We start from the raw sequence: 460327 nt of genomic DNA, 5'->3' as shown, positions 1-460327 counted from the left end.
AACCTGGAACTGATCCGGATCGCCGCCAACCAGCTGGACGAGTTGCCGCCATGGCTGCTGACCCTGCCGAGCCTGGCCTGGATCGCCTATGCCGGCAATCCGCGCCTCGACCACACCGGCGAGGTACTGGCCGGTGATACCACGCCGAATATCGACTGGGCGCAACTGCAGCTCGAACAGCGGCTGGGCGAAGGCGCCTCGGGGGTGATCAGCCAGGCCCTGTGGAACCGTCCTTCGGCTGCGGCCAAGGCGGTGGCGGTCAAGCTGTACAAGGGCAGCATGACCAGCGACGGCTCGCCCCTGAATGAAATGAACGCCTGTATCGCCGCCGGCCTGCACCCCAACCTGATCCGGGTCGAAGGCCGCATCAGCGGTCATCCCGATGAGCAGGCCGGGCTGGTGATGGAACTGATCGATCCACGGTTCGCCAACCTCGCCGCCCTGCCCAGCCTCGACTCATGCAGCCGCGACGTGTATCGCGACGACACCCGCTTCAGTCCCGCGCAGGCGCTGCGCATGGCGCGCGGCATCGCCTCGGTGGGTGCACACCTGCATCGCCTGGGGCTCTGCCATGGCGACCTGTATGGACACAACATCCTCTACAACAGCGACGGCGATTGCCTGCTGGGGGATTTTGGCGCAGCGTCGTTCCATTCGCCGACCGATAGCCTGGAAAGCTGTGCGTTGCAGCGGATCGAGGTGCGGGCGTTCGGGATTCTGCTGGGGGAATTGCTGGAACGGGTCGACGGGGATTTCGAATCTGGAGTGTTGGAATCACTGCAGGGTCTGCAAGAGCGTTGCATTCAGCCGGATGTCTTGGCGCGGCCGGGTTTCGAAGATATTTGCGCGCAGCTCTAAGTAGTGCGGGCCCCTGTCGCGGATAAATCCTGCTCCCACAAGCTTTGCGGCGTCCACAAGATTTGTGGTCACCGCGATACAGGGTGGGAGCAGGATTTATCCGCGAACGGGCCGCAACAGGAATCAGCCCGCCAGGCCGACGAACATGTCCTGCACGTCGTCATGGTTGTCCAGGCCTTCGAGGAAGGCTTCGACTTCAGCCATCTGCTCGTCGCTCAGGCCGCTGACCGGGTTCTTCGGCTGGTAGCCCAGCTTCGCCGACAGCACGGTGAAACCCTGCTCCGGCAAGGCCTTCTGCACCGCGTCGAGGTCGGTGGTCTCGGTGATGAACAGGGTCGCGCCGTCTTCACCCGGCTCGAAATCCTGGGCGCCGGCTTCGATGGCCGCCACTTCCGGATCGGCGTCCGGGCTGTCCGGCGAAGCCTCGATCAGGCCGACGTGGTTGAAATCCCAGGACACCGAACCGGAAGCACCCAGTTGGCCCTTGCGGAACGCCACGCGGATTTCCGCCACGGTGCGGTTGACGTTGTCGGTGACGCACTCGACGATCAGCGGCACCTGGTGCGGAGCAAACCCTTCATAGGTCACACGGTGGTACTGCACGGTTTCGCCCAGTTGGCCGGAACCTTTCTTGATGGCGCGCTCCAGGGTGTCGCGAGGCATCGAGGCCTTCTTCGCCTGCTCGACCACCAGGCGCAGGTGCGCGTTGGTGGCAACGTCCGCACCATTGCGCGCAGCGATGGTGATTTCCTTGACCAGCTTGCCGAACAGCTTGCCCTTGGCGTTGGCTGCCGCCTCTTTGTGTTTAACCTTCCACTGTGCGCCCATTACTCACTCTCTCGATCAGTGGCGTCGTGACATTTATTGGCCGACGCTTTGCGCGCAGTTTATACGGCAAAAAGTCACGGATCGACCAAAACCTGACAATCGCTACGACTCTGCGCAGATGATCGTAGGCAATTTCCCAAAAGCTGTTTTGCTGGGTCCCGATATCTCCGTCATTTCGTACCCTCTGCCACAACGTCCCCGACAAAAAGAGATGAAATGGCTCAGGACAAGGCACGACAGATCTCACTGGCAATCGCTTCCCTTCCCGCCCCCTGCAGGTGATTCGCTTCAGTGGGCACGAAGCCCTGAACCAGCCCTATCGCTTCGACATCGAGCTGCTGGGCGATGACCCCGAGCGGGACCTGCAGACCTTGCTGCATCAACCGGCGTTCCTCGGTTTCGGCCAGCCAGGGGCAGGTATCCATGGGCTGATCCATGAAATCGGCAGTTGCTACCTCGGCGCCAGCCGCTGCCACTACCAGGTGGTGCTGGGGCCACGCCTGGCGTTGCTCGAAAACAGCGCCAGGCGTCGGGTGTTCCATGACCTGAGTGTCCCCGAGATCCTCGCGCGACTGCTCGACAGCCATGGCCTGAAACCCGTCGACTATCGCCTCGAACTCGGCCAGGGGACCTACCCGCCCCGCCCGTACTGCCAGCAGCATGAGCAGGACGACCTGCAGTGGCTGAACCGGCTCTGCGAGGAAGAAGGTATCCACTATCACTTCGAGCACAGCCCCCGGCAGCATGTCGTGGTCTTCGCCGAGGATCCCCAGGCCTTCCCCGAACGGCCGGGCCTGCTGCGCTACAGCGAAACGCCGTTCAATGGCCAGCCGGCGGTCCACCGGTTGCATGAGCGGCATGCGATGCCTCGTCCGCTCGACAGCCGGCGATCGCCCGGGAGCGGCTGCTCGCCCTGGCCGTCCCCGGTCTGCCACGGGCCATCGGACCCTCATGGCGCAGCCAACCAGGCCGGGCCCTACGGCCTGCACTCGACGCCCGGCGATCCACGGCAGCGCCACGAACGGCAATGCAGCCGTCGCGCCCTGGAACGCCTGCGCTGTGACAGCCGACTGATCCAGGGCAGCAGCGACCTGGGCGAACTGCACAGCGCCGATGTGCGCCATCTGGGCAACCATCCCCGCCAGGCATTCAACGACCAGTGGCTGATCACCGAAGTCCGGCACTGGGGTGAACAACACGTCGACGGCGAGCTGCCCCAGCCCCTCCCACACGACGCAGGCCTCGGCCCCCCTGGCTATCGCAACCACTTTCGGGCGATCCCCTGGGCCACCCCCTTCCGCCCGCCTCTGCGCCAGCCCCGCCTGCAACCACGGGGCTACCAGTTGGGAACCGTCCTCGGCCCCGCGGGACAGTCGGCCCGGCCCGATGCCCAGGGACGGCTGCATGTGCAGTTGCAGGATGCCCTGCACGCGCCGGACGCCGCTCCCGGCTGCTGGATTCCTCTCGGGGTCGCCGAAGGCAGGGCCCCGATGGTAGGCAGCCAGGTGCTGATCGGGTGTGTCGACCACGACCCCGAACAGTTGGTGATCTGCGGTTTCCTGAGCGATCGGCAGCCGAAACTCCAGGCGCCGCCCGAACCGCGGAGCGAGGACGAAATGCCCGGGGAAATCTACCTCTACGAACAGCCACGGCAGCCCGGCACCTGCCTGGGCAACAGCGTCTGGTACATCGTGCGCATGCCGCGGCCCGGGCTCGGGGAACTGGCACGCCTGAACCGCGAAGACATCCTGCTCGAAGGCAGCAGCGATGCCCGCGGCATGGCCATGCTGAGCCCTTGCCAGCGACATCGGCTGGCACTGGAACTGGCCGACACGCCGGAACAGCTCTGGCTGCTCTACCCCGGCCAGTGCCTGGCCGTGCACGAATACCTGCGCCAGCACTGGAGCCCCGCGCAGCGCCGGGCGTTTCTCCAGGCAAGCCTGAACAGCCTCTCCGGCAGTTGTGGGGCAGAACTGAACAGCGTCTACGAATGGCTGATCAGGCCCTCGGCACCGGACTGAAGAGTCGAACCGGGGATCACGCCAGCAGCCCGAGAAACGCCTGGATCAGGCGCAACCCGGTACGCCGCTCCAGGCAACCGACCATGTGCCGGTTGCGCAGGCCGTCGCCGATCAGCGGCACGGCCCTGACCCTCGGGTCGTGGCTGACCTCCAGCGAGGAAACGATCCCCAGCCCCAGGTCGGCGACCACCGCTTCGGTCACCGCTTCACGACTGTCCAGCTCCAGCAGCACCCGCGGATGCACCCCGGCCAGGCCACACGCCTGGTCGAAGGTCCGCCGGGTGATCGACGAAGGTTCGCGCAGCACCATGATCATCTGGTCCAGGCGTTGCAGCGCGATACCCTCGGGTTCGTCCTGCCAGGGATGACCGGCCGGCACCAGCACACAGATCCGCGATTCGTTCAAGGCCTGCAGATGCAGGCCCTTGCGCGGCTCGACTTCGGTCAGCACCGCGACATCGGCATGTTCGGCGAGCAACGCCGCCAGGGTTTCCTGGGCATTGCCCAGCCGCAGGTTGACGGTGACCCCCGGATAACGCTCGCGCAGCCGGGCGAGCATCGGCATCACCAGGTGCGGCCCATCCGCCGCGACCTCCAGGCGCCCGGTCAGCAACTGGCGGTTGGCTTCGAGCATGACCCGCGCCTCTTCGGCCAGGCCGAACATTGCCCGGGTGATCGCCGCCAGCCGGGTGCCCTGCTCCGTCAACTCCACCCGCCGTGCCGTCCGGCGCAGCAACGTGACCTGGTAATGCTCCTCCAGAGCCTTGATATGCCCGGTGACCGCCGGCTGGCTGATGAACAGCCGGGCGGCGGCACGGGTAAAACTGCCCTCGCGGGCCACGGCATCGAATGCACGGAGTTGGAACAGGTTCATTGTCATCGGCCTCACTGATAGCTCGCATAACAACAAACAATTTGATTGATGACAAGGCAAACCGCAACGTATGCCGTGTATCCCGTCAATGATCAGCGCTGCAAGGAAATCCCCATGAGTACCGCCCCCCTCCTGCTGACTCCCGGCCCGCTCACCACCTCGGCCCGTACCCGCCAGGCGCTGTTGCTGGACTGGGGCTCGTGGGACGAGCGCTTCAACCGGCTGACCGCCAGCGTCTGCGAACGCCTGCTGGCCATTGTCAACGCTGCCGACAGCCATCACTGCGTGCCGTTGCAGGGCAGCGGGACCTTTGCCGTGGAGGCCGCCATCGGTACCCTGGTGCCCCGCGACGGCAAAGTGCTGGTGCTGGTCAATGGCGCCTACGGCAAGCGCCTGGCGAGCATCTGCTCGGTGCTGGGCCGGGCCTTCTGCACCCTCGAAAGCGCCGAGGACCAGCCGAGCGACGCGGCCGAGGTCGAACAGCGACTGCTCGCCGACCCGGCGATCACCCATGTCGCGCTGATCCACTGCGAAACCGGCACCGGCATCCTCAACCCGCTGGAGCCGATCGCCGAGGTCGTCGCCCGCCATGCCAAACGCCTGATCATCGACGCCATGAGTTCCTTCGGCGCCTTGCCCATCGACGCCCGGCTGGTGCCGTTCGATGCCCTGATCGCCGCCTCCGGCAAATGCCTGGAAGGCGTGCCGGGCATGGGCTTCGTATTGGCCCACAAGGCCAGCCTGGCCGAGGCCGGAGGCAACTCGCATTCGCTGGCGCTGGATCTGCATGACCAGCAGACCTACCTGGCACGCACCGGCCAGTGGCGCTTCACGCCGCCGACCCATGTGGTCGCCGCCCTGCATGAGGCCTTGCAGCAATATGCCGAGCAGGGCGGCCAGCCGGCGCGTCTGCGACGCTATGCCGACAACTGCCAGGTGCTGCTCGAGGAACTCGGCAAGCTCGGCCTGCGCAGTTTCCTGCCGGAGGCGATCCAGGCGCCGATCATCGTCACCGTGCATGCACCACAGGACCCGCACTATGAGTTCAAGGCGCTTTATGAGCGGGTCAAGGCCAAGGGCTTCATCCTTTATCCGGGCAAGCTGACCGAGGTCGATACCTTCCGCGTCGGCTGCATTGGCGACATCACCCGCCACCACCTGCAGGCCGCGGTCCAGGCCATCGGCGAGGCCCTGCGCGAGATGGGCGTGGCGACCTTGCGCGTGCCGGGCGTTGCCACGCCCACCCTGAACAGCCACTTCCGTGCTTGAGGCAACCACCATGAACTACACCCGACCAACCCGGCTGCAAGCGGCCATCCTCGACTGGGCCGGCACCGTCGTCGACTTCGGCTCGTTCGCCCCCACCCAGATCTTCGTCGAAGCCTTCGCCGAGTTCGACGTGCAGGTCTCCATCGACGAGGCGCGCGGACCGATGGGCATGGGCAAGTGGGATCACATCCGCACCCTGTGCAACCAGCCACAGATCGCCGAGCGCTACCGCAAGGTGTTCGGCCGTACGCCCAGGGATGTGGATGTGACGCAGATCTACCAGCGCTTCATGCCCTTGCAGATCGAAAAGATCGCCGAGCATTCGGCGCTGATTCCCGGCGCACTCGAGACCATCGCCGAACTGCGCCGACAGGGGCTGAGGATCGGTTCGTGTTCCGGCTACCCGGCCCAGGTGATGGCCAAGGTGGTCGAGCTGGCGGCCAGCAAGGGCTATGTGGCCGACCATGTGGTGGCCACCGATGAAGTGCCCAACGGCCGCCCCTGGCCGGCCCAGGCATTGGCGAACGTGATTGCCCTGGGCATCGATGACGTCGCCGCTTGCGTGAAGGTGGACGATACGGTTCCGGGCATTCTCGAAGGCCGCCGCGCGGGCATGTGGACGGTGGCCCTGGTCTGCTCCGGCAACGCCCTGGGGCTGGACTACGAGGCCTACCAGGCACTGGACAGCGCCAGCCTGGCGGCCGAGCGCCAGCGCATCCATGGCTTGTTCGAAGGCTCCCGCCCCCACTACCTGATCGACACCATCAACGAGTTGCCGCAGGTGATTGCGCAGATCAACCAGCGGTTGGCGAACGGGGAGATGCCACAGGCCTGCTGATTTCCAGTAACGGCCTGAATCGCTAAACGCTTCGCGGATGAACCGGACCGCCGACACCCAGAGGGTTACACCCGTGTGGTAGGAGCGGCCGGCCGACGCTCGGTTGCCCGCGAAGCTTCTGGCGCATTCAAGACCGCCTTCGCTGGCCCCATCGGGACTTGTGGCGTTCACCCGGCTTGCGCTCCCCCCAATACCCCGCGGGAGCCGGCGATCCGGCGCTCCGATTTATCCGCGAAAGGGCCCTGGAGCCATCAGGCCTTCTGGTGCTGCTCCACCCACTGCCCATAGGCATTGATGAAGCCCTGCAGGAACGGCCTGCTCTGCTCCGACAACTTGCCCGTCTCATCGAACGCACTGCCCGCCCCGCCGAAATAGGCCTCCGGCTGCTGCATGCAAGGCACGTTGAGAAACACCAGCGACTGGCGCAAATGGTGGTTGGCGCCGAAGCCGCCAATCGCCCCCGGCGATACGCTGATCACCGCCCCCGGCTTGCCGCTCCAGGCGCTTTTGCCGTAAGGCCGCGAACCGACGTCGATGGCATTCTTCAGCGGGGCGGGCACCGAACGGTTGTACTCCGGGGTCACGAACAACACCGCATCGGCCGCGGCAACCTGCTCGCGGAAAGTGGTGTAGGCCGCCGGCGGCGTGCCATCGATATCCTCGTTATACAGCGGAAGGTCGCCGATCTCTACAATCCTCAGCTTCAGATTGGCCGGTGCCAACTCGGCCAGGGCCAGGGCCACCTTGCGGTTGATCGACTCTTTTCTCAGGCTGCCAACCAGCACAGCGACGGTATGGACATTACTCATGGGCACTCCTGAAACGTGGGACAAGGGAGCTTTAGGTATAGATGATCAGCCGCAACCAATGTCAGATTTTTTCCCAGCACAACGCAGGATATGGCCCCTTGCCAACGCTGTAACCGGCAGGATCGGCCGACTATTTTTTTCCCGGGACAAAACTTCCCGGAGCCGGGCAAGGTCTACAGAACCGCAAATCGGCAGTTAATTTCCAGAGGTTCAATACAGATGGCTGCAGTACTCGTCGGACAATTTCATGCACGGGACGCGGAAGGACGCGTGTACTCCGTGCATGAGTTCCAGGAATCCATGCCTTCGGAGGGAGGCCTGGCCGGCACGGAGCCCGTCACCACCTACAAACTGGCCATTGGCGATCGGGTCAATAAACTCGACGACAACGAGTTCCTGCTGGTCCAGTCGGGCATCACCCTGATTCGCGAGCCCGATACACTTCCCACCCCTTGATGGCGCATGGCTGAACGCACGGTGACCTGCAGTCTTGCAGGCCAACTTGGGGTAGGATCAGTCCACTGACCTCCTCCGTGCGGGACATGGACTTCAAGCATGCGTCTACGCCATATCGAAGCAATCCAGGCCATCCTGCAGACCGGCAACCTCGGCCCCGCCGCCGAGTTGCTGCAACTGCCGGCGTCCACGCTCAGTGCCACCCTGCAGGAGGCCGAGCAGCAACTGGGCTTCCTGTTGTTCGCCACGGTGCGCGGGCGTATGCAGGCGACGCGTGAAACCCGCGAGCTGCAACCGCAGATCAGCCACCTGTACCGGGAACTGGAACCGTTGCGGCGCCTGGCCGCGGAGTTGCGCCAGCATCAGGCGCCGCCCCTGCGGGTGACCTGCACCCCGACGCTCGCCCAGCATCTGCTGCCGCAAGGCATCGCCGCCCTGCGCCGACGCTTTCACGACACCCCTTGCACCCTGGCCAGCCAGCACACCCGCGACATCGTCCGCAGCCTGCTGTTACGCGAGATCGAACTGGGCCTGAGCCTGCACGATCCCGAACATCCGCAGATCCGCTGCGAGGCGCTGGCCCAGGGCAAGCTGCAACTGCTCGCCCCCCACGGCTGGTTGCAACCCAGGCAGAAGTACATCTCCCTGCAGGATCTGGCGGGTCAATCGATGATCGGCCTGGAACAGCAGGACACCCTCAGCCTGCTGCTCGACAGCAAGCTGCAGGGCCTGCGCCCGCCCCCCCAGGTGCAGACGCGGGTACAGACCTACCAGATGATGCGCAGCATGGTCGAGGCCGGCGAAGGCCTGGCGATCGTCGACCCGTTCACGGCGGTGGGGGCCAGGGATGGCGGGCTGGATGTCTGCCCGCTATCGCCGGCCATCCCCATCACCCTGTATGCCCTGACCCTCGAGGAGCGCGAGCCATCACCCGCGCAGAAGGCCCTGCTGGAAATCATCGGCGAAAAGGCCGCGGCCATGCTGGCGCCGACCTGACCGTCAGATCTGCGGCGCGAACAGCAGGTACCAGAACAGCGCCACTTCGCGGGTCTGGGCGTCGATCCCGCGGTAACGCAGGTGGTCCATCCCACCCAGCACGTAGCCGCAACGCTCGTACAGGCGACAGGCGCCCAGGTTGTTGTTCTGGGTTTCCAGCATCACCCCCGACAGGTTCTTCCTCCGGCTCCAGAAGCGCACCTCGTCGAGCAGGGCCCTGGCCACGCCGTGACGCCGCGCACGGGCATCCACCGCCAGTTCGTCGACATGGGCAAAGCCGTTCCAGTTGGTGCTGACCACCACATGTCCGGCAGGCCGGCCATCGAGGTAGGCCATGAAGATCGCACTGTCCGCCTTGCCGCGGTAGCTGGCGAATTCCTCGGGATCGATGCCATAGCACTTGCGGTAGGGAGCCACGGTGCTCAGGGGCCACTGCTCGACCTTGCGGCCCATCTCGGCGCGGCCATAGGCCCTGACCTCGAAGCTGAAATCGCTGCCCCAGATGTACTCGGAGAAGCCCTCGTCGGCCACCCGGACCGAGACTTCAGGGTCTTTCGGGTTCATGACTAAATGCATAGGGCGAACTGTCCTGTCCTCATTCCTTGATGCAATCGACGGTATAGCAGCGGCCATCACCGTTGTCTTCATGTTGCAGGCCGTGCACATCCGCGACGAAACCGGGGAAACCACTGTCGAACGCCCGGGCAAAGGCCAGGTAGTCGATGATCGAACGGGTCGCCTCGGTAAAACGTTCGCCCGGCATGATCAGCGGAATACCCGGCGGATAGGGTACCAGCATGACCGCCGCGACCCGCCCCTGCAACGCATCGATCGACACCGCCTCGACCTCGCCACGGACCAGCCGATCATAGGCATCGGCGGGTTTCATGGCGACCTCGGGCAGTACCGTGTACATGCGCTTGAGATGCCTGGCCGTGGCATTGCTGCGATAACAGCCATGCAGTTGGTCGCACAGCTCGCGCAGGCCCATGCCCTGGTAACGTTGCGGCCCCTGCCGGGCCACCGAGGGCAGGCAACTGGCCAGGCCGACATTGGCGTCGTAGTTGCGCTTGAACTCCAGCAACTCCGTAAGCAGCGTGCTCCATTTGCCCTTGGTGATCCCCATCGAGAACAGCACCAGGAACGAATAGAGACCGGTCTTCTCCACCACCAGCCCGCGCTCCCAGAGAAACTTGCTGACCACCGCCGCCGGAATGCCATGCTCGCCCAGGGCACCGCCGGCGGTGAGCCCCGGCATCACCAGGGTGACCTTGATCGGATCGAGCAACACATAGTCCTCGGCAACGTCACCGAAACCATGCCAGTCGGCCTGCGGTTCGAGCAGCCAGTCGGCGGTCTCGACCCTGTCGATGCCTTCCACCCGCGGCGCCTGCCAGATGCTGAACCACCAGTCATCGGCGGCAATGTGCTGGCGCAGATTGGCCAGGGCGCGGCGAAAACTCAGCGCTTCATCGAACATTTCCTGGAGCAGCGAGCGTCCCGCCGGCCCTTCCATCATGGCCGAGGCCACGTCCAGGGAAGCGATGATGCTGTATTGCGGCGAAGTGGAGATGTGCATCATGAACGCTTCGTTGAAACGGTCGCGGTCCAGCTGTCGCGCCCCGCCATCCTGGACATGGATCATCGAGGCCTGGCTGAAGGCCGCGAGCAGCTTGTGGGTCGAGTGGGTGGTGAACACCAGCGGGCTGTCCGCAGTGCGCGTGGTGCCCATGCCATAGCGCCCGGCAAAGAATTCATGGAAAGCCGCATAGGCGTACCAGGCTTCGTCGAAATGCAGGACCTCGACGCTGCTGCCCAGGCTCTGCTTGATCAGTTCGGCGTTGTAGCAGAGGCCGTCGTAGGTCGAGTTGGTCACCACCGCCAGCTTCACCCGGGGTAGGCGCCCACGGGTGAGCGGGCTGGCGTCGATCTTTGCCTGGATCGACTCGTGGCTGAATTCGCTCAGGGGAATCGGGCCGATGATCCCCAGCTCATTGCGCTCCGGACACAGGTACAGCGGAATCGCGCCGGTCATGATGATCGAATGCAGCACCGACTTGTGGCAGTTGCGGTCCACCAGCACCAGGTCATCCCGGCCGACCATCGAATGCCAGACGATCTTGTTCGCGGTGGAGGTGCCATTGATCACGAAGAACGTGTGGTCGGCACCGAAGTTGCGTGCGGCACGGGCTTCGGCCTCGGCCAGCGGGCCGGTATGGTCCAGCAGCGAACCCAGCTCCGGCACGGAGACCGACAGGTCGGAACGCAGGGTGTTCTCTCCGAAGAACTGGTGAAACGCCTGCCCCACCGGACTCTTGCGGTAGGCCACACCCCCGCCGTGGCCGGGCGTGTGCCAGGAATAGTTGGAATCGGCGGTGTGCTGCACCAGCGCCCGGAAAAACGGTGGCAGCAGGCCATCCAGGTAGTTGCGCGCCGCCCGGGCGACTTGCCGGGACAGGAACGGTACGGTGTCTTCGAACAGGTAGAGAATGCCGCGCAGCTGGTTGAGCTCGCTCATGGCATCGGCCGGTGCATTTTCAAGGGTGACCTGCTCGCCCAGGGCGAAGATCGGCAGGTCGGGAGCGCGGACCCGCGCCAGGCGGATCAACTCGACCATGTTCTGCAGCAGGTGGGTGTTTTCCCCGGCGCCCTCGGCGGCGATCAGCAGGCAGGCCAGGCCATGATGGGTTGAGGCGACCAGGCGGCCCTCGGCGTAATCGACAGCGCAGAAAACGCTGAAACCGTCCTGTTCGAGCTCTTTGGCGATTCCCCGTACCCGATCCCCGGCGACCGTGTCCGCCTTGATGTCGCGGTGCACGATCAGGATCGGAAACTTCAAATCCTTGTACATGGGTTTTTCAATCCTGAAGCGACGGGACACCGCCCGTCTGTTCCTTCAGGGTAGAAGCTGTTTGTCCTACATGTGAAGTTGAAACAAGAGAAAGGAGATCTCTTGTAACAAACCACCCCTACTGCGCTGCAGCTTCCGCCAGTTGTGTCCAGAGCGCCGGTGCGCCGGCGGACTTGGCAATGATCTCCAGGCGCGCCTGGTGCTCGGCCAGTTCGCTCTCGCTGGCACGGATGATCCGGCCCGGCTTGCGCTCGGCCGACAGCCGGCGGATTTCACTGGCCTGGTCAGCTCCACCGTCGGCACCGTCGCCGCTGTTGCCGGCCAGGGACAGGCTGGTCTGGCCACCGGTCATGGTCAGGTAGACGTCGGCGAGAATCTCCGAGTCGAGCAAGGCGCCGTGCAGTTCACGGCCGGAGTTGTCGACGCCGTAGCGCTTGCACAAGGCATCGAGGCTGTTGCGCTGTCCCGGATGGCGCTCCCGGGCCATCAGCAGGGTGTCGAGAATGCTGCAATGCTGGCTGATATCGGCGCGGTCGTGCTGCCCCAGCAGGGCGAACTCGTTGTTGATGAAGCCAACGTCGAACGCCGCGTTGTGGATGATCAGTTGCGAGCCCTTGATGAACTCGAAGAACTCGTCGGCCACCTCGGCAAAGCGCGGCTTGCCGATCAGGAACTGGTCGGTGATACCGTGGACGCCGATCGCCCCCTCGTCGCTTTCGCGGTCCGGTTGCAGATAGACGTGGAAATGCCGCCCGGTCAGGCGGCGGCCGATGATCTCGACGCAACCGATCTCGATGATCCGGTGGCCGTCGGTCACCGGCATACCGGTGGTTTCGGTATCGAGTACCACACTACGCATGCTTGACTCCTCGCACTTCATCCACACCGCGGTTGGCCAGTTGGTCGGCGCGTTCGTTGCCCGGGTGGCCGACGTGCCCGCGTACCCATTTCCATTTCACGTTGTGGCGGTTGACCTGCTCGTCGAGCTGCTGCCACAGGTCGGCATTTTTCACCGGCTCCTTGGCCGCGGTTTTCCAGCCGCGCTTCTTCCAGTTGGTCATCCACTCGGTGATGCCTTTCATCACGTACTGGGAGTCGGTCACCAACAGCACTTCACACGGCCGCTTGAGCTCTTCCAGCCCACGAATCGCGCCCAGCAGTTCCATGCGGTTGTTGGTGGTATTGGCCTCGCCGCCCCAGAGTTCTTTCTCTACCCCCTTGAAGACCAGCAGTGCGCCCCAGCCGCCCGGGCCGGGGTTGCCCTTGCAGGCGCCATCGGTGAAGAGTTCAACGGTATCGCTCATACAACCTTTCCATCGAAAAATGCCCTGTGGGCCATCGGCGACTGGCCGATGGCGCCCGGACCGGCAAGGCCGGCCCGCGAAAGAAAACTGCCCGGGTTGCAGGTGAAGGCCCGCGGTATCAGGGCTCGCTGGGCCGCCGGTTGACCTTGGCCAGCGGCAGCGGCACCAGTTTGCCGACCGGTTCGCGTCGCACCTGCTGGACCGGCCGCAGGCCGATCATGATCTTGCGGGCGACCAATAGATAGAAGCCGCCACCGGCCAGTTGCCAGCGACCGGCGACACGTTCCCAGCCCGCCAGCCGCGCCTGCCAGGCAGGTGAAGCCAGCGGCGGACGATAGCACCCGAAGCGACGTTTCTCCAGCGCGAAGCCCAGCAGGTTGAGCCAGTCGGCGACCCGCGAGGGCGAAATGCAGCGGGCCTGTCGCAGGGCATCGTGGGCGAACACGTGCCGCAACCCCCAGGCACTCCAGGGGTTGATCCCGACGATCAGCAGGTGCCCGCCGGGCCGCACGCTGGCCGCCGCTTCGCGCAGCAGGCCATGGGGCGACAGGCAGAAATCCAGGCCATGCTGCAGCACCACGACATCCGCCGCGTGCTCGCTCAGCGGCCACGCCCGTTCGTCGCAAACGATCTCCACACCCGGCAACGGCGCCCCCAGGCGCACGTTGCGGCGCACCTGCTGCGCTTGCGGCGGGTTCTCGGCCGATGGCCCGTAATGGACCAGGTAACCGCCGAAGTAACGCCCGAGTTCCTCGTCGAGCATGCGCCGCTCTTCATCGAGCAGCAGTTGCCCCAGCGGCCCGGACAACCAGTCACGGGCCGCGCTGACCAGTGCCAGCCAGTCAGGATCGGCCTGAGCGAACGCTTTATCGGTCATTGTCTGCTCCAACTCGCCATGAGCCATACCAGCCTCTAAGATGCGCCAATGTTTTCCGCTTGGCGACCTCCAACATGATACAGATCGATGCACTGCCCGCCTTCACCGACAACTATATCTGGCTGCTGCGCGACGATGCGCAACGGCGCTGCTCGGTGGTCGACCCGGGTGACGCGGCACCGGTGCTGGCCTGGCTGGAAGCGCATCCGGGCTGGCGACTGGACGACATCCTGATCACTCACCACCACCATGACCATGTCGGCGGTATCGAACGCCTGAAGCAGGCCACCGGTGCCCGCGTGCTCGGCCCGGCCCACGAGAACATCCCGGGCCGGGACGTGGCGCTGCAGGACAACGACCGGATCAGCGTACTCGATCGGCCATTCCAGGTGCTGGCCGTGCCCGGCCACACCCTGGGGCATATCGCCTTCTATCAGGCGAATGAGGAAACGCCACTGCTGTTCTGCGGCGACACGCTGTTCGCCGCCGGCTGTGGACGCCTGTTCGAGGGCACGGCCGAGCAGATGCACGCGTCCCTGAGCCGGCTGGCGGCCCTGCCGGCCAACACCGCGGTGCACTGTACCCATGAATATACCCTGGGCAACCTGCGCTTCGCCCAGGCCGTCGAGCCGCAAAATCCGGATATCGCCGCGCGACTGGAACAGGTCGGCCAGTGGCGTGCCGAAGGGCGGATCAGCCTGCCGTCGAACCTGGCCCTGGAACTGCGCACCAACCCATTCCTGCGGGTCGGCGAAACATCTGTTAAAGAAAAAGCGGACGAACGGAACGGCCGCGACAACCGGTCGCCGAGTGAGGTTTTTGCTGCCCTGCGGGCCTGGAAAGACCAGTTCTGAGGCACGGCGGTGGGCGGTTCGGGCAGGCTCGATAGTTGACCGGACCCTGAGCGCTTTCTAGAATCGCCCGACATTTTTGCCCGGAACTACCTTCCAGCCAATGTCGTCACCTAACCGCAAACCCATCAATTCAGGCACATTGACGCGATTGGCTCAGGCGGTCGCCGTGGCTGTGTCCGCCACTTTGGCGGGTTGCCAGGGCTTTCATCATCCCTCGGACAACGGCAACGAACCGACGCCGAATCTCAACGTCCGGCTCAAGCAGAAACCGATATGGGCCGGCGAGAAAGCCAACCCGACGCCGCCACAGGATGTCTGGGAACGCATGCGCCAGGGCTTCAAGCTGCAGGACGGCCTGGGCGTGAACCCACGCATCGAGCAGCAGCGGCTGTGGTTCGCCAGCAACCCGTCGTTCCTGGAAAACGCCAGCGAACGCGGCACACTCTATATCCATTACATCGTCGAACGTCTCGAAGAACGCAACATGCCGCTGGAGCTGGCGCTGCTGCCGGTCATCGAGAGTGCCTACAACCCGATGGCCTATTCCCGAGCCGATGCGGTCGGCCTCTGGCAGTTCATTCCCTCCACCGGGCGCAACTTCAACCTGCGCCAGGACCGTTTCTATGATGGGCGCCGCGATATCACCGCCTCGACCATCGCGGCGCTGAACTACCTGACCCGCCTGCACGACATGTTCAACGGTGACTGGCTGCTGGCCATGGCCGCCTACAATGCCGGCGAAGGCACGGTCAGCCGGGCCATCGAGCGTAACGAAAAGCTCGGCCTGCCCACCGACTACTGGAACCTGCCGCTGCCCCAGGAAACCCGTGACTACGTGCCCAAGCTGCTGGCCCTGTCCCAGGTGGTGATGTCGCCGGAAGCCTATGGCGTGAACCTCAACCCGATCGCCAACGAACCCTACTTCGCCAGCGTCGAGGTCAACCAGCCGCTGGACCTTTCCCGGGTCGCGGCACTGGCCGAGATCGACGAGGACGAAATGATCCAGCTGAACCCGGCCTACAAGCAGAAGGCGACCCTCGACGGGCCGCAGCACCTGCTGGTGCCAAGTTCCAAGGCGCAGTTGCTGACCGCCAGCCTGTCGAACCTCAAGCCCGAGGAACTGGTGAGCATGCGGCCGAAGAAGCCGGTTTTCGAGAACGTCGCCAGCAATGGCCCGGCTCGCCTGAACCGTCGCTACAAGGTCAGGAACGGCGACAGCCTGTCGTCGATCGCCAAGGCCAACAAGGTCGATGTCAAGGAACTGCAGCGCTGGAACAAGCTGTCCGGGCACAAGCTGAAGGTCGGCCAGACCCTGGTGATGGAGGACAACGTCCGCGCCTCGGTCAGCAGGAAGCCAGCGACCCCCACGACCTACAAGGTGCAGAAAGGCGACTCCCTTTATATTGTCGCCAAGCGTTTCAACGTTGAAATGCAGCACCTCAAGCGCCTCAACCCGCGTACCGGCCAGGCCCTCAAGCCGGGGCAGATCCTCACGGTTTCCCAGCCGCGCTGATCACCCATCACCAAGACACCTGTGTATGAGTGAACTGTAGGCTGGGGGAGCCGGATTCATCCGCGAAGCTTCTAGGCTATGTACGAAATCGCTTGAAACTTGGTTATGCGGCGTTAAAAACCGGCTCGGAATGCTCATTTACTCCAGTAAACTCCGCTTCCTCGCCGGTTTTTGCCTTGCCTAACCTGCGTTTCAAACAATTTCGTACACAGCCTAGGGGCCTCAAGGGCCATTCGCAAATAAACCGGGGCGCCGGACCGCCGGCTCCCACAGGGGTTTGTGAAGAGTCAACCATGGCGGATAGCCAGCAAGTCCGTTCCGACAAAAGTAGCGGCCTTTTTCCTGCCGATACAAGCTGTTAAGGTAAGATCCATAGAGCCCAAGCAGTCTGGACCGGATCCCTGAGCTGATGCGCCCCCTCCTCCCGTTCTTCATCAGCCTGGCCTTGAGCTTCCCCGCAAGCGCGACAATCAGCGAAAGCCACGGTTATGCGCAGTTCGGTACGCTCAAGTACCCCGCCAGGTTCACCCACTTCGACTGGGTCAACGCCGATGCGCCCAAGGGTGGCACCTTGCGGGTCATGGCCTTCGGTACCTTCGACACGCTCAACCCCTACACCTTCAAGGGCACCAGCCCGGTGTCAACGCCGAACTTCCTGCAGTATGGCGTCAACGAACTGAACGAAACCCTGATGGTCGGCACCGGCCAGTATGCGCCGTCCGGCGACGAGCCGACGTCCAGCTACGGGCTGATCGCGCAAACGGTGGAGTACAGCGAGGATCGCAGTTGGGTGGTGTTCAACCTGCGCCCCGAGGCGCGTTTTCACGACGGAACGCCGATCACCGCCTATGACGTGGCGTTTTCCTATCGACTCCTGCTCAAGGAGGGGCACCCGCAATACCGCACCAGCCTGCAGGAAGTGTCGCGGGTCGATGTGCTCGGGCCGCAGCGGATCCGCTTCGTCTTCAAGCGTTCAGGCAACCCGCTGCTGATCCTGCGCCTGGGTGAGCTGCCGGTGCTGCCGCAACACTACTGGCAAGGCCGCGACTTCAAGGCCACCACCTTCGAGCCGCCACTGGGCAGCGGCCCCTATCGCATCACCCGGGTCCAGCCGGGCCGGCAACTGGTATTCGAACGGGTGAAAAACTGGTGGGGCGAGAACCTGCCGGTCAATCGCGGCAAGTACAACTTCGACCGGGTCGAGGTCGAGTTCTACCGGGACAGCGATGTCGCCTTCGAGGCCTTCAAGGCCGGTGAATTCGATATCTACATCGAGCATCAGGCCAAGAACTGGGCCAGTGGCTACAGCTTTCCCGCCGTGCTGCGCGGCGACGTGATCAAGGCACAGATCGCCCACCAGATCCCGACGCAGACCCAGGGCCTGTTCATGAACAGCCGCCGCAGTGCCTTCGCCGAGGACAAGGTGCGCGAGGCCATCGGCCTGATGTTCGATTTCGAGTGGACCAACCGCACGCTGTTCAACAATGCCTATCAGCGGGCCATGAGCTACTACCCCAACAGCGAGTTTTCCGCCAGCGGGCTGCCGGTCGGGAAGGAGTGGCTGCTGCTCTCGCCCTATCGCGAGCAGTTGCCCGCCGCCCTGTTCACCCAACCCTTCAGCCTGCCGCGCACCGATGGCCGCGGCATTCCCCGCGAAACCATGCGCCGCGCCCTGGGGCTGCTCGCGCAGGCCGGCTGGAAGCTGGACGGTCAACGCCTGGTGAACGGTGCCGGGCAGCCGCTGCACTTCGAAATCCTGCTGGTCAACCCGAACCTCGAGCGGATTCTCCAGCCTTATGTCGAAAACCTTGCCAGTATTGGCGTGGACGCCCACCTGAGAACCGTGGATCGTGCCCAGTACAAACAGCGCCTGGATCAGTTCGATTTCGACATGATCCTGATGACCCTCGACCAGACGCTCAGCCCCGGCCTGGAACAATGGCAGTACTTCCACTCCAGCCAGGCAACTGTCAAGGGCAGCAAGAACTACGCCGGCGTCGCCAACCCGGTGGTCGACCGCCTGCTCGAAGCCCTGCTGGCCGCACAGTCACGGGACGAGCAACTGGCCGCCGGCCGCGCCCTGGACCGGGTGCTGCTGTGGCAGCACTACATGATTCCCAACTGGTACCTCAACTATCACCGCCTGGCCTACCGCAACCGGTTCGCCTTCGTCACCACGCCGCCATACACCCTGGGCCTGAGCGCCTGGTGGATGAAAGCTTCGGAGAAAGCCCAATGATGCCCTTGCGCGCCCTACTGCTCTGTGCCGGTGGCCTGCTGTCGATCGGTATGACCGGTTTCGCCGGCGCCGCACCACAACATGCCCTGACCCTTTACGACGAACCGCCGAAATACCCCGCCGACTTCAAGCACGTCGACTTCGTCAACCCCGATGCGCCCAAGGGCGGTACCTTCCGCGAGTCGGCCTCCGGCAGCTTCGACAGCCTCAACCCGTTCATCAACAAGGGCGTGCCGGCCGACGGCATCGGCATGATCTACGACACCCTGGCCCGCCAGGGCCTGGACGAACCCTTTACCGAGTACGGACTGGTCGCCGGCAAGATCGAGAAAGCCCCCGACAATAGCTGGGTACGCTTCTACCTGCGGCCCGAGGCGCGTTTCCACGATGGCCACCCGATGCGCGCCGAGGACGTGGTGTTCAGCTTCGAAACCCTGATCAAGGAAGGCGCCCCGCTCTACCGAGCCTACTATGCCGATGTCGCCGAGGTGGTCGCCGAGGACCCGCTGCGGGTGCTGTTCAAGTTCAAGCACACCAACAACCGCGAGCTGCCACTGATTCTCGGCCAGTTGCCGGTATTGCCCAAGCACTGGTGGGCCACCCGCGACTTCAACAAGGGCAACCTGGAATTCCCCCTCGGCAGCGGGCCGTACAAGCTCGCCGAGGTCAAGGCCGGACGCTCGGTACGCTACGAGCGGGTCAAGGACTACTGGGCCAAGGACCTGCCGATCAACCGCGGGTTCTACAACTTCGATGTGATGACCACCGACTACTACCGCGACAGCAGCGTCGCCCTCGAAGCTCTCAAGGCCGGGCAGTTCGACTACTGGCTGGAAATGAGCGCGAAGAACTGGGCCAATGCCTACAACACCCCGGCCGTGGCCCAGGGACGGCTGATCAAGGAACAGATTCCCAACGGCAACCCGACCGGCATGCAGGGTTTCGTCTACAACCTGCGCAAACCGATGTTCCAGGACGTGCGCGTGCGCGAGGCGTTGAGCCTGCTGTTCGACTTCGAGTGGAGCAACAAGCAGTTGTTCAACGGTGCCTATACCCGCACCCGCAGCTATTTCGAGAACTCGGAGATGGCCGCCACCGGCCTGCCGGACAAGGCGCAACTGGCAATCCTCGAACCGCTGCGCGGCAGGATTCCCGACCAGGTATTCAACCAGGCCTACCAGCCGCCGGTGTGCGACGGCAGCGGGATGATCCGCGACCAGCAACGCCGCGCCTACCAACTGCTGCTCGACGCCGGCTGGCATATCGTCGACGATCGGATGGTCGATACCGAGGGCAAGCCGGTGCGCATCGAGTTCCTGCTGGCCCAGACCGATTTCGAACGGGTGCTGCTGCCGTTCAAGCGCAACCTCGGCGACCTGGGGATCGACCTGGTGATTCGCCGGGTCGATGTCTCCCAGTACATCAACCGCCTGCGCTCGCGGGACTTCGACATGGTCGTCGGCAGCTTCCCGCAGTCGAGCTCGCCCGGTAACGAACAGCGCGAATTCTGGATGTCAGCCAGTGCCGACAAGCCCGGCAGCCGCAACTTCATGGGGCTCAAGGACCCGGCCGTGGACATCCTGGTGGAACAGTTGATCAATGCCGACTCAAGGCAGAGCCTGGTCGACCACGCCCGGGCGCTGGACCGGGTGCTGCAGTGGGGCTTCTACGTGATCCCGAACTGGCACATCAAGACCTGGCGTATTGCCTACTGGGATCATGTCGCCCATCCGAGAGTCTCGCCGACCTACGATGTCGGCACCTCCACCTGGTGGATCAAGCCGGACGCAAAACCGGTGGCTTCGCCGGAAAACACCAACGGCACCGGCGCGGGGCAACCATAAGATGCTGGCTTACATTCTACGGCGACTGCTGCTGATCATCCCGACCCTGTTCGGCATCCTCCTGATCAACTTCGTGATCATCCAGGCCGCCCCGGGTGGCCCGGTAGAGCAGATGATCGCCAAGCTCGAAGGTTTCGACGGTGCCACCAGCCGGATCGCCGGCGGCGGCTCGGAGGTCTCGGTGGCCGGTTCCAGCTATCGCGGGGCGCAGGGCCTGGACCCGGCACTGATCAAGGAAATCGAGCACATGTACGGCTTCGACAAGTCGGCGCCGGAACGCTTGTGGATCATGATCAGGAACTACGCGACCCTGGATTTCGGCGACAGCTTCTTTCGCGACGCCAAGGTCATCGACCTGATCAAGGAGAAAATGCCGGTATCGATCTCCCTTGGCCTGTGGAGCACGCTGATCATGTACCTGGTGTCGATTCCCCTGGGCATCGCCAAGGCGACCCGGCATGGCAGCCACTTCGACGTCTGGACCAGTTCGGCGATCATCGTCGGTTACGCGATCCCGGCGTTCCTGTTCGCCATCCTGCTGATCGTGGTGTTTGCCGGCGGCAGCTACCTGAACTGGTTCCCCCTGCGCGGGCTGACCTCGGGCAACTTCGACCAGTTGAGCCTGTTCGGCAAGGTCTGCGACTACTTCTGGCACCTGGCCCTGCCCGTCACCGCCCTGGTGATCGGCAACTTCGCGACCATGACGCTATTGACCAAGAACAGCTTCCTCGACGAGATCAACAAGCAGTACGTGATCACCGCCAGGGCCAAGGGCCTGACGCAACGTCGCATGCTCTACGGCCACGTGTTCCGCAACGCCATGCTGCTGGTGATCGCCGGCTTTCCCGCGGCCTTCATCGGCATCTTCTTCACCGGCTCGCTGCTGGTGGAAGTGATCTTCTCCCTCGACGGCCTGGGCCTGATGAGCTTCGAGGCGGCGATCAACCGCGACTACCCGGTGGTCTTCGGAACGCTGTTCATCTTCACCCTGCTGGGCCTGGTGATGAAACTGATCGGCGACCTGACCTATACCCTGGTCGACCCACGTATCGACTTCGAACATCGGGAGCATTGAGATGCAGCTTTCCCCCCTCAATCGCCGACGCTTCGAGCGTTTCAAGGCCAACAAGCGCGGCTGGTGGTCCCTGTGGCTGTTCTTCGGGCTGTTCGTCATCAGCCTCGGCGCCGAGCTGATCGCCAACGACAAGCCGCTGGTGGTGCACTATGACGGCGGCTGGTATTTCCCCGCCCTCAAGCGCTACCCGGAAACCACCTTCGGCGGCGAGTTCCCGCTGGAGGCCAACTACAAGAGCCCGTACATCCGCGAACTGCTCAAGGCCAAGGACGCCTGGGTGCTGTGGGCGCCGATCCCCTTCAGCTACCAGAGCATCAACTACGACCTCAGGGTGCCGGCCCCCGCCCCGCCCTCGGCCGACAACCTGCTGGGCACCGATGACCAGGGCCGCGACGTGCTGGCGCGGGTGATCTACGGCTTCCGCATCTCGGTGCTGTTCGCCCTGACCCTGACGGTCCTCAGTTCGATCATCGGCGTGGTCGCCGGCGCCCTGCAGGGCTTCTACGGCGGCTGGGTCGACCTGGCCGGCCAGCGCTTCCTGGAAATCTGGTCCGGCCTGCCGGTGCTCTACCTGCTGATCATCCTCGCCAGTTTCGTCCAGCCCAACTTCTGGTGGCTGCTGGGGATCATGCTGCTGTTTTCCTGGATGAGCCTGGTGGATGTGGTCCGCGCCGAGTTCCTCCGTGGCCGCAACCTCGAGTACGTAAGGGCGGCCCGGGCGCTGGGCATGCAGAACGGCGCGATCATGTTCCGCCATATCCTGCCCAATGCCATGGTCTCGACCATGACCTTCATGCCGTTCATTCTCACCGGCGCCATCGGTACCCTGACCGCCCTGGACTTCCTCGGCTTCGGCCTGCCACCGGGGGCGCCATCGCTCGGCGAGCTGGTGGCCCAGGGCAAATCCAACCTGCAGGCGCCCTGGCTGGGTATCAGTGCGTTCGCCGTGCTGGCGATCATGCTCAGCCTGCTGGTGTTCATCGGCGAGTCCGCCCGCGATGCCTTCGATCCGAGGAAATGAGATGAATCAGGACAATCTGATCGAAATACGCGACCTCGCCGTGGAGTTCGTCGTTGGCGAACAGCGCCAACGGGTGGTCGAAAACGTCAGCTTCGATATCCGTCGCGGCGAGACCCTGGCCCTGGTCGGCGAGAGCGGCTCCGGCAAGTCGGTGACCGCACACTCGATCCTGCGCCTGCTGCCCTACCCGCTCGCGCACCACCCCAGCGGCAGCATCCAGTACGCCGGCCAGGACATGCTGACACTCAAGGAAAAGACCCTGCGGCACATTCGCGGCAACCGTATCGCGATGATCTTCCAAGAGCCGATGACCTCGCTGAACCCGCTGCACTCGATCGAGAAGCAGATCAACGAAGTCCTCGCCATCCACAAGGGCCTGACCGGCAAGGTCGCCACCCAACGCACCCTGGAGCTGCTGGAACTGGTCGGCATACCCGAACCGCACAAACGCCTCAAGGCGCTGCCACACGAGCTCTCCGGCGGCCAGCGGCAGCGGGTGATGATCGCCATGGCCCTGGCCAACGAGCCGGAGCTGCTGATTGCCGATGAGCCGACCACGGCGCTGGACGTCACCGTGCAACTGAAGATCCTCGACCTGCTCAAGGAACTGCAGGCGCGCCTGGGCATGGCCCTGCTGCTGATCAGCCATGACCTCAACCTGGTGCGGCGGATCGCCCACCGGGTGTGCGTGATGCAGCAGGGGCGCATCGTCGAGCAGGCCGACTGCGAAGCGTTGTTCAGCCAACCGCAGCATCCGTATACCTGCGAACTGCTCAGCGCCGAACCGAGCGGCGCACCCGCGGCCAATCCGGTGGGTGCACCGCTGCTGGAAATCGAGGACCTGAAGGTCTGGTTCCCCATCCGCAAGGGTCTGCTGCGGCGTACCGTCGATCACGTCAAGGCGGTGGACGGCATCAACTTCAGCCTGCCCCAGGGCCAGACCCTGGGGATCGTCGGCGAGAGCGGTTCGGGCAAGTCGACTCTGGGCCTGGCCATCCTGCGGCTGATCGGCAGCCAGGGCGCCATCCGCTTCGAGGGCCAGGCGCTGGACAGCCTGTCCCAGCAACAGGTACGGCCGTTGCGGCGGGAGATGCAGGTGGTGTTCCAGGACCCGTTCGGCAGCCTCAGCCCGCGCATGTGCGTCAGCGAGATCGTCGGTGAGGGCCTGCGCATCCACAAGATCGGCACCCCGGCCGAACAGGAACAGGCGATCATCGCCGCCCTGAAGGAAGTCGGCCTCGACCCGCAGACCCGCCACCGCTATCCCCACGAGTTCTCCGGAGGCCAGCGGCAGCGGATCGCCATCGCCCGGGCCCTGGTGCTCAAGCCGGCGCTGATCCTGCTCGACGAGCCAACCTCGGCCCTGGATCGCACCGTACAGCGCCAGGTGGTCGAGCTGCTGCGTTCGCTGCAGGTCAAGTACAACCTGACCTACCTGTTCATCAGCCATGACCTGGCGGTGGTCAAGGCACTGAGCCACCAGTTGATGGTGGTCAAGCACGGACAGGTGGTGGAGCAAGGGGATGCACGGGAGATCTTCGAGGCGCCGCAACACCCCTATACCCGGCAATTGCTGAAGGCTGCGTTTCTTACACCCGAGAAGGCCTCGTAGGCCTGCCCGCGAAGAGGCCGGACACCGCGCCACAGCATCTGGATTGACAGAAACAGGAAGGCCGCTCGATTGAGCGGCCTTCCTGTTTACGGCAGAACGGTATCAGCGACTTCAGAAGCGCTTGATTTCCGCTTCGCTTTCCAACTGCTTGCGATACGCGGCGAAGTCCTGCTGGCCGATACGCGAAGCGAGGAAGCGACGGTAGGATGCCTTCTCCTGATCGGTCGGCGCAGCACCTTCGTTGACGCCGCTCAGGCGCACGATGACCAGGTTGCCATCAGCGAGGGTCACGGTGTCGAAGGTCGGCTTGTCCTTGGCCGCAGGCTTTGGCATGCGGAACAGGGCCTGCAGCACCGCAGGATCGACACCTTCCTGGCCACGGGTGACGGCTTCCTGGACCTTCCAGGACTGACCGGCCGGCAGCGCCTTGCCTTCACGCAGGCTGGCGATCAGTTCGTCGGCCTTGACCTTCGCCGCCGCGGTGGCGTGCTCCTTGGTCAGTTGCTTGCGAATGCTCGCATCGACACTTTCCAGCGGCAGTTGCTCCGGCTTGCGGTGCTCCTTGGCGCGCAGGACGATGACCGTGTCCGGGTCCAGGTCGATGGCGCTGCTGTTGGCACCCTCATCCAGAACTTCCGGGCTGAACGCGGCGGTCACCACGGCACGATTGGCCGCAATGCCTTCGCCGCCTTCACGACCGAACGGCGCGGTGGTCTGTACCTTCAGGTTCAGGTCCTGGGCTGGCTGGGCCAGGTCGGAAGCCTCGAACGACGAGTCCTCGAGCTGCTTGGTCGCCTCGACGAAACGCTGCTCGACCTGCTGGGCCTTCAGCTCGCGGGTCAGCTTGTCCTTGAGACTGGCGAAGGTCGGCACCTCAGGTGCCTCGACGCCCAGCAGCTTGATCAGGTGGTAGCCGAACTCGCTGCGTACCGGGCCCGATACCTGCCCCTTGTTCAAGGCATACAGCGCCTTTTCGAAAGCCGGATCGTAGACGTCAGGGCCGGCGAAACCGAGGTCACCGCCATTGTTGGCCGAACCCGGGTCCTGGGAGAACTGCTTGGCCAGGGCCGCGAAGTCTTCACCCTTGGCCAGGCGCTGCTGGATCTCCTCGATCTTCGCCTTGGCCTGGGCATCGGTGACCTTGTCGTTCACTTCGATCAGGATGTGCGCCGCACGACGCTGTTCGGCCAGGTTCGAGGTTTCCTTCTTGTACAGGGCCTGCAGGTCCTCGTCCTTGACGCTGACCTGGTCGAAGAAGGAAGACTTCTTCAGCTCCAGATAGTCCACGACCACCTGGTCCGGCGTCATGAACTCCTTGGCGTGCTTGCCGTAGTAGGCCTTGACTTCGTCATCGGTCAGCTTGACTGCAGCCGGGTCGCTCTTGACGGTCAGGGAGGAGAAATCACGGGTCTGCTTTTCCAGGCGGGCGAACGCCAGCACCTGGTTGTCAGTCACGAAACCGCTGCCCGCCAGACCGGCGCGTACCTGGCCAATGAGCATTTCCTGAGCCAGCATCTGGCGGAACTGCATCCGGCTGTAGCCCAGTTGGCGAATCACCTGGTCGAAACGATCGGAATTGAATTTGCCATCCACCTGGAATTCAGGCGTCAGCAGGATGACCTGGTCCAGCGCCGCTTCGGAGAAGGCGAATTTCGATTTCTCGGCGCCTTGCAACAGCAGCTTGCGATCGATCAGCCCCTTGAGAGCCGATTCGCGGAGCATTTTTTCATCCAGCAGCGATGGGTCGAAATCCTTGCCCAGTTGCTGCATCAGCTGGCGACGTTGCATGTCGACGGCCTGGCTCAGCTCGTTCTGGGTGATTTCCTCACCATTGACCTTGGCCGCATCCTGACTGGTGGAGGTGGCCCGGAAAATGGCATCGAAACCGGTCAGTGCCATCAACAGAACGATGACCCCGATAATGGTCTTGGCAATCCAGCCTTGTGAATTGTCCCTGATATTTTGCAGCATGCGTCCCCCAGAAACGGTTGAACCTCAAGAATGGACAACCGTGGAGCGTGGGTAGAGTCCGGATAGAAGAAAGGCGCATCCGAGGATGCGCCTTCTCGTAACTGGCGGAGCGGACGAGGATCGAACCCCGGTGTGACGGGTCAGCAGCCCTGGTGGGCCTGGCCAACCGCTTTACCGCTCCGCTGCCAGGTCGGGAGCGAGCCCGACCTGGTACAGGCAAAGGCGTTGAAGAAACTCAGTTGACCGCTTCTTTCAGTGCTTTACCAGCCTTGAAACCTGGCTTCTTGGCAGCCGGGATTTCCAGCGTCTTACCGGTCTGTGGGTTACGACCAGTGCGAGCAGGGCGATCGGTAACGGAGAAAGTACCGAAGCCAACCAGTACAACGGAGTCGCCGGCCTTCAGAGCGCCAGTGACGGATTCGATTACTGCGTCCAGCGCACGGCTAGCAGCGGCTTTCGGGAGATCAGCAGATGCGGCGATAGCATCAATCAGTTCCGACTTGTTCACTCTAAGTCCCCTTATATCTATTGAGTATGTTTCTAAGTTTTTGGTGAAAGCTAAAACAGGTGCTGAATGGCCTACAGCCACTTATAAGAGCCGCTTTATAACAAGGGCTCTAAAAAGCTGTCAAGGAAGCCCCCCAGGCAAGATCTCTACTAATGGGTACTGATTCTTTCCTTGGAATCCGAATCGCGTTTCTCATCCTTCGCGACGATCTCCGGAACCACATCTGGCAAGGGCTCCGGGGCGTATTGCAGCGCAATTTGCAGGACTTCGTCAATCCATTTAACCGGTTTAATCTGAAGATCCTGCTTAATATTGTCAGGAATTTCCTTCAGATCGCGCACGTTCTCTTCCGGAATGATCACGATCTTGATCCCGCCACGGTGAGCGGCCAACAATTTCTCCTTCAGCCCACCGATCGCCAGCACCTGGCCACGCAGGGTGATCTCGCCGGTCATGGCGACATCCGCACGCACGGGAATACCGGTCAGAGCCGACACCAATGCGGTACACATTCCTACACCGGCGCTCGGACCATCCTTAGGCGTGGCCCCTTCCGGCATGTGGATGTGGGTGTCGCGCTTCTCGTGGAAGTCCAGCGGAATACCCAGGCTCTTGGCCCGGCTGCGCACCACGGTCTGGGCGGCGGTGATCGACTCGACCATTACATCGCCCAGGGAACCGGTCTTGATCAGTTGCCCCTTGCCCGGTACCACTGCCGCCTCGATGGTCAGCAGCTCGCCACCGACCTGGGTCCAGGCCAGACCGGTCACCTGCCCCACCTGGTCCTGCTGCTCGGCCAGGCCATAGCGGAACTTGCGCACGCCCAGGAAGTGCTCCAGCAGGTCGGAAGTGACCTTCACCGAGAAGCGTTTTTCCACGGCATGCTCTTTCACCGCCTTGCGGCAGACCTTGGCGATCTGCCGCTCCAGGCCACGCACACCGGCTTCGCGGGTGTAATAGCGGATGATGTCGCGGATCGCGTCCTCTTCGAACTCCAGCTCGCCCTTCTTCAGGCCGTTGGCCTGGATCTGCTTGGGCGACAGGTACTTGGTCGCGATGTTGATCTTCTCGTCCTCGGTGTAACCCGGCAGGCGGATCACTTCCATCCGGTCCAGCAGCGCCGGCGGGATATTCATCGAGTTGGAGGTGCATAGGAACATCACATCGGACAGGTCGTAGTCGACTTCCAGGTAATGGTCGTTGAAATTGTGGTTCTGCTCGGGGTCCAGGACCTCCAGCAGTGCCGAGGCCGGGTCGCCACGCATGTCGCTGCCCATCTTGTCGATTTCATCGAGCAGGAACAGCGGGTTGCGTACCCCCACCTTGGTCATTTTTTGTATCAATCTTCCCGGCATCGAACCGATGTAGGTCCGACGGTGACCACGGATTTCCGCTTCGTCGCGCACGCCACCGAGGGCCATGCGGACGAACTTGCGGTTGGTCGCGTTGGCGATCGACTCCGCCAGGGAAGTCTTGCCGACCCCCGGAGGACCGACCAGGCACAGCACCGGCCCGCGAATCTTCTTCACGCGCTTCTGCACGGCGAGGTACTCGAGGATCCGCTCCTTGACCTCTTCCAGGCCGTAGTGATCGGCATCGAGGATGTCCTCGGCCCGCTTGAGGTCCAGGCGCACCTTGCTCTGGGCCTTCCACGGTACCTGTACCAGCCAGTCGAGGTAGGAACGCACCACGGTGGCCTCGGCGGACATCGGCGACATCTGCTTGAGCTTGTTCAGCTCGGCCTGGGCCTTGGCCAGGGCGTCCTTGGGCAGGCCGGCGTCATCGATGCGCTTCTTCAGCTCCTCGATTTCGTTGTGGCCCTCGTCGCCATCGCCCAGTTCCTTCTGAATGGCCTTCATCTGCTCATTCAGGTAGTACTCGCGCTGGCTGCGCTCCATTTGTTTCTTGACGCGACCACGGATGCGTTTTTCGACCTGCAGCAGGTCGATTTCCGCGTCCAGCAGCGCCAGCACGTGCTCGACACGGGCCGGTAGCTCGATGATCTCGAGGATTTCCTGCTTCTGCTCGATCTTCAGTGCCATGTGCGCGGCCATGGTATCGACCAGGCGGCTGGGCTCATCGATGCTGTTGAGCGAGGACAGGACTTCGGCCGGAACCTTCTTGCCCAGTTGCACATACTGCTCGAACTGCGAGAGAAGGCTGCGCACGAACACTTCGGATTCACGATCCGGTGCCTCGGTTTCCTCGATCAGCGCCACCTGTGCACGGCAATGGCCGTCGATTTCGCTGAAATGCTCGACAGTACCGCGCTGCTCGCCCTCGACCAGCACCTTGACGGTGCCATCAGGCAGCTTGAGCAGTTGCAGCACGGTCGCCACGGTGCCGACCCGATACAGCGCGTCTTCGCCCGGGTCATCATCGGCAGGATTACGTTGGGCCAGCAGCAGGATCTGCTTGTCGCCCGTCATCGCGGCCTCGAGGGCTTCGATAGACTTCTCGCGCCCCACGAACAGCGGGATAACCATGTGCGGATACACCACGACATCACGCAATGGCAGGAGAGGCAATTCGATGGTCGTCTTCATGATTTCGCCTCTACGGCGGCCCTGAGGCCGGAAACAGGTGGAAAGAAAGCTTGGGACCAAGATGGGGGCTACCCGGAAAAAAAACAAGCGCCCCTCTTCGCAAAAGCCCGCGCAAAAGCAAAAGGGGCCCTGAGGCCCCCTTTTTCGGGTCACGCACTTCAGCACTCAGGCGTCAGGTGCGGCCTTGGCGGTCGGCTCGCTGTTTTCATAGATGTACAGCGGCTGGGACTTGCCTTCTATGACGCTTTCGTCGATCACCACTTTACTCACGTCGGACTGCGACGGGATCTCGTACATGGTGTCGAGCAGGATGCCTTCGAGGATGGAACGCAGGCCACGGGCACCGGTCTTGCGCTCCAGGGCACGTCGGGCCACGGATTTCAGCGCATCGGCACGGAACTCGAGGTCGACGCCTTCCATTTCGAACAGCTTGGCATACTGCTTGGTCAGGGCGTTCTTCGGTTCGGTGAGGATCTGCATCAGCGCGGCCTCATCCAGCTCGTCCAGGGTCGCCAGCACCGGCAGACGGCCAACGAACTCGGGGATCAGACCGAACTTGACCAGATCGTCAGGCTCGACTTCACGCAGGGACTCGCCGACCTTCTTGCCCTCTTCCTTGCTGCGGACTTCGGCGCTGAAACCGATGCCGCCCTTGGTCGAACGGTTCTGGATGACCTTTTCCAGGCCTGAGAACGCACCACCGCAGATGAACAGGATGTTACGGGTGTCGACCTGCAGGAATTCCTGCTGCGGGTGCTTGCGACCGCCCTGCGGCGGCACGGAAGCCACGGTACCTTCGATCAGCTTCAGCAGGGCCTGCTGCACCCCTTCGCCGGAAACGTCGCGGGTAATCGACGGGTTGTCGGACTTGCGGGAAATCTTGTCGATTTCGTCGATGTAGACAATGCCCATCTGGGCCTTTTCCACGTCGTAATCACACTTCTGCAGCAGCTTCTGAATGATGTTTTCCACGTCCTCGCCCACATAACCCGCCTCGGTGAGGGTGGTTGCGTCAGCGATGGTGAACGGCACATTCAGCAGGCGTGCCAGGGTTTCGGCCAGCAGGGTCTTGCCCGAGCCGGTCGGGCCGATCAGCAGGATGTTGCTCTTGCCGAGTTCGACGTCGTCACTCTTCTTGTCGCGCTGGTTCAGGCGCTTGTAGTGGTTGTATACCGCTACGGCCAGAACCTTCTTGGCACGCTCCTGACCAATGACGTACTGATCAAGGATGCCGCTGATTTCTTTAGGCGAAGGCAATTTATGCGCGCTGCTCTCGGCCTGTGCCTCCTGCACCTCCTCACGGATGATGTCATTGCACAGGTCGACGCACTCGTCGCAGATAAAGACCGAGGGGCCGGCAATCAATTTGCGCACTTCATGCTGGCTTTTGCCACAGAAGGAGCAATAAAGCAGCTTGCCGTTGTCCTCGCCGTTGCGGGTGTCAGTCATTCGTTCGATCCAAATCCGATAGGCTTGCAACACAAGATGAAGGCTATTGCGGGCTTTTTCAAGCCCGCAGGTGATCGGACCGGCCGACCACCCCTGTTTTGTGCCGCTTATTTCACGCGGGACGCTTTTCGATCACTTCGTCGATCAGGCCGTATTCACGTGCGGCGGTGGCGCTCATGAAGTTGTCGCGGTTGGTGTCGCGCTCGATTTCTTCGAGCGTACGCCCGCTGTGCTTGGCCATCAGCGTGTTGAGGCGTTCGCGGATGAACAGGATTTCCTTGGCATGGATTTCGATGTCCGATGCCTGGCCCTGGAAACCGCCCAGTGGCTGGTGAATCATCACACGCGAGTTCGGCAGGCAGAAACGCTTGCCCTCGGCACCCGCGGTCAGCAGGAACGCACCCATGCTGCAGGCCTGGCCGATGCAGGTGGTCGATACGTTCGGCTTGATGAACTGCATGGTGTCGTAGATCGACATGCCCGCAGTCACCGAACCGCCTGGGGAGTTGATGTACAGATGGATGTCCTTGTCCGGGTTTTCCGCTTCAAGGAACAGCAGTTGCGCACAGATCAGGTTGGCCATGTAGTCTTCCACAGGACCCACCAGGAAAATCACTCGCTCCTTGAGCAGACGCGAGTAGATGTCATAGGCGCGCTCGCCACGAGCAGACTGCTCGACAACCATCGGGACCAGGCCGCCGGCGGCCTGGATATCAGAGTTCTGCTGAATATAAGAATTACGGAACATGCTCTGCACCCAAATAGTCATGTCTTGAATACGCATAAGCCAGCACGAGGCTGGCTTATGGTGTGTATTTTCCAACGAGTCAGAAAATCAGTCGGCTTTTGGAGCTTCCGCCGGCTTGACTGCTTCTTCGTAGGAGACCGATTTATCGGTCACTTTCGCCTTCTGCAGAACAGTATCCACAACTTGTTCTTCCAGCACAACCGAACGAACTTCGTTCAGCTGCTGCTCGTTCTTGTAGTACCAGGACACAACTTGCTCGGGTTCCTGATAGGCCGAAGCCATTTCCTGGATCAGTTCGCGAACGCGCTCTTCGTCAGGCTTGAGGTCGAATTGCTTGACCACTTCAGCCACGATCAGGCCCAGAACCACACGGCGCTTGGCCTGCTCTTCGAACAGTTCGGCCGGCAGTTGGTCAGGCTTGATGTTGCCACCGAACTGCTGAACAGCCTGCACGCGCAGACGGTTGACTTCGTTGACCAGCAGAGCCTTTGGCACTTCGATCGGGTTGGCAGCCAGCAGGCCGTCCATTACCTGGTTCTTGACCTTGGACTTGATCGCCTGACGCAGTTCGCGCTCCATGTTCTTGCGAACTTCGGTGCGGAAGCCGTCCAGGCCGCTTTCCTTGATACCGAACTGGGCGAAGAAGGCTTCGTTCAGCTCAGGCAGGGTTGGCGCGGAAACAGTGTTCACGGTGACGGTGAACTCGGCGGCCTTGCCAGCCAGGTCCAGGTTCTGGTAGTCCTCGGGGAAGGTCAGGTTCAGAACGCGCTCTTCACCGGCCTTGGCACCGACCAGGCCGTCTTCGAAGCCCGGGATCATGCGGTTGGAACCCAGAACCAGCTGGGTGCCCTTGGCGGAACCGCCAGCGAAGGCCTCGCCGTCGACCTTGCCGACGAAATCGATGTTCAGTTGGTCTTCGTTCTGGGCAGCGCGCTCGGCTACTTCGAAACGGGTGTTCTGCTTGCGCAGGATTTCCAGCATGTTGTCCAGGTCGGCATCAGCCACTTCGGCGCTCAGGCGCTCGACGGCGATGGAGTCGAAACCGGCAACGGTGAACTCCGGGAACACTTCGAAGGTAGCGACGTATTCCAGATCCTTGCCTTTTTCCAGCACCTTCGGCTCGACCGAAGGCTGGCCAGCAGGGTTCAGCTTCTGCTCGACCACGGCTTCATAGAAGGAAGCCTGGATCACGTCACCTACCGCTTCCTGACGGGCATCAGCTTCGAAACGCTGACGGATCACGCTCATTGGCACCTTGCCAGGGCGGAAGCCTGCAATCTTGGCCTTTTGGGCAGTCTGCTGCAGACGCTTGTTGACCTGGGTCTCGATGCGCTCAGCTGGCACGGTGATGCTCATGCGGCGCTCAAGAGCCGATGTATTTTCAACAGAAACTTGCATGGATATTCCTCGTTGCACAGACGTTAGCCGGCCGTTTCCGACCTCAGAAGCAAGGGCATGCATTCTAGTGGGTCATACTCAAGAAGTCACCCCGCTGAAAACGAGCAGGAAACAGCCGGTAATTATTCGTCGGAACAGGCTGTTGGCATCCTTTTCCGACAACACGCAATCACTCGTGCCAGAGCCGTCGCCGCCCTTCTCCCCGATGGAAGAAGCAACCGGCCGACACCCGGGCCGGCAGCCTTGCGGACCTGCCGAGCGCTGAAACAAAAACGGCGCAGCCCTTGTTCAGGTGCTGCGCCGTCTTTTGTATTTGAAGCCAATCTGGTGCGGACGAAGAGACTCGAACTCTTACGCCTCGCGGCGCTGGAACCTAAATCCAGTGTGTCTACCAATTCCACCACGTCCGCGGATCAAACCGTTAAAGCAAAGACGCCAGATGATTAATCTGGCGTCTTTATTCGAATATGGGGTGGACGATGGGGATCGAACCCACGACAACAGGAGTCACAATCCTGTGCTCTACCAACTGAGCTACGCCCACCATATTGCGTTACTTGTGCCAAAGCTGCCTGAATGGCGCACCCGGCAGGACTCGAACCTGCGACCATCCGCTTAGAAGGCGGATGCTCTATCCAGCTGAGCTACGGGCGCCTTATTAATTTGTACTCTACAATGACTACAAACTAAGAGCTTTCAATCTTGCTGAGCCAGACTGTAACATCCGCCTATTCAGCTCGACCTTCTCAACCAGTGCTAGGCTGTGCCCGACAAGTGCGACGAATGTTATAGACGAGTCGGAAGGTCGTCAACTCTTTTTTGAAAAAAATTTAGAAATATAAAGGAGTTAGGGGAATATCCAGACCAAGCGCCTTTGCCCTCGCGCCCTGGCGTGCGAGAATGTGCACTCTTTTTCCACCCCTTTCGATGGTTAATCACGCGTCATGACTGCACAACTAATCGACGGCAAGGCGATCGCCGCTCGTCTGCGCCAGCAGATCGCTCAACGTGTCGCCGAGCGTCGCCAGCAGGGTCTGCGTACGCCAGGCCTCGCAGTGATTCTGGTCGGCAGCGATCCTGCCTCCCAGGTATATGTCTCGCACAAGCGCAAGGATTGCGAAGAAGTCGGCTTCATTTCACAAGCCTATGACCTGCCTAGCGAAACCACGCAACAGGCACTGACCGAGTTGATCGACCGCCTGAATGACGATCCTGGCATCGACGGCATCCTGCTTCAGTTGCCGCTGCCCGAGCACCTGGATGCATCCAGACTGCTGGAACGCATTCGCCCGGACAAGGATGTGGACGGTTTCCATCCTTATAACGTCGGCCGCCTGGCCCAGCGTATCCCGCTGCTGCGCCCCTGCACCCCGAAAGGCATCATGACCCTGCTGGAAAGCACCGGTGCCGACCTGTACGGAATGAATGCGGTAATCGTTGGCGCTTCCAACATCGTCGGCCGCCCGATGGCCATGGAACTGCTGCTGGCCGGCTGCACCGTGACCGTGACCCACCGCTTCACCAAGGATCTGGCCGGCCACGTCGGCCGCGCCGACCTGCTGGTGGTGGCCGCCGGCAAGCCGGGCCTGGTCAAGGGGGAGTGGGTCAAGGAAGGCGCCATCGTCATCGACGTCGGCATCAACCGCCAGGAAGACGGCAAGCTGGTGGGCGACGTGGTCTACGAGACCGCCCTGCCCCGCGCCGGCTGGATCACTCCGGTTCCGGGCGGCGTTGGCCCGATGACCCGCGCCTGCCTGCTGGAAAATACCTTGTATGCGGCCGAATCGCTGCATGCCTGACAGGTGATAGCAGTCAAGACAGGGCACCTTCGGGTGCCCTTGTTGTTTGTGGCGGCCCTGTTCGCGGATGAACGCGACGCACAAAGGGCTTGTGTTCAGTGGGAGCAGGATTCATCCGAGAACAGGGCCCTACCAGACACCCCAAAACACAAAAACCCGCACAAGGCGGGTTTCTGTTCACTCAGCGCAAGGCTCAGTCAGCCAACCGCCAGGTCGTACCGCCCTTGCCGTCTTCCAGCACCACCCCCATGGCGGTGATCTGGTCGCGGATACGGTCGGACTCGGCCCAGTCCTTGTTGGCCCGCGCAGCCAGGCGCGCCTGGATCAGTGCCTCGACCTGTGCCGCATCGACACGACCTTCGGCACCGGCCTGCAGGAACTCGTCCGCCTCCAGCTGCAACACGCCCAGCACGTCGGCCAGTTGCTTGAGACGCGCCGCCAGCCCCGCCGCCGCGTCGACATCGATCTCGCGCAAGCGGTTGATCTCGCGCACCATCTCGAACAGCACCGCACAGGCCTCGGGGGTACCGAAGTCGTCGTTCATTGCCTGGGTGAAACGCTCGACGAACGCCTCGCCACCGGCAGCCGGCACGTTCGGCAGGCCCTTCAATGCATGGTAGAAACGCTCCAGGGCGCCCTTGGCGTCCTTGAGGTTGTCTTCCGAATAGTTGATGGCACTGCGATAGTGGCTCGCCACCAGCAGGTAACGCACGACTTCCGGATGGTACTTGTCCAGCACGTCGCGAATGGTGAAGAAGTTGTTCAGGGACTTGGACATCTTCTCGCCATTGATGCGGATCATGCCGCAATGCATCCAGGCATTGGCGTAGGTCTTGCCGGTGGCCGCCTCGCTCTGGGCGATCTCGTTCTCGTGGTGCGGGAACTCCAGGTCGCTGCCGCCACCATGAATGTCGAAGGTCTCGCCCAGGCAGCAGGTCGACATCACCGAGCATTCGATGTGCCAGCCCGGACGCCCGGCGCCCCAGGGCGATTCCCAACTCGGCTCACCCGGCTTGGCCGCTTTCCACAGGACGAAGTCCAGCGGGTCCTGCTTGGACTCGCCAACCTCGATCCGCGCACCGATGCGCAGGTCTTCGATCTTCTTGCGCGACAGCTTGCCGTAGCCCATGAACTTGCCGACACGGTAGTACACGTCGCCGTTGCCCGGGGCGTAGGCATAGCCCTTGTCGATCAGGGTCTGGATCATCGCGTGCATGCCGGCGATATGGTCGGTGGCCCGCGGCTCCATGTCCGGCTTCCTGATATTCAGGCGCGCCTCATCCTCGTGCATTGCCGCGATCATGCGCTCGGTCAGCGCTTCGAACGACTCGCCGTTCTCGTTGGCCCGGTTGATGATCTTGTCGTCGATGTCGGTGATGTTGCGCACATAGGTCAGGTCATAACCGCTGAAGCGCAGCCAGCGGGTCACCAGGTCGAAGGCGACCATGCTGCGGCCGTGGCCCAGGTGGCAGAAGTCGTACACGGTCATCCCGCAGACGTACATGCGCACCTTGTTGCCGTCCAGCGGCTTGAAGACTTCTTTGCTCTTGGTGAGCGTGTTGTAGATCGTAAGCACGTTAATTCCTTGACTGAATCACTGACCCCAGGAGTCGCGCAGGGTCACGGTACGGTTGAATACCGGGGCACCTGGTTTCGAGTCCTTGATATCCGCGCAGAAGTAGCCTTCGCGCTCGAACTGGAAACGGTCTTCCGGCTGTGCGTTGCCCAACGAGGGTTCGGCACGACAACCGGTGAGGACCTGCAGGGAATCAGGGTTGATGTTGTCCAGGAAACTTGCGCCGTCTTCGGCCTTCTCCGGGTTCGGCGAGCGGAACAGACGATCGTACAGGCGCACCTCGCACTCGACGCTGGCAGCCGCCGGCACCCAGTGGATCACGCCCTTGACCTTGCGACCCTCGGGGTTCTTGCCCAGGGTGTCCGGGTCATAGGAGCAGCGCAGTTCGACGATGTTGCCATCAGCATCCTTGATCGCCTCGTCGGCACGGATCACGTAGCTGCCGCGCAGGCGCACCTCACCCGCCGGTTCCAGTCGCTTGTAACCCTTGGGCGGCTCTTCCATGAAATCGTCGCGATCGATGTAGATCTCACGGGCGAACGGCAACTGGCGCACCCCCATGTCTTCCTTCGGATGGCAGGGCAGTTCGAGGTTCTCGACCTGGCCTTGCGGGTAGTTGGTGATCACCACCTTCAGCGGACGCAGCACGCACATGGCGCGTGGCGCGCTCTGGTCGAGGTCGTCACGGATGCTGAATTCCAGCATGCCGAAGTCCACCACACCGTCGGAACGGTTGGTGCCCACCATCTCGCAGAAGTTGCGGATGGATTTGGGCGTGTAGCCGCGACGACGGAAGCCTGACAGGGTCGACATGCGCGGGTCGTCCCAACCATTGACGTGCTTCTCGTCCACCAGTTGCTTGAGCTTGCGCTTGCTGGTGATGGTGTAGTTCAGGTTCAGCCGCGAGAACTCGTACTGGCGCGGCTTGCACGGCACCGACAGGTTGTCCAGGAACCATTCGTACAGCGGACGATGGCCTTCGAATTCCAGGGTGCAGATCGAATGGGTGATGCCCTCGATGGCATCCGACTGACCGTGAGTGAAGTCATAGTTCGGGTAGATGCACCACTTGTCACCGGTCTGGTGGTGATGGGCATGGCGGATACGATAGAGGATCGGATCACGCAGGTTCATGTTCGGCGAAGCCATGTCGATCTTGGCCCGCAATACACGCTCGCCGTCCTTGAACTCACCAGCCTTCATGCGCGCGAACAAGTCGAGGTTCTCCTCGACGGAACGCTCGCGGAACGGGCTGTTCTTGCCCGGTTCGGTCAGGCTGCCGCGGTATTCCTTGGCCTGCTCTGGAGTCAGGTCGTCGACATAGGCCTTGCCGGCCTTGATCAGTTCGACCGCCCAGTCGTGCAGTTGATCGAAATACTGCGAGGCGTAGCGCACTTCGCCGGCCCACTCGAAACCCAGCCACTTGACGTCACGCTCGATGGCGTCGATGTACTCCTGATCTTCCTTGGCCGGGTTGGTGTCATCGAAACGCAGGTGCGTGACGCCACCGAACTCCTGGGCCAAACCGAAGTTCACGCAGATCGACTTGGCGTGACCGATGTGCAGGTAGCCGTTGGGCTCAGGCGGAAAACGCGTGACGATCTGGGTGTGCTTGCCCGAATCCAGGTCGGCCTGAATGATCGGGCGCAGGAAGTTGACCGGGACAGCCGGGCCGGTCTTGGCGTTCGAAGTAGGGTCGACAGTGGGCTTGCTCATAAGATCCTTGGACGTAACAAGTGCGTGGCCCGGATAGGCCGGGTCAATCAAAACTCCTATCATAGCCGAACCTGTCAAGCCCCTGACAGGGCCAGCCGGAAAACCGCTGCTTTTAATACCGGCGGTATAAAAACCCTCGAAATGCCCGGCAAGCACGTTAAACTCCCCGCCCAGGTTGTGGCGCAGCCCCTTGAAGGGGCCGGCCACGTCCCACGAATTTCCTGAACAGAGCGATAGCTACCATGACTCAAGTCAAACTGACCACCAACCACGGCGAGATCGTTCTCGAGCTGAACGCCGAAAAAGCCCCGCTGACCGTTGCCAACTTCGTTGAATACGTCAAGGCCGGCCATTACAGCAACACCGTGTTCCACCGCGTCATCGGCAACTTCATGATCCAGGGCGGCGGTTTCGAGCCAGGCATGAAGGAAAAGAAAGACAAGCGCCCAAGCATCCAGAACGAAGCGGACAACGGCCTGTCGAACGACAAGTACACCATCGCCATGGCCCGTACCATGGAGCCGCATTCGGCTTCCGCGCAGTTCTTCATCAACGTCACCGACAACGGTTTCCTCAACCACAGCGCCAAGACCGTTCAGGGCTGGGGCTACGCGGTATTCGGCAAGGTGATCGCCGGTACTGAAGTGGTCGACAGCATCAAGGGCGTTGCCACCACCATGAAGGCAGGCCACCAGGACGTACCGGCAGAAGACGTGATCATCGAGAAAGCCGAGATCGTTGAGTGATACTGCTGATTTCAGACTTGCATCTGGAAGAGGAGCGCCCGGACATCACCCGGGCGTTTCTGGGTTTCCTCGCCGGACGCGCCCGTTCGGCACAAGCGTTGTATATCCTTGGCGACTTCTTCGAAGCCTGGATCGGCGACGATGCCATGACCCCTTTCCAACGCTCGATCTGCGCGGCACTGCGCGAGGTCAGCGAGGGCGGCACCCCGATTTTCCTGATGCACGGCAACCGCGATTTCCTGCTCGGTAAGGCCTTCTGCAAGGCAGCCGGAGCCACGCTGCTCAAGGACCCGAGCGTGGTGCAGATCAATGGCGAGCCGGTGCTGTTGATGCACGGCGACAGCCTGTGCACCCGCGACGAGGCCTACATGCGCCTGCGTCGCTACCTGCGCAACCCCATCAGCCTGTTCATCCTGCGGCACCTGCCGTTGCGTACCCGGCACAAGCTGGCGCGCAAGCTGCGCAGCGAAAGCCGGGCGCAAACCCGGATGAAAGCCAACGACATCGTTGATGTGACCCCGGAGGAGATCCCGCGGATCATGCAGCAGTATGGCGTGCACACCCTGGTCCACGGCCACACCCACAGGCCGGCGATTCACAAGCTGCAGCTCGGCAGCCAGGCGGCGAAGCGAATCGTGCTGGGTGACTGGGATCGCCAGGGCTGGGCATTGCAGGTGGACGAGCAGGGATTCCACCTGGGCGAGTTCGAGTTTCCGCCACCGCCGGCGTTGCCCCTGCTCCAGTAAAAAGCTTCGCGGGCAAGCCCGGCTCCTACAGATTCACGTCTTACATTAATGCATCAAACGACGTTGAACTGTAGGAGCCGGGCTTGCCCGCGAATGGGCCTGACTCGGATTAATGCCCGGCCGACGCTGGCCCGGCCTTCGCCGCGAACGGCGGCTTGGCCAGCCAGACCAGCAGCATCAAGCCCATGAAGCCCCACCCGAGCAGCGTAAAGTAGTCCACGGTCGACAGCATGTAGGCCTGGCTGTTGAGAATCTGATCCAGCTGGCTGTAGGCCTGGCTCCCCGCGCCACCGAGATTGTTCAGCGCCTCGCGCGTCGCCGGGTCGAACGGCGTGATGCTTTCGCTCAGGTAGGCATGATGCTGGTCCGCCCGGCGAATCCAGATCCAGGTGGTCAGGGATGCGGCAAAACTGCCGCCGAGCGTACGCAGGAAGGTCGCCAGGCCGGCACCGTCGGCGATCTGCTGCGGCGGCAGGTCCGACATCAGGATGCTCAAGGTCGGCATGAAGAACAGCGCCACGCCGATCCCCATGAACAGTTGCACCAGCGCCACGTGCTCGAAGTCCACCTCGTTGGTGAAGCCGGCACGCATGAAGCAACTCAGGCCGATGGCCAGGAAGGCGATCCCGGCCAGCAGGCGCAGGTCGACCCGGTTGGCGTACTTGCCGACGAAGGGCGACATCAGCACCGGCAGGATGCCGATCGGCGCCACCGCCAGCCCCGCCCAGGTCGCGGTATAGCCCATCTGGGTCTGCAACCACTGCGGCAGAATCAGATTGATGCCGAAGAACCCGGCGTAACCGAGGATCAGCACGATGGTGCCGATGCGGAAGTTGCGGTAGGCGAACAGCCGCAGGTTGACCACCGGATGCGCATCGGTCATTTCCCAGATGACGAACACCGCCAGGGCGATCGCCGAAATCACCGCGCCGATGACGATGAAATTCGATTCGAACCAGTCCAGGTCGTTACCCTTGTCTAGGATCACCTGCAGCGCGCCGACACCGATGATCAGGGTCAGCAGGCCGACATAATCCATCGGCTGCCGACTGATCACCACCGGCCGCGCCTTGAGCTGCTGACGCACCACGGCGGCGGCAAAAATTCCGATCGGCACGTTGATGAAGAAAATCCACGGCCAGCTGTAGCTGTCGGTGATCCAGCCACCGAGGATCGGCCCGGCAATCGGCGCGACCACCGTGACCATCGCCAGCAACGCCAGGGCCATGCCTCGCCTCGCCGGCGGATAGACGGCGATCAGCAGCGTCTGGGTCATCGGATACAGCGGGCCGGCCACCAGCCCTGGAGCACCCGGAAGCCCACCAGTTCGGGCATCGAGGTGGAAATACCGCAGAGAAACGAGGCCAGCACGAACAGCAACGTGGCCCAGATGAACAGCTTCACCTCACCGAAGCGCCGGCTCAACCAGCCGGTCAACGGCAGGGCGATGGCGTTGCTGACGGCAAAGGAAGTGATGACCCAGGTGCCCTGCTCCGAACTCACCCCCAGGTTGCCGGAAATGGTCGGCAGCGCCACGTTGGCGATGGTGGTGTCGAGCACCTGCATGAAGGTCGCCAGCGACAGGCCGATGGTGCTGAGCAACAGGCTCGGCGGGGAAAATGATGCGTTCGAACTCATCGCGAATCCTTTGGAACGGGGCAGGCGCTGCGACCGCGAGGGCCGCAGCGGGGGACTGGCGACTCAGCGCTGCGCGGTCTTGGCCGCCGTTGCGCTGTTCTCATGGATCAGGCGGTTGATCACCGCATCGGCGTCAGCCAACTGCTGCTGATAGACGTTGGTGCTGAACGAAGCCTTCTGGGGCGGCTGCTGTGCCAGCACCGGACCACTCTGGTCGTGCAGGTCGACCTCGACCTGGGTCGACAAGCCGATCCGCAGCGGATGCTTGACCAGATCCTCGGCGTTGATGTGCACACGCACCGGCACCCGCTGGACGATCTTGATCCAGTTACCGGTGGCGTTCTGCGCCGGCAACAGGGCGAAGGCGCTGCCGGTACCGGCGCCGAGGCTGTCGATGGTACCGCTGTATTTCACGTCGCTGCCGTACAGATCGGCCTCGATGTCCACCGCTTGGCCGATCCGCATCTGGCGCAGCTGGGTTTCCTTGAAGTTGGCATCGATCCACAACTGGTCCAGCGGAATCACCGCCATCAATGCGGCCCCCGGCTGTACACGCTGACCGAGCTGCACGGTGCGCTTGGCGACATAACCGGTCACCGGCGCGACCAGCGTGCTCCGGGCATGAGCCAGGTACGCCTGGCGCAACTGAGCAGCGGCCGCCTTCACATCGGGATGGTTGGACACCACCGTGTCGTCGACCAGTGCATTGCTGCTGTTGAGTTGCTGCTCGGCGTTGCTCAAGGCGCTCTGGGCCGAGGTCAGGTCGTCACGGGCGTGGGACAGTTCCTCCTGGGAGATCGCACCGCTGGCGGCGAGATTCCTGCGGCGGGTGTAGTTTTCCTGGGCCTTCTGCACGGCCGCCTTCTGCGCCACCACCTGGGCCTTCATGCCGTCGACGTTGCTGTACAGGCCGCGCACCTGGCGCACGGTCTTGGCCAGATTGGCCTCGGCGCTCTGCAGGCCGACTTCGGCATCGCTCGGGTCGAAGTTCACCAGCACCTGCCCCTCATGGACCAGGTCACCGTCATCGGCACCGATGCTGACCACCGTACCGGTGATCTGCGGCGTGATCTCCACCACGTTGCCATTGACATAGGCGTCGTCGGTACCTTCGCTCCAGCGGCCATAGAGTTCGTGCCAGCCCCAGACCGCCGCGCCGCCGACGGCGACCACCAGGGCGAGGGCCAGGAGCATGATCTTGCGTTTGCCGGAGTTGGCGGCACCGGGGTTGTTTTCAACGGAGTTGTTTTGGGCAGGGTTAGCCATGACAAGTACCTTGAATTAGTGGGTCCGTGCAGCCGGGCTCGAATCGCCCAGGGCGATGTTCTCGGCGTGGAATCCGCCGCCCAGGGCCTGCATCAGTTGAATGGAAAGGTCGATCTGCTGGGCATTCAGTTCCGCCAGCTGGCGCTGGGCCTGCAACAGGGTCTGCTCGATGGTCAGCACGTCCAGGTAGTTGCCGATGCCGGCGCCATAACGCTGGACCACGGTGTCATAGGACTGCTGGGCGATATCCGCCGCATGCTGCTGGACAGCGATCTGCCGGGCGATCTCGCGCAACTGCTGGATCGTGTCGCTGACATCTCCCAGCGCCTTGACCAGGCTCTTGTTGTACTGCGCCACCGCCAGGTCGTAGTCGGCATCCTTCGCATCGAGCCCGGCACGCAGGCGGCCGCCGTCGAAGATCGGCAGCGAAACGGTCGGCGCGATGCTGAAGAAACGGCTGGCCGAACCGAACAGGGCGTCGCCCAGCAAGGCCTCGGTGCCGGCCGCGGCACTCAGGTTGAGATTGGGGTAGAAACGCGTCTTGCCGGCGGCGATATCCTTGCTCGCGGCCTCGACCCGCCAACGCGCGGCCACCAGGTCCGGACGCCGGCCCAGCAGCTCTGCCGGCAGGCTCGAAGGCAGGGCGACCACCGCGGGCTGGAGGATTTTCGGCCGGGCCAGCTCGTTGCCGCGGTCCGGCCCCTTGCCCAGCAAGACGGCCAGGGCGACCTTGGCGCTCTGCAGTTTCTTGCGTGCATCGATCACCTGCTCCTCGGAGCTGGCGGCTAGGCTTTCGGTCTGCTGATACTGGTAGTGGCTGTCGATTCCGGCACTCAGGCGGCGCTGGCCCAGTTCGAGCATCTGCCGGGTGCGCTTGAGATCATCGTTGGCCAGGTCATAGACGATATGCGCCTCGCCCAGGTTGCTGTAGGCCCGCGCCACATCGCCGGCCAGGGTCAGGCGTGCCGCCTGCTGGTCGACCTCGGCAGCCCGCGCCTGACCGAGCGCGGCCTCCCAGGCGTCACGCTGGCCGCCCCAGAGGTCGAAGGTGTAGTTGAAGTCCAGGCCCAGCTTGCGCACGGTGTCGTAGTTGCCACCCTGCCCGCTCGGGTCCTGGTCACGAGGCAGGCGGGAACGGGTCACCCCGGCGCTGGCATCGAGGGTCGGCAGGCGGGCGGCATCGGCGGCATAGGCCGCGGCGCTGGCCTGGTGGGTCCGCGCACTGGCGACCTGCATGTCCGGGCTGTCGCGCAGCGCTTCCTGGATCAGCCCGTCGAGCTGCGGGTCGCCCAGGCTTTTCCACCAGTCATTCGACGGCCAGGCCGCCGGCGACAGCCGGATACCCTTGAGCGACTGTTCAGCCTTGAGATCCTTCGCCTCCAGGCTCACTCCAGACGTCGTCAGCCCCTGGTAGCTGGCACAGCCCGCCAGGGCCATCGCCAGGAACATCAGACTGAAACCGCTGCGCAAGGTTTTACCGTTCATTTTTTTCACCCAGCCGCAACTGGGTGATCGAGTCCCCGGCTGCCAGCAAAATCTTCTTGAGAATGTCTTCCAGGGTCTGCAGCTCGTCCCGGGTGATCGCACCCGCCAATTCGTTCATGGCGTCGGCACCGATTTCCGGCAGGCGGTCCGCCAGGGCCTGGCCCTGTTCGGTCAGTACCAGACGGACCTGACGCCGATCACCCTCCGAACGCTGGCGCACCAGCAGTTCCTTCTGCTCCAGGCGATCGAGCATCCGCGTCATCGAGCCGCTGTCGATGGACAGGTGGCGGCACAGCTCGGCCGGCGAATCGACGCCGAACTGGGCCATGATGATCAGCACCTTGAACTGCGCCGCGGTAATGCCGTACGGCACCATGTGGGTATCGATGATCCGGTCCTTGAGCAACGCCGCGCGCCCCAGGAGCAGGCCGAGATGGCAGTTGTGAAAGTCTTCCGGAAGGAAATGCTTCATAGAGTCACCAGAAAGCTGCCTAGGCAGAGAGTTGCTCAGATATTACTGCCTAGGCAGTTAATGTCAAAGAAATTGTTAGCAAGCTTTTCAAACAACCGATGGAAGGCACCGGCTGATAGCCGGCGGAAATAGGCAGCCTCCGGCTTGGACGAAAGCGCACTGAACACCGGCCCTGCCACCTCGCCTCACCTGCCGGGAGACGAGTGGCGCCGACTTTCGAGAAATAACTCTGGGAACACCTTCGAAATCGCTGTCTGATGGAAGGACAGTCAGGCTTTCCTGAACCAGGTGGTCAGGGCTTCAAGGGTTGAAAAACAAGGAAACGGGCGGGCCTGCCATGAACCGGCTCACCCAGGAGGACATCATGCAATATCCCATTGCCATTGAATGGGGTGATGAACACACCGCCACCGGCGTACAGATCCCGGACATTCCAGGCGCCGTGACCGCCGGCGACAGCTTCGAGGAAGCCTATGACGCCGCCATCGAAATCGCCCACATCCGCCTGGAGGAAATCGCCTCGAGCGGCGAGCGGGTACCGATGCCGTCGCCATTGCTGGCCCACCGGCAAAACCCCGACTTTGCCGAAATGGGTTGGGGCCTGCTGGAAATCGATATTTCGCCCTACCTGGGCAAGACCGAGAAGGTCAACGTGACCCTTCCCGGCTTCGTGATCCAGCGCATCGACCGCTACGTGCGCGACCACCGGATCAAGAGCCGCTCGTCGTTCCTGGCCGAGGCGGCACTGGAAAAGCTGGTTCGCGCCTAGTGGCCTGTACGGTTAATTCGAATACTCAAATTCGGGTCCAGGGGTTTGCCAGGCAAGGCGCCATGACGAGTCGTAGCCGAGCTACGGCGAGGAATGGCAACGCAGTCTGGCGAAGCCCTGGACCCGGCGTTGAGTGCGCGAATTAGCCACACAGGCCACTAGACAGCCGGGACACCGCTGTGGAAGCGAAACTCGACGTCCGGCGACTCGATCAGCTCCTGCTCCACCAGCCGGACCTTGTCGATCACCCGGGCGATATCCGCAGCGTCGCCATACTGGTAGGCCAGCTTCAGATAACCCTGGAAATGCCGGGCCTCGCTCTTGAGCAGGCCGAAATAGAACTTGCCCAACTCTTCATCCAGGTGCGGCACCAGGGCCTCGAAACGCTCACAACTGCGGGCCTCGATAAAGGCCCCGACCACCAGCGTGTCCACCAGTTTCACCGGCTCGTGGTTGCGCACCACCTTGCGCAGGCCCGAGGCGTAGCGGCCGGCGGAAAGCTGGCGCAAGTCGATCCGACGACGCTTCATCAGGCGCATCACCTGCTCGTGGTGCACCAGTTCCTCCCGCGCCAGCCGCGACATCATGTTGATCAGGTCGACATGCGAATGGTACTTGGCGATCAGGCTCAGGGCCGTGCTCGCCGCCTTGAACTCGCAGTTCTTGTGGTCGATCAGCAGGGTTTCCTGATCGGCCAGCGCCGCCTGCACCCAGGCGTCCGGCGTGCGACAGCCGAGAAACTCATGAATTTCCGGCAGGTTCACAGGAAGGCTCCCGGCAGTGCGCAGCGAAGGGGGTCGAACAACGAAAGAATCGGCAACATGGGGCTCACAAGGGGTCAGGCAACTCAAGGCCGCCGATTATACGGGTCCCGGGGCGGACCACCAGCCATCGTCCTTGATATGCATCAAGTTCGGGGCGAACGCAGGGCAACTATAGTTAGGTCATGCCGCCTTCGAACCTCTGGGAGCACGCTGACCATGCAAGCCATTCGCAGCATTCTGGTGATACTCGACCCCGATCACGCCCACAGCCTGGCGCTCAACCGCGCCAAACTGATCGCCAAGGTCACGGATGCCCACCTGCATCTGCTGATGTGCGACCCGCGGCACGACCATAGCGCCCTGCTCTCGCTGCTCAAGAGCCAGTTGCATGACGACGGCTACAGCGCCACGGCGGAACAGTCCTGGGACAAGACCCTGCACGACACCATCATCGGCGTGCAACAGGCCGAAGGCTGCGGCCTGGTGATCAAGCAGCACCGCCCCGACAGCCCGCTGAAAAGGGCCCTGCTGACCCCTTCGGACTGGAAACTGCTGCGTTTCTGCCCCTGCGCGGTGCTGATGGTCAAGACCGAGACGCCCTGGGCCGGCGGGGTGATTCTCGCCGCGGTGGATGTCGGCAACGCCGACGAGGGCCATCGACACCTGCATGCGAACATCATCGATCATGGCTATGACATAGCCAGCCTGGCCAAGGGCCACCTTCACGTGATCAGCGCCCATCCCTCGCCGATGCTCTCGGCCGCCGATCCGGTGTACCAGTTGCGGGAAACCATCGAGGCGCGCTATCGCGAGCAATGCCGGGCCTTCCAGGCGGAATTCGACGTCGATGACGAACACCTGCACATTGCCGAGGGGCCGGCGGACGTCTTGATTCCGCACACGGCCCACAAGCTGGGCGCAGTGGTCACGGTGATCGGCACGGTGGCGCGGACCGGGATTTCCGGGGCACTGATCGGCAATACCGCGGAAGTGGTGCTGGACTCACTGGAAAGTGATGTGCTGGTGCTCAAGACCCAGGAGATCACCGACCACCTGGAGGAACTGGCCAGGGGCTGAGGCCTGCCGGCGTCCGGTTCAGGGGCCCAGCGCCTCCTTGAGAAACCCCGGCGCGATATAGCGCTCGTAGTGCGCCTCGGACAGCAGGAAGAACTCGCGATCGATGGCATCGCGCAACTCCGGCAGCCCCCAGTCACGAAACTCCGGCAGCAGCACCATGCCATAGGCCTCCAGCTGGTTGATCACCCGCGCTCCTCGCGCAATCAGCTGATAGGCCCAGCAATACTCCGACTGATGGGGCACGAAGCGGATCTTGCGCGCCTCCAGTTGCTGGCGCAGCCTGAGCGGGTCGAACACCTCCAGCTTGGCCACCATCACCTGCACCAGCAACTGTTCCAGACGCAGCCACACCGCACGCTTCTGCTCCTCGCTGTAGCCATTCCAGTGGATCACTTCATGGTGGAAGCGTTTGCAGCCGCGACACACCAGGTCACCGTAAACCGTGGAGCAGAGGCCGACGCAGGGGGTCTTGATAGTCTGATTGGGCATGGGCAGGACAAACGCGCGGAAGCAAAACAGGCCCGCATGTTAGCCCTTTGTCTAACAAGGGTCACCCCCGAACCTGTAGGGCTTACCTTACCTTTCTTTGGAATATGCCGTAGAATCGTTCTGCCTTTTTAGGCGCCAATGTCCGTTGGAAGCTGTTTTCAAAGCGTCACGAGCACAGTTTAGGGTGGAGCCGTCCCAGGGCGCTTCATCCGCCGGGTGTCAGTCACCCTCATCCTGAAGAACGACGTTGGCTCGGGAATTTCCGCCCGGAAGTTCCCGCGCCGACCCTCATCTGCTCCGTTCCGAAGGCGTAAAACTTTGAAAACAGCTTCTGTTGGAAATCGCGGAAACTCTGGCCAAGCGGCCCAAAAAGCCCCTACAGCGCATGAGTGCCGTGCATTTCTGGATGAGCGTCCCGGACACCCATTTGGGACCACTGATGAGGGTAATAACTGTGCTTGAAGCCTACCGCAAACATATCGAAGAGCGCGCAGCCCTGGGTATCGTGCCCCAGCCGCTTAACGCCGAACAAACCGCAGGCCTGGTCGAGCTGCTGAAGAATCCCCCGGCTGGCGAAGAAGCTTTCCTCGTAGACTTGATCACCAACCGCGTTCCGCCTGGAGTGGACGAAGCCGCCTACGTCAAGGCCGGCTTCCTTTCCGCCCTGGCCAAGGGCGAAGCCAAGTCCCCGCTGCTGGACAAGAAGCGCGCGGTTGAACTGCTCGGCACCATGCAGGGCGGCTACAACATCGAGACCCTGGTTGCCCTGCTGGACGACGCCGAGCTGGCGCCGGTTGCCGCCGAGCAACTCAAGTACACCCTGCTGATGTTCGACGCTTTCCACGACGTGGCTGAAAAAGCCAAGGCTGGCAACGCCCACGCCAAGGCCGTCCTGGAATCCTGGGCCGCCGGTGAATGGTTCACCGCCCGTCCGGCCATCGCCGAGAAATACACCCTGACCGTGTTCAAGGTGCCTGGCGAAACCAACACCGACGACCTGTCCCCTGCCCCGGACGCCTGGTCGCGCCCCGACATTCCGCTGCACGCCCTGGCCATGCTGAAAATGGCCCGCGACGGCATCGAGCCTTCCCAGCCAGGTTCGGTCGGCCCACTGGCACAGATCGAAGCGGTCAAGGCCAAGGGCTTCCCGGTTGCCTACGTCGGTGACGTGGTCGGTACCGGTTCCTCGCGCAAATCCGCCACCAACTCGGTGCTGTGGTTCTTCGGCGACGACATTCCGTACGTACCGAACAAGCGCGCCGGTGGCTTCTGCTTCGGCACCAAGATCGCCCCGATCTTCTACAACACCATGGAAGACGCCGGCGCCCTGCCGATCGAATTCGACTGCACCAACCTGGCTATGGGCGACGTCATCGACGTCTATCCGTTCAAGGGCGAAGTGCGCCGCCACGGCAGCGACGAGCTGGTCACCAGCTTCGAACTGAAAACCGAAGTACTGCTGGACGAAGTCCGCGCCGGCGGCCGTATTCCGCTGATCGTCGGTCGCGGCCTGACCGGCAAGGCTCGCGCCGAGCTGGGCCTGCCACCATCGGACCTGTTCAAGGCACCTGAAGCACCGGCGGCCAGCACCAAGGGCTTCACCCTGGCGCAGAAGATGGTCGGCAAGGCTTGCGGCGTCGAGGGCATCCGCCCGGGCACCTACTGCGAACCGAAGATGACCACCGTCGGCTCCCAGGACACCACCGGTCCAATGACCCGTGACGAACTGAAGGACCTGGCCTGCCTGGGCTTCTCCGCCGACCTGGTGATGCAGTCCTTCTGCCACACCGCGGCGTATCCGAAGCCGATCGACGTCAAGACCCACCACACCCTGCCCGACTTCATCATGACTCGTGGCGGCGTGTCCCTGCGTCCAGGCGACGGCATCATCCACAGCTGGCTGAACCGCATGCTGCTGCCTGACACCGTCGGCACCGGTGGCGACTCCCACACCCGCTTCCCGATCGGTATCTCCTTCCCGGCCGGTTCCGGCCTGGTGGCCTTCGCGGCCGCCACCGGCGTCATGCCGCTGGACATGCCCGAGTCGGTACTGGTTCGCTTCAAGGGCAAGCTGCAGCCTGGCATCACCCTGCGCGACCTGGTTCACGCCATCCCTTACTACGCGATCCAGCAGGGCCTGCTGACCGTAGAGAAGAAAGGCAAGAAGAACATCTTCTCCGGCCGCATCCTGGAGATCGAAGGCCTGAACGACCTGACCGTCGAACAAGCCTTCGAACTGTCCGACGCCTCGGCCGAGCGTTCCGCTGCCGGCTGCACCATCAAGCTGCCGGAAGAGGCGATCGCCGAATACCTGAAGTCGAACATCACCCTGCTGCGCTGGATGATCGGCGAAGGCTACGGCGATGCCCGCACCATGGAGCGTCGCGCCCAGGCGATGGAAGCCTGGCTGGCCAAGCCCGAACTGCTGGAAGCCGACAAGGACGCCGAGTACGCCGCGGTCATCGAGATCGACCTGGCCGACGTCAAGGAGCCTGTGCTCTGCGCGCCGAACGACCCGGACGACGCCCGTCTGCTGTCCACCGTTGCCGGTGACAAGATCGACGAAGTGTTCATCGGTTCGTGCATGACCAACATCGGTCACTTCCGCGCTGCCGGCAAGCTGCTGGACAAGGTCAAGGGCGGCATCCCGACCCGTCTGTGGCTGGCTCCGCCGACCAAGATGGACGCTCACCAGCTGACCGAGGAAGGCTACTACGGCATCTACGGCAAGGCCGGTGCGCGCATGGAAATGCCGGGCTGCTCGCTGTGCATGGGTAACCAGGCACGTGTGCAGACCGGTTCGACCGTGGTCTCCACCTCGACCCGTAACTTCCCGAACCGCCTGGGTGACTCCACCAACGTCTACCTGGCTTCGGCCGAGCTGGCGGCGGTCTCTTCGATTCTCGGCAAGCTGCCGACCGTCGAGGAGTACATGGAGTACGCGAAGAACATCGACAGCATGGCTGCCGACATCTATCGCTACCTGAGCTTCGACCAGATCGCCGAGTTCCGCGAAGCCGCGGCCAACGCGAAGATCCCGGTCGTTCAGGCCTAAGCGACAGCGCAATGGAAAAAGCCCCGACTCGTCGGGGCTTTTTCATGCCTGCTCACTTGGCCTGACCCGCTGCGCAGAAGCCGTCAGCTCTGAGGGGAACCGCCTCCCACAGGGGCGTACCAGATGGGTTACTGGCGTACCAGCCGCCGGTTCTGGAACGCCACCACCTCGGTACTGCGGTACGGGTTGATATCCAGCCCGCCCCGGCGCACATAGCGCGCATACACCGTCAGTTTTTCCGGCTTGAGCAACCGCTGCAGGTCGAGGAAGATCCGCTCCACGCACTGCTCGTGGAAGTCCGAGTGCTGACGGAAACTCACCAGGTACGCCAGCAGGCTGGCATGGTCCAGCGCGGCCCCACGATATTCCACCACCACGCTGCCCCAGTCCGGCTGGCTGGTCACCGGGCAGTTGGACTTGAGCAGATGGCTGTGCACGCTTTCCTCGACCACGCGCGACGGATCGCAACGCAGCAGCTCAGGACGCGGATGGGCGTAGTCACTGACACTGATATCCAGGTCATCGATACAGGTGCCCGGCAAGGCCACCACACCTTCTGCCTGTACGTCGCCCAGCCGACGAATACGCACCCCCACCGGCTTGCCCGCCGCCGCCGACAGATCGGCGCGCAGCACCGCCTCCAGGCTCGGGATATCGGCAAACGGCGTCTGGTTCAGGGAGTTGAGATACAGCTTGAACGACTTGGACTCGATGATGTTCGGCGAGTCGGCCGGAATGCTGAACTCGCCGATGGCCACCACCGGCTTGCCGGACGGCAGCAGCCAGGACAGCTCGAAGCAGTTCCAGAAGTCCACGCCGTGATAGGGCAAGGTCTCGGCACTCAACCCCAGCTCGGCCCATTTCGCGGCGCGCGGAATCGGGAACAGCAAGGATGGCGTATAAGTGGCGATGTATTCACTGGACTTGCCCAGCGGCGAATGTTCGGCTGCGGGATGCATAACGAAAACCTGAAAGAATGAACCCGACAAGTCTATCGGGTTTACGCCCGGCTTTCAGCGTGCAAAGGCAGACGACCTGCCTCAGCGGTCAATTTTCAGCCGGCCAACCATGCCCGCCTGGTAGTGACCGGGGATATTGCAGGCGAACTCCAGGCTGCCGGCCTTGCTGAAGGTCCAGGTCAGTTCGGCGGTCTTGCCTGGCTCGACCAGCACGCTGTTGGGGTCGTCATGCTTCATCATGCCGTGATCCATGGCACCGCCCGCCATGCTGGAATGATCCATCGCCGGCATCTTCATGCCGGTCGGCGTCAACATGCCGCTCTGCTGCATCTTGAGCATTTCCTGCTGGTGCGCGGCATGCATCGCCGCCTCGCCCAGGTTGAACTCATGCAGCAATTGACCCTTGTTGACCAGCACGAAACGCACGGTCTCGCCGGCCTTGACCTCCAGCTCCTTGGCATCGAAAGCGATATCGGTCATGGTCACTTCGATGGTACGGGTCGCCTTCGAGGCCGGTGCCGGCTGACCGAAGTCATAATGCCCGGCGGGCGAGGCCAGGGCCGCGGAACTCAGCAGCAGGCCGGCAAACACGAGACTGTTGCGCACAAACATGGTCACACTCCAATGGAATAGGTTTCACTCTGTGCAAGACTGTAGAACCAGAGCGCTGCCACCAGCCTGACCGGCAGATTACAACTTTGTCAGCTTGGGCCCGAAGCGCCGGACGACCTGTATAACGTTACCGTTCCATTTGCCACGAGTCATCCATGAAACTGCTGATCGTCGAAGACCAAGCGAAAACCGGCCAATACCTGCGCCAGGGCCTCAACGAGGCCGGCTTCAACTGCGAGCTGGTGGCGGATGGCACCAGCGGCCAGCACCTGGCGCTGACCGGCGACTACGACCTGCTGATCCTCGACGTCATGCTGCCCGGCCGCGACGGCTGGCAGATCCTCCAGACGGTGCGCGCCGCCGGCCTGGAAATCCCGGTGCTGTTCCTCACTGCCCGCGACGCGGTAGAAGACCGGGTCCACGGCCTGGAACTGGGTGCCGACGACTACCTGGTCAAGCCCTTCGCCTTTTCCGAACTGCTGGCCCGGGTCCGCAGCCTGCTGCGCCGTGGTGGCGGCAATACCCAGGACACCAGCCTGCAGGTTGCCGACCTGCGCCTGGACCTGATCCGCCGCCGGGTCGAACGGGCCGGCCAGCGCGTCGACCTGACCGCCAAGGAATTCGCCCTGCTGGAAATGCTCCTGCGCCGCCAGGGCGAAGTGCTGCCCAAATCGCTGATCGCTTCCCAGGTCTGGGACATGAATTTCGACAGCGACACCAATGTCATCGAGGTCGCCATCCGCCGCCTGCGCCTGAAAATCGATGATGCCCACTCCAACAAGCTGATCCATACCGTGCGCGGCATGGGCTACGTACTCGAAGAACGGGCCCTGTGATGCGGCGTCTGTCTCTCGCCGGGCGCCTGGCGCTGCTGTTCGCCGCCTGTACCGCAACGGTGTCGCTGGTGGCCGGCGTGCTGTTCAGCCGGGCCAGCGAGTCGCACTTCGTCGAACTCGACCAGCAGTTGCTGGATGGGCGCCTGGCCGAACTGCGCAGCCTGCTGGGCCAGGTGGCCGACCTCGGCGACTTCCAGCCGCTGCACGAGCGCCTGCAAGGCGAAATCAACCTGCGCCCCGACCTGGCCCTGAGAATCCACGGCGCCGACGGCCAGCTCTGGTTCGACAGCGCCCGCGCCCTGCCCGAGAAACTGCCCGCCCAAGCCGGACTGAACAGCCTGCTGAGCGGCACCAGCGCCTACCGGATCTTCAATGTACCGCTGACGCCGGGCCGGGCGGACTCCGCCCAACTGACGCTGATCCTCGACATCACCCATCACCAGCATTTCCTGCAGCGCATGCAGCAGTTGATCTGGCTGACGGTCGGCCTTTCGGCCCTGGCCACCGCCCTGCTCGGCGCCTGGGCCGCCCGCAGCGGCCTGCGCCCCCTGCGACGCATGAGCGAAGTGGCGGGCGGCATCTGCGCCCACTCGCTGACCCAACGCCTAGGCATCGGGCAGATGCCGGCGGAGCTGGCCGAGCTGGGGCAGGCCTTCAACGCCATGCTCGGGCGCCTGGAGGACTCGTTCCAGCGACTCTCGGCGTTCTCCGCCGATATCGCCCACGAACTGCGCACGCCGCTGTCGAACCTGCTCACCCACACCCAGGTCACCCTGACCCGACCACGCCCACTCGAGGACTATCGCGAGGCGCTGCACAGCAACCTCGAGGAACTGCAATGGATGGCGCAACTGGTCAACGACATGCTGTACCTGGCCAAGGCCGACCATGGCCTGCTGAACCCGAGGTTCGAGCAGCTGGAACTGGCCGACGAGGCCGATGTGCTGCTGGAGTTCTTCGCACCACTGGCCGAAGACAACCAGGTCCGCGTGAGCCGCAGCGGCACGGCGAAACTGCTGGGCGATCGCAGCATGTTGCGCCGGGCGCTGTCCAATCTGCTGGACAACGCGCTGCGCTTCACGCCGATGGGTGGTGAAATCCGGATCAATCTGGAGACGACGGCAGCAGGCCTGCGTGTCAGTGTGCAGAACAGCGGTGAAGGGATCGCGGCGCAAGCGCTGCCGCGGCTGTTCGACCGGTTCTATAGGGCGGATCCGGCCCGCCATGAAGGGAGCAACGAGCATGCCGGCCTGGGACTGGCGATTACCCAGTCGATCGTGCGGGCCCATGGTGGGCGGATTCATTGTGAATCGGAGGGAGGCTGGACACGGTTCATCATCGAATTGCCGTGCCAGGCTTGAGGGCCTCTTCGCGGGCAAGCCCGGCTCCTACAGTCCGGCGTCGTTCACCCATGATGCATACGACACCGATCTGTAGGAGCCGGGCTTGCCCGCGAAAACGGTATCCCGGCTTACGAGTAGCGCAACGCCTGCGCCGGCTCGGTCTTCGCCGCGCGATACGCCGGATAGAGCGTCGCGAGAAAGCTCATGATGAACCCGGCCGAACAGATCAACACCACATCTCCCCCCTGCAACTGCGACGGCAGGTTGCTGACGAAGTACACGTCGGAACTGAAGATGTGCTGCCCGCTGATCCGCTCGATCCAGCCCACCAGCTCACTGACGTTCAACGCCGCGATCACGCCGAGCACACCGCCGATCAGGGTGCCGACGATACCGATCACCGTGCCCTGGACCATGAAGATCGCCATGATCTGCCGCGGCGTGGCGCCGATGGTACGCAGGATGGCGATGTCCGCGCCCTTGTCGTTCACCACCATGATCAGCGTCGCGATGATGTTGAACGCCGCCACCGCGACGATCATCAGCAGCAACAGGCCGATCATGGTCTTTTCCATCTTCATCGCGCTGAACAGGCTCCCCTGGGTGTGAGTCCAGTCATCGGCCTTGTAGCCGGCGCCCAGGTCGCCGGCGATGGCGGTGGAGACCTGCGGCGCGGCATACAGGTCCTTGACCGCCAGGCGCACGCTCTGCACCTGGTTCGGCTGCCAGTGCTGGATCTGCGCCGCGTCGGCCATGTGGATCAACGCCATGGAACCATCCAGTTCGGCACCGACCTTGAACACGCCCACCACGTTCAGGCGCTGCATGCGTGGGGTGATGCCACCCGGATCGGGGCTCACTTCCGGGACGATCAGGGTCAGCTTGTCGCCGACATTGAGGCGGAAACGCCGGGCGGTGATCTCACCGATCACCACGCCGAACTCGCCCGGCTTCAGGTCTTCCAGCCTGCCCTGGACGATATGCTGGGCAACGATCGAGACCTTGCCTTCCTGGGCCGGGTCGACCCCGCTGATCTGGATCGGCTGCATCGCCCCCTTGTACGACAGCATGCCGTCCATCTCGGTGAACGGCACCGCCGCGGTGACCTGGGGATTGCGCATCGCCGCGGCAGCCACCGGCTGCCAGTCGTCGATGGGCTTGACCCCGACGATGGTCGCGTGGGGCACCATGCCGAGAATCCGCGACTGCATTTCCTTCTGGAAGCCGTTCATCACCGACAGCACCACGATCATCGCCAGCACGCCCAGGGCGAGGCCAATCATCGAGGTCATCGAGATGAACGAGACAAAACGGTTGCGGCGTTTGGCACGGGTGTAGCGCGTGCCGATGAAAATCGATAACGGTCTGAACATTCGCAGGCCACCGTAGAAAATAATCGAGCCGGCCACCGAGGACACCCACGGGGCCGGCCAGGGCGAATCAGATTGCGACCAGCTTGCCGTCGGTCAGGTGCAGCACACGGTCCATCTGGCGCGCCAGGTTCATGTCATGGGTCACCACCAGGAACGCGGTCTGCATCGAAGTGCTGAGCTCCAGCATCAGGTCCTGGATACCCTGGGCGGTATGGTGGTCGAGGTTGCCGGTCGGCTCGTCGAGCATCACCAGGCCGGGCTTGTTCACCAGTGCCCGGGCGATCGCCACGCGCTGGCGCTCACCGCCGGACAACTCGGCCGGCTTGTGCTCCAGGCGATGCCCCAGCCCTACCCGCTCCAGCAACGCCGTGGCGCGCTGACGCGCCTCGGGGATCGCCGTACGGCCGATCAGCAGCGGCATGCAGACGTTCTCCAGGGCGGTGAATTCCGGCAGCAGGTGGTGGAACTGGTAGACGAAGCCCAGCGCACGGTTGCGCAGCAATCCACGGGCCTTTTCGCCCAGCGCCGACAACTCCTCGCCGGCCAGCCAGACACTCCCCTTGGACGGCGTATCCAGCCCGCCCAGCAGGTTGAGCAAGGTACTCTTGCCCGAACCGGAACTGCCGACGATCGCCACCCGCTCGCCCGCGTACAGCTCAAGCTGCAGACCGGACAGCACCACCACCGACTCCGGGCCCTCCTCGTAGGATTTGCCCAGGTTGCGGCAACTCAGCACTGCTTTATCACTCATGCCCAACTCACTCATAACGTAGCGCCTCCGCAGGCTGGGTGCGCGCCGCACGCCAGGCTGGATACAGGGTGGCGAGGAAACTCAGGACCAATGCCGCGCCACAGACCATCAACACGTCCTCGGCCATCAGTTGGGACGGCAGGTAGTCGATGAAATACACGTCGGCATTGAGGAACTTGTGGCCGATCAGGCCTTCGAGGGCGCAGATCGCGGCACTGACATTCAGCGCGGCGAAGATCCCCACCGCCGCACCAATGAGTGTGCCGACCACGCCGATCACACTGCCCTGGACCATGAAGATCGCCATGATCTGCCCGGGCGTGGCGCCCAGGGTGCGCAGGATCGCGATATCGCCCTTCTTGTCGTTCACCACCATCACCAGCGTCGAAATGATGTTGAATGCGGCAACCGCGACGATCAGCAGCAATAGCAGGCCGATCATGGCCTTTTCCATCTTGATCGCCTGGTACAGGTTGCCGTGGGTACGGGTCCAGTCACGGGCGTAGTAATGGTTTTCGCCCAACTGCTGGGCGATCTCCCAGGCCGTGCGCGGCGCCTGGAACAGGTCGTCGAACTTCAGCCGCAGCCCCTGGACCTGGTCCGGCTTCCAGCGGTGCAGGCGCGCCAGGTCGTCGAGGTTGGTCAGGCCCAGGTAGCCATCCAGCTCGCCGGCACCGACATGAAAGATCCCGACCACGGTGAAGCGCTTCATCCGCGGGAACATGCCCGCCGGCGTCACCGAAACCTCCGGGGCGACGAAGGTCAGCTTGTCGCCAAGGCCGACGCCAAGCTTGGTCGCGGCCTTGTCACCGATGACGATGCCGAAGCTGCCCGGCGCCAGGGCATCGAGCTGGCCCTGCTGCATGAAGCGGTCGATGATCGACACCTTGCGCTCCTGCGCCGGGTCGATGGCGTTGAGCAGCACCTTCTGCACCTGGCCGTTGTTGGTCAGCAGCCCCTGCATCTGGGTGAAGGGTGCCACGGCGGCCACCTGCGGGTTCTGCCGGACCTTGTCCGCCAGGCTCTGCCAGTCGCTGATCGGCTCGCCCGATTCGATGGTGGCGTGGGGCACCATGCCCAGCACGCGATCGCGCATTTCCCGGTCGAAGCCGTTCATCACCGACAGCACCACGATCATCACCACCACGCCCAGGGCGAGGCCGATGATCGAAGTCAGGGAGATGAAGGAGACAAAATGGTTGCGACGCTTTGCACGGGTATAACGCGTACCGATAAATACGAAGAGTGGTCTGAACATGTCGGGGGCTGGTTCGAAGGAAAAGAAGACGTCCATGTGGCGAGGGCGGGTCAGCAGCTTTACACTCAGACCATTGCCTCTGCCTTGGGTTCGCCATGTCGACATTAGATGAAGAAGATCGCCGCGAATACTACCGTATCGAGGACACGATCGCACTGGAAATCCGCCCCCTGTCCGCCGCCGACGCAGCGGGCAAGGATGTGTTGCAGGATGCGTCGCCGCTCTTCAACCTGTTGAGCGAACTGCACCTGAGCGAGTTCGAGTCGCAGCACCTGCTGCGCCAGGTCACCGAGCGCGACCGCGCCCTCTCAGCCTACCTGAAATCCCAGAACAAGCGCATCGATCTGCTGAGCCAGGTGATGGCCATGACCATCCTCGGCGAAATCGGCGAGCCGCAGTCGGTGGTCCTCTCCGAAGGCGGTATCGAGTTCGGCCATGACGTGGCCTACCCGGCCGGCACCCGACTGGCGATCAAGCTGGTGCTGATGCCGCAGGCACTGGGCCTGTTGCTGCGGGCCAAGGTCACCCATTGCGAACCGCAGAGCCTGGGCTCGTTCGAAATCGGCACCGAGTTCGAATCATTGACCGATGCCCAGCGCCAGTTGCTGGCCCGCTATATCTTGCAGAAACAGGCGCAGCAACGGCGCCTGGCCCGCGAGCAGAACGACCCCGAGGCCCATTGAGCCTCGGGTTCATCGTGCGCCCCCGATTACTTGCCGAATCATTTTTCCCTTGTAAGGAGCAGTCGTGACTCTGATTTATGGCCATCGTGGCGCCAAAGGCGAAGCGCCGGAAAACACCCTGACCAGTTTCCAGGAATGCCTCAAACACGGCGTCCGCCGCTGCGAGTTGGACTTGCACCTGTCCATGGATGGCGAACTGATGGTCATCCATGACCCGACCCTCAAACGCACCACCGACCGGCGTGGCAAGGTGGTCGAGCACACCGCCGCCGAGCTGGTGACCTACGATGCGCGCAAGGGTGGCCCCGGCTGGCTCACCGCCTGCCCGATCCCGCGCCTGGAGGAACTGTTCGAGCAGTGCGATTTCGAGCACTGGCAACTGGAGGTCAAGAGCGCCTCGCGCACCCGCGCGGCGACCACGGTACTGGCGATTCGAGAACTGGCACAGCGCTTCGGCCTGCTGGACAAGGTCACCATCACCTCCAGCTCCCGCGAAGTGCTCAAGGCCGCCCTGGAGCTGACCCCGGACCTGTCACGCGGCCTGGTGGCCGAATATGCCTGGCTCGACCCACTGAAGGTCGCCCAGAGCTATGGCTGCGAGTTCCTGGCACTGAACTGGACACTCTGCACCCCGGAACGCCTGCTCAAGGCCCAGCGTCAGGGTCTGCACGTGTCGGTGTGGACAGTCAACGAGCCGGCGCTGATGCGCAGGCTCGCCGACTTCGGCGTCGATAGCCTGATTACAGACTTTCCCGGTTTGGCCACGGCCACACTTGGGAAAGGCTGAAATCGGTCTCCCCGGCCGGCTCAGGCCACCGGCCGGAGCCGCTCAAAAAAGCCGGTTCAGGCCATCGTAGGCAGCTACCCGATAGGCTTCGGCCATGGTCGGGTAGTTGAAGGTGGTGTTGACGAAGTACTTCAGGGTGTTGTTCTCACCCGGCTGGTTCATGATCGCCTGGCCGATGTGGACGATCTCCGAAGCCTGGTAGCCGAAGCAGTGCACACCGAGCACTTCCAGGGTCTCGCGGTGGAACAGGATCTTCAGCATGCCTTGCGGCTCGCCGGCGATCTGGGCGCGGGCCATGCTCTTGAAGAATGCCTTGCCCACTTCGTACGGCACCTTGGCCTTGGTCAGCTCATGCTCGTTCTTGCCGATCGAACTGATCTCCGGAATGGTGTAGATACCGGTTGGCACATCGTTGACATACCGCCAGCTGCCGTTGTCGACGATGCTGCCCGCGGCCGAGCGGCCCTGGTCGTGGGCGGCACTGGCCAGACTCGGCCAGCCGATCACGTCGCCGGCACCGTAGATGTTCGGCTGGCAGGTACGGTAGTTCTCGTCCACCTCGATCTGGCCACGGCCGTTGACCTTGACGCCGATGTTCTCCATGCCCAGCTTGTCGGTGTTGCCGGTACGGCCGTTACACCAGAGCAAGGCGTCGGCCTTGATCTTCTTGCCCGACTTCAGGTGCAGGATCACCCCGTTGTCCAGGCCCTCGACCCGGTCGTACTCCTCGTTGTGGCGCACGGTGATGTTGTTGTTGCTGAAGTGATAGCTCAACGCCTGGGAGATTTCCGAATCGAGGAAGCTCAGCAACTGGTCACGGTTGTCCACCAGCTCGACCAGTACCCCCAGGCCACTGAAGATCGACGCGTATTCGCAACCGATCACCCCGGCACCATAGATGATCAGCTTGCGCGGAGTGTGGCCCAGGCTGAGGATGGTGTCGCTATCGTAGATACGCGGGTGGTTGAAATCGATGTCGGCCGGGCGATAGGGACGCGAGCCAGTGGCGATGATGATGTGCTTGGCCACCAGTTTTTCGACCACGCCGTTGGGGCAGACCACTTCGACGGTCTGTTCGTCGGCGAAGCTGCCGGTACCGAAGAACAGGTCGACCCGGTTGCGGGCGTAGTAGCCGGTGCGCGAGGCGACCTGCTTGGCGATCACCTTCTCGGCGCTCTTGAGCACGTCCGGGAAGGAGAACCAGCGCGGCTCGCCGATGGCCCGGAACATCGGGTTGGTGTTGAACTGCATGATCTGCCGCACGGAGTGACGCAAGGCCTTGGACGGGATGGTCCCCAGGTGGGTGCAGTTGCCACCGACCTGACGGCGGCTGTCGACCATCGCGACCTTGCGCCCTGCCTTGGCGGCGTTCATTGCCGCACCCTCTCCAGCGGGGCCGGAACCCAGTACCACTACGTCGTAGTTGTAGACAGCCATGCGTACTCCTCAGAACAGGCCGAGGCACCCCTCTGGCACCTGCGGCTAAATCACGTCGCGGCAGCGACATGAAGGATCAAATCTCGGTGTGCAGTCTATAGATGCGTGAACGCCGCGCACATTAACCCTTGGTCGCGTCGTAAGCCAGCTTTGCCTGCACTACATGTTAATGCGCAGCAGCCTTCGGCAATCTGTCAAACGCCGAATTCGTTCGTGTGACGAAAGCTTTATCGGCACGGATCACAAAAAAAGCAGCGATATCGTGTTTTTCCGCATAGTCCCAACCCCGCTCCGGGCCGAGGATCAGCAACAGCGTCGACAAGCCATCGGCCATCAGCGTCGAGGGATGAATCACCGTGACCGCCGCCAGGTCATGGGTGACCGGCGCGCCGGTCAACGCATCGAAGGTATGGGAATAGCGCTTGCCATCCTGCTCGAAATAATTGCGATAGTCACCTGAAGTGGACACCCCATAACCGTCGATGTCGACGATCCGTTGCGCGACCTGCCGATCGTCCCGCGGCGCCTCCAGGGCAACCCGCCAGGAACCGCCATCGGGCTTGCGCCCCACGGCCTTGAGCTCGCCGGTGACCTCGACGAGAAAACTGTCGATCCCCATCTGCGCCAGCCGCGTGGCAATCCGATCCACAGTGTAGCCTGCGGCAATGCTGTCGAAATCGACCTCCACCGCGGCGTCCTTGCACAAGCGTTCGCCATCGACATGCAGATGGGCATGGCCGACCCGCTGGCGGGCCGCCGCCAGTTGCGCGGCATCCGGGACCTTTTCCACACGCCCCTGCGGGCCGAAGCCCCAGAGATTCATCAGCGGTTCGACCGTCAGGTCGTAGGCACCGTCACTCGCAACGGACAGCGCCTCCCCCGTGCGCACCAGTTCGAGAATCGACGCCGGCATGACCTGGCAACGGTTGGCCGGCAGAGCATTGAAGCGGACGATGTCCGAGTCGCCGCGATAGGTCGACATCTGCCGGTCGACCTGGGCCAGGATCGCCTCGACCTCGTCCTTGACCCTGGCAGGCGCTGGCCCGCCAGCACGGCGCACATACTGGAGCGAGTAGCTGCTGCCCATGGTCGGGCCGCCAAAACGCTCCAGCGCGCCCTGCCCGTCGCAACCGCTTGATAGCGCCAGGACCGCACCCGCCAGCCATGGGCCGGGTGATCGCAGAACCATCCTGAAGAACTGAAGAGAGGGCATAGGCTCGCAGTCGGCACAATTCAGAGCTACGCATTATGCGCCAAATTAAAGCAGGCCCAGTATTCATCAGGGCAATGCATGCTTCCCACTCCCCTAAGATCCACGGCGAACGCTCTACCCCGTGGCTTATGCCATTTAGCCAGCAAGCTCGTTTTTTTGTTGCCCGACAACCTTAATACACATATCGTTACAAAACTGTTCTGCCAGCGTGTGCATGCTTGAAAGAGTCAGTAAGGACGAGCAAAACGAAGGATTGCTTATAAGACAGCCAAAGTGAGTGAATAAAAATGGCCTCGAATACGGGCAAGGGCAAGGCGATCTTTCGCGTTGTCAGCGGCAACTTCCTTGAGATGTTCGACTTCATGGTCTATGGCTTCTACGCCACGGCCATCGCTAAAACCTTCTTCCCCTCCGACAGCGCCTTCGCTTCCCTGATGCTCTCGCTGGCCACCTTTGGCGCCGGCTTCCTGATGCGTCCATTGGGGGCGATTTTCCTCGGTGCCTACATCGACCGCCACGGTCGCCGCCAGGGCCTGATCATCACCCTGGCCCTGATGGCCGCCGGTACGGTGCTGATCGCCTGCGTACCGGGCTACTCGACCCTCGGCGTCGCCGCTCCCCTGCTGGTGCTGCTGGGCCGCCTGCTGCAAGGCTTTTCCGCGGGCGTTGAACTAGGCGGCGTCTCGGTCTACCTGGCCGAGATCTCGACACCGGGCCGCAAGGGCTTCTTCGTCAGTTGGCAGTCCGCCAGCCAACAGGCCGCGGTGGTCTTCGCCGGCCTGCTGGGCGTGGGCCTGAACCACTGGCTGAGCCCCGAGCAGATGGGGGAATGGGGCTGGCGCGTACCGTTTCTGGTCGGCTGCCTGATCGTTCCGGCGATCTTCATCATCCGTCGCTCGCTGGAGGAAACGCCCGAATTCCAGGCACGCAAGCATCGCCCAACCCTGTCGGAAGTGATGCGCTCGATCGGCCAGAACTTCGGCCTGGTCCTGGCAGGCATGGCCATGGTAGTGATGACCACGGTGTCCTTCTACCTGATCACCGCCTACACCCCGACCTTCGGCAAGGCCGAACTGCACCTGTCGGATTTCGATGCTCTGCTGGTGACCGTGTGCATCGGCCTGTCGAACTTCTTCTGGTTGCCGGTGATGGGCAGCGTTTCCGACAAGATCGGCCGCAAGCCACTGCTGCTGGCGGCGACCATCCTGGCCATCCTCACCGCCTACCCGGTGCTGTCCTGGCTGGTGGCCGACCCGAGCTTCAGCCGACTGCTGATCGCCGAACTGTGGCTGTCGTTCCTCTACGGTTCGTATAACGGTGCGATGGTGGTGGCCCTGACCGAAATCATGCCGACCGAAGTGCGTACCACCGGCTTCTCCCTGGCCTACAGCCTGGCGACCGCGACCTTCGGCGGTTTCACGCCGGCGGCCTGCACCTACCTGATCCATGTACTGGACAACAAGGCGGCACCGGGCATCTGGCTCAGCGGCGCAGCGGTGCTGGGGCTGATCGCGACGCTGGTACTGTTCCGTGGCAACAAGCATGCGCTGCGCACCGCGCAGACCGCGGCGTAAGATAAGAGAAGCTTCGCGGGCAAGCCCTGCGCCTACAGGTTTGGGTCGTACATTGGATTCAGGTACGACTTCGGACTGTAGGAGCAGGGCTTGCCCGCGAAAGATGTCCTGCAAACCATCCTTGAATACGCCTCAAAAAAAACGCCCCGACAAGTCGGGGCGTTTTCATTTGCAGTCGCTTAGCGTGGGAACGCTGGCGGGTTGACCCCGGCCATGTCTTCCATCACGCGGACCACCTGGCAGCTGTAACCGAATTCGTTGTCGTACCAGACGTACAGAACAACACGATTGTCGTTGCAGATGGTCGCTTCGGCGTCGACCACACCGGCGTGGCGCGAACCGACGAAGTCGGTGGAAACCACTTCCTGCGAGTTCACGAAGTCGATCTGCTTGTGCAGGTCCGAGTGCAGCGCCATGTAGCGCAGGTACTCGTTGATCTCTTCGCGAGTGGTGGCGGTGCCCAGGTTCAGGTTCAGGATCGCCATCGACACGTTCGGCGTCGGAACGCGGATCGCGTTACCGGTCAGCTTGCCGGCCAGCTCAGGCAGGGCCTTGGCGGCAGCGGTGGCAGCGCCGGTTTCGGTGATGACCATGTTCAGCGCGGCGCTGCGGCCACGGCGATCGCCCTTGTGGAAGTTGTCGATCAGGTTCTGGTCGTTGGTGTACGAGTGAACGGTTTCAACGTGACCGTTGACGATACCGAACTTGTCGTTGACCGCCTTCAGTACCGGAACGATGGCGTTGGTGGTGCAGGACGCCGCCGAAACGATCTTGTCCTCGGCCGTGATCTCGGCATGGTTGATACCGTGCACGATGTTCTTCAGCTTGCCCTTGCCCGGCGCGGTCAGGACCACGCGGTCGATACCCGGGCAGGCCAGGTGCTGGCCCAGGCCGTCGGCGTCACGCCATACACCGGTGTTGTCCACCAGCAGGGCGTCCTTGATGCCGTACTGGGTGTAGTCCACCTCGGTCGGGTTCTTCGCGTAGATAACCTGGATCAGGTTGCCGTTGGCGGTGATGGTGTTGTTTTCCTCGTCGATGACGATGGTACCGTTGAACGAACCATGTACCGAGTCACGACGCAGCAGGCTGGCGCGCTTGGTCAGGTCGTTGTTGGCACCCTTGCGTACGACGATGGCACGCAGGCGCAGGCCGTCGCCGCCACCGGTCTTCTCGATCAGGATGCGGGCCAGCAGGCGACCGATACGACCGAAGCCGTAGAGCACCACGTCGGTACCCTTGCGGGCGGCCGCGTTCTGCTGGCCAACCACGTCGGCCAGTTCTTCACGGACGAACTGCTCGGCGCTACGGCCGTTGCCTTGTTCCTTGAATTTCACCGCCAGCTTGCCCAGGTCCACCGAAGCGGCGCCCAGCTTGAGCTCGCTCATGGCCTTGAGCAGCGGGAAAGTCTCGTGGACGGACAGTTCGGCATCGTCGCTCTGACGATGACGAGCAAAGCGGTGAGCCTTGAGAATCGCGATGACAGACTGGTTGATCAGGCTGCGGCCATAGATCGAGCTCACCACATTGTTGTTGCGGTAGAGCTGACCGATCAGCGGAATCATCGCTTCTGCAAGTGCTTCACGATCAATCCACTCACCAAGACACTGGTCGGGCTTCTGAGTCACGGGAACCTTCCACATGTAGGGGCTTAAAAAAGGGGCTACATTATGCCGCCGAGTCGCTCTGCGAGCAATGCGCGACTGTCGCCCTTCGTCACACAAAATTCCCTCGAAAAAATCACGACTCTCACGCAGGCCAGTAAACACGCGGCTTTCAGAGCGCCCTATTTTGGGGCAAAGGACATGACTTGTCTGTAACCCTCCGAAACACAGCTGCAATACCGCACTACATATTCAGGAAAAAACCACCTTTTTTTGTCATAGCCACTACATTTTCCTCGCCACGCAATAGACACAGTCTGCGACTGACAGGCGGCACCCGGGCCGTTACAATTGATGAATTTGCCGCAACGCTTGGAGCTCAACCTTCCGTGCCCGTTCTGCGTCTACCGCTACTGCCTGCCGCGACAGGCAAACAACACTGGGGCAACCTCCCCGGTGCCGCCCTGAGCCTGGCCATTGCCGAGGCTGCCAGCGCCGCCGGGCGCTTCACCCTGCTCCTGACCGCCGACAGCCAGAGCGCCGAACGGCTGGAGCAGGAGCTGAGTTTCTTCGCCCCCGATCTGCCGGTGCTGCATTTCCCGGACTGGGAAACCCTGCCCTACGACCTGTTCTCGCCGCACCAGGACATCATCTCCCAGCGTATCGCCAGCCTCTACCGGCTGCCGGAACTGGAGCATGGCGTGCTGGTGGTGCCGATCACCACCGCCCTGCACCGCCTGGCGCCGACCAAATTCCTGCTCGGCAGCAGCCTGGTGCTGGATGTCGGCCAGAAGCTGGACGTGGAGCAGATGCGCACCCGCCTGGAGGCGGCCGGCTACCGCTGCGTCGACACCGTCTACGAACACGGCGAATTCGCCGTGCGCGGCGCCCTGGTCGACCTGTTCCCGATGGGCAGCAAACTGCCCTATCGCATCGACCTGTTCGATGACGAGATCGAGACGCTGCGCACCTTCGACCCGGAAAACCAGCGCTCCATCGACAAGGTCGATTCGGTACGCCTGCTGCCGGCCAAGGAATTCCCGCTGCAGAAGGAAGCACTGATCCGCTTCAAGGCGCGCTTTCGCGAACGCTTCGACGTCGACTTCCGCCGCTGCTCGATCTTCCAGGACCTCAACAGCGGGATCACCCCCGCCGGCATCGAGTACTACCTGCCGCTGTTCTTCGAGGAAACCTCGACGCTGTTCGACTATCTGCCCCAGGACACCCAGGTATTCTCCCTGCCGGGCATCGAGCAGGCCGCGGAGAACTTCTGGAACGACGTGCGCAACCGCTACGAGGAACGCCGTATCGACCCGACCCGGCCACTGCTGCCGCCGGCCGAACTGTTCCTGCCGGTGGAAGACTGCTTCGCCCGCCTGAAGAGCTGGCCACGGGTCGTCGCCAGCCAGCAGGACGTGGAAACCGGTGTCGGCCGCGAGCGCTTCGCCGCCCGCGAGCTGCCGAACCTGGCGATCGAAGCCAAGGCCAACCAGCCGCTGGCGGCGCTCTCCGGCTTCCTCGAGCAGTTCCCCGGCCGCGTGTTGTTCACCGCCGAATCCGCCGGTCGCCGGGAAGTCCTGCTGGAACTGCTCGAACGCCTCAAGCTGCGGCCGAAAACCGTCGACAGCTGGCCGGAATTCGCCGCCGGCAAGGAACGCCTGGCGATCACCATCGCCCCGCTGGACGAGGGCCTGGTCCTCGACGACCCGGCCCTGGCCCTGATCGCCGAAAGCCCGCTGTTCGGCCAGCGCGTGATGCAGCGCCGCCGCCGGGAAAAACGCGCCGACGCCAACAACGACGCGGTGATCAAGAACCTCACCGAACTGCGCGAAGGCGCACCGGTGGTGCACATCGACCATGGCGTCGGCCGCTATCTGGGGCTGGCGACCCTGGAAATCGAAAACCAGGCCGCCGAATTCCTCACCCTGGAGTACGCGGAGGGCGCCAAACTCTACGTGCCGGTGGCCAACCTGCACCTGATCGCCCGCTATACCGGCAGCGACGATGCCCTCGCCCCGCTGCACCGCCTGGGCTCGGAAACCTGGCAGAAAGCCAAGCGCAAGGCCGCCGAACAGGTTCGCGACGTGGCGGCCGAACTGCTCGACATCTATGCCCGCCGTGCCGCCCGCGAAGGCTATGCGTTCAACGATCCGAAGGCCGACTATGCGACCTTCAGCGCCGGTTTCCCGTTCGAAGAGACGCCGGACCAGCAGAGCGCCATCGAGGCGGTACGCGCCGACATGCTGGCGGCCAAGCCGATGGATCGCCTGGTCTGCGGCGACGTCGGCTTCGGCAAGACCGAAGTGGCCATGCGCGCGGCGTTCATCGCCGTGCACGGCGGCAAGCAGGTGGCTATCCTGGTGCCGACCACCCTGCTCGCCCAGCAGCATTACAACAGCTTCCGCGACCGCTTCGCCGACTGGCCGGTGACCGTCGAGGTGATGAGCCGCTTCAAGTCCGCCAAGGAAGTCAGCGCTGCCGTCGCCGACCTCGCCGAAGGCAAGATCGACATCGTCATCGGCACCCACAAGCTGTTGCAGGACGACGTGAAGATCAAGAACCTCGGCCTGGTGATCATCGACGAGGAGCACCGTTTCGGCGTACGCCAGAAGGAACAGCTCAAGGCCCTGCGCAGCGAGGTCGACATCCTCACCCTGACCGCCACGCCGATTCCGCGCACGCTGAACATGGCCGTGTCGGGCATGCGCGACCTGTCGATCATCGCCACGCCGCCGGCGCGCCGGCTGTCGGTGCGCACCTTCGTCATGGAGCAGAACAAGAGCACGGTCAAGGAAGCGCTGCTGCGCGAGCTGCTGCGCGGCGGCCAGGTCTACTACCTGCACAACGACGTGAAGACCATCGAGAAGTGCGCCGCCGACCTCGCCGAGCTGGTGCCGGAAGCGCGCATCGGCATCGGCCACGGGCAGATGCGCGAGCGCGAACTCGAACAGGTGATGAGCGACTTCTACCACAAGCGCTTCAACGTGCTGATCGCCTCGACCATCATCGAGACCGGTATCGACGTGCCGAGCGCCAACACCATCATCATCGAGCGGGCCGACAAGTTCGGCCTGGCCCAGTTGCACCAGTTGCGCGGCCGGGTCGGACGCAGCCACCACCAGGCCTATGCCTACCTGCTGACGCCGGGTCGCCAGCAGATCACCGCCGACGCGGAGAAGCGCCTGGAGGCGATCGCCAACACCCAGGACCTGGGGGCCGGCTTCGTCCTCGCCACCAACGACCTGGAAATCCGCGGCGCCGGCGAACTGCTGGGCGACGGCCAGAGCGGGCAGATCCAGGCGGTGGGTTTCACGCTATACATGGAAATGCTCGAGCGCGCGGTGAAGGCCATCCGCAAGGGCGAACAGCCGAACCTCGACCAGCCGCTCGGTGGCGGCCCGGAGATCAACCTGCGCCTGCCGGCGCTGATCCCCGAGGACTACCTGCCGGATGTGCACGCGCGCCTGATCCTCTACAAGCGCATCGCCTCGGCGACCGACGAGGAGGGCCTCAAGGACCTGCAGGTGGAGATGATCGACCGCTTCGGCCTGTTGCCCGAGCCCACCAAGAACCTGGTGCGCCTGACCCTGCTCAAGCTGCAAGCCGAGCAACTGGGGATCAGGAAGATCGATGGCGGCCCGCAAGGCGGACGCATCGAGTTCACCGCGGACACACCGGTCGATCCGCTGGCACTGATCAAGCTGATCCAGGGGCAACCCAACCGTTACAAATTCGAAGGCGCCACGATCTTCAGGTTCATGGTGCCGATGGAGCGTGCGGAAGACCGCTTTAATACACTGGAGGCGCTGTTCGAGCGCCTCACCCCGAAATCTGCCTGATAAGGACGCCGTATGCGCCTGATCCCATCGCTGGCCGTGTTGTTGGCCCTGCTCACCCCGGCCGCCTTCGCCGACGAGCCGTACCAGGTCGAAATGATCCTGGTACGGCAGAACCTCGAACAACCCTTCCAGAGCCAGCCGGCACCGGAAGACTGGGCGCGGGGGCGAAAGCCATCACCGCCAGTGACGAGCGCACCCCCAGCCTGAACGACATGGCGGCCAAGCTCAGCGCCAGCGGCAACTACGAGGTGCTGCTGCACAAGGCCTGGCAACAGAACCTCGGCGACCAGCCGAGCGTCGTGTCGATCACCGCAGGCCAGGAGCAGTTCGGCCAGTTCCCGGTGGAAGGCACCCTGAGCCTGACCCTCAAGCGCTTCACCGAGGTGCAGGCGCAGTTCTGGGTCAACGGCTTCGACAGCAACGGCGTGGTCAATGCCAGCGAACGCCTGAACCAGACCAGCCAGACCAAGAACGGCCAGCTCAATTTCCTCGACGCCGGCCACCTCGGCCTGCTGCTCAAGGTGACCTCGCTGAACGCCTCACGCCGCGAAGCGCCGTCCCAGAACCTCGACCAGTGACCGTCCGATGCCGTCGCCCGTGACGCCTGCCATGACCAAGCCGCTCGCCCCTTCATGGGCCAGCCGCTTCAAGGAACAGAGTCTGGAGCGCGGTCGCCGCTACGCGATCGAAAACCGGGTGAGGATCGTCGAGGCGGCCGACAGCACCATCACCGCCAGTTGCGAAGGCTCTGGCGGCAACATCTACCGGCAGACCATCCATCTTCGCGAGTCGGCCAAGGGCACCCTGCTGATCGTCGACGCGACCTGCACCTGCCCGGTGCGCAGCAACTGCAAGCATACGGCGGCTGTCCTGCTGAAGGTGCAGCAGACCCTGGCCTATCCGGCCGCGGAGAAAGACGCCGAACTGCTGGAAAAGCTCCAGGCGGTGCTCGACTCGCGCCCGCCACCCCCGCCCCAGGAGCTGCTCGAGGACGTGCAGCCGGTACCACGGCTATGGCTGGCCAGTGTCGAATTCAGCGCCTTCGAGCCACGCAATGGACGCATGCAGCGCTACATCCAGCACCGCGCGGCGCTGTCCTTCAACTACCTGGGCGAGTACGCCAGCGGCCAGAAGAACGCCGACATCCTCCTGCGCCAGGAACATCGGAACCTGCGCATCCGACGCCAGCCCGAGGCGGAAAAAGCCTTTCGCGAACAGCTGCGCCTGCTCGGCTTCAAGGTCGCCACCCGGCAAAGCAAGGCCCTGCCGGAAAGCGCCGGCGAGCTGTACGAGATGGTCAACGACAGCGCCTGGCTGACCTTTACCCTCAATGAACTGCCAAACCTGCGCGAACAGGGCTGGGAATTGCAGATCGACGAAGACTTCGGCTTCGACCTCAGCCCCGTCGACGACTGGTACGCCACCGTCGACGAAGCCCCGGAACGCGACTGGTTCGACCTCGAACTGGGGATCATCGTCAATGGCGAGCGCCTGAGCCTGCTGCCGATCCTGCTCAACCTGATGCGTTCGCACACCGAACTGCTCAACCCCGAGCGACTGGCCCGACGCCGGGACGACGAACTGATCCTGGTGAACATTCCCGCCTCGCCCAGCGGCAGCCATGGCCCGCTGCAGGTGGCCCTGCCCTACGGGCGCCTCAAGCCGGTACTGAACACCCTCGGCGAGTTCTACCTGGAAGAACCCGGCACCACCACACTGCGCCTGAGCAACGCCGATGCCACCCGGCTCAACCCGCTCGACGGCCTGCCGCTGTTGTGGGAGGGCGGTGCCCAGATCCGCAGCCTGGCCGAACGACTGCGTGATATCCGCGAATACAGCGCGAGCATTCCCGAAGGCCTCAACGCCACCCTGCGCCCGTACCAGCACGAGGGCCTGAGCTGGATGCAGTCGCTGCGGCAACTGGAGGTCGGTGGAATCCTTGCCGACGACATGGGCCTGGGCAAGACCCTGCAGACCCTGGCCCACATCCTCAGCGAAAAGAACGCCGGTCGCCTCGACCGTCCGTGCATGGTGGTGATGCCCACCAGCCTGATCCCCAACTGGCTCGACGAGGCCGCGCATTTCACGCCGCAGCTCAAGGTCCTGGCGCTCTATGGTGCAGCGCGCAAGAAGCATTTCGAACGGCTGGGTGAGTACGACCTGATTCTCACCACCTACGCCCTGCTGCCCAAGGACATCGACACGCTCAAGGCCCAGCCACTGCACGTGCTGGTGCTCGATGAAGCGCAATACATCAAGAACCCCGGGAGCAAGGCCGCCCAGGCGACCCGCGAACTCGAGGCGCGGCAACGCCTGTGCCTGAGCGGCACGCCGCTGGAGAACCACCTGGGCGAACTCTGGTCACTGTTCCACTTCCTGCTGCCGGGCTGGCTGGGCGATGCCAAAAGCTTCAATCGCGACTACCGCGTGCCCATCGAGAAACATGCCAGCGAAGTTCGCCTGCAACACCTGAACGGACGGATCAAACCGTTCCTGCTGCGCCGCACCAAGGAACAGGTGGCCACCGAACTGCCGCCCAAGACCGAGATCATCCACTGGGTCGAACTCAACGAGGCGCAACGCGACGTCTACGAGACCATGCGCCTGGCCATGGACAAGAAGGTCCGCGACGAAATCACCCGCAAGGGTGTGGCGCGCAGCCAGATCATCATCCTCGAGGCGCTGCTCAAGCTGCGCCAGGTCTGCTGCGACCTGCGCCTGGTCAGCGACGCCACGCCACCGACCCGCGGCAGCGCCTCCGGCAAGCTCGACAGCCTGATGGAAATGCTCGAGGAACTGTTCGCCGAGGGCCGACGGATCCTGCTGTTCTCGCAGTTCACCTCGATGCTGTCACTGATCGAGGCCGAGCTGAAGAAACGCCATATCGCCTACGGCCTGCTGACCGGCCAGACGCGGGACCGACGCGCGCCGGTGAAGGACTTCCAGAGCGGCAAGCTGCAGATCTTTCTCATCAGCCTCAAGGCCGGTGGCGTCGGCCTGAACCTGACCGAAGCCGACACCGTGATCCACTACGACCCGTGGTGGAATCCGGCGGCGGAAAACCAGGCGACCGATCGGGCGTACCGGATCGGCCAGGAAAAGCCGGTTTTCGTCTACAAGATGATTGCCCGGGGTACGGTCGAGGAAAAGATCCAGCACCTGCAACAGGAAAAATCCGACCTGGCCGCCGGCGTGCTCGACGGGCGCCAGGCCGGCGACTGGCAGTTGCAGAACGAGGATATCGAGGCGCTGTTCGCGCCGTTGCCGGACAAGAAAGCCGGGCGTTGACGTCCTTTAAAAGCTTCGCGGGCAAGCCCGGCTCCTACAGATTCGTGCCCTACACCTATCCGATGTACGACACATACCCTGTAGGAGCCGGGCTTGCCCGCGAATGGCCCCTCGACTATGACGCCACTCAATCGATGAGCTGAGCCTCGCGCAGCGCCCCAAGCGCCTCCAGCCACCGCGGTTCCTGGCGATAATCGGTCCGCGCAAACCCCTGTCCACGCATCCGCGCAATCCGCGACGATGGCGTCACCTTAAGACGCTGCGCCGCGCTCAGGGCCAGCTCCGCCGCCGCCCGGTCATTGCACACCAGCCCCATGTCGCAGCCGGCCGACAAGGCCGCCTCGATACGGCTCGCCGCATCCCCCACCACATGGGCACCGGCCATGGACAGGTCGTCACTGAAGATCACCCCGTCGAACTTCAGCTCACCGCGCAGAATCTCCTGCAACCAGCGCCGCGAGAAACAGGCGGGTTGCGCATCGACCTGTGGATAGATCACATGGGCCGGCATCACCGCGGCCAGTTGCTGGCCCAGGCGGGCGAAAGGCACCAGGTCACGGGCGCGAATGGTCTCCAGGCTGCGCTCGTCGACCGGAATCGCCACATGGGAATCCGCCTCGGCCCAACCGTGCCCGGGGAAATGCTTGCCGGTCGCCGCCATGCCGGCTGCCTTCATCCCGCGAATGAACGCCCCGGCGAGTTGGGCCGCACGCTCGGGATCGCCCTCGAAGGAACGGCTGCCGACCACCGCACTGCGCTGATGATCCAGGTCGAGCACCGGGGCAAAACTCAGATCGAGCCCAACCGCCAGCACCTCCGTCGCCATCAGCCAGCCACAGTGCTCGGCCAGGCGCTCGGCATTCGGGTTATCGGCAATCGCCCGCATCGCCGGCAGGCGCACGAAGCCCTGGCGCAAACGCTGCACCCGCCCACCCTCCTGGTCGACGGCGAGCAGCAGGTCCGGGCGAATCGCGCGGATCGCCGTGCTCAGCTCACGAACCTGGCGCGGGCTCTCGATGTTGCGCGCGAAAATGATCAGCCCGCCCACTTGCGGCTGGCGCAACAACTGGCGATCTTCGGCCGTCAGCCAGGTGCCGGCGATATCGACCATCAGGGAGCCTTGCAGGGCAGTACTCATAGGAAATCCTTGTGAAGAAAAGCCAGGCGCGTAAACGCCCTGCCGCGGAGGGCATCCGGCAGATGAACGGGAAAAAGGAAAAGAGGGGGAGGAAAGGAATCGCGCATGGGCGGCAAGCTTAGCCGATCAAGGCCAGCGCGCCCACCCGAATGCGTCAGGCCTTGACGACAGGTGCCGCCGACTTGCTGCGTGGACGCAATTGTGCCGCAGCCATGGCCTCGTCGGTCACGCCGCTGTCGGCACGCATGCCGGCCGCCAGAAAGGGCACCATCAGGCGCATCACCGTCTCGATCGAGGTGTTGACGCCGAAGTCGGTCTCGGCGATCGCCCGCAACGCCTTGATCCCGGACATGCTGAAGGCGGCCGCACCGAGCATGAAGTGCACGCGCCAGAACAGCTCGATCGGTGGAATACGAGGGGCCGCTTCATTGACCAGCAGCATGTAGCGGCGAAACACCTTGCCGTACATGTCTTCCAGGTAACGTCGCAGGTGCCCCTGGCTCTGGCTGAAGGCCAGGCCCAGCAGGCGCATGAAGATCGACAGGTCGTTACCGCTGCGCGGCTGAACCACCAGGGCCTGTTCAACGAGGATTTCCAGCAGTTCTTCCAGGGTCGGCTTGACCTCCGGCTTGGCCTGGCGGCGCTCCAGCTCGCGATCGAGGCTGACACAGAACGGCCCGAGGAAACGCGAGAAGACCGCCTGGATCAGGGCCTTTTTCGAGCCGAAATGGTAGTTCACCGCCGCCAGGTTGACCCCTGCCTTGCTGGTGATCAATCGCAACGAGGTCTCGGCGAAACCTTTTTCCGCGAACAATTGCTCGGCAGCATCGAGAATGCGTTCAACGGTTTCCGACTGGGCCATGGCTACTCCGCCTGACAAACACTTGTTTGAAACATACGTTTCAGCCCACGGAATGTCAAGTCTGCCGGTCCATTTCCGGCCAGTCAGTCAGGTATTAAATCATAGAACCGGCCACCTGTAGCAGCACGCTCACGATGGCGGCCGACACCCTCCCCGACAACCGTCCGGCGGCCACCGTGAAAAGGAGGATTGCCAAGCGCCTCCCACTGTATATAATTCCAGTCACTGTATAAAAAGACAGAGCCATCAAAATGCTAAAACTGACGCCCCGCCAAGCTGAGATTCTGGCTTTTATCAAACGCTGCCTGGATGACAACGGCTATCCGCCCACCCGTGCGGAAATCGCCCAGGAACTGGGCTTCAAGTCGCCGAACGCGGCCGAGGAGCACCTCAAGGCCCTGGCCCGCAAGGGCGCGATCGAAATGACGCCGGGCGCCTCACGGGGCATTCGCATTCCCGGCTTCGAAGCCAAGGTCGACGAATCCACCCTGCCGATCATCGGTCGCGTCGCCGCCGGTGCGCCCATCCTCGCCGAGCAGCATGTCGAGGAATCCTGCAACATCAACCCGACCTTCTTCCACCCCCGGGCCGACTACCTGCTGCGCGTTCACGGCATGAGCATGAAGGACGTCGGCATCTTCGACGGCGATCTGCTGGCCGTACACACCTGCCGCGAGGCCCGCAACGGCCAGATCGTGGTGGCGCGCATCGGCGAGGAAGTCACCGTCAAACGCTTCAAGCGCGAAGGCAGCAAGGTCTGGCTGCTGGCGGAAAACCCCGAATTCGCCCCTATCGAAGTCAACCTGAAAGAGCAGGACTTCGTCATCGAAGGTTTGAGCGTCGGCGTCATTCGCCGCTGAAGGAGGCGTCATGCAATTCCAGACTCCACAACACGCCCAGTTGCCCCTGTTCGAAGCGTTCATGATGCAGCCGCTGGCCCCCGTCCTGAAGGACGTGGTCGAAACACCCTGGAGCACCGAGCCCGAGGCCTTCAGCGAATTATCGCTGCGCGGTGGGAATTGCCTGAGCCTGCTGGCTCCTATCCTGCGCGAACTGAGCCAGGACCAGGATGCCCGCTGGCTCACCCTGATCGCCCCGCCCGCCAGTGTCACCCAGGCCTGGCTGCGGGAAGCCGGGCTGAACCGCGAGCGGATTCTGCTGCTGCAGCCCGGCAGCGCACAGAACGCCCAGCAACTGGCTTGCGAAGCCTTGCGCCTGGGGCGCAGCCACACCGTGGTGAGTTGGTTGAACCCGCTGAACAGCAGCGCTCGTCAGCAACTGATCAACGCCGCGCGCAAGGGCGACGCACAGAGCCTGAATATTCGCCTGGGTTGAAGTGGACTTGAAGCGGGGCCAGGGACAGCCAGGAAAGCCAGGCAGGCTCTTTGTACCTACCCACAAGGCTTCTCCAGGGCAGAGAAGCCGATCAGGACCAACGACTCGTTACCGATAGGTGCCCGAGCCAGGCATGAGCGCTACTCAGTGAAGAACCCGCGGGCCGTCGTCTTCTTTCTCGAGTTCGCCTTCCACCAGACGCCCCGCCATCTGCACGCCAACACTCAGCATGGCCTTGGCCACTTCGACATGCTGGCCCTGCAGGAAAGCCTTGGCATCTTCGGAGAAGTTCAGGGTGACCAGAGAACCTTCGTCCTCGGCGCGGCGCAGCTCGATACGGCCGTCCGGCAGCTCGACAATTTCTAGAAAGGACGTAGGCATAAAAGTCTGTTCTCCACGAAAGGCTGGTGGCCTGTAGGGTCAATTCGGATGGATGCACGCGAATTCAGCCAATAGGCCACTAATATCATACCAGTCATTCATGGCAACTCGCTCAAGATCTCAACAGCTTTCGTTACCGCCTGATGAACAACTGACAGACGGAACCTACATCCTGAGCGTGCGAATCAGCACTCGCTCAGCCCGTCACGGAAGCGAATCGCCAGGGCCTTGAGGTTCTGCCGCCAGCTTTCCAGCTCCTCGCGTCCCAACTCCGGCGCGGCCTCCTCGTCCAGACTGACCGCCTCGATCAACGGCTGCAACACGTCACCCTTGGGCTTTCTTGGCGCCTGGGGCGGCAGGTAGAGCGCAGAGTGGGCAGCGATCAGTCGTGCCAGCCAGCTTTGCGGGCTGTGGGCCAGCTCCACCAGCTCGGCCATTTCCGGAATGGCGATGGATTCCAGCACCTCCCGGGTCAGCAACAGCTCGGCGCGCGGGGCACTGGCCTGGGGCAGGCGGTAGAAGCCGGCGATCTCATGGCACAGCCCGAGCAAGGCGCCGTAGAGATGGAATACCGCGGCTTCGCGCTCGGCCTGGGTCAGCGCCAGCGCGTTCATCGCCCGGCTCTCCTCGGCCTTGCCCAGGGCTTCCAGAGCGAGGCCGGCGTAGAAGATCTTCTGGTTGGTACGGGTATAGAGTTCGTTGGCCATGATGGCGCACTCCCAAAAAGAGATCACACAGGCCCTTCCGGCAGGAGCCGGGCTTGCCCGCGAATGCGCCTTCAAGGACGCCAGAAGCTTCGCGGGCAAGCCCGGCTCCTACAGGGAGGGAGCACCGGGTTTTGCATCAGGCCCGGCCCTGCGCGGGCCAGGGCCTCAACCGACAACCGGGTCAGGCGCCCTGACGCTTGTCTTCCACCTTCCACTTGCCACTGTCGTAGAACGCCTTCCAGCCGGTCGGCTTGCCGTCGACCTCGCTCTGCACGTACTGCTCCTTGGTCTTGCGGCTGTAGCGGATGACCGCCGGACGACCGTCCGGGTCCTTCTGCGGCGCTTCGCAGAGGAAGTGGTACTTCGGATCGATCTCAGCCTTGTGCGGGACGATCTCGAGCACCAGCGGCGCACGGGTCTCGCGGTTTTTCGGGAACTGGCTCGCCGCCAGGAACAGGCCCGAAGCACCATCACGCAGGATATAGGTGTCGTCGACCTTCTCGCACTTGAGCTCCGGCATCTTCACCGGGTCCATCTTCGGCGGCGCCGCATCGCCGCTCCTGAGCAACTTGCGGGTGTTCTTGCAGGTCGGGTTGGTGCAACCGAAGAACTTGCCGAAACGGCCGGTCTTGAGCTGCATCTCGCTGCCGCACTTGTCGCACTCCAGGCTCGGCCCTTCGTAGCCCTTGATCCGGTAGTTGCCCTCCTCGATCTCGTAGCCGGCGCAATCCGGGTTGTTGCCACAAATGTGCAGCTTGCGCTTCTCGTCCAGCAGGTAGGCATCCATCGCCGTGCTGCAGATCGGGCAACGATGCTTGCCGCGCAGCACCAGGGACTCCGACTCGCCCTCGTCGTCCGCGGCGATCTCGTCACCCGGGACCAGGTTCACGGTGGCCTTGCAACGCTCTTTCGGCGGCAGACTGTAGCCCGAGCAACCGAGGAACACGCCGGTCGAGGCGGTACGGATCTGCATTGGCCGACCGCAGGTCTGGCATGGGATATCGGTCATCACCGGCTGGTTGGCGCGCATGCCGTTTTCCGCGCCCTCGGCCACTTCGAGCTTCTTCTTGAAGTCGCCGTAGAACTCGTCGAGCACGTTCTTCCAGTCGCGCTCGCCCTGGGCCACGTCATCGAGGTTCTCCTCCATGTCCGCGGTGAAACCGTAGTCCATCAGGTTCGCAAAGCTTTCGGCCAGGCGCTCGGTGACGATGTCGCCCATCTTCTCGGAATAGAAGCGACGGTTGTGCAGCGCCACGTAGCCGCGGTCCTGGATGGTGGAAATGATCGCCGCATAGGTCGAAGGACGACCGATGCCGCGCTTTTCCATTTCCTTGACCAGGCTGGCCTCGGAATAACGCGCCGGCGGCTTGGTGAAGTGCTGGCTCGGATCGAGCTGGATCAGCTTCAGCACCTCGCCCTGGGCCATGTCCGGCAGGACGTCGTCGTCGCCCGGCTTGCTCAATTGTGGCAGGACCCGGGTGTAGCCGTCGAACTTGAGGATACGGCCCTTGGCACGCAGCTCGAAGTCGCCGGCGGCGACGCTGACGGTGGTCGACAGGTACTGCGCCGGCAGCATCTGACAGGCCACGAACTGGCGCCAGATCAGCTCGTACAGGCGCTCGGCGTCACGCTCCATGCCCGACAGCTTGCTTGGATCGGTATTGACGTCGGAAGGCCGGATCGCCTCGTGCGCCTCCTGGGCGCCTTCCTTGCTGCTGTAGACGTTGGGGGCGGACGGCAGGTATTTCGCGCCGAATTCGCTCTCGATATAGGTCCGCGCCATCGCCACGGCGTCGGCCGAGAGATTGGTCGAGTCGGTACGCATATAGGTGATGTAGCCGGCTTCGTAGAGACGCTGGGCCATCATCATGGTCTTCTTCACCCCGAAGCCCAGGCGGTTGCTCGCCGCCTGCTGCAGGGTGGACGTAATGAACGGTGCCGACGGCTTGCTGCTGGTCGGCTTGTCCTCGCGCTTGGCGATTGTGTAGGCAGACGCCTTGAGCTTCTCCAACGCGGCCATGGCCTGGGCTTCGTTCAGCGGCTTGAAGGCCTCGCCGTTCTCGCGAGCCACTTCGAAGCGCACCTTGGCACCCTTGCCCGTGCCGAGGTCGGCATGCACTTCCCAGTACTCTTCGGGGATGAACGCACGGATCTCGCGCTCGCGCTCGACCACCAGCTTCACCGCCACCGATTGCACACGGCCGGCGGACAGGCCACGGGCGATCTTCGCCCACAGCAGCGGCGAGACCATGTAGCCGACCACGCGGTCGAGGAAGCGTCGCGCCTGCTGGGCGTTGACGCGGTCGATATCCAGCTCGCCCGGCGCCGAGAAGGCCTCCTGGATCGCCTTCTTGGTGATTTCGTTGAACACCACGCGCTTGTAGCGGCTGTCATCACCACCGATGGCTTCGCGCAGGTGCCAGGCAATGGCTTCCCCCTCGCGGTCCAAGTCGGTTGCGAGATAGATGGTGTCGGCATCCTTGGCGAGGCGGCGCAGTTCCTCGATCACCTTCTCCTTGCCGGGAAGGATCTCGTAGCGGGCCTTCCAGCCGTGGTCCGGGTCGACGCCCATGCGCGCCACCAGTTGCTTGCGCGCCTTCTCTTTCGCCGAGAGCGCAGGCGCCTCGCCGGCAGCGGCCTTGCCGCGCTTGGCGGCAGGCTCCTTGACGGCACTGGCCGAACCGCTGGTGGGCAGGTCTCGGATATGGCCGATACTCGACTTCACCACGTACTGGGTTCCCAGATACTTGTTGATGGTCTTGGCCTTAGCCGGGGATTCCACAATGACCAGCGATTTGCCCATGGATCGGAAAATTCCTGAATGCTAGAAGTGAGAGCGCAGCCCGCGCCTGGCGCGGCACCGCTATATATAGTGGCAACAAGGTGAGGTCAAGCACAGGGTGCTGCGCGACCAGCCCTCAAGCCCTGGAAAAAATACTCGGCTCGGCCTGCACCAAAGCAAAGCGTGGTACCCGTTCGCCGTCAACCTCGACCGACTCCAGGAACATGCTCAAGGGGCGTACCCAGAAACCGTATTCGCCATACAGCGCCTGGTAGAACACCACTTCCTCCTCGGTCTCGGAATGCCGTGCCACACTGAAAACGCGGTACTGCGGTCCCTTGTAGTGCTGATAGAGCCCGGGTTGCAAAGTCATGTATCGGCCCTCTTACAAAATAAAATAAAAAAAATCGGAAAAACAAAAACCGGGGCACCAGGCCCCGGTTTCCGTCATCGAAACGCTTAGACGCGTTCGAAGACGGTGGCAATGCCCTGGCCGAGGCCGATGCACATGGTGGACACCCCGAAAGTCCCGCCGTTCTGTTTCATCACGTTCAGCAGGGTGCCGGAAATCCGTGCACCGGAGCAACCGAACGGGTGACCCAGGGCGATGGCACCGCCGTGCAGGTTAACCTTCTCGTCCATCTTGTCGAGCACTTTCAGGTCCTTCAGCACTGGCAGGGCCTGTGCGGCGAAGGCTTCGTTGAGCTCGATGAAGTCGATGTCGGTGATCGACAGACCGGCACGCTTGAGCGCCTTCTGGGTCGCCGGCACCGGACCATAACCCATGATCGCCGGATCGACACCGGCCACCGCCATCGAACGGATCACCGCCAGTGGCTGGATACCGAGGTCCTGGGCGCGCTGCGCCGACATCACGATCATGCACGAGGCACCATCGGTGATCTGCGACGACGTACCCGCAGTCACGGTACCGCCCTTGGGGTTGAACGCCGGCTTCAACGCCGCCAGGCTTTCCAGGTTGGTTTCCGGGCGAATGGTCTCGTCGTAGTCGAAGACCTTCAGGAAGCCGGCCTCGTCATAACCCTGCATCGGGATGATCTCGTCCTTGAACTTGCCTTCCACGGTCGCCTTGTGGGCGAGCTGGTGGGAGCGCACGCCAAAGGCGTCCTGTGCTTCACGGGTGATGCCGTGCATCTTGCCGAGCATCTCGGCGGTCAGGCCCATCATGCCCGAGGCTTTCGCCGCGTACAGCGACAGGTGCGGGTTCGGGTCGACACCGTGCATCATGCCGACATGGCCCATATGCTCGACGCCGCCAACGACGAAAACGTCACCATTGCCGGTCATGATCGCCTGGGCGGCGGTGTGCAGCGCGCTCATCGACGAACCACACAGGCGGCTGACGGTCTGGCCGGCCGCGGTGTGCGGGATCTGGGTCATCAGCGAGGCCATGCGCGCGATGTTCCAGCCCTGCTCCAGGGTCTGGTTGACGCAGCCCCAGATCACATCCTCGACCTCGTTCGGGTCGACCTTGGTGTTGCGCTCCAGCAGCTTGCTGATCAGGTGCGCGGACATGTCCTCGGCACGGGTGTTGCGGTGCATGCCGCCCTTGGAGCGGCCCATCGGAGTACGACCGAAGTCGACAATCACGACGTCTCTAGGATTCAAGCTCATATAGTTCACTCTCGCTCTAGTGTGGGCGCTTAACCGAAGAACCGCTGGCCGTTCCTGGCCATTTCACGCAGCTTCGCGGTCGGGTGGTACAGCGCGCCCAGATCGGCGTACTGGTCAGCCAGGGCAACGAACTCGGCCACACCGATCGAGTCGATGTAGCGCAGCGCACCGCCACGGAAGGGAGGGAAACCGATGCCGTAGACCAGGCCCATGTCAGCCTCGGCGGCGGTGGCGACGATACCGTCCTCCAGGCAGCGCACGGTTTCCAGGCACAGCGGGATCATCATCCAGTTGATGATGTCCTCGTCGGTCACTTCACGCTGCTCGTAAACGATCGGCTTGAGCACTTCCAGCACCGACGGGTCGGCGACCTTCTTCTGCTTGCCGCGCTTGTCGGTCTCGTAGGCGTAGAAGCCCTTGCCGTTCTTCTGGCCCAGGCGCTTGGCGTCGTACAGTGCGTCGACAGCCGAACGACGATCGTCCTTCATGCGATCCGGGAAGCCCTCGGCCATGACGTCGCGACCGTGGTGACCGGTATCGATACCGACCACGTCCATCAGGTACGCCGGGCCCATCGGCCAGCCGAACTTCTCCATGATCTTGTCGATACGGACGAAGTCCACGCCGGCGCTGACCAGCTTGGCGAAACCGCCGAAGTACGGGAACAGGATACGGTTGACCAGAAAGCCCGGGCAGTCGTTGACCACGATCGGGTTTTTGCCCATCTTCTTGGCATAGGCCACGGTGGTGGCGATCGCCTGTTCGCTGGACTTCTCGCCACGGATCACTTCCACCAGCGGCATCATGTGCACCGGGTTGAAGAAGTGCATGCCGACGAAGTTTTCCGGACGCTTGAGGGCCTTGGCCAGCAGGCTGATGGAGATGGTCGAGGTGTTGGACGCCAGTACGGCATCTTCCTTGACCTGGGCTTCCACTTCAGCCAGCACCGCCTGCTTGACCTTCGGGTTCTCGACGACCGCTTCGACCACCAGGTCGACGTGGCCGAAGTCACCGTAGGACAGGGTCGGACGGATGCCATTGAGCACCTCGGCCATCTTCGCCGCGGTCATGCGGCCTTTCTCGACACGGCTGACCAGCAGCTTGGCGGCTTCGGCCAGGCCCTGCTCGATACCGTGCTCGTTGATGTCCTTCATCAGGATCGGCGTGCCCTTGGACGCCGACTGGTAGGCGATACCGCCCCCCATGATGCCGGCGCCGAGTACGGCGGCCTGCTTCACGTCCTGGGCGATTTCGTCGTAGGCCTTGGCCTTCTTCTTCAGTTCCTGGTCGTTGAGGAACAGGCCGATCAGGCTCTCGGCCGCCGAGGTCTTGGCCAGTTTCACGAAGCCCGCGGCTTCGATTTCCAGAGCCTTGTCGCGACCGAAGTTGGCGGCCTTCTGGATGGTCTTGATCGCCTCGACCGGTGCCGGGTAGTTCGGGCCAGCCTGGCCAGCGACAAAGCCCTTGGCGGTTTCGAAGGCCATCATCTGCTCGATGGCGTTGAGCTTGAGCTTGTCCAGCTTCGGCTGGCGCTTGGCCTTGTAGTCGATCTCGCCGGAAATGGCGCGCTTGACCAGGTCCAGGGCGGCCTGCTGCAGTTGCTCAGGCGCCACCACGGCATCGACGGCGCCGACTTTCAGGGCGTCTTCGGCACGGTTTTCCTTGCCGGCGGCGATCCACTCGATGGCATTGTCCACACCGATCAGGCGTGGCAGGCGCACGGTACCGCCAAAGCCCGGGTAGATGCCCAGCTTGACTTCCGGCAGACCGATCTTGGCGCTGCCGGACATGACCCGCAGGTCCGCGGCCAGGCACATTTCCAGACCGCCGCCCAGGGCGATGCCGTTGATCGCGGCCACGGTCGGAACGGCCAGGTCTTCGAAATCGCTGAAGATCCTGTTGGCTTCGAGGTTACCGGCCACGAGCTCGGCATCGGGCAACTTGAAGTTGTCGACGAATTCGGTGATGTCGGCGCCGACGATGAACACGTCCTTGCCGCTGCTGACGATCACACCCTTGACCGAGGCATCGGCCTTGATGGTGTCCACCGCCTGACGCAGTTCGTTCAGGGTGAGACGGTTGAACTTGTTGACGGACTCACCCTTGAGATCGAACTTGAGTTCGACGATGCCACTTTCAAGAGCCTTAACCGTGATGGCTTTACCTTCGTAAATCATCAACTGATCTCCACGATATGGAAGCTGAACAGTACACGTCGGTCGCTAACTTCCGGCCCGCATTGACGTCACCGTCACTGCCACGCCCAGCCGCCAGGCACACCCGCCGACGCGATAGTCGGGATTCTGTAAGAGCCGTCTGTCAGACAAACGCTCAATTCATACGCCCGTTTGATTTGGGTGTGGACACCTTCACGGAATTCGCGGCAATTGTCAATTGCCGAAAACACCCCGAAAAATACGACTTTCCGGTCACTTTCCAGGCGCGCAGGTGCCGCCGCAGCCGGCCTGATGAAGCTTCATTCATGAAATCAATAACAGGCGAAGCGACCAGATCAGGCATAAAACCAGGAACGGGCCTACCAGACTCCAAGAAAGAGCCTAGTGGAAAATATGGACACTTTTTATGAAGGGAAGGTGCCAGAGCGGTTGGGCCGATGAACTGCCCCTGTCGGTCAGGCCAGCGCCTTGAGCACGGCGGCGATGTCCTGGAGCACCTGCGCGTCACCACGCTCGCCCCAGCAGAGCGCGATCATCTGTGCATCCGCCTCGACCTTGTAGACATTGGCCGGCAACGTCCGCAAATGCGCCAGCAGCGCCTCGTCCGTGAGCACTTCCCGCCACCGGTTGAGCCAGACACCCGGCTCGCCCTGCCAGTAACACCAGCATTGCGGCGCCTTGCCGCGTCGCGGCCGATGGTATTGCGCACACGGGCTAGGCGGCTGCGGGGACAGCCAGTGCGGCCACTCCTGAGGCGCCAGCTGCATGCCCAGGCCGATACGGCGCGCTTCCATGCGCAGGGCCATCCGATCGCTCTGGCGGCGCGACGGACGCAACCATGCCAGAGGACTGAGAACCACCGCCAGGATTGACACCACTATCCAGACCGTCATATCTCTACTCCCCGAAGATTATTCATGAGCGATTGATTCAGGGCAGAACCAATCAGCTTGAAACGAGCCATAATCAATACAATTGCGATCCTCAGGAGGTGCCTGCAATGCCCTACAACCACATTCTGGTTGCCGTCGACCTGACGGAAGAGTGCGACCCGGTCATTCATCGCGCACGTGAACTGTCGGTCAGCAACAACGCCAAGCTCTCGCTGGTCCATATCGTCGAGCCCATGGCCATGGCCTTTGGCGGCGACGTCCCGATGGACCTGTCTCAATTGCAGCAACAGCAGTTCGACCAGGCCAAGGAGCGCCTGGAGCGGCTGATCAACAAGTACCCCGAGATCTCGAAAGACACCTGCCACCTGACCTACGGCCAACCGCGCCAGGAAATCCATCACCTGGCCAAGGAGCAGCACTGCGACCTGGTGGTGGTCGGCAGCCACGGCCGCCACGGCCTGGCCCTGCTGCTCGGCTCCACAGCCAACGACGTGCTCCACGGCGCCCCCTGTGACGTCCTCGCCGTGCGCCTGCAGAACAAGGGCTGAACCCCGACACCCTTTGACAGGCACCCAAACCCCGTGGGAGCGGACTTGCCCGCGAAGCAGGCAACACAGTGCAACTGATTCCCCGCGAAAGGCCATTCGCGGGGAATCAGCCCCACAAGGGCGACGCCCGGCAAGCCACGGGGCAGAAACGGCTCCTGCAAAAAGCCCGGCCTCACCTGATGAAGCCGGGCTTTTTTATCCCCTCACGATCAATCAGGCATCCAGCTCGGCCCAGCGCTCGACCATCGCATCCAGTTCGGTCTGCAGCGTTTCCAGCCTGGCCAGCACGGCGGTCGTTTCGGCAACCGGGCGCTGATAGAACCCCGCCTCGGCCATCTCGGCCTGCACGGCGGCGATTTCCTGCTCCTTGGCATCGATCTCGCCCGGCAGAGCTTCCAGCTCGCGCTGCAGCTTGTAGCTGAGCTTCTTCTTCGCCGCTGGCGCTTCGACCACCGGCGCCACCTGCGCAGGGGGCGCCGTGACGATCGCCGACTCAAGCTCGGCCTTGCCGGACTTGCTCTCGGTCACGCCCAGCAAACGTGGCGAACCGCCCTGGCGCAGCCAGTCCTGATAGCCGCCGACGTACTCGCGAACCTTACCCTCGCCTTCGAACACCAGGGTGCTGGTCACCACGTTGTCGAGGAAGGCCCGGTCGTGGCTGACCATCAGCACGGTGCCCTGGAAGGTCAACAGCACTTCTTCCAGCAGCTCGAGGGTTTCCACATCGAGGTCGTTGGTCGGCTCGTCGAGCACCAGCAGGTTGGCCGGCTTGCTGAACAGCTTGGCCAGCAGCAACCGCGCCCGCTCGCCACCGGACAGCGCCTTGACCGGCGTGCGCGCCCGCTGCGGGCTGAACAGGAAATCGCCGAGGTAACTGAGCACATGGCGGCTCTGGCCATCGATCTCGATGAAGTCACGACCTTCGGCGACGTTGTCGACCACGGTCTTTTCCAGGTCCAGCTGATGGCGCAACTGGTCGAAATAGGCCACCTCGATGCGGGTGCCCTCCTCGACCTTGCCGCTGGTCGGTACCAGACCGCCGAGCATCAGCTTCAGCAGCGTGGTCTTGCCGGTGCCGTTGGCCCCGAGCAGGCCGATACGGTCGCCACGCTGCAGGACCATGGAGAAATCCTTGACCAGGAACGGGCCGTCCGGATGGGCGAAGCTGATGTTGTCGAGCACCATCACCTGCTTGCCGGACTTCTCCGCGGCTTCCAGCTGGATGTTCGCCTTGCCGGTGCGCTCGCGCCGTTCGCTGCGCTCGACGCGCAGTGCCTTCAACGCACGGACGCGGCCTTCGTTACGGGTACGCCGGGCCTTGATGCCCTGGCGGATCCACACCTCTTCCTGGGCCAGGCGCTTGTCGAACAGCGCGTTGGCAGTCTCCTCGGCCGCCAGCATGGCTTCCTTGTGCACCAGGAAGCTGGCGTAGTCGCCGTTCCAGTCGATCAACCCGCCGCGGTCCAGTTCGAGAATACGGGTGGCCAGGCTCTGCAGGAAGGAACGGTCGTGGGTGATGAAGAGCACCGCGCCCTGGAATTCCTTGAGGGCATCTTCCAGCCAGGCAATCGCGCCGATATCCAGGTGGTTGGTCGGCTCGTCGAGCAGCAGCAGGTCCGGCTCGGCCACCAGCGCCTGGGCCAGCAGCACGCGACGACGCCAGCCACCGGACAGCTCGGCCAGGGTCTTGTCGGCCGGCAACTGCAGACGGCTCAGGGTGCTTTCGACCAGGGTCTGCAGGCGCCAGCCATCGCGGGCCTCGAGGTCATGCTGGACACGCATCAGCTTGTCCAGGTCGGCATCGGTGACGATGTTCTGGCTCAGGTGATGATACTGCGCCAGCAACTCCCCTACGCCGTCCAGCCCCTGGGCGACGACGTCGAACACGGTACGCTCGTCGGCCACCGGCAGTTCCTGCGGCAGTTCGCCGATCTTGAGCGCAGGCGCGCGCCAGACGGAGCCGTCGTCGGGCTTCTGGTCGCCCTTGACCAGCTTCAACATGCTGGACTTGCCTGTGCCGTTGCGGCCGATGATGCACACCCGCTCACCACGGGCGATCTGCCAGGACACCTTGTCCAACAACGGCATGGCGCCGAAAGCAAGGGACACATCGCTGAATTTGAGCAGGGTCATGAGCTTCTCCAAAAACCGGGCGCGCATTCTACCCGATGTTGAGCGGCGAGGCGGCCGCGATTTTCGCCAGCGGTCGAAGCCCGCGTCGCCTGCCACATGACATTTGGTATCAAGTTGCGTACACGAGGCCGGCAAAACTTTCGCCCCCGCCGGCAAAAGGCTAAGCTACCCGACAATCAGTACCGGCCTTGCGGCCTGTGCTTGTCCGTTTTTTTGCCCGGAAGTCTCATGCGCAGCCGTCTTTTCAACTTCTTATCGTGTCTGCTTCTTTCCACCTGCGCCGTCCAAGCTGCACAGGCCGTCGACCTCGCCCAGCAACGTCAACTCTACGATGACGCCAAGCGCGCCCTGGCCAAGGGCGATTCAGGCCCGTATTTCCAATACCGCAGCGCCCTGCAGAGCTACCCGCTGGAGCCCTACCTGGCCTACGACGAACTGACCGCGCGACTGAAGACCGCCAGCAACGCCGAGATCGAGCAGTTCCTCGCCGAGCACGGCGACCTGCCCCAGGCCAACTGGATGAAGCTGCGCTGGTTGCGCTGGCTGGCCGAACGTGGCGACTGGGCCCCCTTCGTCAAGTACTACGACCCCAAGCTGAACTTCACCGAGCTGGACTGCCTCAACGGCCAGTACCAGCTCAGCCACAACCTGCGCGCCGAAGGCTTCGCCACTGCGGAAAAGCTCTGGCTGACCGGCAAGACCCAGCCCAGCGCCTGTGATGCCCTCTTCGACAGTTGGGCCGCGCAGGGCCAACTGACCGAACAGAAGCGCTGGCAACGCGTCAAGCTGGCCGCCGAGGCCCGCAACTACGGTCTGGCCACGGCCCTGGTGAAAGGCCTGAACACCCTCGGCCCACAGGGCCGGCTGATGATCGAGGTGGCGCAGAAACCCGATCTGCTGAGCCAGCCGGCGCGTTTCGTACCCGCGGACGAGGCGATGTCCGACGTGGTCGGTCTGGGTCTGCGCCGACTGGCACGCCAGGACCCGGACAAGGCCATGGCGCTGCTCGACGGTTATGCCACGAGCATGCACTTCTCCCGTGACGAGAAAGTGTCCATCGCCCGCGAGATCGGCCTGACCCTGGCCCGCCGCTATGACGGCCGCGCCCTGGAAATCATGACCCAGTACGACCCGGAATTGCGCGACAACACCGTCACCGAATGGCGCCTGCGCCTGCTGCTGCGCCTGGGCCGCTGGGAAGAGGCCTACCAGTTGACCCGCCGCCTGCCGCAGGACCTGGCCAGCACCAACCGCTGGCGCTACTGGCAGGCCCGCAGCCTGGAACTGGCCCAGCCGCAGAACCCGCAGGCGCAGGTACTGCTCAAGAACGTCGCCCGCGAGCGTGACTTCTATGGCTTCCTCGCCGCCGATCGCTCGCAGACCCCTTACCAGTTGACCAACCGGCCACTGGTCCTCAGCCAGCAGTTGATCAACAAGGTCCGCAACACCCCGGGCGTGCGCCGTGCCCTGGAATTGCACGACCGCGGGCAGATCGTCGATGGCCGCCGCGAGTGGTACCACGCCAGCCGCCACCTCAGCCGCGACGAAATGGTCGCCCAGGCCAAGCTGGCCTACGACCTGAAGTGGTATTTCCCGGCGATCCGCACCATCAGCCAGGCGCAGTACTGGGATGACCTGGATATCCGTTTCCCCATGGCCCACCGCGACACCCTGGTCCGCGAGGCCAAGCTGCGCGGCCTGCATTCGAGCTGGGTGTTCGCGATCACCCGCCAGGAAAGCGCCTTCATGGATGATGCGCGCTCCAACGCCGGGCTACCGGCCTGATGCAACTGATGCCCGGCACCGCCAAGGAAACCGCGCGCAAGTTCAGCATCCCGCTGGCTTCGCCGCAGCAGGTGCTGGATCCGGACAAGAACGTTCAATTGGGCGCGGCCTACCTGAGCCAGGTGCACGGCCAGTTCAACGGCAACCGCGTACTGGCCACCGCCGCCTACAACGCGGGCCCGGGGCGGGTAAGGCAGTGGCTCAAGGGGGCGAACCACCTGAGCTTCGATGTCTGGGTGGAGAGCATTCCGTTCGACGAGACCCGCCAGTACGTGCAGAACGTGCTGTCCTACGCGGTGATCTACGGTCAGAAACTCAATGCGCCGCAGCCGCTGGTGGATTGGCACGAGCGGTTCTTCGACGATCAGTGATCCGTGGAACTTGAGCAGGGCTTGCCCACGAATGAGCCGGTAAGCCCGACACGAAACCCGGGCTCCACCGAGACTCGGTGGCTCACTCGAGAATCGTCACCGGCATTCCCACTTCCAGCCGCCCCACCCCGTCATTGACCAGGTTCTGCCCGAAAAACACATTCCCGTCCTTCTCCCGGTAGGTCTTGAGGGTAGTCAATGGCTCGCGGTCGGCGCTGCGCTCACCGGACTGCGGATCGATGGTGGTGAGGATGCAGCGCGAACACGGCTTGACCAGCCGAAACTCGATCTCGCCAATCCGGATCCGCTTCCACTGGTCCTCGGCAAACGCCTCGCTGCCCTCGATGACCAGATTCGGCCGAAACCGCAGCATCTCCAACGGGCGCCCGACCCGCCGGGACAGGTCCTCCAGCGACGCCTGTCCGATCAACAGCAAAGGAAAGCCATCGGCAAACGCCACACGGTCATCATCGCGACCATAACCGGCCTCGGTGCTGCGCGCCCGCTCCTGTGGCACATGGACCAGCCTTACCGGCTTGCCGATGAAGCCGCTCAACCAGGCCGCGGCTTCATCGCCGGCATCGGGCACCCGCAGGGTATCGTTCCAGATGGTCACGCCACGCAATTGCTCATCGGCGGCCGGCAACGCCACCTCCAGCGGCGCATGCCCCGGCGCGCTCAAGGTCAGCCCGCCCGCGGCACTCCACAGCGCCGACAACTGGCTCATGCCGGACACGGCACGCTGGGTCAGGAAGCGTCCGCTGGCCTCGTCCACGAGCATCCAGCGTCGATCCCCCGCCAGCCCCAACTCATCGAGCGAGGCATGAGACAAGTGTTCGCCCTTGGCAGACTTGAGTGGATAACGATACAGCGCGCTCAGACGCAACATGAGAACCGGCTCCGGGATAAAAGACCACGATATACGAGCCGTTCGCCCAATCAAAGGCAACGCAACGATAACAACGACCAGGGGCAGGCCTTGCACCTGCCCCCAGGTGCGGTCAGGCGCCGGGATGATCCAGCAGCAGGCGCTGGCGAACCACATCCACCAGCTTGTCCGGCTGGAACTTGGAGAGGAAGTTGTCGCACCCGACCTTCTTCACCATCGCTTCGTTGAAGCTGCCGGACAGCGAGGTGTGCAGCACCACATACAGGCCACGCAGGCGCGGGTCGTTGCGGATCTCGGTGGTGAGGCGGTAGCCGTCCATTTCCGGCATTTCCGCATCGGTGAACACCATCAGCAGTTTCTCGGTCATCACCGCACCGGAATCGGCCCAGGTCTTGAGCATGTTCAGGGCCCTGAGGCCGTCACTGGCGATATGCAGCTTCACCCCCAACTGGCCCAGGGTGTCGCGCAACTGCGACAGGGCCACCTTGGAGTCGTCGACCAGCAGCACCTCGCGCCCACGGGCGTGCTCCATGATCGGATCATCGAGTTTTTCCCGGGAAACCTTGGCGTTGTACGGCACGATTTCGGCAAGGACTTTTTCCACGTCGATGATTTCCACCAACTGGTCGTCGACCTTGCTGATGGCGGTCAGGTAATGCTGGCGCCCGGCGCTGCCCGGCGGCGGCATGATCGCCTCCCAGTTCATGTTGACGATGCGGTCCACGCCACCGACCAGGAACGCCTGCACCGAACGGTTGTACTCGGTCACGATAATGGTACTGTCGGGCCCGGCACCAGCGGACGCATGCCGATCGCCTGGGACAGGTCGATCACCGGCAGGGTCTGTCCACGCAGGTTGACCACCCCGCAGACAAAGGGATGGCGCTGGGGCATCAGGGTCAGTTTGGGCAGTTGCAGGACTTCCTGCACCTTGAACACGTTGATCGCGAACAACTGGCGACCGGCCAGGCGGAACATGAGAATCTCCAGACGATTCTCTCCCACCAGTTGCGTACGTTGGTCTACCGTGTCGAGAATGCCGGCCATCAATCACTCCTGGGGCGCTGATACAAAGAACTTCATTATGAGAGTTATCGGCCGCTTTCGCCGGACCTTGACCCCCATGCAAAATGTCACGCAAAACGTTTGATGTCACATTAACATCATGCTTTACTGAGTGCACTGTCCGGACTCGACACATCTCGCGCGAGGCGACCACCGGATCGGCTTTTTGTTCCCCTGCCTAGGGGAATCCCCTAGCAACAATCAGGTGCAACCTGATATTCGCAATATCCAATAGCCATTAATGTGACGCCATTCTCATTACATGAATGGAGTCAGGCTTTTGCTTTCAATCGCGGGACGGTGGCCGGAAAACCAGGCAAAACGCCTCACAGCTCTGGTTAAGACGCTCTGGATCGGTCCTCTTGGGCGATCTTTGCACTCGCCGCGAGTGGGCCTGTCGAACATCGACCGCACCTGCCTGAGAATTCTTCGCAATCACTCTGCACCGAAACAATCGGCAGCAGACTGCCGCTCCGCCCTGTTGACTGACATCAACTTAATGCCGTTCGCCAAGCGCGACCTTCTATCGCCTGCCGATGTTTCATGGAGATAAAGCATGCTGAACGGTAAAGAATGGCAGGCCAAACTGCCGGAATTTCTGGTGGAAGCAGAGCAACTGCAAACAAAGATGCAGGAGTGCTGCCAGCATCTGGCGCTGATCCGCAACGACAGGGATGCCATCGACTGCCTGCTGGCCGCCCTGCACAAGCTGAGCGGCCGGGCCGACGTACTCGGCGTGCACTGCATGGCGAACTTTTCCCGGCATGTGCACGACGTGCTGAACCACGCGCCCGAACGGCTCAACCTGCACGACGACGCCTTGCAGGCCCTGCAGGGCTGCCTGACCCTGCTGGCGTGGCAACTGGAACTGATCGACCCACATACCGGCCAGTTAGGCCTGGACGACAGCGAACAGGCCGAACTGATTGCCGACCTGGCGGCACAGATCGAAGTCTCGACAACCCTGCTTGCCGAGGCGAAAGACTTCACGCTGATCACCTTTCCCGGGCCTTCCGCCTGAACCGCAGAGCCCTGGTCAAGCCTCTCGCCAGGCCCGGGCACTCCCCTCAAACAAAGCCAAGACCAACTAACGACCAACTTTCGGTGTTTTGAGCCGGGCGTTCTTATGCGCGCAAATAACAGCGCGATAAACTGCAGTGATTTCAAACATAAACCGATAGCCAAAGCGGCTGGCGAGTCATCTGGAACCGGCGTGCAGAAAGTTGACCGAGCGGACATATATCAATAGGGACGACCAACCTTAAACGAAGTGCTACTATGCTGCCCGCTTGCTTATGTACTTGATGGCAAAATGAATTCCGGGACAACGGCATAGGATCCAAAAGGTAATAGCACTTAGCCACAATCCCTATATCAAGTTGTACATTAATATTGAACCGTAACGTTTTTCAAACGGAGTCCTGCCAGTGGTTACGGCCGGACTCTTCGCCCCGGACACTTATTTGGCTCCACATGCTATGTACGCCAGACTCCAGTCACTAAAGCCTTGGCTCCCTCACGCAAGAATGCCCGCCGGCTGACCGTCGTGCTGTGCGTCGCCTCGGCCATCGCCAGCCTGGCGCTTTACCTCAATGGCTCGCCGCTGTCCCTGGGGTTGCTGCTGTTGAACCTCGCCATGCTGGCCAGTCTCTGGCTGCAGTATCGCGATTCGCGCACCTCGATCAATTTCCAACCCCAGGAGCTGGCCGACCGCCTGCTGCAGGTGCAGGAGAACGAACGCCATCGCCTGAGCCGCGAGCTGCACGATGACATCGGCCAACTGCTGACCGCCGCCAGGCTGCAGACCCAGTGGCTGCAAGGACGACTGCCGGAGCAATTGCGCAGCCACTGCGCGGATCTGAACAACACCTGGACGAAACCCTGGCCAAGGTGCGGGATGTCTCGGCCATTCTCAACCCACGCCAGTTGACCAGCCTCGGACTGGAGGCCAGCCTGCGCGCGCACCTGCTCAAGACCCTGGGCAACACCAGCCTGCACTGGAGCCTGGAATGTCATCAGCAGTTGACCGGGCTGCCCGAGGAGATGGCCGTGACCGCCTTTCGCGTGACCCAGGAGGCTGTCACCAATGTGCTGCGCCACGCCAGGGCCGACAACCTGCTGGTACGCCTCAAACGTCTTCCCGAAGGCCTGTCGCTGTACATCGCCGATGACGGACAGGGTTTTTCCCCGGCCGCCAACCCCGCCGAACAGGGGCAACGTGGCATGGCCGGCATGCTCGAGCGTGCCGAACAACTGGGCGGCCGATTGACAGTCACCAGCGGACCCGGCAAAGGTACGCAAATCGAAGCCCTTCTTCCCTGGGCCCCCCGCGCCCTCGAACGAGCCAGTACGAATAAGGTTCTATGACCTGCAACTTACTTCTTGTGGATGACCACTCACTGATCAGGGCCGGGGTCCGCGCCCTGGTGCTGGAGATTCCCGGCTACGCCGTGATCGGCGAAGCCAGCGATGGCGCGCAGTTGCTCGAAGCCGTCGAACGCCTGAATCCGGATATCATCCTGCTCGACCTGTCGATGCGCGACACCGGCGGGCTCGATGCCCTGCGCCAATTGCAGGCGGTACGTCCGCAGAGCAAGGTGCTGATCCTGTCGATGCACACCGACCCACAACTGATCATGCAGGCCCTGGAAATCGGGGCCCACGGCTACCTGCTCAAGGACACCACCGCGACCGAACTGGCCCAGGCCCTGGAGGCCCTGCGCAACAACGAGCGCTACCTCAGCCCGGCGATCGCCCATACGGTGATCAACCAGGCCCTGACCCAGGCCCAGCGTCATTCACCGGTACCGGCCCAGAGCCACAACCTGACCGGGCGCCAGCTGGAAATCCTCAGGTTGATCGTACGCGGCAAGTCCACCCGGGAAATCGCCCAGGGCCTGGGCCTGAGCATCAAGACCGTGGAGACCCACCGCGCACAGATCATGAAGCGCCTGCAGATTTTCGACGTCGCCGGCCTGGTGCTGTTCGCGGTCCGCGAGCGGATCATCAGTCTCGACGACTGAGCAGCGGCGAATCCACCGGCAGGTGCACCCGCAGTGCACCGGGACGGGCCTCGAAACGCAGGCTGTCGCTCTCCAGGGGCTCACCGTCGAGGTTCAGGTACAGGCCCTCGGCGACCTTGATCTCGACCCAGGGCAGGCGTGCCCGGACGAACATGTTGTCCAGGCCCCAACCGTCGCTCATCAGCCGTCGCAAGGTACCGACCACCTCCTGGGGAGCCGGCAGGATGCTGATGTCGAGCAGGCCGTCATCGACCAGCGCCCGCGGACACAACACATGCCCGCCACCGGCCTGGCGGCCATTGCCGATACCCAGCGCCAACAGCTCGCCACGCCAGTGGAAATCCGGCCCCTGCAGTTCGCCATAGGCGGCATGCAGCTCACCGAAACGCGACAGCCCGGTGAACAGATAGGCCGCGCCGCCCAGCACCTTCTTCAGGTCCTCGGAGGTATTGGCCGTCACTTGGCTGCCGAACCCACCGGTGGCCATATTCAGAAACAACTGTTCACCTACCGCGCCGAGATCGATCGGCCGCGCCGGTACATCCAGCAACTGCAAGGCCGCGGCCGGCTCCAGCGGCACGCCGGCAGCACGGGCGAAATCGTTGGCGGTGCCCAGCGGCATCAACACCAGGCTGGCCTCGCTCCCGGCCAGCGCCTCGGCGATATCGCGCAAGGTGCCATCACCGCCACCGGCAATCAGCTGCCGGTAGCCCATGTGCAGTGCCTCATGGACCAGGCGTTGGGCATCGCCCGCTTCCCAGGTCAACCGAACGGCCAGCTCCCAGCCTTCACGGCGCCGGGCCTCGACCGCTGCCCTGACTTCCTCGTTGAGAGCCTGCTTGCCGTGCAGAATCAGCAATGCCTTGCGCTCGCTCATCGGCGTTTTCTCCTGTGTCGATGGCCTTGAGAAATGTGGACCGCAGACGGATGAAAACGACTTGCCGTGACGGGGATTTATTTCATCGCCGGCCCCCGCGTCGGCTCTAGACCGGCCTCGACCGTCAATACAGCGACGTCGGAAATTTTTCAGTGACAGGGTGTCATTCAATTAGCGACCGACTGTTTCATGAGCTTTACTCAAGCCTGTGCCCTGTACACAGGAGGAAAAAATGTACACATGTGTCGGTGAATACAACTAGAGCAGTCAGACTTGTCCTTGACTGAATGACAGCCAGGACCGGTTGCATCTGACAGAGGAACCGGCAACCAGGGATGGGGCAGCGCAATAAACCTGGAGCGTTGCTATAGGAATTACCTACCGAAGTGCTTCGTAGCTGCCATTTCGAGAGGGTAGAAAAGGAAGGGGGTCTCAATGCGCTTGCAACCAGTCGACAGTCTGTTCCTTACCCGGCCCAGCATGGTCGAGTACTTTCTGTTCGGCATTCGCCTGGTCCATGGGCTCACCGCCATCCTGCCCGGCCTGCTGCTCCTGGTTTACCTGCGCAAGCAAACCCCCGACATCACCGAGAGCTACCTGGCCATCCTGCTGTTCTTCGGTGTCATCAGCGTACTGATCTTCCAGGCGCTGGGCGTCTACGCCGAAGCGATCTTCAGCAACATGCTGCGCTTCCAGATCACCCTGTTCGCCTGGTCCTCGGCGTTCTGCCTGCTGCTGTTCATGCACCATGGGCTGCAACTGTTCAACTACCTGGACAACACGCAACTGCTGGTCTGGTTCATCGCCAGCCTGACATTGTTCGGCATCGAGCGGCTGATCCTGCTGGCGCTGTTCCAGCAACTGATGCAACGCGGCATTTTCCTGCAGAACGCGGTGATTCTCGGCGCCACCGAGAACGGCCAGCGCCTGGCCGAATACCTGTCCCAGCACCAGGACATCCGCTCCGGGGTGATCGGTTTCATCGACGACCGTATCGGCCGGCTGCCCAAGACCATGGTCAACCTGCCGCTGCTGGGCAACTCCAGCGACCTGGAACAACTGATCCGGGAGGAGAAGGTCACCCAGGTGCTGGTCGCCCTGCCCTGGTCGGCGGAAAACCGCATGGACTACATCATTCGCGAACTGCGCCGGTTGCCGGTCAACGTCTTGCTGGTGCCGGACATGGTCGCCTTCCGCCATGCCCACAACCGCATCACCGAAGTCGCCAACCTGCCGATGTTCAATGCCTCCGAAGTCCCCCTGCGCGGCTGGTCGCCGATGTTCAAGCGCCTGGAGGACATGGTGCTGTCGAGCCTGGCGCTGATCCTGCTGTCACCGATCATGCTGCTGGTGGCGATAGCGATCAAGATCGACTCGCCGGGGCCGGTGCTGTTTCGCCAGAAGCGCTACGGCTACAACAACCGGCTGATCGAGGTGTTCAAGTTCCGCTCGATGCACCAGCACCAGGCCGACGCCAACGCCGAAAAACAGACCACCCGTGGCGACCCGCGAATCACCCGGGTCGGACGCTTCATCCGCAGGACCAGCCTCGACGAACTGCCGCAACTGTTCAACGTGTTCGTCGGCAGCATGTCCATGGTCGGCCCGCGCCCCCATGCGACGGCGACCAAGGCCGCCGGCATCCTGTTCGAGGAAGCGGTGAAGGAATACACCTCGCGCCATCGGGTCAAGCCGGGTATCACCGGGCTTGCGCAGATCAACGGCTACCGTGGTGAAACCGATACCCTGGAGAAGATCGAGAAACGGGTGGAGTTCGATCTGGAGTACATCGAAAACTGGTCGATCTGGTTCGATCTCTACATTCTGTTCCGCACTGTCCCGGCAGTGCTCCTGACACGCGAGGCCTTCTGAAATGAGCCTGCTCATTCCCTGCATCATCGCCGGCGGTGCCGGTACCCGACTCTGGCCGGTTTCCCGCGAAGCGATGCCCAAGCCCTTCATGCGCCTGCCGGATGGCGAGAGCCTGCTGCAGAAGACCTTCCGCCGCGCCACCGGCCTGGCCGACGTGCAGCGCCTGCTGACCGTGACCAATCGCGAGGTGTTCTTCCGCACCCTGGATGACTACCGTCTGCTGAACAAGGGCGGCACGGCCCTGGATTTCATCCTCGAGCCCTTCGGCCGCAATACCGCACCGGCCATCGCCGCCGCCGCCCTGCATGTCAGCCGGTTGTACGGCGAGGATGCGCAATTGCTGGTACTGCCGGCGGATCACCTGATCAAGGACCTGGAGGCCTTCGCCAAGGCCGTGCAGAGCGCGCGCAAACTGGCGGACCAGGGCTGGCTGGTGACCTTCGGCCTGGTGCCGACCAAGGCGGAAACCGGCTTTGGCTATATCGAGAAGGGCCAGGCCCTGGACGACGGCAGCTTCCAGGTCGCGCGCTTCGTCGAGAAGCCCGATGCGGCCACGGCCCAACGCTACGTCGACGGCGGCCTGCACCTGTGGAACGCCGGCATGTTCTGCATGCGCGCCGACGCGGTACTGCGCGAACTGCAGGAGCATGCCCCGGATGTGCTGGCGGCCATGAACGAATGCCTGGCCCACAGCCACAGTCGCGAAGGCAGCCAGGAATTGCAACTGGAACTGGACAGCAAGACCCTGGTGCTCGCCCCGGATATCTCCATCGACTATGCGCTGATGGAACGCTCGCGCAAGGTCGCGGTGGTGCCCTGCCAGCTCGGCTGGAGCGACATCGGTTCCTGGCAGGCGGTACGCGAGTTGACCCCGGCCGATGCCAACGGCAACCAGTGCAACGGCGAAACCGTGCTGTACGACGTGAACAACTGCTACATCGACTCGCCCAAGCGCCTGGTCGGCGGGGTCGGTCTCAAGGACCTGATCATCATCGACACCCCTGACGCCCTGCTGGTCGCCGACGGCAAGCGCAGCCAGGACGTGAGACTCATCGCCCAGGAGCTCAAGCGCCAGGGCCACGAAGCCTACCGCCTGCACCGGACGGTGACCCGGCCATGGGGGACCTATACCGTGCTCGAGGAGGGCAAACGCTTCAAGATCAAGCGCATCATGGTCAAGCCCAACGCCTCGCTATCGCTGCAGATGCACCACCACCGCAGCGAACACTGGATCGTCGTCAGCGGCATGGCGCGGGTCACCAACGGCGACAACGAATTTCTGCTCGACACCAATGAATCGACCTTCATCAAGCCGGGCAAGACCCATCGCCTGGTCAACCCCGGGGTGATCGACCTGGTGATGATCGAGGTACAGAGCGGCGAATACCTGGGCGAGGACGATATCGTGCGCTTCACCGATATCTACGGGCGGGCTCCCGTCGAACCCGGCAAATCCTGAAGCGCGGCAAGCGCACCAACACCAAGCCCGTCAGGGAGCTGTAAACATGCACGACAGGACGACCGACCAATGAAAACCCCTTGCTGATCTTCAGTGTTCTATTACTCAGCGCTTGCAGCATCCCGGCCAAGGTGGTGCTGCCGCAGAAAAACGTGCTCGAGGAAGGTCACAGGGCTGGCGAGGCGCTGGCCGGCAAGCCCCTGCCGGCACAGCGGATCCGTGCCGGCGATACCTTGCGCATCGTACGCAACACCGGCGAGGCACCCTCGATCTCCGCCTTCACCGCCAACTCCATCTATGAGTTGACGCTGTTCACCGTGATGAACGACGGCAGCTTCGCCTACCCCTACATCGGCAACGTCAAGGCCGCGGGCCTGACTCCACAGGAGCTGACCCTGTTCCTGCAAGACAAGCTCAAGAACATCTACCAGGACTCGGCGCTGACCGTGAACATTTCCACTTCACCGGGCAACACCGTGTTCGTCGGGGGGTCGGTGCGCAACCCGAACAACCTCTCGGTGACCACCGCCACCACCCTGGAACAGGCGCTGATCGGTGCCGGCGGCCTGCTGCCGGTGGGTGACAGCCGCAACGTCGCGCTGCTGCGCCAGGAAGACAACGGCCGCTACAAGACCTATTTCTTCGACTACCGCGACACCATGCTCGCCGGCGTCAGCAACCGCCCGCCGGTACTGCTGCAACGCGGCGACGTGATCTTCGTGCCCAAGTCCCACGTGGGCAACGGCATCGAGTGGGTCGACCTGTACCTGAACCAGCTGATTCCGTTCCAGAAATCGATTGGTATCGGGGTGAACTACAACCTGCGTGAAAACAGCAACTGATCGTTAAGGACAACAGACATGATCAATATCCGCTCCTTCCGCGATTTGTTGCGCCTGTTCTTCATCTTCAAGCACGAAGTGAAAATCACCGTGCTGGTGACGCTCATCATCATCCTGCTGGGCGCCTTCCTGCTGCCCAACCGCTACGAGTCCACCGCATTGCTGCTGGTCAAGCCGGGACGCGACACCAGCACCCTGCCGATCGAGATCTCCGATCGCCAGGCGACCATCATTCCCAGTGCCCAGCGCGATCCGATTCTCGACGAGGAGCGCATGCTCACCGGGCGCCCGATCGCCCGCCTGGTGGCCGAGCAGTACCTCAACGAGCTGTCCAGGATGCCGCCACAGGAAGGCTTCCTGGCGACGGTCAAGACCCTGGTCAAGAGCACCGTGCAAGCGCTGGCCGATGCCGGTCGCGGGCTCCTGCAACTGCTCGGGGTGGTGGAGAAGCAGACCCCGGTCGAACGCCTGGCCGACCAGTTGCTGAAGAACTTCAGCGTGACCCACGCCCCCGGCTCTTCGGTCATGGAAATCAGCTTCACCTGGAACAACCCGGCGGTGGCACAGACCATCGTCCAGAGCTGGATCGAGCAGTACGAGCAGGAACGTACCCGCAGCCTCGGACGCAAGAGCCTCTATACCTTCTATGAAAGTGAAAGCAAGGCGACCCAGGCGCGGATTCTCGACTACAAGAAAAAGATCGAGGCCCACCTCAACGAACTGGGGGCGGTGAGCATCTCCGAGCGCCTGAACGATATCTCACGCAATCTCAACAACCTGCGCGGCGAACACCTGAACACCACCCGTGCCGTGGCCTCGACCCGCAGCGGCCTGGAGCGGATCCAGGCGCAGCTCAACAGCATGAAGAAAGAAATCAGCATCGGTCGGCAGATGAGTATCAACCCCGACCGCCAGGACCTGCAGCAACGGATCAACTCCAAGCAGATCGAACGTCAGGAAATGCTGCGCACCTTCAAGGAAGGCGCGCCACCGGTGAAGGCCATGGACACCGCCATCGCCAACCTGGAGAAGCTGCTCAAGGCGCAGAATGCGGTGGTCCAGCGCTCCGACAACCTGGCCCCGAACCCGGTCTACACCCGCCTGCAGAACAGTTTCGCCGACCAGCAGGCCAGCCTCAGCCGCCTGCAGACCCAGGCCGCGCAGCAGAAGACCCAGCTTGAACAACTGGAACAGGACCGCCGCCAGGCCCTGGCGCTCGAACCGGAGATGTCGCGCCTGCAACGCGAACTCGATGCCGCCGAGAAGAGCTTCGCGCTGTACAGCGAGAGCACCGAGAAAGCCCGCATCGACCGCGAACTGGACAAGAGCCGGATCAGCAACATCGCGGTGATCGAACAGGCCACCCTCAACGAAGCCCGGGTTTTCCCCAAGAGCCTGAGCATGATCCTGCTGGCAATTCCCCTGAGCCTGGCCGTCGGCCTGCTGGCGCTGTATTTCTTCTACCTGCTGGACCAGCGTATCCACGACGGCGACAAGATCGAGTCGCGCTTCGGGGTCAAGGTCTGGACCAGCCTGCAGGACATCAGCGACGACAATCCGCAGCGGCGTACCGCCTTCACCGCGAGCATGTACCGGCTCTACGGCGTGCTGCCGCTGGAACGGGTCGCCGAGCACGGCCTGAGCATCGGCCTGACCTCGGCCCGCCACGGCGAAGGGGTCACCTTCGTCATCGAACACCTTGGCGAACTGCTGCGCCAGCGCGGCCACAACGTACGGGTCGAAGGAGATGGCCCGGCGCAACCGGGGGAGATCCTGCTGCTCAATGCCGGCGCGTTCTTCTCCAACCAGGAAGCCTTCGTGATCCTGCGCCAGGCCGACCTGATCACCCTGATCATCGAAGCGGAAACCACCACCGTGCCGATTCTGGAAAATGCCCTGACGACCCTCAACACTGCCTTCAAGCGGGTCGACGGCATCATCCTCAACCGGCGCCGCTTCGAGATTCCGGAGCGGGTCCTCAATACCTTGGCACGGTTGCGGAGTCACGCCTGATGCATATCGCTCTGCTCGCGCCCCTGCCGCCGGAACAGAACGGCATCGCCGACTATGCCGGCCACCTGAAGACGGCCCTGGAGAGCCAGGGCGTGCGCGTCAGCACACCGCTGGCCGGGCTGGGCAACGACCCGCAGCGGGCGGTCCGGGCGGTGGCCGACCACGACTGGCAGGGCATCGACCTGGTGCACGCGGAAATCGGTGGCGGCCGGCTCGCCGAGTTCAATGCCCTGAAGGCCTTGCGTGCACGCTTTGCGCGGTTGCCACTGACGGCCACCATCCACGACCCGGAACGCCTGGTCTGGCGGCGCGAACGCCTGCCCTGGCCGCTGTCACTGGCCAGCCGCCTGCCCTCGCCCCTGCCGCAGGTGGCCACGGTGCTGGCCGACCCGCTGTGCCTGCGCGAGGAACGGCAACTGGCCCGCAGCCTGACCCGGCTGATCACCCTGACCCGATCGGGCAGCCAATGCCTGCGCCAGCGCATGGGCCTGCGCGGCGAACAGATGGCGGTGATCCCCCACGGCAACCTGGCCATCGAACCCGCGCCGCTGCCACCGCTGGAGCCGCTGAAATTGCTGTATTTCGGCTTCATCTACCGCGGCAAGGGCATCGAGGACCTGCTCGACGCCCTGGCGATCACCCTCACCCAGCAACCCGAACTGCGCAGCAGGCTGCGCCTGACCCTGGCCGGCGGCAGCGAACCGGAAATGGCCTTCGGCCCGTCCGGCAGCTACCTCGATCAACTGCGCCAGCACATCCGGCGCCTCGGCCTGCAGGACAGCATCGACTGGCAGCTCGACCTGCCGGCCGCGGACATCCCCCAGGTGATCCAGGCCCACCACGTGATGGTGCTGCCCTATCGCGAGTCGAGCAAGCTCAAGCTGCTCGGCCAACTGCGTGGCACCAGCGGCGCCTTGTCCTGGGCCGCCGCCTGCGGGCGCGGCGCGATCACCTCCGACGCCCGCTCGTTCGCCGAGGAAGTCGCCCAGGGCAACGGCGTGATCTTTCCCCAGGGCAACGTCACCGCCCTGGCGGCCGAGATCAGTCACCTGTGCGCCAGCCCGGAACTGGCGATCCGCTGGGCCGAACACGCCAGCATGATCGGCAACCAGCGGGTCTGGAGCCAGACCGCCAACCGTTTCCTGCAGGTGTTCGAGCAGGCCTGTCGAGGGCATGAAAATGTGGCGTAAACCGATTCTCTGGGTGCCGTTGCTGGTCGCTCTGGCCGGCGTCCTCAGCAGCCTGCAGTGGCGCGACACCGATGCCCAGTCCTCCTCCCAGGTGCTGCTCAAGGCGCCGCGGGCAATCGAGTGGAAGGACTTCCTCGGGGTCAATGTGCAGTTCCAGTATTTCGAGCCGGATATCTACCAGAAGCAGATGAGCCGGCTCGACGAGCTGGGCCTGAACTGGGTGCGCCTGACCATCCACTGGCCGATGATCGAGCCGCAGCAAGGGGTCTATGACATCGCCGCCCTCGATGCGGCGATGAAGCAGATGCAGGCGCACAACTACAATATCCTCGCCTACCTGGTGGGCTCGCCGGCCTTTGCCAGCAGCGCACCGGCCGGCGCCAGCAACACCGACCAGTACCCGCCCAGGGACTTCAACCTGTTCGCCGATCGCATGGCGACCCTGGCCGAACGCTATCCCCAGGTGAACACCTGGCAGGTGTGGAACGAGCCGAACATCGTCTGGCTACCCAAGGAAGATCCCACCGCCTACTACCAACTGCTGACCACCACCGCCAGGGCGATCCGCGCGAAGGTCCCGGGCAAGCCGGTGGCCACCGCCGGCCTGGCCTACTACAGCCAGATGCACAGCACCCCGGGGCTGATGCTCGACAACCTGGTCAGCCAGGGGCTGGCCAGCCAGAACCTCATCGCCGCCTACCACCCCTATTCCGAGCTGCCCGAGGGCGACAGCGCCACGGCCAGGGACTTCCTGACCAAGGGCAACAGCCTCAACAAGTCGCTGCACGGCGCCGGGGTATCGCAGGTATGGGCCACCGAATGGGGCTGGTCGAGCTATGCCGGGCCCAGGGAAATGCAGGCGCTGATCGGCATCTCCGGCCAGCAGGACTACACCCTGCGTCGCCTGGCCCTGATGAGCGCGATGGACTACCAGCGGATCTTCCTGTTCAACCTCAGCGACCTCGACGCCCGGGCCACCCCGCGGGATCAGTTCTACGGCCTGGTAGACCTCGACGGCGAACCCAAGCCGGTCTATACCGCGCTGAAGAACTTCCTCGAAGTGACCGGCCCGAAACTGCAACCGGCCGACACGCCCAACCTGCGCAATGCCCCGACGACCTGTTCAGCGTCACCTGGACCCGCAACGACGGAGCGCGCGTGTGGATGTTCTGGAGCGCCAGCGGCAGCAGCCTGCAGTTGCCCGGGGTCACCCAGGCAGCCCTGTACGATCCACTGGCCGGCAGCCGTACCGACCTGAGCGACGGCCAGGCCGTCACCGTACCGCTGAAAACCAGCCTGCAACTGTTGGTGTGGTCGCCATGAAGATACTCTGGACTCTGCCCTACCTGCCCTGGCCCACCACCAGCGGCGGCAAGACCCGACAATTCCACCTGCTGCGCAGCCTGGCCGCCCGTGGGCACCGGATCACCCTGCTGGTGCAGTCCAAGAGCGCGCTCGACGAGGCCACCCGCCAAACCCTGCTGCCGCATCTGGAACGACTGATCGTGGTGCCGCGGCGGCCGCTGCGCAGCCTGCGCACACTGCTCACCGCGCTGCTCGCGCCCTACCCGATGCTGGCCGCCGTCAACGGCTCGGCGCCGCAGTTGCAGCAGCAGTTCCGCCAGTTGCTGGAGGAACACTGGGACGTGATCCAGATCGAGCACAGCTACAGTTTCCAGCCGTTCGAGCAACCACTGATCGACAGCGGGCGCGACTTCATCCTCACCGAGCACAATGTCGAGTCGGCCCTCGGTGCGGCCAGCTACGACCGGCTGCCCGGCTGGCTGAAACCCTTCACCCTGTACGACCAGTGGCGCTACCGGCGCTGGGAGGCCCGGGTGTTCGGCCAGGCCACCGAGCTGGTCGCGGTGACCCACGCCGATGCCGATGTTCTGCACGGACAGACCGGCAAGCCGGTGGCCGTGGTGGTCAACGGCGTCGACACCGGCCATTACGCCGGCGTGACCCCTGACCTTGCGGCCCAGCGCCTGCTGTTCATCGGCAACTACGAATACAGCCCGAACCTGGATGCGGTGGAGTGGGCCCTGGAGGAAATCCTCCCGGCACTCTGGAAGCTCAATCCGCAGGTGCGCTTCGCCATTGCCGGCTACGGCCTGCCGGACGCCTGGCGCCAGCGCTGGAGCGACCCACGCATCGAGTGGCAGGGCTTCGTGCCCGACCTGCGCACCCTGCAAAGCCGCGCCTCGGTGTTCTTCGCCCCGTTGCGCCAGGGTGGCGGCTCCAAGCTCAAGGTGCTGGAAGCCATGGCCGCCGGCCTGCCGGTGGTCACCACCGACCAGGGCAGCTCGGGCCTGAAGGTCGAGAACGGCCGCCACTACCTGGGCAGCGAGGACCCGCAAGTGCTGGCCCGGATACTCGCCGACGCCCTGGCCGACCCGGCGCGCCTGCAACAGATCGCCGACGCCGGCCGGGCCTACGTCAGGGCCGAACACGACTGGGCCGTGGCTGCCGCACAGCTCGAAGCGGTCTACACCCGACTCCCACAGCTCAAGAAAGAAGAAGTGTCCGTATGCGCATAGGCCTGGATTACCGCCCGACGGCGGGCTACACCCAAACCGGCATCGGCCGTCAGAACCTGGCACTGGAAGAGGCCCTGCGGGCCAACCCCGCGGTGCAACTGCAACTGTTCGGTGTGGCGCCCTATGATCATCCGTTGCGCCGCCGCGTTCATTGCCCACGCTGGGAGGCGCCGCTGCAAGGCATTCACCGGCTGCCCCTGCGCCTGAAGTTCGAAGCCGGCTTCCTCCCCGGTGCCCTGCGCGAGGCCGGGGTGGAAGTCTATATCTGCAACTTCAACATGGGCCTGCCCCTGGGCCGCAAGCCGGCCGGCATGCGCTATGTGCTGCAACTGCACGACCTGTTCCAGCTGACGCTGCAGAACAGCCACGGCTCGCAGATCAAGAGACGGATCTATCGCGCCACCGACCGGCTGTCGATCGGTCACTCGGTGAAGGTCGCCGACCGGATCTGGACACCCTCGCAGTACACCGCCGACGAACTGGTCAAACTGTTCCCGCAGGCCCGCGACAAGGTCCGGGTCCTGCCCAACCTGGTCGATGGTTTCAGCGGCGAGCCGGCCGACATCACCGACCTGCAGTTGCCGGAGCGCTACTGGCTGGCAGTCGGGACCCGCGAGCCGCGCAAGAATATCCCCTGGTTCGTCAGTGCCTGGCAGACCGCCCGCCAGCAATCGGACCAGGTCCCGGAACTGGTGCTGATCGGCGACCCCGAGCACCTGCCCTCGCCGCTGCGGCACCTGCCGGGGCTGCACTACCTCAGCGGTATCAGCGATGCCCAGTTGCACGCGGTGTACCGCCAGGCCCAGCGGTTGTGGCAACCCTCCTACGCCGAAGGGTTCGGCCTGCCGGTGGTCGAGGCGCTGAGCGTCGGCACGCCGGTCGCGGTCGCCAGCGGTTCGTCGCTGGATGAAATCACCCCGCCGCACAGCCCGCGCTTCTCGCCCACCGACAGTCCGGCACTGACCGCCCTGATGCTGAGCCTGGCCGAGGCCCCGGCCGAAGATTCCGGCGCCTTGCGCGAGTGGGCCGCCCGTTACGCCACGGCCGCCTACCGGGAACGCTTCAACCAATTGCTCGGGGAGCTGCAATAATGCCGATCGCGATGCCCATAGCACTGCTGTTCAGCCTGGTCTTCGGTGTGCTGGTCTGGCTGCTGCCGGCCTTCAAGGTGCTGATAGTGCTGGTCGGTATCGCCGGGATCGTGACGATCATCCGCCACCCGCTGTGGGGCCTGTTGCTGTTCAGCGTACTCGCCACCTTCCTGCCCTACTCGACGGTGCAGATCGGCATCCGCACCACGGTGTCCGAGGCGCTGATCCTGCTGGTCTGGGGCAGTGTGCTGGTGCAGGCCATGTTCAACAACCTGCCGGACAAGCCGCCGTTGCTGCGTACCGAGCGTCTGCTGGTGGCGTTGATGCTGTTCAGCGCCTTTCCCTTCGTCGTCGGCCAACTGACGGTGAACGCCGAGGGCAACGGCCCGGTGAACTGGATCCGCTGGTTGCTCAACCTCTCGGTGCTGTTCCTGGTGCCACGCCTGCTGAATACGCCGAAGGCCCGCGAACAGGTGGTGACCGGCCTGCTGCTGGGCACCCTGATGATGCTCTTGCTGTCGATCCCGGTGTTCCTCAAGAACGGTACCGCCACCAGCATGACGCCGATCCTGGAAAGGCTCGGTTATGGCGGTATCGCGGTGCTGGGCGACAGCCTCAGCGCGATGTCCAATCGCATGGGCTCGCCATGGATGCATCCCAACGTCACGGGCGGCGCCATGGCCCTGCTGCTGCCACTGGCCTTCTGCTTCGGCCTGACCCGGCAGGGCTGGCCACGGGCGCTGGGCTTCGCCGTCGCCGGCCTGGGCGCGGTCGCCCTGCTGCTGAGCGGCTCGCGCGGCGCGCTGCTGAGCCTGATCGTGGTGCTGATCTGGCTGGCGCGCAAGCGCGTGCCCTACACCGGTCGCCTGCTGATGGGCGGCGTGGCCTTCGGCGCCCTCCTGCTGATGTTCTATCCGCCGCTGCAGGATCGCCTGCTGACCCTCTTCTCCACCAACGATGCCAGTACCAGCGTGCGCTTCGACGAGTACGCGCACTTCCCGCAGGCCATGGCGATGTTCCCCTTCGGTATCGGCTTCAAGACCGAGCCCCCAGTGCCCGGTACCGGCCTCTGGGGGATATCCAACCTGTGGCTGAACTTCATCTACAAGCTCGGCATTCCCGGCATGCTGCTGTTCGTCACGGTCATCTGGAGCTGGTGGCGGGAAACCCGCCCCCACCAGGAGACCATCCGCCTGACCGCGGACAATGCCCTCTGGCTCGGTAGCACCGCCGGCCTGGTGGCCGCCCTGCTCAGTGGTATCTTCGACCACTATTTCAGCTTCACCCAGGTACTGATCGCCCTGTTCTGGCTGCTGCTGGGCCTGAACCTGCACGAAGCCCGACGCCTCAAGCCCAAGGCCTCGAGCCTTTCTGGAGCCCACCCATGAAACACCGTATGTTGCACTCGCAGAACCTGCGAGAGGCCCTGCCCGAATACGCAGAGAAGATGGCCGTCAGCCTGGAGGAACTGCAAGCCGCCTATGACTGGATGCTGGAAAACGATGTCTGCTTCGAACAACCGCTCAAGGGCAACGTGCTGTGCTTCATCAGCTACCTGAACATCGAACCACGTATCGAAAACCCGCTGGCCCGGCGTTTCTATGCCCTGCTCGGGCGCGAAATCAAGGGCGCGCTGATCCCGCTCTACGGCATCAACTGGCCGACCCTGCGCGACCGCATGCTGCGCTGGTGGGAACTGGCCTACAACATCCTCATCTGCAAGATCCCCAGTCACACCCTGCGCCTGCTCTGGCTGCGTCTGGGCGGGGCGAAAATCGGCAAGGGCTCGACGGTCTGGCGCAACACCGAGGTGCTGGGTGTCGACAGCCTGCGCATCGGCAACGACAGCACGGTCGGCTGGCACTGCCAGCTGGATGCCCGCGGCGGACTGATCATCGGCGACCACGTGACCATTGCTTCCCACGTACTGATCATCGCTGGCGGGCATGATGTCCACGCGCCGGAATTCTGGGCGGTCGGTGGGCCGGTGTATATCCGCGACTACGCCTGGATCGCCAGCCGTGCGCTGCTGTCCTTCGGTGCCGACATCGGCGAGGGCGCGGTGGTCGGTGGCCAGTGCGTGGTGTCCAAGCCGATTCCGGCCTACGCCATCGTCGGCGGCCCGGATGCGGCGATCAAGGGCGAACGTTGCCGTGGCCTCAACTACAAGGTGGGCGGCAAAGGCCTGTTCACTTTGTTCCACTGAGCCACGCCGATGTTCGGATCGACCCTCTGGCTGACCCTGGCGACCCTCACCGGCCTGGCCGCCGGTTTCGCCCGCGAGTGGCTGCTGGTGGCGGCCTGGGGCGCCGGTGGGCGCAGCGACAGTTTCCTCGTCGCGCTGTTTCTGCCGGAAGCCCTGCGCATGGCGCTGGCCGCCGGCCTGCTCAGCGCGGCGGCACTGCCGCTGTACCAGCAACGCTCGGTTGGCGACCAGGCCAACTGGCTCGGGGCGCTGGCGCCACGCCTGCTGCTGGGCGGCGTGCTGGTGGGCGGCGTACTCAGCATCGGCGCACCGCTGTGGGTCCGACTGATCGGCCCCGGCCTCGACAGCCAGGGCTATCAACTGGCCAGCGGCAGCCTGCACTGGCTGGCCTGGTGCGCGCCGGGCTTCATCCTCCATGGGCTGTTCTGCGTGCCCTTGCAGGCGCGTTCGCGCTTCGTCCTGGCCGGGCTCGGCTCGCTGCTGTTCAACCTGCCGCCGGTGCTGTACCTGGCCATTCTGCGCCATGCGGCGACGCCGACCGGCCTGGCCGGCGCCTGCGTGCTGGGCAGCCTGCTGATGCCGACGGTGCTGCTGCCGTCGTTGTTGCGCAGCGGCTGGAAACCCTGGCAGGCGGCACACGCCCCCGGTGCCGGCCGCGAGTTGCTCAAGCAGATCGGCCCGCTGCTGAGCAGCAACCTGGCGAGCCAGGGCCTGGCCCTGCTGGAACGGATGGTCGCCTCGCTGCTGGGTGAAGGCGCGGTCACCTGGATCAATCTGGCGCGCAAGCTGATCAACCTGCCGCTGATCGCCCTGATGAGCCTGAACCAGGTACTGCTCGGACTGATGAGCGGCAGCGCCGGCAGCGAGCGTCTGTCGTTGCTGCGCAAGGGCCTGGCCAGTGCCACCCTGCTGACCCTGCCGGCCGTGGCCGGGTTGATCGGCGCCGCCGCCGCGCTGGTCAGCCTGCTGCTGCCCAACCAGGCCGCCGACAGCCCGCTGCCGGAACTGCTGGCGTGGTTCGCCGTACCGCTGATGTTCGGCGCCTGGAACGCCCTGCTCGCCCGCTACGCCTACGCCGCCGGCGATACGCGCATGCCGCTCAACTGCGAACTGGCCGGCAGCCTGCTCAACGCCCTGCTGCTGGCAGTGCTGCCGTATGTCTTCGGTCTGGTCGGAATCGCCCTGGCGGCCGTCTGCGGCGTGATCCTCACCGGCCTGCTGCTGATGCGCCGCCAGCAACTGCTGGCCGAAGTGCCCTGGCGCAGCCACTGGCTGCTGGGGCTCGGCGTGATGATCAGCGCCGCCCTGGTGCTGCACCCGCTCTCGGGGACCTGGCTGCAACTGGGCCTGAGCACCCTCTACAGCCTGGCGCTGCTGATCGCCCTGGCCTGCTGGTTGCGTCCCTGGCGGCCGGCGGCAATTCCTGGAGGCTGAACCATGTCGACTCTCAAAGTGGCCTGTGTGATCCCGACCTATAACGGCCGTCGGGACCTGGAACGCCTGCTCGACTCCCTCGACCGCCAGACGGCGGTGTTCGATACCCTGATCGTGGACTCCAGCTCCAGCGACGGCACCTTCGAGCTGGCCGAGTCCCGCTGCCCCAATGTCCTGCGCATCGACAGCAGGGACTTCAACCACGGCGGCACCCGGCAGATGATGGTCGAGCGCCACCCGGAGTACGACGTCTACGTGTTCATGACCCAGGATGCCTACCTGGAAGATCCCGAGGCACTGGCCAACATCGCCTGGCCGTTCACCGACGAACGCATCGGTGCGGTCTGCGGCCGGCAACTGGCACACCTGGACGCCAGCCCGCTGGCCGAGCACGCGCGGCTGTTCAACTACCCGCCCACCTCCCAGGTCAAGAGCCTGGAGGACGCGCCACGCCTGGGCATCAAGACCGCGTTCGCTTCCAACTCCTTCTGTGCCTACCGGCGCCAGGCACTGGTGCAGGTCGGCGGTTTCCCACAGCACGTGATTCTGTCCGAAGACATGTACGTAGCCGCGAAGATGCTGCTGGCCGGCTGGAAAGTCGCCTACGAGGGCAGCGCCTGCTGCCGGCATTCGCACAACTACACCCTCTGGGAAGAGTTTCGCCGCTACTTCGATATCGGCGTGTTCCATGCCCGCGAACCGTGGATTCGCCAGGCATTCGGCGGCGCGGGCGGCGAAGGCTTGCGCTATGTGCTGTCCGAGCTGAAATTCCTCGGCCCCAGGCGCCTGGCGGCCTGGCCTGGCTCGCTGCTGCGCAATGCGGTGAAGCTGTTCGCCTACAAACTCAGCCAGCAGGAGCGCTACCTGCCCAAGGGCCTGAAGAAAAGCCTGGGCATGTACAAGCGCTACTGGGACGGCCCCTATGCCTGACCGGACAAGCACTGCCGCCCTGGCGACTTTTCCGATAGATATCAGGGAATCGCCTCAATTGACCCGCCAGCCAAATAGAGCGAGTTTTTGAAGTGTCTTTTATCCGGGCGATGGCGCCCGGAGCCTGGACCTTCGAGGACAAAAAATCACATGGAAGTCGAGCTCAAGCGCTATGTCACACCGCACCTGCAACCTGCCTACCGGTGGCCGGACAACCACGATCCCGTGCAGCCATCCGCCGGTCCCGACAGCCTGGCCAAGCAGAACGCCGCCTCTGGAGGCAGCACCATGGAACCGCGCATCACCGAACTGGAAACCCGCTTCGAATACATCCACCGTGACCTTGGCGAAGTGCGCAGCGATGTAAAATCCATCCGTGCCCGTCTGGCCTACATGGCTGGCGGTGCGACCCTCCTGGGCACGCTGGTGGCTTGGGTGGCCAACACCCGCCTGGACCAGATCATGCTGTTGCTGACGTCCTGAAGCCGACAGCAACACCAGGCGTGTCGCCCCTCATCGGGATGGCCGCTGCCCTTACAAGGTGATCGGTTTACGACCGGCGAACGAATGTGCCAGGGTGCCGCCGTCCACCAACTCCAGCTCGCCGCCCAGCGGCACGCCATGGGCGATACGCGAGGTGACCAGCCCCTTGTTGGTCAGCAATTGGGCAATGTAGTGCGCCGTAGCCTCGCCCTCGACCGTCGGGTTGGTGGCGAGGATGACCTCGGTGAAACTGCCCTGCTCTTCGATCCGCGCCAGCAGTTGCGGAATACCGATAGCCTCCGGGCCGAGGCCGTCGAGCGGCGACAGGTGGCCCTTGAGCACGAAGTAGCGACCGCGATAGCCGGTCTGCTCCACCGCATAGACATCCATCGGCCCTTCGACCACACACAGCAGGCTGTCGTCACGCCGAGGGTCGGCGCACTGCGGGCACAGGTCGTCCTCGGTCAGGGTGCGGCACTGACGGCAGTGCCCGACCCCGTCCATGGCCTGGGCCAACGCCTGGGCCAGGCGCGCACCGCCGCTGCGATCACGCTCGAGCAGTTGCAGGGCCATGCGCTGGGCGGTTTTCTGGCCGACACCGGGCAGAACCCGGAAAGCGTCGATCAGTTGGCGAATCAGGGGGCTGAAGCTCATGGGCGATAGGTCCGACAAAACTGCGAGAGGCGGTTTATACCCGCGGCTCCGGCCAGCGTCAAATACGCCGGCCGCGAGCCCCGGAAACGACGATGCCAGGCGTCAAGCCTGGCATCGTTCAACAGCAAGCGGCCTTAGAATGGCAGCTTGAAGCCCGGTGGCAGTTGCATGCCAGCGGTCATGCCGGACATCTTGTCGGCGCTGTTGGCTTCGATCTTGCGCACGGCATCGTTGACCGCGGCGGCAAACAGATCCTCCAGTACTTCACGGTCGTCATCGCTGACGCCTTCGAGCAGGCTCGGGTCGATGCTCACGCGCTTGACGTCATGACGGCCGGTCATGACCACGCTGACCATGTCGCCGCCGGCCTTGCCGGTGACTTCGGCGTTGGCCAGCTCTTCCTGCATCTTGGCCATTTTTTCCTGCATCTGCTGCGCCTGCTTCATCAGGCCGGCCATGCCACCCTTCATCATGGGAATCACCTCAAAGTTGCTTGGACAAGCGGTACGAGGCGGTTGCCTCGCACCTTTCAGTTATTAGCCCTGGGTCACCAGGGCATCGACAGGTTCAATAGTATCGTCACGGACCACCGCGCCGAACTGTTGCATCATTTGCTGGATGAACGGATCGGCATGAATCGAGGCGATGGCCTCGTTCTGTCGCTCGTGCCGACGACGCGCGGCCGCCTGGGCCGGGGTTTCCTGCTCGGGCTTGATCAGCTCGATGCTCAGTTTCAGCGTGCGCCCGTGATACTGGTTCAGCGCTTCATTGAGGCGCCGTTGCTGCGTCGGGTTGAACAGGGCGCTGTGGGCCGGGTCCAGGTGCAACAGCCAGTCGTCACCGTCGACCGCGATCAGCGTGCAGTTGGCGGCGATGCTGCCGGTCATGCCGGAAATCGGCAGTTTCGGGAACAGCTGCAGCCACTCCAGGGCCAGGCCGGTTGCCGGTTGCGCCGCGGGCAGCGGTTCGGGCTCGGGCTGCGGCTCCAGCTCGGCGGCGTGTTCGGTCGCCAACTCATCCAGGTAGCTGTAGGCCGAATCCATGTCCGGCTCGATGTAGTCTTCGTCCAGCGGCGGCTCATCGTCGCGATCGGGGCCCGCCGCGCTGCTGCTCATCGGCGCTGGAATCGACTCGGGGATCGGCGCGGCCGCCCATTCCGGAGCCGTTGACTGCGCATGCGGCGCTTCCGGTTGTTCGGCAACGACCTCCGGCACCGGCTCTTCGACCGGCTCGGGCTCGGGTGCCTGCGGCTGTGGCGCAGCCTGGGCAGGCTCATTCCACGGCAGGTCGATTTCCTCGACGGCCGCAGCAACGGGCTCGGGCTCCGGCTCGCAGGCAACCGGCTCGGGCTCGGGCTCGGGCTCGGGCTCGGGCTCGGGCTCGGGTACAGCCTCGACCACCGCAGCCGGGGCCGGTGATGGCGGAGCCGAGGGGGCAACTGGCGCGGCAGGCGCCTCGACCACGGGAGCAACGGCCGCCGGCGCGGCAGTGGCCGGCCCAGCCACCTTGCTCGCGGAATCAACTGTGGCCTGGCTGATCCCCACTGGCTTTAGTGGCTGCCTGGGCGCCGCGGCGCTGTCGGCCGGGCGGAAGGCGAGCATCCGCAGCAGGACCATCTCGAAGCCACCACGCGGATCCGGTGCCAGCGGCAGGTCGCGCCGACCGATCAGGCCCATCTGGTAGTAGAACTGTACGTCCTCGGCCGGCAGCGCCTGGGCCAGGGCCAGCACCCGGTCGCGGTCGCCATGGCCGTTGTCGACCCCCTCGGGCAGCGCCTGGGCAATCGCCACCCGGTGCAGCACGTTGAGGATTTCCGAAAGCACGCCGTTCCAGTCCGGCCCCTGCTCGGCCAGGTGGCGCACGGCTTCGAGCAGCGCCTTGGCATCGCCGTCGATCAGCGCATGCAGCACATCGTAGACCTGGCCATGGTCCAGCGTGCCGAGCATCGCCCGCACATCACTGGCCAGGACCTTGCCTTCACCGAAGGCAATGGCCTGGTCGGTCAGGCTCATCGCGTCGCGCATCGAACCGTCGGCCGCGCGCCCGAGCAGCCACAGGGCATCGTCTTCGAACGGCACGTTCTCGACCCCGAGTACATGGGTCAAATGCTCGACCACCCGCTCCGGGGTCATGTTCTTCAGGGAGAACTGCAGGCAACGCGACAAAATCGTTGCAGGGAGTTTCTGCGGGTCGGTGGTTGCCAGGATGAACTTGACGTAGGGAGGCGGCTCTTCCAGGGTTTTCAGCAAGGCGTTGAACGAGTGGCTGGAGAGCATGTGCACTTCGTCGATCAGGTAGACCTTGAAGCGCCCGCGGCTCGGTGCGTACTGCACGTTATCCAGCAGCTCGCGGGTATCCTCGACCTTGGTCCGACTCGCGGCGTCGATCTCGATCAGGTCGACGAAGCGCCCTTCATCGATCTCGCGGCATACCGAACAGGTCCCGCAGGGCGAGGAAGTGATGCCGGTCTCGCAGTTCAGGCACTTGGCGATGATCCGTGCGATGGTGGTCTTGCCCACCCCGCGGGTGCCGGTGAACAGATAGGCATGGTGCAGCCGCTGGCTGTCCAGAGCATTGATCAGCGCCTTGAGCACATGGGTCTGGCCGACCATTTCGCGGAACGAGCGCGGACGCCATTTACGTGCAAGAACCTGATAACTCATCGATAACCGTCGCATCTGGAAAGCGGAAGACCGCTAATGCTAGCGGAGCAGGGGGGAAATTGCATCCAGCGCGGTTCTCTAATCTGTCCTGGCTGCCCGACCCGCAAAGCGACTATATATGAGGCGTGCCGCTGCTGATGCCTGCTGGCGATCCGCCGCAGGCGGCCAGCCAGTCAATTGCGTGGCCGTTATCGCCAGCAAGCCAACGCCTACACGATGTCGGGCGCTGTACGCCACAGTGGCGAGGGAACGAACCCGGCGACCCAACCCGGCACCGCCTGCGCCGCCATCGGTCGGGCAATGAATCCACCCTGCGCCACGTCGCACCCCAGGCTGATCAGCAGTTGCCCCTGCTCGGCCGTTTCCAGCCCCTCGGCAATCACCTCGCGGCCAAACGCCCGGGCCAGGCCGATGATCGCCGTGGTCAGGGCCAGGTCATCCTGGTCGTGGAGAATATCGCGAACGAAGGAACGATCGATCTTGATGGTCTGGGTCGGCAGGCGCTTGAGGTGGCTCAGCGACGAATAGCCGGTGCCGAAATCATCCAGGGAAAAGCGCACCCCCAGCGCCTGGCACGCCAGCAGGCACTGGCTCACCCGCTGGATGTTCTCGATGGCCACCGATTCGACGATCTCCAGGTCCAGCATCTGCGCCGGCACCTCGGCATAACGGGCCAGCAATGCCTGCAGCCGCGCCACGAAATCCGCGCGCTGGAAGTGCCGCGCCGCGATGTTCAGGCTGACCGGCCAGTGGTAGCCCACCCGCCGCCAGGCCTGTATCTGCGCCAGGACACCATCGATGACCCATTCGCCGATCTCGCCGATCACATCCGTCTGCGCCACCAGCGGCAGGAACTCGTGGGCTTCGAGCAGGCCGCGTTGCGGATTCTGCCAGCACACCAGCGCCTCGAAACCGAGCACCTGGCCGGTACGCAGGTTGACCTTGGGTTGATAGACCAGCCGCAGTTCATCGGCGGCCAGGGCCTGGCGTATCAGTTCAACGGTCTGGTAGGTGGCCCTGATCTCCTGGTCCAGCGACACATCGAACAGGTGGAAGCGGTTGCGCCCGCCCTGCTTGGCCATGTACATGGCCTGGTCGGCGTGACGCAGCAGGGTGTCGGCATCCTCATCATCTTCCGGGAACAGGGTCACGCCGATGCTGGCATAGACGTGGAGTTCCTGCCCGCGAATCGAGTACGGCGCCGAGATCGCCCACAGCACCCGCTGCAAGGCGGCGCGCAACGCCTGGCTATCGTGCACGTAGCGCAGGATCAGCACGAACTCATCGCCCGCCAGGCGCGCCACCACATCCTCGCCGCGCATGATCCCGCGCAACCGCGCGGCGACTTCCACCAGCAACGCATCGCCGCAGGCATGCCCGTAGCTGTCGTTGACCGCCTTGAAGCCATCGAGATCGAGCATGCACACCGCCAGGGGAATCCGCTCGCGCCGGGCGAAGTCCAGGGCCTGGTTCAGCAGTTCGGAGAGAAAGGCCCGGTTGGGCAGGCCGGTCAGCACGTCATGGCCTACGCGCCACTGCAAGGTCTGCAGCAAACGCTGCTTTTCACTGACATCGAAGCGGATCGACATGTACTTGCGCACCTGCCCCGTCACATCATCCAGCAGCGGCACCATGGTGCTGTCTAGCCAGAACAGCGAGCCGTCCTTGGCGCGGTTGCACACTTCGCCCTTCCATACCTGCCCACGGGTCAGGGTGCGCCACATGTCGTCAAAGAATTCGGTCGGGTGAAAGCCGGAATTGAGCATCCGGTGGTTCTGCCCCAGCAGCTCCTCGCGGCTGTAGCCGGAAATGGCACAGAACGGCTCGTTGACGTAGGTGATCCGGCCGTTCAGGTCCGTCTCGGAGAAAATCGCTGCTGCATCCACCACCTTGCGGTACGTCTCGTCCATGAGTCAGTTCACTTGGGCAATTCGGTTGAACCGCTCGACCGGGCATCCGCCCCCGCAGAGACCAGCACCCGTTCGCCACCACAGCCGAGCCCGCCCCCACAAGGGAGCAATGCACGCTGTTCGGCAGAACTTCGACGAAGATCAACTAGAGTTAAACCGAGGTTGTCAGCAGATCGAAGCATGGACCGCTGAAACCCGCAAAATAGACACCCGAAGGCTCGGTTTGGCGCGCCTGGCATGCCGCCCGGGGAAATACAAGGATTTCCCGGCTTGCAAAACGGCCGCTTCAAACCCGATCACCAAAAATCTGTCCGATCCGCCGATTCTACGAATTACATCACATTATGCAATAGAAGGTGATGAATCATGGTGTTGCCTAATGCAAAGATTTATCGTTAAGTTCTTGATTCTAAATGGGAATTGAGCGATGGAAATTTCAAGTTTGGGTATGGCCATTAGACGCTATCGCAAGGTAGCGGGGCTGACTCAGGCTGAACTTGGCGAGAGAACCGGTTTTGACCCCAAAACCATCAGCCGCTTCGAAACCGGCAGCTACACCCCAAGCGTGGACGCGCTGTTTCTGTTCGCCGATGTGCTGGGGGTAAAACTGAAAGTGTTTTTCGCGGATATGGGCGACGAGGACGAGCAGCGTGCCTACCTGTTCGGCGTCATTCACAAAGCCCCCTCAAAGGACCTGGGAAAACTGATCGCCGCGGTCGATCTCGCCTTGTCCAAGCCCTGAATCACCTCACTTCAGGTCCGCCCCACGGGGCCGGACCTGGGGCACAAGCTCCTCCGACGCCATCCCACGGGCACCCTCGCCCCTGTGGGGACTGGCTTGCCGTGGCACCGAACCGCCGCGAATCGTGTCCCCCTTGCGCCCTTCCAACTGCAACGCCAGCACGCTCCCCAGCACGATCGCCCCACCCAGCAGCACCATCGGCGACACGCCAACCCCCAACACCAGCGCCGCCATCACGATCGCCACCGGTGGAATCAGGTACAACGCAACCGCTGAACGGCTGACCGCCGAATGCGTCAGCACATAGGCCCAGGCCAGGTAGGCCAGGGCGCTGGGAAAGATCCCCAGCACCAGCACCGCGACATTCACCCGCAGCGACGCCTGGGTCACCGCCTGCCCCAGCCCCGGCAGATAGACGCACAGCAGCAGCGTGCCGGCCCAGACCATGTAGCACACCGTGGTCAGCCCGCTGTAGTGATGGGCGTAGTGTTTCTGCAAGGCGAAATAGATGCTCCAGGACAGCGCCGCCAGCACGATCAGGAACCCCTGGGGATTGAACGTGCCAATCCCGCGATCCCCCCAGATCACCACCAATACCCCGACGAACCCGGCAAGCACGCCCAGCCAGCGCCAGCCGCTCACCGACTCCCTGAGCCAGAAATACGCGATCAGCGTACTGAACAACGGCGTCGACTGGGCCAGCACACTGCCCGCTCCCGGCGTGACCCATTGCTGGCCATAATTGATGCTGACGTGATGGAGGAAAATCGCGAAAAAACCCAGCACGAACAGCCACGGCAGATCGCGCAGGCGGGGCAAGGCGATGCCCTTTGCCAGCGCCACGCCGGCCATGAACAGCGAGGCGATCAGAAACCGCAGCAGGGCCAGGTGCCCCGGGCTGTAGTTTTCCAGGCCGATGTGGATACCGGTCGGCGAATAGGCCCAGCAGAGAATGACCGAGGCGGTGGCAAGGGAAACTTTTATCGAAGACAGGGCTTTCACGGCAGGACGACATCCAAGATGATCTAGGGAATGCCTCCAGTCTCGAGCGACCTGGCGATCAGCACAATTGACGAATATTGAGACGAGAATTCACCGGGAGTGAATCATGGAACTGGCGCAAATGCGCATGGTTAAAGCCGTTGCCGAAACCGGCAGCATCGCCCTCGCCGCGCAACGGCTGCATTGCGTGCCGTCCAACATCACCACGCGCATCAAGCAACTGGAAGCCGAACTGGGCACCGAACTGTTCGTGCGCGCCGGGCGCGGCCTGAGCATCAGCCCGGCCGGACAGATTTTCCTGGAGTACTGCGCGAAGATCCTCAACCTGGTGGACGAAGCCAAGCGTGCCGTCGACGCCAACACCCGCCCTTGCGGGACCTTGCGCATTGGCGCCATCGAGTCCTGCGCGACCGTGCACCTGCCGGCGCTGCTCGCCGAGTACCACCAGGCCTACCCCGAGGTCAGCCTGGAGCTGATCACCGGCACCTGGACGCAGTTGATGGAGGACGTCCGCCAGCGCCGCCTCGACGGCGCCCTGGTGGCCGTCGACATCCATCACCCGAAAATCGCCAGCGCTGCGCTCTACCGCGAGAACCTGGTGCTGATCAGCGCCGCCGGCAGCCCAGCGATCCACAGTGCCCATGACCTGCTGGGCCGCACCCTGATCATGTGGCCCAGCGGCTGCCCCTATCGCGCTGCGCTGAAGAACTGGGTACAGGAACACGATCGCAACCCGCCGATCGCCAGCTATGGCAGTTGGGGCACCATCATTGGCTGCGTGAACGCCGGGGCCGGCGTATCGCTGGTGCCGGAAGGCATCCTGCGCCGCTTCGAGCAATCGACGGGGCTGGCGACCTATCGTTTCGACGAACTGACACCGGTGCAGAACAGCTTCATCTGGCACAAGGAAACCACCCGCCACCCAGCCCGAGAGGCCTTCGCCCGGCTGTTGCAGGAGCGCCTGGAGACCACGCCGCAGTAGGCTGTGGACACGACAATCTGGCGATTGACCAGTCCTTTCGGTTATCCTGCCCGACCAAATTAATTCAAAATGTAAGGGACTACGATGAAACACCTGCGCCAGTTGTTGGTGGCAGTGTTGCTCAGCGCGACCACTTTGCCCGCCATTGCCGCCAACACCCCGCGCCTGCGCCAACCGCCAGCGAGCAGCCGCACCAGACCGCCGAACAATGGCTGGCCACCCTCAAGCAACAGCACGGCAACATCACCCTGCCCAGCGGCATCGCCACCCTGCAGCTCAACAACGAGTTCTACTACCTGTCGCCGGACGACACCGAGCGGCTGCTGACCGAAGCCTGGGGCAACCCGCCAGGCCACAAGACCCTCGGCATGATCATCCCGACCGCCGTCAGCCCGCTGGCCGACAATGGCTGGGGCGTGATCATCAGCTACAAGAACGACGGCCACATTTCCGACGATGACGCGGCCAAGATCGACTACGCCGACCTGCTCAAGCAGATGCAGGCCGATGACGAGGAAGACAACAAGGAGCGGCGCAAGCAGGGCTACGCCGGCCTGACACTGCTGGGCTGGGCCGAGCCCCCGAGCTACGACCAGGGCACCCACAAGATGTACTGGGCCCGCGAGCTGAAGGCCGACGACGCCGACCAGACCACCCTGAACTACAGCATCCGCGTGCTGGGTCGCGAGGGCGTGCTGGAACTCAATGCCGTGGCGGCGATGGCCGACCTGCAGACCATCAAGCAGGAAACGCCGAAGATCCTCGCCTTCACCAACTTTACCGACGGCAATCGCTACGCCGACTACGACGCCAAGACCGACAAGCTGGCGCCGTACGGCCTGGCCGCCCTGGTCGCCGGCGGCATCGCCGCCAAGGCCGGCCTGTTCGCCAAGATCGGCGTAGCCCTGCTGGCCTTCAAGAAGTTCATCATCCTGGGCCTGGTGGCCATCGCCGGCTTCCTCGGCAAGCTGTTCAAACGCAAATGATCCTTCCGGCAGCCCGCCTCCCGCTGTGGGAGCGGGCTTGCCCGCAGAAGCCCTCACCCTGACACTACCCGAGCGTTTCGGCACAACACCCGAGCGCCGCGGCACAACACCGGCTTGCGCCACCCCATAGACTCGCCTTTCCACCCAAAGACGAGACGCCCATGAAAATCCCCTTCCTCCTCGCCGCCCTCACCATGAGCGTTGCCGCCCAGGCCGCCGACTTCACCGTCAGCAGCCACGACATCAGCGACGGCAAGCCACTGACCAGCCGCGAAGTCTTCCAGGGCTTTGGTTGCAGCGGCGGCAACACCTCGCCGCAACTGTCCTGGCAGAATGCCCCGGCGGGCACCCAAAGCTTCGCCATCACCGCCTACGACCCGGACGCCCCGACCGGCAGCGGCTGGTGGCACTGGACCGTGGTCAACCTCCCCGCCACCACCCATGAACTGCCTTCCGGCGCCGGCAGCAAGGGCGGCCAGTTGCCCGCAGGCTCCGTGCAGGGGCGCACCGACTACGGCCAACCCGGCTTCGGCGGCGCCTGCCCACCGCCAGGCGATAAACCGCACCGTTACCAGTTCACCGTGTGGGCCTTGAAGACGGATAGACTGCCGGTCGACGAACAGTCCAGCGGCGCCCTGGTAGGCTACATGCTCAACGCCAACGCCCTGGGCAAGGCCACCCTCACCGCCACCTACGGACGCCCGTAACCATGCACGCACCTGCCGGCCCCAGCATCGCGAAAGCCGCCTCGGCACCAGCGTGATCCAGGCCCGCCAGCCCCATGCGCTGCAGCGGGTGCCGATCTTCATCACCACCCTGTGCCGGATTCGCCAGGGGGAAAAGCTGATGAGCTGGGACGACCGGCAGATGCGCGTAGGCTCCAGGCACCTGATCCTGCTGCCGGCGGGGCGTGAACTGGCGATCAACAACTTTCCCGGTGCGCAGGGTTACTACATCGCCGATACGGTGAGTTTCCCCACGGAGCTGCTACGCGCCTTCAGCGCTCGTCACGGCCAGCAGATCAACGTCCTGCCCGCCCAGGTCGGCCAGCAGGAACTCTGCGTACCACTGGACCGGCACATCACCGGTGCCTGGGAAAGCCTGCTGGAAGCCATCAACACCGACGCGCCGGAGGCCTTGCGCATTCATTACGCCGAAGCGGTGCTGCTGGCGCTGACCCTGGGCGGCTGGGCCGGGCCGGTACTGCTGGACCGCCGCGACCCGCTGTGCGAACGCGTGCAGCAGATCGTCATGAGCGCTCCGGCACGGGACTGGACGGTGGCCGATGTCGCCGAACGCCTGCATCTGGGGGCCTCGACCTTGCGGCGCCAACTGGCGAACGAGGACGACAGTTTCAGCAATATCCTGGAAAACGTCCGGCTGGGCATGGCGCTGCACTGGCTGCAGACCACGCCAAGGCCGATTGGCGAGATTGCCGCGGCGAGCGGGTATGCCTCGGCGTCACGCTTTGCGGTGCGGTTTCGCAAGCATTACGGGTTGTCGCCGAGGGAGTTGCGGGCGGCAATCTAGGCTATGTACGAAATCGCTTGAAACTTGGTTATGCAGCGTTAAAAACCGGCTCGGAATGCTCATTTACTCCAGTAAACTCCGCTTCCTCGCCGGTTTTTGCCTTGCCTAACCTGCGTTTCAAACAATTTCGTACACAGCCTAGACCGCCCTGGCCTCCGGCGCCCACTGTTCGGGAAAGCTGCTGGAACGGATCGCCGGCTCGCAGCAGCGAATGTCGAAAGTCACCAGTTGGTAAACAACGAACGGATCCTCGGCCAGCATCCGCTCGATATCGGAAACACCCTCTCCCTGCGCGAGGATGAACCCGCCGCCCTGCTGTTGCAGTGGCCCGGCCACCAGGATGCGGCCGGCCTTGATGAACTGCACCAGCCAGTCCTTGTGAGCATCCAGATGAGCCTTGACCTGCTCGATCGGACGAGTGTAGCTCAGCGTAATGGCAAATAGCATGGGTCTATCCTCATCAAGGTGTGGAGTCAGGCGGAAACCGGCAAACCGCTCAGTACATCGGCAATGGCCAACCTGGCCCGTGTGATCCCCTGCTGTCGTACCTGGTCGCCTTTCGACGCCCCTTCGGCACGAACAAACTGCACATCGCCAATCCCCAGGAAACCGAAGAACGCCTTGAGATAGTTCTCCTGGAAGTCCATGTGGGCGAAAGGGCCTTGCGCATAGAAACCGCCGCGCGCCGAAACCACGATCACCCGCCTGCCGGCCGACAGGCCAACCGGACCGTTTTCCGTGTACTTGAACGTGCGCCCTACCTGGGCAATGCGGTCCAGCCAGGCCTTCAACTGGCTCGATAGCGAAAAGTTGTACATGGGCGCGCCGATCACCAGCAGGTCGCTGTGCAGAAACTCGGTCACCAGCGTTTCGGAAACCTGGTGCTCGCGCACCGTGGCCTCATCCCACTCGCCGCCCCCGGCTGCCGGAACCCGGCGGCGATGGCACCGTTCAGGTGACGGACTTCGTGCTCGGCCAGGTCGCGGTACGTGACCCTGGCAGTGGGATGGCGGGCACGCAGTTGCGCCACAAGCTCGGCAGACAGCTCGCGCGTCACGGAGCCCTCGCCCAGGATGCTGGAGTCGATATGCAGAATGTTCATTCACACCTCACGTTCATCGGTTGGGTTATCCCGTTCTCCAGGTTTCCCTGAAACGGCTCACTGGCCGGCTTCCCTTGCCGCTCGATCGATCAAACCGGCCACCGCATCGGGGTGGGAAAGCAACGACAGGTGGCTGGAATCGACTGAAGTGATCCTGGCGCCCATTCGCTGGGCGAGGGCTTGTTGCACATCCGGGCGCAGGGCCTGGTCACTTGTCGTCTTCAGGTACCAGCTCGGCTTGTCGTGCCACGCCGCATGCCGGACCTTGCCAGCAAAGCTGGCGACGGCGATCGGTTGCTGGGTCGCGGCCAGCACCCGCACCTTATTCAGCGGCAGGTCAGCGGCCATCACTTGCTGGAACACCTGCGGATCCTCCAGCCAGATCAGCCCCTCGCTGTCCGGCGTCAGGCCATCCATCGGCGCCTTGAATTTTTCCAGCAGGTCCGCCACCGATTCGCCGCTGTCGGGTGCCAGGGCGGAGAGATAGACCAGGCCTTTGACATTGCTGGCATTACCCGCCTGGCTGATCACCGCGCCGGCCCAGGAATGCCCCACCAGCAGCACGTCGCCCTGTTGCCGCCGCAGGACGCGCACGGTGGCGCCGACATCGTCGGCCAATGAAGTCAGGGGGTTCTGCACCGCCGTAACGTGGTAGCCCTTGGCTTGCAGCCGGGAGATAACCTGCGACCAACTGGAGCCATCGGCAAAGGCACCGTGCACCAGCACGATATTGCGCACACGCCCCGCAGCGGGTGCGGCGCCGACCGGCGCGCCGCTGAAGAGCACCGTCAGCCCGACCGCGGCCGCCAGGCGCCCCAGCCATTTGAAAGAGTGAGGCCCATTGCCAACCTGAAGCCTGGTGGAACGATGTGAACACATGAACCCATTCATGACGCAGTGCCTTGATCCGTTGATGGGAGCCAGTCTATCGAGGTACTTGCAACGACAGCAGATGGCAAACAAGCCATGTTTCATGCAAAACTCGCCAAACCTGTCACCTCACCGAGCCACCTTTCCCATGCGCATTGCGATTGTCGCGGTAGAAGGCAGTTTGCTGTCTGCGATCACCGGCCTGGCCGATCTGTTCTGGATCACCAACCAGGCCCTGCGCTCACCGCCGGAGGGAACGGTGGCAAGCCTGCCGGATCCAGGCCGGGTGGAATTCCAGACCACCATCGTCAGCGCGGATGGCCAGGCGCTGCGTGATCCCAGGGTCGCCTGATTCCGGTGGACGGTTCATTCAATGACTTGGCCCGGTGCGATGTCGCCCTGGTCACCGGCATGGCGCTGGGTGCCGACAAGTTGCCGCCGCTCTCGGACTCGATTCGCCAGGCGGCGGGCTGGCTCAAGGAACGGCATGAAAATGGTGGGCTGGTGGGCGCAGCCTGTGCCGGCACCTTCGTGCTGGGCGAAGCCGGACTGCTTGATGGCCGACGCTGCACCACCACCTGGTGGCTGCACCATGCCTTCAAGCAGCGTTTCCCCAAGGCCCGGACCGTGTGGGGCACGGCGGTCGAAGAACAGGATGGCATCATCACCACCGGCGGCCCGTTGTCCTGGGTCGACCTGGCGCTGCATGTCATCCGTCGCCAGGCCGGCCCGGCGGTGGCCAAGTTGGCGGCCGATGTTTCGGTGGCCGACAGCCTGCCGCTGCCCCAGGCCATCTATGCGCCGCGAGGTTTTATCAACGCGGCCGATCCCCTGCTGCTGCAGGCCGAACAGATCGTCCGCCATGCCCATCCGGGGATAACTGCCGAAGGCTTGGCCAATGCCCTGAACCTGAGCGAAAGAACCCTGCACCGGCGCCTCAGGGAACTGAGCAACGAGTCGCCCAAGACCTTTATCACCCGCGTGCGCATCGAAACGGCCTGCGTGCTGCTGGAAACGCCGGGGGCCAGCGTCAAGCAGGTGGCGCTCAAGTGTGGGTACAGTGAGGAAACCTCGTTCCGCCGAGCTTTTATTCAACTGACAGGGATGACGCCAGCGGATTACAAGCGCTGGGCGAGTGGGCGTTGATCCGTACCGCTCTTGTACTTTGCAGTGCGGTTTCGCAAGCATTATGAGTTGTCACCGAGGGAGTTGTGGGCGGCGATTTGCGGTCCCTCAAGAGGTAAGAGAATACAGGCGGACCAAAATAAAAAGGGCCCATCCTGGATGGGCCCCTTCGTCAAACGGTCATTACAATAATCAGAGCAGTGCGCAGGAGCCCGACATTGGGATTTTTGCCACGTCCCCCTTACCAACACAGATCAGGGTTACCTTGACGCCCTTCTTGAGCGATGCAAGCGAGTTGGCATCGGACTTGTCGAACGAGAACTGTGGCTCCATGAACTGATTCACACCACCACGCAGCGTCAGATAAGGATTGCCCATGAAATCGGTATTGATATCAGATACCGTACCCGAGACCTTGAACTTCTTGCCTTTGAACTTCTGATCGGCAGCAACGGTGTTCTCATTGTAGGCAACGGCAATATCGCCTGCCGACACTGCGGGGAGAGCCGCCAGCTCCTGTTTAGCCTTCTCCAGTTCCACCTGCGCCCTGTCCTTGCTGGCCTGAGCCAGAGCAGCCGCCTCAGCCTGCTTCTGTTCAGGCGATTTCATTGCATTGCTGATGAAACCGATGACAAACAGGATACCAATAACGATCCCTACCCACTTGAACAGCTTTTTCACACCCTTCTCCTTCTACCGTAAAAACGTCCATGCTGTACAGACCCCGTCACCCCTAGGGCCGCACAGACAGCGCGGATTCTCTAGGATACTTACAATCAAGGCAAGGCCATATGCCACCATCGAAACATTGATAAAGATGCCAGTGGATCAAGACGGCAAGACGGCGACAGATTTATTTTCACGACTTGACGCGCTGAAAAATGAATCTCGCTCATTTGCACCCGACGTCGTCACTCTACACCGTAATTTTCGCCAGCCATTTGGGAAAGTTCAGGCGGCATTGCAGGACGATACTGAATCCTGAACGAGGCGGTATCAAGGCAACTTCGAAGAATCGAGCACTTGTGACGTGAGGCCATAAATGCGAATCGACAGGGCATACAGGATCGTTGCTCATCGGAGGGTGCTTCGACATCAGCGAATTCACCGTCAGGGAGGACAACCGTTATCAGCTCAACACGCTCCACTTTGCAGCCGTAAGACAGCACAACTATCAGATTGTCGAAAAAGTGAAAGAGCTGTACGACCGCATGCAGGCCAAGCACCTTCCTTGTGTCATGTCAGTCGCCATTTCAAAACCGTTGAATCGAGACCAGGGCGATGCGCTGAACGATCAGCGCTGGGTAGTTACCAGCGTGATTTCCGGAATAATCAGCTTCGCAGTTGGAAGAATGAAACACCCATTGGTAGCTCTACCAGCACATGCAGGAGCTTCGGCTTTCGTTTCCAGCCGCCTCCGGCGCTGTCACGCAGGTGATGTGCTAATAGCCCTGGACGCCAAGGTCCAAGGGGGTATCGGACCACAGCACTCGTCCATCGTCTTGATCATCAAAAGCTGAGGTCCACCATGCTCATCCCCCCAGAGCAGCTCGCGTTGATGTTCGTGGTAGCGTACGTGGTTGACCGGTGGATAAAACCACATCGATGGCGCAAGTGGCTTGGCATCCTATTGGCGCTGGCAGGATTGCTGAGCATTCTGTTTCCAACGGCCTGGCTGCCTCATAGCGATGTGCTGATCATGTGGAAGACTTTCGTCATGGTCACGGGGCCTTGCTTTTTTCTCGTCGTAACCTTCATGTCGAGCAGCCATAGAGGCTACGACATGGGCCTGCCCGCGCCCTGGGATAAGTGATCGAGAAATAGATTAGTCGCGTTTTCGCGCATTTCGCGTTCAGACTCAACGTTAGCCAAGAACCACGATGCCCCTCCTCTTTCGCCCGCAGGGCGCCTTCGGTTGCTTCAGTTAAACCACTTCCTGGGACACGATCCAGATGACAGACAACGAGAAGGTTATCGCTTCATACTTCCCCACGAAGATCCGGGGCTTTTGGTAAAAGCACGCTGGAATGATATCCAGCAAACTCTTTGGGAGATTCATCCGGTATTCAGGGATTTCTTGATCGTTGAGCAGCACGAACAGAAAGCACGTTTTGGGCTAGCCACCAAGCATCGTTCCAAAGGCCGTAGATAAAGAAATTAAGCGCGTCTTCTCTGGAGGGCGCGCTTTTATGAAACGCCTGTAGTCCGGCCCACGGATCAGCGCCTCCCGCTTGCAACGAATTTGCAGGGAACGACGAATCTCCTTTGGGAGAACACTGGGCGAATGACATCCGGCACCACGATTCGGAAGTAATAGACCGAGTGGCGGGATAACAAGAGGTAAGACGGGATGGTCGACACGGATGTATCACTCATTCTACCACCGCGTGGTAAAGGGTGAAAAACCGTTAAGAATCAGCCAGTTAGGTAACTGGAGGCAACCCCACCAGCCACACCCCGGCACACAATGTTCCCGCTGTGGCTGCTCCCTTCCGGGCCTGACCAGGTTGACGGGTAATCGTTGCGGGGGGACCGATGGGGTCACCATGACAACACTCGCCTGGCAGCGAGCCGCGCCATTGTACCTGGATAACGGGAAGTTACAACCGCCAGGTGCTGTAAAAATTCGATGGGGGTCAAGCACTTGTCTGTTTGGAGGCAGGCCGGAAGAGCATCGGCACCCGGACAGGCGGCAGAGATGTGGGAGGCTCCAGGGTCGTCAGCGGTACTTGAGGACCTATTCGCGGGCAAGTCGGGTCGCCGCACCGCCGGCTCCTACAGAAGTGTGGCGTGCCGCCGTATGTGCACGACGCGGCCCTGTAGGAGCGCGGCTTGCCCGCGAATGGGCCGGCAAGCTGCTCCACGTCTGGAACCTGGCACCGAGATCAGGTGGCTATCTGTTTTGCATCCAGAAGCTCGTCGACGCGGACCTGGGCCAGGTCGACCAGGTGCACGACGGCCAGGGCCAGTTTGCGGGTGGTGCCTTGCAGGTGATCCGCGCATTCGTAGGCGGTCGCGGAGGCGGATTGGAGGATTTCGTGGATTTGGGCCAGGGTGTCTTCGGCCGCCAGCGGTTCGCGTCGTGAGCGTCGCCTGGTCAGGGAGGAAAGTTCGTAGTGGGCGAAGGCTCGGTCGACGGCGCGTTGGCCGGCGGGGGATGACAGGTCTTCGGCTGGGGGGTTGGGGGTGATCTTGAACATGGTGATGCTCCTTAATGCCAAATGGAGCCGCCACCGTTCGCTTGCACACGAAAGAAGGTGGCAGCTATACGCAGGTGTGCAAGACCGGTGGCAAAGGAGCATTCCCGGCAGATCCCGAAGATCTCCCACGTACAGCCGCCATAACACAAGACCCAGACACCGAGATGCCTGAAAACCCTGGATATGTGCTGCGCTCCACCAAACCGGACTTGCACGTCCGTATCACCGATTTTGCGGTGACAAGACGCAGACTAGAGCCCAGCCGGAACAGGCGCAACGGGTTGGGATTTTCTAGGAAACTTCACGCAAGTTAAAGAGATCTTTCGACAATTAGCACCTGGAAGAAGGCTCTGCGGCGCCCTTCTCTGCATTGGCGTGAATGGGTAGGAAAATCCGCTGCACTTGAGGATTTTTCTGACTGACAGGCAGTGAAAAATCAGCCAGGCAGAGTGCTGGTAACAGGGAGCCAGGCAGTGTTTGTGAAGGCATATTCGCGGATGAATCCCACCAGTGCTCGCGCCGCGCATGAATCCGGCGAACGACGCTGGCACTGTGCCGATCATTCCCACGCTCCGCGTGGGAATGATCAATCGACAGGGCACTGCGGGCCTTCAGGGAGCCCGCGTGACCGTTCTTCGCGGGCAAGCCCGGCTCCTACAGGTGAATGCAAGCCACGGTACAGGCCGGTGCAGTGCCCAGGCGGGAGCAAGCCTGGCGCGACCTCAGGCTTCGATGCCGTGGGTTTTCAGGAGGGCGACGAACGCCTCTTCATCCAGCACTTTGAGGCCCAGTTCGTTGGCCTTGGTCAGCTTTGAGCCGGCGCCTGGGCCTGCGACCACGCAATGGGTCTTGGCCGAGACGGAACCGGCGACCTTGGCCCCCAGGCTTTCCAGCTTGTCCTTGGCCACGTCGCGGCTCATCAGTTCCAGCGAGCCGGTCAGCACCCAGGTCTGGCCGGTCAGCGGCAGGCCTTCGACGGTCTTTTTCTCACTCTGCCAGTGCATGCCGAAATCACGCAGTTGCGCCTCGATCGCCAGCGCCCGTTCGGCATTGCCCGGTACGTCGAAGAACTCCCGTACGGCCTTCGCCGGCTTTTCATTCAGGGCCTGGCGCAGGTCCAGCCAGTCGGCCTTGATGATGCCTTCGACCGAGCCGAACTTCGCCGCCAGTTTTTCCGCCGCAGTCGGTCCTACCGAGCTGATGTCGAGCTTGGCGATGAGCCCACCGAGGGTGGTGCTGGCGGCGAACTCGGCGCCCAGCTCGCCCTGGTCCTGCAGCACCAGGCCGCGTTCGAGCAATTGGCCGATCACCGTGCGGTTGTGTTCGTCCTCGAAAAAGCTGTGGATCTCGTGGGCCACTTCCAGGCCGATGTCCGGCAGGTAGGTCAGCACCGATGGCAGCGCTTGCATGACCCGCTCCAGCGTACCCAGGGAGCGTGCCAGGACCTTGGCGGTCTCCTCGCCAACGTCCGGGATGCCCAGGGCGTAGATGAAGCGCGCCAGGCTCGGTTGCTTGCTGTCGGCGATGGCTTGCAGCAGGTTGCTGGTCGACAGTTCGGCGAAGCCTTCGAGGTCGACGATGTCTTCGCGCTTGAGGGTATAGAGGTCGGCCGGCGAGGCGATCAGGTTTTCGTCCACCAGTTGTTCGATGGTCTTGTCGCCCAGGCCTTCGATGTCCATCGCGCGGCGGGAGACGAAGTGGATGATCGCCTGCTTGAGTTGCGCGCCGCAGGCCAGGCGACCGACGCAGCGGTACACCGCGCCTTCGCTGATGGTTTCGCGGCCCTTGCTGCGCTTGATCAGTTGGGTGCGTTCGACGTGGGAACCGCACACCGGGCAGCTCTCGGGAATCTGCACGGCGCGGGCGTTTTCCGGGCGGCGCTCGGTGACCACCTGGACCACCTGCGGGATGACGTCGCCGGCGCGGCGGATGATCACGGTGTCGCCGATCATCAGGCCCAGGCGCGCCACTTCGTCCATGTTGTGCAGGGTAGCGTTGGAGACGGTCACACCGGCGACCTTGACCGGTTTCAGCCGGGCCACCGGGGTGACCGCTCCGGTGCGGCCGACCTGGAATTCGACGTCGAGCAGTTCGGTGAGTTCTTCCATCGCCGGGAATTTGTGGGCGATCGCCCAGCGGGGTTCGCGGGCACGGAAGCCCAGCTCGCGCTGGGAGGCCAGGCTGTTGACCTTGAACACCACGCCGTCGATTTCATAGGGCAACGCATTGCGCCGCTCGCCGATGGCGCGGTAGTAGTCCAGGCATTCGTCGATGCCCTTGGCCAGTTTCAGCTCGTGACTGATGGGCATGCCCCAGGCCTTGAGCTGTTGCAGGTTGCCGATGTGGCTGTCGGCGATGTCGTGCGACACCTGGCCCAGGCCATAGCAGCAGAACTCCAGCGGGCGGCTGGCGGTGATCTTCGAGTCGAGCTGGCGCAGGCTGCCCGCCGCGGCGTTGCGCGGGTTGGCGAAGGTCTTGCCGCCCGCCTCCGCCTGCGCGGCGTTGAGGCGTTCGAAGCCGGCCTTGGACATGAAGACTTCGCCGCGCACTTCGAGGGTCGCCGGCCAGCCAGTGCCCTGCAGTTTGAGGGGAATGTTGCGCACGGTGCGCACGTTGACGCTGATGTCTTCGCCGGTGGTGCCGTCGCCCCGGGTGGCGCCGCGCACCAGCAGGCCGTCCTGGTACAGCAGGCTGACTGCCAGGCCATCGAGTTTCGGTTCGCAGCTGTATTCGACGGCACCGCCGCCACCGAACAGGTCGCCGGCCGGCAGGTCGAGGCCTTCGCTGACCCGCCGATCGAATTCGCGCATGTCGACTTCTTCGAAGGCGTTGCCCAGGCTCAGCATCGGGACTTCATGGCGGACCTGGGTGAACGCCGTCAGCGCGGCACTGCCGACGCGCTGGGTCGGCGAGTCGGCGGTGACCAGTTCCGGGTGTTCGGCTTCCAGGGCCTTGAGCTCGTGGTACAAGCGATCGTATTCGGCGTCCGGGATGCTCGGTTCGTCGAGCACGTGGTAGCGGTAGTTGTGCTGATCCAGTTCAGCACGCAGCTCTAGAATACGGGTCTGGGCGGAGGTCATGGAGGTCTCTCGGAAAGCAAAAGAGCAGCCGGGGCTGCTCAATATGTTAGTGCGGTTTCGGCGGTGAGCTGGAGGGCCTATTCGCGGGCAAGCCCGGCTCCTACAGAATCTGGGCTTGCCCGCGAAAGGGCCGGCAAGCCTGTCCAACCAATCAGCGCTTCTGGGTCAGCGCGCGGCGTTCGAACTCGACGATGCGCTGGCGGTAGTGCTCGATGGTCTGGGCGGTCAGCACGCTGCGCTGGTCGTCCTTCAGCTCGCCATTGAGTTCCTGGGACAGCTTGCGCGCCGCAGCCACCATCACGTCGAACGCCTGCTTCGGATAACGCGGGCCAGGCAGGCCGAGGAAGAAGCTCACCGCCGGGTGGTGAAGTGGTCGATGTCGTCGAGGTCGAACACGCCAGGCTTCACCGCGTTGGCCATGGAGAACAGTACTTCGCCGTTGCCGGCCATGCTTTCGTGGCGGTGGAAGATGTCCATCTCGCCGAAACGCAGGCCGCTTTCCAGGATGTTCTGCAGCAGGGCCGGCCCCTTGAAGCCGTTCGGGTCGCGGCTGATCACGCTGATCACCAGCACTTCCTCGGCCGCCGGCTGCTCCTTGTCGTGACGCTCCTTGTCCTGGCGCGCGGCCGGCTTGTGGTCGTCGACGAAGTCGTCATCACGGCTGCTGAAGCTCGGGCCCTGTTCTTCGAGGTCGAGATTCAGGTTCAGGTCGCCCTGGGTCGGCTCGCTGGCACGCTTGCCGCGCTTGGACGGTTTTTCCCGTGGCTCGCGCGCCGGCATGCTCACCGACGGCAGGTCATGCTCGTCCAGCTCGGGTTCCTTGTGGGTTTCCAGCACGCGGGCCGGGCCCAGCAGTTCGGGATTGGAGTCGTCGTCCGGCAGGTTCGAGAAACTGCGGTCCAGACGAAACTTGAGCTTGCCCTTGCCACCGCGCATCCGGCGCCAGCCATCAAAAAGAATACCGGCGATGACAATGATGCCGATGACGATCAGCCACTCGCGCAGACCGATTTCCATGTATCCCGTGCCTCTAAAATAATGGTTCTATGAAGAAAGGGCGGAAAACCCTTTAAAGCGTGGTGCCAACTCTATGTTCTGACAGGCATTTTTTCCCACGCACAAGAAAATTGGACATTAAATTAACACGACCAAAGGCAACTTTACACCGTCTGTCGTACAGGGTATGCATTAATAAGTCCCCAATGATCGGTGCTAGTTCCCGCAAGGCATGAGGAAAGCACCTTGCGCCTTGAATCCGTTGCCCTCGCCGGCCGCCTCAGGCGTCGACCATTGCCATGGCCTCCTCGACATCCACCGCCACCAGCCGCGAACAGCCGGGCTCGTGCATCGTGACCCCCATCAGTTGATCGGCCATTTCCATGGCGATCTTGTTGTGGGTGATATAGATGAATTGCACCGACTCGGACATTTCCTTGACCAACCGGGCATAACGTCCAACGTTAGCGTCATCCAGCGGTGCGTCAACTTCGTCGAGCATACAGAACGGTGCCGGGTTCAACTTGAAGATGGAGAACACCAGGGCCAGGGCGGTCAGGGCCTTCTCGCCACCGGACAACAGGTGAATGGTGCTGTTCTTTTTCCCCGGCGGCCGCGCCATGATGGTCACGCCGGTATCGAGCAGATCGTCGCCGGTCAGGTCCAGATAGGCGCTGCCACCGCCGAACACTTTTGGAAACAAAGCTTGCAGACCACCGTTGATCTGGTCGAAGGTGTCCTTGAAGCGATTGCGGGTTTCCCTGTCGATCTTGCGGATGACGTTTTCCAGAGTCTCCAGGGCTTCGACCAGGTCGGCGTCCTGCGCATCCAGGTAACGTTTACGCTCGGATTGTTGCCGATATTCATCGATGGCCGCGAGGTTGATCGCCCCCAGGCGCTGGATACGCCCGGCAATGCGTTCGAGCTCTTCCTCGGCGTCCTTCTCGCTGGCCCCGGCGACCAGGGTGGCGAGTACCCCATGCAGGTCGTAGCCATCTTCCAGCAACTGGTCCTGCAGGGCCTTGCGGCGTACCGTGAGGGCCTGCCACTCCATCCGTTGCTGTTCGAGCTGGCCGCGAATCAGCTGGGCCTGCTGCTCGGCCTGGCTGCGGCGCTTCTCGGCGTCGCGCAGTTCGCGGTCGGCATCTTCCAGGGCGAGTTGCGCGGTCTTGAGTTCGACATCGACGCTCATGCGCCGGTCGAGCAGCTCCTCGAGCTTGAGGCGCAGTTCCTCGAGCGGGGCCTCACCCTCCTCCAGGTTCAGGCTCAACTGCTCGCGTTTTTCCATCAGGCGTTCGGATTGCAACTCCAGGCGTTCGAGGGCCTGGCGGGTGGAGTCGTGCTGGGCCTTCAGCGACCCCAGGCGTACCGCCAACTGGTGCGCGTGATCCTTGTGCTGGCGGGCTTCCTGGCGCACCCGGTCGAGGCGTTCGCGCAGGCTGTCACGCTCGGCCAGCAGCAGCTCACGCTGCTCGGCATCCACCGCCATCGCATCGAGGGCTTCCTGCAACTGCAGGCGGGCCTCGCCGGTTTCTTCGTGTTCCTGGGCGCGCTGCGCGGCCAGCTCTTCCACTTCCTCATCGAGCCGGGTACGGCGCAGTTGCAACTGCTCGACCTTGGCCCTGGCGGCGGACAGTTTGGCTTTCAGTTCGCCCTGCTGGCGGGCTTCGTCCTGCAGCAGCCGGCGCAGGTGCTCGCGACCGGTTTCCTGCTGACGCTGGGTGGCGCGCAGGGTTTGCAGCCGGGTTTCGAGGGTCGCCAGGGTTTCCTCCAGGGCTTCGCGATCGAGCTGCAATTGCTCGATTTCCTGCCCTCGGGCGAGCACGCCGCTTTCCGCTTCGCTGGCGCGGCGCACCCGCAGGAAATGCCGGCCAACCCAGTAACCGTCGCGGCTGATCAGGCTCTCGCCGACCGCCAGTTGCCCACGCAAGGCCAGGGCCTGTTCCAGGCTGTCGACCGGCTTGACCTGGCCCAGCCAGGGTGACAGGTCGATATCGGCCTCGACCTTTTCCAGCAGGCTGCCGGCAATGCGGATCCCGTCCGCCGCCGGGCTGAGCAGGCGCAGGTCGCCCTGCTGGAAACCGCCGAGGTCGAGCCCGGCGAAGTTGTCCACCAGCACCGCCTGCAGGTCGGCACCGAGCACGGTTTCCACCGCCAGCTCCCAACCCGGCTGCACCTTCAGCCCCTGCGCCAGGCGCGGGCGCTCGGCCAGATGCTGTTCACGCAGCCATTCGGCGGTGCCGGTACCGGGATCGAGTGCCGCCTGCTGCAAGGCCTCCAGGGACGCAAGACGGCCAACCAGCCGTTGCAGGTCGCCCTGGGCCTGTTGCTGTTCCTGGGTGGCGTTGTGCAGGTCCTGGCGCAGTTGCTCCAGGCGCTCGACCTGGCCCTCCTCGCTGGCCTGCAGGTCTTCCAGGGTCTGTTCGCTCTCGGCCAACTGCTCGGTGAGTTCGAGGATCGCCTCGTCTTCCGGGTCTGCCGCGAGCAACGCGCGTTCCTCGACCAGACGTCGCTGTCGCTCGCCCAGGCGCTCCATGCTCGCTTCCAGTTGCTGGATGCGCGACTGCTGGACTTCCGCCTGGCGCCGCGGCTCGGCCGAACGCAGGTTGAAACCGTCCCACTGTTCCTGCCAGGCGTGCATGGTGGTCTCGGACTCTTCCAGCGCGGCGGCGGCCTCTTCGGCGGCGGCGCTGGTCAGTTCCTGCTCGGGTTCGAGCATCGCCAGCTCTTCGCCGAGGGTCGCCAGCAGGGTGCGGTCATGCCCCAGGTGCGACTCGGTTTCCAGCCGCGAACGCTCGGCCTCGCGCAGGTCGTCCTGCAACTGGCGCAAGCGCTGCTGGCCGTGCTGGATGCTCTGCTCGACCCGGGCGATATCGCCACCGACCGAATAGAAGCGTCCCTGCACCTGGTTGAAGCGTTCCGACAGTTCATGGTGGCCGTCACGCAGGCGCTCGATGCTGGCATCGGCGTTGCGCTGTTCGGCCACCAGGGCTTCGAAGCTGATTTCCTGGTTGCCGATGATCGACTCACGCTGGCCGACCTGGTCGTTCAACGCCTGCCAGCGCAAGGCCGACAGTTGTGCCTTGAGCTGGCGCTCCTCGGCCTTGTATTCCTGGTACTTTTCGGCGGCCTGGGCCTGGCGGTGCAGACGTTCGAGCTGGCGCTCGAGTTCTTCCCGCAGGTCGGTCAGGCGCGCCAGGTTTTCGTGGGTGCGGCGGATACGGTTTTCCGTTTCGCGCCGACGCTCCTTGTACTTGGAGATGCCCGCGGCTTCCTCGATGAAGTTGCGCAGGTCTTCCGGCTTGGCCTCGATCAGCTTGGAGATCATCCCCTGCTCGATGATCGAGTAGCTGCGCGGCCCGAGGCCGGTGCCGAGGAAGATGTCGGTGATGTCCTTGCGCCGACACTTGGTGCCGTTGAGGAAATAGCTGTTCTGGCTGTCGCGGGTGACCTTGCGGCGGATGGAGATTTCCGCGTAGGCCGCGTACTCGCCGACCAGCGTGCCGTCGGAGTTGTCGAACACCAGCTCGATACTCGCCTGGCTCACCGGCTTGCGGCTGGTGGAGCCGTTGAAGATGACGTCGGTCATCGACTCGCCGCGCAGGTTCTTCGCCGAGCTCTCGCCCATCACCCAGCGGACGGCGTCGATGATGTTCGACTTGCCGCAGCCGTTGGGGCCGACCACTGCCGCCATGTTACTGGGGAAAGTCACCGTGGTCGGGTCGACGAAGGATTTGAACCCCGCCAACTTGATGCACTTGAGCCGCACGTTTAGTCGACCGCCAGGGCAGACAGCACGATGTCACAGCTGCGCTGGGCGTAGCTGGCCAGCACCGAGCGGATCAGCGGCAGGTCGCGCGCCAGCACCGCCGCCAGCAGCCGGGCGAACAGTTCCAGGTACTCGCTCATCTCCGCCTTGCGCCGCTCCAGCGCCAGGTAATAGGCGCGGCTCATGGCCGGCTGCAGGTTCTCGACGGTTTCCTGCAGGTACGGGTTGTCGGCGAACGGGTACGCGGCGCGCATCACGTTGAAGCTGTCTTCGACGAAGGTGCGGATGTCCTGGCGCTCGTAGCTGTCGGTCAGGCGCTGCTGCAACTGCAGGAATGGCGCGAGGTCGGCCTGCTCCTGCCAACGCTGGGCCACGGCATTGCCGAGCAGGATGTACAGTTCGCTCATCAGGGTGCACAGGCTCTGCACCTTGTGGGCGGTCAGCTCGGTCACGTGCGCACCCCGTCGCGGCAGGATCGCGATCAGGTGGCGGCGCTCGAGAATCAGCAGCGCTTCGCGCACGGAGCCGCGGCTGACATTGAGGGCCAGCGTGACCTTCTGTTCCTGGATGCGCTCTCCGGGTTTGAGTTCGCCGCGAATGATGCGCTCGGCGAGGTGTTGAGCAATCTGCTCGGCGAGGCTGTCCGGCGCCTTGAACGTCATGGTTTTCCTTCAAAAATCTTTGGTCAGTGCAAGCGGCGCAGTGTAGCGCAATTGCCACATGATGGCGCAGAGCCAAATGGTCGGATTTGGCGGTTTGCCGGAGAACGGCACACCGTCATTGACAGCTGCATTTTCCGGGTGCTATGAAACACTTCTCCATACACCGCCGCGCGGTGTCGATTGGCAAGGTGGTCGATCGAACGTTGCGCCGAGAGGATGCCCGCAAGCTTCTCAGGTAGAGTCTGGTGCTGGAGGGTCCTGCATCCGCCGTTCGATGAGCGATCCGTCTCCCGCCCTGTGGACCACCGTCCGGTCCGTCGCAGTCGTCAAGCCCTTCGTCCCTCAGTGCCCGTTGGAAAGTCCGTTATCGGCTTTTGCAAGGGAGGCACCGGCCCATGCCAGGGGTCAAGCAAGCACCGCCCCGGGGCTACCTGGAGCAGCAATGGGGCGACGGTACGGCACCGCCGCTTTACTGCCCTGCCCGCCAGCGCGACGACGAAGTGCTGGCCGGCGCGCTCGACCAGCGCCTGGTTGCCTGGTTGCAGCAGGCCGGTTTCGCCGATAGCACCGTGACCGCCGTGCGCCGGATGAGCCTCGGACGCTTCGTCGCTTCCAGTTACGCCAGTGGCGACGACCTCGACCGCCTGCTGTTGTGCGCCCAGTTGAACGCCGCCTGGTGGATGGCCGATGACTACTATACCGACGACAGCAGCCTGGGCGCACAGCCCGAACACCTGTCCGAACGCCTGTCACGGGCGATGGCAGCCATGAGCCCGCTGGCCCCAGTGGCGGACTACACGCGCCAACTCGAAGCGCAATGGACGAGTGACCCCGTGCTCATGGCCCTCAGGTCGGCCACCGACCACCTGCGCCAACGGGCCTCGCCCACCCAGGTGGGACGGGTCTGCCACACCGCGTTCGGCATGTTCATGAGCTGGACGGTCTATGGCGAATGGAAGCGCCGGGGCGTGCGTCCATCGACCCGGGAATACCTGGCCACCCGGCAGTTCGACAGTTTCTACACATCGCTGATCCTCATCGATATCGCCGGTGGCTATGAGCTGCCGCCGAATGTCTTCTACGACCCGCGAGTCCGCCAGGCCCTGTTTCAGGCCGGCCTGGCGGCGGTGATCGTCAACGACCTGTATTCGGCCCGCAAGGAAGCCGCGGATGGCGTCCCCATGGGTAACCTGGTGCTGGTGATGGCCGCCGAGCACCGCTGTTCACCCAGCGAGGCCGTCGCCATGGCGGTGGCCTTGCACAATAATCTCACCCGCGATTTCGAGGTCGCCTGCCGGGGGCTCGCAAACGAGCCGTCGGTAGAGCTGCAACGTTATCTGCAGGAAGTCCGAGCGTGGATGGGAGGTTCACTCGCGTGGCACGACTGGTGCCCGCGTTATCACCAACCGTGAAACCGCAAGGAATAGACAGATGACCAGAGACCGAGCCATCAAGACGCCCTACCAGCAGTCGATCGCCGACTACTGGAACCGGGAACAGAGCCCCGTCAACCTCCTGTTGGGCGACATCGACGGGCTCTACCATCACCACTACGGGATCGGCGACGTCGACACGACGGCCATCGGTGCCGATACCGCCGAGGACTATCCACAACGCGTCATCGCCGAACTGCACCGACTGGAGACCGCGCAAGCCGATTTGCTCCTCGACCACCTGGGTGACATCCAGCCCGGGGACCACCTGCTCGACTCGGGCTCGGGCCGGGGCGGTACCAGCCTGATGGCCCACCAGCGCTTCGGTTGCCGGGTCGATGGCATCTCCATTTCGCAGAAGCAGGTGGATTTCGCCAACCGCTGCGCCACCGATCGTGGCGTGGCGGACCGGGTACAGTTCCACCTGCGCAACATGCTCGACACCGGCTTCGGGACGGCCCGCTTCCGAGCGGTCTGGAACAACGAGTCGACCATGTATGTCGAGTTGGCGCCCCTGTTCACGGAGTACCGGCGCATCCTCCGCCCGGGTGGGCGCTACGTGACGATCACCGGCGCCTGGAACGACCGCTTCGGCATGCCGCCGGCGGCGGTGAGCCTGATCAATGCGCGTTATGGCTGCAACGTGCACTCCCGGGACGAATACCTGCACGAATTGAAGGCGTATGGCTTGCAGGTGATCGAGATGACTGACCTGACGACACGCACCCTGCCCTACTGGAAACTGCGCCGGGCCTCCGCGCTGGCCACCGGCGTGGAGGACGCCTTCATCGAAGCCTATGAAGAAGGCAGCTTCCATTACCTGTTGATCGCAGCCGACCGGTTGGCATGAAGGCCGACCTGGCACGCAATACGCATCTAGACTTCCCCGTAGGAATCGGCGCAGCAGCGTCCCGACCGGTCGGAACGCTGCTGCGCCGTGAACGGGCTCTCAAGCCCGGCCCATAACCGCCGAACCACCCACAACCCGGAAACCCATTCGAATCGAACGTTTCATATCTGCCGCACAAAATCCTGACCTTTAGGTCAGAAATTTATTGACCGAAAAGTCAGATATCACTAGATTCTGCTCATCGGTCAATAACAATAACGAGTCTGCGAGGCCATCCGTGATCCAGTTTCTACTCAACCAGGAGCTCCGCCGCGAGCAGAGCCTGGACCCGAATCTGACGGTACTCAACTACCTGCGTGAACATCTGGGCCGCCCCGGCACCAAGGAAGGTTGCGCCAGTGGCGACTGCGGTGCCTGCACCGTGGTGGTCGGCGAGCTGCACACCGACGAGACAGGCACCGAACGCATCCGTTATCGCAGCCTCAACTCGTGCCTGACCTTCGTCGCCGCGCTGCACGGCAAGCAACTGATCAGTGTCGAGGACCTCAAGCACCAGGGCCAATTGCACAGCGTGCAACAGGCCATGGTCGACTGCCACGGCTCGCAGTGCGGCTTCTGCACGCCGGGCTTCGTCATGTCGCTGTTCGCCCTGCAGAAGAACAGCGAAGCACCGGACACCCACAAGACCCATGAGGCCCTGGCCGGCAACCTCTGCCGCTGCACCGGCTACCGGCCGATCCTCGCCGCCGCCGAACAGGCCTGTTGCAACAAGCCGGTGGACCAGTTCGATGCCCGGGAGGCACAGACCATCGCCCGACTGAAGGCCATCGCCCCCCACGACACCGGCGAGCTGAACAGCGGCGACAAGCGCTGCCTGGTGCCCCTGACGGTCGCCGACCTGGCCGAGCTGTATGAATCCTATCCACAGGCCCGGCTGCTGGCCGGTGGCACCGACCTGGCCCTGGAGGTCACCCAGCTCCATCGGCCGCTGCCGGTGATGATCCACGTCAGCCAGGTCGCCGAACTCAAGCGTATCGATCGTTTCGACGACCGCCTGGAAATCGGCGCGGCTGTCCCGCTGTCCGATTGCTACGCCACGCTCAAGGCCGAGTACCCGGATTTCGGCGAACTGCTGCAACGCTTCGCCTCACTGCAGATCCGCAACCAGGGCACCCTCGGCGGCAACATCGGCAACGCCTCGCCGATCGGCGACTCCCCGCCCCTGCTGATCGCCCTGAACGCGCAACTGGTGCTGCGCAAGGGCAACACCCGCCGCAGCCTGGCGCTGGAGGACTACTTTATCGACTACCGGGTGACCGCCCGCCAGGACAGCGAATTCATCGAGCAGATCGTCGTGCCAAGGGCCACCGCCGCCTGGCAGTTGCGCGCCTACAAGGTGTCCAAGCGGCTCGACGACGATATTTCCGCGGTGTGCGCCGCGTTCAACCTGCGCCTCGACAACGGTGTGGTCGCCGAGGCGCGGATCGCCTTCGGCGGCATGGCGGCGATCCCGAAACGGGCTCGGGCCTGCGAAGCCGCACTGGTCGGTAAACCCTGGAACCAGGCCAGCGTCGAACGCGCCTGCACGGCACTGGCCGAGGACTTCACGCCGCTGTCGGACTTCCGCGCCAGCAAGGAATACCGCCTGCTCAGTGCGCAGAACCTGCTGCGCAAGTACTTCATCGAACTGCAAACGCCGCATATCGAGACCCGGGTGACCGCTTATGTCTAACCATCCTGTCGCGGAAAAAACCCAGGCCGAACTCGCCGAACTGTTCGCCCGGGACCTGAACAGCGGCGTCGGCCGCAGCGTCAAGCACGAGAGCGCCGCCAAGCATGTGACCGGCGAGGCGGTGTATATCGACGACCGCCTGGAATTCCCCAACCAGTTGCATGTGTATGCGCGGCTCTCCGACCGTGCCCACGCGCGCATCCTGCGGGTCGACACCACGCCCTGCTACGCCTTCGACGGCGTACGCATCGCCATCACCCATGAGGACATCCCCGGCCTCAAGGACATCGGCCCGCTGCTGCCCGGCGACCCGCTGCTGGCGATCGACAAGGTCGAGTTCGTCGGCCAGCCGGTGCTCGCCGTCGCCGCGCGGGACATGGAAACCGCGCGCCAGGCGGCCATGGCCGCCATCGTCGAGTACGAGGACCTGGAGCCGGTGCTGGACGTGGTCGAGGCCCTGCGCAAGCGCCATTTCGTCCTTGAAAGCCACACCCACAAGCGCGGTGACTCGGCCAGCGCCCTGGCCAGCGCCGAACACCGGATCCAGGGCAGCCTGCATATCGGCGGACAGGAACACTTCTACCTGGAAACCCAGATTTCCTCGGTGATGCCCACCGAGGACGGCGGGATGATCGTCTACTGCTCGACGCAGAACCCCACCGAAGTGCAGAAGCTGGTGGCCGAAGTGCTCGACGTACCGATGAACAGGGTGATGGTCGACATGCGCCGCATGGGCGGCGGCTTCGGCGGCAAGGAGACCCAGGCGGCCAGCCCGGCGTGCCTGTGCGCGGTGGTCGCGCACCTGACCGGGCAACCGACCAAGATGCGCCTGCCGCGGGTCGAGGACATGCTGATGACCGGCAAGCGCCACCCCTTCTACATCGAGTACGACGTCGGCTTCGACAGCCGCGGCCGGCTGCACGGAATCAATCTCGAACTGGCCGGCAACTGCGGCTGTTCGCCGGACCTCTCGGCGTCGATCGTCGACCGCGCCATGTTCCACGCCGACAATGCCTACTACCTCGGCGATGCGACCGTCAACGGCCACCGCTGCAAGACCCACACCGCCTCGAACACCGCCTACCGCGGCTTTGGCGGCCCGCAGGGGATGGTCGCCATCGAGGAGGTGATGGACAACATCGCCCGCCACCTCGGCCTCGACCCGCTGGCGGTGCGCAAGGTCAATTACTACGGCAAGACCGAACGCAACGTCACCCACTACTACCAGACCGTCGAGCACAATATGCTCGAGGAAATGACCGCCGAGCTGGAAGCCAGCAGCCAGTACGCCGAGCGCCGGGAAACCATCCGCCGCTACAACGCCCACAGCCCGATCCTGAAAAAGGGCCTGGCGCTGACCCCGGTGAAGTTCGGCATCTCCTTCACCGCCAGCTTCCTCAACCAGGCCGGCGCGCTGGTGCACGTCTATACCGACGGCAGCATCCACCTGAACCACGGTGGCACCGAGATGGGCCAGGGTCTGAACACCAAGGTCGCCCAGGTGGTGGCCGAGGTGTTCCAGGTGGAAATCGACCGGGTGCAGATCACCGCCACCAACACCGACAAGGTGCCGAACACCTCGCCCACCGCGGCCTCCAGCGGTGCCGACCTGAACGGCAAGGCAGCGCAGAATGCCGCCGAGACCATCAAGCAGCGGCTGGTGGAATTTGCCGCGCGGCAGTACAGGGTCAGCGAGGAGGATGTCGAATTCCGCAACGGCCACGTGCGGGTTCGCGACCGGATCCTCACCTTTGAAGCGCTGATCCAGCAGGCCTATTTCGCCCAGGTGTCGCTGTCCAGCACCGGTTTCTACAAGACGCCGAAGATCTACTACGACCGCAGCCAGGCCCGTGGCCGACCGTTCTACTACTACGCCTACGGCGCGGCCTGCGCCGAGGTGATCGTCGACACCCTGACCGGCGAGTACAAGATGCTGCGCACCGACATCCTGCATGACGTCGGCGCTTCGCTGAACCCGGCCATCGACATCGGCCAGGTCGAGGGCGGCTTCGTCCAGGGCATGGGCTGGCTGACCATGGAGGAACTGGTATGGAACGCCAAGGGCAAGCTGATGACCAACGGCCCGGCCAGCTACAAGATCCCGGCGGTGGCCGACATGCCAGACGATCTGCGGGTGAAGCTGGTGGAGAACCGCAAGAACCCGGAAGACACGGTGTTCCACTCCAAGGCCGTCGGCGAGCCGCCGTTCATGCTCGGGATTGCCGTATGGTGCGCACTCAAGGACGCGGTGGCGAGCATCGCCGACTACCGGCTGCAGCCGAAGATCGACGCGCCGGCGACACCCGAGCGGGTGCTGTGGGGCTGCGAACAGATGCGCCAGGCCAGGACGGAGAAACCGGCCACCGAAGTGGAATTGATTTCTCCATGAAAAACTTCGCGGGCAAGCCTGCGCCTACAGGCAGCGTGCTCGCGGGTGGGAGCGGGCCTGCCCGCGAAAGCGGCCGAACAGACAACCCGGAGGTGTCTCCATGAACGATTGGCTCAGTGCCCTCGCCGACCTGCAGAACCAGGGCCACCCCTGCGTGCTGGTGACCATCATCGAAGAACAGGGCTCGACCCCGCGCAACGCCGGTTCGAAGATGGTCGTCAGCGCCACCGGCACCTTCGACACCATCGGCGGCGGGCACCTGGAATACAAGGCCACGCAGATCGCCCGCGACCTGCTCGCCAGCGGCCAGCAGAGCACCCGCCTGGAGCGCTTCAGCCTGGGCGCCAGCCTCGGCCAGTGCTGCGGCGGCGCCACCGTGCTGCTGTTCGAACCGCTGGGCCAGGTCCAGGCACAAATCGCCGTGTTCGGCGCAGGCCATGTCGGCCGTGCCCTGGTACCCTTGCTCGCCAGCCTGCCCTGCCGGGTGCGCTGGATCGACTCGCGCGAGCAGGAATTCCCCGCGCTGATTCCCCAGGGTGTGCGCAAGATCGTCAGCGACGAGCCGCTGGAGGAGATCGACCATCTGCCCGCCGGCTGCTACTGCGTGATCATGACCCACAACCACCCGCTCGACCTCGAACTCAGCGCCGCCCTGCTCAAGCGCAACGACTTCGCCTACTTCGGCCTGATCGGTTCGAAGACCAAGCGGGTGAAGTTCGAACACCGCCTGCGTGAACGCGGCTTCGACACCACGGCGCTGCAACGCATGCGTTGCCCGATGGGGCTGGCCGAGGTCAAGGGCAAGCTGCCGGTGGAAATCGCCATCTCCATCGCCGGCGAGATCATCGCCACCTACAACGCGAATTTCGGCCTGCACACCGCGAGCGCCGGCCCCATCGCCAAATTGCTGCCGGCCTCGCGCCGCAGCCAAGCCACGAATTGAGAAAGCCCATGCCTGCAAACCGCAAAGCCTATCGCGCCGCCCTTCTGCACAGCCTCGCTGACCCGGCCGAGGCCGGTATCGAGGCCTCCTACGAGTATTTCGAGGATGGCCTGCTGGTGGTCGAAGACGGCAGGATCAGCGCCATCGGCCACGCCAGCGAGTTGCTGCCGAGCCTGGCGGCCGATGTCGAGGTCAGCCACTACCGCGATGCGCTGATCACTCCCGGCTTCATCGACACCCACATCCACCTGCCCCAGACCGGCATGGTCGGTGCCTATGGCGAGCAACTGCTCGATTGGCTGAACACCTACACTTTCCCCTGCGAAAGCCAGTTCGCCGACCCGGCCCATGCCGCCGAGGTGGCGGATATCTTCATCAAGGAACTGCTGCGCAACGGCACCACCACCGCACTGGTGTTCGCCAGCGTGCATCCGCAATCGGTCGAGGCCTTCTTCGAGGCCGCGCAAAAGCTCGACCTGCGGATGATCGCCGGCAAGGTGATGATGGACCGCAATGCGCCGGACTACCTGACCGACAGCGCCGAATCGAGCTACACGCAAAGCAGGGCGCTGATCGAGCGCTGGCACGGCAAGGGCCGCCTGCACTACGCGGTGACCCCGCGCTTCGCACCGACCTCGACGCCGGAACAACTGACCCTCGCCGGCCAGTTGCTCGGCGAGTACCCGGACCTGTACATGCAGACCCACATCAGCGAGAACCTGCAGGAGATCGAGTGGGTCAGGGAACTGTTCCCGGAGCGCAAGGGCTACCTGGACGTGTATGACCATTACCGACTGCTGGGCGAGCGCTCAGTGTTCGCCCACGGCGTGCACCTGTGCGACGACGAGTGCGCGCGGCTGGCCGAGACCGGCTCGGCAGTGGCGTTCTGCCCGACGTCGAACTTCTTCCTCGGCAGCGGCCTGTTCAACCTGCCGATGGCCGAGAAGCACAGGCTCAACGTCGGGATCGGTACCGATGTCGGCGCCGGTACCAGCTTCTCGATCCTGCACACGCTGAACGAGGCCTACAAGGTGATGCAGTTGCAGGGCGCGCGGTTGAGTCCGTTCAAGTCGCTGTACCTGGCGACCCTCGGCGGTGCGCGGGCACTGCGCCTGGAAGAACGGATCGGCGACCTGCGGCCGGGCAGCGATGCCGACTTCCTGGTGCTCGACTACCACGCCACGCCGCTGCTGAGCTATCGCCTGCAGCAGGCCCGCGACATTGCCGAGAAGCTGTTCGTGCTGATGACGCTGGGGGATGACCGCACGGTGCTGCAGACCTATGCGGCGGGGAGGCTGGTGCACCAGCGCTGATATCACGCCCGGCCCTGTGGGCCACACCATGCTGTGGGAGATCCGGCTCCCACAGGTTGCTCCGGTACACGCAGAATATGTGCCTGCCCCTTGTACAGGAACCCCAGTTAAGACCTAGGCTATGTACGAAATCGCTTGAAACTTGGTTATGCGGCGTTAAAAACCGGCTCGGAATGCTCATTGACAACCAGTCAACTGCGCTTCCTCGCCGGTTTTTGCCTTGCCTAACCTGCGTTTCAAACAATTTCGTACACAGCCTAGGGCCTTGCCGACGGCCGCTTGGTCTGCAGCAGGTGCGAAAACACCGCATGCAGATCATCCGATGCACTGTCGTCGTCGAGATTGAGCTTGCTGTCGATATGGTCCATGTGGTGCATCATCAGCTCCACCGCCTGCGCCGCATCCCGCGCCTCGATGGCATCGATCAGTTGGCTGTGCTCGTCATAGGAACAGTGCGAGCGATTGCCGCTTTCGTATTGGGCAATGATCAGCGAAGTCTGCGACACCAGGCTGCGCTGGAAGCTGATCAGCGGGGCATTCATCGCCGCTTCCGCCAGCTTCAGGTGGAACTCGCCGGACAAGCGGATCCCCGCCCCGCGATCCCCCGGGAAAAGCTCTCGCGCTCGTCGCGGACCATCTGCCGCAGCTCGGCCAACTGCTCGGCCGTCGCATGCTGCACCGCCAGTTCGGTGATCGCCTTTTCCACCATGCGCCGGGCGAAGAACACCTGGCGGGCTTCCTCGACGCTCGGGCTGGCCACCACCGCGCCGCGGTTGGGCCGCAGCAGCACCACCCCTTCATGGGCCAGGCGCGAGAGGGCGCGACGAATGATGGTCCGACTGACCCCGAAAATCTCCCCCAGCGCCTCTTCGCTCAGTTTGGTGCCGGGCGCCAGGCGCTGTTCGAGGATCGCCTCGAAGATATGCGCGTAGACGATATCGTCCTGGGTCACGCTGCGGCCGGCCTTGCCTGCTCGCGGTTGTTTCTTGAGGGGCTGCAACTGTTCGTTCATGGGTGCTCGAGTCGAAAACGGGGCAATGGACTGTCATTAGCCACAATGGATCGCTGACAAGTATCGCGTAAAATCATGGCATATTGTACACAACCTGGAGCACCAACACGACTGTACGGCTGTTTGCGGTCACGGCTGTACTGCAATAAACAGTTACCTTTGCGTTTAGGCTGCAAGTGCCATCAACGCCCCGTTTTATCCGTACAAGGAAAGCCCCCATGACCGACCTCACTCACGCGCGATTGCGCCCGCTGGCCGACACTTCGCCTTCCGCGGTGGTCGCCGGCTTCATCGCGATGATGACCGGCTACACCAGCTCGCTGGTGCTGATGTTCCAGGCCGGCCAGGCCGCCGGGCTGAGTGCCGGGCAGATCTCCTCGTGGATCTGGGCCCTGTCGATCGGCATGGCACTCTGCAGCATCGGCTTGTCCCTGCGCTACCGCACGCCGGTCACCGTTGCCTGGTCGACGCCCGGGCGGCCCTGCTGATCACCAGCCTGTCCGGCGTCACCTACGGCGAAGCGATCGGCGCCTATATCACCTGCGCCGTGCTGGTCACTATCTGCGGCCTCACCGGCAGCTTCGAGCGCCTGGTCAGGCGCCTGCCCGCCTCGCTGGCTGCGGCGCTGCTGGCCGGCATCCTGTTCAAGATCGGCAGCGAGATCTTCGTCGCCGCCCAGCACCGCACCGGTCTGGTGCTGGGCATGTTCTTCACCTATCTGCTGGCCAAGCGCCTGTCGCCGCGCTACGCGGTGCTCGCCGCCCTGCTGGTCGGCACCGCCCTGTCCGGGCTGCTGGGCCTGCTGGACTTCAGCGGCTTCCAGCTGGAGGTGGCCACGCCGGTCTGGACCACGCCGTCGTTCTCCCTGGCGGCGACCATCAGCATCGGCATCCCGCTGTTCGTGGTGGCCATGACTTCGCAGAACATGCCCGGCATCGCCGTGCTGCGGGCCGACGGCTACAACGTCCCGGCCTCGCCGCTGATCAGCGTGACCGGCATCGCCTCGCTGCTGCTGGCGCCGTTCGGCTCCCACGGCATCAACCTGGCGGCCATCAGTGCGGCAATCTGCACCGGCCCGCACGCCCATGAGGACAAGAGCAAGCGCTACACCGCGGCCGTCTGGTGCGGGATCTTCTACGGCATCGCCGGCATCTTCGGCGCCACGCTGGCGGCGCTGTTCGCCGCGCTGCCCAAGGAACTGGTACTGTCGATCGCCGCCCTGGCGCTGTTCGGCTCGATCATCAACGGCCTGAGCATCGCCATGAACGAGCCCAAGGAGCGTGAAGCCGCACTGATCACCTTCATGGTCACCGCCTCGGGTTTCACCCTGTTCTCGGTGGGCTCGGCGTTCTGGGGTATCGTCGCCGGCGTGCTGACGCTGCTGATCCTCAACTGGCGCAAGGCCTGACAGCAAGGGCACGCCGGTCCGCCTTCGACACCGCACCTGTAGGAGCAGGGCTTGCCCGCGAAAGGGTCCTTGAGGCCGCTAAAAGCTTCGCGGGCAAGCCCCGCTCCTACAAAAATTGCAGACAAGTCCTACTAAGTGCGGAAGTGCCCGACCATCCCCTTCAGTTCCATCCCCAACTGCGCCAGCTCGATGCTGGACGCCGCATTGCCCTGCATCGCCACCGCCGACTGATCGGCACTGGCGCGAATGCTGGTCACGCTGCGGTTGATCTCTTCGGCCACCGAACTCTGCTGTTCGGCCGCCGCGGCGATCTGCTGGTTCATCTGCTGGATCAACGACACCGCCGAGGCGATGCTGCCCAGCGCGCTCTCGGTCTGCAAGGCATCGCTGACCGCCAGCTTCACCAGGTCGCCACTGCTGCGGATCTGCTCCACCGAGGACTGCGCGGCCGCCCGCAAGGCGCTGACCAGCCGCTCGATTTCCTCGGTGGATTGCTGGGTACGCCGCGCCAGGGCCCGCACCTCATCCGCCACCACGGCAAACCCGCGGCCCTGCTCACCGGCACGGGCCGCTTCGATGGCGGCATTGAGCGCCAGCAGGTTGGTCTGCTCGGCGACGCTCTTGATCACAGCGAGCACGGTGCCAATGTTCTGGATTTCCGCACTGAGGCTTTCGATGCTTGCGCTGGTCGAGTTGGCCGAGTCCGCCAACTGCTCGATGCGCTGCATGCTCTGGCGCACCACCTGCTGGCCACTGTCGACCTTGTCGTCGGCGGTCTGCGCGGCATGTGCCGCCTCTTCGGCATTGCGCGCGACATCGTGGACGGTGGCGGTCATCTGGTTCATCGCCGTCGCCACCTGTTCGGTTTCTTCCTTCTGGGTACTGACTTCCAGGTTGGTCTGCTCGGTGACTGCCGACAGGGAATGGGCCGAGTTCGCCAACTGTTCGATCCCGGCCTGCAGGCCACTGACGATGCTGCTCAGTCCGGCAGCCATCTGTTGCATCGCCTGCATCAACTGACCGATCTCGTCACGGCGCCGCACCTCGATCGTCGCGCTCAGATCACCGGCGGCGATCTGCTGCGCCACACGGATCACACTGCGCAACGGCGCGACGATCAGGCGGGTGATCACCAGCGCCGCCACCAGACCGACCAGCAGCGCCAGCGCCGAGGAAGCGATGATCAACAGCGAGTTCTTCTTCAGCTCGGCCTGCATCGACTGGTCTTCGGCGGCATAGGCCTGGTTGACCCGCTCGACCACCTGGGCCGCGCGCTCATGCAGTTGCCGGTAGACCTTCTTTTCCTGCGCCAGCAGGTCGGTGTATTCGGTGAGCTTGTCATTGAAGCTGGCGATATGCCCCCCGACCTCGTTGAGCACCGTCTGGTAGCCGGCGTCCTTGACCGTGCCCTTGAGTTGCTCGACGCCAGCCAGTGCCTGCTCGGCCTGCTCGATCCTGCCCTGGTTCTGGTTGTCCTCATCGCCCTTGCGGCTCTGGTCGAGGCGCACCCGCGCCTCGTTCATCGCCTGCAGCATCAGTTGCGAGACGTGACTGACCTGCGCGGCCTGCTCGAGGAATTCATTGCCGTCCTGGCCCTGGGACTGCTTGAGGGTGTAACTGCCGTCATCGGCCAAGCCGGCCTGCAGCACATCCAGGTTGTTGGCCACGCTGGACACCGACCAACTGGCCATTTCCAGCGCCAGGTCCTTGGCCTGGGTCAGCCCGACGAACTCGTCGAAGGCCTTGCGATAGGCCGCCAGGGCCTGCTCGACATCATTCATCACCGCGACGTTGGCCGGCGACTGCGCCTTGAGCGCCTGTGCCTGGGTGGCCAGCGCATCGACGCCCTCATGCAGGGCATCCACCGTCTTGGGGTTGGAGTGCAGGGCATAATCCTGTTCGAGCAGACGCACCCTGAGCAGGCTGCTGTTGAGCGCCGACATCTGCTTGAGCCCGTCGAAGCGCAGGCTGACGGCCTGCAAGGACCAGACGCCGATTGCCGCCACCACCCCGGTCAGCAGCAACACGAGGGTAAAACCGATACCCATCTTCTTCGCCATACCGAGGTTGGCGAAATGTCCTTGCACGGCAGAAATCATGGGGCGTAATCTCCGGTCGAATGCTGAAGGCGCAAGCCATTCAAGATTCGTGCAGATTCGCAACCACGGCCAGTGAAACACAAGCCTTTGGCGCCGGAATAATGGCCAAAAGCTACATCTGCGTCGTTTTCAGAATCGTCGAGGTCGATCCGGTATCACCCAGCAACCGGAAGAATTTCCGCGCCCGGCAATCCATCGCATACGCCACGTTGATCCGCAACCAGCCGGCAGAAGTCGCCCGCGGTGTGAAGGCCGAGTCCTGGGCGAGCAACACCCCGAGCTGGCGGGCACCGGCCTGGACCTGCGCCGGGTTGTAGCGTCGGCTGCGGGCCCAGACGAACATGCCGGCGGAGGGTTCGCTGAACACTTCCCAGCCGCTTTCCTCGAGCACGTCCAGGGTCGCGGCCATTTCCGTGCCCAGGCGCTGGCGCAGACGCTGGACCAGTTTGCGATAGGCGCCATTGGCCAGCAACGTGGCTACGACGCACTCGGTGAACCGCGAAGCGCCCAGGCTGGTGATCATCTTCACTTCGGCCAGGCGCTGGATGAGCCCGGAATGGGCGCGGATGAAGCCGACCTTCAACGAACTGCTCAGGGTCTTGGAGAAACCACCGAGGTAGATCACCCGCTGTTCGCCATCCAGCGCCGCCAGTTGCACCCCCGGCCCACCCTGCAGGTCGCTGCAGACGCCATCCTCGACGATCAGGAAGTCCTCCTCCTGGGCCAGTTGCAACAGTTGCGTGGCGACCGGCAGGGTCAGGCTGCTGCCCGTGGGGTTGTGGCAAAGGCTGTTGATGAACAGGCACTTGGGCCGGTGCGTGCGCAGCAATGCCCGCAACACGTCGATATCGGGCCCCGAACGGGTGCGTGGCACTTCCAGCAGTTCGATGCCCTGCAGCGTCAGTAGTCGGTAGAGATTGCCATAGCCCGGCGTTTCCACCATGACGCAGTCACCCGGTTTGAGCAGTGTGCGCACCAGCAGGTCGAGGCCCTGGGTGACCCCAGGGTAGTCAGTACCTCGCCGTCCACCGAATGGATGCCCTTCTGGGTCAGCCGCTTGTGCAGTTGCTGGCGCAAGGCCGGCAGCCCCAGCGGCGTGCTGTAGTGGAACAGGCCCTGCATCTGCGTACGACTGACCTCGCGCACGGCATAGCCGATGTCGTCGCTCTCGCGCCAGCCCTGGGGGATCCAGCCACAGCCAAGTTTCAACTCGCCCAGAGGATGCTCGTTGAAGGTCCCCCACTTGGCCTCCAGCCCCTCGTACCACTCCGGCTCGCTGGAAGCCCGGGACGCGCCAGGCATTTCCGCGACGATGAACACCGAGCCGTTGCGTGACGCCAGTACTCCCTGGGTCACCAGGCGTTCGTAGGCCTCGCTGACATTGGCCTGGCTGAGGGAGTTTTCCTTGGCCAACTGTCGCACCGATGGCAGGCGGGTGCCCGGACAGGCCCTGCTCCGGCGGATCCATTCGACGATGGCGTTGACGATTTGCTGCACGACAGGCACCAGGGCCTGCCGATCGATTTCCAGATCCATTGTATGTGACGCTCCAACGCACGGTTATTTCCCGTTAAACAGTTAACCATACAAAGCCACCACCGCCGCTTGCACAAAAAGCCTTTCCAGGCCTCGCTGCAAGTCACGCCAATCGTGGCCTGCAGCATCCTCCCTGCATGAATGAGCGAATGCTCCGACGGCACGCGCAACATCGACGGACATAAAAAAACCCGCATGTGCGGGTTATTTTTACTCTGGAACTACAGCCATCGACGAACGATGCAACCGGTCAAATGGCCGTGGCGCCGCCGTCCACCGCCAGGGAGTGACCGGTGGTGAATGCCGCACCGTCACTGCACAGATAAAGCACCGCGCTGGCGATCTCCTCGACCTTGCCGATCCGCCCCACCGGATGCATGGCCGCAGCGAACTCGGCTTTCTTCGGGTCGGCCTCGTAGGCCCGGCGGAACATGTCGGTGTCGATCACCGCCGGGCACACGGCGTTCACCCGGATGCCCCGTTTGGCATATTCGATCGCCGCCGACTTGGTCAGGCCGATCACCGCATGCTTGGACGCGGCATAGATGCTCATCTTCGGTGCGGCCCCCAGGCCGGCCACCGACGCCGTGTTGACGATGGCGCCACCGCCCTGGGCCTGCATCAGCGGCAACTGGTACTTCATGCACAGCCAGACGCCCTTGACGTTGACGCCCATGATCGCGTCGAACTCGTCCAAGGTGCCATCGGCCAGCTTGCCCTTCTCGATCTCGATCCCGGCATTGTTGAAGGCGTAGTCGACCCGGCCGTAGGCGGCGACCGCCTGCTCCATCAGCTTCTGCACCTCGGTTTCCCGGGTGACGTCACAACGTACGAAAACCGCCTCGCCACCCGCGGCCCGAATCGACTCGACGGTGCCTTCGCCACCCGCCACGTCGAGGTCGGACACCACTACCTTCAACCCTTCGGCTGCGAAAGCCTGGGCGGTCGCCCGGCCGATTCCGGCGGCCGCGCCGGTCACCAGGGCCACCTGGCCGGAAAACGTCATGCTCATGGTTCTTGTCCTCGCAGAGTGCGTGAGAGATCGTTCGGGCTGAGTCTAGCCAGAGGCCGGCATCACCGGGCAGCACTATCAGGAGGCCGGTTAGCGCTTCATGCACCGGAGTGATAAGTTGTGGTGATAAACGCCCGCGTATCACTATCAACGCAGTGGATCGCCCCCTATTCGCCCGACCGGCAAAACTTGCCCTGGCGGCGCTCAGGGTCTATCTACAAGGCTTCATTGACCTCATCGAGTACCTGCCATGACCACCCAGAACAATCGCCAATTCCTGCTGGCCAAACGTCCGGTCGGGGCCGCGACCCGCGAGACCTTTACCTACCAGGAAGTCCCCGTGGGTGAGCCGGGCGCCAACCAGATCCTGGTCAGGAACGAATACCTTTCCCTCGACCCGGCGATGCGCGGCTGGATGAACGAAGGCAAGTCCTACATCCCGCCGGTGGGCCTGGGCGAAGTGATGCGGGCACTGGGCGTCGGCCAGGTGATCGCCTCGAATCATCCGGGCTTCGCGGTCGGCGACTACGTCAACGGTGCCCTGGGGGTGCAGGACTACTTCCTTGGCGAGCCACGCGGTTTCTACAAGGTCGATCCGAAACTGGCACCGCTGCCGCGCTACCTGTCGGCACTGGGCATGACCGGGATGACCGCCTACTTCGCGCTGCTGGATGTCGGTGCGCCGAAAGCCGGTGAAACCGTGGTGATCTCCGGTGCCGCCGGGGCGGTGGGCAGCATTGCCGGGCAGATCGCCAAGCTCAAGGGCTGCCGGGTGGTCGGGATTGCCGGAGGAGCCGAGAAGTGCCGCTTCCTGGTCGACGAACTGGGCTTCGACGGCACCATCGACTACAAGAGCGAGGATGTCGGCGCCGGGCTGAAACGCGAATGCCCCAAGGGCGTCGACGTGTATTTCGACAACGTCGGCGGCGACATCCTCGATGCCGTGCTGACCCGTCTGAACCTCAAGGCGCGCGTGGTGATCTGCGGTGCGATCAGCCAGTACAACAACAAGGAAGCGGTGAAGGGCCCGGCCAACTACCTGGCGCTGCTGGTCAATCGCGCGCGTATGGAGGGGTTCGTGGTGATGGACTACGCCGCGCAGTTCGCCGCCGCCGGGCAGGAGATGGCCGGCTGGATGGCCAAGGGGCAGCTCAAGAGCAAGGAAGATATCGTCGAGGGGCTGGAAACCTTCCCCGAGACGCTGGCGAAGCTGTTCAGCGGGGAGAACTTCGGCAAGCTGGTGCTGAAGGTGTCCTGAGCCTGCCCGACAAGGTGCAGAGCACCTTGCCTGTAGAAGCCGGCGATGCGCCGGCTTCTACAGAAACGCGGGGGCTGTGCTGATCAGGCCAGCTCGGCGACCACCGCGGCCAGCGCCTGCGCAGGATCGGCTGCCTTGCTGATCGGCCGGCCGATCACCAGGTAGTCGGAACCGGCCTCCAGTGCCTCACGCGGCGTCAGGATGCGACGCTGGTCGTCCAGCGCACTGCCAGCCGGACGAATCCCCGGCGTCACCAGTTGCAGGCCGGGATGCGCGCTCTTCAGCGCGCTGGCTTCCAGCGCCGAGCACACCAGGCCATCCAGCCCGGCCTTCTCGGCCAGGGCTGCCAGGCGCAATACCTGCACCTGTGGCTCGACGTCCAGGCCGATACCGGCCAGGTCTTCACGCTCCATGCTGGTCAGCACGGTCACGCCGATCAGCAGTGGCTTGGGCCCGCTGCGCTGCTCCAGTACCTCACGGCAAGCCGCCATCATGCGCAGGCCGCCGGAGCAGTGCACGTTGACCATCCACACGCCCATCTCCGCCGCAGCCTTGACCGCCATGGCGGTGGTGTTGGGAATATCGTGGAACTTGAGGTCCAGGAACACCTCGAAACCCTTGTCGCGCAGGGTGCCAACAATCTCCGAGGCGCAACTGGTGAACAGTTCCTTGCCGACCTTGACCCGGCACAGTTTCGGGTCCAGCTGATCGGCCAGTTTCAGGGCGGCGTCACGGGTGGGGTAATCCAGGGCGACGATGATGGGAGTCTGGCAGGCGGACATGGAGGGCTCTCAGGCAAGTCGAAATCGGCGCGCATTGTAGCGGAACGCGGGGACGATCGGGACCCGGTGATCGGCAAATGTGCCGAACACGCGCCATAAACGCCCGCACTTGCACCAATTAAAGTCGAAATCCGGGGCAACCTCGGCGAAATATCCTCGATACGACAGCCTTTCCGGCTTTGCGACACACCTTGCGTCACTGGCACGCCCGCTGCAAACGCCTGATCCGAGCAGTATCCAAACGGTTCAGGGAGAAACACATGAACACTCGACTCAAACCCACGCTGGGCACGTTGCATCTATGGGGCATCGCGGTAGGCCTGGTGATTTCCGGCGAATATTTCGGCTGGAGCTATGGCTGGGGCGTGGCCGGCACGCTCGGCTTCCTGGTGACCTCGCTGATGGTCGCGGCGATGTACACCTGCTTCATTTTCAGCTTCACCGAGCTGACCACCGCCATTCCCCATGCCGGCGGGCCATTTGCCTACAGCCGACGGGCGTTCGGCGAGAAAGGCGGGCTGATCGCCGGCCTCGCGACCCTGATCGAGTTCGTCTTCGCGCCACCGGCCATCGCCCTGGCCATCGGTGCCTACCTGAACGTGCAGTTCCCGGCGCTCGATCCCCGGCATGCCGCCGTCGGCGCCTATATCGTGTTCATGGGCCTGAACATTCTCGGCGTCCAGCTGGCCGCCACCTTCGAGCTGGTGGTGTGCATCCTCGCGGTGGCTGAACTGCTGGTGTTCATGGGAGTGGTCGCCCCGGCTTTCAGCTTCAGCCATTTCGTCCTCAACGGCTGGGCCGGTGCGGACAGCTTCGGTGCCCCGGCGATTGCCGGGATCTTCGCCGCCATCCCCTTCGCCATCTGGTTCTTCCTGGCGATCGAGGGCGCGGCCATGGCCGCCGAGGAAGCCAAGGATCCGAAACGGACCATTCCCAAGGCCTACATCAGCGGCATCCTGACCCTGGTATTGCTGGCCATGGGCGTGATGTTCTTCGCCGGCGGCGTCGGCGACTGGCGCACCCTGTCGAACATCAACGACCCGTTGCCCCAGGCAATGAAAGCCGTGGTCGGCGACAGCTCGGGCTGGCTGCACATGCTGGTCTGGATCGGCCTGTTCGGCCTGGTGGCGAGCTTCCACGGAATCATTCTCGGCTACTCGCGGCAGTTCTTCGCCCTGGCCCGCGCCGGCTACCTGCCGGCGTCGCTGGCGAAACTGTCGCGCTTCCAGACCCCGCACCGTGCCATTATCGCCGGCGGCCTGGTCGGCATCGCCGCCATCTACAGCGACGGCCTGATCAACCTGGGCGGCCTGACCCTGACCGCGGCGATGATCACCATGGCGGTGTTCGGCGCCATCGTCATGTACATCATGAGCATGCTCAGCCTGTTCCGCCTGCGTCGGACCGAACCGGCACTGGAACGCACCTTCCGCGCGCCGGGCTATCCGTTCGTGCCCGCGATCGCGCTGGTCCTGGCGGTGATCTGCCTGATTGCCATGGCCTGGTTCAATGCCCTGATCGGCCTGATCTTCGTCGCTTTCATGGCCGCCGGTTTCCTCTACTTCCTGCTCACCGGCCAACTGCGCGCCGCTGCCCCGGCAGATGCGATGCTGACCGGACTGTGAGCATCATCGGGGCCTGACGGGTTTACAATTGAACCACTGAGAAAGCGCTTCACTCAAAGTGGCAAGGGCCGCCATCGCGCACGAACCGTTCGTGCCGCAGCGGCCCATCGAGGAGAACCCTATGCCCTGGTATGCCTGGTTGATCATCGTGGTGGCGGTCGGCTCCATCGTTGGCGGCCTGATGATGCTGCGTGACACCGCCAACAAGGTGGAACTGACGGACGAACAGCGCCGACGCGTCCAGCAACGCAACGCCGAGGCGGATGCCAAGGACGCGCAGAACCGCTGACAGCCGCTGCTTGAACAATATTGAACACTTCAACAAAAAAGTATGGCAATTCACCTCCAAGTCGCAGTTATCATTGACTGCAGATTTGGAGGCTCCGCCATGCGCTATTCGCAAGACCATAAAGCCCAGACCCACGAGCGCATCATCAAGGAAGCGGCGGCCCGTTTTCGCCGCGACGGCATCGGTGCCACCGGCCTGCAGCCGCTGATGAAAGCCTTGGGGCTGACCCATGGCGGTTTCTACGCGCACTTCAAGTCCAAGGATGAACTGGTCGAAAAGGCCTTGCAGGAAGCGGCGGCGGAACTGGACGTACATTGCGACATGCTGTTCAGCCAGGACAAGCCCCTGCAGTCGTTCATCGACAGCTACCTCTCCGAGTGGCACCTGACCACCCCCGAACACGGCTGCCCGATTCCGACCATGTGCTCGGAGCTGGGCCAGCGTGGCGAACCCAGCCCAACCACCGATACGGTGATCGAATCGCGCCTCAAGCAGGTGGAAACCGCACTGGGCTCGGGGCCGGATGCCGAAGAGCAAAGTATCGTCATGCTGGCGACCCTGGTGGGCGCACTGGTGATGTCGCGCAGTGCCGAAGATCCGGAGCTGGCGAAGAAGATCCTGGAAGTGACCAAGGCGCACCTGAAGGATCAGGTCGAATAGGGCTGCAAGCTCCCCATCGCTACAGGAGACCGGTCTTTCGACCAGCCTCCAGCCTCAGTCAAACAACGTCAATTGATATCCAGCTGGTCGCGATTCCTGTCGAGAATCGCCTTGCCGATGCCTTTCACCTCAAGCAATTCATCCACCGAAGAGAAAGGTCCGTTCGCCTCCCGATGGGCAACGATGGCCTGGGCCTTGGCTTCGCCGATACCGGACAGCTCGCGCTGGATGGTTTCGGCATCGGCGGTGTTGAGATTGACCTTGCCGACCTTGGCCGCAGGCGCGGCCTGGCTGGGCACCGGGGTTTGATGCTGAGCCGCCGGTGCGGCATTGACGGCACCGTTGGCGCCGAGCAGAAGGGTTAACAGCAGGGAAGGAAGAACGCCTGTACGCATAAATGTCACTCCATGGCATCGTAGGGGAAAAGCAGCTTTTCCGAAGCTGCCTTTCAAACCTAGGTGATGCCCGGAGCCTGTCAAAAGCCAGGCCGTTACCGGGTGTGTAGCTCAGGGCTCCATGCGGCGCTGCTGGTAGATCCAGTCGACGATCTCGCCATCCGGCGCATAACCACTGACCGTTTCCCGCAGCAATTGCCGGACCCGTGCGTAATCATCGTTTTCCACGGCCGCGAGCAGTTCGGCCAGGCGCAACTTGAGCACATCCCAGGGCAGCATGTCTTCATGGGCGGTCATGATCATCGGATGGGGGGTCGCCGCCACGTTGTCGCCAATCAGCAACTCTTCGTAAAGCTTTTCTCCCGGACGAAGACCGGAGAACTCGATGGCGATATCGCCATGGGGGTTCTTGTCGGAGCGGATGCTCAAGCCGGAAAGATGAATCATCTTCTCGGCCAACTCGACGATCCGGACCGGCTCACCCATGTCGAGGACGAAGACGTCGCCGCCCTGCCCCATGGAGCCGGCCTGGATCACCAGTTGCGCGGCCTCGGGGATGGTCATGAAGTAGCGGGTGATCTTCGGATGCGTCACCGTCAGCGGGCCACCCGCCTTGATCTGCTTGTGGAACAGCGGGATCACCGAGCCCGACGACCCTAGCACGTTGCCGAAGCGGACCATGGTGAAACGGGTCTTGTTGACCCGCGATACGTTGCCCGAGTCACCGAAGAGCACTGGCGCCTGTTCGCGACTGAGAGCCTGCAAGGTCAGCTCGGCCAGTCGCTTGGTGCTGCCCATGACGTTGGTCGGGCGCACCGCCTTGTCGGTGGAAATCAGCACGAAGTTGGCCACCCCCGCCTGCAATGCCGCCTGGGCGGTGTTGAGCGTGCCGATCACGTTGTTCAGTACGCCTTCGGCGATGTTGTGCTCGACCATTGGCACATGCTTGTAGGCCGCGGCGTGATAGACCGTTTCGACATGCCAGGTCTTCATCACCGACAGCAGCTTGTCCTGGTTGCGCACCGAACCGAGGATCGGCAGCAGGCGCACGGACAGCGACTCACGATCCACCCGGCGCTCGAGCTCGGACAGAATGCTGTAGAGATTGAACTCGCTGTGCTCGAACAGCAGCAGCGTCGTCGGGCGCAGGGCCAGGATCTGCCGGCAGAGTTCCGAGCCGATGGAACCGCCAGCCCCTGTCACCAGAACCGAACGCCCCTTGATGCAATGTTCGAGCAGCTCGGCCTGGGCAGGCACGGCATCACGCCCGAGCAGGTCGGCGATGTCGACTTCCTGGATGTCATCGACCTTGACGCGCCCGCTGGCCAGGTCCATGAAGCCGGGCACGCTGCGCACGTGCAACGGAAAGCCCTCGAGAAGAGCGAGAATCTCCCGACGCCTGGCACGCGAAGAAGAAGGAATCGCCAGGAGGATTTCCTGAGCCCCGGTGGCGTCGATCATCTGCTGGATATGCTTGGGCTTGTAGACCTTCAAACCCGAGATACTGCGGTCGGCAATACTGTTGTCATCATCGATGAAAGCGACAGGCTGCATGGCCCGCCCCATCCGCAAGGCCGCAACCAGCTGGTTGCCGGCGGCTCCGGCGCCGTACACCGCCACCTTCGTCAAACCGTTGTCACGGTTGGCAAACGGCATGTGCTGGGTGGTACCGAACCAGTCGCCAAGGAAATACTGGCGCATGGCCAAACGCAGGCCACCGATCATGATCAGGCTCAGCCACCAGTAGTTGAACATGATGGAACGGGGAACCAGCGTCTGGTGATTGCTGTAGAGGTAGACCACAACCCCGAGGATCAACGCGGACAGGCTCACGGCCTTGACGATGGCGATCAGCGCATCATTGCCGAAATAGCGCATCACGGCACGATACAGGCCGAACTTTATGAACAATGGAATGGACACAACGGGAGCGGAGAGAAACAACCAGCGGTGTTGAGCGAGCGGGTTGATCACATCGTCCAGCCCCAGCCTGACGACGAACGACATCCACAGGGCCAGCCAGACCAGGAAGATGTCGGCAATCACTTGAAGAATGCGCTTTTGCCGACGCGGGAGACCCAGCAAAAAGGCTCGAATCTTATCCATAATCCCTCTAAAGCCTATATCCGAAAAAGCAGCACATACCGCCATCAATACATTGAGCCACAACCTGGGAAAACCTTGGCTCAGCCCGCTTTCTCCAGCTCACCGGCATGAAACCTGAACGCCAGAAAGACCAGAGGCACGTAGGCGATCAGCAACCCGGTGATACCATCGAGTATCGACAGCCCGACGCACAAGGCGATCGGCAGCAACCAGCAAACGTTGATGGCTGCCACTGCCAGTGTCACCGGCAAATGGCTGCCCAACTGCCGTGACGCGTACTGATAGGCATGGCTGCGATGAGCCTGGTAGACCTTGTCCCCACGCAAGAGGCGTCGCACCAGGGTGAACGTGGCATCGACCACGAAGACCCCTAACAGAATCAGCCAGACCCAGAGCAGTTGGGGTTTGACCCAGGCGGCATGAAGGGAAAGCCCTCCAAGCACCAGCCCCAGAAAACCACTGCCAGCATCACCCATGAATATACGGGCAGGTGGAAAGTTCCAGTATAGAAAACCACACACAGCCAGGGCCAACAGCAATGACGGCCAGACCAGGGCTGTCTCGCCCCCGAGCATATGGACAAGACAGGCTCCCAGACAGGCTGTCACCGCCTCGACGCTGGCAATCCCGTCGATGCCATCCATGAAGTTGTAGAGATTGAGCATCCAGACCAGATAGAACGCCGCCAGAATCGAGCCTGCCACTCCCAGGCTGACCTGGACGCCAAAAATCTCCAGCGGTGGCAGGCCACCCAACCAGAAAAGCAGCCATGCCGCACTGGAAAAGTGCGCCAGCAATCGCCAACGCGCAGCGATATGCCCATGATCGTCGAGAAAACCGACTACAGCGACGGCGCCGCCGCCCCCAGAAATCCCAGACCGTCGGCCAGGGCAGAATACCCATCAGCGCCAGAATCGGCAAAACCGCCAGGAAGCTGATGACAATCGCCACGCCACCACCGCGGGGAGTCGCAACGGAATGGGAACTGCGCTCGTTGGGAACATCCATCAGGCTGCGTGCCAATGCATAACGGCGAAGCGCTCCTGTCAAAAACAGCGACACCGTCAAAACGATCAGACAGCACAAGAAAATCATCATCAGACTCAAGATCCCGGACACACTCAAAATAAGATATTCAGGAAAGCTCGCCGCCCACTCGACCCGACAAGTTCCAAACAAACGCAGGAAACATGAAATTACGCCCAGAAGGCGATCTGCCCTGACGCAAAGTCAATGGCATCGAGGTAACCGAGTGCAGCTCACCCGGCAGAGAAGCTTGCTTCATCAGCCAATCGCAGCCTCAGAAGCGGTGCATGCAAGGCCTGAACTCGGAGCAAGGGCGCATTCTACGCAACAACTCGATGCTTGCCATCACGAACAGGAAAAGCGGAAGACAAAAAGACAGGGACGAAACGCGAGGGGTATGGGCATTCCGGCCCGTCGCACTCCCCAAAACAGGATGCCAACCAGCCCAGGAAAAACAGCCCGTTCAGTATCGGGAGGAAAAACCAGCAATATACAACTCAATGGAGCAAGTCAGTATGGCGAAACTTCCTACCTCTATCAGAGCGCTAGCTCAGAGAGGCCTGAGTTCCAATTCTGATCGGAGAATATTGCCAACTACACCTTCAGGCGATCCAGAAACACACCGCTACCAAGCAGTCGTAGTACATACCGCCACAATCAACAGGCCATTGAACCTGGCAAGCTGATCAGTGATCGCTCTCCTCTTCTTCGTTCACCCGATCACGCAACTCCTTGCCCGGCTTGAAATGCGGCACGAACTTGCCGTCCAGGCTGACCGATTGACCGGTCTTCGGGTTACGCCCTACCCTTGGTGCGCGATAATGCAGGGAAAAGCTACCGAACCCACGAATTTCGATCCGATCTCCGGTCGCCAGGCACTGGGACATCTGCTCAAGCATGGTCTTGATGGCCAGCTCGACATCCTTGGACGAGAGCAGGCCCTGATGGGTGACAATTCGTTCGATCAACTCCGACTTCGTCATATTTTTCCCTTCTTTTTCAAGCAGCTAGGAAAAGCATTTCGAAGGTTGTAGCACGGCTGGATGGTTTTGAACAGCCCACCCATTGACTTATCTGCATACAAGATGCGTCGAGGTCCGAGAGGGCCCGTAGCGGTTAATTACAGATGACCAGCATGGTGCGGGTGACGGAGCCCGCGGGGTTCCAGCCGAACAGATAGTCGCCCTCCTCATCCTTTGCATCACTGGATTTGGTCACGACCTTGTAGCCCTGAGCCTTGCACTCGCGAGCAGCGCGCTTGTAGCACTTGTCCCAGCCGGAGCCGAGCCCCGAGCAATCGATCTCGATACCACTCACCCCATGCCTGACGTGAGTCTTGGTATTGGTGGTGCACCCGGCGAGCAACGCCAGGGCGATTACCGCTATGAGCTTGCTCATTTACATCCTTATCCAGGCAACGCCCTGAGAAAAGCCACTGACAACGAAACAACGACTGCCTCAGACACCAACATCTTTACACTTATAAATATGACAGTCGCAAGACCGATTTTGTTTCGCGCCGGATACAGGCAAATCCCAGGCACAAAAAAGGGCGACCGAAGTCGCCCTTTTTTCAACAGTCAGACAGAACTCAGTTCTGTTTGGCCATTGCCTGACGCAGCAGAGCAGCCATGGTGGTGTCAGCTGCTTCACCTTCCGGAGCGGCTTTCAGGCTCTGGATGGCTTCTTTCTCGTCTTCAACGTCTTTCGACTTGATCGAGAGCTGGATTACGCGGCTCTTACGATCAACGCTGATGATCTTGGCTTCTACTTCTTCGCCTTCTTTCAGGACGTTGCGCGCGTCTTCAACGCGGTCACGGCTGATTTCGGAGGCTTTCAGAGTTGCTTCGATATCGTCGGCCAGAACGATGATGGCGCCTTTGGCGTCAACTTCTTTCACGGTGCCCTTGACAACAGCGCCCTTGTCGTTGACCGAGACGTACTCGGAGAACGGATCGCTTTCCAGCTGCTTGATGCCCAGGGAGATGCGCTCACGCTCTGGGTCAACCGACAGGATGACGGTGTCCAGCTCGTCGCCCTTCTTGAAGCGACGTACGGCTTCTTCGCCGACTTCGTTCCAGGAGATGTCCGACAGGTGAACCAGACCGTCGATACCGCCGTCCAGACCGATGAAGATACCGAAATCGGTGATCGACTTGATGGTACCGGAGATCTTGTCGCCCTTGTTGAACTGGCCAGAGAAGTCTTCCCATGGGTTCGACTTGCACTGCTTGATGCCCAGGGAGATACGACGACGCTCTTCGTCGATGTCCAGAACCATGACTTCCACTTCGTCGCCGACTTGTACGACTTTCGAAGGATGGATGTTCTTGTTGGTCCAGTCCATTTCCGAAACGTGCACCAGACCTTCAACGCCTTCTTCCAGCTCAGCGAAGCAGCCGTAGTCGGTCAGGTTGGTGACACGCGCGGTCACGCGGGTGCTTTCTGGGTAACGAGCCTTGATGGCAACCCATGGGTCTTCGCCCAGTTGCTTCAGGCCCAGGGAAACACGATTGCGCTCGCGATCGTACTTCAGAACCTTGACATCGATCTCGTCGCCAACGTTGACGATTTCCGATGGATGCTTGATGCGCTTCCAGGCCATGTCGGTGATGTGCAGCAGGCCATCGACGCCGCCCAGATCAACGAATGCACCGTAGTCGGTGAGGTTCTTGACGATACCCTTGACCTGCTGGCCTTCCTGCAGGGATTCCAGCAGAGCTTCACGCTCGGCGGAGTTCTCGGCTTCCAGGACGCTGCGGCGGGAAACGACAACGTTGTTGCGTTTCTGGTCGAGCTTGATGACCTTGAACTCGAGCTCTTTGCCTTCCAGGTGCGTGGTGTCGCGCACTGGACGGACGTCAACCAGGGAACCTGGCAGGAACGCACGGATGCCGTTAACGTCGACAGTGAAGCCGCCCTTAACCTTACCGTTGATAACGCCCTTGACCACTTCCTCGGCTGCGAAGGCTGCTTCCAGAACGATCCAGCATTCAGCGCGCTTGGCTTTTTCACGGGACAGCTTGGTTTCACCAAAGCCATCTTCAACCGAATCCAGCGCCACGTGAACTTCGTCACCGACGTTGATGTTCAGTTCGCCAGCATCGGTGTAGAACTGTTCCAGCGGGATCAGAGCTTCAGACTTCAGACCAGCGTGGACAGTTACCCAACGAGCTTGGTAATCGATATCAACGATAACACCGGTGATGATCGAACCAGCCTGAAGATTCAGGGTCTTCAAGCTCTCTTCAAAGAGTTCCGCAAAGCTTTCGCTCATTTTAATTCCTGTTGATGAGGGCGAAGAATACGCCCATCTGCCACACCCCAGACGATGTGGGTTACGTTCATATGAAAGAGGCCATGCAGGACTATGACTGGTCCCCTGCACCCCTCTTGGTCACCCGGCGATATCGCGAATGGCGATCTCGCTCATGATGCGTTCCAGCACCTGCTCGATGGACAACTCCGTGGAGTCCAGCTGTATCGCGTCGGCCGCCGGCTTGAGCGGGGCCACCGCGCGCTGGGTGTCACGCTCATCACGCGCACGTATCTCATCCAGCAGACTCGACAGACTAACATCATCGCCCTTGGCCTTCAACTGCAAGTAACGGCGACGGGCACGTTCCTCGGAGCTGGCGGTCAGGAAGATCTTCAATGGCGCATCGGGAAACACCACGGTGCCCATGTCGCGGCCGTCGGCCACCAGGCCGGGCGCCTCGCGAAATGCCCGCTGGCGTTGCAGCAGCGCATCGCGTACCGCCGGCAGGGAAGCGACCTGGGAAGCACCGGCACCGATCGACTCGTTGCGGATGTCCTGGGTGACGTCATCCCCTTCCAGGATGATGCGCTCCGGCTGACCGTCGGTCGCACCGATGAACTGCACATCGAGATGCGCGGCCAGCAACTTGAGGGATTCCTCGTTGGTCAGGTCGACGCCATGATTACGCGCCGCGAAGGCCAGCAACCGGTAGAGCGCGCCGGAGTCCAGCAGACACCAGCCCAGACGCTTGGCCAGCAAACCGGCGATGGTGCCCTTGCCCGAGCCGCTAGGTCCGTCGATGGCGATGACTGGAGCTTGAATATTCACGACTGAGCCTCTTTCTGATCATCGTTGACGTTCATTGTGTCCTTGCGGGCCCGTCGGGCCAAGATCCTGCCGAAATGTTCGCGCGCCGCCCGGGCCCGCTTGAACACATCCAGCAGTTGATGCCCGTCACCTGCATCGACGGCATCGCGCAGGACGTCCAGGTCGCCGCGGAAGGTATCCAGTGCACGCAGAACCGCATCGCGGTTGGCCAGGAAGATGTCGTGCCACATGACCGGGTCGCTGCCGGCGATCCGCGTGAAGTCACGGAAGCCGCCTGCGGCGTAACGGAAGATCTCCAGGTTCTCGTTGCGCTTGGCCAGGGAGTCGACCAGACCGAAGGCCAGCAGGTGCGGCAGATGACTGGTCGCCGCCAGCACTTCATCGTGCCGCTGGACATCCATGTGCTCCACATCCGCCCCCAGCGCACGCCACAGCGCATCGACCGTGGCCAGCGCCTGCGCGTCGGTCTCGGCCAGCGGCGTCAGGATCACCTTGTGCCGCCGGAACAGCCTGGCATTGGAGGCCTCGACCCCGCTCTGCTCGGAGCCGGCAATCGGGTGACCGGGCACGAACCGCGTCGGCATGGCGCCAAACGCCTCGCCAGCGGCACGCACCACGTTACCCTTGGCACTGCCCACATCGGTAAGAATAGCCTGACCCAGGTCCATGCCCGCCAACAGGCCGAGCATCTTCTCCATGGCCAGGATCGGCACCGCCAGCTGGATCACATCGGCACCGCGGCAAGCGGCCGCCAGGTCTTCCTCGCAGCGATCGACCACCCCCAGCTCCACCGCCAGGCGGCGCGACTGCGGATTCAGATCGACCCCCACCACTTCCCGGCACAGGCCGCTTTCACGCAGGCCCTTGGCAAAGGAACCACCAATCAGCCCGAGACCGACCACCACCAGGCGGCCGATCATAGGCGTCACAGATTGCATCGGCATGACATCAACCACGGGCCAGAACCTTGCCCAGAGCCTCGAGCAAACGGCTGTTTTCACTGGCCAGGCCAATACTGACGCGCAGATGCCGCGGCAACCCGTAACCCCCGATCGGGCGCACGATCACGCCTTCGCGCAACAGGTCCTGGTAGACCGGCCCGGCATCGCGACCGACATCGACCGCGATGAAGTTGGCCCGCGAAGGAATCCACTCCAGGCCCAACTCACGGAAACCGGCTTCCAGCTGCCGCATGCCCGCCTCGTTCAACTCGCGACTGCGAGCGACGTACTGGACATCGTCCAGGGCCGCACGCGCGGCAACCAGGGCCAGGCTGTTGACGTTGAATGGCTGGCGCACGCGATTGAGAATATCCGCCACCGCCGGCGACGACAGCCCGTAGCCGACCCGCAGCGCCGCCAGGCCATAGGCCTTGGAGAAGGTACGGGACACCAGCAGGTTCGGATAACGCGCCAGGTAGTTCAGGCCATTGGGCAGATCATCACCCGCGGCGTACTCGATATAGGCCTCGTCCAGCACCACCAGCACACGCTCGGGAACCGCGGCCAGGAAAGCTTCCAGCGCCTGCGGCCCGAACCAGGTCCCGGTCGGGTTGTTCGGGTTGGCGATGAACACCACCCGGGTGTTCTCATCGATCGCCGCCAGCATCGCCGGCAGGTCGTGGCCGAAATCCCTGGCCGGCGCCACACGGGCATCGGCAGACACAGCCTGGGTCACGATCGGGTAGATCGCAAAGGCATGCTCACTGAACACCGCGTTCAACCCCGGGGCCAGGTAGGCCCGGGCGACCAGTTCGAGAATATCGCTGGAACCGTTGCCCAGGGTCACCTGACTGGCCTGCACACCGCACAGCTCGGACAGGCGCTGCTTCAACTCGAAGCCATTGCCATCCGGGTAGCGGGTCAGTTCGGCCAACACGTCGGCAATCGCCGCCAGCGCCTTGGGACTGGCGCCCAGCGGGTTTTCGTTACTGGCCAGCTTGATGATCTTCGCCGGATCGATATCCAGCTCGCGCGCCAATTCATCCACGGGCTTGCCCGGAACGTAAGGCGAAAGTTTTTGCACGCCCGGCTGCGCCAGGGCGAGGAAGTCGCCACTCATGTTCAACGTCCTTACAGAACCGCTTTCGGGTAGGAGCCCAGCACCTTCAGCGCCACCGCTTCCTGACTGATCTTCTCCAGCACACCCTTGACCAGCGGGTCGCGGTGATGGCCGACGAAGTCGATGAAGAAGACATAGGTCCACTTGCCGCTGCGCGAAGGGCGGGTTTCGATTCGCGTCAGGTCGATGCCATTGTCGTGGAACGGCACCAGCAGCTCGTGCAGCGCACCCGGCTTGTTGCTCATGGAAACGATGATCGAGGTCTTGTCGTCGCCGGTCGGCGGCACTTCCTGGTTGCCGATCATCAGGAACCGCGTGGAGTTGTCCGGACGGTCCTCGATCTTCTCGGCCAGGCGGGTCAGACCATACAGGCCAGCCGCCATGTCCCCGGCGATCGCCGCCGAGTTCCACTCGCCCTTGACCCGCTTGGCCGCCTCGGCGTTGCTCGACACCGCCACGCGCTCGACATTCGGGTAATGGGCGTCCAGCCACTTGCGGCACTGGGCCAGGGACTGGGCGTGGGAGTAGATGCGACTGATACTGTCGGTCTTGGTGTTCTCACCCACCAGCAGGTGATGGTGAATGCGCAGCTCGACTTCGCCGCAGATCACCATGTCGTGCTCGAGGAAGCTGTCGAGGGTGTGGTTGACCGCGCCCTCGGTGGAGTTCTCCACCGGCACTACGCCGAAATTCACCGCACCGGCGGCAACCTCGCGGAACACCTCGTCGATCGCCGCCATCGGCTTGCTGATCACCGCATGGCCGAAGTGCTTCATCGCCGCCGCCTGGGTGAAGGTTCCCTCGGGGCCCAGATAGGCCACTTTCAGCGGCTGCTCCAGGGCCAGGCAGGAGGACATGATTTCGCGGAACAACCGCGCCATTTCCTCGTTGCCCAGCGGCCCCTGGTTGCGCTCCATGACGCGCTTGAGCACCTGGGCCTCACGCTCGGGACGATAGAAAACCGGCACTTCGCCCTCGGCCAGCGAGCCCATCTTCACTCGTGCGACTTCCTGGGCGCAGCGGGCACGCTCGCTGATCAGTTCGAGAATTTTCTCATCGAGACTGTCGATACGCAGGCGCAGCGCCTTGAGTTCCTGTTCAGCCATCAGCCGTGTTCCTTCTCGAACTCTGCCATGTACGCCACCAGCGCGTTGACCGCATCGATGCCCACGGCGTTATAGATGGAGGCACGCATGCCGCCCACGGAACGGTGCCCCTTGAGGTTCAGCAGGCCGCGAGCGTCGGCACCGGCCAGGAACGGCTTGTCCAGGCGATCGTCGGCCAGACGGAACGGCACGTTCATCCACGAGCGGTTGCTCTTGTTGACCGGGTTGCTGTACAGGCCGCTGGCGTCGATGAAGTCATACAGCGTGCGCTGCTTCAGATCGTTGAGCCTGCCGATGGCCTCGACACCGCCCTGCTCCTTGAGCCACTGGAACACCAGGCCCGAGAGGTACCAGGCCAGGGTCGGCGGGGTGTTGTACATCGAGCCGTTGTCGGCCGCGACCTTGTAGTCGAGCATGGTCGGGCAGATCGAACGGGCACGACCCAGCAGGTCTTCACGCACGATATTGACGACGATACCGCTCGGGCCGATGTTCTTCTGCGCACCGGCGTAGATCATGCCGAAACGGGAAACGTCCACCGCACGCGAGAGAATGTTCGAAGACATGTCGGTGACCAGCGGCACGTCGCCGGTTTCCGGAATCCAGTCGAACTCCAGGCCGCCGATGGTCTCGTTCGAGACGTAGTGAACATAGGCAGCGTCTTTCGACAGCTTCCACTCGTTCTGGCCAGGAATGGCGAAGTAATCGTAGGACTTGGCGCTGGCGGCGACATTGACGTTACCGAAACGCGAAGCCTCCTCGATGGCCTTCTTCGACCAGATACCGGTCTCGATGTAGTCGGCCTTGCCGGTTTCCGGCAGCAGGTTCAACGCAACCTGGGCAAACTGCTGGCTGGCGCCGCCCTGCAGGAACAGCACCTTGTAGTTCGAGGGGATATCCAGCAGATCGCGCAGATCCTGCTCGGCCCGCTCGGCGATGGAGACGAACTCATCGCTGCGATGGCTCATTTCCATGACCGACAGCCCCTTGCCTTGCCAGTCCAGCAACTCCGACTGGGCACGCAACAGGACAGCTTCAGGCAGCGCAGCAGGACCTGCGCAGAAGTTATAGGCTCGTTTGCTCACATCCACTCTCGCTATGCTTGAAGATATACATGCCGCCAGGCCTGCCCGGCACCCTGCAGGAACGACTCGCCGGCTTCAGCGAATCTCGATACTCCTGACACGACAAAGCGGTCCGACAACGACCGCTCCGCGTTCGATCACGACCCACCATCCAACGATGGGTTGCCCTACAGTAGCTACAACGTCAGGCGCAGGCGTTTAATTAATCCTGCCGTTCAACTTCATCGGCCGCCTCGTCCGAAGACGAATCGCCGACCACGCCGTCGATTGGCATTTCGCCATCAACCTCGACGTCCGCCGCAACCTCCAGCTCCTCGCCCTCGACTTCCGACGGCTCCTGGACCCGTTCCAGGCCGACCAGCGTTTCGTCATTGGCCAGCTTGATCAGGGTCACGCCCTGGGTGTTACGACCCAGGCTGGAAACTTCGTCGACACGGGTACGAACCAGGGTGCCCTGGTCGGAAATCAGCATGATCTCCTCGCCTTCCTGCACCTGGATCGCACCGATCAACTGGCCATTGCGGTCCTTGGTGACCATGGCGATCACGCCCTGGCCGCCACGACCACGACGCGGGAACTTGCTCAGCGGCGTACGCTTGCCGAAACCACGCTCGGAAGCGGTCAGGATCTGCGCACCCGACTCCGGAATCAGCATGGAGATCAGCTTCTGCCCCTTGCCGATCCGCATGCCACGGATACCACGAGCACCACGCCCCATCTCGCGGACGCCGCTTTCGGCGAAGCGAATCACCTTGCCAGCATCAGAGAACAGCATGACTTCCTTGGCACCGTCGGTGATCGCGGCGGCGATCAGGGTATCGCCCTCCTTCAGCTTCAGGGCGATCAGGCCGCTGGTACGCGGACGGCTGAACTGGGCCAGCGGGGTTTTCTTGACCGTACCGAACGCGGTGGCCATGAAGATGTAGGCACCGGTCGGCTCGGCCACCAGCTCGGCGGTATCACCGTCGACTTCTTCGGCGGCATCGGCAACGTCATCGGCCTCGATCACTTCGCCCTCGATCACCGAATCATCGGCATCGTCCAGTTCGTCATCGGCACCGGCGCTTTGCTGCAGAGCCTCCAGGTCGATCTGCAGCATGGTGGTGATGTACTCACCCTCGTCCAGCGGCAACAGGTTGACCAGCGGGCGACCGCGGGCGGCGCGGGACGCCTCGGGAATCTCGTAGGTCTTGAGCCAGTAGACCTTGCCCTTGCTGGAGAACAGCAGGAGCGTGGCATGGCTGTTGGCAACCAGCAGGTGGGAGATGTAGTCCTCATCCTTGACGCCGGTCGCCGACTTGCCCTTGCCGCCACGACGCTGGGCCTGATAGGCCGACAGCGGCTGGGTCTTGGCGTAGCCGCTGTGGGAGATGGTCACCACGCGCTCTTCTTCAGGGATCATGTCGCCCAGGGTCAGGTCGAGGCGGGCATCGAGAATCTCGGTGCGACGCGCGTCGCCGTACTCGGCACGGATCACCTCCAGCTCTTCGCGGATCACTTCCATCAGGCGTACGGCGCTGTTGAGGATGCGGATCAGCTCGCCGATCTGGTTGAGGATCTCCTGGTACTCGGCCAGCAGCTTCTCGTGCTCCAGGCCGGTCAGGCGGTGCAGGCGCAGCTCCAGGATGGCCTGGGCCTGCTCCGGCGACAGGTAGTACTTGCCGTCACGCAGGCCGTATTGCGGATCGAGGTTCTCCGGACGGCAGGAATCGGCGCCAGCGCGCTCGACCATGGTCATCACCGCGCTGGACTCCCAGGGCGTGCTGACCAGCGCTTCCTTGGCTTCCGACGGCGTCGGCGAAGCCTTGATCAGGGCGATCACCGGGTCGATGTTCGACAGCGCCACGGCCTGACCTTCGAGGATATGGCCACGCTCGCGCGCCTTGCGCAGTTCGAACACGGTACGCCGGGTCACCACTTCGCGACGATGGCGAACGAAGGCTTCCAGCAAGTCCTTGAGGTTGAGGATCCGCGGACGGCCGTCGACCAGCGCCACGATGTTGATACCGAACACGCTCTGCAACTGGGTCTGGGCGTAGAGGTTGTTGAGCACCACCTCCGGCACTTCGCCCCGGCGCAGCTCGATCACCACGCGCATGCCTTCCTTGTCGGATTCGTCGCGCAGCTCGGTGATGCCTTCGAGTTTCTTTTCCTTGACCAGCTCGGCGATCTTCTCGATCAGGCGGGCCTTGTTCAACTGGTAAGGCAGCTCGGTGATGACGATCTGCTGGCGACCGCCGACCTTGTCGATATCCTCGACGGTCGAGCGGGCACGCATGTAGATGCGCCCGCGACCGGTGCGATAGGCCTCGATGATGCCGGCACGGCCGTTGATGATGCCCGCGGTCGGGAAGTCCGGACCGGGGATGTACTGCATCAGTTCGTCGACGGTGACATCGGGGTTGTCGATCAGCGCCAGACAACCGTCGATCACTTCGCCGAGGTTGTGCGGCGGGATGTTGGTCGCCATGCCCACGGCGATACCGCTGGAACCGTTGACCAGCAGGTTGGGGATACGGGTCGGCATGACCGCCGGGATCTGCTCGGTGCCGTCATAGTTGGGCACCCAGTCCACGGTTTCCTTGTGCAGGTCGGCCAGCAGCTCGTGCGCCAGCTTGGTCATGCGCACTTCGGTGTATCGCATGGCCGCGGCGTTGTCGCCGTCGACGGAACCGAAGTTGCCCTGGCCGTCGACCAGCAGGTAGCGCAGGGAGAATGGCTGCGCCATCCGAACGATGGTGTCGTATACAGCGGTATCACCGTGCGGGTGATACTTACCGATCACGTCACCGACCACACGGGCAGATTTCTTGTACGGCTTGTTCCAGTCGTTACCCAGCTCGCTCATCGCGAACAGCACACGCCGGTGCACGGGCTTCAAGCCATCACGCGCATCGGGCAGTGCCCGTCCGACGATCACGCTCATCGCGTAGTCGAGGTAGGACTGTTTCAGCTCGTCTTCGATATTGACCGGGAGGATTTCTTTGGCCAGTTCGCCCATGAGAAGCCTGATTCCTTTTTCTGGTGAAACTTCGTCACATCCATATGGGACGAACGAAGCTTGTCGCTGCCGACCTGATGCCTGGCAGCGACTTACGACAAATCAACGAGTTATGCCATGGATCTGCGCAGTAAGGGCAGCCGGTTCGGGCAACCCTGGAAACCGCCGGATGTTATCACAATCGCCGCCACGCACCTATCCCCGGATACACAAGGAACCCGACAGGCGACCAACGAAACCCTCCGAGAGCGCATCCGGAGGGGCTTAGAAGCAAAATGCGGGCATTTATCGCCGGGAAAAGCCAGTTGGCCGGAAAAAATCGGATCAGTGCAGACGCTTGCGGCACATCAGTTGAGCGATCTTGGCGGTGTCCGGCCGCTCGACGATGCCCTTCTCGGTCACAATGACATCGATCAGATCCGCCGGGGTCACGTCGAAGACCGGACTGAAGGTCTCCATGGAGACATCGAGGCGCTTCCCGTCCGCCCCCAGCAATTCATCGCCGCCCTGCTCCTGCGGGGCGATTTCCTCGCCGCTGGCCAACGCCAGGTCGATGGTCGAACTCGCGGCCACCACCATGAAGCGCACGCCGTGATGCATGGCGCAGACGGCCAATTGGTAAGTACCGATCCTGCTTGCCACATCACCATTGGCGGCAATGCGGTCGGCACTGATGACGACCCAGGTCACGCCCCTGGTTTTCATGACCTGGGCGGCGGCGGCATCGGCGCTCACGGTCACCGGGATGCCTTCGCTGGCCAGCGCCCAGGCGGTCAGGCGCGAACCCTGCTGCCAGGGCCGGGTTTCATCGACATAGACCCGCTCGACCATGCCCTCGACGAAGGCGCCGCGAATCACCCCCAGCGCCGTGCCGAAACCACCGGTGGCCAGGGCCCCGGTATTGCAATGGGTAAGAATCGCCTGGGCATTGCCCTGATGCTTGCGAATCAGCTCGACGCCCAACTGCGCCATGGTCAGGTTGGCTTCGCGATCGCTGTCGTGGATGGCGACCGCCTCGGCCTCCAGCGCCGCCAGCGGATCGGCGCCCTCGCGAAGCCGGCCCAGCCGCTCGCGCATGCGCCCCAGCGCCCAGGACAAACTGTCCGCAGCCGGACGTGAAGCGGCCAGCACGGCGAAATCCTCCTCCAGCGCCGCAGTCCAGTCGCCCCCTTCGGCAAGCCGTGCCCGCGCCGCCAGCACCACGCCATAGGCCGCACAGATGCCGATGGCCGGGGCGCCGCGCACGGCCATCAGCCGAATCGCCTCGGCGACCGCCACGGCGCTGCCGCAATCCAGCCAGTTCTGCTCGAACGGCAGAATGCGCTGGTCGAGCAGGCGCAAGGTCCCCTGGCACCAATCGATGGCCTTGACCTTTTCCGCTGCCAACAACCGATCGCGCATGACTCACTCCGCAGTGATGAAACAAAAGCCGTCGATTATAGCGATCACCCCGCCTGGACGCTCGGGTATACTTCGCTGTCTCAATATATGCATGAAGCCTGGAAGCCGCCCCCGATGCCAAACATCGCCGCCCCGCTCGACCTGCTGTTGTTGCCCACCTGGCTGGTACCTGTCGAACCGGCTGGCGTGGTCCTCAAGGAGCACGGCCTGGGCATCCGTGACGGGCGTATCGCGTTTATCGGCCCGCGGGCCGAGGCCTTGAAGCTGGCGACCGAAGAGGTCCGCGAACTGCCGGGGACACTGCTCGCTCCGGGCCTGGTCAATGCCCACGGGCATGCCGCCATGACCCTGTTCCGCGGCCTCGCCGATGACCTGCCGCTGATGACCTGGCTGGAGCAGCATATCTGGCCGGCCGAAGGCAAATGGGTCAGCGAGGACTTCGTCCGCGACGGCACCGACCTGGCTATCGCCGAACAGATCAAGGGCGGGATCAGCTGTTTTTCGGATATGTACTTCTACCCGAAAGTTGCCAGCGAGTGCGTGCATGACAGCGGCATCCGTGCACAGATCGCCATGCCGATCCTCGATTTCCCGATCCCCGGGGCCGCCAGCACCGACGAAGCCCTGCGCCAGGCCATCGAACTGTTCGGCGACCTCAAGCACCACCCCCGAATCAAGATAGCCTTCGGCCCACATGCACCTTATACCGTGGGTGACGAAAACCTGGAAAAAATCCGCGTGATCGCCGAAGAACTCGACGCGGCAATCCACATGCACGTGCATGAAACCGCCTTTGAAGTCCAGCAGGCGCTCGAGCAGCACGGCGAGCGCCCCCTCGCCCGGCTGGCCCGGCTCGGCCTGCTGGGACCGCGCCTGCAAGCCGTGCACATGACCCAAATCAGCGATGAAGACCTGGCTTTGCTGGTAGAAAGCAACACCAGCGTGATCCACTGTCCGGAGTCGAACCTGAAACTGGCCAGCGGCTTCTGCCCGGTCGAACGCCTGTGGCAGGCCGGTGTCAACGTGGCCATAGGCACCGATGGCGCGGCGAGCAACAATGATCTCGACCTGCTCGGGGAAACCCGCACCGCCGCCCTGCTGGCCAAGGCCGTCGCCGGTTCGGCCAGCGCCCTGGATGCCCATCGCGCCTTGCGCATGGCCACCCTCAACGGCGCACGGGCCCTGGGCCTGGACAACGAAATCGGCAGCCTGGAGGTCGGCAAGGCCGCGGACCTCGTCGCCTTCGACCTCGGCGGACTGGCCCAGCAACCGATTTACGAGCCGGTGTCCACGCTGATCTACGCCGGCGGACGCGACTGCGTGCAACACCTGTGGGTCGGCGGCAGGCAACTGCTCGACGACCGGCGCCTGACCCGCCTGGATGAACAGCGACTGATCGCCGCGGCCCGGGACTGGGGCCAGCGCATCGGCGGACACGCCTGCTGAATTATCGTCCCGGGCGCCAACAGCCCGGGATCACCCTGATTTTCAAGCTTTGGAGAATAGCCCCATGAGCAACGTCGACCACGCCGAAATCGCCAAGTTCGAAGCCCTGGCCCACCGCTGGTGGGACCGCGAGAGCGAGTTCAAGCCGCTGCACGACATCAACCCGCTGCGGGTCAACTGGATCGACGAGCGGGTCAGGCTGGCCGGCAAGAAGGTCCTCGACGTCGGCTGCGGCGGCGGTATCCTCAGCGAAGCCATGGCCCAGCGCGGTGCCACCGTCATGGGCATCGACATGGGCGAAGCGCCACTGGCCGTGGCCCAGTTGCACCAGCTGGAATCGGGCGTCGATGTCGAATACCGGCAGATCACCGCCGAAGCCCTGGCCGAGGAAATGCCCGAGCAGTTCGACGTGGTCACCTGCCTGGAGATGCTCGAGCACGTGCCCGACCCGTCGTCGGTGATCCGCGCCTGCTTCCGCATGGTCAAACCCGGCGGCCAGGTGTTCTTCTCCACCATCAACCGCAACCCCAAGGCCTACCTGTTCGCCATCGTCGGTGCGGAATACATCATGGGCCTGCTGCCGCGCGGCACCCACGACTTCAAGAAGTTCATCCGCCCATCCGAGCTAGGGGCCTGGAGCCGCCAGGCGGGCCTGGCGGTCAAGGACATCATCGGCCTGACCTACAACCCACTGACCAAGCACTACAAGCTGGCCGCGGACGTGGGCGTGAACTACATGATCCAGACCCTGCGCGAGGAGTGACCGATGCGCTTGAGAGCGGTTCTCTTCGACATGGATGGCACCCTGCTCGATACCGCGCCGGACTTCATCGCCATCTGCCAGGCCATGCTGGCTGATCGCGGGCTGCCGCCGATTGCCGACAAGCTGATCCGCGACGAGATCTCCGGCGGCGCCCGGGCGATGGTGGCGGTGACCTTCATGATGGACCCCGAGTCACCGGGCTTCGAGGAACTGCGCCAGGAATTCCTCGAGCGCTACCTCAAGGCCTGCGCGGTGCACAGCAGGTTGTTCGACGGCATGGGCGAACTGCTGGAGGATATCGAGAAGGCCAGGCTGGTCTGGGGTGTGGTCACCAACAAGCCGGTGCGCTTCGCCGAGCCGATCATGCAGCAGCTCGGCCTGGCCGAGCGCTCGGCGCTGCTGATCTGCCCGGATCACGTCACCCGGAGCAAGCCGGACCCCGAGCCGCTGATCCTCGCCTGCAAGATGCTCGACCTCGACCCGGCCAGCGTCCTGTTCGTCGGCGACGACCTGCGCGATATCGAATCGGGTCGGGATGCCGGGACCCGCACCGCCGCGGTGCGCTACGGTTACATCCATCCGGACGACAACCCCGATCACTGGGGCGCCGATGTGGTCGTCGACCATCCGCTGGAACTGCGCCGCGTGCTGGACAACGCCCTGTGCAGTTGCTGACCCCGCAGGAGCCGGCTTGCTGACGATCCAGACGCCGCGGCCGAACAGCCACACCGCGTCAAGCGATCGCCAGCAAGCCGGCGCCTACCGGTAGCGCCCCTCCCCAATTTGTTGAGGTTTAGCCATGTTTGATTATTCCGCCCGCCCCGAACTACTCAAGGACCGGGTGATCCTGGTCACCGGCGCCGGTCGCGGCATCGGTGCGGCCGCTGCCAAGAGCTACGCCGCCCACGGCGCCACGGTACTGCTGCTGGGCAAGACCGAAGCCAACCTGACTCAGGTCTACGACGAAATCGAGGCCGCCGGCCACCCGCAACCGGTGGTGATTCCCTTCAACCTGGAAACCGCCCTGCCGCACCAGTACGACGAACTGGCGGCGATGATCGAGAACGAGTTCGGCCATCTCGACGGCCTGCTGCACAACGCTTCGATCATCGGCCCGCGCACCCCGCTGGAACAGCTCTCGGGCGACAACTTCATGCGCGTCATGCAGGTCAACGTCAATGCGATGTTCATGCTCACCAGCACCCTGCTGCCACTGCTCAAGCTGTCCCGGGATGCCTCAGTGATCTTCACGTCCAGCAGTGTCGGTCGCAAGGGCCGCGCCTACTGGGGCGCCTATGGCGTCTCCAAGTTCGCCACCGAGGGCCTGATGCAGACCCTCGCCGACGAGCTGGACAACGTCGCGCCAGTGCGCGCCAACAGCATCAACCCGGGCGCCACCCGTACCAGCATGCGCGCCCAGGCCTACCCCGGCGAAAACCCGCTGAACAATCCGACCCCGGAAGAGATCATGCCGGTCTATCTCTACCTGATGGGCCCGGACAGTACCGGCATCAACGGCCAGGCCTTCAACGCCCAGTAGGCTCCCGCCCTGCGCACCGTGCCGGAATACCGGCACGGCACGCAATAAATCTCAAAAAGCCACTACGGCAAGTCAAGGAATTGCCGCCCCGCCTTGTCTTATTCCGCCTCAAAAAAACAAGTCACTGAATTTAAACGACTTATATTCAAGTGAACGGATTGGCACGACTTTCGCTCTAACTTCCTTCAGACACGCCAGGTGAACGCCATGGGCATTCCATCGGCCAGGCCCGCAAAGCCCGGCCCGAGCGACTAGACTGATGCCAAAGGTCCTACGGGACTGATGGACCAGTACGCTGCGCAGCCCCAAACCGCATTCGCCAGCCTGTAAGACTGCATGCTGAGCCCAGGGGGCCCGCTACCATGAAGACACCGATCCAGACCAACGCCATTGATTTCGATAGCGCCAAGCTGCAGCGCCTGGGTTTCGGCCAAGCCCCCTCCCTGTTCCACCGCCCGACCACACTGACGCAATTGCGCCAGCAACTGATGCTGCAATTGCAGACCAGCCTGGAGCCGGAGCGCATCCTCGGCCTGTTTTTCCGCGAGATCCAGCGCCTGGTGCCGCTGCAGTCGCTGGTCTACACGCACCAGCCGAGCGATTTGCGCCTGGAGTTCGGCCAGCGCGGCCACCACTCGGTGAGCTACAGCCTCAGCCATGAAGGCGAACACATGGGCGAACTGCTGTTTCGGCGCAGCCAGCGCTTCACCGAACAGGAGCTGGGCAACCTCGAATCGCTGCTGTCCTGCCTGCTCTACCCGATGCGCAACGCCCTGCTCTATCGCGCCGCGACCCAGAGCGCCCTGCGCGACCCGCTGACCGAAACCGGCAACCGCATCGCCATGGACCAGACCCTGCAGCGGGAAATCGACCTGGCGCGCCGCCATAGCCAGCCGCTGTCGCTGCTGATGCTGGATATAGATCACTTCAAGCGCATCAACGACAGCCACGGTCACGCGGCCGGCGACCAGGTACTCAAGGCCGTCGCCACCTCGATCAAGGAGCAATTGCGCAACATCGACATGATCTTCCGCTACGGTGGAGAAGAATTTCTCGTCGTCCTCTCCAACACCGGCCGGGAGGCAGCGGCGCTGGTGGGCGAGCGCCTGCGCCAGACCGCACAGTCCCGGGATTACGCCGCCAACGAGCAGACCATCGCACTGACGGTGAGCCTGGGTTGTGCCACCCTGCTGCCCGGGGAGTCGCTGCAGAGCCTGCTGCGCCGCGCCGACAGCGCCCTGTATGTCGCCAAGCGCGAAGGTCGCAACCGACTGGCAATGGCGGGCTAGCCCTCTGGCGTCGCTTGCGGGGCCAGCCCGCGGAACGGCCCGCCGTCCTTCATCGACTCAACTGCCGACGAGTTCTGCCACGCGCTCACGGGCGACCGGAGTCTTTTCCAGCTGCATGCAGCGCTCCAGGAACAGGTACATGTAGTCGTAGCTCTTGCAGATGGCCTGACGCAGCTCGGTCTGCAACGCCTGGCTCGGATGGGTCCCCGCCAGGGTGCAGACGATCTCCAGCGCTTCCCAGGGGTGGGCATCGTCATACTGGGCGTGCATCTTCAACCACTTCATCGCGCGCTTGCGCTCTTCCTCGGGGAACGCCGCCGCATAGACGCCGGTCGAGCAGACCAGCGCCGACCACTCGCCGGTGGCCCCCTCGATGGCATAGTTGGTGGCGGCAATGGCCACCACCAGCGAATCCGCCGAACTGGTATGCCAGCACCAGTGGCTCAGAGCATGCAGCTCCGGGGCACCTGCTGCGCCTGCAGGTCTTCCAGCGTCACGCCATGGGCCCGGCTCCAGTGCACCCAGTAGTCGGCGTGGTTCAGCTCCACGCGGATGTTACGCATCAACCAGCGGCGCGCCATGTCTTCGCCAGGATGACGGGCAAAGCGGGTCTTGGTGAGGTTCTGGGCCATGTACAACGCAAACTGCTCGACCACCGGCCAGCCACCGATCAGGTACTGGCGCATGGTTTTCGCGCTCAGCTTGTTGTCGCGCATCCGCTGGTAAAGTTCGTGTTCGACAACACGGCGCTTGCTCTCGCTACAGTCCCGAATGAGCTGTTGTGCCCAGGCCGGATAGCTGGTGGCTTCCATAAGCGGGCCGGTTCTGCTGAATGCGTCGATCACTGTTGAGCTCCTTTCCTTTTGAGTGGTGATTAGGCCGATCTGGAAGGGTTTCAGCGGAAAGTGCCGGGCGCCTTGAACAACAGCGGACGAGTCCGGGCAGGGCGACGCAACAGACTGTCGCAGGTGAACAACTGCGGGCGTTCGATCACGTAGCCCTGGGCATAATCGACGCCGATCTCCAGCAAGGCCTGCTCGATCTGCGGCGTTTCGACAAACTCTGCAATCGTTCGCTTACCCATCACATGCCCGATGTGGTTGATCACCTCGACCATGGCCCGGTTAATCGGGTCGTCCAGCATATCCTTTACAAAACTTCCATCGATCTTCAGGAAGTCTACAGGCAAATGTTTGAGATAGGCGAACGAAGACATACCGGCGCAGAAGTCATCCAGCGAGAAGTGACAACCCAAGCCCTTGAGCTCATTGATAAAACGAATCGCACTGCCGAGGTTGGAGATGGCGCTGGTCTCGGTGATCTCGAAACAAATCATCTGTGGCGAAATACCATGCAACGCAAATTGTTCGTGGAGGAACTCCAGGAACCCCTCGTCGCCGATGGTCGTGCCTGACAGATTGATCGCACACATGGCCATCGGCTCCGCACGCCCCTGGGCGCTGCACTCGGCAACCACCTTGAACACGTTCTGCACGACCCAGCGATCCAACTGGCTCATCAGGCCGTAACGTTCAGCGGCCGGAACAAAACTGTCGGGCAGGATCATGCGCCCGGCTTCATCGTGCAGGCGTAGCAGGATCTCTACATGACCACCTGCGGGATCGGTCTGACCCAGCGGGGAAATTTCCTGCGAATACAGACAAAAACGGTTCTCCTCAAGCGCCATGTGCAGGCGCTGGACCCAGGCCATTTCCCCGAATCGCAGGGACAGCTCGGAATCGTCGGCGTGATACACCTGAATCCGGTTACGACCTTTTTCCTTGGCCATGTAGCAGGCCATGTCCGCCGCCCGCAGCGAGGCTTCGAGGGTGGCGGGCATCTGGTGCAGGTGCACCAGGCCAATACTGACGGTGGTCACGAAAGGTCGGCCCTTCCAGACGAAGTGCAGGTTCTGTACGGTCTGACGCAGGTTTTCCGCAATTTTTTCAGCCGCGTCTGGCGGACAATTCTCAAGCAAGATTCCGAATTCATCCCCACCCAGTCGCGCCAGGGTATCGCCCTCGCGCAGGCCGGACTGCAGCAGCGCGCAGATATGCCGCAACAGCTCGTCGCCGGCCGCATGCCCGCAGGTGTCGTTGACCAGCTTGAACTGGTCCAGGTCGAGGAACATCAGCACATGCCGGGCCGGCTGGCGCGTCAGGTTGTGCAGGGCCTGCTCCAGCCGGTATTCGAACTCGCGACGGTTGGCCAGGCCGGTCAAGGCGTCATGGGTGGCCTGCCAGGACAGGTTGGCGATGTACTGCCGCTCCTGGGTCATGTCATGCAGCACCAGCACCGCGCCACTGACCTTGCCGGCATTGCGGATCGGCGCCCCGACCAGGGTCACCGACACCGTGCTGCCATCGAGGCGCTGGATCAGCTTGGAATGCTCGCTGCCACCGCCCAGCCGCCCGCCGAGAATATGCTCGATCAGCATGAAGCCTTCGTCCTGGGCATTCTCGTCGAGCAGGTTGAACAGCGCTCCCAGCGGCAAGCCATAGGCCTGCCCGGCCTTCCAGTGGGTCAGTTGCTCCGCAGCCGGGTTCATGTAGACGATGGCCCCCTCCACATCGGTGGTGATGACGCCGTCACCGATCGATTCCAGGGTGATCTGCGCCCGCTCCTTTTCCACCTGCAGTGCATCGGCAAAGGCATGGCGCTGAGCCAGCAGTTTGTGGGTACGCAGCAAGGCCAGGATGATCAGTACCAGGGCCGTCGTGACGTTGGTGACCAGCAGCAGGCGCAGAATCACCCGCGAGCCCTCACCCAGGGCATCGCTGAACGCCTTCGCCGCCGGGGTCACGCCGTCGTTGATGGCGAAGATATGGTTTTTCCAGCGCTTGATGTCGGCCGTCGTGGCCCTGTTGGCGGAAATGGCCTGATGCATCTGCCGGGCGACTTCATCCAGTTGCACCAGGTAGCTGTCGCCCACCGTCCACTTCTCGATCGCCCGCTCGAGGTAGCTGAAGTGGCGAAAATTCAGATACAGCCAGATGATACTGGAGACATCATCGGGGTGGTTGCCGCCCTGCAGGATGCCCCGGCGTGCCGCCTCCAGGTCCGGGATCGGCGCATCCAGGGCGATACGCAACTCATGCCCGCCCTGGGGGACGGCAATAGCCTGCTGGTACTTGAGGAAAATCGCCTCGTCGCGGCTGTCGGCATACAAATTGAGGTAGTAGATGGCGTCCTTCTGGCCCTTGGACCAGAGACTCTCGCCCGCCACATAGCCACGCACCGCCGAAAGCACATAAAGACTGAGGCAGCCCAGCAGTGCCTGCAACAGGACGACGGCGATAAAAGGCCAGACGATGCCCAACAGCCGGGGCGTTCCGAGAGTCTGCTTGCGCTTCATGGGTACCCTTGCACCAGTGCCGCCGGATGAACAGCCGAGAGTTTTCGCCCCTGAAAGCACAGCCTAGGCTAATTTCGACAACCTCGGATGGATTGTTGATCAGCTGGCTACCCGTGCTTTTGGCCGGTTGCGCGACCCTACCGGGAAAACTCGTTTATTGTCATTAATTCAACCACCGGGCATGGAAAATCGAGTCAAACCCGAGGGCGTCAAATTTTCTGCAGGTGCCCGTAGAGCTTGGCGTACAGGCCCCCGTCGGCAATCAGTTGCTGGTGGTCGCCATCTTCGGCGATTCGCCCGCCATCGAAGACCAGCACCCGGTCCGCCTGTTTCACCGCCGACAACCGATGCGCAATGATGAGCGTGGTACGGCCGTTGAGAAAGCGGCCCAGGGCCTGGTGCAGGTTGTATTCGGTCGCGGCGTCCAGAGCCGAGGTGGCCTCGTCGAGAATCACCACCTTGGGCTCGGCCAGGACCATCCGCGCGATAGCCAGGCGCTGGCGCTGGCCGCCGGACAGACGCACGCCGGAACGCCCGACGATGCTGTCCAGGCCCTGTGGCAGGCCGCGAATGGTGCTCTCCAGCTGGGCGATCTCCAGCGCCTGCCAGCAGGCTTCGTCACTGCGCTCGCGGCCCATGGTCAGGTTGGCACGCACCGTGTCATTGAACAGGGCCGGATGCTGCAGCACCACGGCGACATGCTCGCGCACGGTTTCCAGGCCGATCTCGGCCTGGGTCGAACCACCGAAGCGGATGGTTCCGGACTGCGGCACGTAGAGCCCGAGAAGCAGTTGCACCAGGGTGCTCTTGCCGCCACCGCTGGCACCGACGATCGCCACCTTCTCGCCGGGCGCGATGGACAGGTCGAGCTGGTCGAGAACCGGCTCCTCGGTGTAGGCGAAGCTCAGTCCACGCACCTCGATGCCCACCGTTTCGCGCCCGACGAAGGGATCGACACCCCCGGGTACGCCGGCTCGTCGGCCCGTGCCAGCAACTCGTTGATCCGCGTCAGCGCGCCGCCGGCGGCGTAGTAGGCGTACTGCAGGTTCAGCAACTGCTCCACCGGACCGATCATGAACCACAGGTAGCTGAAGACCGCGAGCATCTGGCCGATCGACAGGTCCGAGAACAGCACGGTCAGCATGGCCGCGGCACGGAAGATGTCGATGCCGAACTGGAACAGCAGGCCACTGGCCCGCCCCGAGGCATCGCTTTTCCACTGCGAGGCCCCGGCATAATCGCGCACCTCACGAGCCCGCTGCCCGAGACGGCCGAGGAAAAATCCCTGGCGATTGCCGGCGCGGACTTCCTGGATGGCCTCGAGGGTTTCCGTCAGCGCCTGGGTGAAGCGCGAGGTGCTGTCGTTCTCCAGTTTCTTCAGGTGTTTGACCCGCTTGCCCAACTGCACCGTGAAATAGATCACCAGCGGGTTGAACAGCAGGATCAGCAAGGCCAGCTTCCAGTGCATCCACACCAGGATGGCGGAGGTGCCGAGCAGCGTCAGCATCGCCACCAGGAAACGGCTGAGGGTTTCCCCGACGAACTTGTCCAGGGTGTCCAGGTCGGTGACCAGGTGAGTGGTCACCGTGCCGCTGCCGAGGCTTTCATACTCGCCGAGGGAGATCCGCTTCAGGCGCTCGATCAGGCGGATACGGATGCGATAGACGATGTCCTTGGCCAGGCCGGCGAACAACCGCGCCTGCAGGACGTTGAACAGCAGCGCGGCACAACGCAGGCACAGGGTCGCCAGCAACATCAGGCCGATGTAGCCGACGGCGGTCTGCCAGGGGCCGGGCAGCAGGTGATTCATCACCTGCAGTGCCGCGTCGCCGTGCTTGAGCAGTACCTCGTCCACCAGCAGTGGCAACAGCAACGGGATGGGCACGCTGCACAAGGTCGCCAACACGGCGACCGAGTTGGCGATCCACAGGGCCTTGCGGTGTTGCAGTGCCAGACGGCGAATCTCCGCCCAGCTCAGGCGGTCCTGCGCCGATGCCGCGTCAGGCACAGGCCGCGCGCTCCAGCCAACGGCCGAGCAGCGGCGACAACTCGGAAAGCGGCTGGTAGCCATTGGTCAGCAGGGCCAGTTGGCCATTGCGTTCGGCCAGCATCGTCGGGAAACCGGCGATACCCAGGTCCTGGACCCAGGTGAAATCGGCGGCGGTGGCTGCATGCTGCTCGGCGGTATCGAAAGCGCCGGCGAACTCGATGCGCGGCAGTCCGGCCTTTTCCGCCAGTTCCACCAGTACCGAGGCCTGCGTGACGTCACGCCCCTCGACATAGAAGGCTCGCTGGATCAGCCCCACCAGCGCCCACGCGCAGTCCGGCGCCAGGCTGCGGGCGGTGATCACTGCCCGGCAGGCCGGCTCGGTGTCGTAGACGAAACCGTCCGGCAGGGCCCCGTCGAGCGTGAACGGCTGGCCGGTGGTCTCGGTGACCGCCTGCCAGTGCTCGAGAATGTAGCGCCGGGTATTGGGCTCCAGCGCGGCACCGCTGCCGGTGCGCAGGCCGCCCATCACCAGGTGCAGTTCTACCCCGGCTTCCTGCGCCTGCCTGACCAGCGCCTCGGCCACCGGGGCGAAACCCCAGCACCAGGAGCACATCGGATCCATCACATAGAGCAGGCGCGCGGACATGGTTCAGGCCTCGGAAGCTTGACGATAGTTATAGCCGATCGGGTGCGGTTGGTTGCGCGCCTTGGCCAGTTCGATCTGCTTCTGCCGGTCGATGGCACTGCGACGGGTCTTCTCGCTCAAGGTGTTCCAGCAATGCGGGCAACTGATGCCGGGCACATAGTGCTCCGAGGCGCGATCCTCGACGCTGACCGGGGTACGGCAGGCGTGGCACTGGTCGTAGTCGCCCTCACTCAGGTCGTGCCGCACGGTCACGCGGTTATCGAAGACGAAACAGTCACCGCGCCACTGGCTTTGTTCCTGAGGCACCTCTTCGAGGTACTTGAGGATGCCACCCTTGAGGTGGTACACCTCCTCGAAACCCTCGCCGAGCATGTAGCTCGAGGCCTTTTCACAACGAATGCCGCCGGTGCAGAACATCGCGACCTTCTTGTGCCTGGCCGGATCGAAGTTGGCCTTGATGTAGTCGGGGAACTCGCGGAAGCTGGTGGTCTTGGGATCGATGGCGCCTTCGAAGGTGCCGATCGACACCTCGTAGTCGTTGCGGGTATCGATCAGCAGCACTTCCGGATCGGCGATCAGGGCGTTCCAGTCCTGTGGCTCGACATAGGTACCGACCCTTTTGTTCGGGTCCACGCCTTCGACGCCGAGGGTGACGATTTCCTTCTTCAGCTTGACCTTGGTCCGATAGAACGGCTGCTCGTCGCAGTAGGACTCCTTGTGATCCAGGTCCACCATGCGCGGGTCGTTCTTCAACCAGGCCAGCAGGCCGTCGATGCCTTCGCGGCTGCCGGAAACGGTGCCGTTGATGCCTTCTTCGGCGATCAGCAGCGTGCCCTTGATACCGTTGGCGAGCATCGCCTGCAGCAGCGGTTCGCGCAAGGCGACGTAATCTTCGAGGGTGACGAACTTGTACAGTGCCGCCACGACGACAGGTTGAGTCATGGGTATTTCTCTCCAGGTGGCTGCCCTCGCAAAGGGCGAACCGGATGCAAAAAAAACGCGCCGACGAAGCGGCGCGTTGCGGATTCTAACAAAAGGCGAGCCTAGTGTCCTCCGCCGGCGCAGGTCGGCGACGCCGGTGCCACGCCGATTTTTGCCCACTCCTCGGGGGTGTAGGTATGCAGGGCCAACGCATGGAACTGCCCCATCAGGTCACCCAGGGTGGCGTAGACCTTCTGGTGGCGCTTGACGCTGTTCAACCCGGCGAACTGCTCGCTGACCAGCACCGCCTTGAAGTGGGTCTCGGTCCCGCGACTGTGCATGTGGCTTTCATCCAGCACCTGCAGGTGCTCGGGGTGCAACGCGCCCAGGGCGGTCTCGATACGTTGTTGCATGCTCATCCCGGGCCCCGCTTACTTCTTCTTGGCCGGTGCGGCAGGCTTGGCCGGCGCCAGCTCGTTGGTCATGTCTTCCAGCAGCTTGTTGACCACCGGTACCGCGCTCTCCAGCTTGGCCTGGGTCATCTGGGCCGATTGCTGGGTCAGTTGCGGCATTTTCTCCAGGACTTTCTTGCCCAGCGGCGACTGGTAGAAGGCCACCAGGTCCTTGAGCTCCGACTCACTGAAGTTGCTGGTGTACAGCTTGACCATGTCGGGCTTGAGCTTGTCCCAGCCGATCGCCTGGTCCAGGGCGGCGTTGGCCTTGGCCTGGTAGGTGTCGAGCAGCGGCTTTTTCGAGTCCGGCGCCTGGGTCTGGGCAAAGCGCTGGGCGAACATCTGCTGCACTTGTGCGTAGACCGGGGTTCCGAGCTTGTCGGCGTGGGCCAGCGTCAGGAAAGCTTCGGCACTGGCGTTGTGGCTGGCGGTATCGGCGAAAACCTGGCCGCTGGCACATACCAGAGCAACCGCGGTACAGATGGCACGAAGACGGGTCATCGAGTTTCCTTTCTAGCAGGCGAGGTAAAACCCCAAGAACGCCCATTCTGCGCCTAACAAAGTGTGTCACTCAACCCCGACACCGATTGTGACAGGTTCCAGCGTCCCTGCTCCGGTAAAACCTGTATGGGGAACCTGGCCGGCAGATCACGGCCTAAACTTCACCAATCAGTCATTTAAGGAAGAGCGTGTCCGATGAGCCGTATCGAAACCGACAGTCTTGGCCAGGTGAATGTCCCGGAAGAAGCCTACTGGGGGGCACAGACCCAGCGCTCGCTGATCAACTTCGCCATTGGCAGCGAAAAGATGCCGCTGGCGGTGATGCACGCCCTGGCCCTGATCAAGAAGGCCGCGGCGCGGGTCAACGACCGTAACGGCGACCTGCCCGCCGACATCGCCCGACTGATCGAACAGGCGGCCGACGAAGTGCTCGCCGGCGAGCACGACAACCAGTTCCCGCTGGCGGTCTGGCAGACCGGCAGCGGCACCCAGAGCAACATGAACGCCAACGAGGTCATCGCCGGACGCGCCAACGAACTGGCCGGCAAGGGCCGTGGCGGCAAGTCGCCAGTGCACCCGAACGACCACGTCAACCGCTCGCAAAGCTCCAACGACTGCTTCCCCACCGCCATGCACATTGCCGCCGTCCAGGCGGTGCACCGGCAGTTGCTGCCGGCGATCGCCGAACTGTCCGGCGGCCTGGCCGAACTGGCGGCGCGGCACATGAAGCTGGTCAAGACCGGGCGCACCCACATGATGGACGCGACGCCGATCACCTTCGGCCAGGAGGTTTCCGCCTACATCGCCCAGCTCGACTACGCCGAACGGGCGATTCGCGCGGCCTTGCCGGCCGTCTGCGAACTGGCCCAGGGCGGCACGGCGGTGGGCACCGGGCTCAACGCGCCCCATGGTTTCTCCGAAGCGATCGCCGCGGAAATCGCCGCCCTCGCCGGCCTGCCCTTCGTCAGCGCGCCGAACAAGTTCGCCGCGCTGGCCGGCCATGAACCGCTGACCAGCCTGTCCGGGGCACTGAAGACCCTGGCCGTGGCCCTGATGAAAATCGCCAACGACCTGCGCCTGCTCGGCTCCGGGCCCCGCGCCGGGTTCGCCGAGGTCAAGTTGCCGGCCAATGAACCGGGCAGTTCGATCATGCCCGGCAAGGTCAACCCGACCCAGTGCGAAGCGCTGTCGATGCTCGCCTGCCAGGTCCTGGGCAATGACGTGACCATCGGTTTCGCCGCCAGCCAGGGCCACCTGCAGTTGAACGTGTACAAGCCGGTGATCATTCATAACCTGCTGCAGTCGATTCAGTTGCTGGCGGACGGCTGCAGCAACTTCCAGGCCCACTGCATCGCCGGGCTGGAACCCGACCCGCAACAGATGGCTGCGCACCTGGAGCGTGGGCTGATGCTGGTCACCGCGCTGAACCCGCATATCGGCTACGACAAGGCGGCGGAAATCGCCAAGAAGGCCTATGCCGAGAACCTCACCCTGCGCGAGTCGGCGCTGGAGCTGGGCTACCTCACCGACGAAGAGTTCGACGCCTGGGTCCGCCCCGAAAACATGCTGGAGGCAGGCAAGAACGGCTGACCCGGCTCTGCCGCCGACAAGCCCGGCGCACAACCTGTAGGTGCCGGCTTGCTGGCGACCGGCCAACGGCGGCCATCCAGCACTTCCTGTGCTGTCGGACAAGGCCGCCATCGCCAGCAGGCCGATTCCCTGGGCCTGCGTGGATCACCGGCTACGAGGTGGACAACCCTCTGGCCCGTCGCGCCTTGAGCCCGGCAATCAGCGATGGCCCCAGGGCCACCAGCGCCGAACCGAGCACCACCAGCAATGCCCCGCCGTAACCCAGGCCATTGATGTCCTCGGCGTGCACGTAGTCCGGCCAGATCCAGGCGGCCAGGGCCACCGAGCCGAACGTGATCAGCGGCGTGATCGCCAGCGTCGCGCTGACCCGTGAAGCCTCCCAGTGCGCCAGCGCCTCGGCAAAGGCCCCATAGGCCACCAGCGTATTCAGGCAGCAGCCCAACAGCAGCCAGCCCTGCAACGGGCTCAGTTGCAGGATTTGCGCCGGATGCGCCCAGGGTGTCAGCAACAAGGCACAGCACAGGTAGATCACCATCATCACCTGCAAGGAGTTCCACGCCGTCAGCAGTTGCTTCTGGCTCAGGGCATAGAAGGTCCAGACCGTGGACGCCAGCAACACCAGCAGCACCCCGGCGGTGTAATTGCCCAGGGACGTCAACAACTCCTCCAGGCGCTGGTTGAAGAACAGCCCAAAGCCGATCAGCAGCACCGCCAGACCGATCCCCTGCCCCAGGCTGAAACGCTCCTTGAACACGAACAGGCTGGCGACCAGCAGGAAGATCGGCCCCATCTGCACCACCAGTTGCGCGGTGCCGGGGCTCAACAGACTGAGCCCCATCAGGTACAGGACATAGTTGCCCACCAGCCCGAACACCGCCAGCAGCACCAGCCAGCCGCCCCGTGGCCCCAGGGCGCGCCAGTTCGGCAGCCGTTTGCTGGCCGCCAGGTAGAAGAACAGAAAACCGCCGGAAACCATCAGCCGGCACCAGGTCACGCTGACCGGGTCCATCACCTGCAACACCTGCTTGAGCTTGATCGGCAGGATGCCCCAGAGCACAGCGGTGAGCAGGGCAAGAAACAATCCGTAGCCCCAACGGCCGGATGAAATGTGCATGGACAGTCCCGTGGAGCGATGGATTCGTGTCGCCATTCTAAGCGGCTCAGGCGCATTCCCACAGCCATCCGCGCCGATTGAAAACGACATCGAGCAACGTCAGAACGGCGCCAACCACTTGACTTCTGCCGTTGATCGTTCGATCAAGCATCCTATCTGCAGAAGATTTATGCTGATTATCTGACACCATCCCTAGCGGAGTTTTTCTCCATGTTCGGCAAACGCGCCCAGGACAGCACCGAGGCCGTGCACTTTCGCAGCGACCGCGTCAGTACGATCAATGGCCTGTACTTTTTCAGCACCCGGGAGAACACCCTGGAAGGGCCGTTTTTCAGCCGGACCGACGCAGAGCGCGGCAGCCAGCTCTACATCAAGCGCATGCAACTGGCGCAGGATATCCAGGACTTCCTCTGAGCTCGCGGATCCTGTGGGAGGTTCCAGGGCCGGGAGGGCAAGCCTTGCTCCCACCCCGGAATTTCCCGCAGAACCGTCAGCGTACAGCCTCGAACAGCCCCGTGGCGCCCATCCCGCCGCCCACGCACATGGTCACGATGCCGTAGCGCAGGTTACGCCGCTGCAGCTCGCGCACCAGGTGCCCGACCTGGCGTGAACCGGTCATGCCGAACGGGTGGCCGATGGAAATCGAACCGCCATTGACGTTGTACTTCGCATTGTCGATCTCCAGCCGGTCGCGGCTGTACAGGCACTGCGAGGCAAAGGCTTCGTTGAGTTCCCACAGGTCGATATCCGCCACGGTCAGCCCCATGGCCTTGAGTAACCTGGGGACCGAGAACACCGGGCCGATGCCCATTTCGTCCGGCTCGCAGCCGGCCACGGTGAAGCCGCGGAAGAACGCCTTGGGCTTGAGCCCCAGGGCCAGGGCCCGCTCCAGGCTCATGACCAGGGTCATCGAGGCGCCATCGGACAGTTGCGACGAGTTGCCCGCGGTCACCGAACCGTCCTCGGCGAACACCGGCTTCAGGCCGGCCAGGCTCTCCAGGGTGGTGTCCGGCCGGTTGCAGTCGTCCCGGTCGACCACGCCCTGTACCTGCTGGATCTGCCCGCTGGCCTTGTCCTCGACGGCATAGGTCACCGCCATCGGCACGATCTCGTCGACGAACAGCCCGGCGGCCTGGGCCGCTGCGGTGCGCTGCTGGCTCTGCAGGGCATAGAGGTCCTGCTGCTCGCGGCTGACCTGATAGCGCCGGGCGACGATTTCCGCGGTCTGTCCCATCGGGAAGTAGAGGCCCGGCACCTGCTCCTTGAGCAACGGGTTGATCAGGTTGTCGGTATTGACGCTCTTGAGGGTCAGGCTGATGGACTCGACGCCCCCGGCGACGATGATGTCGCTGCAGCCGGAAGCGATCTGGTTGGCGGCAATGGCGATCGACTGCAGGCCCGAGGAACAGAAACGGTTGAGGGTCATGCCCGCCGTACCGGTCCCCAGTTGCGACAACACCGCCACGTTGCGGCCGATGTTGTAGCCCTGGGCACCTTCGTTGGAGCCGGCGCCGACGATGCAGTCCTCGACACTCGCCGGGTCGATGCCGTTGCGCGCCAGCAGCGCATTGACGCAATGGGCGGCCATGGCGTCGGGCCGGGTCTGGTTGAACTTGCCGCGAAACGACTTGGCCAGGCCGGTACGCACGCTATCGACGATCACCACTTCACGCATGGGACACCTCATTGTCATTGTCGGTCCAGGAAAGCCTGAGCATAGGCTCGACTGATCCGGGACCGCGACAATCATTCATTCGGCGTATGCGCCACCATCGTCCTACTTCGCCTTGCGGTCCTTCTTGCCCTTCTTGTCATGCTTGTCGCGCTGGGCGAAGGCGTCCTCGATCGCCTGGTTGATCGTACGCAGCACCTTGACCCGTGCCCAACGCTTGTCGTTGGCCTCCACCAGGGTCCAGGGCGAAATCTCGGTACTGGTGCGATCGACCATGTCGCCCACCGCAGTGCGGTAGAGGTCCCACTTGTCGCGGTTGCGCCAGTCGTCCTCGGTGATCTTGAAACGCTTGAAGGGAATATCCTCGCGCTGCTGGAAACGCTCCAGCTGGGTCTGCTTGTCGATCGCCAGCCAGAACTTGACCACGATGATCCCGGCATCGCTCAACTGTTCCTCGAAATCGTTGATCTCGCCATAGGCGCGCATCCAGTCGTCGGTACTGCAAAAGCCCTCGACCCGCTCCACCAGCACCCGGCCGTACCAGGAACGGTCGAACACGGTGAACTTGCCGCGCGCCGGGATCTGCCGCCAGAAGCGCCACAGGTACGGCTGGGCACGCTCGTCCTCGCTGGGCGCGGCAATCGGCACGATGCTGTACTGACGCGGGTCGAGCGCCGCGGCCAGACGACGGATCGCCCCGCCCTTGCCTGCCGCGTCGTTGCCTTCGAACACCGCGACCAGGGCATGCCGGCGCATGCGCTTGTCACGCATCAGGCCCGACAGCCGCGCCTGTTCGGTGATCAGTTGTTCCTCGTAGTCGGCCTTGTCCAGTGCCAGGCTCATGTCCAGGCTGTCGAGCAGGCTCATCTGGTCGACGCCCGACGGCAGCGGCGCGGTATTCGGCACGGACGGGGTCCGGGCTCTCTTCAGCGCCGCCTGCAGGCCTTCGAGCAGGATCTTGCCCACGGTCAGGCTGCGGTAATGCGGGTCGGCGCCCTCGATCACATGCCAGGGCGCGTAGTCGCGGCTGGTGCGGCGCAACACCCGCTCGCCGAAATGCACGAAGGTGTCGTAGGTCTCCGATTGCTGCCAGTCCAGCGGGCTGATCCGCCAGCTGTGCAGCGGGTCGTCCTTGAGGGCCTTGAGCCGGGCCTTCATCTGCTTCTTGGACAGGTGGAACCAGAACTTGAAGATCAGCGCCCCTTCATCGCAGAGCATCTTCTCCAGGCGCTCGGCCCCGGCGATCGCCTGGTCGAGCACCGCGTCCTTGAACAGGCCATGCACCCGGCCCTGCAGCATCTGGCTGTACCAGTTGCCGAAGAACACCCCCATCCGCCCCTTGGCCGGCAGCATGCGCCAGTAGCGCCAGGCCGGTGGGTGGGCCAGTTCCTCGTCGCTCTGCTGGTCGAAGGTGCGCACCTCGATCAGGCGCGGGTCCATCCATTCGTTGAGCAGCTTGACCGTCTCGCCCTTGCCGGCGCCCTCGATGCCGTTGATCAGCACGATCACCGGGAAACGCTTCTGCTGCTGCAATTCGAACTGGGCTTCGAGCAGGGCTTCGCGCAGGGCGGGCACCTCGGCTTCGAAGGTTTCCTTATCAATGGCGTGACCGATTTCAGCGGATTCGAACATGGGTGGCTCCTTCCAGAATTGCCCAAGATTAACGGATCGGACCGCACGGTGGGCGGCGAAATCCCCGACATTTGTCGTGGATCAATCCGACCCGGACCAATCGGCTAGAATGGCCGACTGTTTGCCGATGAGTTGCTCCATGAACCGCGTACCGCCACACGCCCAGCTCGACTGGGACGACCAGGGACGACCCCGCTCCCGGGTGTTCGATGATGTGTACTTTTCCGACGACTCGGGCCTGGAAGAGACCCGTTATGTCTTCATCGAGCAGAACCGCCTGCAGGAGCGCTTCCAGGCCCTGCCGCCGGCTGGCCGGCTGGTGATCGGCGAGACCGGTTTCGGCACCGGGTTGAATTTTCTCTGCGCCTGGCAGTTGTTCGAGCAATGCGCACCGCAGGATGCACGGTTGCATTTCGTCAGCGTGGAAAAATATCCCCTGAGCCACGCCGACCTGCAACGCGCCCTGGCGCTGTGGCCGGAACTGGCGAGCTTCGCCACCGCCCTGCTTGAACAATACGTGGCGATCCACCCGGGTTTCCAGCGCCTGCTGCTGGACAACGGCCGGGTCAGCCTGACCCTGCTGATCGGTGATGCGCTGGAACAGTTGCCGCAACTGGACGCCCGGGTCGACGCCTGGTTCCTCGACGGTTTCGCGCCGTCGAAGAACCCCGAAATGTGGAGCCCCGAGCTGTTCGCCGAACTGGCGCGACTGGCCGCCCCAGGCTCGACCATCAGCACCTTCACCAGCACCGGCTGGGTCCGCCGCTCGCTGAACGCGGCCGGCTTCAGGATGAAACGCACGCCGGGCATCGGCCACAAGTGGGAAATCCTGCGCGGCGAGTTCCTCGGCTGGCCGGAGGACGCGGCCAGGCCGGCGCCGGTGCGGCCCTGGTTCGCCTACCCCGAGCAGTGGGTCAAGGAGCGCCGGGCCCTGGTGATCGGCGGCGGCCTGGCCGGTTGCGCCAGCGCCGCCAGCCTGGCCGCCCGCGGCTGGCAGGTGACCCTGCTGGAGCGTCGCGAAGCCCTCGCCCGGGAGGCCTCGGGCAACCCGCAAGGCGTGCTTTACCTCAAGCTGTCGGCCCACGGCACCGCCCTGTCGCAACTGATCCTCAGCGGCTTCGGGCATACCCGGCGCCTGCTCGAACGACTGCACAAGGGCCTCGACTGGGACGGTTGCGGCGTTCTGCAACTGGCCTTCGACGAGAAGGAAGCCGGCCGCCAGGCGCAACTGGCCGCGGCGTTCAGCCCCGACCTGCTGCACGTGCTGGACCGTCCGGCCGCCGAGGCGCAAGCCGGTATCGCCCTGGAGCACGGCGGGCTGTTCTTCCCCGAGGGCGGCTGGGTGCATCCGCCGGCCCTGTGCGGCTGGCAAGCCAGCCACCCGAACATAGAGGTACGCCCCCACAGCGACGCCGTCGAACTGCGCCGGGTCGACGGTCAGTGGCAGGCATGGAACGCCGACACCCTGCTGGGCAGTGCGCCGGTGGTCATCCTCGCCGCCGCCGCCGACATCAAGCGCTTCGCGGCGACGGCGCCACTGCCGCTCAAACGCATTCGCGGGCAGATCACCCGCCTGGCCCAGACCACCGGCAGCAGCACCCTGCGCACCGTGGTCTGTGCCGAAGGTTATGTCGCCCCGGCACGCCTGGGCGAACATACCCTGGGGGCCAGCTTCGCGTTCAACAGCGAGGACCTGATCCCGACCACGGCGGAACACCTCGGCAACCTGGAGCTGTTGCGGGAGATTTCCCCCGATCTGGCCGAACGCCTGCAGGTGGCCGCGCAAGACCCCGAGCAGTTGCAAGGCCGCGCGGCCTATCGCTGCACCAGCCCGGACTACCTGCCGATCATCGGCCCGCTGGCCGACGCCGGGCGATTCGCCGAAACCTATGCGGTGCTGGCCAAGGATGCCCGCCAGATACCGCCGCAGGCCTGCCCCTGGCTGGAGGGCCTGTACGTCAACAGCGGTCACGGCTCACGCGGCCTGATCACCGCGCCGCTGTCGGGCGAACTGCTCGCCGCCTGGCTGGAAAACGAGCCGCTGCCACTGCCCCGCGCCGTCGCCGAAGCCTGCCACCCGAACCGCTTCGCCTGGCGCGAGCTGACCCGCGGCAAGGCGCGGACCGGCCACTGAATCAACTGCCCGGTGCAGGCGCGGGATGCTCGTACATTTCCTGGCGGGTCAGGCTGATGAGAAACATCTGCTCCTCGGCCCTGTGGCTGTCCATCAAGGCCTCCAGGTGCCGGAAGTAACGCTCGCTGTGCATGGTGGGAGACTCCCTGAGCAGTTGTTCCTCCTGATCGTGGAAGGGCTGGTTGAACCGGGAAAAATCCCGCGGGTATTTCTTTTTCAGATAATCGATCCAGAAATCGCGCCCGGCGATGAAGGTCGTCAGGCTCGGCGTCTGCTCGGCCTGCAGGATACGTGCATGCGCTGCCTGGATCTGCTCCTCGGTGACATGGGCGATGGACCTGAACAGCATTTCCCTCGGCTGCCCGGGCACGTGCATCAGGCGCGCCAGGCCAATCCGGTAGGCCAGGTTCACTTCGATTTCATCGACCGCGCTCGACGACGGCACCTCCGGGTTTTCCGCCAGTGCCCGGACATGACTCCGCGCGATGGCATCGATCTGCTCCAGCCGGAACAGGCCCCGTGCCAACTTCAGCAACTGCACCGGTTCATCGCCCTCTATCGCCAGTGCCCGTGCCTTGGCCAGCAATACGCGAACCTCCAGATGGCTGAAACTCTGCGCCGCACTGTCGACGCAGGTCAGCGGATTGGCCGCCAGGTCGAACAATTCCCGACGCAGCCCACCGTCCTCACCCGCCGCCTCCAATACCTCCCAGACCCGTCGTGTCAGGTCGCTACGGGTCTTCAGGTAGTCCGCGCTGCCGCCCAGGCGCCCCAGCAGATCGAACAGTTCCTGGCTGCCCGGTTCATGCCACAGGCCCTGCCAGAGTGATTGCAGCTGGGCACGCCGCTCCCCCTCGACATCCGCCAGCCAACGCAGGCGCGAACTGTATTCGTCGAGCGCCAGTTCCGACTCCGGTATGCCAAAGGTGATGCCGGTGCGCAAACGATAGGCGGCCAGCGGACTCTGGTTGGCGGGCCCCAGCGGATTATGACGCAGGATGATGCGCCGAGTGATCGGCGACGGCGCATCGTAGAGTTCGGCGGGCAATTGCTGAATCAGGTTGCCACGCAAGTCCGCCGCGGACAGACTGGTACGGGTCAACAGCCCTTCCGGCAGGTGGTCGATACCGGTACCGCGCAGAAACAGCCGGCGCAGGTGCGGCATTCGCACGACATCCAGGCGGCCGACATCGGAGTTGCCGTTCAGGTTGAGCACTTCCAATTGCTGCAGGGTGGAAAGCTGGGCCGCCGCCTCGCGGGTGAGCACGATCCGGTTTTCCTGCAGATGCAGTTCGCGAAGTTCGTCCATATGCGCAATGGCTGGCGGCAGCGTACGCAACCGGTTGTTGCCCAGGTCCAACTTGCGCAGTTGGGGAAACCGCCTCAGGAAGCTGCTCGGGATGGTGGTCAGGTCCATGCTCTTGAGGGACAGTTCGGTGACATGCTCGAAACTGATCGACTCGGGCAGTTCCGGCAGGCTGACCACCCGCAACCCCTCCAGGCTCAGGCCATAGCCGATCGCCGCACCGCTGTCGTCATAGGTTCTGGGGTTTGCCGGCGCCAGCAACGCTCGAGAATCTGCGAGGCCTGCATGCGGCCTTCCTGCATGCCTCCGAGCCAGATGGACTGCCCCCGTTGCTCGAAAGACCGGCCATACCAACTGTTCAATAACGAGCGCAACAGTTCCAACTCCAGTTCCAGCGAGCGAATCCGGTTGCGCACCAGTGCCGAATCGTCACCCAACTGCAACATGAAGGCGCGGACCTCCGCCTCGCATAAATCGGGATACAGACGGGTCACCCGCCGCAACCCGCGACGAGTCGTCTCGATCCCGCCACGCCGGGTGCGTGAACAACCGGAGCGGTCCATCCGGCGCCAGGGGGCCGGCTCATGGTCAGCTTTTCGCGCTGCCAGGCCCAGCGTCGCCTCCAGTTCCTGACGAGGCCGCGTCATGGCCGTGCTGAGCAACAGCTTATGCAGTTGGGCCTCCTCCTCCAGCCTCATGCCCATTGCCATGCGTTCACTGACGCTCAACGAGCCCAGCAGGGCTGCGCTCAGGGCGTCGTTGCCGGTCGCCCGTTGCCCGAGCGCACTGCCGCTCGCGTCGAAGGCCTGGTAGCCCTCTTCGGTCCTGACGAAAATCCGCCGCCTGGGCAGACCGACGTTGCCCAACTCGGCCAGCAGCGGGCCGCTGACGGCATCCTGGCGTAATTCGATCCGCAGATCGAGCGGCCATCCCAGCAACTTCTCGAGCACGGGCAACTGCAACCTGGCGGTATCGGGATTCACGGTCGACTGCAGGAAGCCGCCCTCCAGGGCCCGATCGACCCGAACCTCGCGGGCGGCGTCGGTGAGGTCCTCGACCAGTTGCAGGGGCAGGCGCGAATCGACCAGCAGGCGATCCTTCACACTGACACTGGATTGCTCGGCCACCTCGCGCAGTACGCCACTCGGCAACTCGGGGAAACGTTGGCGCACACTCTCCGGCAACCCATCGGCCAACAGCCAGCGCAGCCGGTAGACCCGCTCGAACAAGGCATGACGATGCGTACGCACATGCTGCTGCAACGCACGTTCGAGCCCAGGCAGCTCCTCGCCAGGTTTCACCGGCTCGCCGAGCAGGGCCTGCCTGTGCGCAGGATCAAGCACGTCGATCAGGGCCTGCAGGCCGCTCGACTCCAGATCCCTGGCCGCCACCTTGAGTGGCCTTGGCTGCGAGGTCAGGTCGACGCCGTACTCATACAGCGGCTTGTCCGCGGCATCCAGCAGCAGGATCGTGCGCCCCCGGGGCCAGCCCGGCAGGTCCGGCAGGATCTGCAGCTTCAGGTCCAGCAGGCGTCGCGCCGGCGGGGCATCGGCAGCATCGGCCAGCCAGCCGAGTTCGCGGTCCAGGCGAAAACGCCGGATCGAGTCGAGCACCGTCGCCGGGATTTGCGCCCTGTTCATGTGCAGGCGATGCAACAGCGGCGCATCAAGACGGTGGATCGACAGAATCCGCTCGATGTCCACATCGTCCAGCCAGGCGGCCTCGGGCCCCAGGCGACGCAACAGGTAGGCCGGATCCTCCCAGCCCGGAGGCCATTCATGGGCCAGGCGCCAGCCGCCCGCACCATTGTGTTCCAGCAGCGGTTCGTAGGCCGTGGGGCGGCTGCGATGACGCAGGCGCCAGGCATCGGCAGCCTCGTCCCGATAGGCCCGATAAGGGCGACCGGCGATATCCAGGTAACGATGCCCGTCATCGCTGACCTCCGGGTAGAAGCCCTGCGTGTCCGGGTCCTGCCGGGCGAGCAAGGGCTCGTCATGGGCATAGGGTTCCAGGCTGGGCTGCCAGAGCCGGTAGCGCCCATCGTCCGAGCGCACCGGCACCAGCTCATCGAAGAACGCCGACTCCTGGCGAAACAGGCCCTTGACCAGCTTGCCACCCACCTGCAGGGCCGTGCCCAGGGCAATCATCGTCGCGAGGTCCTCGGCCACCGCCATCATATGGGTGATAGCCTTGTCATGATCACCACGCTGCCAGTCCTGGTAGCCCTCGTAGACTTCCGCCAGCATTTCCCCGACCGCCACCCCCATCATCAGCAGCCCCAGCCAGGGGTTGGCGAAGGAGGCCAGGTTCAGCAGGGTCATGCCCAGCCCCAGGCGGGCCTGGTAACGGGCGTTGCGGGCGTCCTGGTCGACATCCTCGGTCGGCACGGCAACCGCCCGGGCATCGTCCTGCAAGCGCTGCAGTTGCTGTCGATGGAGCAGGGAAAACAGCTCGTCGTTCGATGGCAGCAAGCGCAACTTCAGGTCGGCCTGCCGATTGAGCAAGGCCTTGGCGCTCAGGGTTTCCCGGCTCAGGCTGCGACGCAACGCGGCAAGAAACGCCGGCAGATCGCGCTGCTCGACCAGACGACTGAAGAATGCCTCGTAGGACGGCTGCCACAGGCGCTCGCATAACTCGGCGCGAAAATCTTCGAGCGAGGGGTAGAACCTGAATCGGCTGAGCGGATCGTTGGGGATGTGAACCAGCAACCCGCGATCCCCATCCGACGGCCCCGTGTGCAGGGTGAACAGACGTACGCGCGACAGCGTCACGCCCAGCATCTGCAATTCGTTGACCTGTATCCGCGCCCCATCGGCGGCAACGCTGACGTTCGATTCGATCAACCGGCAAAGCTGCGTATGGGCACTCTCGTCCAGTTCCTTTTTCATCAAGGCGATGGTGGCATCCACCAGCATGTCCGCCTTGGCCTGCTGCTGCATGGCGAACTCGATCCTGGCACCTTCAGCGTCCAGTTCCTGCCCGGCTTCGAGTGGCAGATGCAAGACCCTGCACAAGTGCTGCTGATAACGTCCACCGAGGTCCAGTTCGCGTACCAGATCGATGAAGGCCTGTGGCGTGAACTCCGGCCTGGCGCTGCCGGAGAAGCGCAGGTACGTTTGCGGTGGAAACTGCTCATCCGCGGCGAAATTCTGCAGCGCGGCATCCAGCAGGCCGTGCTGGGTGAATGTCATCGGAAAGACAACGGGGGCACCAAGCGGAGACGGAAATTCGGGCCAGCGATCGGCGATGACCAGCATGTCCGTGTGCAGGTCCAGCCCCGCTCCGAATCGCTCCTGCAGCCTCTGTGCGAGCAACGGCTCACAGAACGCCCGGACCGGCTTCAGCTCCCTGAGCCAGGCCGACACATCATCCTTGAACAATTGGCTGCGGCTCATGTACTCGCGCAGCTGTACGATCCTTTCCGGGCGGGCCAGCAACAACCAGTCGGGAGCATTGGCCCGGATCACCTCCTCGTTTTCACTGAACTCGTCCAGCCCGGGTGGCACCGGCAGTTTAACGGCTGACATTTCAAAACTCCTTCTATCCATGAGTCTTGAAGGTATCAATCACGGCGTCCTGGAAAATCTCAAAAACCTGTTGCATATCAGCCTGTTGCATCAGGAATTCAGGGCTTTCGCATAACCCGCTGGCACCCTTGTGCGCGAGTGCCCATGGCCACGCCCCCCCGCTCGGCCTGCTGTTCGGCGGATCGTTTATAACGGATTGATATAAAACTCCCCCGTCCTCAGCGAGTCAGTTCCAGAGTGACCCTCCCCAACGGATAACCGGTAAGGACTTATGTGCGCAATTGCTGGAGAACTACGTTTCGATCGACACCCCGCGGACCTGGCCGCCCTTGAGCGGATCACCCACCACATGGCCCCACGCGGCCCCGATGCCTGGGGCTTCCATAGCCAGGGGCCGATTGCCCTGGGCCACCGTCGACTGAAAATCATGGACCTGTCGGATGCCTCGGCGCAGCCGATGATCGACCCCGACCTGGGCCTGTCCCTGACCTTCAACGGGGCCATCTACAACTTCCCCGAACTGCGTCGGGAACTGGAGCAGTTGGGCTACGCCTTCTACTCCGGTGGCGACACCGAAGTGCTGCTCAAGGGCTACCACGCCTGGCGCGAAGCCCTGCTGCCCAAGCTCAACGGCATGTTCGCCCTGGCGATCTGGGAGCGCGATGCGCAACGCCTGTTCATCGCCCGCGACCGTCTCGGGGTCAAGCCGCTGTACCTCTCCCACAACGCCCAGCGCCTGCGCTTCGCCTCAAGCCTGCCGGCGCTGCTGCAAGGTGGCGACATCAACCCGCTGCTCGACCCGGTCGCCCTCAACCACTACCTGAACTTCCATGCCGTGGTACCGGCGCCGCGCACCCTGCTGGCGGGCATCGAGAAACTGCCACCGGCGACCTGGCTGCGCATCGACGCCAACGGCCAGCGCGAACAGCACACCTGGTGGTCGCTGAACTATGGTCCGGCGCCTGATGAACTCGACCTGGGCCTGGAAGACTGGCGCGACCGGGTGCTCGCCAGCACCCGCGAAGCGGTAGCGATCCGCCAGCGGGCGGCGGTGGATGTCGGCGTGCTGCTGTCCGGCGGCGTCGACTCGAGCCTGCTGGTCGGGCTGCTGCGTGAAGCCGGGGTGGAACAGTTGTCGACCTTCTCCATCGGCTTCCAGGATGCCGGTGGCGAGCGCGGCGACGAATTCCAGTACTCGGACCTGATCGCCCGCCATTACGACACACGGCATCACCAGTTGCGCATCGACGAACGGGAAATCATCGAGCAGTTGCCGGCGGCGTTCCGCGCCATGAGCGAGCCGATGGTCAGCCACGACTGCATTGCCTTCTACCTGCTGTCGCGGGAAGTGGCCCGGCATTGCAAGGTGGTGCAGAGCGGCCAGGGTGCCGACGAACTGTTCGCCGGCTACCACTGGTATCCGCAGGTGGACGGTGCGGCCGACCCATGGACGGCCTACCGCGAAGCCTTCTTCGACCGCAGCTACGACGACTATGCCGCGACCGTGCAGCCAGCCTGGTTGCTCGGCGAGGACGCGGCGGGCGATTTCGTTCGCGAGCACTTCGCCCTGCCCGGGGCCAATGCCGCCGTGGACAAGGCGTTGCGCCTGGACAGCACGGTGATGCTGGTGGACGACCCGGTCAAGCGCGTCGACAACATGACCATGGCCTGGGGCCTGGAAGCCCGCACGCCGTTCCTCGACTACCGGCTGGTGGAACTGTCGGCACGCATCCCGGCCCGCTTCAAGCTGCCGGACGGCGGCAAGCAGGTGCTCAAGGAAGCCGCCCGCCTGGTCATTCCCAGCGAGGTCATCGACCGCAAGAAGGGCTACTTCCCGGTGCCCGGCCTCAAGCACCTGCAGGGTGAGACGCTGGCCTGGGTCCGCGAGCTGCTGCTCGACCCGAGCCAGGACCGCGGCCTGTTCAACCCGGCGATGCTCGACCGCCTGCTGACCGACCCACAGGGTCAGCTCACTCCGCTGCGCGGCTCCAAGCTGTGGCAGTTGGCGGCCCTCAACCTGTGGCTCAGCGAACAAGGGATCTGATCGGATGAAAGCTCACGCCACGACCTACAGCCAACGCCTGCTGCGCGGCCAGCCGCCTTCCTACGAACGCCTGCAGGCGCGCCTGGCCGAGGACGGCAACGAGCCGGCCCCGGAACCGGTGGCCGTACACTGCGGCTGGGGCCGGCTGCTGGTCGGTCACACCTTCGCCGACCCGGCCGCGCTGGCCGAGGAACTGCTCAACGAGCAGTCCGGCGAACGCGATATCGCCCTGTATGTCGCCGCACCGCAGCAAGTGCTGGCCCAGGCGCCTCAGCAACTGTTCCTCGACCCGTCGGATACCCTGCGCCTGTGGTTCAGCGACTACCGCCCGGCCACCCGGGTGTTTCGCGGTTTCCGCATTCGCCGGGCACAGAGCCCCGAGGACTGGCAGGCGATCAACCAGTTGTACCTGGCCCGCGGCATGCTGCCGATCGACCCGGAACTGCTGACCCCGCGCCACGAGGGCGGGCCGGTGTACTGGCTGGCGGAGGACGAGGACAGCGGTGCGCTGATCGGCAGTGTCATGGGCCTCAACCATCGCAAGGCCTTCCACGACCCGGAGCACGGTTGCAGCCTCTGGTGCCTGGCGGTCGACCCGCACTGCAGTCGCCCGGGCGTCGGCGAGGTGCTGGTGCGGCACTTGGTCGAGCACTTCATGAGCCGTGGCCTGGACCACCTCGACCTGTCGGTGCTGCATGACAATCGCCAGGCCAAGAGCCTCTACGCCAAGCTCGGCTTCCGCACCCTCAGCACCTTTGCCATCAAGCGCAAGAACGGTATCAACCAGCCGCTGTTCCTCGGTCCGGGGCCGGAAGCCGGGTTCAATCCCTATGCCCGGATCCTGGTGGAAGAAGCCCACCGGCGCGGCATCGACGTGCAGGTCGACGATGCCGCCGCCGGCCTGTTCACCCTCAGCCACGGCGGGCGCCGGGTACGCTGCCGGGAATCGCTGACCGACCTGACCAGCGCCATCAGCATGAGCCTGTGCCAGGACAAGAGCCTGACCCACCGGGTGCTCAGCGAGGCCGGCCTGAACGTACCACAGCAACAGCGTGCGGCGAGCGCCGAGGACAACCTGGCATTTCTGCGCGCCCACGGGCGCATCGTCGTCAAACCCCTGGACGGCGAGCAGGGCCAGGGGGTGGCGGTGGACCTGCGCAGTGCCGAGGAAGTCGAACAGGCGATCAAGGCCGCCCGCGCCTTCGACAGCCGAGTGCTGCTGGAGAGCTTTCATGAAGGTCTGGACCTGCGCATCGTGGTGATCGGCTTCAAGGTGGTGGCCGCCGCGCTGCGCCACCCGGCACAGGTGGTCGGCGATGGCCAACACAGCATCGGCGCCCTGATCGAGGCCCAGAGCCGCCGACGCCAGGCCGCCACCGGCGGCGAGAGCCGGATCCCCCTCGATGCGGAAACCCAGCGCACCCTGCATGCCGCCGGCTACGACTACAACACCGTGTTGCCCAGGGGCGAACAACTGGCGGTGCGCCGCACGGCCAACCTGCACACCGGCGGCAGCCTGGAAGACGTCACCGCGATCCTGCACCCGACGCTGGCCGAAGCCGCCGTGCAGGCCGCGCGGGCCCTGGACATCCCGGTGGTCGGCCTGGACCTGATGGTGCCGGCGGCGGACCAGCCGGAGTACGTGTTCATCGAGGCCAACGAACGCTGCGGGCTGGCCAACCACGAACCCCAGCCGACCGCGGAGCGGTTCATCGACCTGCTGTTTCCCCATAGCCGGCCCACGCAGTAGACAACCCCGGCCACTGTCCCATCGTGGAAGACGCCCGGCTCTTGGCCAAGGTCGACAGACGTCTTCGCGGACAAACCCGGCTCCTACGGGTTACGGGTGCTCATCCGGCTTGATGCACCGCATTGCACTGTAGGAGCCGGACTTGCCCGCGAAAGCGCCCTCCAGCCTGGACCAGGATCCCGGCCCACCACGTCCCCTGATACAAAGGAGTCGCCATGACCCATCCACTCCCCCATCCCGACCTCGACTACCTGCAACGGGTGCTGCTGGAAATGCTCGCCATCCCCAGCCCGACCGGCTTCACCGACACCATCGTGCGGTATGTCGCCGAACGCCTCGAAGAACTCGGCATTCCCTTCGAACTGACCCGCCGCGGCACTATCCGCGCCACCCTCAAGGGTCGCCAGAGCAGCCCGGACCGCGCCGTGTCGGCCCACCTGGACACCATCGGCGCCGCCGTGCGGGCGATCAAGGACAATGGCCGGCTGAGCCTGGCGCCGGTCGGCTGCTGGTCCAGCCGTTTCGCCGAGGGCAGCCGGGTCAGCCTGTTCACCGATACCGGAGTGATCCGCGGCAGCGTGTTGCCGCTGATGGCCTCCGGGCACGCCTTCAACACCGCCGTGGATGAACTGCCGGTCAGTTGGGATCACGTCGAACTGCGCCTGGATGCCTATTGCGCGACCCGCGCCGATTGCGACGCGCTGGGCATCGGCATCGGTGATTTCGTCGCCTTCGACCCCTTGCCGGAGTTCACCGAGAGCGGCCACATCAGCGCCCGGCACCTGGACGACAAGGCCGGCGTCGCGGCCCTGCTCACCGCGCTCAAGGCGATCGTCGAAAGCGGCGTGCAACCGCTGATCGACTGCCACCCGCTGTTCACCATCACCGAGGAGATCGGCAGCGGTGCGGCGGCGGCCCTGCCCTGGGATGTCAGCGAGTTCGTCGGCATCGATATCGCCCCGGTCGCGCCCGGCCAGCACTCGAACGAACACGCGGTGAGCGTGGCGATGCAGGACTCCGGCGGTCCCTACGACTACCACTTGTCACGCCACCTGCTGAACCTGGCGGCAGCCAGTGAACTGCCGGTGCGCCGCGACCTGTTCCGCTACTACTTCAGCGATGCCCATTCGGCGGCGACCGCCGGGCACGACAGTCGCATGGCGCTGCTGGCCTTCGGTTGCGATGCCACCCACGGTTATGAACGCACCCATATCGACAGCCTGGCGGCCTTGAGCCGCCTGCTCGGCGCCTACCTGCTCAGCCCGCCGGTGTTCGCCAGCGATGCGCAGCCGGCCAGTGGCTCCCTCGACCGTTTCAGCCGGCAACTGGAACACGAGACCCAGATGGAAAGCGACACCCGGGTGCCGACGGTGGACAGCCTGATCGGCCAGCGCAACCCGCTCGACTGAGGGCAAACGCGGCTGCCGGCCGATTACCGGTAGCCGTGCCCGGCCAGTCGCAGTAGGATCACGGCGATTCCCGAAGAGAGCCTTTCATGCTGATTCCCCACGACCAACTCGAACCCGATACCCTGACCCGGCTGATCGAGGATTTCGTCAGCCGCGACGGCACCGACAACGGCGACGATACGCCCCAGGAAACCCGTGTGCTGCGGGTCCGGCAGGCCTTGAGCAAGGGCCAGGCAGTGATCTTCTTCGACCTGGAAAGCCAGCAGTGCCAGTTGCTGCCCAAGCACGCGGTGCCCAAGGAGTTCTTCGACTGAAGCGGCGCCCCTAGCGCTGCGCCACCGGATCACGGACGGAGTCGACCTTCGTCAGGATCCGGCGGTAGATCTCGGCACGATGGACATTGACGTTCTTCGGCGCTTCCACGCCAAAACGCACGTGGTTGCCATTGACCGCGAGAATCCGCACGGTGATGTTGTCGCCGATGGAAATCTTCTCGCCCACGACACGGCTCAATACAAGCATGGCACTTATCCTCAAGGGTTTATGAGTGCCCAAGACTGCCCGGCCGGTTCAGCGCCTTCAATGCAACAGCGGCAAATCAGCCCGCCCTTACCGACACGGCCGATTCGCCCTACAGAATCAGATTTCATACTGCGCCCCATCAGACTTTTCGCCACAGCGATATCCGAGCGGAGCGCCCTGCCCGCCTACTGGCTGGACTGCCTGGCCTTGGCCCGCATCTTGTTGGCCATCACGGTCATCTCGTCATAGAGCAACTGCGGGTTCTTCTGCTTCAGGGCCCAGGCCATGCGGCCCTGCTCATGGGGCAGGATCAGGAACTCACCCTCGGCGACACGCTGGTAGATGTAGTCGGCGATGTCGCTGGCGGTGATCGGCGAACTCTCCAGCAGCTTGCCGACCTGGGCTTTCATGGCGGGCGTCGGGCCACGGAAGGAGTCCAGCAGGTTGGTCTGGAAAAACGACGGGCAGACCACGTGAACGCCGATTTCCTCCTGCGCCAGTTCCACCAGCAGGCTCTCGGACAAGGCCACCACGCCAGCCTTGGCGACGTTGTAGTTGCTCATCGCCGGGCCCTGCATCAGGGCGGCCATGGACGCGATATTGATGATCCGGCCCTTGCTCTGCTCCAGCAGCGGCAGGAACGCCTTGCAGCCCTTGACCACCCCATCAGGTTGATCGCGATCTGCCACTCCCAGTCTTCCAGGGACAGTTCGCTGAAGAAGCCCCCGGAAGCCACGCCGGCATTGTTGACGATCACATCGATGCCGCCGAACTTGTCCTCACAGGCCTGGGCCAGGGCCGTCAATTGGCTGTAGTCACGCACATCGCAACGCTGGGTGAAGCCGTCGCCGCCCGCCTCGCGCACCCGCGCGAGGGTTTCCAGCAACCCGGCTTCGCTGACATCGGACAAGGCCAACCGCCAGCCTTCACGCGCCCAACGCAGGGCGATTTCGCGACCCAGGCCGGAGCCTGCGCCAGTGATCATGATGCGATTTTGCATAGGAGGATGCCTTGTGCGTTCGGAAGAAGTGAGCCGCAGTGTAGCGAAGGAATATCACCCACCCATGCACCATCAGATTGCTGAATACTGGAGGCAAAGTCGCGCCCGAGGACAACTTCCGGGGGTGCCGCAAGCGTCACGGGTGAACCGCCGAAAGTGCATCGACACATGGAGCGAAGGCAATCGATGGCGGAAAAATACCTGAATAAAAAACTGAATTTTCCCTGCGGCGTGCCAGTCGGAAATTTAAACCGGTTCGTTATTTGAATGATGAATCGAATCGTGTACTGACGGGACAACCAACAAGGAAAACACCATGGGTACTATTCTGATTGTCATCCTGATTCTATTGCTGATCGGCGGTCTGCCGGTGTTCCCGCACTCCAGGAACTGGGGCTACGGCCCATCGGGCGTCATCGGTACCGTGCTGGTGATTCTGCTGATTCTGGTTCTGCTCGGGAGGATATGACGCCAGCACCCGGCAATGAAAAACGCCCCGAAGTCTCGGGGCGTTTTTCATGTTGCAGGAATAACCGGCCAGGTGTTACTTGGTCGGTGCCACACCCGCGGTGTTATCCAGCAGGCTCTTGGTCGCGGTCTGGATGAAGGAACCGAGTTTCTGCTTCAGCTCGGCTTCGTCCGGCGAGTTCGGCAGCAATTCGCCACCTGGGGTGGCGCCCAGGTGGTAGCTCCACAGACGCGCCGGCACATCCTTGGGCTGCACCAGCACACGGTCGCCGGTGACCAGCGCCACGGTCGGCTCGCTGCCCGACGGCTTGATCATGCCGATACCGTGGTCGCCTTCCGGCAGGTTGAGCAGGTCACGCCCCCAGCACTGCTGGCGGAACTCGCCGCCCAGGCGGCCCATGATGGTCGGGACGATATCGATCTGGGTACCGACGGTGTCGCGGCGCGCGCCGAATTTCTCCTGGATGCCCGGGCCGATCAGCAGCAGCGGCACGTTGAAGCGTCCCAGGTCCATTTCGGTGATCTGCTCCTCGTTGCCGAAACCATGGTCACCGACCACCACGAACAGGGTGTCCTTGAAGTAGGGCTCCTTGCGGGCCTTCTCGAAGAACTGGCCCAGGGCCCAGTCGGAGTAGCGCATGGCCGTCAGGTGCTCGTTGAGCGTGCCACGATCGGTGACGCGCTCGACCGGCAGGGGCGTCGGCAGTGCGTACGGGGTATGGTTGGACAGGGTCTGCAGCAAGGCATAGAACGGCTTGCCGCTCGCCTCCCGGGCCTTCAACTCTTCCAGGCTGCGGTTGAACATGTCCTGGTCGGACACGCCCCAGGTCGGGTCGGAGAATACCGGATTGACGAAGTCGTTGCGGCCGATGAAGGTGGTCATGCCCTGGCTGCCGAAGAAGCCCGACTGGTTGTCCCAGGCGAAATCGCCGTTGTAGACGTACACGTCGTCATATTTGCGGGCGCTGAGCAGTTGCGGCAGGCCGGACAGCTTGTGGCTGCCTTCCGGCGTCTGCATCAGGTACTCGAAACCGGGCAGGTTCGGGAAGCACGCCATGGTGGCGAACATGCCCTGGTGGGTGTGGGTACCGTTGGAGAAGAACCGCTCGAACAGCAGGCCCTCCTTGGACAGCTTGTCGAAATAAGGGGTGATGTTGCCGGGACGGCCGAGGGCGCCTACCGAGTGACCGGCGAAGCTTTCCATCAGGATCACCACGACGTTTTTGATCGGCAGAGTGTTCTGCGCCGGTGGCAGGGTGTCGCGGCGGATCGCGGCGATATCGCTGTCGACCAGCTTGTCATTGGCGGTCAGCAGCATGTCGCGCACGGTCTGCTGGGCCAGCGGCTGTTGCAGGGTGGCTTTCCAGATATTGTCGCGATCATCGGACAGGCGACTCTGGGCCGCCGAGATCAGCGTCAGCGTCCCATTGAGGCCCAGCTGGTTGGCGAAGTTCGATTCGGTGGTGTAGGCATCGCCCCAGCGCAGTGGCGGGCCCTGGCGCAGGGTGCCACGGGCGGCGACGACGCAGACCAGCAGCAGCACCACGAACAGCACGGTGCGCGCATACCAGGGCGCGACGGCACGGCTGCCGGTGCTCGCCGCGAAACCGCCACGGGGACGGGTGATCCGGTCGGCGCCGCGGAACAGCAGGCTCAGCACCACGGTACCCACGGCCCAGGCCAGCAGGTAGCGGACCACCGGGAAACCGTACCAGAGCATGCTCATCACGGTTTTCGGGTCTTCCTTCACGTACTGGAACACCAGGCCGTTGAGACGCTGGTGGAACTCGCGGTAGAAGTCCATTTCCATCAGGCCGAAGAACAGCGCCAGGCTCGAGGTCACCGTCAGCCAGAAGCGGAACAGGCCGCGTGCAGCCATGGCCCGGGCGCTGAGGAACGCCAGCGTCAACGGGATGCAGAGGTAGACCACGATACGGATATCGAAACGCAGGCCGTTACCGAACGCCTCGAGGAAGGTCGAGGCCGGGGTGTCGAGGATCATCTCGCGGTTGTAGACCAGCAATGCCACCCGCAGCAGGGTGAACATCACCATCATGATCAATGCACACAACAGCGTGTAAGCCAGGTGAGACTTGACTGACGGTTGCGGCAGGCGCGTTGAGGAGCGCTGCGTGCTCAGGGCGTCCGGGTTTGCCATGTCGATTGGAGACTCGTTGGATTCAGGTTGAGAAGTCGGGTTCTGCGGCGCCCTGCCCTCCCTGTGACGCGAGAGGGGCGCGAAGCCGGCAAATGTTGCACGATCATCGGTGGTTTACCACCCATGTATCGTCATTAACCGTTGAAATTCTCTCTCACCAAAGGAAAAACCTTTTCAGAACAACGGATTGCAGTATGAGAGAGCGCTAAATCAAGCGAAGGAATTGTCGTAGACGGAATGTGAAAATTTCGTTGGACGCATGTTTTGACACACAAAAAGGAACGGCCTGCCGAAGCGCGCCGCGCCACTCCGGCAGGAAACGCCCGACCGCCACCCAGGCCGCTAGATCCGTACGTTGCCCCGTGGCCCCGCAATCGCCCAGATGATCAGCCCCAGTACCGGCAGCAGGGCGATCAGCAGTACCCAGAGGATTTTCATCCCGGTTTCGGCACCGCTTTTCAGGACGTTGAGAATGGCCCAGATATCCAGGGCCAGGATGATCAGGCCAACGAGGCCATTGAAGGTCGAACCCATGGTGCTGCTCCCGAATGATGAGGACTGGCACTAGTAGGATAGCCGGCCACGACCAGGGTTCCGTCCAATTCCCGCCTCAGACGTGCAGCGCGATCCGCAGGGCTTCCAGGGACGGTGCGGCGGCGATGCCGACCTGCTCGCACAACTCCAGCACCCGTGGCAGGTCATTACCGTAGACCAGCACCGCCTGCAGTTCATCATCCAGCAGTTGGCTGAAGTTCAGCAGCACATAGCCACCCATTTCCGGGTTCATGCTCGAAAGCTGGATCTGGATGCGGTTCAGTGCCGTCAGCGCCTCGACCTTGGCCAATTGCTTGGGCTTGATGTTGAACGGCACGTCCTTGCCGAAGGACGCGACGATCTGGGCAAACAGGTCCATGTAGGTGTCCGCCTGGAACAGCACGGTCTCCGGCAGGCTGCCGACCACGACCCACTCACCCAGGGGGATCGGGAAGCTGTCGTCGTAGTTGATATCCGGATTGGCCGCCAGGAAACCGGCCTCGTCCGCATAGGCCTGGGCGGCCTCGTCGGCGATCTGCAGGATCTCGGCTTCGCCCATGCAGCCGGAGCTGATTTTGGTGATGAGTTCGATAAGGGCGGTTTTCATGGAGACACTGCGACCTGGGGCTGTTCGGGGGCGCGAAGGATAGCGCAAATAACGGCGCCGCGCAGGTACAGGACCGGCACGACGCCGGCAAGCTCAGGCCTCCAGTTGCTGCAACTGCGCGGCCGTGTCCGTCGCGCCCATGGTCCGGGCCGCCGCCAGCGCCGTGACACCATTGGCATCCGTGGCCCGGGGGTCGGCTCCCTGGCTGAGCAGGTACTCGACGATCGCGGTGCGGTTGAACATCGCCGCCATCATCAAGGCCGTACGACCGTCCGCCGATGCGCCCTCGACCTGCGCCCCGCCTTCGATCAGCAGCCTGACCATCGGCAGGTCGCCCTTGAAGGCGGCTCCGGCAATCGGGCTCTGGCCGTTGGCATTGCGGATTTCCGGATCGGCCTTGTGTTCGAGCAGCACCCGCACCGCATCGACATGGCCATGGTAGCTGGCGAGCATCAGCAGGGTGTCACCCTTGTGGTTGCGCAGGTTGACCGGCAGGCCGCTGCTCAGCAGCGCGGCCAGCATGGCGGCATCGCCCTTGCGCGCCACGTCGAACACCTGTTCGGCAAATTCGGCGGCTTCTTCTTCGGTCATTTGTCGGGCTTGATCGGACATCTCGGAACTCCCTGTGGCTGAACGGGAAACGGCTCATCTATGGAGCCAGTTTCCCGACCTTGAGTTTCCCTGTCATGCCTTATTTTTCAAGCCCTTCCATAGCCAGAATCAATAACGGAACTTGCCGGCATGAATCTCTTCGTGAATCCGCCCGGTCACCTGCACATAGGTGTCGGAGCCCGGCAGCCAGGCGTAGATCGGATCGTCGCCGACCTTGCCGGGGTCGAAGGCCTCGTCCCGCAGCCGACCCTTCTGGTATTTGAAGGTGCCGGTGGTTTCCATCTTCAGCTTCACCCGCAGGAACAGCGGGATCGCATAGCTCGGCATCTGCTGGCGGGCGAAACTCAGCAACTCGGCGAAATCCAGGGTGGCCAGCGACTCGGCAGGCGTGATCGCGGCCATTCCCGCCCGGCCGTTGGTGTTGCTGATTTCCACCCCGTAGGCCACCACTTCGGCGATATGCGGGTGTTGCAGCAGGATATTCTCCACTTCGGTGGTGGACACGTTCTCGCCCTTCCAGCGGTAGGAGTCACCCAGGCGGTCGACGAACTGGGCATGCCCGAAACCGATGTCGCGCAGCAGGTCGCCGGTATTGAAATAGCGGTCGCCCTTTTCGAACACGTCGCACAGCACGACCTTCTGGGTCTTGGCCGATTCGGTGTAGCCGTCCAGCGGCGCCTTGTCGTCGATCCGCGCCAGCAGCAGGCCCTGGCCACCCTTGGGCACCTTGCGCATGAAACCGTCGGCGTCGCGCAGCGGTGTTCCGCAATCCGGGGCATATTCCACCAGGGCCCAGGACATCAGGGAAAAGCCGATGGTGTTGTTGAAGTTGAGCGCGTTGGTGAAACCGATGTTGCCATCGCTGGCGGCATAGAATTCGCTGATGTGGTCGATGTCGAAACGCTGCTTGAACTCCCGCCAGACGCTCGGGCGCAGACCGTTGCCGATCATCTTCACCACCTTGTTGTGCTTGTCCGCGGCGCTGGGCGGCTGGTCCAGCAGATAGCGGCACAACTCGCCCACGTAACCCAGGGTGGTGGCGTTGAAACGCCGTGCCTCGTCCCAGAACTGGCTGGCGCTGAACTTGCGCCGGAAGGCGAACCCCGAAGCCCCGGCAATCGCCGAGCCCCAGCACACGCACAGGCCCGTGGCGTGATACAGCGGCAGGGTGCAATAGAGGACATCCTGCGGCCCCATGTCGAGGGCGATCAGGCCGAAGCTGGCGTAGGTCTTCATCCAGCGACCATGACGGAAGATCCCGGCCTTGGGCAGACCAGTGGTGCCGGAGGTATAGATATAGAAACAGGGGTCATCACAGAAGATCTGCTGGCTGCTGGCCGGGTTCGCCTGGTCCTGGCCGAGGCTGGCGCTCATCAGGTTGATCCAGCCCGCGGGCGCTTCACCCGGATCCGCATCGGTGTCCTGATCCGCCACGAAGTAGTGCCGGGCCGGGTCGATCGCCACCTGCTCGCGCACGGCCGAATAGGCCCCGAGCAGTTCCGCCCCGACGACCATCGCCACCGGCGACACCAGCGTGATGCTGTGGGCCAGCGCCCCCTGGGTCTGGGAGGTGTTGAGCATCGCGCAGACCCCGCCCACCTTGGCCACCGCCAGGATCGTCACCAGCAACTCGATGCGGTTCTCGATCAGCACGCCAATCACATCGCCCTTGCCGATGCCCTGAGCGATCAGGTAATGGGCTATGCGGTTGGCCCACTGGTTGGTCTGCTGATAAGTCAGGGAACGGTTGCCATAGAGCAGCGCCGCTCCCGAAGGATTGCGAGCCACCGCCTGTTCGAAACTCCAGGCGAGCCCGCAGGGCTGGTCGGGGGCTTTCACCTTGGACAGCTTGAGCCCGCGGATGACACGCGGCAGCGCCTTGGCAACGGTGGGAAGCTTGCGGAGCATCATGCCCCAGGTGATCACGTCATCGGTTTGAACGTTCATGGGTCACATCCTGTCTTTTATTATTATCGAGCGAACGTCGTCCGGGCCGACAACCTCGCCCACCGTCCTTGTTGCAGCCCCGGGATTCGCAGCCTCGCCGGGGGCCCGCCTCGAATCGAAAATACGGCAACCCTGGCGAAGCTGTACACGAAGGTTTTGCAAAGTTTTGTATCCTCGCGCCCGTCAGGGCGGCATCGGCCGGCGCTGGGCAAAATGCAGGATGCACGACGGCCGATCTTGCATTTTGCACGAAACAACAAAACCAATAAAACCATAACCTATTGATTTTAAAGGGATTTATAAAAAAGGAATACTGGCACAATCACTGCACCTCTCACTCCATCCCTAGTCATTCACTAGCTGACGGAGTCGATCGACATGGACCTGATCCAGGAAAAATTCTCTTCTGTATTCTCCAACTACGAAGTCACCACCCAGCCACGCCCTGACGGTGGCGTGCTGCTCACGCTGCGTGACCGCGACGGCAAGCAGATGAAACGCTCAATCTCCTACGCCCAGCTGCACACCGCGGAACAGCTGACCTGGGTGATCAGCGCGATTCGCCGCGACCTCGCCGGCCAGCCCAGCGAACTGCCGGCCATTTCCCTGCTGCAAAGCCAGAACCGTTTTGCCCTGCCCTCCTATCATTGAGCCCGCGCGGCAGGTGAGCTAGACGAGGCCGCGATGGACGGCCTCGCCAACGGCGTGGGCACGGTTGCTCACCCCCAGCTTGTGATAGATGTTGCGTAGATGAAACTTCACCGTGGCTTCGGACACGTTGCGGATCACGCTGATTTCCCACACCGTCTTGCCCGCCTTGGCCCACTTGAGCACTTCCAGTTCCTTCTCGCTCAGGGTCGGGGCCTTGGCGAGGCGATTGCGGCGATTTTTCTTCAGAGCCGGCAATAGCACCACCTGAACAACATCCTGTTTAAGCGGGTCCCTCGACTCCTTGATATCGGCCGGTCGAGGCCGGGCCATCTGCGCGACGCCCGCCGCCGATAGAGTGGGAATGCTCATGTCTGTTCCTCCCTGTGACTTTCAACAGTTCGCACAGTGGTTGCCCGAACAACCGCCGAAAACAGAGAGTTACACAGAAGTGGGAATTAACAACCGACCACAAACATAAACAGGGATGGCCGACATTTCATTAGGCAGCATCCTACAAATTGAAACATTCACTTCCGACTCAAGTTTTAATCACTCAAGCCGTGTGGCGACTGTTTAATGTCGGCGCTCCAGACCTTCAGTCGTCCAGGCGGGGAAAACGCCCGGCGATATCGTCCTCGACCGGGCTGGCAACCCGCCCCTCGGTCTTGTCGAACAGCCGGACCGCCACGCAACGCGGCTCCTCGCCCAGGTCGAACCAGTACGACGTACCGGCCGCAATGGTGATCAGATCGTTCCTTTCGCACAGCACCGCATAAACATAATCACCAATATGCAGGCTGAGCAGCCCGCGCCCGCCAAGGAACCACCGCACCTCATTGGCCTGCTGGCGCTGCTCACGCAACAGCTGCGCACAGCGCTCGAGCTTCTGCGGGTGACTGTTGTCGAGGCTGATGACCTCGACCGCGACACTGCCGTGCTCGCTCATCAGGGGATCGAGCTGGGCCCGACAGGCTTCGAGCACGTCTTCCTCAGGGGTGCCGGGGCGAATCGGCGTGGCGACGGACAAACGCTCGAAGCGAACGCCCTGCTCCGCCAGGGTCGCAGTGATATCGTCGACGTGGGTCAGGACCTTGTTCGCAAGTTCCGGGCTGCTGACGGGGTAAACGGACAGAATGCTCATGGCTTCTATTTCCTCGGGAAAGGCTCAGGGCCGATCCTCTTGCATGCGGGTGGCAATGATAATCGCGGCGGCCAGGACCGCCAGGCTGGCGATACTGAAAGTCAGGGTCGGCCCCAGGGCATTCCAGCTGTAGCCGGCATACAACGCGCCCAGTGCCCCGCCGGTGCCGGACAGTGCGGCGTAGAGCGCCTGGCCCTGCCCCTGCTGGCGCGAGCCGAAACTGCGCTGGACAAAATGAATGGCCGAGGCGTGGAAGCTGCCGAACGTGGCCGCGTGCAACAACTGGGCGAACAGCAGCACCCCCAGGTGTTCGGCGAAGGAGCCCAGCAGCAGCCAGCGCAAGGCCGCCAGGAGAAAGCTCGCCAGCAGCACCCGGCGCACGGAAAACCGCGCGAGAATCCGGCTCATGCCGAGGAACATCAGCACTTCGGCCACCACCCCCAGGGCCCAGAGCATGCCGATCAGCCCGCGGCTGTAGCCGAGGTTTTCCAGGTGCAGGGTCAGGAAGGTGTAGTAGGGACCGTGGCTCAGTTGCATCAACGCGACGCATAGGTAGAAGGCCAGCACGCCCGGGCTGCGCAACTGGCCGAGAAAGCCCTCGCCCGCGGGCCGGCTTTCATGGCCGGCCGGTTGCGCATTGGGCACCCAGGCGGTGCTCAGGGTGATGCCGGCCATGATCGCCACGATCGTCAGCGGATAGATATCCAGGCTCAACCATTCGAACAGGCGCCCGATCAGCACCACGGCCAGGATGAAACCGATCGAGCCCCACAGGCGGATCTGGCTGTAGCGCCCGGGCTGGCCCTGCAGGTGCGCCAGGGTGATGACCTCGAACTGCGGCAGCACGGCGTGCCAGAAGAACGCGTGCAAGGCCATCACCAGCGCCAGCCAGGCGTAGCTCTTGTCGAGGAAGATCAGCGAGAACGCCAGCAGCGTACAGGCCGCGCCGCAGCGCACGATCAGCAGGCGCCGGCCGGTGTAGTCGCCCAGCCAGCCCCAGATGTTCGGCGCCACGCAGCGCATCAGCATCGGAATGGCCACCAGCTCGCCAATCCGCGCCGGGGCGAACCCCAGATGATGGAAATACAGCGCCAGGTACGGCGCCGTGGCGCCGAGCAGGGCGAAGTAGAACAGGTAGAAACCGGACAGCCGCCAGTAAGGGAGCGGCGCTCCCGACATTACAGCTGGCCCAGCACCGGGGTGCTGACACGCACATCCGCATTCTGCGCGCGATGACGCAGCAGGTGATCCATCAGCACGATCGCCATCATCGCTTCGGCGATCGGCGTGGCACGGATACCGACGCACGGGTCGTGACGGCCCTTGGTGATCACGTCCACCGGGTTGCCGTGAATGTCGATGGAACGACCCGGCGTGGTGATGCTGGACGTCGGCTTGAGCGCCAGGTGCGCCACGATCGGCTGGCCGGAGGAAATGCCGCCGAGAATGCCGCCGGCGTTGTTGCTGAGGAAACCTTCGGGGGTCAGTTCGTCGCGGTGTTCGGTCCCACGCTGGGCGACGCTGGCGAAACCGGCGCCGATTTCCACGCCCTTGACCGCGTTGATGCTCATCAGCGCATGGGCCAGTTCGGCATCCAGGCGGTCGAAGATCGGCTCGCCGAGGCCGGGCATCACCCCTTCGGCCACCACGGTGATCTTCGCGCCGACCGAGTCCTGGTCGCGGCGCAACTGGTCCATATAGGCCTCCAGCTCCGGCACCTTGTCCGGATCGGGGCTGAAGAAGGCATTCTGCTCGACCGAGTCCCAGGTCTTGAACGGAATCTCGATCGGGCCCAGTTGGCTCATGTAGCCACGGACGACGATGCCCCGGCTGGCCAGGAACTTCTTGGCGATGGCACCGGCAGCCACGCGCATGGCGGTTTCCCGGGCGGAACTGCGGCCGCCGCCGCGGTAGTCGCGTTCACCGTACTTGTGGTGGTAGGTGTAGTCGGCGTGGGCCGGGCGGAACAGGTCCTTGATCGCCGAGTAGTCCTTGGACTTCTGATCGGTGTTGCGGATCAGCAGGCCGATGGCGCAGCCGGTGGTCCGTCCTTCGAAGACCCCGGAAAGGATCTCCACCTCGTCGGGCTCCTGGCGCTGGGTGGTGTGCCGGCTGGTGCCGGGCTTGCGCCGATCGAGGTCGCGCTGCAGGTCTTCCAGCGACAGCTCCAGGCCGGGCGGGCAGCCATCGACAATGGCGACCAACGCCGGACCATGGCTTTCGCCAGCGGTGGTGACAGTGAACAGCTTGCCGTAGGTATTGCCGGACATGCAGGGCGCTCCGCGAATCAGATCTAGATAACCGAGCGGCCCAGTATACGCAGGCTGACCGACGAGTTCATCCTCGAACCTTATCGACGGTTGCGAGTCCAACCGGCACCTTGTCCATGATGGCCCGATGATGCTGCGTATTCTGCTCCTGACCTTGACCCTCTTCAGCGGCCTTGCCCAGGCCGGTGTCGTCCTGCAACGGCCGATCGAACTCGATACCGGCACCGGTGAACTGTTCGGCTCGCTGCTGCTGCCCAAGTCCGACCGGCCGGTACCGGTGGTGTTGATCGTCGCCGGCTCCGGGCCCACCGACCGTGATGGCAACAATCCCGATGGTGGACGCAACGACAGCCTCAAGCGCCTGGCCTGGATGCTGGCCCGCCACGGTATCGCCAGCGTGCGCTACGACAAGCGTGGCGTCGCGGCCAGCCTGGCGGCCACGCCCAATGAGCGCAACCTGAGCGTGCAGGCCTATGTCGCCGACACCGTGGCCTGGGGCGAGAAGCTCAAGGCCGATCCACGCCTGGGGCAGTTGATCCTGCTCGGCCACAGCGAGGGCGCGCTGATCGCCACGCTCGCCGCGCCGAAGCTGGCGGCCGCCGGGGTCATTTCCGTGTCGGGCAGCGGTCGCCCGGTCGACCAGGTACTGCGCCAGCAACTGGCCAGGCGCCTGCCACCGGCGCTGATGCTGCGCAGCAACGAACTGCTCGACAGCCTCAAGGCCGGACACCCGGACGCCAATATCCCGCAGCCGCTGGAGCCGATCTTTCGCCCCAGCGTCCAGCCCTACCTGATCAGCCTGTTCCGCCAGGACCCGGCGGCGGCATTCAGCCACCTGACGATGCCGGCCCTGATCGTCCAGGGGCGCAACGACATCCAGGTCAGCGTCGATGACGCCAAGGCGCTGCAGGCGGCCAAGCCGGATGCGCAACTGGCGATCATCGACGGCATGAACCACATCCTGCGCATCGTGCCCGACGATATCCGGCAGCAGTTGGCCTCCTACAATAACCCGCAGTTGCCGCTGGCCGCCGGCCTGGAAAAGCCGATTACCGGCTTTATCGACGGACTTGCTCGCCATTGAGATGATTTTTGCCCTCCAGTCCTGGCAGAAGCGGCCGATAAGGCCATTGCCGGTATCGATATTGTGACTGGCAAGCTGGACACGGACAGGATCTCGCCGAATGACAGAAACTCAAGCGTCACCCGAAAGCAACGCCGAAGCCGTCGAACCCGCGCCGGTGGAACTGCCGTGGGCCGATGTGCAACCCGAGCACTTCAAGATGCTGCGCCTGGCCCCCTGGCCACCGACCGCAACACCGGCGGACGGCCGCTGCGCTTTGTCCAGTTCGGCTACGCCGAGCGCAACGGCAAGGAACGCAGCCTGTTGCGCATGAGCATCCAGTTGCCGGCGCAAAAGGTGCGCAAGGAACAGAACCAGCTCGACATGTGGGTCGACCACACCACCAAACGCGTGCACTTCGGGCCCGAGGGCGGCCTGCAGGTGGAACCGTGGAACCGTGGAATCGGACGCTTCCTGGTGGCCCAGGCGGCGATCTGGGCGCAGAAGAAATGGTCGCACTACCGCATCGACGGCGCCCCCCTGCAGAACAAGGACGCGCTGAACGAAGACACCCGCCTGCGCCGCGACCACTTCCTGCGGGTCCAGGGTTTCGACGTGGTCTACGCCGACCCGCAGCACCTCAAGGGCAGCTACAAGGACATGCAGGTTGGCGAACTGCTGGCCCAGTGGAACACCGAGAAAGTGCAGTTCGTGGAGATTCTCGAAGCCTCGCAGATGCTCCAGCAGGCCGAGCAGAATCTGCAGGAGCAGGAAGTGAAACTGCGCCAGCAGGAAGAACGGGTCAGCAAGCTCAAGCGTGAAGACAGCGGGCTGCGCTTCACCATCACCTGCCTGGTGGCCTTCGCGGTGTTCCAGGCCGGGCTGCTGATCTGGATCGCCACCCACCGCTAGCCAGGTGGATATCCCCCAGCCAGTTGGCTCCCACAAGTGCCCGCGCCGCGCATGAATCCTGCGAACAACGCTGACACTGAGGGAGCAGGGTTCATCCGCGAACGGGCAACCTAGATCTTCGAGGCGAACAGCGCCTGGTGCTCGCGGCACTGCTGCGCCGTCAGCATGAACACCCCGTGCCCGCCACGCTCGAAGTCCAGCCAGGCAAAGTCCACCTGCGGATACAAGGCCTCGACATGCACCTGGCTGTTGCCCACCTCGACGATCAGCAGCCCCTTCTCGGTCAGATGGTCCGCCGCTTCGGCGAGCATCCGCCGCACCAGGTTCAAGCCGTCGTCACCACAGGCCAGGCCCAGTTCCGGCTCATGGTGGTACTCCGCCGGCATGTCGGCGAAATCCTCGGCATCGACATACGGCGGGTTCGAGACGATCAGGTCGAAACGCTGGCCCGGCAAGCCGTCGAAACCATCGCCCTGAACCGTGAACACCCGCTCGTCGACGCCATGGCGCTCGATGTTGCGGTTGGCCACTTCCAGCGCGTCGAAGGACAGGTCCGCCAGCACCACTTCGGCCTGCTCGAACTCATAGGCACAGGCAATCCCGATGCAACCCGAGCCGGTGCACAGGTCGAGGATGCGGGCCGGCTCCGTACCCAGCCAGGGGGCGAAGCGGTTCTCGATCAGTTCGCCGATCGGCGAGCGCGGGATCAGCACCCGCTCGTCAACGATGAACGGCAGGCCGCAGAACCAGGCTTCGCCCAGCAGATAGGCGGTCGGCACGCGATCCTCGATCCGACGCTTGAGCAGGTGCTGCAGATGTGTCAGTTCCTCGTCCTCCAGGCGGCAGTCGAGGTAGCTGTCGGCGATTTCCCAGGGCAGGTGCAAGGCGCCCAGCACCAGTTGCCGAGCCTCATCCCAGGCATTGTCGGTACCATGACCGAAAAACAGCTCCGCACCGTGAAAACGGCTAACAGCCCAACGGATATGGTCGCGCAGGGTGCGCAGGCGGGAAGTGATCACGGGTAGACTCCTGAAAAAACGACTGGCAATTCTAACAGCCAAACGGACGCCGGGTGGAAACCCGGCAAAAAGACCTCGGCGCGGACCTTTCCGACCGTCGGCGCCCACCTCTTGACATGGCTGCAGGCCAGTAACCACGGCGCTTGCGTCGGTAGCGATTCACATAAACGCTCAGCCGGAGGACAATGGGTAAAAGCCCCACGCACAGGAGCCCCTCGAATGTCCGTTCCAAAGACGATGTTTCAACTCAGTGGCCGAGGTTATGCGGCAGCCAACCTGAGCCACGCCACCCTGTTGATCATCGACGCCCAGAAAGAATATCTGAGCGGTCCGCTCGCGTTGTCCGGCATGGCGCAAGCCGTCGACAACATCAAGCAACTGGTCGCTGCGGCCCGCGCGGCCGGCCGGCCGATCGTGCACATCCGCCACCTGGGTACCGTCGGCGGCCTGTTCGATCCACAGGGCGAACGCGGCGAGTTCATTCCCGGCCTGGAACCCCAGGGCGACGAAACGCTGATCGGCAAGCTGCTGCCCAGCGCCTTTCATGGCACCGGCCTGGAAAAGCACCTGCAGGACCTCGGCTCGCTGGACCTGATCGTCTGCGGCTTCATGAGCCACTCCAGCGTCAGCACCACCGTGCGCGCCGCCAAGAACCTGGGCTTTCGCTGCACCCTGGTGGAAGACGCCTGCGCCACCCGCGACCTGCCCCACAAGGGCGAGATCATCAGCGCGGCCCAGGTCCAGCGCACCGAAATGGCAATCATGGCCGACAATTTCGCCACCCTGGCACTGACCAGAGACCTCATCTGAGCCCGTCGGGATGGGCGCTCCAGGCGATCGCCCATCCCTTGGCGCCGCACTCATTTTCCGATTTCCCCTTCACGTCCGGAACAAGCCGACCATCTCCCGGTCGAACGGCCGATAATCAAAGAGGAAATCGGAATGAAGATATCCGATGATGGATTCGACGCCCGCCGGCTGCGCCCCAAGGGCGAAAGCAACTGGCGTTCGCGTCTGTGCGCCGGTTTCGCGGCGCTGTTGGCGACTTTCGGCGTATTGCTGGCCATGGCCGGCACCGCCAGCCTGCTGGGGCACGCCCCGGCCATGGGCGAGCTGAACACCAACCCCGGCGCCTCGGCGGCGATCCTGGTGGCGGGCCTGCTGGTGCTGTACGTCGGCGTCTGGCTGTGGCGGCGCTGCCGTCGGCGCAGACGCCGTGGCCAGGCGCTGAACATGGCCCCGCACCTGATGAAAAGGCACGACTGATCCCGACCTTCGAGGAATCGCCTGTGACGTGAAGCCCGGCACTTGGGTAAACTGGCGGTTCCTGCGGAGACTGACATGCAAGACGACGATTTTTCCCTGTTTCAAAGCGAGATCCGCGGCGTAAAGCCGATCAAGCACGATCGTGCCGATACCGGCAAACCCAGGTCCGACCGCGCCCAACTGGCCAAGCTGCGCCAGGCGGCAACCGTGCGCAGCGAAGTCGCCACGGTGGACGGCCTGTCCGACCAGTTCGTGATCGACGTCGGCCCCGAAGACGAGCTGTACTGGTCCCGCGACGGCGTGCAGGAAAGCCAGATGCGCAAGCTCAAGGCCGGGCAGATCCCCTTCGAAGGCAGCCTCGACCTGCATGGCATGACCGTGGAAAAGGCCCGGGAAACCCTCTGGGCGTTCCTCGCCGAAGCGACCAGATTCGAGATCCGCTGCGTGCGCGTCACCCACGGCAAGGCCGTGCGCCTGGACGGCAAGCGCCCGATGATCAAGAGCCACGTCAACACCTGGCTGCGCCAGCACGCCCAGGTGCTCGGTTTCACCTCCTGCCAGGCCCGGCACGGCGGGGCCGGAGCGGTGTATGTGATGCTCAAGCGGACGATGATGGAAGGCCGCGACGAGTAACCGGACTGTCATCGAATTTGCAGGCGGCTGCCAGCCGCCGTATCCTTGGCCTTTGCGTAAACTCCCACAGGTAGATTCATGTCCCTGGAACAGAATTACACGGCGATCCTCGGTCAACTCGGCGAGGACGTCTCCCGCGAGGGTTTGCTCGACACGCCCAAGCGTGCCGCCAAAGCCATGCAGTACCTTTGCCGCGGTTATCAACAGACCCTGGAAGAAGTCACCAACGGTGCCTTGTTCAGCTCCGATAACAGCGAAATGGTGCTGGTCAAGGACATCGAGCTCTACTCGCTGTGCGAACACCACCTGCTGCCCTTCATCGGCAAGGCCCACGTGGCCTACATCCCGAGCGGCAAGGTGCTGGGCCTGTCGAAGGTTGCGCGTATCGTCGACATGTACGCCCGCCGCCTGCAGATCCAGGAGAACCTCAGCCGCCAGATCGCCGATGCGGTCCAGCAGGTCACCGGCGCCCTGGGCGTTGCCGTGGTGATCGAGGCCAAGCACATGTGCATGATGATGCGCGGTGTCGAGAAGCAGAACTCGTCGATGATCACCTCGGTGATGCTCGGCGAATTCCGCGAGAATGCAGCGACCCGCAGCGAATTCCTCGCCCTGATCAAGTAACACCGGGCGACCTGAAGAAACCGGCGTTCATCGCCGGTTTTTTTCGCCTGGGGAAAATCAGGTAAGCTGCCTGCCTCCTCCACCGCCCACGAGGCTATCGCGTGTTAGTCAAAGCCCTTCGAGTCGGCCTGGGCCAACTCATCATCCTCATCGACTTCCTCACCCGCCCGCGCAAGCAGCAACGCAGCGCCGAGAACCAGGCCAAGGTCGACGCCGCCGCCAAAGGCCTGACCCTGTATCAATTCCATGCCTGCCCGTTCTGCGTGAAGACCCGCCGTACCCTGCACCGCCTGAACGTGCCGGTGGCCCTGCGCGATGCGAAGAACAACGAACAGGACCGCCAGACCCTGCTCGAACAGGGTGGCAGGATCAAGGTGCCGTGCCTGCGTATCGAGGAAAACGGCCAGACCACCTGGATGTACGAATCCAAGGTGATCATCGACTACCTGGACAAGCGTTTCGCCGCGGCCTGAAAAGGCCGCGTCAGAACTTCGGCACCTGCAGGAACCTGTTCGCGGCGGTCACACCCTTTTCAGTTGGGGCACTGATCGTATTCGCCGCGGCACTCGGTATAGGCCTTCAACTGCGCGGCACGCTGGCGGGTCAGCTCGGTTCGGCACTGCAGGTCGCGCATCGGCCACATCGAGCCGCCCTCCTCCGGCTTGCCGACCCGATACCGGCAGTCGGCATCGCGCAAGGCCAGCCACTTGCGCTGGGCATCCCTGAGCGCCTCCTTGCCGGCCGGGCCTTTCAGATAGTCCATCTGCGCCTTGTAGTACCGGTTCAGGTCGTCGTCGGCCCGCTTGAATGCCTGGGCCGCGCAGGTATTCATCGACGCCTGGCTGGCATCACAACCGTCAGCCGCCTGGGCGACAGCGGCCAGGCCCGACAGGGCGAACGTCAGGAAGGCTGCAAGCGGATATTTCATGGATGTCCCCATGTCGGTGGATAGGCCCTCGAGTTTGCGCCAGGCCCTCGCCGCCGGCAAAAGAAAACCGGCCCCGGGGCCGGTTCAAGTGTTTGCAGACTTTTCGCTCAATCCAGCATACCGACATGCCGGGGATGGCTCGCCACCCGCTGCAGCCAGGCCTGGATCGCCGGGTAGATGCTCAGGTCGAAGCCGCCCTGGTGCGCGACGTGGGTGTAGGCGTACAGCGCGATATCGGCGATCGAGTAGTGCTCGCCGACCAGGTACGGGGTCTGCTGCAACTGCTTCTCCATGACCTTCAGGGCCTTGTGCCCGCGCTTCTGCAACTTGAGGTACTCCTCGCGCCGCTCTTCGGGCAAGCCCAGGTAGAACTCGATGAAACGCGCCACCGCGATGTAGGGCTCATGGCTGTACTGCTCGAAAAACTGCCATTGCAGCACCTGGGTACGCAGGCGCGGCTCGCTCGGCAGGAACTCGCTGCCGTCGGCCAGGAAGTTGAGGATGGCATTGGATTCCCACAGGCAGGTGCCGTCCTCCAACTCCAGCACCGGCACCTTGCCATTGGGGTTCTTCGCCAGGAATTCCGCCGTCTCGGTGTCGCCCTTGAGAATATCCACCGGGTGCCAACGGTACTCCTGACCCAGCAGATGCAGCATCAACTTGATCTTGTAGCAGTTGCCCGACTGGTAATCCCCGTAAACCTTGTACATGGCCCTCCCCTTAAGCCGCTCTTGCGGCCTGTGCGTGACGTACGACAGCAGCCAGTCGGCCCAGACCTTCGTCCAGGCGCTCCGGCGCGATATGGCTGAAATTCAGACGCAGATTACCCGGATTACGCTCCGGTTCGGCAAAAAAAGGCTCGCCAGGCATGAACGCGACATCCCGGGCCAGGGCGGCATCGAGCAGGGTCCGGGTGTCCAGCGGCTGCTTGAGGGTCAACCAGAAGAACAGCCCGCCCTGGGGCACCTGCCAGTCGGCCAGGTCGGCGAAATGCCGCTGCAGGGCCTCGGCGAACGCATCCCGGCGGGTCCGGTAGAAACTGCGCAACGCCTGCAGGTGCTGGCGATATTTTTCCGTGCCGATCCACTGCAGCGCCTGCCACTGCCCGACGCGGTTGGTATGCAGGTCCGCCGACTGCTTGAGCTTGAGCAGGTGCGGGAACAGGTCGGGACTGGCGATCAGGTAGCCAACCCGCAGGCCGGGGGCCAGGGTCTTGGAGACCGTGCCGGTGTAGATCCAGCTGGCCTTCTTCAGACGGGCGACGATCGGCACGGCATCGACCCCGTCGTAGCTGAGTTCACGATAGGGTTCGTCCTCGATCAGGGTCACGCCGAACTCGTCCAGCAACGCCGCAACACCGGCGCGCTTGGCCTCGCTGTAGCAGACGCCGGACGGATTCTGGAAGGTCGGGATCAGGTAGACGAACGCCGGCCGGTGTCGCTCCAGGCGGGCGCGCAACTGCTGCAGGTCGGGTCCGTCCGATTCCTGGGGAATGCTCAGGCAGTCGGCCCCGAACAACTGGAAGATCTGCAGGGCCGCCAGGTAGGTCGGCCCTTCCAGCAGGATCTCGGTGCCCTTGTCGATGTGCAGCTTGGCGGCCAGGTCGAGGGCCTGCTGGGAACCGCCGAGCACCAGCACCTGGCTGGCCTGGCAGTCGACACCCAGGGCCCGCGCCTGGGCCGCCAGCACTTCACGCAGGGCCGGCTCGCCCTCGCTCATGCCGTACTGGCCCATGGCCCGCGGCATGCCCTCCCACTCCAGCGTCGGCAGCATCGCCTCGGCCGGCAGCCCACCGGCAAACGACATCACCTCGGGACGCTGGGCGGCAGCGAGGATTTCACGAATCAGCGAGCTTTTAAGACGCGTAACACGTTCGGAGAAGGCCATGACAGGTCACCGGTAGCGGAGTGAAAGGAAAATACGTCAAACTGCTTGACCGAAATTACGACACCACGGACCAATACGTCAATATGCTTGACCTTAAAAATTCCAACACCCAACAGGACGCCATGGAGGCGTTTTTCTTCGGCTACCAGGCATTCACCGCCAAGGCCGACGAAATGCTCGAACGGCGTGGCCTGAGCCGGGTGCATCAGCGGATCGTGTTTTTCATCGGACGTTATCCGGACCTCAGCGTCAAGGAACTGCTCGATCGCCTGGGCGTCAGCAAGCAGGCGCTGAACATGCCGTTGCGCCAGTTGACCGAGATGGGACTGGTGCAAGGCGTCGCCTCACCGACGGACAAGCGCAAACGCCTGCTCTGCCTGACACCCGACGGGACCAGCCTGGAAGAGTCGTTGCGCCGCGAGCAGGTCAAGCTGTTGCAGAAGGCCTTCGCCCAGGCGGGCGAGGCGGCGGTGGATGGCTGGATGGCGGTCAATCGGGCGTTGGGTGACAGCCGCCAGGCCTGACCACGCCGAGCGCTTCGCGGCAAGCCCGCTCCCACAGCCTTTGTAGCGGCTGTGTGGGCTTGCCCGCGAAGCCATCAGCCCTCTCAAGACCCATCTGCCCCTGCCGACCAGCAGCCCATATAGCCCGCCCCGCCGAAATATCGCACACACCGTCAAAAACATTATTTGCTTTCTTTGTATACAAAAGCATAATCCGCTTCGTGTAAGTTCCTGACCTTTCGGTCAACAAAATCCGCGCTCCCTCAAGGAGCCGCTGCCCACCATGACGTGTCCGGCCCTGGAAATAACAATAAAACCCTGAGGAGTAATCGCTGTGGAAAGCCGCAAATCCGAAGCACCCACGCTGGATCTCTCGCCGCCTTCGAGCACCGGCCTGCTGGAGCGCCTGTTCAGGCTCAGGCTGCATGGCACCACGGTCAGGACCGAACTGATTGCCGGGGTGACCACCTTCATCACCATGGCCTACATCATCTTCGTCAACCCCAACCTCATGGCCGATGCCGGCATCGACCATGGCGCCGCCTTCGTCGCCACCTGCATCGCCGCCGCCCTCGGCTGCCTGCTGATGGGGCTCTACGCCAACTGGCCGGTGGGCCTGGCGCCCGGCATGGGGCTCAACGCCTTCTTCACCTACACCGTGGTCGGCACCATGGGCTATCACTGGGAGACCGCCCTCGGCGCGGTGTTCATTTCCGGCGTGCTGTTCATGGCCCTGACCCTGTCCCGGGTCCGCGAATGGCTGCTCAACAGCATCCCGGTCAGCCTGCGCCACGCCATGGGCGCCGGGGTCGGGCTGTTCCTCGGGCTCATCGGCCTGAAGACCGCCGGGATCGTCGTCGCGAGCCCTGCCACCCTGGTCCGGCTCGGCGCCCTGCATGAGCCCGGCCCGCTGCTGGCCGCCGTGTGTTTCCTGATGATCGCGATCCTCAGCTACCACCGGGTGTTCGGCGCCATCCTGATCAGCATCATCAGTGTCACCCTGATCGGCTGGGGCCTGGGCCTGGTCGAGTACCACGGGGTGTTCTCCACCCCGCCCAGCCTGGCGCCGACCTGGATGGCAATGGACCTGGCGGGCGTCTTCAACGTCAGCATGATCAGCGTGGTCCTGGCCTTTCTCTTCGTGCACATGTTCGACACCGCCGGAACCCTGATGGGCGTCGCCCAGCGCGCCAACCTGGTCAACGCCGACGGCCGCATCGAGAACCTGTCGCGGGCGATGAAGGCCGACAGCGTATCCAGCGTATTCGGTGCGGTGGTCGGCGTGCCACCGGTCACCAGCTACGTGGAAAGTGCTGCCGGCGTTGCAACGGGTGGTCGGACTGGTCTGACCGCTGTTACTGTAGGCATACTGTTCGTGGCCGCGATGTTCTTCGCGCCGCTGGCTGGCATGATCCCTGCCTACGCGACCGCAGGTGCACTGATTTACGTGGCGATGCTGATGATGGGCAGCCTGGCGCATATCGCCTGGGAAGAAGCGACGGAGAGCATTCCGGCGATCGTCACCGCGATCATGATGCCGCTGACCTTCTCGGTCGCCGACGGGATCGCCCTGGGCTTCATCACCTACGTGGCGTTGAAGGCGGGAACCGGCAAGTTCAGGGACATTTCCGTCAGTCTGTGGGTCCTGTGCGTCATTTTCATCGCCAAGTTCATCTTCCTGTAGGAGAAGACTGGCGTAGCCGGCAACCAAACAACCGGCCCCATTGCGATGGGGCCCTTGCATGAGGAAGAAACCTGATGAGCCTGGAAACCTGGTTGTTGTTCAGCGGAGCCGCCCTGGTGGTGATCCTCATTCCCGGGCCGCTGTCGCTGCTGATGATCAGCAACAGCCTGAACTATGGATTGCGCCGTTCGTACCCGGCCTTCCTGGGTGGCGTCAGCGCCTCGATCTGCCTGCTCAGCGCCTCGGCCCTGGGCCTGGGGGCCCTGTTGCTGGCCTCGGAGCAACTGTTCAGCACACTGAAGGTCGTCGGCGCACTGTACCTGTTCTACCTCGCCTGGCAGAGCTGGCAGCAGTCGCGCCAGCCGGCACGGGCGGCGAACGTGCCCGAAGCTGCACCTGTGCCGCGCTTTCGTGCCCTGTTTGGGCGCGCTTTCGTGCTGGGGGCGAGCAACCCCAAGGACATCCTGTTCTTCGCCGCCTTCCTGCCGCAATTCCTCAAGGCCGACCAGCCGTTCCTCGGCCAGTTGCTGGTGATGATCGCCACCTGGACCGTGCTCGACCTGCTGTGCAAGCTGACCTACGGCCTGGGCGCCCACGGCGCGGCGAAATACCTGCGTAGTGGCAAGGGGCAGAGCTGGTTCAATCGGGTCAGTGCCGGGTTGTTCAGTGGGGCGGGGGCGGCTTCGCTGTTGAGCCGGTAGAGCGCATGACGCGAAAGGGCCCGAAAATCCCACACAACAACCGGGCAAAAAAAGCCCGCAGTGTGGGCGGGCAAGAGGAACCGAAGAAGTGGTTGCGCAGTTCTTGAGGGGATCTAACTTCCTCTATAGGTCGAATAGCTGTAGGGCGAGATCAGCAAGGGAACGTGGTAGTGCTCCTGCTCGGCACTGATGCCGAAACGCAGCACCACCACATCGAGAAAGGCCGGCTCCGGCAGCGTCACGCCGCGGGCCCGATAGTAGTCACCGGCATGAAATTGCAACTGATAGACCCCGGAACGGTAGTCATCGCCCTGCAGCAGCGGTGTATCGTAGCGGCCGTCGCCGTTGGTCACGGCCCTGGCGACCAGCTCCAGCACGGTGCCTTCGACCCGATACAGCTCGACCTGGATCGAGCTGCCGGGGCAGCCATGCGCGGCATCCAAAACATGCGTAGTCAAACGTCCCATTGCTTCTGCGTACCCGCCCGCCTGCGGCAGACCGGGTCTCGCGCCTCCCGGAGTCAGTGGATGAAGGAGATGCCGGACCGGCGGGGAAAGCCCCGGAGATACGGCAATGAAATGATTAAGACACTTTTACGAAAAATTGTACACAATAAATTTCACGCTTTTCCGGGTTTCCATCCGTCGGCATGAATCTTGACAGAAGCCCAGTGAGTAGCCGACCTTGAATCCATTAGCTGACCGATCAGACAGGTTTTCAGTGACGAACGGAACAGGTAGGATCAGCAGCATCTGGAAAAAAACGGGCTTACAAACCGGCGATAAAGTTGTATACAATCAATTCATCGCCGTGACGCCACCCGACCAGAACGGGACGCCACGCAACCGTCACCACGAACAAGAAGGAAGACTGCAGTGAGCGCTGACTACCCACGCGACCTGATCGGTTACGGCAGTAACCCTCCTCACCCCCGCTGGCCGGGCAATGCCCGTATCGCCTTGTCCTTCGTGCTCAACTACGAGGAAGGCGGCGAGCGCAACATCCTGCACGGCGACAAGGAGTCCGAGGCGTTCCTGTCGGAGATGGTCGCGGCGCAACCCCTGCAGGGCCAGCGCAACATGAGCATGGAATCGCTCTACGAGTATGGCAGTCGCGCCGGGGTCTGGCGGATTCTCAAGCTGTTCAGGCAACTCGACATCCCGCTGACCATCTTCGCCGTGGCCATGGCCGCCCAGCGCCACCCGGATGTCATCCGCGCCATGGTCGAGGCCGGTCACGAGATCTGCAGCCACGGCTACCGCTGGATCGACTACCAGTACATGGACGAGGCGCAGGAGCGCGAGCACCTGCACGAAGCCATCCGCATCCTCACCGAAATCACCGGCGAACGCCCGCTGGGCTGGTACACCGGCCGCACCGGCCCCAACACCCGTCGCCTGGTGATGGAGGAAGGCGGCTTCCTCTACGACTCGGACACCTACGACGACGACCTGCCCTACTGGGAACCGAACAACCCGACCGGCAAGCCGCACCTGGTGATTCCCTACACCCTCGACACCAACGACATGCGCTTCACCCAGGTGCAGGGCTTCAACCAGGGCGACGACTTCTACCAGTACCTCAAGGACGCCTTCGACGTGCTCTACGCCGAGGGTGCCGAGGCGCCGAAGATGCTCTCCATCGGCCTGCACTGCCGGCTGATCGGGCGCCCGGCGCGCCTGGCCGCACTGCAGCGTTTCCTCGACTACGTGAAGGGCTTCGACCAGGTCTGGTTCGCCCGTCGGGTGGACATCGCCCGCCACTGGCACGCTAACCACCCCTACCAGCCCGCCTATCAGGAGCCGGCGCAATGAGCGCGTTCCAGACCCTCAAGCCGTCGACCCTGGACCGCGCGGCCTTCGTCGCGGCCTTCGCCGACATCTACGAACACTCGCCATGGGTGGCCGAAAGGGCCTTCGACCTGGGCCAGGACGCGACGCTCGACCAGATCGAGACCCTGCACCAGCGCATGAGCGACATCCTGTTGAGCGCCGATCATGCCAGCCAGCTGGCCCTGATCAACGCCCACCCGGACCTGGCCGGCAAGGCCGCGATCCAGGGCCAACTGACCGCCGCCAGCACTCACGAACAGGCCGGCGCCGGTATTCACCAATGCACGGCTGAAGAGTTCCAGCGCTTCACCGAGCTGAACGAGGCCTACAAGGCCAAGTTCAGGTTTCCCTTCATCATGGCGGTAAAAGGCAGCAACCGGCATCAGATCCTTGCCGCGTTCGAAACGCGCATCCACAACCCGGTGGACACCGAGTTCCAGTGCGCGCTGGCCGAGATCAACAAGATCGCCCTGTTCCGATTACTGACCCTATAGCGCGCCACGCCCCGGCGCCGAAGAGGCCCGGGGTCCGGCGAACATCCCCAGCCACTTGTTCAAAGGCAGACAAGAAAAATGAAAGCTTACGCCGCACCTTTCGAAAAATTCGTCAACCTGGCCGACGCCCGCCTGGGCACCCGGATCATTTCCGTCACCGACGACTGGTTCGCCGATGCCAACCGCCTGTTCCAGCCAACGCCGGCGGTATGGAAGGAAGGCGTGTTCGATGACAACGGCAAGTGGATGGATGGCTGGGAATCGCGCCGCAAGCGCTTCGAAGGCTACGACAGCGCCGTGATCCGCCTGGGCGTACCCGGCTCGATCAAGGGCGTGGACATCGACACCTCGTTCTTCACCGGCAACTACCCGCCCTCGGCGTCGCTGGAGGCCTGCTTCCTGAGCGAAGGCGAGCCGGACGAAAACACCCGGTGGGTCGAAGTACTGCCGGCCGTCGAGCTGCAGGGCAACAGCCACCACTACCATGAAATCCACAACGAGCAGCACTTCAGCCACCTGCGCTTCAACATCTACCCGGACGGTGGCGTGGCCCGCCTGCGGGTGCATGGCATTCCATACCGCGACTGGTCGGCCGTGGGCGACAACGAACAGGTCGACCTCGCCGCCGCACTCAACGGCGGCCGCGCCCTGGCCTGCTCCGACGAACACTTCGGCCGCATGAGCAACATCCTCAACCCGGGCCGCGGCGTCAACATGGGCGACGGCTGGGAAACCGCCCGCCGTCGCACGCCGGGCAATGACTGGGTGATCGTCGCCCTGGGGCATCCGGGCGAGATCGAGAAGATCATCGTCGATACCCTGCACTTCAAGGGCAACTACCCGGACAGCTGCTCGATCCAGGGCGCCTACGTCAAGGGCGGTACCGACAGCCAGATCGAGACCCAAAGCCTGTTCTGGCGCGAACTGCTGCCGAGCCAGAAGCTGGAAATGCACGCCGAGCACACCTTCGCCGAGCAGATCAAGGCGCTGGGCCCGATCACCCACGTCCGCCTGAACGTGTTCCCCGATGGTGGTGTGAGCCGCCTGCGCCTGCTGGGCAAGGTCGCCAGACAAGGCTGAGGCAAACCCTGCAGGAGCCTGGCTTGTCGGAGCGCCGAACCGCCGCGAATGGGCCCGCAAGGCCGCTGAAAAGCTTCGCGGGCCAGTCGGATCACCGCATCGCCGGCTCCTGCGGGACCGTGCGGTAACGAACCAACGAATTAGAGAACAGAAGAACAGCATGCGCACACTGACGATTGAACCGCTGACCAAAGAAGCCTTCGCCCCTTTCGGTGACGTGATCGAAACCGACGGCAGCGACCACTTCATGATCAACAACGGTTCGACCCAGCGCTTTCATCGCCTGGCCACGGTGGAAACCGCGACGCCCGACGACAAGGCGATCATCAGCATCTTCCGCGCCGATGCGCTGGACATGCCGCTGACCGTGCGCATGCTCGAACGCCATCCGCTGGGCAGCCAGGCTTTCATTCCGCTGCTCGGCAACCCCTTTCTGATCGTGGTCGCGCCACTTGGCGATGCACCTGTATCAGGTCTGGTCCGCGCCTTCATCACCAATGGCAGGCAGGGCATAAATTACCATCGCGGCGTCTGGCACCATCCGGTCCTGACGATCGAAAAGCGGGATGACTTCCTGGTGGTTGATCGCAGTGGCAGCGGTAACAACTGCGACGAGCATTTTTTCACAGAGGATGAGCAGTTGATCCTCGCCCCCCACCAGCGGACGGAGTGAAAACCCTGTGCCAGGCAAGGCTGCGCTGAACACCGCCCCGGCTTGCCATCGCTCGCTGCGTTTTCACACCGTCTTCAATAAGAAAAGGCCCGATCGCTCTGCAAAAAGTGCGACGGGAGAGAGGTAAAGACTGTGGAAGCACATCTGTTGGAATGGCTGAACCTGAGCGTACGCTGGGTTCACATGATCACCGGCGTCGCCTGGATCGGCGCTTCGTTCTACTTCGTCTGGCTGGAAAACAACCTCAACCGGGTCAACCCCAGGACCGGCCTGGCCGGCGACCTGTGGGCCATCCACGGCGGCGGCATCTACCACCTGGAGAAGTACAAGCTGGCCCCGCCGAGCATGCCGGAGAACCTGCACTGGTTCAAATGGGAAGCCTACTTCACCTGGATGTCGGGCATCGCGCTGCTGTGCGTGGTGTTCTACTCCAATCCCCTGCTCTACCTGGTCGCCCCCGGCAGCGGCCTGAGTGGCGCGCAAGGCATTGCCATCGGCGTCGGCGCACTGGTCGCCGGCTGGTTCGTCTATGACTTTCTCTGCGACTCGCCGCTGGGCAAGCGGCCGGCCCTGCTCGGCCTGATCCTGTTCATCCTGCTGATCGCCGCGGCCTACGGCCTGAGCAAGGTGTTCAGCGGACGCGGAGCCTACCTGCACGTCGGGGCGATCATCGGCACCATCATGGTCGGCAACGTGTTCCGCATCATCATGCCGGCCCAGCGCGCGCTGGTGGCGGCCATCGCCGAGAACCGCACGCCGGACCCGGCCCTGCCGGCCAAGGGCCTGCTGCGCTCGCGCCACAACAACTACTTCACCCTGCCAGTGCTGTTCATCATGATCAGCAACCACTTCCCGAGCACCTACGGCAGCCCTTACAACTGGCTGATCCTGGCCGGGATCGCGGTGCTGGCGGTACTGGTGCGGCACTACTTCAACACCCGGCACAACAGCCAGAAGTTCGCCTGGACCCTGCCGGTCGCGGCGCTGGGCATGATCTGCCTGGCCTACGTCACCGGCCCGGCATCGAACCCGAGCGTCCCCGAAGTCGCCAGGACGCCGGCGAAGATCGAGTACCAGCCCTTGCCGGAAACCGCCCTCGGCGGTGGCCTCAAGCCGGCCCCGGCAGTGGAACCGAGCCCTCCCGCACCGGCGGCGACACCAGCCGCTGATGCCGTCGCCTTCGACAAGGTGCACAGCGTGATTCAGGAGCGTTGTGCGGTCTGTCATTCGGCCAAGCCCACCAGCCCGCTGTTCAGCAGCGCGCCGGCCGGGATCATGTTCGACACCCCGCAACAGATCCAGCAACTGGCCCCGCGTATCCAGGCCCAGGCCGTCGCGACCCAGATCATGCCCCTGGGCAACATCACCCAGATGACCCAGCAGGAACGTGACCTGATTGGCGCCTGGATCAACCAGGGGGCACACACACCCTGAGGAGCACCAGGCCCCTGCAGGAGCAGGCGATGCGGCGATCCGACTTGCCCGCGAAAGGCCCCTCAAGGGCGCCAGGGACTTCGCGAGCAAGCTCGCTCCCACAGGTCAGCGGGCGACCTCGAGATCAGCGACCCGCCGTGAAACGCCTGCCTTACCGACAACAGCAAGCGCTGTCGGCAACCACACAGAGCCAGAACCACAAGAATAAAAACATCCGAGGTGTTGCATGTCCGAGCTATCCGAACCGCGCATACCCGAAGCACCTGCCCTTGCCCGCCTGCCCCTGTTGCAGTTGCTGCTGGTGGGCCTGCAACACGTCCTGCTGATGTATGGCGGGGCCGTCGCCGTACCGCTGATCATCGGACAGGCCGCCGGCCTGAGTCGTGAGGAAATCGCCTTTCTGATCAATGCCGACCTGCTCGTGGCCGGCATCGCCACCCTGGTGCAATCCTTCGGCATCGGTCCGCTGGGCATTCGCATGCCGGTGATGATGGGCGCCAGCTTCGCCGCCGTCGGCAGCATGGTGGCCATGGCCGGCATGCCCGGCATCGGCATGACCGGGATCTTCGGCGCCACCATCGCCGCGGGCTTCTTCGGCATGCTGATCGCACCGTTCATGTCCAGGGTGGTGCGCTTCTTCCCGCCACTGGTCACCGGCACGGTGATCACCGCCATCGGCCTCTCGCTGTTTCCCGTGGCGGTCAACTGGGCTGGTGGCGGCAGCGCCGTGGCGCAGTTCGGCTCGCCGATCTACCTGACGGTCGCCGGCCTGGTGCTGGCGACCATCCTGCTGATCAACCGCTTCATGCGCGGTTTCTGGGTGAACATCTCGGTGCTGATCGGCATGGTTCTGGGCTACGTGCTGTCCGGCCTGATCGGCATGGTCGACCTCAGTGGCCTGGCCCAGGCACCGTGGCTCAAGGTGGTCACGCCGCTGCATTTCGGCCTGCCGCAATTCCACCTCGCGCCGATCCTCTCCATGTGCCTGGTGGTGGTGATCATCTTCGTCGAGTCCACCGGCATGTTCCTCGCCCTGGGCAAGATCACCGGCCAGGAAGTCACCCCACGGATGCTCCGCCGCGGCCTGCTGTGCGATGCCGGCGCCTCGTTCTTCGCCGGTTTCTTCAACACCTTCACCCATTCCTCGTTCGCCCAGAACATCGGCCTGGTGCAGATGACCGGCGTGCGCTGCCGTTCGGTGACCATGGTCGCCGGCGGCTTGCTGATCGTCCTCAGCCTGCTGCCCAAGGCGGCCTTCCTGGTGGCCTCGATTCCACCGGCAGTCCTCGGCGGCGCAGCCATCGCCATGTTCGGCATGGTCGCCGCCACCGGGATCAAGATTCTCCAGGAGGCCGACATCTCCGACCGCCGCAACCAGTTGCTGGTGGCCGTGAGCATCGGCATGGGCCTGATCCCCGTGGTCCGTCCGGAGTTCTTCGCGCACCTGCCGCAGTGGATGGGGCCGATCACCCACAGCGGGATCGCCATGGCGACCCTCAGCGCCGTCACCCTGAACCTGCTGTTCAACGTCCTCGGCGGCGCCGAACGGGCCGCCCTCAGTGGGCACGTGCACCCGCACTGAGTGACCGGGGCGGCACGCGACAGGCTGCCCCGGTGCCAGCCTGAAACCTGTCGCCCGGCCCGGCGACGCTCTGTCGCGCGGGCTTGAGAGCACCGGCGTGCCTCTGTATCCTGCGCGCCCTCTCGTTTACAGCCGAAAAAAGGCGCCACACCAGAGCGCCGGACGACTTCGACGTCGAACTTCTTAACTTTGGGAGCAACCTGATGAAACGTACTTGCACGAGCCTGATGCTCGCGGGGACCCTGCTGTCGACCGGTACCGCCGTGGCCGACGACCTGCTGCAGTGGCAGAACAACAGCCTGACCTACCTGTGGGGCAAGAATTTTGCGGTCAACCCGCAGATCCAGCAGACCGTCACCTTCGAGCACGCCGACGCCTGGAAATATGGCGACAACTTCTTCTTCCTCGATCGGATCTTCTACAACGGCAAGGCCGACGGCAACGTCGGCCCCAACACCTACTACGGCGAGTTCAGCCCACGCCTGTCGTTCGGCAAGATGCTCGACCAGAAACTGGAATTCGGCCCGATCAAGGACGTGCTGCTGGCACTGACCTACGAGTTCGGCGAAGGCGACAGCGAATCCTACCTGTTCGGCCCGGGCTTTGACCTGGCGATCCCCGGTTTCGACTACTTCCAGTTGAACTTCTATCAGCGCCAGACCGAAGGCAAGCGCCCTGGCGACAACGTCTGGCAGATCACGCCGGTCTGGTCCTACACCATCCCGGTGGGTGACTCCAATGTGCTGATCGACGGTTTCATGGACTGGGTGGTCGACAACGACCAGACCTCACGCGGCACCTACCACGCCAACCTGCACTTCAACCCGCAGATCAAGTACGACCTGGGCAAGGCTCTGCACTGGAGCGCCAAGCAGTTGTACGTGGGTATCGAGTACGACTACTGGAAGAACAAGTACGGCATCGAGGATTCCGGTGCGTTCAAGACCAACCAGGACACCGCGAGCCTGCTGGTCAAGTACCACTTCTGAGGCAGAACGGGAGCCCGCCGGGCTCCCCGTTTGCGGCGTCGCCCCGCACGCCATCGCATCACCGCAAAAAATACCTCCCCCTCTCCCGTCGGGCCCGACAGCTCCAACTCAAGCCTCCAAGCCAGGTTGCCCGCACTTCCTTGTGGCTTCCCCCTGTTTCCCGGCCTGCCTGCACGTTGACAAGGCGTTTTTCAGCTGTTGATAATCCGCTCAATGTTGTACGACGACGTATAACACCAATAACAATAAAAACCGCAGGAGCTTCACCCTCATGATGATCCGCCCCTCCCGATCGCTGTTGCTGTCCGGCACTGCAAGCCTCGCCCTGACCCTCCCCTCCCTGGCCTGTGCCGAGGGTTTCGTCGACGATGCCAGCGCCAACCTGAATCTGCGCAACGCCTACTTCAACCGCAACTTCACCAACCCGGCCTACCCCCAGGACAAGGCCGAGGAATGGACGCAGAACTTCATCCTCGACGCCCGCTCCGGCTTCACCCAGGGCACCGTCGGTTTCGGCGTCGACGTGCTCGGCACCTTTTCCCAGAAGCTCGACGGCGGCAAAGGCACCGGCGGCACGCAACTGCTGCCGCTGGACCGTGACGGGCGCCCGGCGGACAACTTCGGCCGCCTGGACGTGGCGTTCAAGGCACGGATTTCCAAAACCGAGCTGAAGGTCGGCGAATGGATGCCGGTGCTGCCGATCCTCCGCTCCGACGACGGCCGCTCGCTGCCGCAGACCTTCCGCGGCGGCCAGGTCACCTCGAAGGAGATCGACGGCCTGACGCTGTACGGCGGCCAGTTCCAGAAGAACAGCCCGCGCAACGATTCGAGCATGACCGACATGTACATGCAGGGCAAAGCCGCCTTCACCTCCGACCGCTTCAACTTCGCCGGCGGCGAATACACCTTCAACGACAAGCGCACCCTGATCGGCCTCTGGAATGCCCAACTGAAGGACATCTACCGCCAGCAGTACGTCAATCTGGTCCACAGCCAGCCACTGGGCGACTGGACCCTGGGCGCCAACCTCGGTTTCTTCTACGGCAAGGAAGACGGCAGCGCGCTGGCCGGCGACCTGGAGAACAGAACCTGGTCGGGGTTGTTCTCGGCCAAGTACGGCGGCAACACCTTCTACGTCGGCCTGCAGAAGCTCACCGGCGACAGCGCCTGGATGCGGGTCAACGGCACCAGCGGCGGCACCCTGGCCAACGACAGCTACAACAGCAGCTATGACAATGCGCAGGAAAAGTCCTGGCAGTTGCGCCATGACTACAACTTCGCCGCGCTGGGAATTCCGGGGCTGACCCTGATGAACCGCTACATCCGCGGTGACAACGTGCATGTCGGCGCGGTCACCGACGGCAAGGAATGGGGGCGTGAGTCGGAACTGGGCTACACCGTCCAGAGCGGCACCTTGCGCAACCTGAACATCCGCTGGCGCAACTCGAGCATCCGCAGGGACTACAGCACCAACGAGTTCGACGAGAACCGCCTGTTCATCAGTTATCCGATTTCGCTGCTGTAGCAGCGGTAGTCATTGTGAATGCATGACCTGTGGGAGCGCCGCCCGGCCGTCTCCCACAAGGGTCATGAATGAAAACCCAGACATGGGGAAACCTCGCCCCCTGAACTCGAAACATCTTGCAAAATCTACGACCGGCAATCACGACGAATCACTCACCCCATTACATTGACAAAGCCGTTTCGCGCTGACGATAATCCAGAAAAATGTCGTACGACAACGGACGACAACACAACAATAAACCTCCGACCAGGGCCTCGCCATGACCCCAGCGACACCGACCCCGCCGCCCTTCAACCGTCTTCTGCTCACCGGCGCGGCCGGTGGCCTGGGCAAGGTACTGCGCGAGAGCCTGCGCCCCTACGCCCGTATCCTGCGCCTTTCCGATATCGCCGAAATGGCTCCGGCCATCGACGACCGCGAGGAAGTCCATCCCTGCGATCTCTCCGACAAGCAGGCGGTACATCATCTGGTCGAAGGCGTGGACGCGATCCTGCACTTCGGCGGCGTCTCGGTGGAGCGCTCCTTCGAGGAGATCCTCGGCGCCAACATCTGCGGCGTCTTCCACATCTACGAAGCCGCCCGCCGCCACGGCGTCAAGCGCGTGATCTTCGCCAGTTCCAACCATGTGATCGGCTTCTACAAGCAGAGCGAGACCCTCGACGCCCGCGCCCCGCATCGCCCGGACAGCTACTACGGGCTGTCCAAGTCCTACGGCGAGGACATGGCCAGCTTCTATTTCGATCGCTACGGCATCGAGACCGTCAGCATCCGCATCGGCTCGTCGTTCGCCCAGCCGCAGAACCGCCGCATGCTCAGCAGTTGGCTGAGCTTCGACGACCTGACCCAACTGCTCGAACGCGCCCTGTATACCCCGAACGTCGGCCACACCGTGGTCTACGGTGTCTCCGCCAACCGCTCCATCTGGTGGGACAACCACCTGGCCGCCCACCTCGGCTACCAGCCCAGGGACAGCTCCGAGCCGTTCCGCGCCGAGATCGAGGCCCAGCCGGCACCGCCGGCGGACGACCCGACGCTGATCTACCAGGGCGGCGCCTTCGTCGCAGCCGGTCCCTTCGGCGACTGAGCAAGCCCCCATCTTCCGGCAAGGGAACCGCCATGGACGCTGAACTGATTCTCGACGCCCGCAACGCCACCGGGGAAAGCCCGGTGTGGAGCGTGCACGAACAGGCCCTCTACTGGGTCGACATCCCCGCCCGCCGCCTGCACCGCTGGAGCGCCGACAGTCGGCAGACCCGCAGCTGGCAAGCGCCGGAAATGCTCGCCTGCATCGCCCGCAGCCGCGACGGCAGCTGGATCGCCGGCCTGGAAAGCGGCCTGTTCCGCCTGCAGGCGGGCACCGAAGAACGCCTGCACAGCCAGCGGCTCACGGCAGTTCCCCATGCCCTTCCCAACATGCGCTTCAACGATGGCCGCTGCGACCGCCAGGGCCGCTTCTGGGCCGGCACCATGCTGATGGACATGGGCCTTGGCCGCCCGGTCGGTGCGTTGTATCGCTACGAGGCCGGGCAGACAGCACCGCTGGTGGCACAACTGGACGGGCTGATCGTGCCCAATGGCCTGGCGTTCAGCCCGGAGGGCAGGACGATGTACCTGTCCGACTCACACCCCGGCGTGCAATCGATCTGGGCCTTCGACTACGACCCGGACAGCGGCACGCCCTACAACCGCCGGCTGTTCGTCGACATGCGGCAACATCCGGGACGCCCCGACGGCGCCGCCATGGATGTCGACGGTTGCTACTGGATCTGCGGCAACGACGACGGCCTGATCCATCGCTTCACGCCCGAAGGTCGCCTCGACCGCTCCCTCGCGGTGCCCGTGAAAAAGCCGGCCATGTGCGCCTTCGGCGGCCGCGACCTGGGCACCTTATTCGTCACCTCGATCCGCCCCGGCGGCGATCTGCACGACCAGCCACTGGCCGGCGGCGTGTTCGCCCTGCGGCCCGGCGTCCAAGGCCTGGAGGAACCTTTTTTCAACGCCTGATTCCCGGCGCCCAGCGGCGCCTGCAGCGAGTTTTGAACGAAGCAGCCAGACAATAACAACAAGACGGAGAATTGCCCCATGGACTTCAGACGCAAGCTTCTTGTCGCCGCACTCCCCCTCGCCCTTGGTTTCAGCCACCTGGCCCAGGCCCTGGAAATCAAGTTCGCCGACGTGCACCCCGCCGGCTACCCCACCGTGGTCGCCGAGGAAAACATGGGCAAGGCCCTGACCCGGCAGAGCAACGGCCAACTGACCTTCAAGATGTTCTCCGGCGGCGTGCTCGGCTCGGAAAAGGAAGTGGTCGAGCAGACCCAGATCGGCGCGATCCAGATGGCCCGGGTCAGCCTCGGCATCGTCGGCCCGGTGGTGCCGGACGTGAACGTGTTCAACATGCCCTTCGTGTTCCGTGACCAGGCGCACATGCGCAAGATCATCGACGGCGAGATCGGCCAGGAGATCCTCGACAAGATCACCCAGTCCGAATTCAACCTGGTGGCCCTGGCCTGGATGGATGGCGGCACCCGCAACCTCTACACCAAGAAACCGGTACGCAGCCTGGCCGACCTCAAGGGCATGAAGATTCGCGTACAGGGCAACCCGCTGTTCATCGAAACCATCAACGCCATGGGCGGCAACGGCATCGCCATGGACACCGGCGAAATCTTCAGCGCCCTGCAGACCGGGGTCATCGATGGCGCGGAAAACAACCCGCCGACCCTGCTCGAACACAACCACTACCAGAACGCCAAATACTACGCCCTGACCGGTCACCTGATCCTCCCGGAACCGCTGGTGATCTCCAAAAGCACTTGGGAGAAGCTCACCCCCGAACAGCAGACCCTGGTCCGCCAGGCCGCCCGCCAGGCGCAGCTGGAACAGCGTGACCTGTGGGATGCCAAGTCCGCCAGCAGCGAAGAGAAGCTCAAGGCCGCCGGCGTCGAGTTCGTCGAAGTCGACAGGAAACCCTTCTACGAGGCCACCGCCCCGATCCGCCAGAAATACGGCGCCCCCTACGCCGAGCTGATGAGCCGCATCGAAGCGGTCGAGTAACGCCCCCACCCACATGGAAGGCCCGCCGCCATGCGCGTCCAGCGCGGACCGGCGGGTAACGGTGAAATCCGATGAAGAATCTCGTGCTGCTGATCAACGATCGGCTCTACATGGCCTGTGTCTGGGTCGCGGGCCTGGCGATCCTCGCCATCAGCCTGATCATCCCCTGGGGCATCTTCGCCCGCTACGTCCTCGGCACCGGCTCCAGTTGGCCGGAGCCCACCGCGATCCTGCTGATGATGGTGTTCACCTTCATCGGCGCAGCCTCCAGCTACCGCGCCGGCGCGCACATGGCCGTGGCCATGCTGACCGACCGCCTGAACCCTGCCCTGCGCTCGGCTGCCGCGCTGGTCGCGCAGGTGCTGATGGCGACCATCTGCCTGTTCATGACCGTCTGGGGCGCCAAGCTCTGCGCCTCGACCTGGAACCAGTTCATGAGCGCGCTGCCGACCTTGCGGGTCGGCATCAGCTACATGCCGATCCCCGTGGGCGGTTGCCTGACCCTGGTGTTCGTCCTGGAAAAACTCCTGCTGGGCGACCAGAGCCAGCGCCGCGTGGTGCGTTTCGACCTGGTCGAAGAAAACGAAGGAGCCGTGTGAATGGACGCCGTGATCCTGTTGGGCAGTTTTATCCTGCTGATCCTCATCGGCATGCCGGTGGCCTACGCCCTCGGGCTCTCGGCGCTGATCGGCGCCTGGTGGATCGACATCCCGTTCCAGGCCCTGATGATCCAGGTCGCCGGCGGCGTGAACAAGTTCTCGCTGATGGCGATTCCGTTCTTCGTCCTCGCCGGCGCGATCATGGCCGAGGGCGGCATGTCGCGGCGGCTGGTGGCGTTCGCCGGGGTGCTGGTGGGTTTCGTCCGCGGCGGCCTGTCCCTGGTGAACATCATGGCCTCGACCTTCTTCGGGGCGATTTCCGGTTCGTCGGTGGCCGACACCGCCTCGGTCGGCTCGGTGCTGATTCCGGAGATGGAGCGCCGCGGCTACCCGCGCGACTTCTCCACCGCGGTCACGGTCAGCGGCTCGGTCCAGGCCCTGCTGACCCCACCCAGCCACAACTCGGTGCTCTACTCGCTGGCGGCCGGCGGCACGGTGTCCATCGCCTCGCTGTTCATGGCCGGGGTGGTGCCGGGACTGCTGATGAGCGCCTGCCTGATGGTGCTGTGCCTGATCTTCGCGAAAAAGCGCGACTACCCCAAGGGCGAGGTCATTCCCCTGCGCCAGGCCCTGAAGATCTGCGCCGATGCGCTATGGGGCCTGATGGCCATGGTGATCATTCTCGGCGGGATTCTCTCGGGGGTGTTCACCGCGACCGAGTCGGCGGCGATTGCGGTGCTCTGGTCATTCTTCGTAACCATGTTCATCTACCGCGACTACCAGTGGCGCGAGCTGCCCAAGCTGATGCATCGCACCGTGCGAACCATCTCCATCGTGATGATCCTGATCGGCTTCGCCGCCAGCTTCGGCTACATCATGACCCTGATGCAGATCCCGGCGAAGATCACCACGCTGTTCCTGACCCTGTCGGACAACCGCTACGTGATCCTGATGTGCATCAACGCCATGCTGCTTTTGCTCGGCACGGTGATGGACATGGCGCCGCTGATCCTGATCCTCACGCCGATCCTGATGCCGGTGATTCTCGGCATCGGCGTCGACCCGGTGCACTTCGGCATGATCATGCTGGTGAACCTGGGGATCGGCCTGATCACCCCGCCGGTGGGCGCGGTGCTGTTCGTCGGCTCGGCGGTGGGCAAGGTCAGCATCGAGAAGACCGTGACCGCACTGCTGCCGTTCTACGGCGTGCTGTTCCTGGTGCTGATGGCCGTGACCTATATCCCGGCGCTGTCGCTCTGGCTGCCGCGCCTGGTGCTGTAGACTCGCCATTGCCGAGAACCGCCGAAACAGGCGCCCGGGTGAAGAAAAACCGCCTGCCATGCCCGCCTCGCCTGCCTTGCCGGGTCTGCGGGCAGGCAATCTTGGCCTGCCGCAGACCCGGTGCTACCATGCCCAACCGCCCGGACAGGCAAGGAATCAGCTGGTTTATGAGCACCATCCGCGAACGCAACAAAGAACTGATCCTGCGCGCAGCCAGTGAAGAGTTCGCCGACAAGGGGTTCGCTGCCACCAAGACCAGCGACATCGCCGCCCGGGCCGGGCTGCCCAAACCCAACGTCTATTACTACTTCAAGTCCAAGGACAACCTCTACCGCGAGGTCCTGGAAAGCATCATCGAACCGATCCTGCAGGCCTCGACGCCGTTCAATCCCGACGGCGTGCCCGGCGAGGTGCTGGCCGGCTACATCCGTTCGAAGATCCGCATCTCCCGCGATCTGCCGGCGGCGTCCAAGGTGTTCGCCAGCGAGATCATGCACGGCGCTCCGCACCTGAGCCCCGACCTGGTCGAACAGCTCAACGCCCAGGCCCGGCACAACATCGAGTGTATCCAGAGCTGGATCGACCGCGGCCAGATCGCCCCGGTCGATCCCAACCACCTGATGTTCACCATCTGGGCCGCGACCCAGACCTATGCCGACTTCGACTGGCAGATCTCGGCGATCACCGGCAAGGCCAAGCTCGATGACGCCGACTATGAAGCGGCGACGCAGACCATCGTGCGGCTGGTGCTCAAGGGATGCGAGCCCGACCAGTAAAACGAGGCGCCCCTTTCGCGGGCAAGCCACGCGCCTACAGTACCGGGCGAACACCAGATTTGTGTGCACACGTTTCCTGTAGGAGCAGGGCTTGCCCGCGAAAAGGCGCTCACCTGGATCAGGCTGATACCCCCGCATCCGCCGTCAACCCCAATGCCTCGATCGCACTGATCGCGCACTGCTCGTCGATATCCGACGTATCGCCACTGATGCCGATCGCCCCCACCACCTGGCCGGCCTGATCGCGGATCAGCACTCCACCCGGCGCCGGGACCACACTGCCCTGCCCCAACCCGTTCAAGGCGGCGATGAACGCCGGCCGCTGCTGCGCATCCAGCGCCAGCAGACGCGAGCCCTTGCCCAGGGCGATCGCGCCCCAGGCCTTGCCGATGGCGATCTGCGGCCGCAACAGACTGGCTCCGTCCTCCCGCTGCAAAGTCACCAGATGCCCGCCACCATCGAGTACCGCAATGGTCAGCGGCGCCGCGCACATCATCCGGCCCGCAGCGATCGCCTGACCGGCCAGGCTGACTGCGACTTTCAGGGTTAAAGCGCTCATGGGTGCCGTCCTCATTGTTTTGGAAAGTCTTTGGCGCTCCGCGCGGGAGCAATTCCGCATCACAAATAGAACACAATAAAATATATTTTTGTATACAAAAAATTCAAATCACTGACAAAATGTCGCAAGCTCCGCGGTTTTTTGTGATCCGGACGAATGCCACGCCGATTCAAGAAAATGAATTGACCTGCGCCATTGGCCGTGAATACACTCGATGAGAAGCCACTTGTATACAATTACAAAACCTAAGAGGCACAAAACAATGAGCAAAATGAGAGCAATCGAAGCTGCCGTGTGGGTGATGCGCCGCGAAGGGGTCGACACCGCCTTCGGCATTCCCGGCGCCGCCATCAACCCGCTGTACTCGGCACTACAGAAAGTCGGCGGCATCGATCACGTCCTCGCGCGCCACGTTGAAGGTGCCTCGCACATGGCCGAGGGCTATACCCGCACCAAGGCCGGCAACATCGGCGTGTGCATCGGCACCTCGGGCCCAGCCGGCACCGACATGGTCACCGGCCTGTACAGCGCCAGCGCCGACTCGATCCCGATCCTCTGCATTACCGGCCAGGCGCCCCGTGCCCGCCTGCACAAGGAAGACTTCCAGGCCGTGGACATCACCAGCATCGTCAAGCCGGTGACCAAGTGGGCGACCACCGTGCTGGAGCCGGGCCAGGTGCCCTATGCCTTCCAGAAAGCCTTTTACGAAATGCGTTCGGGCCGCCCCGGCCCGGTGCTGATCGACCTGCCCTTCGACGTGCAGATGGCCGAAATCGAATTCGACATCGACGCCTACCAGCCGCTGCCGCTGGTCAAGCCCGGCGCCACGCGGATCCAGGCCGAGAAGGCCCTGGCCCTGCTCGACCAGGCCGAACGGCCACTGCTGGTGGCCGGCGGGGGGATCATCAACGCCGACGCCAGCGAACTGCTGGTGGAGTTCGCCGAGCTGACCGGCATCCCGGTGATCCCGACCCTGATGGGCTGGGGCAGCCTGCCCGACGATCACCCGCTGATGGTCGGCATGGTCGGCCTGCAGACCTCGCACCGCTACGGCAACGCCACCCTGCTCAAGTCCGACCTGGTGCTGGGCATCGGCAACCGCTGGGCCAACCGCCACACCGGCTCGGTGGAGGTCTACACCGAAGGCCGCAAGTTCATCCATGTCGATATCGAGCCGACCCAGATCGGCCGGGTATTCACCCCCGACCTGGGCATCGTCTCCGACGCGGCCTCGGCCCTGACCGTTTTCATCGACGTGGCCCGCGAATGGCAGGCCGCCGGCAAGCTGAGGAACCGCAGCGCGTGGCTCCAGGATTGCCAGCAGCGCAAGGCCACCCTGCAGCGCAAGACCCACTTCGACAACGTGCCGGTCAAGCCGCAACGTGTCTACGAGGAGATGAACCTGGCGTTCGACAAGGACACCTGCTACGTCAGCACCATCGGCCTGTCGCAGATCGCCGGTGCGCAGTTCCTCCACGTCTACAAGCCGCGCCACTGGATCAACTGCGGCCAGGCCGGCCCACTGGGCTGGACCATTCCGGCCGCGCTCGGGGTGGTCAAGGCCGATCCGCAGCGCAAGGTGGTGGCGCTGTCGGGCGACTACGACTTCCAGTTCATGATCGAAGAGCTGGCGGTGGGTGCACAGTTCAAGCTGCCGTACATCCACGTGGTGGTGAACAACTCCTACCTGGGGCTGATCCGCCAGGCCCAGCGCGGCTTCGACATGGACTACTGCGTGCAGTTGTCCTTCGACAACCTGAACGCGCCACAACTGAACGGTTATGGCGTCGACCACGTGGCCGTGGCCGAGGGCCTGGGCTGCAAGGCGCTGCGCGTGTTCGAGCCGGACCAGATCCAGCCGGCACTGCGCCAGGCCCGGGAACTGATCGAGGAGTTCAGGGTACCGGTGGTGGTCGAAATCATCCTCGAGCGCGTCACCAACATTTCCATGGGCACCGAGATCAACGCCATCAACGAGTTCGAGGACCTGGCCCTGGTCGGCAACGATGCGCCGACCGCTATCGCGCTGCTCGACTGACCCCTCGGCGAATGTGGGAGCGGCCGGCCGACGCTCGGTTGCCCGCGAAGCGCCTGAAGGCCCGCGGCCTTCTTCGCGGGCAAGCCCGCTCCTACACCGCCTGAGTAGCCAGCAACCCGCCGTATCAACACCGGAGACCGCCATGCCACGTTTTGCCGCCAACCTGTCCATGCTGTTCACCGAACAGGATTTCCTCGCCCGCTTCAAGGCCGCCGCCGATGCCGGCTTCAGCGGCGTGGAATACCTGTTCCCCTACGATTTCAGTTCCGCCGAGATCAAGGCGCAACTCGACGCCCACGGCCTGACCCAGGTGCTGTTCAACCTGCCCGCCGGCGATTGGACCAAGGGTGAGCGCGGCATCGCCTGCCACCCGGATCGCGTCGAGGAGTTCCGCGGCGGTGTCGACCTGGCCATCGCCTACGCCCAGGTGCTCGGCAACAGCCAGATCAACTGCCTGGCCGGGATTCGCCCACAGGGTTTCGACGAAGCCTTCCTGGAGAAGACCCTGGTCGAGAACCTCAGGTACGCCGCGGACAAGCTCCAGGCCGCCGGCATCCGGCTGGTGATGGAAGCGATCAACACCCGCGACATTCCCGGTTTCTACCTCAACACCACGGCCCAGGCCCTGTCGATTCGCGAACAGGTCGGCAGCGCCAACCTGTTCCTGCAATACGACATCTACCACATGCAGGTCATGGAAGGAGACCTGGCCCGGACCCTGAGCAATCACCTGGGCGAAATCAATCACGTCCAGCTCGCCGACAACCCGGGCCGCAACGAGCCCGGCACCGGCGAGATCAATTACCGCTTCCTGTTCGAACACCTGGACCGCATCGGCTACCAGGGCTGGGTCGGCTGCGAATACAAGCCGCTGACCACCACCGAGGCGGGCCTCGGCTGGCTGAAGAGCCACAACGCGATCTGAACCCATCCCCCCGATACCTGCGACAAGAGGATTTTCCCATGGCTAAAATCGGTTTCATCGGCACCGGCATCATGGGCCACCCCATGGCTTCGAACCTGCAGAAGGCAGGCCACAGCCTGTTCCTTTCCCAGCACCACGCCAGCGCTCCGGCCGACCTGGTCGCCGCCGGTGCGGTGGCCCTGGCCAACCCCCGGGAAGTGGCCCAGGAGGCCGAGTTCATCATCGTCATGGTGCCCGACACCCCGCAGGTGGAAGACGTGCTGTTTCGTGCCGACGGGATTGCCGCCGGCGCCGGCCCGGGCAAGATCGTCATCGACATGAGCTCGATCTCGCCCAGCGCCACCAAGGCCTTCGCCGCGAAGATCAACGAAAAAGGCGCGCAGTACCTCGACGCACCGGTGTCCGGCGGTGAGGTCGGGGCCAAGGCCGCGACCCTGAGCATCATGGTCGGCGGCGACAGCCAGGCCTTTGCCCGCGCCTTGCCGCTGTTCCAGAACATGGGCAGGAACATCACCCTGGTCGGGGCCAACGGCGACGGCCAGACCGCCAAGGTGGCGAACCAGATCATCGTCGCCCTGAACATCCAGGCAGTCGCCGAGGCGTTGCTGTTCGCGGCGAAGAACGGTGCCGACCCGGCCAAGGTCCGCGAGGCGCTGATGGGCGGCTTCGCCTCGTCGAGAATCCTTGAGGTCCACGGCGAGCGCATGATCAAGGGCACCTTCGACCCGGGCTTTCGCATCAACCTGCACCAGAAGGATCTCAACCTGGCCCTGGCCGGTGCCCGCGAGCTGGGCATCAACCTGCCCAACACCGCCAATGCCCAACAGGTGTTCAGCACCTGCGCGGCCATCGGCGGCAGCGAATGGGACCACTCGGCGCTGATCAAGGGGCTGGAGCATATGGCCAACTTCTCGATCCGCGACCAGTAACTCCCGTTTCCCGCTCGGAACCTGCACCTGTGAAACGCCTGCTTCTGTGGGAGCAGGATTTATCCGCGAACAAGCGCCGCCCGCTTGGCGGATGAGTCCGGCCCCCACAGGGGTGAGCCTCGACAGCATTCGGTCCCTGCAAGAATTTTGCCCGCCATGACATAACAATAAATCCGGGAGCCCGCCATGTCGGTCGATCCGCAAGAATTCCTGCGTCAGTTGTTTGTCACGGCCTTCGCCGCGCTGGACGTGCTGGTCGTCACCGTGCCGACCCGAACCAACGTCAACGACCTGCGCGCCATCCTGATTTTCGACAGCGCGAGCCAGGGGCGCACTGCACATGACGCCTGACAAGAAAGTCAAAATCCTCGCCACCCCCGGCCCGGCCACCTGCGACTGCCCCGACTGGGCCACCGCCCTGTTCAACGGTTTCAGTCAGATCGTCCTCCAGCGCCATCCGCTCTGCGGCCTGTTCTGCCTGCTGGCAATCCTCTGCGGCGCCCCGGGCCTGCTCGGCGGCGCCCTGCTCGGTGGTCTCGCCGGCCTGATCACGGCCCAGCGCCGTGGCTATCCCAAGGCCGAACGCCAGGCCGGCCTGTACAGCTACAACGGCGTCCTGCTGGGCCTGCTGATCGGCCTGCATCTCCCCTGGTCACCGCTGTTGCCGCTGCTGATCATCGCCGCCGGCGGCCTGAGCGCGATACTCGTGCGCCACTGGCCGAGGAGCCTGCCGACCTATACCGCGCCCTTTGTCCTGCTCGGCTGGACACTGCTGGCGTTCAGCACGCACCTTGCGCCAGAGGCAGCCCCGGCCGAAGCGGATCTGCCCAGGCTGCTGCAAGCGATCTCCAAGGGTTTCGGGCAGATCATGTTCCTCGACGAGCCACTGGCAGGCGGCCTGATACTGACCGGCGTGCTGCTGGCCAACCGGCGGGCGGCGCTGTGGGCTGTGCTCGGCAGTGGCATGGGACTGGTGTTCGGCCTTTGCAGCGAAGCCAGCCCGGCCCTGGCGGGACTGAACGGCTACAACGCCGCCCTCGCCGGACTGGCCCTGAGCCCATTGCAGCGCCGCCCCTGGCTGGCACTGGGCGGCATGCTCCTGGCGATCCTGCTGACACCGGCCCTCGCCAGCCTGGGCCTGTCGCCACTGACCGCACCGTTCATCCTCGCCTGCTGGCTGAGCCGGGCCGTGGCGCGGATGCGGCGTCCGCCCCTGTGAAAACGGCGACAGCCGGGACGGCACGCAAGGCCTGGGGCCACCGTAGTGCGCGGTAACGCACCCACGCCGGTCCCGGCTTGCGGATTGCCCGCCCTTGCCCCACCCTTGCGGCATCGACCACTTGGGCAACACCTCATGAACAGCAACAACGACTGGCGCCAACGGCTCTACGTCATGATTTTTCAAACCGATACCGTCGCTGGCAGGCGCTTCGACAAGATCCTTCTGCTGATCATCCTCGCCAGCCTGGTGACGGTGGTCCTGGACAGCATCGAGAACATCCACCAGAACTACGCCAGCCTCCTCGCCGGGATCGAATGGGGCTTCACGCTAATTTTCGCCGCCGAGTACCTGGTGCGCCTCTACTGCTCGCCACGGCCGCTGCGCTATGCCTTCAGCTTCTATGGGCTGGTCGACCTGCTGGCGATCGTGCCGGGGATCCTCGCGCTGTACTACAGCGATGCCCAGTACCTGCTGATCATCCGCATCATCCGCATGCTGCGGATCTTCCGCGTGCTCAAGCTCGCACCCTATCTCCGGCAGGCCCACTACCTGCTCGACGCGCTGCGCGGCAGCAAGCAGAAGATCCTGGTGTTCCTGTTCGGCGTGTGCACCCTGGTGACCGTGTTCGGTACCCTGATGTATGTGATCGAAGGCCCCGAGCACGGCTTCACCAGCATCCCCAAGGGCATCTACTGGGCGATCGTCACCCTGACCACGGTCGGCTATGGCGATATCGTGCCAAGGACCGTGCTGGGGCAGATCATTTCGTCGCTAGTGATGATCACCGGTTACTCGATCATCGCCGTGCCCACCGGGATCTTCACCGCCGAACTGGCCACGGCCCTGCGCGGCGAACAGCTCAAGCATGCGTGCCCGGTGTGTCGCAAGGACAGCCATGAACCCGCGGCGGCCTTCTGCTCCCGTTGCGGCAATGCGTTGTTCAAGAAGCTGGAATAAGCAAAGTACTTTTTAATCTTTTAGCGACTATGCGCTCGCCGTTATAGTTGCTGGCAAATTGCCCTCTCTCTGACCCGAACAAGGAATGCGCAGTGAAAAAACTCTTTGGCGCCTCGCTCCTGGCCGCTGGCCTGGCCTTCGGTGGCATCGCCCAGGCCGCCCCGACCCTGCTGAACGTGTCCTACGATGTGATGCGGGACTTCTACAAGGACTATAACAGCGCCTTCCAGAAGCACTGGCAGGCCGAGCACAACGAAAACGTCACCGTGCAGATGTCCTTCGGCGGCTCCAGCAAACAGGCGCGTGCCGTGATCGACGGCCTGCCGGCGGATGTGATCACCATGAACATGGCGACCGACATCAACGCCCTGGCGGACAACGGCAAGCTGGTACCGGAGAACTGGGTCACCCGTCTGCCGAACAACAGTGCGCCGTTCACCTCGGCCACCGTGTTCATTGTGCGCAAGGGCAATCCGAAGGCATTGAAGGACTGGCCGGACCTGCTCAAGGAAGGCGTGCAGGTAGTCGTGCCGAACCCCAAGACCTCGGGTAACGGCCGCTACACTTACCTGTCGGCGTGGGGCTATGTGCTGAAGAACGGCGGCGACGAGAACAAGGCCAGGGACTTCGTCGGCAAGCTGTTCAAGCAGGTGCCGGTGCTGGATACCGGTGGCCGTGCCGCCACCACCACCTTCATGACCAACCAGATCGGCGACGTGCTGGTGACCTTCGAGAACGAAGCGGAAATGATTGCCCGCGAGTTCGGTCGCGACCAGTTCGAAGTCATCTACCCGAGCGTTTCCGCCGAGGCCGAGCCGCCGGTGAGCGTGGTCGACAAGGTGGTGGACAAGAAAGGCAGCCGTGCGGCGGCCGAGGAATACCTGAAGTACCTGTGGTCACCGGAAGGCCAGGAAATCGCCGCGGCGAACTACCTGCGTCCGCGTGATCCGAAGGTACTGGCGAAGTTCACCGACCGCTTCCCGAAAGTCGACTTCCTCTCGGTGGAGAAGACCTTCGGCGACTGGCGCACGGTGCAGAAGACCCACTTCAATGACGGTGGCGTGTTCGACCAGATCTACGGCAAGTAAGTAATACCCCGCCCCGATCATTCCCACGCTCCGCGTGGGAATGCCTCTCTGGACCTCTTGTGACGCAGAACGTGTACGCCTTGCAGGGGCCGGGCGCCTACCGGCTATTGCGCGAACTGCTTGCCCAACCCCGGCGGCACGCCGTGGATGTCGGTTTCTTCCCAGGGCCCGTTGGGGCTGATCGAACGGCTCCAGCCGTTGTCCCAGCGATAGTAGGTGCGCTGGCGATAGAAGGTGTTGGGCTGGTTGTCGAGCACGTACACGCCCATCTGCCCGTCCCAGTGGCTGCGACCGCCAGGCGGTGGGGCAAAGGTCGCCGAAGTGCTCGGACGCGGCTTGGTCGCCGGAATCGGCTTGCCCGGTGTTGCCGGGGATAGGGCTTGGTCGTCGGAACGGACGGCGGGATCGTCGGGCCCGTCGGTGCCGACGGGCGCTGGACCGTACAGGCGCTCAACCCCAGGACCAGCGTTAACAGGGTGAGGCGAGCGATGGCGGTCATGGCGGGTTCTCTATTTGTCCGGGCTGTCGATGGTCAGGTTCTGTTGCGCGGCGGTACTGCTGGCCAGGGGCTGGCTACGTCCGATCCACTCGCCGGCCGTCGGCTGGCCGGCGCGGGAGATCCGTGCAACCAGTTGGACTTCAGGAAAGTTCGACAGTTTCAATTGCGGCATCATTGCGTCGGCATCGCCCAGCTCCACCGTGGCCGGCAGGTCGGCCACCGTCAGGCGCTTGGCCGCCAGCGGTGCCGGCGGCCCCTGGGTGGCACGGGCGAAAACGAACACGCTGTCGCCCGGCTGGACCTTGGCCTTGAGCTGCGCCGCCAGGTCGACACGCACCTTGAGCAGCGCGCCCTTTCCGACCGCGGCGGCAGGCGCCGCGGCAACCTTGCCGCCACTGGCGAGCAGCTTCTCGGTCGCCCGGTCGATCCCGCCCTGCAAGGCGGCGCGGGACGGATCCTGCGCCGGCAATTGCACCAGCAGGCGCTTCCAGTGGTCGATCGCCTCCTGGTAACGCTCGCCCTCGAAGGCGGCGATCCCCAGCAGGCCGAGGCTGGTGACTTCGTTGGGATCGGCCTTCAGCGCCTCGTCGGTCAACGCCTGGAGCTGCGGCGACCAGCGCTTGCCATCGGCGAAGTAGCGCGCCTGCGCCCACTGCCCGAGCAACTCGGGCTGGCGCCCGGCGAGCTTGACGGTACGTTCGAAGAGGTTCGCCGCGTCCGCCGGCCGGTCCTGGGCCATGTACGCCCGCCCCAGGAAGTACAGACCTTCGGCCGAGTCCGGCTGGGCAGCGACCGCACGCTCCAGGCGGCGGGTCATGTCTTCTATCGATTGCGGAGCCTGGGCGAATTCGCGGGTCAGTTCGACCTTGTCGCTGGCACCGAAGTGCAGGTACAGCACCAGCCCGAGCACCGGCACCAATAGCGCCGCCAGCAGCGGCAGCGGCCTGCCCAGCCGCGAAACCGGCGCCGGGGCCACGCCATCGGTATCGGCCAGCAGCTCGCGGGCCGCCTCGGCACGGGCACTGTCCATCTGTTCGAGCGTCAGTACGCCGTCGTCGCGCTGCGCCTGCAGCTCAGCCACACGCTCCTGGTACAACGCCACGTTCAGCGCGGTGCGATCCTCTTCCTGGCGGACGCGGCGATCGCGCAGGATCGGGATCAGCAGGAAACTCAGGGCAATCAGTAACAACAGACCGGTAGCAAGCCAGAAATCAATCATTCGCGGTTCTTATCCAGCAGGTGGTCGAGGCGCTCGCGCTCCTCGGCGGAAAGCACGTCCGGGGTTTCGCTGCGCTGGGCGCGGCGCCGGCGGACGATCACGGCGATCACGACCAGGCCGCCCAGCAGCAGCCCGGCCGGGCCGAACCAGAGCAGCGCGGTCTTGCCGGTCAGGGCCGGTTTGTAGCGGACGAAGTCGCCATACCGATCGACCATGAAGTCGATGATCTGCTGATTGTCCTTGCCCTCGCCGAGCATGCGGAAAATCTCCCGGCGCAGGTCGGCGGCAATCGGCGCATTGGAGTCGGCGATGTCCTGGTTCTGGCACTTGGGGCAGCGCAGTTCCTTGGTCAGGTCGCGGAAACGCTCGCGCTCGGCCTCGTTGGCGAACTCGTAGGTGTCGATGGCGGCGTGGGCCACGCCGGTCAGGGTCAGGCCCAGGGCCACGGCGGCCAGCCAGCGCTTCATGGTCGCGCCTCGTCCACCAGTGCCTGGTACACCGGCGCCAGTTGCTCGCGCCAGACCACTTCGTCGATCACCCCGACATACTTGTGGCGGATCACACCCTTGGCATCGATGAAGAAGGTCTCCGGTGCGCCGTACACGCCCAGGTCCAGGCCCAGGCTGCCCTGCTCGTCACGGATATCCAGCTGGTACGGATTGTGGAAGTCCTTCAGCCACTTCAGCGCCTCGGCGTTGTCGTCCTTGTAGTTCACCCCGTAGATCCGCACGCCCTGCTGCGCCAGCTTGTTCAGCACCGGGTGCTCGACCCGACAGGAGATACACCAGGTGCCCCAGACGTTGACCAGCGCCGGCTGGCCATGCAGGTCGAGCTGGGTCAGGGTCTTCCCGCCCTGCACATCGGGCAGGGAGAACGCCGGGAACGGCTTGCCGATCATCGCCGATGGCAACTCGGCCGGGTCCAGGTACAACCCGCGATACAGGAACACCGCCACCACCAGGAACACGGCCAGTGGCACTACCATTATCCAACGCTTCATGCAGTCGCTCCGCTCATGCCCAATGCTTCCCTGACCCGGCTCTTGACCTTGAGCCGGTAACGCCGGTCCAGCGCCGCCAGCGCACCACCGAGGGCGGTCAGCAGGCCACCGAACCAGATCCAGCGCACGAACGGCTTGACGTGCACCCGCACCGCCCAGGCACCATCGCCCAGCGGCTCGCCGAGGGCGACGTAGAGGTCACGGGTGAAACCGGCATCGATGCCGGCTTCGGTCATCATCGATTGCTGCACGGTGTAGAGACGTTTCTCGGGGTGCAGCACGGCCACCTCCCGGCCCTTGTCGAGCACCCGGATGGTGCCCTTGTCCGAGGTGAAGTTCGGCCCCTCGAAGTGCCTGGCGCCTTCGAAGACGAACTGATAACCGGCCAGCTCCATGGCTTCCCCCGGCGCCAGGCGCAGGTCGCGCTCGGCGCTCTCCTGGCTCGACAGCACCACGCCGAGGGCGCAGACGGCGATGCCCAGGTGCGCCAGGTGCATGCCCCAGTAGCTGCGGGTCAGGCTCGACAGGCCCTTGAACAGGCCCTTGTGACGGGTCTTGTCGAGAATGTCGCGCACCCCCGCCAGCACCACCCAGGCCGCCAGCAGGAAGGTCGCCAGCACCGCCCAGTTGAAATCGCCGTAGACCAGGCCGGCCACCGCCGCCAGCGCCACGCTGCCGAGCAGGACCGGGGTCAGCATGCCCACCAGCCATTTCACCGGGGTGTCTTTCCAGCGCACCAGCACACCCACCGCCAGCACCGCCATCAGCACCGCCATCAGCGGGATGAACAGCGCATTGAAGTATGGCGGCCCCACCGACAGCTTGGCCCCGCTCAAGGCATCGAGCACCAGCGGATACAGGGTCCCCAGCAGGATCATCGAGGCAGCCACCACCAGCACCAGGTTGTTGGCCAGCAGCAGCGTTTCGCGGGACCACAGGCCGAAGCCGACATGACTCTTCACCACCGGCGCACGCAGGGCGAACAGCGTCAGCGAACCGCCGACCACGAACAGCAGGAAGATCAGGATGAACACCCCACGGGCCGGGTCGGAAGCGAACGCGTGCACCGAGGTCAGCACACCCGAGCGGACCAGGAAGGTCCCCAGCAGGCTGAGGGAGAATGCGGCAATGGCCAGCAGCACCGTCCAGCTCTTGAACACGCCGCGCTTTTCCGTGACCGCCAGCGAGTGGATCAGCGCCGTGCCGACCAGCCAGGGCATGAACGAGGCGTTTTCCACCGGGTCCCAGAACCACCACCCACCCCAGCCAAGCTCGTAGTAGGCCCACCAGGAGCCCAGGGTGATGCCGAGGCCGAGGAAGGCCCAGGCGACAATGGTCCACGGCCGCGACCAGCGCGCCCAGGCCGCGTCGAGGCGGCCGCCGAGCAACGCGGCGATGGCGAAGGCGAAGGCCACGGAGAACCCGACATAGCCCATGTACAGCATCGGCGGATGGACGATCAGGCCGATGTCCTGCAACAGCGGGTTGAGGTCGCGACCGTCCGCCGGAATCTGCGGCAGGATGCGCGAGAACGGGTTGGAGGTGAGGATCAGGAACAGCAGGAAGCCGGAACTGATCATGCCCATCACCGCCAGCACCCGCGCCAGCATCGCCTGCGGCAGTTGCCGCGAGAGCACCGACACGGCGAAGGTCCAGCCACCGAGGATCAGCGCCCAGAGCAGCAGCGACCCTTCGTGGGCGCCCCACACGGCACTGAACTTGTAGTACCAGGGCAAGGCGCTGTTGGAGTTGTTGGCCACATAGCCGACGGAGAAGTCGTCGGTCATGAACGCGTAGGTCAGCACGCCGAAGGCGAAGGCGAGAAAGGCGAACTGCCCCCAGGCCGCCGGCTGCGCCAGGCTCATCCACAGGCGGTCGCCACGCCAGGCGCCGAGCAGCGGGACGCTGGCCTGCACGAGGGCAAAGCACAGCGCCAGGATCATGGCCAGGTGGCCAAGCTCGGGAATCATGATCAACCCTCCTTCGCAGGCGTCGGGGCGGCCTGGCCGCTGTCCTTGAGTGCCTTGGTCACTTCCGGCGGCATGTATTTCTCATCGTGCTTGGCCAGCACCTCGTCGGCCACCACCACGCCCTGGGCGTTCAGCTTGCCGAGGGCGACGATACCCTGCCCTTCGCGGAACAGGTCGGGGAGAATGCCGCGGTAGCTGATGGTCACCGACTTGTTGAAATCGGTGACGACGAATTTCACGTCCAGCGAGTCGCTGGAACGCACCAGCGAACCTTTCTCCACCATGCCGCCGGCGCGGATGCGGGTATCCAGCGGTGCTTCGCCATTGGCGATCTGGGTCGGGGTGTAGAACAGGTTGATGTTTTCCTGCAGCGCACTCAGGGCCAGGCCGACGGCGGCACCGACCCCGACCAGGATCGCCAGGATGATGATCAGACGTTTCTTGCGCAGCGGGTTCACTGACTATTCTCCCGGCGCAGACGACGCGCCTCCTGTTGCAGGTAACGCCGACGGGCGAGCAGCGGCGAGGCGACGTTGATGAGCAGGACCGCCAGGCAGATGCCATAGGCCGACCAGACGTACAGGCCGTGATGGCCCATGGCGAGAAAATCGCCGAATGAAGCAAAAATCATCGGGCCGCCTCCAGTTCGTTCAGGACCTCGGCCTTGACCCAACTGGCCCGGGCCTCGCGCTTGAGCACTTCAAGGCGCATGCGCAGCAGCACCACGGCACCGAAAAAGCAGTAGAAACCGAGCACGGTCAGCAGCAGCGGCAGCCACATTTCCACCGGCATCGCCGGCTTCTCGGTCAGGGTGAAGGTCGCGCCCTGGTGCAGGGTGTTCCACCACTCCACCGAGTACTTGATGATCGGGATGTTGATCACGCCGACGATCGCCAGCACCGCACAGGCCTTGGCCGCGCTGTCACGGTTGGTGATGGCGTTGCCCAGGGCGATCAGGCCGAAATAGAGGAACAGCAGGATCAGCATCGAGGTCAGGCGCGCGTCCCACACCCACCAGGCGCCCCAGGTCGGCTTGCCCCAGATGGCGCCGGTGACCAGCGCCACGGCGGTCATCCAGGCACCGATGGGTGCCGCACACTGCAGGGCGACATCGGCCAGTTTCATCTTCCACACCAGCCCCACCACCCCGCAGACCGCCAGCATCACATAGCAGGACTGGGCAAGCATGGCCGTCGGCACATGGATGTAGATGATGCGAAAGCTGTTGCCCTGCTGATAGTCCGGCGGCGCGAAGGCCAGCCCCCAGACCACGCCGCTGCCGATCAGCAGTACGGCGGCGATGCTCAGCCAGGGCAGCAGGCGCCCGCTGATGCCATAAAACCATTTGGGCGAGCCCAGCTTATGAAACCAAGTCCAGTTCATCACGGTACATCCAGGGTCTTTGCTGGCCGGAAACCGGCCAGACCTCATTATTCGCCGACGCTGATCTTCAGGCCAGCCGCTATTGCAAAAGGTGCCAGGGTCACCGCCAGGGCGGCCAGGCTGCCGAGCCAGAGCAGATAACCCGTTGCCGGCATGCCCTGCAACGCGGCCTGCAGGGCCCCGCTGCCGAGAATCAGTACCGGGATATACAGCGGCAGGATCAGCAGCGCCAGCAGCAGGCCGCCGCGCTTGAGTCCCACCGTCAGCGCCGCGCCCACCGCACCGAGCAGGCTCAGCACCGGCGTGCCCAGCAGCAGCGATGACAGCAGCACCGGCAGGCAGGCCGTCGGCAAGCCGAGCATCAGCGCCAGCAAGGGTGACAGCAGCACCAGCGCCAGCCCGGAAAACACCCAGTGTGCCAGCACCTTGGCCAGCACCAGAAGGGCCAGGGGGTGCGACGAAAGGACCCACTGTTCCAGGGAACCATCCTCGAAATCACCGCGGAAAAGCCCGTCCAGCGAGAGCAGGACGGACAAAAGCGCCGCGACCCAGACCAGCCCCGGAGACAAGGTTTGCAACATATTCGTCTCGGGACCGACCGCCAGCGGAAACAGCGCGATCACGATGGCGAAGAACACCAGCGGGTTGGCCAGCTCGGCCGGACGGCGGAACAACAGCCGCGCCTCGCGGGCAAACAATAGACCGAAAACGCTCATACCGCCCACCGCCCGAGATCGAGGTCGCGGTAACCGGCCGGCACCCGCGTCAGGCTGTGGTGGGTGGTCAGCACGATCATGCCGCCCCGCTCGCAATGACCGGCCAGGTGCTCTTCCAGTTGCGCCACGCCCTGCTTGTCGAGGGCGGTGAAGGGTTCGTCGAGAATCCACAGCGGCGGGCTGTCCAGGTACAGCCGGGCCAGGGCCACGCGGCGCTGCTGGCCGGCGGACAGGGTATGACAGGGCACATCCTCGAAACCGCGCAGGCCGACAGCGGCCAGGGCCTGCCAGATCGCCTCGCGCTCGGCCGGCCGGTGCAGTGCACAGAGCCAGCGCAGGTTCTCCTCGGCACTCAGCAAGTCCTTGATCCCGGCGGCATGGCCGATCCACAGGAGCGTGCGCGCCAGTTCGCTGCGCTGGCTGTTCAGCGGCTGGCCATTGAGGCGGATCTCGCCGCTGGTGGGCTGCATCAGGCCGGCCAGCAGGCGTAGCAGGCTGGTCTTGCCGCTGCCGTTGGGGCCGCTGATCTGCAACATGTCGCCGGGACTCAGGCGCAGTTCGAGGTTCTCGAACAGCATCCGCCAATCACGCTCACAGGCAAGCGCTACGGCTTCTAGAAGAGGGCTGGTCAAATGATCGAAGCCTTTTGCGGTTCTCAAGTCGGCCATGACGCGGCCGTTAACGTAAGGCAGCATAAATGCTTTTGCAGCCCGTTCCAGAGAGCTGGGTCAATTTATGCGATAGTTTGAACATTGTTTCGGGAGACGGCGCGGCATTATACATGCATTGCCCTACTCCCAAGAGGGCTATCTCGACAGGTTGCGACCCGATGACAGGCGAATTCAATATCCCTGGGCTGGCCCAGTTGATTCCGGCCGGCAGCCGCCCGGCAGTGCTCGCCGGCGAATTGCTGAAGCTGACACTGCCACAGGAAGGACTGATCGCCCCGGGCAAAGCGCCAGGGCCGATGTGCTGTCGCTCAAACAGACCGACCAGACCTTCCAGCTGCTGCTCAAGCTGACCACCGACAACGGCCGCCAGACCACCGTGCAGGCCAGCAGCAACCAGCCTCTGCCCCAGGGCGCCCAGTTGACCGTGACCCAGCCCTCGGCCGGCAACCTGGCGATCACCGTGCAACAGGCGCTCAGTGCCAGCGTCGCCGCCCTGACCCGCCTCGACACCACGCAACTGCCGGTCGGCACGCTGTTGCAGGGCAAGGTCCTGACCAGCCAGGCATTGCCGCAGGTACCGGGCCAGCCGCAGGTCTATCGTTCGCTGGTGGGCCTGCTCAACACCGCCCTCAGCGGCACCACGCTGACCCTCGACAGCCCGCAACCGCTGCGCATCGGCAGCCTGCTCAGCGCCCTGGTCGAAGGCTCGCAGAGCCTGACCTTCGTACCGCAGGGCGCACGCCTGGACCAATTGGCGGTGACCCAACAGTTGCTCGCCCAACAAGGCCGCCAAGGCTCGCTGGAAGGCCTGCTCAACAGCCTGCAGAACCTGCCGGATAGCGCCGGGCTGCCGGCCGAACTGCGCAGCGCCATCGCCACCCTGCTCGGCGACCTGCCGGACATCAGCCAACTGAGCAATCCCAAGACCCTGGCCCAGCTCCTGCAGAACAGCGGGCTGTTCCTCGAAGCCAGGCTGCTGGCGGGCCAGAACCCGGCCATGGTGCCCGACCTCAAGGGCAACCTGCTGCGCCTGATCGCGCAGATCATGCCGCAGTTGCCGGACGGTGCCGCGAGCAACCCGGGCGCCAGCGCCGCGGTGCTCGCCCAGGCCCTGCCGGGCTTTGTCCGCAGCGCTCTGGGTGCGCTCGGCCAGGTCGGCGGCAAGCCACAGCCGATCAGCTTTCCGCTGCCCTCGCGGCTGCTGCAGAACCTGGCCGGCGAAGGCGACCTGGAGAACCTGTTGCGCCTCGCCGCGGCAGCCGTCTCACGCCTGCAGAGCCACCAGCTGTCGAGCCTGGAACAGACCGGCCGCACCCCTGATGGCAACCTGCAGACCACCTGGCAACTGGAAATTCCCATGCGCAACCTGCAGGACATCGTGCCCCTGCAGGTCAGGATCCAGCGCGAGGAACGGGAAGAACGGCCATCGTCCGAGAAGGCCGAGCCACGCGAACAGAAAGCCCAGTTGTGGCGCGTGGAGCTGGCCTTCGACCTCGACCCGCTGGGCCCGCTGCACGTCCAGGCGCAACTGCTGAGCGGCAGCCTGTCCGGCCATCTCTGGGCCGAACGCGAGCAAACCGCAAGCCTGATCGAAAGCCAGCTGGACGCCCTGCGCGAGCGCCTGCTCGCCTCCGGGCTCAACGTCGGCGAACTCGACTGCCACCGGGGCACGCCGCCGCAGGGCAATCAAACCCGACTGGAACAACGCTGGGTCGACGAAACCGCATGAGAAACCCCAACCCCCCACGCCAGGCCATCGCCCTCAAGTACGACGGCCAGCAGGCCCCGACCCTGACCGCCAAGGGCGACGAGGCACTGGCCGAAGCCATCCTCAAGCTGGCCCGCGACTACGAAGTGCCGATCTACGAGAACGCCGAGCTGGTGAAACTGCTGGCACGCCTGGAACTGGGCGACAGCATTCCCGAGGAGCTGTACCGAACCATCGCGGTGATCATCGCTTTCGCCTGGAATCTGAAGGGCAAGGTACCCCAGGGTTTCGAGCCGCTGCCGCAGCCGTTGGAAAAGGACGTGACCGAGCGGGGCGACGATTACTGAATGTGAAGGCAGGCCGGGAGGCCTGCCTGAACCCTGCCCTATCCGCCAGCCGACCACGGACGGAGCTGCGTCCGGCTCAACTGCGATGCAGCTTGCTCATCAGCTCGGCTTCGGCCTGGGTCAGCCCACAGGCCTGGGTCAGTTCATCGACGCTGGCCCCCATGCCGACCAGCCGGGCGGCCTGGGCGAAGGACAGGGTCGAGGGATCGCGCTGTTCCAGTTGGGCCAGCTTGTCCGGCAGGGGCGCGACCACCGCACGCAACTCGTGCAGATCCTCGCCCATGCGCACCGTGCCGTTCTGAAAGTTGTCGACCCGACGGGCCAGTTCCTTGATGCGCTGGTCTCGCAACGCATCACCCTCGGCCTGCTGTGCGGCAATCTTCTGCTGATTGCGCACGTGGATCAGGAACATCACCACTGTCCCGATCCACAACAGGACCAGGAGGATGACTACGACCTCAAGAATCAATCAGATGCTCTCCAGCTCGGACCATTCTTCTTCAGTCATCATCTTGTCCAGCTCGACCAGGATCAGCAGTTCGCCGTTCTTGTTGCAGACGCCCTGGATGAACTTGGCCGACTCTTCGTTGCCGACGTTCGGTGCGGTCTCGACTTCCGACTGACGCAGGTAGACCACTTCCGCCACGCTGTCGACCATGATCCCGACCACCTGCTTGTCAGCCTCGATGATGACGATACGGGTGTTGTCGTTGACCTCGGTCGGCATCAGGCCGAAACGCTGGCGGGTGTCGATCACGGTGACGACGTTGCCGCGCAGGTTGATGATCCCCAGCACGTAGCTTGGCGCACCCGGTACCGGGGCGATTTCGGTATAGCGCAGGACTTCCTGGACCCGCATCACGTTGATGCCGTAGGACTCATTGTCCAGCTTGAACGTCACCCACTGCAGGATTGGATCATCGGAACCCTGTGAAGACGCTGACTTATTCATACCCCTGCCCCTCGATTACCGTTGATACGGTGTGTGTGCTGTCTGACGCCCTGGCGCACTGGTCGCCCTGGGCTGTTGTTTATGTCGGCTTGTTCAACTGCATTTGCTTGACGGCACCGCTGGCGATCAACTCGGCCAGCTCGGAGACGTCGAGCAACGCACACATGTGTTCGATGACCGTGCCAGCCAGCCACGGCCGCTGCCCACGCTGGGTGCGCCATTTGATCTCGTTGGGGTCCAGGCGCAGCGAACGGCTGACCTGATGCACCGCCAGCCCCCACTCATAGCCCTGAACCGAAATAACGTATTGCAGCCCCTGGCGGAAGTCGTCGCGATAGCGATCGGGCATCACCCAGCGGGCGGTATCCAGCACCTTCAGGTTACCGGCCTGGCTCGGCAGTATGCCGAGGAACCATTCCGGTTGCCCGAACAGTGGCGTCAGCTCCTGGCCGGCCAGGGAATAGATCGACCCGAGGCAGACCAGCGGCACCGCCAGGGTCAGCCCGGCGACGTCGAACAACAGGCATTCGAACGGCTCCGCCGCCCAATACGGACGCGAATCGCCCGCCACCGGCGGCGGTGGCGTGTGCTCGGCGGGAGGCAGATGCACCTCGACCACCGGCTCCACCAGCACCGGCGCGACCGGCTCGACCACCGGCACCTCGGCCCGGGCCACTGGCACGTCGACCTTGGCCAGCGGCGCCGACGCCACCGCCAGCGCCTGGGCGGCCAGGGCATCGCGGGCCTGTTCCTCCAGCACCGCGGCCTGGAATTCATCCAGCTCGCTGACCGGCTCGGGTTCGACCGGCAGCGGGATCTCGACTGCCGGCTCGACCGCCAGCTCCACCGGCAGTTCTTCGGTCGCCTCCTGGAGCAAGGCGTCCAGATAGGACTGCAGCGCCAGTTGCGGACGGGTAGTGATATCGACGGGACGGATCATCTGAATGCCCATGGAAATGTCCCGCTACAGTGTCCTGTAGGAGTTATCGGCTGAAACGGCAGGTGACTTGAGTGCAACACGTCAGGCCACCTGCGGTACGAGCTGCTGGGCCAGCAGATGCTTGAGCAAGGCACGGTAGGCCAGCACGCCCCGGCTCTTGCCGTCGAACTGCGAGGGCGTGACCCCTGCCCGGCTGGCATCGCGCAGGCGTGTGTCGACCGGTATGTAGCCTTGCCAGATCGCCTCGGGAAACTTGTCGCGCAGTACCCGCAAGGTGCCCATGGAGGCCTGGGTACGCCGGTCGAACAGGGTCGGCACGATGGTGAACGGCAAGGCCTGGCGGCGCGATCGGTTGATCATCGCCAGGGTGTTGACCATGCGCTCCAGGCCTTTCACCGCCAGGTGTTCGGTCTGGACCGGCACCACCAGCTGCTGGCTGGCCGCCAATGCATTGACCATCAGCACGCCCAGCAGCGGCGGGCTGTCGATCACCGCGTAGTCGAAGTCCTGCCACAGTTGCGCCAGACTCTTGGCGATCACCAGGCCAAGGCCGCTCTGGCCCGGCGACAGGCGCTCGAGGGTCGCCAGCGCGGTGCTGGACGGCAGCAGGGAAATCCGTTCGTCACTGGTGGACAGCAGCAACTGGCCCGGCAGGCCCTCGGGCACCTGGCCCTTGTGCTGGAACAGGTCGAAGTTGCTGTGCTCCAGAGTGTCCGGATCGTAGCCGAAGTAGCTGGTCATCGACCCGTGCGGGTCGAGGTCGACGACGACCACACGCTTGCCCGCCTCGGCCAGCAGCCCGGCCAGAGCGATGGAGGAAGTGGTCTTACCGACGCCACCTTTTTGATTGGCTACTGCCCAGACTCTCATTCAGTGTGTTCCTCCCGGCCAAACCCCAGGCCCGCCGAGAAATAGCGCCAAGTTATAGAGCAGGTGCCGGAGAATTGACGGAGCTCTCGCGTACCGCTTGCTTTACCGCTGGCGGTGCAGTTTGTGTGCCAGCCCGCTTCAATGCCGCATCGGGTGTTGCATTGGCGGTGCCGGTACCGGTCAGGCTGCGTCGCACGTCGAGGTTGCGCGACACCACCAGTACCACCCGGCGATTGCGCGCGCGCCCTTCGGCCGTGGCGTTGTTGGCCACCGGCTGGAACTCGCCATAACCCACCGACGCCATGCGCTGCGGGTTGACCCCCTCCATCGCCATCATCCGCACGATGCTCGACGAACGCGCCGAGGACAGTTCCCAGTTGGTCGGATACTGCGCCGTGCGGATCGGCTGATCATCGGTGAAGCCCTCGACATGGATCGGGTTGTCGAACGGCTTCAGGATTTTCGCCACCTTGGCGATGATGTCGAACGCCTTGTCGCTGGGCAAGGCATCGCCGCTGCCGAACAACAGGCCGGAATTGAGCTCGATCTCCACCCACAGTTCGTTGCCGCGCACAGTCATCTGGTTGGAGCTGATCAGGTCGCCGAACGCCGCGCTGATATCGTCGGCGATGCTCTTGAGCGGGTCCGCCGCGCCCTGCCCCAGGGCCGCGTCGGTCTGCTCGGCATCCTTGATCAGCGGATCGGCCGGCTTGACGGTGACCGGGCGCTCGTTGCCGATGGGGATCGGCTTGATGCTGCGGTCGGCATCGGTGAACACGCCGACCAGCGCCTGGGAAATGATCTTGTACTTGCCTTCGTTGATCGACGAGATCGAATACATGACCACGAAGAACGCGAACAGCAGGGTGATGAAGTCGGCATAGGAGACCAGCCAACGCTCGTGGTTCACATGCTCTTCGTGGTGGCGACGCCTGGCCATGACTACTCCATCAATCCATGAAGCCCTGGAGCTTCAATTCGATGGAGCGCGGGTTCTCGCCTTCGGCAATCGACAGGATGCCTTCGAGCAGCATCTCGCGATAGCGCGACTGGCGTACCGCGATCGACTTCAGCTTGCTGGCGATCGGCAGCAGCACCAGGTTGGCACTGGCCACGCCGTAGATGGTGGCGACGAAGGCCACGGCGATGCCGTTGCCCAACTGCGACGGATCGCTGAGGTTGCCCATGACGTGGATCAGGCCCATCACCGCACCGATGATGCCGATGGTCGGGGCGTAGCCGCCCATGCTTTCGAAGACCTTGGCGGCTTCGATGTCACGGCTTTCCTGGGTGAAAAAATCCACCTCGAGAATGCTGCGGATGGCTTCCGGCTCGGCGCCGTCGACCAGCAGTTGCAGGCCCTTGCGCGAGTAGCTGTCGGGTTCGGTATCGGCCACGCCTTCCAGGCCCAGCAGGCCTTCCTTGCGCGCGGTGAGGCTCCAGTTGACCACCCGGTCGATACCGCCGGCCAGGTCGACCCGGGGCGGGAAAAAGATCCAGCCGAGAATCTGGATGGCACGCTTGAAGGCGCTCATCGGCGACTGCAGCAACGCCGCGCCGATGGTCCCGCCGAGCACGATCAGCGCCGCCGGGCCGTTGGCCAGGGCGCCGATATGACCGCCTTCGAGGAAGTTGCCGCCGATAATGGCGACAAAGGCCATGATGATACCGATGAGGCTCAACACATCCATCAGAGACAGGCCTCGACCAGGTGCTTGCCGATATCGTCCAGGCTGTAGACGGCGTCGGCCAGGTCGGCCTTGACGATCGCCATTGGCATGCCATAGATCACGCAGCTCGCTTCATCCTGGGCCCAGACCGCACTGCCGCCCTGCTTGAGCAGGCGCGCGCCTTCACGACCGTCGGCACCCATGCCGGTCAGCACCACCGCCAGAACCTTGTCGCCATAGGACTTGGCCGCGGAACCGAAGGTGATGTCCACGCAAGGCTTGTAGTTGAGACGCTCGTCGCCCGGCAGGATTTTCACCGCGCCGCGGGCGTCGACCATCATCTGCTTGCCACCTGGCGCCAGCAGGGCCAGGCCCGGACGCAGGATGTCACCATCCTCGGCTTCCTTGACGCTGATCCGGCAGAGCTTGTCCAGGCGCTCGGCAAAGGCCTTGGTGAAGGCGGCCGGCATATGCTGGATCAGCACGATCGGCGCCGGGAAGTTCGCCGGCAATTGCGTCAGCACGCGCTGCAGGGCCACCGGCCCACCCGTCGAGGTACCGATCGCCACCAGCTTGTAGGCCTTGCGCTTGGGCGTGCCGGAAGTGCTGGCGGTGGCGGCCGGTGGCGCGCTGCGGCTGGGCGGCGGCGCATTGCGTACCGGCGCGGGAGCCGGGGCATGGCTGCTGGAGAAACTGCTGGTGGCGGACGGTGCCGGAGCGGCAGCGGGCTGCGGCGCCGGGGCACTGTAGCTGCTGAAACGACGGTTGCTGCGCGAGATGCTGTGAACCTTCTCGCACAGCAGTTGCTTGACCTTCTCGGGGTTGCGCGAGATGTCTTCGAAGTTCTTCGGCAGGAAGTCCACGGCACCGGCATCCAGCGCGTCGAGCGTGACGCGGGCGCCTTCGTGGGTCAGGGAGGAAAACATCAACACCGGAGTCGGGCAGCGCTGCATGATGTGCCGCACTGCCGTGATGCCATCCATCATCGGCATCTCATAGTCCATGGTGATCACATCCGGCTTGAGCGCCAGCGCCTGATCAATCGCTTCTTTACCGTTGGTCGCCGTACCGACGACCTGGATGCTCGTATCCGCCGAAAGGATTTCCGAGACGCGGCGGCGGAAAAAACCCGAGTCATCCACCACCAGGACCTTGACTACCATAAACACTCCGTTAGACACGGCGCAGGACTCATGTCCTGTCGCCGTACCAGAATCAAATACGCCGCGCGGCGTAACGCTTGAGCATGCTCGGCACATCGAGAATCAGCGCGATGCGACCGTCACCGGTGATGGTGGCGCCCGACATGCCCGGGGTTCCCTGCAGCATTTTGCCCAGAGGCTTGATTACCACTTCCTCCTGGCCAACCAATTGATCGACGACAAAGCCGATGCGTTGGGTGCCGACGGAAAGGATCACCACATGGCCCTCGCGCTGCTCTTCATGAACAGCGGAACTGACCAGCCAGCGCTTGAGATAGAACAGCGGCAAGGCCTTGTCGCGCACGATCACCACTTCCTGGCCGTCGACCACGTTGGTGCGCGACAGGTCGAGGTGGAAGATCTCGTTGACGTTGACCAGCGGGAACGCGAAGGCCTGGTTGCCGAGCATGACCATCAGGGTCGGCATGATCGCCAGGGTCAGCGGCACCTTGATGACGATCTTCGAGCCCTTGCCCTTGGTCGAGTAGATATTGATGGTGCCGTTGAGCTGGGCGATCTTGGTCTTCACCACGTCCATGCCGACGCCGCGGCCGGACACGTCGGAGATCTCGGTCTTGGTCGAGAAACCCGGGGCGAAGATCAGGTTGAAGCAGTCGGTCTCGCTCAGGCGATCCGCCGCATCCTTGTCCATCAGGCCCTTCTTCACGGCGATGCTGCGCAGCACGTCGGCATCCATGCCCTTGCCGTCATCGGAGATCGACAGCAGGATGTGGTCGCCTTCCTGTTCGGCCGAAAGCACCACCCGGCCACTGCGCGGCTTGCCCATCGCTTCGCGGTCGGCCGGCTCTTCGATACCGTGGTCGACCGAGTTGCGCACCAGGTGGACCAGCGGGTCGGCCAGTGCCTCGACGAGGTTCTTGTCGAGGTCGGTTTCCTCACCCACCAGTTCCAGGTTGATCTCTTTCTTCAACTGCCGGGCCAGGTCACGGACCAGGCGCGGGAAGCGGCCGAAGACTTTCTTGATCGGCTGCATGCGGGTCTTCATCACCGCGGTCTGCAGGTCGGCGGTCACCACATCGAGGTTGGACACCGCCTTGGACATGGCCTCGTCGCCGCTGTTGAGCCCCAGGCGCACCAGGCGGTTACGCACCAGCACCAGCTCGCCGACCATGTTCATGATCTCGTCCAGGCGCGCGGTGTCGACCCGCACCGTGGTTTCCGCTTCACTGGCAGCCGGCTTGTCGCCTGCGCCCGCGGCGGCTGGTGCCGGGGCACGGGCCGGAGCCGGGGCCGCTGCGGCGGCAGCCGGTGCGGGGGCCGCTTTCGCCGCTGGCGCCGGTGAGGCCGCAGCCGCTGCCGCCGGAGCCTTGGCGGCCGGGGCGGAAGTGGCCGAGGCAGCGGCCGGTGCAGAGACGGCGGCCGGCTTGGCGACGGCCGGCGCGGCGGCACTGGCCGCCACATCGGTGAACTTGCCCTTGCCGTGCAGTTCGTCGAGCAGGGACTCGAACTCCTGATCGGTGATCAGGTCGCTGCCGGAGGCACCGGTCACTTCCGCGGCCTGGGCCGCCGCCGCAGCGGTGTCGATCCCCTCGACCTTGAACGTGCCCTTGCCATGCAACTGATCGAGCAGGGCTTCGAATTCGTCGTCGGTAATGTCGCCGCTGTCAGGCTGCTCACCGGCCGCCTCGGCGGTCGGTGCCTGGGCCGAAGCCGCCACAGCGTCGGGCGCGAACTGGCCCTTGCCATGCAACTGGTCGAGCAGGGACTCGAACTCGGCATCGGTGATTTCATCGCTCTCGGCCTCGCCTTCGCTGGCGGCTTGTGGCGCATCGGCCTTGCCACCGTCGAGGGAGTCGAGCAACTGTTCGAATTCATTGTCGGTGATGTCACCGGACGGGCTTTCGGCGACCGCTTCGGCCACCGGTTCCGGCTCGGCTGCCGCGACCTCGGCCACGGGCTCCGGCGCCGGTTCGGCACCGGCGGGTTCCGCCAGGCGCGACAGGGCCGCCAGCAGCTCCGGGGTCGCTGGAGTGATCGGGCTGCGCTCGCGCACCTGGCCGAACATGCCGTTGACCGCATCGAGCGCTTCCAGGACCACGTCCATCAGCTCGGCGTCGACGCGACGCTCACCCTTGCGCAGGATGTCGAACACGTTCTCGGCGATGTGACAGCACTCCACCAGCTCGTTGAGCTGAAGGAAGCCGGCGCCCCCTTTTACAGTGTGAAAACCGCGAAAGATGGCATTGAGCAGGTCCGCATCGTCCGGCCGGCTTTCCAGCTCGACCAGTTGTTCGGACAGTTGCTCAAGAATCTCGCCGGCCTCAACCAGGAAATCCTGAAGGATCTCTTCATCGGCGCCGAAGCTCATGTGTATGGGTGCTCCTAGAATCCAAGGCTGGAAAGCAAATCGTCGACATCGTCCTGGCCGGACACAACGTCTTCACGTTTATCGGCATGAATCTGCGGACCTTCACCCTTTGCCATTTGTTTTTGTGGATCTTTTTGCGCAAGGATCGCTTCACGGTCATGTTCGATGCCGGCAAAGCGATCCACATGGCTGGCCATCAGCACCAGCTTGAGCAGGTTGCTCTCGACCTCGGTGACCATCTGCGTGACGCGCTTGATCACCTGGCCGGTCAGATCCTGATAATCCTGGGCCAGCAGGATGTCGTTGAGCTCGCTCGAAACCGCCTGGGTTTCCTGCTCGCTGCGCGTCAGAAAACTGTCGACCCGGCGGGCCAACGCACGGAATTCCTCGGCACCGACCTCGCGCCGCATGAACCGCCCCCAGTCGGCGCTCAGCGCCTTGGCCTCGTCATTCAGGCCATTGATCCGCGGGGTCGCGCTCTCCACCAGATCCATGGTGCGGTTGGCCGCAGCCTCGGTCAGCCTGACCACATAGGACAGGCGCTCGGTGGCATCGGTGATCTGCGAGACTTCCTCGGCTTGCGGCATGGTGGGATCGATCTGGAAATTGACGATCGCACTGTGCAGCTCGCGGGTCAGCTTGCCGACTTCCAGATACAAGCCGCGGTCACGGGCCTGGTTCAGCTCATGGATCATTTGCACGGCGTCGCCGAAGCGGCCTTTTTCAAGGCTTTCGACCAGCTCACGAGCATGTTTTTTCAGGGTCGATTCAAAATCGCCCAGAGAGGATTCGTAGTGCTCCATAGCGCCCCCGTGGCGGACTTCATCAACCGATGCGTTCGAAGATCTTCTCGATCTTCTCTTTCAACGCCTGGGCAGTGAATGGTTTGACCACATAGCCGTTCACACCGGCCTGTGCGGCCTCGATGATCTGCTCGCGCTTGGCCTCGGCCGTTACCATCAGGACCGGCAGGTGCTTGAGCTTCTCGTCGGCACGCACGTGGCGCAGCAGATCGATGCCGGTCATGCCGGGCATGTTCCAGTCGGTGACCAGAAAGTCGATGCTGCCACTGTTCAGCACCGGAATGGCGGTAGTACCGTCATCGGCCTCGACAGTGTTGGTGAACCCGAGATCACGCAACAGGTTCTTGATGATCCGCCGCATCGTTGAAAAGTCATCAACAATGAGGATTTTCATGTTCTTGTTCAATTCGACCTCCAAGCAGTCTTAAACGCGTTTCAGCACCTGGACGCGCTGTTAAATCAATTCGGCACAACACTCGACAAGGCTCTGTACCCTACTGCATGGAAACCACAACCGGCCGAGCCGCCGATACACCGTCACACGCTGCATCGGTCTCGTTCGCAGTGTCCCCACACACTGCCCCGTCAACGCGCTCGCCACTCTCCCAAACGCCCCCGCAAACGGGCTGCGCACTGGCTATGCAACTGGCTGACCCGTGATTCGCTGACCCCCAGGACCTCACCGATTTCCTTGAGGTTCAGCTCCTCGTCGTAGTACAGCGACAACACCAGCCGCTCACGCTCCGGCAAATTGGCGATCGCGTCCGCCAGTGCGGCCTGGAAGCGTTCATCCTCCAGATCGCGCGACGGTTCGAGATGAGCACTCGCGCCATCCTCATGCAACCCTTCATGTTCGCCGTCCTGCAACAGGTCGTCGAAACTGAACAGGCGGCTGCCCAAGGTATCATTCAAAATCCCGTAATAATCATCGAGACTCAACTGGAGTTCGGCTGCAACTTCATGATCTTTAGCGTCGCGACCGGTTTTCGCTTCAATTGCGCGGATTGCGTCACTGACCATGCGGGTGTTGCGGTGTACCGAACGGGGTGCCCAGTCGCCCTTGCGCACCTCGTCGAGCATCGCGCCACGAATGCGGATACCGGCATAGGTCTCGAAACTCGCGCCCTTGCCCGAGTCGTACTTGGTCGAAACCTCGAGCAGGCCGATCATCCCGGCCTGGATCAGGTCCTCGACCTGAACACTGGCCGGCAGCCGTGCCAGCAGGTGATAGGCGATGCGCTTGACCAGCGGCGCGTATCGCTCGATCAATTCATACTGGCTGTCACGCGAAGACTTGGAATACATGCGATAGCCACTTGCAGTCATAGCACCGGTCCCGCACTCGTTTGAAGTACCAGACGTTCGACGAAGAACTCCAGGTGCCCCCGCGGGTTGGCGGGCAACGGCCAGGTGTCGACCTTCTGCGCGATGGCCTTGAACGCCAGGGCACATTTCGAACGTGGGAAGGCTTCGTAGACCGCACGCTGCTTCTGCACGGCCTTGCGAACGCATTCGTCGTAGGGAACGGCGCCGACGTATTGTAGGGCCACGTCAAGGAAGCGGTCCGTGACCTTGGTCAACTTGGCGAACAGGTTGCGCCCTTCCTGCGGGCTCTGGGCCATGTTGGCCAGCACCCGGAAACGATTCATGCCGTAGTCGCGGTTGAGCAGCTTGATCAGCGCGTAGGCGTCGGTGATCGAGGTCGGCTCGTCGCAGACCACCAGGAGCACTTCCTGGGCCGCGCGGACAAAACTGACCACCGAGTCACCAATACCCGCAGCGGTGTCGATCACCAGCACGTCGAGATTGTCGCCGATATCGCTGAACGCCTGGATCAGGCCGGCATGCTGGGCCGGATTGAGATTGACCATGCTCTGGGTGCCTGAGGCCGCCGGCACGATACGGATCCCGCCAGGCCCCTGCAGCAGCACATCGCGCAACTCGCAGCGGCCCTCGATCACATCGGCCAGGGTCCGTTTCGGGGTCAGCCCCAGCAGAACGTCGACATTCGCCAGGCCCAGGTCGGCATCCAGCAGCATGACACGCCGGCCAAGCTCAGCCAGCGCCAGGGACAAGTTCACTGACACGTTAGTCTTCCCGACGCCACCCTTGCCGCCGGTCACCGCAATCACCTGTACGGGATGCATGCTACCCATGTTCTCTTCTTACCTTGTCTTGCGTAGACGGAAGGCCACATAACTGGCTGCGCGCTCCCGAGGGAGACTAATGCCTGGCAGACCATCGATGTAGATGCGTTGCAACGTCTTCATGGTTACCTCACCCCACTCGTTTGGAGGGGCTGTGGTAGATGTCAGCGAACATATCGGCCATGGCCTCTTCGCTGGGTTCTTCCTGCATCTGCACACTCACCGCCCGGCTCACCAGCTGGTGACGGCGTGGCAGATGCAGATCGTCCGGGATCCGCGGGCCATCGGTCAGATAGGCCACCGGCAGTTCATGGCTGATGGCCAGGCTCAGCACTTCGCCGAGGCTTGCCGTCTCGTCCAGTTTGGTCAGGATGCAACCGGCCAGGCCACAGCGCTTGTAGCTATGGTAGGCGGCGGTGAGCACCTGCTTCTGGCTGGTGGTGGCCAGGACCAGATAGTTCTTCGCCTTGATCCCGCGACCGGCCAGGCTTTCCAGCTGCATGCGCAAGGCCGGGTCGCTGGCCTGCAGGCCGGCGGTGTCGATCAGCACCACGCGCTTGCGCAGCAGCGGATCGAGGGCCTGTGCCAGGGACTGGCCGGGGTCGACATGGGTCACGGAGACATTGAGAATCCGCCCCAGCGTCTTGAGCTGCTCCTGGGCGCCAATGCGGAAGCTGTCCATGCTTACCAGCGCGATATTCTGTGCGCCGTACTTGAGTACGTAGCGTGCGGCCAGCTTGGCCAGGGTCGTGGTCTTGCCCATGCCGGCCGGGCCGACCATGGCGATCACCCCGCCCTCTTCCAGCGGTTCGATCTCGGGCGTGACGATCATGCGTGCCAGGTGCGCCAGCAGCATGCGCCAGGCCTGGCGTGGGTCCTGGATGTCGGTGATCAGTGCCAGCAGGTCGCGCGACAGCGGCCCGGACAGGCCGATGCGCTGCAGGCGTCGCCACAGGTTGGCCTGCTCCGGCTGGCGCCCCTGCAACTGGTTCCAGGCCAGCGAGCCGAGCTGGACTTCCAGCAGTTCACGCAGGCCGTTGAGCTCCGAGCGCATCGACTCGAAAACCCGCTGGTCCACCGCCGGGGCCGCTGCAGCCGGGGCCGGAGCCGGACGGCGTGGCTCGTCGAAGGTCGGTTCGATCAGCGGCTCCGCCGCGGTCAGCGGCAGGCCGGCGAACAGTTGGCGGTTGGTGCCTGCATCGCTTTCACCTTCGCTGCGCAGGCTCAGTTCGGCCTGGGCGGTGACGATCCGCGACTGGGTCTTGCGCAACTCGTCCTCGAGCTCCATGTTCGGAACCCGTGGGGCCAGGGCCGAGAGCTTGTAGTCGAGCGCAGCCGTCAGCTCGACACCGCCGGCGATCCGGCGGTTGCCGATGATGGCCGCGTCCGAGCCCAATTCGTCACGAACCAGCTTCATGGCCTGACGCATATCGGCGGCGAAAAAACGCTTAACTTGCATAACCCACTACCTCAGCCGTTGGGCCCTACTGTCGCAACGATGGTGACTTGCTTGTTGTCCGGAATTTCCTGGTAAGCCAGCACATGCAGGCTGGGTACCGCCAGGCGTCCGAACCGCGAAAGCATCGCGCGAACCGGACCGGCTACCAGCAGGATCACCGGCTGCCCCTGCATCTCTTGACGCTGGGCGGCCTCAATCAGTGAACGCTGAAGCTTTTCAGCCATGCTCGGTTCGAGCAGAACGCCCTCTTCCGAGCCTTGTCCGGCCTTCTGCAGACTATTGAGCAATATTTGTTCCAACCTGGGTTCCAAGGTGATCACAGGCAGCTCGGAGTCAAGCCCTACAATGCTTTGGACGATTGCGCGGGATAAACCGACACGCACGGCGGCAACCAAAGCGGCAGTATCTTGACTCTTGGAGGCATTGTTGGCGATCGCTTCGGCAATGGTGCGGATATCGCGCACCGGCACGTGTTCGGCGAGCAACGCCTGCAGCACCTTGAGCAGGTGCGACAGGGAAATGATCCCCGGCACCAGTTCCTCGGCCAGTTTCGGCGAGTTCTTGGCCAGCAGTTGCATGAGCTGCTGGACTTCCTCGTGACCGATCAGCTCGCTGGAGTGCTTGTACAGAATCTGGTTGAGGTGGGTCGCGACCACGGTACTGGCATCGACCACGGTGTAGCCCAGCGACTGCGCCTGGGCGCGCTGGCTGATCTCGATCCAGACCGCATCCAGCCCGAAGGCCGGGTCCTTGGCGGTAATCCCGTTGAGCGTGCCATAGACCTGCCCCGGGTTGATCGCCAGTTCGCGCTCGGGATAGATCTCGGCCTCGGCCAGAATCACCCCCATCAGGGTCAGGCGGTAGGCGCTGGGCGCCAGGTCGAGGTTGTCACGAATATGCACGGTGGGCATCAGAAAGCCCAGGTCCTGGGACAGCTTCTTGCGCACGCCCTTGATCCGCGCCAGCAACTGCCCGCCCTGGTTGCGATCCACCAGCGGAATCAGGCGGTAGCCCACTTCCAGGCCGATCATGTCGATCGGGGTCACGTCGTCCCAGCCCAGTTCCTTGGTTTCCATGGCGCGGGCCGGCGACGGCAGCAGTTCCTGCTGGCGCTGGACTTCGGCCAGGGCCTGGGCCTTGGCAACATTCTGTTTTTTCCAGACCAGGTACGCCGCACCACCGGCCAGCAGCGCCAGACTGAGGAAGGAGATGTGCGGCATGCCCGGCACCAGCCCCATGACCGCCATCAGGCCGGCCGCCACGGCCAGGGCCTTGGGCGAAGCGAACATCTGCCGGTTGATCTGCTTGCCCATGTCTTCCGAGCCGGAGGCACGGGTCACCATGATGGCCGCGGCTGTGGATAACAACAGTGATGGCAATTGCGCCACTAAACCGTCACCGATGGTCAGCAGGGCGTAGACCTTGCCGGCGTCGGCGAATGTCATGTTGTGCTGGAAGATGCCGACCGCCATGCCGCCGATCAGGTTGATGAACAGGATCAGCAGGCCGGCGATGGCGTCACCGCGGACGAATTTGCTGGCACCGTCCATCGAACCGTAGAACTCGGCCTCCTGGGCCACTTCCGCACGGCGCGCCTTGGCCTGGGCCTGGTCGATCAGGCCGGCGTTGAGGTCGGCATCGATCGCCATCTGCTTACCGGGCATCGCATCGAGGGTGAAACGCGCGCTCACCTCGGAAATCCGCCCGGCACCCTTGGTGACCACGACGAAGTTGATGATCATCAGGATCGCGAAGACCACGATACCGACCACGTAGTTACCGCCGATCACCACCTCACCGAAAGCCTGGATCACCTTGCCCGCGGCGGCATGGCCTTCCTGGCCATGGAGCATGACCACCCGGGTCGATGCCACGTTCAGCGCCAGGCGCAACAGCGTGGCGACCAGCAGGATGGTCGGGAACACCGCGAAATCCAGCGGCCGCAGCGCATACACGCAGACCAGCAGGACGACGATCGACAGGGCGATGTTGAAGGTGAAGAACACGTCCAGCAGGAAGGCCGGCACCGGCAACATCATCATCGCCAGCATGACCAACAGCAGCAGCGGCACACCCAGGTTGCCCCGACCGAGGCCGGCCAGGTTGCTGCGTGCAGTGTTGATGAGTTGAGTGCGATCCACCGGTATTCCTCGTCACCTTGAAGCAAACTTTTGACGCCTGCGGGCGTCGTGGAGCTGCTTCTGCAAGAAGCTCTCCAACTATGACGAAGACGTTGAAAATGCGGGGGAAAGCAAGACTTGCGGGCCCATCAGGAATCGCGGCGCAACTCCGGCGGAATCGGCAGGTCGTCCTTGAGCGGGTCCGGCCGGCGGCCCTTGCCCGCGCGGAACTGGCGGATCTGGTAGACGTACGCCAGCACCTGCGCCACCGCCAGATACAGCCCCGCCGGAATCTCCTGCTCCAGCTCGGTGGAGTAGTAGATCGAACGGGCCAGGGCCGGTGATTCGAGCAGCATGATGTCGTGTTCGACAGCGATCTCGCGGATCTTCAGGGCAATGAAGTCGTTACCCTTGGCCAACAGGATCGGCGCCCCGCCCTTTTCCGAATCGTACTTGAGCGCGACCGCGTAGTGGGTCGGGTTGGTGATGACCACGTCGGCCTCGGGAATCGCCGCCATCATCCGACGCTGGGACATCTCCCGCTGCAACTGGCGAATCCGCTGCTTGACCTCGGGACGCCCTTCCTGATCCTTGTATTCGTCGCGCACTTCCTGCTTGGTCATCAGCAGCTTCTTGTGGCTTTCCCACAACTGCACCGGCACATCCACCGCAGCGATCAGCAGCAGGCCGAGGGACATCCACAAGGCACTCCAGCCGACCAGTTGCAGGCTGTGGATAATCGCCATTTCCAGCGGCTCATGGGCTATCCGCACCAGATCGTCGATATCCGACGACAGCACCGCCAGCGCCACCAGCAGGACGATGAAGAATTTCGCCAGGGCCTTGAGCAGTTCCACCAGGGCCTTGGTCGAGAACATCCGCTTGAGACCGGCCAGCGGATTCATCCGGCTGAACTTGGGTGCCATGCTGCCGGCGGCGAACAACCAGCCACCCAGGGAAATCGGCCCGACGAAGGCGGCGATCAGCAGAGTCAGCAGCAGCGGCTGCACCGCCAGGATCGCCAGCTTGCCCGACTGCATGAGGAAGATCGCCATGTAGCGCTGGTCGAGCACCACCTCGCGCGACAGGGTGAAGTTCAAGCGCATCAGCTCGGCCATCTGCTGCGCCAGCGTACCGCCGAAGACCAGCAGCCCACCCGCCCCGGCCAGCATCACCGCGAGCGTATTGAGCTCCTTGGAGCGGGCGATCTCACCCTTTTCCCGGGAGTCCTTCTTGCGTTTCTCCGTGGGCTCTTCTGTCTTGTCCTGACCGCTCTCGCTCTCTGCCATGCTCAGCGCGCCCGTGCCAGTTCACGTAAAAACTGCAGGGCCTCGACGACCAGCGGTTGATACTGATTGAGAATATCCCCGAGGCTGACCCAGAGGATCAGCATCCCCAACGCCAGGGTCAACGGGAAGCCGATGGAGAAAATGTTCAGTTGCGGCGCGGCGCGGGTCATGATGCCGAAGGCCACGTTGACCACCAGCAGCGCGGTGATCGCCGGCAGTACCAGCATCAGCGCCGCGGCGAGTACCCAGCCGAGCTTGCCGACGATCGTCCAGAAATCCGTGGTCGCCAGGCCACTGCCCACCGGCAGGGTGGTGAAGCTCTCGGTCAGCACCTCGAACACCACCAGGTGACCGTTCATCCCGAGAAACATCAGGGTCACCAGCATGGTGAAGAACTGCCCGATCACCGCCGTCGAGACACCATTGACCGGGTCGACCATGGAGGCGAAGCCCATGCCCATCTGGATCGCGACGATCTGTCCGGCCACCACGAAGGCCTGGAAGAACAGTTGCAGGGAGAAACCGAGCAAGGCGCCGATGATGATCTGCTCGGCGATCAGCATCAGCCCGCTGAGATCGAGCGGGTGGACTTCGGGCATCGGCGGCAGGCCGGGCGCGATCACCACGGTAATGGCCAGGATGAAATACATCCGGATCCGTCGCGAAACCAGGGTGGTACCGAAGATCGGCATGGTCATCAGCACCGCGCCGACCCGGAACAGCGGCAACATGAAGCTCGCGACCCAGGTGCTGATCTGCGCGTCGGTCAGCGCCAGCAGCGACATGTCAGCCGATGACCTGCGGGATGCTGCCATAGAGCGACTGGATGTACTCCATGAACTTCTGCACCAGCCACGGCCCGGCCACGATCAGGGTAATCAGCATCACCAGCAGGCGCGGCAGGAAACCCAGGGTCTGTTCGTTGATCTGCGTGGCGGCCTGGAACATCGCCACGATCAACCCGACGATCAGGCTCGGCACCACCAGCACCGAAACCATCAGCGTGGTCAGCCAGAGGGCATCACGGAAAATATCAATGGCTACTTCAGGCGTCATGGCGCGCTACCCGTAAATATCTAGACACCACCAAAACTGCTGGCCAGGGTACCGATGATCAGCGCCCAACCATCCACCAGCACGAACAGCATGATCTTGAACGGCAGGGAAATGATCAGCGGCGACAGCATCATCATCCCCATCGCCATCAGCACACTGGCGACCACCAGGTCGATGATCAGGAACGGGATGAAGATCATGAAACCGATCTGGAACGCGGTCTTCAGCTCGGAAGTGACGAAGGCCGGCACGATGATGGTCAGCGGCGCCTGGTCCGGCGAGGCGATGTCGGTGCGCTTGGACAGGCGCATGAACAGCTCCAGGTCACTGCTGCGGGTCTGCGCCAGCATGAAATCCTTGAGCGGCCCCTGGGCCTTGAGCACCGCATCCTGGGCCGTCATCTTCTCGGCGAGATAGGGCTGCAGGGCCTGCTGGTTGACCTTGTCGAACACCGGCGCCATGACGAACAGGGTCAGGAACAGCGCCATGCCGGTGAGGATCTGGTTCGACGGCGTCTGCTGCAGGCCCAGGGCCTGGCGCAGGATCGAGAAGACGATGATGATCCGGGTGAAGCTGGTCATCAGGATGACGAACGCCGGGATGAAGCTCAGCGCCGTCATGATCAGCAGGATCTGCAGGCTGACCGAGTATTCCTGCTGGCCGTTGGCGCCCGTGCCGACGGTGATCGCCGGGATCGACAACGGATCGGCAGCGAACGCCAGCGGCGTGGCCAGCACCAGCGCCAGGGTCAGGATGAAACGCAACGCAACCATCACTTCTTGTCCTTACCCAGCAATTCCATCAGGCGTTGGGCGAACTCCGGGCCGCCGGCTCGCCATTGGGCACCTGGACCGGCTCCTTGAGCACGTGCAACGGGGTGATCGTACCCGGCGTCAGGCCGAGCAGGATCTGCTCCTTGCCGACCTGCACCAGCACCAGCCGGTCACGCGGCCCGAGCGCACGGGAGCCGACGACCTCGATCACCTGCCCCTTGCCCGCCGGCCCCGCCTGCTGCACGCGGCGCACCAGCCAGGCGAGGACGAAGATCACCGCCAGCACCAGCAGCAGGCCCAGCACCAGTTGCGTCAACTGCCCGGCCATCCCGCCACCGACCGTCGACGCAGGGGCCGCTGCCGCCGTGGCCGCGGGCTCGGCGGCCAGCGCAGAGACCGGCAGCCACAGGAGTGCGCCGAGGAACCTGCTCATTCAGCGCAGCTTCTTGATGCGTTCGCTCGGGCTGATCACGTCGGTCAGACGGATACCGAACTTTTCGTTCACCACCACCACTTCACCGTGGGCGATCAGCGTACCGTTGACCAGCACGTCCAGCGGCTCGCCGGCCAGGCGGTCGAGCTCGATCACCGAACCCTGGTTCAACTGCAGCAGGTTGCGGATGTTGATATCGGTGCTGCCGACTTCCATGGAAATCGACACCGGAATGTCCAGGATCACGTCCAGGTTCGGCCCATCGAGGGTGACCGGGTCCTGGCTCCTCGGCATGCTGCCGAACTCTTCCATCGGCAGGCGGTTGGAGCCCGGCGCGGTGGCCGCATCGGCCGCCAGCAGGGCGTCGATATCGGCCTGGCCGGATTCACCGGACTCTTCCAGGGCGGCCGCCCATTCGTCAGCCAGGGCCTGGTCGTTCATATCGTGTTCGTCAGCCATGAGTCATCCTCGGCGGGCAGAAATTCAGTTAACGGTACATGCCTGATCGGGCGCTCAACGGCGCTCGATCGGCGAAATCACTTGCAACGCCAGGTTGCCCTTGTGGGAACCGAGCTTGACCTTGAACGACGGCACGCCGTTGGCGCGCATGATCATGTCCTCGGGCAACTCCACCGGAATCACGTCCCCCGGCTGCATGTGCAGGATGTCCCGCAGGCGCAGCTGACGGCGGGCCACGGTGGCACTGAGCGGCACGGCCACATCCAGCACGTCTTCGCGCAGGGCCTTGACCCAGCGCTCGTCCTGGTCGTCGAGGTCCGACTGGAAGCCGGCGTCGAGCATTTCGCGCACTGGCTCGATCATCGAATACGGCATGGTCACGTGCAGGTCGCCGCCACCGCCGTCGAGTTCGATATGGAACGTGGACACCACCACCGCCTCGCTCGGGCCGACGATGTTGGCCATGGCCGGGTTCACTTCCGAGTTGATGTACTCGAAGTTGACTTCCATGATCGCCTGCCAGGCTTCCTTCAGATCGACGAAGGCCTGCTCCAGCACCATGCGCACCACCCGCAGTTCGGTCGGGGTGAACTCGCGGCCCTCGATCTTGGCGTGACGCCCGTCGCCGCCGAAGAAGTTGTCCACCAGCTTGAACACCAGCTTGGCGTCGAGGATGAACAGCGCAGTGCCGCGCAGCGGCTTGATCTTGACCAGGTTGAGACTGGTCGGCACGTACAGCGAGTGCACGTATTCGCCGAACTTCATCACCTGTACCCCGCCCACCGCCACGTCGGCGGAACGGCGCAGCATGTTGAACATGCTGATACGGGTATAGCGGGCGAAACGCTCGTTGATCATCTCCAGGGTCGGCATGCGTCCACGGACGATGCGATCCTGGCTGGTCAGGTCGTAACTTTTGACGCTGCCGGGGTCGGCAACGTTTTCGGTCTGTACCAGACCGTCGTCGACGCCATGCAAGAGGGCATCGATCTCATCCTGGGACAGCAGGTCCTGCACGGCCATGTCGTGATCCTACTGCAGTACGTAGTTAGTGAAGAGCAACTGTTCGACCACGACCTTGCCCACCTCTTTCTGGGCCACTTCCTGCACGCTGGCAGTGGCCTTCTGGCGCAGCAGTTCCTGACCGACCGGAGTCGCGAGGGTTTCGTAGGTCTGCCCGGAGAACAGCATGACCAGGTTGTTGCGGATCACCGGCATGTGCACTTTGAGGGCATCCAGATCAGCCTGGTTGCGCGCCAGCAGGGTGATGCTCACCTGCATGTAGCGCTGGCGGCCGGTGGCGTCCTTGAAGTTGGCAACGAAGGCCGGCGCCATCGGCTCGTAGATCGCCGGCTGCTTGCCGGCCGGGGCCGCCTCGGCATGCGCCTCCGGTGCGGGCTTGCTCTGGGCACTGTGCATGAAATACCAGGTCGCACCCACGGACAGACCGATGGCCAGCAACAGCGCCACCACGATCACGATAATCAGCTTGAGTTTGCTTTTCCCGCCTGGTTCCTTTACCGCTGCTGCTTCGCTCTTCGCCATGCCAATAATCCGTCACTATTCGGTTTTTCACAGTCGCACGGCTAGGCAGGAGCAAGTGTTATGCCAGAGTTGGCGAAAGAAAGGACGAGAGCGGCACCGGGCGGCAAAGACGCCCGCCCGACCGCTTCCATGAAGGCGTGCAGCTCCCGGCAGGAGCCGGCGGTACGGCACCTGCAAGGACAAGGCGCTGAAAGGCGCGGCCTCAGGCGTAGTAGTCGACCGCGCTGGAGCCCACCACGACGCTGGTGCCGGCCGCCGCCGCTGCGTCACCGACCGCTGCGACGGACAGCTCATCATCGCCACCGTCAACGCGGGTGCCACCGTTGCTGCTGCCCTTCTGGGCCTGCTGTTGCTGCTGTTGCGGGTCCTGCCCCTGGCCGGCCCAGCCACGCGCCTGGTCGGACACGCTGACATCGGTCTGGCCCAGGCCCTGCTGCTGGAGCATCTCGCGCAGACGGAACAGGTTGCCTTCCAGCGCATCACGAACACCGGCATGGCCGCTGATGAAATTGATCTGCGTGGTCTGATCGGCCGCCATGTTGACCTTGATGTCCAGCCGCCCGAGCTCCGCCGGCTCCAGCTGGATATCAGCGGACTTGAGGTTGGCACTCGACAGGTACATGACCCGGTTGACCACTTCCTCGGTCCAGCCGCTCTGGTGCATGGCCAATGGCTGGTTGACCGGCAGGGCATTGGCGGTCTTGGGTACCGCTGCCTGGGTCAAGGCCGCCAGGCGATTGGCGAAATCATCGACCCGGGTGTCGCTGGAAGCGCCTTTCAGATCCTTCAGGCCATCTTCGATCAGGCCCTTGAAGGACTTCTCGCCGCCCTGTTCGGTGGTGCCGGTGTCGGTTTTCTGATCCACCAGCATACCCAGGTTGCCGGCCAGGTTCTGCGCCTGGGTCGGATCCTGGTCGCCGTTGCCGGCGGTCTTGGGGGTGGTCGATTGGCTGGCGGCCGACACGTGACCGCTCTGCTCCATCGCCAGGCGCACGACCGGCAGGTTGTCCAACGGATCGGCGTTCGGGTCGAAGTCGTCGGTGCTCGACGGTGTCGTGGCAGCCTGCGCCGGCGCTGCGGTCACAGCCGCCGCCAGCGGCGCCTCCACCACCGGTTGCGGCTGCACCGGCGCGGGCGGGGTTTGAGCAGCCGGCGGCGTGACGACGGCCTGGATCAACGCCGGATCGACAACCGGGTCCACCGGAGCGGCATCCGCCACCGCGGTGCTGCCGCTGGTGTCCTTGCCGCTGTCGTCGGTGCTCGCCTGGTCATCACTGCCAGCCTGAGCGGTGTCGCTGCCGGTGGCGGTCTTGTCATCGGTCTTGCTGGCAGGCAAGGAATTGCCGCTATCGGCAACCGCCGGCTTTGCCGCATCGTCCTGCTTGCTGGGGATCGCGTCCTTTTTGGCCGGTACCGCGGCACTGCTGTCCCGAGTCGACTTGACCACGCTATCGGCTACTTTGGCCGGTTTGCTCTGGGTGTCCTTGTAGACCTGAGCAAAGCTGGACCCGTTGTCCTTGGGCTGCGCAGCCGGAGTCGGCTGGCTGCTCGCGAGGTCCACCTTGGACTTGGCCGCAGCGTTGGCCTGGAGAAAAGGATTGGGAGCGAGGGGCATAACACAGTCTCCGCTGCACAGGGATCGTGAATTCGATGCAGTGAGTGCAAGCAAGGTTCGGGCCAGCTTACCCGGCAACCGCGCGAACTACTGTTTGACCGGGAATCGCTCGCGCTCGCGCGCATACAGATAGCGCACCTGCTCGTACTCGCGATCGATCTGCCCGAGCAGAGCCTCGACCTCCGGCAACGGCAGCTGCGCCGCCTGCTCTTCCAACTGCCGGCAAAGGTCGGCCAGATGGAACGCGCCCATGTTGCTGCTGCTGCCCTTGAAGCTGTGGGCAACCAGGCCCAGCTCGGTCGGGTTGTCAGCCTGATGCAACTGGCCCAGGCGCTTTTCCGAATCGTCAAGGAAGGTGTCCAGCAGCACCGGATACTCGTCCTCCATGACTTCCTGCAATGCGCTGAGCACATCGTAGTCGAGGTGTTCTTCCTGATTGACGCTCACTGATTCGCTCCCTGATCAACACCCGTGAATTATGCCTGAGGCCCCACGAAAACTCCACGTGGGCACACCGGCCACCCTTCGACCAGCGGGCACTGTGGCCCAGTTGCCGGACCAGCCCGACCCCACGCCCCGACAACCGTTCAACCTCCGGCGGACGCTCCATGACCCGTTCGAAGTCGAAACCGGCACCACTGTCCTCGACCTCGATGGACAGGCGTCCACCCGCCCCCTCCGGACTCACCCGCAGACTGACGCGGACAAACCCCTCGCTCAGGTCGAGCAGACGCTGGTTACGCTGTTCATAGTATTGCGCAAAGCCGCGCACATCGCGCTTGAGGCTGGAGTCCAGGCCCAGCACGCCATGCTCCAGGGCATTGGAATACAGCTCGGCGAGTACGCTGTACAACGCACCGCTGAGGGCCCGCAGCCCATGCACCTCCATCAGCAGTTGCAACAGATAGGGCAAGGGGTTGAAACGCCGCAGCGTCGCGGCGCGGAACTCGAAGTTGACCGACCAGTCCAGCGGACAGGACTCGCCGCTGTCGGAATAGACCACCGCCGTCGGCAACTGCACGCCGATCTCGGGCAGGCCGATCTCGACCAGGCTGATATCGTCGCGGGCCACGCCACCGAACTGCCTGAGCGCCTCCTGCACCTCCTCGAACAGCCGATCCGGATCCCGGTTGCGCTCGAAGACCTGGTGCAGACGCTCCACACCGAACAATTGCTCATCGCCGTTGCAGGTATCGATGACACCGTCCGACAGCAGGATGATCCGGTCCCCCCGGGCCATGGGATAAACCTCGGTGCGGTCGTCGAAGGCCTTGGCCCCCAGCACCCCCAGCGGCAGGTGTCGGGCCTCCAGCGGGCGCCGTTCGCCCGAGGCGACATCGTGCAGATAGCCGTCGGGCATACCGCCGTTCCACACCTCGACCGCCCGTCGCTGCGGGCTCAGGCGCAGAAAGGTGGCGCAGCAGAACATGTCCACCGGCAGGATGCGCTTGAGCTTGGCGTTCATCTCCCGCAGGGTTTCCGCCGGCCCGTAGCCCTTGGCGGTCATGCCATAGAAAACTTCCGCCAGCGGCATCGCGCCGACGGCGGCCGGCAGGCCATGGCCGGTGAAATCGCCGAGCAGGATGTGCATGTCGCCACCCGGCGTGTAGGCCGCCAGCAACAGGTCGCCATTGAACAACGCGTAGGGCGATTGCAGGTAACGGATATTCGGCGCCCGCAGGCAGCCGGAGTGGGCGACCTTGTCGAACACCGCCTTGGCGACCCGCTGCTCGTTGAGCAGGTAGTCATGGTGCCGGGCGATCAGGTCGCGCTGCTGCAACACGGTCGCCTGCAGCCGGCGCAGGCGGTCCATTGCCTTGATCTTGGCGGCCAGGATGATCTGGTTGTAGGGTTTTGCCAGAAAGTCGTCACCGCCCGCCTCCAGACAACGAGCCAGTGCGCTGCTTTCGGTCAGGGAGGTGAGAAAGATGATCGGCACCAGCGACTCGCCGGCCAGCCGCTTGATCCGACGCGCTGCCTCGAAGCCATCCATCACCGGCATCAGGGCGTCCATCAGCACCAGCTGCGGCCGCTGCGCCTGGAACACCTCGACGGCCTCGGCGCCATCACTGGCGGTGAGCACCGTATGCCCCTGACGTCGCACGATGTTCGACAGCAACAAGCGGTCCGCCGCACCATCCTCGGCAATCAGTACCGTCAGCGGCTCCTCGTCGGACTGCATGATCGTCAGGCGATGTCGAAGAGCTTGTCGAAATTGGAGATGGCGAGGATCTTGCGCACGTCCGAGTTGCTGTTGATCACACGGATATCGGCGCTGTCGCCGCCCGCATGATCACGCAACAGGAGCAGCATCCCCAGGGCCGAACTGTCGAGGTAGGTGGCATCCTTCAGATCGACGACCACCGAGTCGGGTTTGGTGTCGACCCGCTCGTAGGAATCGCGAAATTCCTGATGCTTGCCGAAATCGAAGCGCCCCTTGATGGAGATCGTCAATTTCCTGCCGTTGTCACTTACTGCAGACTCTACAGCCATGATCCAGCTTCCTTGTCAGTGGCAATGTGTACAAGGTTTAGCACCCCGCTGACGGCAGGGCAACCAAGACCGTCAAAATACCTGCGGTTGACCTGCGACCCCGCCTGGAATGTGGGGTTCAGGGTGCCTCACGCTCAGTAGACGTCATGGCGCGGCAGGCGCTGGGACAGTTCGTCCAGCAGTTTCTGCTCGCGCTTGTCCTCCAGCATCCGCGCCTCTTCGATATAACGCTGGACCAGCTTGCGCAGGCCTTCGACACGGGCATAGGCTTCCTGCCAGGTCACCCGGCCCTTGTCGAGGTTGTTCTGGTGCCAGGCCAGGCTCTGGCGCTGCTGGGCCACCGCGGTGTCCAACTGGCTGAGAAACTGCTGGTAGCCCAGCAGCCACTGGCTGGACACACCGTGCCGGCCACGCTCGATCCACTGCTCCTGATACTGCAGGCGAAATCCCTCGAGGTCAGCCAGCTTGTTCTGCGCCAGTTGCACCTGCCCCTGGAAATACCCCAGGCGCTGGGCAGCCGTGCGCTCCTTGCTCTCGGCCATCTCCACCACCGGCGCCAGGCGCGCGGCACGACTCTGGGCCATGACCGGATCAGCCGCCCGGCGCCGGGGCGAAGATCGTCGACAGGTGTGCGTCGCTCTCGCCGAGGCTGACGTTGTCGTTGAGGCCCTGGCGCAGGTACTGGACCATCGACGGCTGCAGCGAGATCGCCGTGTCGGTCTCGCGGTCACCGCCGGCCACATAGGCACCGACGCTGATCAGGTCGCGGGCCTGTTGATAACGCGACCAGAGCTGCTTGAAGTATTGCGCACGCTTCATGTGTTCGGGACTGACCACCGCCGGCATCACCCGGCTGATGGAGGCCTCGATGTCGATGGCCGGGTAATGCCCCTCTTCGGCCAGACGCCGCGACAGCACGATATGCCCGTCGAGCACACCCCGCGCCGAGTCGGCGATCGGGTCCTGCTGGTCGTCGCCTTCCGACAGCACGGTGTAAAACGCGGTGATCGAACCGCCACCCGCCTCGGCATTACCGGCCCGCTCCACCAGTTTCGGCAACTTGGCGAACACCGAAGGCGGATAACCCTTGGTCGCCGGTGGCTCGCCGATGGCCAGGGCGATTTCCCGCTGGGCCTGGGCGAAACGCGTCAGCGAATCCATCAGCAGCAGGACATTCCTGCCCTTGTCGCGGAAATATTCGGCGATCCGTGTGCAGTACATCGCCGCACGCAGGCGCATCAGTGGCGCATCGTCGGCAGGGGACGCGACCACCACCGAACGCTTGAGGCCTTCCTCACCGAGGATGTGCTCGATGAACTCCTTCACCTCGCGGCCCCGCTCGCCGATCAGCCCCACCACAATGATGTCGGCCTCGGTGAAGCGGGTCATCATGCCCAGCAGCACACTCTTGCCGACGCCGGTACCGGCGAACAGCCCGAGACGCTGGCCACGACCGACCGTCAACAGTCCGTTGATGCAACGAATGCCCACGTCCAGCGGCTGGTGGATGGGGTCACGATTGAGCGGGTTGATGGTCGGGCCGTCCAGCGGCACCCAGTCCTCGGCCTTCATCCCGCCCTTGCCGTCCAGCGCCCGCCCGGCACCGTCCAGGACCCGCCCGAGCATGCCCATGCCCATCGGCAGGCGGCCTGTATCGGCCAGCGGCACGACCCGGGCCCCCGGCGCGATACCGGCGACGCTGCCCACCGGCATCAGGAATACCTTGTTGCCGGAAAAGCCCATGACCTCGGCTTCGACCTGCACCGGATGGTAGCTGTCGTCGTTGATCACCACGCAGCGCGCCCCCATGGCCGCGCGCAAGCCCTCGGCTTCGAGGGTGAGGCCGACCATGCGCAACAGGCGCCCTTCGAGAATCGGTTGCCCCGGCAGGTTGATCGCATCGGCGTAAGTGCTCAAGCGCTTGCCGAAGCTGGTCCGTTCAAGACGCATCGGCGGGTTCCGGAGTGCCGAGCGGCACGTGGAATTCACCCAGGTCGACCTCGAGGTCAGGCTGGGCCGGATGCAGCGACTGTTCGTGCATCTGATCGAACAGTTGCGCAATCGCCTGTTCGATCCGCGTTTCGACGCTGGCATCGATCCGGCTATGCTCGGTCTCGACCCGGCAACCGCCCGGCAGCAGCGCCTCATCCTCGACGATGCGCCAGGACGCCTCGTGACGTTCGCGCAAGGCCTTGACCTGCTCGAAGTCCTGCGGATTGATGTACAGCCGCACGTTGTCGACTTCCAGCGGCAACAGTTTCAGCGCTTCGCGCAGCACATGCTCGATCTGGCTGGAATCGCTCTTGAGTTCGCGCTGGATGACCTGCCGGGTGATGTGCCCGACCAGCCCCACCAGGGCTTTCTCGATCTGCTGGTCCTGCTCGGCGATGGGCTGGAACAGGTTGCTCATCAGCCGCTCGAGGTTGGCCAGCTTGACGCCCAGGGCCACCTCGGCCTCCTGGCGGACCTTGATCTGGGTGCTGTGGAAGCCTTCGCGCTCACCCACCGCGAAGCCTTCGTTGTAGGCTTCCTGGCGAATGGTCTCGAGTTCCTCGAGGGTCAGCGGCTGGACTTCCTCCAGCGGCACCTCCTCGATCTCGGCCTGCGGCTCTTCCTCAGGTTCCGGCTCGGGCTCTTCGACATGCGGGTCGAAACTGGGCAGCGACCACAGGTCGAAGCCGCTGACGTCTCGCGCGCGGATCAGATCGGTTGGATCAGTCATGGCTTGATCCTTAGATCATCTCTTCGCCGCCCTTGCCGCCGAGCACGATTTCTCCGGCTTCGGCCATACGGCGGGCGATGGTGAGGATTTCCTTCTGCGCGGTTTCCACGTCGCTGACGCGGACCGGGCCCTTGGCCTCGAGGTCATCGCGCAGCAGTTCCGCCGCACGCTTGGACATGTTCTTGAAGATCTTTTCCTTGACGTTCTCGTCGGAGCCCTTGAGCGCCAGCACCAGCACGTCCGAGGAGACCTCGCGCAGCAGCGCCTGGATGCCGCGGTCGTCGACGTCGGACAGGTTGTTGAAGACGAACATGAGGTCTTCGATCTGGGTCGACAGATCCTCGTCCACTTCGCGGATCGAATCCATGAGCTGGCCTTCGATCGAGCTGTCGAGGAAGTTCATGATGTCCGCGGCACGCTTGATACCGCCCAGGGTGGTACGGGCCGCGTTGGAGTTGCCGGAGAACTGTTTCTCGAGGATCTGGTTGAGTTCCTTCAGGGCCGCCGGCTGCACGGTGTTCAGCGAGGAAACCCGCAGAATGATGTCCAGACGCACCTTGTGGTCGAAGTTGTTCAACACTTCGCCGGCCTGGTCCGGGTCGAGGTAGGCCACCACGATCGCCTGGATCTGCGGGTGCTCGTAACGAATGACGTCGGCCACGGCGCGCGGCTCCATCCACTTGAGGCTGTCCAGGCCGCTGGTGTTGCCACCGAGCAGGATCCGGTCGATCAGGCCGTTGGCCTTGTCCTCACCCAGGGCCTGGGTCAGCATCTTGCGCACGTAGTCGTCGGAACCGACGCCCAGGCTGGTCTGGTCGCCGACGATGTCGACGAACTCGCTCATGACCTGCTCGACCTGCTCGCGATGCACGTTGCGCATCTGCGCCATGGCCACGCCGACACGCTGGACCTCCTTGGGCCCCATGTGGCGCAATACCTGTGCAGCATCGGCCGACCCCAGCGACAGCAGCAAAATCGCGGCTTTATCGACCCGGGTCAACTTCTGGGTGACGGCGGCGTTATTACTCATCGGCGTTAATCCACTCTTTGACGACCTGTGCCACACGGCCCGGATCTTCGGCTACCAGACTCTTGATGGCGTTCAACTGCGCGTCATAACCTTCGCTCGGGCTTGGCAGCAGGATGCTCTGCGGACCGCCGAGGCTCACGCGGTCGTTGGCCAGCTCGCCATCCAGGCCGCCCATGCCACCGAGCTCGACGTCGCCGAGACCGGCCAGCTGCTTGTTCTTGCCACCGTTGGTGATGTTGTTCAGCACCGGACGCAGCACACCGAACACCAGGACCAGGATGAACAGCACGCCCAGCACCTGTTTGACCACATCCCAGAACCAGGGTTGCGAGTAGAACGGAATATCGGCGATCACTTCCCCGCGCTCGGCGGAGAACGGCACGTTGATCACACTCACGCTGTCGCCGCGGCTGGCGTCGAAACCGACGGCATCCTGCACCAGGCGGGTGAAGCGCGCCAATTCGTCGGCGCTCCACGGATTGCGGGTGGTTTCGCCATTGGCCGGGTTGACCTTGACCTGGTCGTCGACCACCACCGCCACCGACAGACGGGTCAGACGACCCTGCTGCTGCTTGGTATGGCTGATGGAACGATCCAGCTCGAAGTTCTTGGTGGATTGTTGACGCTTGTCCGACGGATACGGCGCCAGCATCGGCTGACCCGTGGCCGGGTCCATGATCTGCTGGCCGTTGGCATCGAGCAGTGGCTGGCCAGGCTGCACCGCGCCAGCCGAGGCGGTGGCGCCACCGGTGGTCTGCGGCGCCGAGGCCGGTGCCGGCGGCTGGTTGCTCAAGGCACCGGGCACGCCTTGCGGGCCGTTGCTGGCGGTGCGCTGTTCGCTGGTCGACTGTTCGCTGCGCAGCGCCGGCTGGTCCGGGTTGAACTGCTCGGAAGTCGACTCGACCGCGCTGAAATCGACATCAGCCGACACCTCGGCCTTGTAGCGATCGTTGCCGAGGATCGGTTGCAGGATGTTGTGCACCCGCTGGGTCAGCATGCTTTCCATGCGACGGCTGTAGTCAAACTGCTTGCCGGCCATGGTCAGTTCGGAGTTCTGTACCTGGTCGGAGAGCAGGTTGCCCTTCTGGTCGACCACGGTGATCTGCGACTTGTTCAGTTCGGGGACGCTGGTTGCCACCAGGTTGATGATCGCCACCACCTGGCCCGGCTCCAGGGAACGGCCAGGGTACAACTCGACCAGTACCGAGGCGCTTGGCTTGCGTTCGTCACGGACGAACACCGAGCTCTTCGGAATCGCCAGGTGCACACGGGCCGCCTTGACGTTGTTCAGGCTGGAGATGGTCCGCGCCAGTTCGCCTTCGAGGCCGCGCCGGTAACGGGTCGCCTCCATGAACTGGCTGGTCCCCAGCCCCTGGTCCTTGTCGAGGATTTCGAAGCCGATAGTGCCATCGGTCGGCGTGACACCGGCGGCCGCCAGCTTCAGGCGGGCGCGGGACACGTCCTCGGCCTTGACCAGCAGCGCGCCGGAATTAGGTTCAACGGTGTAGGGAATGTCCGCCGCCGCCAGGGTTTCGGTGACCTGCTTGGCATCCATACCGGCCAGGCTGCCGTAAAGCGGCCGATAGTCAGGTTGCTGGGACCACAACACCACGGCAAAACCAATCGCCACGCTGGCAGCCAGGCCGACCATCAGGCCGACCTGACGCAGCATGGTCATCTCGGAAAGGTTTTCCAGAAAGGACAAACCGAACAGCGGCTTGCTCTCTGTCGCGCCGGCCTTGGCCGGTACGTTATCGGCGACTGCTTCTGCCATGACTCAATCTCGCCCTTAAACCGGCATCTGCATGATGTCTTGATACGCCTGCACCAGCTTGTTGCGGACCTGGGTCAGGGCCTGGAACGAGACGCTGGCCTTTTGCGAGGCAATCATCACGTCCGTCAGGTCGACGCCGCTCTTGCCGATTTCGAAGGCATTGGCCAACTGGCTCGAAGCCTGCTGGGTATCGTTGACCTTGTTGACGGCCTGGCCGAGCAGATCGGCAAAGCTGCTGCCGGCGACTTCTGGCGCGGCCACAGCCGACTTCGGCTGAGCCATGGCATCCATTTGCATGGCGCGCATGTCCAACATCAACCGATTAAATTCAATACCCTGGCTCATGAACTACTCTCTCCGGCAACCTGCAATTTTTTGACACTCGTGCAGCGGTTAGTGGAGGTGTTAGCAACAAGGGTGCCATCTCCTTATCGCCTCCGAATAAAAACCGATACACGACCGTATAGCGGGTGAAGCGACTCAAGTGGCGAACAGATAGGCTTCCACATCCATGCCGGCATCGCGCATCTGCGCCAATTTGTAGCGCAGCGTACGCGGACTGATACCCAGCCGCTCGGCCGCCTCCTTGCGACGCCCGCGCTCGGCGCGCAGGGTGTCGATGATCATCTGGAACTCGCGTCGACGCAGGTCGTCGCCCAGCGCCCCGGCGGATTCCGCCACCGCCATTTCGCTGGCGTCCATCTCTACCGATGGTGCCCGCGCCGCCGGCAATGGCGCACAGCCGATGGGCCCGGCCAGGCAGAAGTCCTCGGCCTGGATCACCCGCCCTGTTGCAGAATCAACGCTCGCTGGATCGCATTGTCGAGTTCGCGAACATTGCCCGGCCAGGCATAGCCAACCAGACAGGCCTGGGCCCCAGGCGACAATCTGACGGCGGCATGTTTCATTTTCGCGCTGTGCTTGGCCAACAGGCGCTCGGCCAATGGCAGGATATCGGCAGTCCGCTCGCGCAGTGGACGCCAGGCCAACGGAAAAACCGACAGCCGGTAATAGAGATCCTCGCGGAACCGCCCTGCCGCCACCTCGGCCGCCAGATCACGGTTGGTGGTGGCCACCACCCGGATATCCAGGGCAATCGGCTTGCGCGCACCGACCCGCTCGACCTCACGCTCCTGCAACACCCTCAGCAGCTTGGCCTGCAACCCCAGGGGCATCTCGGAAATCTCGTCGAGCAGGAGGGTGCCACCGTCGGCCTGTTCGAACTTGCCCGCCTGGGCCGCGATCGCGCCGGTAAAGGAACCCTTCTCATGACCAAACAGCGTAGCTTCGAGCATGTTGTCCGGGATGGCCGCGCAGTTGATCGCGACAAACGGTTGCCCCGCCCGCTGGGATTGCTGGTGGATGAAGCGCGCCAGCACTTCCTTGCCGGTCCCCGACTCGCCGGAAATCAGCACCGTCGAATCGCTGCGGGCCACCCGCGCAGCCAGCTCCAGCAACTGCGCACTGGCCGGCTCGGCGGCGACCGGACCCTCGCTCTCCGCCGCACCGGACAACCCCAGCGCATGACGCTCCACCAGCTCCAGCAGCGCCCTGGGCTCGAACGGCTTGACCAGATAGTCGGCGGCGCCCTGACGCATCGCTTCCACGGCGCGTTCGACCGCACCATGAGCCGTCATCAGCAGCACCGGCAGCAATGGCTGGCGGGCCCGCAGCAGGCCGAGCAGCTGGTGCCCATCCATGCCCGGCATGTTCACGTCGCTGACCACCAGGCTGAACGACTCCTGCGCCACGGCCTGCAACGCCTCCTCGGCGCAGGCCACCGCGCGAAAGTCATGCCCGGCCAGCAGCAAGGTGTCCGCCAGCGCCTCGCGCAGCGCCCGATCATCCTCGACCAACAGAACCCTGATCCGTGCCGCCATCACTATGCCTCCGTGGCGCCGGGAATCAGCGGCAGGCACAACATCGCGCAGGTGCCACGCCCCGGACGTGAACGTAATTGCATGTCGCCCTGGTGCGCCCGGGCGACAGCCTTGACCACCGCCAGGCCGAGGCCGGTACCGGTGGTCTTGGTGGTGAAGAAAGGTTCGCCGAGGCGCGCCAGCACCTGCGGCTCGATCCCGCTGCCGTTGTCGCTGATGCTCAGGCGCAGGGTATTGCCCCGGCTGTACAGGTGCACCTTGAGGCGCACATCGGCACCACTGGCCTGCATGGCGTTTTCGATCAGGTTGAGCAGTGCGCCGACCAGGGTGTCGCGATTGCACAGCAACTCGCCGTCATGACTGTCGCACTGCCAACGGATCGCCACACCCTGCACATGGGTCTGCGCCGCCGCCTGCAGGGTCTGCAGCAAGGTCGCGGGCGTCAGACGGTCGGTCAGCGGCAGTTCACCGCGGGCGAACACCAGCATGTCGCGCACCTGATGCTCAAGCTCGTGCAGGCGCTCCTTCAGACGCCCGGCGAAACGCTGCTGGGTTTCCACCGGCAAGGCCTGTTCATTGAGATGGCTGGCGTACAGCAACGCCGCCGAGAGCGGCGTGCGGATCTGGTGGGCCAGGGAGGCGACCATCCGCCCGAGGGAAGACAGACGCTCGTGACGAGCCAGTTGATCCTGGAGACGACGGGTTTCAGTCAGGTCATTGAGCAGCACCAACTGCCCCGGCTCGCCTTCCAGCGACCGCGTGGCGATCGACAGGCGGCGACCATCCTTGAGCGAGATCTCATGACCGTCGTCCTCGCGCGGCGCGAAGCAGCGGGCGATCACCTGGCGCCACAGCTCGCCTTCCAGCGGCTCGCCAAGCAAATCGCGGGCCGCCGGATTGGCCTCGCAGACGAAACCATGGGAATCGATGACGATGACGCCACCGGGCAGCAGGTCCAGAAGGTTCTGCAGGCGGTTGGCCAAGCGCTCCTTTTCCGCCAGCTCAGCCATGCGCTGGGCGCTGACCACGGCCAGTTCACCCTTGAGTTCGGTGACCCGCGCCTCGAGCATGCTGTAGGAATCGGTGAGTTGCGTAGACATCTGGTTGAACAGCGCAAACGCCTGCTCAAGGCCCAGCCGGCTTGCCTGCTCTACGGAAGGTTGCCCCGCAACGTCGGGGACAGGAGGCATCTGGGCGGCTTGGGGCATCGTCATCTCTCGCTTGACTGACCGTCATTTAAACGGAAGGTTGCGGGAGACTTAGCAATACCCGTGCCTAAAAAAAACCGCCCAATTTTCAGTAACTTGAAAAACAGGCGTCAATCATCCGCCTGTTCATCACCTTCACGGCGGCTCATGCCGTACTTGCGCATCTTCTCCACCAGGGTGGTACGCCGAATACGCAGACGCTCGGCGGCCCGGGCGACGATACCATTGGCATCGTCCAGGGCCTGCTGGATCAACCCCTGCTCCAGGCCACCCAGGTAGTCCTTGAGGTCCAGGCCTTCGGGAGGCAGCATCGCCGAGGTGCTGAAGTCCGGCGTATGGCCGTTGATCGCCACGCGCTCCTCAAGGTCGCTGCGCAGGCTGTCGACCATTTGCTCGTCTTCGTCATCGACGTAGCGGAATTTCTTCGGCAGTTCGGCCACGCCGATCACCCCATAGGGATGCATGATCGCCATGCGCTCCACCAGGTTGGCCAGCTCGCGGACGTTGCCCGGCCAGCCATGACGGCACAGCGACATGATCGCGGCCGAGTTGAAGCGGATCGAACCGCGCTTCTCGTGCTCCATGCGCGAGATCAGCTCGTTCATCAGCAGCGGGATATCCTCGACCCGCTCGCGCAGCGGCGCCATCTCGATCGGGAAAACGTTCAGGCGGTAGTAGAGGTCCTCACGGAAACTACCCACCTCGATCATGCTTTCGAGGTTCTTGTGGGTCGCCGCGATGATCCGCACATCGATGCTCTGGGTCTTGTTGCTGCCCACGCGCTCGAAGGTACGCTCCTGCAGCACGCGCAGCAGCTTGACCTGCATCGGCAGCGGCATGTCGCCGATTTCGTCGAGGAACAGCGTACCGCCGTTGGCCAGCTCGAAGCGCCCGGCCCGGCTGGTGATGGCGCCGGTGAAGGCGCCCTTCTCATGACCGAACAGCTCGCTTTCCAGCAACTCGGCCGGAATCGCCCCGCAGTTGACCGGAACGAAGGGCGCGTCGCGCCGCTTGGAATGGTAGTGCAGGTTGCGCGCCACGACTTCCTTGCCAGTACCGGACTCACCGAGGATCAGCACGCTGGCATCGGTATCGGCCACCTGCTGCATCATCTGCCGCACGTGCTGAATCGCACGGCTGGTACCGACCAGACTGCGGAACAGGTTCGGTTCGCGCTGGCGACCACGCTCGCGGGCCTGGTCATACATCTCGCGATAGACCTGGGCACGGTGCAGGGAATCGAGCAGCTTGCTGTAGCTGGGCGGCAGTTCAAGGCTGGAAAGCACCCGGCGGCGCAGGTCTTCGGGCAGCTCGGCAGAACTATTTTCACCCAAAAGCAGAACAGGAAGGAACTCATCCCAGGTTCCGAGTGTCTTAAGCAAGCCCGATAGCCCCGCGCTCGCGTTGACAGTCCCGATCAGGACGCACAACACCTCGCGGCTGGACGCCAGGGACTCGGCCGCCTGCTGCCAGTCATTGCTGCCGCAGGACAGGTTGTCTTCGCCGAGAAAATTTAGAATCACCGCCAAATCCCGGCGGCGAACGCTATCGTCATCGATCAGCAGAATTTTGGTTTCACGCCACATGCAATAGCAACTTCCCTAGTCAACTCGATGCCCGGGATGGATGGGCAACACTTGACGCCCGAGGTGGGCTATCACCTTCAAAGACGACTGAAATCGGAAAAACAGCACTAGTTAAGTCAAAAAATCGTGCGTAGTCAAATTTATGGCGCAATACGTTTCGATTAACCCCGTGTCAACCGAACAAATGGTAAACCTTCGCCGCGTTCTGCGCCTGCTGCAGGTGCTGCATCTCGTCGACTATCGCCTGCCGCTCCGCCATCGCCGTCTCCAGCAACTGTCGATAGACGTGCAACAGCTCTTCCAGGTTACTGCGCAAGGCATCCTCATCGACCGATGCCTCATTGAGCACATCCTCCATACAGGCACGGCATGCAAGGTCCAGCTCGGCAATGCTACCCCAGTCACGCTCGGCAAGGGCCTTCACCAAGGCTTCACGGGTTTCCTGGATACGCTGCAGTACGAGGCTCATGACGCTGTGCTCCCTAGAACTGTGGAGTGGGCGCGCCAATGGCGTCCCAACCCTCTTTGACCGTGCTGAGCAGGCCTGCGACTTCATCAAGGATCTTCGGATCGGACTTGATGTTGGCTTCGGCCAGACGCTTCATCATGTAGGCATAGAGACTGTCCAGATCAGCCAGGGCATCCGCCTGCTTCTCCAGGTCCAGCCCCTCACGCAGGCCACCGACGATACCAATGGCCTTGCCGATCGCCACGCACTTGGCGGGGATATCATTGCGCGCGATAGCCCCCTTGGCCTGCGCGATGCGATCCAGGCCACCTTCCATCAGCATTTGCACCAGACGGTGAGGACTGGCCTCGGAGGTCTGTGCCTGGGCCCCCACTTTCTGATATTGCCGAAGGGCTAACATCGGGTTCATGTCGTACCTCGCTGCCACTCTAAAAGTTCGTATGACCAGTGTATCGCCTTCGAGTCAAAAAACTTTAACCCGAAAGGCAAAAACCCGGCGCGCCATTCAGCGTAGCCGGGTTTTTGGCGTCAGCCCAGATTACTTGGCGGACTGTTGCGCGTTCAGCGAGGTGAAGAACGAGGTGATACTGGACGCCGTCGCTTTCATCTGCCCGACCAACAGATCCATGGCGTTGTACTTGGCCGTCAGGGTCTTGGTCATGTTGGCGACCCGCAAGTCCAATGCCGCCTGCTGCTCGGTCAGGTTCTTGGCCACCTTCTGCAGGCTGGTGTTGCGGTCGTCGAGCAAACCACCCGTACGCAGGCTGGTTCCGGCGACCTGTTTACCCAGGTAGGTGTCGAGGGTGTTACCGATGCGCGAAAACAGGCCATTGGTCGAGTTGGTACCGTTGAACAACTGCTGCACCTGACCGCTCATGCCTGGCTTGGCCATGGCCTTGTTGAACGCGGCGGTATCGAGGGACAGATTACCGGAATTGCTGGCATCACTGCCCGCCACCGTCAACACGCCCAACTGCGACAGCACCGACAGCGCCCCACCCGGCCCCGGAGCCGTAAGCTGCTCGCGAATGTCGGAAATCAGCGAACGCGGCAGGGAGTCACCGGTGAACGCCGCAGACACCGTCAGCTTGCCATTGGCATCCGCCGTCGCCTTGGACAGGGAGTTGATGGTACTCATCAGGGTGTTGTAGGAATCGACGAACGACTGGATCGATTTCTGCAGGCCGTCGGTATTGGTCGCCACGGTGACCGTCGAGCTGGCACCGACGCCGGGAGCACCGGCCGACAAAAGATTCAGGGTCAGGCCGCTGATCGCACCGGTCACGGTATTGCTCTTGCTGGTCACTTTCAGGCCATCGACGGTCAGCGAAGCATCCGTGGCCAGGGCACTGACCGCACCGGAGTCCGTCGATGACGGAGTACTGCTCATCACCTGGGTACCGTCAATCTCCAGGCCGGCGATACCGCTGACCTTGATGTCGGAGCCCGCACCCGTGGTGGTCGAACTGATCACCATGCGCGAAGCACCGCTGCTGTCGGTGACGATGTTGGCCGAGAAGCCATTGCCCGCCAGCTTGTTGTTGATCAGGTCCCGGGTACTCTGCAAGGTGGCATTGGCCGGGATGTCGACATTGTAGTTAGTGCCATTTTGACTGATAGTCAGGGTACCACTCGGAATGGCACTGCTGGCACCGCCGGCAAATGCGGCGCTGGCCACCTTCGAACCCGTGGCCAGGCTCGACACGACAACGTTGTAGGTGCCTGGAACGGCGGTGTTATCGGCAGTCGCGCTCAGCGTGGTCGCCGTACCCGAGGTCGCCGTATAACCGGCGAACGCGGTGAGCGAAGCACTCAGGTCGGTCATGGTCTTCTGGAACGCAGCCAGGGCGCTCTTCAGGGACGCGACACCGGAAATCTTCAGTGTGTTGGTTTTTGTCGCGGTGTCGATCTGCGTCTGCTTCGCCGACTTGTCGGCGTTCACCAGCGCGGTAACGATCGAACCGATATCCAGACCCGAGCCTAGGCCCGTTCCCGGTAAAATTGGACTTGCCATGTGCCTCTCCCGTCAGATTGCTGCCGATCTTTTGACCTTTATCAACAGCCAAAGATCCAGCAAACACTATTCATGCCAGTTGTCAGGCTTTTCCGTCGAACAGTAGGCTGCTCGCCGAACTCAGGCTGTCAGCCAACTTCATGGCCTCGGCGGAAGGGATCTGCCTGACCACCTCGCCCGTCTCGCTGGCGATGACCTTGACGATGACTTTCCCGGAATGTTCGTCAATCGAGAACTCCAGGTTACGCTTGATCGACTGCACGAACTTTTCAATATCCTGAACAGCCCGCTTGAGTCTTTCGGAGGAATCCGCATCCTTGTTGGTGGCGTCGGTGTCTGGAGCCGCTTGCACCTTATCCGCCTGAGGTGCCGCAGCCGTCTTATCAACCACAGTGGTGCTGTTGGAACTGGCTGGCAGAACAGCTGGATAAGACAGATTAAGCTTTACACTCATGTCCATCTTCATCACCTCTCAACGTAAAAAGGCGAGAGAGCGTGGCAAGCACACTCCCCCGCCAAAACTCATTCCGAAATTACTGAAGCAGCTTCAGTACAGCGGAAGGCAGTTGGTTAGCCTGAGCCAGAACAGAGGTGGAAGCCTGTTGCAGGGTCTGCTGCTTGGTCAGGTTAGCAGTTTCCGCGGCGAAGTCGGTATCTTGTACGCGACCTTGTGCAGCGGTGGTGTTTTCGTTGATGTTCTGCAGGTTGGAGATGGTGCTGGTCAGACGGTTCTGCGAAGCACCCAGGTTGGCACGGGTAGCACCGATGGTAGCGATTGCAGCGTCGATAGCGGTGATCGCGTTGTCGATGTTCTGCGAGGCCGAACCTGCACCAGTACCGGTGGTACCGGTCAGAACCACAGTACCGCTACCTACCGACAGGCTGGCGGCGTCGAATTTCGAGCTCAGAACCAGGTCGATGTGGTTGGCGGTGCCGGTGTTGGCGCCGACTTGCAGGGTCACGGTACCAGCCGAACCGTCCAGCAGGAATTTGCCGTTCAGGTTGGTGGACTGAGCGATACGAGTCAGTTCGTCAGACATCTGAGCGAATTCGGCGTTGGTCGCGGTCTGGTCGGCAGTGCCGTTGGTTCCGTTACGGGCTTTAACAGCCAGTTCACGCATACGCTGCAGGATGTCGGTCGAAGCTTGCAGAGCGCCTTCAGCGGTCTGGGCAACGGAGATACCGTCGTTGGCGTTCTGCACAGCCTGGTTGTTACCACGGATCTGCGAAGACATGCGGTTGGAGATCTGCAGACCAGCGGCGTCGTCTTTGGCGCTGTTGATTTTCAGACCGGAAGACAGGCGCTGCATGGAGGTAGACAGGGCATCGGAAGCACGGTTCAGGTTCTTCTGAACGTTCAGCGACGTAGTGTTGGTGTTTACAGTTAAAGCCATGACGAATTCCTCGTTGGGTGGTGTACTACGGCTTCCGGCCCTGGCATCCGCCGGGTGTGGCCTAGAGAACCTTCGTAATAGTTATCGTCGGTATGGCAGGTTGCTTGAGGGCTTTTTTCAAAAAATTTGCTAGCAACCTGCCACCCCTCTAAAAACAAAGGCTTAGCGCATAGCGCCAACAGGAAAAATGGCGCCAGAGAACCGCCCATGCCCAACCGTTCGTCACCAGGGCATCCTCACGCCCCCTGGACCACCTCCAGCAGCTCGACCAATTCGTATTGCAGGGTATCGGCCAATCCGAGCCAGTCCTGGCGCTCCTGGCAGTCGAGCATCGACACCAGCAGTTGCGTCCATGCCTGTTGCACCTCGGCAGGTGCCTGCTGCAGCAGCGCCTGGATGCCGTCGAAGACCTCGACCATCACCAGCGCCGCCTCGACATCGCGACCGAAGCGGAACAATGCCGAGCAGCGCCGCGCTTCGCCGATACTGTATTCGAAGGGCTTCATTGCACGAACTCCTGGTCGAACCCGCTGCCGATAATCCGCGCGCCCGCCCGGCTGCTGTTGAGGAAACGCACCTGCGGATGCGCGGCGATATAACGCTCCAGTTCGCAGAGATAGCGACGGAAATTCAACTGCGTGCGCACCCGCTGGCCATTGCCATCGAGCACCCAGTGCCGCGCCTCGTTGACCCCCGGACCGAGCTCGCCATCATTCCAGCCGGCGTGGGTCTTGTTCATCGGGAAGGCGAAATCGGCGCCGAACAGGGTAATGGTCGCGGCCCCCATCTTCACCGCCAGATCCACGGCCGGGTGCAGCACGCTGCCGCCGACATACAGCATGCCCCGCTGGAACTGTTGGCGAACCGCCCCATAGACCGGGCTGGCGGAATAGCCCCCATAGCGCGGCCCCTGCCAGGCCCGGAGCACCTGGGGATCGCTCATGGGCATGTAGACCAGCGCAATCCCCTCGGACGCCTCGGGCGGCAGGTGCCTGAAGCCGATACGCTGGTCGATGCTCACCACCAGGTCGGGCTTGATGCCCTGCTCCTGCAACGGCCGGTAGGCGGTATCGACACTGATGAACAGAGGGCGCTGCGCCTGGGCGCGAACCGCGCGCAACTTGTCCAACTGCTGTTCGAGGCTCGGCCCGGTGCCGATCACGTAGAAGTGCTGCCCCGCTCGCGTTGCGAACAACTCGGCAACATCGCGATCGGCAGCGAAGATCCCGCAACTCTCATCCAGGCGCTGAAGTATCTCCGGGGATTGCGGGTCGAACTCGCGGTTGTTGAAACTCAGGTGCACTTCGGCCACCAGCCGGTCGCGCATCCGCGCATTGCAATCGTCGGCCAGGACCAACTCGGCCGGCAGCGCAAAAAACGGGAAGAGGATTTCCGGATGATCGGCCGCATAACCCAGTTCGACCCGCGGATCGGCCAGCCAGCCATCCTGCTCCAGCAGCCCGAGCACCCGCTTGAACAACGCGCCATTGAGCACATGCACGTTCAGCCGCTGCAACTGCGGCGACTCCAGCAGCACCTGCTGCAGATCACCCAGCCCCGTGCCATAGACATGCAGCGTGGCACTGCCAGGCGGCAGGCAGGCGGCCTGCAGGCGCGCCTCGGCGATACGGTCATGCCGACTGGTCAGTTGCACGCCGCCGACACTCAGCGTCGAACCCAGCCCCTCGACCAGCTCGATGGCCAGCCGGTCGCTCTCCTCGGCCAGCAGGCGCTGCCACACCCGCGGCCAGCGCGCCTCGATGATCCGGGCATTCCGCTCAAAGCTATCGCTCATCCTGCCTCGCTCCGCGCAAAAAAATAGCGCTCAAGGTTAACTCACCCGGAGCGCTATTTTGCAGCCCTGTGGAATCAGGGTCGATGAATGATCGCCGAGCCCCACGACAGGCCAACGCCGAAGCCACTGAGGGCGACGCGCTTCCAGGTCGAGTTGAGCACGTGCTTTTCCAGCAGCAGCGGAATGCTCGAGGACACGGTGTTGCCGGTCTCGGTCATGTCCTTGATGAACTTCTCCGGCTTGTCCTCGAAACGCCGCGCCACCGCATCGACGATCGCCGCACTGCCCTGGTGGATGCAGAAGGCGTCGATACCGCTCGGCTGCAGGCCCGAGTCCTCGAGCAGTTCATGCAGGTGCGCCGGCACCTTGAGCAGGGCGAAGTTGAACACCTGGCGGCCGTTCATGAAGAACACCCCGTCGCTGACCTTCAGGTGCGGCGCGCCGGAGCCATCGGTACCGAACTTCGACTTGCCCAACTGCCAGGGCGCGTCTTCACCCATCCAGGTCGCGGTCGCGGCATCGCCGAACAGCATGGTGGTGTTGCGGTCTTCCGGATCGACGATTTTCGAATAGGGGTCGGCGGTGATCAGCAGGCCATTCTTCAGGCCGGCGGCCTCCATGAAGCCCTTCATGGCATAGATGCCATAGACGTAGCCGGAGCAGCCCAGGGAAATGTCGAACGCCGCCACGTGGGTCGGCAGGCCGAGCTTGTCCTGGACGATCGCCGCGGTATGCGGCAGGCCTTCCTCGTCACCGTTCTGGGTGACGACGATCAGCGCGTCGATGCTCTCGCGCTTGAGTTGCGGATTGCTGGCGAACAAGGCATTCGCCGCTTCGACACACAGGTCCGAGGTTTCCTGCCCGGCGTCTTTGCGCGGCAGGAAGGCGGAACCGATCTTGCCCAGGATGAACTCTTCATCCTTGGCGAATTTGGCACCCTGAGCGTAGTTGTCCACGCCGGCTGTCGGCACGTAACTGGCAATGCTTTTTATGCCAATCATTATGAATTCCCAATAATAAACAGCTGAATATCACCGCTCGCAGGCATCGAGGGGCGCCGATCAACAGGGATTTTCCGTCACCCCAAGACAGGGCGAAAACGGCGGATACAACGGGGCGATCACCGACCGAAAAGGCTCAGGCGCCCGCATCCCCGGAAAATACAATACTGTGAAGATGCACGTCATGACTCACAAGTCACGCCTATTTTGCCCGAATCGATGCCAAGGAGGCTATTGGATCAACGACCAGTCCAGGGGCGTACCGCGTTTCAGGGCCGCCCGGGCCTTGCGCCCGAGCACAGACTCGGCATGTTTGGGCGCCAAACCCAGGCCGGGGCGGATCGCCCGCACGTTCTGCACGGTGAAGGGCTCGCCCTCGGCGACGTCCTGCACCACGTACAGCGAACGCCGGTAGACCAGGGATTTGCGCTCCGCCTCGGTGGCGCCATAACGCACCTGGCCCAACGCCTGCCAGGCCCGCTCGGTCTCCACCACCAGGCTGGCCAGTTCGGCCGGTTCCAGGGAGAAACTGGCGTCCACCCCGCCGGCAGCACGATCGAGGGTGAAGTGTTTCTCCACCACGGTCGCCCCCAGGGCCACCGCCGCCACCGCGACGCCAACCCCCATCGAATGGTCGGACAGCCCCACCTGGCAGCCGAACAGTTGCTGCAGGTGGGCAATGGTGCGGATATGGCTGTTGAGCGGTGACGCCGGGTAGGTGCTGGTGCACTTGAGCAGCACCAGGTCGCGACAACCGGCGGCTCGCGCGGCACGGACCGTTTCATCCAGCTCGGCAACGCTGGCCATGCCGGTGGAGATGATCAACGGCTTGCCCGTCGCGGCGACCCGACGAATCAACGGCAGGTCGGTGTTCTCGAAACTGGCGATCTTGTAGGCCGGCACCTCGAGGCTTTCGAGGAAATCCACGGCCGTTTCGTCGAAAGGCGTGGAAAACGCCAGCATGCCCAGCTCTTTCGCCCGGGCGAAGATCGGCGCATGCCACTCCCAGGGCGTGTGGGCCTTCTCGTAGAGTTCATACAGCGACGAGCCGGCCCACAGGCTGCCGGGGTCCTTGATGAAGAACTCGCCCTCGGCCAGGTCCAGGGTCATGGTGTCGGCGGTGTAGGTCTGCAACTTCAGCGCATGGGCGCCGGCCCTGGCCGCCGCCTCGACGATCTGCAGCGCCACCTCCAGCGACTGGTTGTGGTTGCCGCTCATTTCGGCGATGACGAACGGCGGTGCGTCCGGGCCAATCACGCGCTGGCCGATCTTGAAACTAGTCATGGAGCTGATCCTTCACTACACGCTCGAAACGGCTGACCGACTGGACATAACCGCTGTTGCGAAACAATTCGATCGATGCCGGGTTATCCGGCAGCACACGGGCGTCGATCACCGTCACCTGCGGCCAATGCTCGCGCAAGGCCCGTTCGCCACGGGCCAGCAGCGCCCTGCCCCAGCCCAGCCCCAGGCGGCCCTCGAACAGGTACAGGGAAACCTCGGCGCGCTCGTCCGCCAGGTCATAGCGCAGCACGCCCACCGGGCCATCCGCCGCTTCGGCGATCAGCAGCAGGCAGGTGCGATCGCGCAGCTTCGCCGCCAGCCAGGCCTGATGCGCCGGCCACTCGATCGGCGCGCTGTTCAGCGACGCCCGACGGACCGGCTCATGGTTGCGACCATCGAACAAGCGCCGTGAATCCTCTGGTGTCACCTGCCGCACGTCGAGGCCCGCCCCCAACAGGGCGACGGCAAAACGTCGGGCACCGAGCCCGTCGACCAGGCCACGCGAGCGCTCGGCCAGGCTGCGGCGCAAGCCGACATTGCCCAGCACGAAACCCACCGCCCGCTTCAGGTGATCGACATCCACCGCCTGGCTGGTACCCAGATAGATATGCGCACCCGCCGCCGCCAGCCGTTCGGCGTTGGCCTGCTGGTTCTCGGCCACCGCGATGCACAGGGTCGGCAAGCCCAGTGCGGCCCGCTCCCAACTGGTGCCGCCACCGGCCCCGATGAACAGATCGGCGCCGGCCATCAGCTCGGCAAAATCCTTGACGAAGGTCTGCACCCGCCACGATGGGCGATCCGCGGCCATCGCCTGCAGTTGCGCCAGCCGTGGGTTGGCCGTGCCGGCGACGAAATCAACCTGCAGATCGTGGAAATCCGCCAGGGCCAGCATCGCCTTCCAGGTCTCCCCGGCCCCGTCGAGCCCGCCGAAATTCACCAGTACCCGCCCGGCCTGGACGTTGATCGGCACCGGGGGGCGGCGGAACTCGTCGCGAATCAGCGCGTAGCGTGGGCCGAGCAGTTGCCGGCAAGGCGCCAGGGTCCGTGCGGCATACTCGGGGTCGCCGGCGGTGAAATTCTGGTCGAAGAGAAGGTCCACCGCATGCTGGCGGTTGTTCAGGTCATCGATCGCCGCGATCCGCCCTGCCCAGCGTCGAGCGGCAGTCTGCCAGCGATGGTCGAGGCCATAGTGGTCGACGACGATCCAGTCGAATGCCGGCTCCCCCGCCAGGCTGCACTCCAGGGCCTCGATATCGGCCTGCCAGGGCAACGGCGCCTCGATACCCAGGGCGGGCTCTTCACCCGGATAGGCACCCGGCAGGACCACACTGCGCCACCCCTCCCCGGCCAGCCGGGCCAGGGCATTGCCGGGCAGGTCCCGACAGGCGAACAGCACCTGGGCACCGCCGGCACGCAGGATCGCGGCCAACGTCAGGCAACGGGCAACGTGCCCGCTACCAATGGCGGCCGAAGCGTCAGCCCGAAACAGCACTCTCACGACTGCAACTCCCCTGCGGCCTGCAAGGCCGAGTACAGGTACTCCGCCCGGAGCCAATCCTCAGGCGTATCGATATCCTGGACCAGATGGCGCGGCAGCAGGACCGGCAGGCTCATCTCGGAAAACAGTACATCGCCACGCAACCAGGCGGCGCAGCGCCCCCAGTAGAACTGCCCGGCGTCCTGGAACGCCGGCGGCAGATCCTGGGAACGGGTCTGGCGGTGCTCCGGGTAGAGCGCGGTCAACGCCCCCTCGTCCGTCAGGGTCAGTGCGCGCTGGATCGGAAAGCCGAACTCGCAGACGGAGAACGCGAAAGAGCGCTCGGGATGCCGCTCCAGCAACTCGAAGCCTTCGCGCAGGAAACGCCCCTGCAACAGCGGCGCCGTGGCATAGATGCAACAGGCATAGTCGAAAACCTGGCCCTGCTGCACCAACGCCTCGACGGCATGGGCGATCACCGCCGCAGTACCGGTGAAATCATCGGCCAACGTTGCCGGCCGCATGAACGGCACGCGCGCGCCCTGCTCGCGCGCCACCTCGGCGATCTGCGCATCGTCGGTACTGACCACCACCTGCTCGAACAGCCCGCTGTTCAGCGCCAGCCGGATCGAGCGCGCGATCATCGGCTCGCCATGGAACAGCTTGAGGTTCTTGCGCGGGATCCGCTTGCTGCCACCCCGCGCGGGGATGATCGCCACGGCGCTCAAGGACGTTTTTCCAGCAGGAACCAGTTCAGATCGTCGACCGGGAACTGCCGGTCGCGGTGGTAACCGAAGCCATAGTCGAGCAACTGCAGGTCGCGGTAGCGATCGAGCATCTCGCCGGCGAAGTCGCGCTTGAACAACTTGCCGCCGTGACCGCGATAGGACACCTCGACCGGCACCGGGTTGTAGTACTCGGCCAACAGGATGTAGCGCCCGCTCAGTTCGTAGAGTTGCTCATAGGCCGCCGCCAACAGCTCGGGCGCCAGATGGATCAGCACGCCCTTGCTCAGCGTCAGGTCGAAACGCTGCTCGCGCGGATAGTCGAACAGCGAGCCGTGCCAGACCTCGGCGATGCCCAATCCGTTCGCCTGCTCGCAGGCCCTGGCGTTGATTTCCACGCCCTGCAACCGGCAACCGGGCAGCAACTGGTGCAAGGCCCGCAGGTTGTTGCCGGTGTTGGTGCCCAGCTCCAGCAGGCTGTCGAGCCGGACCGTGCGTGCCAGCGCCTTGGCGAACAACGCCAGGTTGGCGGCGATCAGTTCATGGCCCTGGTTGCGCCCCAGGTACTCATCACCGAACTCGCCGCGCCAGAAGGCTTCCTGCTCGCTGAACTCACGCATGGCTGACTCTTTCCTCGAAGCAATGAACATCGTTTAACCGACAAGGTTTCGCAACTGCTCGACCACATAGTCCTGTTGCTCCTCGGTGAGCAGCGGGAACAACGGCAGGCTGACCGCTTCGCCGAAGTAACGCTCGGCTTCGGGAAAATCGCCATCCTTGAAACCCTGCTCACGGTAGTAGGGCTGCAGGTGCACCGGGATGTAGTGCAGGTTCACACCGATTCCGGCGGCCCGCAGGGTGTCGAAGACCTCACGCTGACTGACCCGGATACGTTCCAGTTGCAGACGCACCACATACAGGTGCCAGGCCGACTCGGCCCCCGGCTGCGCCACCGGCAGGGTCAATGGCAGGTCGGCCAGCAGACGGTCGTAGCGCGCCGCCAGCTCGCGCCGCCGGGCGACGAAACTGTCGAGCCGGGCAGCCTGGGACAGCCCCAGTGCCGCGTGCAGATCGGTCATCCGGTAGTTGCAGCCCAGTTCCAGCTGCTGGTAGTACCAGAGGCCATGCTCGGGCACGTTCATCTGCGCCGGATCGCCCGTGATGCCATGGCTACGCAGGCGGCGCAGGCGTTCGGCCAGTTCGGCACTGTTGGTCAGCACCATCCCGCCCTCGGCCGAGGTGATGATCTTCACCGGATGGAAACTGAAGATGGTCATCGCCGCGTAATCGCCACAGCCCACCGGCCGACCGAGATAAGAGGCGCCCACTGCATGGGAGGCATCCTCGATCAGGGTGAATCCGTACCGCTCGGCCAATTCGGCAATGGCGCGCATGTCGCAGCTCTGCCCGGCGAAGGCGACAGCCACCACCACCTTGGGCAGACGACCGGCCGTCGCGGCACTCTCCAGCTTGCGCGCCAGCAAGCCGGCACTGAGGTTCAGGGTCTGCGGGTCGATATCGACGAAGTCCACCTCGGCCCCGCAATAGCGGGCACAGTTGGCGGAGGCGACGAAAGTGTTCGGACTGGTCCACAGAAGATCCCCCGCCCCCAACCCGGCCGCCAGGCAGGCGATGTGCAGGGCGGCGGTGGCATTGCACACCGCTACCGCGAAGTCGGCCTGACAATGTTCCGCCAGGGCTGCCTCGAAGCGTGGAATCGTCGGCCCCTGGGTCAGCCAGGGCGACTTGAGCACCTCGACCACCGCGTCGATGTCAGCCTGTTCGATACTCTGATGACCATAGGGAATCTGATAGGGGGTCATGGCTGCACCTCTGGCCGAAACGGCTCACGCAGTGGATCAGGAAAGTTGCCAGCGAGGAACTCGCCAGCAACGGCGACAAGCATCGATTTGCTCTTGCACATACCCTGAGTTCCTTTCTTCGAATGCCGGCCTACACCAGCAACTGCGCCCAATCCACGTGGTAAGCCGCGCCCAGGGTGAAACCCTTGCCCTGCAACGCCAGGTTCGAGTTGTACGCCGGGTCGGCCGCCAGGTTCGCCGCCCACTTCTCGCGCAGTGCCGCCAGGGCCAGTGGCGCCTTGGGCAGCACGCCCGGATGCAGAACCTGCACCTGCGGCGTCCACGACACCAGGTATCCGGCCTGACCGATGTTCAGGCACAGATCGACTTCACTGAAGCCCTCGGCAAAATCGCCCTCGTCCAGACCACCCAGCGCATCGAAGAGCGCCTTGCGCACCATCAGGCACACCGCCGAGACTGCCGAGTAGTTCTGCTCGACCGCCAGGCGTTGCATATAGCCCTTGGCGTCCTTCTTCTCGCCCACGAACGGTGAGTCGATGCCCTCGTTCAGGCCGAGAATCAGACCAGCCTGGGAGATCTTGCCATCGCGGTTATAGAACTTGGCACCGACCACCCCGACTTCCGGACGCAGCGCCTGGTTGAGCAACGACTCGATCCAGTTGGGGTTGACCACCTCACTGTCAGCCGCCAGCAGCACCAGGTATTCGCCACTTGCCTGACGCGCCGCGGCATTGCAGAAGGCCGGAGTGCTCGACCAGTCAGACTGCAGCACCCTGACCTTGCTGGCCTGCGGCTGCCCCAGCAGCCAGCTGGACAACGCCTCGGCACGGCTCGGGTGATCGGCCACCAGCACTTCGTAGTTCAGGTAACGCGTGCGCTGCAGCACTGCAGTCAGGCAGCGCTCCAACTCGTCGAATTCCGCCGCGCCATGGATGACGATCGAGACCAGCGGACGTTCAGTGTGCCGGTAGTCGATCATGTAGGTACCCGGCTCCTGGGAGCTGACCTGGGCCTTGTAGCCACGCACGCCGAGGTGGCGCAACAGCGTCGAGCGCTCGTGGGCGTTCTCCTTCAGCTCCGGCTTCGCGCAAATCAGCAGAGGCTCGTCCAGGTGTGCAAGTCCGGCCAGACCGCCCTGCTCGATCAACCGCAGCAGCAGGTCGAACTCCAGGGCATCGCGGTAGTCGGCACTGTAGCCGCCGGCCTCGACCAGCACATCACGCCGGATCAACCAGTGCCGCGCCATCAGGGCCGGTACGCTCAACAGCAGGTCGGGGTTGAAGCCCGGGCGGAAGACATCGGTCAGCGCACCATTTTCATCGCGCTGGATTTCATCGATGCATACCGCGCGGCAGCCCTCGGCGTGACGCAACTCCAGGCCGGCCTTCAGCAGGCCGCTGGCAGTGAACTCGTCGCCAACCTGGGCCAGCATCAACCAGTCGCAGGACGACTGGCGGGCGAACTGGTTGAGCTTGTCGACGTAGTTGCCCTCGGTCACCCGGATGAAGTGCAGGGTATTCTGCAGCGTCGTCGCCGCCTGTGGTTCACCCGTAGTGAAGACCGCGATGCGAAAGGCCTTGCTGTGCCCTTCCAGCAGACTGTCGAGGGTCACCTGAAGCTTGTCGACATCGTCCGTGAGGTCCAGCAGCATCAGGCCGAACACCGGACCACTGCCCTGTTGGGCCTGATACTCGGCAATCGCCTGGCGTTCGCCGGCATCCGGTTCACGCGCATCCAGCCAGTGCAGCAGGCGCCCCGAGAGCATGGCATCGAACGTCGCCCGGTTGTCTTCGCTCGACACCGCATCCAGACGCTCGCTCCAGGCGGCGATACGCTGGGCATCGTCATGTTCACCGAGGACCTCGAGCTGTTGCGCCAGGGCCCTGATCACCCGCCGGTTGAACAGGTTGCAATCGTGGGCCTGCCACAGCCGATCGACCACGCTTTCCGGGGTGTCGTTGTTGTGTGGGCGCATGAGCGCCTGTTGACGGGTCCAGGCCGCTTCCAACCGCTGCAACTGCGAACGGCCGGCGGGCATGGCATGCAACAGGAATTCGAACCGGGTCAGTTGATCGAAGAAAATCTGATTGTAGAACGGCATCTCCATGTACTGCTTGGGTCCGAAGCGCCGCTGTGGCGGCTCATCGATGCTGTTCCAGGTCGAGTCGAAGATCATCTCAACAGTCAGCGCCCGACCGCTGCGCAGGCTGTCGACCATAGCCTCGAAGCTTTCCAGGGCGAAGGCCTTGGTCTGGGCCTGATCCAGGCCCTCAATGCCGGTGGGCAGTGTCGCCAGGAACTCGGCGAACGCTTCACGCTCGGCGGTCGACTTGGCATCGGTGTAGGACAGCGAGTGGTAGACTTCGGTACTGTGCTCCGAATCACCATAGTTGAGCTCGCGCACCACGTAGGGGTTGGCAGGATCCGCGCCTTGGCCCGGGCCAGCATGTAGTAGACGTGACCGATTTCCTGCCACTGGAAACTCGTCTCCTTGGGCATCGCCGAGTGCCAGTCGCGCATCAGGTCCGTACGGTGCACCGCGTAGAACGGCGGCAGGTACTGGCCCATGTAGCTCAGCACGCGGTCCTGCGCATGCTCGGAACCATAGTCCTCGCAGACCTTCTTGTCACGGCGGTAGTAGAGGACACTGTTGGCCAGGGTCAGGTACATCAGGCAGTAGCCGTGGCACATACCGTAGTCGGGATGATCCTCCAGGAAGGCCACGGACTGGCTGAGTGAGTCATGAAGAATGAAATCGTCGTCGGCGGCGAACACCATGTAGGGCGTCTTCACGCTCATCACGCCGTGGGCGAACTTGTCCTGCAGCTTCCAGTAGTCGTATTGCGGTACGTGCAGGTACTCGACCGAAGGGCGACCCTCGGCGACCTCGGCGCAAGGCTCGGCCGACGAGTCGAGAATCAGCAGCTTGCAAGGCAGGGCACTGTAATAGACCACCGCCCGGCGCAGGAACGCCGGCCGATTATGGGTGACCATCACCACCGTCAACAGATCACCCAGGGATTCCCCATCCCCCAGGAGCCGCGCCTGCTCGAAAACGTACTTGCCTTGCATAACCTATCCCCAAACTGCCGAATCGACCAATGAACCCAAGATGATGTGGCGGCTCAACGCACCCGGCGCAGATAGCCATCCGGTGCGACAGTGACCAGCAACTTGTTCTCCAGTTGCTTATCGATCTCGAAATCGCGGTTCTCTTCCAGGTAGGCCCAGACCGCGGTCTTCGGGTTGTCGCCAGGGCCCCACGGGCGATCGGGGAAGAACTCCGGCGGCATGTCCTCCACCACGGTGTCCATCACCACGCAATAGCTGCCGACCGAAACCAGCGGCGCGTACAGGCGCAGCTCTTCCAGCACGTGCTCGTGAGTGTGGTTGGAGTCCAGAACCAGGATCACCTTCTTGCCGACAGCCGCGGCACGTACCTGCTCGACCACCGCCGGGTCGATGCTCGACCCCTCGATCATGCTGATGCGCTTGCTCATCGGGTGGCTTTCGATCGCCTCGCGGTTGTGCGGACGGATGTCACGATCGATCCCCAGCACCTCGCCATGGCCCTGCAGCTCCAGCAGCGAGGCGTAGTAGATGATCGAACCGCCGTGGGCGATACCGCACTCGATCACCAGGTCCGGCTTGACCTGCCAGATGATCTCCTGCATCGCCATCATGTCCTGGGGCAACTGGATGATCGGTCGCCCCATCCAGGAGAAGTGGTAGCTGTACTTGTGCCGGGCGGATTCGTTGAAGAATTCGCGGGCCAGGCCCTGGAGTTTCTCATCCTGGCCCTGGGCGGCGATTTCAGCCTTGCACTCGGCTTCGAAAGCTTGAATCGGGTTATTGCTCATGGGTTCTTTCTCGCAAAAGTTCATTGAAAGGAGGCGCTATCGACGGCGTGGTAGACGTAGCGTCCACCGGTCATGCGCTTGATTTCTTCGAGGTAATTGGAATTCATCACAAACAGGTTGGCGCCTTCAGGCAAGACGGCCATTGCCTCCTGCGGCGACGACACGCGCATACCGCTCAGGGGTAGATAACGCCCCTGCTTGGCCGGGTTGATATCCACCACCCGGTCCACCGACACCCCCGCCCGTTGCAGGGCCAGCGAATAGATCACACCCTTGGACGAGGCCCCCAGATACAGGAGCACTGCCCGGGTGCCTCACGGATAATGCGCACTGCCCGGTCCAGGCTGGCGCTGAAATCATCCGGCAACTGCTGGCGGCGCACCGGCTCGCTCGGCGTCAGGCGCAGGCTGCCGAGGTCGGCGACGATGTACAGGTACTGCCCACCAAACAGGTGACCGGCCTCGTGCACGGTGCCGAACAGGCGGCGCAAGTCATCCAGGCGGAAGTAGTTCACATGCTCATAGAACAGGTCGAACCAGGCCCGGTGCTCGACGATCCAGTCGAAGCACGGCACCTCGATATAGATCTGCCCACCCTGATTGGCCTCGGCCATCGCCGCGAGGAACGCCAACGGGTCGGCAATGTGCTCCAACACATGCCGCAGCACCAGCGCATCGGCAGCCAGGCCCAGGCCACGGGTGAACGGTGCCTTGATCACCTCGGGGTTGCTGCCCTCGTAGGCCGGGTCGATGCCGGTGATGCGGTAGCCCAGCCCGCGCAGCAGTTCGAGGAAATAACCCTTGCCACAACCGACCTCGATCAGGCTCCGCCCCTTGAAGTGCCGGGCAATGATGCCTTCCACATCGTTCAGGTGCCGCTGGAATTGACCGGAGTGGGCCTGCTCGTTCTGATAATCGCTGTCGTAGCTCAGCTTGTCGGCATCGAAAGCCTGGTTGAAGATCAGCCCGCTGACCTCGTCCTGTACCAGGACCATGTCGGCACTGGCCGAAGCCCTGGCCGAGGCCGCGTCGGTAAAGGTACGGTTCTGCAGCACCGGCAAGCCGCTTGCCCGATACAACTCATGCGCCATGTTCGACTCCCAATAGCTGTTGCAGCCGCTGCGCAACGCCCCAGAACGCCATGGGCTCGTGGCTGGGGTAACCATAGTGACCCAGGTTCAGGGCGATCGAGGCACCGCGTTCGCGCAGGCGTCGTTCGACCAGGGTCCTGACCGCTATCGGCTGGCCGCTTGCACAATTGACCACTCCGGAAAAATCCCGCTGCTCCAATAACCGCGCCAGGTAGCCGGCGGCCACCTCGATCGGCAGGTAGTCCCGCAGTTGCTCACCTGCCGACATATCGAAGCGCTCGGCACCGGCGTCAATGGCCCGGTCCAGGCTGGCCAGCAGGCTCTTCGGGTTCTGCCCCTCGCCGTACAGGTAGAACAGCCGAACCCACTGCAGATTGAACGGCAGTTGCTGGCGCAGCGCCTCCAGGAACAGGCGCAGGGTATTCTTCGCCAGACCGTAGGGATTGCTCGGCTGCGGCATCGCCGCCTCACTCAGCGGACCGCTCTGCATGCCGTACTCGAAACAAGTGCCGGTGACCAGCACCTGGGGCACGCCGGCCTCGACCGCCCGCTTGATGAAGCGGTAGTCGGCAAACAGGTTGTGCTCGAAGTGGAACAGCGCCTGATAGTTCGGCAGGCCTGGCCAAGCCAGATGCACCAACGCATCGACACCAGCCGTCAAGCTGACTAGGTCGAGGTCTTCGGCGTGCACATCGGCAGCGATGAACTCGACATCGTCGATCCACGGCAGTTTTCCCGCAGCCTGTCCATTGCGTGCCACAGCCCGCACCGAATGCCCACGGGCGAGCAACGCCGCAACCAGATGGCGACCGACAAAACCGGTCGCTCCCGTGACCAGTACCTTCAAGCCGCTCACAGGACGGTCAACTCGGGCACGGCGACGACGAAGTGGCCGCCCCACTCGCGCACAACCGCCTGCTGCTGACTGACTTCCTGCAACAGGTTCCACGGCAGCACCAGTACATAGTCCGGCTTCTCGGCGGCGATACGCTGCGGCGAGACCACCGGAATCCGGCTACCCGGCAGGAACTTGCCCTGCTTGTGCGGGCTGGCATCGGCGACCCAGGCCAGCAGGTCCGGACGCACCCCGGCGTAGTTGAGCAGGGTATTGCCCTTGGCGGCCGCGCCATAGCCGACCACGCGCTTGCCTTCGGCCTTGGCCTTGAGCAGGAAACGCAGCAGATCGTGCTTGATGCGTTCGGCGGCGGGCGCCAGGGTGGCGTAGAACGCCGGGTCTTCACTCCGGCGGCCAGTTCGGCGTCCAGCACCTGGCGCACCACCGGCAGCACGTCGCGCCGCTCACCGTCGGCGCGCTGCACGAATACCCGCAGCGAACCGCCGTGGGTCGACAGGCCGCCGACGTCGAAGACTTCCAGGCCATTGCGCTCGCACAGCACCTGCACGGCGGTCAGCGACAGGTAGGAATAGTGTTCGTGATACAGGGTGTCGAACTGGTGCCCGGCCATCAGTGCCAGCAGGTGCGGGAACTCGAAGGTCGCCACGCCCGTCGGCTTGAGCAGGGTTGCAAAGCCCTGGAGGAAATCGTTGATGTCCGGCACATGGGCCAGCACGTTGTTGGCCGCCATCAGGTCGGCGGCCCAGCCCTCCTCGCGCAACTGCCGGGCGGTGTCCCGGCCGAAGAACAGCTCGCGGATCTCCAGGCCCTTGTCCCGCGCCGCCTGGGCGGTGCTGCGGGTCGGCTCGACCCCCAGGCAGGGAATGCCGCGGCCGGCCACGTACTGCAGCAGGTAGCCATCGTTGGCCGCCACTTCCACCACCCGGCTGTCGCCGGTCAGGCCGAAGCGTTCGACCATCTCGGCCACGTAGCGCTCGGCATGGGCCAGCCAGGTGCTGGAGAACGAGCTGAAATAGGCGTAGTCGGCGTCGAACAGCGTGTCGGCGCGGGTGTAGTCCTCGGTCTGTACCAGCCAGCAGCTCTGGCACACCGCAACCTTCAGCGGTACCCAGGCCTCCGCCTGCTCCAATTGCTCGGCCCGCAGGTAGGCGTTGGACGGCGGCGACGTGCCGAGATCGATCAACGGCAGGACCAGTGGGGTGCCGCAACCTCGGCAGTTCATAGACGCACTCCAGGAAAAGACGCGTCGATCAGCGGATGGCTGGCATCCCTGGCCGACAGATTTTTGACAGCCTCGGGCCAGGTGATCGCCAGGCGCGGGTCGAGCACCGACAACCCGCCTTCACTCTGCGGCGTGTAATCGGCACTGTGCAGGTACAGCAGTTCGGCATCGTCGCTCAGGGCCTGGAAGCCATGGGCAAAACCGGCCGGTAGCAGCAGGCTGCGGCCATCGCCGGCACACAGGTGCTCGGCATGCCATTGCAGGAAGGTCGGCGACTCCGGCCGCAGGTCCACCGCGACGTCCCAGACCTCACCGCGCAGGCAGGTGATCAGCTTGGCTTCCGGGGCCTGGGCATTCTGGTAATGCAGACCGCGCACGCTGCCGCGCTCACGGGTGCAGGAATGGTTGATCTGGCGGATGTGAAAAGGCTCGCCGAAGGCACTCAGGCTGCCCTCGCAGAACAACCGGGAGAAATGCCCACGCGAGTCGGCGTGGCGTTTGTGCTGCACGTTGAACAACCCCGCCAGCGGCAAGGCCTGGATCAGGAACTCGCTCACAGCGCCCCCCGATAGAGGTCCAGCTGGGCCAGGGTGATCGCCCGCATGTCGGCGCCGCCCTGCCAGGCCAGGTGCCAGTCGAGGGTCTGCTCCAGGCATTGCTGCAACGACCAGCGTGGTTGCCAGCCGAGCAACTGCCGCGCGCGGCTGCTGTCCAGACGCAACAGCCCGGCCTCGTGCAGCTCGCTTGGCTCGACCCGCAGTCCGGGAGCCTGCGGCCAGCGCCCGGCGAGCCGTGCGACCACGTCGCCGACGCTGCACATGTCATCCTCGCCCGGCCCGAAGTTCCACGCACCGGCCAGGTCCGGCCCGCGCTCATACAGCGCGGCGGCCAATTGCAGGTAGCCCGCCAGCGGTTCCAGCGCATGCTGCCAGGGTCGTACGGCCTGGGGATAACGCAGGGTCACCGGCTCGCCCGCCGACCAGGCGCGCAGCACGTCGGGAATCAGCCGCTCCGGCGAAAAGTCGCCGCCGCCAAGAACATTGCCGGCCCGCGCGGTTGCCACCGCCAGGCCATGCACGTCATAGCGCTCGGGCGGAAAAAAGGACGCCACGTAGGACTGCGCCAGCAACTCGCAGCAGGCCTTGCTGCTGCTGTAGGGATCATGACCGCCGAGGGCTTCGTTCTCGCGATAGGGCCAGGCCCATTCCTGGTTGGCGTAGACCTTGTCGGTGGTGATCAGCACACAGGCACTCACGCCGCCGACCTGGCGAATCGCCTCGAGCAGGTTGAGCGTGCCCATGACGTTGCTCGAGTAGGTGCCGAGCGGGTCGCGATAGGCCTCACGCACCAGCGGCTGGGCGGCCAGGTGCAGGACGATCTCCGGTTCGGTTTCGGCAATCAGTTCCAGCAGCGCGCCGAGGTCGCGCAGGTCGCCACGGCGATCGTCCATGCCCTCGCCGACCCGTGCCAGGTCGAACAGGTTCGGTTCGGTCGCCGGTGCCAGGGCGAAACCGCTGACCTGGGCACCCAGGCTCTGCAGCCAGAGCGCCAGCCAACTGCCCTTGAAGCCGGTGTGGCCGGTCAACAGGACCCGCTTGCCGTTCCAGAACGCCCGGCTCAGTCCCACTGCTTCCACGGGGCCTCCCCGCTCTGCCAGAGCTGTTCGAGGTGATTCTTGTCGCGCAGGGTGTCCATCGGGTGCCAGAAGCCGTCATGCTGGAAGGCATTCAACTGCCCATCGGCGGCCAGGCCCATCAGCGGCTCGGCTTCCCAGACGGTGGAGTCACCACTGATCAGCGGCAGGACCCTGGGCGACAGGACAAAGAAGCCACCGTTGATCCAGCCGCCGTCGCCACGGGGCTTTTCGATGAAACCGCGAACACTGTCGCCATCACGCTCCAGCGCGCCATAGCGGCCAGGCGGTTGCACGGCGGTGACCGTCGCCAGCTTGCCGCTGGCCCGGTGGAAATTCACCAGCGCACCGATATCGAGATCCGAGACGCCGTCACCGTAGGTGAAGCAGAACGCGTCCTCGTCCTGCAGGTAGCGGCCGGCGCGACGCAGGCGACCACCGGTCATGGTTTCCTCACCGGTGTCGATCAGGGTCACGCGCCACGGCTCGCTGTAGTTCTGGTGAACGTCCATGCGGTTGTTGCACATGTCGAAGGTGACGTCGGAGGTGTGCAGGAAGTAGTTGGCGAAGAAGTCCTTGATCGCGTAGCCCTTGTACCCCAGGCAGATCACGAAATCGTGGATGCCGTGGGCCGAGTACTGCTTCATGATGTGCCAGAGAATTGGCTTGCCACCGATCTCGATCATCGGCTTGGGCTTGAGATGCGACTCCTCGCTGATCCGCGTACCCAGGCCGCCCGCCAGAATTACTGCCTTCATCAACGTCCCCTTATTCTTCAGCACAGGACCAGCTCGGGCCCTGTGGGACTTCCCAGACTGCCGGGTCAAATCGTGAGCAGTAGCGCCAGGCCATGACGCCAAGTGCACGATTTATGGCGATATGAAGGGGGGCTTGCAGGAAACGCGCCAGCTCCACGGACTTGTGGGAGCTGGCTTGCAGGTAGTGAGTCGGCCAGATCGCTTCGCGGGGGAAGCCCTGCAGCTACAGCGGTTACATGCGACCAGGCGCAGACCTCAATCGGCCAGCCAGCCCTGCTCCCAGTAGCGGACGTTGTCGCCCTGCAGCATGTAGTCACGCAGGACAGTTTCGCGCAGCTCGTCACCCATGCGATAGCTGGCATCCGGGTCGGCCAGGTGCATGCGGATGGCCTGAATCCACTCGTCGGTGGTGTTGGTACGGATCCGTGTGCACGGCAGGTAACCGGCATAGGCCTTGGTATCGGTACAGATCACCGGATAGCCGCAGGCCCCGTACTCCAGCAGGCGCAGATTGCTCTTGCAGTCGTTGAAGATATGGAACTCCAGCGGCGCCAGGGCCAGGTCCAGATTCAGGCTGGCCAGCTTCATCGGGTAATCCTTGAGGTCGATCACCCCGTGGAACTGATGCATGTACGGCCGCAGTTCTTCCGGACACATACCGAAGAACACCCAGTCCACCTCATTGGCCAGTTCACGCACCACATCGGCGATGACCGCCAGGTCGCCCGCGTGACTGGTACCACCACCCCAGCCTACCCGTGGTTTCTTCGTAGTCCTGCGCTGGCTGCGCAGGCCGGTCCACATGTGCGGCGCCAGCATGTTCGGTACTACGCGGATATCCTGGTGCATCGACGACAGCGCGTCGGCCAGTGGCTGGGTCGACACCACCACCCGATCGCACAGGCTGATCCCGCGACGAATCAGGCGCTCCATCTCATCCCGTTGCGGCAGGTTGCGGATATGCCCGTTCTTGCGCGGCGGATCGATGACATAGTCATCGAGTTCATAGATGCGTCGCGCGTTGCTGTAGCTCATCAGCACCGCGATTTCCTCGATCGGCTGCGCCGTGTAGCGCCCCTGCTGGACGATAACGTCCGGCGACTGTCGCTCAACCTCGATGATTGACGGCAGGTTGTAATAGGTACGGCCGGTCGCCCGGCCGGAGGCTTCCAGCTCGATCAATGGCTGCGTCATCCGGTAATGGCCGACGGCCGAGGCGTTGATCGGCAGCGCCATGATCTTCGGCAGGTGACGGGCGCAGAACGGGCTCCAGCCATCACGCAGGCCCGGCTCGAGACTGAAGCTCGGACCGTTGAGGCCATCCAGCGTCAGGCTCGGATTGTAGGCCGGGTCACGGGCGATGATCGGCAACCAGCGCTGGTAGAAACTCTGCTCCTCGAGCTGGCGCCGGGCATTCTGCTCGGTTTCGAGCTTGACCTCGGGTGCGGTGCCCAGGGCCAATTGTGCGAATGGCGTCCAGACCACCAGGTGATTGCTCTGGCCAACCCGCAGACAGAAGTCCACCTCGTTGAGGGTCTGGGCGAAGCTCTCCTCGTCCAGCCCGCCGAGGCCTTCGAACAGCGACTTGCGTATCAGCATGCAATCGGCACCGACCGCGCTGAAATCCTGTACTGCCTGCAGCCGATGCATATAACCGGTCGCCTGCATCACTTCACCATAGAACGGCAGGCCTGCCGGCCCGCGCAGGCCGAGAATCACCCCGGCGTGCACCACCCGCCCCTCTGGACTGAACAGCTTGGCGCCTACTACGCCGACCTCCGGACGCTGGGCCTGGGCCAGCATCTCGTCCAGCCACTGCGTATTGGTGATCACGGCATAAGGGTTGAGCAGCAGCAGATATTCGCCACGAGACTGCTGCGCGGCGAAGTTGCGCACGGCGGCGGGATTGCCCTGCTGAGGGTATGACAGCACCCGCAGGCGTTCACTGCCCAACTGGGCCATGTTGTCGAACCAGGCCCGCGCGCTGGCACTTTCACTGCCGTTGTCCACCAGCAACAACTCGTAGTCGGCATAGGCGGTACGCTCCAGCAAGGTATCGATGCAGCGCTGCAGGGCCGCACACTGGTCCTTGCTGACCAGGATGATCGACACCAGCGGACGACTCGCGTGAAGGTAATCGATACGGGTGAGCGGAGAATCGTCCCCCGGATGAATCCGGTGGGCGATACCCAGGCGATTCAGGTGAGCCTCGGTCACCTGCGGTGCGAGCGCCAGCACCTCTGGCGAAGACAGCCATCGGGCCAGCGAAAAAAGCGACTCCACCTGAACCTCGGCTATATGCTCCACCGCACGGGTGCCATCGCTTTCCACCATGCGCCAGAGCAGATCGTGGGGTGCCATCTCACCCCGGACGATATCGAACCCGTCCAGCTCGACGAAGCCCTTGCGCTGGAAGGCCAGCGCGCGGCCAACGTAGGGATAGCTGCGCATCAGGTCGAGGTTGAAGTCCGGCTTGAATACCGGATCGGCGGACTCACCATCGCGCAGGGCACCCTCGTCGCTGTAGATGCAACGGACCGCCGATGAAACCAGGATACGCTCGGCCAGCACCAGCAGCGCAGGCTCGCGCAGGCGATCGCCAGCGCGCAGCAGATAGAACCAGTCGGCACCGTCGAGTTGCGGCAGCAACCCGTTCAACTGCTCGCGCCAGTCATCCGCCAGCGGCAGACGGAATACCTTGCCGTCGAGGCTCGCCTCGGAGCAGGTACTGGACAGCAACAGGGTCAACTCGGGAGCGTAGAGCTGTTCCTCGATACTGCGCAGGGTGATATCCAGACTGGCGCTGCCGCCCTGTTCGTCGATCACCACCGGGACGATCCTGGGCTGCCGGGCCCAACCCGCCAGGGTATCGGGCAGCAGTTTTTTCTGCGGCTCGGGCAGGGTCCGACAAGCCAGCCATTCGGTATACAACTGGGTGAAGCTCTCACTGGCAATACCGACACGCCACGGCTGGGTGGTCTGCTTGTTGCCCAGGGTACGACTCAGCGGCAGCTCATCCCACTCGCGCGGCAAGCCGGCAGCGTTGGCCAACGGCAGGTAACGCACCCAGCCTGGGGCCGGCGCCGACTCGCCGCTACGCGCCTTGAGCATCTGCACCAGCCATTCCATCTCCGTGGCGGCCGCATCCTTCATCGCCTGCTGGCGATTCATGCGTTCCGGATAGAGACGCTCAATGCTCAATACGTTGTTCAGCATCGCCAGGGTACCGCGACGGAACAGGCAGATGTATAGAGCCAGGTCGAGGGAAGCGACAAAGCAGTGACCCGGCTGGGTCAGTGCCGGCAACAGCTCGACCAGGTCGGCGCGTCGGAACATCGCGCAGGTCAGCCCGCCAAAGAAGTTCACCGGGAAGTTTTCGCAGATGGCCAAGAGGTCTTCGCCCTTGAACAGGCCGGAAGCCGGCGACAGCGCGGTGTTTTCCAGCCGCGACGGCAACTGCAGGCCATCGGCATCCCAAAACAGTCGCTGCGCAAGCACCAGGTTGACGTCCGGCTGTTCGAGGAACACCTGGACCTGCTGCGCCAGGATATCGGACAGCAACTGGTCATCTTCCATCAGGAATTTGACATATTCGCCCTGCGCCTGTGCCAGGCAGGCATGCAGGTTGCCGATGTAACCCAGTGGCTGCGGGTTGCGCACATACCGTACGGCCTTGCCAATACTCTCGCTCAGCTCCAGGACCGCCCGCTCGATTTCGTCGCCGCAACTGTCGTCGCGGACGATGACCTCGAAATTGCCATAGGCCTGACTCAGTACGCCACTGAGGGCCCTGGAGAAAAACCGTGGATTGGAGGCGGGAATGGCAACACTGACAAGCGGCATGGAATTCACGGCGGGACTCTCGAGCGGAGGGTACCCTCCCGGCCGGGAGGGGCCCTGAAGCCGCTAAATGCAGCGGCTGGCAGACGACAAGGGGGGCGCTGATGCGCCCGATGTCATCAGATCTTGTTGAACAGCCCCAACTGGCTGACCTTGCTGAAAGCCAGCTGGGCGGCCTGCAGCATGGTCTGCTGCAGGGTCAGGCGGGTCATCACTTCGGCCGGATCGGAGTCGCGGATCGCCTGCTGACTGCTGGTGTTGGCCAGGGTCAGGCTTTCGTTGGTGGCCGCCTGGTTATCCAGCGCCGCTCCACGTGCACCGACAGTGGTCCGTGCCGAGCTCACCTGTGCGAACGAGCTGTCGATGTTGCTGATCCCGGCATTCATCGTCGCCAGTTGCTTCTGCTGGGCAGCCGGATTGCCATCGACCGGCGTGTTCAGGGCACTGATCATCGACGTCAGGGTGTCGAGGATGTTCTGGGTCTGGTGATTGTTGGACTGGACCATGAACTGGTCACCCGCCGACGCCGCGCCACTGAAGGTGAACGTGACCCCGGCTGCGGTGATGGTCTGTGCCGCCGGTGGCGCAGCCATGGTGCCCGAGGAAATCGGCTGGCTGGTCGAGGTGATCGGCGTGGCATACACGTCATAGGCACCACCGGCACCGAACTTGATGGTCGCCCCACCGTTGGGGAACGTGCTGGTGTAGGCGGTCTGGTTGGTGGTGGTCGCCCCGGTGATCACCGTGGTCGACGGGTTACCGGCACTGCGGGTGGTATTGAAGGTGTCCGGCTGTGCGGCCAGGGTGAAGGTATGACCGGCAATCACTGTGTCCGGTACATCGCCCGACTTCAGGTTGATATTCAGGGCCAGGTCGAGACCACGGAAGTTCACCGACTGGTTGGCACCACTGCTATTGCTGACGACACCGTTCTGGCTCGCTTCCGACGTCACGTCGTTGCCCAGCGCATCGGTGATCTTCAACTGCGTACTGCTGAGGAAGGTCACGGTGTACGGTTGGCCAGCGGTGAACTTGGCATCGTAGGTGGCACTGTTGCTGACCAGACCGTTGGACAGCGTCACCCGGCCATCATCGACCGCCGGAGCGGTCATCGTGACACTGGTGCGCGCGGTGTTGATCGATTGCTGGAAGGCTTCCCAGCCCGTGATGTTGCTGCCCAGCGACAGGTTTTCACCCACCTGCAGGCTCAAGGTCGACTGGTCACCGTTGTAGCTGAAGGTACCGTCAGCGTTGGCGGTGTACGGCGCTGCGCCGGTCTTCGAGCCACCAAAGAGGAAGTTGCCATCGGAATCCTGGCTGTTCATCAGGCCGAGGATCGTATCCTGCAACTGCGCCAGCTCCTGGGCGACCGCCTTGCGATCGGTGTCGGTCTTGGTGCCGTTGTTGGCCGACAGGGCCAGCTCACGGGCACGCTGCATCGCATCCTGGATCGACTGCAGCGCGGTTTCGCTCTGGCTGTACTGGGTCTTGAGCGAGTTAGCGTTGGTGGTGTACTGCACCAGCGCAGCGCTCTGCTGACCCAGTTGCAACAGGCGCGCGGCCCCGACCGGGTCGTCGGCGGCAGTATTGACCTTGGTCAGGCTGCTCGCTTCGGCCGCACTCTTGAGCATGCCGTCGTAGCCGCGCTGATAGTTGGCGGCGGTCGTTTCGTAATACTGGGCGGTGGAAATGCGCATGGATTACGACTCCTTAAAGACTGTTGATCAGCACGCTGAAGGTTTCCTGGGCCGCCTTGATGATCTGCGAAGAGGCGGTGTAGTACTGCTGGTACTTGACCAGGTTGCCGGTTTCCTCGTCGAGGTTGACCCCCGACAGCGAGTCCCGGGCGCCCTTGGCGGTCGTCAGCACGGTGGTGGTCGCCTCGCTGTCGGACTTGGCCTGGGCCGCCTTGGTGCCGACATTGGAGATCAGCTTGCCATAGGCATCCGACAGACTGATGCCCTTGCTCGCGGTACCGGTGTCGACCGTCTGCTTGGTCTGCAGGCCAATCAGGGCTGCGCTGTTGCGGTTGTCCGAGGAAGCGGCGCCGGTCATCGAGATGGTGTAGCTCTCGCCGGCCTTCGGGTTGCCACCCACGGTGGTCTGCACGGTGAAGGTCTTCTGCACGGGTGGCGTGACCGTGTTGTCCATCACCGGGTTGCCCGAGGCGTCGACCATGTTGATCTTCAGGTTCAGGGTGTTGCCCTGGCCCGGCACGATGGTGCCGGTACCCATGACGTTGCCCTTGGCGTCGGTCAGGGTGTAGCCCTGGGTGCCGGCCGCAGCGCCGGTACCGGCGGCGTCGAACACCAGTTTGACCGGGGTACCGTACTTGATGGCGTCCTGCAACTGCGCGTTATTGGTCGCGTTGGAAGAGCCCAACTGGTCGACCAGCACCGGCTGGGTGTAGGTCCCGCCATTGTTGGCGCTGGTTACGCCGGTCAGCGCCGCCGCGGCAGCGATGCTCTTGGAGTCGGTCATCACCATCTGGATATCGCTGGCGCCGCTGCGGGTCGGGGTGACCTTGAAGCTGTCACCGGCGGTCATCGGCGTGGCGCTGTTCGGACTCAGGGTAAAGCCGTCGATCACCGGTGCCGGCGTGGTCGTGGTACTGAAAGACCCCATGTTGGTACCGTCGGAACGCTTGACGGTGTAGTCGGTTCCGTTGGTGAAGGTCACCTGGTAGTCATAGGTGGTCAGCGCGCCGGTGTTGCTGATGTTGACGTTCAGGTTGCCGGAAGCCGGGTTGTTGGTCGACTTGGCGATGCTGCGCTGACTGACCAGCGCGGCGCTGTTGATGTCGTTGAAGATCGCCGTGCCGAAATTGCCGTTCTTGTCGATACCCTGGGCGTTCTGCTTGTTCATCTGGTCGGCCAGGACCATGGCCACGCGCCCCAGCTCGTTGAGCGAAGGGTTCAGCACCTCGGTACGATAGCGCAGCAGACCGCCGATCTCACCGCCGCTCACCGTGTCGGTGATGTCGATGGTGCTGGAGGCACGGTCCAGTTGCAGCGAGTAGCGGCTCGGGTCGTCCTTGCTCGGGACGGCCGACAGGGTGTTGGTGGAGTTGCCCATGACCAGCGGCTGGCCGTTGGCCAGGTACACGTCATAGTTGGAACCCCGCTCGGTCACCGAGGTGCCGACCAGCTCGGACAGTTGGCGCACGGCATCGTTGCGCTTGTCCATCAGGTCGTTGGGCGCACCGGCGGATGGGGAAATCTTGGTGATCTGCTCGTTGAGCTGGGCGATGCTGGTCGCCAGCTTGTTCACCTGGTCGGCCATGTCCGCCAGGTTGGTGTTGATCCCGGTGTTCTGGTCGTTGAGCTGCTTGGCGATGGAGTTGAAGCGATCGCTCAGGGCCTTGGCACTGCTCAGAGTGTTCTGGCGGGCGGCATCATCGGTCGGCTTGGTCGAGACGGCCTGCAGGGAGGTGAAGAAGCTCTGCAGGGACGCGGTCATGCCGGTGTTGGTGTCGGACAGCATCGAGTCGGTCGGCGTGACCTGGGCCAGGTACGACGAGGCATCGCTGTTGAGCGAGGTCGCGGTGTGCAGTTGCGATTCCAGGTAGGCGCTGTAGACCCGGCGCACATCCGCCAGGGTGGTCCCGGTGCCGATGAAAACGTTGCCGTAACGCTGCGAGGCTGCAGTGGTCTGCACGGTTTGCTGACGCGAATAACCGGCCGTGTCGACGTTGGCAATGTTGTTACCCGTAGTCGTCAGGGCCGAGCTGGCAGCGTTCAACCCCGTCATCCCGATATTGAGCAAACTCATGATTCAGACCTTATAAATTCGTGGAAGCGCCCGTCACCGCAGCGTAGTTCTGGTAGCTCTTCATCTGTTTTGCTATTTGCGTGATCTTGCTGGCGTAATCCGGATCGGTTGCATACCCGGCCTTTTGCAGCTCACGCACAAACTGTTCAGGTTTATCGGCCGACTTCAGCACATCTTGATAGCGACTGTTGCTCTGCAGCAGGGTCACCAGGTCGTGGAAGCTGTCCTGATAGGACGCATAGGAACGGAAGTCCGCTGTTTCCTTGACCATCTGCCCGTCGCGGAACTCACTGGTAATGGCCCGCGCCTGCGGCCCCTGCCAACTGCTGCCGGCCTTGATGCCGAACAGGTTGTGACTGCTGCTGCCATCCTGCTGACGCATGACCGACTTGCCCCAGCCGGTTTCCAGCGCGGCCTGGGCCACCAGGTAGCGCGGATCGACACCGATACGCTTGGCGGCCTGCTCGGCCATCGGCAGCATGGTGGCGACGAATTCGTCAGGCGAGCTGAAGGCGCGCTTGGCCGGCGCCAACGGCGGCTGGGCCACCGCGCGACCATAGATCTGCATGCGTGCCGCCGGCACGGCGATGCTGCGGGCCGCCAGGCTGTCGTTCTTCAGCGCCGCATCGGCGGAGGCAGTGCTGCGCTCCGGCACGGCGTAGCCGGCCGCAGCGACCTGGCTGGCGTCGGCGGACGGCACCAGGCCGGCCAACAGCCGGTCGGTGAGCTTGCTCGGCAGCGCCAGGCGCCGGGCATTGAGCTTGGCCACGTCATTGCGCAGGGTGCCATCGGCGGCATTGCCATGGGCAACCCGCGAGGCCCACAAGGCGTGCTGACCGTTGGAACGGGTGAAAGGCGAACCCGGCGTCGAAGTGACGGTACCCGCAGCGATCGGCGTCTCGACCGGTGCGGCAGGCGCTGCGGTCGTGCCGGCCGGCGGTCCGACCGTCAAGCCGCTGTCGGAGGGCCTGGTGTGCTTTTCCTTCGACATCTGGCGCATCAGCACATCGGCCAGACCGATACCACCCCCCTGGCGGGACATGGTCACCGCCAGCTGCTGGTCATACATTTCCTGATACTGCTTGGCCGTCGGGGTATTGAGCGGGTTGTCCTGGCCCAGCACCTCGGTGGCCGAACGCATCGATTTGAGCATCTGGCTGAGGAACAGCGATTCGAATTCCTGGGCCACCTTGCGCAGGTTGCCGTCGCTGGTGCGATCGCCGACCTTCAGGTTGTTCAGGCGATTGAGGTCGGTGTACGCCCCCGAGTCACTGACGTTGACGATCCCGCTGTTACGAATATCGACCATGGAATCGACCTCAGATCACGATCAGGTCGGCCTGCAGCGCGCCGGCCTGTTTCAATGCTTCGAGAATCGCCATCAGGTCGCCTGGCGCCGCCCCCACCTGGTTCACCGCACGGACGATCTCGTCCAGGGTGGTTCCCGGGCCGAACTTGAACATCGGCTTGGCTTCCTGCTGGGCATTGACCCGCGAGCGCGGGACGACCGCCGTGGTGCCATTGGACAGCGGCCCCGGCTGGCTGACGATCGGGTCCTCGGTGATGGTCACCGTCAGGCTGCCGTGGGTCACTGCCGCTGGCGAAACCTTGACGTTCTGGCCGATCACGATGGTGCCGGTGCGCGAGTTGATGATGACTTTCGCCACCGCCTGGCCCGGATCGACCTCGAGATTTTCCAGGATCGAGATGTAGTCGACACGCTGGCTCGGGTCCAGCGGCGCGGTCACCCGTACCGAGCCACCGTCGATGGCCTGGGCCACGCCAGGGCCGAGCATGTCGTTGACCTTGTCGACGATGCGCTTGGCGGTGGTGAAGTCGGAACGGTTGAGGTTCAGGGTCAGGCTGTTGCCCTGGTTGAAGCCGCTCGGCACCGCCCGCTCGACGGACGCACCACCGGGGATCCGGCCAGCCGACGGAACGTTGACGGTGATCTTCGAACCGTCACGCCCCTCGGCATCGAAGCCGCCCACCACCAGGTTGCCCTGGGCGATGGCGTAGACGTTGCCGTCGATACCCTTCAAAGGCGTCAGCAGCAGGGTGCCGCCCCGCAGGCTCTTGGCGTTACCGATGGAGGACACGGTGATGTCGACCACCTGCCCCGGCTTGGCGAACGCCGGCAGGTCGGCACTGACCGACACTGCCGCGACGTTCTTGAGCTGGACGCTGCCGGAGTTGGCCGGCACCTTGATGCCGAACTGCGACAACATGTTGTTGAAGGTCTGCAGGGTGAACGGGGTCTGGGTGGTCTGGTCACCCGTACCGTTCAGGCCGACCACCAGACCGTAGCCGATCAACTGGTTGGAACGTACGCCGGAGATACTGGCGATGTCCTTCAACCGTTCGGCCTGGACACTGAGGGCGGTCGACATCAGCAGCACGGCCGCCATCAGATGCTTGAAGTTGAACATGATCGTCGGCACCTAGAAAGGCCAGAGTGGGCTGAGGAAGAAACGGTCGAACCAGCCCGGCTGACTCGTATCGGCAAAGGAGCCGGTACCCGAATAGGTGATGCGCGCATCGGCCACGCGGGTGGACGGCACGGTGTTATCGGTGGCGATGTCGTCGGCCCGGACCAGGCCGGCGATCCGTACCAGCTCGTCGCCGGTATTGAGGGTCAGCCACTTCTCGCCACGCACGGCGATGATGCCGTTGGGCAGCACATCGGCCACGGTGACGGTGATCGAACCGGTCAGGCTGTTGCTCTGGCCGGCCTTGGCGGAGCCGTCGCTGGCACGGTTACCGGTATAGCCGGCATTCAGGGTGAGGTCGCCACTGCCCAACGGGTTGTTGGTGTTCGGCACACTGCCAAACAGCGAAGTCAGGCCCAGGCTGTTGGAGCTTTTCTTCGACAGGTTGGAGTTGGCGTTCTTGCTGGCCTGGGTGGCTTCGTTCAGGGTGATGGTGATGATGTCACCGACCCGGAACGCCTTGCGGTCGCCATACAGGTTCTGTTCGAAACCGGCCTGGTAGATCGAGCCGTTGTTCGCCGCGGCTGGCAGCGGGGTCCGCGGCAACACCGGCGCATAGTACGGGTCATTGGGTTTGGGCGGCGGGCTTACGCACCCCGCCAGCGCAGCAATCCCACTCAGCGCGAGAATAGAAAACAACCGATTCATGACCCTTACCTCACGGTGTTGCCGGCGACCCGGGGCCGCCACATAGACTTGATTACAGATTCTGCGCGACGAACGAGAGCATCTGGTCGGCGGTGGAGATCACCTTGGAGTTCATTTCGTAGGCACGCTGGGTGGTGATCATGTTGACCATCTCCTCCACGGTGCTGACGTTGGAGGTTTCCAGGGTGCTCTGCTCGGTGGTACCGAAACCGTTCAGGCCCGGCGTGCTGACCTGCGGCGCGCCGCTGGCGGCGGTCTCCAGGAACAGGTTGCCACCGATGGCCTGCAGGCCGGCCGGGTTGATGAAGTCGGCGGTCTGCAGGTTGCCGATCACCTGCGAAGCCGGGTTGCCGGCGGTGGTGATCGAGACGGTGCCGTCCTTGCCGACGGTGAAGGTCTGGGCGTTGTTCGGGATCACGATCGCCGGCTGCAGGGCGAAACCTGCGGCGGTGACGATCTGGCCGGTGTTGTCCAGGTGGAAGGTGCCGTCACGGGTATAGGCCGTGGTGCCGTCCGGTTGCAGGATCTGGAAGAAACCACGGCCGTTGACCGCGATATCCAGGGCTGGTCGGTGGTCTGCAGGCTACCGGCGGCGAAGTTCTTCTGCGTACCGACGATGCGCACACCGGTACCCAGTTGCAGGCCCGACGGCAGTTCGCTGTCCTGGGTCGACTGGGCGCCAGGCTGACGCTTGATCTGGTACAGCAGGTCCTGGAACTCGGCACGATCACGCTTGAAGCCGGTGGTCGAGACGTTGGCCAGGTTGTTGGAAATGGTGGTCAGGTTGGTGTCTTGCGCCGCCAAACCTGTTTTTGCAACCCATAGAGCCGGAAGCATTCTGTTCTCCTTCGCGCGCCTGTTTTACGGCGCTACGTTGTGGTGATTAGCTGATCTGCAAGACCCGAGCCATTGCCTGGTCATCGTCTTTCGCGGTGTTCATCATCTTGATATGCAGTTCGAACTGCTTGGACAGGGCCAGCACCGCGGTCATCTCTTCGACGGCATTGACGTTGCTCGCCTCGAGGAAACCCGACTCCAGCTTGACGCTGGCATCGACGGCCGCCGGCTGCCCATCCTTGGTGTGGATCATGCCGTCCAGGCCCTTGGTCATGTTCTTGAGGTCGGGCTTGACCAGTTTGATGCGGTCGACCACGGCCACCACGCGTGGCCCCTCGCCCATCGAGCGGATGCTGATGGTGCCGTCCTGGCCCACTTCGATCTTCGACTCGGGCGGCACGGCGATCGGGCCGGCGTTGCCGATCACCGGCATGCCGTTGCCGGCACGCAGCACACCGAGCGCGTCAATATTCATGCTTGCGGTACGCACATAGGCTTCGCCACCGTCCGGGGTCTGCACCGCCATCCAACCGTCGCCGCCCACGGCCACGTCGAGATCGCGCCCGGTTTCCTGCATCGCGCCCGGCGAGAAATCGGTTGCCGGCCGCTCGCTCATGGCAAACGCACGCGCCGGAAAGACGTCACCGAACACCGGCATCGAACGGGCCTGTTCCAGGTCACGCTGAAAGCCGCTGGTAGAGATGTTCGCCAGATTGTTGGCATGCGCCTTTTGCGCCAGGGCGTTCTGGCTGGCGCCGGTCATTGCCACGTAAAGGTACTTGTCCACAGTCTTTCCTCTTGCTGACGGACGTTTGCCGCCCACCGCTGTACGGCGAGAGGCTTAGCAATTTCTGCACCAACATTGCTATAAGACCGGCACAGCACAGGCCGGACGGGCCTCCCAAGCCAGTGGAGGGCTTTCGCAAGCTTGGAATCGAGACGAAAAAACGGCGCGGTCATGCCGCTAGCGGCAAGTGGCGGCCAGTTTGGACAGCGCCCATCATCCCGCCCCCGGTTCGGGAACGGACCTTGCAAGACGGGCCGGCAAATGACTGATTTCAGTTTGCCAGGGTACGGCCGACACCTAGATCAGCCGACGCATTCAGGAGGGCTACCGTGAACCTGTACATCAACCAGTTGCAGAAAAAGGCCGACTTCAAGGAAGCCATCTATTCGGGAGCGGTGTTCCTGGACACCAACCTGGCGACGACCAGGCAGCTCTGCGGCTTCGCCCAGGAAAGCATCACGGCGGCCTTCGATGGTGAAACCGATCACCCGTCCCTGCACAAGATGATGCCAGTCGAGGAGTTCGTGGCCCGGGTGACCCGCCTCAAGGGTCAGTTCACCAACAGCCAGCGCGTCAAGGATCTGATTCTCGGTTTCATCCACGAACTCGATCTCGACCCGCACGAATACATTTTCGACGTGCCGCGCCTGCGCGTCGTGCCCAACTACGATTACCTGCACGCCGGCGTCAGTTACGCCTACAAGCCGCACCGTGACACCTGGTACGGCAGCGTCGATTGCCAGATCAACACCTGGATGCCGGTCTACACCATCGTGCCGGAACAGACCATGATGATCAACGCCGCCTACTTCGAGAAACCGGTGCTCAATACCTCGAAGGACTGGAGCCTTAACGACTGGATCAACAACCAGCGGCACAAGGCCAAGGATAACCTGACCGAAGAAGTGCGCGTGCACCCGGTACCGCTGGGCGAGATCGACCATTCCTCGGAAATGCGCATTGCCGCCAACACCGGCGAGATGCTGACCTTCTCCGGCTCGCACCTGCACGGCACCGTCGCCAATTTCACCGACCGCACCCGCTTCAGCGTCGACTTCCGCCTGATGCACCTCGACGACCTGCGCCACAATCGCGGCGCGCCCAACGTCGACAGTGCCTGCCCGGACGTCGGTGCCGGTTTCAAAGACTACTTCCACGCCCACGACTTCTCGAACTTCCAAGGAATACAACAATGACCAAGCGCCGTATCACGCCTGCCGAAGCCCAGTACAACGAAACCCGCGCCGGCGTCCTCAAGCGGGTCGACGCCGAGTACGTGGCCGATGCGCCCTTCGTGTTCGCCAACCGCATCAACGTGACCGCCGCGCTGTCGCGCATGGAACTGTTCAAGAAGGTCATGGACGTACCGGGCGCGATCATCGAGTGCGGCGTGTACAAGGGCAACTCGCTGATGCTCTACATGCACCTGTCGATGATCCTGGAACCCTACGCGATCAACCGTTCGATCGTCGGTTTCGATACCTTCGAAGGCTTCACCAGCATCAACAAGGACGAGGATCCGTCCGACATCAACGAGAACATGTTCTCCGACACCGACCAGTCGCTGATCCAGGAGATGATCGACGCCAACGACCTGCTGCGCCCGGTCAACCGCATCCCGCGTTGCGAACTGGTCAAGGGCGACATCTGCAAGACCGTGCCGGAGTTCGTCAAGAGCCGTCCGGACCTGGTCGTGGCGATGCTGATCCTCGATACCGACCTGTACGAGCCGACCAAGGTCGCCCTGGAAACCTTCCTGCCGTACATGCCCAAGGGCGCCATCGTGGTCCTCGACGAAGTCGCCTACCGCAACTTCCCGGGCGAAACCAAGGCCCTGCGCGAAGTGTTCGACATGAACAAGATCGAACTCAAGCGCCTGCCGTTCGACTCGTGCGTGGGTTACTTCCACATCTGAGTGACACCGGCCCTGATGCGTCGCATCAGGGCCTCGTGGAAACCGGCTTGCTGGCTCCTGCAGAAATTCCCAGCTACTCCTCCTTGAGCACCTCGTAGGCCTTGAGCTTGTTGGCAATGGTGGTATGGGAAACCCCCAGGCGCTTGCCCAGCGACCGGCTGCTCGGATGTTCCGAATACAGCCGTTCCAGCACCGCCTTCTCGAACCGCCCGACGATCTCGTCCAACCCGCCCTCCAGGGAAAAATCCCCCAGTGGCTGGCGAACGCCGTAGTCCGGCAGGCGGATATGCTCGGCCTTGACCAGGCCGCCATCGCACAACGACACCGCCTGGAACAGCACGTTTTCCAGTTGGCGGACATTGCCCGGCCAGTGGTAATGGCTCAGCCGCTCCATCGCCGCCGGCGCCAGCTTCGGCAACGGGCAACCGATCTGCCGGCTGGCCTGGTCAAGGAAATGCTCCACCAGCGGCGTCAGGCCATCCAGGCATTCGCGCAACGGCGGAATATGCAGCGACAGCACATTGAGGCGGTGATACAGGTCCTGGCGAAACTCGCCGCGGGCGCACAGCTCCGACAGATCGACCTGGGTCGCGCAGATCACCCGCACGTCGAGGTAGACCTCCTCGTCGCTGCCGACCCGACGGAAGCCACCATCCTGCAGAAAGCGCAGCAGCTTGGCCTGCAGCCGCGGGCTCATCTCCCCCACACCGTCAAGAAACAGCGTACCGCCCGCCGTGAGTTCCAGCAGGCCGAGCTTGCCCTCGGCCCGCGCGCCCTCGAACGCGCCGGGACCGTAACCGAACAGTTCGGTCTCGGCCATCGACTCCGGCAGGCCGGCACAGTTGAGCGCCATCAAGGGCGCCTGACCACGCGGACTGGCCAGGTGGCAGGCACGCGCCAGCAACTCCTTGCCGGTGCCGGTTTCGCCCTCGATCAGCAGCGGCGCATCCAGGGGTGCCATGCGCCGGGCCTCGCGGACCACCGCCGCCATCACCCGTGAACTCTGGAAGATGCTGTCGAACCCGCGTAGCTCCTGCTTGCGCACGTTGTAGATCCGTTCGCCGACCTGGTCGGCCCGGTGCAGCGTCAAAACCGCGCCGGCCATGGCCTCGCTGTCCTCGTGCTCGGGCTGCAACGGGGCGATATCCGCCAGAAACACGTCACCCTTGACCTTGACCCGCAAGCCATTGATCCGCGACTTGTTGCTGCGCACCAGTTCCGGCAGGTCGAAATCCGGCGCATAGCGGGACAGGGCAATCCCCGGCACCTCGTCGACCCGCACCCCGAGCAACTGTGCCGCCGCCCGGTTCGCCGCGACGATGCAACCGCCCATATCGATGGACAACACCGGAAACTCCAGCGCGCCCAGCAAGGCATTGAGCTCCATGTGCCGGCGCTCGCTGGGCATCAGCCCGACCCGTTTTACGCCGAAGACCCCGGCGATGGTCTCGAACCGCGGCCGCAGCGCCTGGAACTGCAGATTGATCAGGTTGGGACAATGCAGGTAGATCGCATTGCCCTGGTCGCCGCCGACCTCCCCCCGGGCCACGTTGATGCCGTAATCCACCAGCAGGTTGAGGATGTCGCGAAGGATGCCGATGCGGTTCTGGCAGTGCACTTTGATACGCATGAAAAAAGCCCGGGAAGGTGGTCAGGACTGCTCGACGGGAACGAAACCTCCATCCAGACGGGTCTGGCGGAATCGATCCGAGAACTTTTTGGGTGGCGCCGCAGTTTTTCGTAAAGATTACGTGACACCGATCAACAAAACCACCCAGGAAAAATGCCGACCACCGGGCACAACGCGACATTTGTAACGATTACTTTACGGAAAAAGCCCGCCTGCGCCACTTCCTATACCGCCCAGCCCGGTGCATTCGCGACCATGGCGGATCAACACTTAGGCACAACGCTGGACATAACAAGAACGATCCCTCTAGCAGGAGAGCTGTATGAAGCAGACGCAATACGTGGCTCGCGAGCCCGATGCGCAAGGGTTTATCGACTACCCGGCCGCCGAGCACGCGGTGTGGAACACCCTGATCACCCGGCAGATGAAAGTGATCGAGGGTCGTGCCTGCCAGGAATACCTGGACGGTATCGAAAAGCTCGGCCTGCCCCATGACCGGATTCCACAACTGGGCGAAATCAACGCCGTACTGGCCGCGACCACCGGCTGGCAGGTGGCCCGGGTGCCGGCGCTGATTCCCTTCCAGACCTTCTTCGAACTGCTGGCCAACAAGCAGTTTCCGGTAGCGACCTTCATTCGCACCGAAGAGGAGCTGGACTACCTGCAGGAACCGGACATCTTCCACGAGATCTTCGGCCACTGCCCGCTGCTGACCAATCCCTGGTTCGCCGAATTCACCCACACCTACGGCAAGCTCGGCCTCAAGGCCACCAAGGAACAACGGGTGTACCTGGCGCGGCTGTACTGGATGACCATCGAATTCGGCCTGGTCGATACCCCGCAAGGCCGACGCATCTACGGCGGCGGCATCCTCTCCTCGCCCAAGGAGACGGTCTACAGCCTGTCCGGCGAACCCGAACACCAGCCGTTCGACCCGCTGGAAGCCATGCGCACCCCCTATCGCATCGATATCCTGCAGCCGGTGTACTTCGCCCTGCCGGACCTCAAGCGCTTGTTCGACCTGGCCCACGAGGACATCATGGGGCTGGTCGAACAAGCCATGCAACTGGGCCTGCGGGCCCCTAAATTCCCGCCCAAGGCCGCTTGACCGGCGACCTTCGGCCACCTCCCGAGAGCCCTCGCGCCGATGCCACCGACCGGTATCGCCGAGGGGCGTGCAACGAACAAGAACGACAGACAGGAATACACCATGACCACCCTCACCCAAGCCCACTGCGAAGCCTGCCGCGCCGATGCCCCACAGGTCAGCGACGAGGAACTGCCGGTACTGCTGCGGCAGATTCCGGACTGGAATATCGAAGTTCGCGACGGCATCATGCAGTTGGAGAAGGTCTACCGCTTCAAGAACTTCCAGTTCGCGCTGGCCTTCACCAATGCCGTCGGCGCCATCTCCGAAGCCGAGGGCCATCATCCGGGCCTGTTGACCGAGTGGGGCAAAGTCACCGTGACCTGGTGGAGCCACTCCATCAAGGGCCTGCACCGTAACGATTTCATCATGGCGGCACGCACCGACGAGGTCGGCAAAACCGCCGAGGGCCTTAAATAATGCATTTCAACGCCATCGCGCGCGTACCCGGCGACCCGATCCTCGGTCTGCTGGAGGCTTATGCCCAGGACCCGAACCCGAACAAGTTCGATCTCGGTGTCGGCGTCTACAAGGACGCCCAGGGCCTGACGCCCATCCTGCAGTCGGTCAAGCTGGCCGAGCAGAAGCTGGTGGACGGGCAACTGACCAAGTCCTATATCGGCGGCCATGGCGACCTGCGTTTCGGCAGCCTGTTGTGCGAACTGGTGATGGGCGCGGATTCGCCGCTGATCGCCGAGCGCCGGGTCGGTGCCACCCAGACCCCGGGTGGCACCGGCGCGCTGCGCCTGAGCGCGGACTTCATCGCCCAGTGCCTGCCGGGACGCGGCATCTGGCTGAGCGACCCGACCTGGCCGATCCACGAGACCATCTTCAACGCCGCCGGCCTGAAGATCAGCCACTACCCCTACGTCGGCGCGGACAACCGCCTGAATGTCGACGGCATGCTCGCGGCCCTGGAACAGGCGCCCAAGGGCGACGTGGTGCTGCTACACGCCTGCTGCCACAACCCGACCGGTTTCGACCTGTCCCATGCCGACTGGCAGCGGGTGCTGGAGGTCGTTCGCCGGCGCGAGCTGCTGCCACTGATCGACTTCGCCTACCAGGGCTTTGGCGATGGCGTCGAGGAGGATGCCTGGGCGGTCCGCCTGTTCGCCAGGGAACTGCCGGAAGTGCTGATCACCAGTTCCTGCTCGAAGAACTTCGGCCTGTATCGCGAACGTACCGGCGCGCTGCTGGTCTGCACCGCCAATGCCGAGAAGCTGCTGGATGTGCGCAGCCAATTGGCGGCGGTGGCGCGCAACCTCTGGTCCAACCCGCCGGATCACGGCGCCGCAGTGGTGCTGACCATCCTCGGCGATGCGCAGTTGAGACAGCTCTGGGCCGAGGAAGTCGAAGCCATGCGTGCGCGCATCGCCCAACTGCGCAGCGGCCTGGTCGAGGCACTCATGCCCCATGGCCTGGCGGAACGCTTCGCCCATATCGGGGTGCAACGCGGGATGTTCTCCTACACCGGCCTGTCGCCAAGCCAGGTACAGCGGCTGCGTGACGAGTACAGCATCTACATGGTCAGCTCCGGCCGGGCCAACGTCGCCGGCATCGACGCGACCCGCCTGGATGCACTGGCCGAGGCGATCGCGGCCGTCTGCAAGTAAGCCCATGCGCTCCCCCACCCGGGGGAGCGCACTGGCGGGCAGCATTTGTTCAATGCCCCGGCGACGAATGGCCGAGCCGCATGAAAGATAAAAAATCTTTCTGTCACCTGCAGTGCTGTATCCTGCCCAGGCTTTTTAAAAGCGCGGATCTACCCAGCGATTTAAAAACAGACTTTGCAAGGAGTGACGAAGATGCACGAAATACCCAACTTCCCCTTCCCGAGCCTGCACGAAACTGAGCAGAAAACCCCGCAACAAGCCAGCGCCGAACAGCCTGAAACCCATGAGGCTGCCGACAGCCTGAAGGCCGACAGCAAGGACTGAGGCCTGTAAGAACTGACCGTGTGAAAAACCACCAGCTGATGTTTTTTCACACGGCCAGGCAGAACCCATCCTCCAGGAACACACCGTGACCGACACCTTCGACGAAACCCAGGCCAACCTGCTGATCGGCACCGCCGAACAGATGATCGCACTGTGGAACAACCTGTCCGAGGAAAAGCAGGCCGCCCTGCTCGCCCGCTTCGGCAGCCAGGAAAATGCCCTGGCCGCACTGGTGACCACCCGCTTGCTGGCACAGCCGCAATCCTGATGCCCTGTCCGACGTTTTTTTCGATTTAACGCCCTACAACTCTCTTAGCCTCGTTATCATAAGCAGCCTATCTTTACCCTTCGCTGCCATGGTGAGCCTTTGCCCACGTCAGATTCCCAGCGCCCCCTCGCGGTGACGCTGCAAGTCGTTTCCATCGTCCTGTTCACCTTCATCGGTTACCTGAACATCGGCATCCCGCTGGCGGTACTGCCAGGTTACGTCCACAGTGAGCTGGGTTTCGGCGCGGTTATCGCCGGCCTGGTGATCAGCGTGCAGTACCTGGCGACGCTGCTCAGCCGCCCTTACGCCAGCCGGATCATCGACAACCTGGGCAGCAAGCGCGCGGTGATGTACGGCCTGGCCGGCTGCGGCCTGAGCGGGGTGTTCATGCTGCTGCCGAGCTTCCTCCAGGGTGTGCCGGCCCTGAGCCTGGCCAGCCTGTTCATCGGTCGGCTGATCCTCGGCAGCGCCGAGAGCCTGGTCGGCTCCGGCTCCATCGGCTGGGGCATCGGCCGGGTCGGCGCGCAGAACACCGCCAAGGTGATTTCCTGGAACGGCATCGCCAGCTACGGCGCCCTCGCCGTCGGTGCGCCGCTGGGGGTGTGGCTGGTCAACCAGTTGGGGCTGTGGAGCATGGGTGTCAGCATCCTGCTGCTGGCGAGCCTCGGCCTGCTGCTGGCCTGGCCGAAGCAGGCGGCCCCGATCGTCGCCGGTGAGCGCCTGCCGTTCCTGCACGTCCTCGGTCGGGTACTGCCCCATGGCACCGGGCTGGCACTGGGCTCCATCGGCTTTGGCACCATCGCAACCTTCATCACCCTGTATTACGCCACCCGGCATTGGGGCAACGCCGTGCTGTGCCTGACCCTGTTCGGCGCGAGCTTCATCGGCGCCCGGCTGCTGTTCGGCAACCTGATCAACCGCCTCGGCGGCTTTCGCGTGGCGATTGCCTGCCTGTCGGTGGAAACCCTAGGCCTGTTGCTGCTGTGGGTTGCGCCGGATGCCCACTGGGCACTGGCCGGCGCGGCGCTGAGCGGGTTCGGTTTCTCGCTGGTGTTTCCGGCGCTCGGCGTGGAAGCGGTCAACCTGGTACCAGCCTCCAGCCGCGGTGCGGCAGTGGGCGCCTATTCGCTGTTCATCGACCTGTCGCTGGGCATCACCGGCCCGCTGGTCGGCGCGATCGCCGCCGGCTTCGGCTTTGCCTCGATTTTCCTGTTCGCCGCGCTGGCCTCGGTTTCCGGCCTGGGCCTGAGCCTCTACCTGTATCGCCAGGCCCCTAAACGTCGCGAGCAGCGCGACCAGGCCTGAGCCCGACGTGGGAGGTGCCAGGGTTCCGTGCAAGGCTTGTGGGCCCATTCGCGGGCAAGCCCGGCTCCTACAGGACATGCGGCAACCAAAAGTCTTGTGTACACCGCACATTCTGTAGGAGCCGGGCTTGCCCGCGAATGGGCCAGCACAGTCACCGCCGCCCCAAAGGCTTTAAGCGTCAGTAGTCCACCTTGCCGCGTCCGGCCTTGATCGCCCCGCGCTGGGACTTGCTGTCCAGGCGGCGCTTTTTCGAGCCCAGGGTCGGCTTGGTCGGACGGCGCTTCTTCTCCACCTTCGTCGCCGCCTGGATCAGCTCCACCAGGCGCAACAGGGCATCGGCGCGGTTCTGCTCCTGGGTCCGGTATTGCTGGGCCTTGATCACGACCACCCCGTCGCCGGTGATACGGCTGTCGCTCAGGGCCAGCAGGCGCTCCTTGTAGAACGGCGGCAGCGACGAGGCCGGAATGTCGAAACGCAGGTGCACCGCGCTGGAGACCTTGTTGACGTTCTGCCCACCGGCCCCCTGGGCACGAATCGCCGTCCACTCGATCTCGTGGTCGGGCAGTTGCACGTTGTTGGAAATCACCAGCATGGAAAAGACGTCCGCGATCAGAGCGTTCAGGATACAGAAATGACAAACCCGGCACAGGGCCGGGTTTGTCGGTGACAGGTGCCGTCTACTTCACGGCGGAGCCTGCAACCGGCAGGCCCTGCTGGGCACCGCGACGGTTCTTGATGCCGTAGCAGACCCACATGAACACCAGCCACACCGGAATCGCGTACACCGAGACCTGGATGCCCGGGATCATCAGCATGATACCGAGGATGAACACCACGAACGCCAGACAGATGTAGTTGCCGTACGGGTACCACAGCGCCTTGAACAGCGGCGCCTGCCGGGTACGATTCATGTGCTGGCGGAACTTGAAGTGCGAGTAGCTGATCATCGCCCAGTTGATCACCAGGGTCGCGACCACCAGCGACATCAACAGCTCCAGCGCATGCTGCGGGATCAGGTAGTTCATCAGCACCGCGACGAAGGTCACCAGCGCCGAGGCGAGGATCGACCACACCGGCACCCCACGCTTGTCGATGCGGGCCAGCAGCTTCGGCGCGTCGCCCTGCTCGGCCATGCCCAGCAACATGCGGCTGTTGCAGTAGGTACCGCTGTTGTACACCGACAGTGCCGCAGTCAGGACCACGAAATTGAGGATGTGCGCCGCGGTGTTGCTGCCCAGCATCGAGAACACCTGGACGAACGGGCTGCCACTGTAGGCATCGCCAGAGGCGTTGAGGGTGGTGAGCAGGCTGTCCCACGGCGTCAGCGACAGCAGCACCACCAGGGCACCGATGTAGAAAATCAGGATCCGGTAGATCACCTGGTTGATGGCCTTGGGAATCACGGTCTTCGGCTTGTCGGCTTCCGCCGCGGTGAACCCGAGCATCTCCAGGCCACCGAAGGAGAACATGATGATCGCCATGGCCATGACCAGGCCGCTGACGCCGTTGGGGAAGAACCCGCCGTGCGACCACAGGTTGCTCAGCGCAGCCTGCTCGCCGCCGTGACCGCTGACCAGCAGGTAGCTGCCCAGGGCGATCATGCCGACGATGGCCGCGACCTTGATGATCGCGAACCAGAACTCGGCCTCACCGAAGACCTTCACGTTGGCCAGGTTGATCAGGTTGATCAGCACGAAGAAGCCTGCCGCCGACGCCCAGGTCGGCACGTCCGGCCACCAGTAGTGGATGTACTTGCCGACCGCGGTCAGCTCCGACATGCCCACCAGGATGTACAGGATCCAGCAGTTCCAGCCCGACAGGAATCCGGCGAAACCGCCCCAGTACTTGTGGGCGAAGTGGCTGAAGGAGCCGGCGACCGGCTCTTCGACGATCATCTCGCCCAGTTGGCGCATGATCATGAAGGCGATGAAGCCGCAGATCGCGTAGCCGAGGATCATCGACGGACCGGCGGACTTCAGCACCCCGGCCGAACCGAGGAACAGACCGGTACCAATGGCCCCACCGAGGGCGATCAGCTGGATATGACGATTTTTCAGGCCGCGTTTCAGCTCGCCCGAAGGAGGAAGGGTTCCACTCATTGGAAAGGGTCTCACGCAAGGTTGGATGATGTTCGTGGGCGTCGAGGTATCAGCGATAAGCGATAGACGAAACCCTGGGGACAAACACCAGGCCGCGGCGTGGACGCCAGGTATTCAGAGGGCAGTGATTGCGAGGATTGCTACAAGTCATGCGTCACCTGTTTGTTTTTATCTGTGACGAAATCGAACCCATCGTGCTTGTGACAGGATGGAGTGAACAAGGCGGATAACCTTGAGGGTATTGGCTTCGGAGGCGTCGCAAGGCAGCCACCGGACAGCACAAAATGCGCGAGTACGCAGTTGGGTCACAGTTAAAACGGCGCGCATTGTACACCGCCAGACCACCACCGGCAGGTATGGGGATATCACACCGCCGCCGCTGGCGGCGGACAAGAGGCCTTGCCAGGGCAAAAACCAGGATCGCCCGGCGCCTCGGAAACTATTCCTTACAGGGCGTCGAAGCCAATGAATTCAGGGGTTTTCCCGACTAACTCGTCAATTTTTCCTGACGACGTGTAACGAAAATTTTCCACTTCGCGCAGCGAAAAAAATCTGCAAAAAAAAACGCCAATCGGACGATTGGCGTTTTCTCAAGACGCTTGGCGCTTATTCAGGCTTGCGCCGACCGAAGCCGGGACGCTGGCCGGAACCGGCCGGTGCACCACGCCGCTTGCCCGAAGGCGTGCCGTTGTCCACCAGGCCAATGCCCGGGCGCTTGGACTTCGGCGCCGGCTTGCCCGGGCGCTTGCTGTCCGCCGGGCGCTCGGCCACCGGCGTCCCCCGGTTCGCCGGACCACGGCCAGCCGGGCGCGGTGCCCGCGGAGCCCGCTCGCCACCCTGACGGGACGGCTTGCGTGCCGGACGCTCGCCTTCGATCTGCGGCTCGCGACTCGGACGCTCGGCAGCGTCGCCGATCGCCGGACGCAGGGTCCGCACACGCTCGCTCCGGGCCATCGGACGCGAGGACTTGCGCTGCATGCGCTCCAGCTTGCCCTTGCTCTTGGCGTTCAGTTGCGGCATCGCCACCGGGGTCAGGCCGACTTCGGCACTGAGGATATCGACCTCGGACTGGCTCATTTCGCGCCAGCGGCCCATCGGCAGGTCGGAGTTGAGGAACACCGGACCGAAACGCACGCGCTTCAGGCGGCTGACCACCAGCCCCTGGGATTCCCACAGGCGACGGACCTCACGGTTGCGGCCTTCCATCACCACGCAGTGATACCAGTGGTTGAAGCCTTCGCCACCGGGCGCCTGCTGGATGTCGGTGAACTTGGCCGGGCCGTCCTCGAGCATGACCCCAGCCTTGAGGCGCTCGATCATCTCGTCGTCGACTTCACCCCGCACACGTACCGCGTACTCGCGGTCCATCTCGTAGGACGGGTGCATCAGGCGGTTGGCCAGTTCACCGTCGGTGGTGAACATCAGCAGGCCGGTGGTGTTGATGTCGAGGCGGCCGATGTTGATCCAGCGCCCGTCTTTCGGCCGTGGCAGCTTGTCGAACACGGTCGGACGACCTTCCGGGTCGTCACGGGTGCAGATCTCGCCATCGGGCTTGTTGTACATGATCACCCGGCGCACCGACTCGGCGGCCTCTTCGCGCTTGATGACCTTGCCATCGATGGTGATGGCGTCGTGCAGGTCGACGCGTTGGCCGAGGGTGGCCTCGCTGCCATTGACCTTGATCCGGCCCTGGCTGATCCAGCCTTCCACGTCACGGCGCGAGCCCACGCCGATACGGGCGAGGACCTTCTGCAGTTTTTCGCCTGCGGGGCGGATGGGTTGGCTGTCCTGGTCTTGCAGATCGTTGTCACTCATCTGGGCACCTCCCGGTGTGTCGATTCAGGCCTGGCCTGATAGAGATAGAAAACTGTCGTGGACGAACGGGTTCGTCGAAGGGCCGCGAATCATACGCGGATCTTCGACGTTGCGCATCATGTAGTAGCCGGGCTTGCCCGTGAACCGTCGAAGGCGGCCTGCATGCAGGTGCCCTGGCATGCCCGGGCGCCATGGCGTGACCAGCCGATCCGACCGCTCATCGCAGACGAGCCAAAGACACTTGGCCCCCGCACACAAGGTTACCTCAGTCCTCCCACTGGCGCCGTTCGTTCTCGATGGCTTCGGCCAGTGCCTGGGCCTCGGCTTCCTCTTCGCTCAGTTCGGTGGCCGGTTCAGGCGCCGGCTTGCCGGCATCCAGCGCGGCGACCGCAGCCAGCAGACGCTCGCGGGCTTCGGCGGCACCGACCAGGTCCTCCTCCGGCCCGTCCTCGATTTCGTCTGACTCCGATTCAGGCTCCGCCCCAAACCCGTCATCCAGCCCGGACTCCGCCTCCTCCTCCCGCTCCGGCAGGTCGAAGGCCCCAGGCGACGACAAACCGGGCTCGTCCGCAAACGCCCCCGTCGACGCTGGAGCCTCGCCATCCCGGAGCAGGTCGTCGAAGTCGGTCTTGATCCCCTCCTCCATGGAGTCCAGCTCCAGCAGCAGGGTATGGAAGCTGGTCTCCTCCTTCTTCGGCTCGTCTTCCGCGTCCGGATCGACACTGGCATCGGCCAGCGCCTGCAGCCCCTCGGGCACCGGCGCGTCGTCGAAATCGAGCACCGGGTCCGGTTCCAGCTCGCGCAGTTCCGCCAAGGGTGGCAGGTCGTCGAGGTTCTTCAGGTTGAAATAGTCGAGAAAGGCCTTGGTGGTGGCGAACATCGCCGGCTTGCCCGGCACCTCGCGATAGCCGACGACGCGAATCCACTCGCGCTCCAGCAGGGTCTTGACGATCTGACTGTTGACCGCAACGCCCCTTACATCCTCGATCTCGCCACGGGTGATCGGCTGGCGATAGGCGATCAGCGCCAGGGTTTCCAGCATCGCCCGCGAATAGCGCTGCGGACGCTCCTCCCAGAGCCGACCGACCCACGGCGCGAATTTCTCGCGAATCTGCAGGCGGTAACCGGAGGCCACCTCCTTGAGCTCGAAGGCACGGCCCTCGCAGGACTTGGCGAGGATCGTCAGGGCTTTCTTGAAAACCGGCGGTTCCGGGCGCTCGCCCTCCTCGAACAACTCGTACAGGCGTTCCATCGATTGCGGCTTTCCCGAAGCCAACAGGAAGGCTTCAAGCAGCGGGGCCAGCTCGCGGGGTTCAGTCAGGTTCATTGATTAAGCTCGTTATTCGGCGCGGGCACGCACATGGATCGCCGCAAAGGGCTCATTCTGCACCAGCTCGACCAGGGATTCCTTGACCAGCTCGAGGATCGCCATGAAGGTCACGACCACGCCGAGCTTGCCCTCCTCGGCGCTGAACAGCTCGACGAAGGGCACGAAGCCGCCACCCTTGAGACGTTCGAGCACATCGCTCATGCGCTCGCGGGTCGACAGCTGCTCACGCGTGACCTGGTGGCTTTCGAACATGTCGCCACGGCGCAACACTTCGGCCATGGACATCAGCACCTCTTCCAGGGCGACATCCGGCAGCAGCTTGCGCGCACGGGCCTCGGGGGCGTCCAGTTGCGGCACGATGATCTCGCGGCCGACCCGGCTCAGGCCATCGATACCTTCGGCGGCATTCTTGAAGCGCTCGTACTCCTGCAGCCGGCGAATCAGTTCGGCCCGCGGGTCCTCTTCCTCCTCCTCGACCTCGGCAGAACGCGGCAGCAGCATGCGCGACTTGATCTCGGCCAGCATGGCCGCCATCACCAGGTACTCGGCGGCCAGTTCCAGGCGCACCGATTGCATCAGTTCGACGTAGCCCATGTATTGGCGGGTGATTTCCGCCACCGGAATGTCGAGGATATCGATGTTCTGCTTGCGGATCAGGTACAGCAGCAGGTCCAGCGGGCCTTCGAAGGCTTCGAGGAAAACTTCCAGGGCATCCGGCGGAATGTACAGGTCCACCGGCATTTCCATGACCGCCTGGCCATAGACCATGGCGAATGGCAGTTCCTGCTGGGCTCCGGCCTGGCTCTCGACAGTTTCAACGGCGGACATTCAGGCCTCGACCATGAACGGTGCCGGGTCGCCGCAGCCAACCCGCACAACCTGCGGATCACCGTCGGCCAGGTTGATCACGGTGGACGCCTTGAGGCCGCCAAAACCGCCGTCGATGATCAGGTCGACCTGGTGCTCCAGCACCTGGCGGATCTCGTAGGGATCGACCATCGGCTCGCTTGCGTCCGGCAGGATCAGGCTCACGCTCATCAGCGGCTCTCCCAGTTCGGCCAGCAGCGCCAGGGCGATCGGGTGGCTGGGAATGCGCAGGCCGATGGTGCGCTTTTTCGGGTGCAGCAACAGCCGCGGGACTTCCCGGGTGGCGTTCAGGATGAACGTGTAGGGCCCCGGTGTGTGCGCCTTGAGCAGGCGGAACAGGCCGGTGTCGACCTTGGCGAACAGGCCGAGCTGCGACAGGTCGGCACAGATCAGCGCAAAGTTGTGCTTGTCATCCAGTTGCCGCAGCCGGCGCACGCGCTCGACCGCGCTCTTGTCGCCGATCTGGCAACCAATCGCATAGGACGAATCGGTCGGGTAGATCACCACCCCACCCTTGCGGATGATTTCCACCGCCTGCTTGATCAGGCGCGCCTGGGGATTTTCCGGATGTATCTGGAAAAATTGACTCACGTTGTCTTCCTGTTCAGACGCGTGCGGTTGATGGCTGGTCATGTTTGAACCGACACCAGAGTGGCGGCAGATCGTCGGGAAGCGGGCGGTACTCACCGATCTCGGACCAGCCTCCAGGGCCATGAAAGTCGCTGCCGGCACTGACCAGCAGCCCGAATTCACGGGCCAGGATCGCCAGGCTGCCGACCTGCTCGGCCGGCTGGTGCCCGTTGACCACTTCGATTGCCTGGCCTCCCGCTTGAATATAGTCGGCAATCAGCTTGCGACGCTTGCTGCGGGTGAAATCGTAGTGCCAGGGATGCGCCAGGCTGACCCAGGCACCGGCGGCGCGCAGGGTCCCGACGGTGTCCTCCAGGGACGGCCAGTGCAACTTGACGTCGCCCAGCTTGCCGGCCCCCAGCCATTTGCGAAAGGCCTCGGCGCGGTCCTTGACGAACCCGGCGCGCACCAGGAAATCGGCGAAATGCGGGCGCGCCGGGGCGTTGCCGCTGTCACCCAACTCCTGCTGGATCGCCCGCGCGCCTTCCAGGGCACCGGGCATGCCCTTGAGGGCCAGCTTGCGGGCGATCTCCTCGGAACGCAGCCAACGGCCCTCATGCAGGCGGGCAATCGCCTCGACCAGCGGCGGCGCCTGTTCATCGAAGCCGTAGCCGAGCACATGGATGGTCGCTCCGCCCCAGGTGCAGGACAGCTCGACCCCGTTGACCAGTTGCATGCCCAGGGCCTGCGCCGCTTCGCGGGCCTCGGCCAGGCCTTCGAGGGTGTCGTGGTCGGTCAGGGCCAGAACCCGCACGCCTCTCTCGTGCGCACGGGCAACCAGAGCCGCTGGCGCCAGGGCGCCGTCGGAGGCCGTGCTATGGCAGTGCAGGTCGATTTCCACGGGAACTGAATAACCTCTGGGTGGCGCTTTCGCTGACAAGTATGTTTGTTATTATGCCGCTACATCCTGCTTCTGGCTGCCACTGTGAAACAATTCATCGATTTCATCCCGCTGTTCCTGTTCTTCATCGTCTACAAAATCGAACCCCGCCTCATCGACATCGCCGGCCACAGCGTGACGGTCGGTGGCATCTACAGCGCCACGGCGGTGCTGATCGTCAGCTCGCTGGTGGTCTACGGTGCCCTGTTCATCAAACAGCGCAAGCTGGAGAAAAGCCAGTGGCTGACGCTGATCGCCTGCCTGGTGTTCGGCAGCCTGACCCTGGCCTTCCACAGTGAAACCTTCCTCAAGTGGAAGGCCCCGGTGGTCAACTGGCTGTTCGCCCTGGCCTTCGCCGGCAGTCATTTCATCGGCGACCGCCTGCTGATCAAGCGCATCATGGGCCACGCCCTGAGCCTGCCGGAACCGATCTGGCTGCGCCTGAACCTGGCCTGGATCGTGTTCTTCGTGTTCTGCGGTGCCGCCAACCTGTTCGTCGCCTTCACCTTCCAGCAGTACTGGGTCGACTTCAAGGTGTTCGGCAGCCTGGGCATGACCCTGCTGTTCCTGGTGGGCCAGGGCATCTACCTGTCCCGCCACCTGCACGACGCCGATTCGACTACGCCCAAAACCGAGGACTGACATGCTCTACGCGATCATTGCCACAGACGTCGAGAATTCCCTGGAAAAACGCCTGGCGGCACGCCCGGCGCACCTTGAGCGGCTGCAGCAGCTCAATGCCGAAGGCCGCGTGATCCTGGCCGGCCCGCACCCGGCCATCGACAGCAACGACCCGGGCGCCGCCGGCTTCACCGGCAGCCTGATCGTCGCCGAGTTCGACTCCCTGGCAGCGGCCCAGGCCTGGGCCGAGGCCGATCCGTTCGTTGCCGCCGGCGTCTACGACAACGTCGTGGTCAAGCCGTTCCGCCGGACCCTGCCGTGATACCGGCCTGCACGACCCCCACTGGCCGGGTGTCGTGCAGGCAATCGCTCATTATTCCCGCCCGACAGCCGACAACATCCTGAATACCGATTGGAATCAGGAGTTTCCGATGCGTAAAGGTCCGTTGTGTCTGCTGTTGATCACGTTGTCGCTGGGTGCGACCGCCCTGGCCGAGGAAGGCAGTGCGGGCAACGCCGTACCGCTGTCGCTGAGCGCCGCGAGCCAGATCAACGATCTGCAGCAGCGCCTGAAGGAAAGCGAGCGTTTGCGCGAAGAGCTGGGCAAGCAACTGTCCAGCGCCGATGCCGAACGCGAAAGCCCCCAACTGAGCCGCTTGCGCCAGGAGAACCAACGCCTCAAGCTGCAACTCAAGGAAGCGCTGGCCAACCCGGCTCCGCGCCTGCTGACCGACCAGCAGCAATGGTTCATCACCGGCGGTGGAGTTGCACTCCTGGCCATGCTCTGCGGTATCTTCGCCAGTGGCGGACGCCGACAACGTCGGCAATGGTTGAATTGAGAGCGCCCGAGGGCGATCTGTTATCGAGAACTTCATGAGCGACCTGTTACTGATTGACGATGACCAGGAGCTGTGCGAACTCCTGAGCAGTTGGCTGAGCCAGGAAGGCTTCCAGGTACGTGCCTGCCACGACGGCCTCAGCGCCCGCAAGGCCCTGGCCGACAGTTCCCCGGCGGCGGTGGTGCTGGACGTGATGCTGCCCGATGGCAGTGGCCTGGAACTGCTCAAGCAGTTGCGCAGCGATCATCCGGAACTGCCGGTAGTGATGCTGTCGGCCCGGGGCGAGCCGCTGGACCGCATCCTCGGCCTGGAGCTGGGCGCCGACGACTACCTGGCCAAGCCCTGCGACCCACGGGAACTGACCGCCCGCCTGCGCGCCGTATTGCGCCGCAGTCATCCGACCGCAACCCCGAGCCAATTGGAGCTGGGCGACCTGTGTTTCAGCCCGGTACGCGGCGTGGTCACCATCGATCAGCAGGACTTTACCCTCACCGTCTCCGAAAGCCGCCTGCTCGAAGCGTTGCTGCAACAGCCGGGCGAACCGCTGGACAAGCAGGAACTGGCGCAGATCGCCCTCGGTCGCAAGCTGACTCTCTACGATCGCAGCCTGGACATGCATGTCAGCAACCTGCGCAAGAAGATCGGCCCGCATCCGGATGGAAGGCCGCGGATTGTGGCGCTGCGTAGTCGCGGGTACTACTACGCACCCTGATGCGAGGGGTGGATGACCGCCTTTGGTGGCCATCCACCTCCAATGTCAGCTCCCCCACAAAACGTCTTTACCCAAGCTTTACCCTCCGCTGACTGCCGCTGACCTTGATCTCCTTAATCTGTACTCACCCGGACCGACCGGAACCGAGACAAGGAGAAACACCATGCGCAAGACCCTTATCGCCCTGATGTTCGCTGCAGCCCTGCCGACCGTTGCCATGGCCATGCCCGAAGGTGGTGGCCCGCTGGGCGGCCCTGGTGGCCCTCATGGCGGCGAGCCTCACTGGAAAGCCCCCTACGGCCAACTGGACCTGAGCCGCGAACAGCGTCATGCCATCGGCAGGCTGATGGGCGAACAGATGCACGCTCGCAAGGAACTCACCGAGAAGTACCTGGCCAAGCTCTCGCCAGCCGACCAGGCGGCCTTCCAGGGCGAGCTGGACGCCGCCCGCCAGAAAACCGACGGGGAAATCCGCGCCCTGCTCAAGCCTGACCAGCAGAAGACCTTCGACGAGATCCAGAAAAAACGCGCCGAACGCCGCGCCGAATGGGCCGAATTCAAGGCCTGGAAAGCACAGCACGCGCAAAAGGCGCAATAATCCGCTGTACAGTGGCCTGTACGGTTGATTCCAGTATCCGAATCCGCCACACAGGCCACCCGCCCGACGGCCAACGCCGCCGGGCTTTGCCTGTTTCCACCGGATTGATTTGAGGACTTGCCGTGCGTTCACTGTTCTGGCGCATCCTGGCCAGCTTCTGGCTGGCCATTGCCCTTGTTGCGGGGTTGTCGATTCTGCTCGGGCACATGCTCAACCAGGATGCCTGGATTCTCAGCCGCCATCCGGGCCTGGCGACCCTGGCCGAGGACTGGACCCAGACCTACGAAGAACAGGGCGAGGACGCCGCCCAGGACATCCTCGAACAACGCAAGAAGCAGTACCACATCGACGTCCAGGTGCTCAACGAAAGCGGCGACCCGGTGGTACGCGGTACCTTCCCGCGCCGCGCGGCCGCCTTCGAGGCCCGCCAGCACAACGATGATCGACGCCTGCCCTGGCGCCGGCTGACGGTGGAGTACACCAGTCCGAAAAGCGGCGACACCTACCTGCTGATCTACCGTATCCCGCACCCGGAACTGGATGCCTGGCACCGCGGCAGCCTGCTCTGGCCACTCAGTGCCCTGGGGATCGCGCTGGTGGTGCTGACCCTGTTCAGCCTGCTGGTGACCCTGTCGATCACCCGCCCGCTCAGTCGCCTGCGCGGCGCGGTGCATGACCTGGGCCAGACCGCCTACCAACAGAACAGCCTGGCCAGGCTGGCCTCGCGTCGCGACGAGTTCGGCGTGCTGGCCAAGGACTTCAACCTGATGGGGCACGGCTGCAGAGCCTGATCGGCAGCCAGCGGCAATTGCTGCGCGATGTCTCCCACGAACTGCGCTCGCCACTGGCGCGCCTGAAGATCGCCCTGGCCCTGGCGGAGCGCTCGTCGCCCGAGGAACGCGAGCGACTGTGGCCACGCCTGACCCGCGAGTGCGATCGGCTGGAAGCGCTGATCAGTGAAATTCTCGCCCTGGCCCGTGTCGATGCCGACCAGGCCAGCGCCGAACAGGTCGACCTCAATCAGCTGCTGCAGGAACTGCAACAGGAAACCCTGCTCGGCAACCCGCAGCAACCGGTGCAGTTGCAGGCCGAGCAGGCGCTGAGCCTGCGAGGCTGGCCGACCATGATCGAACGGGCGGTGGACAACCTGCTGCGCAACGCCCAGCGTTTCAATCCCGACGGCCAGGCCATCGAGGTTCTGGCCCGACGCCAGGGCGAGCGGATCGAAATCAGCGTGCGTGACCACGGACCCGGCGTCGAAGCCGAGCACCTGGCGCAGTTGGGTGAGCCGTTCTTCCGTGCCCCAGGCCAGACCGCCGCGGGTCACGGCCTGGGCCTGGCGATTGCCCGGCGGGCGGCGGAACGCCACGGCGGCAGCCTGACCCTGGCCAATCATCCGCAGGGCGGTTTTATCGCCACATTGGACCTGCCGCTGGAGCCGGGAGCCGCAACGGCCTGAGGCGAAGGCCGGGGGATTTGGGGTGCTTTTGCCGGCCCTTTCGCGGGCAAGCCCGGCTCCTGCAGCGAAAGAGCCTGAAGGCCTCAGGCCGACCAGGCGCTGACGAATTGCGTCAGGTCGACCTTGGGCGCGGCCCGCAGTTCGTTCTGTGGCGTGCCGAGGTAGAGGAACGCGATCACTTCCTCGTCATCGCTCAAGCCCAGGCCCTTGGCCACATGCCGCGAGTAGGACAGCTCGCCGGTGCGCCAGACCGCGCCGATCCCCTGGGCGTGCGCCGCCAGCAGGATGCCGTGCGCCGCGCAGCCGGCAGCCAGCAGTTGCTCGGACTTCGGTACCTTGAAGTGCTCCTGCAGGCGCGCCACCACGACCACCACCAACGGTGCCCGCAGGGGCATCGCGTGGGCCTTGTCCAGCGCCGCCTGGGTCACCTCGCCCCCCTTTTCCTGCACGGCTTCGGCCAGCAGTTGGCCCAACTGCTCACGTGCCGCGCCCTCCACGGTCAGGAAGCGCCACGGCTGCAATTGGCCGTGGTCCGGCGCCCGCATGGCCGCCTGGAACAGCACTTCGCGCTGGGCCGCCGTCGGTGCCGGGTCGAGCAGGCGCGGTGCGGAAACACGGTTGAGCAAATTGTCGAGAGCCTCCATGGGCTACCTCCTGAGGAAAAATGTGCGGCTATTCTAGCCATATCTGCCCAGGCCCTGGCGGTTTACATGGACAGGTCCGCAGGTAGAATGACCGCCTTTCCCTGCCCAGAGCTCATTTCATGGCGTTGCCGACCCTGCGCATCATCGGTTTCATCATCGGCATATTCCTGATCACCCTCGCCATCAGCATGGTCGTGCCCATGCTGACCCTGGTGATTTTCGACCGCACCGGCGACCTGCCCTCGTTCCTCTGGGCCAGCACCCTCACCTTCGTGGCCGGCCTGGCCCTGGTGATCCCCGGGCGCCCGGAACAGGTGCACCTGCGTCCCCGGGACATGTACCTGCTCACGGTGTCGAGCTGGGTGGTGGTGTGCGTCTTTGCCGCCCTGCCGTTCCTGCTGACCCTGCACACCAGCTATGCCGATGCCTTCTTCGAAAGCATGTCGGGCATCACCGCCACCGGCTCGACGGTGCTCAGCGGCCTGGACGACATGTCCCCCGGCATCCTGATCTGGCGCTCGCTGCTGCACTGGCTGGGCGGCATCGGCTTCATCGGCATGGCGGTGGCGATCCTGCCGCTGCTGCGCATCGGCGGCATGCGTCTGTTCCAGACCGAGTCCTCGGACCGCTCGCAGAAGGTCATGCCGCGCTCGCACATGGTGGCCCGGCTGATCGTCACCGCCTATGTCGGCATCACCATCCTCGGCACCCTGGCCTTCTGGTGGGCCGGCATGAGCCTGTTCGATGCGATCAACCATTCGATGTCGGCGATTTCCACGGGCGGCTTCTCGACCTCCGATCAATCCCTGGCCAAATGGCACCAGCCGGCGGTGCACTGGGTCGCAGTGGTGGTGATGATTCTCGGCAGCCTGCCGTTCACCCTCTATGTCGCGACCCTGCGCGGGCACCGCAAGGCCCTGATCAAGGATCAGCAGGTCCAGGGTTTGCTGGGGCTGCTGCTGGTCACCTGGCTGGTCCTCGGCACCTGGTACTGGTGGACCACCGACCTGCACTGGCTCGACGCCCTGCGCCACGTGGCGCTGAACGTGACCTCGGTGGTCACCACCACCGGCTTCGCCCTGGGCGACTACAGCCTGTGGGGCAATTTCTCGCTGATGCTGTTCTTCTACCTGGGTTTCATCGGCGGCTGCTCGGGGTCGACGGCAGGCGGGATCAAGATCTTCCGGTTCCAGGTCGCCTATATCCTGCTCAAGGCCAACCTCAACCAGTTGATCCACCCGCGGGCGGTGATCAAGCAGAAGTACAACGGTCACCGGCTCGACGAGGAAATCGTCCGCTCGATCCTGACCTTTTCCTTCTTCTTCGCCATCACCATCTGCGCCATTGCCCTGGCCCTGTCGCTGATCGGCCTGGACTGGATGACCGCACTGACCGGTGCCGCCAGTACCGTGTCCGGGGTCGGCCCGGGCCTGGGCGAGGTGATCGGCCCGTCAGGCAACTTCTCCAGCCTGCCGGATGGCGCCAAGTGGATCCTCTCGGTGGGCATGCTGCTGGGGCGCCTGGAGATCATCACAGTGTTCGTGCTGTGTATTCCGGCGTTCTGGCGTCACTGATCGGCACCACCGTGCCCTGCAGCCGCGCCCGGTACTCGCCGGGCGTCACCTCGAACCAGCGACGGAAGGCGCGGAAGAAATTGCTCGGGTCGGCAAAGCCGAGCAGGTAGGCGATCTCCAGCAGGGTCATGCGCGGCTGCGCCAGGTACTGCTCGGCCAACTCGCGGCGGGTGTCGTCGAGCAGCGTCTGGAAACTCGTGCCCTCCTCCTGCAGGCGCCGCTGCAGGGTACGCTGGGACAGGTGCAGGGTCTGCGCGACGATCTCGCGCTTGGGCTCGCCCTGGGGCAGCAACCGGCACAGCACCTGCCGTGCCTTGTGGGTCACCCGGCTCTCGGAAAAACGGGCCAGGTACTCACCGGCGAAGCGATCGTGCAACTGGGCCATGGCCTCATTGGCCGTCGGTAACGGCGCTTCCATGTCGGCCTTCTCGAAAATCAGCGCATCATAGGGCGCATCGAACACCAGCGGCGCGTGGAACGCCTGGCGGTAGGGGTTGATATCCTCCGGTTGCGAGCCCTGCAGCAGCACCTTGCGCGGCTGCAGGGCTCGCCCGGTCAGCCAACTGCATAACGACAGCGCACAGGCCAACGAGGCCTCGGCACTCTGCCGGGTTGGCGGCAGATGATCACCGTGGACGGTCAGGATCAGCGCATAACCTTCAGGCAGCAGGCGAAAACTCAGGTCCGCACTCTCGGCGATGATCCGCTGGTAGCGCACCAGGCGCATGAACCCTTCGGCCAGGGTCCGGCTGGACATCAACGCATAGCCGGCGACATGGAAGGACGCCGGACGTACCACCTTGCCCATGTTCAGGCCGATCGCCGGGTTGCCGGAAAGCGCCACCGCACGCTGCCAGAGGCGCGTCATCGAGTCCTGGGGGAAACGTGCATCGGGTCCTCCAGTGCAGCGTAATCGAGCCCCAACTGCTGGAAGAGGGCCCGGCAATCCAGACCGTCCATTTCCAACGCCTTGACAATCCCCATCGCCCAGCTTGCAGAAGTGGTTCTCTCGCTCATGGCCTGTTCTTTACATGGTGTGCCGCATACAACGACTGATGGCCCAAGGATACTAAAGTGGCGCCTATTGTCACTGGTCGTCACCGCCACACAAATCTAGGCTGTGTACGAAATTGTTTGAAACGCAGGTTAGGCAAGGCAAAAACCGGCGAGGAACGCCCGGGGTCGCGCCCGACTTGACTGGTTGTCAATGAGCATTCCGAGCCGGTTTTTAACGCCGCATAACCAAGTTTCAAGCGATTTCGTACATAGCCTAGACTGAAACAGGCTCCCCAAGGAGCGACCCAACGCCGCCAATAAGAAGTACGGAGAGTACTCAATGGAAAACGTCAGGAAATTCAACAGCTTTAGTGAGTTTTACCCGTACTACCTGAACGAGCACGCCGACAGCACCTGTCGCCGCCTGCATTTCGTCGGGACCACCCTGGTGATCTTCATTCTCGCGCTGATCATCGGTCGCGGTGCCTGGGCACTCCTGCCCCTGCTGCCACTGGCCGGCTACGGGTTCGCCTGGGTCGGGCACTTTTTCTTCGAGAAGAATCGCCCGGCAACCTTTCAGCATCCTTTCTACAGCCTGCTGGGCGATTTCGTCATGTACCGAGACATGTTGCTCGGGCGCGTCCCTTTCTAGGGAAAAAAGGGTGTCGGGGGCTCAGCCAGGCTGAGTGACCTTCTGCAGGTCCAGCCTGAGCTGGGCCTCTTTCGCCTGGGCATCGGCCAGCCGATACAGCTCGATGGTACCGTCCCAGTGCTCGATCAGTGCCGTGCAGGATTCGACCCAGTCACCGCAGTTCAGGTACTCCACGTCGCCGACCTGGCGGATTTCGGCATGGTGGATATGGCCGCAGATCACGCCATCGAGCCCACGCTTCACGCATTCGTGGGTGATGGCTTCCTCGAAGTCGCTGATGAAATTCACCGCGGTCTTGACCTTGTGCTTCAGGTAGGCCGACAGCGACCAGTAGCCATAGCCGTAGCGGGCCCGCCAATGGTTCAGCCAGCGGTTGAGGGTCAGGGTGAACTCGTAGGCCGAATCGCCGAGAAACGCCAGCCAGCGGTGGTAACGGGTGATCACATCGAACTGGTCGCCGTGGATCACCAGCAGCCTGCGGCCATCGGCGGTCACGTGCACGGCTTCGTCCACCAGCTGGATATTGCCGAGGATCAGCTTCGAGTAGCGACGCAGGAATTCGTCATGGTTGCCGGTGACGTAGACCACCTCGGTGCCGCGCTTGCTCATGGTCAGCAGGCGGCGGATCACGTTGGTGTGCGCCTGGGGCCAGTACATGCCGCCCCGCATCTTCCAGCCGTCGATGATATCGCCGACCAGGTAGATACGGTCGGCATGATAGCCCTTGAGAAACTGCGACAGATGCTCGGCCTGGCAATCCCGGGTGCCGAGATGCACATCGGAAATCCACAGGGTTCGCACACGCTGCTTGCGACTGGGTTTGGCGAGCTCCGCACGGGTCATGGGCATTCTCCGGATTTTTCCTGAGCTTGCACCGGGGCAGTGAACTGACCATGACAGGCAAACGACAGTCTTGTGACAGCCGCCGAACCGGCCCAACCGGTGTAGACTGAACCTCTGCCGAGGAGACCGCCATGGGCCCGTTCCTGACCCTGCGCCAATACAGCGAAGAACTGATCGTCCACAGCCACGCCCATGCCCAGCTGGTGTTCGGCCTGTCCGGCCGGCTCGATTTCGAGATCGAGGGCCGCGGCAGCCGGGTGGTGCAGCAGAGCGTCGCGGTGGTCCCCTACGATGCCCATCACACCTGCGGCAGCCCGGACGGCAGCCGCTGCCTGGTACTCGACGTGCCGGACGAGCACTGGCTGGTGCAATCGCTGGGGGAACACGCCGACGCCAGCCGACGGCTGATCGACCGGGCCGGTTCGCTGGCGCTCAATGCCAGCCAGGGCCGCCTGGTCGACTGGCTGGCGAACAGCCCGGTGCAGGATCCGCTGATCGCCCGCCAGGGCGCGGTGCTGCTGTTGGCCAGCCTGAACGCTCCGGCTGTGGTGATCGCCGACAAGCGCCTGCCTCTGGCGGCCCTCGACGCGCATATCGATCGCTACGCCGCCCGCCCGCTGGAGGTCGCCGACCTGGCGCGCATCGCCGGCTTGTCCAACGCCCGGTTGCATGCACGGTTCATGGCCGAGTGCGGGCAGACACCGATGGATTACATCCGCACCCGGCGGCTACGGCTCGCCCTCGGCCTGTTGCGCGAGTCCGCGCTGCCGGTCGGCGAGATCGCCGCGCGTGTCGGCTACAGCTCGCAGAGCGCCTTCTGCGCCGCCATCCTGCGCGAGTTCGGCGCTTCGCCGACAGCCTTGCGCCGCGAGTCTGGCGACAACTGACGCGAGTCCCGCGACAGACGGCGCCATACCCCGCGCCCTAGACTGCCAGCTCGTGCCCAAACGTTCTCAAGGATCGCCATGACTCCCCGCTCCGCCCTCGGCGCCCTGCATATCGGCGCACTGATGTTCGGCCTGACCGGTGTGTTCGGCAAACTCGCCACCACCTCCGCCACCCTCATCGTCTTTGGCCGCGCCGGCTTCGCCGTGCTCGCCCTCGCGGTGTTCGCCCGCCTCGCCCGCAACAACGGCTGGCAGCGCCTGCCGGGCGGGACTGGGGCCGACTGCTGGTCAGCGGCCTGCTGCTGGCCGGGCACTGGATCAGTTTCTTCCTCGCGGTGAAGGTCGCCGGCGTCGCCGTCGCCACCCTGGGCTTTGCCAGTTTCCCGGCGTTCACCGTGATTCTCGAAGGGGTGATTTTCCGCGAGCGCATCCGCCTGAACGAGATACTCCTGGTGCTGCTGGTCAGCATCGGCCTGGTGCTGGTCACCCCCGAGTTCGACCTCGCCAGCCAGGCCACCAGCGGGTTACTCTGGGCCGTGCTGTCCGGGCTGCTGTTCTCGCTGCTGTCGCTGAACAATCGGGCCGGCTCCGGGCGCGTCAGCGCGGTCCAGGCGGCGCTGTGCCAGAACCTGGTGGTCGCCTTCTGCCTGCTGCCCTGGGCGGCGCCTCACCTCACCGGGGTCCGCGCGCTGGACTGGCTGTGGCTCGGCCTGCTCGGCGTGTTCTGTACCGCCGTCGCCCACAGCCTGTTCGTCGCCAGCCTGGCGGTGATCAAGGCACGCACCGCCGCGGTGGTCTTCGCCCTGGAACCGGTGTACGGGATCGCCGCCGCGTGGTGGCTGTTCGGCGAAAACCCGAGCCCGCGCATGCTGCTTGGCGGTGTACTGATCATCGTCGCGATCGTGCTGTCGAGCCTGCTGAGCGGCGCGCCACGCCCAAAAAACCTGGAAGTTGCCGCCGCGCCGTGATTTTCCGCGACTGTCCTATACTTGCAGCATCCGCAACATTCAGCCGTCGTTACCCGGATAACAGGGCTGCTCGGCGACGGCGGCAGTGATCCAGCAGTAGCTCGATGCCAGTTGCCCTCCAACTCACACTGTGGAGGGTTCATCCATGGAATTCATCAGTCTCCTGATTCAGCTGGTCAGCGGTGCGGTGGGTGGCAATATCGCCGGCGCCGCCACCGACAAGTACAGTCTCGGCCCCTGGTTCAATTCACTGGCGGGCGGCATTGGTGGCGTGGTGCTCAGCCAGGTGCTGTCAGTCATCACCAACGGCAGTTTCGGTGGAGACGTCGGCAACCTCGACCTGAGTTCGATTGCCAGCGGTATCGCCAGCGGCGGGGTCGGCGGCGCGATACTGAGCCTGGTGGCGGGCTTCATCAAGGCCAAGCTCAGCCGTTCCGAGTGAGTCCGGCCGGCATGACGTCGTTGTCAGTCAACAGGTGGCAATGACGTCAGCGCCTCTCAGCGAGCGTCGTTATGGCCCAGGTCGCGCTCCGGGTCGATCTGGTCGCGCACCCGTTGCTTGAGCACCTTGGCCTCGGGAAAACCGCCATCGGCCTTGCGCTCCCAGATCTGCACGGCATCGCAGGTGATGCGAAACACACCGCCGGTCCCCGGCTCCAGGGACACCTTGCCCAGGTCGTCGCAGAAAGTGCTCAGCAACTCCTGGGCCAGCCAGGCGGCCCGCAGCAGCCACTGGCACTGGGTGCAATAGGTGATGACGATTTCCGGTTTGCCTGCACTCATGATGCGCTCCTAGCGGATACTGGCCAGGAGGGTCCGGGCCGTCTGCTTCAACGGCTCATCCCCTTCCCTGAGCAGTTCATGCAACAGTTGGCTGGCATGATCCAGGTCGCCGACATTGATGAAGGTCTGCGCCTGCTCCAGCTTGCTGGCCGAGGCCTGCTCACGCTCCAGGCTGTCGAAATCCACTTCCAGCGGTTCGATATCCAGGGGCTGCTCATCGCTCATGAAGCTGTCGAGGAACTCGTCGTCCAGAGTGTCTGCGTCCAGCGACAGGCTCAGTTCGTTTGCCGCCGGCCGCTCGGGTTCCGGCTCGGCGAAATCGCTGAGAAACTGCTCGTCGGGCATCTCGAACACATGCGGCAGTTCGTTGAGGTTGCTGGCGAACTGCGGGTCGATGCCGGACAGCGTCGACGGCCCCTCGGCAGCCTTGCCCCGCTGCGGCAGGGCATTGTCGAACGGGCTGACCAGATCCCAGTCCGAATCCATCGACAGGTCGTCGAGGTTGAGCTGGAACTCGTCTTCCAGTGGCGCGGGCTCAGGCTCGGATTTGGCCTCGGGCTCCTTTTCCAGCCAGTCGGCGGCGAGCACCGGAGCGGCCAGCGTCGCAGCGGCTGCCACGGCGGCAGGAGCAGTGACCGGAGCCGGTGTCGGAGTCGTCGCAGTTGCCGCCGGAACGGCTGTCGGTGCCGCGGGTACGGCCTGCGGTGCGGGCGCCGCATGCAGTTTCGGATGCTTGGCCCGCAGGTCGCGCAGGGTCGACTCGCTGAAACCCGTGTCGAGCAGATGCTGTTCTTCAATCGTGTAGGCGTCGTTGTCCCCCTGCTGGGCCAGCACATCCAGCAGACGCAGGCGCAAGTCGGTGCGCTGCGGCTCCTTGAGTATGGCCTCGCGCAGAATCCCCGCCGCTTCCTTGAAACGTCCGTAGGCGATGTAGATGCTCACGCCTTCCAGGGCATCCGGGACCTCACTGGTCTCGCGGCGTGCCACCGTTGCCAGCGGCTCGGCCAACGGCTCGTTGTGCTCCGCCGGAGCAACGGCGGCGCTGGCGGGTAGCACACGACTGAACATGGGCGGGTCCTGGGGCAGCGGCGCGGGCTCGACCGGCAGTGGCGTCGAACGGCGCCGACGACGCACCACCAGGGCGGCCGCCAGCAACAGGAGCAGCACGGCCAGGGCGGCCAGGAGCAGCAGATTCAGGCCGCCGGATTGTTCGGCGACCACCGGAGCAGCAGCGACAGGAGGCACCACCGGTGCTGGTGCAACCGGGGGAGCCACCGGCTTGGCCTTGAGTTCCGCCAACTGGGCCTGCAACTCACCCAGCTGTTTCTGGTCGATGGCGATCTGCTCGTCCTGGGTCTTCAGGCGCGCCTGCAGCTCCTCGATGGTTTTTTGCAGTTGCTGGTTTTCCAGGGTCGCGGCGGCAAGTTGTTCAGCACCCTGCGCGGCGTTTTGCGCCGCTTCGGTCAACGCGGTCGCAGGCGCCGCGGCCGTCGCCGGGGGGCTGGCCGGGACCACGGCAACATCCGGCAGCAACAGGCTCTGGCCGACCGCCAGCCGCTCGCTGCCCGGATTGAGCGCGCGAATGCCCTGGGACAACTCATTGACACTGGTCTTGCTGCCCGCCTCGTTCAGGCGCCTGGCGATGCTCCAGAGGCTATCGCCCCGGGTCACGGTGTAGCGCTTGCCCTGGGTCGCCGGCGGCGGCGCCCTATCGGCGACGGGCGCTGCCTGTTCCACCGTACTGTTGCGCGCCGGCGGGCTGTAGGTCCCGCTGCCCGGTGGATCGAGCAGCACCGTGTATTCGCGCAGCAGGCGGCCGTTGGGCCGGTTGACCTGGATCAGGAAATTCAGGAAGGGCTCGCTGACCGGCTTGCTCGACTGTACCCGGATGAAGCTGCGATTGCCCTGCAGGACCGGCGTGAAGCGCAGGTCGTTAAGGAAGAACAGCCGCTCGACGCCAGCGCGGGAAAACTCCTCGGGTGTCGCCAGGCTGACCGACAGTTCGCCTTCGCTCAGATCACCGGGATCGACCAGGGCGATTTCCGCATTGAGCGGCTGGCTGAGCGCCGAATGCAGGGTGATCTCCCCCAATCCCATGGCCGACGCCAACGCCGGATGCAGCAATGACAGTGCCGCCACGGCCATCCAGCGCCGCCGGACCGCGGTCACCAGGGGCTTTTCAGTGGAACACCGCAACGCGGACTGCAAACTCTCGAGCATGAGTATCCCTTAAAGGCCCGACATCACCCCACGGCCAGCGGGGTCCGAATGCCGACACAATACACAGAACCAGTAAATCTTATAGTCTGCCGGCCAGGGATTCTCCAAATCCGGCAGAGCGGGAATGCCTCAGGATTTTTCCAGGTTCGCCAGGATCCGGCTGTGAACCCGCATGCTGATGCGCAATTCCTCTTCGTCGACGCCCTCGAACAGTTCGTGACGCAAGGCGGTGGCGATGGTTTCGATCTGTTCGATCAGCGGTCGCGCCGGGGCACAAAGCACGATCTTCTTGGCCCGGCGGTCCTCCACGACCGAGTGGCGCTGGACCAGCCCCTGGGTTTCCAGGCTGTCGAGCAGACGGGCCAGGGTCGGCCCTTCCACACCAACGCTCTGCGCCAGTTCGCGCTGGGTCGGCGCCTCGGAAAAACGCGCCAGGTGCAGCAATACCAGCCAACGGGCCTGGGACAATCCCAGGCCGGCCAGGCGGCGATCCAGTTCGGCACGCCAGCCACGGGACATTTGCGCCAGTTGCATGCCAAAACGGTGTTCATCGGTTAACGACATAAGGAACTCATGGTCAGACTTAAAAATAGATAAAACTAATTATTAGTCAGCTAAGCATGGAGCCTGGCCGGAGGCAAGGGCTCAGCTGTGTACAAGCATGACTTGTCGCAAATAACCCAGAGATAGGCCGGGGAATATTCCATTTCCCTCTCCTCATAGTTCGAATTCGGCTTGCAGGGCCGCTCGCACGCAATACAGGACACCCTCGGGCACCCGTCCGGCGAACAGTTCGGCGACCTCGCTCACGGCAGGCAGTTCGCCCTCGCCATCGAGGAAGGTGTCCTGGATTTCCCCCAGCAGATCCTCGGGCAGGTCCAGGGCCTGCTCCAGCGACAACTGCTGGCGGCCAATCGCCTCGGCCAGCAGCGTATAGACGTTCTTCTCCGAGCACTGCAACTGGCCGGCGATCTGCAAGGGAGTCATGCCGGCACGGGCCAGGCTGATCAGTTCGTGACGAATGTCGACGACCGCCCTGGGCGTCTCGGCCTCGCCGGCCAGGACTTCGAGGAACGCCTCGCCATAGCGCTCCAGCTTGCGCGCACCGACGCCGCTGACCCTGGCCATCTCGGCCATGGTCGTCGGCTGGCTGCGCAGCATTTCCAGCAGCGTCGAGTCGGGGAAGATGACATACGGCGGCACCGCATGCTCCTGGGCCAGCTTGCGCCGCAGGGCACGCAGGGCCTCCCATTGCTCGCGTTCCTCGCCACGCACCAGTTGGCTGGCCGGGCTGGCGGAAACGCTCTTGGCGGCGACCTGCGGCTTGAGGTCACGACGCAGTTCCAGGCTGACCTCGCCACGCAACAGCGGCCGGCAAGCGTCGCTCAGGCGCAGGCCGCCATAGCCCTCGATGTCGATATCGGCCAGGCCGCGCGCCACCAGCTGGCGGAACAGCGAGCGCCACTCGCCCTCGCTGAGCGCCTTGCCCACGCCGAACACCGCCAGGTGCTGGTGGCCGAAACTGCGGACCTTGTCGTTCTCCTTGCCCAGCAGCACATCCACCAGGTGGCCGACGCCGTAGCGCTGGCCGGTGCGGTAGATCGCCGACAGCGCCTGACGTGCCGGCTCGGTGGCATCCCAGGTCTGCACGCCGTCGACACAGTTGTCGCAGTGGCCACAGGGCTGTGGCAGGTCCTCGTCGAAATACGCGAGCAGCGTCTGGCGACGGCAGCGGGTCTCCTCGCACAGCGCCAGCATCGCGTCGAGCTTGTGGTGCTCCAGGCGCTTGTGGCGCTCGTCGCCCTCGGAGTTCTGCAGCATCTGCTTGAGCATCACCACGTCCTGCAGGCCGTAGGCCATCCAGGCGTCCGCCGGCAGGCCGTCACGCCCGGCCCGCCCGGTTTCCTGGTAGTAGGCCTCCAGGGACTTGGGCAGGTCGAGGTGGGCGACATAACGCACGTTGGACTTGTCGATGCCCATGCCGAAGGCGATGGTCGCGACCATGATCAGCCCTTCCTCGTTGAGGAAGCGCTTCTGGTTGTCCGCGCGGGTCTCGGCGGGCAGCCCGGCGTGATACGGCAGGGCCGGAAAACCCTGTTCGCAGAGCAGCGCGGCGACCTCGTCGACCTTCTTGCGCGACAGGCAGTAGACGATGCCGGAGTCGGCACGGCGCTGCGCGAGGAACGCCAGCAACTGCTTGCGCGGCTGTTCCTTGGGCACGATGCGGTAGAAGATGTTCGGCCGGTCGAAACTGGAGAGAAAACGCTCGGCGTTCTCCAGGTGCAGGCGATTGACGATCTCCTCGCGGGTGCGCTTGTCGGCGGTGGCGGTCAGGGCGATGCGCGGGACGTGGGGGAACATCTCGGCCAACTGGCCCAGTTGCAGGTATTCCGGACGGAAGTCGTGGCCCCATTGCGACACGCAGTGGGCCTCGTCGATGGCGAACAGGGCGATATCGAGGTTCTGCAGGAACGCCAGCATGCGCGGCTGCACCAGGCGCTCGGGCGCCAGGTAGAGCATCTTCACCTCGCCGCGACGAATCCGCGCCGCCAGTTCGCGCTGCTGCTCGGCACTCAGCGTCGAGTTCAGCGCCGCCGCCGCCACGCCGAGTTCCTCCAGCGTCGCGACCTGGTCGTCCATCAGTGCGATCAACGGCGACACCACCACCGCCAGGCCATCGCGCAGCAGGGCCGGGACCTGGTAGCACAGCGATTTGCCGCCGCCGGTCGGCATCAGCACCAGGGCATCGCCGCCGCTGGCCACGCGCTCAATAATGGCACCCTGGCGACCGCGAAAGCTGTCGTAACCGAAGATGTCCTTGAGGACGCGTTGAGCCTGTTCGAGCATAGCCACTCCAAAAATCACCGAAACGCCCCTGCAAAGGCTGGTCGAAAAGCCGCCGCCTTGACGGAAAAAACCGTAAGCGGGGATTTCTCCAGCCGTGGCGACCCGCAATGGGGCATCACAAAACGCGGCAGTATACCCGAGCGTTATCCGGCAGAGGGCCCTGCCGGTCGATCAATGACTATCCTTGTTGATGAGCAGAACCGCGCAAATCTATGTGTTTGCTGGCTTGCGAGCTCAAGAACGCCTAGAATTCAGCATCGTTTATTCCCAAGGTAGCCCCCCATGTCCTTCGCTGAGCAACTCACCCGCCTGCAAGCCTTCCTCGACGCCGACGAGCTGCACGAAGAAGCGCTGGACTACGTGGCCGCCCACGGCTACCTGACTGCGCTGTCGATCTGCTCCGAGGTGGTCCCCGATCGCGAATGGATCGACGCGCTGTTCGCCGAAGAGCCGCACTACAAGGATGCCGCCCAGCGCGAGGAAATCGAAGCCACGCTGATCCAGCTCAAGGCCCATATCTCCCGCCAGTTGGCTTCCGACGAGGAATTCGAGCTGCCCTGCGACCTCGACCTGGGCGACGACCCGGACGACTCCGAACTGCGCGGCTGGTGCATCGGTTTCATGGAAGGGGTGTTCCTGCGTGAGGAAGCCTGGTTCGAAACCGCCGAGGAAGAAGTCAGCGAAATGCTCCTGCCGATCATGGTCGGTTCGGGCCTGTTCGACGAGCAGCCGGAGTTCTCCGACATCGCCGCCGATGCCAACCTGATGGACGACATGATCGTGCAGATCCCGGAGGCGCTGACCGCCCTGTACCTGCTGTGCAATGCGCCCGACGAGAAGCCGGCGATCCTCAAGCCCCGCCACCACTGAGTCACGTCCGGTGGCGATGCGCCCCACGGGCAGTCGCTCGCCATTCCTGCGCTACGCGCTGCTGGCCATCGGCTGGCTGAGCGTAGCGCTGGGGGTACTGGGCATTTTCCTGCCGGTCCTGCCGACCACGCCATTCCTGCTGCTGGCGGCCGCCTGTTTCGCCCGCAGTTCGCCACGCTTCTACCACTGGCTGGTGGAGCACCCGCGCCTGGGGCCATGGGTCCGTGACTACCTGGACGGCAATGGCATCCCGCTCAAGGGCAAGGTCTATGCCATCGGCCTGATGTGGCTGAGCATCGGCTTTTCCTGCTACCTGGTGCCGCTGTTCTGGGCACGCCTGTTCATGCTGACCAGCGCCGTGCTGGTCAGTGTCTATATCCTGCGGCAGAAAACCCTCGAGCCGCGGCGCTAGCGCTCGCCGTGGTTGCGCTGGTAGGTATCGTGGCCCATGGCCCGTATCTGCCCCTCGATCAACGCTTCGAACGGCTTGAGCAAGGCCTCGAACGAAACCGGCTGCTCCAGGGTTTCCAGAGCCCGGGCAATCGCTTCCACCGTCGACAGCGCTCCCGGCTCCGGCGCCTTGCGCAGGCGATAGCGCGATCGCGCGCCCGGTTCCAGGCTGCCCCTCGGCAGGCTGGCCAGCAGCGGATTGAGGTGCAACAGCTTGCGCGCCTTGCGCCAGGTGCCGTCGGGGACCACCAGCAACAGTGGCCGTTCGTCGTCCGCCGCTGCGTACGGTTGCAGCAGTTGTGCATCATCCGCCGGGAACAGCAACCGGGCCTGGTAACCCGGCTGGTCGAGCAATGCCGGCAGATCATCGAACACCTCCCCCACCCGCAACTCGGCATTGGTCAGGCCCAGGGTCGCCAGTCGCGCGGTATTCAGGGCATGACCGACCTCGCTCGGGTGCTGCAGCACCAGCACGCGGGTGCGGCTGTCGAGCTGCGGGATCAGCGCGCAAAGGCAGTGGCTCTGGGGACGCAGGCAGCGTTCGCAGCAGGCTCTGGACATAGGGTCGACTCCGATCAGGGCTGGTTGAGCTGCGCCTTGAGCAGGTCGCGGAAGGTCTGGATCAGCGGCTCGCGGCTACGGCCACGGCGCAGGATCATCGAAAAGGGCGCCTGGTAGCCAAAGGTCGCCGGCAGCAGCACGCGCAGGTCGCCCTTGTCCGCCCAGGGCTGGGCGTAGTGTTCCGGCAGATAGCCGATATAGGCGCCGGACAGCACCAGGATCAGTTGCGCCTCCATGCTTTCCACGGTCGCCGCACTGTGCTTGAAGCCGTGCCGGGCCAGTTCCGCCTGGCTCCAGTAGCCGCGGCCGACCATGCGCTGCTGGGTGATGACCTGCTCGGGAATCCGCCGCTCGTGGTACAGCGGATGGCGGTTGCTGCAGTACAGCCAGTGCTGCTCGCGATACAGCGGCTGGTAGACCAGCCCGCTCATGCGCGTGGAGAAGGCTCCGATGGCCAGGTCCAGGCGGTTGTCCTGCACGCCAAGCTGCAGTTCGTAGGGGCTCAGCACCGACAGGTGCAGGTGCACCCCCGGATGTTCCTGGCTGTAGGCACCGATGGCTTCGGCCAGGGGCAAGGCCGGCTCGCTGACGGTGGAGTCGATCACCCCGAGGTTCAGCGTGCCGCGCAACTCGCCCTTGAGAGCGGCGGCGTACTGTTCGAAGCCCTCGAGTTCACCGAGCAGGCGCAGGGTTTCCTGGTGGAACAGCTCACCCTTGCTGGTCAGGCTGAACCCGCCGCGGCCGCGGTGGCACAGCACCAGGCCCAGGGTCGACTCGAGCTGGCTCATGTAGGTGCTGATGGCCGATGTCGACAGGTTGAGTTCCTGCTGGGCGTTGGCGAAGCCCTGGTGGCGCACCACGCTGACGAAGATGCGCAATAGTTTCAGGTCGGGTAAAGCGTTGGCCATGGGGGGTCCTGGGTAGGGTCAACGGTGCCGGAAGCCAGTCCGTCGGCACAGTGTCCCATTAGTTCAGAAAAATCTGAACTAAGTATTTGCCGACAGCGATTTTTCCCGCCCGGCGTCTTTCGCAGAATCGGTCCCCTGATAACCAGAACAAACGATGAGGCTTACCCGTGGACAAGATTCTTCACCAACCACTGGGCGGTAACGAAATGCCGCGCTTCGGCGGCATCGCCACCATGATGCGCCTCCCCCACCTGCAATCGCCCGCCGGCCTCGATGCCGCGTTCGTCGGCGTACCGCTGGACATCGGTACCTCGCTGCGCTCCGGGACCCGCTTCGGTCCACGGGAAATCCGTGCCGAGTCGGTCATGATCCGCCCCTACAACATGGCCACCGGTGCCGCACCGTTCGACTCGCTGTCGGTTGCCGATATCGGTGACGTGGCGATCAACACCTTCAACCTGCTCGAAGCCGTGCGCATCATCGAGCAAGCCTATGACGCCATCCTCGAGCACAATGTCATCCCGCTGACCCTGGGCGGCGACCACACCATCACCCTGCCGATCCTGCGGGCGATCCACAAGAAGCACGGCAAGGTCGGCCTGGTGCACATCGACGCCCACGCCGATGTCAACGATCACATGTTCGGCGAGAAGATCGCCCACGGCACCACCTTCCGCCGTGCCGTCGAAGAAGGCCTGCTGGACTGCGACCGCGTGGTGCAGATCGGCCTGCGTGCCCAGGGCTACACTGCCGAAGACTTCAACTGGAGTCGCAAGCAGGGTTTCCGCGTGGTCCAGGCCGAGGAGTGCTGGCATAAATCCCTCGAGCCACTGATGGCCGAGGTTCGCGAGAAGGTCGGCAATGGCCCGGTGTACCTGAGCTTCGACATCGACGGTATCGATCCGGCCTGGGCACCGGGTACCGGCACCCCGGAAATCGGCGGCCTGACCACCATCCAGGCCCTGGAAATCGTTCGTGGCTGCCAGGGTCTCGATCTGGTCGGTTGCGACCTGGTGGAAGTCTCGCCCCCCTACGACACCACCGGCAACACCTCGCTGCTGGGCGCCAACCTGCTGTACGAAATGCTCTGCGTACTCCCAGGCGTGGCCCACCGCTGAGGCGTTACCATGAACGACCGTGACCAGGTTCTCAAGGCCGCCGCCGAACTGGTAGCCGCCTTTGCCGCCAACGACCGCGAAGCCTACTTCGGCGCCTTCAGCGCCGATGCCAGCTTCGTCTTCCACACACTCGAACAACCGCTGCTGTCGCGCGACGCCTACCAGGCGTTGTGGGACCAGTGGCGTACCAGGGATGGCTTCGAAGTGCTGTCGTGCACCTCGAACAACGCCTTCGTCAGCCTGCAGGGCGACGTGGCGATTTTCATCCATGACGTGGCCACCGAGCTGCGTCTGCAAGGGGAGCACCTCTTCAGCCAGGAACGCGAAACCATCGTGTTTCGCAAACAACAAGAACAGGGCCACTGGCTGGCCTGCCACGAACATTTGTCAGCGACACCCCAAGGACTGCCCTCCCCTTAGCCAACAGCGGCAGCCCCCGCGGAAGATGGGGCGCCGCAATGATCGGAGCGATCATGAATAACAACAACAACGACAAAAGCCTTAGCAGCATTGAAACCAACGGGGTCGAACAGATCCCCGACAACGAACGTGACGCCCGGCCCGGTGACCTGTTTCGCCTGATCTTCGGCGGCGCCAATACCTTTGCCACCGCCGTGCTCGGCAGCTTTCCGGTGCTGTTCGGCCTGTCCTTCCAGGCCGGTGTCTGGGCGATCGTCCTGGGCGTGGTAGTCGGCGCGCTGATCCTCGCGCCCATGGGCCTGTTCGGCCCGATCAACGGCACCAACAACGCGGTATCCTCCGGCGCGCACTTCGGTGTCCACGGGCGTATCGTCGGTTCGTTCCTGTCGTTGCTGACCGCCATCGCGTTCTTCTCGCTCTCGGTGTGGAGCTCGGGCGACGCGCTGATCGGCGGCGCCAAGCGCCTGATCGACCTACCGGAAACCGACCTGACCCTGGGCCTGGCCTACGGCCTGTTCGCGATCCTGGTGCTGACGGTGTGCATCTACGGCTTCCGCTTCATGCTGTGGGTCAACCGCATCGCCGTGTGGGCGGCCAGCCTGTTGTTCCTGCTGGGCATCTTCGCCTTCGCCCCGGCGTTCGACAGCCGTTTCGCCGGCACCGTGGCCCTCGGCCAGGCCGGGTTCTGGGCGGCGTTCATCGGTTCGGCACTGGTGGCGATGAGCAACCCGATCTCCTTCGGTGCGTTCCTCGGCGACTGGTCGCGCTACATCCCGCGGGAAACGCCGAAGGGACAGATCCTGCTGGCGGTGATCGCCGCGCAACTCGCCACGCTGATCCCGTTCCTGTTCGGCCTGGCCACCGCGACCATCGTGGCGGTCAAGGCACCGGACTACATCGCGGCGAACAACTATGTCGGCGGCCTGCTGGCCGTATCGCCGAGCTGGTTCTTCCTGCCGGTATGCCTGATCGCGGTGATCGGCGGCATGTCCACCGGCACCACCTCGCTGTATGGCACCGGCCTGGACATGTCCAGCGTGTTCCCGAAGATGCTCTCGCGGGTCAAGGCGACCCTGCTGATCGGGATTCTGTCGATCGCCTTCATCTTCATCGGACGCTTCGCCGCGAACCTGGTGCAAAGCGTGTCGACCTTCGCCGTGCTGATCATCACCTGCACCACCCCGTGGATGGTGATCATGCTGATCGGCCTGCTGGTGCGTCGCGGCTTCTACTGCCCGGATGACCTGCAAGTCTTCACCCGTGGCGAAACCGGTGGCCGCTACTGGTTCAACCACGGCTGGAACTGGCGCGGCCTCGGGGCCTGGATCCCCAGCGCACTGGTCGGACTGTGCTTCGTCAACCTGCCGGGGCAGTTCGTCGGCCCGCTGGGCAACCTGGCCGATGGCATCGACATCAGCCTGCCGATCACCCTCGGGCTGTCGGCACTGATGTACCTGGTGCTGCTGAGCCTGTTCCCGGAATCGCCGGCGGTGTACGGGCCGGATGACCCGCGCAGCCGAGGTTCCAGCTCGACGAAGAAGCCGGTCGCACAGCAAACGGCCTGAACCGAAGCCCCAACCGAACCTTGCATTCCCTGTGGGAGTGGGCTTGCCCGCGAACGGGACCGGAAGCCGCCACAACGCTTCACCGGCCAGCACGCTCCCACAACCGACTGTTCCACCATAACAACTACAATCGGAGACACGCCATCATGGCCCTGGATTTATTGGTTGTACTCATTTATGCCGCTGGCATGCTCCTGCTCGGTTACTACGGCATGCGCAGAGCCAAGACCAACGAAGACTACCTGGTAGCCGGACGCAACCTCGGCCCGACCCTGTACATGGGCACCATGGCCGCCACCGTGCTGGGCGGTGCCTCCACCGTCGGCACCGTACGCCTGGGCTACGTTCACGGCATTTCCGGTTTCTGGCTGTGCGCAGCGCTGGGCCTGGGGATCATTGCGCTGAACCTGTTCCTCGCCAAACCGCTGCTCAAGCTGAAGATCTACACCGTCACCCAGGTGCTGGAAAAGCGCTACACCCCCCTGGCCCGCCAGGCCAGCGCGGTGATCATGCTGGCCTATGCCCTGATGATCGGCGTGACCTCGACCCTGGCCATCGGCACCGTGCTGCAGGTGCTCTTCGGCCTGCCGTTCTGGGTTTCGGTGCTGCTCGGCGGCGGCGTCGTGGTGGCCTACTCGACCATCGGCGGCATGTGGTCGCTGACCCTGACCGACATCGTCCAGTTCATCATCAAGACCGTCGGCCTGATGTTCATCCTGCTGCCGATCTGCCTGTACCGCGTCGGCGGCTGGGACGAGCTGGTGAGCAAACTGCCGGCGGCGAGCTTCAGCTTCACCACCATCGGCTGGGACACCATCATCACCTACTTCATGATCTACTTCTTCGGCATCCTGATCGGCCAGGACATCTGGCAACGGGTGTTCACCGCCAAGGACGAGAAGGTCGCGAAATACGCCGGCAGCGTCGCCGGGCTCTACTGCATCGCCTACGGCCTGGCCTGCGCGCTGATCGGCATGGCCGCCCACGTGCTGATCCCGCAGTTGGACAACGTCAACAACGCCTTCGCCGCCATCGTCAAACTGTCGCTGCCGGACGGCATCCGCGGCCTGGTGATCGCCGCGGCCCTGGCGGCGATGATGTCCACCGCCAGCGCCGGCCTGCTCGCCGCCTCCACCGTACTGACCGAAGACCTGCTGCCCAAGCTGCGCGGCGGCAAGCCTTCGAGCCTGGGCCTGAACCGCCTGTTCACCTGCCTGACCGGCCTGGTGGTGCTGGGGATCGCGCTGGTGGTGAGTGACGTGATCAGCGCCCTGACCCTGGCCTACAACCTGCTGGTGGGCGGCATGCTGATCCCGCTGATCGGTGCCATCTACTGGAAACGCGCGACCACCGCCGGTGCCATCGGCAGTATGGCCCTGGGCTTCGTCACCGCATTGGTGTTCATGTTCAAGGACGGCCTGGACGCCAATACGCCGATCTACTACAGCCTGGCCGTCGGCCTGGTCAGCTTCATCGTCATCAGCCTGATGTCACGGCGCCCGGCGACCGTGGCCAGCGCCATCTGATACTGCGTTTACTTCAGCGGGTGCGACGTCGGTTGTCGCATCCGTTTTTTTTGCCTCCAGCTCTCCGACCAATGGTTGGATGCATTTGAAGCAACCTGTGCTGTACTGGCACTTAGCGACTGCCTTTGGCATTAGCCAAAAGGTACAAGGATCGCTGGTGTCATGCTCATGACAGCTATCGCAATGCCCTGGGAAAGGGATCCATGACCTACATCCTTTCCTGTGAGGCAATCATGAACAGGCTCGAAATCCATCAGCAGATCTGCCACTCCATCGAACGGCAACTGGCGCTGAAATGGCTGCAAGACCCTTCCCAGGCTGAAGAAAACAGCTACTCCCTCGATATCGCCGCCCTGTTCCACGAACTGGAATCACAATTCCACGTGCAACTGGATCTCAAGCGAGACCTGCGCGGTATCAACACGATTGAGGACTTGAGCCGTTTTATCTACGCGAAAACCCGGGCCGCCTGATGCCCGGGCACCGGCTCAACGTGGATTTTCATTGCTTTCGAACAGGTCGGGACACGGACGTGTCCCGGTGTCGTACAGCCAGGGGCACCCGTGCCCGGCTCAGGAGGAAGTCGCGAGCCGGCGGGGTGCTTAGCGACGTGGCTGCGGCCGGCGGCGGCGGTCGTCGTCGGTGCGGATCGGCACCGGTTGCAGGGGAGGCTCGATCAGGCCGAGGGCGACACCGAGGTCGTGGAGCCAGGTTTGCAGTTTGTCTTTCATAAAGCCCCCTTCAGGGTAATGCGAGCGACGTGGTTCTTGGCCGCCTCACACAGATCATAGCTCCAAGTCCCAGGTAATGCTTGCTTTCCAAGACGTTGATTACGCTAAATCATGGCAAAAAGCTACAAGCTGACGCGCGGACAGCGATCAAGCTGACTGGCGGCACTCATTTCAGTTGATTGGCGAAGCGCCCTACCGCGCCCACCACCTGTTTGGCACCGTCCTGGATCTCGACGATCACTTCACCGGCCTGGTTGGCCAGGGACAAGCCCTGTTCAGCCTTGACGCGGCTGGTGGACATGTCCCGCACGGCCTCGTCCACCAGTTTCTGGTTCTGCTGGACCACCGTGACGATCTCCTCGGTGGCCGCACTGGTACGCCCGGCCAACTGCCGGACTTCATCGGCCACCACGGCGAACCCACGCCCCTGCTCGCCGGCCCTGGCGGCCTCGATGGCCGCATTGAGCGCCAGCAGGTTGGTCTGCGCGGCGATACTGCCGATGGTCTGGACCATCGAGGTGATCAGCATCGACTGCTTGCCCAGCGCCTCGATACCTTCCGAGGCAGACTGCATCTCCTCGGAAATTTCCTGCATGGTCGCCACCGTGTTCTTCACCACCGTGGCGCCACGCTGGGCCGTGGTGTCGGTCTGCTGCGAAATGCCATAGGCGATCACCGCCGCCTCGCCGACCTCTTTCTCGCGGAGCACCTGGTCGGTCACCACGTTGGCGAACTTGACCACCTTGTAGAGCTGGCCCTGGGCGTCGTGCACCGGGTTGTAGGTGGCCTCCAGCCACACGTCCCGTCCCTGGCTGTCGAGACGCTTGAAGCGATCGGCGACATACTCTCCGCGGTTGAGCCGGGCCCAGAATGCCTGGTACTGGCTGGAATTGGCCTCTTCGGTCGAACAGAACATGCGGTGGTGCTTGCCGACGATCTGCGCCAGCGAGTAGCCCATGGCCCGCAGGAACTGATCGTTGGCGGTGATGACCTCGCCATCGAGGGTGAACTCGATCACCGCCGTGGAGCGCAGCAGCGCCTTGATGAACGCCTCGTTCTCCTTCATGGTTTCGACCGTATGCGTGACATCGCGAGCGAAGCACTGGATATGCAGCAGGTCACCCTTCTCGCTTTTCACCGGCTGCCAACTGCCATGCAACCAGGCCAGGCTGCCATCAGCCCGCAGGAACCGGTAGTTGTCGCTGACCGAAACGCCCTTGGCCACCGCGGCCTGCAGGTTATGAAAGCAAGGCAGGTTCTTGACGTAGGCCGGGACGAAATTATCCAACGGGCGATTCCTCATTTGCTCGTCCTTGTAGCCCAACAGGTCGAGGAAGCGCTGATTGAAGTCGATGACGCGAAACTGCGGATCGAGCACCACTGAAATCATTTCAGCCGTCATGCCGTGGAACAACTGCCTCAGCTCGAAAAGCTCTTCTTCTTTGCTCTCTAGAATCTTCTTCAGATTAGAATTGAACATGACTGCAAGAATCCCTTTTTGCCTCGCTATTCCAAGGCTATCGGTTCCTTCAGGCAATCACTGATGACCATCCGTCGCCTGGAAACCGGCGCCGCAGATTGCTTGAAAAACCGACAGCCCCCCGTCACCGCCCCATACAGTTCAAGCGGGGTAACGAGAAACATAGCCGAGATCGGGAAGACTTGCTGGAAGAGAATAAAAGTGGACTTTCTCGGGGAAAATCCCACGCTTGCGCGTGCCCCCAAAGGCCTCGGCAGCTTCGCCGGGGCCTTGGCGGCAACGGTTCAGTTCAGCTCGATGCGATCGGCATGAATGACGATCTGGCCCTGCTTGTACAGCGCGCCGATGGCTTTCTTGAAATTGCCCTTGCTGACCCCGAACAGGTCGCTGATCAGCGCCGGGTCGCTCTTGTCGCTGACCGGCAGCACACCGTTGCTCTCACGCAGCTTGGCGAGGATCTTCGCATTCAGGCTGCCGGCGGCTTCTTCACCGACCGGCTGCAGGCTCAGGCTGATCTTGCCGTCGGCACGGATCTGCTTGATGTAGCCCTTTTCCCGTTTGCCGGACCGCAGGAACTTGAACACCTCGTTCTTGTGGATCAGGCCCCAGTGCCTGTTGTTGATGATGGCCTTGTAGCCCATGTCGGTGGTTTCGACCACCAGCAGGTCGACTTCCTGGCCGACCTTGTAGTTGGCCGGGGTCTTGTCCAGGTAGCGGTCCAGCCGCGCGGTGGCGGTGATGCGACGGGTGTGCTTGTCGAGATAGACGTGCACCACGCAGTAGTCGCCGGCATTCAACTGGCGCTTTTCCTCGGAGTACGGCAGCAGCAGATCCTTGGGCAGGCCCCAGTCGAGGAACACGCCGATGCTGTTGACCTCCTTGACCTTGAGGCTGGCGAACTCGCCGACCTGGACTTTCGGCGTCTCGGTGGTGGCGATCAGCTTGTCGTCGCTGTCCAGGTAGATGAAGACATTCAGCCAGTCCTCGTCCTCACTGGGAACGTCCTTGGGGATATAGCGATTGGGCAGAAGAATCTCGCCATCCTGCGCACCATCCAGGTACAAGCCGAAGTTAGTGTGCTTGACCACTTGCAAGCTGTTGTAGCGCCCGATTAAAGCCATTTCCGATACCCTCATTGCGTGGCGGGCATTCTACCCGAGTTTGCCCGCGGCTGTTTCACGCCCTGCACGGCAGGCTGTGGGAACCGGCGGTTCATCCGCGAACCGGCTCACACCTTGCCCACACCCCGGGAGCCTGCCGCAAGGCCATGCATCTTTGCATTGAACCGCCGGGCCATACGGTGTTCTATGGGGAGAACGCCCCAGCAAGGATTCGCTCATGCCGTGCCGTCGCGCCCTACTGCTCTGCTGCCTGCTCCTGAGTCTGGCAATCGCCGCCTGTACCCGGATCGGCCTGGCCTATCGCAACCTCGATGTGATCATTCCCTGGACCCTCGGCGACTACATCGAGATGCATCGCGAGCAGAAAGGCTGGCTTAACGAGCGCCTCAGGGAGCATCTGCAATGGCACTGCACCACCCAGTTGCCCGACTACCTGCACTGGCTGGACCGCGTGCAGGCAATGATCGAGAACGGCCAGGTCGATGACGCCCACTTGCAGGCGCGCACCTTCGAGGCCCGGACGGCGATCGCCCAGGTGGCCCGGGAGATCACCCCATCGGCCGTCGAGCTGCTCAGGGGCCTGGACGATCGGCAAGTCGCGGAGATGAACGAAGCCTTCGCCAAGGAGCAGCGTGAGCGCCAGGCCGAATATGTCGCGCCGCCGCTGGAGGAACAGATCCGCGATCGCGGCGAACGGATGAGCAAGCGCCTGAAGGCCTGGATCGGCCCCTTGAGCCTGAGCCAGCAGCAGCGGGTCATCGCCTGGTCGACGGCGCTCGGCGAGCAGAACCGTCTGTGGATCGCCAACCGGGCCTACTGGCAGGCGCAACTGAGCGAGGCGGTCGCCGAACGCCGCAATGCCGAGTTCGAGCAGAGGATCGCGCAACTGCTGCAGCATCAGGACAGTCTGTGGACGGCGGAGTATCGCCAGGCCTACGAGCGCACCGAGCGGGCGACCCGCAGCCTGATAGTCGATCTGGTGGCCGAGAGCAGCCCGACCCAGCGGCAGTTGCTGCTCAAGCGGATCGCCGATCTGCGGCGGGACTTCAGCGAGTTGAAGTGCCTGAAGGAGGGTTGAGCACCCTCCCCAAAGGCCTCAGGCAATCTGCGCCTTGGACGCCAGCTCGTCGAACACCCGCGGATCCAGCGCATCCTGCTGCTCATCCAGCACCAGCCGTGGATGGTCATTGCCGGGAATGCTGCTGTCGATCAGGCTCAGCAGGCTAGATCCCCTCGGCGTGAGGACAAAGTTCTCACCATTGCCCCCCTCCTCTTCCGGCCGCGGCGCGATGAAACCGTTCCTGAGCAGCACCCGCTCGTAATCGGCGGCCAGGGCCTTGAGCTCATCGAGATTGCCCGGCGGCTCACCCGCAGCCGCCTGGGCCGTGGCGTGTTGCTCGGCATAGGCCCGTGGCGCGAAGTTGTGGCCGGCACTGTTCTGCACTTCATGGAGCAGACGTTCGATCAGTTCCCAGTTGTAAGTCGTCATCCTGATGCAACCTCCCACTGTTGAAAGGAAAAATCTCCCTTGTCAGTAGTGGACAGGCGACAACCGTGGCCGTTCAGCCAGCCCTGGCCTCCCGCCGATGACCGGCGCCTACTCGCCGGTCGAGGCCTGTGGCTTGCGGCGCTTGAGTGGCGCCATGCCGTCCTGGCTGACCAGCGCCGGCGCATCGCTTTTCGGCCGGTTGGCAGTCTTGCGCCGGGTCGGTGTCTTGGCCGACGACTTCTTCTTGTCACCCTTGGCGTCGGTCTTTTTCTTCTTGGTGCCGGCGGCCTTGCCCGACGCCTTGACCTTCTTCGGCCCGCTGTAGGTGCCCTTGACCTCCTTGATGGTGCGGCGCTCGAAGTTCTGCTTGAGGTAGCGCTCGATGCTCGACATCAGGTTCCAGTCGTTGTGGCAGATCAGCGAGATCGCCAGGCCGTCGTTGCCGGCACGCCCGGTACGGCCGATGCGGTGCACATACTCGTCGCCGCTGCGCGGCATGTCGAAGTTGATCACCAGGTCCAGGCCATCCACGTCCAGGCCGCGGGCGGCGACGTCGGTGGCGACAAGGATCTTCACCGCGCCCTGCTTGAGACGGTCGATGGCCAGCTTGCGGTCCTTCTGGTCCTTCTCGCCGTGCAGCACGAACGCCTTGTAGTGCTGGGCGACCAGACGGCCGTAGATACGGTCGGCCATGGCCCGGGTGTTGGTGAAGATGATCGCCTTCTCGTAGGTCTCGTTGGCCAGCAGCCAGTTGACGATCTGTTCCTTGTGGTGGTCGTGGTCGGCGGTGATGATCTGCTGGCGGGTGTTCTCGCTCAATTGGCTGACGGCATTGAGCTGCAGGTGCTCGGGGTTGTTCAGCACCTTGCCGATCATCTCGCGCAGGCCGGAACCGCCGGTGGTGGCGGAGAACAGCAGGGTCTGCTGGCGCTTGGCGCACTCGTCGACCAGGCGCTGCACGTCGTCGGCGAAGCCCATGTCGAGCATGCGATCAGCTTCGTCGAGCACCAGCACCTCGACTTCCTTGAGGTCCAGGTTGCCGGCGTTCAGGTGCTCGATCAGGCGCCCCGGGGTACCGATCAGGATATCCGGCACCTTGCGCAGCATCGCAGCCTGCACCTTGAAGTCTTCGCCGCCGGTGATCAGGCCGGACTTGATGAAGGTGAACTGCGAGAAGCGCTCGACTTCCTTGAGGGTCTGCTGGGCCAGCTCGCGGGTTGGCAGCAGGATCAGGGTCTTGATGCTGACCCGGATCTTCGCCGGGCCGATCAGGCGGTTGAGGATCGGCAACACGAACGCGGCGGTCTTGCCGCTGCCGGTTTGCGCCGTCACCCGCAGGTCACGCCCTTCGAGCGCGAGCGGAATGGCCGCGGCCTGCACCGGGGTAGGCTCGACAAAGTTAAGCTCGGCCACGGCTTTGAGCAGGCGTTCGTGCAGGGCGAATTGGGAAAACACGGGGGCTGACCTCGAAGAAATGCAAAATATCAGCTGCATAGGTTAACGGTTTCCAGCGCCAAGGCCGAGTTTCTTTGCACAACCCCCGATAAACAGTGACGTTTTTGTGAACGGACGTGTCTTCAACGGTCATCTTCACCCGGTTAAATGCTCTAATCCCTCTCGGCCATTTCCTGCAGAAGAATCCTCATCCCTCATGGATATGAAAAAGCTCTGGATCGGCGCCCAGGACCTCTGGGGCGCCCTCGATCAACATCCCCTGCTGCACACCGGGCTGGCCCTGGCGTTGCTGCTGCTCGTCGCGCTGGTGCTCGGTCGGCTGGCGCGCTACCTGATCCTGCACGCCACCCGCCTGCTGGGCCGGCAACCGGCGATGCACTGGCTCAACGACCTGCGCCAGAACAAGGTGTTCCACCGCCTGGCGCAGATGACCCCGTCGCTGGTGATCCAGTTCGGCCTGTACCTGGTACCGAACCTGGGCAAGACCGGCCTGCTGTTCCTCGGCAACCTGGCGCTGGCGGTGACCATCCTGTTCCAGATGCTGGTGCTGAGCGCCCTGCTCAACGCCCTGCTGGACATCTACGCGCGTACCGAACACGCCCGCACCCGCTCGATCAAGGGCTACGTGCAGTTGGCGAAGATGGTGCTGTTCGTGCTCGGCGCCATCGTCATCGTCGCCACCCTGATCGACCGCTCGCCGCTGTTGCTGCTGTCAGGTCTGGGTGCCATGTCGGCAGTGATCCTGCTGGTCTACAAGGACACCCTGCTGTCGTTCGTCGCCAGCGTGCAACTGACCAGCAACGACATGCTGCGGGTCGGCGACTGGATCGAGATGCCCCAGGTCGGGGCCGACGGCGACGTGGTCGACATCACCCTGCACACGGTCAAGGTGCAGAACTTCGACAAGACCATCGTCTCGATCCCGACCTGGCGGCTGATGTCCGAGTCGTTCCGCAACTGGCGTGGCATGCAACAGTCCGGCGGGCGGCGGATCAAGCGCAGCCTGTTCATCGACGCCAGCGGCATCCGCTTCCTGCATGACGACGAGGAACAGCGCCTGGGCCAGGTGCGCCTGCTCACCGACTACATCGGCCGCAAGCAGGCCGAGCTGAAAACCTGGAACGAGGCCCAGGGCAACGTCGCCGCGATGTCGGCCAACCGCCGGCGCATGACCAACCTCGGCACCTTCCGCGCCTATGCCCTGGCGTATATCAGGAACCACCCGGAGATCCAGCAGAACATGACGTGCATGGTCCGCCAGATGCAGACCACCGCCCAGGGCGTGCCGCTGGAAATCTACTGCTTCACCCGCACCACCATGTGGGCCGACTACGAGCGGATCCAGGGGGATATCTTCGACTACCTGCTGGCGGTGCTGCCGGAGTTCGGCCTGAGCCTGTACCAGCAGCCGAGCGGCGGTGACCTGCGCGCGGGCATGTTGCCGGCCTTGCTGGGGGCCAGCCATGTGCCGGAGCCGCAGAGCCGGGCCCTGTAGGAGCCGGCTTGCTGGCGATGGCGTCCCACCGGGACGCCAAGGTGCCCCCTCGGCAGCGGGCATAGACGAACGCTCTACGTGAAACAGAGCGCTCGGCGCAATGATCACCTGTCAGGCAAGGAAATCGGCAAAGGCCTTGTCCTGTTCCAGCACCAGGGGCAGCTTGTCGAACAGCGCGTCGAGGTCGACGCCGTCGAACAACGGGCCGCCCAGGGCGTTGCGCGCCTCGGCATTCGGCCCGCCGTGCTGTTCCAGGGCATCGCAGATTTCCATGGCCTGGGCGGTGACCCGTGCGTAGGGCTGGCCCTCGGGGGCCAGGTGCGGCTGGGCCTGGTAGCGGATGGCCGACTGGAGGGTCAGCGGCAGGTTCCAGCGCTTGCCCAACTCCGCGCCGACTTCCGGGTAGCCGAAGCCCAACTGCTGGGTTTCGCTGGCGGCACGACTGGTGGTGCCACTGGCACCCTTGATGCGCGCGGCGTAGTCCGGGGCGCCGGTCTGGATCAGCAGCTCGCCGATGTCGTGCATGACCCCGCAGGTGAACGCCACTTCAGCATCGAGCCCGGCCTGGCGGGCCAGCAGCCGGCTGACGCTGGCGACCTGGAAGCTACGCCCCCAGAAGACCTTGAGGTCGAAGCCCGGCGCCGACTTGAACGCCCCGGTCACGGCCGAAGCCAGGACCAGGGTGCGCAGCACGTTGAAGCCCAGGCGCATCGCGGCGTCTTCGATGCTGGCCGACTCGCGGGCACCCTTGAAGCGCGCCGAGTTCGCCAGGCGCAGCACCTTGGCGGCAATGACCGGGTCGCGCTCGATGTTGCGCGCGACCTTTTCCAGGCTTTCATGGGGGTTGTCGAATTGCTGGACCAGTTCCAGGGCGACTTGGGGAATGCTGGGAAGGCTATGCAACTCCGCAAACAGCGTCTCGATATCCATGGCAAGGGTCTCTTCGTCCGGTGGAGACTCTTTACGATAGGCAATTTTTCGCCGTCTGCACGCCGCCTTCGAATACCGCCGCAAAGCCGAAAAAAGGGTTCCCATCAGCAGATTCGGCAGCCCTGGGCGGTGACAGGCCATGGGAAACCATGCGCCTGCTGAAGTTTTGAAATAGTTTTTCCTTCCCTGGGCCGAATCCTGGATCGGGTTCGATGGCGGCTATAGCAGATTGCCAGCAAGTCGATTCCTACGAGGAGCGTTGCAGGCTGGCAGGCCGACGCACGCCCAGGCGGCTGATCCAGACGGCGGCCAGGATGACGCCGCCGCCCACGAACAGGCGCAGCAGGTCTTCCTGCAGGTTCCAGATCAGCAGGTTCATCAGCAGACCCACCGGCACGTGCAGGTTGTTCATCACCGCCAGGGTGCCACCGTTGACCAGGCAGGCGCCCTTGTTCCACCAGTACATGCCCAGCGCGGTACTGATCACGCCGAGGAAGCCCAGTACCAGCCACTGCGGGGTACCGTCCGGCAGATAGCGGGCCTTGCCGAACAGCAGGAAGGCCGGCAACGCCACCGCCAGGGCACCGAGGAAGAAGTAGCCGAAATGCCGATAGTGCGGCTGGTCGCTGGGGTGGCGCGCCACCAGGTGCTTGTACATGACCTGGCCGGCGGCATAGGTGAAGTTGGCCAGTTGCAGCAGCACGAAGCCCATGAAGAAGTCCGGGTTGATCCGGTCGTAGCGAATCACCGCCGCACCGCTGACCGCCACCAGGGCCGCGACCAGCGCCCAGGGGTTGAAGCGCCGGTTGAGCGCGTCTTCGATCAGGGTCACGTGCAACGGGGTGAGAATGGTGAACAGCAGGACCTCCGGCACGGTCAGTACGCGGAAGCTCAGGTACAGGCAGACGTAGGTGATGCCGAACTGCAGGGCGCCGATCAGCAGCATGCCGCGCATGAAGGCCGGCGGCACCTGGCGCCAGCGGGTCAGCGGGATGAAGATCAGCCCGGCCAGCACCACCCGTACCAGCACCGCGAAGTAGCTGTCGACATGGCCGGCGAGGTATTCGCCGATCAGGTTGAAGGAAAACGCCTGGATCAGCGTGACGATAAGCAGGTAACCCATAAATGCCCCATAGATGTGGTGACCAAGCCCGATTCTTGTAGGAGCAGGGCTTGCCCGCGAAGGGGCCCCTGAGGCCGCTAGAAGCTTCGCGGGCAAGCCCGGCTCCTACAGGATCGGGGCGCCTTCGAGCAAGTCGTGCCATTGCTGAAAGGATCGGGAATGTCGCCCCCAAAGAATGGCCGCGACCTTAACGGCTTTTGCGCCACGCGGCCATAAAAAAACCCGATCGGGCAGCGGGGCCGGATCGGGTTACATGCACTCAGGAGCAACCAGTGCAAAGGGAGGTTCGATGCGCAAACAACATGAAGGGGCTGTTTGATGAACTTGCAGACAGTTAACCCCTTCGCGATTAGCTGAAGATTAAGACCTCAGGCAATCTGGGCCAGACGGGCTTTCGCCTGGTTCAGGCCCTTCTCGTGGAGGTCGCTGCCCATGTTCAGGCCTTCGGCATGGATGAAGTCCACGTCATGGATGCCGATGAAGGCCAGCACCTGGCGCAGGTAGGGTTCCTGATGATCGTGGGTGCCACCGGCATACAGCCCGCCACGGGCGGTCAGCACGTAGGCTTGCTTGCCGGTCAGCAGGCCCTGAGGGCCGGTTTCGGTGTACTTGAAGGTCACGCCGGCACGCAGCACGTGGTCCAGCCAGGCCTTGAGGGTGCTGGGGATGGCGAAGTTGTACATCGGCGCGGCCAGCACCAGCACGTCGGCGGCCAGCAGTTCGTCGGTCAGTTCGTTGGAGCGCTCCAGAGACGCCTGTTCTATCGCATTGCGCTGTTCCTGCGGCTTCATCCAGCCACCCAGCAGGTTGATGTCCAGATGCGGCACCGGGTTCTGCGCCAAGTCCCGTACAGTGATTTCGTCGGCGGGATGCGCGGCTTTCCACTGGCTGATGAATTGCTGGGTCAGTTGACGGGAAACCGAGTCTTGCTGGCGGGCGCTGCTTTCGATGATCAGTACGCGGGACATGGGAAGTGCTCCATCGGTGAAGGCGTTAAGTCGATGGAGCAAAGATTAAACAGGACTATATCGATTAAAAAGCGGAAAAATCTGCTTCAATCTATCTATAAATTTGTTAATAGAAAGCGCATGCTTGTCGGTAACCCGCCCGTGCTTTCATTTCGCCGTGCAGCTGAGGTTCATTCGCAGCCGGATGATCTTGCGGTTGAACTTGGCGGTGACGTTCACGGTTTTCCCGGCCGATACCTCCACCTGGCGGGTCTTCGGCGCCTCGGGACCGTTGATGAAGACCACCTTGCACACCGCATCGGTCTTGCCGTAGTTGTTCAACTGGAGGGAGCCGATGTCCTGGTCGGTGTCATGGGCCGTGTAGTCGATGCTCAGGCCATTGAGCTGTTTCTCGACATCGATCGGGTAGGCAAGGGCACTGACCGGCAGCAGGGCCAGCAATACGCAACAGAACTTTCTCATTCGACGGTCTCCAATGTGGACCGCCAGCTTAGGACAAGAGGAACCCAACTTGAAAGCGCCCCGCGTGACCCTCGATCAATGGCGAACGTTGCAGGCCGTGGTCGATCACGGAGGCTTCGCCCAGGCGGCCGAAGCCCTGCACCGCTCGCAGTCGTCCGTCAGCTACACCGTGGCCCGCATGCAGGATCAGCTCGGCGTGCCGCTGCTGCGCATCGACGGGCGCAAGGCGGTGCTGACCGAAGCCGGCGAGGTGCTGTTGCGGCGCTCGCGGCAACTGGTCAAGCAGGCCAGCCAGCTCGAGGACCTGGCACACCACATGGAGCAGGGTTGGGAGGCCGAGGTTCGCCTGGTGGTCGACGCCGCCTACCCCAACGCCCGGCTGGTGCGGGCGCTGACCGCGTTCATGCCGCAGAGCCGCGGTTGCCGGGTGCGTCTGCGCGAGGAGGTGCTGTCAGGGGTCGAGGAGGTGCTGCTTGAAGGCGTCGCCGACCTGGCCATCAGCAGCTTCAATATCCCCGGCTACCTGGGTACCGAAATGAGCGCGGTGGAGTTCGTTGCCGTCGCCCATCCGGAGCACGCCCTGCACCGCCTGCAACGGCAACTGACCTTCCAGGACCTGGAAAGCCAGCTGCAGGTGGTGATCCGCGACTCCGGGCGCCAGCAGCCACGGGACGTCGGCTGGCTCGGCGCCGAACAGCGCTGGACCGTCGGCAGCCTGGCCACCGCCGCCACCTTCGTCGGCAATGGCCTGGGCTTCGCCTGGCTGCCGCGCCATCTGATCGAGCGGGAAATCCGCGAAGGGCTGCTCAAGCAACTACCCTTGGATCAGGGCGGCAGCCGCCACCCGACGTTCTTCCTGTACTCGAACAAGGACAAACCCCTGGGGCCGGCCACGCAGATTCTCGTCGAGCTGCTGCGCACTTTCGACACCGCGCCGCTGGACGCACCGTTCGCCGCGCCCCTGCAAGCCTGACAGGACGTTGACCGATGGCCTATTTCGAACACGACGGTTGCCTGCTGCACTACGAAGAGCATGGCCAGGGTACTCCGGTGCTGCTGGTCCACGGCCTGGGCTCCAGCGGCCAGGACTGGGAACTGCAGGTGCCGGTACTGGCCGAGCACTACCGGGTGATCGTCGTCGACATCCGTGGCCACGGCCGCTCCGACAAGCCGCGCCAGCGCTACAGCATCGCCGGCTTCACCGCCGACGTGGTGGCGTTGATCGAGCACCTGGAGCTGGGCCCGACACACCTGGTGGGCCTGTCGATGGGCGGCATGATCGGTTTCCAGCTGGCGGTCGACCGCCCCCGGCTGCTGCGCAGCCTGTGCGTGGTCAACAGCGCCCCGGAGGTCAAGGTACGCAGCGCCAACGACTACTGGCAGTGGGCCAAGCGCTGGAGCCTGGCGCGCCTGCTGAGCCTCAACAGCATCGGCAGGGCCCTCGGCTCCATGCTGTTCCCCAAGCCGGAACAGGCCGAACTGCGCCGCAAGATGACCGAGCGCTGGGCCAGCAATGACAAGCGCGCCTATCTCGCCAGCTTCGACGCCATCGTCGGTTGGGGCGTGCAGGAACGACTGTCGGCGATTACCTGTCCAACCCTGATCGTCAGCGCCGACCGGGACTACACGCCGGTCTCGCTCAAGCAAAGCTATGTCAAACTTATTCCCGATGCCCGACTGGTAGTCATCGCCGACTCCCGTCACGCTACCCCACTGGACCAACCCCAGGTCTTCAACCGGACCCTGCTCGAGTTTCTGAGCGCAGTCGAAACCACCACCCAGGATCACTGAACCATGCTGAAAAAAATCGCCCTGTTCACCGGCTCCGTCCTGTTCGCCGCCAACCTGATGGCCGCCACCGAGGCGACCAAGGCGCCTCACGTGCAACTGGTGACCACCAACGGCACCATCGAAATCGAACTGGACCCGGTCAAGGCGCCGATCAGTACCAAGAACTTCCTGTCCTATGTGGACAGCGGGTTCTACAACAACACCATCTTCCACCGGGTGATTCCGGGCTTCATGGCCCAGGGCGGCGGTTTCACCGCGCAGATGGTGCAGAAACCGACCCAGGCGCCGATCCGCAACGAAGCCAGCAACGGCCTGCACAACGTGCGTGGCACCCTGGCGATGGCGCGGACCTCGGACCCGAACTCGGCCACCAGCCAGTTCTTCATCAACGTCAAGGACAATGACTTCCTCGACCCGGGCCGCGACGCCGGCTACGCGGTGTTCGGCAAGGTGGTCAAGGGCATGGAGGTGGTCGACATCATCGTCAACTCGCCGACCGCCAACAAGCAGGGCATGTCCGACGTGCCGGTGGACCCGGTGTACATCAAGTCGGCCAAGCGCATCGACTAACGGCAGCAGCCGGCCGCGGGCAGGAAGCCCCGGCCGGCGCGGCTTCACCTCCAAGGAGAGCCCGATCGACGGGCATCAGACCCCATGCTCTATCGTCGCTTTGAACAACTGATCGACATCTTCCGCGACGCTCCCACCGCCGCGCCTCCGAACAAGGTCCTGCCCTTCTACCTGTATTACCTGCGCCAGGTCTGGCCGAGCTTCGTCGCCCTGCTGATCGTCGGGCTGTTCGCCGCCCTGATCGAAGTGGCCCTGTTCAGCTACCTGAGCCGGATCATCGACCTGGCCCAGGGCACGCCCAATACCGAGTTCTTCTCGGTGCACGGCGGCGAGCTGCTGTGGATGCTGGTGGTCGCGCTGGTGCTGCGGCCGATCTTCTTCGGCCTGCACGACCTGCTGGTGCACCAGACCATCAGCCCGGGCATGACCAGCCTGATCCGCTGGCAGAACCACAGCTACGTGCTGCGCCAGAGCCTGAATTTCTTCCAGAACGATTTCGCCGGGCGCATCGCCCAGCGCATCATGCAGACCGGCAACTCGCTGCGCGACTCCGCCGTGCAGGCGGTCGATGCGCTGTGGCACGTGCTGATCTACGTGATCAGTGCGCTGGTGCTGTTCGTCGAAGCCGACTGGCGCCTGATGATCCCGCTGCTGCTGTGGCTCGCCGGCTACTGCGGTGCGCTCTACTACTTCGTGCCGCGGGTCAAGCAGCGCTCGGTGGAGTCCTCCGACGCGCGCTCCAAGCTGATGGGGCGGATCGTCGACGGCTACACCAACATCACCACCCTGAAGCTGTTCGCCCACACCCATTTCGAGCAGCAGTACGCCCGCGAGGCGCTGGTGGAGCAGACCGAGAAGACCCAACTGGCATCACGGGTGGTCACCAGCATGGACGTCGCCATCACCAGCATGAACGGCCTGCTGATCGTCACCACCACCGGCCTGGCGCTGTGGCTGTGGACGCAGTCGCTGGTGTCGGTCGGCGCCATCGCCCTGACCACCGGCCTGGTGATCCGGATCGTCAACATGTCCGGCTGGATCATGTGGGTGGTCAACGGCATCTTCGAGAACATCGGCATGGTCCAGGACGGCCTGCAGACCATCGCCCAGCCCATCACCGTCACCGACCGCGAACAGGCGCCACGCCTGGCGGTGAGCCGTGGCGAGGTGCGTTTCGAACATGTCGATTTCCACTACGGCAAGCGCAGCGGAGTGATCTCGGACCTCAACCTGACCATTCGCCCGGGCGAGAAGATCGGCCTGATCGGCCCTTCCGGGGCCGGCAAGTCGACCCTGGTCAACCTGCTGCTGCGCCTGTATGACCTACAGGGCGGGCGCATCCTGGTGGACGGCCAGGACATCGCCCAGGTCGCCCAGGAAAGCCTGCGCGAGCACATCGGCATGATTACCCAGGACACCTCGCTGCTGCACCGCTCGATTCGCGACAACCTGCTCTACGGCAGGCCGGATGCCAGCGATGCGCAACTCTACGAGGCGGTGCTCAAGGCCCGGGCCGACGAGTTCATTCCACTGCTCTCGGATGCCGAGGGGCGAACCGGCTTCGATGCCCATGTCGGCGAGCGCGGGGTGAAACTCTCCGGCGGCCAGCGCCAGCGCATCGCCATTGCCCGGGTACTGCTTAAGAACGCGCCGATCCTGATCATGGACGAAGCGACCTCGGCGCTGGACTCGGAAGTGGAAGCGGCGATCCAGGAAAGCCTGGAAACACTGATGGAAGGCAAGACGGTGATCGCCATCGCCCACCGCCTGTCGACCATCGCCCGCATGGACCGCCTGGTGGTACTGGAGCATGGGCGCATTGCCGAAACCGGCAGCCATGCCGAGCTCTTGGCGCGCGGCGGCCTGTATGCGCGCCTGTGGCAGCACCAGACCGGTGGCTTCGTCGGGATCGACTGAGCGTGCCCTCGAGGGTCAGGCCTGCCGGTAAGGCAGCGCCGCCCTCGCCTGCTCGGCATATTCCAGGATGCCGACCCGCTCCCGTTCGAGGAAATCCGCCACCGCCGCCTTGAGGCCGGGGTGGCGCAGGTAGTGCCAGGAGTGGGTGATCACCGGTTCGAAGCCGCGAATCAGCTTGTGCTCGCCCTGGGCTCCGGCATCGAAGCGTTTCAGGCCCTGGGCGATGGCGTAGTCCATGCCCTGGTAGAAACAGGTCTCGAAGTGCAGGCGGTCGAACTCCGCCAGGCAACCCCAGTAGCGCCCGTAGAAGCTGTCGCCGCCGATCAGGCTGAAGGCCATGGCCACCGGCCGCCCTCCCTGATGGGCCATGACCACCCGGATCGCCTCCGGCATGCGTTCGGCCAGCAGGCTGAAGAACGCCCGCGTCAGGTATGGCGCCTGGCGCCGCACCGCGTAGGTGTTGGCGTAGCAGGCGTAGACGAAGTCCCATTGCGCCTGCGTCAACGCCCTGCCCTCCAGCCACTCGAACTCGAAACCCTGGGCCAACACCTGCTCGCGTTCCTTGCGCATCTGCTTGCGTTTGCGTGAGCTCAAGGCGTCGAGGAAATCCTGAAAATCCCGGTAGTCGCGGTTCTGCCAGTGGTACTGGCAACCCAGGCGCTGCAGCCAGCCCGGTTGCCCGGCCAGGGCGGCATCGGCCAGGGCGTCGGTGAAGTTGATGTGAGCGCTGGACAGTTCCTCGATCTCCAGATAGCCCGGCAACGCCGACAGCAACTCGACACCGTCCTCGGCGCTGGCCGCCAGCAGCCGTGGGCCGCCGACCGGGCTGAACGGCACGGCGGTGAGCAGCTTGGGGTAGTAGGCGATACCGGCACGCTGGCAGGCGTCGGCCCAGGCATGGTCGAACACGTACTCGCCGTAGGAGTGCCACTTGCGATAGCTGGGCAACGCGGCGATCAGCCGCCCCTGCTCGATATGCAGCAGATGCTCCGGCTGCCAGCCGGAACGCTCGCCGAGGCTGCCGCTGTCCTCCAGGGCGCTGAGGAAGGCGTGACGCAGGAAGGGTTGCCCCGACGGCACCAGCGCATCCCAATCCTCGGGCGCGATCTCGGCAAGGCTTTGCAGGCGTTGTAGCGGCATCGATATCCCCAGGGCAGGTGCATTCGCCGGGGCAGTATCGCGCAGGGAGAGGAGATTAAAAACTATTTCATTGGACTGGGGACGGGCGTGGGAACACCATGGTGCAACGAGTTCAGACAGACGTTGCAGAGATGATTTGCGGATGATGGGCTAACGGGACTTGTAGCGATTGTGGGGGGCCTCTTCGCGGGTAAGCCCTGCTCCTACAGGGCAGCGCCGTGGGCAGGACTCGTGCAAGACGCGACTCTGTAGGAGCAGGGCTTGTCGGGGCGCCGAACCGCCGCGAAGACGTCCGTAATGACAGCGCAAAAGGCAAAAAAACGCCCCGCCGGCAGTGTGCCGAGCAGGGCGTGAAGTGAAAAAGAGCTTACACAACAGTGCTTACAGCAGTGGAATCGAGTAGCTGACGATCAGGCGGTTTTCGTCCTGGGTGCTGGAAGCCACGGCCGAGTTGGTACGCCACATGGCGTTTTTCCAGGCAAAGCCCAGGTTCTTGAAGGTGCCTTGCGGGATCACGTAGGCCAGGCTGATGTCACGCTCCCACTCGCTCTGGTCACCCGCGGCGTTCTGGATGTTGTCGCCGTGCAGGTAGGTCACGCCGGCGGTCAGGCCAGGTACGCCAACCTTGGCGAAGTCATAGGCGTAGCGAGCCTGCCAGGTACGCTCGCCGGCACGGGCGAACTTCTGGATCTGGGCGTCGGTGATGGTGCTGTTGGACGAACCGTCACCCTGGTTCAGCCAAGGGAAGTCGCTGTCACCCTTGGTGTACTGGTAGCCGGCACCGAAGGTATGACCTTCGATCGAGTACAGGGCCAGGTAGCTGTACAGGTCGTTGTCGACCTTGCCCTTGGTACGGCTGTTGGCTGGCTTGTCATCGTAGTAGCCCGTGGTGAAGTAGGCGCTGGTATCACCATTGGCACCGTTGTCACGGCTGCGGTAGTAGCGCAGGTCGCTCTTGAGTACGCCAGGGCCGATTGCCCAGTTGTGCACCAGGCCCAGGAAGTTCTGCGAGTAGAAGTCCTTCAGCTCGCCGTGGTAGAACGAAGCGGTCAGGTCCTTGGTGATCTTGTAGTCGGCACCACCGTAGTAGAACTTGTTGCTGCGACGGCCGCTCGAGGTCGGGCTGTTGGCACCGGCGAGGGACAGGCCTTCGTCGTTGCTGGAGTTACGGCCCTTGGCCGCTTCCACCTGGCCAGCGACCAGGGTCAGGTCCTTGATTTCGTTCGACTTCAGCTCGCCACCGGTGAAGGTCTGCGGCAGCAGGCGACCGTCGTTGTACTTGATGACCGGGTTGTTCGGCATCAGGGTACCGACTTTCAGTTCGGTCTGCGAAACGCGCACCTTGCCAGTCACGCCCAGGCTGCCGAAATCGTTGACGGCCTTGGCGTTCTTGCCATCGGTGGATTCGGCCGGGAACATGGTGGTGCCGTAGGAAGTGGTGGTGGCGCCGTTGGTGCCACGACCGGAATCCAGGCGAATACCTTCCAGAGCGATCACATCCAGACCGAAACCGACGGTGCCCTGGGTGTAGCCGGAGTTGAAACGCAGGTCGAAGCCCTGGCCCCATTCCGACACCAGGCTCTGGGCCGGCTTGCCGCTGCGGTTGTCGGTGTTGATGTAGTAGTTACGCAGACCCAGGGTCGACGTAGCACCTTCGATGAAACCTTTGGCGTCAGCCTGGCTCTCGGCAAATGCTTGTTGGGACAAAACCCCTACGGCCACTGCCAGGGCCAAGGTGCACTTGTTCATTGTTTCGCTCCTCTGGATTCAAACGCTTCGGGTCTTTTTTGCGACGTCCGCTGTCATCGTGCGGGGGCACGGCTGTTGCCGGGGACTGACCCGCTTTGTTGGGAGGGAATCTTGGCGTGGGGTTATTTCAGGACCGTTGCCTTTATATAAAGCTTTTATGACAGCGGAACTTTTTCGAGCCGACAGAAAAAAGCGCAAAGCCCCGTTTTACGGGGCTTTGCGCTTTCAGTAGTGGCTTTTTGAGACTATCGCGACGCTGTCTTTTTCCACATGCCGCCGCTCGATCAGCGCTTGCGCAGAATCACGCTGCCGATCGAATAGCCGGCACCGAACGAACTGAGCACCGCCAGGGAACCGGCCGCCAGATCGTCCTGGTTCTTGTGGAACGAGATCACGGAGCCGGCCGAACTGGTGTTGGCGTAGGTGTCGAGGATCACCGGGGCTTCCTCTGCGGTGGCGTCGCGACCCAGCAGTTTCTTGACGATCAGATGGTTCATGCTGAGGTTGGCCTGGTGCAGCCAGAAACGCTTCACGTCGCCGACATTCAGCTGGTTCTCCTGCAAGTGCTCGCTGATCAGTTCCGCCACCATCGGGCAGACATCCCGGAACACCTTGCGCCCTTCCTGGACGAACAGCTTGTCGCGGGCGTCGATCCCCTCTTCTCCCGCGCGGTTGAGGAAGCCGAAGTTGTTGCGGATGTTGTTGGAGAACTGGGTCAGCAGCTTGGTGCTGACGATATCGAACTGGTGGGCCGAGGTGGCCAGGTCCGCCCGTTCGATGATCACCGCCGTCGCCGCATCGCCGAAGATGAAGTGGCTGTCGCGGTCGCGGAAGTTCAGGTGGCCGGTGCAGATCTCCGGGTTGACCATCAGGATCGCCCGGGCCTGGCCCAGTTGCACGCTGTTGCAGGCGTTCTGGATGCCGAAGGTCGCCGAGGAACAGGCGACGTTCATGTCGAAACCGAACCCCTGGATACCGAGGGCTTCCTGGACCTCGATGGCAATCGCCGGATAGGCGCGCTGCAGGTTGGAGCAGGCGACGATCACCCCGTCGATGTCCGCGGCGGTCCTGCCGGCCCGTTGCAGGGCCTGTTCGGCGGCGGCCACGGACATCTGGCAGAGGATCGACCACTCGTCATTGCTGCGCTCGGGCAGGCGCGGCTTCATGCGCTGCGGATCGAGAATGCCGTCCTTGTCCATGACGAAGCGGCTCTTGATGCCCGAGGCCTTTTCGATGAAGGCGGCGCTGGACTCGGTCAAGGCCTGAACCTCGCCGCGCTCGATGGCCGCCGCATTTTCTTCATTGAACTGTTGTACATACGTATTGAAAGAGTGCACCAGCTCTTCGTTGGAAATGCTGTTGGCCGGGGTGTACAGGCCGGTGCCGCTGATGACGACGTTATGCACGGTCGTTCCTCTATGTTCTGTTCAGGCAGAAGGCATTGGTACAGTCGTACCAACATGTAAAAAGGCCAACCCCTGACAAAGGGGATGACGCCGGGTGGTTTTCTTGCGGCTCAATCGCTGAACCGGGCATTTATCCGCGAAGTGTGCCATAAACACGGGAGTTTGGCCCATTGTGAAGATCAATGGGCCTTTGCCCATGGTCAGGCTTCCACTTGACTCCACTGCTTGTTCAGGCGCTTGTCCGAGATCGGTGCCCGGGTCCCCAACTGCTGGGCGAACAGCGAGACCCGGTACTCCTCCAGCCACCAGCGATACAGTTCCAGTTGCGGGTCGCGCTTGCCTTCCTGGGCATGCTTGGCCGCGCGGGCCTGGTACTGGCTCCACAGGCCGCCCAGCTCGGTACTCCAGACCCGATCCTTCTGCACCTGGGCCGGCAGCTTCTCCAGGCGCAACTCGATCGCCTTGAGATAGCGCGGCAATTCCTTCAGCCAGAGCCCCGGCGTTTCCCGGACGAACCCGGCGTAGACCAGGTGGCTCAGTTGCTGCTTGATATCGTTGAGCGCCACCGCCTGGGCCAGGTCGATCTTGCCCTTGAAGCGCTTCTGCAGGCCGTGCCAGAGCTTGAGGATCTCCAGGGTCAGGCGTGCCAGGCGCTCGGCATGCTCGGTCCAGTGGCCGCGCTTGCGCTCGGCCAGGGACGCCAGGCCGGCACCGTCGCGGGGCAGCGGGTCTTCACCGTCGAGGATGCAACTGTCGAGGCTGGCCAACAGGATGTCTTCCACCAGCGCTTCGACACGACCCAGCTCGCGATACAGCAGGCCCAGCTCGGTCAGGCCCGGCAGCTTGCCGCGCAGGAACTTCGCCGACTCGGCCAGTTGCTGCAGCAACAGCCGCTGCAACGCCCGACGATGCTGGAACTCGGCTTCGGCCGGGGTGGAGAAGCGCCCTTCCTTGACCGTACCCGCCTCTTCCACCAGTGCCGGATAGACCGTCATCGACAGGCCGGCGATCTTCTGCTGGGTGGTCTCGGCGACAGCGGCGAAACCCTTGGCTTCCACCGGCTGCTGGCTTTTCGCGGTTTGCGGCACGGCCAGCGCCGCCTGGCTGGCCTGGGCGAAGCGCGCGGTCAGTTCCGCCAGGTCACGGCCTTCGCCGAGGAACTTGCCCTGGGCGTCGACCACTTCGAGGTTCATCTTCAGGTGGCTTTCCACCTGCTGCGCCGCTTCGGCCCAGGCCTCGTCGCTGACCCGCGCGCCAGTCATGCGCAGCAGCTCACGCCCCAGCGCCTGGGGCAGCGAACCCTCGGCGAAGTCGATGCGTTGCAGCGCCGCCTTGACGAAGTCCGGCACCGGCACGAAGTTCTTGCGCAGGGCCTTGGGCAGGTTGCGTACCAGGGCGATGCACTTGGCCTCGATCAGGCCCGGCACCAGCCACTCCAGGCGCTCGGCGGGCAACATCGGCAACAGCGGCGCCGGCACGCGCAGGGTCACACCGTCGCGGGGGTGGTTGGGTTCGAAGTGATAGCTCAGCGCCAGGGTCAGATCGCCCAGATGCAGGGTGTCCGGGTACTGCGCGGCGGTGACTTCACTGGCCTCGCGGGCCAGCACGTCTTCTTCGCGCATGATCAGCAGTTGCGGATTCTTCTGGCTGTGGACACGGTACCAGCTGTCGAAGGTCGCGGTCTGGTGGATCTCCGCCGGCAGGCGCGCGTCGTAGAAGGCGAACAGGGTTTCCTCGTCGGCGAGGATGTCGCGCCGACGGGCCTTGGCCTCCAGTTCATCGAGCTGTTCGAGCAGGCGGGTGTTGGCACCCAGGCACTTGGCCCTGGACTGGATTTCGCCGCGCACCAGCGCCTCGCGGATGAACAGTTCGCGCGAAACCACCGGGTCGACCGGGCCGAAATGCACCGGCCGCCGGCCGACCACGATCAGGCCGAATAGGGTGATCTGCTCGAAGGCCACTACCTGGCCGCGCTTCTTCTCCCAGTGGGGTTCGAAGTGGTTCTTCTTGATCAGGTGCCCGGCCAGCGGCTCGATCCAGTCCGGCTCGATCTTGGCGACCATGCGCGCATAGAGCTTGGTGGTTTCCACCAGTTCGGCGGTCATCAGCCACTGCGGCCGCTTGCGGCCCAGGCCCGAGGACGGGTGGACCCAGAAGCGCCGCTGGCGCGCGCCGAGGTAGTCGCCTTCCTCGGTCTTCTGGCCGATCTGGCTCAACAGGCCGGACAGCACCGCCTTGTGCAGCTTGGGATAGTCGGCCGGCTCCTTGTTGATCGCCAGTTGCAGGTCGCGGCAGATCAGCGCCAGCTGTCGGTGGGAGTCACGCCATTCGCGCATGCGCAGGTAATTGAGGAAGTTCTTCCGGCACCAGTTGCGCAAGGCACTCGCCCCGAGGGCCTGGCGCTGCTCCTCGAAACCGCGCCAGACGTTGATCAGCCCGGCGAAGTCCGAATCGGCGTCCTTCCACTGCGCGTGGGCCTGGTCGGCGGCCTGCTGGCGCTCGGGCGGGCGCTCGCGCGGGTCCTGCACCGACATGGCGCTGGCGACGATCAGCACTTCCTGCAGGCTGCCGAGTTTGGCCGCCTCCAGCAGCATGCGGCCCATGCGCGGGTCCACCGGCAGGCGCGCCAACTGGCGGCCGAGCGGGGTCAGCTGGTTGTCGCGGGTAACCGCCGAGAGTTCCTGCAGCAGGTTGAAGCCGTCGCTGATGGCCTTGCCGTCCGGCGGCTCGATGAACGGGAACGCGGTGATCTCGCCCAGGCGCAGGTGCAGCATCTGCAGGATCACCGCCGCCAGGTTGGTGCGCAGGATTTCCGGATCGGTGAACTCCGGCCGGCCGTTGAAATCCTCTTCGCTGTACAGGCGTACGCAGATCCCCGGTTCGACGCGCCCACAACGGCCCTTGCGCTGGTTGGCGCTGGCCTGGGAGATCGCCTCGACCGGCAGGCGCTGGACCTTGGCGCGGTAGCTGTAGCGGCTGATACGCGCGGTGCCGCTGTCGATCACGTAGCGGATGCCCGGTACGGTCAGCGAGGTTTCCGCGACGTTGGTCGCCAGCACGACCCGACGCCCCGCGTGGGACTGGAAGATCCGCTGCTGCTCGGCCGGTGTCAGCCGCGCGTATAAAGGAAGAATCTCGGTGTGCTTGAGCTGGGCCTTGCGCAGCATCTCGGCGGCATCGCGGATCTCGCGTTCGCCGGGCAAAAACACCAGCACGTCGCCGGGGCTCTTGCGCTCATGGCGCTCATGGGCGGCGATCTCGTCGAGGGTGGCGAGGATCGCCTGATCGACGGTGAGGTCGTCCTCGACCCGGTTGCCTTCCTCGTCCTGCTCGGAAGTCATCGGCCGGTACCAGGTCTCCACCGGGAAGGTGCGCCCCGACACCTCGACGATCGGTGCATCGTTGAAGTGCTTCGAAAAACGCTCCAGGTCGATGGTCGCCGAGGTGATGATCACCTTGAGATCCGGGCGCCGCGGCAGCAGGGTCTTGAGGTAGCCGAGCAGGAAGTCGATGTTCAGGCTGCGCTCGTGGGCTTCGTCGACGATGATCGTGTCGTAGCGTTCGAGGTAGCGATCGTTCTGGGTTTCCGCCAGCAGGATACCGTCGGTCATCAGCTTGACCAGGGTGTTGGAATCGCTCTGGTCCTCGAACCGCACCTGGTAGCCGACCAGGCTGCCCAGCGGTGTCGCCAGTTCCTCGGCGACCCGGCTCGCCACGCTGCGCGCAGCGATACGCCGCGGCTGGGTATGACCGATCAGGCCATGCTGGCCGCGGCCGATTTCTAGGCAGATCTTCGGCAACTGGGTGGTCTTGCCCGAGCCGGTCTCGCCGGCGATGACCAGTACCTGGTGCTTGAGCAGCGCCGCCTTGATCTCGTCGCGCTTGGCGGCGATGGGCAGGCTGTCGTCGTAGCGAATCGTCGGCACGCTCTGGCGCCGCGCCGTGACCAGGGCGCAGGAAGCCTGCATTCTCTCGACCCACTGAGCCAGCCTGGCTTCATCGGGTTTCTTGCGCAGGTCGAGCAACTGCCGCCGCAGGCGGTGGCGGTCGGCGATCATGGCAAGGTCGAGGTTTTTCAGCAGTTGGTCGATAGTGGGCGATTCGTCGGTCATCGGCTCGGCAAGGGTCGTCTATGTAGGCAGGGGCGGATTGTCGCAGATTTGCCCCTCTCTGTGGCGAGCCCGCCTTGGCCAAGCCTACTCGTTGTCCAGTGCCCGCCGCCGATACGGGAACACGTCGATGACCTTGCCGGCGAGAATCGCTTCCTGCAGCCCCTTCCAGTAATCGGCGTCGTACAGCTCGCCGTGCAACTGGGCGAACAGCCGGCGCTGGCCGATATCGGCGAACAGGAAGGGCGGGAACTCCTCGGGGAATACGTCCAGCGGACCGATGGAGTACCAGGGCTCGGAGGCCATTTCGTCCTCCGGGGTGCGCGGCGGCGGGATATGGCGAAAGTTGGCTTCGGTGAGGAAGCAGATTTCATCGTAGTCATAGAACACCACCCGGCCATGGCGGGTGACCCCGAAGTTCTTCAGCAGCATGTCGCCGGGGAAGATGTTCGCCGCCGCCAGTTGCTTGATCGCCAGGCCATAGTCATCCAGCGCCTCGCGCACCTGGGATTCGTTGGCGTTGTCGAGGTAGAGGTTCAGCGGGGTCATGCGCCGCTCGGTCCAGCAGTGGCGGATCAGCACCGTCTCGCCCTCGACCTGCACGGTGGACGGCGCCACCTCCAGCAACTCCTCGAGGCAGGCCGGATCGAACTTGCCCAGGGGGAAACGGAAGTCGGCGAACTCCTGGGTATCGGCCATGCGCCCGACCCGGTCGACGCTCTTCACCAGCCGGTACTTCTCGATCACCGTGGCCCGGTCGACGTTCTTCGAGGGCGAGAAGCGGTCCTTGATGATCTTGAACACCGTGTTGAAGCCCGGCAGGGTGAACACGCTCATGACCATGCCACGCACCCCGGGCGCCATGATGAAACGGTCGTCGGTGTTGGCCAGGTGGTCGATCAGCGCCCGGTAGAACTCCGACTTGCCGTGCTTGTAGAAACCGATCGAGGTGTACAGCTCGGCCACGTGCTTGCCCGGCAGGATGCGCTTGAGAAAACCGACGAACTCCGCCGGCACCGGCACATCGACCATGAAATAGGAACGGGTGAAGGAGAAGATGATCGACACCTCGGCCTCGTCGGTGATCAAGGCATCGATACGGATCCCGCGGCCCTCGCGGTGCAGGAACGGGATCACCAGCGGCCACTGCTCGTCGTGAGTGTAGATGCGCCCCACCAGGTAGGCGCCCTTGTTGCGATAGAGCACCGAGGAAAACAGCTCGACGCTCAGTTCCGGGTCCTTGCACACCCAGTCCGGCAGGCTTTCGCGCAGTTGCGCTTCGAGGCGCCGCAGGTCGCCGGACAGGTCGGCGTAATCCTCGCTGAAGCGATAGTCGGTGAAGATCCGTTCGAGCATGCCCGACAGTTCGCCCTGCGGGCGATAGATCCGCGTCTGCGCCGCCCGCGCGCGCCGCAGGGACGGCCGGGTGGTGTGGATGAACATGCAGCCGTCGCTGATCAGGTCGTGACTGAACAGGCTGCAGAAGGCCGAGTTGTACCAGGTTTCCGCCAGTTCATCGTCGAAGCGCACATCGATCAGGCTGATATAGGCGCTTTTCACCAGCGGCCAGATGCCCACATCGAGCAACGACTCGGCCTCGAACCCGGCCCGCAACCGGGCATTGACCTCGGCGACCTTCTCTTCGTAAAGATTGATCCGCGCCGCCGATGCCGCCTGCGCCTCCTGCCAGCGTGCGCCCTCGAAGCGGGTACGGGCGCCATCGGTGATCTGGCGAAAATGCTCGCGATAGTTATCGAAGCCATCAAGGATCGTACGGGCGATATCGGCGGCCGGCCATTGCTGCGGCATAGTCAAACCTCTGCGGGATTTTTCGTTCGTTGTTCTGGTCGCGAGCCCGTTGAGCTTAGAAGCCTGTCATCGTGTTGTGCAACCTTGCCCTGAACGTAACATCCCGACACACTTGCTCGCCCTAGCCTGCCAAGGAAGCCCACCGTGAATCCCGCCGATATCGTCCGCATGTTCAGCCTGGCTGCCGTCTGGGGCGCCAGCTTCCTGTTCATGCGCATCATTGCCCCTGTGCTGGGTGCGTTTCCCACTGCGTTCTTTCGTGTCTCGATCGCGGCTGTCGGCCTGCTGGCGATGCTCGCGCTGATGCGCGTGAAATGGGACTTCAAGGGCAAGTTCAAGATCTGCCTGCTGCTCGGGGTGATCAACTCGGGGCTGCCGGCGACCCTGTATTCGGTGGCGGCCAAGGTGCTGCCGGCCGGCTACTCGTCGATCTTCAACGCCACCACGCCGTTGATGGGGGTGCTGATCGGCGGCCTGTTCTTCCACGAAAAGCTCACGCTGAACAAGCTGCTGGGGATTTTCCTCGGGCTGTTCGGTGTGGCGGTGCTGACCCGGGCCGGCCCGGTGACCTTCGACCTCGACCTGCTACTGGGTGCGGGCGCCTGCCTGCTCGCCACCACCAGCTATGGCTTCGCCGGCTTCCTGACCCGGCGCTGGCTCGACCATCAGGGCGGGCTCGACCCACGGCTGTCGGCCCTGGGCAGCATGTTCGGTGCGACGCTGGTGATCCTGCCGTTCTTCGCCGCCAGCGCCATCAGCCACCCGCCGGCAAGCTGGGGCGGCCTTGAAGTCTGGGGTGCGCTGCTGGGGCTCGGCCTGATCTGCACGGCGTTCGCCTACATCGTGTATTTCAAGCTGCTGAGCAATATCGGGCCGGTGAAATCGATGACCGTGACCTTCATGATCCCGGCATTCGGAGTGTTGTGGGGGGCATTGTTTCTCGATGAGCCGCTGTCGATGGCGCATCTGTACGGCGGGGTATTGATCGCGGTGGCGTTGTGGCTGGTGTTGAAGCCGGCGGTGGCGAAAGCCGGCGCCGTGGCGCAGCGGTAACGCTGTAGGAAATTTGAGGGCCCATTCGCGGGCAAGCCCGGCTCCTACAGATTGTGGATCGCACGGAGCGACGCCATCCTGTAGGAGCAGGGCTTGCCCGCGAATGCTCCGGAACAGGCACAACAGCACCAGGCTGCCGTACCCGTTCCAGAGACGCATCAACCCGCCTTGCGGAACACGAATACCAGGCCGACGATGATCAACCCCATCCCGAGCATGCTCAGCAACGCCAGCCGGTTACCGAAGATCAGGTAATCCATGACCGCCGTCACCGCCGGCACCAGGTAGAACAGGCTGGTGACATTCACCAGATTGCCCCGGGCGATCAGCCGGTACAGCAACAACGTCGCCAGCACCGACACCACCAGCCCCATCCACAGCACCGGAATGATGAAGCCACTGCCGGTCTCGACATGAAACGGCTGGAACGGCACGAACACTCCGCACAACAGCAGCCCGGCCAGGTACTGCACCGGCAGCGTGCCGAGGGGATTGTCGGTGATGCGCTTCTGCATGATCGAACCGAAGGTCATGCTCGCCAGCGCCAGCAGGCCGAAGAGCATCCCGGCCAGCGACATGCCCGCCAGGCCGATGCCCTGGTAGACCACCAGGATCAGCCCCGCCAGCCCCAACCCGAGACCGAATATCCGGCTCCAGGAGCGCTGGCGCTCCATCAGCACCGCCGTGAGGATCGGCTGCACGCCCATGATCGTCGCCATGACGCCCGGCGTGACCTTCAGGTCCAGCGCCAGCAGATAGAAGATCTGGTAGGCGCCGAGCAACACCAGCCCCGTCGCCGCGGCATAACGCAGCGGCTTGCCGCCTTTGGGCAACTTGAACTTGAGCAGCGGGACCAGCAACAGCAGGCCCAGCAGGGCAATGGAAAAACGCACCAGCAGAAAGGCGAACGGCGAGGCATGGGCCAGGCCCCACTTGGAGAAGATCGCCCCGCTGCTCCAGAGCAGCACGAACAGACTCGTCGAAGCCGCCGCAGTCGCGGATTGCTTTGAAATGACCAACATGGATACCACCTGTGATTCAGGCAAATGCCAACTCAGCTGTGAAGCTGAAGATTCAGTAGGTTTTTTTCAGGCGGGCAGGCAGGAGAACAGCAACGCTGGCTGATCAGCCCCGAATGCCAACGACGCCTGGCGGTGATACGACGGCGCACACCGGCGTGCTACTGACAGGTGGTGGGTAATGACTGATCTGCAGCGGTTGCAGGCTTCCGCACGGCACTACGCCAGCGTTGAGCGCTGGAACGACGACCGCGTTGAGGGAGGAAGCTGGCATAGGCAGATCTTCAGTGAGGGGAAACGACGGTGAATCAGGCGATGCACCGAGCGCTGACTATAACCAGCGCTCGCCACCTATTGCAATAGATCAGCCGAACAGCCAGTAGCCGAGGGCCCAGGCCACCAGGACCGCCAGCACCGGACGCATCACGCGGTAGGCCTTGGGATGCTTGCGCTTCCACTGCTTGACCACGCTGCTGAAGTTGTCGCTGAAGCGCTTGCTCCAGGCATAGGCCTGGTTGATCCCGCCCACGCGCTCGTCATCGACGTTCTGCGGTGCGGTGGCACGGCCCAGGAAGGCGCTGACCGAACGGTTGATCGAGGTCATCAGGCGGTTGCTCAACGGCCGTTCGACGTCGCAGAACAGGATGACCCGGGTCTGCTCGGTTTCGTTCTTGACCCAGTGCACGTAGGTCTCGTCGAACATCACGTCTTCACCGTCACGCCAGGCGTAGACCTGGCCATCGACGAAAATCCGGCAATCGTCGGAGTTCGGCGTCGACAGGCCCAGGTGATAACGCAGCGAACCGGCGAACGGATCGCGGTGCGGGTTCAGGTGGCTGCCGCCGGGCAGCAGGGCGAACATCGCGCCCTTGACGTTGGGGATGCGGCTGACCAGCTCGACGGTCTTCGGGCAGAGCATTTCGGCCGACGGCAGCGGCTTGTCATACCATTTGAGGTAGAAACGCTTCCAACCCTTCTTGAAGAACGAACCGAAGCCGGCGTCGTTGTTCTTCTCGGCGGCCCGGATGTAGCCCTCGTCGAACAGGTGCATGGCTTCCTCGCGGATCACCTGCCAGTTGTCCTTGAGCACATCCAGCTCGGGGAACTTGCTGCGGTCCAGGTACGGTCTGGACGGCACTGCGGAAAACAGGTACATCAGGGCGTTATACGGAGCGAACAGCGCCGAATGGTTGACGAACTGGCGCAATACCGGCAAACGCGCCTTGCCCCGCAGATGCACGTAGAGCGTACTGCCCACGAACAGCAGCAACACGGCGGCCTTGGCGGCGAAGGAAAAGGTCATTCAGCACTCCTTGAAAATGGGCGACGTCCGGGTAGGAAAAATCCACGAGACGTGGCAGCCGGCCATGATAAACATTACCGACCGCCGGAAAAACCCGCGCAACTCAACAATCAGCGTTAAGAACTGCGCAACAAAGCGTTAATTAGCATAAGGCGCCTGAAGGCGGACTGATGCAGGTCAGGTCAATCCATGATCGCCCACAGGCCGGCCAACCGGAAGCCGGCCTGTGGGAAAAAGGCCGGCGCCGACACGCCTGTTACTGCTGGTTTTCCTGCTCGGTGAACAGGTCGCTGAAGAGCATGCTAGACAGGTAGCGCTCGCCGGAGTCCGGCAGCACCACGACGATGGTCTTGCCCTGCATCTCCGGGGTTTCCGCCAGGCGCACGGCCACCGCCATCGCCGCGCCACAGGAGATGCCACAGAGGATGCCCTCCTCCTGCATCAGCCGCAGGGCCATGGCCTTGGACTCCTCGTCGGTCACCAGCTCGACCCGGTCGACCATCGACAGGTCGAGGTTCTTCGGCACGAAACCGGCACCGATGCCCTGGATCTTGTGCGGCGACGGCTTGACCTCCTGCCCGGCCAGGGTCTGGGTGATCACCGGCGACGTCACCGGTTCCACCGCCACCGAGAGGATCGGCTTGCCCTGGGTCTGCTTGATGTAGCGCGAAACGCCGCTGATGGTGCCGCCGGTGCCGACGCCAGCCACCAGCACGTCGACCGCGCCATCGGTGTCGTTCCAGATTTCCGGACCGGTGGTCTTTTCGTGGATCGCCGGGTTGGCCGGGTTGTCGAACTGCGCCGGCATGAAGTACCGGGCCGGATCGCTGTTGACGATTTCACCGGCCTTCTCGATAGCGCCTTTCATGCCCTTGGCCGGCTCGGTCAGCACCAGTTCGGCCCCCAGGGCCTTGAGCACCTTGCGCCGCTCGATGCTCATGGACGCCGGCATGGTCAGCAGCAGCTTGTAACCGCGGGCGGCGGCGACGAAGGCCAGGCCGATGCCGGTGTTGCCGGAGGTCGGCTCGACGATGGTCATGCCCGGCTTGAGGCGGCCGCTGCTTTCGGCGTCCCAGATCATGTTCGCGCCGATCCGGCACTTCACCGAATACCCCGGGTTGCGCCCTTCGATCTTGGCCAGGATGGTTACGCCGCGGGGGGCGATGCGGTTGATCTGAACCAGGGGCGTATTACCGATGGAATGGGCGTTGTCGGCAAAAATACGGCTCATGACAGGTCCTATGTTCATTTGAGAATTAGCCCACAAGGGTATGCCCGAGGTGACGGGCGTCCAGTCATGCGAACGTCTCGCGTTGCCGGGGGTCCATCGCCTATGGACAGTCTGCGGGGCACGTCGATGAAACGTCGTTACAGTTGGCCGTTGTGGGGCCTGGCAATTGTTGTTCTGCTGGTGGTGGCGGTGAACCTGGCCCTGCCCTACCTGGTACGCAACTACCTGAATGAAAAGCTCGCCGACATGGGCGACTACCGCGGCCAGGTGACGGATGTCGACCTGGCCCTGTGGCGCGGCGCCTACCGGATCAACGGGCTGGAAATCGTCAAGGTCGCCGGCAAGGTGCCAGTGCCGTTCCTCAAGGCGCCGCTGATCGACCTGTCGGTGAGCTGGAAAGCCCTCTGGGAAAACCATGCGGTGGTGGCCGAGGTGCAGTTCGTCGAACCGGAACTGAACTTCGTCGACGGCGGCGCGAACAATCGCCAGGCCTCGCAGACCGGTCAGGGCACCGACTGGCGCGCCCAACTGGGCAAACTGCTGCCGATCACCCTCAACGAGGTGCGCATCGACAACGGGCGCATCACCTTCCGCAACTTCAACTCCCAGCCACCGGTCAACCTGCAGGCCACCCAGGTCAATGCCAGCCTCTACAACCTGACCAACATCGTCGACCTCAAGGGCCATCGCGATGCGCGTTTCGAAGGCAAGGCCCTGCTGCTCGGCCACGCGCCCCTGGAAACCACCGCCACCTTCGATCCGCTGAGCAACTTCGAGGATTTCGAATTCCGCCTGCGGGCCACCGGCATCGAGCTGCGCAAGGTCAACGACTTCGCCGCGGCCTACGGCAAGTTCGACTTCAACGGCGGCAGCGGCGACGTGGTGATCGAGGCCCAGGCCGACAAGGGCCGGCTCACCGGCTATATCAAGCCGTTGCTGCACGATGTCGAAGTGTTCGACTGGCAGCAGGACGTCGAGAACCAGGACAAGAGCCTGCTGCGCTCGGTCTGGGAAGCCATCGTCGGCGCCGGCGAGACCCTGCTGAAAAACCAGAAGAAGAACCAGTTCGCCACCCGCGTCGAACTCAGCGGCAGCGTCCACCAGCAGGATATCAGCGCGTTCGCCGCCTTTTTGCAGATATTGCGCAACGGTTTCATCCAGGCCTTCAATGCCCGCTACGAGCAGCCCAAGCCCGGCACCGGCTGACGGGCCTGACCAGGTCAGGATGTGACGCTCCATTCAGAGACTGAATAAGCCGTCTGCGTTCACACTCGACCGGACACCGCGTTATAGTCGGAACATGGAATTTCCCCCGCCGCCCGCTGCCGGGCCGGCGCTACCGTTCGAGGAAGCATAGATGAAGTTCGAAGGCACCCAGGCCTACGTCGCCACCGCTGACCTGAAGCTGGCCGTCAACGCCGCCATTACCCTGGAGCGTCCACTGCTGGTCAAGGGCGAGCCCGGCACCGGCAAGACCATGCTCGCCGAGCAACTGGCCGAGTCCTTCGGCGCCAAGCTGATCACCTGGCACATCAAGTCCACCACCAAGGCGCACCAGGGCCTCTACGAGTACGACGCGGTGAGCCGCCTGCGCGATTCGCAACTGGGCGTGGACAAGGTCCACGATGTGCGCAACTACCTGAAGAAGGGCAAGCTCTGGGAGGCCTTCGAGTCCGAGGAGCGGGTGATCCTGCTGATCGACGAGATCGACAAGGCCGATATCGAGTTCCCCAACGACCTGTTGCAGGAACTCGACAAGATGGAGTTCTACGTCTACGAGATCGATGAAACCATCAAGGCCAGGCAGCGCCCGATCATCATCATTACCTCCAACAACGAAAAGGAACTGCCGGACGCCTTCCTGCGCCGCTGCTTCTTCCACTACATCGCCTTCCCGGACCGCGAAACCCTGCAGAAGATCGTCGACGTCCACTACCCGGACATCAAGAAAGACCTGGTCAGCGAAGCCCTCGACGTGTTCTTCGATGTACGCAAGGTGCCGGGCCTGAAGAAAAAGCCGTCGACCTCCGAGCTGGTGGACTGGCTGAAGCTGCTGATGGCCGACAACATCGGCGAGGCGGTGCTGCGCGAGCGCGATCCGACCAAGGCCATCCCGCCGCTGGCCGGTGCGCTGGTCAAGAACGAGCAGGATGTCCAGCTACTGGAACGCCTGGCCTTCATGAGCCGTCGCGGCAGCCGTTAAACCATTGAAGGGCAATAGCCATGCTGCTCAACCTGTTCAATGAAATGCGCGCGGCCAAGGTGCCGGTGTCGGTGCGCGAGCTGCTCGACCTGATCAACGCGCTGAAACAGCGCGTGACCTTCGCCGACATGGACGAGTTCTACTACCTGGCGCGGGCGATCCTGGTCAAGGACGAACGGCATTTCGACAAGTTCGACCGGGCCTTCGGCGCCTACTTCAACGGCCTGGAAAAGCTCGACGACCACCTGCAGGCGCTGATCCCCGAGGATTGGCTGCGCAAGGAGTTCGAGCGCTCGCTGAGCGACGAGGAACGCGCGCAGATCCAGTCCCTCGGCGGCCTGGACAAGCTGATCGAGGAGTTCAAGAAACGCCTGGAGGAACAGAAGGAACGCCATGCCGGCGGCAACAAGTGGATCGGTACCGGCGGCACCAGCCCGTTCGGCTCGGGCGGTTTCAACCCGGAAGGCATTCGCGTCGGCGATGCCGGCAAGCGCCAGGGCAAGGCGGTCAAGGTCTGGGACCAGCGCGAATACAAGAACCTCGACGACCAGGTCGAACTCGGCACCCGCAACATCAAGGTGGCCTTGCGGCGCCTGCGCAAGTTCGCCCGCCAGGGCGCCGCGGAAGAGCTGGACATCGACGGCACCATCGACCATACCGCCCGTGACGCCGGTCTGCTGAACATCCGGATGCGGCCGGAGCGACGCAACACGGTCAAGCTGTTGCTGCTGTTCGATATCGGCGGTTCGATGGACGCCCACGTGAAGATCTGCGAGGAACTGTTCTCGGCCTGCAAGACCGAGTTCAAGCACCTGGAGTACTTCTACTTCCACAACTTCATCTACGAGTCGGTGTGGAAGAACAACCTGCGCCGCAGCTCGGAGCGTACCTCGACCCAGGACCTGCTGCACAAGTACGGCGCCGACTACAAGGTGGTGTTCGTCGGCGATGCGGCGATGGCGCCCTACGAGATCACCCAGGCCGGCGGCAGCGTCGAGCACTGGAACGAAGAGCCGGGCTACGTGTGGATGCAGCGCTTCATGGAGAAATACAAGAAGCTCATCTGGATCAACCCGTATCCGAAGGACACCTGGGGGTACACGTCTTCGACCAACATCGTGCGCGACCTGATCGAGGACCAGATGTATCCGCTGACCCTGCGGGGCCTGGAAGAAGGGATGCGGTTTCTGTCCAAGTGAGGTGAAATCGCTTGATGGCCTATTCGCGGGCAAGCCAAGCCCCTGCAGGGCGCAGACGTTCATCGGACTTGTGAACGATCAACACCCTGTAGAAGCGTGGCTTGCCCGCGAAGCTTTTGGGGCCTCAGGCAAACCGGCTGATGAACTCGATGTGCTGCCGGTGCGCCGACTCCTGCACCGTCGGTACCAGTCGCACCCCACTGCCCGGCAGGCACTGCGCCAACCGCGCCAGCGACAATGGCGTCAAGGCGCCCAGGCGCGGATAACCGCCGATGGTCTGCCGATCGTTGAGCAGCACGATCGGCTGCCCATCCGGCGGAACCTGGATCGCCCCCAGCGGTATCCCCTCGGAAATCATCGGCCGCCCCTGGTACTTCAACTCCGCCCCGAGCAGGCGGATCCCCATGCGGTCGCCGCGGCTGTCGAGGGTCCAGGGACTGTTGAACGCATCGAACAGGCTCTGCCCGCTGAATTCGCCGATCTGCGCACCGAGCACCACCTGCAGCGTGGCCTCGGCCTGGAAGTCGGGAACCTGCGCGGCCGGCACCGCCGCTGGCGTCACCGCTGTCCCGGCATAGCGCAGGCTATCGCCCTTGTGCAACGGCTGCCCCAGGCCATCCAGGCCACCCAGTTCCTCACGCGCCACACAGGCGCTGCTGCCCAGTACCTTCGGCGCGACGAAACCGCCGGGCGCCGCAAGATACGCCCGCGCGCCCAGCAGTGGCTGGGTAAATTGCAGGCGCTGCCCGGCCTCCAGGATAAAGCTGCGCCAGGGCGCCAGCGCCTGCCCGTCCACCTGGGCACCGAGATCGGCCCCGGCCAGGGCCAGACAGCAGGTTTCCTGCGCAACCACGGCAAATCCACCCAAGGTGATTTCCACCACCGGCGCATCCAGCGAGTTGCCCAGCAGCCGGTTGGCCCAGGCCATCGACACCCAGTCCAACGCCCCACCCTGGGTCACACCCAGATGACGCACACCGAACCGCCCACGGTCCTGCAACAGGCACAGCCGGGTGCTGACCTCGATCGACAGATGACTCATGCAAGGGCCTCCAAAGGCGTATCGTCGCCACCCAGGCGGATGAACTCGGCATGCTCGACCGCCGCAAAACGCACCGTATCGCCCGGCTGCATCAGGCTGTAGCCGTCCCGCTCACGGTCGAACAGCTTGCTCGGGGTACGCCCGATCAGGTTCCAGCCCCCCGGCGACACCACCGGATAGGCCGCGGTCTGGCGTTCGGCGATGCCGACGCTGCCCGCCGCCACCTTCTTGCGCGGGGTATCGAGCCGCGGCGCCGCCAACGGTTCGACCACCAGCCCCATGAAGGCGAACCCTGGCGCGAAGCCGAGGGCGAAGACCTGATACTCGCGCTCGCTGTGCTGGCGAATCACTTCGCTGACCGACCAACCGCTGCGCTCGGACAGCAGGCGCAGTTCCGGGCCGACGCTCAGGTCGTACCACACCGGCAGCACGTGGCACCGGCCTCCGGTCGAGGCATTGGGCTGCAGATCGCTCAACGCCTCGGCGATCAACTCCCGAGCCTGGCCCGGGCTCAGTCGGGTCAGGTCGTAATGCACCATCAGGGTGGTGTAGGACGGCACCAGGTCGACCAGATGTCCACCGAAGCCGGCCCGCAGGCGTTCACTGGCAGCGAGCATCCACGGCATGTTCTCTTCGGCGATCACGTCAAACAGACGCACCATCAGGCAATCGATCGCCACCACTTCGATACGCGGCTTCATCGGCGCCGCGCTCATGGGGTCGCCTGCCGGTCGAGGGCCTCGCGAATGCGCTGAACGGCCTCGACCGAACTGGCATTGTCGCCATGCACGCACAGGGTGTCGGCGTGCAGGCGCAGGGCACTGCCGTCGCTGGCGGTCAGGTCGTCGCCACGGGCAATGGTCAGGGCCTGCTCGATGATCCGCTGCGGCTCATGGTGCACGGCCCCCGGCAACTGCCGGGACACCAGACGACCTTCGGGGTCGTAGGCGCGATCGGCAAAGGCTTCGAACCACAGGGTCACGCCGAACTCGTCGGCCAGGGCCTGGGCCGCGCTGTTGTCGCGCATCGCCAGCAGCATCAGGGGCAGTTCGCGGTCGTAGGCGGCGATCGCCTGGACCACCGAACGCAGCTGCTGCGGGTTGGCCATCATGTCGTTGTACAGCGCGCCATGGGGTTTGACATAGCTGACCCGCGCGCCCTGGGCCCGGCAGATGCCGTCCAGTGCGCCGATCTGGTAATGCAGCAGGTCCTGGATTTCCTGGGGCGTGCAGGCCATGGAGCGGCGGCCGAAACCGACCAGGTCCGGATAGGCCGGATGGGCGCCGATCCGCACGTCATTGGACAGGGCCAGGCTGACGGTCTTGCGCATGATGCTCGGGTCGCCGGCGTGATAGCCGCAGGCGATGTTGGCACAGTCGATGAAGGGCATGACTTGCGCATCCAGACCCATGGTCCAGTTGCCGTAACTTTCACCGATATCGCAATTGAGTAGCAGGCGGCTCACGGTAGCTGCTCCTGTGGGCTGTGGGCATTGCCCTGGGGGTCGGCAATGCTTATGGTAATTCGTCGGCCTGGGCCATTCTCGAGGGTGCCCGCCCGGCGCGTCCAACTAATAAAAGCCGTTCCCAGACATAAGAAAAGTTGATTGCATGAATCTCAAGTTTCTCGAAACCTTCGTCTGGGTCGCCCGGCTCAAGAGTTTCCGCCTGACCGCGGACAAGCTGTTCACTACCCAGGCCGCCATTTCCAGCCGGATCGCCGTGCTCGAAAGCGAACTGGGGGTCAAGCTGTTCCTGCGCGATTCACGCGGGGTCAAGCTGACGCCCGAAGGGCTGAAGGTGCTCGACCACGCCGAACGCATGCTCGATACGATGCAGGCGCTCAAGCACGCCATCGAACCCGGCTCGACCAAGGTCGGCCGCCTGCGGATCGGCGTGATGGACACGGTGATCCACACCTGGCTCAGCCCGCTGGTGGCACAGCTGACCGAGCGCTTCCCGCGGGTGGAGATCGAGCTGGTGGCCGATACCGCGCTGAACCTGGCCGAGCAGTTGCACAAGGGCTTCCTCGACCTGATCCTGCAGACCGACCCGCTGCGCCAGGAGTCCATCCGCAGCCTGGAGCTGGCCAGCTACCCGATGAGCTGGGTGGTGGCGAGCCATTCGCTCTACAACCGCGAGTACCTGAGCCTGACGGATGTTGCGCAGGAGCGGATCGTCACCTTCTCGAAGAACTCCCGGCCGCACCAGGAACTGCTCGCCCTGCTGCAGGCCCATGGGGTTTCTGCGCCACGACTCAATTGCGTGAACTCGGTGTCGGCGATCACCCGCCTGCTGCGCGATGGCTTCGGGATCGGCGCCTTACCGCTGGCGCTGGTCAGCGAGGAACTGGCCCGGAACGAATTGACCCTGCTGGCGTTGCAGGAGCGCCCACCGAACCTGGAGGTGGTGGTGTCCTGGCGGGCCGGCGAAGAGCTGGTGGAGGAGATCGTCGCACTGTGCCAACAGGTGCTGCATGATTATGCCGACAAGATGGGGCAGCAGCATGTGGTGCTGAAGAAGGCGTGACCGCCAGGGCTGCACAAGGCTCTGTAGGAGCGTGGCTTGCCCGCGAATGGGGCCTCAAGACCGCTAAAAGCTTCGCGGGCAAGCCACGCTCCTACAGCGGCGGGATCACCAGCCCCGCTCGCGCCGCGCCAGGCGCTCACGCTGGCGCTTGCCGCCCAGCACCACCCAGTCCACCAGGCGGAAGAAACCTTCGATCACGAAGGAGAAGAGCAACGCACCGCCCATGGCCCAACCGATCGCCTCGGGCGACAGCAATACCTGGTAGGTGTAGCCCTGCAGGGTTTCCTGGCGGATCGCCGGGTCGGCGGCATAGGCCACCTGCAAGGCGCGCTTGTACCAGGGGCCCTGCATCGCCTGGAACTGGTCGTCCAGCAGGCGCTGGCGATTGAGCAGGTTGCCGAGGCTGTCGGCATCGCTGCGGAACACCGGGTCGTCACTGGCACGGTAATGCGCCACCAGTTTCTGCAGGTCGCCGCCGAAGAACTGCTCGGCGGTCTTCTGGAAGCCTTGCAGGCTGGTCTGCGCCTCGATCAGGTGGGCTTCGACCCGCTTGGTGTAGTCACTGAGAAAGCCGGGCACCTGGACACCGAGCAGCAGCCCCAGGGTAAACAGTATCAAGCGCAGGTAACTCAACCACATGACGGGTGTCCTTGTTCAGTCCGGCCCTGGCTGACGCATTCGCCGCGTCGCCACAGGCTCCATTGCCCCGGCTCGTAGCGGGTCCAGGTCTCGTTTTCGGTCAGGGGTTCGGTGGCGATCACAGTGACCACGTCGTTGGGCGTGGTCTCGGCCTGGAAGTCGACGATCACGTCGACGTCCTTCAGGCGGGCCGGGCCGAACGGCGCGCGCCGGGTGATCTGCGCCAGTTTGGTCGAGCAGTAGCAGAACAGCCAGTCGCCGTCGCTGAGCAGGCAGTTGAACACACCCTTGCCGCGATACTCGGCGCAGGCGGCCACCAGCGATGGCAACAGTTGCTCCACTTCCACCGGTTCGGGAAAGGCTTCGCGGATACGGTTGAGCAGGTCGCAGAAGGCCGCTTCGCTGTCGGTGTCGCCGACCGGGCGATAGAAGCTGTGCCGCGGCTGGAAGTCCGCCAACTGGCCGTTATGGGCAAAACACCAGTTGCGCCCCCACAACTCACGGACGAACGGATGGGTATTGGACAGGCAGACCTTGCCGACGTTGGCCTGGCGGATATGCCCGATCACCACTTCGCTCTTGATCGGATAACGCTGCACCAGTTGCGCGACTTCCGAATCGCAGCTCGCCGCCGGATCCTGGAACACCCGCAAGCCACGCCCTTCGTAGAAACCGATGCCCCATCCGTCGCGATGGGGGCCGGTACGCCCGCCGCGCTGCATCAGCCCGGTAAAGCTGAAAACGATATCGGTCGGCACATTGGCGCTCATGCCCAACAATTCACACATGCTCGGACTCTCGCTTGAATGCTGCAACGCGCCTACAAGCGCGGCTCGACCCGCTGGCGGCCGGCACCAGCGGCAGGCGGCGGACGGCGTGGACGCTCCTGGCGCTCGGCGGCGAACGGCTGGTCGTCGGCCTCGATCTCGGCACGGGCCGCGGCGGCAGCGGCTTCGGCCTGCAGCTTGCGGGCCTTGCTCGAACGCTCGAGCGGCCAGCGGATCAGGACGAAGACCAGGTACACGCCGGCGGCGATGACCAGGTACATGAACAGGTCGGAAACCGCGCGCCAGGCGTTGTTGCCGACCTTGAACAGCAGGTCCAGGGCGGTAATGGCGACCGCCGGGGCGAACCGCTCCTTCACCGGATCGAGAATGGTCGGGCTGAACAGCAGCACCGCCACCAGCAGGCGCAGCGGCTCGCGCAACCAGCGCCAGGTCCAGCGGGTCAGGCGAAACCACACCAACAGGCAGCCCAAGGCGGCAAAGGCGTAGCAACCCCAGGCGATCAGATAGTCGTTCTCGGTCATGGTGTCCATGGCAAGGCTGGCAATGAGGGGCTTATGATAACGGCTTTTCGCCGGCCCGGCTGCATCGCCGTCAGCGATCCTCAAGACAGAGAGTGCCCATGTCCCGCAAAGCCGCCATCAGCAGCGCCCCGATTGCCCGCAAGGACCAAGGTCCCGATCCCTACGCCTGGTTGCAGGAGCGCGACAGCGAGGCGGTGCTCGATTACCTCAAGGCCGAAAACAGCTACCAGCAGGCGCAACTGGCCGACCAGGCCGAACTGCGCGAAACGCTGTTCGAGGAAATCAAGGGACGGATCCTCGAAACCGACCTGTCCCTGCCCTCGCCCTGGGGGCCGTTCCTGTATTACACCCGCACCACCGCCGGCGACGAGTACGCCCGCCACTACCGCTGCCCACGCCCGGCCGATGGCAGCCTGACGGTGGATGAAGGTGCCGAGCAACTGCTGCTCGACCCCAATGTGCTGGCCGCTGGCGGCTTCCTGTCCCTCGGCAGCTTCAGCGTCAGTCCGGACCACCAGCGCCTGGCCTACAGCCTGGATACCAGCGGCGACGAGGTCTACCGCCTGTACGTCAAGGAACTCGACAGCGGCAGCGTCAGCGAGCTGCCCTTCGACGACTGCGACGGCAGCATGACCTGGGCCAACGACAGCCGCACGCTGTTCTTCGGCGAACTGGACGACACCCACCGCCCACACAAGCTGTATCGCCATGTGCTGGGCCAGGAGGGTGCCGAGCAAGTCCTGCATGAGCCAGACGGCCGCTTCTTCCTGCACTGCTACCGCAGCAGCTCCGAACGGCAACTGGTGGCGATGCTGGGCAGCAAGACCACCAGCGAAGCCTGGGTGCTCGACGCCGACACGCCGGACCAGCCCTTCGCCTGCCTGGCGACGCGGGTCGAAGGCCACGAATACTCCGTCGACCACGGTCGCTACCAGGGCCAGTGGTGCTGGTTCATCCGCAGCAACCAGGACGGCATCAACTTCGCCCTGTTCCATGCCGCGGACGATGGCATTCCCCGTCGCGAGGACTGGCAACGGCTGGTGCCCCACAACGACCAGGTGATGCTCGAAGGGGTCACGCTGAACGCCCGGGCCCTGTGCCTGACCCTGCGCGAAGGCGGCCTGCCGATCATCGAGGTACGCCCCGAAGGCCTGCCGGCCTATCGCGTGCAACTGCCGGACGCGGCCTACAGCCTCTACGTGCAGGACAGCCTGGAGTTCACCAGCGACTGCATCCGCCTGCGCTACGAAGCCCTCAACCGCCCGGCCCAGGTCCGTCAACTGACCCTGGCCAATGGCGAACAGGCTGTACTCAAGCAGACGCCGGTACTCGGCCCGTTCGATGCCGACGCCTACGTCAGCCAACGGCTGTGGGCCCGCGCACCGGACGGCACCCGGGTGCCGATCAGCCTGGTGGTCAAGCGCGAGCTGCTGGGCCAGCCCACCCCGCTCTACCTCTACGGCTATGGGCCTATGGCGAAAGCCTCGACCCCTGGTTCTCCCATGCCCGCCTGAGCCTGCTCGAACGCGGCGTGGCCTTTGCCATCGCCCATGTGCGCGGGGGCGGCGAACTGGGTGAAGCCTGGTATCGCGCCGGCAAGCAGGAGCACAAGCAGAACACCTTCGACGACTTCATCGCCTGCGCCGAACACCTGATCGCCGAGGGGCTGACCACCTCCGGACAACTGGTGATCAGCGGTGGCAGCGCCGGCGGCCTGTTGATCGGTGCCGTGCTCAACCAGCGCCCGGAACTGTTCCAGGCGGCGATCGCCGAGGTGCCGTTCGTCGATGTGCTGAACACCATGCTCGACCCCGACCTGCCGCTGACCGTCACCGAATACGACGAATGGGGCAACCCGCAGGAACCCGAGGTGCATGCCCGGCTCAAGGCCTACGCGCCCTACGAGAACGTCCGCGCCCAGGACTACCCGGCGATGCTGGTGATCGCCGGCTACAACGACAGCCGCGTGCAGTACTGGGAAGCGGCCAAGTGGGTGGCGAAATTGCGCGCGACCCGCACCGACGAGCATCTACTCCTGCTCAAGACCGAGCTGGGCGCCGGCCATGGCGGCATGAGCGGGCGCTACCAGGGATTGCGTGACGTAGCGCTCGAATATGGCTTCGTATTCAAGGTTCTGGGCATCGCCTGAGGAACTCTGCCCGGCGCCATGGTCATAGACCATGACGCTGCGCCGCCGGGCCGGGAACGGACAACAACAATAGATCGTGAAACATGTCAGAACCGACTTCACTGAATAACGAAATTCGCGACATGCTGATGGACTGCGGTCTGTTCAGCCAACTTCTGCCCGCCGACTGCCAGGCGGCCGCCGGCTACTTCAGCATCAGCAGCGTGGACAAGGGCGAGGAAATCTTCCACGAAGGCGATGCCGGCACCTTCATGTGCATCATCCACCACGGCAGCGTCAACGTGCAGAAACTCAACGAGGCCGGCCAGGCCGTGGTGATCGCCACCCTGCGCGCCGGCCGGGCCTTTGGCGAGATGGCGGTGCTCGACGGCGAACGACGCTCGGCCAGTTGCGTCGCGGCCAGCCACTGCCAGTTGTTGAACCTGGGCAAGGACTCCCTGGAAAAGATGCTCAACGAAGCGCCGAAAATTGCCGCCAAGATCATTCGCGCCATCGCCATCGCGATGTCCAGGCGCCTGCGCATGGTCGACGGGCAGTTGCTCTCGCAGCAGGTTTAACTCGAACTCGGCTTGGCCTTGTCCGTCTTGTCGTTCTGCTCCAGGCCCGGCAGGGTCTGGTCCTTGGGCGGCGACGGCAACTCGATGCTCGGCAGGGCTTCGCCCGGCTTGGGTGGCGTGCGAGGGGTGACCTGCGGGTAGGGTGTCGGGGTCGCGGTGCCCGGGGAGCCCGGAGCGGGTGTCACGGGGGCCGGCGCAATGTCCTCGGCCCATGCCGACGTCATCGTCAGCGCGGCCCACACAACGGCCGCCAGGGTCATGCCTTTCATCGATAGCTCCAGCAATCTGTCTGCTACAGGCTACTCGCAACGCGAACATTTTGCCTCGCTCAATCACCTCCCGATGAAATCCATCCTCGCCGCGCCCCGTGCCGCACGGCGCCATTCACCGAAAAGCCGGGGAACTGCGCTAGGCTATGTACGAAATCGCTTGAAACTTGGTTATGCGGCGTTAAAAACCGGCTCGGAATGCTCATTTACTCCAGTAAACTCCGCTTCCTCGCCGGTTTTTGCCTTGCCTAACCTGCGTTTCAAACAATTTCGTACACAGCCTAGACTTCACGGCATGATCGTCATCAATCCATTCGACAAGGTGAACCCATGAGTTCGACCAACCCTCCCTCCCCTACCGCCAAGCTGGACCGCATCCTCGCCGATGCCAAACGCGACAAGGAGATGGGCTATCGTGACAAGGCGCTGAAGATGTACCCGCACGTCTGCGGCCGCTGCGCCCGTGAATTTTCCGGCAAGCGCCTGAGCGAACTGACCGTGCACCATCGCGACCACAACCACGACAACAACCCGCAGGACGGCTCCAACTGGGAACTGCTCTGCCTGTTCTGCCACGACAACGAACACTCGCGCTATACCGACCAGCAGTATTTCGGCGACAGCTCCCTGAGCAGCCCGAAGATCGCCAAGGCCACCCACAACCCGTTCGCCGCCCTGGCCGGGATGTTGAAGAAAGACGAGTAAGCCCCGCACCGTAGCCCGTCACCCGGCGGGCAGCCTCCAGCCCTCGATCGCGACAGGCATCACGCCCGGCAGCGTTGCCGGTATACTCGCGTCTTTTTCCTGGAAGGCACCCGGCTCGTGGCAAACAAAAGGTACAGCTGCATCGGTTTGTATAACCCCAAGTCACCGGAGAACGTCGGTTCGGTGATGCGTGCGGCTGGCTGCTACGGCGTGGCCTCGGTGTTCTACACCGGCAAGCGCTACGAGCGGGCCCGGGATTTCGTCACCGACACCAAGAAGGTGCACCAGGACATCCCGCTGATCGGCATCGACGACCTGAAGAAGATCCTGCCCCTGGGCTGTATCCCGGTCGCCGTCGAACTGGTGGAAGGCGCCCGCCCGCTGCCGGAGTACACCCATCCCGATCGCGCGCTGTACATCTTCGGCCCGGAAGACGGCTCGCTGGACAAGGACATCCGCGACTGGTGCGAGGACGTGGTGTACATCCCCACCACCGGCTGCATGAACCTGGCCGCCACCGTCAACGTGGTGCTCTACGACCGCCTGGCCAAGGGCAACAACACCCGTTCGGGCCCCAGGTTCTGAGTACCTGGAGGAACCTGTCGCAGGTTCCGGCAGTCTGCAGTCTATCCACCCGCCACTTGAGGAGACAGATCATGAGCGACAGAAAAACCCTGCAGCGCATCGACTCCACGCCGTTCCAGTCCCCGGCAGCGCAACAGAACGTCCAGGGCTGGGAGCGGCTCGGCTCCCTCGCCGGCGGCGTGGTCATGGTCGGCAAGGGCCTGCGCCGTGGCGGTGTGTTCGGCCTGATCCAGGTCGCCATCGGCGGCGTCGCGCTGGCCCGTGGCATCACCGGTCACAGCTCGGCCAAGAGCCTGCTGGAGAAAGGCCGTCGCGACCTGGAAGGGGTGCGTGGCAAGGTCGAGCGGGCGGCGGACGAGCTGCGGCAGATGAAGGCCAATGCCGAAATGGCGACGCGCACCGCGACGGTGACGGGCAACGATTCGCTGGAAACACCGAAGGCCTGATTCATGCGACGCGCCGTAAGGCCCTTTCGCGGATAAATCCGGCTCCCACAGCTTTGCATCGTTCATGGAATATTGATCGCTGCGATACCTTGTGGGAGCCGGATTTATCCGCGAACAGGTACTCAACTTCGCCACAAACCCAAAGGTTTACTTCAGCAGGTCGGTCGCCAACACCTTCGACGGCCCACCCAGCACGCTTTCGCTCAACTGGATGAACTCCTCGGTGGTCACCGTATCCAGGCGCATCGCCGCCCGGCTCACGTCGTCCAGCGAGTGCCGGTTATCGGTCTGCTGGCGAATTTCCCGGTCCAGTTCCTGCAGCAGCAAGACCGCCCGGGCCACCGTCGCCCCGCTCACCTGCTCGCCCCGCAAGCTGGCGACCTTGTGTCCGCTGCGCGCCAGCTTCGCCTGCACCGCCCGGTAGCGCTCCTCGCTCATGCCCCCGGCGCGTCGCACCAGCTCGATGGCGTAGTACTCCGCCAGGCCTTCGCCGATCCAGTCGCTGCGGTGGCTATCGTTGATCCGGCCAAAGACATGCACCAGTTCCCGCACCAGCGGGCTGGCCCCCGACTCGCCGATCAACGGCCCGGTGCTGTGCAGGTAGATCGAGTCATGGCTTGCGCGGGCCCCCGCACCATCGGTTCCCCGGCCCCGACCACCAGCAGTTTCGCCGGGTTGCGCGGAAACACCTCCTGCAGCTTGGGCCAGACGAAAGTCAGCAGCGTGAGCACATCCATCCGCCGCATGCCCTCGCCCCGCGGCGCAGCGACCGTCACCTCGGTTTCGCCCAGCCGTGTGCGCCGGCTGCCGAGATCGCCGGCCAGCAGCCAGCCGGCCGGGCGGTCGAACAGCCGCGAGACGTTATCGACGCGAAAGCGGTTCCTGCCGATCCGCGGCCAGGCGGTCTCGACGCTTTTCCAGCCGTTGGGCAGTTCCACGTCCAGTCGCGACACCAGTTCGGTACCGTCCTGCTGGTCCAGGTGCGCCGGTGGGACCAGTTCCTCGCCCCGCAGCAGGGCCCAGTGACTGGTCATGCGGGTATCGAAGGTGCCATTGCGGCGCGGGTGGCTGATGCTCACCCGATAGCTCAGGCTCGCCTTGCCGGCGGCCGGACGCCAGATGCCGCGACTGCTGGTGCCGGCCTGATCCGGCCGCGTCAGCCATTGGCCGTCGGCCTTGAAGTCGGTGTAGTAGCCCTGGGCGCCGAGGTCGAAATCCAGGCTGCGCACCGCCGAACCCTGGGCCAGGGTCAGGCGCACTTCGACCTGGTCGCTCTGCGGCAACAGGCGCAAGTGGTAATCCAGGTCGACTTTCTTCCCGGCCCAGGCGGAGCCGGCCAGCATCAACAGCAGCGACCCCGCCAACAGTCGGCAACGCACCGGCATAAACACTCCCTCGGGCCCGCCGATCAACCGGCGCGGAAAATCAGATGGTCTTCCCAGTCGTCTTCGGGCACGCTGCCCTCGGCCAGCATCCGGCCGGACTGGGAAATGCGCTCGTGGTGTACCGCGTCGCGATCGCCGCAGACCAGATGGTGCCAGAGCGGCAGGTCCTTGCCCTCGCTGACCAGTCGATAACCGCAGGTCGGCGGCAACCACTTGAACTCGTCGGCCTTGCCCGGCGTGAGCTGGATGCAGTCGGGCACCGAGGCGCGGCGGTTGCTGTAGTCGGTGCACTGGCAGGTCTTGAGGTCCAGCAGCTTGCAGGCGATCCGCGTGTAGTAGACGCTATTGTCCTCTTCATCCTCGAGCTTTTGCAGGCAGCACAGGCCGCAGCCGTCGCACAGCGACTCCCATTCTTCCTGATCGAGCTGATCGAGGGTCTTGCGTATCCAGAAGGGTTCGACTTTTGCGGCCATGGTTCAGACATCTGCATCGGGTAGTGAAAAGGTCGCCAGTCTAGTGCCCGGGCCGCAAAGGGCCAAGCATTGGCGACTGTCGGTTGATGAAAGCTTGTCAGCCGCGCCCGGGCACAGTAGTTTTGATGGCCCCAAAGCCCGCTAGCCAACTGCCATTAGCGCTCCTCCGCGCCGCACGAAGCGGACTGTAGACGGGCCGGGCATCACGACCGGACACCGCGCCAGCGGCCAGGGTCGCCCCAACTCCCTTCACTTCGGACTCCAGTCAGGAATCGCCCATGAGTGCCAACCCACGTGTCGCCGACTATCCCATCGATGCCCAGTTCACCCAACGCTGGTCGCCCCGCGCCTTTACCGGCGAAGCCATCCCGGAAGAAACCCTGCTGAGCTTCTTCGAAGCCGCACGCTGGGCGCCATCGGCCTACAACTCGCAGCCATGGCGCTTTCTCTACGCCCGTCGCGACACGCCGAACTGGGAACGCTTCCTCGGCCTGCTCAACGAGTTCAACCGCGGCTGGGCGCAGCATGCCTCCGCGCTGGTGATCGTGATCTCGAAAACCACCTTCAAGGTGCCTGGCGCCGCCGAGGAAACCCCGGCCCTGTGGCACACCTTCGACACCGGCACGGCCTGGGGCTACCTGGCCCTGCAGGCCAGCCAGAGCGGCTGGCACACCCACGGCATGGCCGGCTTCGATCAGGAACTGGCCCGCAAGGAGCTGAAGATTCCGGACGGCTACGCTCTGCACGCGGCGGTGGCGGTCGGCAAGCTGGGCGACAAGGCCAGCCTCGCCGAATACCTGCAGGCCCGGGAAGTACCGAGCCCACGCGAGCCGGTGAGCGCACTGGCGGCCGAGGGTGATTTCAGCCTGTAATCGGCAGTGAAAACGCTGGCTGACCGAGAGGGTGCTGGCGCTTTTCGATCGTTCCCACGCGGAGCGTGGGAACGATCAACTGAGGGAGATGGCAGTCGCAGGCCTAGTAACCGCGCTCGAACCGCACTTCGCCGCGCAGCGGCTGGCTCGCCTGGTACGCCCGCAGGTTCTCGACGAACAACTGCACCATCATCGGCGGGGAGGTCGGCGCCGAGCTGTGACCGGTCAGCAGCAATCCCCAGGCCGTCCAGAACGGATGGCGCTGCGGCAACGGTTCCTGGCGGCAGACATCGATCACCGCACCGGCCAGATGGCCCTCCTTCAACGCTTGCACCAGGTCCGCATCGACCACCGACACGCCGCGCCCGGCATTGATGAACAGGCCGGTCGGCTTGAAGCGCTTGAACATCGCCGCGTCGTACAGGTCATGGGTCGCCGGCGTATTGGGCAACAGGTTGACCACGTAGTCCACCTCGCCCACCCGCTCGCCCAGCGCCTCCAGGTCATCGACCCGGATGAACGGCGCCTGCTCGCGGGCCTCGCTGGCGATGCCGTACAACTCGACGCCGAACGGCTGCAGGAACTGCGCCACGCTCTGGCCGATATCGCCCGCGCCGACAATCAGCACCTTGCGCCCCGCCAGCCCCAGGCCGGTGCGATTATCCCACTTGCGCTCGACCTGGCTGACCAGCCGCGCCAGCACCTCGCGCTCATGGCCGAGCATGTAGGTCAGGACGTACTCGGCCATCAACTGGCCGAAAATGCCGACCGCCCGGGTCAGCCGGTAGTTGCGCGGCAGGCCTTCGGCCAGCAGCGGCGTGATCCCCGCCCAGGTCGACTGCAGCCACTGCGGCCGGTGCCCCTGGCGCAACAGGCTGGCCATCAGGTCCGGCTGGCCGAGCCAGACCGGGCAATCGGCCGCCATTCCCGACAGTACCGCCGAATCGCCGCTGGTCATGACTTCAAGTTCGGGCTGCGCCTGACGCAGCAGGCGGGCATACACGGCGTGGTCGTGTTCGGCAATCAGAACGCGCATGGTTCAAACCTTTCAAAAACGGTGCAGACGGCCGCCGATGAAGCGCTCTCCATCGTGCTCGGCGACCGCCGGAAATGCATTCCATTGAAATGGAGCGCCCGGGTGGCCTGTAGGGCTGATTCGCATCAACCCGCACAGGCCGGGACACTCAGGGGTGTGGCTCAGACCGGGTCATTGCGCCGCAACAACTCTTCGGGCAGGTGCTCGATGTACTCGTCCTCGGCCGGTGGCATCTGCAGGTGATAACCCTGCTTGTCGAGGTTTTCCAGCACCTTGTGGATATCTTCGCGCGCCAGCTTGCGCTCGGGGTCAGCACCAGGTCGAAGGCATGCTGCGGCTTGCCGAACACCTGCAGGAGGGTTTCCGGTACGCGCTCCAGGGCTTCGCTCTTGAGCACGTAGAGGTACATTTCGTTCTTGCGGGGGCTGCGATAGATCGAGCAGATATGTTTCAAGGCTGTTCTCCGGCAGTCGCCAGGCTGTCGAGCAGGGCCTGGCCCAGCAATTCGCGACGCCAGCCACGCAGCGAATCGGGCAATTGATAGGGTCCGTCAGGGAAGCCGCTCTTGATCAGCGCTTCCAGGGTTTTCTTGCGCAGCATCAGTTCCGGCACGATGTTCATCCGCTCGGCCGCCGCCTGGCCCACCGCGCGCAGGCGCTTGACCAGCGCTCCGGCCTCGATCGGCAGGGGCTCGGGCACCGCCGGCGGCCACTGGTCCATCGGCAGGCTGGCCGCGCGCCTGATCAGCTCGAGCAGGAACTCGCCGTCCTGGCGCACGGTGCGTGGGTGCATGTCTTCGATGCGGGCCAGGGTCACCAGGTTGTCCGGCTGGCTCTTGGCCAACGGCCACAACGAGTGCTCGCGGATGATCCGGTTGCGCGGCAGGTCTCGGGCACGGGCCTCGCGTTCGCGCCAGGCACAGAGTTCCCGCAGCACCGCCAGTTGCGCCCGGGACAGTTTCCAGGCGAGCTTGGCGTCGCGATAGATCTCGTTGGGGTCGACCTCGCGGCGCAGGTTGGCGACCAGTTCGGCACCATCCTCCAGCACCCAGGCATACTTGTCGTCGGACAGTTGCGGGCGCAGGCGGCTGTAGACCTCGGCCAGGTGCAGCGCATCCTCGGCGGCATAGCTGACCTGGGTGTCCGACAGCGGGCGTTGCAGCCAGTCGGAGCGGGTTTCGCCCTTGGGCAGCTCGATACCGAGAACTTCCTGGACCAGCCGCGAATAGCCCATGGAAAAGCCCAGGTTCAGGTAGCCCGCGGCCAGTTGGGTGTCGAACAACGGCGTCGGCAGGCTGCCGGTCAGGCGCAACAGGACTTCGAGGTCTTCGCTGCAGGCGTGCACGACCTTGACCACTGCCGGGTTGTCCAGCAGCGCGGCCAGGGGGTGCCAGTTGTCGATGGTCAACGGGTCGATCAGGTAAGCGCGCGCGCCATCACCGATCTGGATCAGCCCGGCGATGGGATAAAAGGTGTCGACCCGCATGAATTCGGTGTCGAGGGCAACGAAAGGTAGTTGCTGCCATTCAGTGCAATGCCGACCGAGGCTATCGTTGTCGCGGATCCAGTGAATATCGATGGCCACACGGCTCTCCCTTGAAGAATGGCGCGCAGTATATATCGCTACAGGCGATTTCCGAGCATCCGCGCTGCAAGTGCGTGAGCGAATGCCTCGCTGCGCTGAAAGAATAGTCTTACTCGTCAAGTTCGCAGGGCCCGGAAGATATCAGCTGTCCTTGCGCAGGACATAGACCCGACGCATGGCACACCCCGGCAGGAAGTCACGATGGCCGACGATCTCGAAACCGGCCTCGTGGAACTCGGCTTCGATCTGCGCCTTGCCCAGCAGCACCGGCTGGTTTTCCAGTTCCGGACGAACGGTCGCGTGGCGGTGGCGCCAGGCCATCAGATTGCCGCCCAGGCACACGGACAGAATCACCGTGTCGCGACTGACCCGGTGAAACTCGCCGAGGATCGCCAGGCGGTGCTCGCACTCGGCGATATGGGCGAACAATGGCACGCAGAAAATGCAGTCCACCGCATTTTCCGGCAGGCCGATGGCGAACGCCGAACTCTGGAAGGTCCTGACCCGCCTGAACAGCTCGGGGGATGATGCACCGCGCAGTGTTCGAGCATTTCCCGCGACGAGTCCGCCGCCAGCACCACGCGGTTGCCACGCCTGGCCAACACCGGCCAGAAACGCCCGGCGCCACAGGGCAGGTCCAGCACCAGGCCCGGTTCACCGGCCATCTTCAGCGCCTGGCGCACCAGGCACTCTTCACGCCAATGCCCAATGCGCGCCAATACGCCCTGGGGATGAGCATCACGGCACACCCGTGCATGCTCGCGCGCATGCTGGCGGGCGAACTCAAGCTCGACGAGTGAAGGCGATGGCACTGACATGTCTGACGGACTCTGTTGCATTGACCGACGATCGGAAGCGCTGTCGCGAGCGGGGAAGCTTCTCCCGACAGCACTCGAACCTTAGTCAGGTGGGCATCAACATTTCGTGAAAAATACGCCGCGGCCGCATCAAGCCGTGACTTTCACGCCGGGTGCAGGTACCAGCGCCAGTCCTGCTCGCCCACCTCGCCCATGAATTGCCGATACTCGGCACGCTTGACCGCCAGATAAACGCCAAGGAACTCGTCGCCGAATGTCTCGCGCGCCCAGCGGGAACCCTCCAGCGCCCGCAGGCTGGTCAGCCAGTCGGTGGGCAGGCGCTCGCCGGCCTGGGCATAGCCGTTGCCTTCGATCGGCGCGCCGGGATCCCGTTGCGCAACGATGCCGTGATGGATGCCCGCCAGGATCGCCGCGGCCGCCAGGTAGGGATTGGCATCGGCGCCGCAGATCCGGTGCTCGATATGCCGCGACGCCGCCGGCCCACCCGGCACCCGCAGGCTCACGGTGCGGTTGTCGATCCCCCAGGTCGCGGCCAGCGGCGCGTAGCTGTTGCTCTGGAAACGCCGGTAGGAGTTGGCATGGGGACAGAACAGCAGCAACGAATCGAGCAGGGTCGCGAGCATGCCGCCCACCGCCTGCCTGAGCAGCGGCGTGCCCTCGGCCGCGTCGCTGGCGAACAGGTTGTTCCCTTCCCTGTCGGCCAGGCTCACGTGCATGTGCATGCCGGTACCGGCCTGGTCATCGAAGGGCTTGGCCATGAAGCAGGCGATCATCCCATGCTTGTGGGCCACGCCCTTGACCAATCGCTTGTAGCGCACCGCCTCATCCATCGCCTGCAAGGCATCGGCACGGTGTTCGAGGGTGATTTCCACCTGGCCGGGGGCATATTCGGAAATCGCCGTGCGCGCGGGAATGCCCTGCAGCTTGCAGGCCTCGTAAAGGTCGGCGAGAAATGGTTCGATCTGCTCCAGCTCGCGCAAGCCATAGACCTGCGTGGTCCGTGGCCGCCCACCATCGGCGTCGCGGGCCGGCTGCGGGCGGCCGTTGCTGTCGCGCTGCTGGTCGAGCAGGTAGAACTCCAGCTCGGCCGCCATCACCGGGTAGTAGCCTGCGGCCTGGAGTTGCCCGACCACCTTGGCCAGCAACTGGCGTGGATCGGCCACCGCCGCTGGCAGCCCCTCGCTGGGGTGCATGCCGACCTGCACCGCCGCAGTCGGTATCCGCCGCCAGGGCATGCGCTGCAGGCTGCCAGCGATGGGATAGGCACGACAGTCGATATCGCCGACGTCCCAGACCAGCCCGGAGTTTTCCACATCGTCGCCGTTGAGGGTCAGGCCGAGGATCGTGCTCGGCAAGGGCCGGCCGCCGGCATACACCGCCAGCAGTTCGTCCCGGTGCAGCAGTTTGCCGCGCGGCACACCGTTGTTATCGATGATAAACAGCTCGAACATTTCGATATCCGGGTTCCGTTCCAGGAACGACCGGGCTTCTTCCAGCGCAGCGAAGGACTGACAGGCAACACTCATGGGGCGTTTTCTCCTATTCCGCGTCAGGCGGGCGCAACGACGCCCGCCATGTCGACCCGGGCGGCGGACAAGGGCCGCCCGCAGTCAGTGAAATGACTCAACGGGAAGGGAGAACATCCGGCGGACGCGCATGGCGGCAATGCCACAGCGCCCAGAAGGCCAGTTCGCAAGGCAGCGCGACCGCGCTGGGCAGGGCCGCCATCGACAGACCGGCAGCATCGATACCCGGCGCCTGGCCAACGGCCGACACGTCCTGCCTGATCGGGTTGATGCGCGCGTCCATGAGCCTGCCGCAGTGAACAGAAGAGCTGCAGACTCACACGCCGGAATCAGCCATTAAATACAGTTTTCATGATGCTCGGTTGCCCGGCGACTAAACAATATCAGGTCAGAGCGTGATTTCTCCGTAAGACTCACGATCCAGGTCCACCAATTCCACCGACAGTTGCACTTCGACCGACGCCGGCCAATTGCCGCGTTCCTGCAAGCCGGCCAGCAGGCTCTCGGAAAGTTGTGCCTTGACTTGCGCAGAGCGCCCACTCAGCAGGGCCAGTTTCACATGCACGAAACCACGCACATTCAGGCCGGTGCCCACGCGAAAGCTCTCCACCCGGGTCGCCCGGCTCTTGATGGCGGACTCCGCCGCGAACTGACCGGACGCCACCAGCACATGGTTGATCCGTAGCAGGGCGCTGTCGGGCTCGAAATCGGTCAGGTTCGAGGTGTATTCCAGGAAAACGTGAGGCATGCGCTAGCTCCGAAAGGTCGGTGGACAAAGCGAAAGGTATAGCACGCGTCCTGTCGAAGCGGTCAGAAAAACCTCACGCAAGCGCCGGGGGCAGGCGGTCGCTCATGAATTGCTCCAGCCGCGAACGCAGCCAGCGTTCAGCCGGGTCGGTGTCGACGATGCCGAGCCAGACCATCGACAGGTCGAGAGTCGGCGTCTTGAACGGCAGAGGTTCGGCAAACACCGAGCCCGACGCGGCCATCGCCAGCGCCGCGTAGTCCGGCAGGCCGGCGATCAGGTCGGTCCCCGCCAGCAGGGCCGGCAAGGCGCTGTATTGCGGTACCGACAGCACCACATGGCGCTTGCGGCCGATTTCCGCCAGCCACTCATCGGCCAGGCTGCTGACGTTCGCCGTGTGGGACACCAGCACATGCGGGCGGGCACAGTATTCATCCAGGCTCATGGGCGTCGACGAGGCATCGGCGCGCAGCAGCATCGGCTGGATGTGCCGCAGCAGCTTGCGCTTGGCGTTGGCCGGCAGGCCGCGGGTCTGGCTGATGCCGACCGTGATATCGCCGGAGGCGAGCAGGTCCGGAATACGCCAGTAGTCGACGTGCTGGACCACGATCATCACATTCGGCGCCTCCTGGCGCAGGGCGCGCAGCAGGTTGGGCAACAGGCCGAATTCGACGTCGTCCGACAGCCCGATGCGAAAGGTCATGGTGCTGCTGGCCGGGTCGAAATCGTGGGTCAGGCTCAGGGCATTGGACAGCGAGTCGAGGGCCGGCGACAGGTACTGGATGAGCTCCTCGGCCCGGGCGGTCGGCTCCATGCGATGGCCGACGCGGATGAACAGCGGATCGTTGAACATCGCCCGCAGGCGATTGAGCGCCGAGCTGATGGTCGGCTGGCCCAGAAAGAGCTTTTCCGCCACCCGCGTGACATTGCGCTCCAGCATCAGCGCCTCGAACACCACCATCAGGTTGATGTCGGCCTTGCGCAGCTCGTTGCGATTCATCCGTTACTCCCCCTCTCCCCGGAACGCCCCCAGTGTACAAGGGGTGTTTCAGGAAATCCCGCCCAGTGACGGGGGGCACGCACCAGCCAGGACGCGCACAGCGAAAAAACCTACGAAGCAATAAGAGCCGCACGCGATGCTGCATAGCCGACGCCTGACTGTGAGGCTGAGTCCACCGGCGCTAGCCTGATTTCGTCACCGCTCCCTCGAGCCTCGTCCCTACGCCCCAAGCCCTTTCACGGCTACTCGGCGCTACCGATACGGGTGGCTACCTCACCCAACCAGCGAGATCCATACAAAAATCCAATCAACCAAATGTCTCTTTTAAGGTACATTCAGGATGTACGAGGTGGAACACTTACTGTCTGCCAATGGCGTGGATATCTACCAGGCCTGGCTCGATAGCGTGCGAGACGTTCGCACCAGGGCAAGAATCACCGCCCGGGTCGACCGTGCCTCTCTCGGCCATTTTGGCGTAACCGAGCCGGTGGGCGATGGCGTGTTTGAAATGAAGCTCGATTTGGGTCCTGGCTACCGTGTCTATTACGCCCTGGAAGGCCGAAAGGTCATTTTCCTGCTGGGCGGAGGCTCCAAGGACAGACAGCAGAACGACATCAATCAAGCCAAGGCTCTCTGGATAAACCACAAGGTGAAAGGAAAATGACGACCCGGACTCGTTCTCACGAAGACAGCGTTCTTGAAATGCTTCGAGACGACGAAACATTTGCCCTTGAGTATCTGTCTGTCGCGCTCGAGGAAATCGACGAGGTCGGCGGGGAAGACGCGTTTCTTATCGCCATCCGTCGTCTTGTAGAAGCGAGGGGTGGCATGAGCAGCCTCTCTCAAAACACCGGCCTGGCCAGGCCGAATCTCTACAGGTCCCTGGCGACCGGTGGCGACCCGAAACTGTCGACCGTGCTGAAGGTGCTCCAGGCCCTGGGAGTCGGCCTGTCCAAGGTAGTCTCCCATCGCCCCGTCTCGGGAACGGAAGCCGCAGCGCCCGATACGGCATGCAACGGACACCAGGTGAATCCGTAACGCTGCGTGGTATGCCCCTCAACCAAGGGCGCTGGCTTGCGCCCTCCGCTAAACGAAAAGTCCTACAAAACAATAAGACCCGCACTTCCATTGCGTAGCCGATACCTGACTATTAGATTGGCAGCGCCGCCACTAGCCTAGTCTCGCCGCAGTCAATCCTGTGGTCGGGTGTGACAACCTGAAAGTGTTCGAGGCGCGGTATCGCGTCATGGCTGTTTAGCTGCCGTCTGTTGGCGCCCGGCTAGTACACCTATGGCGGACCGTGTGGGGCAGGCTTAGGCCTGGCCGGTTCCCTCGGACGCCGGTTTGTCACCCTCGCACGGTCTGCCTCCCTAATCCGCGTGACAACGGTGGGAGTCAGTTCCTAAATCGTCCGAGGAGACAAGGAGAATGGCCTACCCCCTTTTACGCACGGGCACCGCCCGCTACGTCCAGCTTCGTTGCATCGCGATCACGGAGGCCCCCTCCATGATTGATCGCTCGCTACTGTCTCGCCTACCGCCGTCCGACCTGATCCGGCTGGCCTCTCTGAATCCTCTGGAAGCCGCCGCACATTTTCGAGTCGCCGCCAGGTTCTGCCTGGACGGCGCCCGCTGCGTGGCCTTTCGTGACCCGGAACAGGAACGCCTGGCCCATCGCCTGATCGCCGATGGCATTGCACTCTACACCCTGGCGCTTCAGCGACTGGAATCGCCCCAGCCCCGCGCTATCCACATCCCGGCAACACGCCGCGCCGCCAACGACACCCACGAACCACCGACGCCCTGGGACAGCCACTACGCCCGCCAACTCGCCGAGGGGGCCCGCGAGGCCGAACGCTGGCTGCAGCAGGCCGATGCCTCGCCACTCTGGGCCGAACTGGCGCGACGGCGCCGACTTTATCTCACGCAAACTGGTCGAGACGCATTCGAAGCCGGTTTTCTGCGGCGTATTCAAGGCTATCTGCAGGCCTGAGCCCAGCACTCTGAAAACTCACATTTTCTCAAGGTTTGCGCCTGGCACTCCCAGGATTGACGGGGTTTGATGCCAATACAGTCGAATTGAGGATGGAGCAATCTGGACTGTCAGCGGCTGACCTTGTGCCTGCCATTGGCCGGCAGAATAGAGTCTATGAGGTACTGAATGGTAAGCGAGCCCTGACGCTGCCCATGATCTGGAAGCTGCATGAGATGTTTGGAATTCCAGCGGAGAGCCTGATCAGGCCAATGAAAGCAGTCGGATGAGGCGAGTTCAAACATGTAGCGACACCGCTCGCACTCGAATAGGTTATAGCCACATGAGAATCAAGCATAAACCAGAGGTCGAGCCGGTATCGCTGCAAGAGGCGTAAAAAATTGAGTGACGCCAATATGCAAAAAGCCCCTGGAGTCTCGCGACTTCAGGGGCTTTTCATGTTATGGCGGAGAGATAGGGATTCGAACCCTAGGTACCCGCGAAGGTACAACGGATTTCGAATCCGTCCCATTCGGCCACTCTGGCATCTCTCCAATGGCGCGCATCATACCAACACTTTTGCCGGAAGCGAACCCCCTGAAGCAAAAAAATTCCGTGCTATCAGATGCTTGCGTCGATTACAGCGGTACACCCAGGCGATGGGCGACTTCTTCGTAGGCTTCGATGACGTCACCGAGGCCCTGGCGGAAGCGGTCCTTGTCCATCTTCTTCTTGGTGTCCTTGTCCCACAGGCGGCAGCCGTCCGGGCTGAACTCGTCGCCCAGAACGATGGAGCCGTCGCTGAACACGCCGAATTCCAGCTTGAAGTCGACCAGCAGCAGGCCGGCGTCATCGAACAGCTTGCTCAGGATCTCGTTGACCTTGAGCGACAGTTCCTTCATGCGTGCCAGTTGCTCGGCGGTGCCCCAACCGAAGGCCACGACGTGGGATTCGTTGATGAACGGATCACCCTTGGCGTCGTCCTTGAGGAACAGTTCGAAGGTGTAGGGGTTGAGCTTCATGCCCTCTTCCACACCCAGACGCTTGACCAGGCTGCCGGCCGCGTAGTTACGCACCACGCATTCCACCGGAATCATGTTGAGCTTTTTCACCAGCGACTCGTTGTCGCCCAGTAGCTTGTCGAACTGGGTCGGTACACCGGCCGCTTCGAGTTTCTGCATGATGAAGGCGTTGAACTTGTTGTTCACCATGCCCTTGCGATCGAGTTGTTCGATGCGCTTGCCGTCGAACGCCGAAGTGTCGTTGCGAAACAGCAGGATCAAGCGGTCGGCGTCGTCGGTCTTGTAAACCGACTTGGCTTTGCCGCGGTAGAGTTCTTCACGTTTTTCCATGATGGGCTCCGCTTGTTAAATTGTTGGGCCCGGCGATATGTCGCCAGTCGAGCCCTGAATCTTGATCGGCCAGTTGCAGCCAGTCCGGGTCGCACCCGAGGGTGTCGACAAAACATTGCCGGGCCAGCTGCGGCAGGTTGTTCTTGCTGCTCAGGTGGGCCAGCACCAGGTGTTGCAAGCCCTGCCAGCCCAGCTCGGCCACCAGGTTGGCAGCCTGGTGGTTGTTCAGATGTCCTCGTTCACCGCCCACCCGCTGCTTGAGAAAGTACGGGTAATGCCCCCGTGCCAGAAGGTCGCGGCAATGATTGGCCTCGATCATCAGTGCATCGAGGCCGCTGTAGCGGTCCATGACGGTCCCACAGTACGAACCCAGGTCGGTCAGCAGGCCGAAACGCCGCTGGCCGTCGCTGAACACGTATTGCGTCGGTTCCAGGGCATCGTGGGCGACGCAAACCACCTCGATCGCCAGCGAGCCGATCTGCAGCGTTTCGCCCCCCGCCACGAACCCCGCGGGCTCCACAGGCTTGCGCATCCCGCGCAAGGTGCCGCGACTGAGGTACACCGGTAGATTGTAGCGCCGAGACAGCAAACCCACGCCATGCACATGGTCGGCATGTTCGTGGGTTACCAGGATCGCGCTCAGTTGCGCCGGGTGCATACCCAGGCGCGCCAGGCGCCGCTCGGTTTCCCGCAGGGAGAAACCACAATCGACCAGTACACAGGTGTCGCCACTGGCTATCAGTGTGCCGTTCCCTTGGCTACCACTGCCGAGAACGGCAAAACGCATCGGCAATCAGCCCAGGTTGTCCTGAATCACACCCAGCACCCGACGCGCTACGTCAGCCGGCGCCACGGTGTTGATATCCTTCTCGACGGTGACCTGCACGCTGTCGCCGACCTTGCTCAGGCGAACCTGGTAGCGCTCGGCACGGGCTTCGATCTCTTCCTTGGCCGGTTTGCTGCCGAACAGCTTGCCGAAGAAGCCAGGCTCCTCGTTCTTGCGCTCGGCCTTTTCCGCCAGGTTGATGTAGTACAGGCCAAGGCTGCGGTTGATGTCTTCGACACGCCATTGGCCCTGCTCCAGGGCACGGCCGACGCTGGACCAGGCACGATCGAGGTCTTCGCCGACGTTCAGTACCGGGTTGCCGCTGCCGTCCTGGCTCAGGCTGACGCGGCTCGGGGTATCGAAGTCGCGGGCGGCCAGCAGGGACACCGAACCGCCCTTCTCGGCGCTGCGGCTCATGCTCGAGAGCATTTCGTCGACCAGGGCCGAATCCAGGCCGGTGTTGACCGAACGCGCGGTGAAGTCGACGTTGGCCGTGCTGCCCACCGGACGCTCGGCGCTGACCACGTAGATTTCGCTGGTATTGCGCTGCACGCCCGGCTCGATACGTACCCGCACGCGGGTTTCGTTGCCGGCTGCGCCGCTGCTGCCCAGGCGCTTGGCCAGGCTCGCCGACAGCTCGTCGGAGTGCTGCCAGGCGGTGGTGAATTCACCGGTCTGCGGACGTTGCGAGTCGATACGGAAACCGTTGTCCTGGAAGAACTGCATGGCCACCGACCAGACTTCGGCCGGCGGGTGCTGGCCCAGGATCCAGCTCGAGTCGCCGCTCTTCTGCAGGCTGTAGTCGCTGGCACTGGCCGCGAGCTGCAACGGCTGCGGACGTGGCACCTCGTATGGGCCCTTGACGGTTTCGCTGGCGACGTTGCGCGGGATCGGCAACAGCGGGTCAAGACGCTTGCCCGTGGTGATGTCCGGCGGCAGCTGCATGGCTGGCGTCTGCTGCGCCTCCAGGTAGTCGCTGCCACGGTCGCGGAAATAGCCTTCCGGGCCCCAAAGCCAGCCACAGCCACTGGTGCTGGAGATAATCAAGGCAAGTGCGGAAAGTCCGGCCAATCGCTTCATGCGGTGTGTTTCCTCAATTAAACCAGGACGCCGGACTGGCGCATGGCCTGCCGCAGCGATTCGTGACAGGTGGCGCTGAGCCAGGTGAGCGGCAGACGGATACCGTCCGGCATCAGGCCCATCTCATGCAACGCCCATTTCACGGGGATCGGGTTGGATTCGATGAACAGGGTCTTGTTCAGCGGCATCAGTTTCTGGTGGATCGCACGGGCGGTGTCGGCATCGCCACGCAGCGCAGCGGCGCACAACTCGCTCATTTCACGCGGGGCGACGTTGGCAGTCACCGAGATATTGCCCTTGCCGCCGAGCAGCATCAGCTCGACCGCGGTGGCGTCGTCGCCGGAGTAGACCAGGAAGTCGCTGCTCACGCCGGCCAGGATGGCCTTGGCGCGCTCCAGGTCGCCGGTGGCTTCCTTGATGCCGATGATGTTTGGCACGCTCGACAGGCGGATCACGGTCTCGGCCTGCATGTCGCAAGCGGTACGGCCCGGTACGTTGTAGAGGATCTGCGGGATGTCGACCGCTTCGGCGATCGCACGGAAATGCTGGTACAGGCCTTCCTGGGTCGGCTTGTTGTAGTACGGGGTCACCAGCAGGCAGGCATCGGCGCCGGCGCTCTTGGCGTTGCTGGTCAGCTCGATCGCTTCGCGGGTCGAGTTGGCGCCCGTGCCGGCGATCACCGGGATGCGCCCGGCAACCTGGTCGACCACACGACGAATGACTTCGATGTGCTCGTGCACGTCGAGGGTCGCCGACTCACCCGTGGTGCCGACCGCGACAATGGCATTGGTGCCGTTTTGCAGGTGGAAGTCCACCAGCTTGGTCAGGCTGTCCCAGTCAAGATTACCCTGTGCATCCATGGGTGTGACCAGTGCCACCATACTGCCCGCAATCATGCAACCGCTCCTGCCGGAAAAAGAGAGCGGTAATGGTACTGGCGCCATCAGCCTTGTACAAGCGAAGTACTCGCCATGAGCATTCCCCTTGGCGCCGGTTTTCGCTACCCTTCAGACTTTGATCGGTACTGAGTCAGTCATGTGCCGGGTTCCAGACTCCCTTTTCGCCGCCCGAAACCCGCTCCAGCCTTGCCGCCGCCCGCTCTCGCCCGCACCTGAGAGGCCGATGCAAGGGTTTGACGCGTTTCCCGGCCGTCGAGCATCACGCGGGGCAGGAGCCGAACCATGACGCCCCGACGTACCGACCGCTCATCGCTTTAGGAATGCTGCATGTCCACCCCCACTGTCCGCGAACAATTCCTTGTCATCAGTGCCCTCGGCGCCAACCCCATGGAGCTGACCAACGTCCTGTGCCGCGCCAGCCATGAAAACCGCTGCGCCGTGGTGACCTCGCGCCTGACCCGCCATGGCGAGTACAGCGCGCTGGTCCTGCAGATTTCCGGCAACTGGGACGCCCTGGCCCGCCTTGAGGCCGCCCTGCCGAACCTGGCGAAGAAGCACAACCTGACCGTCAACGTGGTGCGCAGCGGTGCCCTGGAGAACCGTCCCCAGGCCCTGCCGTATGTCGCCTATGTCAGCTCGGCCTACCGTTCGGACATCATCAACGAACTGTGCCAGTTCTTCATCGACCACAACGTCGACCTGGAGAACCTGACCTGCGACACCTACCTGGCCCCGCACACCGGCGGCACCATGCTCAACGCCACCTTCACCGTGACCCTGCCGCCCGGCGTGCAGATCAGCTGGTTGCGCGACCAGTTCCTGGATTTCGCCGACGCGATGAACCTCGATGCGCTGATCGAACCGTGGCGCCCACAGAACCCCATGTAAGGAGCCAGCATGGCCGTTGTCATCAATGAAGCCGTAACCGATTTCCAGGCACCTGCCACCAGCGGCAAGACCGTCAGCCTGTCCGAGTTGAAGGGCAAGCAGGTGGTGATCTACTTCTACCCCAAGGACAGCACCCCGGGCTGCACCACCGAGGGCCAGGGCTTTCGCGACCAGTACGCGGCATTCCAGGCGGCCAACACCGAGGTTTTCGGCGTTTCGCGCGATGGTCTGAAGTCCCACGAGAACTTCAAGTGCAAGCAGGCGTTTCCCTTCGAGCTGATCAGCGACAAGGATGAGGCGGTCTGCCAGCTGTTCGACGTGATCAAGCTGAAGAAGCTCTACGGCAAGGAATACCTGGGCGTCGACCGCAGCACGTTCCTGATCGATGCGAAAGGCGTGCTGCGCCAGGAATGGCGGGGCGTGAAGGTGCCGGGCCACGTGGACGAGGTACTGGCCGCGGCGCAGGCGCTGAACAAGGCCTGACCGGTTGGGCCGCTAGAAGCTTCGCGGGCAAGTCGGATCGCCGCACCGCCTGCTCCTACAGGCTGGTGTAGTACGTGAATGTTGTGATCGACACCGAACTGTAGGAGCAGGGCTTGCCCGCGAAGAGGCCCGCAAGACCGCCAAAAGCTTCGCGGGCAAGCCCGCTCCCACAAAAAAGCCAATCCTCCTACAGCAACGGCGCCACGATCGGCTCCCTGCGCGGCCAGGCATCCAGCACGGCCTTGAACAGCGTCGCCAGCGGAATGGCGAAGAACACCCCCCAGAAGCCCCACAACCCGCCAAACAGCAGCACCGCGCAGATGATCGCCACCGGGTGCAGGTTCACCGCCCCGGAGAACAGCAGCGGCACCAGCACGTTGCCATCGAGGGTCTGGATGATCCCGTAGACCGCCATCAGGTAGATGAACTGGTCGCTCCAGCCCCACTGGAACAGCGCGATCAGGGTCACCGGCACGGTCACCACCACCGCGCCGACATACGGCACCACCACCGAGAGCCCCACCAGCAGGGCCAGCAAGGCGGCGTAATTGAGGCCCAGTGCGACGAAAGCGATGTAGGTGACCCCACCGCAGATGATGATCTCGATCACCTTGCCACGGATGTAGTTGGCAATCTGCCGGTTCATTTCCTCCGCCACCCGGGTGATCAGCGCCCGCTCGCGCGGCAGGTAGCCACGCACCCAGTCGCGGATCTTCGCCCGGTCCTTGAGGAAGAAGAACACCAGGATCGGCACCAGCACCAGGTAGATCATCATGTTGACCAGCAGCGGCAGGCTGGACAGCGAGAAGGTCAGCGCCCACTGGCCGAACTTGCCGATTTCGCCCCGCGCCACCTCGATCGCCTGCAACACCTGCTCGTCGGACACCAGGTGTGGATAACGTTCCGGCAGCAACAGCAGCAACGACTGCCACTTGGCCAGCATCCCCGGCAACTCGTTGAACAGCGTGATCAACTGGTGCCAGAGCAGCGGCACCACCACCAGCATGAACAGCAACAGGCAACCCATGAACAGCGCGAACACCAGGCCGACCGCAGCCGCGCCAGGCAGGCGCATGCGCTCCAGGCCAAACACCAGGCCCTGCATCAGATAGGCCAGAACCATGCCCGCCAGGACCGGCGCGAGCATCTTGCCCAGGGTCAGCACGGCCGTGAACGCCAGGAACAGCAGAACGGCCAATACCACCGCTTCCTCGTCGGAAAAGTAGCGCTGGATCCAGTCACGTAACACTTTGAACATCAATAATCCCTAACGATTTAAGTGCTGGACATTCAGGCCTTGCGCAGCCAATAGCGATAGACCCCGGCGTCTTCCTCCTCGCGCAACAGCGTATGCCCGGCCAGTTTGGCGAAGGTGCGGAAATCCCGCTGCGAACCGGCATCGGTGGCGATCACCTTGAGTACCGCGCCGCTGGCCAGGCGATTGAGTTCAAGCTTGGCCTTGAGCAGTGGCAGCGGGCAGTTCAGGCCGCTGGCATCCAGCTCGGCGTCGTACTCTACAGCGTCGGTCATTGCTTCACTCCTGGCGGCGTGTCGGATCGGAGGGTTCGAGCCGCCTAGGATAACCCAAGCGATACCACCTCTGGTCGTCGACGTGGTGTGCGGCTACAGTAAGGGCTTTGCCGAACTAGAGCCCTGTGCATGACATTTCTGCGCCCCACCCTGCTGACGCTCGCCTGCCTGCTCGCCTCCCCCGGCTTCGCCGACGACCTGCCGTCACTCGGTGACGCCAGCTCCGCCATCGTCTCGCCCCAGCAGGAATACCAGTTGGGCCGCGCCTGGCTGAGCCTGCTGCGCAGCCAGGTCAAGCAACTGAACGATCCGCAGCTCAAGGACTACGTGGAAACCACGGTCTACAAGCTGGTCGAAACCAGCCAGGTACAGGACCGGCGCCTGGAATTCATCCTGATCGACAGCAACCAGCTCAACGCCTTCGCCGCACCCGGGGGATCATCGGGATCAACGGCGGCCTGTTCCTCAACGCCCAGACCGAAGGCGAGTACGCCTCGGTACTGGCCCACGAACTGGCGCACCTGTCGCAACGTCACTTCGCCCGCGGCGTCGAAGCCCAGCAACGCATGCAGTTGCCGATGATGGCAGCCCTGCTGACCGGGATCATCGTCGCTGCGGCCGGCGGTGGCGATGCCGGTATCGCCACCATCGCCGGGACCCAGGCCGCCGCCTTCCAGGAGAAACAGCGCTTCTCCCGCCAGAACGAGCAGGAGGCCGACCGGATCGGCATCCTCAACCTGGAGAAGGCCGGCTACGATCCGCGCAACATGCCGACCATGTTCGAACGCCTGATGCGCATCTACCGCTTCGATGCCAAGCCACCGGAATTCCTGTTGACCCACCCGGTCACCGAATCGCGGATCGCCGACACCCGCAACCGCGCCGAACAGGCCAAGCCCGGCGGTATCGAGGACAGCCTGCGCTACCAACTGATTCGCGCCCGGGTCATGCTCTCCTACGAGGATTCCCCGGGGCTGGCGGCCAAGCGCTTCCGCGCCCAACTGGACGAAAACCCCAAGTCCGAGATCGCCCGCTATGGCCTGGCCATCGCCCAGATCAAGGGCAGCCAGTTGAATGATGCGCGGGAGAACCTCAAGCCACTGCTGGCCAAGTCGCCCAACGAAATCATCTACAACCTGGCCCAGATCGAGCTCGACATCAGCAGCGGCCGCCTGCCGGATGCCGCGCAGCGCACCGAGCGGATGCTGGCCCTGTATCCGGGCAACTATCCGCTCAAGCAGCTCCAGGTCGACCTGCTGGGCAAGCAGAACAAGCCTGCCGAAGCCGAGAAGGTGCTGGTCGACCTGCTCAAGACCCGTGCGGATGACCCGGACATCTGGTACCAGATCGCCGAAACCCGTGGCCAGTCCGGCAACATCATCGGCCTGCACCAGGCGCGGGCCGAATACTTCGCCCTGGTTGGCGACTACAAGCAGGCGATCCAGCAACTGGACTTCGCCAAGCGCCGGGCGCCGAACTTCCAGCTGGCCTCGCGGATCGACGCGCGGCAGAAGGAAATGATCGACCAGGAACGCCTGGTCAAGGACATGATGGGCGGCTGACGCAAGCGCTGGCGCTCACACCGGATCCGAGGGTGATGCCGGTGGCTTGGGGGGGCGAGCCAGGCTTGCGACTGTCTTCGCGGGCAAGCCGCGCTCCTACGGATTTGCGTCGTACACCGTTTGGCGCATGACACTATCCCTTGTAGGAGCGAGGCTTGCCCGCGAAGAGGCCGCTAAGCCCTACCCGGAACCCACACACCTCGCAAAGCGAAAACGGCTCAGGCGTTGCCGCTCAGCTTCATCCGTGCCGCCTGGGTGAAGTCCAGCATCCGCTTCAAGGGGCGTACCGCCCGCGGAATGATCGACGGATCGACGAAGATCTCGTTACTGCCCTCGCGCAGGCACTGCAGCGTGCGCTCCAGGGTATTCATCGCCATCCACGGGCAGTGGGCGCAACTGCGGCACGCCGCACCGTTACCGGCGGTCGGCGCCTCGATGAAGACCTTGTCCGGACACAACTGCTGCATCTTGTAGAAGATGCCGCGATCGGTGGCGACGATGAAGGTCTTGTTCGGCAAGGTCTGCGCCGCCTTGATCAACTGGCTGGTGGAGCCGACCGCATCGGCCAGGTCGATCACCGACTCGGGCGATTCCGGGTGGACCAGGATCGCCGCATCGGGGTACAGCGCCTTCATGTCTTCCAGTTGCCGGGACTTGAATTCCTCGTGAACGATGCAGGCACCGTCCCACAGCAGCATGTCGGCGCCGGTCTGCTTCTGGATATAGCGGCCCAGGTGCTTGTCCGGCGCCCAGATGATCTTCTCGCCGTTGTCCATCAGGCTTTCGACGATTTCCAGCGCGCAACTGGAGGTCACCACCCAGTCCGCCCGCGCCTTGACCGCCGCCGAGGTGTTGGCATACACCACCACGGTGCGCTCCGGATGCTGGTCGCAGAAGGCGGAGAACTCGTCCACCGGACAGCCCAGGTCCAGCGAGCAGGTCGCGTCCAGGGTCGGCATCAGGATGCGTTTTTCCGGCGTGAGGATTTTCGCCGTCTCGCCCATGAAGCGCACACCGGCCACCAGCACGGTCTTGGCCGGGTGAGCGGCGCCGAAACGGGCCATTTCCAGGGAGTCGGACACGCAACCGCCGGTTTCCTCGGCCAGGGCCTGGATGATCGGGTCGCAGTAGAAGTGGGCCACCAGCACCGCGTCCTGAGCCTTGAGCTCGGCGGCGATTTCGGCACGGAGCGGCGCCTCCTGCTCGGCACTCAACGGTTTGGGTTGCTTGGCGTCGAGGTGGGCTTGAACCAGAAGGCGTTCGGAAATTTGCGTCATGTTCGCAAGACCTGCAAGCGCGTGAGCGCGAAAGTCGAGTATACCCCGGCCCCCGCCTCTTTCCGAAGCGGGATATTAGGCTATGTACGAAATCGCTTGAAACTTGGTTATGCGGCGTTAAAAACCGGCTCGGAATGCTCATTTACTCCAGTAAACTCCGCTTCCTCGCCGGTTTTTGCCTTGCCTAACCTGCGTTTCAAACAATTTCGTACACAGCCTAGGTGAAGCAGCGACCGGGAAGGTGAATCCATCAGGCATGGAGTGCTTTTCAGCGCCGCAAGGCTACAGAATATCCAATGGATTCAAAAGATTATTCTGACCTTCGGACAGACAGGGGCAACTCGTTGGATAATCAGCCGATTGAACAGGACGTGGAACAATAACCAATGACCGCTGATGACTATCTGGTAATGAGCCGCACGGAGTGGGCCGGACTGCGCGCCAACACCCCGCTGACGCTGTCGGAAGACGACCTGGCGGCCCTGCGCGGAGTCAACGAGGACATTTCCCTCGAGGACGTTGCCAACGTCTACCTGCCGCTGTCGCGCCTGATCAGCCTGCACGTCGGCGCGGCCCGCAACCTGGCCGGCATCAAGGACACCTTTCTCGGCCGCGCCAGCCCGCGCGGCCCCTACATCCTGGCGATCGCCGGCAGCGTCGCGGTGGGCAAGAGCACCTTCGCCCGCGTCCTGCAGGCGCTGATGGCGCGCTGGCCGGACCACCCGAACGTCGCCCTGGTCACCACCGACGGCTTCCTCTACCCCAACAGCAAGCTGGTCGCCGACGGCATCATGCACCGCAAGGGCTTCCCGGAAAGCTACGACCGCCGGCAGATGGTCAAATTCCTCGCCAACATCAAGGCCGGCGAAGACGAGGTGCGGGCGCCGATCTATTCCCACGTCAGCTACGATATCGTTCCGGACCAGTACCAGGTGGTGAATCGGCCGGACATCCTGATCTTCGAGGGGCTGAACGTGCTGCAGACCCATGGCAACGACGGCGCGCGGCCGAGCACCATCGTCTCCGACTTCTTCGACTTCTCGATCTACCTGGATGCCGACGAGCAGGATATCGAGCAGTGGTACGTCGACCGCTTCCTGCTGCTGCAGAAGACCGCGTTCCGTGCACGTGGCGCCTACTTCCGCAAACTGGCCGACCTGCCGCCCGAGGAGGCTCCGGAGGCCGCCCGGCAGATCTGGCACGACATCAACCGGGTCAACCTGCTGGAAAACATCCTGCCGACCCGCGAGCGCGCCGACCTGGTGGTGCGCAAGTCCCGCGATCATTCGGTCAGCGAGATCTGGTTGCGCTGAGCGGGCCGGGCGCAGGCACTTCAAGCGCTTGAAACGGGGGGAGCCCTGCTCCCCCGTTTTCGATGGCCTCAGATCACAACGAAGGAAATCGGGAAGCCCAGGTGCCGGACCGGTGCCGCGCCGGGAAGTAGGCAGGCCGCCAGTGCAGCGCTTATGGACGGTACCCCCGTGATGACCATCGTATGGCCAGCAGCATGTCCGCTAGTGATCAGGAAACTGCCCGCAAGAGGCCCCGGCAACAAAAAGGTCAACGGGTTGGAAGGGGCAAAGGTCGCCGCGCTCGTCGAGTTGTCATCCCAGGTGATCGTCATGTTGGTGCTCCCCGGATTCAACGTAAAACCGGTACATGAGCCGGAGCTCACGGTCGCACTCAGTTCCAATCTGGCAGGCTGAACGGTGGTCCCCACCAGGGTGCAAGTCGCCGAGGAAACGATGCTGGCTTGCACCTCTCCGACCTGAGGCGCGGCAACCGAAGTGAGGCCTGGGTCGAGGGCACCATCCAGCGTCCCCGTGCATGACACGATCACGTTGGCCGAAGCCGGTAATGCGGACAAGAGGCCCAACAGCAGAAAAACCGGGCCCAACACTTTTCTAGCAATAGAAGTGGACATGATATCGCTCCTGCGAATCTGACCATCGACCGAATGGTCGAAGGAATGGAAACCAAAACTCCTCCATCCACGCCAAGCTATCCCTGCACCTGAAAGGCCGCCTACTGTCATTTCTGACAGTTCGGACCAATGGTCATGGGGCCTTGGCGGTATGCCTGAGCCCCTGGCAAACCGACCAACGGTCAGCGGAACTGTCATTTCTGACAGTAGGCGCCCGAGGCCATCGGACTCATGCTGTACCCGAGGCATGGAGCCTGGAGAGCGCAGCATGAACGCCCTGATGTCCCCGAATCCGGACAGACTGGCCATCGACTGGCTGGTCAGCGAAGGTCGCCTGAAACGCATCGATATCGAGCGGACCCAGCAGTTGCAGGACGGCAACGCACGGCACGACTCGACCGAACTGCTCGCACGCCTGGGCCTGGTGTCCGAGCAGGACCTGGCCCAGGCCTGGTCGACCCTGCTGGAGACGCCCGTGCTGACCCTGGCGGACGCCCCCGCGCAGTTGGAGACGCCACCGGAGCTGGCACCGCGCTTTCTCAAGGAGCATTGCCTGGTCCCGCTGTCCTGCCCGGGCAGCGAGCTGCATGTGTTGATCGCCAACCCGAACCAGCCCGATGCCCTGCATGCCCTGGCCTATGCCTGCCAATGCCCGGTGCGCCTGTCCATCGGCCAACGCGGCGATATCGAGCAACTGATCGAGCGCTACTACGGACGAGGCCGCAGCGCGATGGGCACGCTGATCGAGAACCTGGAGGAAGATACCGGCAACCAAAAAACCGATATCGAACACCTCAAGGATCTCGCTTCCGAAGCCCCGGTGATCCGCCTGGTCAACCTGCTGCTGCAACGGGCCGTCGAACAACGGGCCTCGGACATCCATATCGAGCCGTTCGAGAACCAGCTCAATATCCGTTACCGCGTCGATGGCGTGCTCCAACTGGCCGAGGCGCCCCCCGTCGGCTCATCGGCCGCGGTGATCTCGCGTATCAAGATCATGGCTCGGCTGGATATCGCCGAACGCCGCCTGCCGCAGGACGGCCGCATCATGCTGCGCATGCAGGGCAAGGAGCTGGACCTGCGGGTCTCCACCGTGCCCACCAGTTTCGGCGAGTCGGTGGTGATGCGCCTGCTCGATCGCCAGACCGTGACGTTCGATTTCCAGAGCCTGGGCTTCGATGGCGCGCGCCTGGACGCCCTGCTGGGCGTGCTCGAACGGCCCCACGGCATCCTGCTGGTCACCGGCCCTACCGGCTCGGGCAAGACCACCACCCTGTACACCGCCCTGTCGCGGCTCAATACCGCCGAACGCAAGATCATCACCGTCGAGGACCCGGTCGAATACCAGTTGGAGGGGATCAATCAGATCCAGGTCAAGCCGGGTATCGGCCTGGATTTCGCCAAAGTACTGCGTTCCATCGTGCGCCAGGACCCGGACGTGATCATGATCGGCGAAATGCGCGACCTGGAAACCTGCCGGATCGCCATCCAGTCCTCGCTGACCGGCCACCTGGTGCTGTCCACCCTGCACACCAACAGCGCCGCCGCCAGCATCACCCGCCTGCTCGACATGGGCGTCGAAAGCTACCTGATCGCCTCGACAGTCAACGGCATTCTCGCCCAGCGCCTGGTGCGCAGGCTGGCCCCCGAGTGGCGGGAAAGCTTCGAGGCGCCAGCGGAACTGGTGGCCGAGCATCAACTGCAGCGCTTTACCGACGAACGTCCGATCCGCCTCTACCGCCCCCGCGCGGATGCCCCCGGCAGTGGTTATCGCGGACGCAGCGCCCTCAGTGAACTGCTGGTGATGAACGAAAGCCTGCGCTCGCTGCTCATGCGCCACGCCGATGCCGCGACCCTGGAACAGGCGGCCCGCGCCGGCGGGCTGCGAACCCTGTACGAGGACGGCTTGCGCCAGGCCCTGGCGGGTATCACCAGCCTGGAAGAAGTCCTGCGCGTCACCCAGGGCGAATAGCCATGGAACACTATCGCTATCGCGCCCTCGACCCGAACGGCAACCCCCTCGACGGGGCACTCGATGCAGCGGACGACGACGAAGCCGCCAGCCAGTTGCAGGAACGTGGCCTGCTGATCCTGCAACTCGAACCGGCGCTGGCCGGCAGTGCCGTCAGCGGGTCGTGGTTCCATCCTGCCCCCCTGGCCGGCCAGGACCTGGAGCGGTTCACCCTGCAACTGGCCACGCTGCTCGATGCCGGCCAGCCGCTGGAGCGAGCGCTCACGACCCTGGTTCGTCAGCCGGGCAAACCCCAGGCGCGGCGCCTGCTCGAACGCCTCCATGAGGGGGTCAAGGGCGGCCAGCCGTTGTCGGCGGTCATGGCCGCCGAGGGCCCGTCCTTCTCGCCGTTGTACCTCAGCCTGGTGCGCGCCGGAGAAGCCGGCGGTGCCCTGGGCGATACGCTGGGACACCTGGCCGCCTACCTGGAACGGACCCGGAAAGTCCGTGGCGAGGTGATCAACGCACTGATCTATCCGGCCTTCCTGCTGGTTGGCGTGCTGGGTTCGCTGGTCCTGCTGCTGGCCTATGTGGTGCCGCAGTTCGTGCCGATCTTCAGCGGCCTGGGCGTACCCGTCCCGCTGATCACCGAAGTGATCCTCGCCCTCGGCCAGTTTCTGGGCCACTACTTCCTGCCTCTGTTCGGGGCCATGCTCCTGCTGCTCGCCTGGCTGGTCCAGCACCTGCGAACGACCCGGGGTCGCCTGCAATACCACCGCCTGATGCTCCGCGCACGGGTCATCGGCCCCCTGCTGTTACGCCTGGAAACCGCGCGGCTGGCCCATACGCTGGGCACGCTGCTGGGCCAGGGAGTCGCCCTGGTCGGCGCGTTCGACATCGCCCGCCAGGTCTGCCGCAACCAGGTACTGCGCGATTCGGTCGAGCAGACCATCGTCAAGGTCAAGGACGGCAGCCCGTTGTCGACCGCCCTGCACGCCACCGCGACCTTCCCGGAACTGGCGATCCAGATGATTCAGGTCGGTGAGGAGTCTGGGCAACTGGAACGGATGCTGCTCAAGGTCGCGAGCATTTTCGACGCCGAGGCCAAACGCCATATCGATCGCCTGCTCGCCGCCCTGGTCCCCGGCATGACGCTGCTGATGGCGGCGCTGGTGGGCGTGATCATGCTGGCGATCATGCTGCCGCTGATGAGCCTGACCAATAACCTCTGAAGGGAATCCACCATGCGTCGCAAGCATTCGCTGTACCGTCACCCCGGTTTCACCCTGCTGGAAATGCTCGCCGTGATCGTGCTGCTCGGGGTGATCGCCACCATCGTCGTGCGCCAGGTCGGGGCCAATATCGACAAGGGCAAGTACGGCGCGGGCAAGGCACAACTGGCCAGCCTGTCGATGAAGATCGAAGGCTACGCCCTGGACGTCGGCGCGCCGCCCAGGGAACTGCTCGACTTGACGAATGCGCCGGCCAATGTCCACCACTGGAACGGGCCCTATGCCAAACCCAGCGACCTGCTGGACCCCTACGGTCATGGCTTCGGCTATCGCGCCCCCGGTGCCCATGGTGCCTTCGACCTGGTCTTCCTCGGCAAGGACGGACAACCCGGCGGCGATGGCTACAACGCCGACCTGGGCAACTGGGAATAGCCATGACCGGCCTCGGTGTCGCACGGGGGTTCACCCTGCTGGAAATGCTGGTGGTGCTGCTGATCATCGCGACCGGTGTCAGCCTGCTGGCCCATGGCGTTGCCGGCGGCCTGGACAACGCCCGCGAACGCCAGGCCCGACGCGAACTGGGCCTGGCCCTGCGCAGTGCCCGCAACCACGCCGTGCTGAGCGGGCAACCGGCCACCTTGCACGTGGATCTGCTGCGCAACAGTTATCGAGTCGACAACCAGGCCGAACAGCGCCTGCCCGAGGGCATGCACCTGCGCCTGACCACCGCCGCCGACCTGTCATCGTCCGGGAGGGGGCGATCGAGTTCTACCCGGATGGCGGCTCCAGTGGCGGCAACATTTACCTGCAACGCGGTGCGAACAGTTGGCGGGTGGATGTCGCCTGGCTGACCGGCAAGGTCAGTTGGCAGGACGGGGTGCGGCCATGAACGGCGCGGCCCAGAACGGTTTCACCCTGCTGGAGATGCTCGCCGCCGTGCTCCTGCTGAGCATCGGTTTTGCCGTTTACCTCAACGCCATGGGCACGACGAGCCAGGCCTTGCTGCACGACGAGCAGAGCACCCGCATGGCCCTGCTGGCCAGGAGTCTGTTCGACGAGCAGCGTCGCGACCCGCTCAAGCCGGGGCATTGGCACGGCAGCCTGGCGCAGGTGCAATGGCAACTCACTGCCACTGCCCAACCCGGCGCTGCGCCGGTCGACCTCTATCGGCTGGAACTGGTGCTGGAACAGGATGGCCGCCAGGAGCGCTTCGTCACGTTGCGTGCCCAGGGCCAGGTCGCAGGAGCCCGACCATGACAGCACGCCAGCACGGCTTCACCTTGCTGGAAGTGCTGATCGCCCTCGGCCTGCTCGGGCTGCTGATACTGCTGATCGCCTCGACGCTGACCGCCAGCAGCCGTACCCAGGAGCTGGGCGAACGTTATTCCAGCCGCCTGGACGAGATCCGCTCGGCCCAGGACTTTCTCAGAAGCTCAGCGCAACAGGCCTACCCCACCGCGTTTCGCCGGGATGACACGAACAACGGCACAGTGTTCGAGGGTGAGCACGAACAGTTGAGCCTGGTCGCCCCACTGCCGACACGGCTGGCAGGTGGCCTGCCCCTGCAGGTGTTCTCGCTGATCCAAGACCGTAACGGATCGAAGAACCTGCAAGTGGCCTTCTTCCAGTTCGACGACCGTGGCCTGCATCCCTGGGCAGAACCGCAGGTCCTGCTGCACGATCTGGAGCACTGGCAGTTGAACTACCGCGGCCTGGACAATGCCTTGCACCCCACCGACTGGCTGCCGCGCTGGCCGTGGCCGGAGCGCCTGCCGCTGGCGCTGCGTATCGAACTGCAACCCGATGGCCCGATCAGTTGGCCGCCATTGGAGATCGCCCTGCGCCTCAGCGATGCCCAGGCCTCGCCATGAAGACCCCGAGCCTGCACGACACCCGCGGGGCTGCACTGGTCCTGGCGCTCTGGGCCCTGGCGCTGCTGAGCCTGATGATGGCCGTGGTGGTGGGTTCGGTGCGCCTGGAAAACCGCCAGAGCGCCTATGCCCTGCAGCGCACCCGTGCCCTGCTCGCGGCCGAGTCGGGGCTGGCCCGGGTGGTGCAGGATCTCTCAGGCAAAACGCCCACCATGATCGCCGATGGCCGCCGCTATCACCTGACGATCGAAGATGCCCAACTGAGCCTCGAACTGCACAGCGAACGCGGCAAGATCGATCTGAACCAGGTCAGCGCCGAAGACTTCGAGCAAGTCGTGCGGTACCTGGGGGCCAGCCCCGGGCAGGCTCGCCGGTTGAGTCGGGAGCTGGCGGAACGGCGCAGCGCCAGCAACCCGCCAAGGAGCGTCGAGGCGCTTCAGTTGTTCGCGGCGATGGATCGTCCGCTCTACGCCCGCCTGGCCCCGAACCTGACGCTCTGGACCGGCCAGGCGCGACCCGATCCGGACCTTGCCACCGCGCCGCTGCGAGCCGCGCTCAAGCTACCGCCCCCCGTACTCGAAAGCTCTGCCGGCCCCCTCTACAGCGCCCGGATAAAGGCCACGTTGCCCCCAGCGGTTTCGGCAACCCTGAGCGTGACCTTCCTGCTCAATCCCCAGGCAGGCGGCCTGCAGCTCTATCGCGTGTTGCGGTGGCAGGAATGAAGACACCCGAAAACCGCTGGCTCGGCCCACTGCGGCAGGCCACACGTCAGTTCTCGCAGCGCTGGCACGCTTCGCCTCTGCCACGGTTCCTGCGCTGGTGGCGACGGGAACTGCTGGGGTGCCTGCCCCGGCGCTGGCGCGAGCGCCTGGCCGCGGCGAACCGGGAACAGTTGCTGTATTGGCCCGAACAGGGTTTGCCTGCCCCCCGCACGGCCGGTGAGTCGCTGGCGGGCCAGCGCCAGGTCCTGCTGATGCCCAACACGCAGGTCCTGCTCGCCCACGTGCAACTGCCCCATGCCGCCGCCCTGCAGGTGCATGCGGCCCTGGCCTTCGAAATGGACAAGTACACGCCGTTCAAGGCTGCCCAGGTCTATTTCGATGCCGTCTGCGATAGCCCGCCGGAGCGGACTCGAGCGGTGTTCGACCTGCCCCTGGTGGCCGCCCTGCGCGAGCGGATCGACACGATCCTCGATGAAGCCGCACGACACGGCTGGCGCATCGATGCCATCGACGCTCTGGATCGCGACGGTTCGCGCCTGAACGTCAACCTGCTGGCACTGCACCGCCGTCCGCAGGCGCGCCACCCGGTCCGCCGGCTGCAATTGGGGCTCGCCCTGCTCGGCGCCGGGCTGGTGCTGCTCGCCATGTTGCTGTGGGTGCATGGCCGCCAATCGGCACTGGATACCATGGGCGCCGAGGTCGACGCGCTGCGCAACGATACCCGACAGCTTGAAGTATTGCGCCAACAGCTCGATGAACTGCTCGACACCGGGCGCTACGTGCAGACCCAAAAAGCCCAGTCGCTGCCCAGGACGGCCCTGCTGCAGGAACTGACCGACTGCATACCCGCCGACACCTGGCTGGAACAGTTGACCATCGATGCCCAGGATCGCCTGACCCTCAGCGCGCAAAGCAGCCGGGCCAGCGAGCTGATCGGCAGGATGAAGCACTGCGCGCACCTGCAGGACCTGCAATTCCAGGGCGTGATCCAGGCCGATGCGAACACCGGCCAGGACCGCCTCAATCTCACCGCCCGACTGCGTTCCCGGGAGGCACGACATGCCGCTACGCCTGACACACCGTGACCAGCGGGCGGCGGCCCTGATACTGGCCGTACTGTGCCTGAGCGCCGTCTATTTCATCGGTATCCACTGGTGGTTCACCGCCCCCCTGCAATCGATCGAGGCGAACATGGCGGCATTGCGCATCCAGCACCAGCGCTACCAGGCGCTTGAAGCCCATCGCCCACGGCTGCAGGCGCAACTGGCCCAGGCCCGGAGCACGCCGGCGGGCAACGACAGCCTGCTGCCGGATGCCGACGCCGGTACCGCCACCGCGCAGCTCATGCAGTGGGTGGTGGCCAAGGTCCAGGCGCTGCCGCCGGACAACGGTGGTTGCACGATGAACAACCGTATCCCGATGGCCGTCGCAGACAACGCGCCCTATCGCCAGGTCAAGGTCAGCGTCAGCCTGGACTGTGCCATTGCCCCGCTGGTGACGCTGCTCCACGGCCTGGAGAACCAGCAGGTGGCGCTGTTCGTCGAAACCCTCGACATACGCAGGAACCCGCTTGCGGCGACCGGGACCGCCCAGCGCCTGGCGGTACAACTGCAAATCAGCGCCTACCTGGGCAACCCGCCGGATAAAACCCTCCCCACCCGGAAAGGGGCGCCGTCCACATGAAAATCCCCGACCGACTCACGCTCTGCCTGGGCGCTTTCGTGGTGTCGATGGCGACCCTGTGCCTGGCCTTGTTCGAGGGGCTTGGCACGGGTATCGAGTGGGGCCCAGAGCCGGAGGCCCCGCCGCCGGTGGCACCTGCGGCCACCGTGAAGCCCGAAGCGGCACCTGCACTGTCGTCCTATGCCGGGATATGGCAGCGACCGCTGTTCAATCGCGACCGCCAGGCCGATCCGTCGGACCCGGCAGCCACTGGCGACCACGATACGCAAGCGCTCGCCGGCCTGTCGCTGAACGGCATCGCCGTTTCCACGAGCCTGCGCAAGGCGCTGTTCAAGACCTCCGACGGCAAGAGCCTGAGCGCCGCGCAGGGGGATGTCCTGCCCAACGGCTGGCGGGTCGAACGGATAACCGCTGAAAAAGTCTCGCTGAGCTTCAGGTCCAGCGAGCAGGAACTGAGCATCCCCGTTTTGAAATTGCCGGCCACCGCCGCGCATTAGACGCTCTACAAGGATGAATCGATGTGATCGAACGAATCGCCCGGCCCTGCCTGATCGGCGTCATCCTGCTCGCGGGCTGCACCTCGCCCGTGACCGATGAAGTTCAAGATGACCTGTTGCTGCGCCAGGGACTCGCGGGCACGGGCACGGATCGACCGCACCAGGAACCCGCGACGGTACCTGCCGCGGTCCCCCTGGCGCCCTACCCGGCACCGCCGGTTTCAGGCCCGTCGATCATCCGCAGCAGCCCGGGTGTGGCCAGCCATGAGCGCGCGACCGCAAGGCCGCGCCCGTCCCCGGCAGACGATGCCGGAACGATGCTCAACTTCGCCAACGTACCGATCCAGGCGGTGGTCAACGTCATCCTCGGTGATGTGCTCAAGCAGAACTATGGTATCGGCCAGGGGGTGACGGGGGACGTGACCTTCTCGACCTCGAAACCGGTGGACAAGGCCCAGGCCTTTTCCATTCTCGAAACGCTGCTGTCCTGGACCAACAACGCGATCGTCCGCCAGGGCGAGCGTTATCTGGTTCTGCCGGCCAACCAGGCGGTCGCGGGCCAGCTCACGCCCAGCCAATCCATTGCCCCCCCAGGCAATGGCCTGAGCGCGCGTTTTTTCGTGCTGAACTACATCGCAGCGCTCGATATGCAGAAGCTGCTCAAGCCGTTTGCCCGCGAGAGTGCCTTTTTGGTCGTCGATACCTCGCGCAATGCGCTGGTGATGGCCGGCACCCCGGAGGAGCTGAACAACTACCAGCAGACCATCGACACCTTCGACGTCAACTGGCTCAAGGGCATGTCCATCGGCGTCTTCAATCTCAAGCGGGCCAATGTCACGCAACTGATGCCTGAACTCGATCGCCTGTTCGGCGCCCAGAGCGGTACACCGCTGGCGGGCATGCTGCGCCTGCTGCCTATCGAACGCACCAATGCGATTGTCGCCATCTCGTCACAACCGGAATACCTCAACGATGTGCGCCGCTGGATCGACACCATCGACCAGGGCGGCGGCGATGAGCCGCAGATGTATGTCTACGACGTGCGCAACATGAAGGCGACCGACCTGGCCCGTTACCTGCGCCAGATCTATAGCGACGAGCCGGTCACCGAGGATGCCGCGGCGCAGGTCGCGCCGGGATTGCGCACCGTGACGCTGACCAGTAACGGTTTCGGCAACGGGCCGGGCGCAGCGGCCGGCAACGGCCTCGGGTTGCCCGGCAACACCGGTGGCAGCCAGAGCCTGCCGCCGCCGGTGAGAAACGACGCCGACACCCCTGTCTCGCCGGACCGGGCAGCGGACGACTTGCAACTGGGGCCACCCACTGCCGCGAATACCTCAAGGGCGAGGCCCGATGCCAGCAACCCGACGAACTCGGTACGCATTTCCGCGCAAAAAAGCAGCAACCAACTGCTGGTGCGCAGCCGGCCGAGCCAATGGGCCGAGATCCAGTCGGCCATTCAACGGCTCGACAACACACCGCTGCAGGTACAGATCGAAACGCGGATTCTGGAAGTCAGCCTGACCGGCTCGCTGAACCTCGGGGTGCAATGGTACCTGGGGCGCCTGGCCGGCAACGCCACCACCAAGGGCATCGAAAACGCCTCCGGCAGCCAAGGGGCGCTGGGCCAGGGCGGCGCGGCCCTGGGCAGCACCGACGCGCTGTTCTACTCGTTCGTCAGCAACAACCTGCAAGTGGCCCTGCACGCCCTGGAGACCGAGGGCAACACCCGCGTGCTGTCGGCCCCGTCGCTGGTGGTGATGAACAACCAGCAGGCGCAGATTCAGGTTGGCGACAACATCCCGATCAACCAGACCACCATCAATACCAATACCACCACCATCAGCACCAGCTCGGTGCAATACATCCAGACCGGCGTGATCCTCGACGTGGTGCCCCGGATCAACCCCGGCGGCCTGGTGTACCTGGATATCCAGCAACAGGTCAGCAACGCCAGCAGCACCGTCGATGCCAACGGCAACCCGACCATCTCCACCCGGGCGGTGTCGACCCAGGTGGCGGTACAAAGCGGGCAGACCATCCTGCTCGGCGGCCTGATCAAGCAGAACGAAAATGGCAGCGACAACAGCGTGCCGTACCTGGGTCGGGTTCCCGGCCTGCGCTGGTTGTTCGGCAATACCCGTCGCCAGCGTGGTCGCTCGGAACTGATCGTGCTGATCACGCCCCGGGTGATCACCAGCAACAGCGAGGCCAGGCAGATCACCGACGAGTATCGCCAGCAGATGCAGTTGATGAAGCCCATTCAGGCCAAGGTCAGGTAGGTTCGCCAGCGCCCATGAATGGTCGGATCAGTTGGGACGGCTCGACACGCGGGCTGGGAATGGAGGGCCGGACTTGCCGCGCTACAGTTCTGTGGCGACGGTCTTGGCTTTCTTCGGCGTGACACCGTACCGTTGCTTGTAGAGCTTGATGAAGTGGGAGGTATTTTCATATCCCTACTTTGCGATCAGCTTGTCGTCGAAAAACAGCAGCACCGCCTCGAAGATATCGCTGCCAGTCACGTAGTCCGACACCGTATAAACGCCTTTGGAGAGGAAGATCAGATGATTCTCGTCGACGACATTGGCCACTCTGTCATAGTCGCGAATAATCTGCTTGCCCTGCTTGATGTAGACGATCAACGGCGTGGCGATATAGATCGCCTTGTTTTCCAGATTCGTTTCAAGTGTTTTATGGAGGATGGAAGAGCCACCGTCAGCAAGAACAGGCTTTACGTTGCGCATCGAGTAAAGCGCTGCCGGTACGACTTCGAGTGTCATTGCCATGGCTACTCACCAGGGACAGCATCGCGTAGCGCGGCATAACGTTCCATTGACCGCTCGAGACCAACTGGTCGACGTGGATGCCATGCATTTCACGCGAATCCCAAACCTCCACCAGCGTGAACGCGAGCGGATGAGATTTTTAGAGCCAAAATCGAGTGTCTGTTTGCGAGGCGCCAAACCCAAGCACCGGACAATTCCCTTTTCCTCGCCTGAACACTCCTGGAAAGCCCTCTCGCCTTGTGCCTGGTCCGCTCAATAGTCTTTCGCCTGTCGCTGCAAGGCCTGCGATCCAGGTCTGGAAACCTGAAATATCCCTGTGGCCGGACAAGCGCAAAATTGATCTGAAGACTAAATATTCGTATATTTCAATCTAAAGACCAAGCAATCGGAGTGCCAGACATGAGCCAAGCCCCCCCTGCACGGACACCGTCCACAAAGGATGCCGGCGCAGTTGCGCTGCGCACCGCAGTCACCATCATGGAACGCTGGAAAGCAACCCCCAAGGAGATCGAGAACACCCTTCGCATATCGCGCAGCACCTACTCGCGCGTCAAGGAACAAGGTCGCACCGTGAGCCTGGATGATGACCAGCTCGCCCGTATCAGCCTCATCCTGAACGTTCATGGTGCGCTTAGAACGGTCTTCGACAACCCGGAAAACGTGTATGGCTTTCCACGGATGGCCAACGACAACGATTTTTTCGAAGGCAGAACCCCGCTGGAAATCATGGCCACCGGCTCGTTCATCAACCTGTACGAAACTTTCCGTCGAATTGACGCCTTGCGAGGCGCCCAATGGTAAACGCCGCTGATCTGAACGTGCTGCGCAGTGAGGGCGCCATCAAGTCGTATCGGCTGGTGAACTCCAAGTTTCCTCCTATCGCTCTGTTCGATGACGTGGCCAACGCTGACGAGTTCGATATTCTTTACCAAGTTCAGGCCTTGACCAATCCCCGCCTGCAGAACGAAGTGGGCACCATCAACCTGATTCCGCTCAGCGAAATCCCTTTTGGCATCACCGGCTGCTCCTACGCCACCGCGCCATTTACCCACGTGAACCCTGATGGATCCCGCTTCGGCGATGGATCGTTCGGCATGCTGTACCTGGCTGACACCATGGATACTGCCATCGCCGAGGTTCGCCATCACCAAGAGGCGTACTGGAGTAAAGTGCAAGGACTGAACTACGAGCGCTTCGTCTTTCGTGGTCTGACTTGCCAATTCGATGAGGTGGGTGTACTGGACGCTACTGTGCTACCCATGACGCACCCGATTTACGCACCAGACGATTACAGCGCTTCCAGAGCGCTCGGCCGTGATGTGAAGAAGGCCAAGGCCCCAGGCCTGCGCTATCGCTCCGTTCGTTCGCCGGGCAATACCTGCTGGGCGCTGACCACCCCTCGACACGTTGCCTCGATCATCCAATCGAGCCATTACGAAATGATTTGGAACAAGCAAATCACCAGCGTGAATAAGCTCGTGTAAAGTGCGTGATGTCGAGTAGAAAATAAATCTGAGAATCATCTAGCCGGACTCCCCACCTCACAGAGGTAGCACAAGATTCAAGGTGCGAATATTACTTTTTGCTACGAGGAGGCCATGATGAAATTCTGTGGCATAGACCTGCATTCGAACAATAGCGTTGTGGGGGTTACCCACGAAATGGATCGAACCCAGGTCAGTCGACTCTGTCCCAACGAGTTAACGAATATCCTCGATCTGCTTGAGCCCCATCGCACCGAGCTGGTCGTGCAGTATACGCGTCAACCTACAACTGGTATTGGCGGGTGGATGGCCTCATGGCCGCTGGCTACGACGTCCGACTGGCCAATCCGGTTGCAATGAAACGCTACGAGGGTTTAAAGCATTCTGACGACAAGGATGCCCACCACCTCAGGGCGACGTTTGATCTCGGCGTTCAACCGCCCCATCGGGGTTGGTGCTGTGAAGCTGCTGCCAGTGGGCCTTGAAGGCCATGTGCGCCAGCCCTTCACTCTCGCAGCCGTTCATCAACGTTGCGATCTTGGGGTATTTTTCGCGCAACTGATCGGCGACCAGGCGCCACTGCTGGTGGCATTCGGTGCCGCTGCCCCGGGCGAAAGTCGTGCGCAGAAGCGCCGCCACCATGGTGCGCGCGCGCCTTGCAGACGAAAAAAAATCCGGAAATCCTCACTGTCGTGGGCCTTCCGGATTCTTCGAGTACTGCTGAATATGGTGGGTCGTGTAGGATTCGAACCTACGACCAATTGGTTAAAAGCCAACTGCTCTACCAACTGAGCTAACGACCCGCTGTGTGGTGGCGCGTATAATACTGATTTATAACGGGAATTCAACACCCTACGCGAAAAAAATTAAAAATATTTCGTGGGGTCGTCGATTCCGGCCGCGGCGAAGCCTTCCGCGCGCAGACGGCAGCTGTCACATTTCCCACAGGCAAAGCCGTTGGCATCCGCTTGATAGCAGGACACGGTCAGCGAATAGTCGACCCCAAGGCGCACACCTTCACGCACGATATCGGCCTTGCTGAGGTTCTGCAGCGGTGCCTGGATCCGGAAGCCGTCGCCCTCGACGCCGGCCTTGGTCGCCAGGTTGGCCAGGGTTTCGAAGGCCTCGACGAACTCGGGACGGCAATCCGGGTAGCCGGAGTAGTCCACCGCGTTCACCCCGATGAAGATGTCCCGCGCACCCAGCACCTCGGCCCAGCCCAGCGCCAGGGACAGGAACACCGTGTTGCGTGCCGGCACGTAGGTCACCGGAATGCCCTCGCCCGGTGTCTCGGGCACGTCGATGGAACTGTCGGTCAGCGCCGAGCCGCCAATGCCGTTGAGGTTCAGACCGATGACCTTGTGCTCCACTGCACCCAGGTCGCGGGCCACCCGCTCGGCGGCCTGCAGTTCGGCACGGTGACGCTGGCCGTAGTCGAAGCTCATGGTGTAGCAGCTGTAGCCCTGGGCACGCGCCATGGCCACCACGGTCGCCGAGTCGAGGCCGCCGGACAGCAGGATTACCGCTTTCTTTTCAGTGCTTGCTTGAGTGGTCATGTCAGCGCCCCGGCTCGTCGTTCCAAAGATATTTGTGCAACTGCATCTGCAAGCGCACCGGCAGGTTGTCCGCAACGATCCAGTCCGCCAGCTCGCGGGCCGGCAGTTGCTGATAGCTCGGCGAGAACAGCACCTCCCCCGCCCGCTTCTCCAGACCGTACTGGATCAGCTTGGACACCGACCAGTCGTAGTCCTCACGGGAACAGATCACGAACTTGACCTGGTCGTTGCGGGTCAGCAGCTCGATGTTCTCATAACGATTGCGATGGACTTCCTTCGAGCCCGGGGTCTTCAGGTCGACCACCCGGCTGACACGGGTATCCACCGGCGAAATGTCCATCGAACCGCTGGTTTCCAGGGATACCTCGTAGCCGGCATCGCAAAGCCGCTTGAGCAGGGGAATGGCGTTGGGCTGGGCCAGTGGCTCGCCGCCCGTCACGCAGACGTAGCGCGGCCGGTAGCTGGCGACCTGGTCGAGGATGCTGTCGAGCGACAGGATACTGCCGCCACTGAAGGCGTAGGCACTGTCGCAATACTGGCAGCGCAGGGGGCAACCCGTCAGGCGCACGAATACCGTGGGCAGCCCAGCAGTCCGCGTTTCACCCTGTAACGAGTAAAAAACTTCGGTGATTCTCAATGTGTCTTGCATATCCGCCACGGGCGTAACAGCTAAACAGGCTGTCCGCCTCCGTCAGGCACCGCAATGAACCTGCAATCGCATAATCCAGAACGGCGTGTTTCATAAAAAGGGCAACAATTCTAACGAAAAAACCCGCGGCAGGCGCGGGTTTCTTGATTCGGGTCGACAACGCCTTACATGCGCTGCAGGTCCCGCTGGGCCAATTGGGCTGCCGAGGTCCCCGGATACTGGGAAACGACCTGCTGCAGAATGCCCTTGACCTTGTCGGTGTGACCCAGGCGACGCTCTACGTCAGCCAGCTTGTACAGCGAGTCAGGCACCTTGGCATGCTTGGGATACAACTGGCTGACCTTGGCAAAGGCCTGGCCGGCACCTTGCAGGTCACCCTTGGCCAGGTTCACTTCACCCAACCAGTACTGGGCATTGCCGGCGTACTGGCTGTTCGGGTATTTGCGCAGGAACGCGCCGAACGCCTGGCTGGCCTTGTCGAAGTCCTTGGCCTTGATCAGGTCGAAGGCCGCATCGTAGTAGAGCTTTTCCTTCGCCGGATCACCAGGTTCGCTGCTGGCCGCTGGGGCCTGGGCAGCAGGTGCAGCACCGGCGGCGGCATTCGTGTTGCCACCGCTGGAAGAATTGTCAGGCGTTGCAGCCGCCGGAGCGACGCCACTGCCTATGCGACGATCAAGATCCTGGTATCGCTCCAGGTTTTCCTGCTTCATGCGCGCGATATCATTTTGCAAAACCTCGATCACGCCCTGTTGTTGCGCAATCTGGTCCTGCATGCGTTGCAACTGGTTGAACAGTTCGCCCTGTGCCGAGACAGGAGCCGCAGCCCCTGACCCGGCATAGGCGCCGTTCGTACCGTAACCCGCTGGCGGATAACTTCCACCGCTATTGTTATAGCCGGAGTTGTCATCGACCACAGGAACCGCAGCCCATGCCGCAAGCGGCAGGAGGCTGAGAGCCAATACAGTTACAGCACGACGGCACGTTCGCATGACGAATTACTTACGCAGTTCGACGCGACGGTTTTGAGCCCAGGACTGCTCGTCGTGGCCGGTAGCGACTGGACGCTCTTTACCGTAGGAAACCAGCTCCAGTTGAGCTGGGGAAACACCTTGCAGAACCAGGTAGCGCTGAACGGCTTTCGCACGACGCTCGCCCAGTGCCATGTTGTACTCACGAGTACCACGTTCGTCGGTGTTGCCTTCCAGGGTAACGCGGTTGCCGTTGGCTTTCAGGTCCTTGGCGTGAACGTCCAGAGCGCGCATGGCTTCTGGCTTCAGGTCCGAGCTGTCGTATTCGAAGTAGAAGGTGGTGATTGCGCGCAGAGCGGCTTCTTCGCTCAGGGAGCCGTCAACGGCACCGGTGTTTGCACCGTAGCCAGCGTTAGGATCAACAGCGCCTTGACCAGCGTTGTCGCCGCCTTTGGACGAGCAACCTACAGCTACAGCCATGGCCAGGGCCAGCGCAGCAAATTTACCAAACTTCAGCATTTCCATCGTGAAACTCCTAATGAACCCCAGTGTGTTAAGTAAAACGTATAGCGCCGCGTCAGTTCAGGTAAGGGGACCAGGAAGGTTCTCTGACTTCGCCTTGAGCGGTAGGAAGCGGGAGCCTTACGCGTCCGTTGATGGACACGAGCATCAAGACTCCCCGGCCCTGCTGGGCGGTGGCGTAGATTACCATGGTGCCGTTTGGCGCAACAGTAGCTGACTCATCAAGGTTGGTGTCTGTAAGGATTTTTACGCTACCGCGCTGCAAATCCTGAGCCGCCACCCGGAAGTTGGTGAAACCATCCTGGCGATGAATCATCACCAGCGTTTTTTCGTCAGCCGAAAGTTTCGGGTTGGCGTTGTAGTTGCCGATGAAAGTTACCCGCTCGGCACCACCACCATTGATGTTGGTCTTGTAGATCTGCGGCTTGCCGCCACGGTCGGAGGTGAAGTAGATGGTCGAGCCATCCTTACCCCAGAACGGTTCGGTGTTGATGCCCTGGCCGCTGGTCACGCGACTGATCTGGCGCGAAGCCAGGTTCATCACGTAGATGTCCGGGTTGCCGTCCTTGGACAGCACGAACGCCAGGCGGGTACCGTCCGGCGACCAGGCTGGCGCACCGTTCAGGCCTTCGAAGTTGGTCAGCTGCTCACGGCGACCGGTATCGATGTGCTGGATGAAGATGCGCGGACGCTTCTGCTCGAACGAGACATAGGCGATGCGCTTGCCATCCGGTGCGAAACGCGGCGACAGGATCGGCTCGCGCGACTGCAGCAGGGTCACTGCACGGGCACCGTCATAGTCGGAACGCTGCAGGGTGTAGCGCGTGTTGTTCACCGAGAAGCGTTCGGCCGTCACGTACAGCATGCGGGTGGAGAACGCCCCCTTGATGCCGGTGAGCTTTTCGAACGACTGGTCGGAGATGTAGTGCGCCATGTCGCGCAACTGGTCGACGCTACCCGAGACGCTGCCGGTCAGCACTTGCTGCTCGGTGGCGACGTTGAACAGGGCGTACTGCACCTGCAGGCGACCACCGGCCGGCACAATGCTGCCGACCATGATGTACTGGGCGCCCAGGGCCTTCCAGTCACGGTAGATGATTTCGCCGGCCTGGGTCGGCAGGCTGATCATGTTCTGCCGCGGGATCGGCGAGTAGTAACCGGAGTTACGCAGGTCGTCGCCAATGATCTGGGCCATGTCGTCGGGCAGCACGCTGCCGCCCTGGAAGCCGAACGGTACGACGGCGATCGGGGTCGCCCGATCGGTGCCGCTGGTGACCAGAATGTTCTTTTCATCTGCCACTGCCATCCCTGCCAGACAGCAGATCAGGACAAGCATTCCTCGAAGAAGGTTTCTCACAAGGCTAGATCCTCAGGTGTAAATGTCATCTTGAAGGAACGAAAAGGAACCGGATCGCTCGATTTCATTCCCTGCATTTCCATCAGGCAACCAATACTCTTGACCACCGCTGCCGCCGATACGTCGAACCGACCATCGCCCCTGCGGCCTTGAGACAACCCAGGGGCGATAGCATTCGAAAGAGACGCCTTACGGTGCCAGATCGTCAGGCGTGAAGGTCATCTTGAACGAACGATAAGGAGCAAAGTCGGCCGGTTTCAATCCCTGCATCTCCGTCAGACGACCAATGTTCTTGACCGCTGCCACCGCAGAGGCGTCGAACGGACCATCACCGCTGCCCTTGACCACCGAAACCGTCGTCACGGTGCCGTCAGGCAACATGCCGATCTGCAGCGTCACCGCCATGCCCTTGCGTGCCGAAGGTGGACGCGTCCAGCCTTCCGCCGCCCGGATACGAATCAGATCGTCGAAACTGCCCGCGGTCTCATCACCCTGCTCATCCGCCAGGGCCTGCTGACGCTGCGGCGTGTCGGAAAGCAAGTCGGCCAGTGCCTGCGCCTTCTTCTCTTCGGCGGCCTTGCGTGCGGCGTCCTGCTTCTTCTTGGCCGCATCGGCTGCTGCTTTCTTCTTCGCGTCTTCGGCGATCTTCTTCTTCGCCTCTTCAGCTTCAGCTTTCTTCTTGGCGTCTTCCGCGGCTTTCTTCTTCGCGTCCTCGACTATCTTTTTCTTCGCTTCTTCAGCGGCCTTTTTCTTGGCCTCTTCTTCAGCGGCTTGCTTGGCCTCTTCCTCGGCCTTTTTCTTGGCTATGTCAGCCTGTTTTTTCTCTTCGGCCTTCTTGGCTTCGGCAGCCTTCTTCGCGTCATCGGCTTTCTTGGCTTCATCCGTCTTTTGAGCCTCCGCCGCTTTCCTGGCTTCTTCGGCCTTTTGAGCCGCCTCTTCTTTCTTTTGTTCCGCCGCCTTTATCTCTTCCTGCTCGACCTTCTTCTGCTCCAACTGCTCGACTTCGGTCTGGCGCGCGGCAGATTTCTTCGCCTCACCCGCAATCTTCTGATTGGTCTGGGTGGTTGCCTGGCTTTTCGACTTCAGTTGGTACAGGGTCGCCTGGACGAGCGGTTTGGCCGGGGGCAGTTCCGGAGTCATGGCGAAGCTGACGAACAGCAGGCCAAAGATCAGGACGTGCAGGCCAATCGCCCAGACGCTGGGCCAGAAGTAGCTTTCCGAGGCGGACGGCTCTCTCTGTTGGTGCATCAGGGCGCCTCGGTAATCAGACCGACGTTACCGACACCCGCTTTCTGCAGACCCCCCATCGCACCCATCACGGCGCCATAGTCGACACTCTTGTCGCCACGAATGAAGACCTGGGTGTGCTTGCCGGCTTCGTTGCCGGCACGAATGATCTTGGTGACCGCATCGGTCATCTGCGGCAAGGTCATCGCCTTGTCCTGCTGCTTGTCGGTGTCGACTTCGCTGCCAAGGTTCCAGTAGTAGGTCTTGTCAGCCTTGATCGAAATGGTCAGGACCTGGGTGTTGTTGTCCTGCGGCAAGGCTTCGCTGGAAACCTTGGGCAGATCGACCTTCACACCCTGGTTGAGCATGGGTGCGGTCACCATGAAGATAACCAGCAATACCAACATCACGTCGATGTATGGCACCACGTTCATCTCGGCGACCGGCTTGCGTTTGTGGCGAACTCGGGCCATGGGGATCTACCTGCCTACTCTTCGCTGGTGTGCACTTTACGGTGCAGGATCGCCTGGAACTCGTCGGCGAAGGTGTAGTAGCGACCGATCAGGGTTTCACCCCGGGCCGCGAAACGGTTGTAGGCCACGACAGCCGGAATCGCGGCGAACAGGCCGATCGCGGTGGCCACCAGGGCTTCGGCAATACCGGGAGCCACGGTGGCGAGGGTCGCCTGCTGGACAGTGGCCAGGCCACGGAAGGAGTTCATGATCCCCCACACGGTACCGAACAGACCGACATACGGGCTGACGGAACCGACGGTGGCGAGGAAGGGCAGGCTCTGCTCGAGCTTTTCCTCTTCGCGGGAGATGGCCACGCGCATGGCACGGGCCACGCCTTCCATCACCGCTTCCGGCTCGACGCCAGGCTGCTGGCGCAGACGGGAGAATTCCTTGAAACCGGCACGGAAGATCTGCTCGACGCCCGAATCCGGATCCGGGTTGCTGCCAGCCTGACGGTACAGCTTGGACAGGTCGATCCCCGACCAGAAGCGCTCTTCGAAGCTCTCCAGGGCACGACGACCGGCGCGCAGCAGATTGCTGCGCTGGAAAATCATGATCCACGAGGTGACTGAGGCAGCCACCAGGATCAGCATGACCAATTGCACCACGATGCTGGCATTGCTGACCAAACTCCACATGGAGGAATGGTCGACGACGTTAGCTTCCACGCTTTATCTCCTGCTCTAAGTGAGTACCCGCGCCGCTTGTGTCGGCAAAGGCCGACCGCAAGGCTTCTGGAATGGCCCGGGGTTTCAAACTGTCGGCGCGCACACAGGCCACCAGGAACTGCCCTTCGCAGAGCAGCGTTAAATCCGTTGCACGACGAACCTGCTGCTTGAAACGCAGGCTCGCACGGTTCAGTTCAATGACATCCGCACTGACCAACAGCTCGTCGTCCAGTCGCGCCGGCACGTGGTAGCGTGCTTCGCTGGAATGCACGACGAACAACAGGTTCTCCCCCACCAGCTCGGACTGGGCGAAGCCCAGCTCCCGCAGCCGCTCGGTTCGAGCCCGCTCCATGAACTTTAGGTAATTGACGTAATAGACGATGCCGCCGGCATCGGTGTCCTCGTAATAAACGCGACAGCGATGTGCGAACGACTGAAGCCCGTTTTGCGCGCGCATACTCTAGTGCTTACTCCTCAGGTTGCCAATCCGGCCAGGCAACTGTTTTTCATACTTATACGACTTTTTACATGAAGAATCGTGATGCCAGCCCGTAGGACAGCACGAACCACGAATAAATCAGTTCCGGCCGCCCGCTCAGCCATCCAACGCATCGAGAAACTCGTCTGCAACAGGCGTTTCGCCCAGCCGCGACGGCACGTTCAAACCGAAGTGCAGATACGCGTGACGGGTCACCACCCGCCCGCGTGGCGTGCGCATGATGTAGCCCTGCTGGATCAGGTACGGTTCCAGCACGTCCTCGATGGTATGACGCTCTTCACCAATCGCCGCCGCCAGGCTGTCGACCCCTACCGGGCCGCCGTCGAACTTCTCGATCATGGTCAGCAGCAGGCGCCGGTCCTGATGGTCGAAACCGTGTTCGTCGACATCCAGCAGGTTCAGTGCCAGGTCCGCCACGCCCTTGGTGATATGCCCCTTGGCCCGCACCTCGGCGAAATCGCGAACACGCCGCAACAGGCGGTTGGCGATCCGCGGCGTGCCGCGCGCCCGCCGGGCGACCTCGAAGGCGCCTTCGGCATCCAGCGGCAGGCCGAGAATGCCCGCCGAACGACTGACGATCGTCGCCAGGTCCGCCGTGTTATAGAACTCAAGACGCTGGACGATACCGAAGCGGTCACGCAACGGGTTGGTCAGCATGCCCGCACGGGTGGTCGCCCCGACCAGGGTGAACGGCGGCAGGTCCAGCTTGATCGAGCGCGCCGCCGGGCCTTCGCCGATCATGATGTCGAGCTGGAAGTCCTCCATCGCCGGGTACAGCACCTCTTCGACGACCGGTGAAAGCCGGTGGATTTCGTCGATGAACAGCACATCATGGGGCTCGAGATTGGTCAGCAGCGCCGCCAGGTCGCCTGCCCGCTCCAGCACCGGGCCGGAAGTGCTCTTGATCGACACGCCCATTTCCTGGGCGATGATGTTGGCCAGGGTGGTCTTGCCCAACCCTGGCGGGCCGAAGATCAGCGTATGGTCCAGGGACTCGCCACGCGCCCGGGCGGCCTGGATGAACAGCTCCATCTGCTCCCTGACCGTGGGCTGGCCGATGTACTCGGCCAGGCTCAGCGGGCGAATCGCCCGGTCCTGGACCTCCTCGCGGTCACGGCCGCCGGAAGCGGTTATCAAACGATCGGCTTCAATCACTTAAATCATTCCCCTCAGGGCGCGACGAATCATCTCTTCGCTGCTCAAGCCTTTTTCCTTGATGGCGGAAACCGCCTTGCTCGCTTCCTGTGGCTTGTAGCCCAGGGAGATCAGCGCACTGACCGCATCGGTCTCGGCGCTGGCGACCGGCGCCGCTGGCGCCCCGTCCGGCTGGTTCGGTACCAGGGCGAAGATGCTCGGCACGGTTTCCCAGGCCTTGAACCGGTCCTTGAGTTCGACCAGCAGACGCTCGGCGGTCTTCTTGCCGACACCCGGCACCTTGACCAGCGCCGAGGCATCCTGGGCCGATACGCAACGCACCAGCTCATCGACCTCCAGGCTGGACATCAGCGCCAGCGCGAGCTTGGGCCCAACCCCATTGAGGCGGATCAGCTCGCGAAAGAAGTCGCGCTCGCGCTTGCCGACGAAACCATAGAGTAACTGGGCATCCTCGCGCACGACCAAATGCGTGTGCAGCGTCAGCGTTTCGCCGACCGACGGCAGGCGGTAGAGCGTGGTCATCGGGACTTCCACTTCATAGCCCAGGCCATTCACATCGAGGATAAGGTGCGGCGGCTGTTTTTCAGCCAGGGTGCCGCGCAAACGTCCAATCACGTATCAGGTCCTTATTGCCGGCCGGGCCGGTGACTGATGAACAGAACGATAGATTCGCCATCATCCGGCAGGAAGCTCTATCGACAAGCAAAATTGTTTAAGCTGATGATGCTATCAGAGACGCAGGCGACCGCCACGGGTCCTTGCCGCCCCCAATCCGTGGGGCAACAGGCTCGAACGGGTGTGGGCATGACACAGGGCGATCGCCAGGGCGTCGGAGGCGTCGACCTGCGGCTTGCTGGTCAGCTTGAGCAGATGCATCACCATCAGCATCACCTGCTCCTTGTTGGCCCCACCCGTCCCGGCAACCGCCTGCTTGACCTGGGTCGCGGTGTATTCGGCGATTTCCAGGTTTTCCTCGGCACCGGCAACGATCGCCGCGCCACGGGCCTGGCCGAGCTTGAGTGCCGAGTCGGCGTTTTTCGCCATGAACACCTTTTCGATGCCCATGGTCACCGGGCCGTAGGTCTGGATCACCTCGCGCACGCTGCGGTAGACCACCTGCAAGCGCTCATGCAGCTCACCGCTGCCGGTACGGATGCAGCCCGACGCCACATAGACACAACCACGCCCGGTATCGCGCACCACACCGTAACCGGTGATCCGCGAACCTGGGTCGATACCAAGAATAAGAGTCATAACGCCTGCGGTTCGATCGAGAAAGCCTGCCAATGACGCGCAGTATCTACTGTATATGCATGCAGGTCGATAGAGGACTGCCGGGAGGATAGCGCCCCGCTCCTCCCGGAAGCGGATCAGGCCCCTGGGGAACAGGGGCATGCAGCGGTCAGCCGAGCTGTTCCAGCACCGCCTGGGGAATGTCGGCGTTGGAATAGACGTTTTGCACATCGTCCAGATCTTCGAGCATGTCGATCAGCTTCAGGACCTTTTCCGCCCCTTCGAGATCGAGTTCGGCGCTGGTGGTCGGCAGCATGACGATTTCCGCGTCGCCCGCCTTGAAGCCGGCCGCTTCCAGGGCGTTGCGCACGGCATAGAAACCGGAGAACGAGGTGAACACGTCGATGGAGCCGTCCTCGTTGGTCACCACGTCGTCGGCATCGGCCTCCATGGCGGCTTCCATGAGCGAGTCCTCATCGATACCCGGCGCAAAGGAGATCTGCCCCTTGCGTTCGAACAGGTAGGCCACCGAACCGTCGGTGCCGAGGTTGCCGCCACACTTGCTGAACGCATGACGCACGGCGGCAGCGGTACGGTTGCGGTTGTCGGTCATGCATTCGACCATCACCGCCACCCCGCCCGGGCCGTAGCCTTCGTAGCTCAGCTCGACCATGTCGTCGGTGTCGGCGTTGCCGGCACCCGGGCGACCGCGCGATCGATGATGTCGCGGCTCATGTTGGCGCCCAGGGCCTTGTCCAGCGCCAGGCGCAGACGCGGGTTGGAACCCGGATCAGCGCCGCCCTGGCGGGCAGCGACCGTCAGCTCACGAATCCACTTGGTGAAGATCTTGCCCTTCTTGGCATCCTGACGTTCTTTGCGGTGCTTGATGTTCGCCCACTTGGAATGACCCGCCATAACTCGCTCCGATGCTCTTTGAAATATTGCCGTGAAACATTGCCCGTCGCGCCATGGGCGCCGACCGGCAAACAGAAATTTCGAACCGTATAAAAGAAAGGGCGCATCCTAGGATGCGCCCGCAAGAGCCGGATTACTCGGCCTTGGGTGTTTCGCGCAGGCGAATGTGCAATTCGCGCAGGGCCTTGGCGTCCACCAGACCTGGAGCCTGGGTCATGACACAGGCCGCGCTCTGGGTTTTCGGGAAAGCGATCACTTCACGGATCGACTGGGCGCCGGTCATCAGCATCACCAGGCGATCCAGACCGAAGGCCAGGCCACCATGGGGTGGAGCACCGTACTTCAGGGCGTCGAGCAGGAAGCCGAACTTCTCTTCCTGTTCCGCTTCGTTGATGCCCAGCAGACGGAACACCGCCTGTTGCATTTCCTTGCGGTGGATACGGATCGAACCGCCACCCAGCTCGGTACCGTTCAGGACCATGTCGTAGGCACGCGACAGGGCGCCGGCCGGGTTGGCCTCCAGCTCTTCAGGGGTGCACTTCGGCGCGGTGAACGGGTGGTGCAGTGCGGTGAAGCTGCCGTCGTCGTTCTCTTCGAACATCGGGAAGTCGACGACCCACATCGGTGCCCACTCGCTGGTGAGCAGCTCCAGGTCGTGACCGACCTTGATCCGCAGCGCGCCCAGGGCCTCGCAGACGATCTTGGTCTTGTCGGCGCCGAAGAACACGATGTCGCCATCGACCGCACCCACGCGATCGAGGATGACGTTGAGGTTGGCCTCGGGGATGTTCTTGACGATCGGCGACTGCAGGCCTTCCACACCCTTGGCGCGCTCGTTGATCTTGATGTACGCCAGGCCCTTGGCACCGTAGATGCCGACGAACTTGGTGTAGTCGTCGATCTTGCTGCGCGGCATGCTCGCGCCGCCAGGCACGCGCAGTGCGGCGATACGGCACTTCGGATCGTTGGCCGGGCCGCTGAAGACCTTGAATTCGACGTCCTTGAGCTGGTCGGCAACGTCCACCAGCTCCAGCGGGATACGCAGGTCCGGCTTGTCGGAACCGTAGCGGCGCATGGCCTCGTCCCAGGTCATGTGCGGGAATTCGCCGAATTCCAGACCCAGCACTTCCTTGAACAGGTTGCGGATCATGCCTTCGGTCAGGCCCATGATGTCCTTTTCATCGAGGAAGCTGGTCTCGATGTCGATCTGGGTGAATTCCGGCTGGCGGTCGGCGCGCAGGTCTTCGTCGCGGAAGCACTTGGCGATCTGGTAGTAGCGGTCGAAGCCGGCCACCATCAGCAGTTGCTTGAACAGCTGTGGCGATTGCGGCAGGGCGAAGAAGCTGCCGGCGTGGGTACGGCTCGGTACCAGGTAGTCGCGGGCGCCTTCCGGGGTCGCACGGGTCAGGATCGGCGTCTCGACGTCGAGGAAGCCGTTCTCGTCCAGGTAGCGACGGATGCTGGTGGTCATGCGCGAACGCAGGCGCAGCTTCTCGGCCATTTCCGGACGACGCAGGTCGATGAAGCGATAGCGCAGGCGGGTTTCCTCGCCGACGTCGGAGTATTCGTTGAGCGGGAACGGCGGGGTTTCCGCTTCGTTCAGCACTTCCAGCTCGTAGCCCAGCACTTCGATCATGCCCGACGCCATGTTGGCGTTGCCGGCACCGGCCGGACGCAGGCGCACCTTGCCGGTGATCTTCACCACGTACTCGCTGCGCACACGGTCAGCGGTGGCAAAGGTCTGGGCGCGATCCGGGTCGAAGACCACCTGGGCCAGGCCCTCGCGGTCACGGATATCGAGGAAAATCACCCCGCCATGGTCGCGACGACGGTGGACCCATCCGCAAAGGGTGACTTCCTGGCCTTCCAGGCTCTCGTTCAGTTGGCCGCAATAATGGCTGCGCATCATGGTCGTGGTTTCACTTCTCGTAATTCGAATTCGGTGGAGGTCTGGCACACCCCGGTGTCCCTGGCGTGTCAGAGCCCGCTCGTGTCGCTCATTTTCAGTCGGCTTTGTCGCCACCGGCCAGGTTTTTCTTGGCACCGGTCTTGAAATCGGTCTCGTACCAACCGGTACCGCTGAGGCGGAAGCCCGGCATAGAAAGCATCTTCTTCAGCTCTGGCGCCTGGCAGGCAGGGCAATCGACCAGAGGAGGGGCGCTGATTTTCTGAATGGCTTCCAGCTGATGACCGCAGGAAGCGCATTGGTAGTCGTACATGGGCATGGGGCGTCTCGACAATCAGATAACGACATCACTGCTGCCCGAGCCCAGAGTCGGGCCATGCAGCAAAGAGCGGGATTATATCTGTTAAATCGAGGCTTTGCAGCCGTATGACCGGCCATCCCACTCCCTCCAGTCGCCTACCCCATCACGACCGGTGGCTGGCGGCACG

The 460327-nt window shown here is 63.5% G+C and carries 393 protein-coding genes, 5 tRNA genes, 1 other RNA gene and 43 pseudogenes (1 of these 442 only partly in view); 180 read left to right on the top strand and 262 right to left on the bottom strand.

Translation table 11 applies throughout. From position 1 onward, the window contains the following. Positions 1-858, top strand: the 3' portion of a protein-coding gene (locus tag ACZ5KU_RS09750) for a leucine-rich repeat-containing protein kinase family protein (protein ID WP_054057402.1). It extends 450 nt beyond the left edge of the window; 858 of the gene's 1308 nt are visible here — the last part of the coding sequence; its start codon lies beyond the left edge, outside the window; the stop codon is at positions 856-858. Positions 859-981: 123 nt separating this feature from the next. Here the strand turns inward: ACZ5KU_RS09750 and ACZ5KU_RS09745 are convergent, their stop codons facing one another. After that, a complete protein-coding gene (locus ACZ5KU_RS09745) occupies positions 982-1686 on the bottom strand; it encodes a YebC/PmpR family DNA-binding transcriptional regulator (RefSeq protein WP_054057399.1) in 705 nt (234 codons plus the stop codon). A 278-nt stretch (positions 1687-1964) separates the two neighbouring features. Between ACZ5KU_RS09745 and ACZ5KU_RS09740 the strand changes: the two genes are divergently transcribed. Beyond that, on the top strand, positions 1965-3707 hold the full coding sequence (locus ACZ5KU_RS09740) for a type VI secretion system Vgr family protein (protein WP_464737071.1): 1743 nt from the start codon (positions 1965-1967) through the stop codon (positions 3705-3707). 16 nt (positions 3708-3723) lie between these two features. Here the strand turns inward: ACZ5KU_RS09740 and ACZ5KU_RS09735 are convergent, their stop codons facing one another. Next, positions 3724-4581, bottom strand: coding sequence for a LysR substrate-binding domain-containing protein (locus ACZ5KU_RS09735; protein WP_464737070.1), 858 nt, complete (start codon positions 4579-4581; stop codon positions 3724-3726). 114 nt (positions 4582-4695) lie between these two features. Here ACZ5KU_RS09735 and ACZ5KU_RS09730 point away from each other — a divergent pair, with 114 nt between their 5' ends. Together ACZ5KU_RS09730 and phnX are read left to right on the top strand one after the other, a co-directional pair. Beyond that, positions 4696-5850 (top strand): 2-aminoethylphosphonate--pyruvate transaminase, encoded by a 1155-nt coding sequence (locus ACZ5KU_RS09730; protein WP_054057397.1) that lies wholly within the window; start codon positions 4696-4698, stop codon positions 5848-5850. A 10-nt stretch (positions 5851-5860) separates the two neighbouring features. Then, positions 5861-6688, top strand: coding sequence for a phosphonoacetaldehyde hydrolase (gene phnX, locus ACZ5KU_RS09725; protein WP_054057396.1), 828 nt, complete (start codon positions 5861-5863; stop codon positions 6686-6688). A gap of 251 nt (positions 6689-6939) precedes the next feature. Here the strand turns inward: phnX and ACZ5KU_RS09720 are convergent, their stop codons facing one another. After that, positions 6940-7497 (bottom strand): NADPH-dependent FMN reductase, encoded by a 558-nt coding sequence (locus tag ACZ5KU_RS09720; RefSeq protein ID WP_054057395.1) that lies wholly within the window; start codon positions 7495-7497, stop codon positions 6940-6942. A 219-nt stretch (positions 7498-7716) separates the two neighbouring features. Between ACZ5KU_RS09720 and ACZ5KU_RS09715 the strand changes: the two genes are divergently transcribed. Together ACZ5KU_RS09715 and ACZ5KU_RS09710 are read left to right on the top strand one after the other, a co-directional pair. Continuing rightward, complete coding sequence (locus ACZ5KU_RS09715; RefSeq protein WP_054057394.1) at positions 7717-7953, top strand: hypothetical protein; 237 nt, start codon at positions 7717-7719, stop codon at positions 7951-7953. 99 nt (positions 7954-8052) lie between these two features. After that, complete coding sequence (locus ACZ5KU_RS09710) at positions 8053-8949, top strand: LysR substrate-binding domain-containing protein (RefSeq protein WP_273825046.1); 897 nt, start codon at positions 8053-8055, stop codon at positions 8947-8949. Positions 8950-8952: 3 nt separating this feature from the next. On the opposite strand, the gene ACZ5KU_RS09705 is transcribed toward ACZ5KU_RS09710, so the two are convergent. From ACZ5KU_RS09705 to ACZ5KU_RS09685, 5 genes are all read right to left on the bottom strand, one after another. Further along, positions 8953-9525 carry a GNAT family N-acetyltransferase gene (locus ACZ5KU_RS09705; RefSeq protein WP_054057392.1) on the bottom strand — a complete coding sequence of 191 codons (573 nt, stop codon included), beginning with the start codon at positions 9523-9525 and terminating at the stop codon, positions 8953-8955. Between the two features lie 19 nt (positions 9526-9544). Then, a complete protein-coding gene (locus ACZ5KU_RS09700; RefSeq protein WP_416772535.1) occupies positions 9545-11800 on the bottom strand; it encodes an Orn/Lys/Arg family decarboxylase in 2256 nt (751 codons plus the stop codon). A gap of 118 nt (positions 11801-11918) precedes the next feature. Further along, positions 11919-12659, bottom strand: a complete 741-nt coding sequence (gene dnaQ / locus ACZ5KU_RS09695) for a DNA polymerase III subunit epsilon (protein ID WP_464737069.1) — start codon at positions 12657-12659, stop codon at positions 11919-11921. Next, the gene (rnhA, locus tag ACZ5KU_RS09690) at positions 12652-13104 is read right to left on the bottom strand and encodes a ribonuclease HI (protein ID WP_054057389.1); all 453 of its coding nucleotides are present in this window, start codon (positions 13102-13104) and stop codon (positions 12652-12654) included. Before rnhA ends, dnaQ begins: the two co-directional genes overlap by 8 nt. Positions 13105-13222: 118 nt before the next feature. Next, positions 13223-13981, bottom strand: coding sequence for a class I SAM-dependent methyltransferase (locus ACZ5KU_RS09685; protein ID WP_054063866.1), 759 nt, complete (start codon positions 13979-13981; stop codon positions 13223-13225). A gap of 74 nt (positions 13982-14055) precedes the next feature. Between ACZ5KU_RS09685 and gloB the strand changes: the two genes are divergently transcribed. The 7 genes from gloB to ACZ5KU_RS09650 all read left to right on the top strand — a co-directional run bounded on the left by gloB (position 14056) and on the right by ACZ5KU_RS09650 (position 24139). Continuing rightward, positions 14056-14835 carry a hydroxyacylglutathione hydrolase gene (gene gloB / locus ACZ5KU_RS09680; protein ID WP_054057889.1) on the top strand — a complete coding sequence of 260 codons (780 nt, stop codon included), beginning with the start codon at positions 14056-14058 and terminating at the stop codon, positions 14833-14835. A 100-nt stretch (positions 14836-14935) separates the two neighbouring features. Then, positions 14936-16348 carry a LysM peptidoglycan-binding domain-containing protein gene (locus ACZ5KU_RS09675; RefSeq protein WP_054057846.1) on the top strand — a complete coding sequence of 471 codons (1413 nt, stop codon included), beginning with the start codon at positions 14936-14938 and terminating at the stop codon, positions 16346-16348. A gap of 409 nt (positions 16349-16757) precedes the next feature. Beyond that, positions 16758-18587 (top strand): extracellular solute-binding protein, encoded by a 1830-nt coding sequence (locus ACZ5KU_RS09670; protein WP_054057847.1) that lies wholly within the window; start codon positions 16758-16760, stop codon positions 18585-18587. After that, positions 18584-20431, top strand: a complete 1848-nt coding sequence (locus ACZ5KU_RS09665; RefSeq protein WP_464737068.1) for an extracellular solute-binding protein — start codon at positions 18584-18586, stop codon at positions 20429-20431. The genes ACZ5KU_RS09670 and ACZ5KU_RS09665 overlap by 4 nt, the downstream gene beginning before the upstream one ends. A 1-nt stretch (position 20432) precedes the next feature. Continuing rightward, complete coding sequence (locus ACZ5KU_RS09660; protein ID WP_464737067.1) at positions 20433-21506, top strand: microcin C ABC transporter permease YejB; 1074 nt, start codon at positions 20433-20435, stop codon at positions 21504-21506. 1 nt (position 21507) lies between these two features. Further along, positions 21508-22527 carry an ABC transporter permease gene (locus tag ACZ5KU_RS09655; RefSeq protein WP_464737066.1) on the top strand — a complete coding sequence of 340 codons (1020 nt, stop codon included), beginning with the start codon at positions 21508-21510 and terminating at the stop codon, positions 22525-22527. 1 nt (position 22528) lies between these two features. After that, the gene (locus tag ACZ5KU_RS09650) at positions 22529-24139 is read left to right on the top strand and encodes an ABC transporter ATP-binding protein (protein ID WP_054057851.1); all 1611 of its coding nucleotides are present in this window, start codon (positions 22529-22531) and stop codon (positions 24137-24139) included. A 111-nt stretch (positions 24140-24250) separates the two neighbouring features. Here ACZ5KU_RS09650 and ACZ5KU_RS09645 read toward each other — a convergent pair whose 3' ends face one another. The 9 genes from ACZ5KU_RS09645 to ACZ5KU_RS09605 form a co-directional block, all read right to left on the bottom strand. Further along, the gene (locus ACZ5KU_RS09645) at positions 24251-26110 is read right to left on the bottom strand and encodes a SurA N-terminal domain-containing protein (protein ID WP_464737065.1); all 1860 of its coding nucleotides are present in this window, start codon (positions 26108-26110) and stop codon (positions 24251-24253) included. A 235-nt stretch (positions 26111-26345) separates the two neighbouring features. Further along, positions 26346-26618, bottom strand: coding sequence for an HU family DNA-binding protein (locus tag ACZ5KU_RS09640; protein WP_081005923.1), 273 nt, complete (start codon positions 26616-26618; stop codon positions 26346-26348). A gap of 149 nt (positions 26619-26767) precedes the next feature. Further along, positions 26768-29164 carry an endopeptidase La gene (gene lon / locus ACZ5KU_RS09635; RefSeq protein ID WP_464737064.1) on the bottom strand — a complete coding sequence of 799 codons (2397 nt, stop codon included), beginning with the start codon at positions 29162-29164 and terminating at the stop codon, positions 26768-26770. A 165-nt stretch (positions 29165-29329) separates the two neighbouring features. After that, positions 29330-30613, bottom strand: a complete 1284-nt coding sequence (gene clpX / locus ACZ5KU_RS09630) for an ATP-dependent Clp protease ATP-binding subunit ClpX (RefSeq protein WP_017906644.1) — start codon at positions 30611-30613, stop codon at positions 29330-29332. A 112-nt stretch (positions 30614-30725) separates the two neighbouring features. After that, positions 30726-31361, bottom strand: a complete 636-nt coding sequence (gene clpP / locus ACZ5KU_RS09625; protein ID WP_010445788.1) for an ATP-dependent Clp endopeptidase proteolytic subunit ClpP — start codon at positions 31359-31361, stop codon at positions 30726-30728. An 87-nt stretch (positions 31362-31448) separates the two neighbouring features. Continuing rightward, positions 31449-32759 carry a trigger factor gene (gene tig / locus ACZ5KU_RS09620; RefSeq protein ID WP_054057854.1) on the bottom strand — a complete coding sequence of 437 codons (1311 nt, stop codon included), beginning with the start codon at positions 32757-32759 and terminating at the stop codon, positions 31449-31451. A gap of 325 nt (positions 32760-33084) precedes the next feature. Next, a tRNA-Leu gene (locus ACZ5KU_RS09615) sits at positions 33085-33169 on the bottom strand. Between the two features lie 58 nt (positions 33170-33227). Beyond that, positions 33228-33303 (bottom strand) — tRNA-His (locus ACZ5KU_RS09610). Between the two features lie 33 nt (positions 33304-33336). Next, positions 33337-33413, bottom strand: a tRNA-Arg gene (locus ACZ5KU_RS09605). 290 nt (positions 33414-33703) lie between these two features. On the opposite strand from ACZ5KU_RS09605, the gene folD reads away from it, so the two are divergent. Beyond that, positions 33704-34558, top strand: a complete 855-nt coding sequence (gene folD, locus ACZ5KU_RS09600; RefSeq protein ID WP_017906647.1) for a bifunctional methylenetetrahydrofolate dehydrogenase/methenyltetrahydrofolate cyclohydrolase FolD — start codon at positions 33704-33706, stop codon at positions 34556-34558. 193 nt (positions 34559-34751) lie between these two features. Here the strand turns inward: folD and cysS are convergent, their stop codons facing one another. After that, a complete protein-coding gene (gene cysS, locus ACZ5KU_RS09595) occupies positions 34752-36134 on the bottom strand; it encodes a cysteine--tRNA ligase (RefSeq protein WP_054059616.1) in 1383 nt (460 codons plus the stop codon). Positions 36135-36152: 18 nt separating this feature from the next. Next, positions 36153-37850 carry a glutamine--tRNA ligase/YqeY domain fusion protein gene (locus ACZ5KU_RS09590; RefSeq protein ID WP_054059617.1) on the bottom strand — a complete coding sequence of 566 codons (1698 nt, stop codon included), beginning with the start codon at positions 37848-37850 and terminating at the stop codon, positions 36153-36155. A gap of 242 nt (positions 37851-38092) precedes the next feature. On the opposite strand from ACZ5KU_RS09590, the gene ACZ5KU_RS09585 reads away from it, so the two are divergent. Together ACZ5KU_RS09585 and lpxH are read left to right on the top strand one after the other, a co-directional pair. Continuing rightward, a complete protein-coding gene (locus ACZ5KU_RS09585; protein ID WP_054059618.1) occupies positions 38093-38596 on the top strand; it encodes a peptidylprolyl isomerase in 504 nt (167 codons plus the stop codon). Then, positions 38593-39342 (top strand): UDP-2,3-diacylglucosamine diphosphatase, encoded by a 750-nt coding sequence (lpxH, locus tag ACZ5KU_RS09580; RefSeq protein WP_464737063.1) that lies wholly within the window; start codon positions 38593-38595, stop codon positions 39340-39342. The genes ACZ5KU_RS09585 and lpxH overlap by 4 nt, the downstream gene beginning before the upstream one ends. Before the next feature lie 109 nt (positions 39343-39451). On the opposite strand, the pseudogene ACZ5KU_RS09575 reads toward lpxH, so the two are convergent. From ACZ5KU_RS09575 to ACZ5KU_RS09560, 4 genes and pseudogenes are all read right to left on the bottom strand, one after another. Beyond that, positions 39452-40980, bottom strand: a pseudogene (locus ACZ5KU_RS09575) (DHA2 family efflux MFS transporter permease subunit). Between the two features lie 63 nt (positions 40981-41043). Continuing rightward, a complete protein-coding gene (locus tag ACZ5KU_RS09570; RefSeq protein ID WP_054059621.1) occupies positions 41044-42246 on the bottom strand; it encodes an HlyD/EmrA/EmrK family protein in 1203 nt (400 codons plus the stop codon). A gap of 15 nt (positions 42247-42261) precedes the next feature. Beyond that, entirely contained in the window at positions 42262-43731 is a 1470-nt protein-coding gene (locus ACZ5KU_RS09565; RefSeq protein ID WP_273826347.1) for an efflux transporter outer membrane subunit, read from the bottom strand. Beyond that, positions 43721-44203: a MarR family winged helix-turn-helix transcriptional regulator gene (locus ACZ5KU_RS09560; protein WP_054060710.1), complete on the bottom strand. Its 483-nt coding sequence runs from the start codon at positions 44201-44203 to the stop codon at positions 43721-43723. The genes ACZ5KU_RS09565 and ACZ5KU_RS09560 overlap by 11 nt, the downstream gene beginning before the upstream one ends. 364 nt (positions 44204-44567) lie before the next feature. Here ACZ5KU_RS09560 and ACZ5KU_RS09555 point away from each other — a divergent pair, with 364 nt between their 5' ends. After that, positions 44568-44972 (top strand): type II toxin-antitoxin system HicB family antitoxin, encoded by a 405-nt coding sequence (locus ACZ5KU_RS09555; protein WP_054060717.1) that lies wholly within the window; start codon positions 44568-44570, stop codon positions 44970-44972. A gap of 158 nt (positions 44973-45130) precedes the next feature. On the opposite strand, the gene ACZ5KU_RS09550 is transcribed toward ACZ5KU_RS09555, so the two are convergent. Next, on the bottom strand, positions 45131-45736 hold the full coding sequence (locus tag ACZ5KU_RS09550; protein WP_054063874.1) for a MiaE family protein: 606 nt from the start codon (positions 45734-45736) through the stop codon (positions 45131-45133). A 216-nt stretch (positions 45737-45952) separates the two neighbouring features. On the opposite strand from ACZ5KU_RS09550, the gene ACZ5KU_RS09545 reads away from it, so the two are divergent. Then, positions 45953-46813, top strand: a complete 861-nt coding sequence (locus ACZ5KU_RS09545; RefSeq protein ID WP_054060712.1) for a universal stress protein — start codon at positions 45953-45955, stop codon at positions 46811-46813. 18 nt (positions 46814-46831) lie between these two features. Here the strand turns inward: ACZ5KU_RS09545 and ACZ5KU_RS09540 are convergent, their stop codons facing one another. Further along, the gene (locus tag ACZ5KU_RS09540) at positions 46832-47302 is read right to left on the bottom strand and encodes a DUF1289 domain-containing protein (RefSeq protein WP_054060713.1); all 471 of its coding nucleotides are present in this window, start codon (positions 47300-47302) and stop codon (positions 46832-46834) included. Between the two features lie 454 nt (positions 47303-47756). Here ACZ5KU_RS09540 and acnB point away from each other — a divergent pair, with 454 nt between their 5' ends. Continuing rightward, positions 47757-50357, top strand: a complete 2601-nt coding sequence (acnB, locus tag ACZ5KU_RS09535; RefSeq protein WP_054060714.1) for a bifunctional aconitate hydratase 2/2-methylisocitrate dehydratase — start codon at positions 47757-47759, stop codon at positions 50355-50357. A gap of 128 nt (positions 50358-50485) precedes the next feature. Here the strand turns inward: acnB and queF are convergent, their stop codons facing one another. Together queF and copI are read right to left on the bottom strand one after the other, a co-directional pair. Further along, on the bottom strand, positions 50486-51316 hold the full coding sequence (gene queF / locus ACZ5KU_RS09530; RefSeq protein WP_054060715.1) for an NADPH-dependent 7-cyano-7-deazaguanine reductase QueF: 831 nt from the start codon (positions 51314-51316) through the stop codon (positions 50486-50488). Positions 51317-51397: 81 nt separating this feature from the next. Further along, the gene (gene copI, locus ACZ5KU_RS09525) at positions 51398-51928 is read right to left on the bottom strand and encodes a copper-resistant cuproprotein CopI (protein ID WP_054060716.1); all 531 of its coding nucleotides are present in this window, start codon (positions 51926-51928) and stop codon (positions 51398-51400) included. A gap of 155 nt (positions 51929-52083) precedes the next feature. On the opposite strand from copI, the gene ACZ5KU_RS09520 reads away from it, so the two are divergent. Both ACZ5KU_RS09520 and ACZ5KU_RS09515 read left to right on the top strand, forming a co-directional pair. Further along, a complete protein-coding gene (locus ACZ5KU_RS09520) occupies positions 52084-52764 on the top strand; it encodes a heavy metal response regulator transcription factor (protein ID WP_054063875.1) in 681 nt (226 codons plus the stop codon). Further along, positions 52764-54125 (top strand): heavy metal sensor histidine kinase, encoded by a 1362-nt coding sequence (locus tag ACZ5KU_RS09515; protein WP_054063876.1) that lies wholly within the window; start codon positions 52764-52766, stop codon positions 54123-54125. The genes ACZ5KU_RS09520 and ACZ5KU_RS09515 overlap by 1 nt, the downstream gene beginning before the upstream one ends. Positions 54126-54235: 110 nt before the next feature. Here ACZ5KU_RS09515 and ACZ5KU_RS09510 read toward each other — a convergent pair whose 3' ends face one another. The 3 genes from ACZ5KU_RS09510 to ACZ5KU_RS09500 form a co-directional block, all read right to left on the bottom strand. Further along, a complete protein-coding gene (locus ACZ5KU_RS09510; protein WP_054060450.1) occupies positions 54236-55480 on the bottom strand; it encodes a lipoprotein-releasing ABC transporter permease subunit in 1245 nt (414 codons plus the stop codon). Between the two features lie 67 nt (positions 55481-55547). After that, positions 55548-56231: a lipoprotein-releasing ABC transporter ATP-binding protein LolD gene (gene lolD / locus ACZ5KU_RS09505; protein ID WP_162491352.1), complete on the bottom strand. Its 684-nt coding sequence runs from the start codon at positions 56229-56231 to the stop codon at positions 55548-55550. A 7-nt stretch (positions 56232-56238) separates the two neighbouring features. After that, positions 56239-57489: a lipoprotein-releasing ABC transporter permease subunit gene (locus ACZ5KU_RS09500; RefSeq protein ID WP_464737062.1), complete on the bottom strand. Its 1251-nt coding sequence runs from the start codon at positions 57487-57489 to the stop codon at positions 56239-56241. 95 nt (positions 57490-57584) lie between these two features. Between ACZ5KU_RS09500 and ACZ5KU_RS09495 the strand changes: the two genes are divergently transcribed. Further along, positions 57585-58172 (top strand): PilZ domain-containing protein, encoded by a 588-nt coding sequence (locus ACZ5KU_RS09495; RefSeq protein WP_054060448.1) that lies wholly within the window; start codon positions 57585-57587, stop codon positions 58170-58172. Positions 58173-58236: 64 nt separating this feature from the next. After that, positions 58237-58959 (top strand): glycerophosphodiester phosphodiesterase, encoded by a 723-nt coding sequence (locus ACZ5KU_RS09490; RefSeq protein WP_054060447.1) that lies wholly within the window; start codon positions 58237-58239, stop codon positions 58957-58959. A gap of 42 nt (positions 58960-59001) precedes the next feature. Here the strand turns inward: ACZ5KU_RS09490 and sthA are convergent, their stop codons facing one another. Together sthA and ACZ5KU_RS09480 are read right to left on the bottom strand one after the other, a co-directional pair. Next, the gene (gene sthA / locus ACZ5KU_RS09485) at positions 59002-60396 is read right to left on the bottom strand and encodes a Si-specific NAD(P)(+) transhydrogenase (protein ID WP_054060446.1); all 1395 of its coding nucleotides are present in this window, start codon (positions 60394-60396) and stop codon (positions 59002-59004) included. 166 nt (positions 60397-60562) lie between these two features. Further along, the gene (locus ACZ5KU_RS09480; RefSeq protein WP_152974440.1) at positions 60563-61585 is read right to left on the bottom strand and encodes an FAD:protein FMN transferase; all 1023 of its coding nucleotides are present in this window, start codon (positions 61583-61585) and stop codon (positions 60563-60565) included. A 311-nt stretch (positions 61586-61896) separates the two neighbouring features. Between ACZ5KU_RS09480 and tcuC the strand changes: the two genes are divergently transcribed. After that, positions 61897-63183: an MFS transporter gene (gene tcuC, locus ACZ5KU_RS09475; RefSeq protein WP_017906674.1), complete on the top strand. Its 1287-nt coding sequence runs from the start codon at positions 61897-61899 to the stop codon at positions 63181-63183. 179 nt (positions 63184-63362) lie between these two features. On the opposite strand, the gene ACZ5KU_RS09470 is transcribed toward tcuC, so the two are convergent. Further along, a complete protein-coding gene (locus ACZ5KU_RS09470) occupies positions 63363-64826 on the bottom strand; it encodes a glyceraldehyde-3-phosphate dehydrogenase (RefSeq protein ID WP_054057095.1) in 1464 nt (487 codons plus the stop codon). Positions 64827-65176: 350 nt separating this feature from the next. On the opposite strand from ACZ5KU_RS09470, the gene mfd reads away from it, so the two are divergent. The 3 genes and pseudogenes from mfd (at position 65177) to ACZ5KU_RS09455 (ending at position 71914) form a co-directional block, all read left to right on the top strand. After that, positions 65177-68626, top strand: coding sequence for a transcription-repair coupling factor (gene mfd, locus ACZ5KU_RS09465; protein ID WP_464737061.1), 3450 nt, complete (start codon positions 65177-65179; stop codon positions 68624-68626). A gap of 12 nt (positions 68627-68638) precedes the next feature. Next, positions 68639-69204, top strand: a pseudogene (locus ACZ5KU_RS09460) (CsiV family protein). Positions 69205-69235: 31 nt separating this feature from the next. Then, positions 69236-71914 carry a DEAD/DEAH box helicase gene (locus tag ACZ5KU_RS09455; protein WP_416772508.1) on the top strand — a complete coding sequence of 893 codons (2679 nt, stop codon included), beginning with the start codon at positions 69236-69238 and terminating at the stop codon, positions 71912-71914. 127 nt (positions 71915-72041) lie between these two features. On the opposite strand, the gene nagZ is transcribed toward ACZ5KU_RS09455, so the two are convergent. Together nagZ and psrA are read right to left on the bottom strand one after the other, a co-directional pair. Beyond that, entirely contained in the window at positions 72042-73040 is a 999-nt protein-coding gene (gene nagZ / locus ACZ5KU_RS09450; protein WP_464737395.1) for a beta-N-acetylhexosaminidase, read from the bottom strand. 166 nt (positions 73041-73206) lie between these two features. Next, positions 73207-73914, bottom strand: coding sequence for a transcriptional regulator PsrA (psrA, locus tag ACZ5KU_RS09445; protein WP_054057091.1), 708 nt, complete (start codon positions 73912-73914; stop codon positions 73207-73209). Positions 73915-74165: 251 nt separating this feature from the next. Between psrA and lexA the strand changes: the two genes are divergently transcribed. Together lexA and sulA are read left to right on the top strand one after the other, a co-directional pair. Then, positions 74166-74774, top strand: a complete 609-nt coding sequence (gene lexA, locus ACZ5KU_RS09440; protein ID WP_026145583.1) for a transcriptional repressor LexA — start codon at positions 74166-74168, stop codon at positions 74772-74774. A gap of 10 nt (positions 74775-74784) precedes the next feature. After that, positions 74785-75249 (top strand): SOS-induced cell division inhibitor SulA, encoded by a 465-nt coding sequence (sulA, locus tag ACZ5KU_RS09435; RefSeq protein ID WP_273824092.1) that lies wholly within the window; start codon positions 74785-74787, stop codon positions 75247-75249. Positions 75250-75393: 144 nt separating this feature from the next. Here sulA and ACZ5KU_RS09430 read toward each other — a convergent pair whose 3' ends face one another. The 7 genes from ACZ5KU_RS09430 to ACZ5KU_RS09400 form a co-directional block, all read right to left on the bottom strand. Further along, the gene (locus ACZ5KU_RS09430) at positions 75394-75630 is read right to left on the bottom strand and encodes a hypothetical protein (RefSeq protein WP_054057089.1); all 237 of its coding nucleotides are present in this window, start codon (positions 75628-75630) and stop codon (positions 75394-75396) included. 185 nt (positions 75631-75815) lie between these two features. After that, positions 75816-76337 (bottom strand): DUF6586 family protein, encoded by a 522-nt coding sequence (locus ACZ5KU_RS09425; RefSeq protein ID WP_054063880.1) that lies wholly within the window; start codon positions 76335-76337, stop codon positions 75816-75818. 181 nt (positions 76338-76518) lie between these two features. Next, positions 76519-79140: a type I DNA topoisomerase gene (gene topA, locus ACZ5KU_RS09420; RefSeq protein WP_054057087.1), complete on the bottom strand. Its 2622-nt coding sequence runs from the start codon at positions 79138-79140 to the stop codon at positions 76519-76521. A 115-nt stretch (positions 79141-79255) separates the two neighbouring features. Continuing rightward, positions 79256-79492, bottom strand: a complete 237-nt coding sequence (locus tag ACZ5KU_RS09415) for a DUF1653 domain-containing protein (protein ID WP_054057086.1) — start codon at positions 79490-79492, stop codon at positions 79256-79258. 86 nt (positions 79493-79578) lie between these two features. Next, a complete protein-coding gene (gene fadA / locus ACZ5KU_RS09410) occupies positions 79579-80754 on the bottom strand; it encodes an acetyl-CoA C-acyltransferase FadA (RefSeq protein ID WP_054057085.1) in 1176 nt (391 codons plus the stop codon). Between the two features lie 29 nt (positions 80755-80783). Continuing rightward, on the bottom strand, positions 80784-82931 hold the full coding sequence (gene fadB / locus ACZ5KU_RS09405) for a fatty acid oxidation complex subunit alpha FadB (RefSeq protein ID WP_054057084.1): 2148 nt from the start codon (positions 82929-82931) through the stop codon (positions 80784-80786). A 455-nt stretch (positions 82932-83386) separates the two neighbouring features. Further along, complete coding sequence (locus ACZ5KU_RS09400; protein WP_054057083.1) at positions 83387-83824, bottom strand: hypothetical protein; 438 nt, start codon at positions 83822-83824, stop codon at positions 83387-83389. A gap of 107 nt (positions 83825-83931) precedes the next feature. Between ACZ5KU_RS09400 and ACZ5KU_RS09395 the strand changes: the two genes are divergently transcribed. Beyond that, complete coding sequence (locus ACZ5KU_RS09395; RefSeq protein WP_054057082.1) at positions 83932-84372, top strand: universal stress protein; 441 nt, start codon at positions 83932-83934, stop codon at positions 84370-84372. Positions 84373-84585: 213 nt separating this feature from the next. On the opposite strand, the gene ACZ5KU_RS09390 is transcribed toward ACZ5KU_RS09395, so the two are convergent. Further along, positions 84586-86505, bottom strand: coding sequence for an ATP-binding cassette domain-containing protein (locus tag ACZ5KU_RS09390; protein WP_054057081.1), 1920 nt, complete (start codon positions 86503-86505; stop codon positions 84586-84588). A gap of 228 nt (positions 86506-86733) precedes the next feature. On the opposite strand from ACZ5KU_RS09390, the pseudogene ACZ5KU_RS09385 reads away from it, so the two are divergent. After that, a pseudogene (locus ACZ5KU_RS09385) lies at positions 86734-88661 on the top strand (transglycosylase SLT domain-containing protein). Between the two features lie 82 nt (positions 88662-88743). Here the strand turns inward: ACZ5KU_RS09385 and ACZ5KU_RS09380 are convergent. After that, positions 88744-89550: an MOSC domain-containing protein gene (locus tag ACZ5KU_RS09380; protein WP_054057079.1), complete on the bottom strand. Its 807-nt coding sequence runs from the start codon at positions 89548-89550 to the stop codon at positions 88744-88746. Between the two features lie 112 nt (positions 89551-89662). After that, a pseudogene (locus ACZ5KU_RS09375) lies at positions 89663-90597 on the bottom strand (chemotaxis protein CheV). 574 nt (positions 90598-91171) lie between these two features. Between ACZ5KU_RS09375 and ACZ5KU_RS09370 the strand changes: the two are divergent. From ACZ5KU_RS09370 to ACZ5KU_RS09360, 3 genes and pseudogenes are all read left to right on the top strand, one after another. Continuing rightward, positions 91172-91636 carry a hypothetical protein gene (locus tag ACZ5KU_RS09370; RefSeq protein WP_416772499.1) on the top strand — a complete coding sequence of 155 codons (465 nt, stop codon included), beginning with the start codon at positions 91172-91174 and terminating at the stop codon, positions 91634-91636. 457 nt (positions 91637-92093) lie between these two features. Continuing rightward, positions 92094-92982 (top strand): annotated as a pseudogene (locus ACZ5KU_RS09365) (sensor histidine kinase). Next, on the top strand, positions 92979-93638 hold the full coding sequence (locus ACZ5KU_RS09360) for a response regulator (RefSeq protein WP_054057075.1): 660 nt from the start codon (positions 92979-92981) through the stop codon (positions 93636-93638). The pseudogene ACZ5KU_RS09365 and the gene ACZ5KU_RS09360 overlap by 4 nt, the downstream one beginning before the upstream one ends. Here the strand turns inward: ACZ5KU_RS09360 and yegS are convergent. Then, the gene (gene yegS / locus ACZ5KU_RS09355; protein WP_464737060.1) at positions 93622-94515 is read right to left on the bottom strand and encodes a lipid kinase YegS; all 894 of its coding nucleotides are present in this window, start codon (positions 94513-94515) and stop codon (positions 93622-93624) included. The genes ACZ5KU_RS09360 and yegS overlap by 17 nt on opposite strands. A gap of 435 nt (positions 94516-94950) precedes the next feature. Between yegS and ACZ5KU_RS09350 the strand changes: the two genes are divergently transcribed. The 13 genes and pseudogenes from ACZ5KU_RS09350 (at position 94951) to ACZ5KU_RS09290 (ending at position 110575) form a co-directional block, all read left to right on the top strand. Further along, a complete protein-coding gene (locus ACZ5KU_RS09350) occupies positions 94951-96387 on the top strand; it encodes an undecaprenyl-phosphate glucose phosphotransferase (protein ID WP_054057073.1) in 1437 nt (478 codons plus the stop codon). Between the two features lies 1 nt (position 96388). Beyond that, positions 96389-97846 carry a mannose-1-phosphate guanylyltransferase/mannose-6-phosphate isomerase gene (locus tag ACZ5KU_RS09345; protein WP_464737059.1) on the top strand — a complete coding sequence of 486 codons (1458 nt, stop codon included), beginning with the start codon at positions 96389-96391 and terminating at the stop codon, positions 97844-97846. A gap of 80 nt (positions 97847-97926) precedes the next feature. Further along, positions 97927-98688, top strand: a complete 762-nt coding sequence (locus tag ACZ5KU_RS09340) for a polysaccharide biosynthesis/export family protein (RefSeq protein WP_464737058.1) — start codon at positions 97927-97929, stop codon at positions 98686-98688. An 18-nt stretch (positions 98689-98706) separates the two neighbouring features. Continuing rightward, on the top strand, positions 98707-100701 hold the full coding sequence (locus tag ACZ5KU_RS09335) for a GumC family protein (protein ID WP_054057070.1): 1995 nt from the start codon (positions 98707-98709) through the stop codon (positions 100699-100701). After that, positions 100701-101891 (top strand): glycosyltransferase, encoded by a 1191-nt coding sequence (locus tag ACZ5KU_RS09330; protein ID WP_054063887.1) that lies wholly within the window; start codon positions 100701-100703, stop codon positions 101889-101891. The genes ACZ5KU_RS09335 and ACZ5KU_RS09330 overlap by 1 nt, the downstream gene beginning before the upstream one ends. Then, positions 101881-103214, top strand: a pseudogene (locus tag ACZ5KU_RS09325) (beta-galactosidase). The gene ACZ5KU_RS09330 and the pseudogene ACZ5KU_RS09325 overlap by 11 nt, the downstream one beginning before the upstream one ends. Next, positions 103211-104431 carry a glycosyltransferase family 4 protein gene (locus ACZ5KU_RS09320; protein ID WP_054061496.1) on the top strand — a complete coding sequence of 407 codons (1221 nt, stop codon included), beginning with the start codon at positions 103211-103213 and terminating at the stop codon, positions 104429-104431. The pseudogene ACZ5KU_RS09325 and the gene ACZ5KU_RS09320 overlap by 4 nt, the downstream one beginning before the upstream one ends. After that, positions 104422-105522, top strand: coding sequence for a glycosyltransferase family 4 protein (locus tag ACZ5KU_RS09315; protein ID WP_054061493.1), 1101 nt, complete (start codon positions 104422-104424; stop codon positions 105520-105522). The genes ACZ5KU_RS09320 and ACZ5KU_RS09315 overlap by 10 nt, the downstream gene beginning before the upstream one ends. Further along, entirely contained in the window at positions 105522-106910 is a 1389-nt protein-coding gene (locus ACZ5KU_RS09310; protein WP_054063888.1) for an O-antigen ligase family protein, read from the top strand. The genes ACZ5KU_RS09315 and ACZ5KU_RS09310 overlap by 1 nt, the downstream gene beginning before the upstream one ends. Continuing rightward, positions 106907-107728, top strand: coding sequence for an acyltransferase (locus ACZ5KU_RS09305; RefSeq protein WP_054063889.1), 822 nt, complete (start codon positions 106907-106909; stop codon positions 107726-107728). The genes ACZ5KU_RS09310 and ACZ5KU_RS09305 overlap by 4 nt, the downstream gene beginning before the upstream one ends. A gap of 9 nt (positions 107729-107737) precedes the next feature. Continuing rightward, on the top strand, positions 107738-109162 hold the full coding sequence (locus ACZ5KU_RS09300; protein ID WP_273824105.1) for a lipid II flippase MurJ: 1425 nt from the start codon (positions 107738-107740) through the stop codon (positions 109160-109162). Positions 109163-109165: 3 nt separating this feature from the next. After that, positions 109166-110092 carry a glycosyltransferase family 2 protein gene (locus tag ACZ5KU_RS09295; RefSeq protein ID WP_054060349.1) on the top strand — a complete coding sequence of 309 codons (927 nt, stop codon included), beginning with the start codon at positions 109166-109168 and terminating at the stop codon, positions 110090-110092. A 150-nt stretch (positions 110093-110242) separates the two neighbouring features. Beyond that, the gene (locus ACZ5KU_RS09290; RefSeq protein WP_241494419.1) at positions 110243-110575 is read left to right on the top strand and encodes a hypothetical protein; all 333 of its coding nucleotides are present in this window, start codon (positions 110243-110245) and stop codon (positions 110573-110575) included. A 51-nt stretch (positions 110576-110626) separates the two neighbouring features. Here the strand turns inward: ACZ5KU_RS09290 and recR are convergent, their stop codons facing one another. The 4 genes from recR to ACZ5KU_RS09270 form a co-directional block, all read right to left on the bottom strand. Further along, a complete protein-coding gene (gene recR, locus ACZ5KU_RS09285) occupies positions 110627-111229 on the bottom strand; it encodes a recombination mediator RecR (RefSeq protein ID WP_054060348.1) in 603 nt (200 codons plus the stop codon). Between the two features lie 134 nt (positions 111230-111363). After that, positions 111364-111702 carry a YbaB/EbfC family nucleoid-associated protein gene (locus ACZ5KU_RS09280; protein WP_054060347.1) on the bottom strand — a complete coding sequence of 113 codons (339 nt, stop codon included), beginning with the start codon at positions 111700-111702 and terminating at the stop codon, positions 111364-111366. A 63-nt stretch (positions 111703-111765) separates the two neighbouring features. Then, entirely contained in the window at positions 111766-113892 is a 2127-nt protein-coding gene (dnaX, locus tag ACZ5KU_RS09275; protein ID WP_464737057.1) for a DNA polymerase III subunit gamma/tau, read from the bottom strand. Positions 113893-114101: 209 nt separating this feature from the next. Next, entirely contained in the window at positions 114102-115802 is a 1701-nt protein-coding gene (locus ACZ5KU_RS09270) for a putative bifunctional diguanylate cyclase/phosphodiesterase (RefSeq protein ID WP_416772478.1), read from the bottom strand. A 427-nt stretch (positions 115803-116229) separates the two neighbouring features. On the opposite strand from ACZ5KU_RS09270, the gene ACZ5KU_RS09265 reads away from it, so the two are divergent. Then, on the top strand, positions 116230-116544 hold the full coding sequence (locus ACZ5KU_RS09265) for a helix-turn-helix domain-containing protein (RefSeq protein WP_054056846.1): 315 nt from the start codon (positions 116230-116232) through the stop codon (positions 116542-116544). A 6-nt stretch (positions 116545-116550) separates the two neighbouring features. Here ACZ5KU_RS09265 and ACZ5KU_RS09260 read toward each other — a convergent pair whose 3' ends face one another. Further along, positions 116551-117546, bottom strand: a complete 996-nt coding sequence (locus ACZ5KU_RS09260) for a DMT family transporter (protein WP_464737056.1) — start codon at positions 117544-117546, stop codon at positions 116551-116553. Positions 117547-117652: 106 nt separating this feature from the next. Here ACZ5KU_RS09260 and ACZ5KU_RS09255 point away from each other — a divergent pair, with 106 nt between their 5' ends. From ACZ5KU_RS09255 to ACZ5KU_RS09240, 4 genes and pseudogenes are all read left to right on the top strand, one after another. Next, positions 117653-118528: a LysR family transcriptional regulator gene (locus ACZ5KU_RS09255; RefSeq protein WP_054056848.1), complete on the top strand. Its 876-nt coding sequence runs from the start codon at positions 117653-117655 to the stop codon at positions 118526-118528. Between the two features lie 84 nt (positions 118529-118612). Then, positions 118613-119514: pseudogene (locus ACZ5KU_RS09250) on the top strand (DUF2167 domain-containing protein). A 161-nt stretch (positions 119515-119675) separates the two neighbouring features. Continuing rightward, positions 119676-120221 carry a kinase inhibitor gene (locus tag ACZ5KU_RS09245; protein ID WP_054063897.1) on the top strand — a complete coding sequence of 182 codons (546 nt, stop codon included), beginning with the start codon at positions 119676-119678 and terminating at the stop codon, positions 120219-120221. Positions 120222-120273: 52 nt separating this feature from the next. Continuing rightward, positions 120274-121044, top strand: a complete 771-nt coding sequence (locus tag ACZ5KU_RS09240) for a helix-turn-helix transcriptional regulator (protein ID WP_464737055.1) — start codon at positions 120274-120276, stop codon at positions 121042-121044. A gap of 138 nt (positions 121045-121182) precedes the next feature. Here the strand turns inward: ACZ5KU_RS09240 and ACZ5KU_RS09235 are convergent, their stop codons facing one another. From ACZ5KU_RS09235 to ACZ5KU_RS09225, 3 genes and pseudogenes are all read right to left on the bottom strand, one after another. Beyond that, complete coding sequence (locus tag ACZ5KU_RS09235) at positions 121183-121491, bottom strand: YciI family protein (RefSeq protein ID WP_054063898.1); 309 nt, start codon at positions 121489-121491, stop codon at positions 121183-121185. Between the two features lie 26 nt (positions 121492-121517). Continuing rightward, positions 121518-122146: pseudogene (locus tag ACZ5KU_RS09230) on the bottom strand (FMN-dependent NADH-azoreductase). A gap of 57 nt (positions 122147-122203) precedes the next feature. After that, positions 122204-123037 carry an alpha/beta fold hydrolase gene (locus tag ACZ5KU_RS09225; protein ID WP_464737054.1) on the bottom strand — a complete coding sequence of 278 codons (834 nt, stop codon included), beginning with the start codon at positions 123035-123037 and terminating at the stop codon, positions 122204-122206. Between the two features lie 127 nt (positions 123038-123164). Here ACZ5KU_RS09225 and ACZ5KU_RS09220 point away from each other — a divergent pair, with 127 nt between their 5' ends. Continuing rightward, positions 123165-123368: a hypothetical protein gene (locus ACZ5KU_RS09220; RefSeq protein ID WP_464737053.1), complete on the top strand. Its 204-nt coding sequence runs from the start codon at positions 123165-123167 to the stop codon at positions 123366-123368. Positions 123369-123373: 5 nt separating this feature from the next. Continuing rightward, positions 123374-124162: a GlxA family transcriptional regulator gene (locus tag ACZ5KU_RS09215; protein ID WP_464737052.1), complete on the top strand. Its 789-nt coding sequence runs from the start codon at positions 123374-123376 to the stop codon at positions 124160-124162. A gap of 171 nt (positions 124163-124333) precedes the next feature. Here the strand turns inward: ACZ5KU_RS09215 and ACZ5KU_RS09210 are convergent, their stop codons facing one another. Next, on the bottom strand, positions 124334-124822 hold the full coding sequence (locus tag ACZ5KU_RS09210) for an OB-fold protein (RefSeq protein ID WP_464737051.1): 489 nt from the start codon (positions 124820-124822) through the stop codon (positions 124334-124336). Between the two features lie 389 nt (positions 124823-125211). Between ACZ5KU_RS09210 and ACZ5KU_RS09205 the strand changes: the two genes are divergently transcribed. Both ACZ5KU_RS09205 and ACZ5KU_RS09200 read left to right on the top strand, forming a co-directional pair. Further along, the gene (locus ACZ5KU_RS09205) at positions 125212-125661 is read left to right on the top strand and encodes a hypothetical protein (protein ID WP_464737050.1); all 450 of its coding nucleotides are present in this window, start codon (positions 125212-125214) and stop codon (positions 125659-125661) included. Positions 125662-125669: 8 nt separating this feature from the next. Then, positions 125670-125954 carry a hypothetical protein gene (locus ACZ5KU_RS09200; RefSeq protein WP_464737049.1) on the top strand — a complete coding sequence of 95 codons (285 nt, stop codon included), beginning with the start codon at positions 125670-125672 and terminating at the stop codon, positions 125952-125954. Positions 125955-126582: 628 nt separating this feature from the next. Here the strand turns inward: ACZ5KU_RS09200 and ffs are convergent. The 6 genes and pseudogenes from ffs to ACZ5KU_RS09170 form a co-directional block, all read right to left on the bottom strand. Next, positions 126583-126679: signal recognition particle sRNA small type (ffs, locus tag ACZ5KU_RS09195), an RNA gene on the bottom strand. A gap of 347 nt (positions 126680-127026) precedes the next feature. Next, positions 127027-127341, bottom strand: a complete 315-nt coding sequence (locus ACZ5KU_RS09190) for a DUF6124 family protein (protein ID WP_416772451.1) — start codon at positions 127339-127341, stop codon at positions 127027-127029. Between the two features lie 722 nt (positions 127342-128063). Continuing rightward, positions 128064-130421: an NAD-dependent DNA ligase LigA gene (gene ligA, locus ACZ5KU_RS09185; protein WP_464737048.1), complete on the bottom strand. Its 2358-nt coding sequence runs from the start codon at positions 130419-130421 to the stop codon at positions 128064-128066. A gap of 151 nt (positions 130422-130572) precedes the next feature. Further along, a pseudogene (gene zipA / locus ACZ5KU_RS09180) lies at positions 130573-131438 on the bottom strand (cell division protein ZipA). A gap of 259 nt (positions 131439-131697) precedes the next feature. Further along, positions 131698-135186 carry a chromosome segregation protein SMC gene (gene smc, locus ACZ5KU_RS09175; RefSeq protein WP_054063903.1) on the bottom strand — a complete coding sequence of 1163 codons (3489 nt, stop codon included), beginning with the start codon at positions 135184-135186 and terminating at the stop codon, positions 131698-131700. Positions 135187-135188: 2 nt separating this feature from the next. Continuing rightward, positions 135189-135848, bottom strand: a complete 660-nt coding sequence (locus tag ACZ5KU_RS09170; RefSeq protein WP_054056864.1) for a GntR family transcriptional regulator — start codon at positions 135846-135848, stop codon at positions 135189-135191. A 395-nt stretch (positions 135849-136243) separates the two neighbouring features. On the opposite strand from ACZ5KU_RS09170, the gene ACZ5KU_RS09165 reads away from it, so the two are divergent. From ACZ5KU_RS09165 to guaD, 6 genes are all read left to right on the top strand, one after another. Then, on the top strand, positions 136244-137260 hold the full coding sequence (locus tag ACZ5KU_RS09165; protein WP_464737047.1) for a terpene synthase family protein: 1017 nt from the start codon (positions 136244-136246) through the stop codon (positions 137258-137260). Between the two features lie 19 nt (positions 137261-137279). Continuing rightward, the gene (locus ACZ5KU_RS09160; protein WP_054063905.1) at positions 137280-138131 is read left to right on the top strand and encodes a geranyl diphosphate 2-C-methyltransferase; all 852 of its coding nucleotides are present in this window, start codon (positions 137280-137282) and stop codon (positions 138129-138131) included. 277 nt (positions 138132-138408) lie between these two features. Then, positions 138409-139863, top strand: coding sequence for a xanthine dehydrogenase small subunit (xdhA, locus tag ACZ5KU_RS09155; RefSeq protein WP_464737046.1), 1455 nt, complete (start codon positions 138409-138411; stop codon positions 139861-139863). Beyond that, positions 139856-142252, top strand: coding sequence for a xanthine dehydrogenase molybdopterin binding subunit (gene xdhB / locus ACZ5KU_RS09150; RefSeq protein WP_464737045.1), 2397 nt, complete (start codon positions 139856-139858; stop codon positions 142250-142252). The genes xdhA and xdhB overlap by 8 nt, the downstream gene beginning before the upstream one ends. A 100-nt stretch (positions 142253-142352) precedes the next feature. Beyond that, complete coding sequence (gene xdhC / locus ACZ5KU_RS09145; protein ID WP_464737044.1) at positions 142353-143195, top strand: xanthine dehydrogenase accessory protein XdhC; 843 nt, start codon at positions 142353-142355, stop codon at positions 143193-143195. An 8-nt stretch (positions 143196-143203) separates the two neighbouring features. Then, the gene (gene guaD / locus ACZ5KU_RS09140; protein ID WP_464737043.1) at positions 143204-144508 is read left to right on the top strand and encodes a guanine deaminase; all 1305 of its coding nucleotides are present in this window, start codon (positions 143204-143206) and stop codon (positions 144506-144508) included. Between the two features lie 257 nt (positions 144509-144765). On the opposite strand, the pseudogene ACZ5KU_RS09135 reads toward guaD, so the two are convergent. After that, positions 144766-145520: pseudogene (locus ACZ5KU_RS09135) on the bottom strand (GntR family transcriptional regulator). 218 nt (positions 145521-145738) lie between these two features. On the opposite strand from ACZ5KU_RS09135, the pseudogene ACZ5KU_RS09130 reads away from it, so the two are divergent. Next, a pseudogene (locus ACZ5KU_RS09130) lies at positions 145739-146928 on the top strand (benzoate/H(+) symporter BenE family transporter). A 131-nt stretch (positions 146929-147059) separates the two neighbouring features. On the opposite strand, the gene ACZ5KU_RS09125 reads toward ACZ5KU_RS09130, so the two are convergent. From ACZ5KU_RS09125 to ACZ5KU_RS09110, 4 genes and pseudogenes are all read right to left on the bottom strand, one after another. Further along, entirely contained in the window at positions 147060-147764 is a 705-nt protein-coding gene (locus tag ACZ5KU_RS09125) for a methyl-accepting chemotaxis protein (protein WP_416773452.1), read from the bottom strand. Positions 147765-147968: 204 nt separating this feature from the next. Beyond that, positions 147969-148871, bottom strand: a pseudogene (locus ACZ5KU_RS09120) (HAMP domain-containing protein); the annotation flags it as partial. A gap of 268 nt (positions 148872-149139) precedes the next feature. Next, positions 149140-150563 (bottom strand): annotated as a pseudogene (locus tag ACZ5KU_RS09115) (aminotransferase-like domain-containing protein). 250 nt (positions 150564-150813) lie between these two features. After that, positions 150814-151575: an SDR family oxidoreductase gene (locus ACZ5KU_RS09110; RefSeq protein WP_054056874.1), complete on the bottom strand. Its 762-nt coding sequence runs from the start codon at positions 151573-151575 to the stop codon at positions 150814-150816. 250 nt (positions 151576-151825) lie between these two features. On the opposite strand from ACZ5KU_RS09110, the gene ACZ5KU_RS09105 reads away from it, so the two are divergent. Continuing rightward, entirely contained in the window at positions 151826-152833 is a 1008-nt protein-coding gene (locus tag ACZ5KU_RS09105; protein ID WP_054056875.1) for an NADP-dependent oxidoreductase, read from the top strand. 83 nt (positions 152834-152916) lie between these two features. Here ACZ5KU_RS09105 and pyrF read toward each other — a convergent pair whose 3' ends face one another. Further along, the gene (pyrF, locus tag ACZ5KU_RS09100) at positions 152917-153615 is read right to left on the bottom strand and encodes an orotidine-5'-phosphate decarboxylase (protein ID WP_054063910.1); all 699 of its coding nucleotides are present in this window, start codon (positions 153613-153615) and stop codon (positions 152917-152919) included. A gap of 260 nt (positions 153616-153875) precedes the next feature. Between pyrF and eat the strand changes: the two genes are divergently transcribed. From eat to ACZ5KU_RS09085, 3 genes are all read left to right on the top strand, one after another. Then, the gene (eat, locus tag ACZ5KU_RS09095; protein ID WP_054056877.1) at positions 153876-155240 is read left to right on the top strand and encodes an ethanolamine permease; all 1365 of its coding nucleotides are present in this window, start codon (positions 153876-153878) and stop codon (positions 155238-155240) included. A 121-nt stretch (positions 155241-155361) separates the two neighbouring features. Continuing rightward, positions 155362-155529: a DUF2897 family protein gene (locus ACZ5KU_RS09090; RefSeq protein ID WP_081005883.1), complete on the top strand. Its 168-nt coding sequence runs from the start codon at positions 155362-155364 to the stop codon at positions 155527-155529. Positions 155530-155628: 99 nt separating this feature from the next. Then, positions 155629-156189 (top strand): TetR/AcrR family transcriptional regulator, encoded by a 561-nt coding sequence (locus tag ACZ5KU_RS09085; RefSeq protein WP_017906749.1) that lies wholly within the window; start codon positions 155629-155631, stop codon positions 156187-156189. A 68-nt stretch (positions 156190-156257) separates the two neighbouring features. Here ACZ5KU_RS09085 and ACZ5KU_RS09080 read toward each other — a convergent pair whose 3' ends face one another. From ACZ5KU_RS09080 to mtnA, 13 genes and pseudogenes are all read right to left on the bottom strand, one after another. Next, the gene (locus tag ACZ5KU_RS09080; protein WP_464737042.1) at positions 156258-156584 is read right to left on the bottom strand and encodes a ComEA family DNA-binding protein; all 327 of its coding nucleotides are present in this window, start codon (positions 156582-156584) and stop codon (positions 156258-156260) included. A 111-nt stretch (positions 156585-156695) separates the two neighbouring features. Continuing rightward, entirely contained in the window at positions 156696-158690 is a 1995-nt protein-coding gene (locus tag ACZ5KU_RS09075; RefSeq protein WP_054056879.1) for a polysaccharide biosynthesis protein, read from the bottom strand. Positions 158691-158770: 80 nt separating this feature from the next. Beyond that, positions 158771-159788: pseudogene (locus ACZ5KU_RS09070) on the bottom strand (MraY family glycosyltransferase). A gap of 614 nt (positions 159789-160402) precedes the next feature. After that, positions 160403-160699 carry an integration host factor subunit beta gene (gene ihfB, locus ACZ5KU_RS09065; protein ID WP_054056881.1) on the bottom strand — a complete coding sequence of 99 codons (297 nt, stop codon included), beginning with the start codon at positions 160697-160699 and terminating at the stop codon, positions 160403-160405. A gap of 133 nt (positions 160700-160832) precedes the next feature. Continuing rightward, positions 160833-161114: a hypothetical protein gene (locus ACZ5KU_RS09060; protein WP_054056882.1), complete on the bottom strand. Its 282-nt coding sequence runs from the start codon at positions 161112-161114 to the stop codon at positions 160833-160835. A 193-nt stretch (positions 161115-161307) separates the two neighbouring features. Continuing rightward, a complete protein-coding gene (gene rpsA, locus ACZ5KU_RS09055) occupies positions 161308-162993 on the bottom strand; it encodes a 30S ribosomal protein S1 (protein WP_010449734.1) in 1686 nt (561 codons plus the stop codon). Between the two features lie 120 nt (positions 162994-163113). Next, positions 163114-163803 (bottom strand): (d)CMP kinase, encoded by a 690-nt coding sequence (gene cmk, locus ACZ5KU_RS09050; RefSeq protein WP_017906411.1) that lies wholly within the window; start codon positions 163801-163803, stop codon positions 163114-163116. A 20-nt stretch (positions 163804-163823) separates the two neighbouring features. After that, positions 163824-164741, bottom strand: a pseudogene (locus ACZ5KU_RS09045) (prephenate dehydrogenase/arogenate dehydrogenase family protein); the annotation flags it as partial. A gap of 10 nt (positions 164742-164751) precedes the next feature. Continuing rightward, on the bottom strand, positions 164752-165864 hold the full coding sequence (gene hisC / locus ACZ5KU_RS09040) for a histidinol-phosphate transaminase (protein ID WP_464737041.1): 1113 nt from the start codon (positions 165862-165864) through the stop codon (positions 164752-164754). An 11-nt stretch (positions 165865-165875) separates the two neighbouring features. Next, positions 165876-166970: a prephenate dehydratase gene (gene pheA / locus ACZ5KU_RS09035; protein WP_017906408.1), complete on the bottom strand. Its 1095-nt coding sequence runs from the start codon at positions 166968-166970 to the stop codon at positions 165876-165878. After that, the gene (serC, locus tag ACZ5KU_RS09030) at positions 166970-168055 is read right to left on the bottom strand and encodes a 3-phosphoserine/phosphohydroxythreonine transaminase (protein ID WP_054056887.1); all 1086 of its coding nucleotides are present in this window, start codon (positions 168053-168055) and stop codon (positions 166970-166972) included. The genes pheA and serC overlap by 1 nt, the downstream gene beginning before the upstream one ends. 202 nt (positions 168056-168257) lie before the next feature. Then, positions 168258-171056: a DNA gyrase subunit A gene (gyrA, locus tag ACZ5KU_RS09025; RefSeq protein ID WP_054056885.1), complete on the bottom strand. Its 2799-nt coding sequence runs from the start codon at positions 171054-171056 to the stop codon at positions 168258-168260. A 324-nt stretch (positions 171057-171380) separates the two neighbouring features. Further along, positions 171381-172457, bottom strand: a complete 1077-nt coding sequence (gene mtnA, locus ACZ5KU_RS09020; RefSeq protein WP_273824135.1) for an S-methyl-5-thioribose-1-phosphate isomerase — start codon at positions 172455-172457, stop codon at positions 171381-171383. A gap of 114 nt (positions 172458-172571) precedes the next feature. Here mtnA and ACZ5KU_RS09015 point away from each other — a divergent pair, with 114 nt between their 5' ends. The 5 genes from ACZ5KU_RS09015 (at position 172572) to ACZ5KU_RS08995 (ending at position 177495) form a co-directional block, all read left to right on the top strand. Next, entirely contained in the window at positions 172572-173903 is a 1332-nt protein-coding gene (locus tag ACZ5KU_RS09015) for a TRZ/ATZ family hydrolase (protein WP_464737040.1), read from the top strand. A gap of 64 nt (positions 173904-173967) precedes the next feature. After that, complete coding sequence (gene ubiG, locus ACZ5KU_RS09010) at positions 173968-174666, top strand: bifunctional 2-polyprenyl-6-hydroxyphenol methylase/3-demethylubiquinol 3-O-methyltransferase UbiG (RefSeq protein ID WP_054060540.1); 699 nt, start codon at positions 173968-173970, stop codon at positions 174664-174666. Positions 174667-174669: 3 nt separating this feature from the next. Beyond that, entirely contained in the window at positions 174670-175341 is a 672-nt protein-coding gene (gene mupP, locus ACZ5KU_RS09005; RefSeq protein WP_054060541.1) for an N-acetylmuramic acid 6-phosphate phosphatase MupP, read from the top strand. A 124-nt stretch (positions 175342-175465) separates the two neighbouring features. Then, positions 175466-176206 (top strand): YciK family oxidoreductase, encoded by a 741-nt coding sequence (locus tag ACZ5KU_RS09000; protein WP_054060542.1) that lies wholly within the window; start codon positions 175466-175468, stop codon positions 176204-176206. Positions 176207-176568: 362 nt separating this feature from the next. Further along, positions 176569-177495, top strand: a complete 927-nt coding sequence (locus ACZ5KU_RS08995; protein ID WP_054060543.1) for a GGDEF domain-containing protein — start codon at positions 176569-176571, stop codon at positions 177493-177495. A 57-nt stretch (positions 177496-177552) separates the two neighbouring features. On the opposite strand, the pseudogene ACZ5KU_RS08990 reads toward ACZ5KU_RS08995, so the two are convergent. The 7 genes and pseudogenes from ACZ5KU_RS08990 to ACZ5KU_RS08960 form a co-directional block, all read right to left on the bottom strand. After that, positions 177553-178307 (bottom strand): annotated as a pseudogene (locus ACZ5KU_RS08990) (TenA family transcriptional regulator). Positions 178308-178390: 83 nt separating this feature from the next. Beyond that, entirely contained in the window at positions 178391-180850 is a 2460-nt protein-coding gene (locus ACZ5KU_RS08985; RefSeq protein WP_054060545.1) for an EAL domain-containing protein, read from the bottom strand. Between the two features lie 209 nt (positions 180851-181059). Further along, positions 181060-182858: pseudogene (locus ACZ5KU_RS08980) on the bottom strand (ABC transporter ATP-binding protein). Next, positions 182851-183453 (bottom strand): DsbA family protein, encoded by a 603-nt coding sequence (locus ACZ5KU_RS08975; RefSeq protein WP_192842784.1) that lies wholly within the window; start codon positions 183451-183453, stop codon positions 182851-182853. Before ACZ5KU_RS08975 ends, ACZ5KU_RS08980 begins: the two are co-directional and overlap by 8 nt. A 36-nt stretch (positions 183454-183489) precedes the next feature. Beyond that, a complete protein-coding gene (trhO, locus tag ACZ5KU_RS08970; protein WP_054060548.1) occupies positions 183490-184428 on the bottom strand; it encodes an oxygen-dependent tRNA uridine(34) hydroxylase TrhO in 939 nt (312 codons plus the stop codon). A 101-nt stretch (positions 184429-184529) separates the two neighbouring features. Continuing rightward, the gene (locus ACZ5KU_RS08965; protein ID WP_054060549.1) at positions 184530-184826 is read right to left on the bottom strand and encodes a BolA family protein; all 297 of its coding nucleotides are present in this window, start codon (positions 184824-184826) and stop codon (positions 184530-184532) included. Between the two features lie 12 nt (positions 184827-184838). Continuing rightward, positions 184839-185360, bottom strand: a complete 522-nt coding sequence (locus tag ACZ5KU_RS08960) for a DUF2059 domain-containing protein (RefSeq protein ID WP_017906393.1) — start codon at positions 185358-185360, stop codon at positions 184839-184841. Positions 185361-185555: 195 nt separating this feature from the next. Between ACZ5KU_RS08960 and ACZ5KU_RS08955 the strand changes: the two genes are divergently transcribed. After that, positions 185556-186950, top strand: coding sequence for a class II fumarate hydratase (locus ACZ5KU_RS08955; RefSeq protein ID WP_054060550.1), 1395 nt, complete (start codon positions 185556-185558; stop codon positions 186948-186950). 151 nt (positions 186951-187101) lie between these two features. On the opposite strand, the gene ACZ5KU_RS08950 is transcribed toward ACZ5KU_RS08955, so the two are convergent. Then, positions 187102-188064 (bottom strand): DMT family transporter, encoded by a 963-nt coding sequence (locus tag ACZ5KU_RS08950; RefSeq protein ID WP_054060551.1) that lies wholly within the window; start codon positions 188062-188064, stop codon positions 187102-187104. Between ACZ5KU_RS08950 and ACZ5KU_RS08945 the strand changes: the two genes are divergently transcribed. Then, entirely contained in the window at positions 188063-188248 is a 186-nt protein-coding gene (locus tag ACZ5KU_RS08945) for a hypothetical protein (protein ID WP_152974447.1), read from the top strand. The two genes, ACZ5KU_RS08950 and ACZ5KU_RS08945, sit on opposite strands and share 2 nt — an antisense overlap. Before the next feature lie 26 nt (positions 188249-188274). After that, on the top strand, positions 188275-188478 hold the full coding sequence (locus tag ACZ5KU_RS08940) for a DUF6316 family protein (protein ID WP_054060552.1): 204 nt from the start codon (positions 188275-188277) through the stop codon (positions 188476-188478). Between the two features lie 76 nt (positions 188479-188554). On the opposite strand, the gene ACZ5KU_RS08935 is transcribed toward ACZ5KU_RS08940, so the two are convergent. Next, the gene (locus ACZ5KU_RS08935; RefSeq protein WP_464737039.1) at positions 188555-189739 is read right to left on the bottom strand and encodes a thiolase family protein; all 1185 of its coding nucleotides are present in this window, start codon (positions 189737-189739) and stop codon (positions 188555-188557) included. A 102-nt stretch (positions 189740-189841) separates the two neighbouring features. Beyond that, positions 189842-191368, bottom strand: coding sequence for a polyphosphate:AMP phosphotransferase (gene pap, locus ACZ5KU_RS08930; RefSeq protein WP_054060554.1), 1527 nt, complete (start codon positions 191366-191368; stop codon positions 189842-189844). A 139-nt stretch (positions 191369-191507) separates the two neighbouring features. On the opposite strand from pap, the gene mnmC reads away from it, so the two are divergent. Beyond that, positions 191508-193502, top strand: coding sequence for a bifunctional tRNA (5-methylaminomethyl-2-thiouridine)(34)-methyltransferase MnmC2/FAD-dependent 5-carboxymethylaminomethyl-2-thiouridine(34) oxidoreductase MnmC1 (gene mnmC / locus ACZ5KU_RS08925; RefSeq protein WP_464737038.1), 1995 nt, complete (start codon positions 191508-191510; stop codon positions 193500-193502). 1 nt (position 193503) lies between these two features. On the opposite strand, the gene ACZ5KU_RS08920 is transcribed toward mnmC, so the two are convergent. Continuing rightward, the gene (locus ACZ5KU_RS08920) at positions 193504-195069 is read right to left on the bottom strand and encodes an NEL-type E3 ubiquitin ligase domain-containing protein (RefSeq protein ID WP_464737037.1); all 1566 of its coding nucleotides are present in this window, start codon (positions 195067-195069) and stop codon (positions 193504-193506) included. Beyond that, positions 195006-198335, bottom strand: coding sequence for a dermonecrotic toxin domain-containing protein (locus ACZ5KU_RS08915; RefSeq protein WP_464737036.1), 3330 nt, complete (start codon positions 198333-198335; stop codon positions 195006-195008). Before ACZ5KU_RS08915 ends, ACZ5KU_RS08920 begins: the two co-directional genes overlap by 64 nt. Before the next feature lie 271 nt (positions 198336-198606). Between ACZ5KU_RS08915 and ACZ5KU_RS08910 the strand changes: the two genes are divergently transcribed. From ACZ5KU_RS08910 to ACZ5KU_RS08895, 4 genes are all read left to right on the top strand, one after another. Continuing rightward, positions 198607-200379, top strand: coding sequence for an N-acetylglutaminylglutamine amidotransferase (locus tag ACZ5KU_RS08910; RefSeq protein WP_464737035.1), 1773 nt, complete (start codon positions 198607-198609; stop codon positions 200377-200379). A gap of 4 nt (positions 200380-200383) precedes the next feature. Then, on the top strand, positions 200384-202129 hold the full coding sequence (ngg, locus tag ACZ5KU_RS08905; protein WP_054063923.1) for an N-acetylglutaminylglutamine synthetase: 1746 nt from the start codon (positions 200384-200386) through the stop codon (positions 202127-202129). 215 nt (positions 202130-202344) lie between these two features. Next, positions 202345-203538: an osmoprotectant NAGGN system M42 family peptidase gene (locus ACZ5KU_RS08900; protein ID WP_054057769.1), complete on the top strand. Its 1194-nt coding sequence runs from the start codon at positions 202345-202347 to the stop codon at positions 203536-203538. 86 nt (positions 203539-203624) lie between these two features. Then, positions 203625-203852: a YheU family protein gene (locus tag ACZ5KU_RS08895; RefSeq protein WP_017906378.1), complete on the top strand. Its 228-nt coding sequence runs from the start codon at positions 203625-203627 to the stop codon at positions 203850-203852. A 10-nt stretch (positions 203853-203862) separates the two neighbouring features. Here ACZ5KU_RS08895 and csrA read toward each other — a convergent pair whose 3' ends face one another. Further along, complete coding sequence (gene csrA / locus ACZ5KU_RS08890; protein WP_054057770.1) at positions 203863-204060, bottom strand: carbon storage regulator CsrA; 198 nt, start codon at positions 204058-204060, stop codon at positions 203863-203865. A gap of 185 nt (positions 204061-204245) precedes the next feature. After that, positions 204246-205060, bottom strand: a pseudogene (locus ACZ5KU_RS08885) (SDR family oxidoreductase). Positions 205061-205376: 316 nt separating this feature from the next. Between ACZ5KU_RS08885 and ACZ5KU_RS08880 the strand changes: the two are divergent. Beyond that, positions 205377-205529 carry a DUF3309 family protein gene (locus ACZ5KU_RS08880; RefSeq protein WP_081005919.1) on the top strand — a complete coding sequence of 51 codons (153 nt, stop codon included), beginning with the start codon at positions 205377-205379 and terminating at the stop codon, positions 205527-205529. A 75-nt stretch (positions 205530-205604) separates the two neighbouring features. Here the strand turns inward: ACZ5KU_RS08880 and ACZ5KU_RS08875 are convergent, their stop codons facing one another. The 5 genes from ACZ5KU_RS08875 to ACZ5KU_RS08855 form a co-directional block, all read right to left on the bottom strand. After that, positions 205605-207686, bottom strand: coding sequence for an LTA synthase family protein (locus ACZ5KU_RS08875; protein ID WP_054057772.1), 2082 nt, complete (start codon positions 207684-207686; stop codon positions 205605-205607). Between the two features lie 342 nt (positions 207687-208028). Further along, on the bottom strand, positions 208029-208220 hold the full coding sequence (locus ACZ5KU_RS08870) for a PLDc N-terminal domain-containing protein (RefSeq protein WP_010449788.1): 192 nt from the start codon (positions 208218-208220) through the stop codon (positions 208029-208031). 76 nt (positions 208221-208296) lie between these two features. Then, complete coding sequence (locus ACZ5KU_RS08865; protein ID WP_054057773.1) at positions 208297-208827, bottom strand: hypothetical protein; 531 nt, start codon at positions 208825-208827, stop codon at positions 208297-208299. Between the two features lie 93 nt (positions 208828-208920). After that, a complete protein-coding gene (locus ACZ5KU_RS08860; protein WP_054057774.1) occupies positions 208921-209439 on the bottom strand; it encodes an ankyrin repeat domain-containing protein in 519 nt (172 codons plus the stop codon). Positions 209440-209547: 108 nt separating this feature from the next. Continuing rightward, the gene (locus ACZ5KU_RS08855; protein ID WP_464737034.1) at positions 209548-211386 is read right to left on the bottom strand and encodes a long-chain-acyl-CoA synthetase; all 1839 of its coding nucleotides are present in this window, start codon (positions 211384-211386) and stop codon (positions 209548-209550) included. A 378-nt stretch (positions 211387-211764) separates the two neighbouring features. On the opposite strand from ACZ5KU_RS08855, the gene ACZ5KU_RS08850 reads away from it, so the two are divergent. Next, positions 211765-212037 (top strand): DUF3509 domain-containing protein, encoded by a 273-nt coding sequence (locus ACZ5KU_RS08850; RefSeq protein ID WP_017906369.1) that lies wholly within the window; start codon positions 211765-211767, stop codon positions 212035-212037. Between the two features lie 18 nt (positions 212038-212055). Here ACZ5KU_RS08850 and ACZ5KU_RS08845 read toward each other — a convergent pair. The 4 genes and pseudogenes from ACZ5KU_RS08845 to aroC form a co-directional block, all read right to left on the bottom strand. Further along, positions 212056-212235, bottom strand: a pseudogene (locus ACZ5KU_RS08845) (helix-turn-helix domain-containing protein); the annotation flags it as partial. Between the two features lie 397 nt (positions 212236-212632). Then, positions 212633-213178 (bottom strand): acireductone dioxygenase, encoded by a 546-nt coding sequence (locus ACZ5KU_RS08840; protein ID WP_054063927.1) that lies wholly within the window; start codon positions 213176-213178, stop codon positions 212633-212635. 24 nt (positions 213179-213202) lie between these two features. Further along, positions 213203-214357 (bottom strand): MFS transporter, encoded by a 1155-nt coding sequence (locus tag ACZ5KU_RS08835; RefSeq protein ID WP_054057778.1) that lies wholly within the window; start codon positions 214355-214357, stop codon positions 213203-213205. Continuing rightward, positions 214357-215448 (bottom strand): chorismate synthase, encoded by a 1092-nt coding sequence (gene aroC, locus ACZ5KU_RS08830; RefSeq protein WP_054057779.1) that lies wholly within the window; start codon positions 215446-215448, stop codon positions 214357-214359. The genes ACZ5KU_RS08835 and aroC overlap by 1 nt, the downstream gene beginning before the upstream one ends. An 82-nt stretch (positions 215449-215530) precedes the next feature. Between aroC and ACZ5KU_RS08825 the strand changes: the two genes are divergently transcribed. Together ACZ5KU_RS08825 and ACZ5KU_RS08820 are read left to right on the top strand one after the other, a co-directional pair. Next, positions 215531-216532 carry an alpha/beta hydrolase gene (locus tag ACZ5KU_RS08825; RefSeq protein ID WP_193394225.1) on the top strand — a complete coding sequence of 334 codons (1002 nt, stop codon included), beginning with the start codon at positions 215531-215533 and terminating at the stop codon, positions 216530-216532. 100 nt (positions 216533-216632) lie between these two features. Continuing rightward, positions 216633-217423 (top strand): annotated as a pseudogene (locus ACZ5KU_RS08820) (hypothetical protein). Between the two features lie 110 nt (positions 217424-217533). On the opposite strand, the gene prmB reads toward ACZ5KU_RS08820, so the two are convergent. After that, complete coding sequence (gene prmB / locus ACZ5KU_RS08815; protein WP_054057782.1) at positions 217534-218442, bottom strand: 50S ribosomal protein L3 N(5)-glutamine methyltransferase; 909 nt, start codon at positions 218440-218442, stop codon at positions 217534-217536. A 219-nt stretch (positions 218443-218661) separates the two neighbouring features. Between prmB and ACZ5KU_RS08810 the strand changes: the two genes are divergently transcribed. From ACZ5KU_RS08810 to ACZ5KU_RS08790, 5 genes are all read left to right on the top strand, one after another. After that, positions 218662-219252: a cysteine hydrolase family protein gene (locus ACZ5KU_RS08810; protein ID WP_054057783.1), complete on the top strand. Its 591-nt coding sequence runs from the start codon at positions 218662-218664 to the stop codon at positions 219250-219252. A gap of 132 nt (positions 219253-219384) precedes the next feature. Next, positions 219385-219708, top strand: a complete 324-nt coding sequence (locus ACZ5KU_RS08805; RefSeq protein WP_054057784.1) for a hypothetical protein — start codon at positions 219385-219387, stop codon at positions 219706-219708. Between the two features lie 75 nt (positions 219709-219783). Beyond that, positions 219784-220341: a Smr/MutS family protein gene (locus tag ACZ5KU_RS08800; protein ID WP_054057785.1), complete on the top strand. Its 558-nt coding sequence runs from the start codon at positions 219784-219786 to the stop codon at positions 220339-220341. Positions 220342-220419: 78 nt separating this feature from the next. After that, on the top strand, positions 220420-220965 hold the full coding sequence (folE, locus tag ACZ5KU_RS08795; protein WP_010449813.1) for a GTP cyclohydrolase I FolE: 546 nt from the start codon (positions 220420-220422) through the stop codon (positions 220963-220965). 101 nt (positions 220966-221066) lie between these two features. Beyond that, positions 221067-221438, top strand: a complete 372-nt coding sequence (locus ACZ5KU_RS08790) for a glutathione S-transferase N-terminal domain-containing protein (protein WP_054057786.1) — start codon at positions 221067-221069, stop codon at positions 221436-221438. Positions 221439-221497: 59 nt separating this feature from the next. Here the strand turns inward: ACZ5KU_RS08790 and ACZ5KU_RS08785 are convergent, their stop codons facing one another. The 3 genes from ACZ5KU_RS08785 to ACZ5KU_RS08775 all read right to left on the bottom strand — a co-directional run bounded on the left by ACZ5KU_RS08785 (position 221498) and on the right by ACZ5KU_RS08775 (position 223780). Then, positions 221498-221893 (bottom strand): lysozyme inhibitor LprI family protein, encoded by a 396-nt coding sequence (locus ACZ5KU_RS08785; protein WP_054057787.1) that lies wholly within the window; start codon positions 221891-221893, stop codon positions 221498-221500. 107 nt (positions 221894-222000) lie between these two features. Beyond that, on the bottom strand, positions 222001-222603 hold the full coding sequence (locus tag ACZ5KU_RS08780) for a glutathione S-transferase family protein (protein WP_054057788.1): 603 nt from the start codon (positions 222601-222603) through the stop codon (positions 222001-222003). A gap of 10 nt (positions 222604-222613) precedes the next feature. Continuing rightward, the gene (locus tag ACZ5KU_RS08775) at positions 222614-223780 is read right to left on the bottom strand and encodes an aminotransferase-like domain-containing protein (protein WP_419736666.1); all 1167 of its coding nucleotides are present in this window, start codon (positions 223778-223780) and stop codon (positions 222614-222616) included. Between the two features lie 83 nt (positions 223781-223863). On the opposite strand from ACZ5KU_RS08775, the gene ACZ5KU_RS08770 reads away from it, so the two are divergent. The 3 genes from ACZ5KU_RS08770 (at position 223864) to ACZ5KU_RS08760 (ending at position 226668) form a co-directional block, all read left to right on the top strand. Beyond that, positions 223864-224304 (top strand): MarR family winged helix-turn-helix transcriptional regulator, encoded by a 441-nt coding sequence (locus ACZ5KU_RS08770; RefSeq protein ID WP_054057790.1) that lies wholly within the window; start codon positions 223864-223866, stop codon positions 224302-224304. A gap of 313 nt (positions 224305-224617) precedes the next feature. Continuing rightward, positions 224618-225967, top strand: coding sequence for an NCS2 family permease (locus ACZ5KU_RS08765; protein ID WP_054057791.1), 1350 nt, complete (start codon positions 224618-224620; stop codon positions 225965-225967). A gap of 74 nt (positions 225968-226041) precedes the next feature. After that, a complete protein-coding gene (locus tag ACZ5KU_RS08760) occupies positions 226042-226668 on the top strand; it encodes a LysE family translocator (RefSeq protein ID WP_054057792.1) in 627 nt (208 codons plus the stop codon). A gap of 113 nt (positions 226669-226781) precedes the next feature. Here ACZ5KU_RS08760 and uraH read toward each other — a convergent pair whose 3' ends face one another. Continuing rightward, positions 226782-227135: a hydroxyisourate hydrolase gene (gene uraH, locus ACZ5KU_RS08755; protein WP_464737033.1), complete on the bottom strand. Its 354-nt coding sequence runs from the start codon at positions 227133-227135 to the stop codon at positions 226782-226784. Positions 227136-227543: 408 nt separating this feature from the next. Between uraH and puuE the strand changes: the two genes are divergently transcribed. The 14 genes from puuE to ACZ5KU_RS08685 all read left to right on the top strand — a co-directional run bounded on the left by puuE (position 227544) and on the right by ACZ5KU_RS08685 (position 241987). Further along, entirely contained in the window at positions 227544-228482 is a 939-nt protein-coding gene (puuE, locus tag ACZ5KU_RS08750) for an allantoinase PuuE (RefSeq protein WP_054057794.1), read from the top strand. Further along, on the top strand, positions 228479-228994 hold the full coding sequence (uraD, locus tag ACZ5KU_RS08745; RefSeq protein WP_054057795.1) for a 2-oxo-4-hydroxy-4-carboxy-5-ureidoimidazoline decarboxylase: 516 nt from the start codon (positions 228479-228481) through the stop codon (positions 228992-228994). Before puuE ends, uraD begins: the two co-directional genes overlap by 4 nt. Before the next feature lie 78 nt (positions 228995-229072). Continuing rightward, positions 229073-230074 (top strand): allantoicase, encoded by a 1002-nt coding sequence (alc, locus tag ACZ5KU_RS08740; protein WP_054057796.1) that lies wholly within the window; start codon positions 229073-229075, stop codon positions 230072-230074. A gap of 160 nt (positions 230075-230234) precedes the next feature. Continuing rightward, entirely contained in the window at positions 230235-230747 is a 513-nt protein-coding gene (locus ACZ5KU_RS08735) for an ureidoglycolate lyase (RefSeq protein ID WP_054057797.1), read from the top strand. Between the two features lie 132 nt (positions 230748-230879). Further along, a complete protein-coding gene (locus ACZ5KU_RS08730) occupies positions 230880-232181 on the top strand; it encodes a urate hydroxylase PuuD (RefSeq protein WP_464737032.1) in 1302 nt (433 codons plus the stop codon). A gap of 226 nt (positions 232182-232407) precedes the next feature. Continuing rightward, positions 232408-233763 (top strand): nucleobase:cation symporter-2 family protein, encoded by a 1356-nt coding sequence (locus tag ACZ5KU_RS08725; protein ID WP_054057799.1) that lies wholly within the window; start codon positions 232408-232410, stop codon positions 233761-233763. 203 nt (positions 233764-233966) lie between these two features. Continuing rightward, a complete protein-coding gene (locus ACZ5KU_RS08720; protein WP_054057800.1) occupies positions 233967-234752 on the top strand; it encodes an outer membrane protein OmpK in 786 nt (261 codons plus the stop codon). 271 nt (positions 234753-235023) lie between these two features. Beyond that, positions 235024-236277, top strand: coding sequence for an OprD family porin (locus tag ACZ5KU_RS08715; protein ID WP_464737031.1), 1254 nt, complete (start codon positions 235024-235026; stop codon positions 236275-236277). Between the two features lie 259 nt (positions 236278-236536). Then, a complete protein-coding gene (locus tag ACZ5KU_RS08710; protein WP_054059544.1) occupies positions 236537-237361 on the top strand; it encodes an NAD-dependent epimerase/dehydratase family protein in 825 nt (274 codons plus the stop codon). A 32-nt stretch (positions 237362-237393) separates the two neighbouring features. Further along, positions 237394-238281, top strand: coding sequence for a glucurono-1,5-lactonase (locus tag ACZ5KU_RS08705; RefSeq protein ID WP_464737030.1), 888 nt, complete (start codon positions 237394-237396; stop codon positions 238279-238281). 78 nt (positions 238282-238359) lie between these two features. Then, a complete protein-coding gene (locus tag ACZ5KU_RS08700) occupies positions 238360-239331 on the top strand; it encodes a TRAP transporter substrate-binding protein (RefSeq protein ID WP_054064100.1) in 972 nt (323 codons plus the stop codon). A 71-nt stretch (positions 239332-239402) separates the two neighbouring features. Next, complete coding sequence (locus ACZ5KU_RS08695) at positions 239403-239930, top strand: TRAP transporter small permease (RefSeq protein WP_054059547.1); 528 nt, start codon at positions 239403-239405, stop codon at positions 239928-239930. Then, positions 239931-241211 carry a TRAP transporter large permease gene (locus tag ACZ5KU_RS08690; protein WP_054059548.1) on the top strand — a complete coding sequence of 427 codons (1281 nt, stop codon included), beginning with the start codon at positions 239931-239933 and terminating at the stop codon, positions 241209-241211. It begins immediately after the preceding gene. Positions 241212-241378: 167 nt separating this feature from the next. Further along, positions 241379-241987, top strand: a complete 609-nt coding sequence (locus tag ACZ5KU_RS08685; protein WP_054064099.1) for a TetR/AcrR family transcriptional regulator — start codon at positions 241379-241381, stop codon at positions 241985-241987. A 118-nt stretch (positions 241988-242105) separates the two neighbouring features. Here the strand turns inward: ACZ5KU_RS08685 and ACZ5KU_RS08680 are convergent, their stop codons facing one another. After that, positions 242106-242546 carry a GlcG/HbpS family heme-binding protein gene (locus ACZ5KU_RS08680; protein ID WP_054059550.1) on the bottom strand — a complete coding sequence of 147 codons (441 nt, stop codon included), beginning with the start codon at positions 242544-242546 and terminating at the stop codon, positions 242106-242108. A 262-nt stretch (positions 242547-242808) separates the two neighbouring features. On the opposite strand from ACZ5KU_RS08680, the gene gcl reads away from it, so the two are divergent. The 7 genes and pseudogenes from gcl to ACZ5KU_RS08645 all read left to right on the top strand — a co-directional run bounded on the left by gcl (position 242809) and on the right by ACZ5KU_RS08645 (position 249705). Further along, positions 242809-244584 (top strand): glyoxylate carboligase, encoded by a 1776-nt coding sequence (gcl, locus tag ACZ5KU_RS08675; RefSeq protein WP_464737029.1) that lies wholly within the window; start codon positions 242809-242811, stop codon positions 244582-244584. Between the two features lie 142 nt (positions 244585-244726). Next, the gene (gene hyi, locus ACZ5KU_RS08670) at positions 244727-245509 is read left to right on the top strand and encodes a hydroxypyruvate isomerase (protein ID WP_054059552.1); all 783 of its coding nucleotides are present in this window, start codon (positions 244727-244729) and stop codon (positions 245507-245509) included. A gap of 38 nt (positions 245510-245547) precedes the next feature. Next, a complete protein-coding gene (locus tag ACZ5KU_RS08665) occupies positions 245548-246438 on the top strand; it encodes a 2-hydroxy-3-oxopropionate reductase (protein WP_273819369.1) in 891 nt (296 codons plus the stop codon). A gap of 234 nt (positions 246439-246672) precedes the next feature. Continuing rightward, positions 246673-246789, top strand: a pseudogene (locus tag ACZ5KU_RS08660) (hypothetical protein); the annotation flags it as partial. Beyond that, positions 246779-247657, top strand: a complete 879-nt coding sequence (locus ACZ5KU_RS08655; protein WP_464737028.1) for an urea transporter — start codon at positions 246779-246781, stop codon at positions 247655-247657. The pseudogene ACZ5KU_RS08660 and the gene ACZ5KU_RS08655, both read left to right, overlap by 11 nt. Positions 247658-247792: 135 nt before the next feature. Further along, complete coding sequence (locus ACZ5KU_RS08650; protein ID WP_464737027.1) at positions 247793-248617, top strand: ion transporter; 825 nt, start codon at positions 247793-247795, stop codon at positions 248615-248617. Positions 248618-248709: 92 nt separating this feature from the next. Then, positions 248710-249705 carry a sulfate ABC transporter substrate-binding protein gene (locus ACZ5KU_RS08645; RefSeq protein WP_054064095.1) on the top strand — a complete coding sequence of 332 codons (996 nt, stop codon included), beginning with the start codon at positions 248710-248712 and terminating at the stop codon, positions 249703-249705. A 104-nt stretch (positions 249706-249809) separates the two neighbouring features. Here the strand turns inward: ACZ5KU_RS08645 and ACZ5KU_RS08640 are convergent. From ACZ5KU_RS08640 to ccmA, 10 genes and pseudogenes are all read right to left on the bottom strand, one after another. Continuing rightward, positions 249810-250204 (bottom strand): annotated as a pseudogene (locus tag ACZ5KU_RS08640) (hypothetical protein). Positions 250205-250214: 10 nt separating this feature from the next. Further along, the gene (ccmI, locus tag ACZ5KU_RS08635) at positions 250215-251423 is read right to left on the bottom strand and encodes a c-type cytochrome biogenesis protein CcmI (protein ID WP_464737026.1); all 1209 of its coding nucleotides are present in this window, start codon (positions 251421-251423) and stop codon (positions 250215-250217) included. Beyond that, entirely contained in the window at positions 251420-251890 is a 471-nt protein-coding gene (locus tag ACZ5KU_RS08630) for a cytochrome c-type biogenesis protein (RefSeq protein WP_017906324.1), read from the bottom strand. Before ACZ5KU_RS08630 ends, ccmI begins: the two co-directional genes overlap by 4 nt. Further along, the gene (locus ACZ5KU_RS08625) at positions 251887-252423 is read right to left on the bottom strand and encodes a DsbE family thiol:disulfide interchange protein (protein ID WP_054060537.1); all 537 of its coding nucleotides are present in this window, start codon (positions 252421-252423) and stop codon (positions 251887-251889) included. Before ACZ5KU_RS08625 ends, ACZ5KU_RS08630 begins: the two co-directional genes overlap by 4 nt. After that, entirely contained in the window at positions 252420-254393 is a 1974-nt protein-coding gene (locus ACZ5KU_RS08620; RefSeq protein WP_464737025.1) for a heme lyase CcmF/NrfE family subunit, read from the bottom strand. Before ACZ5KU_RS08620 ends, ACZ5KU_RS08625 begins: the two co-directional genes overlap by 4 nt. A 2-nt stretch (positions 254394-254395) precedes the next feature. After that, positions 254396-254851, bottom strand: a complete 456-nt coding sequence (gene ccmE / locus ACZ5KU_RS08615) for a cytochrome c maturation protein CcmE (protein ID WP_054064092.1) — start codon at positions 254849-254851, stop codon at positions 254396-254398. Next, positions 254848-255024 (bottom strand): heme exporter protein CcmD, encoded by a 177-nt coding sequence (gene ccmD / locus ACZ5KU_RS08610; RefSeq protein ID WP_054060534.1) that lies wholly within the window; start codon positions 255022-255024, stop codon positions 254848-254850. Before ccmD ends, ccmE begins: the two co-directional genes overlap by 4 nt. Beyond that, positions 255021-255779 carry a heme ABC transporter permease gene (locus tag ACZ5KU_RS08605; protein ID WP_192842782.1) on the bottom strand — a complete coding sequence of 253 codons (759 nt, stop codon included), beginning with the start codon at positions 255777-255779 and terminating at the stop codon, positions 255021-255023. The genes ccmD and ACZ5KU_RS08605 overlap by 4 nt, the downstream gene beginning before the upstream one ends. A gap of 44 nt (positions 255780-255823) precedes the next feature. Then, positions 255824-256492, bottom strand: coding sequence for a heme exporter protein CcmB (gene ccmB, locus ACZ5KU_RS08600; protein ID WP_054060532.1), 669 nt, complete (start codon positions 256490-256492; stop codon positions 255824-255826). Beyond that, complete coding sequence (gene ccmA, locus ACZ5KU_RS08595) at positions 256489-257160, bottom strand: cytochrome c biogenesis heme-transporting ATPase CcmA (protein WP_162491354.1); 672 nt, start codon at positions 257158-257160, stop codon at positions 256489-256491. Before ccmA ends, ccmB begins: the two co-directional genes overlap by 4 nt. 161 nt (positions 257161-257321) lie before the next feature. On the opposite strand from ccmA, the pseudogene fliK reads away from it, so the two are divergent. Next, positions 257322-258892 (top strand): annotated as a pseudogene (fliK, locus tag ACZ5KU_RS08590) (flagellar hook-length control protein FliK). Beyond that, entirely contained in the window at positions 258889-259218 is a 330-nt protein-coding gene (locus ACZ5KU_RS08585; protein WP_054060530.1) for an EscU/YscU/HrcU family type III secretion system export apparatus switch protein, read from the top strand. Before fliK ends, ACZ5KU_RS08585 begins: the two are co-directional and overlap by 4 nt. A 76-nt stretch (positions 259219-259294) precedes the next feature. Here ACZ5KU_RS08585 and ACZ5KU_RS08580 read toward each other — a convergent pair whose 3' ends face one another. From ACZ5KU_RS08580 to ACZ5KU_RS08265, 64 genes and pseudogenes are all read right to left on the bottom strand, one after another. Then, positions 259295-259687 (bottom strand): DUF2802 domain-containing protein, encoded by a 393-nt coding sequence (locus tag ACZ5KU_RS08580; RefSeq protein ID WP_054060529.1) that lies wholly within the window; start codon positions 259685-259687, stop codon positions 259295-259297. Then, complete coding sequence (locus ACZ5KU_RS08575; RefSeq protein ID WP_010449884.1) at positions 259688-260170, bottom strand: chemotaxis protein CheW; 483 nt, start codon at positions 260168-260170, stop codon at positions 259688-259690. It abuts the gene before it with no gap. A gap of 79 nt (positions 260171-260249) precedes the next feature. Then, positions 260250-261122: a CheW domain-containing protein gene (locus ACZ5KU_RS08570; protein ID WP_464737024.1), complete on the bottom strand. Its 873-nt coding sequence runs from the start codon at positions 261120-261122 to the stop codon at positions 260250-260252. 69 nt (positions 261123-261191) lie between these two features. Continuing rightward, positions 261192-261980 (bottom strand): ParA family protein, encoded by a 789-nt coding sequence (locus tag ACZ5KU_RS08565; RefSeq protein ID WP_054061402.1) that lies wholly within the window; start codon positions 261978-261980, stop codon positions 261192-261194. Positions 261981-262032: 52 nt separating this feature from the next. Then, positions 262033-262920, bottom strand: a complete 888-nt coding sequence (motD, locus tag ACZ5KU_RS08560) for a flagellar motor protein MotD (RefSeq protein WP_054061401.1) — start codon at positions 262918-262920, stop codon at positions 262033-262035. Between the two features lie 10 nt (positions 262921-262930). After that, positions 262931-263671: a flagellar motor protein gene (locus ACZ5KU_RS08555; protein WP_054061400.1), complete on the bottom strand. Its 741-nt coding sequence runs from the start codon at positions 263669-263671 to the stop codon at positions 262931-262933. Further along, positions 263671-264813, bottom strand: a complete 1143-nt coding sequence (locus tag ACZ5KU_RS08550; RefSeq protein ID WP_054064089.1) for a protein-glutamate methylesterase/protein-glutamine glutaminase — start codon at positions 264811-264813, stop codon at positions 263671-263673. Before ACZ5KU_RS08550 ends, ACZ5KU_RS08555 begins: the two co-directional genes overlap by 1 nt. Before the next feature lie 52 nt (positions 264814-264865). Then, a complete protein-coding gene (locus tag ACZ5KU_RS08545; protein ID WP_464737023.1) occupies positions 264866-267181 on the bottom strand; it encodes a chemotaxis protein CheA in 2316 nt (771 codons plus the stop codon). A gap of 14 nt (positions 267182-267195) precedes the next feature. Further along, on the bottom strand, positions 267196-267984 hold the full coding sequence (locus ACZ5KU_RS08540) for a protein phosphatase CheZ (protein ID WP_054061318.1): 789 nt from the start codon (positions 267982-267984) through the stop codon (positions 267196-267198). Positions 267985-268006: 22 nt separating this feature from the next. Continuing rightward, a complete protein-coding gene (locus ACZ5KU_RS08535; RefSeq protein ID WP_003183998.1) occupies positions 268007-268378 on the bottom strand; it encodes a chemotaxis response regulator CheY in 372 nt (123 codons plus the stop codon). A gap of 191 nt (positions 268379-268569) precedes the next feature. Beyond that, positions 268570-269310: an RNA polymerase sigma factor FliA gene (gene fliA, locus ACZ5KU_RS08530; protein WP_054064087.1), complete on the bottom strand. Its 741-nt coding sequence runs from the start codon at positions 269308-269310 to the stop codon at positions 268570-268572. Then, positions 269307-270140 (bottom strand): flagellar synthesis regulator FleN, encoded by an 834-nt coding sequence (gene fleN / locus ACZ5KU_RS08525; RefSeq protein ID WP_017902274.1) that lies wholly within the window; start codon positions 270138-270140, stop codon positions 269307-269309. The genes fliA and fleN overlap by 4 nt, the downstream gene beginning before the upstream one ends. 121 nt (positions 270141-270261) lie before the next feature. Then, positions 270262-271590, bottom strand: coding sequence for a flagellar biosynthesis protein FlhF (flhF, locus tag ACZ5KU_RS08520; RefSeq protein WP_054061320.1), 1329 nt, complete (start codon positions 271588-271590; stop codon positions 270262-270264). 11 nt (positions 271591-271601) lie between these two features. Beyond that, on the bottom strand, positions 271602-273731 hold the full coding sequence (gene flhA / locus ACZ5KU_RS08515; protein WP_054061321.1) for a flagellar biosynthesis protein FlhA: 2130 nt from the start codon (positions 273729-273731) through the stop codon (positions 271602-271604). A gap of 128 nt (positions 273732-273859) precedes the next feature. Continuing rightward, positions 273860-274999: a flagellar biosynthesis protein FlhB gene (gene flhB / locus ACZ5KU_RS08510; RefSeq protein ID WP_054061322.1), complete on the bottom strand. Its 1140-nt coding sequence runs from the start codon at positions 274997-274999 to the stop codon at positions 273860-273862. Positions 275000-275001: 2 nt separating this feature from the next. Then, positions 275002-275784 (bottom strand): flagellar biosynthetic protein FliR, encoded by a 783-nt coding sequence (gene fliR / locus ACZ5KU_RS08505; RefSeq protein ID WP_054061323.1) that lies wholly within the window; start codon positions 275782-275784, stop codon positions 275002-275004. A gap of 1 nt (position 275785) precedes the next feature. Beyond that, the gene (gene fliQ, locus ACZ5KU_RS08500) at positions 275786-276055 is read right to left on the bottom strand and encodes a flagellar biosynthesis protein FliQ (RefSeq protein WP_054061324.1); all 270 of its coding nucleotides are present in this window, start codon (positions 276053-276055) and stop codon (positions 275786-275788) included. A gap of 20 nt (positions 276056-276075) precedes the next feature. Further along, entirely contained in the window at positions 276076-276828 is a 753-nt protein-coding gene (gene fliP, locus ACZ5KU_RS08495; RefSeq protein ID WP_054061325.1) for a flagellar type III secretion system pore protein FliP, read from the bottom strand. Continuing rightward, positions 276828-277261: pseudogene (gene fliO, locus ACZ5KU_RS08490) on the bottom strand (flagellar biosynthetic protein FliO). Before fliO ends, fliP begins: the two are co-directional and overlap by 1 nt. Further along, positions 277262-277720, bottom strand: coding sequence for a flagellar motor switch protein FliN (gene fliN / locus ACZ5KU_RS08485; protein ID WP_054061282.1), 459 nt, complete (start codon positions 277718-277720; stop codon positions 277262-277264). 54 nt (positions 277721-277774) lie between these two features. Beyond that, complete coding sequence (gene fliM / locus ACZ5KU_RS08480; RefSeq protein WP_054061283.1) at positions 277775-278743, bottom strand: flagellar motor switch protein FliM; 969 nt, start codon at positions 278741-278743, stop codon at positions 277775-277777. Positions 278744-278752: 9 nt separating this feature from the next. Next, entirely contained in the window at positions 278753-279265 is a 513-nt protein-coding gene (fliL, locus tag ACZ5KU_RS08475; RefSeq protein WP_054061284.1) for a flagellar basal body-associated protein FliL, read from the bottom strand. Positions 279266-279467: 202 nt separating this feature from the next. Continuing rightward, entirely contained in the window at positions 279468-280880 is a 1413-nt protein-coding gene (locus ACZ5KU_RS08470; RefSeq protein ID WP_464737022.1) for a flagellar hook-length control protein FliK, read from the bottom strand. A gap of 87 nt (positions 280881-280967) precedes the next feature. Further along, positions 280968-281327 (bottom strand): Hpt domain-containing protein, encoded by a 360-nt coding sequence (locus ACZ5KU_RS08465; RefSeq protein WP_081006041.1) that lies wholly within the window; start codon positions 281325-281327, stop codon positions 280968-280970. A gap of 43 nt (positions 281328-281370) precedes the next feature. After that, positions 281371-283062: pseudogene (locus tag ACZ5KU_RS08460) on the bottom strand (ATP-binding SpoIIE family protein phosphatase); the annotation flags it as partial. A 5-nt stretch (positions 283063-283067) separates the two neighbouring features. After that, positions 283068-283373 (bottom strand): STAS domain-containing protein, encoded by a 306-nt coding sequence (locus tag ACZ5KU_RS08455; protein WP_054059747.1) that lies wholly within the window; start codon positions 283371-283373, stop codon positions 283068-283070. Between the two features lie 134 nt (positions 283374-283507). Then, positions 283508-283957 carry a flagellar export protein FliJ gene (gene fliJ / locus ACZ5KU_RS08450; RefSeq protein WP_054059746.1) on the bottom strand — a complete coding sequence of 150 codons (450 nt, stop codon included), beginning with the start codon at positions 283955-283957 and terminating at the stop codon, positions 283508-283510. Positions 283958-283964: 7 nt separating this feature from the next. Next, positions 283965-285323, bottom strand: coding sequence for a flagellar protein export ATPase FliI (gene fliI, locus ACZ5KU_RS08445; protein ID WP_054059745.1), 1359 nt, complete (start codon positions 285321-285323; stop codon positions 283965-283967). After that, complete coding sequence (fliH, locus tag ACZ5KU_RS08440; RefSeq protein ID WP_054059744.1) at positions 285313-286095, bottom strand: flagellar assembly protein FliH; 783 nt, start codon at positions 286093-286095, stop codon at positions 285313-285315. Before fliH ends, fliI begins: the two co-directional genes overlap by 11 nt. Before the next feature lie 10 nt (positions 286096-286105). Further along, complete coding sequence (gene fliG, locus ACZ5KU_RS08435) at positions 286106-287125, bottom strand: flagellar motor switch protein FliG (RefSeq protein ID WP_017902256.1); 1020 nt, start codon at positions 287123-287125, stop codon at positions 286106-286108. After that, positions 287118-288899 (bottom strand): flagellar basal-body MS-ring/collar protein FliF, encoded by a 1782-nt coding sequence (fliF, locus tag ACZ5KU_RS08430; protein WP_464737021.1) that lies wholly within the window; start codon positions 288897-288899, stop codon positions 287118-287120. The genes fliG and fliF overlap by 8 nt, the downstream gene beginning before the upstream one ends. A gap of 15 nt (positions 288900-288914) precedes the next feature. Continuing rightward, complete coding sequence (fliE, locus tag ACZ5KU_RS08425; protein ID WP_054060745.1) at positions 288915-289244, bottom strand: flagellar hook-basal body complex protein FliE; 330 nt, start codon at positions 289242-289244, stop codon at positions 288915-288917. Positions 289245-289379: 135 nt separating this feature from the next. Continuing rightward, positions 289380-290779, bottom strand: a pseudogene (gene fleR, locus ACZ5KU_RS08420) (sigma-54-dependent response regulator transcription factor FleR). Positions 290780-290781: 2 nt separating this feature from the next. Continuing rightward, the gene (locus tag ACZ5KU_RS08415; RefSeq protein WP_419737482.1) at positions 290782-291969 is read right to left on the bottom strand and encodes a sensor histidine kinase; all 1188 of its coding nucleotides are present in this window, start codon (positions 291967-291969) and stop codon (positions 290782-290784) included. A 128-nt stretch (positions 291970-292097) separates the two neighbouring features. Beyond that, positions 292098-293573, bottom strand: coding sequence for a sigma-54 dependent transcriptional regulator (locus tag ACZ5KU_RS08410; RefSeq protein WP_054060748.1), 1476 nt, complete (start codon positions 293571-293573; stop codon positions 292098-292100). Positions 293574-293745: 172 nt separating this feature from the next. Further along, a complete protein-coding gene (gene fliT, locus ACZ5KU_RS08405) occupies positions 293746-294042 on the bottom strand; it encodes a flagellar protein FliT (protein WP_054064080.1) in 297 nt (98 codons plus the stop codon). A gap of 13 nt (positions 294043-294055) precedes the next feature. Beyond that, a complete protein-coding gene (gene fliS / locus ACZ5KU_RS08400; RefSeq protein WP_054060750.1) occupies positions 294056-294451 on the bottom strand; it encodes a flagellar export chaperone FliS in 396 nt (131 codons plus the stop codon). A 129-nt stretch (positions 294452-294580) separates the two neighbouring features. After that, complete coding sequence (gene fliD / locus ACZ5KU_RS08395) at positions 294581-296056, bottom strand: flagellar filament capping protein FliD (protein WP_054060751.1); 1476 nt, start codon at positions 296054-296056, stop codon at positions 294581-294583. 82 nt (positions 296057-296138) lie between these two features. Then, positions 296139-296516 (bottom strand): flagellar protein FlaG, encoded by a 378-nt coding sequence (locus ACZ5KU_RS08390; protein ID WP_054060757.1) that lies wholly within the window; start codon positions 296514-296516, stop codon positions 296139-296141. Positions 296517-296589: 73 nt separating this feature from the next. Continuing rightward, positions 296590-297450, bottom strand: coding sequence for a flagellin domain-containing protein (locus ACZ5KU_RS08385; RefSeq protein ID WP_464737020.1), 861 nt, complete (start codon positions 297448-297450; stop codon positions 296590-296592). Between the two features lie 236 nt (positions 297451-297686). Then, complete coding sequence (locus tag ACZ5KU_RS08380; RefSeq protein ID WP_416772350.1) at positions 297687-297956, bottom strand: hypothetical protein; 270 nt, start codon at positions 297954-297956, stop codon at positions 297687-297689. Further along, entirely contained in the window at positions 297953-299245 is a 1293-nt protein-coding gene (locus tag ACZ5KU_RS08375; RefSeq protein WP_416772349.1) for a motility associated factor glycosyltransferase family protein, read from the bottom strand. Before ACZ5KU_RS08375 ends, ACZ5KU_RS08380 begins: the two co-directional genes overlap by 4 nt. A gap of 74 nt (positions 299246-299319) precedes the next feature. Next, positions 299320-300246 (bottom strand): ketoacyl-ACP synthase III, encoded by a 927-nt coding sequence (locus tag ACZ5KU_RS08370; RefSeq protein ID WP_416772347.1) that lies wholly within the window; start codon positions 300244-300246, stop codon positions 299320-299322. Positions 300247-300477: 231 nt separating this feature from the next. Further along, entirely contained in the window at positions 300478-301530 is a 1053-nt protein-coding gene (gene pseI / locus ACZ5KU_RS08365; RefSeq protein WP_054060756.1) for a pseudaminic acid synthase, read from the bottom strand. Continuing rightward, on the bottom strand, positions 301523-303028 hold the full coding sequence (pseG, locus tag ACZ5KU_RS08360) for a UDP-2,4-diacetamido-2,4,6-trideoxy-beta-L-altropyranose hydrolase (protein ID WP_416772344.1): 1506 nt from the start codon (positions 303026-303028) through the stop codon (positions 301523-301525). Before pseG ends, pseI begins: the two co-directional genes overlap by 8 nt. Next, positions 303025-303735 carry a pseudaminic acid cytidylyltransferase gene (gene pseF, locus ACZ5KU_RS08355; protein ID WP_054060555.1) on the bottom strand — a complete coding sequence of 237 codons (711 nt, stop codon included), beginning with the start codon at positions 303733-303735 and terminating at the stop codon, positions 303025-303027. Before pseF ends, pseG begins: the two co-directional genes overlap by 4 nt. Further along, positions 303732-304352, bottom strand: coding sequence for a pseudaminic acid biosynthesis-associated methylase (locus ACZ5KU_RS08350; RefSeq protein WP_054060556.1), 621 nt, complete (start codon positions 304350-304352; stop codon positions 303732-303734). The genes pseF and ACZ5KU_RS08350 overlap by 4 nt, the downstream gene beginning before the upstream one ends. Before the next feature lie 33 nt (positions 304353-304385). Further along, on the bottom strand, positions 304386-305555 hold the full coding sequence (pseC, locus tag ACZ5KU_RS08345; protein WP_054060557.1) for a UDP-4-amino-4,6-dideoxy-N-acetyl-beta-L-altrosamine transaminase: 1170 nt from the start codon (positions 305553-305555) through the stop codon (positions 304386-304388). Positions 305556-305685: 130 nt separating this feature from the next. Continuing rightward, positions 305686-308627: pseudogene (locus tag ACZ5KU_RS08340) on the bottom strand (TIGR00180 family glycosyltransferase). A 53-nt stretch (positions 308628-308680) separates the two neighbouring features. Further along, a complete protein-coding gene (locus ACZ5KU_RS08335; protein WP_054060559.1) occupies positions 308681-309415 on the bottom strand; it encodes a cephalosporin hydroxylase family protein in 735 nt (244 codons plus the stop codon). 20 nt (positions 309416-309435) lie between these two features. After that, positions 309436-310505 (bottom strand): annotated as a pseudogene (locus ACZ5KU_RS08330) (class I SAM-dependent methyltransferase). Then, a complete protein-coding gene (locus ACZ5KU_RS08325) occupies positions 310495-311352 on the bottom strand; it encodes an NAD-dependent epimerase/dehydratase family protein (RefSeq protein WP_081006077.1) in 858 nt (285 codons plus the stop codon). The pseudogene ACZ5KU_RS08330 and the gene ACZ5KU_RS08325 overlap by 11 nt, the downstream one beginning before the upstream one ends. Positions 311353-311357: 5 nt before the next feature. Further along, a pseudogene (locus ACZ5KU_RS08320) lies at positions 311358-312583 on the bottom strand (methyltransferase domain-containing protein). Continuing rightward, positions 312580-313140 (bottom strand): dTDP-4-dehydrorhamnose 3,5-epimerase family protein, encoded by a 561-nt coding sequence (locus tag ACZ5KU_RS08315; protein ID WP_054064067.1) that lies wholly within the window; start codon positions 313138-313140, stop codon positions 312580-312582. Before ACZ5KU_RS08315 ends, ACZ5KU_RS08320 begins: the two are co-directional and overlap by 4 nt. Further along, on the bottom strand, positions 313137-314219 hold the full coding sequence (rfbG, locus tag ACZ5KU_RS08310) for a CDP-glucose 4,6-dehydratase (RefSeq protein ID WP_054064066.1): 1083 nt from the start codon (positions 314217-314219) through the stop codon (positions 313137-313139). The genes ACZ5KU_RS08315 and rfbG overlap by 4 nt, the downstream gene beginning before the upstream one ends. Then, positions 314201-314974: a glucose-1-phosphate cytidylyltransferase gene (gene rfbF, locus ACZ5KU_RS08305; protein WP_416772335.1), complete on the bottom strand. Its 774-nt coding sequence runs from the start codon at positions 314972-314974 to the stop codon at positions 314201-314203. The genes rfbG and rfbF overlap by 19 nt, the downstream gene beginning before the upstream one ends. Positions 314975-315229: 255 nt before the next feature. Then, a complete protein-coding gene (locus ACZ5KU_RS08300) occupies positions 315230-318817 on the bottom strand; it encodes a glycosyltransferase (RefSeq protein WP_464737019.1) in 3588 nt (1195 codons plus the stop codon). Positions 318818-318933: 116 nt separating this feature from the next. Continuing rightward, on the bottom strand, positions 318934-320511 hold the full coding sequence (locus ACZ5KU_RS08295) for a flagellar hook-associated protein 3 (protein ID WP_054064063.1): 1578 nt from the start codon (positions 320509-320511) through the stop codon (positions 318934-318936). Between the two features lie 13 nt (positions 320512-320524). Beyond that, positions 320525-322585, bottom strand: a complete 2061-nt coding sequence (gene flgK / locus ACZ5KU_RS08290; protein WP_273819335.1) for a flagellar hook-associated protein FlgK — start codon at positions 322583-322585, stop codon at positions 320525-320527. 10 nt (positions 322586-322595) lie between these two features. Further along, positions 322596-323894 (bottom strand): flagellar assembly peptidoglycan hydrolase FlgJ, encoded by a 1299-nt coding sequence (gene flgJ / locus ACZ5KU_RS08285; RefSeq protein ID WP_054064061.1) that lies wholly within the window; start codon positions 323892-323894, stop codon positions 322596-322598. 10 nt (positions 323895-323904) lie between these two features. After that, positions 323905-325014: a flagellar basal body P-ring protein FlgI gene (locus ACZ5KU_RS08280; protein ID WP_017902224.1), complete on the bottom strand. Its 1110-nt coding sequence runs from the start codon at positions 325012-325014 to the stop codon at positions 323905-323907. 12 nt (positions 325015-325026) lie between these two features. Then, positions 325027-325722, bottom strand: a complete 696-nt coding sequence (gene flgH / locus ACZ5KU_RS08275) for a flagellar basal body L-ring protein FlgH (protein ID WP_054061206.1) — start codon at positions 325720-325722, stop codon at positions 325027-325029. Between the two features lie 52 nt (positions 325723-325774). After that, positions 325775-326559: pseudogene (gene flgG, locus ACZ5KU_RS08270) on the bottom strand (flagellar basal-body rod protein FlgG). Positions 326560-326605: 46 nt separating this feature from the next. After that, positions 326606-327346 carry a flagellar basal body rod protein FlgF gene (locus ACZ5KU_RS08265; protein ID WP_054061204.1) on the bottom strand — a complete coding sequence of 247 codons (741 nt, stop codon included), beginning with the start codon at positions 327344-327346 and terminating at the stop codon, positions 326606-326608. A gap of 329 nt (positions 327347-327675) precedes the next feature. Here ACZ5KU_RS08265 and ACZ5KU_RS08260 point away from each other — a divergent pair, with 329 nt between their 5' ends. Both ACZ5KU_RS08260 and ACZ5KU_RS08255 read left to right on the top strand, forming a co-directional pair. Next, positions 327676-328542, top strand: a complete 867-nt coding sequence (locus ACZ5KU_RS08260) for a 2OG-Fe(II) oxygenase family protein (protein WP_054061203.1) — start codon at positions 327676-327678, stop codon at positions 328540-328542. Further along, positions 328539-329261, top strand: a complete 723-nt coding sequence (locus tag ACZ5KU_RS08255; protein ID WP_054061202.1) for a TylF/MycF/NovP-related O-methyltransferase — start codon at positions 328539-328541, stop codon at positions 329259-329261. Before ACZ5KU_RS08260 ends, ACZ5KU_RS08255 begins: the two co-directional genes overlap by 4 nt. 73 nt (positions 329262-329334) lie before the next feature. On the opposite strand, the gene ACZ5KU_RS08250 is transcribed toward ACZ5KU_RS08255, so the two are convergent. Next, a complete protein-coding gene (locus tag ACZ5KU_RS08250; RefSeq protein WP_054061201.1) occupies positions 329335-330891 on the bottom strand; it encodes a sigma-54-dependent transcriptional regulator in 1557 nt (518 codons plus the stop codon). Positions 330892-331213: 322 nt separating this feature from the next. Between ACZ5KU_RS08250 and phhA the strand changes: the two genes are divergently transcribed. The 6 genes from phhA to ACZ5KU_RS08220 all read left to right on the top strand — a co-directional run bounded on the left by phhA (position 331214) and on the right by ACZ5KU_RS08220 (position 335548). Then, positions 331214-331999, top strand: a complete 786-nt coding sequence (phhA, locus tag ACZ5KU_RS08245) for a phenylalanine 4-monooxygenase (protein WP_054061200.1) — start codon at positions 331214-331216, stop codon at positions 331997-331999. Between the two features lie 102 nt (positions 332000-332101). After that, positions 332102-332458: a 4a-hydroxytetrahydrobiopterin dehydratase gene (locus ACZ5KU_RS08240; protein WP_017903286.1), complete on the top strand. Its 357-nt coding sequence runs from the start codon at positions 332102-332104 to the stop codon at positions 332456-332458. Then, positions 332458-333651 carry an amino acid aminotransferase gene (locus tag ACZ5KU_RS08235; protein WP_054061198.1) on the top strand — a complete coding sequence of 398 codons (1194 nt, stop codon included), beginning with the start codon at positions 332458-332460 and terminating at the stop codon, positions 333649-333651. Before ACZ5KU_RS08240 ends, ACZ5KU_RS08235 begins: the two co-directional genes overlap by 1 nt. A 192-nt stretch (positions 333652-333843) precedes the next feature. Next, positions 333844-333975 (top strand): hypothetical protein, encoded by a 132-nt coding sequence (locus ACZ5KU_RS08230; RefSeq protein ID WP_275044058.1) that lies wholly within the window; start codon positions 333844-333846, stop codon positions 333973-333975. Positions 333976-334060: 85 nt separating this feature from the next. After that, positions 334061-334243 (top strand): hypothetical protein, encoded by a 183-nt coding sequence (locus ACZ5KU_RS08225; RefSeq protein ID WP_054061197.1) that lies wholly within the window; start codon positions 334061-334063, stop codon positions 334241-334243. A gap of 99 nt (positions 334244-334342) precedes the next feature. Next, the gene (locus tag ACZ5KU_RS08220; protein WP_081006113.1) at positions 334343-335548 is read left to right on the top strand and encodes an MFS transporter; all 1206 of its coding nucleotides are present in this window, start codon (positions 334343-334345) and stop codon (positions 335546-335548) included. A 178-nt stretch (positions 335549-335726) separates the two neighbouring features. On the opposite strand, the gene arfB is transcribed toward ACZ5KU_RS08220, so the two are convergent. The 7 genes from arfB to ACZ5KU_RS08185 form a co-directional block, all read right to left on the bottom strand. Then, positions 335727-336140: an alternative ribosome rescue aminoacyl-tRNA hydrolase ArfB gene (gene arfB, locus ACZ5KU_RS08215; RefSeq protein ID WP_054061196.1), complete on the bottom strand. Its 414-nt coding sequence runs from the start codon at positions 336138-336140 to the stop codon at positions 335727-335729. A gap of 85 nt (positions 336141-336225) precedes the next feature. Continuing rightward, positions 336226-337647, bottom strand: a complete 1422-nt coding sequence (locus tag ACZ5KU_RS08210; protein WP_054061195.1) for an amino acid permease — start codon at positions 337645-337647, stop codon at positions 336226-336228. Positions 337648-338253: 606 nt separating this feature from the next. After that, positions 338254-339462: a 23S rRNA pseudouridine(2605) synthase RluB gene (gene rluB, locus ACZ5KU_RS08205; RefSeq protein ID WP_464737018.1), complete on the bottom strand. Its 1209-nt coding sequence runs from the start codon at positions 339460-339462 to the stop codon at positions 338254-338256. Between the two features lie 265 nt (positions 339463-339727). Beyond that, positions 339728-340789 (bottom strand): SMC-Scp complex subunit ScpB, encoded by a 1062-nt coding sequence (gene scpB / locus ACZ5KU_RS08200; protein WP_054057591.1) that lies wholly within the window; start codon positions 340787-340789, stop codon positions 339728-339730. Positions 340790-340801: 12 nt separating this feature from the next. Next, the gene (locus tag ACZ5KU_RS08195) at positions 340802-341500 is read right to left on the bottom strand and encodes a segregation and condensation protein A (protein WP_192842678.1); all 699 of its coding nucleotides are present in this window, start codon (positions 341498-341500) and stop codon (positions 340802-340804) included. A 120-nt stretch (positions 341501-341620) separates the two neighbouring features. Next, on the bottom strand, positions 341621-342250 hold the full coding sequence (locus ACZ5KU_RS08190; protein WP_054057593.1) for an L-threonylcarbamoyladenylate synthase: 630 nt from the start codon (positions 342248-342250) through the stop codon (positions 341621-341623). A gap of 13 nt (positions 342251-342263) precedes the next feature. Further along, a complete protein-coding gene (locus tag ACZ5KU_RS08185) occupies positions 342264-343130 on the bottom strand; it encodes a PHP domain-containing protein (protein ID WP_054064055.1) in 867 nt (288 codons plus the stop codon). A gap of 84 nt (positions 343131-343214) precedes the next feature. Here ACZ5KU_RS08185 and ACZ5KU_RS08180 point away from each other — a divergent pair, with 84 nt between their 5' ends. From ACZ5KU_RS08180 to ACZ5KU_RS08155, 6 genes and pseudogenes are all read left to right on the top strand, one after another. Continuing rightward, positions 343215-343811, top strand: coding sequence for a septation protein A (locus tag ACZ5KU_RS08180; RefSeq protein ID WP_054057595.1), 597 nt, complete (start codon positions 343215-343217; stop codon positions 343809-343811). Between the two features lies 1 nt (position 343812). Next, on the top strand, positions 343813-344112 hold the full coding sequence (locus ACZ5KU_RS08175; protein ID WP_054057596.1) for a YciI family protein: 300 nt from the start codon (positions 343813-343815) through the stop codon (positions 344110-344112). A gap of 109 nt (positions 344113-344221) precedes the next feature. Beyond that, on the top strand, positions 344222-344629 hold the full coding sequence (locus ACZ5KU_RS08170) for an SH3 domain-containing protein (protein WP_054057597.1): 408 nt from the start codon (positions 344222-344224) through the stop codon (positions 344627-344629). Between the two features lie 34 nt (positions 344630-344663). After that, a complete protein-coding gene (locus ACZ5KU_RS08165) occupies positions 344664-345341 on the top strand; it encodes a response regulator transcription factor (protein WP_054057598.1) in 678 nt (225 codons plus the stop codon). 163 nt (positions 345342-345504) lie between these two features. After that, positions 345505-345939: an LTXXQ domain protein gene (locus ACZ5KU_RS08160; protein WP_054057599.1), complete on the top strand. Its 435-nt coding sequence runs from the start codon at positions 345505-345507 to the stop codon at positions 345937-345939. A gap of 122 nt (positions 345940-346061) precedes the next feature. Continuing rightward, positions 346062-347398: pseudogene (locus tag ACZ5KU_RS08155) on the top strand (sensor histidine kinase). Positions 347399-347481: 83 nt separating this feature from the next. On the opposite strand, the gene ACZ5KU_RS08150 reads toward ACZ5KU_RS08155, so the two are convergent. Beyond that, positions 347482-348042: an NAD(P)H nitroreductase gene (locus ACZ5KU_RS08150; protein WP_054064053.1), complete on the bottom strand. Its 561-nt coding sequence runs from the start codon at positions 348040-348042 to the stop codon at positions 347482-347484. A 119-nt stretch (positions 348043-348161) separates the two neighbouring features. On the opposite strand from ACZ5KU_RS08150, the gene ACZ5KU_RS08145 reads away from it, so the two are divergent. Then, a complete protein-coding gene (locus ACZ5KU_RS08145; protein ID WP_054061179.1) occupies positions 348162-349616 on the top strand; it encodes a TrkH family potassium uptake protein in 1455 nt (484 codons plus the stop codon). Here ACZ5KU_RS08145 and ACZ5KU_RS08140 read toward each other — a convergent pair. Further along, positions 349573-350633 (bottom strand): annotated as a pseudogene (locus ACZ5KU_RS08140) (AraC family transcriptional regulator). The gene ACZ5KU_RS08145 and the pseudogene ACZ5KU_RS08140 overlap by 44 nt on opposite strands. Before the next feature lie 319 nt (positions 350634-350952). Between ACZ5KU_RS08140 and ACZ5KU_RS08135 the strand changes: the two are divergent. Further along, entirely contained in the window at positions 350953-351264 is a 312-nt protein-coding gene (locus ACZ5KU_RS08135) for an Mpo1-like protein (protein ID WP_054061177.1), read from the top strand. Positions 351265-351285: 21 nt separating this feature from the next. Here the strand turns inward: ACZ5KU_RS08135 and ACZ5KU_RS08130 are convergent, their stop codons facing one another. After that, on the bottom strand, positions 351286-352107 hold the full coding sequence (locus tag ACZ5KU_RS08130) for a UDP-2,3-diacylglucosamine diphosphatase (RefSeq protein ID WP_054061176.1): 822 nt from the start codon (positions 352105-352107) through the stop codon (positions 351286-351288). A gap of 131 nt (positions 352108-352238) precedes the next feature. On the opposite strand from ACZ5KU_RS08130, the gene ACZ5KU_RS08125 reads away from it, so the two are divergent. The 3 genes and pseudogenes from ACZ5KU_RS08125 (at position 352239) to ACZ5KU_RS08115 (ending at position 354404) form a co-directional block, all read left to right on the top strand. Beyond that, a complete protein-coding gene (locus tag ACZ5KU_RS08125) occupies positions 352239-352994 on the top strand; it encodes an AraC family transcriptional regulator (RefSeq protein ID WP_273819325.1) in 756 nt (251 codons plus the stop codon). A 78-nt stretch (positions 352995-353072) separates the two neighbouring features. Next, positions 353073-353962, top strand: a pseudogene (locus tag ACZ5KU_RS08120) (DMT family transporter). Between the two features lie 145 nt (positions 353963-354107). Then, positions 354108-354404: a hypothetical protein gene (locus ACZ5KU_RS08115; protein ID WP_054061538.1), complete on the top strand. Its 297-nt coding sequence runs from the start codon at positions 354108-354110 to the stop codon at positions 354402-354404. A gap of 56 nt (positions 354405-354460) precedes the next feature. Here ACZ5KU_RS08115 and ACZ5KU_RS08110 read toward each other — a convergent pair whose 3' ends face one another. The 4 genes from ACZ5KU_RS08110 to recQ all read right to left on the bottom strand — a co-directional run bounded on the left by ACZ5KU_RS08110 (position 354461) and on the right by recQ (position 359812). Beyond that, positions 354461-354745: an Rdx family protein gene (locus tag ACZ5KU_RS08110; protein ID WP_054061539.1), complete on the bottom strand. Its 285-nt coding sequence runs from the start codon at positions 354743-354745 to the stop codon at positions 354461-354463. Between the two features lie 9 nt (positions 354746-354754). Next, a complete protein-coding gene (locus tag ACZ5KU_RS08105; RefSeq protein ID WP_464737017.1) occupies positions 354755-356965 on the bottom strand; it encodes a motility hub landmark protein FimV in 2211 nt (736 codons plus the stop codon). 129 nt (positions 356966-357094) lie between these two features. After that, complete coding sequence (locus tag ACZ5KU_RS08100; protein ID WP_054058297.1) at positions 357095-357529, bottom strand: MarR family transcriptional regulator; 435 nt, start codon at positions 357527-357529, stop codon at positions 357095-357097. 153 nt (positions 357530-357682) lie between these two features. After that, positions 357683-359812 carry a DNA helicase RecQ gene (gene recQ, locus ACZ5KU_RS08095; protein ID WP_054058298.1) on the bottom strand — a complete coding sequence of 710 codons (2130 nt, stop codon included), beginning with the start codon at positions 359810-359812 and terminating at the stop codon, positions 357683-357685. A 282-nt stretch (positions 359813-360094) separates the two neighbouring features. Here recQ and ACZ5KU_RS08090 point away from each other — a divergent pair, with 282 nt between their 5' ends. Together ACZ5KU_RS08090 and ACZ5KU_RS08085 are read left to right on the top strand one after the other, a co-directional pair. Further along, positions 360095-360682 (top strand): UPF0149 family protein, encoded by a 588-nt coding sequence (locus tag ACZ5KU_RS08090; protein WP_054058299.1) that lies wholly within the window; start codon positions 360095-360097, stop codon positions 360680-360682. Positions 360683-360698: 16 nt separating this feature from the next. Then, on the top strand, positions 360699-361094 hold the full coding sequence (locus tag ACZ5KU_RS08085; protein WP_054058300.1) for a YbaN family protein: 396 nt from the start codon (positions 360699-360701) through the stop codon (positions 361092-361094). Here ACZ5KU_RS08085 and ACZ5KU_RS08080 read toward each other — a convergent pair. Together ACZ5KU_RS08080 and ACZ5KU_RS08075 are read right to left on the bottom strand one after the other, a co-directional pair. Beyond that, positions 361091-361693 (bottom strand): tRNA-uridine aminocarboxypropyltransferase, encoded by a 603-nt coding sequence (locus ACZ5KU_RS08080; protein ID WP_464737016.1) that lies wholly within the window; start codon positions 361691-361693, stop codon positions 361091-361093. The two genes, ACZ5KU_RS08085 and ACZ5KU_RS08080, sit on opposite strands and share 4 nt — an antisense overlap. Positions 361694-361707: 14 nt before the next feature. Next, a complete protein-coding gene (locus ACZ5KU_RS08075; protein WP_054058302.1) occupies positions 361708-362601 on the bottom strand; it encodes a LysR family transcriptional regulator in 894 nt (297 codons plus the stop codon). A gap of 167 nt (positions 362602-362768) precedes the next feature. On the opposite strand from ACZ5KU_RS08075, the gene speB reads away from it, so the two are divergent. The 5 genes from speB to ACZ5KU_RS08050 all read left to right on the top strand — a co-directional run bounded on the left by speB (position 362769) and on the right by ACZ5KU_RS08050 (position 367703). Then, positions 362769-363719, top strand: coding sequence for an agmatinase (gene speB, locus ACZ5KU_RS08070; protein ID WP_054058303.1), 951 nt, complete (start codon positions 362769-362771; stop codon positions 363717-363719). A gap of 9 nt (positions 363720-363728) precedes the next feature. Continuing rightward, a complete protein-coding gene (locus tag ACZ5KU_RS08065; RefSeq protein ID WP_054058304.1) occupies positions 363729-364139 on the top strand; it encodes a YybH family protein in 411 nt (136 codons plus the stop codon). 53 nt (positions 364140-364192) lie between these two features. Continuing rightward, positions 364193-365704 (top strand): purine-cytosine permease family protein, encoded by a 1512-nt coding sequence (locus ACZ5KU_RS08060; protein ID WP_054058305.1) that lies wholly within the window; start codon positions 364193-364195, stop codon positions 365702-365704. Positions 365705-365850: 146 nt separating this feature from the next. Next, positions 365851-367230 carry a sodium:solute symporter family protein gene (locus ACZ5KU_RS08055; RefSeq protein WP_054058306.1) on the top strand — a complete coding sequence of 460 codons (1380 nt, stop codon included), beginning with the start codon at positions 365851-365853 and terminating at the stop codon, positions 367228-367230. 233 nt (positions 367231-367463) lie between these two features. Continuing rightward, positions 367464-367703: a hypothetical protein gene (locus ACZ5KU_RS08050; RefSeq protein ID WP_054058307.1), complete on the top strand. Its 240-nt coding sequence runs from the start codon at positions 367464-367466 to the stop codon at positions 367701-367703. 129 nt (positions 367704-367832) lie between these two features. Here the strand turns inward: ACZ5KU_RS08050 and ACZ5KU_RS08045 are convergent, their stop codons facing one another. The 4 genes and pseudogenes from ACZ5KU_RS08045 to ACZ5KU_RS08030 form a co-directional block, all read right to left on the bottom strand. Beyond that, a complete protein-coding gene (locus ACZ5KU_RS08045; protein WP_273819320.1) occupies positions 367833-367961 on the bottom strand; it encodes a PA1414 family protein in 129 nt (42 codons plus the stop codon). 166 nt (positions 367962-368127) lie between these two features. Beyond that, a pseudogene (locus tag ACZ5KU_RS08040) lies at positions 368128-368559 on the bottom strand (methyl-accepting chemotaxis protein); the annotation flags it as partial. A 111-nt stretch (positions 368560-368670) separates the two neighbouring features. Then, a pseudogene (locus ACZ5KU_RS08035) lies at positions 368671-369441 on the bottom strand (PAS domain-containing protein); the annotation flags it as partial. A 284-nt stretch (positions 369442-369725) separates the two neighbouring features. Beyond that, entirely contained in the window at positions 369726-370562 is an 837-nt protein-coding gene (locus ACZ5KU_RS08030; RefSeq protein WP_416772306.1) for a CvfB family protein, read from the bottom strand. A 217-nt stretch (positions 370563-370779) separates the two neighbouring features. Here ACZ5KU_RS08030 and ACZ5KU_RS08025 point away from each other — a divergent pair, with 217 nt between their 5' ends. Then, positions 370780-371640: a DUF6279 family lipoprotein gene (locus ACZ5KU_RS08025; protein WP_464737015.1), complete on the top strand. Its 861-nt coding sequence runs from the start codon at positions 370780-370782 to the stop codon at positions 371638-371640. A gap of 18 nt (positions 371641-371658) precedes the next feature. On the opposite strand, the gene ACZ5KU_RS08020 is transcribed toward ACZ5KU_RS08025, so the two are convergent. Both ACZ5KU_RS08020 and ACZ5KU_RS08015 read right to left on the bottom strand, forming a co-directional pair. After that, the gene (locus ACZ5KU_RS08020; protein ID WP_054058311.1) at positions 371659-372051 is read right to left on the bottom strand and encodes a hypothetical protein; all 393 of its coding nucleotides are present in this window, start codon (positions 372049-372051) and stop codon (positions 371659-371661) included. Positions 372052-372159: 108 nt separating this feature from the next. Further along, positions 372160-373506: a DEAD/DEAH box helicase gene (locus ACZ5KU_RS08015; RefSeq protein WP_416772302.1), complete on the bottom strand. Its 1347-nt coding sequence runs from the start codon at positions 373504-373506 to the stop codon at positions 372160-372162. Between the two features lie 196 nt (positions 373507-373702). On the opposite strand from ACZ5KU_RS08015, the gene ACZ5KU_RS08010 reads away from it, so the two are divergent. After that, positions 373703-375001: a mechanosensitive ion channel family protein gene (locus ACZ5KU_RS08010; RefSeq protein ID WP_464737014.1), complete on the top strand. Its 1299-nt coding sequence runs from the start codon at positions 373703-373705 to the stop codon at positions 374999-375001. A gap of 111 nt (positions 375002-375112) precedes the next feature. Here the strand turns inward: ACZ5KU_RS08010 and ACZ5KU_RS08005 are convergent, their stop codons facing one another. The 4 genes from ACZ5KU_RS08005 to ACZ5KU_RS07990 form a co-directional block, all read right to left on the bottom strand. Beyond that, entirely contained in the window at positions 375113-375931 is an 819-nt protein-coding gene (locus ACZ5KU_RS08005) for an HDOD domain-containing protein (RefSeq protein WP_054058314.1), read from the bottom strand. Between the two features lie 247 nt (positions 375932-376178). Next, on the bottom strand, positions 376179-377054 hold the full coding sequence (locus tag ACZ5KU_RS08000) for a carboxylate/amino acid/amine transporter (RefSeq protein ID WP_054058315.1): 876 nt from the start codon (positions 377052-377054) through the stop codon (positions 376179-376181). A gap of 368 nt (positions 377055-377422) precedes the next feature. Beyond that, positions 377423-378022 carry an FMN-dependent NADH-azoreductase gene (locus ACZ5KU_RS07995; RefSeq protein WP_464737013.1) on the bottom strand — a complete coding sequence of 200 codons (600 nt, stop codon included), beginning with the start codon at positions 378020-378022 and terminating at the stop codon, positions 377423-377425. A 147-nt stretch (positions 378023-378169) separates the two neighbouring features. Then, positions 378170-378484, bottom strand: coding sequence for a hypothetical protein (locus ACZ5KU_RS07990; RefSeq protein ID WP_054058317.1), 315 nt, complete (start codon positions 378482-378484; stop codon positions 378170-378172). Positions 378485-378533: 49 nt separating this feature from the next. Here ACZ5KU_RS07990 and ACZ5KU_RS07985 point away from each other — a divergent pair, with 49 nt between their 5' ends. The 4 genes from ACZ5KU_RS07985 (at position 378534) to ACZ5KU_RS07970 (ending at position 382762) form a co-directional block, all read left to right on the top strand. Then, positions 378534-379457 carry a LysR family transcriptional regulator gene (locus ACZ5KU_RS07985; RefSeq protein WP_054064042.1) on the top strand — a complete coding sequence of 308 codons (924 nt, stop codon included), beginning with the start codon at positions 378534-378536 and terminating at the stop codon, positions 379455-379457. A 14-nt stretch (positions 379458-379471) separates the two neighbouring features. Further along, positions 379472-380275, top strand: coding sequence for an alpha/beta fold hydrolase (locus ACZ5KU_RS07980; RefSeq protein WP_054058318.1), 804 nt, complete (start codon positions 379472-379474; stop codon positions 380273-380275). Positions 380276-380278: 3 nt separating this feature from the next. Further along, positions 380279-380845, top strand: coding sequence for a peptidylprolyl isomerase (locus ACZ5KU_RS07975; RefSeq protein WP_054064041.1), 567 nt, complete (start codon positions 380279-380281; stop codon positions 380843-380845). Between the two features lie 84 nt (positions 380846-380929). After that, positions 380930-382762, top strand: coding sequence for an ABC transporter ATP-binding protein (locus ACZ5KU_RS07970; protein ID WP_054058320.1), 1833 nt, complete (start codon positions 380930-380932; stop codon positions 382760-382762). A 15-nt stretch (positions 382763-382777) separates the two neighbouring features. Here the strand turns inward: ACZ5KU_RS07970 and ACZ5KU_RS07965 are convergent, their stop codons facing one another. The 5 genes from ACZ5KU_RS07965 to aceK all read right to left on the bottom strand — a co-directional run bounded on the left by ACZ5KU_RS07965 (position 382778) and on the right by aceK (position 392975). After that, positions 382778-383902 (bottom strand): GNAT family N-acetyltransferase, encoded by a 1125-nt coding sequence (locus ACZ5KU_RS07965; protein WP_054058321.1) that lies wholly within the window; start codon positions 383900-383902, stop codon positions 382778-382780. A 381-nt stretch (positions 383903-384283) separates the two neighbouring features. After that, positions 384284-385651, bottom strand: a complete 1368-nt coding sequence (locus ACZ5KU_RS07960; protein ID WP_054058322.1) for an OprD family porin — start codon at positions 385649-385651, stop codon at positions 384284-384286. Positions 385652-385935: 284 nt separating this feature from the next. Further along, positions 385936-387057 (bottom strand): beta-ketoacyl-ACP synthase III, encoded by a 1122-nt coding sequence (locus tag ACZ5KU_RS07955; protein ID WP_464737012.1) that lies wholly within the window; start codon positions 387055-387057, stop codon positions 385936-385938. A gap of 200 nt (positions 387058-387257) precedes the next feature. Next, on the bottom strand, positions 387258-391169 hold the full coding sequence (gene hrpA, locus ACZ5KU_RS07950; protein ID WP_054058324.1) for an ATP-dependent RNA helicase HrpA: 3912 nt from the start codon (positions 391167-391169) through the stop codon (positions 387258-387260). Positions 391170-391253: 84 nt separating this feature from the next. Next, a complete protein-coding gene (aceK, locus tag ACZ5KU_RS07945; RefSeq protein WP_464737011.1) occupies positions 391254-392975 on the bottom strand; it encodes a bifunctional isocitrate dehydrogenase kinase/phosphatase in 1722 nt (573 codons plus the stop codon). A gap of 144 nt (positions 392976-393119) precedes the next feature. Between aceK and ACZ5KU_RS07940 the strand changes: the two genes are divergently transcribed. Beyond that, the gene (locus ACZ5KU_RS07940; protein WP_464737010.1) at positions 393120-394028 is read left to right on the top strand and encodes a DMT family transporter; all 909 of its coding nucleotides are present in this window, start codon (positions 393120-393122) and stop codon (positions 394026-394028) included. Between the two features lie 158 nt (positions 394029-394186). Here the strand turns inward: ACZ5KU_RS07940 and ACZ5KU_RS07935 are convergent, their stop codons facing one another. The 3 genes from ACZ5KU_RS07935 to cysK form a co-directional block, all read right to left on the bottom strand. Then, on the bottom strand, positions 394187-395050 hold the full coding sequence (locus ACZ5KU_RS07935) for a DMT family transporter (protein WP_464737009.1): 864 nt from the start codon (positions 395048-395050) through the stop codon (positions 394187-394189). Between the two features lie 361 nt (positions 395051-395411). Further along, entirely contained in the window at positions 395412-396350 is a 939-nt protein-coding gene (locus ACZ5KU_RS07930) for an aspartyl/asparaginyl beta-hydroxylase domain-containing protein (RefSeq protein ID WP_054058327.1), read from the bottom strand. A gap of 256 nt (positions 396351-396606) precedes the next feature. After that, positions 396607-397581 carry a cysteine synthase A gene (gene cysK, locus ACZ5KU_RS07925; RefSeq protein WP_464737008.1) on the bottom strand — a complete coding sequence of 325 codons (975 nt, stop codon included), beginning with the start codon at positions 397579-397581 and terminating at the stop codon, positions 396607-396609. Between the two features lie 126 nt (positions 397582-397707). On the opposite strand from cysK, the gene ACZ5KU_RS07920 reads away from it, so the two are divergent. The 3 genes from ACZ5KU_RS07920 to ACZ5KU_RS07910 all read left to right on the top strand — a co-directional run bounded on the left by ACZ5KU_RS07920 (position 397708) and on the right by ACZ5KU_RS07910 (position 400983). Then, the gene (locus ACZ5KU_RS07920) at positions 397708-398787 is read left to right on the top strand and encodes a DUF748 domain-containing protein (protein WP_054058338.1); all 1080 of its coding nucleotides are present in this window, start codon (positions 397708-397710) and stop codon (positions 398785-398787) included. Positions 398788-398938: 151 nt separating this feature from the next. Continuing rightward, the gene (locus tag ACZ5KU_RS07915) at positions 398939-399784 is read left to right on the top strand and encodes an AAA family ATPase (RefSeq protein ID WP_054058329.1); all 846 of its coding nucleotides are present in this window, start codon (positions 398939-398941) and stop codon (positions 399782-399784) included. A 20-nt stretch (positions 399785-399804) separates the two neighbouring features. After that, positions 399805-400983, top strand: a complete 1179-nt coding sequence (locus tag ACZ5KU_RS07910; RefSeq protein WP_054058330.1) for a vWA domain-containing protein — start codon at positions 399805-399807, stop codon at positions 400981-400983. A 124-nt stretch (positions 400984-401107) separates the two neighbouring features. Here the strand turns inward: ACZ5KU_RS07910 and ACZ5KU_RS07905 are convergent, their stop codons facing one another. From ACZ5KU_RS07905 to ACZ5KU_RS07895, 3 genes are read right to left on the bottom strand one after another with little or no spacing between them, the layout of a single operon-like run. Next, positions 401108-402025, bottom strand: a complete 918-nt coding sequence (locus tag ACZ5KU_RS07905) for a 5-oxoprolinase subunit C family protein (protein ID WP_464737007.1) — start codon at positions 402023-402025, stop codon at positions 401108-401110. Next, positions 402022-402726 carry a 5-oxoprolinase subunit B family protein gene (locus ACZ5KU_RS07900; protein WP_464737394.1) on the bottom strand — a complete coding sequence of 235 codons (705 nt, stop codon included), beginning with the start codon at positions 402724-402726 and terminating at the stop codon, positions 402022-402024. The genes ACZ5KU_RS07905 and ACZ5KU_RS07900 overlap by 4 nt, the downstream gene beginning before the upstream one ends. An 11-nt stretch (positions 402727-402737) precedes the next feature. Next, positions 402738-403490, bottom strand: a complete 753-nt coding sequence (locus ACZ5KU_RS07895) for a 5-oxoprolinase subunit PxpA (RefSeq protein ID WP_464737006.1) — start codon at positions 403488-403490, stop codon at positions 402738-402740. A 145-nt stretch (positions 403491-403635) separates the two neighbouring features. On the opposite strand from ACZ5KU_RS07895, the gene ACZ5KU_RS07890 reads away from it, so the two are divergent. After that, entirely contained in the window at positions 403636-404553 is a 918-nt protein-coding gene (locus ACZ5KU_RS07890) for a LysR family transcriptional regulator (protein ID WP_464737005.1), read from the top strand. A gap of 105 nt (positions 404554-404658) precedes the next feature. Here the strand turns inward: ACZ5KU_RS07890 and ACZ5KU_RS07885 are convergent, their stop codons facing one another. From ACZ5KU_RS07885 to ACZ5KU_RS07875, 3 genes are read right to left on the bottom strand one after another with little or no spacing between them, the layout of a single operon-like run. Next, entirely contained in the window at positions 404659-405192 is a 534-nt protein-coding gene (locus ACZ5KU_RS07885; RefSeq protein WP_464737004.1) for a DUF2937 family protein, read from the bottom strand. Next, positions 405183-405980: a class II glutamine amidotransferase gene (locus tag ACZ5KU_RS07880; RefSeq protein WP_054064033.1), complete on the bottom strand. Its 798-nt coding sequence runs from the start codon at positions 405978-405980 to the stop codon at positions 405183-405185. Before ACZ5KU_RS07880 ends, ACZ5KU_RS07885 begins: the two co-directional genes overlap by 10 nt. 32 nt (positions 405981-406012) lie before the next feature. Then, the gene (locus ACZ5KU_RS07875) at positions 406013-406510 is read right to left on the bottom strand and encodes a hypothetical protein (protein WP_054064032.1); all 498 of its coding nucleotides are present in this window, start codon (positions 406508-406510) and stop codon (positions 406013-406015) included. A gap of 89 nt (positions 406511-406599) precedes the next feature. Between ACZ5KU_RS07875 and ACZ5KU_RS07870 the strand changes: the two are divergent. Together ACZ5KU_RS07870 and ACZ5KU_RS07865 are read left to right on the top strand one after the other, a co-directional pair. Continuing rightward, positions 406600-408650, top strand: a pseudogene (locus ACZ5KU_RS07870) (S9 family peptidase). Positions 408651-408733: 83 nt separating this feature from the next. Beyond that, positions 408734-409207 carry a cyclic nucleotide-binding domain-containing protein gene (locus tag ACZ5KU_RS07865; protein ID WP_054061379.1) on the top strand — a complete coding sequence of 158 codons (474 nt, stop codon included), beginning with the start codon at positions 408734-408736 and terminating at the stop codon, positions 409205-409207. On the opposite strand, the gene ACZ5KU_RS07860 is transcribed toward ACZ5KU_RS07865, so the two are convergent. Beyond that, positions 409204-409476 carry a hypothetical protein gene (locus ACZ5KU_RS07860; protein ID WP_054061380.1) on the bottom strand — a complete coding sequence of 91 codons (273 nt, stop codon included), beginning with the start codon at positions 409474-409476 and terminating at the stop codon, positions 409204-409206. The genes ACZ5KU_RS07865 and ACZ5KU_RS07860 overlap by 4 nt on opposite strands. Here ACZ5KU_RS07860 and ACZ5KU_RS07855 point away from each other — a divergent pair. From ACZ5KU_RS07855 to ACZ5KU_RS07840, 4 genes are all read left to right on the top strand, one after another. After that, entirely contained in the window at positions 409466-409810 is a 345-nt protein-coding gene (locus tag ACZ5KU_RS07855; protein WP_464737003.1) for a hypothetical protein, read from the top strand. The genes ACZ5KU_RS07860 and ACZ5KU_RS07855 overlap by 11 nt on opposite strands. Next, on the top strand, positions 409807-410181 hold the full coding sequence (locus tag ACZ5KU_RS07850) for a YajD family HNH nuclease (RefSeq protein ID WP_054061381.1): 375 nt from the start codon (positions 409807-409809) through the stop codon (positions 410179-410181). Before ACZ5KU_RS07855 ends, ACZ5KU_RS07850 begins: the two co-directional genes overlap by 4 nt. Before the next feature lie 117 nt (positions 410182-410298). Further along, the gene (locus ACZ5KU_RS07845) at positions 410299-410766 is read left to right on the top strand and encodes an RNA methyltransferase (RefSeq protein ID WP_054064031.1); all 468 of its coding nucleotides are present in this window, start codon (positions 410299-410301) and stop codon (positions 410764-410766) included. A 71-nt stretch (positions 410767-410837) separates the two neighbouring features. Further along, complete coding sequence (locus tag ACZ5KU_RS07840) at positions 410838-411212, top strand: YgaP family membrane protein (protein ID WP_054064030.1); 375 nt, start codon at positions 410838-410840, stop codon at positions 411210-411212. 147 nt (positions 411213-411359) lie between these two features. Here ACZ5KU_RS07840 and ACZ5KU_RS07835 read toward each other — a convergent pair. Both ACZ5KU_RS07835 and ACZ5KU_RS07830 read right to left on the bottom strand, forming a co-directional pair. Then, positions 411360-412597 (bottom strand): annotated as a pseudogene (locus tag ACZ5KU_RS07835) (hypothetical protein). A gap of 23 nt (positions 412598-412620) precedes the next feature. After that, the gene (locus ACZ5KU_RS07830) at positions 412621-413070 is read right to left on the bottom strand and encodes a YcgN family cysteine cluster protein (RefSeq protein WP_054061384.1); all 450 of its coding nucleotides are present in this window, start codon (positions 413068-413070) and stop codon (positions 412621-412623) included. A 278-nt stretch (positions 413071-413348) separates the two neighbouring features. On the opposite strand from ACZ5KU_RS07830, the gene ACZ5KU_RS07825 reads away from it, so the two are divergent. Next, positions 413349-413942, top strand: a complete 594-nt coding sequence (locus ACZ5KU_RS07825; protein WP_054061385.1) for a nitroreductase family protein — start codon at positions 413349-413351, stop codon at positions 413940-413942. Between the two features lie 103 nt (positions 413943-414045). On the opposite strand, the gene ACZ5KU_RS07820 is transcribed toward ACZ5KU_RS07825, so the two are convergent. From ACZ5KU_RS07820 to ACZ5KU_RS07785, 8 genes and pseudogenes are all read right to left on the bottom strand, one after another. Beyond that, complete coding sequence (locus tag ACZ5KU_RS07820; RefSeq protein ID WP_054061386.1) at positions 414046-414978, bottom strand: D-2-hydroxyacid dehydrogenase; 933 nt, start codon at positions 414976-414978, stop codon at positions 414046-414048. Between the two features lie 161 nt (positions 414979-415139). Beyond that, positions 415140-415432, bottom strand: a pseudogene (locus ACZ5KU_RS07815) (YcgL domain-containing protein). Next, complete coding sequence (gene rnd, locus ACZ5KU_RS07810) at positions 415429-416562, bottom strand: ribonuclease D (RefSeq protein WP_464737002.1); 1134 nt, start codon at positions 416560-416562, stop codon at positions 415429-415431. The pseudogene ACZ5KU_RS07815 and the gene rnd overlap by 4 nt, the downstream one beginning before the upstream one ends. Before the next feature lie 141 nt (positions 416563-416703). Next, positions 416704-417380 (bottom strand): annotated as a pseudogene (locus ACZ5KU_RS07805) (class I SAM-dependent methyltransferase). Positions 417381-417523: 143 nt separating this feature from the next. Continuing rightward, positions 417524-418906: a glutamine synthetase family protein gene (locus tag ACZ5KU_RS07800; protein ID WP_416772270.1), complete on the bottom strand. Its 1383-nt coding sequence runs from the start codon at positions 418904-418906 to the stop codon at positions 417524-417526. 97 nt (positions 418907-419003) lie between these two features. Continuing rightward, entirely contained in the window at positions 419004-419189 is a 186-nt protein-coding gene (locus tag ACZ5KU_RS07795) for a hypothetical protein (RefSeq protein ID WP_054060237.1), read from the bottom strand. A 105-nt stretch (positions 419190-419294) separates the two neighbouring features. Further along, the gene (locus ACZ5KU_RS07790; protein ID WP_054064025.1) at positions 419295-419654 is read right to left on the bottom strand and encodes a 5-carboxymethyl-2-hydroxymuconate Delta-isomerase; all 360 of its coding nucleotides are present in this window, start codon (positions 419652-419654) and stop codon (positions 419295-419297) included. A 73-nt stretch (positions 419655-419727) separates the two neighbouring features. Next, positions 419728-420651, bottom strand: coding sequence for a LysR family transcriptional regulator (locus ACZ5KU_RS07785; RefSeq protein WP_419736726.1), 924 nt, complete (start codon positions 420649-420651; stop codon positions 419728-419730). Between the two features lie 340 nt (positions 420652-420991). On the opposite strand from ACZ5KU_RS07785, the gene ACZ5KU_RS07780 reads away from it, so the two are divergent. The 4 genes and pseudogenes from ACZ5KU_RS07780 to ACZ5KU_RS07765 all read left to right on the top strand — a co-directional run. Then, complete coding sequence (locus ACZ5KU_RS07780; protein WP_054060234.1) at positions 420992-421315, top strand: type II toxin-antitoxin system RelE/ParE family toxin; 324 nt, start codon at positions 420992-420994, stop codon at positions 421313-421315. Next, positions 421312-421689 (top strand): addiction module antidote protein, encoded by a 378-nt coding sequence (locus tag ACZ5KU_RS07775; RefSeq protein WP_054060233.1) that lies wholly within the window; start codon positions 421312-421314, stop codon positions 421687-421689. Before ACZ5KU_RS07780 ends, ACZ5KU_RS07775 begins: the two co-directional genes overlap by 4 nt. 468 nt (positions 421690-422157) lie before the next feature. Then, positions 422158-422643, top strand: a complete 486-nt coding sequence (locus tag ACZ5KU_RS07770) for a LasR-specific antiactivator QslA (RefSeq protein ID WP_464737001.1) — start codon at positions 422158-422160, stop codon at positions 422641-422643. A gap of 86 nt (positions 422644-422729) precedes the next feature. Further along, positions 422730-422912: pseudogene (locus ACZ5KU_RS07765) on the top strand (helix-turn-helix domain-containing protein); the annotation flags it as partial. Positions 422913-423086: 174 nt separating this feature from the next. Here the strand turns inward: ACZ5KU_RS07765 and ACZ5KU_RS07760 are convergent. The 5 genes from ACZ5KU_RS07760 to dapA all read right to left on the bottom strand — a co-directional run bounded on the left by ACZ5KU_RS07760 (position 423087) and on the right by dapA (position 426776). Further along, positions 423087-423176, bottom strand: a tRNA-Ser gene (locus tag ACZ5KU_RS07760). A gap of 84 nt (positions 423177-423260) precedes the next feature. Continuing rightward, the gene (purC, locus tag ACZ5KU_RS07755; RefSeq protein ID WP_464737000.1) at positions 423261-423974 is read right to left on the bottom strand and encodes a phosphoribosylaminoimidazolesuccinocarboxamide synthase; all 714 of its coding nucleotides are present in this window, start codon (positions 423972-423974) and stop codon (positions 423261-423263) included. Next, positions 423961-424761, bottom strand: coding sequence for an MBL fold metallo-hydrolase (locus ACZ5KU_RS07750; protein ID WP_464736999.1), 801 nt, complete (start codon positions 424759-424761; stop codon positions 423961-423963). The genes purC and ACZ5KU_RS07750 overlap by 14 nt, the downstream gene beginning before the upstream one ends. Positions 424762-424767: 6 nt before the next feature. Continuing rightward, positions 424768-425880, bottom strand: coding sequence for an outer membrane protein assembly factor BamC (bamC, locus tag ACZ5KU_RS07745; protein WP_054060231.1), 1113 nt, complete (start codon positions 425878-425880; stop codon positions 424768-424770). A gap of 17 nt (positions 425881-425897) precedes the next feature. Continuing rightward, positions 425898-426776 carry a 4-hydroxy-tetrahydrodipicolinate synthase gene (dapA, locus tag ACZ5KU_RS07740; RefSeq protein ID WP_464736998.1) on the bottom strand — a complete coding sequence of 293 codons (879 nt, stop codon included), beginning with the start codon at positions 426774-426776 and terminating at the stop codon, positions 425898-425900. Positions 426777-427106: 330 nt separating this feature from the next. Here dapA and ACZ5KU_RS07735 point away from each other — a divergent pair, with 330 nt between their 5' ends. Next, on the top strand, positions 427107-427667 hold the full coding sequence (locus ACZ5KU_RS07735; RefSeq protein ID WP_054060229.1) for a glycine cleavage system transcriptional repressor: 561 nt from the start codon (positions 427107-427109) through the stop codon (positions 427665-427667). A 9-nt stretch (positions 427668-427676) separates the two neighbouring features. After that, a complete protein-coding gene (locus tag ACZ5KU_RS07730) occupies positions 427677-428150 on the top strand; it encodes a peroxiredoxin (RefSeq protein ID WP_054060228.1) in 474 nt (157 codons plus the stop codon). 187 nt (positions 428151-428337) lie between these two features. On the opposite strand, the gene ACZ5KU_RS07725 is transcribed toward ACZ5KU_RS07730, so the two are convergent. Together ACZ5KU_RS07725 and ACZ5KU_RS07720 are read right to left on the bottom strand one after the other, a co-directional pair. Continuing rightward, positions 428338-429408, bottom strand: coding sequence for an AI-2E family transporter (locus ACZ5KU_RS07725; protein WP_054060227.1), 1071 nt, complete (start codon positions 429406-429408; stop codon positions 428338-428340). 32 nt (positions 429409-429440) lie between these two features. Continuing rightward, on the bottom strand, positions 429441-429680 hold the full coding sequence (locus tag ACZ5KU_RS07720; protein ID WP_054060226.1) for a sulfurtransferase TusA family protein: 240 nt from the start codon (positions 429678-429680) through the stop codon (positions 429441-429443). Positions 429681-429809: 129 nt separating this feature from the next. Here ACZ5KU_RS07720 and ACZ5KU_RS07715 point away from each other — a divergent pair. Further along, positions 429810-431242: pseudogene (locus tag ACZ5KU_RS07715) on the top strand (M48 family metalloprotease). Between the two features lie 218 nt (positions 431243-431460). Here the strand turns inward: ACZ5KU_RS07715 and nadA are convergent. Then, positions 431461-432519: a quinolinate synthase NadA gene (nadA, locus tag ACZ5KU_RS07710; RefSeq protein WP_464736997.1), complete on the bottom strand. Its 1059-nt coding sequence runs from the start codon at positions 432517-432519 to the stop codon at positions 431461-431463. Positions 432520-432905: 386 nt separating this feature from the next. Between nadA and coaA the strand changes: the two genes are divergently transcribed. After that, positions 432906-433832, top strand: coding sequence for a type I pantothenate kinase (coaA, locus tag ACZ5KU_RS07705; RefSeq protein WP_054060223.1), 927 nt, complete (start codon positions 432906-432908; stop codon positions 433830-433832). Positions 433833-433900: 68 nt separating this feature from the next. Here coaA and ACZ5KU_RS07700 read toward each other — a convergent pair whose 3' ends face one another. Then, entirely contained in the window at positions 433901-434443 is a 543-nt protein-coding gene (locus tag ACZ5KU_RS07700; RefSeq protein WP_416772253.1) for a hypothetical protein, read from the bottom strand. A gap of 268 nt (positions 434444-434711) precedes the next feature. Between ACZ5KU_RS07700 and gspE the strand changes: the two genes are divergently transcribed. The 11 genes from gspE to gspD are packed head-to-tail and all read left to right on the top strand — an operon-like array spanning position 434712 to position 444681. Continuing rightward, positions 434712-436415, top strand: a complete 1704-nt coding sequence (gspE, locus tag ACZ5KU_RS07695; protein WP_464736996.1) for a type II secretion system ATPase GspE — start codon at positions 434712-434714, stop codon at positions 436413-436415. Positions 436416-436417: 2 nt separating this feature from the next. After that, positions 436418-437626, top strand: coding sequence for a type II secretion system F family protein (locus ACZ5KU_RS07690; protein ID WP_464736995.1), 1209 nt, complete (start codon positions 436418-436420; stop codon positions 437624-437626). A 12-nt stretch (positions 437627-437638) separates the two neighbouring features. Further along, entirely contained in the window at positions 437639-438058 is a 420-nt protein-coding gene (gene gspG / locus ACZ5KU_RS07685; RefSeq protein WP_464736994.1) for a type II secretion system major pseudopilin GspG, read from the top strand. A gap of 2 nt (positions 438059-438060) precedes the next feature. Then, the gene (locus ACZ5KU_RS07680; RefSeq protein WP_464736993.1) at positions 438061-438477 is read left to right on the top strand and encodes a pilus assembly FimT family protein; all 417 of its coding nucleotides are present in this window, start codon (positions 438061-438063) and stop codon (positions 438475-438477) included. A 34-nt stretch (positions 438478-438511) separates the two neighbouring features. Continuing rightward, complete coding sequence (locus ACZ5KU_RS07675) at positions 438512-438883, top strand: type IV pilus modification PilV family protein (RefSeq protein WP_464736992.1); 372 nt, start codon at positions 438512-438514, stop codon at positions 438881-438883. Further along, entirely contained in the window at positions 438880-439497 is a 618-nt protein-coding gene (locus ACZ5KU_RS07670) for a prepilin-type N-terminal cleavage/methylation domain-containing protein (RefSeq protein WP_464736991.1), read from the top strand. Before ACZ5KU_RS07675 ends, ACZ5KU_RS07670 begins: the two co-directional genes overlap by 4 nt. Beyond that, a complete protein-coding gene (locus ACZ5KU_RS07665) occupies positions 439494-440219 on the top strand; it encodes a hypothetical protein (protein ID WP_464736990.1) in 726 nt (241 codons plus the stop codon). The genes ACZ5KU_RS07670 and ACZ5KU_RS07665 overlap by 4 nt, the downstream gene beginning before the upstream one ends. After that, positions 440216-441304 carry a PilN domain-containing protein gene (locus tag ACZ5KU_RS07660; protein ID WP_464736989.1) on the top strand — a complete coding sequence of 363 codons (1089 nt, stop codon included), beginning with the start codon at positions 440216-440218 and terminating at the stop codon, positions 441302-441304. The genes ACZ5KU_RS07665 and ACZ5KU_RS07660 overlap by 4 nt, the downstream gene beginning before the upstream one ends. After that, positions 441279-441902, top strand: coding sequence for a type II secretion system protein GspM (gene gspM / locus ACZ5KU_RS07655; RefSeq protein WP_054056486.1), 624 nt, complete (start codon positions 441279-441281; stop codon positions 441900-441902). Before ACZ5KU_RS07660 ends, gspM begins: the two co-directional genes overlap by 26 nt. After that, on the top strand, positions 441899-442399 hold the full coding sequence (locus ACZ5KU_RS07650) for a general secretion pathway protein GspN (RefSeq protein WP_054064010.1): 501 nt from the start codon (positions 441899-441901) through the stop codon (positions 442397-442399). Before gspM ends, ACZ5KU_RS07650 begins: the two co-directional genes overlap by 4 nt. Positions 442400-442422: 23 nt before the next feature. After that, positions 442423-444681: a type II secretion system secretin GspD gene (gene gspD, locus ACZ5KU_RS07645; RefSeq protein WP_464736988.1), complete on the top strand. Its 2259-nt coding sequence runs from the start codon at positions 442423-442425 to the stop codon at positions 444679-444681. Between the two features lie 174 nt (positions 444682-444855). On the opposite strand, the gene ACZ5KU_RS07640 is transcribed toward gspD, so the two are convergent. Next, entirely contained in the window at positions 444856-445185 is a 330-nt protein-coding gene (locus ACZ5KU_RS07640) for a hypothetical protein (protein ID WP_464736987.1), read from the bottom strand. Positions 445186-445584: 399 nt separating this feature from the next. Here ACZ5KU_RS07640 and ACZ5KU_RS07635 point away from each other — a divergent pair, with 399 nt between their 5' ends. Beyond that, positions 445585-445986 carry an antitoxin Xre-like helix-turn-helix domain-containing protein gene (locus ACZ5KU_RS07635; RefSeq protein WP_054064007.1) on the top strand — a complete coding sequence of 134 codons (402 nt, stop codon included), beginning with the start codon at positions 445585-445587 and terminating at the stop codon, positions 445984-445986. Next, positions 445980-446669, top strand: a complete 690-nt coding sequence (locus ACZ5KU_RS07630) for an RES family NAD+ phosphorylase (RefSeq protein WP_464736986.1) — start codon at positions 445980-445982, stop codon at positions 446667-446669. Before ACZ5KU_RS07635 ends, ACZ5KU_RS07630 begins: the two co-directional genes overlap by 7 nt. Before the next feature lie 395 nt (positions 446670-447064). On the opposite strand, the pseudogene ACZ5KU_RS07625 reads toward ACZ5KU_RS07630, so the two are convergent. The 17 genes and pseudogenes from ACZ5KU_RS07625 to ACZ5KU_RS07545 all read right to left on the bottom strand — a co-directional run. After that, positions 447065-447317 (bottom strand): annotated as a pseudogene (locus ACZ5KU_RS07625) (transposase); the annotation flags it as partial. Between the two features lie 79 nt (positions 447318-447396). Further along, positions 447397-447472: transfer RNA gene (locus tag ACZ5KU_RS07620), tRNA-Lys, on the bottom strand. Between the two features lie 63 nt (positions 447473-447535). Beyond that, on the bottom strand, positions 447536-448225 hold the full coding sequence (queC, locus tag ACZ5KU_RS07615) for a 7-cyano-7-deazaguanine synthase QueC (protein ID WP_464736985.1): 690 nt from the start codon (positions 448223-448225) through the stop codon (positions 447536-447538). A gap of 1 nt (position 448226) precedes the next feature. Next, entirely contained in the window at positions 448227-448874 is a 648-nt protein-coding gene (queE, locus tag ACZ5KU_RS07610) for a 7-carboxy-7-deazaguanine synthase QueE (protein ID WP_054056513.1), read from the bottom strand. Between the two features lie 164 nt (positions 448875-449038). Beyond that, a complete protein-coding gene (gene ybgF / locus ACZ5KU_RS07605) occupies positions 449039-449863 on the bottom strand; it encodes a tol-pal system protein YbgF (RefSeq protein ID WP_054064003.1) in 825 nt (274 codons plus the stop codon). A gap of 6 nt (positions 449864-449869) precedes the next feature. Beyond that, positions 449870-450367 (bottom strand): peptidoglycan-associated lipoprotein Pal, encoded by a 498-nt coding sequence (pal, locus tag ACZ5KU_RS07600; RefSeq protein WP_054056494.1) that lies wholly within the window; start codon positions 450365-450367, stop codon positions 449870-449872. A 52-nt stretch (positions 450368-450419) separates the two neighbouring features. After that, the gene (gene tolB, locus ACZ5KU_RS07595; RefSeq protein WP_054056495.1) at positions 450420-451670 is read right to left on the bottom strand and encodes a Tol-Pal system beta propeller repeat protein TolB; all 1251 of its coding nucleotides are present in this window, start codon (positions 451668-451670) and stop codon (positions 450420-450422) included. A 240-nt stretch (positions 451671-451910) separates the two neighbouring features. Next, entirely contained in the window at positions 451911-452969 is a 1059-nt protein-coding gene (gene tolA, locus ACZ5KU_RS07590; protein WP_464736984.1) for a cell envelope integrity protein TolA, read from the bottom strand. Then, positions 452969-453421 (bottom strand): protein TolR, encoded by a 453-nt coding sequence (gene tolR, locus ACZ5KU_RS07585; protein WP_010444249.1) that lies wholly within the window; start codon positions 453419-453421, stop codon positions 452969-452971. Before tolR ends, tolA begins: the two co-directional genes overlap by 1 nt. A gap of 14 nt (positions 453422-453435) precedes the next feature. After that, positions 453436-454131, bottom strand: coding sequence for a protein TolQ (gene tolQ / locus ACZ5KU_RS07580; protein ID WP_054056497.1), 696 nt, complete (start codon positions 454129-454131; stop codon positions 453436-453438). Next, positions 454121-454588: a tol-pal system-associated acyl-CoA thioesterase gene (ybgC, locus tag ACZ5KU_RS07575; RefSeq protein WP_054056498.1), complete on the bottom strand. Its 468-nt coding sequence runs from the start codon at positions 454586-454588 to the stop codon at positions 454121-454123. Before ybgC ends, tolQ begins: the two co-directional genes overlap by 11 nt. A 138-nt stretch (positions 454589-454726) precedes the next feature. Continuing rightward, a complete protein-coding gene (gene ruvB / locus ACZ5KU_RS07570; protein ID WP_054056499.1) occupies positions 454727-455785 on the bottom strand; it encodes a Holliday junction branch migration DNA helicase RuvB in 1059 nt (352 codons plus the stop codon). Beyond that, the gene (gene ruvA, locus ACZ5KU_RS07565) at positions 455786-456400 is read right to left on the bottom strand and encodes a Holliday junction branch migration protein RuvA (RefSeq protein WP_054056500.1); all 615 of its coding nucleotides are present in this window, start codon (positions 456398-456400) and stop codon (positions 455786-455788) included. It abuts the gene before it with no gap. Between the two features lie 114 nt (positions 456401-456514). Next, positions 456515-457039 (bottom strand): crossover junction endodeoxyribonuclease RuvC, encoded by a 525-nt coding sequence (gene ruvC / locus ACZ5KU_RS07560; RefSeq protein ID WP_054056501.1) that lies wholly within the window; start codon positions 457037-457039, stop codon positions 456515-456517. Positions 457040-457187: 148 nt separating this feature from the next. Further along, positions 457188-457933 (bottom strand): annotated as a pseudogene (locus tag ACZ5KU_RS07555) (YebC/PmpR family DNA-binding transcriptional regulator). Between the two features lie 133 nt (positions 457934-458066). Next, positions 458067-459842: an aspartate--tRNA ligase gene (gene aspS, locus ACZ5KU_RS07550; RefSeq protein WP_464736983.1), complete on the bottom strand. Its 1776-nt coding sequence runs from the start codon at positions 459840-459842 to the stop codon at positions 458067-458069. Between the two features lie 94 nt (positions 459843-459936). Further along, entirely contained in the window at positions 459937-460158 is a 222-nt protein-coding gene (locus ACZ5KU_RS07545; RefSeq protein WP_026145498.1) for an FmdB family zinc ribbon protein, read from the bottom strand. Positions 460159-460327 lie beyond the last annotated feature (169 nt).

The sequence above is a fragment of the Pseudomonas sp. Tof1 genome, assembly GCF_055390395.1.
This window is presented reverse-complemented; position numbering and strand designations above follow the sequence as displayed.

Coding starts and splice junctions, on each gene's coding strand:
- pheA (WP_017906408.1), bottom strand. CDS start 166,970: ATGGCTGAACAGGAACTCAAGGCGCTGCGCCTGCGTATCGACAGTCTC.
- fliE (WP_054060745.1), bottom strand. CDS start 289,244: ATGAGCCAGGGTATTGAATTTAATCGGTTGATGTTGGACATGCGCGCC.
- ACZ5KU_RS07970 (WP_054058320.1), top strand. CDS start 380,930: ATGCTCTATCGTCGCTTTGAACAACTGATCGACATCTTCCGCGACGCT.
- flgK (WP_273819335.1), bottom strand. CDS start 322,585: ATGAGTTTGCTCAATATCGGGATGACGGGGTTGAACGCTGCCAGCTCG.
- hrpA (WP_054058324.1), bottom strand. CDS start 391,169: ATGACCGACGAATCGCCCACTATCGACCAACTGCTGAAAAACCTCGAC.
- aceK (WP_464737011.1), bottom strand. CDS start 392,975: ATGCCGCAGCAATGGCCGGCCGCCGATATCGCCCGTACGATCCTTGAT.
- ACZ5KU_RS08210 (WP_054061195.1), bottom strand. CDS start 337,647: ATGAGTGGAACCCTTCCTCCTTCGGGCGAGCTGAAACGCGGCCTGAAA.
- ACZ5KU_RS08630 (WP_017906324.1), bottom strand. CDS start 251,890: ATGAAGCGCTGGCTGGCCGCCGTGGCCCTGGGCCTGACCCTGACCGGC.
- ACZ5KU_RS08000 (WP_054058315.1), bottom strand. CDS start 377,054: ATGGGTTACCTGCTTATCGTCACGCTGATCCAGGCGTTTTCCTTCAAC.
- ACZ5KU_RS07900 (WP_464737394.1), bottom strand. CDS start 402,726: ATGAAGCCGCGTATCGAAGTGGTGGCGATCGATTGCCTGATGGTGCGT.
- ACZ5KU_RS07775 (WP_054060233.1), top strand. CDS start 421,312: ATGACGACCCGGACTCGTTCTCACGAAGACAGCGTTCTTGAAATGCTT.
- gyrA (WP_054056885.1), bottom strand. CDS start 171,056: ATGGGCGAACTGGCCAAAGAAATCCTCCCGGTCAATATCGAAGACGAG.
- ACZ5KU_RS09650 (WP_054057851.1), top strand. CDS start 22,529: ATGAATCAGGACAATCTGATCGAAATACGCGACCTCGCCGTGGAGTTC.
- ACZ5KU_RS08100 (WP_054058297.1), bottom strand. CDS start 357,529: ATGTCGTTAACCGATGAACACCGTTTTGGCATGCAACTGGCGCAAATG.
- ACZ5KU_RS08080 (WP_464737016.1), bottom strand. CDS start 361,693: ATGTCCAGAGCCTGCTGCGAACGCTGCCTGCGTCCCCAGAGCCACTGC.
- hyi (WP_054059552.1), top strand. CDS start 244,727: ATGCCACGTTTTGCCGCCAACCTGTCCATGCTGTTCACCGAACAGGAT.
- ACZ5KU_RS08915 (WP_464737036.1), bottom strand. CDS start 198,335: ATGTCAGCCGTTAAACTGCCGGTGCCACCCGGGCTGGACGAGTTCAGT.
- ACZ5KU_RS08860 (WP_054057774.1), bottom strand. CDS start 209,439: ATGTCCGATCAAGCCCGACAAATGACCGAAGAAGAAGCCGCCGAATTT.
- ACZ5KU_RS07800 (WP_416772270.1), bottom strand. CDS start 418,906: ATGAGTGTTGCCTGTCAGTCCTTCGCTGCGCTGGAAGAAGCCCGGTCG.
- ACZ5KU_RS09665 (WP_464737068.1), top strand. CDS start 18,584: ATGATGCCCTTGCGCGCCCTACTGCTCTGTGCCGGTGGCCTGCTGTCG.
- ACZ5KU_RS07735 (WP_054060229.1), top strand. CDS start 427,107: ATGTCCACCCCCACTGTCCGCGAACAATTCCTTGTCATCAGTGCCCTC.
- ACZ5KU_RS09245 (WP_054063897.1), top strand. CDS start 119,676: ATGAAAATCCCCTTCCTCCTCGCCGCCCTCACCATGAGCGTTGCCGCC.
- ACZ5KU_RS07875 (WP_054064032.1), bottom strand. CDS start 406,510: ATGGACACCATGACCGAGAACGACTATCTGATCGCCTGGGGTTGCTAC.
- flgH (WP_054061206.1), bottom strand. CDS start 325,722: ATGAATCGGTTGTTTTCTATTCTCGCGCTGAGTGGGATTGCTGCGCTG.
- ACZ5KU_RS08685 (WP_054064099.1), top strand. CDS start 241,379: ATGAGCACCATCCGCGAACGCAACAAAGAACTGATCCTGCGCGCAGCC.
- tig (WP_054057854.1), bottom strand. CDS start 32,759: ATGCAAGTTTCTGTTGAAAATACATCGGCTCTTGAGCGCCGCATGAGC.
- ACZ5KU_RS07670 (WP_464736991.1), top strand. CDS start 438,880: ATGACAGCACGCCAGCACGGCTTCACCTTGCTGGAAGTGCTGATCGCC.
- queE (WP_054056513.1), bottom strand. CDS start 448,874: ATGCAAGACACATTGAGAATCACCGAAGTTTTTTACTCGTTACAGGGT.
- aspS (WP_464736983.1), bottom strand. CDS start 459,842: ATGATGCGCAGCCATTATTGCGGCCAACTGAACGAGAGCCTGGAAGGC.
- ACZ5KU_RS08535 (WP_003183998.1), bottom strand. CDS start 268,378: ATGAAAATCCTCATTGTTGATGACTTTTCAACGATGCGGCGGATCATC.
- ACZ5KU_RS07965 (WP_054058321.1), bottom strand. CDS start 383,902: ATGCCGCTACAACGCCTGCAAAGCCTTGCCGAGATCGCGCCCGAGGAT.
- ccmD (WP_054060534.1), bottom strand. CDS start 255,024: ATGATTTTTGCTTCATTCGGCGATTTTCTCGCCATGGGCCATCACGGC.
- csrA (WP_054057770.1), bottom strand. CDS start 204,060: ATGCTTGTATTGAGCCGTGTCGTGGGCGAGAAGATTTCCATCGGCGAC.
- clpP (WP_010445788.1), bottom strand. CDS start 31,361: ATGTTCCGTAATTCTTATATTCAGCAGAACTCTGATATCCAGGCCGCC.
- nadA (WP_464736997.1), bottom strand. CDS start 432,519: ATGACGCAAATTTCCGAACGCCTTCTGGTTCAAGCCCACCTCGACGCC.
- recQ (WP_054058298.1), bottom strand. CDS start 359,812: ATGCTCGAACAGGCTCAACGCGTCCTCAAGGACATCTTCGGTTACGAC.
- ACZ5KU_RS08705 (WP_464737030.1), top strand. CDS start 237,394: ATGGACGCTGAACTGATTCTCGACGCCCGCAACGCCACCGGGGAAAGC.
- fliQ (WP_054061324.1), bottom strand. CDS start 276,055: ATGACGCCTGAAGTAGCCATTGATATTTTCCGTGATGCCCTCTGGCTG.
- ACZ5KU_RS09555 (WP_054060717.1), top strand. CDS start 44,568: ATGCAATATCCCATTGCCATTGAATGGGGTGATGAACACACCGCCACC.
- ACZ5KU_RS08125 (WP_273819325.1), top strand. CDS start 352,239: ATGGGCCCGTTCCTGACCCTGCGCCAATACAGCGAAGAACTGATCGTC.
- ACZ5KU_RS09720 (WP_054057395.1), bottom strand. CDS start 7,497: ATGAGTAATGTCCATACCGTCGCTGTGCTGGTTGGCAGCCTGAGAAAA.
- fliS (WP_054060750.1), bottom strand. CDS start 294,451: ATGAACCCGATGTTAGCCCTTCGGCAATATCAGAAAGTGGGGGCCCAG.
- fliI (WP_054059745.1), bottom strand. CDS start 285,323: ATGCGTCTTGAACGGACCAGCTTCGGCAAGCGCTTGAGCACTTACGCC.
- ACZ5KU_RS08835 (WP_054057778.1), bottom strand. CDS start 214,357: ATGTCGGGAGCGCCGCTCCCTTACTGGCGGCTGTCCGGTTTCTACCTG.
- sthA (WP_054060446.1), bottom strand. CDS start 60,396: ATGGCTGTCTACAACTACGACGTAGTGGTACTGGGTTCCGGCCCCGCT.
- ACZ5KU_RS09300 (WP_273824105.1), top strand. CDS start 107,738: ATGTTCGGATCGACCCTCTGGCTGACCCTGGCGACCCTCACCGGCCTG.
- ACZ5KU_RS07630 (WP_464736986.1), top strand. CDS start 445,980: ATGGTAAACGCCGCTGATCTGAACGTGCTGCGCAGTGAGGGCGCCATC.
- ACZ5KU_RS08145 (WP_054061179.1), top strand. CDS start 348,162: ATGGCGTTGCCGACCCTGCGCATCATCGGTTTCATCATCGGCATATTC.
- rnhA (WP_054057389.1), bottom strand. CDS start 13,104: ATGAGCGATACCGTTGAACTCTTCACCGATGGCGCCTGCAAGGGCAAC.
- ACZ5KU_RS08680 (WP_054059550.1), bottom strand. CDS start 242,546: ATGAGCGCTTTAACCCTGAAAGTCGCAGTCAGCCTGGCCGGTCAGGCG.
- ACZ5KU_RS09335 (WP_054057070.1), top strand. CDS start 98,707: ATGATCAATATCCGCTCCTTCCGCGATTTGTTGCGCCTGTTCTTCATC.
- ACZ5KU_RS08170 (WP_054057597.1), top strand. CDS start 344,222: ATGCGTAAAGGTCCGTTGTGTCTGCTGTTGATCACGTTGTCGCTGGGT.
- ACZ5KU_RS08075 (WP_054058302.1), bottom strand. CDS start 362,601: ATGGCCAACGCTTTACCCGACCTGAAACTATTGCGCATCTTCGTCAGC.
- xdhB (WP_464737045.1), top strand. CDS start 139,856: ATGTCTAACCATCCTGTCGCGGAAAAAACCCAGGCCGAACTCGCCGAA.
- pyrF (WP_054063910.1), bottom strand. CDS start 153,615: ATGTCCGCCTGCCAGACTCCCATCATCGTCGCCCTGGATTACCCCACC.
- ligA (WP_464737048.1), bottom strand. CDS start 130,421: ATGACCTCCGCCCAGACCCGTATTCTAGAGCTGCGTGCTGAACTGGAT.
- ACZ5KU_RS07920 (WP_054058338.1), top strand. CDS start 397,708: ATGAAACGTCGTTACAGTTGGCCGTTGTGGGGCCTGGCAATTGTTGTT.
- ACZ5KU_RS08690 (WP_054059548.1), top strand. CDS start 239,931: ATGGACGCCGTGATCCTGTTGGGCAGTTTTATCCTGCTGATCCTCATC.
- bamC (WP_054060231.1), bottom strand. CDS start 425,880: ATGAAGCGATTGGCCGGACTTTCCGCACTTGCCTTGATTATCTCCAGC.
- ACZ5KU_RS09400 (WP_054057083.1), bottom strand. CDS start 83,824: ATGACGGTCTGGATAGTGGTGTCAATCCTGGCGGTGGTTCTCAGTCCT.
- ACZ5KU_RS07855 (WP_464737003.1), top strand. CDS start 409,466: ATGCCTTTCATCGATAGCTCCAGCAATCTGTCTGCTACAGGCTACTCG.
- ACZ5KU_RS08390 (WP_054060757.1), bottom strand. CDS start 296,516: ATGGACATGAGTGTAAAGCTTAATCTGTCTTATCCAGCTGTTCTGCCA.
- ACZ5KU_RS07820 (WP_054061386.1), bottom strand. CDS start 414,978: ATGCGCGTTCTGATTGCCGAACACGACCACGCCGTGTATGCCCGCCTG.
- ACZ5KU_RS08230 (WP_275044058.1), top strand. CDS start 333,844: ATGCACGAAATACCCAACTTCCCCTTCCCGAGCCTGCACGAAACTGAG.
- fliA (WP_054064087.1), bottom strand. CDS start 269,310: ATGACTGCAAGTGGCTATCGCATGTATTCCAAGTCTTCGCGTGACAGC.
- ACZ5KU_RS07545 (WP_026145498.1), bottom strand. CDS start 460,158: ATGCCCATGTACGACTACCAATGCGCTTCCTGCGGTCATCAGCTGGAA.
- ACZ5KU_RS09060 (WP_054056882.1), bottom strand. CDS start 161,114: ATGAGCAAGCTCATAGCGGTAATCGCCCTGGCGTTGCTCGCCGGGTGC.
- ACZ5KU_RS08840 (WP_054063927.1), bottom strand. CDS start 213,178: ATGAGCATTCTGTCCGTTTACCCCGTCAGCAGCCCGGAACTTGCGAAC.
- ACZ5KU_RS08045 (WP_273819320.1), bottom strand. CDS start 367,961: ATGAAAGACAAACTGCAAACCTGGCTCCACGACCTCGGTGTCGCCCTC.
- ngg (WP_054063923.1), top strand. CDS start 200,384: ATGAAAGCTCACGCCACGACCTACAGCCAACGCCTGCTGCGCGGCCAG.
- ACZ5KU_RS08855 (WP_464737034.1), bottom strand. CDS start 211,386: ATGAACGTTCAAACCGATGACGTGATCACCTGGGGCATGATGCTCCGC.
- ACZ5KU_RS07675 (WP_464736992.1), top strand. CDS start 438,512: ATGAACGGCGCGGCCCAGAACGGTTTCACCCTGCTGGAGATGCTCGCC.
- rpsA (WP_010449734.1), bottom strand. CDS start 162,993: ATGAGCGAAAGCTTTGCGGAACTCTTTGAAGAGAGCTTGAAGACCCTG.
- ACZ5KU_RS09560 (WP_054060710.1), bottom strand. CDS start 44,203: ATGAAGCATTTCCTTCCGGAAGACTTTCACAACTGCCATCTCGGCCTG.
- fliP (WP_054061325.1), bottom strand. CDS start 276,828: ATGGTTGCGTTGCGTTTCATCCTGACCCTGGCGCTGGTGCTGGCCACG.
- ACZ5KU_RS08870 (WP_010449788.1), bottom strand. CDS start 208,220: ATGGGTTCGACCTTCAATGGCCTCGTTGGCCTGATCATCCTGGCCCTG.
- ACZ5KU_RS09655 (WP_464737066.1), top strand. CDS start 21,508: ATGCAGCTTTCCCCCCTCAATCGCCGACGCTTCGAGCGTTTCAAGGCC.
- ACZ5KU_RS09590 (WP_054059617.1), bottom strand. CDS start 37,850: ATGAGCAAGCCCACTGTCGACCCTACTTCGAACGCCAAGACCGGCCCG.
- fliT (WP_054064080.1), bottom strand. CDS start 294,042: ATGAGCCTCGTACTGCAGCGTATCCAGGAAACCCGTGAAGCCTTGGTG.
- ACZ5KU_RS07960 (WP_054058322.1), bottom strand. CDS start 385,651: ATGAACAAGTGCACCTTGGCCCTGGCAGTGGCCGTAGGGGTTTTGTCC.
- ACZ5KU_RS09225 (WP_464737054.1), bottom strand. CDS start 123,037: ATGAATGGGTTCATGTGTTCACATCGTTCCACCAGGCTTCAGGTTGGC.
- ACZ5KU_RS07890 (WP_464737005.1), top strand. CDS start 403,636: ATGAATCTCAAGTTTCTCGAAACCTTCGTCTGGGTCGCCCGGCTCAAG.
- ACZ5KU_RS08995 (WP_054060543.1), top strand. CDS start 176,569: ATGAAGACACCGATCCAGACCAACGCCATTGATTTCGATAGCGCCAAG.
- ACZ5KU_RS08775 (WP_419736666.1), bottom strand. CDS start 223,780: ATGGCCTTCTCCGAACGTGTTACGCGTCTTAAAAGCTCGCTGATTCGT.
- ubiG (WP_054060540.1), top strand. CDS start 173,968: ATGAGCAACGTCGACCACGCCGAAATCGCCAAGTTCGAAGCCCTGGCC.
- topA (WP_054057087.1), bottom strand. CDS start 79,140: ATGGGCAAATCGCTGGTCATTGTGGAATCCCCGGCTAAGGCCAAGACC.
- ACZ5KU_RS09570 (WP_054059621.1), bottom strand. CDS start 42,246: ATGGCTAACCCTGCCCAAAACAACTCCGTTGAAAACAACCCCGGTGCC.
- ACZ5KU_RS08300 (WP_464737019.1), bottom strand. CDS start 318,817: ATGCCGCTTGTCAGTGTTGCCATTCCCGCCTCCAATCCACGGTTTTTC.
- ACZ5KU_RS08865 (WP_054057773.1), bottom strand. CDS start 208,827: ATGAAAACCGCCCTTATCGAACTCATCACCAAAATCAGCTCCGGCTGC.
- ACZ5KU_RS07730 (WP_054060228.1), top strand. CDS start 427,677: ATGGCCGTTGTCATCAATGAAGCCGTAACCGATTTCCAGGCACCTGCC.
- ACZ5KU_RS08910 (WP_464737035.1), top strand. CDS start 198,607: ATGTGCGCAATTGCTGGAGAACTACGTTTCGATCGACACCCCGCGGAC.
- scpB (WP_054057591.1), bottom strand. CDS start 340,789: ATGAACCTGACTGAACCCCGCGAGCTGGCCCCGCTGCTTGAAGCCTTC.
- ACZ5KU_RS08060 (WP_054058305.1), top strand. CDS start 364,193: ATGAATAACAACAACAACGACAAAAGCCTTAGCAGCATTGAAACCAAC.
- ACZ5KU_RS09480 (WP_152974440.1), bottom strand. CDS start 61,585: ATGGTTCTGCGATCACCCGGCCCATGGCTGGCGGGTGCGGTCCTGGCG.
- ccmI (WP_464737026.1), bottom strand. CDS start 251,423: ATGATTGATTTCTGGCTTGCTACCGGTCTGTTGTTACTGATTGCCCTG.
- ACZ5KU_RS09425 (WP_054063880.1), bottom strand. CDS start 76,337: ATGGCCAACGAACTCTATACCCGTACCAACCAGAAGATCTTCTACGCC.
- ACZ5KU_RS09110 (WP_054056874.1), bottom strand. CDS start 151,575: ATGAGCATGACGTTTTCCGGCCAGGTGGCCCTGGTGACCGGCGCGGCC.
- guaD (WP_464737043.1), top strand. CDS start 143,204: ATGCCTGCAAACCGCAAAGCCTATCGCGCCGCCCTTCTGCACAGCCTC.
- fliJ (WP_054059746.1), bottom strand. CDS start 283,957: ATGGCCCAGAGTCGTGCCGCGCGCCTGGCGCCGGTGGTGGAGATGGCC.
- ACZ5KU_RS07885 (WP_464737004.1), bottom strand. CDS start 405,192: ATGTGGTTGAGTTACCTGCGCTTGATACTGTTTACCCTGGGGCTGCTG.
- fliR (WP_054061323.1), bottom strand. CDS start 275,784: ATGTCGCTGCTGGCGCTGACCGACGCGCAGATCAGCACCTGGGTCGCG.
- ACZ5KU_RS08110 (WP_054061539.1), bottom strand. CDS start 354,745: ATGAGTGCAGGCAAACCGGAAATCGTCATCACCTATTGCACCCAGTGC.
- ACZ5KU_RS07840 (WP_054064030.1), top strand. CDS start 410,838: ATGAGCGACAGAAAAACCCTGCAGCGCATCGACTCCACGCCGTTCCAG.
- ACZ5KU_RS09670 (WP_054057847.1), top strand. CDS start 16,758: ATGCGCCCCCTCCTCCCGTTCTTCATCAGCCTGGCCTTGAGCTTCCCC.
- ACZ5KU_RS08575 (WP_010449884.1), bottom strand. CDS start 260,170: ATGAATAAGTCAGCGTCTTCACAGGGTTCCGATGATCCAATCCTGCAG.
- coaA (WP_054060223.1), top strand. CDS start 432,906: ATGACCGCTGATGACTATCTGGTAATGAGCCGCACGGAGTGGGCCGGA.
- tolA (WP_464736984.1), bottom strand. CDS start 452,969: ATGCACCAACAGAGAGAGCCGTCCGCCTCGGAAAGCTACTTCTGGCCC.
- ACZ5KU_RS08555 (WP_054061400.1), bottom strand. CDS start 263,671: ATGGATGTGTTGAGCCTCATCGGTATCATCATGGCCTTTGTCGCCATT.
- ACZ5KU_RS08650 (WP_464737027.1), top strand. CDS start 247,793: ATGAACAGCAACAACGACTGGCGCCAACGGCTCTACGTCATGATTTTT.
- ACZ5KU_RS09660 (WP_464737067.1), top strand. CDS start 20,433: ATGCTGGCTTACATTCTACGGCGACTGCTGCTGATCATCCCGACCCTG.
- ACZ5KU_RS08150 (WP_054064053.1), bottom strand. CDS start 348,042: ATGGAGGCTCTCGACAATTTGCTCAACCGTGTTTCCGCACCGCGCCTG.
- ACZ5KU_RS08880 (WP_081005919.1), top strand. CDS start 205,377: ATGGGTACTATTCTGATTGTCATCCTGATTCTATTGCTGATCGGCGGT.
- eat (WP_054056877.1), top strand. CDS start 153,876: ATGAACACTCGACTCAAACCCACGCTGGGCACGTTGCATCTATGGGGC.
- ACZ5KU_RS08280 (WP_017902224.1), bottom strand. CDS start 325,014: ATGTTCAACTTCAAGCATCTGATGGCGGCCGTGCTGCTGATGTCGACC.
- phnX (WP_054057396.1), top strand. CDS start 5,861: ATGAACTACACCCGACCAACCCGGCTGCAAGCGGCCATCCTCGACTGG.
- ACZ5KU_RS09220 (WP_464737053.1), top strand. CDS start 123,165: ATGCGCATTGCGATTGTCGCGGTAGAAGGCAGTTTGCTGTCTGCGATC.
- ACZ5KU_RS08335 (WP_054060559.1), bottom strand. CDS start 309,415: ATGAGCAATAACCCGATTCAAGCTTTCGAAGCCGAGTGCAAGGCTGAA.
- ACZ5KU_RS09745 (WP_054057399.1), bottom strand. CDS start 1,686: ATGGGCGCACAGTGGAAGGTTAAACACAAAGAGGCGGCAGCCAACGCC.
- ACZ5KU_RS09415 (WP_054057086.1), bottom strand. CDS start 79,492: ATGACTTTGCAACCCGGGCTCTATCAGCACTACAAGGGACCGCAGTAC.
- ACZ5KU_RS09015 (WP_464737040.1), top strand. CDS start 172,572: ATGCCAAACATCGCCGCCCCGCTCGACCTGCTGTTGTTGCCCACCTGG.
- ACZ5KU_RS08950 (WP_054060551.1), bottom strand. CDS start 188,064: ATGCACATTTCATCCGGCCGTTGGGGCTACGGATTGTTTCTTGCCCTG.
- ACZ5KU_RS08295 (WP_054064063.1), bottom strand. CDS start 320,511: ATGCGCATTTCCACCGCCCAGTATTACGAAACGACCGCCGCCAACTAT.
- ACZ5KU_RS07790 (WP_054064025.1), bottom strand. CDS start 419,654: ATGCCTCACGTTTTCCTGGAATACACCTCGAACCTGACCGATTTCGAG.
- ACZ5KU_RS09265 (WP_054056846.1), top strand. CDS start 116,230: ATGGAAATTTCAAGTTTGGGTATGGCCATTAGACGCTATCGCAAGGTA.
- ACZ5KU_RS07660 (WP_464736989.1), top strand. CDS start 440,216: ATGAAGACACCCGAAAACCGCTGGCTCGGCCCACTGCGGCAGGCCACA.
- ACZ5KU_RS08700 (WP_054064100.1), top strand. CDS start 238,360: ATGGACTTCAGACGCAAGCTTCTTGTCGCCGCACTCCCCCTCGCCCTT.
- ACZ5KU_RS09165 (WP_464737047.1), top strand. CDS start 136,244: ATGCCAGGGGTCAAGCAAGCACCGCCCCGGGGCTACCTGGAGCAGCAA.
- ACZ5KU_RS07975 (WP_054064041.1), top strand. CDS start 380,279: ATGCTGAAAAAAATCGCCCTGTTCACCGGCTCCGTCCTGTTCGCCGCC.
- ACZ5KU_RS08935 (WP_464737039.1), bottom strand. CDS start 189,739: ATGCGTGAAGTGGTGATCGTCGATAGCGTGCGTACCGGCCTGGCCAAG.
- ACZ5KU_RS08130 (WP_054061176.1), bottom strand. CDS start 352,107: ATGACCCGTGCGGAGCTCGCCAAACCCAGTCGCAAGCAGCGTGTGCGA.
- ACZ5KU_RS09470 (WP_054057095.1), bottom strand. CDS start 64,826: ATGTGGAAGGTTCCCGTGACTCAGAAGCCCGACCAGTGTCTTGGTGAG.
- ACZ5KU_RS08415 (WP_419737482.1), bottom strand. CDS start 291,969: ATGCCTCCTGTCCCCGACGTTGCGGGGCAACCTTCCGTAGAGCAGGCA.
- fliL (WP_054061284.1), bottom strand. CDS start 279,265: ATGGCGAAGAGCGAAGCAGCAGCGGTAAAGGAACCAGGCGGGAAAAGC.
- ACZ5KU_RS07700 (WP_416772253.1), bottom strand. CDS start 434,443: ATGTCCACTTCTATTGCTAGAAAAGTGTTGGGCCCGGTTTTTCTGCTG.
- dnaX (WP_464737057.1), bottom strand. CDS start 113,892: ATGAGTTATCAGGTTCTTGCACGTAAATGGCGTCCGCGCTCGTTCCGC.
- rluB (WP_464737018.1), bottom strand. CDS start 339,462: ATGAGTGACAACGATCTGCAAGACCAGGACAGCCAACCCATCCGCCCC.
- ACZ5KU_RS09730 (WP_054057397.1), top strand. CDS start 4,696: ATGAGTACCGCCCCCCTCCTGCTGACTCCCGGCCCGCTCACCACCTCG.
- ACZ5KU_RS08900 (WP_054057769.1), top strand. CDS start 202,345: ATGACCCATCCACTCCCCCATCCCGACCTCGACTACCTGCAACGGGTG.
- ACZ5KU_RS08350 (WP_054060556.1), bottom strand. CDS start 304,352: ATGCGTGAGTTCAGCGAGCAGGAAGCCTTCTGGCGCGGCGAGTTCGGT.
- tolR (WP_010444249.1), bottom strand. CDS start 453,421: ATGGCCCGAGTTCGCCACAAACGCAAGCCGGTCGCCGAGATGAACGTG.
- ACZ5KU_RS07665 (WP_464736990.1), top strand. CDS start 439,494: ATGAAGACCCCGAGCCTGCACGACACCCGCGGGGCTGCACTGGTCCTG.
- ACZ5KU_RS09160 (WP_054063905.1), top strand. CDS start 137,280: ATGACCAGAGACCGAGCCATCAAGACGCCCTACCAGCAGTCGATCGCC.
- ACZ5KU_RS09545 (WP_054060712.1), top strand. CDS start 45,953: ATGCAAGCCATTCGCAGCATTCTGGTGATACTCGACCCCGATCACGCC.
- uraH (WP_464737033.1), bottom strand. CDS start 227,135: ATGGGACGTTTGACTACGCATGTTTTGGATGCCGCGCATGGCTGCCCC.
- ACZ5KU_RS09500 (WP_464737062.1), bottom strand. CDS start 57,489: ATGTTCAGACCACTCTTCGTATTTATCGGTACGCGTTATACCCGTGCA.
- xdhC (WP_464737044.1), top strand. CDS start 142,353: ATGAACGATTGGCTCAGTGCCCTCGCCGACCTGCAGAACCAGGGCCAC.
- ACZ5KU_RS08800 (WP_054057785.1), top strand. CDS start 219,784: ATGCAAGACGACGATTTTTCCCTGTTTCAAAGCGAGATCCGCGGCGTA.
- ACZ5KU_RS08055 (WP_054058306.1), top strand. CDS start 365,851: ATGGCCCTGGATTTATTGGTTGTACTCATTTATGCCGCTGGCATGCTC.
- copI (WP_054060716.1), bottom strand. CDS start 51,928: ATGTTTGTGCGCAACAGTCTCGTGTTTGCCGGCCTGCTGCTGAGTTCC.
- ACZ5KU_RS08550 (WP_054064089.1), bottom strand. CDS start 264,813: ATGGTAGTCAAGGTCCTGGTGGTGGATGACTCGGGTTTTTTCCGCCGC.
- ACZ5KU_RS07780 (WP_054060234.1), top strand. CDS start 420,992: ATGTACGAGGTGGAACACTTACTGTCTGCCAATGGCGTGGATATCTAC.
- ACZ5KU_RS09320 (WP_054061496.1), top strand. CDS start 103,211: ATGAAGATACTCTGGACTCTGCCCTACCTGCCCTGGCCCACCACCAGC.
- ACZ5KU_RS08090 (WP_054058299.1), top strand. CDS start 360,095: ATGTCCTTCGCTGAGCAACTCACCCGCCTGCAAGCCTTCCTCGACGCC.
- ACZ5KU_RS08805 (WP_054057784.1), top strand. CDS start 219,385: ATGAAGATATCCGATGATGGATTCGACGCCCGCCGGCTGCGCCCCAAG.
- ACZ5KU_RS08720 (WP_054057800.1), top strand. CDS start 233,967: ATGAAACGTACTTGCACGAGCCTGATGCTCGCGGGGACCCTGCTGTCG.
- ACZ5KU_RS09705 (WP_054057392.1), bottom strand. CDS start 9,525: ATGCATTTAGTCATGAACCCGAAAGACCCTGAAGTCTCGGTCCGGGTG.
- queC (WP_464736985.1), bottom strand. CDS start 448,225: ATGACCACTCAAGCAAGCACTGAAAAGAAAGCGGTAATCCTGCTGTCC.
- ACZ5KU_RS07640 (WP_464736987.1), bottom strand. CDS start 445,185: ATGGCAATGACACTCGAAGTCGTACCGGCAGCGCTTTACTCGATGCGC.
- gloB (WP_054057889.1), top strand. CDS start 14,056: ATGATACAGATCGATGCACTGCCCGCCTTCACCGACAACTATATCTGG.
- ACZ5KU_RS08655 (WP_464737028.1), top strand. CDS start 246,779: ATGACGCCTGACAAGAAAGTCAAAATCCTCGCCACCCCCGGCCCGGCC.
- fliG (WP_017902256.1), bottom strand. CDS start 287,125: ATGAGTAATAACGCCGCCGTCACCCAGAAGTTGACCCGGGTCGATAAA.
- arfB (WP_054061196.1), bottom strand. CDS start 336,140: ATGCTGGTGATTTCCAACAACGTGCAACTGCCCGACCACGAGATCGAG.
- ybgC (WP_054056498.1), bottom strand. CDS start 454,588: ATGCGCGCGCAAAACGGGCTTCAGTCGTTCGCACATCGCTGTCGCGTT.
- ACZ5KU_RS08810 (WP_054057783.1), top strand. CDS start 218,662: ATGTCCGTTCCAAAGACGATGTTTCAACTCAGTGGCCGAGGTTATGCG.
- ACZ5KU_RS09345 (WP_464737059.1), top strand. CDS start 96,389: ATGAGCCTGCTCATTCCCTGCATCATCGCCGGCGGTGCCGGTACCCGA.
- pal (WP_054056494.1), bottom strand. CDS start 450,367: ATGGAAATGCTGAAGTTTGGTAAATTTGCTGCGCTGGCCCTGGCCATG.
- ACZ5KU_RS07725 (WP_054060227.1), bottom strand. CDS start 429,408: ATGTTCAAAGTGTTACGTGACTGGATCCAGCGCTACTTTTCCGACGAG.
- ACZ5KU_RS09315 (WP_054061493.1), top strand. CDS start 104,422: ATGCGCATAGGCCTGGATTACCGCCCGACGGCGGGCTACACCCAAACC.
- ACZ5KU_RS08770 (WP_054057790.1), top strand. CDS start 223,864: ATGCTTGACCTTAAAAATTCCAACACCCAACAGGACGCCATGGAGGCG.
- ACZ5KU_RS09295 (WP_054060349.1), top strand. CDS start 109,166: ATGTCGACTCTCAAAGTGGCCTGTGTGATCCCGACCTATAACGGCCGT.
- ACZ5KU_RS09495 (WP_054060448.1), top strand. CDS start 57,585: ATGTCGACATTAGATGAAGAAGATCGCCGCGAATACTACCGTATCGAG.
- ACZ5KU_RS07995 (WP_464737013.1), bottom strand. CDS start 378,022: ATGTCCCGCGTACTGATCATCGAAAGCAGCGCCCGCCAGCAAGACTCG.
- ACZ5KU_RS09125 (WP_416773452.1), bottom strand. CDS start 147,764: ATGACCGCCACCGTCCACGATGTCGCGCGCAATGCCGAAGAGGCGGCA.
- ACZ5KU_RS07830 (WP_054061384.1), bottom strand. CDS start 413,070: ATGGCCGCAAAAGTCGAACCCTTCTGGATACGCAAGACCCTCGATCAG.
- ACZ5KU_RS08005 (WP_054058314.1), bottom strand. CDS start 375,931: ATGGATATCGAGACGCTGTTTGCGGAGTTGCATAGCCTTCCCAGCATT.
- ACZ5KU_RS09735 (WP_464737070.1), bottom strand. CDS start 4,581: ATGAACCTGTTCCAACTCCGTGCATTCGATGCCGTGGCCCGCGAGGGC.
- ACZ5KU_RS07635 (WP_054064007.1), top strand. CDS start 445,585: ATGAGCCAAGCCCCCCCTGCACGGACACCGTCCACAAAGGATGCCGGC.
- ACZ5KU_RS08255 (WP_054061202.1), top strand. CDS start 328,539: ATGACCAAGCGCCGTATCACGCCTGCCGAAGCCCAGTACAACGAAACC.
- ruvC (WP_054056501.1), bottom strand. CDS start 457,039: ATGACTCTTATTCTTGGTATCGACCCAGGTTCGCGGATCACCGGTTAC.
- ACZ5KU_RS09330 (WP_054063887.1), top strand. CDS start 100,701: ATGCATATCGCTCTGCTCGCGCCCCTGCCGCCGGAACAGAACGGCATC.
- ACZ5KU_RS09310 (WP_054063888.1), top strand. CDS start 105,522: ATGCCGATCGCGATGCCCATAGCACTGCTGTTCAGCCTGGTCTTCGGT.
- fliH (WP_054059744.1), bottom strand. CDS start 286,095: ATGACTGATCCAACCGATCTGATCCGCGCGCGAGACGTCAGCGGCTTC.
- fliD (WP_054060751.1), bottom strand. CDS start 296,056: ATGGCAAGTCCAATTTTACCGGGAACGGGCCTAGGCTCGGGTCTGGAT.
- ACZ5KU_RS08850 (WP_017906369.1), top strand. CDS start 211,765: ATGGACCTGATCCAGGAAAAATTCTCTTCTGTATTCTCCAACTACGAA.
- psrA (WP_054057091.1), bottom strand. CDS start 73,914: ATGGCCCAGTCGGAAACCGTTGAACGCATTCTCGATGCTGCCGAGCAA.
- lon (WP_464737064.1), bottom strand. CDS start 29,164: ATGAAGACGACCATCGAATTGCCTCTCCTGCCATTGCGTGATGTCGTG.
- ACZ5KU_RS07905 (WP_464737007.1), bottom strand. CDS start 402,025: ATGAGTCATCTGTCGATCGAGGTCAGCACCCGGCTGTGCCTGTTGCAG.
- ACZ5KU_RS08115 (WP_054061538.1), top strand. CDS start 354,108: ATGGAATTCATCAGTCTCCTGATTCAGCTGGTCAGCGGTGCGGTGGGT.
- flhF (WP_054061320.1), bottom strand. CDS start 271,590: ATGCAAGTTAAGCGTTTTTTCGCCGCCGATATGCGTCAGGCCATGAAG.
- ACZ5KU_RS08945 (WP_152974447.1), top strand. CDS start 188,063: ATGGACAGTCCCGTGGAGCGATGGATTCGTGTCGCCATTCTAAGCGGC.
- ACZ5KU_RS08375 (WP_416772349.1), bottom strand. CDS start 299,245: ATGAGCGATAGCTTTGAGCGGAATGCCCGGATCATCGAGGCGCGCTGG.
- ACZ5KU_RS09255 (WP_054056848.1), top strand. CDS start 117,653: ATGGAACTGGCGCAAATGCGCATGGTTAAAGCCGTTGCCGAAACCGGC.
- ACZ5KU_RS08250 (WP_054061201.1), bottom strand. CDS start 330,891: ATGCGTATCAAAGTGCACTGCCAGAACCGCATCGGCATCCTTCGCGAC.
- ACZ5KU_RS08725 (WP_054057799.1), top strand. CDS start 232,408: ATGTCCGAGCTATCCGAACCGCGCATACCCGAAGCACCTGCCCTTGCC.
- ACZ5KU_RS09510 (WP_054060450.1), bottom strand. CDS start 55,480: ATGTTCAGACCGTTATCGATTTTCATCGGCACGCGCTACACCCGTGCC.
- ACZ5KU_RS08895 (WP_017906378.1), top strand. CDS start 203,625: ATGCTGATTCCCCACGACCAACTCGAACCCGATACCCTGACCCGGCTG.
- ACZ5KU_RS08760 (WP_054057792.1), top strand. CDS start 226,042: ATGAGCCTGGAAACCTGGTTGTTGTTCAGCGGAGCCGCCCTGGTGGTG.
- fadA (WP_054057085.1), bottom strand. CDS start 80,754: ATGAGCTTGAATCCTAGAGACGTCGTGATTGTCGACTTCGGTCGTACT.
- ACZ5KU_RS08735 (WP_054057797.1), top strand. CDS start 230,235: ATGCGCACACTGACGATTGAACCGCTGACCAAAGAAGCCTTCGCCCCT.
- ACZ5KU_RS08050 (WP_054058307.1), top strand. CDS start 367,464: ATGAACAGGCTCGAAATCCATCAGCAGATCTGCCACTCCATCGAACGG.
- ACZ5KU_RS07770 (WP_464737001.1), top strand. CDS start 422,158: ATGATTGATCGCTCGCTACTGTCTCGCCTACCGCCGTCCGACCTGATC.
- ACZ5KU_RS09685 (WP_054063866.1), bottom strand. CDS start 13,981: ATGACCGATAAAGCGTTCGCTCAGGCCGATCCTGACTGGCTGGCACTG.
- ACZ5KU_RS08570 (WP_464737024.1), bottom strand. CDS start 261,122: ATGGGCATTCAGATGATCCGTCCCGTCGATATCACTACCCGTCCGCAA.
- ACZ5KU_RS08710 (WP_054059544.1), top strand. CDS start 236,537: ATGACCCCAGCGACACCGACCCCGCCGCCCTTCAACCGTCTTCTGCTC.
- ACZ5KU_RS07720 (WP_054060226.1), bottom strand. CDS start 429,680: ATGACCGACGCTGTAGAGTACGACGCCGAGCTGGATGCCAGCGGCCTG.
- ACZ5KU_RS07680 (WP_464736993.1), top strand. CDS start 438,061: ATGACCGGCCTCGGTGTCGCACGGGGGTTCACCCTGCTGGAAATGCTG.
- ACZ5KU_RS07785 (WP_419736726.1), bottom strand. CDS start 420,651: ATGAATCGCAACGAGCTGCGCAAGGCCGACATCAACCTGATGGTGGTG.
- ACZ5KU_RS09235 (WP_054063898.1), bottom strand. CDS start 121,491: ATGCTATTTGCCATTACGCTGAGCTACACTCGTCCGATCGAGCAGGTC.
- ACZ5KU_RS07930 (WP_054058327.1), bottom strand. CDS start 396,350: ATGACCTTTTCCTTCGCCGCCAAGGCCGCCGTGTTGCTGCTGTTCGTG.
- ACZ5KU_RS09105 (WP_054056875.1), top strand. CDS start 151,826: ATGACCACCCAGAACAATCGCCAATTCCTGCTGGCCAAACGTCCGGTC.
- ACZ5KU_RS09280 (WP_054060347.1), bottom strand. CDS start 111,702: ATGATGAAGGGTGGCATGGCCGGCCTGATGAAGCAGGCGCAGCAGATG.
- gspG (WP_464736994.1), top strand. CDS start 437,639: ATGCGTCGCAAGCATTCGCTGTACCGTCACCCCGGTTTCACCCTGCTG.
- rfbF (WP_416772335.1), bottom strand. CDS start 314,974: ATGAAGGCAGTAATTCTGGCGGGCGGCCTGGGTACGCGGATCAGCGAG.
- clpX (WP_017906644.1), bottom strand. CDS start 30,613: ATGACTGACACCCGCAACGGCGAGGACAACGGCAAGCTGCTTTATTGC.
- ACZ5KU_RS09380 (WP_054057079.1), bottom strand. CDS start 89,550: ATGTTGCGTCTGAGCGCGCTGTATCGTTATCCACTCAAGTCTGCCAAG.
- ACZ5KU_RS07915 (WP_054058329.1), top strand. CDS start 398,939: ATGAAGTTCGAAGGCACCCAGGCCTACGTCGCCACCGCTGACCTGAAG.
- ACZ5KU_RS08085 (WP_054058300.1), top strand. CDS start 360,699: ATGCGCCCCACGGGCAGTCGCTCGCCATTCCTGCGCTACGCGCTGCTG.
- ACZ5KU_RS07880 (WP_054064033.1), bottom strand. CDS start 405,980: ATGTGTGAATTGTTGGGCATGAGCGCCAATGTGCCGACCGATATCGTT.
- ACZ5KU_RS09585 (WP_054059618.1), top strand. CDS start 38,093: ATGACTCAAGTCAAACTGACCACCAACCACGGCGAGATCGTTCTCGAG.
- ACZ5KU_RS08540 (WP_054061318.1), bottom strand. CDS start 267,984: ATGGAGCACTACGAATCCTCTCTGGGCGATTTTGAATCGACCCTGAAA.
- ACZ5KU_RS08940 (WP_054060552.1), top strand. CDS start 188,275: ATGTTCGGCAAACGCGCCCAGGACAGCACCGAGGCCGTGCACTTTCGC.
- ACZ5KU_RS07650 (WP_054064010.1), top strand. CDS start 441,899: ATGAAAATCCCCGACCGACTCACGCTCTGCCTGGGCGCTTTCGTGGTG.
- ACZ5KU_RS09390 (WP_054057081.1), bottom strand. CDS start 86,505: ATGACCCTGCTCAAATTCAGCGATGTGTCCCTTGCTTTCGGCGCCATG.
- fliF (WP_464737021.1), bottom strand. CDS start 288,899: ATGGCAGAAGCAGTCGCCGATAACGTACCGGCCAAGGCCGGCGCGACA.
- ACZ5KU_RS08665 (WP_273819369.1), top strand. CDS start 245,548: ATGGCTAAAATCGGTTTCATCGGCACCGGCATCATGGGCCACCCCATG.
- ACZ5KU_RS09675 (WP_054057846.1), top strand. CDS start 14,936: ATGTCGTCACCTAACCGCAAACCCATCAATTCAGGCACATTGACGCGA.
- recR (WP_054060348.1), bottom strand. CDS start 111,229: ATGAGCTTCAGCCCCCTGATTCGCCAACTGATCGACGCTTTCCGGGTT.
- ACZ5KU_RS09085 (WP_017906749.1), top strand. CDS start 155,629: ATGCGCTATTCGCAAGACCATAAAGCCCAGACCCACGAGCGCATCATC.
- ACZ5KU_RS08585 (WP_054060530.1), top strand. CDS start 258,889: ATGAGAAACCCCAACCCCCCACGCCAGGCCATCGCCCTCAAGTACGAC.
- cysK (WP_464737008.1), bottom strand. CDS start 397,581: ATGAGCCGTATTTTTGCCGACAACGCCCATTCCATCGGTAATACGCCC.
- mtnA (WP_273824135.1), bottom strand. CDS start 172,457: ATGCGCGATCGGTTGTTGGCAGCGGAAAAGGTCAAGGCCATCGATTGG.
- ACZ5KU_RS07980 (WP_054058318.1), top strand. CDS start 379,472: ATGGCCTATTTCGAACACGACGGTTGCCTGCTGCACTACGAAGAGCAT.
- fleN (WP_017902274.1), bottom strand. CDS start 270,140: ATGGGTAGCATGCATCCCGTACAGGTGATTGCGGTGACCGGCGGCAAG.
- fadB (WP_054057084.1), bottom strand. CDS start 82,931: ATGATTTACGAAGGTAAAGCCATCACGGTTAAGGCTCTTGAAAGTGGC.
- ACZ5KU_RS08625 (WP_054060537.1), bottom strand. CDS start 252,423: ATGAAGCGTTGGATAATGGTAGTGCCACTGGCCGTGTTCCTGGTGGTG.
- ACZ5KU_RS09455 (WP_416772508.1), top strand. CDS start 69,236: ATGACCAAGCCGCTCGCCCCTTCATGGGCCAGCCGCTTCAAGGAACAG.
- gspM (WP_054056486.1), top strand. CDS start 441,279: ATGCCGCTACGCCTGACACACCGTGACCAGCGGGCGGCGGCCCTGATA.
- sulA (WP_273824092.1), top strand. CDS start 74,785: ATGCAATTCCAGACTCCACAACACGCCCAGTTGCCCCTGTTCGAAGCG.
- ACZ5KU_RS08545 (WP_464737023.1), bottom strand. CDS start 267,181: ATGAGCTTCGGCGCCGATGAAGAGATCCTTCAGGATTTCCTGGTTGAG.
- ACZ5KU_RS09075 (WP_054056879.1), bottom strand. CDS start 158,690: ATGGATAAGATTCGAGCCTTTTTGCTGGGTCTCCCGCGTCGGCAAAAG.
- ACZ5KU_RS07865 (WP_054061379.1), top strand. CDS start 408,734: ATGTCAGAACCGACTTCACTGAATAACGAAATTCGCGACATGCTGATG.
- ACZ5KU_RS08105 (WP_464737017.1), bottom strand. CDS start 356,965: ATGCTCGAGAGTTTGCAGTCCGCGTTGCGGTGTTCCACTGAAAAGCCC.
- ACZ5KU_RS09700 (WP_416772535.1), bottom strand. CDS start 11,800: ATGTACAAGGATTTGAAGTTTCCGATCCTGATCGTGCACCGCGACATC.
- ACZ5KU_RS08020 (WP_054058311.1), bottom strand. CDS start 372,051: ATGACGACTTACAACTGGGAACTGATCGAACGTCTGCTCCATGAAGTG.
- ACZ5KU_RS07850 (WP_054061381.1), top strand. CDS start 409,807: ATGAGTTCGACCAACCCTCCCTCCCCTACCGCCAAGCTGGACCGCATC.
- hisC (WP_464737041.1), bottom strand. CDS start 165,864: ATGAGTGGCGACTTCCTCGCCCTGGCGCAGCCGGGCGTGCAAAAACTT.
- dnaQ (WP_464737069.1), bottom strand. CDS start 12,659: ATGCGTAGTGTGGTACTCGATACCGAAACCACCGGTATGCCGGTGACC.
- ACZ5KU_RS09540 (WP_054060713.1), bottom strand. CDS start 47,302: ATGCCCAATCAGACTATCAAGACCCCCTGCGTCGGCCTCTGCTCCACG.
- lolD (WP_162491352.1), bottom strand. CDS start 56,231: ATGAGTGATAAAGCAGTGCTGAGTTGCCGCAACCTGGGCAAATCCTAC.
- ACZ5KU_RS09090 (WP_081005883.1), top strand. CDS start 155,362: ATGCCCTGGTATGCCTGGTTGATCATCGTGGTGGCGGTCGGCTCCATC.
- fliM (WP_054061283.1), bottom strand. CDS start 278,743: ATGGCCGTGCAGGACCTGCTGTCCCAGGATGAGATCGATGCCCTCTTG.
- ACZ5KU_RS08455 (WP_054059747.1), bottom strand. CDS start 283,373: ATGGCTGTAGAGTCTGCAGTAAGTGACAACGGCAGGAAATTGACGATC.
- ACZ5KU_RS09200 (WP_464737049.1), top strand. CDS start 125,670: ATGCTCATCCCCCCAGAGCAGCTCGCGTTGATGTTCGTGGTAGCGTAC.
- ACZ5KU_RS07795 (WP_054060237.1), bottom strand. CDS start 419,189: ATGGACGCGCGCATCAACCCGATCAGGCAGGACGTGTCGGCCGTTGGC.
- ACZ5KU_RS08175 (WP_054057596.1), top strand. CDS start 343,813: ATGCTCTACGCGATCATTGCCACAGACGTCGAGAATTCCCTGGAAAAA.
- tcuC (WP_017906674.1), top strand. CDS start 61,897: ATGGCCTCGAATACGGGCAAGGGCAAGGCGATCTTTCGCGTTGTCAGC.
- folD (WP_017906647.1), top strand. CDS start 33,704: ATGACTGCACAACTAATCGACGGCAAGGCGATCGCCGCTCGTCTGCGC.
- ACZ5KU_RS08410 (WP_054060748.1), bottom strand. CDS start 293,573: ATGTGGCGTGAAACCAAAATTCTGCTGATCGATGACGATAGCGTTCGC.
- purC (WP_464737000.1), bottom strand. CDS start 423,974: ATGGAAAAACGTGAAGAACTCTACCGCGGCAAAGCCAAGTCGGTTTAC.
- ACZ5KU_RS08385 (WP_464737020.1), bottom strand. CDS start 297,450: ATGGCTTTAACTGTAAACACCAACACTACGTCGCTGAACGTTCAGAAG.
- mupP (WP_054060541.1), top strand. CDS start 174,670: ATGCGCTTGAGAGCGGTTCTCTTCGACATGGATGGCACCCTGCTCGAT.
- ACZ5KU_RS07750 (WP_464736999.1), bottom strand. CDS start 424,761: ATGCGTTTTGCCGTTCTCGGCAGTGGTAGCCAAGGGAACGGCACACTG.
- ACZ5KU_RS08965 (WP_054060549.1), bottom strand. CDS start 184,826: ATGAGCATGCAACAACGTATCGAGACCGCCCTGGGCGCGTTGCACCCC.
- ACZ5KU_RS08010 (WP_464737014.1), top strand. CDS start 373,703: ATGGATATGAAAAAGCTCTGGATCGGCGCCCAGGACCTCTGGGGCGCC.
- ACZ5KU_RS07690 (WP_464736995.1), top strand. CDS start 436,418: ATGGAACACTATCGCTATCGCGCCCTCGACCCGAACGGCAACCCCCTC.
- ACZ5KU_RS09080 (WP_464737042.1), bottom strand. CDS start 156,584: ATGCGTACAGGCGTTCTTCCTTCCCTGCTGTTAACCCTTCTGCTCGGC.
- motD (WP_054061401.1), bottom strand. CDS start 262,920: ATGGCCAGGCGTCGCCACCACGAAGAGCATGTGAACCACGAGCGTTGG.
- ACZ5KU_RS09515 (WP_054063876.1), top strand. CDS start 52,764: ATGCGGCGTCTGTCTCTCGCCGGGCGCCTGGCGCTGCTGTTCGCCGCC.
- ACZ5KU_RS08695 (WP_054059547.1), top strand. CDS start 239,403: ATGAAGAATCTCGTGCTGCTGATCAACGATCGGCTCTACATGGCCTGT.
- ACZ5KU_RS08780 (WP_054057788.1), bottom strand. CDS start 222,603: ATGTACAAGGTTTACGGGGATTACCAGTCGGGCAACTGCTACAAGATC.
- ACZ5KU_RS09645 (WP_464737065.1), bottom strand. CDS start 26,110: ATGCTGCAAAATATCAGGGACAATTCACAAGGCTGGATTGCCAAGACC.
- ACZ5KU_RS09715 (WP_054057394.1), top strand. CDS start 7,717: ATGGCTGCAGTACTCGTCGGACAATTTCATGCACGGGACGCGGAAGGA.
- ACZ5KU_RS09565 (WP_273826347.1), bottom strand. CDS start 43,731: ATGAACGGTAAAACCTTGCGCAGCGGTTTCAGTCTGATGTTCCTGGCG.
- ACZ5KU_RS08065 (WP_054058304.1), top strand. CDS start 363,729: ATGAACGACCGTGACCAGGTTCTCAAGGCCGCCGCCGAACTGGTAGCC.
- flgJ (WP_054064061.1), bottom strand. CDS start 323,894: ATGGTCGATATTCGTAACAGCGGGATCGTCAACGTCAGTGACTCGGGG.
- ACZ5KU_RS08960 (WP_017906393.1), bottom strand. CDS start 185,360: ATGACCCGTCTTCGTGCCATCTGTACCGCGGTTGCTCTGGTATGTGCC.
- ACZ5KU_RS09190 (WP_416772451.1), bottom strand. CDS start 127,341: ATGTTCAAGATCACCCCCAACCCCCCAGCCGAAGACCTGTCATCCCCC.
- ACZ5KU_RS08240 (WP_017903286.1), top strand. CDS start 332,102: ATGACCACCCTCACCCAAGCCCACTGCGAAGCCTGCCGCGCCGATGCC.
- ccmA (WP_162491354.1), bottom strand. CDS start 257,160: ATGGCCGACTTGAGAACCGCAAAAGGCTTCGATCATTTGACCAGCCCT.
- ACZ5KU_RS09430 (WP_054057089.1), bottom strand. CDS start 75,630: ATGCCTACGTCCTTTCTAGAAATTGTCGAGCTGCCGGACGGCCGTATC.
- phhA (WP_054061200.1), top strand. CDS start 331,214: ATGAAGCAGACGCAATACGTGGCTCGCGAGCCCGATGCGCAAGGGTTT.
- ACZ5KU_RS08235 (WP_054061198.1), top strand. CDS start 332,458: ATGCATTTCAACGCCATCGCGCGCGTACCCGGCGACCCGATCCTCGGT.
- ACZ5KU_RS07825 (WP_054061385.1), top strand. CDS start 413,349: ATGAGTGCCAACCCACGTGTCGCCGACTATCCCATCGATGCCCAGTTC.
- queF (WP_054060715.1), bottom strand. CDS start 51,316: ATGCATCCCGCAGCCGAACATTCGCCGCTGGGCAAGTCCAGTGAATAC.
- ACZ5KU_RS07910 (WP_054058330.1), top strand. CDS start 399,805: ATGCTGCTCAACCTGTTCAATGAAATGCGCGCGGCCAAGGTGCCGGTG.
- dapA (WP_464736998.1), bottom strand. CDS start 426,776: ATGATTGCGGGCAGTATGGTGGCACTGGTCACACCCATGGATGCACAG.
- ACZ5KU_RS09395 (WP_054057082.1), top strand. CDS start 83,932: ATGCCCTACAACCACATTCTGGTTGCCGTCGACCTGACGGAAGAGTGC.
- ACZ5KU_RS08025 (WP_464737015.1), top strand. CDS start 370,780: ATGCCGTGCCGTCGCGCCCTACTGCTCTGCTGCCTGCTCCTGAGTCTG.
- gspE (WP_464736996.1), top strand. CDS start 434,712: ATGAACGCCCTGATGTCCCCGAATCCGGACAGACTGGCCATCGACTGG.
- ACZ5KU_RS08975 (WP_192842784.1), bottom strand. CDS start 183,453: ATGTGCTCCTGGTGCTGGGGTTTCGCCCCGGTGGCCGAGGCGCTGGTC.
- pap (WP_054060554.1), bottom strand. CDS start 191,368: ATGTTCGAATCCGCTGAAATCGGTCACGCCATTGATAAGGAAACCTTC.
- ACZ5KU_RS09370 (WP_416772499.1), top strand. CDS start 91,172: ATGCTGAACGGTAAAGAATGGCAGGCCAAACTGCCGGAATTTCTGGTG.
- gcl (WP_464737029.1), top strand. CDS start 242,809: ATGAGCAAAATGAGAGCAATCGAAGCTGCCGTGTGGGTGATGCGCCGC.
- ACZ5KU_RS08160 (WP_054057599.1), top strand. CDS start 345,505: ATGCGCAAGACCCTTATCGCCCTGATGTTCGCTGCAGCCCTGCCGACC.
- pseC (WP_054060557.1), bottom strand. CDS start 305,555: ATGACCCCCTATCAGATTCCCTATGGTCATCAGAGTATCGAACAGGCT.
- ACZ5KU_RS08785 (WP_054057787.1), bottom strand. CDS start 221,893: ATGAAATATCCGCTTGCAGCCTTCCTGACGTTCGCCCTGTCGGGCCTG.
- yegS (WP_464737060.1), bottom strand. CDS start 94,515: ATGAGCGAGCGCAAGGCATTGCTGATTCTGCACGGCAAGCAGGCTCTC.
- flhB (WP_054061322.1), bottom strand. CDS start 274,999: ATGGCAGAGAGCGAGAGCGGTCAGGACAAGACAGAAGAGCCCACGGAG.
- ACZ5KU_RS09305 (WP_054063889.1), top strand. CDS start 106,907: ATGAAACACCGTATGTTGCACTCGCAGAACCTGCGAGAGGCCCTGCCC.
- ACZ5KU_RS09360 (WP_054057075.1), top strand. CDS start 92,979: ATGACCTGCAACTTACTTCTTGTGGATGACCACTCACTGATCAGGGCC.
- ACZ5KU_RS08030 (WP_416772306.1), bottom strand. CDS start 370,562: ATGGCTTTAATCGGGCGCTACAACAGCTTGCAAGTGGTCAAGCACACT.
- ACZ5KU_RS08380 (WP_416772350.1), bottom strand. CDS start 297,956: ATGAAGCCCTTCGAATACAGTATCGGCGAAGCGCGGCGCTGCTCGGCA.
- alc (WP_054057796.1), top strand. CDS start 229,073: ATGAAAGCTTACGCCGCACCTTTCGAAAAATTCGTCAACCTGGCCGAC.
- ACZ5KU_RS08370 (WP_416772347.1), bottom strand. CDS start 300,246: ATGATTGGCATAAAAAGCATTGCCAGTTACGTGCCGACAGCCGGCGTG.
- ACZ5KU_RS08620 (WP_464737025.1), bottom strand. CDS start 254,393: ATGATTCCCGAGCTTGGCCACCTGGCCATGATCCTGGCGCTGTGCTTT.
- ACZ5KU_RS08715 (WP_464737031.1), top strand. CDS start 235,024: ATGATGATCCGCCCCTCCCGATCGCTGTTGCTGTCCGGCACTGCAAGC.
- pseI (WP_054060756.1), bottom strand. CDS start 301,530: ATGACTAGTTTCAAGATCGGCCAGCGCGTGATTGGCCCGGACGCACCG.
- ccmB (WP_054060532.1), bottom strand. CDS start 256,492: ATGAGCGTTTTCGGTCTATTGTTTGCCCGCGAGGCGCGGCTGTTGTTC.
- ACZ5KU_RS09350 (WP_054057073.1), top strand. CDS start 94,951: ATGCGCTTGCAACCAGTCGACAGTCTGTTCCTTACCCGGCCCAGCATG.
- ACZ5KU_RS09000 (WP_054060542.1), top strand. CDS start 175,466: ATGTTTGATTATTCCGCCCGCCCCGAACTACTCAAGGACCGGGTGATC.
- trhO (WP_054060548.1), bottom strand. CDS start 184,428: ATGACTCAACCTGTCGTCGTGGCGGCACTGTACAAGTTCGTCACCCTC.
- fliN (WP_054061282.1), bottom strand. CDS start 277,720: ATGGCTGACGAACACGATATGAACGACCAGGCCCTGGCTGACGAATGG.
- ACZ5KU_RS08135 (WP_054061177.1), top strand. CDS start 350,953: ATGGAAAACGTCAGGAAATTCAACAGCTTTAGTGAGTTTTACCCGTAC.
- ybgF (WP_054064003.1), bottom strand. CDS start 449,863: ATGCGAACGTGCCGTCGTGCTGTAACTGTATTGGCTCTCAGCCTCCTG.
- ACZ5KU_RS09170 (WP_054056864.1), bottom strand. CDS start 135,848: ATGACGTTCAAGGCGCCGGACAGCCTCGCCGAGCAGATTGCTCAACAC.
- ACZ5KU_RS08875 (WP_054057772.1), bottom strand. CDS start 207,686: ATGGCAAACCCGGACGCCCTGAGCACGCAGCGCTCCTCAACGCGCCTG.
- lexA (WP_026145583.1), top strand. CDS start 74,166: ATGCTAAAACTGACGCCCCGCCAAGCTGAGATTCTGGCTTTTATCAAA.
- ACZ5KU_RS08955 (WP_054060550.1), top strand. CDS start 185,556: ATGAGCCGTATCGAAACCGACAGTCTTGGCCAGGTGAATGTCCCGGAA.
- ihfB (WP_054056881.1), bottom strand. CDS start 160,699: ATGACGAAGTCGGAGTTGATCGAACGAATTGTCACCCATCAGGGCCTG.
- uraD (WP_054057795.1), top strand. CDS start 228,479: ATGAGCGCGTTCCAGACCCTCAAGCCGTCGACCCTGGACCGCGCGGCC.
- mnmC (WP_464737038.1), top strand. CDS start 191,508: ATGAACCGCGTACCGCCACACGCCCAGCTCGACTGGGACGACCAGGGA.
- ACZ5KU_RS09270 (WP_416772478.1), bottom strand. CDS start 115,802: ATGGACGAGACGTACCGCAAGGTGGTGGATGCAGCAGCGATTTTCTCC.
- folE (WP_010449813.1), top strand. CDS start 220,420: ATGTCCCTGGAACAGAATTACACGGCGATCCTCGGTCAACTCGGCGAG.
- ACZ5KU_RS07860 (WP_054061380.1), bottom strand. CDS start 409,476: ATGAAAGGCATGACCCTGGCGGCCGTTGTGTGGGCCGCGCTGACGATG.
- ACZ5KU_RS08470 (WP_464737022.1), bottom strand. CDS start 280,880: ATGCCCCTCGCTCCCAATCCTTTTCTCCAGGCCAACGCTGCGGCCAAG.
- ACZ5KU_RS08565 (WP_054061402.1), bottom strand. CDS start 261,980: ATGAGAGTCTGGGCAGTAGCCAATCAAAAAGGTGGCGTCGGTAAGACC.
- ACZ5KU_RS08985 (WP_054060545.1), bottom strand. CDS start 180,850: ATGAAGCGCAAGCAGACTCTCGGAACGCCCCGGCTGTTGGGCATCGTC.
- ACZ5KU_RS08165 (WP_054057598.1), top strand. CDS start 344,664: ATGAGCGACCTGTTACTGATTGACGATGACCAGGAGCTGTGCGAACTC.
- ACZ5KU_RS09290 (WP_241494419.1), top strand. CDS start 110,243: ATGGAAGTCGAGCTCAAGCGCTATGTCACACCGCACCTGCAACCTGCC.
- aroC (WP_054057779.1), bottom strand. CDS start 215,448: ATGTCCGGCAATACCTACGGCAAGCTGTTCACTGTCACCACCGCTGGC.
- ACZ5KU_RS09520 (WP_054063875.1), top strand. CDS start 52,084: ATGAAACTGCTGATCGTCGAAGACCAAGCGAAAACCGGCCAATACCTG.
- ACZ5KU_RS09710 (WP_273825046.1), top strand. CDS start 8,053: ATGCGTCTACGCCATATCGAAGCAATCCAGGCCATCCTGCAGACCGGC.
- ACZ5KU_RS07990 (WP_054058317.1), bottom strand. CDS start 378,484: ATGAGAAAGTTCTGTTGCGTATTGCTGGCCCTGCTGCCGGTCAGTGCC.
- tolB (WP_054056495.1), bottom strand. CDS start 451,670: ATGGCAGTGGCAGATGAAAAGAACATTCTGGTCACCAGCGGCACCGAT.
- ACZ5KU_RS07935 (WP_464737009.1), bottom strand. CDS start 395,050: ATGTTGGTCATTTCAAAGCAATCCGCGACTGCGGCGGCTTCGACGAGT.